The sequence below is a fragment of the Kitasatospora sp. HPM-01-4 genome, from assembly GCF_051374625.1.
Classification (GTDB): Bacteria; Actinomycetota; Actinomycetes; order Streptomycetales; family Streptomycetaceae; genus Kitasatospora.
On sequence record NZ_JBPQGP010000005.1, the window covers coordinates 8281795 to 8743167 of the forward strand.

At 72.3% G+C, this 461373-nt stretch carries 327 protein-coding genes, 7 pseudogenes and 1 riboswitch (1 of these 335 only partly in view); of the genes and pseudogenes, 168 read left to right on the forward strand and 166 right to left on the reverse strand.

The window, feature by feature from the left end; genetic code table 11:
• Nucleotides 1-217: 217 nt before the first annotated feature.
• Nucleotides 218-1759 carry a serine hydrolase domain-containing protein gene (locus tag ACSMTC_RS35990; RefSeq protein WP_436563939.1) on the reverse strand — a complete coding sequence of 514 codons (1542 nt, stop codon included), beginning with the start codon at nt 1757-1759 and terminating at the stop codon, nt 218-220.
• 136 nt (nt 1760-1895) lie between these two features.
• On the opposite strand from ACSMTC_RS35990, the gene ACSMTC_RS35995 reads away from it, so the two are divergent.
• The gene (locus tag ACSMTC_RS35995) at nt 1896-2243 is read left to right on the forward strand and encodes a response regulator transcription factor (RefSeq protein WP_436563940.1); all 348 of its coding nucleotides are present in this window, start codon (nt 1896-1898) and stop codon (nt 2241-2243) included.
• Between the two features lie 54 nt (nt 2244-2297).
• Here the strand turns inward: ACSMTC_RS35995 and ACSMTC_RS36000 are convergent, their stop codons facing one another.
• Nucleotides 2298-3014 (reverse strand): LuxR C-terminal-related transcriptional regulator, encoded by a 717-nt coding sequence (locus tag ACSMTC_RS36000; protein WP_436563941.1) that lies wholly within the window; start codon nt 3012-3014, stop codon nt 2298-2300.
• 202 nt (nt 3015-3216) lie between these two features.
• Here ACSMTC_RS36000 and ACSMTC_RS36005 point away from each other — a divergent pair, with 202 nt between their 5' ends.
• Both ACSMTC_RS36005 and ACSMTC_RS36010 read left to right on the forward strand, forming a co-directional pair.
• Nucleotides 3217-6423: a bifunctional cytochrome P450/NADPH--P450 reductase gene (locus ACSMTC_RS36005; protein ID WP_436563942.1), complete on the forward strand. Its 3207-nt coding sequence runs from the start codon at nt 3217-3219 to the stop codon at nt 6421-6423.
• 144 nt (nt 6424-6567) lie between these two features.
• A complete protein-coding gene (locus tag ACSMTC_RS36010; RefSeq protein WP_436563943.1) occupies nt 6568-7626 on the forward strand; it encodes an NAD(P)-dependent oxidoreductase in 1059 nt (352 codons plus the stop codon).
• A gap of 13 nt (nt 7627-7639) precedes the next feature.
• Here ACSMTC_RS36010 and ACSMTC_RS36015 read toward each other — a convergent pair whose 3' ends face one another.
• Nucleotides 7640-8608, reverse strand: coding sequence for a LysR family transcriptional regulator (locus ACSMTC_RS36015; protein WP_436564905.1), 969 nt, complete (start codon nt 8606-8608; stop codon nt 7640-7642).
• Between the two features lie 255 nt (nt 8609-8863).
• On the opposite strand from ACSMTC_RS36015, the gene ACSMTC_RS36020 reads away from it, so the two are divergent.
• Together ACSMTC_RS36020 and ACSMTC_RS36025 are read left to right on the forward strand one after the other, a co-directional pair.
• On the forward strand, nt 8864-9772 hold the full coding sequence (locus ACSMTC_RS36020; RefSeq protein WP_436563944.1) for a ketopantoate reductase family protein: 909 nt from the start codon (nt 8864-8866) through the stop codon (nt 9770-9772).
• A 90-nt stretch (nt 9773-9862) separates the two neighbouring features.
• Nucleotides 9863-10297: pseudogene (locus ACSMTC_RS36025) on the forward strand (transposase); the annotation flags it as partial.
• A 10-nt stretch (nt 10298-10307) separates the two neighbouring features.
• On the opposite strand, the gene ACSMTC_RS36030 reads toward ACSMTC_RS36025, so the two are convergent.
• The 10 genes and pseudogenes from ACSMTC_RS36030 to ACSMTC_RS36075 form a co-directional block, all read right to left on the reverse strand.
• The gene (locus ACSMTC_RS36030; RefSeq protein ID WP_436564933.1) at nt 10308-10895 is read right to left on the reverse strand and encodes a hypothetical protein; all 588 of its coding nucleotides are present in this window, start codon (nt 10893-10895) and stop codon (nt 10308-10310) included.
• On the reverse strand, nt 10892-11392 hold the full coding sequence (locus tag ACSMTC_RS36035) for an NUDIX hydrolase (RefSeq protein WP_436563945.1): 501 nt from the start codon (nt 11390-11392) through the stop codon (nt 10892-10894). The genes ACSMTC_RS36030 and ACSMTC_RS36035 overlap by 4 nt, the downstream gene beginning before the upstream one ends.
• Nucleotides 11389-11886, reverse strand: a complete 498-nt coding sequence (locus ACSMTC_RS36040) for an NUDIX domain-containing protein (RefSeq protein WP_436563946.1) — start codon at nt 11884-11886, stop codon at nt 11389-11391. Before ACSMTC_RS36040 ends, ACSMTC_RS36035 begins: the two co-directional genes overlap by 4 nt.
• The gene (locus ACSMTC_RS36045; protein WP_436563947.1) at nt 11883-13811 is read right to left on the reverse strand and encodes an ABC transporter ATP-binding protein; all 1929 of its coding nucleotides are present in this window, start codon (nt 13809-13811) and stop codon (nt 11883-11885) included. The genes ACSMTC_RS36040 and ACSMTC_RS36045 overlap by 4 nt, the downstream gene beginning before the upstream one ends.
• A gap of 549 nt (nt 13812-14360) precedes the next feature.
• Nucleotides 14361-14531, reverse strand: a pseudogene (locus ACSMTC_RS36050) (transposase); the annotation flags it as partial.
• Between the two features lie 229 nt (nt 14532-14760).
• Nucleotides 14761-15750, reverse strand: a complete 990-nt coding sequence (locus tag ACSMTC_RS36055; RefSeq protein WP_436563948.1) for a hypothetical protein — start codon at nt 15748-15750, stop codon at nt 14761-14763.
• Between the two features lie 128 nt (nt 15751-15878).
• Nucleotides 15879-16727, reverse strand: a complete 849-nt coding sequence (locus ACSMTC_RS36060; protein ID WP_436557617.1) for an IS5 family transposase — start codon at nt 16725-16727, stop codon at nt 15879-15881.
• 1021 nt (nt 16728-17748) lie between these two features.
• Nucleotides 17749-19080, reverse strand: a complete 1332-nt coding sequence (locus ACSMTC_RS36065; RefSeq protein WP_436563949.1) for a PP2C family protein-serine/threonine phosphatase — start codon at nt 19078-19080, stop codon at nt 17749-17751.
• Nucleotides 19080-19610: an ATP-binding protein gene (locus ACSMTC_RS36070; protein WP_436564906.1), complete on the reverse strand. Its 531-nt coding sequence runs from the start codon at nt 19608-19610 to the stop codon at nt 19080-19082. The genes ACSMTC_RS36065 and ACSMTC_RS36070 overlap by 1 nt, the downstream gene beginning before the upstream one ends.
• Before the next feature lie 656 nt (nt 19611-20266).
• Nucleotides 20267-20848: a TetR/AcrR family transcriptional regulator gene (locus tag ACSMTC_RS36075; protein ID WP_436563950.1), complete on the reverse strand. Its 582-nt coding sequence runs from the start codon at nt 20846-20848 to the stop codon at nt 20267-20269.
• Nucleotides 20849-21019: 171 nt separating this feature from the next.
• Here ACSMTC_RS36075 and ACSMTC_RS36080 point away from each other — a divergent pair, with 171 nt between their 5' ends.
• The 6 genes from ACSMTC_RS36080 (at nt 21020) to ACSMTC_RS36105 (ending at nt 36773) form a co-directional block, all read left to right on the forward strand.
• Nucleotides 21020-22174 (forward strand): serine hydrolase domain-containing protein, encoded by a 1155-nt coding sequence (locus ACSMTC_RS36080; RefSeq protein ID WP_436563951.1) that lies wholly within the window; start codon nt 21020-21022, stop codon nt 22172-22174.
• Between the two features lie 749 nt (nt 22175-22923).
• Nucleotides 22924-24051 (forward strand): ComEC/Rec2 family competence protein, encoded by a 1128-nt coding sequence (locus ACSMTC_RS36085; RefSeq protein WP_436563952.1) that lies wholly within the window; start codon nt 22924-22926, stop codon nt 24049-24051.
• A gap of 15 nt (nt 24052-24066) precedes the next feature.
• A complete protein-coding gene (locus ACSMTC_RS36090) occupies nt 24067-29430 on the forward strand; it encodes a DUF6603 domain-containing protein (RefSeq protein WP_436563953.1) in 5364 nt (1787 codons plus the stop codon).
• Nucleotides 29427-31814, forward strand: a complete 2388-nt coding sequence (locus ACSMTC_RS36095) for a hypothetical protein (protein ID WP_436563954.1) — start codon at nt 29427-29429, stop codon at nt 31812-31814. The genes ACSMTC_RS36090 and ACSMTC_RS36095 overlap by 4 nt, the downstream gene beginning before the upstream one ends.
• Nucleotides 31807-35478, forward strand: a complete 3672-nt coding sequence (locus ACSMTC_RS36100) for a hypothetical protein (RefSeq protein ID WP_436563955.1) — start codon at nt 31807-31809, stop codon at nt 35476-35478. The genes ACSMTC_RS36095 and ACSMTC_RS36100 overlap by 8 nt, the downstream gene beginning before the upstream one ends.
• Before the next feature lie 29 nt (nt 35479-35507).
• Nucleotides 35508-36773: a hypothetical protein gene (locus ACSMTC_RS36105; protein WP_436563956.1), complete on the forward strand. Its 1266-nt coding sequence runs from the start codon at nt 35508-35510 to the stop codon at nt 36771-36773.
• Nucleotides 36774-37164: 391 nt separating this feature from the next.
• On the opposite strand, the gene ACSMTC_RS36110 is transcribed toward ACSMTC_RS36105, so the two are convergent.
• A complete protein-coding gene (locus ACSMTC_RS36110) occupies nt 37165-37791 on the reverse strand; it encodes a YbhB/YbcL family Raf kinase inhibitor-like protein (protein WP_436563957.1) in 627 nt (208 codons plus the stop codon).
• On the opposite strand from ACSMTC_RS36110, the gene ACSMTC_RS36115 reads away from it, so the two are divergent.
• Nucleotides 37745-38803 carry a helix-turn-helix transcriptional regulator gene (locus ACSMTC_RS36115; RefSeq protein ID WP_436563958.1) on the forward strand — a complete coding sequence of 353 codons (1059 nt, stop codon included), beginning with the start codon at nt 37745-37747 and terminating at the stop codon, nt 38801-38803. The genes ACSMTC_RS36110 and ACSMTC_RS36115 overlap by 47 nt on opposite strands.
• Before the next feature lie 78 nt (nt 38804-38881).
• Here the strand turns inward: ACSMTC_RS36115 and ACSMTC_RS36120 are convergent.
• A pseudogene (locus ACSMTC_RS36120) lies at nt 38882-39010 on the reverse strand (transcriptional regulator); the annotation flags it as partial.
• A gap of 363 nt (nt 39011-39373) precedes the next feature.
• Between ACSMTC_RS36120 and ACSMTC_RS36125 the strand changes: the two are divergent.
• Nucleotides 39374-39583 carry a cold-shock protein gene (locus ACSMTC_RS36125; protein ID WP_344638812.1) on the forward strand — a complete coding sequence of 70 codons (210 nt, stop codon included), beginning with the start codon at nt 39374-39376 and terminating at the stop codon, nt 39581-39583.
• A gap of 396 nt (nt 39584-39979) precedes the next feature.
• Here ACSMTC_RS36125 and ACSMTC_RS36130 read toward each other — a convergent pair whose 3' ends face one another.
• Entirely contained in the window at nt 39980-40999 is a 1020-nt protein-coding gene (locus ACSMTC_RS36130) for a LacI family DNA-binding transcriptional regulator (RefSeq protein WP_436563959.1), read from the reverse strand.
• Between the two features lie 284 nt (nt 41000-41283).
• Between ACSMTC_RS36130 and ACSMTC_RS36135 the strand changes: the two genes are divergently transcribed.
• From ACSMTC_RS36135 to ACSMTC_RS36145, 3 genes are all read left to right on the forward strand, one after another.
• Nucleotides 41284-41529: a hypothetical protein gene (locus ACSMTC_RS36135; protein WP_436563960.1), complete on the forward strand. Its 246-nt coding sequence runs from the start codon at nt 41284-41286 to the stop codon at nt 41527-41529.
• Complete coding sequence (locus ACSMTC_RS36140; RefSeq protein WP_436563961.1) at nt 41526-43412, forward strand: DUF5107 domain-containing protein; 1887 nt, start codon at nt 41526-41528, stop codon at nt 43410-43412. The genes ACSMTC_RS36135 and ACSMTC_RS36140 overlap by 4 nt, the downstream gene beginning before the upstream one ends.
• A gap of 107 nt (nt 43413-43519) precedes the next feature.
• Nucleotides 43520-45988, forward strand: a complete 2469-nt coding sequence (locus tag ACSMTC_RS36145; protein WP_436563962.1) for an RICIN domain-containing protein — start codon at nt 43520-43522, stop codon at nt 45986-45988.
• Nucleotides 45989-46323: 335 nt separating this feature from the next.
• Here the strand turns inward: ACSMTC_RS36145 and ACSMTC_RS36150 are convergent, their stop codons facing one another.
• The 9 genes from ACSMTC_RS36150 to ACSMTC_RS36190 all read right to left on the reverse strand — a co-directional run bounded on the left by ACSMTC_RS36150 (nt 46324) and on the right by ACSMTC_RS36190 (nt 54366).
• Nucleotides 46324-47193, reverse strand: a complete 870-nt coding sequence (locus ACSMTC_RS36150; protein WP_436563963.1) for a hypothetical protein — start codon at nt 47191-47193, stop codon at nt 46324-46326.
• A 65-nt stretch (nt 47194-47258) separates the two neighbouring features.
• Nucleotides 47259-48590 carry a Dyp-type peroxidase gene (locus tag ACSMTC_RS36155; RefSeq protein WP_436563964.1) on the reverse strand — a complete coding sequence of 444 codons (1332 nt, stop codon included), beginning with the start codon at nt 48588-48590 and terminating at the stop codon, nt 47259-47261.
• A 49-nt stretch (nt 48591-48639) separates the two neighbouring features.
• Nucleotides 48640-49653 carry a hypothetical protein gene (locus ACSMTC_RS36160; RefSeq protein ID WP_436563965.1) on the reverse strand — a complete coding sequence of 338 codons (1014 nt, stop codon included), beginning with the start codon at nt 49651-49653 and terminating at the stop codon, nt 48640-48642.
• Nucleotides 49654-49717: 64 nt separating this feature from the next.
• Nucleotides 49718-50251: a hypothetical protein gene (locus ACSMTC_RS36165; RefSeq protein WP_436563966.1), complete on the reverse strand. Its 534-nt coding sequence runs from the start codon at nt 50249-50251 to the stop codon at nt 49718-49720.
• Between the two features lie 207 nt (nt 50252-50458).
• Nucleotides 50459-51049: a TetR/AcrR family transcriptional regulator gene (locus tag ACSMTC_RS36170; protein ID WP_436563967.1), complete on the reverse strand. Its 591-nt coding sequence runs from the start codon at nt 51047-51049 to the stop codon at nt 50459-50461.
• Between the two features lie 153 nt (nt 51050-51202).
• Nucleotides 51203-51511, reverse strand: a complete 309-nt coding sequence (locus ACSMTC_RS36175) for an antibiotic biosynthesis monooxygenase family protein (RefSeq protein ID WP_436563968.1) — start codon at nt 51509-51511, stop codon at nt 51203-51205.
• Nucleotides 51512-51653: 142 nt separating this feature from the next.
• Nucleotides 51654-53366, reverse strand: coding sequence for an urease subunit alpha (locus ACSMTC_RS36180; RefSeq protein ID WP_436563969.1), 1713 nt, complete (start codon nt 53364-53366; stop codon nt 51654-51656).
• Entirely contained in the window at nt 53363-54076 is a 714-nt protein-coding gene (gene ureA / locus ACSMTC_RS36185) for an urease subunit gamma (protein ID WP_436563970.1), read from the reverse strand. Before ureA ends, ACSMTC_RS36180 begins: the two co-directional genes overlap by 4 nt.
• On the reverse strand, nt 54067-54366 hold the full coding sequence (locus ACSMTC_RS36190; protein ID WP_436563971.1) for a hypothetical protein: 300 nt from the start codon (nt 54364-54366) through the stop codon (nt 54067-54069). The genes ureA and ACSMTC_RS36190 overlap by 10 nt, the downstream gene beginning before the upstream one ends.
• Nucleotides 54367-54611: 245 nt before the next feature.
• On the opposite strand from ACSMTC_RS36190, the gene tatA reads away from it, so the two are divergent.
• Nucleotides 54612-54872 (forward strand): Sec-independent protein translocase subunit TatA, encoded by a 261-nt coding sequence (gene tatA, locus ACSMTC_RS36195; RefSeq protein ID WP_436563972.1) that lies wholly within the window; start codon nt 54612-54614, stop codon nt 54870-54872.
• A 214-nt stretch (nt 54873-55086) separates the two neighbouring features.
• Here the strand turns inward: tatA and ACSMTC_RS36200 are convergent, their stop codons facing one another.
• Nucleotides 55087-56859, reverse strand: coding sequence for a serine/threonine-protein kinase (locus ACSMTC_RS36200; protein WP_436563973.1), 1773 nt, complete (start codon nt 56857-56859; stop codon nt 55087-55089).
• Nucleotides 56860-57019: 160 nt separating this feature from the next.
• Nucleotides 57020-57658: a TetR/AcrR family transcriptional regulator gene (locus ACSMTC_RS36205; RefSeq protein WP_436563974.1), complete on the reverse strand. Its 639-nt coding sequence runs from the start codon at nt 57656-57658 to the stop codon at nt 57020-57022.
• 256 nt (nt 57659-57914) lie between these two features.
• Between ACSMTC_RS36205 and ACSMTC_RS36210 the strand changes: the two genes are divergently transcribed.
• The 8 genes from ACSMTC_RS36210 (at nt 57915) to ACSMTC_RS36245 (ending at nt 66595) form a co-directional block, all read left to right on the forward strand.
• The gene (locus ACSMTC_RS36210; RefSeq protein ID WP_436563975.1) at nt 57915-59087 is read left to right on the forward strand and encodes an agmatine deiminase family protein; all 1173 of its coding nucleotides are present in this window, start codon (nt 57915-57917) and stop codon (nt 59085-59087) included.
• Between the two features lie 148 nt (nt 59088-59235).
• Nucleotides 59236-60240 carry an agmatine deiminase family protein gene (locus ACSMTC_RS36215; protein ID WP_436563976.1) on the forward strand — a complete coding sequence of 335 codons (1005 nt, stop codon included), beginning with the start codon at nt 59236-59238 and terminating at the stop codon, nt 60238-60240.
• A 30-nt stretch (nt 60241-60270) separates the two neighbouring features.
• A complete protein-coding gene (locus ACSMTC_RS36220; RefSeq protein ID WP_436563977.1) occupies nt 60271-61923 on the forward strand; it encodes an ABC transporter substrate-binding protein in 1653 nt (550 codons plus the stop codon).
• Nucleotides 61920-62879, forward strand: coding sequence for an ABC transporter permease (locus ACSMTC_RS36225; RefSeq protein WP_436563978.1), 960 nt, complete (start codon nt 61920-61922; stop codon nt 62877-62879). The genes ACSMTC_RS36220 and ACSMTC_RS36225 overlap by 4 nt, the downstream gene beginning before the upstream one ends.
• On the forward strand, nt 62876-63730 hold the full coding sequence (locus tag ACSMTC_RS36230; RefSeq protein ID WP_436563979.1) for an ABC transporter permease: 855 nt from the start codon (nt 62876-62878) through the stop codon (nt 63728-63730). Before ACSMTC_RS36225 ends, ACSMTC_RS36230 begins: the two co-directional genes overlap by 4 nt.
• Nucleotides 63727-64704 carry an ABC transporter ATP-binding protein gene (locus ACSMTC_RS36235; protein WP_436563980.1) on the forward strand — a complete coding sequence of 326 codons (978 nt, stop codon included), beginning with the start codon at nt 63727-63729 and terminating at the stop codon, nt 64702-64704. Before ACSMTC_RS36230 ends, ACSMTC_RS36235 begins: the two co-directional genes overlap by 4 nt.
• Nucleotides 64697-65533 carry an ABC transporter ATP-binding protein gene (locus ACSMTC_RS36240; protein ID WP_436563981.1) on the forward strand — a complete coding sequence of 279 codons (837 nt, stop codon included), beginning with the start codon at nt 64697-64699 and terminating at the stop codon, nt 65531-65533. Before ACSMTC_RS36235 ends, ACSMTC_RS36240 begins: the two co-directional genes overlap by 8 nt.
• 123 nt (nt 65534-65656) lie before the next feature.
• Nucleotides 65657-66595 (forward strand): DUF4436 family protein, encoded by a 939-nt coding sequence (locus ACSMTC_RS36245; RefSeq protein WP_436563982.1) that lies wholly within the window; start codon nt 65657-65659, stop codon nt 66593-66595.
• A 19-nt stretch (nt 66596-66614) separates the two neighbouring features.
• On the opposite strand, the gene ACSMTC_RS36250 is transcribed toward ACSMTC_RS36245, so the two are convergent.
• Entirely contained in the window at nt 66615-67253 is a 639-nt protein-coding gene (locus ACSMTC_RS36250; RefSeq protein ID WP_436563983.1) for a TetR/AcrR family transcriptional regulator, read from the reverse strand.
• Between the two features lie 182 nt (nt 67254-67435).
• Between ACSMTC_RS36250 and ACSMTC_RS36255 the strand changes: the two genes are divergently transcribed.
• Complete coding sequence (locus ACSMTC_RS36255; protein ID WP_436563984.1) at nt 67436-68377, forward strand: agmatine deiminase family protein; 942 nt, start codon at nt 67436-67438, stop codon at nt 68375-68377.
• Here ACSMTC_RS36255 and ACSMTC_RS36260 read toward each other — a convergent pair.
• The 3 genes from ACSMTC_RS36260 to ACSMTC_RS36270 all read right to left on the reverse strand — a co-directional run bounded on the left by ACSMTC_RS36260 (nt 68358) and on the right by ACSMTC_RS36270 (nt 71424).
• On the reverse strand, nt 68358-69944 hold the full coding sequence (locus tag ACSMTC_RS36260) for a Na+/H+ antiporter (RefSeq protein ID WP_436563985.1): 1587 nt from the start codon (nt 69942-69944) through the stop codon (nt 68358-68360). The two genes, ACSMTC_RS36255 and ACSMTC_RS36260, sit on opposite strands and share 20 nt — an antisense overlap.
• 214 nt (nt 69945-70158) lie before the next feature.
• Nucleotides 70159-71025 carry an NAD-dependent epimerase/dehydratase family protein gene (locus tag ACSMTC_RS36265; RefSeq protein ID WP_436563986.1) on the reverse strand — a complete coding sequence of 289 codons (867 nt, stop codon included), beginning with the start codon at nt 71023-71025 and terminating at the stop codon, nt 70159-70161.
• Between the two features lie 141 nt (nt 71026-71166).
• Complete coding sequence (locus ACSMTC_RS36270; protein ID WP_436563987.1) at nt 71167-71424, reverse strand: hypothetical protein; 258 nt, start codon at nt 71422-71424, stop codon at nt 71167-71169.
• A gap of 64 nt (nt 71425-71488) precedes the next feature.
• Between ACSMTC_RS36270 and ACSMTC_RS36275 the strand changes: the two genes are divergently transcribed.
• Both ACSMTC_RS36275 and ACSMTC_RS36280 read left to right on the forward strand, forming a co-directional pair.
• Nucleotides 71489-71851, forward strand: coding sequence for a MerR family transcriptional regulator (locus ACSMTC_RS36275; protein ID WP_436563988.1), 363 nt, complete (start codon nt 71489-71491; stop codon nt 71849-71851).
• Between the two features lie 55 nt (nt 71852-71906).
• Nucleotides 71907-72704: an alpha/beta fold hydrolase gene (locus ACSMTC_RS36280; RefSeq protein WP_436563989.1), complete on the forward strand. Its 798-nt coding sequence runs from the start codon at nt 71907-71909 to the stop codon at nt 72702-72704.
• A 168-nt stretch (nt 72705-72872) separates the two neighbouring features.
• Here ACSMTC_RS36280 and ACSMTC_RS36285 read toward each other — a convergent pair whose 3' ends face one another.
• Nucleotides 72873-73943, reverse strand: coding sequence for a glycosyl hydrolase family 18 protein (locus tag ACSMTC_RS36285; protein ID WP_436563990.1), 1071 nt, complete (start codon nt 73941-73943; stop codon nt 72873-72875).
• A gap of 316 nt (nt 73944-74259) precedes the next feature.
• Here ACSMTC_RS36285 and ACSMTC_RS36290 point away from each other — a divergent pair, with 316 nt between their 5' ends.
• The gene (locus ACSMTC_RS36290; protein ID WP_436563991.1) at nt 74260-74841 is read left to right on the forward strand and encodes a TetR/AcrR family transcriptional regulator; all 582 of its coding nucleotides are present in this window, start codon (nt 74260-74262) and stop codon (nt 74839-74841) included.
• A gap of 105 nt (nt 74842-74946) precedes the next feature.
• Nucleotides 74947-76224: an MFS transporter gene (locus ACSMTC_RS36295; protein ID WP_436563992.1), complete on the forward strand. Its 1278-nt coding sequence runs from the start codon at nt 74947-74949 to the stop codon at nt 76222-76224.
• Between the two features lie 76 nt (nt 76225-76300).
• Here the strand turns inward: ACSMTC_RS36295 and ACSMTC_RS36300 are convergent, their stop codons facing one another.
• The 5 genes from ACSMTC_RS36300 to ACSMTC_RS36320 all read right to left on the reverse strand — a co-directional run bounded on the left by ACSMTC_RS36300 (nt 76301) and on the right by ACSMTC_RS36320 (nt 81789).
• A complete protein-coding gene (locus ACSMTC_RS36300) occupies nt 76301-77380 on the reverse strand; it encodes a YVTN family beta-propeller repeat protein (protein ID WP_436563993.1) in 1080 nt (359 codons plus the stop codon).
• Nucleotides 77381-77456: 76 nt separating this feature from the next.
• On the reverse strand, nt 77457-78677 hold the full coding sequence (locus tag ACSMTC_RS36305; protein WP_436563994.1) for a Dyp-type peroxidase: 1221 nt from the start codon (nt 78675-78677) through the stop codon (nt 77457-77459).
• Nucleotides 78678-79484: 807 nt separating this feature from the next.
• Complete coding sequence (locus ACSMTC_RS36310; protein WP_436563995.1) at nt 79485-80174, reverse strand: alpha/beta fold hydrolase; 690 nt, start codon at nt 80172-80174, stop codon at nt 79485-79487.
• The gene (locus ACSMTC_RS36315; protein WP_436563996.1) at nt 80174-80695 is read right to left on the reverse strand and encodes a pyridoxamine 5'-phosphate oxidase family protein; all 522 of its coding nucleotides are present in this window, start codon (nt 80693-80695) and stop codon (nt 80174-80176) included. The genes ACSMTC_RS36310 and ACSMTC_RS36315 overlap by 1 nt, the downstream gene beginning before the upstream one ends.
• 83 nt (nt 80696-80778) lie before the next feature.
• Complete coding sequence (locus ACSMTC_RS36320; RefSeq protein WP_436563997.1) at nt 80779-81789, reverse strand: RNA polymerase subunit sigma-70; 1011 nt, start codon at nt 81787-81789, stop codon at nt 80779-80781.
• A 308-nt stretch (nt 81790-82097) separates the two neighbouring features.
• Here ACSMTC_RS36320 and ACSMTC_RS36325 point away from each other — a divergent pair, with 308 nt between their 5' ends.
• Together ACSMTC_RS36325 and ACSMTC_RS36330 are read left to right on the forward strand one after the other, a co-directional pair.
• Nucleotides 82098-82454 (forward strand): cyclic-phosphate processing receiver domain-containing protein, encoded by a 357-nt coding sequence (locus ACSMTC_RS36325; protein ID WP_436563998.1) that lies wholly within the window; start codon nt 82098-82100, stop codon nt 82452-82454.
• A 392-nt stretch (nt 82455-82846) separates the two neighbouring features.
• Nucleotides 82847-83311 (forward strand): DUF6228 family protein, encoded by a 465-nt coding sequence (locus ACSMTC_RS36330; protein WP_436563999.1) that lies wholly within the window; start codon nt 82847-82849, stop codon nt 83309-83311.
• Nucleotides 83312-83443: 132 nt separating this feature from the next.
• On the opposite strand, the gene ACSMTC_RS36335 is transcribed toward ACSMTC_RS36330, so the two are convergent.
• The gene (locus ACSMTC_RS36335) at nt 83444-84283 is read right to left on the reverse strand and encodes an SDR family oxidoreductase (protein WP_436564000.1); all 840 of its coding nucleotides are present in this window, start codon (nt 84281-84283) and stop codon (nt 83444-83446) included.
• A gap of 93 nt (nt 84284-84376) precedes the next feature.
• Between ACSMTC_RS36335 and ACSMTC_RS36340 the strand changes: the two genes are divergently transcribed.
• The 5 genes and pseudogenes from ACSMTC_RS36340 to ACSMTC_RS36360 all read left to right on the forward strand — a co-directional run bounded on the left by ACSMTC_RS36340 (nt 84377) and on the right by ACSMTC_RS36360 (nt 88461).
• Nucleotides 84377-84748 (forward strand): winged helix-turn-helix transcriptional regulator, encoded by a 372-nt coding sequence (locus ACSMTC_RS36340; RefSeq protein ID WP_436564001.1) that lies wholly within the window; start codon nt 84377-84379, stop codon nt 84746-84748.
• Nucleotides 84749-85124: 376 nt separating this feature from the next.
• Complete coding sequence (locus tag ACSMTC_RS36345; RefSeq protein WP_436564002.1) at nt 85125-86447, forward strand: UDP-glucose dehydrogenase family protein; 1323 nt, start codon at nt 85125-85127, stop codon at nt 86445-86447.
• Nucleotides 86448-86523: 76 nt separating this feature from the next.
• Nucleotides 86524-87003: a diadenosine tetraphosphate hydrolase gene (locus tag ACSMTC_RS36350; protein ID WP_436564003.1), complete on the forward strand. Its 480-nt coding sequence runs from the start codon at nt 86524-86526 to the stop codon at nt 87001-87003.
• A gap of 565 nt (nt 87004-87568) precedes the next feature.
• A pseudogene (locus ACSMTC_RS36355) lies at nt 87569-87706 on the forward strand (ATP-binding protein); the annotation flags it as partial.
• 101 nt (nt 87707-87807) lie between these two features.
• Complete coding sequence (locus ACSMTC_RS36360) at nt 87808-88461, forward strand: class I SAM-dependent DNA methyltransferase (RefSeq protein ID WP_436564004.1); 654 nt, start codon at nt 87808-87810, stop codon at nt 88459-88461.
• 411 nt (nt 88462-88872) lie between these two features.
• Here ACSMTC_RS36360 and ACSMTC_RS36365 read toward each other — a convergent pair whose 3' ends face one another.
• Nucleotides 88873-89715 carry an IS5 family transposase gene (locus ACSMTC_RS36365; protein ID WP_436557603.1) on the reverse strand — a complete coding sequence of 281 codons (843 nt, stop codon included), beginning with the start codon at nt 89713-89715 and terminating at the stop codon, nt 88873-88875.
• A 208-nt stretch (nt 89716-89923) separates the two neighbouring features.
• A complete protein-coding gene (locus ACSMTC_RS36370; RefSeq protein ID WP_436564005.1) occupies nt 89924-90688 on the reverse strand; it encodes an SDR family NAD(P)-dependent oxidoreductase in 765 nt (254 codons plus the stop codon).
• Between the two features lie 163 nt (nt 90689-90851).
• On the opposite strand from ACSMTC_RS36370, the gene ACSMTC_RS36375 reads away from it, so the two are divergent.
• Nucleotides 90852-91664 carry a class I SAM-dependent methyltransferase gene (locus ACSMTC_RS36375; protein WP_436564907.1) on the forward strand — a complete coding sequence of 271 codons (813 nt, stop codon included), beginning with the start codon at nt 90852-90854 and terminating at the stop codon, nt 91662-91664.
• Nucleotides 91665-91776: 112 nt separating this feature from the next.
• Here ACSMTC_RS36375 and ACSMTC_RS36380 read toward each other — a convergent pair whose 3' ends face one another.
• Nucleotides 91777-91989 (reverse strand): hypothetical protein, encoded by a 213-nt coding sequence (locus ACSMTC_RS36380; protein ID WP_436564006.1) that lies wholly within the window; start codon nt 91987-91989, stop codon nt 91777-91779.
• A gap of 415 nt (nt 91990-92404) precedes the next feature.
• Here ACSMTC_RS36380 and ACSMTC_RS36385 point away from each other — a divergent pair, with 415 nt between their 5' ends.
• Together ACSMTC_RS36385 and ACSMTC_RS36390 are read left to right on the forward strand one after the other, a co-directional pair.
• Entirely contained in the window at nt 92405-92962 is a 558-nt protein-coding gene (locus ACSMTC_RS36385; RefSeq protein ID WP_436564007.1) for an SMI1/KNR4 family protein, read from the forward strand.
• A gap of 275 nt (nt 92963-93237) precedes the next feature.
• Nucleotides 93238-93984 (forward strand): phosphotransferase family protein, encoded by a 747-nt coding sequence (locus tag ACSMTC_RS36390; RefSeq protein ID WP_436564008.1) that lies wholly within the window; start codon nt 93238-93240, stop codon nt 93982-93984.
• 237 nt (nt 93985-94221) lie between these two features.
• On the opposite strand, the gene ACSMTC_RS36395 is transcribed toward ACSMTC_RS36390, so the two are convergent.
• Together ACSMTC_RS36395 and ACSMTC_RS36400 are read right to left on the reverse strand one after the other, a co-directional pair.
• On the reverse strand, nt 94222-94581 hold the full coding sequence (locus tag ACSMTC_RS36395) for a DoxX family protein (RefSeq protein ID WP_436564009.1): 360 nt from the start codon (nt 94579-94581) through the stop codon (nt 94222-94224).
• Nucleotides 94582-94627: 46 nt separating this feature from the next.
• The gene (locus tag ACSMTC_RS36400) at nt 94628-95122 is read right to left on the reverse strand and encodes a cupin domain-containing protein (protein ID WP_436564010.1); all 495 of its coding nucleotides are present in this window, start codon (nt 95120-95122) and stop codon (nt 94628-94630) included.
• A gap of 81 nt (nt 95123-95203) precedes the next feature.
• Between ACSMTC_RS36400 and ACSMTC_RS36405 the strand changes: the two genes are divergently transcribed.
• Nucleotides 95204-96055, forward strand: coding sequence for a LysR family transcriptional regulator (locus ACSMTC_RS36405; protein ID WP_436564011.1), 852 nt, complete (start codon nt 95204-95206; stop codon nt 96053-96055).
• Between the two features lie 108 nt (nt 96056-96163).
• Here ACSMTC_RS36405 and ACSMTC_RS36410 read toward each other — a convergent pair.
• Nucleotides 96164-96813, reverse strand: a pseudogene (locus ACSMTC_RS36410) (IS5 family transposase); the annotation flags it as partial.
• 727 nt (nt 96814-97540) lie between these two features.
• On the opposite strand from ACSMTC_RS36410, the gene ACSMTC_RS36415 reads away from it, so the two are divergent.
• A complete protein-coding gene (locus ACSMTC_RS36415; RefSeq protein ID WP_436564012.1) occupies nt 97541-98875 on the forward strand; it encodes a UbiA family prenyltransferase in 1335 nt (444 codons plus the stop codon).
• 243 nt (nt 98876-99118) lie between these two features.
• Here ACSMTC_RS36415 and ACSMTC_RS36420 read toward each other — a convergent pair whose 3' ends face one another.
• Nucleotides 99119-100042, reverse strand: a complete 924-nt coding sequence (locus tag ACSMTC_RS36420; protein WP_436564013.1) for an NADP-dependent oxidoreductase — start codon at nt 100040-100042, stop codon at nt 99119-99121.
• A gap of 715 nt (nt 100043-100757) precedes the next feature.
• Here ACSMTC_RS36420 and ACSMTC_RS36425 point away from each other — a divergent pair.
• Nucleotides 100758-102011: a serine/threonine-protein kinase gene (locus ACSMTC_RS36425; RefSeq protein ID WP_436564014.1), complete on the forward strand. Its 1254-nt coding sequence runs from the start codon at nt 100758-100760 to the stop codon at nt 102009-102011.
• A gap of 337 nt (nt 102012-102348) precedes the next feature.
• On the opposite strand, the gene ACSMTC_RS36430 is transcribed toward ACSMTC_RS36425, so the two are convergent.
• The gene (locus tag ACSMTC_RS36430) at nt 102349-103767 is read right to left on the reverse strand and encodes a WXG100-like domain-containing protein (RefSeq protein WP_436564015.1); all 1419 of its coding nucleotides are present in this window, start codon (nt 103765-103767) and stop codon (nt 102349-102351) included.
• A gap of 839 nt (nt 103768-104606) precedes the next feature.
• Nucleotides 104607-105572 carry an alpha/beta hydrolase family protein gene (locus ACSMTC_RS36435; protein WP_436564016.1) on the reverse strand — a complete coding sequence of 322 codons (966 nt, stop codon included), beginning with the start codon at nt 105570-105572 and terminating at the stop codon, nt 104607-104609.
• Between the two features lie 166 nt (nt 105573-105738).
• On the opposite strand from ACSMTC_RS36435, the gene ACSMTC_RS36440 reads away from it, so the two are divergent.
• On the forward strand, nt 105739-106335 hold the full coding sequence (locus ACSMTC_RS36440) for a TetR/AcrR family transcriptional regulator (RefSeq protein WP_436564017.1): 597 nt from the start codon (nt 105739-105741) through the stop codon (nt 106333-106335).
• Nucleotides 106336-106512: 177 nt separating this feature from the next.
• Nucleotides 106513-107070 carry a hypothetical protein gene (locus tag ACSMTC_RS36445; RefSeq protein WP_436564018.1) on the forward strand — a complete coding sequence of 186 codons (558 nt, stop codon included), beginning with the start codon at nt 106513-106515 and terminating at the stop codon, nt 107068-107070.
• Nucleotides 107071-107503: 433 nt separating this feature from the next.
• Here ACSMTC_RS36445 and ACSMTC_RS36450 read toward each other — a convergent pair whose 3' ends face one another.
• Nucleotides 107504-108658, reverse strand: coding sequence for a hypothetical protein (locus ACSMTC_RS36450; RefSeq protein ID WP_436564019.1), 1155 nt, complete (start codon nt 108656-108658; stop codon nt 107504-107506).
• A 608-nt stretch (nt 108659-109266) separates the two neighbouring features.
• On the opposite strand from ACSMTC_RS36450, the gene ACSMTC_RS36455 reads away from it, so the two are divergent.
• A complete protein-coding gene (locus ACSMTC_RS36455; protein WP_436564020.1) occupies nt 109267-110502 on the forward strand; it encodes an acyltransferase family protein in 1236 nt (411 codons plus the stop codon).
• A gap of 75 nt (nt 110503-110577) precedes the next feature.
• Here ACSMTC_RS36455 and ACSMTC_RS36460 read toward each other — a convergent pair whose 3' ends face one another.
• From ACSMTC_RS36460 to ACSMTC_RS36565, 22 genes are all read right to left on the reverse strand, one after another.
• Complete coding sequence (locus ACSMTC_RS36460; protein WP_436564021.1) at nt 110578-113283, reverse strand: glycosyl hydrolase; 2706 nt, start codon at nt 113281-113283, stop codon at nt 110578-110580.
• 309 nt (nt 113284-113592) lie between these two features.
• Nucleotides 113593-114840 carry a threonine/serine exporter family protein gene (locus tag ACSMTC_RS36465; protein WP_436564022.1) on the reverse strand — a complete coding sequence of 416 codons (1248 nt, stop codon included), beginning with the start codon at nt 114838-114840 and terminating at the stop codon, nt 113593-113595.
• A 95-nt stretch (nt 114841-114935) separates the two neighbouring features.
• A complete protein-coding gene (locus ACSMTC_RS36470; protein WP_436564023.1) occupies nt 114936-116456 on the reverse strand; it encodes a hypothetical protein in 1521 nt (506 codons plus the stop codon).
• Nucleotides 116456-117967, reverse strand: coding sequence for a hypothetical protein (locus ACSMTC_RS36475; protein WP_436564024.1), 1512 nt, complete (start codon nt 117965-117967; stop codon nt 116456-116458). The genes ACSMTC_RS36470 and ACSMTC_RS36475 overlap by 1 nt, the downstream gene beginning before the upstream one ends.
• A gap of 5 nt (nt 117968-117972) precedes the next feature.
• Nucleotides 117973-118281, reverse strand: a complete 309-nt coding sequence (locus tag ACSMTC_RS36480) for a trypco2 family protein (protein WP_436564025.1) — start codon at nt 118279-118281, stop codon at nt 117973-117975.
• A gap of 165 nt (nt 118282-118446) precedes the next feature.
• Nucleotides 118447-119421, reverse strand: a complete 975-nt coding sequence (locus tag ACSMTC_RS36485; protein ID WP_436564026.1) for a DUF6529 family protein — start codon at nt 119419-119421, stop codon at nt 118447-118449.
• Nucleotides 119418-120371 (reverse strand): metallophosphoesterase family protein, encoded by a 954-nt coding sequence (locus ACSMTC_RS36490; RefSeq protein WP_436564027.1) that lies wholly within the window; start codon nt 120369-120371, stop codon nt 119418-119420. Before ACSMTC_RS36490 ends, ACSMTC_RS36485 begins: the two co-directional genes overlap by 4 nt.
• Nucleotides 120368-120898 (reverse strand): cupredoxin domain-containing protein, encoded by a 531-nt coding sequence (locus tag ACSMTC_RS36495; RefSeq protein WP_436564028.1) that lies wholly within the window; start codon nt 120896-120898, stop codon nt 120368-120370. Before ACSMTC_RS36495 ends, ACSMTC_RS36490 begins: the two co-directional genes overlap by 4 nt.
• Nucleotides 120899-121259: 361 nt before the next feature.
• Nucleotides 121260-123332: a prolyl oligopeptidase family serine peptidase gene (locus ACSMTC_RS36500; RefSeq protein ID WP_436564029.1), complete on the reverse strand. Its 2073-nt coding sequence runs from the start codon at nt 123330-123332 to the stop codon at nt 121260-121262.
• Nucleotides 123329-124108, reverse strand: a complete 780-nt coding sequence (locus ACSMTC_RS36505) for an ABC transporter permease (protein WP_436564030.1) — start codon at nt 124106-124108, stop codon at nt 123329-123331. Before ACSMTC_RS36505 ends, ACSMTC_RS36500 begins: the two co-directional genes overlap by 4 nt.
• The gene (locus ACSMTC_RS36510; protein ID WP_436564031.1) at nt 124105-124881 is read right to left on the reverse strand and encodes an ABC transporter permease; all 777 of its coding nucleotides are present in this window, start codon (nt 124879-124881) and stop codon (nt 124105-124107) included. The genes ACSMTC_RS36505 and ACSMTC_RS36510 overlap by 4 nt, the downstream gene beginning before the upstream one ends.
• Before the next feature lie 5 nt (nt 124882-124886).
• The gene (locus tag ACSMTC_RS36515) at nt 124887-125873 is read right to left on the reverse strand and encodes an ABC transporter ATP-binding protein (RefSeq protein WP_436564032.1); all 987 of its coding nucleotides are present in this window, start codon (nt 125871-125873) and stop codon (nt 124887-124889) included.
• Between the two features lie 3 nt (nt 125874-125876).
• The gene (locus tag ACSMTC_RS36520; protein ID WP_436564033.1) at nt 125877-126899 is read right to left on the reverse strand and encodes a hypothetical protein; all 1023 of its coding nucleotides are present in this window, start codon (nt 126897-126899) and stop codon (nt 125877-125879) included.
• 378 nt (nt 126900-127277) lie between these two features.
• Nucleotides 127278-127829, reverse strand: coding sequence for a pyridoxamine 5'-phosphate oxidase family protein (locus ACSMTC_RS36525; protein WP_436564034.1), 552 nt, complete (start codon nt 127827-127829; stop codon nt 127278-127280).
• Nucleotides 127826-128572: an SDR family NAD(P)-dependent oxidoreductase gene (locus ACSMTC_RS36530; protein ID WP_436564035.1), complete on the reverse strand. Its 747-nt coding sequence runs from the start codon at nt 128570-128572 to the stop codon at nt 127826-127828. Before ACSMTC_RS36530 ends, ACSMTC_RS36525 begins: the two co-directional genes overlap by 4 nt.
• Nucleotides 128569-129597: a Gfo/Idh/MocA family oxidoreductase gene (locus ACSMTC_RS36535; RefSeq protein WP_436564036.1), complete on the reverse strand. Its 1029-nt coding sequence runs from the start codon at nt 129595-129597 to the stop codon at nt 128569-128571. Before ACSMTC_RS36535 ends, ACSMTC_RS36530 begins: the two co-directional genes overlap by 4 nt.
• Entirely contained in the window at nt 129598-130368 is a 771-nt protein-coding gene (locus ACSMTC_RS36540) for a hypothetical protein (RefSeq protein ID WP_436564037.1), read from the reverse strand.
• Nucleotides 130369-130427: 59 nt separating this feature from the next.
• Entirely contained in the window at nt 130428-131132 is a 705-nt protein-coding gene (locus ACSMTC_RS36545; RefSeq protein ID WP_436564038.1) for a hypothetical protein, read from the reverse strand.
• Nucleotides 131129-131578, reverse strand: coding sequence for a hypothetical protein (locus tag ACSMTC_RS36550; protein WP_436564039.1), 450 nt, complete (start codon nt 131576-131578; stop codon nt 131129-131131). The genes ACSMTC_RS36545 and ACSMTC_RS36550 overlap by 4 nt, the downstream gene beginning before the upstream one ends.
• Nucleotides 131575-132198 carry a class I SAM-dependent methyltransferase gene (locus ACSMTC_RS36555; protein WP_436564040.1) on the reverse strand — a complete coding sequence of 208 codons (624 nt, stop codon included), beginning with the start codon at nt 132196-132198 and terminating at the stop codon, nt 131575-131577. Before ACSMTC_RS36555 ends, ACSMTC_RS36550 begins: the two co-directional genes overlap by 4 nt.
• On the reverse strand, nt 132171-132881 hold the full coding sequence (locus tag ACSMTC_RS36560; RefSeq protein WP_436564041.1) for a dTMP kinase: 711 nt from the start codon (nt 132879-132881) through the stop codon (nt 132171-132173). Before ACSMTC_RS36560 ends, ACSMTC_RS36555 begins: the two co-directional genes overlap by 28 nt.
• Nucleotides 132875-133762 carry an HAD-IIB family hydrolase gene (locus ACSMTC_RS36565; protein ID WP_436564042.1) on the reverse strand — a complete coding sequence of 296 codons (888 nt, stop codon included), beginning with the start codon at nt 133760-133762 and terminating at the stop codon, nt 132875-132877. The genes ACSMTC_RS36560 and ACSMTC_RS36565 overlap by 7 nt, the downstream gene beginning before the upstream one ends.
• Nucleotides 133763-134351: 589 nt before the next feature.
• Between ACSMTC_RS36565 and ACSMTC_RS36570 the strand changes: the two genes are divergently transcribed.
• From ACSMTC_RS36570 to ACSMTC_RS36590, 5 genes are read left to right on the forward strand one after another with little or no spacing between them, the layout of a single operon-like run.
• Nucleotides 134352-135539 carry a hypothetical protein gene (locus ACSMTC_RS36570; protein WP_436564043.1) on the forward strand — a complete coding sequence of 396 codons (1188 nt, stop codon included), beginning with the start codon at nt 134352-134354 and terminating at the stop codon, nt 135537-135539.
• Nucleotides 135536-136354 (forward strand): formyltransferase family protein, encoded by an 819-nt coding sequence (locus tag ACSMTC_RS36575; RefSeq protein ID WP_436564044.1) that lies wholly within the window; start codon nt 135536-135538, stop codon nt 136352-136354. The genes ACSMTC_RS36570 and ACSMTC_RS36575 overlap by 4 nt, the downstream gene beginning before the upstream one ends.
• On the forward strand, nt 136338-137309 hold the full coding sequence (locus ACSMTC_RS36580) for a hypothetical protein (RefSeq protein ID WP_436564045.1): 972 nt from the start codon (nt 136338-136340) through the stop codon (nt 137307-137309). Before ACSMTC_RS36575 ends, ACSMTC_RS36580 begins: the two co-directional genes overlap by 17 nt.
• On the forward strand, nt 137306-138637 hold the full coding sequence (locus ACSMTC_RS36585; protein WP_436564046.1) for an aminotransferase class III-fold pyridoxal phosphate-dependent enzyme: 1332 nt from the start codon (nt 137306-137308) through the stop codon (nt 138635-138637). The genes ACSMTC_RS36580 and ACSMTC_RS36585 overlap by 4 nt, the downstream gene beginning before the upstream one ends.
• Nucleotides 138637-138813, forward strand: coding sequence for a (2Fe-2S)-binding protein (locus ACSMTC_RS36590; protein ID WP_436564047.1), 177 nt, complete (start codon nt 138637-138639; stop codon nt 138811-138813). Before ACSMTC_RS36585 ends, ACSMTC_RS36590 begins: the two co-directional genes overlap by 1 nt.
• A gap of 193 nt (nt 138814-139006) precedes the next feature.
• Here ACSMTC_RS36590 and ACSMTC_RS36595 read toward each other — a convergent pair whose 3' ends face one another.
• Nucleotides 139007-140632, reverse strand: coding sequence for an FAD-dependent oxidoreductase (locus ACSMTC_RS36595; RefSeq protein ID WP_436564048.1), 1626 nt, complete (start codon nt 140630-140632; stop codon nt 139007-139009).
• A 65-nt stretch (nt 140633-140697) separates the two neighbouring features.
• Here ACSMTC_RS36595 and ACSMTC_RS36600 point away from each other — a divergent pair, with 65 nt between their 5' ends.
• Both ACSMTC_RS36600 and ACSMTC_RS36605 read left to right on the forward strand, forming a co-directional pair.
• The gene (locus tag ACSMTC_RS36600; RefSeq protein ID WP_436564049.1) at nt 140698-141150 is read left to right on the forward strand and encodes a MarR family winged helix-turn-helix transcriptional regulator; all 453 of its coding nucleotides are present in this window, start codon (nt 140698-140700) and stop codon (nt 141148-141150) included.
• Nucleotides 141151-141431: 281 nt separating this feature from the next.
• Nucleotides 141432-141731 (forward strand): DUF1330 domain-containing protein, encoded by a 300-nt coding sequence (locus ACSMTC_RS36605; RefSeq protein WP_436564050.1) that lies wholly within the window; start codon nt 141432-141434, stop codon nt 141729-141731.
• Nucleotides 141732-141790: 59 nt separating this feature from the next.
• Here ACSMTC_RS36605 and ACSMTC_RS36610 read toward each other — a convergent pair whose 3' ends face one another.
• From ACSMTC_RS36610 to ACSMTC_RS36625, 4 genes are read right to left on the reverse strand one after another with little or no spacing between them, the layout of a single operon-like run.
• Nucleotides 141791-143203, reverse strand: coding sequence for an MmgE/PrpD family protein (locus tag ACSMTC_RS36610; RefSeq protein ID WP_436564051.1), 1413 nt, complete (start codon nt 143201-143203; stop codon nt 141791-141793).
• Nucleotides 143204-143205: 2 nt separating this feature from the next.
• The gene (locus ACSMTC_RS36615; protein ID WP_436564052.1) at nt 143206-144006 is read right to left on the reverse strand and encodes a cyclase family protein; all 801 of its coding nucleotides are present in this window, start codon (nt 144004-144006) and stop codon (nt 143206-143208) included.
• Nucleotides 143993-144820: an HpcH/HpaI aldolase/citrate lyase family protein gene (locus tag ACSMTC_RS36620; protein ID WP_436564053.1), complete on the reverse strand. Its 828-nt coding sequence runs from the start codon at nt 144818-144820 to the stop codon at nt 143993-143995. Before ACSMTC_RS36620 ends, ACSMTC_RS36615 begins: the two co-directional genes overlap by 14 nt.
• Nucleotides 144821-146023, reverse strand: a complete 1203-nt coding sequence (locus tag ACSMTC_RS36625; RefSeq protein WP_436564054.1) for a CaiB/BaiF CoA transferase family protein — start codon at nt 146021-146023, stop codon at nt 144821-144823.
• A 171-nt stretch (nt 146024-146194) separates the two neighbouring features.
• Here ACSMTC_RS36625 and ACSMTC_RS36630 point away from each other — a divergent pair, with 171 nt between their 5' ends.
• From ACSMTC_RS36630 to ACSMTC_RS36640, 3 genes and pseudogenes are all read left to right on the forward strand, one after another.
• A complete protein-coding gene (locus ACSMTC_RS36630) occupies nt 146195-146803 on the forward strand; it encodes a TetR/AcrR family transcriptional regulator (RefSeq protein WP_436564055.1) in 609 nt (202 codons plus the stop codon).
• A gap of 415 nt (nt 146804-147218) precedes the next feature.
• A riboswitch (SAM riboswitch) is annotated at nt 147219-147361 on the forward strand.
• 199 nt (nt 147362-147560) lie between these two features.
• Entirely contained in the window at nt 147561-148274 is a 714-nt protein-coding gene (locus ACSMTC_RS36635) for an IclR family transcriptional regulator (RefSeq protein WP_436564056.1), read from the forward strand.
• Nucleotides 148275-148424: 150 nt separating this feature from the next.
• Nucleotides 148425-149372 (forward strand): annotated as a pseudogene (locus tag ACSMTC_RS36640) (transketolase C-terminal domain-containing protein).
• Here ACSMTC_RS36640 and ACSMTC_RS36645 read toward each other — a convergent pair.
• A complete protein-coding gene (locus ACSMTC_RS36645; protein WP_436564057.1) occupies nt 149360-149998 on the reverse strand; it encodes an endonuclease in 639 nt (212 codons plus the stop codon). The pseudogene ACSMTC_RS36640 and the gene ACSMTC_RS36645 sit on opposite strands and share 13 nt — an antisense overlap.
• A 204-nt stretch (nt 149999-150202) precedes the next feature.
• Here ACSMTC_RS36645 and ACSMTC_RS36650 point away from each other — a divergent pair, with 204 nt between their 5' ends.
• Both ACSMTC_RS36650 and ACSMTC_RS36655 read left to right on the forward strand, forming a co-directional pair.
• The gene (locus ACSMTC_RS36650) at nt 150203-150829 is read left to right on the forward strand and encodes a DNA polymerase ligase N-terminal domain-containing protein (RefSeq protein WP_436564058.1); all 627 of its coding nucleotides are present in this window, start codon (nt 150203-150205) and stop codon (nt 150827-150829) included.
• Nucleotides 150830-151012: 183 nt separating this feature from the next.
• Nucleotides 151013-151468: a hypothetical protein gene (locus ACSMTC_RS36655; protein WP_436564059.1), complete on the forward strand. Its 456-nt coding sequence runs from the start codon at nt 151013-151015 to the stop codon at nt 151466-151468.
• A gap of 158 nt (nt 151469-151626) precedes the next feature.
• Here ACSMTC_RS36655 and ACSMTC_RS36660 read toward each other — a convergent pair whose 3' ends face one another.
• Nucleotides 151627-151854 (reverse strand): DUF6480 family protein, encoded by a 228-nt coding sequence (locus ACSMTC_RS36660; RefSeq protein WP_436564060.1) that lies wholly within the window; start codon nt 151852-151854, stop codon nt 151627-151629.
• 317 nt (nt 151855-152171) lie between these two features.
• Here ACSMTC_RS36660 and ACSMTC_RS36665 point away from each other — a divergent pair, with 317 nt between their 5' ends.
• The 6 genes from ACSMTC_RS36665 to ACSMTC_RS36690 all read left to right on the forward strand — a co-directional run bounded on the left by ACSMTC_RS36665 (nt 152172) and on the right by ACSMTC_RS36690 (nt 159817).
• Nucleotides 152172-153929, forward strand: a complete 1758-nt coding sequence (locus tag ACSMTC_RS36665; RefSeq protein ID WP_436564061.1) for a glycoside hydrolase family 15 protein — start codon at nt 152172-152174, stop codon at nt 153927-153929.
• Nucleotides 153930-154093: 164 nt separating this feature from the next.
• Nucleotides 154094-154417 (forward strand): plasmid stabilization protein, encoded by a 324-nt coding sequence (locus ACSMTC_RS36670; RefSeq protein ID WP_436564062.1) that lies wholly within the window; start codon nt 154094-154096, stop codon nt 154415-154417.
• Between the two features lie 1006 nt (nt 154418-155423).
• Nucleotides 155424-156314: a SigB/SigF/SigG family RNA polymerase sigma factor gene (locus tag ACSMTC_RS36675; RefSeq protein WP_436564063.1), complete on the forward strand. Its 891-nt coding sequence runs from the start codon at nt 155424-155426 to the stop codon at nt 156312-156314.
• A 141-nt stretch (nt 156315-156455) separates the two neighbouring features.
• Complete coding sequence (locus ACSMTC_RS36680) at nt 156456-156893, forward strand: ATP-binding protein (RefSeq protein WP_436564064.1); 438 nt, start codon at nt 156456-156458, stop codon at nt 156891-156893.
• 49 nt (nt 156894-156942) lie between these two features.
• Complete coding sequence (locus tag ACSMTC_RS36685) at nt 156943-159369, forward strand: SpoIIE family protein phosphatase (RefSeq protein ID WP_436564065.1); 2427 nt, start codon at nt 156943-156945, stop codon at nt 159367-159369.
• A gap of 76 nt (nt 159370-159445) precedes the next feature.
• A complete protein-coding gene (locus tag ACSMTC_RS36690) occupies nt 159446-159817 on the forward strand; it encodes an STAS domain-containing protein (RefSeq protein WP_436564066.1) in 372 nt (123 codons plus the stop codon).
• A gap of 163 nt (nt 159818-159980) precedes the next feature.
• Here the strand turns inward: ACSMTC_RS36690 and ACSMTC_RS36695 are convergent, their stop codons facing one another.
• On the reverse strand, nt 159981-162236 hold the full coding sequence (locus tag ACSMTC_RS36695) for an APC family permease (protein ID WP_436564067.1): 2256 nt from the start codon (nt 162234-162236) through the stop codon (nt 159981-159983).
• A 253-nt stretch (nt 162237-162489) separates the two neighbouring features.
• Between ACSMTC_RS36695 and ACSMTC_RS36700 the strand changes: the two genes are divergently transcribed.
• On the forward strand, nt 162490-163590 hold the full coding sequence (locus ACSMTC_RS36700) for an amidase domain-containing protein (protein ID WP_436564068.1): 1101 nt from the start codon (nt 162490-162492) through the stop codon (nt 163588-163590).
• A 96-nt stretch (nt 163591-163686) separates the two neighbouring features.
• Here ACSMTC_RS36700 and ACSMTC_RS36705 read toward each other — a convergent pair whose 3' ends face one another.
• On the reverse strand, nt 163687-164448 hold the full coding sequence (locus ACSMTC_RS36705; RefSeq protein WP_436564069.1) for a G1 family glutamic endopeptidase: 762 nt from the start codon (nt 164446-164448) through the stop codon (nt 163687-163689).
• A 376-nt stretch (nt 164449-164824) separates the two neighbouring features.
• Between ACSMTC_RS36705 and ACSMTC_RS36710 the strand changes: the two genes are divergently transcribed.
• From ACSMTC_RS36710 to ACSMTC_RS36725, 4 genes are all read left to right on the forward strand, one after another.
• Nucleotides 164825-166315, forward strand: a complete 1491-nt coding sequence (locus ACSMTC_RS36710; RefSeq protein ID WP_436564070.1) for a multicopper oxidase family protein — start codon at nt 164825-164827, stop codon at nt 166313-166315.
• Between the two features lie 530 nt (nt 166316-166845).
• Nucleotides 166846-167805, forward strand: coding sequence for a LysR family transcriptional regulator (locus tag ACSMTC_RS36715; protein ID WP_436564071.1), 960 nt, complete (start codon nt 166846-166848; stop codon nt 167803-167805).
• A gap of 303 nt (nt 167806-168108) precedes the next feature.
• Nucleotides 168109-170664 carry a collagenase gene (locus ACSMTC_RS36720; protein WP_436564072.1) on the forward strand — a complete coding sequence of 852 codons (2556 nt, stop codon included), beginning with the start codon at nt 168109-168111 and terminating at the stop codon, nt 170662-170664.
• 199 nt (nt 170665-170863) lie between these two features.
• Entirely contained in the window at nt 170864-173035 is a 2172-nt protein-coding gene (locus ACSMTC_RS36725) for an MGH1-like glycoside hydrolase domain-containing protein (protein WP_436564073.1), read from the forward strand.
• Nucleotides 173036-173214: 179 nt separating this feature from the next.
• Here the strand turns inward: ACSMTC_RS36725 and ACSMTC_RS36730 are convergent, their stop codons facing one another.
• A complete protein-coding gene (locus ACSMTC_RS36730) occupies nt 173215-175308 on the reverse strand; it encodes an HAD-IIB family hydrolase (protein WP_436564074.1) in 2094 nt (697 codons plus the stop codon).
• Nucleotides 175309-175366: 58 nt separating this feature from the next.
• Nucleotides 175367-176317 (reverse strand): carbohydrate kinase family protein, encoded by a 951-nt coding sequence (locus tag ACSMTC_RS36735; protein ID WP_436564075.1) that lies wholly within the window; start codon nt 176315-176317, stop codon nt 175367-175369.
• Nucleotides 176318-176412: 95 nt separating this feature from the next.
• On the opposite strand from ACSMTC_RS36735, the gene ACSMTC_RS36740 reads away from it, so the two are divergent.
• The 13 genes from ACSMTC_RS36740 to ACSMTC_RS36800 all read left to right on the forward strand — a co-directional run bounded on the left by ACSMTC_RS36740 (nt 176413) and on the right by ACSMTC_RS36800 (nt 213398).
• The gene (locus tag ACSMTC_RS36740) at nt 176413-177138 is read left to right on the forward strand and encodes an NAD-dependent epimerase/dehydratase family protein (protein ID WP_436564076.1); all 726 of its coding nucleotides are present in this window, start codon (nt 176413-176415) and stop codon (nt 177136-177138) included.
• Between the two features lie 521 nt (nt 177139-177659).
• Complete coding sequence (locus tag ACSMTC_RS36745) at nt 177660-178115, forward strand: DUF5132 domain-containing protein (RefSeq protein WP_436564077.1); 456 nt, start codon at nt 177660-177662, stop codon at nt 178113-178115.
• A gap of 190 nt (nt 178116-178305) precedes the next feature.
• Nucleotides 178306-180600, forward strand: coding sequence for an ABC transporter ATP-binding protein/permease (locus ACSMTC_RS36750; protein WP_436564078.1), 2295 nt, complete (start codon nt 178306-178308; stop codon nt 180598-180600).
• Between the two features lie 108 nt (nt 180601-180708).
• Entirely contained in the window at nt 180709-204702 is a 23994-nt protein-coding gene (locus tag ACSMTC_RS36755; protein ID WP_436564079.1) for a non-ribosomal peptide synthase/polyketide synthase, read from the forward strand.
• Nucleotides 204703-204705: 3 nt separating this feature from the next.
• Complete coding sequence (locus ACSMTC_RS36760; RefSeq protein WP_436564080.1) at nt 204706-204921, forward strand: MbtH family protein; 216 nt, start codon at nt 204706-204708, stop codon at nt 204919-204921.
• Nucleotides 204922-204931: 10 nt separating this feature from the next.
• Entirely contained in the window at nt 204932-206194 is a 1263-nt protein-coding gene (locus tag ACSMTC_RS36765; protein ID WP_436564081.1) for a cytochrome P450, read from the forward strand.
• 40 nt (nt 206195-206234) lie between these two features.
• On the forward strand, nt 206235-207026 hold the full coding sequence (locus ACSMTC_RS36770) for an SRPBCC family protein (RefSeq protein ID WP_436564082.1): 792 nt from the start codon (nt 206235-206237) through the stop codon (nt 207024-207026).
• 58 nt (nt 207027-207084) lie between these two features.
• Nucleotides 207085-207273, forward strand: coding sequence for a hypothetical protein (locus ACSMTC_RS36775; RefSeq protein ID WP_436564083.1), 189 nt, complete (start codon nt 207085-207087; stop codon nt 207271-207273).
• 322 nt (nt 207274-207595) lie between these two features.
• Nucleotides 207596-209347: an ABC transporter substrate-binding protein gene (locus ACSMTC_RS36780; RefSeq protein ID WP_436564084.1), complete on the forward strand. Its 1752-nt coding sequence runs from the start codon at nt 207596-207598 to the stop codon at nt 209345-209347.
• Between the two features lie 76 nt (nt 209348-209423).
• Nucleotides 209424-210419: an ABC transporter permease gene (locus ACSMTC_RS36785; protein ID WP_436564908.1), complete on the forward strand. Its 996-nt coding sequence runs from the start codon at nt 209424-209426 to the stop codon at nt 210417-210419.
• The gene (locus ACSMTC_RS36790; RefSeq protein ID WP_436564085.1) at nt 210416-211402 is read left to right on the forward strand and encodes an ABC transporter permease; all 987 of its coding nucleotides are present in this window, start codon (nt 210416-210418) and stop codon (nt 211400-211402) included. Before ACSMTC_RS36785 ends, ACSMTC_RS36790 begins: the two co-directional genes overlap by 4 nt.
• Nucleotides 211402-212400 carry an ABC transporter ATP-binding protein gene (locus ACSMTC_RS36795; RefSeq protein WP_436564086.1) on the forward strand — a complete coding sequence of 333 codons (999 nt, stop codon included), beginning with the start codon at nt 211402-211404 and terminating at the stop codon, nt 212398-212400. The genes ACSMTC_RS36790 and ACSMTC_RS36795 overlap by 1 nt, the downstream gene beginning before the upstream one ends.
• On the forward strand, nt 212397-213398 hold the full coding sequence (locus tag ACSMTC_RS36800) for an ABC transporter ATP-binding protein (RefSeq protein WP_436564087.1): 1002 nt from the start codon (nt 212397-212399) through the stop codon (nt 213396-213398). Before ACSMTC_RS36795 ends, ACSMTC_RS36800 begins: the two co-directional genes overlap by 4 nt.
• A gap of 166 nt (nt 213399-213564) precedes the next feature.
• Here ACSMTC_RS36800 and ACSMTC_RS36805 read toward each other — a convergent pair whose 3' ends face one another.
• Both ACSMTC_RS36805 and ACSMTC_RS36810 read right to left on the reverse strand, forming a co-directional pair.
• Nucleotides 213565-215643, reverse strand: coding sequence for a S9 family peptidase (locus ACSMTC_RS36805; protein ID WP_436564088.1), 2079 nt, complete (start codon nt 215641-215643; stop codon nt 213565-213567).
• A gap of 231 nt (nt 215644-215874) precedes the next feature.
• Nucleotides 215875-216447 (reverse strand): ricin-type beta-trefoil lectin domain protein, encoded by a 573-nt coding sequence (locus ACSMTC_RS36810; protein ID WP_436564089.1) that lies wholly within the window; start codon nt 216445-216447, stop codon nt 215875-215877.
• Nucleotides 216448-216727: 280 nt separating this feature from the next.
• Between ACSMTC_RS36810 and ACSMTC_RS36815 the strand changes: the two genes are divergently transcribed.
• A complete protein-coding gene (locus ACSMTC_RS36815; protein WP_436564090.1) occupies nt 216728-217084 on the forward strand; it encodes a hypothetical protein in 357 nt (118 codons plus the stop codon).
• A 175-nt stretch (nt 217085-217259) separates the two neighbouring features.
• On the opposite strand, the gene ACSMTC_RS36820 is transcribed toward ACSMTC_RS36815, so the two are convergent.
• Both ACSMTC_RS36820 and ACSMTC_RS36825 read right to left on the reverse strand, forming a co-directional pair.
• Nucleotides 217260-217637 carry a hypothetical protein gene (locus tag ACSMTC_RS36820; protein ID WP_436564091.1) on the reverse strand — a complete coding sequence of 126 codons (378 nt, stop codon included), beginning with the start codon at nt 217635-217637 and terminating at the stop codon, nt 217260-217262.
• Entirely contained in the window at nt 217577-219175 is a 1599-nt protein-coding gene (locus ACSMTC_RS36825) for a hypothetical protein (protein ID WP_436564092.1), read from the reverse strand. Before ACSMTC_RS36825 ends, ACSMTC_RS36820 begins: the two co-directional genes overlap by 61 nt.
• 472 nt (nt 219176-219647) lie before the next feature.
• On the opposite strand from ACSMTC_RS36825, the gene ACSMTC_RS36830 reads away from it, so the two are divergent.
• Nucleotides 219648-220184, forward strand: coding sequence for a GNAT family N-acetyltransferase (locus ACSMTC_RS36830; RefSeq protein WP_436564093.1), 537 nt, complete (start codon nt 219648-219650; stop codon nt 220182-220184).
• A gap of 142 nt (nt 220185-220326) precedes the next feature.
• On the forward strand, nt 220327-221157 hold the full coding sequence (locus ACSMTC_RS36835; protein WP_436564909.1) for a nucleotidyltransferase domain-containing protein: 831 nt from the start codon (nt 220327-220329) through the stop codon (nt 221155-221157).
• Nucleotides 221158-221284: 127 nt separating this feature from the next.
• Here ACSMTC_RS36835 and ACSMTC_RS36840 read toward each other — a convergent pair whose 3' ends face one another.
• Nucleotides 221285-221974, reverse strand: a complete 690-nt coding sequence (locus tag ACSMTC_RS36840) for a hypothetical protein (protein ID WP_436564094.1) — start codon at nt 221972-221974, stop codon at nt 221285-221287.
• A 292-nt stretch (nt 221975-222266) separates the two neighbouring features.
• On the opposite strand from ACSMTC_RS36840, the gene ACSMTC_RS36845 reads away from it, so the two are divergent.
• From ACSMTC_RS36845 to ACSMTC_RS36870, 6 genes are all read left to right on the forward strand, one after another.
• A complete protein-coding gene (locus tag ACSMTC_RS36845; RefSeq protein ID WP_436564095.1) occupies nt 222267-222509 on the forward strand; it encodes a hypothetical protein in 243 nt (80 codons plus the stop codon).
• A 98-nt stretch (nt 222510-222607) separates the two neighbouring features.
• Complete coding sequence (locus tag ACSMTC_RS36850; RefSeq protein ID WP_436564096.1) at nt 222608-223990, forward strand: ATP-grasp domain-containing protein; 1383 nt, start codon at nt 222608-222610, stop codon at nt 223988-223990.
• Between the two features lie 308 nt (nt 223991-224298).
• Nucleotides 224299-225486 carry a macro domain-containing protein gene (locus ACSMTC_RS36855; protein WP_436564097.1) on the forward strand — a complete coding sequence of 396 codons (1188 nt, stop codon included), beginning with the start codon at nt 224299-224301 and terminating at the stop codon, nt 225484-225486.
• A complete protein-coding gene (locus tag ACSMTC_RS36860; RefSeq protein WP_436564098.1) occupies nt 225483-226145 on the forward strand; it encodes a hypothetical protein in 663 nt (220 codons plus the stop codon). The genes ACSMTC_RS36855 and ACSMTC_RS36860 overlap by 4 nt, the downstream gene beginning before the upstream one ends.
• Nucleotides 226146-226149: 4 nt before the next feature.
• Nucleotides 226150-226803 (forward strand): RES family NAD+ phosphorylase, encoded by a 654-nt coding sequence (locus tag ACSMTC_RS36865; RefSeq protein WP_436564099.1) that lies wholly within the window; start codon nt 226150-226152, stop codon nt 226801-226803.
• The gene (locus ACSMTC_RS36870) at nt 226800-230969 is read left to right on the forward strand and encodes a CHAT domain-containing protein (RefSeq protein ID WP_436564100.1); all 4170 of its coding nucleotides are present in this window, start codon (nt 226800-226802) and stop codon (nt 230967-230969) included. The genes ACSMTC_RS36865 and ACSMTC_RS36870 overlap by 4 nt, the downstream gene beginning before the upstream one ends.
• A 25-nt stretch (nt 230970-230994) precedes the next feature.
• Here ACSMTC_RS36870 and ACSMTC_RS36875 read toward each other — a convergent pair whose 3' ends face one another.
• Nucleotides 230995-232974 (reverse strand): caspase family protein, encoded by a 1980-nt coding sequence (locus ACSMTC_RS36875; protein ID WP_436564101.1) that lies wholly within the window; start codon nt 232972-232974, stop codon nt 230995-230997.
• Nucleotides 232975-233407: 433 nt separating this feature from the next.
• On the opposite strand from ACSMTC_RS36875, the gene ACSMTC_RS36880 reads away from it, so the two are divergent.
• The 6 genes from ACSMTC_RS36880 (at nt 233408) to ACSMTC_RS36905 (ending at nt 239210) form a co-directional block, all read left to right on the forward strand.
• On the forward strand, nt 233408-233902 hold the full coding sequence (locus ACSMTC_RS36880; RefSeq protein ID WP_436564102.1) for a hypothetical protein: 495 nt from the start codon (nt 233408-233410) through the stop codon (nt 233900-233902).
• 184 nt (nt 233903-234086) lie between these two features.
• Entirely contained in the window at nt 234087-235877 is a 1791-nt protein-coding gene (locus tag ACSMTC_RS36885; protein ID WP_436564103.1) for a hypothetical protein, read from the forward strand.
• Nucleotides 235874-236059, forward strand: a complete 186-nt coding sequence (locus ACSMTC_RS36890) for a hypothetical protein (RefSeq protein WP_436564104.1) — start codon at nt 235874-235876, stop codon at nt 236057-236059. Before ACSMTC_RS36885 ends, ACSMTC_RS36890 begins: the two co-directional genes overlap by 4 nt.
• The gene (locus ACSMTC_RS36895; protein WP_436564105.1) at nt 236056-236613 is read left to right on the forward strand and encodes a hypothetical protein; all 558 of its coding nucleotides are present in this window, start codon (nt 236056-236058) and stop codon (nt 236611-236613) included. The genes ACSMTC_RS36890 and ACSMTC_RS36895 overlap by 4 nt, the downstream gene beginning before the upstream one ends.
• A 131-nt stretch (nt 236614-236744) precedes the next feature.
• The gene (locus ACSMTC_RS36900; protein ID WP_436564106.1) at nt 236745-238310 is read left to right on the forward strand and encodes an AAA family ATPase; all 1566 of its coding nucleotides are present in this window, start codon (nt 236745-236747) and stop codon (nt 238308-238310) included.
• A 189-nt stretch (nt 238311-238499) separates the two neighbouring features.
• Nucleotides 238500-239210 (forward strand): DUF4232 domain-containing protein, encoded by a 711-nt coding sequence (locus ACSMTC_RS36905; protein WP_436564107.1) that lies wholly within the window; start codon nt 238500-238502, stop codon nt 239208-239210.
• 55 nt (nt 239211-239265) lie between these two features.
• Here the strand turns inward: ACSMTC_RS36905 and ACSMTC_RS36910 are convergent, their stop codons facing one another.
• Both ACSMTC_RS36910 and ACSMTC_RS36915 read right to left on the reverse strand, forming a co-directional pair.
• Nucleotides 239266-239712, reverse strand: coding sequence for a universal stress protein (locus tag ACSMTC_RS36910; protein WP_436564108.1), 447 nt, complete (start codon nt 239710-239712; stop codon nt 239266-239268).
• A 162-nt stretch (nt 239713-239874) separates the two neighbouring features.
• Entirely contained in the window at nt 239875-240639 is a 765-nt protein-coding gene (locus tag ACSMTC_RS36915) for a class I SAM-dependent methyltransferase (RefSeq protein WP_436564109.1), read from the reverse strand.
• Between the two features lie 164 nt (nt 240640-240803).
• Between ACSMTC_RS36915 and ACSMTC_RS36920 the strand changes: the two genes are divergently transcribed.
• Entirely contained in the window at nt 240804-241856 is a 1053-nt protein-coding gene (locus ACSMTC_RS36920) for a phosphotransferase (RefSeq protein WP_436564110.1), read from the forward strand.
• A 70-nt stretch (nt 241857-241926) separates the two neighbouring features.
• Here ACSMTC_RS36920 and ACSMTC_RS36925 read toward each other — a convergent pair whose 3' ends face one another.
• Nucleotides 241927-244137 carry an amino acid adenylation domain-containing protein gene (locus ACSMTC_RS36925; protein ID WP_436564111.1) on the reverse strand — a complete coding sequence of 737 codons (2211 nt, stop codon included), beginning with the start codon at nt 244135-244137 and terminating at the stop codon, nt 241927-241929.
• Nucleotides 244138-244551: 414 nt separating this feature from the next.
• On the opposite strand from ACSMTC_RS36925, the gene ACSMTC_RS36930 reads away from it, so the two are divergent.
• Nucleotides 244552-245376 (forward strand): ABC transporter ATP-binding protein, encoded by an 825-nt coding sequence (locus ACSMTC_RS36930; RefSeq protein ID WP_436564112.1) that lies wholly within the window; start codon nt 244552-244554, stop codon nt 245374-245376.
• 35 nt (nt 245377-245411) lie between these two features.
• Here ACSMTC_RS36930 and ACSMTC_RS36935 read toward each other — a convergent pair whose 3' ends face one another.
• The 4 genes from ACSMTC_RS36935 to ACSMTC_RS36950 all read right to left on the reverse strand — a co-directional run bounded on the left by ACSMTC_RS36935 (nt 245412) and on the right by ACSMTC_RS36950 (nt 248180).
• A complete protein-coding gene (locus ACSMTC_RS36935; RefSeq protein ID WP_436564113.1) occupies nt 245412-246209 on the reverse strand; it encodes a putative protein N(5)-glutamine methyltransferase in 798 nt (265 codons plus the stop codon).
• Nucleotides 246210-246426: 217 nt separating this feature from the next.
• Nucleotides 246427-246915, reverse strand: coding sequence for a glutathione peroxidase (locus ACSMTC_RS36940; RefSeq protein ID WP_436564114.1), 489 nt, complete (start codon nt 246913-246915; stop codon nt 246427-246429).
• 183 nt (nt 246916-247098) lie between these two features.
• Complete coding sequence (locus tag ACSMTC_RS36945; RefSeq protein WP_436564115.1) at nt 247099-247890, reverse strand: thioesterase II family protein; 792 nt, start codon at nt 247888-247890, stop codon at nt 247099-247101.
• A gap of 74 nt (nt 247891-247964) precedes the next feature.
• Nucleotides 247965-248180, reverse strand: coding sequence for an MbtH family protein (locus ACSMTC_RS36950; RefSeq protein WP_436564116.1), 216 nt, complete (start codon nt 248178-248180; stop codon nt 247965-247967).
• A gap of 606 nt (nt 248181-248786) precedes the next feature.
• Here ACSMTC_RS36950 and ACSMTC_RS36955 point away from each other — a divergent pair.
• Nucleotides 248787-251222, forward strand: coding sequence for an ATP-binding cassette domain-containing protein (locus tag ACSMTC_RS36955; protein WP_436564117.1), 2436 nt, complete (start codon nt 248787-248789; stop codon nt 251220-251222).
• Nucleotides 251223-251288: 66 nt separating this feature from the next.
• Here the strand turns inward: ACSMTC_RS36955 and ACSMTC_RS36960 are convergent, their stop codons facing one another.
• From ACSMTC_RS36960 to ACSMTC_RS36970, 3 genes are all read right to left on the reverse strand, one after another.
• The gene (locus tag ACSMTC_RS36960; protein WP_436564118.1) at nt 251289-251504 is read right to left on the reverse strand and encodes an MbtH family protein; all 216 of its coding nucleotides are present in this window, start codon (nt 251502-251504) and stop codon (nt 251289-251291) included.
• Between the two features lie 80 nt (nt 251505-251584).
• On the reverse strand, nt 251585-267796 hold the full coding sequence (locus tag ACSMTC_RS36965; protein ID WP_436564119.1) for an amino acid adenylation domain-containing protein: 16212 nt from the start codon (nt 267794-267796) through the stop codon (nt 251585-251587).
• Between the two features lie 5 nt (nt 267797-267801).
• The gene (locus ACSMTC_RS36970) at nt 267802-286452 is read right to left on the reverse strand and encodes a non-ribosomal peptide synthase/polyketide synthase (RefSeq protein ID WP_436564120.1); all 18651 of its coding nucleotides are present in this window, start codon (nt 286450-286452) and stop codon (nt 267802-267804) included.
• A 396-nt stretch (nt 286453-286848) separates the two neighbouring features.
• Here ACSMTC_RS36970 and hppD point away from each other — a divergent pair, with 396 nt between their 5' ends.
• The 4 genes from hppD to ACSMTC_RS36990 all read left to right on the forward strand — a co-directional run bounded on the left by hppD (nt 286849) and on the right by ACSMTC_RS36990 (nt 292141).
• Nucleotides 286849-287967 (forward strand): 4-hydroxyphenylpyruvate dioxygenase, encoded by a 1119-nt coding sequence (gene hppD / locus ACSMTC_RS36975; protein WP_436564121.1) that lies wholly within the window; start codon nt 286849-286851, stop codon nt 287965-287967.
• A gap of 32 nt (nt 287968-287999) precedes the next feature.
• Nucleotides 288000-289115: an alpha-hydroxy acid oxidase gene (locus tag ACSMTC_RS36980; RefSeq protein ID WP_436564122.1), complete on the forward strand. Its 1116-nt coding sequence runs from the start codon at nt 288000-288002 to the stop codon at nt 289113-289115.
• Nucleotides 289112-290458 carry an aminotransferase-like domain-containing protein gene (locus tag ACSMTC_RS36985; RefSeq protein ID WP_436564123.1) on the forward strand — a complete coding sequence of 449 codons (1347 nt, stop codon included), beginning with the start codon at nt 289112-289114 and terminating at the stop codon, nt 290456-290458. The genes ACSMTC_RS36980 and ACSMTC_RS36985 overlap by 4 nt, the downstream gene beginning before the upstream one ends.
• 66 nt (nt 290459-290524) lie before the next feature.
• The gene (locus ACSMTC_RS36990; protein ID WP_436564124.1) at nt 290525-292141 is read left to right on the forward strand and encodes a pectate lyase family protein; all 1617 of its coding nucleotides are present in this window, start codon (nt 290525-290527) and stop codon (nt 292139-292141) included.
• 172 nt (nt 292142-292313) lie between these two features.
• Here ACSMTC_RS36990 and snpA read toward each other — a convergent pair whose 3' ends face one another.
• Nucleotides 292314-292949 (reverse strand): snapalysin, encoded by a 636-nt coding sequence (gene snpA, locus ACSMTC_RS36995; protein WP_436564125.1) that lies wholly within the window; start codon nt 292947-292949, stop codon nt 292314-292316.
• A 222-nt stretch (nt 292950-293171) separates the two neighbouring features.
• Here snpA and ACSMTC_RS37000 point away from each other — a divergent pair, with 222 nt between their 5' ends.
• From ACSMTC_RS37000 to ACSMTC_RS37010, 3 genes are all read left to right on the forward strand, one after another.
• Nucleotides 293172-294149 (forward strand): LysR family transcriptional regulator, encoded by a 978-nt coding sequence (locus ACSMTC_RS37000; RefSeq protein ID WP_436564126.1) that lies wholly within the window; start codon nt 293172-293174, stop codon nt 294147-294149.
• Nucleotides 294150-294555: 406 nt separating this feature from the next.
• On the forward strand, nt 294556-295977 hold the full coding sequence (locus ACSMTC_RS37005) for a cytochrome P450 (RefSeq protein ID WP_436564127.1): 1422 nt from the start codon (nt 294556-294558) through the stop codon (nt 295975-295977).
• Entirely contained in the window at nt 295974-296915 is a 942-nt protein-coding gene (locus ACSMTC_RS37010) for a terpene synthase family protein (protein WP_436564128.1), read from the forward strand. Before ACSMTC_RS37005 ends, ACSMTC_RS37010 begins: the two co-directional genes overlap by 4 nt.
• 38 nt (nt 296916-296953) lie before the next feature.
• Here the strand turns inward: ACSMTC_RS37010 and ACSMTC_RS37015 are convergent, their stop codons facing one another.
• The 3 genes from ACSMTC_RS37015 to ACSMTC_RS37025 all read right to left on the reverse strand — a co-directional run bounded on the left by ACSMTC_RS37015 (nt 296954) and on the right by ACSMTC_RS37025 (nt 300333).
• Entirely contained in the window at nt 296954-297490 is a 537-nt protein-coding gene (locus ACSMTC_RS37015) for a GNAT family N-acetyltransferase (protein ID WP_436564129.1), read from the reverse strand.
• 76 nt (nt 297491-297566) lie between these two features.
• Nucleotides 297567-299363, reverse strand: coding sequence for a sigma-70 family RNA polymerase sigma factor (locus ACSMTC_RS37020; RefSeq protein ID WP_436564130.1), 1797 nt, complete (start codon nt 299361-299363; stop codon nt 297567-297569).
• Nucleotides 299364-299631: 268 nt separating this feature from the next.
• A complete protein-coding gene (locus ACSMTC_RS37025) occupies nt 299632-300333 on the reverse strand; it encodes a pyridoxine/pyridoxamine 5'-phosphate oxidase (RefSeq protein ID WP_436564131.1) in 702 nt (233 codons plus the stop codon).
• Nucleotides 300334-300726: 393 nt separating this feature from the next.
• Between ACSMTC_RS37025 and ACSMTC_RS37030 the strand changes: the two genes are divergently transcribed.
• The 4 genes from ACSMTC_RS37030 (at nt 300727) to ACSMTC_RS37045 (ending at nt 307449) form a co-directional block, all read left to right on the forward strand.
• Nucleotides 300727-302082 (forward strand): outer membrane protein assembly factor BamB family protein, encoded by a 1356-nt coding sequence (locus ACSMTC_RS37030; protein WP_436564132.1) that lies wholly within the window; start codon nt 300727-300729, stop codon nt 302080-302082.
• Between the two features lie 401 nt (nt 302083-302483).
• On the forward strand, nt 302484-304958 hold the full coding sequence (locus ACSMTC_RS37035) for a SpoIIE family protein phosphatase (RefSeq protein ID WP_436564133.1): 2475 nt from the start codon (nt 302484-302486) through the stop codon (nt 304956-304958).
• A gap of 166 nt (nt 304959-305124) precedes the next feature.
• The gene (locus tag ACSMTC_RS37040) at nt 305125-306759 is read left to right on the forward strand and encodes a sensor histidine kinase (RefSeq protein WP_436564134.1); all 1635 of its coding nucleotides are present in this window, start codon (nt 305125-305127) and stop codon (nt 306757-306759) included.
• Nucleotides 306760-306801: 42 nt separating this feature from the next.
• Complete coding sequence (locus ACSMTC_RS37045) at nt 306802-307449, forward strand: response regulator transcription factor (RefSeq protein ID WP_436564135.1); 648 nt, start codon at nt 306802-306804, stop codon at nt 307447-307449.
• A gap of 30 nt (nt 307450-307479) precedes the next feature.
• On the opposite strand, the gene ACSMTC_RS37050 is transcribed toward ACSMTC_RS37045, so the two are convergent.
• On the reverse strand, nt 307480-307830 hold the full coding sequence (locus tag ACSMTC_RS37050; RefSeq protein WP_436564136.1) for a hypothetical protein: 351 nt from the start codon (nt 307828-307830) through the stop codon (nt 307480-307482).
• A gap of 206 nt (nt 307831-308036) precedes the next feature.
• Here ACSMTC_RS37050 and ACSMTC_RS37055 point away from each other — a divergent pair, with 206 nt between their 5' ends.
• Nucleotides 308037-308867: an MIP/aquaporin family protein gene (locus ACSMTC_RS37055; protein WP_436564137.1), complete on the forward strand. Its 831-nt coding sequence runs from the start codon at nt 308037-308039 to the stop codon at nt 308865-308867.
• A 51-nt stretch (nt 308868-308918) separates the two neighbouring features.
• On the opposite strand, the gene ACSMTC_RS37060 is transcribed toward ACSMTC_RS37055, so the two are convergent.
• Nucleotides 308919-309698, reverse strand: coding sequence for a hypothetical protein (locus ACSMTC_RS37060; protein WP_436564138.1), 780 nt, complete (start codon nt 309696-309698; stop codon nt 308919-308921).
• Between the two features lie 216 nt (nt 309699-309914).
• On the opposite strand from ACSMTC_RS37060, the gene ACSMTC_RS37065 reads away from it, so the two are divergent.
• Nucleotides 309915-311750, forward strand: a complete 1836-nt coding sequence (locus ACSMTC_RS37065) for a flavin monoamine oxidase family protein (protein WP_436564139.1) — start codon at nt 309915-309917, stop codon at nt 311748-311750.
• A 231-nt stretch (nt 311751-311981) separates the two neighbouring features.
• Here ACSMTC_RS37065 and ACSMTC_RS37070 read toward each other — a convergent pair whose 3' ends face one another.
• On the reverse strand, nt 311982-312800 hold the full coding sequence (locus tag ACSMTC_RS37070; RefSeq protein WP_436564140.1) for an NlpC/P60 family protein: 819 nt from the start codon (nt 312798-312800) through the stop codon (nt 311982-311984).
• A gap of 564 nt (nt 312801-313364) precedes the next feature.
• Here ACSMTC_RS37070 and ACSMTC_RS37075 point away from each other — a divergent pair.
• Complete coding sequence (locus tag ACSMTC_RS37075; RefSeq protein WP_436564141.1) at nt 313365-314267, forward strand: hypothetical protein; 903 nt, start codon at nt 313365-313367, stop codon at nt 314265-314267.
• Between the two features lie 437 nt (nt 314268-314704).
• On the opposite strand, the gene ACSMTC_RS37080 is transcribed toward ACSMTC_RS37075, so the two are convergent.
• Both ACSMTC_RS37080 and ACSMTC_RS37085 read right to left on the reverse strand, forming a co-directional pair.
• Nucleotides 314705-314944 (reverse strand): ferredoxin, encoded by a 240-nt coding sequence (locus ACSMTC_RS37080; protein WP_436564142.1) that lies wholly within the window; start codon nt 314942-314944, stop codon nt 314705-314707.
• Nucleotides 314941-316149, reverse strand: a complete 1209-nt coding sequence (locus tag ACSMTC_RS37085) for a cytochrome P450 (RefSeq protein WP_436564143.1) — start codon at nt 316147-316149, stop codon at nt 314941-314943. Before ACSMTC_RS37085 ends, ACSMTC_RS37080 begins: the two co-directional genes overlap by 4 nt.
• A 287-nt stretch (nt 316150-316436) precedes the next feature.
• On the opposite strand from ACSMTC_RS37085, the gene ACSMTC_RS37090 reads away from it, so the two are divergent.
• The gene (locus ACSMTC_RS37090; protein ID WP_436564144.1) at nt 316437-316838 is read left to right on the forward strand and encodes a pyridoxamine 5'-phosphate oxidase family protein; all 402 of its coding nucleotides are present in this window, start codon (nt 316437-316439) and stop codon (nt 316836-316838) included.
• A 183-nt stretch (nt 316839-317021) separates the two neighbouring features.
• Here ACSMTC_RS37090 and ACSMTC_RS37095 read toward each other — a convergent pair whose 3' ends face one another.
• Entirely contained in the window at nt 317022-318056 is a 1035-nt protein-coding gene (locus ACSMTC_RS37095) for an MDR family NADP-dependent oxidoreductase (RefSeq protein WP_436564145.1), read from the reverse strand.
• 128 nt (nt 318057-318184) lie between these two features.
• On the opposite strand from ACSMTC_RS37095, the gene ACSMTC_RS37100 reads away from it, so the two are divergent.
• On the forward strand, nt 318185-319171 hold the full coding sequence (locus tag ACSMTC_RS37100) for an Lrp/AsnC family transcriptional regulator (RefSeq protein ID WP_436564146.1): 987 nt from the start codon (nt 318185-318187) through the stop codon (nt 319169-319171).
• 132 nt (nt 319172-319303) lie between these two features.
• Here the strand turns inward: ACSMTC_RS37100 and ACSMTC_RS37105 are convergent, their stop codons facing one another.
• Entirely contained in the window at nt 319304-319684 is a 381-nt protein-coding gene (locus ACSMTC_RS37105) for a YybH family protein (RefSeq protein ID WP_436564147.1), read from the reverse strand.
• Between the two features lie 138 nt (nt 319685-319822).
• Between ACSMTC_RS37105 and ACSMTC_RS37110 the strand changes: the two genes are divergently transcribed.
• Both ACSMTC_RS37110 and ACSMTC_RS37115 read left to right on the forward strand, forming a co-directional pair.
• Complete coding sequence (locus ACSMTC_RS37110) at nt 319823-320746, forward strand: helix-turn-helix domain-containing protein (protein WP_436564148.1); 924 nt, start codon at nt 319823-319825, stop codon at nt 320744-320746.
• A gap of 195 nt (nt 320747-320941) precedes the next feature.
• Nucleotides 320942-321130: a hypothetical protein gene (locus ACSMTC_RS37115; protein ID WP_436564149.1), complete on the forward strand. Its 189-nt coding sequence runs from the start codon at nt 320942-320944 to the stop codon at nt 321128-321130.
• Nucleotides 321131-321270: 140 nt separating this feature from the next.
• Here the strand turns inward: ACSMTC_RS37115 and ACSMTC_RS37120 are convergent, their stop codons facing one another.
• The gene (locus tag ACSMTC_RS37120) at nt 321271-321774 is read right to left on the reverse strand and encodes an FBP domain-containing protein (RefSeq protein WP_436564150.1); all 504 of its coding nucleotides are present in this window, start codon (nt 321772-321774) and stop codon (nt 321271-321273) included.
• Between the two features lie 190 nt (nt 321775-321964).
• Here ACSMTC_RS37120 and ACSMTC_RS37125 point away from each other — a divergent pair, with 190 nt between their 5' ends.
• From ACSMTC_RS37125 to ACSMTC_RS37135, 3 genes are all read left to right on the forward strand, one after another.
• Nucleotides 321965-322792 (forward strand): SDR family NAD(P)-dependent oxidoreductase, encoded by an 828-nt coding sequence (locus ACSMTC_RS37125; protein ID WP_436564151.1) that lies wholly within the window; start codon nt 321965-321967, stop codon nt 322790-322792.
• Nucleotides 322792-324033, forward strand: a complete 1242-nt coding sequence (locus ACSMTC_RS37130) for an aminotransferase class I/II-fold pyridoxal phosphate-dependent enzyme (RefSeq protein WP_436564152.1) — start codon at nt 322792-322794, stop codon at nt 324031-324033. Before ACSMTC_RS37125 ends, ACSMTC_RS37130 begins: the two co-directional genes overlap by 1 nt.
• Before the next feature lie 101 nt (nt 324034-324134).
• The gene (locus ACSMTC_RS37135) at nt 324135-324866 is read left to right on the forward strand and encodes a tyrosine-protein phosphatase (protein WP_436564153.1); all 732 of its coding nucleotides are present in this window, start codon (nt 324135-324137) and stop codon (nt 324864-324866) included.
• A 110-nt stretch (nt 324867-324976) separates the two neighbouring features.
• On the opposite strand, the gene ACSMTC_RS37140 is transcribed toward ACSMTC_RS37135, so the two are convergent.
• Nucleotides 324977-325777: a helical backbone metal receptor gene (locus tag ACSMTC_RS37140; protein WP_436564154.1), complete on the reverse strand. Its 801-nt coding sequence runs from the start codon at nt 325775-325777 to the stop codon at nt 324977-324979.
• Nucleotides 325778-326014: 237 nt separating this feature from the next.
• On the opposite strand from ACSMTC_RS37140, the gene ACSMTC_RS37145 reads away from it, so the two are divergent.
• The 4 genes from ACSMTC_RS37145 (at nt 326015) to ACSMTC_RS37160 (ending at nt 330607) form a co-directional block, all read left to right on the forward strand.
• Nucleotides 326015-326974, forward strand: coding sequence for an AEC family transporter (locus ACSMTC_RS37145; RefSeq protein WP_436564155.1), 960 nt, complete (start codon nt 326015-326017; stop codon nt 326972-326974).
• Nucleotides 326975-327126: 152 nt separating this feature from the next.
• A complete protein-coding gene (locus tag ACSMTC_RS37150; protein ID WP_436564156.1) occupies nt 327127-328803 on the forward strand; it encodes an NAD(P)/FAD-dependent oxidoreductase in 1677 nt (558 codons plus the stop codon).
• Nucleotides 328800-330260: an ATP-binding protein gene (locus tag ACSMTC_RS37155; RefSeq protein ID WP_436564157.1), complete on the forward strand. Its 1461-nt coding sequence runs from the start codon at nt 328800-328802 to the stop codon at nt 330258-330260. Before ACSMTC_RS37150 ends, ACSMTC_RS37155 begins: the two co-directional genes overlap by 4 nt.
• Complete coding sequence (locus tag ACSMTC_RS37160; protein ID WP_436564158.1) at nt 330257-330607, forward strand: UBP-type zinc finger domain-containing protein; 351 nt, start codon at nt 330257-330259, stop codon at nt 330605-330607. The genes ACSMTC_RS37155 and ACSMTC_RS37160 overlap by 4 nt, the downstream gene beginning before the upstream one ends.
• A 100-nt stretch (nt 330608-330707) precedes the next feature.
• Here the strand turns inward: ACSMTC_RS37160 and ACSMTC_RS37165 are convergent, their stop codons facing one another.
• The 4 genes from ACSMTC_RS37165 to ACSMTC_RS37180 all read right to left on the reverse strand — a co-directional run bounded on the left by ACSMTC_RS37165 (nt 330708) and on the right by ACSMTC_RS37180 (nt 334565).
• Complete coding sequence (locus ACSMTC_RS37165; RefSeq protein WP_436564159.1) at nt 330708-331292, reverse strand: hydrolase; 585 nt, start codon at nt 331290-331292, stop codon at nt 330708-330710.
• 116 nt (nt 331293-331408) lie between these two features.
• On the reverse strand, nt 331409-332881 hold the full coding sequence (locus tag ACSMTC_RS37170) for an MFS transporter (RefSeq protein ID WP_436564160.1): 1473 nt from the start codon (nt 332879-332881) through the stop codon (nt 331409-331411).
• Nucleotides 332878-333327 carry a MarR family winged helix-turn-helix transcriptional regulator gene (locus tag ACSMTC_RS37175; protein ID WP_436564161.1) on the reverse strand — a complete coding sequence of 150 codons (450 nt, stop codon included), beginning with the start codon at nt 333325-333327 and terminating at the stop codon, nt 332878-332880. Before ACSMTC_RS37175 ends, ACSMTC_RS37170 begins: the two co-directional genes overlap by 4 nt.
• Nucleotides 333328-333506: 179 nt before the next feature.
• Nucleotides 333507-334565 (reverse strand): NAD-dependent epimerase/dehydratase family protein, encoded by a 1059-nt coding sequence (locus ACSMTC_RS37180; protein ID WP_436564162.1) that lies wholly within the window; start codon nt 334563-334565, stop codon nt 333507-333509.
• Between the two features lie 121 nt (nt 334566-334686).
• Here ACSMTC_RS37180 and ACSMTC_RS37185 point away from each other — a divergent pair, with 121 nt between their 5' ends.
• Nucleotides 334687-335505 (forward strand): DNA-formamidopyrimidine glycosylase family protein, encoded by an 819-nt coding sequence (locus ACSMTC_RS37185; RefSeq protein WP_436564163.1) that lies wholly within the window; start codon nt 334687-334689, stop codon nt 335503-335505.
• Between the two features lie 36 nt (nt 335506-335541).
• On the opposite strand, the gene ACSMTC_RS37190 is transcribed toward ACSMTC_RS37185, so the two are convergent.
• Nucleotides 335542-336177, reverse strand: a complete 636-nt coding sequence (locus ACSMTC_RS37190) for a nucleoside/nucleotide kinase family protein (protein ID WP_436564164.1) — start codon at nt 336175-336177, stop codon at nt 335542-335544.
• A 50-nt stretch (nt 336178-336227) separates the two neighbouring features.
• Between ACSMTC_RS37190 and ACSMTC_RS37195 the strand changes: the two genes are divergently transcribed.
• From ACSMTC_RS37195 to ACSMTC_RS37205, 3 genes are all read left to right on the forward strand, one after another.
• Nucleotides 336228-336785 carry an HD domain-containing protein gene (locus tag ACSMTC_RS37195; protein WP_436564165.1) on the forward strand — a complete coding sequence of 186 codons (558 nt, stop codon included), beginning with the start codon at nt 336228-336230 and terminating at the stop codon, nt 336783-336785.
• 119 nt (nt 336786-336904) lie between these two features.
• A complete protein-coding gene (locus tag ACSMTC_RS37200) occupies nt 336905-337075 on the forward strand; it encodes a hypothetical protein (protein ID WP_436564166.1) in 171 nt (56 codons plus the stop codon).
• Nucleotides 337072-337362 carry a dsRBD fold-containing protein gene (locus ACSMTC_RS37205; RefSeq protein ID WP_436564167.1) on the forward strand — a complete coding sequence of 97 codons (291 nt, stop codon included), beginning with the start codon at nt 337072-337074 and terminating at the stop codon, nt 337360-337362. Before ACSMTC_RS37200 ends, ACSMTC_RS37205 begins: the two co-directional genes overlap by 4 nt.
• A gap of 50 nt (nt 337363-337412) precedes the next feature.
• Here ACSMTC_RS37205 and ACSMTC_RS37210 read toward each other — a convergent pair whose 3' ends face one another.
• Entirely contained in the window at nt 337413-337559 is a 147-nt protein-coding gene (locus tag ACSMTC_RS37210) for a hypothetical protein (RefSeq protein ID WP_436564168.1), read from the reverse strand.
• Between the two features lie 254 nt (nt 337560-337813).
• The gene (locus tag ACSMTC_RS37215) at nt 337814-340906 is read right to left on the reverse strand and encodes an AfsR/SARP family transcriptional regulator (protein ID WP_436564169.1); all 3093 of its coding nucleotides are present in this window, start codon (nt 340904-340906) and stop codon (nt 337814-337816) included.
• 390 nt (nt 340907-341296) lie between these two features.
• On the opposite strand from ACSMTC_RS37215, the gene ACSMTC_RS37220 reads away from it, so the two are divergent.
• Nucleotides 341297-343525, forward strand: coding sequence for an ATP-binding protein (locus tag ACSMTC_RS37220; RefSeq protein ID WP_436564170.1), 2229 nt, complete (start codon nt 341297-341299; stop codon nt 343523-343525).
• On the opposite strand, the gene ACSMTC_RS37225 is transcribed toward ACSMTC_RS37220, so the two are convergent.
• The 4 genes from ACSMTC_RS37225 to ACSMTC_RS37240 form a co-directional block, all read right to left on the reverse strand.
• Nucleotides 343432-344046 (reverse strand): hypothetical protein, encoded by a 615-nt coding sequence (locus ACSMTC_RS37225; protein ID WP_436564171.1) that lies wholly within the window; start codon nt 344044-344046, stop codon nt 343432-343434. The genes ACSMTC_RS37220 and ACSMTC_RS37225 overlap by 94 nt on opposite strands.
• On the reverse strand, nt 344043-345281 hold the full coding sequence (locus ACSMTC_RS37230; RefSeq protein WP_436564172.1) for a hypothetical protein: 1239 nt from the start codon (nt 345279-345281) through the stop codon (nt 344043-344045). Before ACSMTC_RS37230 ends, ACSMTC_RS37225 begins: the two co-directional genes overlap by 4 nt.
• Before the next feature lie 270 nt (nt 345282-345551).
• On the reverse strand, nt 345552-347153 hold the full coding sequence (gene dacB / locus ACSMTC_RS37235; RefSeq protein ID WP_436564173.1) for a D-alanyl-D-alanine carboxypeptidase/D-alanyl-D-alanine endopeptidase: 1602 nt from the start codon (nt 347151-347153) through the stop codon (nt 345552-345554).
• 394 nt (nt 347154-347547) lie between these two features.
• Nucleotides 347548-347862, reverse strand: a complete 315-nt coding sequence (locus ACSMTC_RS37240) for a hypothetical protein (protein WP_436564174.1) — start codon at nt 347860-347862, stop codon at nt 347548-347550.
• 154 nt (nt 347863-348016) lie between these two features.
• Between ACSMTC_RS37240 and ACSMTC_RS37245 the strand changes: the two genes are divergently transcribed.
• Nucleotides 348017-350338, forward strand: a complete 2322-nt coding sequence (locus tag ACSMTC_RS37245; RefSeq protein ID WP_436564175.1) for an FHA domain-containing protein — start codon at nt 348017-348019, stop codon at nt 350336-350338.
• 184 nt (nt 350339-350522) lie between these two features.
• On the opposite strand, the gene lysA is transcribed toward ACSMTC_RS37245, so the two are convergent.
• Entirely contained in the window at nt 350523-351887 is a 1365-nt protein-coding gene (gene lysA / locus ACSMTC_RS37250) for a diaminopimelate decarboxylase (RefSeq protein ID WP_436564176.1), read from the reverse strand.
• Nucleotides 351888-352166: 279 nt separating this feature from the next.
• Nucleotides 352167-353459 carry a streptophobe family protein gene (locus tag ACSMTC_RS37255; RefSeq protein WP_436564177.1) on the reverse strand — a complete coding sequence of 431 codons (1293 nt, stop codon included), beginning with the start codon at nt 353457-353459 and terminating at the stop codon, nt 352167-352169.
• Between the two features lie 194 nt (nt 353460-353653).
• Between ACSMTC_RS37255 and ACSMTC_RS37260 the strand changes: the two genes are divergently transcribed.
• Complete coding sequence (locus ACSMTC_RS37260; protein WP_436564178.1) at nt 353654-353872, forward strand: DUF2277 domain-containing protein; 219 nt, start codon at nt 353654-353656, stop codon at nt 353870-353872.
• Between the two features lie 137 nt (nt 353873-354009).
• Here the strand turns inward: ACSMTC_RS37260 and ACSMTC_RS37265 are convergent, their stop codons facing one another.
• The 3 genes from ACSMTC_RS37265 to ACSMTC_RS37275 all read right to left on the reverse strand — a co-directional run bounded on the left by ACSMTC_RS37265 (nt 354010) and on the right by ACSMTC_RS37275 (nt 356808).
• Nucleotides 354010-354786 carry a FadR/GntR family transcriptional regulator gene (locus ACSMTC_RS37265; protein WP_436564179.1) on the reverse strand — a complete coding sequence of 259 codons (777 nt, stop codon included), beginning with the start codon at nt 354784-354786 and terminating at the stop codon, nt 354010-354012.
• Between the two features lie 311 nt (nt 354787-355097).
• Nucleotides 355098-355997, reverse strand: coding sequence for an oxidoreductase (locus ACSMTC_RS37270; protein WP_436564180.1), 900 nt, complete (start codon nt 355995-355997; stop codon nt 355098-355100).
• A gap of 211 nt (nt 355998-356208) precedes the next feature.
• Complete coding sequence (locus ACSMTC_RS37275; protein WP_436564181.1) at nt 356209-356808, reverse strand: chloramphenicol phosphotransferase CPT family protein; 600 nt, start codon at nt 356806-356808, stop codon at nt 356209-356211.
• Between the two features lie 277 nt (nt 356809-357085).
• Here ACSMTC_RS37275 and ACSMTC_RS37280 point away from each other — a divergent pair, with 277 nt between their 5' ends.
• Genes ACSMTC_RS37280 through ACSMTC_RS37300 form a run of 5 tightly spaced genes read left to right on the forward strand, consistent with a single transcriptional unit; the run spans nt 357086 to nt 362871 of the window.
• Entirely contained in the window at nt 357086-358642 is a 1557-nt protein-coding gene (locus tag ACSMTC_RS37280) for an amino acid permease (protein WP_436564182.1), read from the forward strand.
• Nucleotides 358639-359997 (forward strand): glutamine synthetase family protein, encoded by a 1359-nt coding sequence (locus tag ACSMTC_RS37285; protein ID WP_436564183.1) that lies wholly within the window; start codon nt 358639-358641, stop codon nt 359995-359997. Before ACSMTC_RS37280 ends, ACSMTC_RS37285 begins: the two co-directional genes overlap by 4 nt.
• Nucleotides 359994-360728 (forward strand): gamma-glutamyl-gamma-aminobutyrate hydrolase family protein, encoded by a 735-nt coding sequence (locus ACSMTC_RS37290; protein WP_436564184.1) that lies wholly within the window; start codon nt 359994-359996, stop codon nt 360726-360728. Before ACSMTC_RS37285 ends, ACSMTC_RS37290 begins: the two co-directional genes overlap by 4 nt.
• Nucleotides 360725-362098: an aldehyde dehydrogenase family protein gene (locus ACSMTC_RS37295; protein WP_436564185.1), complete on the forward strand. Its 1374-nt coding sequence runs from the start codon at nt 360725-360727 to the stop codon at nt 362096-362098. Before ACSMTC_RS37290 ends, ACSMTC_RS37295 begins: the two co-directional genes overlap by 4 nt.
• Nucleotides 362095-362871, forward strand: a complete 777-nt coding sequence (locus ACSMTC_RS37300) for a 3-oxoacyl-ACP reductase (protein ID WP_436564186.1) — start codon at nt 362095-362097, stop codon at nt 362869-362871. The genes ACSMTC_RS37295 and ACSMTC_RS37300 overlap by 4 nt, the downstream gene beginning before the upstream one ends.
• 194 nt (nt 362872-363065) lie before the next feature.
• Here the strand turns inward: ACSMTC_RS37300 and ACSMTC_RS37305 are convergent, their stop codons facing one another.
• The gene (locus ACSMTC_RS37305) at nt 363066-363575 is read right to left on the reverse strand and encodes a YcxB family protein (RefSeq protein ID WP_436564187.1); all 510 of its coding nucleotides are present in this window, start codon (nt 363573-363575) and stop codon (nt 363066-363068) included.
• A gap of 256 nt (nt 363576-363831) precedes the next feature.
• Here ACSMTC_RS37305 and ACSMTC_RS37310 point away from each other — a divergent pair, with 256 nt between their 5' ends.
• The 3 genes from ACSMTC_RS37310 (at nt 363832) to ACSMTC_RS37320 (ending at nt 365249) form a co-directional block, all read left to right on the forward strand.
• Entirely contained in the window at nt 363832-363963 is a 132-nt protein-coding gene (locus ACSMTC_RS37310) for a hypothetical protein (RefSeq protein WP_436564188.1), read from the forward strand.
• Between the two features lie 184 nt (nt 363964-364147).
• Nucleotides 364148-364684: a tetratricopeptide repeat protein gene (locus ACSMTC_RS37315; RefSeq protein WP_436564189.1), complete on the forward strand. Its 537-nt coding sequence runs from the start codon at nt 364148-364150 to the stop codon at nt 364682-364684.
• 25 nt (nt 364685-364709) lie between these two features.
• Nucleotides 364710-365249: a hypothetical protein gene (locus tag ACSMTC_RS37320; protein WP_436564190.1), complete on the forward strand. Its 540-nt coding sequence runs from the start codon at nt 364710-364712 to the stop codon at nt 365247-365249.
• Nucleotides 365250-365752: 503 nt separating this feature from the next.
• Here ACSMTC_RS37320 and ACSMTC_RS37325 read toward each other — a convergent pair.
• Nucleotides 365753-367417, reverse strand: a complete 1665-nt coding sequence (locus tag ACSMTC_RS37325) for a putative glycoside hydrolase (RefSeq protein WP_436564191.1) — start codon at nt 367415-367417, stop codon at nt 365753-365755.
• Nucleotides 367418-367671: 254 nt separating this feature from the next.
• Between ACSMTC_RS37325 and ACSMTC_RS37330 the strand changes: the two genes are divergently transcribed.
• The 3 genes from ACSMTC_RS37330 to ACSMTC_RS37340 all read left to right on the forward strand — a co-directional run bounded on the left by ACSMTC_RS37330 (nt 367672) and on the right by ACSMTC_RS37340 (nt 371665).
• Entirely contained in the window at nt 367672-368694 is a 1023-nt protein-coding gene (locus tag ACSMTC_RS37330; protein ID WP_436564192.1) for a polysaccharide deacetylase family protein, read from the forward strand.
• A gap of 235 nt (nt 368695-368929) precedes the next feature.
• Nucleotides 368930-370309, forward strand: coding sequence for a M14 family zinc carboxypeptidase (locus tag ACSMTC_RS37335; RefSeq protein ID WP_436564193.1), 1380 nt, complete (start codon nt 368930-368932; stop codon nt 370307-370309).
• A 294-nt stretch (nt 370310-370603) separates the two neighbouring features.
• Nucleotides 370604-371665 carry a glycoside hydrolase family 3 N-terminal domain-containing protein gene (locus ACSMTC_RS37340; RefSeq protein WP_436564194.1) on the forward strand — a complete coding sequence of 354 codons (1062 nt, stop codon included), beginning with the start codon at nt 370604-370606 and terminating at the stop codon, nt 371663-371665.
• 119 nt (nt 371666-371784) lie between these two features.
• Here ACSMTC_RS37340 and ACSMTC_RS37345 read toward each other — a convergent pair whose 3' ends face one another.
• Together ACSMTC_RS37345 and ACSMTC_RS37350 are read right to left on the reverse strand one after the other, a co-directional pair.
• Nucleotides 371785-375528 (reverse strand): SpoIIE family protein phosphatase, encoded by a 3744-nt coding sequence (locus ACSMTC_RS37345; RefSeq protein WP_436564195.1) that lies wholly within the window; start codon nt 375526-375528, stop codon nt 371785-371787.
• 173 nt (nt 375529-375701) lie between these two features.
• Nucleotides 375702-376640, reverse strand: coding sequence for an ROK family protein (locus ACSMTC_RS37350; protein WP_436564196.1), 939 nt, complete (start codon nt 376638-376640; stop codon nt 375702-375704).
• Nucleotides 376641-377197: 557 nt separating this feature from the next.
• On the opposite strand from ACSMTC_RS37350, the gene ACSMTC_RS37355 reads away from it, so the two are divergent.
• Both ACSMTC_RS37355 and ACSMTC_RS37360 read left to right on the forward strand, forming a co-directional pair.
• Nucleotides 377198-378037 (forward strand): hypothetical protein, encoded by an 840-nt coding sequence (locus ACSMTC_RS37355; RefSeq protein ID WP_436564197.1) that lies wholly within the window; start codon nt 377198-377200, stop codon nt 378035-378037.
• A 282-nt stretch (nt 378038-378319) separates the two neighbouring features.
• Entirely contained in the window at nt 378320-379246 is a 927-nt protein-coding gene (locus ACSMTC_RS37360; RefSeq protein ID WP_436564198.1) for an AurF N-oxygenase family protein, read from the forward strand.
• Between the two features lie 349 nt (nt 379247-379595).
• Here ACSMTC_RS37360 and ACSMTC_RS37365 read toward each other — a convergent pair whose 3' ends face one another.
• From ACSMTC_RS37365 to ACSMTC_RS37395, 7 genes and pseudogenes are all read right to left on the reverse strand, one after another.
• Nucleotides 379596-382559: a non-ribosomal peptide synthetase gene (locus ACSMTC_RS37365; protein WP_436564199.1), complete on the reverse strand. Its 2964-nt coding sequence runs from the start codon at nt 382557-382559 to the stop codon at nt 379596-379598.
• 334 nt (nt 382560-382893) lie between these two features.
• The gene (locus tag ACSMTC_RS37370; protein WP_436564200.1) at nt 382894-384474 is read right to left on the reverse strand and encodes an MFS transporter; all 1581 of its coding nucleotides are present in this window, start codon (nt 384472-384474) and stop codon (nt 382894-382896) included.
• Nucleotides 384475-384782: 308 nt separating this feature from the next.
• Nucleotides 384783-385379 carry an nSTAND1 domain-containing NTPase gene (locus ACSMTC_RS37375; RefSeq protein ID WP_436564201.1) on the reverse strand — a complete coding sequence of 199 codons (597 nt, stop codon included), beginning with the start codon at nt 385377-385379 and terminating at the stop codon, nt 384783-384785.
• Between the two features lie 194 nt (nt 385380-385573).
• Entirely contained in the window at nt 385574-386353 is a 780-nt protein-coding gene (locus ACSMTC_RS37380) for an SGNH/GDSL hydrolase family protein (RefSeq protein ID WP_436564202.1), read from the reverse strand.
• Nucleotides 386354-386872: 519 nt separating this feature from the next.
• Nucleotides 386873-388363 (reverse strand): M1 family metallopeptidase, encoded by a 1491-nt coding sequence (locus ACSMTC_RS37385; protein ID WP_436564910.1) that lies wholly within the window; start codon nt 388361-388363, stop codon nt 386873-386875.
• A 263-nt stretch (nt 388364-388626) separates the two neighbouring features.
• A complete protein-coding gene (locus ACSMTC_RS37390; RefSeq protein ID WP_436564203.1) occupies nt 388627-389079 on the reverse strand; it encodes a YchJ family protein in 453 nt (150 codons plus the stop codon).
• A gap of 43 nt (nt 389080-389122) precedes the next feature.
• A pseudogene (locus tag ACSMTC_RS37395) lies at nt 389123-389770 on the reverse strand (VOC family protein); the annotation flags it as partial.
• A gap of 414 nt (nt 389771-390184) precedes the next feature.
• Here ACSMTC_RS37395 and ACSMTC_RS37400 point away from each other — a divergent pair.
• On the forward strand, nt 390185-391189 hold the full coding sequence (locus ACSMTC_RS37400; protein ID WP_436564204.1) for a pirin family protein: 1005 nt from the start codon (nt 390185-390187) through the stop codon (nt 391187-391189).
• Between the two features lie 12 nt (nt 391190-391201).
• Here ACSMTC_RS37400 and ACSMTC_RS37405 read toward each other — a convergent pair whose 3' ends face one another.
• Nucleotides 391202-393625 carry a GH92 family glycosyl hydrolase gene (locus ACSMTC_RS37405; RefSeq protein WP_436564205.1) on the reverse strand — a complete coding sequence of 808 codons (2424 nt, stop codon included), beginning with the start codon at nt 393623-393625 and terminating at the stop codon, nt 391202-391204.
• Nucleotides 393626-394060: 435 nt separating this feature from the next.
• On the opposite strand from ACSMTC_RS37405, the gene ACSMTC_RS37410 reads away from it, so the two are divergent.
• The 4 genes from ACSMTC_RS37410 (at nt 394061) to ACSMTC_RS37425 (ending at nt 397533) form a co-directional block, all read left to right on the forward strand.
• On the forward strand, nt 394061-395623 hold the full coding sequence (locus ACSMTC_RS37410; protein WP_436564206.1) for an AMP-binding protein: 1563 nt from the start codon (nt 394061-394063) through the stop codon (nt 395621-395623).
• A 131-nt stretch (nt 395624-395754) separates the two neighbouring features.
• On the forward strand, nt 395755-395901 hold the full coding sequence (locus ACSMTC_RS37415; protein WP_436564207.1) for a hypothetical protein: 147 nt from the start codon (nt 395755-395757) through the stop codon (nt 395899-395901).
• Between the two features lie 110 nt (nt 395902-396011).
• On the forward strand, nt 396012-396611 hold the full coding sequence (locus tag ACSMTC_RS37420) for an isochorismatase family protein (RefSeq protein ID WP_436564208.1): 600 nt from the start codon (nt 396012-396014) through the stop codon (nt 396609-396611).
• A 10-nt stretch (nt 396612-396621) separates the two neighbouring features.
• A complete protein-coding gene (locus ACSMTC_RS37425; protein ID WP_436564209.1) occupies nt 396622-397533 on the forward strand; it encodes a GlxA family transcriptional regulator in 912 nt (303 codons plus the stop codon).
• A gap of 7 nt (nt 397534-397540) precedes the next feature.
• Here the strand turns inward: ACSMTC_RS37425 and ACSMTC_RS37430 are convergent, their stop codons facing one another.
• From ACSMTC_RS37430 to ACSMTC_RS37455, 6 genes are all read right to left on the reverse strand, one after another.
• A complete protein-coding gene (locus tag ACSMTC_RS37430) occupies nt 397541-398353 on the reverse strand; it encodes a trans-aconitate 2-methyltransferase (protein ID WP_436564210.1) in 813 nt (270 codons plus the stop codon).
• Nucleotides 398354-398509: 156 nt separating this feature from the next.
• Nucleotides 398510-399781: an iron uptake transporter deferrochelatase/peroxidase subunit gene (gene efeB, locus ACSMTC_RS37435; RefSeq protein ID WP_436564211.1), complete on the reverse strand. Its 1272-nt coding sequence runs from the start codon at nt 399779-399781 to the stop codon at nt 398510-398512.
• Nucleotides 399778-400977 carry an EfeM/EfeO family lipoprotein gene (locus tag ACSMTC_RS37440; RefSeq protein ID WP_436564212.1) on the reverse strand — a complete coding sequence of 400 codons (1200 nt, stop codon included), beginning with the start codon at nt 400975-400977 and terminating at the stop codon, nt 399778-399780. Before ACSMTC_RS37440 ends, efeB begins: the two co-directional genes overlap by 4 nt.
• 65 nt (nt 400978-401042) lie before the next feature.
• Complete coding sequence (locus tag ACSMTC_RS37445) at nt 401043-401918, reverse strand: alkaline phosphatase family protein (RefSeq protein WP_436564213.1); 876 nt, start codon at nt 401916-401918, stop codon at nt 401043-401045.
• A gap of 460 nt (nt 401919-402378) precedes the next feature.
• A complete protein-coding gene (locus ACSMTC_RS37450) occupies nt 402379-403587 on the reverse strand; it encodes a GNAT family N-acetyltransferase (RefSeq protein ID WP_436564911.1) in 1209 nt (402 codons plus the stop codon).
• Nucleotides 403588-404038: 451 nt separating this feature from the next.
• Entirely contained in the window at nt 404039-404956 is a 918-nt protein-coding gene (locus ACSMTC_RS37455) for a spherulation-specific family 4 protein (RefSeq protein ID WP_436564214.1), read from the reverse strand.
• Nucleotides 404957-405204: 248 nt separating this feature from the next.
• Here ACSMTC_RS37455 and ACSMTC_RS37460 point away from each other — a divergent pair, with 248 nt between their 5' ends.
• Both ACSMTC_RS37460 and ACSMTC_RS37465 read left to right on the forward strand, forming a co-directional pair.
• Nucleotides 405205-406134, forward strand: a complete 930-nt coding sequence (locus ACSMTC_RS37460) for a LysR family transcriptional regulator (RefSeq protein WP_436564215.1) — start codon at nt 405205-405207, stop codon at nt 406132-406134.
• A gap of 129 nt (nt 406135-406263) precedes the next feature.
• Nucleotides 406264-407820, forward strand: a complete 1557-nt coding sequence (locus tag ACSMTC_RS37465) for an AMP-binding protein (protein WP_436564216.1) — start codon at nt 406264-406266, stop codon at nt 407818-407820.
• Nucleotides 407821-407856: 36 nt separating this feature from the next.
• On the opposite strand, the gene ACSMTC_RS37470 is transcribed toward ACSMTC_RS37465, so the two are convergent.
• Together ACSMTC_RS37470 and ACSMTC_RS37475 are read right to left on the reverse strand one after the other, a co-directional pair.
• Complete coding sequence (locus tag ACSMTC_RS37470; RefSeq protein WP_436564217.1) at nt 407857-409254, reverse strand: APC family permease; 1398 nt, start codon at nt 409252-409254, stop codon at nt 407857-407859.
• 116 nt (nt 409255-409370) lie between these two features.
• On the reverse strand, nt 409371-410825 hold the full coding sequence (locus ACSMTC_RS37475) for a pyridoxal phosphate-dependent aminotransferase (protein ID WP_436564218.1): 1455 nt from the start codon (nt 410823-410825) through the stop codon (nt 409371-409373).
• Between the two features lie 433 nt (nt 410826-411258).
• On the opposite strand from ACSMTC_RS37475, the gene ACSMTC_RS37480 reads away from it, so the two are divergent.
• Nucleotides 411259-412128 carry a class II glutamine amidotransferase gene (locus ACSMTC_RS37480; protein WP_436564219.1) on the forward strand — a complete coding sequence of 290 codons (870 nt, stop codon included), beginning with the start codon at nt 411259-411261 and terminating at the stop codon, nt 412126-412128.
• Nucleotides 412129-412136: 8 nt separating this feature from the next.
• On the opposite strand, the gene ACSMTC_RS37485 is transcribed toward ACSMTC_RS37480, so the two are convergent.
• The 4 genes from ACSMTC_RS37485 to ACSMTC_RS37500 all read right to left on the reverse strand — a co-directional run bounded on the left by ACSMTC_RS37485 (nt 412137) and on the right by ACSMTC_RS37500 (nt 417502).
• The gene (locus tag ACSMTC_RS37485) at nt 412137-413348 is read right to left on the reverse strand and encodes an FUSC family protein (RefSeq protein WP_436564220.1); all 1212 of its coding nucleotides are present in this window, start codon (nt 413346-413348) and stop codon (nt 412137-412139) included.
• 61 nt (nt 413349-413409) lie between these two features.
• On the reverse strand, nt 413410-414183 hold the full coding sequence (locus ACSMTC_RS37490) for an HdeD family acid-resistance protein (protein ID WP_436564221.1): 774 nt from the start codon (nt 414181-414183) through the stop codon (nt 413410-413412).
• Nucleotides 414184-414324: 141 nt separating this feature from the next.
• The gene (locus ACSMTC_RS37495; RefSeq protein WP_436564222.1) at nt 414325-415473 is read right to left on the reverse strand and encodes a deoxynucleoside kinase; all 1149 of its coding nucleotides are present in this window, start codon (nt 415471-415473) and stop codon (nt 414325-414327) included.
• Nucleotides 415474-416293: 820 nt separating this feature from the next.
• Nucleotides 416294-417502, reverse strand: coding sequence for an MFS transporter (locus ACSMTC_RS37500; RefSeq protein WP_436564223.1), 1209 nt, complete (start codon nt 417500-417502; stop codon nt 416294-416296).
• A 65-nt stretch (nt 417503-417567) separates the two neighbouring features.
• Here ACSMTC_RS37500 and ACSMTC_RS37505 point away from each other — a divergent pair, with 65 nt between their 5' ends.
• Entirely contained in the window at nt 417568-417963 is a 396-nt protein-coding gene (locus ACSMTC_RS37505; protein WP_436564224.1) for a MerR family transcriptional regulator, read from the forward strand.
• 68 nt (nt 417964-418031) lie between these two features.
• Here the strand turns inward: ACSMTC_RS37505 and ACSMTC_RS37510 are convergent, their stop codons facing one another.
• The 5 genes from ACSMTC_RS37510 to ACSMTC_RS37530 all read right to left on the reverse strand — a co-directional run bounded on the left by ACSMTC_RS37510 (nt 418032) and on the right by ACSMTC_RS37530 (nt 421821).
• Nucleotides 418032-418616: a hypothetical protein gene (locus ACSMTC_RS37510; protein ID WP_436564225.1), complete on the reverse strand. Its 585-nt coding sequence runs from the start codon at nt 418614-418616 to the stop codon at nt 418032-418034.
• Nucleotides 418617-418815: 199 nt separating this feature from the next.
• Nucleotides 418816-419310: a hypothetical protein gene (locus ACSMTC_RS37515; protein ID WP_436564226.1), complete on the reverse strand. Its 495-nt coding sequence runs from the start codon at nt 419308-419310 to the stop codon at nt 418816-418818.
• Nucleotides 419311-419428: 118 nt separating this feature from the next.
• Nucleotides 419429-420073 (reverse strand): pyroglutamyl-peptidase I, encoded by a 645-nt coding sequence (gene pcp, locus ACSMTC_RS37520; RefSeq protein ID WP_436564227.1) that lies wholly within the window; start codon nt 420071-420073, stop codon nt 419429-419431.
• Nucleotides 420074-420133: 60 nt separating this feature from the next.
• A complete protein-coding gene (locus tag ACSMTC_RS37525) occupies nt 420134-421102 on the reverse strand; it encodes a DUF979 domain-containing protein (protein WP_436564228.1) in 969 nt (322 codons plus the stop codon).
• On the reverse strand, nt 421099-421821 hold the full coding sequence (locus ACSMTC_RS37530; RefSeq protein WP_436564229.1) for a DUF969 domain-containing protein: 723 nt from the start codon (nt 421819-421821) through the stop codon (nt 421099-421101). Before ACSMTC_RS37530 ends, ACSMTC_RS37525 begins: the two co-directional genes overlap by 4 nt.
• Before the next feature lie 187 nt (nt 421822-422008).
• Between ACSMTC_RS37530 and ACSMTC_RS37535 the strand changes: the two genes are divergently transcribed.
• Complete coding sequence (locus ACSMTC_RS37535) at nt 422009-422719, forward strand: GntR family transcriptional regulator (protein WP_436564230.1); 711 nt, start codon at nt 422009-422011, stop codon at nt 422717-422719.
• A 35-nt stretch (nt 422720-422754) separates the two neighbouring features.
• Here the strand turns inward: ACSMTC_RS37535 and ACSMTC_RS37540 are convergent, their stop codons facing one another.
• The gene (locus tag ACSMTC_RS37540) at nt 422755-423642 is read right to left on the reverse strand and encodes an MBL fold metallo-hydrolase (RefSeq protein WP_436564231.1); all 888 of its coding nucleotides are present in this window, start codon (nt 423640-423642) and stop codon (nt 422755-422757) included.
• A gap of 311 nt (nt 423643-423953) precedes the next feature.
• On the opposite strand from ACSMTC_RS37540, the gene ACSMTC_RS37545 reads away from it, so the two are divergent.
• Together ACSMTC_RS37545 and ACSMTC_RS37550 are read left to right on the forward strand one after the other, a co-directional pair.
• Complete coding sequence (locus tag ACSMTC_RS37545; RefSeq protein WP_436564232.1) at nt 423954-424442, forward strand: hypothetical protein; 489 nt, start codon at nt 423954-423956, stop codon at nt 424440-424442.
• 149 nt (nt 424443-424591) lie between these two features.
• Complete coding sequence (locus ACSMTC_RS37550) at nt 424592-425662, forward strand: chitinase (protein WP_436564233.1); 1071 nt, start codon at nt 424592-424594, stop codon at nt 425660-425662.
• Nucleotides 425663-425672: 10 nt separating this feature from the next.
• Here the strand turns inward: ACSMTC_RS37550 and ACSMTC_RS37555 are convergent, their stop codons facing one another.
• A complete protein-coding gene (locus ACSMTC_RS37555) occupies nt 425673-426887 on the reverse strand; it encodes an MFS transporter (RefSeq protein WP_436564234.1) in 1215 nt (404 codons plus the stop codon).
• Between the two features lie 368 nt (nt 426888-427255).
• Between ACSMTC_RS37555 and ctaD the strand changes: the two genes are divergently transcribed.
• Both ctaD and ctaF read left to right on the forward strand, forming a co-directional pair.
• Complete coding sequence (gene ctaD, locus ACSMTC_RS37560) at nt 427256-428956, forward strand: aa3-type cytochrome oxidase subunit I (protein ID WP_436564235.1); 1701 nt, start codon at nt 427256-427258, stop codon at nt 428954-428956.
• Nucleotides 428953-429342 (forward strand): aa3-type cytochrome oxidase subunit IV, encoded by a 390-nt coding sequence (gene ctaF / locus ACSMTC_RS37565; protein ID WP_436564236.1) that lies wholly within the window; start codon nt 428953-428955, stop codon nt 429340-429342. Before ctaD ends, ctaF begins: the two co-directional genes overlap by 4 nt.
• On the opposite strand, the gene qcrB is transcribed toward ctaF, so the two are convergent.
• Complete coding sequence (qcrB, locus tag ACSMTC_RS37570) at nt 429343-430947, reverse strand: cytochrome bc1 complex cytochrome b subunit (RefSeq protein ID WP_436564237.1); 1605 nt, start codon at nt 430945-430947, stop codon at nt 429343-429345.
• A gap of 343 nt (nt 430948-431290) precedes the next feature.
• Between qcrB and ACSMTC_RS37575 the strand changes: the two genes are divergently transcribed.
• Genes ACSMTC_RS37575 through ACSMTC_RS37585 form a run of 3 tightly spaced genes read left to right on the forward strand, consistent with a single transcriptional unit; the run spans nt 431291 to nt 447842 of the window.
• The gene (locus tag ACSMTC_RS37575) at nt 431291-432649 is read left to right on the forward strand and encodes an MFS transporter (protein ID WP_436564238.1); all 1359 of its coding nucleotides are present in this window, start codon (nt 431291-431293) and stop codon (nt 432647-432649) included.
• Nucleotides 432646-446322 (forward strand): MupA/Atu3671 family FMN-dependent luciferase-like monooxygenase, encoded by a 13677-nt coding sequence (locus ACSMTC_RS37580; protein WP_436564239.1) that lies wholly within the window; start codon nt 432646-432648, stop codon nt 446320-446322. Before ACSMTC_RS37575 ends, ACSMTC_RS37580 begins: the two co-directional genes overlap by 4 nt.
• Nucleotides 446319-447842, forward strand: coding sequence for a condensation domain-containing protein (locus ACSMTC_RS37585; protein WP_436564240.1), 1524 nt, complete (start codon nt 446319-446321; stop codon nt 447840-447842). Before ACSMTC_RS37580 ends, ACSMTC_RS37585 begins: the two co-directional genes overlap by 4 nt.
• 25 nt (nt 447843-447867) lie before the next feature.
• Here ACSMTC_RS37585 and ACSMTC_RS37590 read toward each other — a convergent pair whose 3' ends face one another.
• Together ACSMTC_RS37590 and ACSMTC_RS37595 are read right to left on the reverse strand one after the other, a co-directional pair.
• Nucleotides 447868-448413 carry a GNAT family N-acetyltransferase gene (locus tag ACSMTC_RS37590; RefSeq protein ID WP_436564241.1) on the reverse strand — a complete coding sequence of 182 codons (546 nt, stop codon included), beginning with the start codon at nt 448411-448413 and terminating at the stop codon, nt 447868-447870.
• A 93-nt stretch (nt 448414-448506) separates the two neighbouring features.
• Nucleotides 448507-449400 carry a LysR substrate-binding domain-containing protein gene (locus ACSMTC_RS37595; RefSeq protein WP_436564242.1) on the reverse strand — a complete coding sequence of 298 codons (894 nt, stop codon included), beginning with the start codon at nt 449398-449400 and terminating at the stop codon, nt 448507-448509.
• A 94-nt stretch (nt 449401-449494) separates the two neighbouring features.
• On the opposite strand from ACSMTC_RS37595, the gene ACSMTC_RS37600 reads away from it, so the two are divergent.
• Nucleotides 449495-450514, forward strand: coding sequence for a bile acid:sodium symporter family protein (locus ACSMTC_RS37600; RefSeq protein ID WP_436564243.1), 1020 nt, complete (start codon nt 449495-449497; stop codon nt 450512-450514).
• A gap of 42 nt (nt 450515-450556) precedes the next feature.
• On the opposite strand, the gene ACSMTC_RS37605 is transcribed toward ACSMTC_RS37600, so the two are convergent.
• Nucleotides 450557-450769, reverse strand: coding sequence for a hypothetical protein (locus ACSMTC_RS37605; protein WP_436564244.1), 213 nt, complete (start codon nt 450767-450769; stop codon nt 450557-450559).
• Nucleotides 450770-450829: 60 nt separating this feature from the next.
• Nucleotides 450830-453139, reverse strand: a complete 2310-nt coding sequence (locus ACSMTC_RS37610; protein WP_436564245.1) for an FdhF/YdeP family oxidoreductase — start codon at nt 453137-453139, stop codon at nt 450830-450832.
• A 280-nt stretch (nt 453140-453419) separates the two neighbouring features.
• Here ACSMTC_RS37610 and ACSMTC_RS37615 point away from each other — a divergent pair, with 280 nt between their 5' ends.
• The 3 genes from ACSMTC_RS37615 to ACSMTC_RS37625 all read left to right on the forward strand — a co-directional run bounded on the left by ACSMTC_RS37615 (nt 453420) and on the right by ACSMTC_RS37625 (nt 455780).
• Entirely contained in the window at nt 453420-454706 is a 1287-nt protein-coding gene (locus ACSMTC_RS37615; protein WP_436564246.1) for a serine hydrolase domain-containing protein, read from the forward strand.
• A 121-nt stretch (nt 454707-454827) separates the two neighbouring features.
• A complete protein-coding gene (locus tag ACSMTC_RS37620) occupies nt 454828-455313 on the forward strand; it encodes a VOC family protein (protein WP_436564247.1) in 486 nt (161 codons plus the stop codon).
• Complete coding sequence (locus ACSMTC_RS37625) at nt 455310-455780, forward strand: GNAT family N-acetyltransferase (protein ID WP_436564248.1); 471 nt, start codon at nt 455310-455312, stop codon at nt 455778-455780. Before ACSMTC_RS37620 ends, ACSMTC_RS37625 begins: the two co-directional genes overlap by 4 nt.
• 31 nt (nt 455781-455811) lie before the next feature.
• Here ACSMTC_RS37625 and ACSMTC_RS37630 read toward each other — a convergent pair whose 3' ends face one another.
• Nucleotides 455812-456921 (reverse strand): PP2C family protein-serine/threonine phosphatase, encoded by a 1110-nt coding sequence (locus tag ACSMTC_RS37630; protein WP_436564249.1) that lies wholly within the window; start codon nt 456919-456921, stop codon nt 455812-455814.
• A gap of 88 nt (nt 456922-457009) precedes the next feature.
• Here ACSMTC_RS37630 and ACSMTC_RS37635 point away from each other — a divergent pair, with 88 nt between their 5' ends.
• Nucleotides 457010-457645: an alpha-ketoglutarate-dependent dioxygenase AlkB gene (locus ACSMTC_RS37635; protein ID WP_436564250.1), complete on the forward strand. Its 636-nt coding sequence runs from the start codon at nt 457010-457012 to the stop codon at nt 457643-457645.
• 68 nt (nt 457646-457713) lie between these two features.
• Here ACSMTC_RS37635 and ACSMTC_RS37640 read toward each other — a convergent pair whose 3' ends face one another.
• From ACSMTC_RS37640 to ACSMTC_RS37650, 3 genes are all read right to left on the reverse strand, one after another.
• Nucleotides 457714-458586, reverse strand: coding sequence for an NAD-dependent epimerase/dehydratase family protein (locus ACSMTC_RS37640; RefSeq protein ID WP_436564251.1), 873 nt, complete (start codon nt 458584-458586; stop codon nt 457714-457716).
• 86 nt (nt 458587-458672) lie between these two features.
• Entirely contained in the window at nt 458673-458852 is a 180-nt protein-coding gene (locus ACSMTC_RS37645) for a hypothetical protein (RefSeq protein ID WP_436564252.1), read from the reverse strand.
• A 402-nt stretch (nt 458853-459254) separates the two neighbouring features.
• A complete protein-coding gene (locus ACSMTC_RS37650) occupies nt 459255-460436 on the reverse strand; it encodes a baeRF2 domain-containing protein (RefSeq protein WP_436564253.1) in 1182 nt (393 codons plus the stop codon).
• Between the two features lie 727 nt (nt 460437-461163).
• Here ACSMTC_RS37650 and gndA point away from each other — a divergent pair.
• A protein-coding gene (gene gndA, locus ACSMTC_RS37655) for an NADP-dependent phosphogluconate dehydrogenase (protein WP_436564254.1) crosses the window boundary here: on the forward strand, nt 461164-461373 show its 5' end (the start). The gene runs 1227 nt beyond the window's last position; 210 of the gene's 1437 nt are visible here — the first part of the coding sequence; the start codon lies at nt 461164-461166; the stop codon falls past the right edge of the window.

Consider the following 461373-nt stretch of genomic DNA (forward strand, 5'->3'; position numbering starts at 1 on the left):
TTCAACTTGACCGGCAGAGCGGCATGTCGGCCGGAGCCAATGGGTTCCGCCGTGCTACGTCGCTCAATTCCGCTGCTGCGGCACGGCGGTGGGGTCGGTCGGAAGCTGATAGGCGTCCGGGTCGACGGGCCCCGGCAGGTCGGTGGCCGGGCGGGTGGGGGCCTTCGGGTCCGGCGGCGACGGTCGGGTGGTCGGACAGCCGTCCGGCGCGCACTGCTCAGGGCAGGTCGAAGGTGATCACCATCGTCGTGTAGAGCAGCGCGGCCAGCGGTAGTACGGGCAGGGCGAAGGTGACGGCGCGCAGCCAGGGCCACCGGCCCCGGGTGGTCGGCAGGTCGGGCCAGCGGCGGGCGGACTCGGCGACGCCCGCCGCGAGCAGGCCGGCACCGAGGGCGCAGAGGACTCCCGGGACGTGTCCCCACTCGCCGACCCGCACGGCCAGCAGCCAGCAGGTGGCGGCGGTCAGCGGCAGGGAGACGGCCTTCAGCCGGTCCAGCGGGCGGGAGAGGCGGGCCCGGCGCGGGCGCACCACTCCGAGGAGGGCGAGCGCGGGCGCGCCGGTCGAGAGCAGGACGGTGGCGCCGAGCAGGAGGGGGTGCGGGGTCTGCGGCTGGTCGAACTCGGGGGCGTCGATGCCGAGTAGTGCGAAGCCGATCTTCTCGACCGGTGTGCGGGCGGAGTTGGCGAGGACGACCACTGCGCGCTGGTCGGTGGTGTGGGCGAGGAACGCGCGCGAGCCGTTGGTCAGCCCGTTGTGCCAACTGATCGTCGTGCCACCGGCGTTCCAGAGCTGCCAGCCGAGGCCGATGTGCCCGTCGCGGTCGGCGTAGTCGGCGACGACGGCGTGCGGGGTGTGGGTGAGGGCGAGCGGGGCGGGCGGGTTCGGGGCGGCGTTGGCGGCCAGGAAGAGGGCGAGGTCGGCGCTGGTGGTCCAGGTGCCGGTGCCGACCGCCGCCCACCCGGGGTTGGTCCACGGTACGACCGGGGTTCCGGCGGTGTGGAACGGCTGGGCGGCGTGGTCCGGGGTGCCGGGGGTGGTGCGGACGGTGGTGTGGTCCATGCCGAGCGGTGCGAGGACCCGTTCGCGCAGGGCGGTCGGATAGGCGCGGCCGTCCACCTTGGCGAGGGTCTCGCCGAGGACGGCGTAGCCGAGGTTGGAGTAGGAGAACGCGGTGTCCGGCTTCGGGCCGACGCCGGTCAGGCCGGTGAGCGCGCGCACCGGGTCCTGGAGGATCGAATATCCGTTGCCGCCGAGCAGGTATCCGGCCATCGCGAGGGGGAACCGCGGTCCGTCGGACGGGAAGGACGGCAGGCCGGCGGTGTGGGTGGCGAGCTGCTCGACGGTGATGGCGGCCACCGCCGGGTCCGCGAAGGCGTACTCGGGCCACAGGGCGCCGACGGTGTCGGTGAGCCTGATCTTCCCGGCGTCCAGGAGGCTGCCGAGCAGACTCGCGGTGAGAACCTTCTGCGCCGAGCCGGTCTCGAAGACCGTGTCCGGGGTGGCCGGGGTGGAGCCGTCGGTGGTCCCCAACACGGCTCTGGTGACCTTGTCGTGGTCCACGATCGCGACCGAGACACCCACCGAGCCGCCCGCCCCCTGCCCGTCCGGCAGCAGGCCGGCGACCCGCTCGGCCAGTGCGGCGTCACCGCTGCGGTGGGCGGCGACCGGTGCGCTGCGCGGACCGGCGGCGAAGGCGGCCAGTGCGGCGAGGACGGCGGCGGCGACCGTCCAGCGGACGGCTTTTTGCCTCGACGTCACCCGCCGCCTGGCCGGCCCCGGCGTCCTTGACCCGCTGCGCGTCATCGTCGTCACCACCTTCGACCTCGACGAGTACGTACACGAGGCCCTCCACGGCGGCGCAGCCGGCTTCCTGCTCAAGGACGCCGGTCCGACCATGCTCATCGAGGCGGTCCGCGCCGCCGCCCGGGGCGAGGCCATGGTCTCCCCTCAGGTCACCGTCCGCCTGCTGCGCCACTTCACCTCCCGCCGGGCCTGGCCGTCGCTCCCGGACGCCGGCCGGAACCCACTGTCGGAGCGCGAGTTGGCGACCGTTCAGGCCGCCGCCGACGGACTCACCAACGCCGAGGTCGCCGAACGCCTGCACATCTCCCTCGGCACGGTCAAGAAACACCTCGCCGGCGCACAGCTGAAACTCGACGTCCGCAACCGGGTCGAACTCGCCGCCTGGGCCTACCGCCACGGCCACATGGACGGGCCTTCACAGGCGCCGGTGCACCGGTAGCCATGGGGTGCGCTCCGCCGTCGATCGCCGCACCGGCAGAGGACACACACCTCGTCAGGCCGGCGGTGTGGGCTCCGAGCCTGGTGCGGTGGGTTCGGGGGGCCACGCGTGTGGGGCCAGGACGCCCTTCACATAGGCACGGGCGACCAGGGAGGTGCGGTTCGGGGTTCCCCAGCGCCGGGACAGGCGGGTGAGGTGGTAGTTGACGCCGTCCGCGGTCAGACCCAGCTCGGTGGCGATGCGGGTGCTCGTGGCACCGCCCGCCGCCAGGGCCAGGACGCGGGCCTCGATGTCGCTGGCCTGGCCGGGGCCGGTCGGTTGCGCGGCGCGCGGCTCGGCCGGTCCGTCGACGACGTGCAGGATCAGCAGCAGGTTCGGCGGGATGTCCGGTGCGTCGCTGATCACGTCGATGGTCATCTCGCCATGTCGTTCGCTGCCGGCGGCGGGGGACCAGGTGATCTCGACCGGGTAGCGCAGCGTGCGGCGCAGCCGCACCGCCTCGGTGATCTGGTCGAGCCGCCGTTCGTCCGTCGGGCGGAACAGCTTCATGGCGTTGCGCCCGGTAAGGCGCCCGGGCAGCACACCCCACTCCGTGGCCATGGCGTGGTTGGCCACGATGATGGTGCCTTCGGCGTCGCAGAAGACGAGTGGCAGCGGTATCCGGTCGAACAGGATGGCGGCCCGGTTGCGCCAGAAGACCGCTTGCTCGCTGTCGGGCGGGGGAAACCACCGGACGGGTTCGCCGTCGGGCTGCTGTCCGAGGGTCTGCATCTGGGCTCCTACTGGCCTGGCTCCAGGGACGGTGCGCCATAAGAGAGAGCGCCCGGGGATCGCAACCCTGTCCGTCCGATATCGCTACAAGAATTTGTAGCACGGTGGCATGTGAGGTCCTTCCGGTCGCGCCACGGTGGAGACAGCGCCGCCGCACCGACGGCGGCCGTCCCAATCCCGACCTCGGAGGACAGCTCACTCCATGAACGAGACCCGGCCCGTGCTGCGGGCAGTGAACGGCAACGACGTTCCAGTGATCGACATCTCCGCGACCGGTCCGGGTGCCACGCCCGTCCTGCAGGAGATGGAGCTGGCCCGGCAGCACGGCGGGGCCTATGTCCAGCGGCTGCACGGTCGCGACCTGCTTCTCGTCAGCAGCCTGGACCTGGTCACGGATCTCGCGGACGAGCAGCGCTTTCGCAAGCTCGTCGGCCCGGCGCTCGTGAACGTACGCGAGTTCGCGGGCGACGGCCTGTTCACCGCCTTCAACGAGGAACCGAACTGGGCCAAGGCCCACGACATCCTGATGCCGGCCTTCGCGCTGGGATCCATGCGCACCTACCACCCGGTGATGCTGAAGGTCGCGCGTCGGCTCATCGATTCCTGGGACCGTCACGCCGCAGCGGGACTGCTGGTGAACGTGCCGGACGACATGACCCGGATGACCCTGGACACCATCGGCCTGGCCGGCTTCGGGTTCGACTTCGGTTCGTTCGACCGCCAGGAGCCGCACCCGTTCGTGAGTGCGATGGTGCGCGGCCTGGAGTGGGCGATGACCCGCCTGGCCCGGATCCCCGGCACCGACTACAGCGAGCGCGACGAGGCGATGCGGGTGGACGCCGCCCTTCTGTCGTCGGTCGTCGACGAGGTGATCACCGCACGCACCAGCGGCGGCGCCAAGCCCGAGCACCCCGACCTGCTCTCGCTGATGCTGGAGGTCGCCCACCCGTCTGACGGCACACCGCTGGACCACGGGAACATCCGCAACCAGGTGATCACCTTCCTGATCGCCGGGCACGAGACCACCTCCGGCACCTTGGCCTTCGCCCTTCACCACCTGGCCAAGCACCCGGCGGTGCTGCGTCTGGTGCAGCGTGAGGTGGACGAGCTGTGGGGTGACCAGGCCGACCCGGAACCGACTTTCGAGGACGTCGGCCGCCTGCGCCTGACCCGTCAGGTCCTGGCCGAGACGCTGCGGCTGTGGCCGGCCGCGCCCACCTTCGCCCGCCAGGCACGCGTGGACACCGTCATCGGCGGGCGGATCCCGCTGCGGGCCGGCCAGGCGGTCCGCGTCGTCACCCCGATGCTGCACCGCGACCCCGCCTGGGGGGACAACCCGGAGGCGTTCGACCCGTTCCGCTTCACTCCCGAGGCCGAGGCGGCGCGTTCCCCGCACGCCTACAAGCCGTTCGGCACCGGCGAACGCGCCTGCATCGGGCGGCAGTTCGCACTGCACGAGGCCACCATGCTGCTCGCCATGCTGGTTCACCGGTACCGGCTGATCGACCACGCGGACTACCAGCTGACGATCAAGCAGAGCCTGACCATCAAGCCGGACGGCTTCCAGCTCACCCTGGCCCCGCGCACCCCGGCAGACCGCGCCGCGAACCACGGCGCGCTACCCGCTGAGGCGGCGGCGCAGGAGCCCTGCGCCGAGGCGGTCGAGACCGCGCGGCCGACCCGCGTCCTGCCGGGCACCGGAGTGCTGCTGCTGCACGGCTCCAACTACGGCACCTGCCGCGAATTCGCCGGCCGGCTCGATGACGCCGCCGCCGAACTCGGCTGCGACACCGCCGTGGCCCCGCTGGACGCCTACGCGGACGGCCTGCCCACCGACCGGCTGGTGGTCATCACCGCCGCCTCCTACAACGGCCAACCCACCGACGACGCAGCCGCGTTCGTCCGCCGGCTGGAGAACGCAGCCCCCGGCGCCGCCGACGGCGTCCGCTACGCCGTGCTCGGTGTCGGCGACCGCAACTGGTCCGCCACCTACCAGCGGGTCCCCACACTGATCGACGACCGCCTCACCGCGCTCGGTGCCACCCGCGTCCTGCCGCGCGCCGAGGCCGACGCCTCCGCCGACCTGACCGGCAGCGTCAAGGCGTTCACCGCGGCCCTGGGCACAGCCCTGCTGGAACACCATGGCGACCCGGACAGCGCGGGTGCCGCGCCCGACCGGAACGGCTCCACGTACGCCGTCACCGAGGTCACCGGCGGCGAGCTCGACGCGTTGGCCGCGCGCCATGGCATGACAGCGATGACCGTGACCGCGGTGGAGAGCCTCACCGGCCCGGACTACCCGCGCGTCAAGCGCCTGGTCCGCCTGGCACTGCCCGAGGGCACGAGCTACCGCACCGCCGACCACCTGACCGTGCTGCCTGCCAATGACGCGGGCGTGGTGGAGCGCGCCGCCCGGCTGCTGCGCGCCGACCTCGACACCGTGCTCAACATCGTGCCGACCCGCCCGCACCGCGACGGTCTCGCGGTGGACCGTCCGCTGACCGTACGCCAACTACTCACCCACCACGTCGAGTTGCAGGACCGCCCGACCGCCGGGCAGTTGACCGAGCTGGCCGAACTCAACCCCTGTCCGCCCGAACAGGCCGCCCTGCGCGCCCTCGCAGCCGACCAGTCCGCCGACCCGCGGACACTGCTCGACGTCATCGAGGACAGCCCGGCCCTGCACGGGCTCCTGACCTGGCCGGTCCTGCTCGACCTGCTGCCCGCGCGGCGCCCCAGGCACTACTCGATCTCGTCCTCGCCGGCCGCCGACCCGCAGCACATGGACCTGATGGTCTCCCTGCTGCAGGCGCCCGCCCGCTCGGGGCGCGGCACGTACCGCGGCACCGGCTCCGGCTACCTGAGCACCGTTCGCCCCGGCGACACCGTGTACGCCCGAGTCCAGCCGTGCCGCGAGGTCTTCCGCATCGGCCACGACGACACCATGCCGGTCATCATGATCGCCGCCGGAACCGGGCTCGCTCCGTTCCGCGGTGCCATCGCCGACCGCCGCACCCTCGTCGCCGACGGCACCCGCCTGGCTCCGGCGCTGTGCTACTTCGGCTGCGACGCCCCAGACGCCGACTACCTGCACGCCGACGAACTGAACGGCGCCGAGCTCGCCGGGGCCGTTTCGATGCGCCCGGTGTTCAGCGAGGCTCCGGTGGAGGGCCTGCGCTTCGTCCAGGACCGTATCGCCGCCGAGGCCGAGGAGATCTGGAGCTTGCTCCAGGCCGGCGCCGAGGTCTACGTCTGCGGCGACGGTGCCCGCATGGCCCCCGGCGTCCGTGCGGCCTTCCGGGACATGTATCTGAAGCGCACCCCCGCAGCCGAGGAGGAGGACGCCCACGCCTGGCTCCAGGAGCTGGTCTTCCAGGGCCGCTACGTGGAGGACGTCTACAGCGGCTGACACTCCCGGCCTGCCTCCGGTTCCCGGCACGCCACCGTGGGCCGCAGGCCGCCCCGTCAGCCCGGCAGCGGGGCGTTAAGGGAGGGGCTCCCAGTGACCGGTCCCTGGAGAACAGTAGGGTCCGTGCAGGGGAAGGGAGGCCACATGGAGCGGGCCCGAGTCCTGGTGCTGGACGCGGCTCCTGGCGAGTTGCTCGGTCCGGAGCTGGAGCGTCTGCTCGGTCACCGCCTGGCCGTCACGCTGAATCTCCGCCGGGTGGCCGATCCTGCCGGGGCGCGGGCTGCCTGGGACGGCAGGGTGGACTTCACCGACTTCGATGCCTTCGACGAGTCCACGCTGATCGCCGAGACCGTCCGGGACGGTCTCGGCTACCACGCGGTCAAGTCCCGTGCCGGTGTGCCGCTACGCGCCGCGTTCTTCTCGGCTGCTACCGACGCCGCGCTGGCCAACCGGCTCCGTGTGGTCGGTCGGGCCGGAGCGGGCACCGATCACGTCGAGTTGGCGGCCGCCGCCCGTTACGGGGTCTCGGTCACCCATACCCCAGGGTCCAACGCGAACGCGGTCGCCGAGTTCACCCTGGCCCAGCTACTCGCCCTGACCAGGGACCTCCCGTCACACAACGAGGCCGCGCACCAAGGCAGTTGGCGCGCACCGGCCGCGCCCACGGTGGAGCTGTCGGAGCTGACCCTGGGTATCGTCGGGCTGGGGCGGATCGGCCTGGCGCTGGCCGAGCGGGCCACCGCCCTGGGCATGGAGGTCCATGGGCTCTCGCGGCGCCCGGCCCAGGCATCAGTACCCCTGGCCCCCTCCCTCCCCGCACTGCTGGCGACCAGTGACGCGGTCTCCCTGCATCTGCCACTCACCGCGCAGACCCGAGGGCTGATCGGGCGGACGGAGCTGGCACTGATGCGTCCGGGGTCGATCCTGCTGAACACCGCCCGGGGCGGAATCGTCGACGAGCAGGCACTGGCCGACGCGCTGCGCGACCCAGAACATCCGCTCGCGGCAGCCGCCGTCGACACCTTCGAACACGAGCACGCCGCCTTCGCCTCGCCGCTCTTCGGCCTGCCGAACGCGCTGCTGACCCCGCATGTCGCCGGGATGACCAGGAATGCGATGTCCACGGCGGCCCTGCGCTGCGCGGACCATGTCGCGGCCCTGCTCGCCAATCGTCCGGACGGTGTGCCCGTGGTGACGGCATGACAATTGATCCGCATCAGGGCTGCCCTGATGGCTCATCACGTCCCTGACGCCGGAGCGAAGGCCGAGAACGATCGGCTGATCCCGGGACGCTCGCCTGCTTGCCGCAGTGGTGCGCGACGGTCTCGGCGAAAGCGCGGGCCAGCGGGGACAGGGCGTCCCAGCGGCGCACTGCCCAGCCTGCGGTGAGGGCGGGGAGCGCGGGAATGGGGATCAGGCGCAGGCCCGGGTGCCCGGGGCCGCTCCAGGCCGGCAGAGTCGGGACGACGGCGTGGCCGAGACCAAGCTCAGCAAGGAGGATCGCCGTGTCCCAGTCGGCGACGCTCGTGTCGAACACCGGCCGGATCCCGGACTCCGCCAGCCAGGCACCGAGTTGCAGGCGGGAGGTCGAGTTCTCCGGGAGTCCGATGAGCCGGGCGTCCTGCAGGTCGGCCGGTTCGATGAACGCTTTGCCCGCCAGGGGGTCGGTCGTCGAGACGGCGAGCGCCCAGGGCAGTTTCACGACGGGGTGCTGCTCGATGGTGCGCGTCGCGGGCCCCAGGGTGATCCAGGCGAGGTCGACGCCGCCGGCAGTGAGGGCGTCGAAGCAGCCGGCACTGGAGGTCTCGGTCTGGAAGTCGAGGCTGGCCTGGGGGAAGCGCCGGCGGAAGTCGACGACGGCGGCGGACATGAAGTGCCGGACGGTAGTGGCCCCTGTCGTGACCCGCACCGATCCGCCTTCCGCGCGTGCGAGTTCTTCGAGCCGACGCAGCGCGTGGTCGATGCACCCCAGGCCCTCGGTGACCGCCGTGTGAAGCATGCGCCCCGCCGGGGTCGGCACGACCCCCCTCGTGTGCCGCTCGACCAGGCTCAGGCCCAGCTCCCGCTCAAGTCGCTTCACGTGCTGGCTGACGGCGGACTGCGTGCAGGACAGATCGCGAGCGGCGGCACTCAGCGAGCCGGTCCGGCAGACCGCGGCGAAGACACGAAGATCATCAAGAGTCACAATGACCCAAGCTATTGCTTGGGTATGGCCTAGTAAACCCGTGGATTGACTTGGGTTTCCGAGTTGACTGATCATCACTGCAGGGCCCAGGGCGGCAACCCGTCCGCTGCTTTCACCCCGATCCGGACGCGGCGAAAGCAGCGGACGGGTGCCGACCCGCGACAGTGCCGAGGGCAAGCACCCAGGCCCACCACAGCCCCCCATCCGGCAAATCCGCCCGACCACACTGGTCTTGCAAGCACGACAGGAGCACACGTGACCACAACCAAGCAGACGGTGGCCGTGTTGGGACCCGGTGGCGTCGGCGGCCTGCTCGCCGCCCTGCTGTCCCGCGCCGGGCACCGCGTGATCTGCGTCGCCGGAGAGTCGACCGCACAGGCACTGCACCACAACGGGCTCCGCGTGCACAGCGCGCAGTTCGGCGACTTCACCGCACGCGTGGAGGCCGACACCCGGCTGCGCGAACCGGTTGACCTGTGCCTGGTGACCGTCAAGCACACCATGCTGGACGCAGCCCTGGAGCGGATCCCGCCCGCCATGCTCCGGGACGCCCTCGTCGTTCCTCTCCTCAACGGCATCGAGCATCTCGACGTGCTGCGCCGACGCTACGGCGCCGAGCGGGTCGTGGCGGGCGTCATCCGCGTCGAGGCGACCCGGACCGCACCCGGCACCATCGAGCACGGCAGCCCGTTCACCGAGATCGACCTGGCGGGCACGGACAAGCGGCTGGACACGCTCGCCGACCTGCTCCAGGCGGCGGGAGCCACCGCCCGCGTCGCCGAGGACGAGACCGCGGCACTCTGGGCCAAACTGGCCTTCCTCGCCCCCTTCGCCCTGCTGACCACCCGCTATGGCCTCACCATCGGCGGGGTGCGGACCGAACGCCGTGCGGAGCTCGTGGCCCTGGTGGAGGAGGCCGCCGCCGTCAGCGCGGCCTGCGGCGTCCCTGCCGCCCCCGCGAAGACGCTGGCGCTGTACGACGCGTTCCCCGCCGGCACCAAGTCATCGATGCAGCGCGACGCCGAAGCGGGCCGCCCGCTGGAACTGGACGCCATCGGCGGTGCGCTCCTGCGGGCAGCCGACCGGCACAACGTCGCAACGCCCACCATCACCCGGCTCCTGACCGAGCTGACCGCGACCACCCAATGCGACAGGGACAGTTGACCGGCACCGGACCCACAGGCAGACACATGAGATACGCGGACGGCCCCAAGCACGCACTGCGAGACCGCCATCGCAGCAGCCGCGTCCCTGGTGCGGCGGATCGTTGTCGATAAGGAGCCACCCGGCGGCGTCGACACCGAGCCGGACGACGACGGTCTCGGGCGCTCACGCGGTGGGCTGACCACGAAGCTGCACCTGGCAGTCGAGCAGGGACAGAAACCGCTGTCCCTGCTCGTCACCGCAGGCCGGCGGCACGACAGTCCCCAGTTCCAGCCGGTCCTTGACGGCATCCGGGCACCTCGCATCGGACCGGGCCGACCCCGTACGAAGCCGGACCGGGTCCGCGCCACAAGGCCTATGGCTCCCGTGCGAACCGCTCCTACCTTGCGCCGGCGCGGCGTGAAGTGCACCATCCCGGAGAAGGCGGGCCAGATCCGCAACCGCCACAAACTCGCCTCCCGAGGCGGCCGCCCGCCCAAGTTCGACAAGGACGACTACAAGCAGCGACACGCGGTTGAATGCGGCATCAACCGGCTCAAGCGCCACCGCGCGGTTGCCACGAGGTACGACAAAGGACGGGGTGCCGTGGTTCCTCGCTCTGCTCTGGGCGACCGGCTTCCTCTTCGGCGCGGCCCTGCTGCGCTACCTGCGCCGCCATGACACCCGGCAGGTGATCCGACGCTACGCCGCCGTGGGAGCGCTCGGCGCAGGCCTGCTCTCCCTCGCGTCCATCATCACCGGCATCGGCTGAGGAGTCTCCCAAATGGCCGGCCTGCCGGTACACCTCGCGCTCCTCGGCCGGGCTGAGGGCAGCCTCGATGGCCGGGGTGCCGGGCAGCGGGGTGGTGACGACGAGCAGTGACCGGGCGTCCTCAGCCAGCAGGGTGGGGGCCCGGTCGGGACCGAGCGCGGGTGCGAGGTGTCGGTAGGCGGCGGTCTCGCGCCGGTGCATGAGCTCGTTCTTGTGCCGCTTGGCGAACAGGCGTTGTCCGCCGTCGGTACGGACCTCCCACACCGCCGGCCGGCCCGAACGGTCCCGCGAGCGCACGCCCACCAGCTCGTACGAGCCGGCCGCCCCACGCAGCAGCCGGTCGGCGTCCTCGGGAAGGGCGGGCCCGGTCATGCCGACCAGCCGACGGTGGAGAGCCGGTTGCCGCGGGCGATCTCGCCGAGGGCGTGCGCGGTGTAGGGAACGATGTCGTCCGGAAGTCGGTCGAGCGGCCACCAGCGCAGCTCCTCGCACTTGTGCGGCTCCGCGTTGCGAACCTGGCCCGCGTAGCGTGCGGAGCGGAAGAACAGCTGGAGACGGCTGCGCCCGTCGTCGGCGTCGAGGTGGTGCAGCGTGTGGACGAGTTCGAGATCGTCCTCGGCGATGGCGATGCCCAGTTCCTCCTCGGCCTCGCGCGTCATGGAACGGGTGACGGGCTCGCCCCGCTCCATGTGCCCGGCCGGAAGATGCCACAGGCCGGCGGCGTAGGTCGTGTTGCGGCGCCGTCCGAGAAGCACCGTGCCGCCGTCGATCACGACGAGGTGGACCCCGACGACCAGCGTCAGCGGGTCCGTCCCGGGCGCGCGGTGTGCCGTGTCCGCTGGTCGGTCGGTGCGGTCGAGCTGGTTCACGAGGTCCTTCCGGTGGTCTGGTCGGCCGCCGCGGCGAGCAGCGGCAGGTAGTGGTGCATGTAGGGCGGGACCTTGAGGTCGAGCACCTCGGCGAGGGGGACCATGCGTACGGCCAGGCCCTCGTCGCCGAGCCGCAGGTCGCTGTCGGGACCGTCCCAGGCGGCGTGCAGGACGCGGGTGAGCGGGGAGACGAGGTCGTGCTGTGGGCCTGGGATCAGCCGCATCCGGGTGATGGTGATCCCGGCCTCCTCGCGGACCTCCCGGGACGCGGTCTCCTGCGGGGTCTCGTCGGCTTCCCGCCACCCGCCGATCGGGGTCCAGACGCCGGGCCAGGCGATGCCGGGCTTGTCGTTGCGCTGGTGCGTCAGCAGGCGCCCGGCCGGGTCGCGGATCACCAGGACCCGGGCGGAGGTGTCGCGGACCACCACGCCGACGCCGATCCGCTCGACGCCTTCGCGGAAGGCCGGTTCGGTCAGCACGTCGAAGTCGATCACTGGAGGGGCTCCTCGGTCTCCCGCACCGGTACGGCCCGTTGGGCGGGCACGCCGGTGCGCTCGTTCTGCAGGTCCCACAACTCCCTGAACCGGCCGCCCGCGTCGGCCACCAGCTCGGCGAACGTCCCTTCCTGGAGGACCTTCCCCTCCTCGAGGACCACGATCCGGTCGGCGACGGCCACGTTGGTGAGTCGATGGGTGACCAGGACGACCGCCCGATCGCGGGCGATGGCCCGCAGGTTCTGGAAGATCCGGTGCTCGGCCCGCGGGTCGAGGGCGGCGGTGGGCTCGTCCAGGACCAGTAGTCCGGCCTCGCGGTGGAACGCCCGGGCGATGGCCAGGCGCTGCCACTGACCTCCGGACAGCTCCTCGCCGCCCATCCACTCCACGGCCAGGAGCGTGGAGAGGCCCCGGCGGAGCTTGGCGACGACCTCGCCCGCCCCGGAGGCTTCGGCGGCGCGCATCACGGCCTCGTCTCCGTCGGCGGCCGGCTGTCCCAGCGTGATGTTCTCCCGGCAGGTCAACGGCCAGCGTGCGTAGTCCTGGGGCACGACCGCGACTTGGCGCCACAGGGCGTGCGGATCGAGGTCGCGCGTGTCGTGCCCGTCCCAGAGCACCGATCCGGTGGCCGGCAGATACAGGCCCGCGAGGAGCTTCGAGAGGGTGGTCTTGCCCGAGCCGTTCTCGCCCACCAGCGCCAGGATCTCGCCGCGGTCGACGTGCAGACTCACCCCCTCCAGTGATGTGCGCTCGGAGGCGGGGTAGGCGTAGGTGAGGTCCTTCACCGAGATCCGTTGCGGTGCCTGCGGTACAGCGGTGCCGCGCTGCAGCCGGTGGCCGCCGGCGGTGTCGAGGAAGCTCGACCAGTCGTCCAGGTACATGCCGGTGCGGAACAGGTCGGCGCCGTAGCCGACGATGCCGCGGAGGCTGGTGCTGACCGCGGCGAGGGCGAACACCGCCGCGCCGCCGTGGGGCAGGCTCATCCGGTCGGTGCCGACCAGCCAGAGCATCGCGACCCACACCAGGGCGGTGCCGAGGCCGGACGCGGCGGCGCCGATCACCGAGACCTTGGCGCCCTTCATCGCAGCCTGCCGGGAGCCGGCGTCCAGCCGTCGGCCGACCTGCTCGTACTTGGCGAGCAGGAAGTCGCCCATGGTGTCGGAGCGGACCTGGTCGGCGTTGCGCTTGAGGTGGATGTACCAGCGAAGGTTCGCCATGATCCGGCGGTCGCCGATGGCGGCCCGGTTCGCGAGGAACTGGACCCTGGCGGCGTGAACCGACGCGATGCCCTGCGGCAGTGCGGCCAGCACGAGGAGCGGAAGAAGCAGTGGGTGGAGCACCGTCAGCACGCTCGCGGCGCCGATGAGGGAGGCGAGTGAGGCGATCAGGTTCTGTGCCTCGCCGACGATGTCCACGCACACCTCGGCCCCGCGGTCGGCGGCCTCCAGCTCGTCGTTGTAGCCGGCGTGGTCGTAGGCGGTCAGCTCGGCGGCCACGGTGGCGCGCAGCACCGCCGCTTCCGCTTCGCGGGAGATGCGAGGGGACAGGTGGACGGTGATGGTGCGGATGGTGATGCCGAGCAGCGAGCGGGCGCCTGCCGCCGCTGCGATCACCAGGATGGACGGCGCGGCGTGGGCGAGCTTGTCGCCGATCCGGCCCGGATCGAACAGGGCCGCGATCGTGCCGGTGGTTGCGAACAGTCCGGCCGCGCCGAGTACGGCGGAGATGACCTGGCAGGTCAGCAGCAGGGCGACGGAGGTGCGGTCGATGCGCCAGCCGAGTCGGAAGGCGCGGACCACGAGGGTGGGCAGGCGGCGGGCCATGGCGCTGACGCTGATCGCCTCGATCGCCTCGATGCGACGGCCGTCGGCCAGCCACTGCAGCTCCTCGTCGGCGGTCTCGGCCGATCGGGTCGCGGTACTCACGCGTTCGCCTCCTTGCACAGGTGGCTGACCATCAGGGCGTGGGTGTTCACCAGAGCTCCTCCAGACACGGACGGTGCGCGGGCATACGGAGCCGCCGCATCGGCAGAAGTGAATGGCCCAAGTGGGCCTCCAGAAAGCCGAGTTGGGGCTGATTCGGGCACCGGGAGCGTCTGATGATGGTGCTGTTCGAATGCGCCGTTCAAGCGGATTACCACCGGGCGAGCCCGGGTCGAACGGGGAGTTTTCGAGCACCTCCGAGGCGCCGCCCAGAGCCTCCTCCAGCCGCTCGCGAAGGGGGGGGGCGGGCAGGGCGCCGGAGCCCAGTGCGCAGGCGGCGAGAGCGCGTTCGAGCGCGGCTGTCCGGTCGGGTCCGAGGTGGTCACGGACGCTCGGGTGGGCGAGGAGGTCGCGCAGTGCGTGGCCGTCACCGGATTCACCCGTTCGGCTGGTCAGGCGCAGTGCGAGGTTTCGGGCGGCGGGACCGGTCGGGTGCGCGCGGGTCACTCCCGGATGACGGTGATCGGATGCTTGGGGCGGTCCAGTGCCGCATCAGGCAACGTTTGCCCTGTAGACCACATCGCGTAGCCGTTCGCCGGCAGCGTGCTTGTTCCGCCAGATGATGCAGCGGCGGATCATGCTGCCCTGCTCCTTGTGGCCGCCGTGATCGGTGCTGTTCAGGGCGGAGCAGCGAAGGGCGGTGAACCGGGCCTCAACGCGGTGCCCGCCGACGCCGTGTTCGAGGGCGAGCAACTCAGCCGCTGGGTGCAGGCGCAACGATCCTGCTGGCCCGGCCTGGAGCCGGACCAGCAGGATCTGTTGACCGCGATCGGCATCGCCCCGGCCCAGGGGCTGGTCGCCGCCGAGATCGCCGCTGAGGTTCGGGCCTGTGGCGGTTGTCTTCTCCCGATGGGGGCTGGGGCGGACGGCTGTGTGCCGTCCGCCGAGGGGGTCACCCGTGGCGGTGGTGGTCGCAGCAGTCGGAGAGCTGGAAGGAGGCGATACGGGTGTTCCAGTTTCCGGTGCCGTCGGCCGGTTGGTACTGGTTGGTGTACCAGAACGTGCAGTCGTCCATCGGGTCGATCGCCATGGAGGTGTAGTCACCCCAGCGGTTGCTCCCGGTCTGGGAGCCTGTGCCGGTCCACACGGTGGTCTCCCGGAATGTCATCACGTTCCGCGGGTCGTGCGCGAGGCGTCCGGTGACGCGGATCGAGGGATGGTCCTGGGAGGACGACGACGAGTATCCCAGGGCGATGTCGCCCTCCTTGTCCTGGGCCGCGGAGCCCATCCACCGGTACCCGGGCCCTGGAGCGTAGGTGCTCTGCTGATGGACGACCGGTCGGCCGCGGTCCAGCCACAGTTCGTACCAGCGCACCCCGATGCCGCCGGGGGCGTCGACCGCGTGGTTGAAGACCAGGGTCTGGTGGTCGCCGAAGTTGCGGTAGGCGAGCCGGTACATGACGGAGTAGGAGAGCGAGTCCAGTTTCTGGGTGGTGCCGGCCTGGGGGACGCACCGGGTGGGATCGGTACTCGCGCAGGCCGGGGTGTAGGGGGCCACCCGCAGCTCTCTCGGGCTCGTGACGGTGGTGCGGGTCTGGTCCGCCCAGTCGACGTGGAACCGCCAGTACTGGAGGCTGTTGTAGGCGGGGTTGAGGGCGATCAGCAGGTTGGGCTCGCCTTGCGGCGGTGGGGTCGTGCCGTCGAGGTCCGTGGGGAGCGGGATGGTCGGTGACGGGATGGTGTAGCACTGCTGGTCGGCGTCGGCTCCGCGCAGCATCCTGTTCCGGTCCCAGGCGCACGCCTCGAAGAACGTCCCGCCGGTGAAAGCCGCGTAGTAGGCGTCCGGCCACACCGAGACCTTCGGGTGGTCGATGAAGTGCTGATACCCGAAGTCGTACCGGTAGTACTCGCCGGTGGCGTCTTCGGTGGTGGAGACGGCCACGCACAGTCGATTCGTGGTGCCCGTCTCGTCGAGGGCGAACTGGTTGACGATCCAGCGGTGGGCCAGGGAGTCCCAGCGGACTACGGGATCCCCGATGTCGACGTTCTGAGAGGGTGTTCGATACCGATTTAGGCTGCCGCAGGCGGTTTCGGACGGAGGTATTGCCCGGTTCTGTCCGGGCTGGCGGTCAGGCGGTCGGTCATGGAGTTCACCATGGCCCACTGGATCATCGAGCGTGACCGGTCCGGCAGTTCCTCGTAGTCACGGTGGAGCCGCCGGTACCGGGACATGATCCCGAAGGTCTGCTCCACGCGCCAGCGGATCGGCTGGACGACGAAGCCTTTCTGCTCCTTGTCCCGGGCCACGACCTCGACGTCGATGTCGAGTGCGGCGCCGTGCTTGACGACGGCGTTGTTGTAGCCGGCGTCCACCCACGCTTTGGTCACGGTGGGCCACTGGGCGGCGAGGGTGTCCAGGACCTGCTTGCCGCCGGCGGAGTCCTGGACGCCGGCGGCGGTGACGATCAAAACCAGGAGCAGGCCGAGGGTGTCGGTGGCTATGTGGCGCTTGCGGCCCTTGACCCGCTTGCCGCCGTCGTAGCCCTGGCTGTCGGCCGGGGCGTTCGGTGAGGCTTTCACGGACTGGGCGTCGATGATCGCGGCGCTGGGCAGGATGCGGCGGCCCTTCTTCGCCCGGAGCTGGTCACGGAGTGTGTCGTGGATCCGCTCGGTGGTGCCGTCTCGTTCCCATTCCTTGAAGTAGCCGTAGACGGTGGTGTGGGGTGGGAAGTCGTGCGGAAGGTAGCGCCATGCGATGCCGGTCCGCGCGACGTAGAGGATCGCGTTGACCACCTCGCGCAGCCCGGTCGTGGGCTCACGTCCTTCGGCGCGGGTGCGTCGCCACTCCAGCAGCATGGGCTCGATGAGCTCCCACTGATCGTCCTTCAGGTCCGAGGGATACCGGCGTCGTTCCGTCACAGTTGATCAATATCGCGGACACGGACCCGGCCGCCACGAGATCCTGGAACCGAGTCCGCGCCGCAAGAACCAAAGCCGGACAGTTGGGGGGAATCCCCTATCGAACACCCTCTGAGAGGTCTCGCACGGTCCGCCGAACCCGCTGAACAGGGTTTGGGTGGTCAGTGGCCCGAGTACCGTGGCACCGGTCTTGGAGTACACCGCGAGGTCGTAGTTGGTGATCTCCACGATCTGGCTGGAGCCTACCGAGGCGTTGGGGTCGGGCGGGACACCCCCGGCTTCCCGGATGCCATCGAAACTGACGCCCAACCGGATCTGGTCCCTGCTGCCGTCGCGGCCCTGCACCACCTGATCCGGACGGGCGCCCTTGGTGAGGGACGGGTGCGGCACCTCTCCGGGAGGCATGACGCTGGGGGTGGACCGGTGCTCTCCGGATCTCTGCGCCAGTTCACGCAACGGTGGCGAGGTGTCATGGTGCACCGCTGGTCCGGAGTCAGCGGACCGAGTAGCCGTCCCGTGGACGGCCGGCTCGAGTACGGCTCTGGCGGTGGGCGCGGCGGACCACGCCGGGGAGGCCACCAGCGCCGCTCCCATCGAGGTGGCGGCGACGATCGAACGCAAGGCACGGGATACGTGCATCAATCCTCCGAGCGGGTCGGTGAGCCGACCCGATCGGCCGTCTGGTGACGGCATCGTCCGAGGCAACCCCCACCCGCTTGCGGCGGCTGTCGCGACCTCCCAGCGCCCCGGGTACGCCGGGCACGCTTCCAGGCCGCAGTATGAGGGCGGGCGACTCATCTGAGGGTGTGGCGAAATCCAGTTATCCACCTCGTCCGCCCGACGCCGTGGTGATCGGTGCCGTGTCGGGTGCGGCTCAGCCGTATGGCGCTGCCTACATGACGGGCATTCGAGAACTCACATCGATCTCGCGTGGACGCACCCGTTCTGCTGGTGCCGCATCAGGCAACGTTCGCCCTGGTGACGACTTCGCGTAGGCGTTCGTCCGTGGCGTGCTGCCTTGTCAGCCGCGTGGGGTGCGGAGGGCGAGGATGGCCATGTCGTCGTGGCCGTCGCTGGGGTGGTGGTCGGCCAGGGCTCGGACAAGGTCGTGCAGAGGTAGGGCGGCGTGTTCGGCGGCGAGGGCGGCCAGGCGGTCCAGCCCTGTTTCGACCGGGTGTGCGGGGTGTTCGAAGAGCCCGTCGGTGAAGAAGATCACCGTAGAGCCTGCTGGCATGGGGTGGGTGTGGTCCGTCCGCGGCTGGGCGGTGTCGACGCCGAGGGGGAGGTCGGGGTCGGCGTGCAGGTAGCGGGCTTGGTGGTCGGGGGTGATGAGCAGGGGTGGGGGGTGGCCTGCGGTGCTCCAGCGCAGTGTCCAGGTGCCTTGCTGGGCGGGTTCGATGCGGGCGAGGCAGGCGGTGGTGACGGGCTGGTCGGTGATCGCTTCGAGGGCGCGGTCGAGGTGGGTGAGGACGGCGCTTGGTGGGGTGCGCTGGTCGTAGAGCAGGGCGCGCAGCATGTTGCGGATCTGGGACATGGCAGCGGCGGCCTCAAGGTCGTGGCCGACGACATCGCCGATGACGGCTGCGCAGGCGTGGTCGGGGACCAGGAGCGCGTCATACCAGTCTCCTCCGATGTGGCTGGGGGTGCTGGCGGGGCGGTAGGCCGCGGCGGCGTCGAAGGGTCGCAGGTCGGGCAGTTGTGGCAGGAGGAGTCGTTGGAAGTGTTCGGCGTCGAGACGGGTCTGTTCGTAGAGGCGGGCGTCGTCGATGGCCAAGCCGGCGGCGCTGGCGAGTGCGATGATGAGTGCTTCGTCGTGGGCGTCGAAGGGTTGGCCGTCGTGCCGTTCGGCGACGTAGAGGTCTCCGTAGATCTTGCCGCGCGTGCTGATCGCGGCCCCGAGCAGGGTGCGCATGGGAGGGTGACCGGGAGGGAAGCCGGCTGAGTCCGGGTGGGCGGAGATGTCGTCGACGCGCAGCGGTACCGGGTGCGCGATCAAGTATCCCAGCAGGCCGCGACCGCGTGGAAAATCCACCCCGGCCAGGTCGGCCCGCTCCTGCGCTGACAGGCCCACCGGGATGAACCGCTCAAGATATTCGCCGTTCTCGTCGAGCACGCCGAGCGCCCCGAAGCGGGCGCCGACCAGTTCCATCGCGGTGTCGACGATCAGCTGCAGCACCACGGCCAGGTCCACGTCCCGGCCGAGGACCGCCTCGTACAGGTCATGCAACCGGTCCTGCGCCCGGGCCAGTGAGCTGAGCTGCTCGGCGATCTGCTCGAGCTCGACGCCCAGACGCAGACGGCCGGCCCGACCGGACTGATCCGACGGTCCAGACTGGTTCGGTCTCCTTGCCATCACCGGCGCCTGTTCGTCTGCCGTTCGGCCTCGGTGGCCTTGAGCCGGTAAGAATCGGTGCCGGTCTGAATCAGGGTGCCTTTGAAGGTGAGCCGGTCGGCAATCGCCGCGCACAGGCGGGGGTCGGTGAAGGGCTTGTCCCACTCGCTGAACAGGGCGTTCGAGGCCACCGCGGTCGCCTTGCGCTGCTCCCGCTTGGTGGAAATCTGGAACAACAGCTTGGCGCCCTTCTTGTCCAGGTTCAGGTAGCCGAACTCGGGGGTGACGTTGGGGCTCTTGTCGGACTCGAAGTCCTCCAGCCGCTTCGACTGCGGGAACCTCGCGGCCCTCACCAGCCGCTGCTTTCGGCGCACGTCGCGGTCGGCGCACTCGACCTGCAGCAGATCGGCAAGGAACTGCTTGTAAGAGAACCCCTCGCGTCGGGCGGTAGTGGCCAGTTCCACGAGCCGGGCGCGAATGGTCGGCAGTTTCAGCTCCCGGCATGCCTCGTCGATGATCGCGTCTTCCGGTTCGGCTTGCGGCAGCGGCATCCGCCGCGGCGGCACCGGATGCTCCGCGAGCGTCTCATCAACGGTCCTGGCGGAGCTCATGCGCTCGTGCCCTTCGTCGTCGTGGTGCTGACGACCGGCCCCGGCAGCCGGTCGTACTTGGACAGGTCCGGCAGCGGACGCGGATCCGGCGGCAGCCGCCGGCTTGTACTTCTGCGCCAACGCCCGTGCCGACACCGTGGGGTCCAGCCGACGATCCCGGCGGATCTGCTCGTAAAGCCGCTCACGCGATCTGTACACCCACGGACTCCTGACACGACCGTGATCAACAGTCCGCACAGCGTGACCGGCCAAACAGCTCAACACCAGGCATTACCCCGGAAGCGGCATGTCGCACATGATCAGAGCAACAGGCTCGTGATCAACTTGTCGAAGCGTGGCTCCCACTCTCGTTGCCGCAGCGGCTCTCTTTCACCTTGCCGAAAACAGGTCCGGTTGACGCTGGAGACGAGGCCGAAGAACGCCACGCGCTGGTCGACCCGCTCGATGGACGAGCGGGCCGGTCTGTCGCAGTCGACGGTGTTGCGGGTGTGGCAGGCGTTCGGCCTGAAGTACCGGCCGGACGTGCCCGACGGTCTCCTCACCGGAGCCGGACTCCTGCTCGGCCTCTCACCGCCATCGCCTTGCGGTGCCGAGGTCTATCGTCGTTCGGCGCCTGGTTCTTGTGCGGGTAGGCCGCGCAGAAGCGTGTCGAGGAACAGTTCGAAGCGGGGGGTGCTGTCGCCGAGGTCGAGGGGGTGCTCCTGGACGGCGAGCCAGCTGACGACGGACGTGATGAAGATGTACCAGCTCTGTTCGGCCAGGTGGGGCGAGACTCCGGCGTCGGTGAAGGCGGTGATGACGCTGCTGCGGAGTCGTTCGAAGCTCTGGACGGTGTGGCGGTGCGGTCGCGAGATGCGGGTCGCGTAGCCGGGCAGAGCCAGGAAGCGGTCGTGCATGCCCCAGGCGAGGTGCGCGAGCCAGAGCCGCCAGTCATGCTCTCGTGGGCCCTCGGCAGGAAGGACCCGTTCGACCATGACCTCGTTGATGAGGTCGAACAGCTGGTCGCGGTTTTTGACCCAGCGGTAGAGCGCGGCGTGGGTGACCCCGAGGCGGGCGGCGAGTTCCCGCATGGTGAGGGTGTCGAGGTTCCCGGTCGAGATGGCGGTGTCGACGATCAGCTCGCGGCTGATCTGTGCGGGGCGTCCCCGGCGTGATCGGGTTGTCGGGGCATCGGCCATGGCCAGGACTATACGAGACCACTGTCGGCGGGTGCCCGCGACGAGAGTTTCCATCCCGGGCTGGACCAGTGCGGAAGAATAAGTAACCATTGGTAACTAAGCTGGCTGGGCTCGCGGGACGCCCGCGGGAACCCATGTCGTCACGGAGCTGAACGGAGCTGAGAGGAAGTGATGATGGACGAGAACGTGGTGCGGGGCACGGTGGCCGACGGGTTCGAGCCGGTCCGTGAGGAGTTCGCCGCGGTCGCGACCGGGGAGGGCGGCGACTATGCCGCCCAGCTCGTGGCCTACCGGCACGGGGAACCGATCGTGGACCTGTGGACGGGCCCGGAGATCACCGCGGAATCACTGCTCGGCGCGTACTCCGCCTCCAAGGGGGCCGCGCACCTGGTCGTCGCGTCACTCGTGCAGGAAGGCGTGCTGGACCTGGAGCAGAAGGTCAGCCACTACTGGCCGCAGTTCGCGGTGGAGGGCAAGGGGGAGGTGACTCTGGGCGAGCTGCTGGCGCACCGGGCCGGCCTGGTCGGCGCGGACGCAGGGTTCACGATCGAGGAACTCGCCGATGACCGGAGCGTCGCCGAGCGTCTCGGTGCACAGCGCCCGTACTGGCGGCCGGGTACCGCGTTCGGCTACCACGCGCTGGTCATGGGGGCGCTCAGCGGCGAGGTGGTGCGCCGCGCCACGGGGTGCAGGGTTCAGGAGCTGTTCGCCGAGCGCGTGCGCGACGCGTACGGGGTTGATTTCCACCTCGGGCTGCCACCGGAGCAGGAATCCCGGTTCCTCAGTGCCCAGCCGATGGTGGCGACTCCCGAGCGGCTGGCCGCGCTGGCGGAGTCCGCGAGCGGCCCGAACAGCCTGTCCGGCATCGCCTTCAACCGCAATCACCCGCAGAACCCCGGGGTGTGGGAGCTGCCGAACTTCCAGGTGGTCCGCACCCTGGGCACCGCCTCGTTCGGTGGGGTGGCCTCGGCGCGCGGTCTGGCCCGGATGTACGCGGCCGCGATCGGGTCGGTCGACGGCTCGGCTCCACTGCTCAGGCCGGAGACTCTCGCGGCGGTCGGGCAGATCCAGTCCATCGGCCATGACGTGGTCCTCGGCGCGCAGAAGGCGTTCACCATCGGGTTCCACGCCACCTCCGAGTACTACCCGCAGCTCGGTCAGGGCTCTTTCGGCCACAGCGGCGCGGGTGGCCAGCAGGCCTTCGCCGACCCGCGCAACGGCATCGCCTACGGCTACACCCGCCGGCGCACCCCCTTCCCCGCCGCCGCCGGCCCGGAGAACGACCGCCTGATCCGCGCCCTGTACGGAGCCGCCGCCGCACGGTGACGGAGACCGTGGAGCGGGCGCGGATCACCCGGCCCGCTCTCACCGCGGGCATTGGTCCACTTGCAGCCGGGCTCGCCCCGCCGTTGCTGATCCGCGTGGGGTGCACACTGACGCCGACCCCGGCCGGGCGAACCGGCACGCCCCTGACCCGAGCAGGCGGCGGCCGTTCGGCGCGAACACCCGCAACTCGCCACCGGCGGCCGGGTGTTGTTCGCTCTCGGTGGATTCGCGATCACGCGGGCCTGAGGAGGCTTTCCTCCAGGTCCTGGCCGCGTCCTGCTTCTCGACGTGCGCGAGGACCGTCAGCCGAGAAGGCGGGGGAGGAGGTCCGTCGTCAGGTCCGTCGTCCGGGATGAGTGACGGAGCGTCGGATCCGTGACCAGAGCCGCCGGCCCGCGATGTGCGTCAGCCGTACCCTGCCGCCCTGGTCGGCTCGCTTCATTGGTGGTGGCGTGCCCAACGGGTGATCTTCGGCCATGTTTGCCCGACCTGAGAGCCGACCGTCACCTCGGCGCTACTCCGAGTGTTCGTCCCCTGGGGGCCTTGCTGGCACTGGCGTCGGCGGTCGTGCGGTGAGTCGGCCGCCCATGATGCGGTGTGCCGTGCACGTAGCAAGCGTGGCCGGAAAGAGGTGCGGCGGCGACGCGGGCCTCCCGAAAAGATGATTATGCTAACCCGGCCCGGCTCCGGGGGTGTTGTGGGAGAGATCGGGCGTTCCCGTTTTCTTTCCACGTAATGCGGAGAGGTTCATGCCGGTTGAAGCCGTCTTCTTCAATGTGGGTCAGGGCGACTGCACGCTGCTGTGGTTCTACGACTGGCAGAACAATCAGAAGCAGGGCAAACACGCGGTACTGATCGACTGCGGTTCGACGGGGCCGGTGCCGCATCACAACGCCGCGGCCTCGAAGGCGTCGCCCAAGGATCAATTGGTCCAGCGACTTCAGACTGAGATGGGCAAGTATCTCGGCAACCTGCCCAAGCCGGGCGTCCTGGACTGCCTGATCATCACCCATCCCGACGAGGACCACTTCAATCTGCTCCGGGATGTCCTGGAAACCGCGAACGGGTCGAACATCCTCAGGTTCGGCATCGACCGGATTCTGTACGGACTCGATGCCCGGGATTACAAGGACCGCACCAAGTTTCTGGCGAGGCTCATCGACAACTGGCAGAGCTTCAAGGACAGTTCCGGCAGTCAGGCGATAAAGCAGGAGCCTGAGCTCGTCAACATGCCGGCGACACCGGAGAAGCTGCTGCCCGGTACCGGTGCCAATCTGTACATGGTCGGTGCCGCGTACATGGGCGACGAGACGAAGTTCGCGTCCGGTCCCAAGGAGCCCATCGCCAACATGTCCAGCCTGGTGACCGTCCTGGTGGACGACGGTCCGGTGGGCAGCCGGCAGAAGGTGCTGCTGATGGCCGACGCGGTGGTGCTGAACGAGGAATGTCTGGAAGGCGCGGCAGCCGATCTGGTCAAGCGCGAGGGTGAGTTGTGGCTCAAACTCGGCCACCACGGCAGCGAGACCTCCACGAGCAACGGCTGGCTGGACGTCACGAAGCCGAGCGCCCTGTTCCTCAGCACCGGGGTGAAGAAGTTCCGGGGGTCGGCGACCTGCCGGGTCAGGAACATGAACCGTGTGGTGCCGTACTGGAACAACGTGCGGACCAGGAACAACATCAATTATCCGCGAGCCACGGTGCCGGCCTCCTGCGGATACGTCGCACAGGACGATCGAGGCGGTCCCAACGGGCCCTTCGTCCACACCCCCGCGCAAGGGATCTTCAGCTCGATGGCACTGCCCAACCAGAAGGGCGTCGACTGGCACCTGGTGCTGGACGCCAAAGAGCCCAGCGGCTACGCCATCACCTACGCGTAGACAGGAACGGTAACCATGCCTCTCACCCTTGCCGAGCTACGCGACACCCTGGAGCAGGCGCAGCGCGACGGCTCCCTGCGCATGACCGCGGACACGCTCCAACTCGCGCCCTTAGCCGACCTCTTCACCCGCTTCCTGCCCGACGCCACCCTCACCGTCGCAAGCCCGGCCGTCGACACCGACGCGCTGCGGGTCACCGGTCAGGTCGCGCTGAAGGACCAGGCCGCCTCCCCGGCCGTCGTCGTCTTCCTGCCCGACACCGACGGCCAGGCCGTTGCCGGCGTGCGCGTCGACGTCGTCCTCCAGGCCGGCGGCCCCGGGCTCCCCGCCGAGCTGGCGGGCATCCCCTCCGTACTGGAGACCATCGGACTCGGCCCGCAGCACCTGGTGTTCGGGGTCGAGCCCGCCGCCGGCGCCACCGCGGCGGCCGAGGTCGGCTGCGGGGTGGAGCTGCTCTTCCCCGACCAGCAGACGTCGCCCCGGCCCTACCTGTGGGGCTATCCGCCCCAGGGGGAGCTGCAGAGCTGGCGGCTGACGGGAGACTTCCCCGGCGTACCGCTGGCCGGCCTGGACGCGCTGCTGCCCTGGGAGCAGTCGCTGGCCGGGGCCTTCGATCTGCTGACGGGCATCGCGCCCGAGGGCGCCACCCTCGAACTGACCGGCCTGAGCCTCAACTTCGCACCCGGCAAACCTGAAGGCGGCTCCGACGCGCGCTGGCTCGCCCTCGGGATCCGGCTCGCGCTGAGCGGCTCCTGGGTGGCTCTGCCGGACCTGATCACGGTGGACGGCCTGCACGCGGAGTTCGTCGTCGGCAACCCGCACGGCACGAAGCCCGCCCTCGCCACCGTGCTCGGGGGCCGGGTCACCCTGACGGACGGCGTCGCCGTGGACGTCGCGGTGAGCCTGCCCGACCGCACCCTCACCGGTGCTCTGGAGGGCCCGCTGCCCCTGGGCAAGCTGCTCGAAGCCCGTTTCCCGGGCGTCCCCGTGCCCCCGGAACTGACCATCGACCGCCTGACGGTGGGCGCGGAGCTCGGGCGCGGTCCCGCCTGGGGCTACGGCATCGACGTGGACCTCACCGACGTCTGGCACGTCACCGACGACATCGCCCTCTCCGAGGTCACGCTGAGCCTCCTCCACGCCGGCAGCACGACGACGGCCGAGGCCACCGCGGTCTGGACGCTGGGCGAGGCGACCGTGGACGTGCACGGCTCCTGGCAGACCGGCGGGGGGTGGCGGTTCGAGCTGGACGCCACCGACATGGGGCTCGGTGACGCCTTCGCCGCCTTCGGGATCCAGCCGCCGCCCGTCCTCCAGGACGTCACCGTCGAGCAGTTGACGGTCACGTACGACAGTGCCGCCAAGAAGTTCGATCTCCATGCGCAGGCCCGGTTCCCGCTCGGCGCGGTGGAGGCGGACCTCGACGTCACGGTGGAGCTCACCGAGCGCACCGACGGACAGCCGGGCTACGACCAGCAGTACGAGGGGACCCTCGTCCTGGAGGTCTCCCCGGAGCATGAGCTGACCTTCACCGTCAAGGACGTCCAGCAGGCCGAGTTCACCGCGACCTGCGCGGACTCGGGGGGCGTCTCCTTCGCGGACCTCGCCCGCCTCCTCGGCATCACCGACGCGTCCGCGGACCAGGTGCTGACCGTACTCGGCACCCTGGACGGGATCACGGTCGGCTACACCACCGCCCGCAAGGCCGTCGTGTTCGCCGCCAAGGAGAAGAGCGGCGGCTCGCTGGTCGTCGTCTCGGACCAGCCGTCCGGAGGCAGCCGCGCGTGGGCCGTCCGGGTCGGACTAGGACTGGACGCCAGGCTCTCCCAAGTGCCGCTGCTACAGGGCCAGATACCCGAGGCCGAGGACATCGGCCTGTGCGGGCTGGGCGCCCTCGTCACCTCCGAGGCCCTGACCGCCGACCGCGTCACCGAGCTCAACAAGGCGCTGACCGCCGTCGACGCGACGCTTCCCCAGCTGCCCGCCGACGGCCCGGCCAAGGGCATGGCCTTCACGGTCGACCTGAAGCTGCCGGGCCGGACGGGGACGACGTCGATCGCCGTCCGGGGCGACGGCGGAAGCGACAAAGCCCCGGCCCCGCGCACGATCACGCAGGACGGCGCGCCCGTCGCCGAGGGCAGCGGCGGCGGCCTTCCGCTCGTCGCCTGGATCGGTGTTCAGCGCTCCGTCGGTCCGCTGACCCTGCGCCGCGTCGGCGCGGGCTTCGCCGACGGCACCGTGTGGGTGCTCTTCGACGCCTCCCTCGGCATGGCCGGGCTCACGGTCGGTGTCGACGGGCTGGGCCTGGGCATCGAGCTGTCCCACCCGACCGTCCCGAAGTTCCGCCTGGACGGGCTGAGCGTCGACTACTCCCGGCCGCCGCTGGCGATCGGCGGCGCGCTGGTGGACAGGACGGACAAGAACTACGACCCGCTGATCGAAGGCGTACTGACCGTCAAGGCCGAGGAGTTCGGCCTCACCGCCCTGGGTGCGTACGCACGCCCCACCGCGCACCCCGACCAGCCGTCGTTCTTCCTCTTCGGCAAGGTGGACGGCGAGTTCGGCGGCCCGCCGCCCGTCCAGGTCACGAGCATCATGGCCGGGTTCGGCCTCAACACCGATCTGCGGCTGCCCGAGGGTGACCAGGTCCTCGACTTCCCGTTCCTCAAGGGCCTGGACTCCACCGACCCGTTGGACGTCCTCGGCACGCTGATGGAAGGAGACAACGCCTGGGTGCGGCCCAGGAGCGGGCAGTTGTGGTTCGCGGCCGGGCTGGGCTTCCGCGTCTTCGAGTTCCTCGAGGGCCAGGCACTGCTGGTGCTGGAGGTCGGCGACGACTTCGCCGTCGCGGTGCTCGGCACGGCCGAGGCCAGCTTCCCCAAGGACCGCTCCCTGGGCACCTACGCGCGGGTGCGGCTGGGGCTGTCCGCCAAGTACCGCGCCAGCGAGCGCGTCCTGAAGCTGACCGCGCAGCTCGCCCCCGGCTCGTTCCTGCTGTCCGAGTCGTGCGTCCTGACCGGTGGGTTCGCGCTGTACACCTGGTTCGACGACGCGCACGCCGGGGACTTCGTGCTGACCCTGGGCGGCTACCACCCCAAGTACCTGGTACCCGACCACTATCCGCAGGTGCCGAGGCTCGGCTTCAACTGGACGGTCACCTCGGAACTGACGATCAGCGGAGGCTCGTACTTCGCGCTCACCCCCGGCGCGATCATGGCCGGCGGCGCGCTGGACGTGAACTTCCGCTCCGGCGACCTGCACGCCTGGCTGACCGCGTACGCCGACATCCTCATCGAGTGGGCGCCGTTCCACTTCGACGCGGACATCGGCGTGAGCATCGGCGTCAGCTTCGTGCTCGACCTGTGGCTGGTACGCGAGACGATCAGCGTCGAGGTCGGCGCCTCCCTGCACCTGTGGGGGCCGCCGACGGGCGGCGAGATCACCGTCCACCTGTGGTTCATCTCGTTCACCATCGGCTTCGGAGACGGCAGCGCCCAGGACGACACGGCGGCCCCCTGGTCGGACGTGGTCAAGCAGCTCCCCGCGAAGCAGGACGCGCTCCGGCTGGTGCCCGTGGACGGACTGCTGCCGGTCCGGTCCAAGGACGAACCGGCCCTGTGGATCGTCGGCCCCGGCGCCTTCTCCTTCGCGCTCCGCACGGCCGTCCCCGTCTCCAGGCTCAGCCTCGGCAAGGACGCGAGCACCACCGACGACCACCCCGGCAGCGAGGTCGACATCCGCCCCCGCCGCGACGAGGGCAGGAACCTCGACTCGGTCCTCACCGTCACGCTCACCAAGGGCTCGGACGTCCACGACCTGAGCGCCTGGTACGCCGGGGACGCCGCGCAGGACCGGGCGAGCCTGCCCGCCGCACTCTGGGGCCCGTACGACGGCAAGCTGAGCCCCAACGGCCCGGCACGGGTGGACGACCAGCTGATGGGCGTCGACCTGCGGCTGCCACCGCCCGCACAGGGCAGCACACCCGGGCCGATCAGGGCCGGGACGATCGCGCACGACGACCGCAGGCCGGACGGCGTGCTGCCGCTGGTGCGGCCGGCCACCGTACGGGACGTCATGCGAGCCGCCCCCGCGCAGGCCGGGCCCGCACCGGTCGAGGCCGGGCAACCGGTCGCCGCGGAGCCCGTCGCCGAAACGGTAGTTGTGCCCAAGCCCCGTGCGAACGCGGGCGCCGTCACCGGTGCGCCGGTCGACCAGTCCCGCGACCGGCTGTTCGCCGCGATGGACTACCTGGGAGTGAGCCCCGGCACCAACGAGCGGCTCACGGCCACCGACGCACTGGTGGCGGGCGACGTCACGGCGCAGCCGGCACCCCCGGTCCCCGGCGAGCCGACCGCCAGCGAGCGGCTGTACGTACTGGGCGCGGGGGCCACCGTGACGCCGGTCGACGCGCAGAGCCTGACGGCGTACCAGCCCATCGCGCTGCGGAACCAGGGTGCGGACCACCTCGCCGTCAGCCCCGACGGCAGCCGGCTGTGCGCCGCCGCCCCGGGCTCGCAGCACATCGACGCCTTCGGTATCGCCGCCAACCCGCCCGGCCCGGCCACCGACCTGAACGGCGGCTCGCCCTCCTGGCTGCCGCAGAACGCGCGGGGCGCCTCGTTCTCGCCGGCCGACGACTGGGCGTACATCACCTACGCGCAGCCGGGTCAGCTGGCGATCGTCGACTTCCGGAACGGCGCTCCGACGGTGCGCCACAGCTACGGCACGCTGGCACCGGACCAGTCGACCACCGAGCCGGCCGACGTGATTCCCGCCATGCCGTGGGACGAGACGGTCTACATCGCCCTGCCCCAGGTCGACGCCGTGTCGAAGGTGGACGTCGGAAACCTGGACAACCCCACCGCCCGGGCGTACCTGTCGGCGGGCCCCTTCCCCACCCGCCTCGCCGCGGACCCCGAGGGCCGCTGGCTCTACGCGCTCAACACCGGGAAGTCCACGGTGACCGTCATCGACATCGCCGCCGAGAAGATCGCCACCACCCTGCGGACGGGCTCCGGCCCGAGCGCCCTCGTCGCCTCCGCCGACGGCAGGCGGCTGTACGTGGCGAACGCCGTGACCGGCACGGTCTCGGTCTTCGACACCAGCGGCGACCTGCCGCAGGAGGCGGCCGAGCCCGTGTGGGTCGGCGCGCAGCCGATCGCGCTCGCGCTGTCCGCCCTCGGCGACCGGCTCTACGTCGCCCGGTCGAAGGTCCGGGAGGTCCGGGTCGTGGACGTGGCGTCCGCCCAGCCGGTGCTGCTTCCGGCCACCGTCCCCCTCAAGGACGATCCGGTGGCGCTCGCCGTCACCGTGCCGCCGGCCCTCGGGCCGCAGGCTGCTCCCCGCGAGACCCGAATCACCGAAGGCGGTGCGGCATGAGCCACCCCGAGTACGCCCCGGACCCCGACCCGAAGCTGAACGTGCAGTTCGTCGACTCGCTGGTGCCGCAGATCACCGCCGGGCGGTACACCCTCAAGGCACGGCAGACCCTCACCCGCAACGGGACGCGGGTCGACGAGGACGGCTACCTGGACACTCCGGTGACCCAGCAGGTGGAGGTCCGCGCGCCGCGCTTCACCGTGGAGCCGGACTGGATCCACGGCGCGTACCCGACGCCGGGCGCCACCGGCCTGTACGACGACGTCCTGCCGCACCTCACACTCGACCGGGCGACCCTGCCGTGGGAGCGGGACGAGGCGACGGCCGCGGACGGCACGCGACTGCCGTGGCTGGCCCTCCTCGTCTTCGGCGAGGGCGAGCTGCCCGACACGGACCCGCACTGCCTCGGCAGCACCGAAGCGAAGACGGTCGCCGAGCTGACCGGCGCCGAGAGCGGCGTCGTCCTGCCCGCTTTCGACACGAAGACCGACCCGATCCCCGCCGAGGACATGGACCGGGTCTGCCGCACCATCCTGGTGCCCGCGGCCGTCTTCCACGCCGTCGCGCCCACCGAGGCCGAGCTCCCGCTGCTCACGCACGTGCGCCGGGTCAACGAACAGCACCAGGGCGTGACGCTGACCGACGACCTGATCCAGGTCGGCGACTACGCGGTTGTGGTCGGCAACCGGCTGCCCCGCGCGGCGGGCGGGCGCTACGTCGCGCACCTGGTCTCGCTGGAGGGCTGGCAGTCGCGGCTGCCCGACGGCTCCAAGGAGACCTACGACGGGCCCGGCGGGAAGCTGCGGCTGATCTCGCTGTGGTCGTGGTCGTTCGAGACGATCCCCGACCACGCGCCCGGGTTCGCCGCCCTGACCGAGCACTTCGTGGAGACGGAGGGCGACAAGGGCTCCGCACTGCTGCTGCGCGTCCCACTCGCCGACCTTCCGCTGTCCGGCCCCGACCAGCGGGAGGTCGCGGACCGGCTCGACAAGGGCTATCTGCCGGTCTCGTGCCGTACGGAGTCGGGGCGCGCCACCTTCGGCTGGTACCGGGGCCCGTTCCTCCCCCAGCCCGCACAGCCGCAGAGCGACCGTGAACGCCGCCGCTGTGCGGCGGAGGCACTGATCCACCTGGAGCAGTACGGCGTCTTCGACGTCAGCCTCGCCACCGCCTTCACCGCGGGCCGAGGTGTCGCCCTGGCGGACCACCAGTTCGGCGCGGCGCTGCTCCGGCTGCGCGGCAAGGTGCAGCGGGCGGCGGAGAAGAAGACCCTTGAGCAGCGGCGAAACGGTTCGGCTCCGACCGGGGCACGGGCGCGGCTCGAACACCTGGTGACCAACGGGCTCGGCGACCACCTCGGCGAGCTGCTGGCCGCGCCGGCCCGCCGTACCCCGGCCGCAGCCGCGCCCGCGCCGGACACCGCCGTACGGCCGCCGCGCGTCACCCCCGCGCCCGCCGCGACCGAGCTGCCCGTCACCGCCGGTCTCACCCCGCAGAAGCTGCGCGCCGACACCGAGCTGCACGCCCGGCTCACCACGGCCGACGAGCCGCTCGTCCCCACGGCCGACGAGGACCTCGCCCTCGTCCGGAACCGGCTGCTCGGCCTGCGGAACCTGACGGGCGTACCGTTCGCGCACCTCGTCCCCGACGCCCGGATGCTGCCCGCGGAGAGCCTGCGCTTCTTCTACACCGACCCCGACTGGACCGCCACGCTGCTCGACGGCGCGCTCAGCGTCGGACTCTCCCACACCTTCGACCTCACCTCGGACGAGCTGATGTTCGGGCCCAAGGGCCAGGCCCCGCTGCCCCCGTTCGCCGCGCCGGTCACCGGCCTGCTGCTGCGTTCACAGCTCGTCAGCGGCTGGCCCGCGCTGGAGGTCCGGCCCTACACCAGCCCGACCGCCACCGGAGACGACGAGAAGGCACTGCCGGTCATCCGCCGCGAGGCGCTCGCCGACGACATCCTGCTCGTGCTCATCGAGGGGATCCCCGGCCGGGTGGAGATCGCCGAGCCGCAGCAGGGCGTCCACTTCGGCATCGACGAACCCGACACGGGCGGCAGCGACGACCCGGTCGAGGACGGCATCATCCGGCTGCGCGCCCTCTCCGGCGACGACATCGGCAAGGAGCTGGACCCGGCCCAGCACCCCTTCCCGGCCACCCCCGGCCTCGGCTCCTACCTGCGCGACCCCGGCACGGCCAACCCCGACCACGTGCTGCGCGTCGCGCGCCTCGCCGAGGACCTGAAGGGCCCCCTGGGCCTGGACGAGCCGCTCACCCCGAGCCAGTTCGCCATCCAAATGATCAACGCCGCGCAGCGCCGCACCTTCACCACCGCCGTGCGGCACACCCTCATCACGACAGGAGACCACCCCAATGGCTGACCGCGGCGAGACCCTCGTCGTCCCGGTGAACGTGGACGCCCTGGTGGTCAATCAGGAGGTGCGCCAGCGCGACGGCCGGGGATTCCGGCGCTGGCAGCCCAACTTCAACCTGCTGCGCCACAACCACAGCCCGGAACCGGACCCCTTCAGCAACGAAGTTCCCTGGAACGCCACCCACCAGGGCGAGACCGACGACGAGTTCAAGCAGTACGACGGCGTCCACGTGCGTTGGGAGCTGCCCGACGCGCTGCGCCAGGGCGGTGCGCGCACCGCGGGCGGGCGGACGGAGTTCCCGCTGGTGCCCAACCGCTGGCTCGTCGTCCGGCACGTCCAGGACAACGACGCCCAGACCACCGCCTGGGTGGTGGAGAGCGACCACCTGGACCCGGACAAGGGCACCTCGCGCTTCATGCACCCCGTCAGGCCCGGCGTCACGGACCCGGCGGTGACGCCGTACCGCTCGACGATCGTCACGACGAAGATCGGCAGCGCGCAGGGCATCGGTGCCGACGGCGCCGACTGGAACGAGCCCACCGAGGCCTGCCGCAAGGAGCTGTTCCTCACCGCGGCCGGCCCCGGCATCATGACCTTCCACGCCTACCAGCCGTACAACGAGAACGTCTTCTCGCTGCACGACCCGCTGACCGGTGTCGACACCGCGACGGTGAACTACCAGATCGTGGGCTGGTACTCGGACCCGGCACAGGAGGAGCTGCGCCGCAGGATCACGCCGGGCGCGACGACGGAATCCGTACTGGCCGGGCTGGGCTGGACGGTCGCCGATCTGCCGCAGAGCTGGACGCCCGGCAGCACGGCCTACTGCGGCCGCGCCCTCACGGTGCGCTGGGACCGCGCCGGAAGCGCCCCGGACTCGGACCGCCCCGACAAGACCGCCGTCCAGGACAACATCGCGGTCGGGAGCAGCGCGGACGAGGCCAACGCCGCCCTGATCGCCAAGGCCCGCGCCGCGCTGCCCGCCGACTCCGCGAACGCCTTCGGCCACACGGACGCCCACCTCCTGCACGCGCTGGGCAGCGGCCTCCTGGACACCCTCGACGGGCCCGACGGCGAGGTCGAGACCGCACAGGCCATGCACAGGAGCTGGTTCCAGCAGCTCCCGGGCGGCTACGTGTGGCGGCTCGCCGACACGACCGACCAGGGCAACGCCTCGGGCGACCCGGCGTCGGTCACCTGGTCGGGTATGGCCTCCGGGCAGGAGGAGTGGCTGGCGACGCTCAACAACGCCCAGGACGCGTACGACCAGGCCGCCCGTGAACTCGCGGCGCTGCAGAAGCGGTTGTACGCGCTGTGGTGGATGCACGGCCTGCCGCTCATACCGCCGCAGTACTCCCGTGAGCAGCTGCGCGCCGAGATCGACCCGGCGAACGAGAACGGCCTCGCCTTCGCGGTGACCATGCGGCTGGACGGGCTCAAGCAGCTCCAGGCGGCGATCCCGTACGGCGCGGACGGCCCCGCGCTCGACCGTGCCGTCGCCGACTACCGGACGAAGCACCCGCTGCCCGACAGGTACGAGGTCCGCCGGGAGGCGCTGCCGCCGTTCTACCAGGTGACGGACCCGACGGTGGTGCTGGCCGGCTCGAAGAGCCATGCCGCGCACAAGGCGCTGACGGGCGACGGGGCACTCCTGTGCCGCATGCCGTCGCAGATCCTCGGCGGCGTGCGGCCCGGTGCCGCGTTCCCCGGGCCCTTCGGCTCCCTGCACGTGGGCGGGCTGCCGCAGATCGTGTCGGCGCTGCTGGGCGAGTTCCTGTACGTGCTCGGCAAGCCGGGCCCGCTCACTCCCGACATCGCACCACAGCCGTGGCGGCAGCCGTGGAAGCCGCTGCTCTTCCAGTGGAGGGTCAAGCACTGGCAGGTGCCCTACGGTGAAGTGGACTCGCCCAACTGGAAGTTCGACGGCAGCCGTTACGCGTGGCAGAACGGCTCCGCGGCCGTCGAGCCCGTCGAGGTGACGGGACGCAGGTTCCTCGTGCCGCTGCCGCAGTACACGATGAGCAGCGGGCTCGAACGGCACGCCGCGGAGCACCACGACCCGGCGGTGGCCGAGGCGTTCCGCGGTGCCGCGGCGCAGGTGCAGGACCTGGACCTGCTCTCGCAGCGGCTGGACGGGCTCACCGACGCCTTCGCCCTGCGCGACCCGGCACCCAACCTGAGCCCGCCCGGCGCGATCGGCGCTCTCGTCGGCGACGCGTTCAGCCACCTGCCGGACCCGGGCGTGCTGCCCGAACCGTTCAAGGGCTGGCAGCCGTCCGGCTTCACCCAGCTCCGGGCCGGGCAGTTCGCCCTGAACGTACTGAGCGTGATCGACGAGTTCGGCCAGACCCTGGACGTCCTGCTCGACCAGGACGCGGACTATCTGAAGCCGAAGGTGGCCGACAGCCTGCACACCAACGGCAGGTACGCCGAGGACGACCTCAAGGACCGCTTCGTCCAGCTGCCGCCGCGACTGCTCCAGCCCGCACGGCTGCGGTTCGACTTCGTCAACGAGCACGACGACACCCAGCTGGTCGACCTGACCGCGAAGACCACGCCGGTGGGCGCCTGGATCGTCCCCAACTACGTCGACCGCGCGCTGCTGTGCTACGCGCCGACCGGCGAGCCCCTGGGCGAGCTGCGGCTCGAACTCCGGGCGGCCTATTCCGGCGGCGACCCGACGAAGGTGATCGGCTGGGGCCCGCTGCCGGATTCGCGGGTCCACACCATCGACGACCTGCGGGACACACGACCGCAGCTGTACGCGTTCGCCCGTGAGCTGGCCGCGAAGGGCCCGGACGCTTTCGCCGACCTGCTCGCCACCGTCGACAACGCGCTGGCCGGGATCGACCCGGGCAACCCGTACGGCGACGAGGTGCTCGGCGCGCTGCTGGGGCGCCCGTTGGCCCTGGTCCGTACCCGCCTCGGCTTCGAGCTGGACGGCCCGCCGGTCGCGGACCCCGGCTGGCAGTACGCGCGGGACTGGCGGGCCCTGACCGACTGGCGGCAGCGCGTGGCCGTGCGGCCGGCCCCTCCCGAGATGGCCCACCTCGACTACCGGTGGCCGATCCGCCTCGGCAACGCCGGGCAGAAGGGCGACGGCCTGATCGGCTACTTCTCTGAGGACGACTACGGGACCTTCTACTCGGTGGCCACGCCGGGGGATTCCCCGCACACGGAGTACGTCGCCGAGATCTCCGACGCCAACTGGCCCACGCTGCGGGCGGATTCCACGCAGCAGACGCACATCACCCTGCTGCTCGACCCGCAGGCCACCGTCCACGCGACCACGGACGTCCTCCCGGTGACCGAGCTCCGGCTTCCGTCCCGCTTCACCCGGACCGCGATGGCGGCGATGCAGGTGGCGCTGCGGCTGAGCCCCGTGCTGACGACGACGCGGAAGGTGCCGGCCAAGGACGTGAGCACGGCCCGCGACGACGCACCGACCGACTTCGTCAACGCGCTGGCCCTGCCGCACCCCACCGCCCCGCAGGGCACGTGGGACTGGGCGGAGCTCGTCGTTCCCGACGCACCCGCCGGCACCGACCCCGCCCCCACCTGGGCTCACGAGTCGATCGTCCAGATCGACCAGAAGGCCCGGCTGGACGAGGACGGCCCGACCGTGCGCACCGGCTTCCTGCGCCTGTCCGGCGGCTTCAACACCAAGTGACACCCTCGACTTCGAAAGGACCCATCCCCATGAGCCAGTCGGACCCCGGTCAGCCCCTGCTGGACTACGCGGTCATCAGCGATCCGTTCCCCCTGTACGCGCGGGCCGCGAGTAACACCCCGCCCACGGCCCTGCACATCGTCGTCTCCAACGGCGGCGGCGAGACCGTCTACTGCCGGGAGATCCTGTTCTCCCTGCCGGTCGGCACGCTGGCGCAGAGCCTCCTCAGCGTCGACGCGGGCGATGGGCAGGCCCAGGACTGGACGGTGACGCACCTTCAGGGCGACAGCACCCAGATGGCACTGCCCGCCGGCGACTACGCCAACTTCTCGGCCAAGCCGACCAAGGGCGATGCGGCCGTCGACGTCTCCGGTGTCACCATCACCCTGGAGAACCTGACGATCAGCGACCTCCCGGGCACCGCCCGGATCGAGATCCGCGAGACCGCCACCACGGACCAGGGCTCCTGGCCCGTCAGCCCGCGCTTCACCAAGCTGGCCCTCGCCAAGTTCCCGGCACCGGCGATCCCGGCCCAGGCGGTCATCGACTTCCACGCCGACCGGCTCGAAGTGGCGGCGGGCGACACCGTGAACCTCTCGTGGCGGGGCCCCACGACGCTCGACTACAAGATCGCTTACGGCGACGGCAAGCCGCAGGACGTCGGGAACGACCTCACGTGGAGCGGAAGGATCGACCGCGACACCACCTTCGAGCTCTCCTACACCATCGGCACCGCCACGCACTTCCTGACGACGACGGTCGCGGTGAAGAACCCGAAGCTCACGGGAGTGGAGGTTGACGGTGACCTCGCGGTGACCGGCTCCACCGACCTCCAGGACGTCACCGCGCACGAGGCGTTCACCACGAAGAAGACCCTCACGGTGGAAGGGCACCTCGACGCGACGGCTACGGCCACGGTGGGCGACTCCCTCGAAGCGAAGAAGGGCCTCCAGGTGGACGGGGACCTCACCGCTCAGCAGGCGCTCACGGTGGGCGGGAACCTCACCGTCACGGGCGATGCCACGATCAAGAAGGACCTCGAAGTCGGCTCTGCCTGGGTCTCTCCCTACAAAATCAGCACCAGCGGTGGCAGCGCTGTGAAGTTCGCGGAAGGCATCGAGGTCACAGGAGCCTCGGGGATCACCATAGGCGGCAAGGGAGTCGTCGTCCGTGGAGAGGCGCACCGTTTGATCTACACCGGGAAGCACGGAGACGGGAAGCTGCAGAACATCAACTACATAGGCGATTCAATCTATATGGCGGATAACGGAGCTGCGGCCTTCTACTTCGAGTAGAAGGCCGGCGGAACGCACAACCCTGCCCCCGGAGGTGCCGATGACGTCCGTCGGCACCTCCGGGCAGCGGGCTGCGGAGAGCCCGGGCCGGGCAGGGGACAGGGCCGCGTGACCCGGGATGCGGCCAGGACGTGACGCGAGGGGACGGCCGGTCCGCCACCGGGCCGGTCCACGCCCGAACTCCGTTGACGATCGGGCCAGTTCAATCACCTCCCCCCGAGGAGAACCCAGGTTCGAGACTCTCACGGGATGGCTGAAGACCTGTCGGGCGATTGGCCCCGGGGAGGCTGACCGGGGGCGAGCCCCGTTCCGTTGACGCGCGTTCAGGCCCGAACGCCGGTAGAGGCCGTCGGCTGTCGGCCTGTACCGGCACGGGGTCGGAAGCCGACCGTCAGCGCTGGGCGGTCGCGGTGAGACGGGCGTAGCCGATGACGTGACTGCTCATGGTGAACGCGGTGACCGTGGCGGGAGTGGTGGCCGGCAGCTCCAGGCTGGGGACGTCCAAGGCGTACACGGTGATCTGGTAGTGGTGGGCGATGTCGCCTGCGGGCGGGCAGGGGCCCACGTACCCGGTCAGGCCGGCGTCGTTGGTGCCGGCGACGGCGCCGACGGGCAGGGCGCCGCCCAGGGTGGTGTCGGTGGCGGGGATGTCCCAGGTCAGCCAGTGCCAGAAGCCGGCGCCGGTGGGCGCGTCCCGGTCGAACATGGTGACCGCATAGCTGCGGGTGCCCGTCGGTGCACCGTGCCAGGACAGCTCGAGTCGCCGGTTGCTGCCGGAGCAGCCGAAGGCGTCCGCCCAGGCACCGGCCGGGAATGTGCCGCCGTCGCGCAGCTGCGGGCTCGTCACGGTGAAGCGGGCGGCGGAGTCGGGTATGCCCTTGCGGACGCTGGTGTAGCCGTAGCCCGCGTGGTGGCGGGAGTCAGGGTGGGAGCCGTGCGCGGCCGCGGTCGTCGCGGCCAGGACCATCGTGGTGGCGGCGGCGCCCAGGGCGGCGGCGGTACGCGTCGATTGCTTCATCGGAACTCTCCTGTTCGGTGCCGGGTGGCGATCCACGATCACCGAGAGGACCGGCGGGCTGGAAGGCCCGCCGCATGCTGGTATTCGCGGTGCCAGGCTTGCCGCTGGACAGCGCCTGCCGGTCTTGCGGATCATGAACATCGTGGGGAGTCAACAAGTCCGGCACCGCGCCGACCTGGCGCAGTTCCTGCGTGTCATGAGGGCTCGGCTGCAACCGGAGCAGGTCGGCCTGCCGCGTGCGGGTCGGCGCCGCACCCCGGGACTGCGGCGCCAGGAGGTCGCGCAGCTCGCGGCGGTCAGCATCGACTGGTACATCCGGCTCGAGCAGGGGCGCGTGGGCACCCCCGGCACCGCGGTTCTCGACGCCGTGGCAGAGGCCCTGCGCCTGTCGCCGTCCGAGCGCCGGCATCTGCACCTCATCGCGCGGGGACAGGCCCCTCTCACACGTCATGTCCCGGCTCGGGTCAGCGACTCCCTGCGCGTGCTGCTGGAGGGGATGCCGCTGCTGCCCGCGTACGTCGTCGACTTCCGTCTCGACGTGCTGGCTCGCAACACCGCCGCCGCGGCGCTCTTCGGCGAGGACTTCGGTACCGGCGAGGCGGCCAATGCCGCACGGCTGCTGTTCCTGTCGCCGCAGGTACGCCGGACGCAGCTGGACTGGACGAGGGTGGCCCGTGAGACGGTGGGCAATCTGCGGGCCAACCTCGCACGGCGTCGCGATGATCCCCCGTTGCTCGCCCTGATCGCCGAACTGCGCGACCGCAGCACCGAGTTCGCGGTCTGGTGGGACGACCACACGGTGCAGGAACGCGCCCACGGCACCAAACGCATCCGGCACGCGGAGGTCGGCGAGTTGACCGTCTGCTACGACGTGCTCGCCGCCCCGGGTAATCCGGATCAGTGCCTGATCGTGATCACCCCGGCAGACGTCGCGGCCGAACAGGCCCTGCGCACGCTCGTGGCCGGCCGGTGTTCACGAAGGAGGTTCCACGGTGTCCGCGGATGTGGCTGAGGCAAGCGGGGGGCGTGCTGCGGCGCGCCCGCTTCGGTTGAGGTGGCCCGCGGCGGCCCGGGCCGGGCGGCCCGGTCGGCGGAGTATGCCCTCGAGGAAGTCGCTGCCCAGGCGGGCGACGACCGTGACGTCCAGCTGGTGCGGTGCGTACCGTCCGCGGCGCTGTGTGGCCACCAGACCCGCCTTCTTCAGGACGCTCAGGTGCCGTCACTCCCTTCGCCCGCTGGCGGCCGCGCCATCGCAGAGCCGCTCTGGCCGTCGACGGCCAGAGCTTCTTCGGCGCCGGTGGTCCCATGGGCAACCGGTTGGCCGTGCGGCCGGCCGGTCCGTACAGCCGGCACCACCAGTTCCTCGCCGAAACGCCGAAGAAAAGTGCTGCGAAAATTCCCGTTCCGCTCCGAAGCCTGCTACGGTCGTAGGAGTTGCAGTTTTGGTTCCCATGAACTCTGTGTGCGCCTGCTGGTTCTCACCGCAGGCGTATTTTTTTTCTGAGATCCCGGCGGGTCATCAGTGCGGCGACGGATAGCCCGCGCAGTGCGGGTCTACAGCGCCTTCGAAGGAGAATTTTTTATGGCTTTCGGCACCGTGAAGTGGTTCAACGCGGAAAAGGGTTTCGGCTTCATCCAGCAGGAAGACGGCGGCCCGGACGTGTTCGCCCACTTCTCGAACATCAATGCCGCAGGCTTCCGTGAGCTGATTGAGGGCCAGAAGGTCGAGTTCGACGTCACGCAGGGCCAGAAGGGCCTCCAGGCGGAGAACATTCGCCCTCTCGCTCTCTGACATCTCCCGCTGCGCGATTTCCGATTCGCGGCGGAATCCGGGGCCCGTACCGCACAGGCGGTACGGGCCCCGTCCCCTTGCCCAGGACTGACCGCTCTGGCAGTGCACCGCCGCGGGTATGCGGTGATCCGGCGGAACCGGGGCACGGACCCGCTCAAGCGGAGACCCGGTAAGTCTCTTCCCCGCTGAGATCGACGCTCAGGCGCACCCCGGCCCCGGTGGGGGAGGCCGGTACCGCGACGACCCGGCCGGTCGGATCGGTCACCGCGGGTTCCGGTGTGCCGGGGGGAAGCAGAAGGTCGAGGCTCTGGGGTCGGGTCGTGTGCACGACCGGCGACGGGGGTCGTCGACAAGTCGGCTGTCTTTTCGGGGAGTTGGAAGCTCGCACCCGGTGGATCACGGTCCGACGGCCGGCGTGCCGCCGACCGGGCCGGTGCTGTCCCGGACGACCAGCTCGGGGCGCAGCAGTTGAAGCGAGTTGGCCGGGGCGCCCGACCTGGCGAGGGCGCGCAGCAGCAGCTCGATCGCCTCCCGGGCCATCTCCCGCTTGGGGATGGCCACGCTGGTGAGCGCCGGGCGGGCGAGCCTGACGTCGGGGTTGTCGTCGTGGCCGACGATCGAGAGGTCCTGCGGGACGGAGCGCCCCGTGGCCCGGGCCGCCTCCAGGGCGCCGAGGGCGAGGATGTCGTGGGTGGCGAAGAGCGCGGTGGTACCCGGGTCGGCCGCGAGTGCCGCGTTCGCCGCAGTGAAGCCGCCCGCGAGTGTGGGCTCGGGCGCCATGTGGACGGCGCCGTCGGGGACGGTCAGGCCGTCCGCGGCGAAGGCGCGCCGGAATCCAGCCACGCGCGGGGTGTGGTCGGGGCTGGCGAGGACGGCGACGCGCTGGTGTCCGAGCTCGCGCAGGTGGCGTCCGGCGAGGTAGCCGGCGCGCTCGTAGTCGATGGTGACCACGGCGAACCGGTCCGGGGCCTCGGTCTCCCAGGCGCACAGGGCGACCGGGAAACGGGCCTCGGCCAGCAGCGGAAGGTGGTCGATCAGGTCCCGGTCGCCGGCGATCAGCAGTGCGTCCACAGAGCGGCTGGTCAGACCGGCCAGGTGCCGCTTGGCGCGTCCACCGTCGAGGCGGGTGGTGCACAGCAGCAGGTGGTAGCCGTTCTCGTCCAGGACGTCCTCGACCTCCTCGACGATGTCGGCGTAGAAGGCGCCCGCCACGGTGGGGACGAACAGGCCCACCGTCTTCGTGGCGCCGGTGGCCAGGGACCGGGCCACCAGGTTGGGGGTGTAGCCCAGTTCCTCGACCGCGGCGCGTACCCGCGCCGCGGTCGCCGGGCTGACGGCCCCCCGGCCCCTGATGACGTTGGAGACGGTCTGCTTCGTGACTCCGGCACGCTCGGCCACGTCCTGCATCGTCACCATGGATGGATCCTTCATCTTTACCGGTCAACTGGGGTCAACCGGAACGTAGTCACGGCACCGAGCGCCGTCAAGACCGTTACATCCCGGCACAACAGCCATGTTCAAGCCCACAGCGAGGGCAGGCGGCGCGATTCCGCAGTCACATCCTAGGAGTTCCGACGTGCCTCTTGATTTACCGGTCAACCGGCCCCTAGGGTTCCCAACCAGTTAGCCACGGCCCCGGGTTGGGACCGCCGCTGACGGCACGTCCGTGCGGCTTCTCGCGCCTTGGAGAGGAAACACCCATGGGTAGATCGACCATGTCCGCCGGCCGCGTCGTCGAAGCCGTCACGGCTGATCGTGGCGACGGCGATCCGGCACCCGCCCCGGACGGACCGTCTTCGGGGCCGGTCCACCCGCGTCGCCTCATGGGCCTCGGTGTGCCCGGCCAGGTCCTGGTGGTGCCGCTCTTCCTCGCCCCGATGATCGCGCTCTTCTCCTGGACGGGCACGCGGATCATCCAGGGCATGACGGTTGGGATCGGCACATGACCTCGACGCTCCGCACGGACGTACTCCGGATCGAGAGCACCCCCGATCCGCTCGGCGGCACCCTGCCGATCCTGCACGGCATTCCCCGGCAGACCGGCGCGGGCGTCGGGGTCGACGCCGAGATGCGCCGCAACCTGGCCTACGGGGCGCCGCACACACTGCTACCGTACACCAGGCAGGGCGGCTACGACCGCGTCCGCGCGGAGCGTGAACTGGCCTGCGTGGTGCTGGAGAACGAGATCCTCACCGCGACCTTCCTGCCCTCCCTCGGCGGGCGGCTGTGGTCCCTGGTCCACCGCCCCAGCGGGCGGGAACTCCTGCACCGCAACCGGATCTTCCAGCCGGCCAACCTCGCGCTGCGCGACGCCTGGCTGGCCGGCGGTGTGGAGTGGAACCTCGGCACCACCGGGCACTGGCCGCTGACCTGCGAACCGCTGCACGCCGCGCGCCTGGCCGCTCCGGACGGCACCCCGGTACTGCGCATGTACGCCTTCGAACGGCTGCGGCGCCTGGTCCTGCGGATGGACACCTGGCTGCCCGTCGGCTCCCCGGTGCTCTACGTCCACATCGCCGTGCACAATCCTTCCCCCACCGAGACCCCGGTGTACTGGTGGTCCAACATCGCCGTGCCCGAGCACCCGGGTGTCCGCGTCCTCGGCCCGGCGGACCACGCCTTCCACTGCGACTACGTCAGCGACCTGCGGCGCGTCCCGTTCCCGCGGGTCGAGGGGGCCGATCGCAGCTACCCCGGCCGGGTCCTGCGCGCCGCCGACTACTTCCTCGACATCCCCGACGGCGAACGCCGCTGGATCGCCGCACTGGACGAGACCGGCTCCGGACTGGTCCAGACCTCCACCGGGCGGCTGCGCGGTCGCAAGCTGTTCTGCTGGGGCACCGCCACCGGTGGGAGGCACTGGCAGGAGTGGCTCTCCGGCCCGGACTCCGCCTATCTGGAGATCCAGGCCGGCCTGGCCCGCACCCAGTTGGAGCACCTGCCGCTACCGGCCGGCGCAACCTGGTCGTGGACCGAGGCGTACGGCCTGCTGCGGGCCGATCCCGAGTCCGTACACGGGAGTTGGGGGACCGCCCGATCGGCTGCCGGCGAGGCGCTGGACGCGATGGTCCCGCCGGTGGAACTGGAGCTGGCCGACGCGCTGGCCGCCGAGTTCGGCGAGCCCGAGGAGCTGCTGGTGCAGGGCTGCGGCTGGGCCGCCCTGGAGATCGAGGCAGGCGCGCTGGCCGCCTCTCCCCTGCTGCCCTTCGGAAAGCCCGCCGCGGTCCAGGAACCCTGGCGGCAGCTCCTCGGGACCGGCGCACTCCCGGTGTGCGACCCACCGGCCGAACCGGTCACGGGGGCGCACTGGCGGGCCCTGCTGGAGGACAGCGCCGGGGACTGGCACGCGCTCTACCACCTCGGGCTGCTGCGGCTGGCCGACGGGGAGCGAGTAGCCGCCCGCGAGGCGTTCGAACGCTCGATCGCCGCGCAGATCTCGCCGTGGGCGCTCCGGGCGCTGGCGTTCCTCGCCCCGGACCGGCAGGAGGCCGCAGACCTCATGGTTTCGGCTCATCAACTCGGCGATGACCTGCTGGAGTTGACGATCGAGACGCTGGAGGCCCTACTGCGGGCCGAGCGCCCCGCCCAGGCCCTCGCGCTGATCGAGGAGCTGCCCCCGGTCCAGCGGGAGCACGGAAGGATCAGGCTGGCCGAGGCGAACGCGGCACACACCTCGGGCGACGACGACCGCGTCAGGCGCCTGCTGACCGAAGGCATCCAGGTCGACAACATGCGCGAGGGTGAGGTCTCGCTGGACACGCTCTGGCTCGCCGTCCACCCCGCCCGACCGGTACCACCGCAGTACGACTTCCGCATGGCGGACGGCTGAACCGGCAGCCCTTCCCCCCGCGAGGGCACCACAGACCACTCTCCAGCTCCGCATCCCCCCAGACCGAGGGGTGCAAGGGCGCACCCCTCCACGGAAAAGGAGTACCAGTGTCAGCTCCTCGAAGAAGGCTCGTCAGCGCGTTGACGGCCGCAGCGCTGGCCACCATCGGCACCGGCACGCTGGCAGCCGCCCCGGCGTCCGCCAGGCCGTCCGCCGCCACGTACACGATCTCCGTCGGGACGACCGGCACCTACGCGTACCCGGACGACACGCCGGCCAGTGTCTACACCGACAAGGACGGCACGTTCTACTTCCAGCAGTCGCACTCGCTGTACGGCGCGGCCGACTCCCGGCAGTGGGACTTCTACACCGGCACGGACTTCGACAGCGCCACCAGGTCGGCCGCGATCAGCGACGCGGTCAACCCCGCCAACCCGAACGACCGGAACGACGACACCACCTGGCGGTGCGACAACAGCCCCACCGGCCTGCGGTCCAGCAACGCGCCGCAGGGCTCGGGCTACTCCCAGCGCAACTACTGCGACCTGGTCGGTGTCTGGGCCGACCCCGACACCGGGAACTGGTACGGGCTGGTGCACAACGAGTTCACCCCCCAGCCCTTCGGCGACGGCCTGCACTACGACGCGATCGACTACGCCGTCTCCACCGACCAGGGGAAGACCTGGTCCATCAAGGGCCACGCGATCACCTCCCCCTACAGCACCACCCGAGGGGACGACTCCGCCTTCCCCAACCAGACCTACGACTACGGCGACGGTGACCCCCGGCTGTTCGTCGACACCGCCTCGGGCTACTTCTACGTCTACTACGGCTCGCGGATCATCCCGAAGGGCGGTGTGGGCGGCGGCAACGGCGGCCTGGCACACGTCGCACGCGCCCCCATCTCCGCGAAGATGGCGGCCGGTTCGTGGCAGAAGTGGTACGACGGCACCTGGTCGCAGCCCGGCGAGGGCGGCCTGGAGAGCAACATGGTGCCGGTCACCCCCAGCACGCCGACCGGGTACACCCCGCCCGCCGAGGACTACAGACCGTCCAACACCGGCACCGTCGACCAGCAGGTCGCCGCCGGTCAACTCCCGTCCAAGTCACAGCTGTTCATCATGAACATCTCCTATGACGCCTACCTCGGCCTCTACATCGGCGAACCCGAGGTGGTGTCCGGCACCAAACCGCAGCAGTTCTACGCCACCAAGGATCTCGCCACCCAGAAGTGGACCCTGATCGGCGACAGCGGCGGCTACACCTCCGGCTCCTGGTACCGCTGGATGATCGACAGCGCCAACCGGACCAACTCCACGATCATCGGGAAGACCTTCCGCTCGTACTGCGCCATCGCCTGCGCCACGTCGGACGGCGAGTACGCCGACATCACCATCGGCTCGTCCAAGCCGGCCACCCCGCCGGTCGACCTGACGAAGACGTACCGGATCCGGAACGCCGACGGTCGCGTCCTCGCCCAGGCCACCGGCAGCTCCGCCACCACCTCGTCGGCGAAGCCCACCCGCTCCGCACTGGAGTCCTGGAGCTTCCTGTCCGACGGCGACGGATCGTACCGGATCGTCAACGCCGGAACCGGACGGCTGCTCGGCGTCGACTCCGGCTCGGCGGCCGGCCGGGCCTGGGGCGCCGGCCTGACCGTCACCGTCGCCGCCGGCGGGAACGCCACTGTCGGCCAGCAGTGGTTCATCCTCCCCAGCACTGCCGAGAAGGGCGGGTACCAGCTGGTCAACCGCTACAGCGGCCTGCTCATCGGCATGTCCGGCGACTCGGGCCGGCGCACCGAGACCACACCCGCCCGCTCCTGGACCGACACCAGCGGCGACCCGGTCGGCGGCGGGCGCACCGCCGCCGAGCAGACCCTCGCGTTCACCCCGACCGGGAAGGCTCCCGAGACGATCGTGGTCACCAGCCCCGGCGACCAGTCCGGCACCGTCGGCAGGGCCGCCTCGGTGCAGCTGACCGCGACCGACAACACCGGCAAGCCGCTGACCTTCTCGGCGACCGGCCTGCCCGCCGGACTCTCCATCGGCTCGTCGGGCCTGATCTCCGGGACTCAGACCGGCGCCGGAGTCTCGAACGTCACCGTCACCGCCTCGTCCGGCACCGCCCGTGCCTCGGTCTCCTTCACCTGGACCGTCAACCCCGCTCTCAGCGGGACCCATGTGCTGACCACGGGCGGCAAGGCTCTTGACGACGCCAACCACAGCACCACCGCCGGCAACCGGCTCATCACCTGGAGCGCGAACGGCGGCAGCAACCAGCAGTGGCAGTTCGTCCAGCAGACCGACGGCTCGTACGAACTCGTCAACGGCACCTCGCAGATGTGCGCCGACGTCAGCGGCGGCTCCACCGACGCCGGAGCCGCGGTGATCCAGTGGCCCTGCAGCGGTGCCGCCAACCAGCGCTGGAAGGTCAAGCAGTCGGCCAACGGGTCGTACACCGTCAGCTCGGCCAGGAGCGGACTCCTGCTCACCACCGCCTCGGCCTCCGACGGCGCCCCGGTGACGCAGCAGCCGGACACCGGCTCGCCGCTGCAGCAGTGGTCCATCACCTAAGACCGACCGGCGATAGGGCCCGCGGCGTCGCGTGCCGATAGCTCTCTCCCTCCTTGCCCGCCATCGGGCAGGAGGGGCCCTCGGACGCACATCCCTCGTCGCGCGCAGCGCCGCTGCGCTCTCCTCACGCTGCACGCCCAGACTCGGCTCTCGCCCCTCCCCCAGCCTTCGGCCGGGGGGACCCCCTTCTTCACCCACGCTCCCTATCGCCGGGCGGTCTGAGCCGGGCCCGTGTGAGGGTGCGGGCCTGACGCCGGGTCCCCGGGTGCGGTGGCTCCCGTGGACCCGGCAGGCCACAGCCGTTCTCCCTCGACCGGGATCCCTGTGAACGGCGCTCAGTCCTGCCCCTGGTTCCTGCGGCTGTTGAGTACCGCGGCGATGGGGAGGGCCGCTGCCAGGCCGCTGAGCAGGACTGCGGCGAGTGCGCCGAGGATGGCGGGCTGGTCGGCGAAGGCGATGCCGATCGCGGCGAGCGCGGGCCCGGCGTTGCGTACGGCGGCGACGCCTCCCATGGTGGTGCGGCGCACCGGCGGTCCGGCGGAGAGCAGGGTACCGGTGGTGAAGGCGGCGGCCGCGAGGACGAGCCCGGCCAGCAGGGTGAGCGAGCCGAACAGGGAGAGGACGTCACGCCAGTTGCCGAGAAGCATGCCCGCCAGCACCACCAGGAAGGTCACGTTCGAGACCGCGGCCGCTGCGGGGTGCCATGCCCGTGCGGTGGGTGCCGCGTAGCGGCGCAGCAGCAGACCGACCGCGAAGGGGAGGAGCTGAAGCAGGGCCACGGTTCCCACCAGTGCCGTGATGTCGAGGGAGACTTCCTGGCCGACGTCGGCGGCGCTGAGGATGCCGTTGGCGGTGGGGGCGAAGGTGAGGCTGCCGATGGTGGCGAGTAGCACCTGCATGGCCGCGCCGGCGGCGACGTCGCCGCTCTGCACCATGGCCAGCTTCACCCCGAAGGGTCCGCCCGGTGAGGAAGCGGTCAGGACGAGGGCGATGAACCCCGCGGCGGGCAGGCCGAACAGCGCGCCGATGCCCCAGCCCAGCAGCGGGATGACCGCCAGGTTGGCGAGCAGGGCCAGCGCGAGCAGGCGGATGTCGGTGACGACGCTTCGCAGGGCCTCCACGGTGGTTGCGAGGCCGGCGGCGAACATGGTGGCCGCGATGAAGATCACCGTGATGGCGTTGAACAGCAGATGCAGTGTCTCCATGAGGCGATCCCCTCGGGGCGGTGGGGCGCCTCGGGGCGATGCCGGGGCGCGCCCTCGTCGCGCGGTCAGTCGCGCGGGTCGGCGAGCCAGCGCAGGGCGCGCAGGCCCGGTAGGAAGCAGTACTCGCCGCCGCGGGTGACGACGAACCGCGGCAGCGGAGGCAGGCGTCGGCGCACCGGCCGCCGGGGAACGGTGAAGCCGCCGCTGCCGTCGTGGGCCCCGGTGACGGGGTCTCTGGCGTCGCCGGCGCCGAAGAAGACGCCGTCGTTCATCCACTGGGACTGGACGAACTCGAACTGTCGGCCCGGATGGGCCCCGACGAAGGCGAACATCAGGCCCCGGTCCACCCCGTCGTCCTCCAGGACTCCGTCGGGCAGGGGCGGGCCGTAGGCGGCGCCGCGTCTGATCATGCGGTGCAGGCGCACCTCGCCCGCCACCGAGGCGTCCCGGGGGTTGGCCCGGCGGATGTGGCAGCCGCCAGGGGTGGTGAACCCCGCTGGATCCTCGCGCGCGTACAGGAAGGTGTTGCGCCGGCCGGGGTCGGCGCCGAGGGCGGGGTCGTCGTGCTGCGGGCTGAGTGCCAGCGGAGCTCCGCTGCGCCAGCGGCCCATGATCTTGGCGGCCAGCAGTTCCTCGTCCTGTGGACCGGTGGCGGCCTGGCGCAGGTAGCGGCGGAACGCGGCGACGTCCTGGTGGAGCTTGCGGAAGACCGCGTAGCTGCCGTTGCGTCCCAGCAGTTGCGGCTGCGGTGCCTGGGTGCCGCCGAGTTCGTCCGGGTAGCCGAGCACGAACTCGCCCGCCTTCAGTGGTGCCTCCAGCCGGTTCGACCCCGGGATGCCACTGCCTTCGACGGCCGGGTGGCTGACACCGTCGCGGTAGCCGAAGTGCTCGGTCTCGGTGGGCAGCGCGTGGCAGTCCTGCCGCCAGATCGCGGTCACTCCGGTGAGCTGGTCGTAGGCAGGGCGGGCCCGGTCGATGGCCGCCTCCAGCCGCGCCGCGTCGGGTGCGACCGCCGTGAGCACCACGTGGACGTCCGGCGTCCCCAGGGGCGCCTCCCAGTGCTCGGGGCTGCTTTCGCCGTCATCGCCCAGCGCTTTGGCGCGTGCGGCCATCCCCTGCCGGAACTCCCACGCGAACGTCTCCAACGAGGCGCTGGGCACGCCGAGGACTTCCAGTCCGCGGAAGGTGACCGCGATACTCACCCATGTCTCGCCCGAGGGGCTGACCGGGGCGGCGGCCGAGGTCACCACCGTGCTCGCGCGCCGCATCAGTTCCCGCCCGTGCGCCCGGTCGTCGATGCGGAACACCAGGTAGGCCGCCGCGTACGGGGTCGGCCGGGAGCTGAGCACTCCGCGCTGGATGTCGTCGAGCTCCAGCGCGGGTCGCGCACCGCCCACGGAAATCACCTCCTCGCCGTCGTGCGGTGCCCGACGGCTCGCCGTGGTGCTACCTGGTGACCAGGTTCCGCCAGAAATTGCGCAGGCTCTCATCGCCGCCGAACAAGGAGCTGAAGATCGTGGAGTCGGCGAGAAGGATGTCGCCGGCGCGCCCACCTCCGGGGGGCATCCACAGGAACATGTTGAAGGCGGTGTTGCCGGCTTCGGTGAACGGATGCGGCCTGGATGTGTCGATCGGCTGCCTGGCCAGGACGTGAACGGTGTCCGGCTCGTCCGTCGTCACGGCGTAGTGCGGCAGGTGCTGGTGGAAGTTGAAGTTGGTCACTCCTTCCAGCCAGCCCTTGGCGTCCAGGTCCCTGAACGCGGAGAACGGGGCGATCCTGTTCTGCTCCCGAACGGCGGGCCGCAGCCCGTAGCGGTTCTCCACCGGCACACCGAGTCCGTGCATCACGCCCCGGAGGTATCCGGCGAAGCGCTGCTGCCGGGGGACCAGTGGATCGCCGTGATGGTGGTACTCGACGTCCCGCACCGCCACGTCGTCCGATGCCCCCACGTCGTGGTGGGGTCCGAGGACCAGGCAGGCGTCCTCCCGGCTGAGGAACGCCCGCAGCGCCTCGACCTCACCGGGCTCCGCCTCCTGGCCGGTGACCGTGTGGTCCAGCCCGAACACGAACAGGGTGTCGGTGTCGGCCAGTACCCGCTCGTCGAGCGGGGTGCGGAAACCGGCCTGGTCGATGCGCTGGTACACGGGGACGGGGTGCCCGGTGGTCTCCCGCACGAACTGCTGGAACGGTACCCAGGCCCAGAAGAACAACTCCAGTGAACCCGCGATGCCCTGCTGGAACCTCAGCGGGTCGGACCACTTCGGGTCCTCGTAGGCGGGCCAGGCCACCCGCCGGACCTCGGTCATCGTGGAGAACCGGTTGTCCAGCTCGGCCGGGTTCCTGCCCGCCTCGGCCGGGTAGCTCCACGAGACATAGACGCTCACCCGCCGTCGGCCGGGCGTGGGGGCGCGCGTGATGTGGTTCTGGTTGTAGGTGCGGGCGGTGGTGACCTCGTTCATTCCGCCTCCCCTCGGCTGTGGGCCGACGGCGCGTCAGCCCGCGCTCGGCGCGGGCGGCAGGCTGTCACTGCAACTGGTCGAGCATCTCCGACAGGGCGTTCTTGATCCGAAGCGCCTTCTTGATCTCGTCGGCCGTGACGTAGGGGTACTCCCCGTACTCGATGAAGCTCGGGCAGTGGTGCTCACGCACGAACCTGACGAACGCCTCCGGGTTGGTCTTCCAGTCCTCGGGAAATCCCTCGAGGTTCTCGAAAGCCGTGCTCACCCCCGCCTTGCTGAACAGCGCGACGGCGTCCTCGGTGTACTTGTCGAAATCGGTGTCGAAGATTCCCTGGTACATGAAGCGCGTGTCGTCGTCGAAGAGCACCCAGCGCAGGTAGTGCAGCTTCAGCGGCGCGAGAAGATACGGATCACTCCGCAGTGCGTCGGCCAGGGCGTGGCCGTACTCCCGCATGGCCTCAGCCCGGCCCGGCTTGACCTTCGCGACGATCGTGAAGCCGTAACACGCGGGTGTCTTCGGGAAAATCGGGCCGTACTTCCCCTGTTCGAGCTGGTCGGTCTCCTTGGGGATGACGGCCGCCTGCGGCTTGATCTCCATGTCCGCTCCTCCCGCCATCTGCCGGCCGGGCAGAATCCCCCTCATCGTCGCACTCGGCGTCGCCGTCCGCCTGCGAGCACACGAGGAGCCGGTACGGCCCTCCGCATCCCGACGCGGCTTCTGCCACGCGTCCCCGTGCTGATCGCGGGTGCTGGTTGCCGGGTGCCGCCGGTGCCGGCCTGTCCCGTTCCCGGCGGTCGGCCGGGCTCATGGCCGTGTCGTTGTGGGGACCAGGCCCGCGCGGACGAGTGAGAGGGTGCGCTCGGTGGTGGCCGCCCGGTCGCCACCGGCGTCCACCACGTTCACGGCGGCCTGGAGCAGTCCGCCGACCAGGTGTGCGGTCAGGAGGGGATCCGGGGCGCCGCAGTCCGTGATCGCGGCGAGCAGCGGCGCCGCGTGCTGGTGGTGCAGTTCCCGCACGCGCTCCTGGCACTCCGGTGGCAGGTCCGCCCGCATGAGGGCACTGGCGGGCCGGTGGGCTCCCTGCTCGGCCAGGCGCAGCTCGGCCGTGATGTAGGCCGCGATGCGCTCGACGGGGTCGTTCAGGCCGTGGAGGGCCTGCCGGACGGCCCGGTCGGCGTCGGCGAACGACGACTCCACGATGCTGGCGAGAATGGCGGCACCCGACGGGAAGTACTGGTAGACACTGGAGCGGGCCAGCCCCGCCCGGGCACCGACGGTCGCCGGAGTGACCGCGGCGGCCCCCTGCTCCACGAGGACGTCGATGGCGGCCCCGATCAGAGCCGCTTGCTGCTGGGCGCGGTGCTCGGCCACTGTGGCGGCGCTGATCTTCGGCATTGTCGGCTCTGTCCTCCTGCGCGTGACGGTCGATCTGCCGGCCGTCCGCATAGTGACGACTGCGGACGGCCGACCCCTAGTATCGCCGCGCCGGTGAGGGCCGACAGAGTCGTCCGGCCGAGGACGACCGCAGCCGGACGGAGCGGAGGAGTCTTAGGCGGTGACCTCGGCCACGGTGTGGAAGGCCTCGACGTGCGCCGCGCCGGCGTCCTGCTGCTCGGCCGAGTGACCGTGGGCCGCCTTGAAGGATTCCGAGGACATCCAGGTCCGGAACGCGTCCTCGCCCGTGAACTCCATGACGGCCACGTAGGGTCGACCCTCCGCCTGCGGGCGCAGCAGGGCCGACTTCACCAGGCCGGGCACACCGGGCAGGGTGGCGGTCATGCTCGCGGCGAAGCGCTTCTCGAAGGCGTCGGCCCCCTCGGCGGCGACGTCGATCCGGTTCATGACGGTGTAGGACATGGAAACTCCACGGAATCCGGCGCCGCACCATTTTGGCGACGCACCTGTCGGGATCATAGCCACTTGCCGACACTCGTGTCGGCAAGTGGCCCGCGTGCGCCTGGCCGACGGGCGGATCGGGGCGGGCCGGGGCAGCGCCGGCTCAGAGGAAGTAGAGGCGGTTCAGTGGAACGTCCTGAGCGGGATCGGAGTGCAGGGGAGTGCCGTCCAGGGTGACGAGGCCTCTGCCGGCGTCGACGAGGATCTCGCCGAGGCGGGTGTTGCGAACCAGGTCGGTGGGGCCGATGCCGCGGGTGTGGCGGACGGGGACACGGCGGCGCCGGGTGGTCATCGTGTCGTACGGGCGGGTGCGGGTGCCGGCCTCGGCGGCGGCGCCGCTGACGAATGCGACGGACAGGTCCGCGGGGGTGGCGCCGTGGGCGCCGAACAGGGGGCCCAGGACGAGCGGCTGACAGGTCTCGGTGGCGGCGTTCGGGTCGCCGGTCACGCCGTAGGCGGGGAAGCCGGCCTTGAGGACCATCTGCGGTTTGGCGCCGAACGAGGCGGGCTGCCACAGGACGATGTCGGCGAGTTTGCCGACCTCGATCGAGCCGACCTCGTGGGAGAGCCCGTGTGCGATGGCCGGGTTGATGGTGAGCTTGGCGATGTAGCGCAGCACGCGTTCGTTGTCGTCGCCCGGGCCGTCGCCGTCCATGGGGCCGCGTTCGGCCTTCATCTTGCCGGCCATCGCGAAGGTGCGGCGCACGGTCTCGCCGGCCCGGCCCATGCCCTGGGCGTCGGAGGAGGTGATGCCGATGGCGCCGAGGTCGTGGAGGACGTCCTCGGCGCCCATGGTGCCGGCGCGGATGCGGTCGCGGGCCATGGCGGCGTCGCCGGGCAGGTCGACCTTGAGGGCGTGGACGGAGACGATCATGCCGTAGTGCTCGGCGACCGCGTCACGGCCGAAGGGGAGGGTGGGGTTGGTGGAGGAGCCGATGACGTTGGGGACACCGGCCATCTTCAGGACGTTGGGGACGTGTCCGCCGCCGCAGCCCTCGATGTGGAAGGCGTGGATGGTCCGTCCGTCGAGGACGCGGAGGGTGTCCTCGACGGACAGGCACTCGTTCAATCCGTCGGTGTGCAGGGCGACTTGGACGTCGTAGTCCTCGGCGACGGACAGCGCGGTGTCCAGTGCGCGGGTGTGCGCGCCCATGTCCTCGTGCACCTTGAACCCGCAGGCGCCGCCCTCGGCCAGGGCTTCCACGAGCGGGGCCGGGTGGGAGGACGAACCGCGGCCCAGGAAGCCGATGTTGACGGGCCAGGCGTCGAAGGCGTTGAAGGCGTGCCGCAGTGCCCAGGGGGAGTTGACCCCGACGCCCCAGGCCGGGCCGAACTCCTGGCCGATGATCGTGGTGACGCCGGAGGCGAGCGAGGCCTCCATGATGCGCGGGGACATCAGGTGGACGTGGGTGTCGATGGCGCCGGCGGTGGCGATCAGCCCCTCGCCGGAGACGATCGCCGTCCCGGTGCCGACGACCACGTCGACGCCGTCCAGGGTGTCGGGGTTGCCGGCCCGGCCGATGGCGGCGATCCGGCCGTCCCGGATGCCGATCGAGGTCTTGTGGATGCCCTGGATCGCGTCGATGACCAGCACGTTGCTGATGACGAGGTCGCAGGTGTCGCGGACGGCGGCGGCCTTGAGGTGCAGTCCGTCGCGGGCCGTCTTGCCGAAGCCGACCAGGAACTCGTCGCCAGGCTGCTGGGAGTCGGACTCGACCCGGACGACCAGGCCGCTGTCACCGAGGCGGACCCGGTCCCCGGCCCGCGGGCCGTGCACGGCCGCGTACTCGGAGGCTTCGAAGATGCTGTCGCTCACGCTCTGGTCTCCCGTCCGTCGTTGCCGCTGTCCGCCCCGAGGTAGCCCTGCGCCGCCGCCCGGCGCAGCGCTTCCCGCCGGACCCGGGGCAGGTCCAGCGGGCCGTCGACGAGCCCCGCGAAGCCGATCGCGACCCGCTCGCCGCCGATCGGCACCAGGCTGACCTCGACGGTGGCGCCGGGGTCGAAGCGGACCGAGGAGCCGGCCGGGACGGCGAGGTGGGTGCCGTAGGCGGCTTCACGGTCGAAGGCCAGACGCGGGTTGGCCTCGAAGAAGTGGAAGTGCGAGGTGACCGAGATCGGTACGTCCGAGGTGTTGCGCACGGTCAGGGTGCACGTCGGTTCCCGCTCGGGGCCGGTGTGGCCGTCGGGGATGACGGCGCCCGGCGCGGCCTCGGCCAGGCTGCCGCCGCCGAACGGGTCGGCGACCACGGCCAGTCGGGTGCCGTCGTCGAACACCGCCTCGACGTGGATCTCGGTGACGAGGTCCGGCACTCCCGGCAGGACGTCGTCGGGGCCGAGGGCGGAGCGACCCCGCTCGACGGCCTCGGCCAGCCGCAGTCCGTCCCGGGCCGCTTCGCAGACGGTGTCGGAGATCAGCGCGGTGGCCTCGGGGACGTTGAGCCGCAGGCCGCGGGCGCGGCGGGCTCGGGCGAGTTCGGCCGTGGTGAAGATCAGCAGGCGGTCGCGTTCGGTGGGGGTCAGCTGCACGGTTCCCTCCGGTCGGTGGTTGTGGGGCTGGGATACGGGCCCGTGGAGAAGTCCATGTAGGGGGAGACGAAGGCGTCACTGCAGCCGGCGATCTTGTCCGGGGCCGGCAGGCTGATCTCGACCTCCTTCACCTTCTTGGCGGTCGCGCCGTTCGCCTCGGCGAGTACGAGATGTCGGAGGGCGCGGCCGCCGGGTCGCCGCCGCTGGCGCAGGCGGTCGCCGAGCGCGGTCACACCGGCTCCGGCGGGGGAGTGCGGCTTCGCGCGGCGTGCGCGCGGGGTCAGGGGCACGTGTAACTCCGGTGGTGCTGAGGGTGGATCGGCTTCGGCGGAGGGGACGGGCTCCGGGGGAGCGGTCCGCGCAGGGCCGGTCGGCGGACGGGGCGCGGTCGACCGCGGCATCGCCGGACCTGAACTGTCGCATTGACTGAAAAATCAGTCAAGCTTTACGGTGAGGTCCGCGAACCACCCCGACACGATCTGACCTGCCGAGCGCGCAGCGTCAGCAACGACGACGAAAGGCCGGTGAGGCAGAGGTGTTGCGCAATGGTCTGGAGCCCTGGCACGTCCTGGTGATGGTGGCCGTTCTTGTGCTGCTCTTCGGTTCCAGGAAGCTGCCCGAGATGGCGCGCGGCCTGGGGAAGTCGATGCGCATCCTGAAGGCCGAGGCGGCGGTGATGCGTGAGAACGGCCCTCCGGCCGGCGAAACGGCGTTCCCGCCGCCCGATCTGCCCAAGGCCGAGCCGCCCAAAGCCGGGCAGCCCAAGGCCGAGCCGTCCATAGCCGGGCCGTCCTAGTGACAGCGGGGCCGACCGTCGCCGGCCCCGCTGCGCCCGCACCGGCGCGTGACTCCGCCCGGCGCCCCGGGGTGTGCTGACGGCGAGAGCCGTTCCATGCGGCGGGCCCGCGGGCTTCGATCACGGCGAGGGCCGTCGCTCTGCCTCCGTGCTGCGGAGTCAGGGCGACGGCCCTTGTGCTGCGAGTGGAGCGAGTCGAGTCGTTCGCCGCGGTTCAGCCGTTGCGGTGGTAGTGGTCCACGGAGACCCGGACCGGCCCGTCCGCGTCCGCGGTGGACAGCACCCGGACGACGGCGAGGTTGCGGCCGTCCGGGGAACGGAGGCAGAAGGCGCCGCGCGGTCCGACCGCGCTGAACCGGAGGTCGGCTGCCGGGCGGGTGGCCAGGCCCTCCAGGCACTCGGCGACACCGAGCCCGGCGTCCCGGCCGAGGTAGGTGTCGGCGCCCTCCGGGTGGAGGAACCCGTTCTCGGTACGGCCGACGAACCAGGTCGCGCTGTCGATCGGGACCACCTTGCCCGAGGCGAGGTCGAACTCGTAGCCGGAGTCCGCCGCGGTGAGTTCGACGGCGCGGTAGGCGGCGCTGTAGCCGCCGGTCGGCGCGGAGGCCGAGGGGGAGGTGCCGGACGGTGCGGTGGAAGTCGGCGCGGTGGAGGCCGGCGCGCCGCCGGGCGCGGGCGGAGCGGTCGGTGCGCCGGGCGAGGGGGAATCAGAGGCGTCGGCGGGCGCCGCGTCCACCGCTGCCGGATCGTCGAGCACCAGCGCCATCCCGGCGGCGCCGATGGCCAGGGCGACGGCGGCGGTCAGTGCGGTCCGTCCGAGGGTGCGCCTGCGGCCGGCTCCGTCCGCGGTGCCAGGGCGCGGTGCGGCGGAGGTGGCGGATCCGGACGGTGCCGCGAAGGAGGAAGCCGGCGGTGCCGGCAGGCCCGGGCCGGGGGACAGGGCGGTGAGCGTCGGGGCGTACGTCGAAGCGAGCGTGGCGTCCGGGTACGGCGCGAGCACCGTTTCGGCCGTGTCCCCGCCGGGTCGGGGCACGAGGGCGGTGGGCGCCTCGGCCGGCTCCTGCGGGAGATCGGCGTGCCGGGTGAGCTGGCTGGTGAGCGGGTGCGGAAGCCAGTCCTCACCGAACCTGAGGTGCCCGCCCACCGCCGGGTGGTTCCGGGCCGCGGCGATCACCTCGGCGGTGGTCGGACGGTGTTCGGGCTGCTTGGCGAGGCAGCGCAGGAGCAGCTCGTGCAGGCCTTCCGGGACCCGGCTGAGATCGGGCTCCTCGTGGACGGTCCGGTAGAGGGCCGCGGGGTCCGGTCCGTTTCCGAAGGGCGGGATGCCGCCGGCGACGTGGACGGCGAGGGCCCCGAGGGCATGGACGTCGGTGGCGGGCGTCGCGGCCCGGCCCATGGCCTGCTCGGGAGCCATGTAGGCGGGCGAGCCGATGCGCAGCCCGGCGCCGGTGAGCGCGCTGGCGTCGGCCGCTCGGGCGATCCCGAAGTCGATCACCCGGGGGCCGTCGGCGGCTATGAGGACGTTCCCGGGCTTGAGGTCGCGGTGGACCACCCCGGTGGCGTGGATCGCCTGCAGGGCCTCGGCGATGCCGGCGATCAGCAGCAGGACCGTCCGTTCCGGCAGTGGGCCGAACCGTTGCACCACCTGGTGCAGAGAGGGGCCCGGCACGTAGGTGGTGGCCAGCCAGGGCGTGGCGGTCTCCACGCCCGCGTCGACGACCTGCGCGGTGAACAGCCCGTGGATCCGCCGGGCACTGGCCACCTCCTGGGCGAAACGGGCCCGGAACTCGGGGTCCTCGGCCAGCTCGGGCCGCACCACCTTGAGCGCCACCGGCCGGCCGCCCGGGGTGTACGAGAGGTACACCCGGCCCATGCCGCCGGCGCCGAGCCGTGCGTACAGCCGGTAGCCGCCGACCTCGCGCGGGTCGTCCGCGGTCAGTTCCTGGAAGACCGGCAGCAGGGTGAAGGGGGATCGGTCAGCGGACATGCGGGCTGCCTCTCTCGGCGGACAGGACGGAGGCCGGGGCCGGGCGGGCCCGGCCCCGGCCGTACCGCGATTCGACGGCTTCGCCGCGAGCGGTACGACCGGTGGGAATGCGTGGCCGGTGTGGACGGCACGGCCGGCGCCGCAGAGTTTAGAGGTTTTGTCAGTTCTGGCCGAATCCGGCCCTGCCGGGCCGGTGGGCGCCGTAGGTCGTCCCTGTCGTCGACCGGCAGTGCTCCAGCTCCGCCTCGATCGCGCCGCGGAGCAGGTGGCGAGCGTGTTCACCCGGCAGGGAGCCGCTCAGCCAGCGCACGCTGAGGCCCTCGACGAGGGCGGTGAGCCGCTCGGCTGCCGCGGCGTGCGCCGGGGCGGTGCCGGTGGGGTCGGCGCGGGCGAGCAGTTCGGCGACGTCGTGCACCCAGGTGTGGGTGGCCCGCGCCAGCTCCTGGCGCAGCTCCGGCTCGAAGACGGCGGTAGCCCTCAACTCGCCCCAGGCGGTGCTGTTTTCCCGTACCTCGGCGGTGTCCTGGAACTCCAGGAGCAGGACCTGCTCCAGGTCGGCGCGGGGGTCCACGGCGCGGCTCGAGACGGGTTGCCCCTCGGCCGTGTAGCGGTCGGCGCGGTCACTGATGAACTCCAGCGTCTGCCGCAGGATGCCCGCACGATCGGTGAAGTGGTAGTAGATGAGCGAGGTGGACACTCCGGCCTCGGCGGCCAGCTCGCCCACCCGCAGCCCGCGCACACCGCGTCGGGCGATCACCCGGGTCGCGGCCTTGAGTATCCCTGTCCGACGGTCTGGCATGGTCGCCCACTCTATCCGTAATCCGCTCAGGTCAGAGCTAGATCTGATCACAATTTCAGTTCGCTTCGACCGGAGTGACGCAGGGGTCCAGCCTGGTCGGCGCCGGTGTACCGCGCGAAGGCTGGCTCGGAGGAGGTGAACCCGGCGCCGAGTCGGGGGTGCGGGGTCCTGGTGGCCCCGAATACTTGACTGAAAATTCAGTTCAGTGAAGGATGCGGGGCACCCAGCCACCTCCCACGTTGCAAGGGAGCGCTTCATGAACACCACCCCCACACCCTCACGGCGCGGTCTGCTCCGGCTCGGCGCGACCGCCCTACCGCTGATAGCCCTCGGATCGGTCCTGCCGGCCGCCGCGCGGGCGGCGACCGCCTCCGCGCCGGTCGCCGCATCGAGACCGCGGATGCCGGCCGAGAGCGACCGGCATGACCGCACCTTCATGGCCTGGCCGGCCCTGTCGTCGATCTGGGGAACACGGCTCTCGGCGGTCCGCGACGACATCGCGCGAGTCGCGAACGAGATCTCCCGCTACGAGCCGGTCGTCCTGGTCGCACGCCCCGGCCAGGCCGCGGACGCCCGGTACTGGTGCGGCCCCGGCGGCTCCCGCGGCATCACCGTCGTCGAGATCCCCAACGACGACCTGTGGATCCGCGACTTCGGCCCGACCTTCGTGGTCGCGTCGGGCGTCATCGCCGGTGTCGACACCAACTTCAACGGTTGGGGCAAGACCGGCACCCCCTACTACCAGCCCTACGCCGAGGACGCCGCGGTCGCGGCCGCCCTCCTCGCCGGGTACGGCGTCGACCGCGTCCAGGCCCCCTTCGTGGGCGAGGGCGGTGCCCTGGAGACGGACGGCCAGGGCACCCTGCTGGCCACCGTCAGCTCGCTGGTCAACCCCAACCGCAACCCGGGCATGACCCAGGACCAGGTCGAGCAGGCCCTGAAGAGCACGCTCGGGATGGACAAGGTCATCTGGCTCGCGGGCCTGGCCGGCCAGGACATCACGGACGACCACATCGACTGCCTGGCCCGCTTCACCTCGGCCGGGCGGGTCATCCTCGACAGACCCGGCCCCGGCACGGACCAGATCTGGATCGACGTCTACCAGCAGGCCAAGCAGGTCCTGCAGAACGCGACCGACGCCCAGGGCCGCCCGCTGACCGTCGTGGAACTCCCCGGCCCGGACCGCGCCCTGATCCGAGGGCGTGGCAAGGACTTCCTGTCCAGCTACACCAACTTCTACGTCGCGAACGGGGCCGTGTTCGTCCCCCAGTTCGGCGACGGCAACGCCGACGCCTCGGCCTACGCCGTCCTGCAGGCCGAGTTCCCGGGCCGCGACATCGTCCAGATCAACATCGACAACATCGCCTCCGGTGGTGGCGGCATCCACTGCGCCACCCAGTCCCAGCCCGCCGTCCCGCCGGTCCTCTGACCTCCTGGCGGCCCGCGGGGAACCACCGAGGCGGGCCGCCAGGACCTCCGCCCCCACCACCCTTCCGTCCCGACCGGACCCGGCAAGCGAGCACGGAACACGCCCAGCGCACCGGGTCCGGCGGGGGACAGACCAGACGAGGTTTCCCATGACGTTTCGAATGCCCGCGGAGTGGACCGAGCACGAAGGCTGCCTGATGGCCTGGCCCGTACGGCCGGACCTGTGGGGCGACACCCTCGACGAGGTGAAGCGCGAGTACGCGGCGGTCGCCCGCGCCATCGCGGAGTTCGAGCCGGTCACCATGGTGGCGCCGCCCGGCCACGGCGACGAGGCACGCTCGCTGTGCGGCGAGGGCACCACCGTCGTGGAACTGCCCACGGACGACTCCTGGTTCCGCGACTCCGCGCCGATCTTCGTCCTCGACCAGGACGGCCGCCGCGCCGGCGTGGACTTCCGCTTCAACGCCTGGGGCCGCAAGCACCACCCCTGGGACGCCGACGACCGGATCAGCGCCCTCCTGCTGGACCACCTCGGCATCCCGGCGATCCGCTCCGAGATGATCCTCGAAGGCGGGGCGATCACCGTGGACGGCGAGGGCACGCTCATCACCACCGAGCAGTGCCTGCTCCACCCCAACCGCAACCCGGACATGACCCGCGCCGAGATCGAGGAGGAGCTGAAGGCCCGCCTCGGAGTCACCAAGGTGATCTGGCTGCCCTACGGCGGCGCGCTCGACACCGAGACCGACGGACACGTCGACGGAGTCTGCGCCTTCGTCGCGCCCGGCAAGGTCGTCGTCCAGCTCCCCGCCGAGCCCGACCACCCGGACCACGTACGGATGCGGGCCAACCGCGCCGTGCTGGAACACTCCACCGACGCCCAGGGACGCGGCTTCGAGATCATCGACGTGCCGCAGGCCGCCTTCGTCGAGGTCGACGGCCAGCGCACCGAGGTCGGTTACCTGAACTTCTACCTGGCCAACGGCGGGGTCGTCGTGCCGGTCGCCGACCACCCCCAGGACGAGGGCGCGCTGGCCGTGCTCGCCGCCGCGTACCCCGACCGCAAGGTCGTCGGCGTGCGTGCCCGCGTGATCGCCTACGGCGGCGGTGGCGTCCACTGCATCACCCAGCAGATCCCGGCCGCCCGCGCCTGACCCCTCGCCAGCGAACGGAGGAAACCCCTCATGACTCCCACCGCACCCGCGAGACGCACCCCACCACGTCGGCGTCTCGCCCTCGCCACCGCCCTGTTCTCGGCCGCGGCCCTGGTCGCCGCCTGCTCCGGCCCGCCGCACGGCGGCGGTCTCGACCAGGCGGGCATCGAACTGTCCGCCTCCACCCCGCCGGCCAAGGGGGAGATCGACTCCTTCACCTGGGCCACCTACGCCGAACCGCCCACCCTGGACTACATCCAGGCCTTCGACTACCCGCAGAACACCATCCTCGCCAACGTCTGCGAGAGCCTGATGCGCTGGACCCCCCGGCTCACCCTGGCACCCGGCCTGGCGGAGAAGGCCACCAACCCCGACCCGACCACCTGGGTCTACGACCTGCGCTCGGGGGTGCACTTCCACGACGGCACGGTGATGACCGCCGACGACGTCGTGTACAGCCTCGGCCGGCAGACCAGCCCCGACAACGCGGCGGCCTGGGCCCAGGTGTTCCAGAACGTCGAGTCCGTCACCAAGACCGGCCCGCTGCAGGTCACCGTCAAGCTCAAGCGGCCCGACTCCCAGTTCCCCCAGTACATGGCCACCGCCGCCGGCGTCGTCGCGGCCAAGGCCGGCGTGGAGGCCGCGGGCAGGGACTACGGCACGAGCGGCAGCCTCGACTGCACCGGCCCGTATCTGCTCGGAACCTGGGCCAAGGGCCAGTCGATCGAACTGCGGCGCTTCGACGGCTACTGGGGCACCAAGGCCAAGGCCAAGAAGGTCGTGTTCAGCTTCCTCACCGACGCGTCCGCCCGCACCAACGCGATGCTCACCGGCGACGTCGACGGCGGCTACCTGATCCCCACCGAGAGCTACGACCGGCTGAAGAAGAGCGGGCCGGGCACGCTCTACTTCGGCGAGGGCCTGAGCACCGTCAACGTCAACGTCACCAACATGCAGGGCCCGCTCGGCGACCTGCGCGTCCGCCAGGCCCTGTCCCTGGCCCTGGACCGCTCCGGCTTCGTCAGGACCGGCCTCGGCGGCGCCGGCACCGTCACCGGCTCCCTCACCACCAGGGCCGCCTGGGCCACCGCCCCCGAGGACGTCCGCAAGACGGCCTTCGACGGCCTCACCCCGACGGCGCAGGACATCGACAAGGCCAAGGCCCTCGTCCAGGAGGCCGGCGCGAGCGGCAAGAAGCTCACCGTCGCCACCAGCACCATCGGCCAGGACGTCTCCCTGCTCGCCACCGCCGTCCAGGCCGCCGGGGCGAGGATCGGGCTCGACGTCCAGCTGAAGACGATCGCCCCGAACGCCTTCACCGCGCTGTTCACCGACCCCAAGGCGCGCGAAGGCATCGACATGTTCCCGGAGACGTACTACGACTCCGTCACCGACCCGCTCGACCTGCTCGGCAACTTCAAGACCGGCGCCTACCAGAACTTCGCGCACTACAGCGACAAGGCCTACGACGACCTGGTCGACCAGGCCACCGCGGAGTACGACCCGGCCAAGCGCGGCGCGATCGAGGCGAAGCTCCAGCAGACCGCCTCCCGGCAGCTGTTGTGGATCCCGGTCGCCGAGTGGCCCACCGCCGTCTTCCTCAACAAGCGGATCACCGGCGCCCCGACCACCATCTCCTACATGTACTACCCGTGGGCCGCCGATGTGGGGGCCGCACGGTGAACTTCCTGAGATTCGCCGCCCGACGGCTGGTGGAGATGGCCGTCACCCTGTTCGGCGCCTCCTTCGTGGTCTTCGGCGCGATGTACCTGGCGCCGGGCAGCCCGGCGAGTTTCCTCCTGTCGGGCCGGTCGGCCTCGCCGGCCGCCCTGCAGGCGATCAACGACCAGTACCACCTCGACGACCCGTTCCTCGTCCGGTACCTCCGCTGGCTCGGCCAGGTGCTGCAGGGCGACTTCGGACGCTCCATCACCTACCGCACCGACGTGTCGAAGCTGCTCGCCGACCGGCTGCCCGAGACCCTGCTGCTGGTCGCCATGGCCCTGGTCGTGGTGGCCGCGATCGGCCTGGCGCTCGGCTGGATCGGCGCGGTGCGCGGCGGCGCGACCGACTCCGCGATCCTGGTCTCCACCGCGCTCGCGGTGGGAACCCCCTCCTTCGTCGCGGCCGTCCTGCTGCAGGGCCTGTTCGCGGTGAAGCTGGGCTGGTTCCCGACCAGCGGCGCCGGCGACGGCCTCGCCGACATGCTCTGGCACCTCACCCTGCCCGCCGTCGCGCTCGCGCTCTACCTGATCGGCATGCTGGCCCGGGTCACCCGGTCGGCGATGCTCGACGCCCTGGAGGGCGAGCACGTCACCGTCGCCCGCAGCCGGGGCGTGCCCGAACGCGACGTGATCCGCCGCCACGTCTTCCGCAACTCGCTGGGCACCGTCCTGACCACCGGCGGCCTGATCGTCTCCACCCTGCTGGTCTGCACGATCCTGGTGGAGTCCGCCTTCAGCGTCGGAGGCATCGGCCAGCTCCTCGAACTGTCCACCACGACCAAGGACTTCCCCACCGTCCAGGCCATCTCGCTGATCATCGTCGCCCTGTTCATGACCGTGAACCTGGCCGTCGACCTGCTCCACCCGCTGGTCGATCCCCGGGTCACCCTCGGCTCGGGGAGGTCCGACGCATGAGTGTCGCCCTCACCCGCCGGCCCGGCCTCGGCCGCCTCAAGGGCACCAGCGCGCCGCTCTACCCGGTCTGCCTCGGCGCCGTCGCCCTGGTCGTCCTGGCGGCTCTGCTCGCCCCCTGGCTGGCACCGTACGACCCGAACGCCGTCGACCTCGGCAACGCCCTCGCCGGGCCCGGCGCCGACCACCTGCTCGGTGTGGACGCCGCCGGCCGCGACACCCTCTCCCGGCTGCTGCTCGGCGCCCGCACCTCGCTGCTCGGCCCACTCGGCGTCGTCGTCTTCTCCACCGTCGCGGGTGTCGTCATCGGTGTCGCCGCCGGCTGGCGGGGCGGCTGGCTCGACTCCGTCCTGTCCCGCAGCACCGAGCTGGTCTTCGCCTTCCCCGGCATGCTGCTCGCCATCCTCATCGTGTCCGTGTACGGCGAAGGCCTGTCGGCCCCCGTCATCGCCCTCGCGATCGCCTACCTGCCGTACGTCTCCCGGCTCACCCGCTCACTGGTGCTGGCCGAACGGGCCCGGCCCTACGTCGCCGCGTACCAGGTCCAGGGGCACTCCGCGGTGCAGATCTGCCTGCGGCACGTCCTGCCCAACATCGCCCCGATCGTCCTCGCCCAGTCCACCATCAACTTCGGATACGCCCTCATGGACCTCGCCGGCCTCTCCTTCCTCGGACTCGGCATCCCCGCGCTCACCCCCGACTGGGGGCGGATGGTCTTCGACGGCCAGACCGCGATCCAGCACGGCTACCCGCTCTCCGCGATCCTGCCCTGCGCCGCCATCGTGCTGACCGTCGTCGCCTTCAACGTCGTCGGCGAGCGCTGGGCCGACCGGGTCGCCCGGAGGACCGCGTGAACGCCCTCGACATCCAGGACCTCCGCCTCCACCTGCCCGGCACCGCCCGTCCCGTCATCGACGGTGTCGACCTCACCGTCGCACCGGGGGAGACCGTCGCCCTGGTCGGCGAGTCCGGTTCCGGCAAGACCCTCACCTCCCGCAGCGCCCTCGGCCTGCTGCCACCCGGCGCCACCACCGAAGGCCGCGTCCTGGTCGACGGCCGGTCCGTCCTCACCATGGACTCCGACTCCCTGCGCACCCTGCGCACCGGCCAGGCCGCCATGATCTTCCAGGACCCCCGCGTGGCCATCAACCCCCTGCGCCGCATCGGCGACTTCCTCACCGAGGGCGTCCGCCTCACCGGGGTCATGAGCGCGGCCGACGCCGAGCGGCGTGCGGCCGAACTCCTCGAAGCCGTCGGCCTCGACGCGCAGCTGACGCGCCGGTACCCCGGCCAGCTGTCCGGCGGAATGCTCCAACGCGTCATGATCGCCGCCGCGCTCATGGGCGACCCGGTCCTGCTGCTCGCCGACGAGCCCACCACGGCGCTCGACGTCACCAGCCAGGCCGAGGTCATCGCCCTGCTCGGCCGGCTGCGCCAACGCTTCGGCACCGGGCTGCTGTTCGTCACCCACGACCTCGGGCTCGCCGCCGCGATCAGCGACCGGGTCTACGTCATGTACGCCGGCCGGATCGCCGAAACCGGGCCCGCGGCCACGCTCTTCGACCGGCCCCGGCACCCCTACACGGCGGCACTGCTCGCCTCCACCCCCCGGCTGGACGCCCCGCCCGGACGTCTCGCCGCCATCGACGGCCAACCACCGGACCTGCGCCAGGAGTTGAGCGGCTGTGCGTTCGCCGCCCGGTGCCGCCTGGCCACCGACCTCTGCCGTGAACAGGCCCCCGCGGCACGGCCGGCACCCGGACAGCCGGAGCACCTGGCCGCCTGCCACCACGGCGACCGGCTCGAAGGGAGCGCCACCGATGCCTAGCGCCGAGCCCACCGCCCAAGCCCCGCAACGGACTTCGGGCACGGTCCTGGAAGTCACCGGGCTGCGCCGGACCTTCGGCGCAGTGCGGGCGGTGGACGACGTCTCCTTCACCCTCGCCGCCGGCGGATCGCTCGGTATCGTCGGCGAGTCGGGCTCCGGCAAGACCACCACCGCACGCATCATCGTCGGCCTCGAACAGGCCGACGAAGGGCAGGTCACCGTCCAGGACCGGGCTCGCACCGGCCGCGCGCGCGGGAGGGCCGAGCGGCTGGCCCGCGCCCGAGAGGTCCAGATGGTCTTCCAGGACCCGTACCTCTCCCTCGACCCGCGCACCAGCGTCGAAGCCGTCCTCCGGGAGACCCTGCGCCTGCACTTCCCCGGCACCGACCACGGGGCACGGATCAGGGAACTCCTCGACCAGGTCGGCCTCGGCACCAGGGCGGCGGACGCGCTGCCGCGCCAGCTCTCCGGCGGTCAGCGCCAACGGGTCGCCATCGCGCGGGCGCTGGCCGTCGAGCCGGCCGTCGTGGTCCTGGACGAGGCGGTCGCCGCACTGGACGTCTCCGTCCAGGCCCAGGTCCTCAACCTGCTCGCCGACATCCGCGAACAGACCGGCGTCGGCTACCTGTTCATCACCCACGACCTCGGCGTCGTCCGCTGCGTCACCGATGACGTGATCGTGATGCGCCACGGGCGGATCGTCGAGGCCGGCCCCACCGCCCAGGTCCTCGGCTCCCCCCAGCACGCCTACACCAGGCTGCTGCTGGAGTCCGTCCCTCGGCCCGGCTGGGATCCCGACCGGATCGCCGCCGCGCGCCGCGCACTGTAAGACGGCCCGGGCCCGGCAGGCGATGGGGCCTGCCGGGCCCGGGCGACCGAGAAAGACCGGCGTGCGGGGCCGGGTCGGCAGCGATCCTGCCGGCCCGGCGCCACCGCCGCAGGAAGGACGACCGTGCAGGTCACCACCGAAGACACCAGCACCGCGACCGGTCCGGCCGCTCACCGCGCCCCCCGCCGCCGTTGGCGGTTCGCCACCATCCTGGCGATGGTCATCGCCCTCTGCGGGACGGGTGTCGGGCTGTACCTCAACGAGCGCGACACCCGCGAGCAGACCAGGGAACTGGCGATCCCGTCGGCACCGGACTGGATCGAACTGGACGTCACCGCCCAGGACGTGGACCCCACGGCCCAGCAGCTGACGCTCTACGTCTCCCCGGTCCCGCACGGCAGGTTCGCCGCCGGACCGGGCTCCCAGACCTTCAGCCGCCCCGTCGAGATCACGGTGAGCGGCGCCCCCAAGGTGACCATCCGGGCAGCCGAGGGGGAGAGCGCGGCGTCACAGCTCGTCCAGGTGGGGATGTACAACGGCACCAAGACGGACTACCCCTTCGACCGCTACCGCATGGAGGCCGGCTTCACCGCCACCAGCGGTGCCGCGGCCTTGCCGATCGGCCTCGTCTTCACCGACACCGACCCGTTCTTCGTCGTGCGCCCACAGGCCGCGGCCGCGGGCGCCGGTGCCGTGACCCTGGACGCGAAGATCACCCGGTCCCGCAGCACGTTCATCCTCTCCTGGTTCATGATCGCGGCGATGTGGGCCCTCGCCCTGGCCGTCCTCGGCGCCGCCGAGGTGCTCTACCGCAAGCGCGAGGGTCTGGTCTGGCCGTCCCTGGGCTGGATGGCGGCGAGCCTGTTCGCCCTGATCGGCATGCGCAACGCCGCTCCCGGATCGCCGCCCATCGGATCGCTGATGGACTACGTGGCCTTCTTCTGGGCCGAGGGGATCATCGCCGCCAGCCTGACCTGCACCGCCTGGTTCGGCATCCGTACCGAACACCGGCTGCGCCGCGAACGGGAGGCCGAAGCCGCCGCAGCCGGTCCCGGCCAGTGACGGTGCGCCGCCCGGCCGTTCACACGGCGGACGACAGCGAGTCCATCAGTGTGCGCAGCACCCGCGTGGCGTCCACCGTCCCGTCGAGTGAGCCGATGGCGGCGAGCCCGTCCACGGCGGCGGCGAAGGCCTCGCCGAGGGGAACGGGGTCGGCTCCGTCGCCGCGCTCGTCCACCAGGGACCGGAACAGGCGCACGAAGCAGGACCGCCATCGCCCGTACTCCGCCTCCAGGCTGACCCGGACCCGCTCGTCGTTGAGGGCGAGCCAGTGCAGGGCCGCGTGCAGGCGGGCCAGATCAGGGCTCTCGGGCCGGGTGAGCAGCGCCAGCACCCGTTCCGCCTGCCCGGCGTAGCCGCCAGGGCCGGCGACCGCCTCCTCCAGCGGTGTGATCCACTCGGGTCGGATGTCCTCCACCACGGCCACGATCAGGTCTGTGCGGTCCTTGAAGTGGTAGTGGCACATCCCGTGCGAGACCCCGCACAGCGCGGCCACGTTGCGGGTGGTGAACCGCCCCGCGCCGTCGCCCGCGAGAAGGGTACGGGCCGCCGCGATCAGCCGGGCCCGGGTCTGCTCGCCCTTGGCGGAGGCGCGCGGTCGGCCGGCGCCGCCCGGGCTGGAGGCCGTTCCCTGATCCGTGCCCTTCGCCTGTATCGCCATGGCCGTCACTGTAGCGACCGCAGGGCCGGGCAGGGGCGGTGATGCCGCCCGCGTTCCCCGACGGGCGCCTGTCGTCGGGGAACGGCGACGCGGCTCGGGCGGATGTCTGCGCGAGGTATTGACCGAGCGCTTGGCCAGTTCTATCTATTCAGTCAACTGTCTATTGAGGAACGGACTTTGACATGGAGGAAGTGATGGACGACCACTCCAGACCCGAGACGCCGGTCGACGGGCACCTCGGCCGACGCCGGTTCCTGACAGCTGCCGGGCTCGCCTTCGCCGGCACCGCGCTGACCGCGGCGACCGGCGGGCAGGCACTGGCGGGGCAACGCCGCACCACCGCGGGCGGACCGGCGGCCGCCATGGGCCATCGCGTGCCGCCGGACACCGTCGCGCACACCCGCACCTGGATGGCCTGGCCGGACAGCAGCACCATCTGGCGGAGCAAGCTCAGCGGTGTCCAGTCGAACATCGCCCTCGTCGCCAGGACCATCGCGAAGTACGAGCCGGTGACCGTGTGCGCCAACCCCGCCAGCGTCGCGAAGGCGCAGTCGATGTGCGGCTCACACGTCACGGTCATCGGGGACATCCCGGTCGACGACTGCTGGATGCGCGACACCGGCCCCGTCTTCCGAACCGACGGCGCGGGCGGCCTCGACGCGATCGGCCTCAACTTCAACGGCTGGGGCAACCACCAGAACCCGCACGGCAACGATGCCCTGGTCGCCCAGCGCATCGCCGCCTACCTCGGGATACCGTTCACCGCTGCCGGGCTGGTCGCCGAGGGCGGCGCCATCGAGACCGACGCCGCCGGAACACTGATGGCGACCCGGAGCAGCATCATCAACGCCAACCGCAACCCCGGCATGTCCCAGGCCCGGATCGAGACCGCGATGTGCGCCGCCTACGGAGCCGCCACGGTGATCTGGTTCCCCGGCATCGCGGGCCAGGACATCACCGACGACCACGTCGACGCCACCTCGCGGTTCCTCGGCGCCGGCTCGGCCGTGGGGCGGTGCCAGTCGCTCCGCTTCGATTCGCGGGCCGGCGGCTGCTCCGGGTGGCCGGCCCCCGTGCGTGTCGACCGTCTTCGCCGGCCGGTGGCTATGGCGGTGGACCGGTGAAGGCACGCAGGGCCAGCTCGATCCTGATCTCCTCGGTGTCCAGGAGCGACTGCAGCCGGCGCAGGACGATGTCGTCGATGCTGCGCTGGTCCCGCAGGCGGATCAGGGCGCCGCGTTTGACGCCGATCAGGGCGCGGCGCAGTTCGAGTCCGGCCTGCACGCCGGGATCGTCGGTCTTCGGTGCTCCCGTGTCCTCGGCGGCGTACTGGCGCAGTTCGTTCAGGACGGCCTCGGCGGTCTTCGGCGGGGTTTTCAGGCGGTTGGCGTGCTCGGGGAGGGCCTCCAGCGCGGCGGCGGCGATATGGCGGTGGGCGCGGTGTTCCTCGACGGTCTCGTCGGGGTCGCTGTGAAGTCCGGACCAGCGGATCACCGCGGGCATGGTCGTCCCCTGGAGGACCAGTGTGACCAGGATGACGGTGACGGCGGTGAAGACCAGCAGGGCGTGCCCGGCGAGCGGCCGGCCCGCGGCGGTGGTGGCCGGGACGGCCAGGGCGGCCGCCAGCGACACGGCCCCGCGCACCCCGCTCCAGGCGAGTGGGAACCTCTGCCGGGCGCCGGAGCGCAGCGTGCGCTGGACCGGGCGGCGGTCGACGGCGCGGATGAGGTAGGGCACCGAGTACAGCCACAGCAGGCGGGTGGCGATCACCGCGCCGCTGACCAGCGAGGCGGTGATGACCGCGTGCCCCGGGGAGCGGGAGCCGATCTCGCTGACGATGGCGGGTGTTTGGATACCGACCAGGACGAAGAGGGCGCTGTTGAGGATGGATGTACTCACGTCCCAGAAGGAGGTGAGCTCCACTCTCGCGCCCGCGCTGATCATCTTGGGGCCCGCCTGGCTGAGGATGAGACCGCAGGCGACCACCGCCAGGACGCCGGAGACACCCAGGGCTTGCGCGGGCAGATAGGTGGCGAACGGGGTGAGCACGCCCAAGGCGCTCTCCGCGGTGTGGTCGTGAAGCCGCCTGCGCAGAGCCACCACGACGGCGCCGCATGCGCAGCCGATCGCGGCACCACCCGCGTAGGCGAGCAGGAATCGCAGGGCGGTACCCGACCAGGTGATGGCCAGCCCCGCAACGGCGACGCCGACCACCACCGTGTAGAGGGCGAGCGCGGTGCCGTCGTTGACCAGGCTCTCCGCCCGGAGAATGGTCCGGACCCGGCGGGGCAGGTTCCGGGCGACCGCGGCCACGGCGATGGCGTCGGTGGGCGCGACGACAGCACCCAGGATCCAGGCGAGCGGCCAGGAAAGGCCCAGCGCGTGCGCTACCGAGGCCACGGCGGCAGCGGTGGCCAGCACCAGGCCGGTCGCGAGCAGCACGATGGCGCGCACGTTCGTCCGGATCTCACGGAGCGAGGTGGTCAGCGACTCCCAGTAGAGCAGTGGGGGCAAGAACAGCAGCAGGACCACCTCGGGAGGCAGGACCAGCCTGTGGAAGTCGGGGGTCAGGCCGATCAGGCAGCCACCCGCCACCAGCAGGACCTGCTCGTTCCAGCGCAGGCGGCGAGCCAGCCACGTCATGATGAGCACGGCCGCGAGGATCACCACGGTGACTTCCAGGCCACGCATCCGGCACCGCCTTCCCGATGGGGCGGACAGCCCCCTCGTCCTCGTGACCGGCCGGTCCCCGGTGCCTGCCGGGGCCAACGGGTACCACTACTCCCATGCTGAACAGCTGCTCGGTTCGCGGAAACGGGAGGGGGCGACGACGACCGGGAATGCCCGCCAGGCAGCAGACACGGAGGAGGCTCCTGGTCGTGCCGCGCCGGCCAGGGCGGGCGGGTCAGCTCCGGGCGAGTTCGGTCAGGGCGTCGAGACGGGTAGGCGTCCAGCCGAGCTCACGGTGGGCGCGGGCGCCGGTGAGCTGCTGGTCGAGGGCGAACGCCTCGGCGATCGGGCCCATCCGCCGTACGGCCTCCCCGAGGGACAGCGAGTCGACCATGTCGGGACATCCGGCGGCGTGGCTGAGGGCCCGGGTGATGTCCGCCAGCGGGAGGTTCTGTCCGCTCACCCCGGCGTAGACGGAACCGGCCGGGGCGCCCAGGGCCAGGGCGAACAACTCGGCGATGTCGTCGACGTGAACCAGCGCCCAGTGGTTGGAGCCGTCCCCGATGCAGGGCACGGCACCGGCGGCACGCCCCGGCTCGACGAAGTACTGCTGCACCAGCCCGCCCGAACGCCCGTAGACCAGCCCCGGCATCACCACCACCGGATGCCCTCCGGTGGCCGCCCGGGCGAGCACACGCTTCTCGTTCTCCAGACGCCAGGCGGTGATCCGCGGCGGGTTCAGCGGAGCGTCCTCGTCGACGACGCCGTCGGTGTCGCCGTACACCCACACCCCGCCGGTGTGCACGTAGGGACGGCTTCCCGCCCCCTCCAGCAGCGCGCTCGCCGCAGCGCGGTCGATCTCCGCCGTGCCCTCGGCGTAGTCCACCCCGAGATGGATGACCCCGTCGGCCTGGTGGGCCGCCTCCCGAAGAACGTCGATGTCGGTGAGCGCCCCCGTGACGGGGACGGCACCCAGGTCCGACACGGTGCGCGCGGAGTGCTCGCTGCGCGCCAGCGCCGTCACCTTCCCACCGCGCCGGATCAGCGCCTCGATGGTGGAACGGCCGATGTAACCGGAGCCGCCTGTGATGAACACCCGCATCCCTGCCACGCTCCTTTCGGACGGCGGCGGAATATCCGCCACCCCTCCAGCCTGCCGCCGCGCAACCGATGCCGCTGAACCTTGCTGGTCCGCTGCCTTGTTCCTCCGGGCCTCCCCGCTTTCCGGGCCTTCTCCGCCTCGTCAGCGGCAGGCGAACGCACTCGTCAACCCGAACGTGGCCCGCCACCCCACCACCCCCGCGAGCAGCGTCACCGCCCGCCCCGCGCCGGACCGGCTGACGTCGAGGTCCGAGCTGATGGCGGGCAGGACGCCGGCGGGCAGGGCCTCGGTCATGATCGTGACGAATCCGGCGGCGCTCAGCGCCGGCGGACCGGGCCAGGGAAGCCGGGCGGCGGCCGGGCGGCCGGGGGAGAGAAGCTGGTCCGTGGAGGAGATCATCGATGTGTGACACTCATGTCAAGGTCCAGCCGTATCGGCCCGATCCGAACATGAGGGTGGTCACATGCGCATCGGCGAACTCGCCCGGCTGACGGAGACCCAGCCCCGCCTCCTGCGCTACTACGAGCAGCAGGGTCTGATCACCCCGCACCGCGCGGCGAACGGCTACCGCGAATACGACGACTGCCTCGTCGAGCGGGTCCTCCAGATCCGCGGCCTCCTGGACGCCGGTCTGCCCACCCGCATCATCAGGCAGATTCTGCCCTGCCTGGACAGCCCCCGGACGATCCATTTCGCCGACGCCACAGCGGAGATCATCGCCACGCTGGAGTCCCAGTCGGACCGGATGACGCGTCGGATCGACTGTCTGACCCGCAACCGCGACGCCATCCAGGAGTACCTGTCCGTCGTCAAGCGCCTGGCCTGAGCGAGGAATTCCCCGCTTGACCCTCACACTAGTGTCAGAGTCGGACGCTGCCGACATGACCGAATCCGCTATTCACCACACCGAGTTCGGCGCCGGTACCCCGATGGTCCTGATCCACGGTTACACCGTCGACCATCGCCTCCTGCTCCCGCTCGAACCCGTCTTCGCCGACCGCCCCGGCTGGCGCCGCCTCTACCCGGACCTCCCCGGCCACGGCGCCAGTCCGCGCCTCCCGCACAGGACCTCGGCGACCGCCCTGGCGGAGGCCGTCTTCGAGTGGATCGACGCCACCGTCGGCGAGCAACCCTTCGCCGTCGTCGGGCAGTCGTTCGGGGGGCAACTGGCCCGGGCGGTGACGGCCAGGTACGGGGAGCAGGTCCTGGGCTCGGCGCTGCTGGTGCCGGTCGTTCGCTGGGGCACCGACCGGGACCTGCCCCAGGTCACCGCGGTCGAGCGCGACGAAGAATTCCTCGCCTGCCTCCCGGCCGGCGCCGACCCGGACCTCTTCGCCGCCCTCATGGCCCGCCACACCAAACCGAGTTGGGACCTCTTCGAGCAGTACGTCCTCCCCGGGCGGCGAGCCCACGACCGAGCGGCCGCCGCCGAGCTGGAAGCCGACTTCCTGATCCCGTACTGGCCCGAACACCGGACGGAACAGCACCAGGGCCGACACCTCCTGATCACCACCCGTCAGGACGCCCTCGTCGGCTGGCGCGACCAGCTCGCCCTCCTTGACCACTACCCCCGCATGGCGGCGGCGGTGCTCGACGGTGTCGGCCACAACCCGCAGGTGGAGTCCGCCGAAACCGTCCGCGGCCTGGTCGGCACCTGGCTCGACCAACTGCGCCGATAGCGCGGAACGGAGGCCTCGCGATCGGCGGCAACCGACCGCCAGGCCTCCGCCGACAGCCGTGACCCGTCCCGGCTCAGCCGATCGCCCGCGGCGGGTGGGTGGTCAGGTAGGGAGGGTGCGAGGAGCGACTGGGACGGCGGGGCGGACGGGGCTTCACATCGACGCGGCTCAGCGGGCCCGCCACCGGTCGAGCGCCGCGGCGGAGAACCAGGGGTTTCCGCCGAGGACCCAGACCGACACATGGGTGACGCCGAGTTTCCGGAGGACGTCGAGCTTGGCGTCCATGGCTGCCTGGTCGGTGTAGTCGTAGAGGGTGCCGTGGTCGGTCCAGCGGACCTCGCCGGAGGCGGGGTCCCGGCGTGCGGCCACCGTGGCGGCGTCTTCGCTGTAGCCGGGCCGCTTGCGGATGTCGGCGAGGGGCACACTGTCCTTGATCTTGCCCGTGTCGCAGGGGTCGGGTGCGCTGAAGCCGTAGGAGGCCACGCCGATGACCAGTTGGTCGCGGTTCGGCACCTTGGACTGGGCGTACTTGATACCGGTACGGACCCAGTCGTGGGGCGAGATGGCCCAGCACCGGCCGTCGGTGGTGTTGAACATCCGACCGTAGTCCATGATGACCAGTTGGTCGGCCCCCGCCCGCATCAGCGCCGTGTAGTCGAACGGCGAGTCGCCGTCGCCGGCCTCGACCGGGCCGTCGATCTGCAGGCGCATCCCGGCCGCGTGCAGACTGTGGGCCAGCTCGGAGACGAACGCCTCGTAGCCGTGCTCGTCGTCCTGGGACCAGTTCCAGAAGTCCTCGAAGTCGATGTCCACTCCGGTGAAGCCGATCTTCCGGGTGAACCGGGTGAGCTCCGAGACGGCGGCGCTCCGGCGGCCGGGATCGTCGACGAGGGCCGCGACGGTGGGCCGGTCCATGGCCGAGACGGTGACGTACTGGGCCGCCGAGTGCGCCTTGAGGTCGGCCGCGTTGGCGTCGCTGAAGCCGTTGCAGGGCAGGTCCGCGGCGGTCTGCCGGACCAGGGCGCCGTCCTTGCCGACCTGCCAGTACTCCGCTTTCAGGACGCCGTCACGCAGTCGGCCGTCCCCGTACTCCGCCGGTGCCTGGCAGGTCGACTCGCCGGACGAGCCCGGGTACACCCAGGCTTCCAGGGCGGGCGTCGTGCCGCCCGGTGTCCCCGCACTCGGGCCGGACGACGCGGCGGGGCTGGGCACGCCGGTGGCGGTGGAGCCCGGACGCACCGGGGGAGGGGAGGCGGCAGGCCCGGCTCTATGGTCACAGGCGGCCAGGCCGAGTGCCAGGGCCGCGGAGACAGTCGCCCGGAGAGCGCCCGCCCGGATACGGGGACGTCGCGGTCGCGTACTGGACATGAGGGCCTTTCAGGTGCATCGCCGGTCCGTCTCGGGGCGGCCTCGCCCCACCGCATTCTGCCGGGCGCGGGTGACGCGGGTTCATCCGGGTGCGACGACAGACCCGCCCGCTCCGGTGGACCACCCAGCTAGTTCCGCTACCTCAGGTATCGATACCTGAGGTAGCGAAACTGGCTATGGTGAGGGAATGACGAGAACGCCTCCTCCCGCCCGACCGCCCGGACGCCCGCGCACCGGCGTCGACGCCGAGGTCTTCGCCGCCACCCTGAGCACGGTCCACGAAATCGGCTACGCGCGCGCCACGGTCGAGCGCATCGCCGCCGCGGCCGGCATCGCGAAGTCGACGGTCTACCGCCGCTGGCCGTCGAAGGGCGCGCTGATCGTGGACTGCCTCCTCGACGCGTTCGGCCCGGCGCCGCTGGAGGAAGGCGCCGATCGGGCCGAGCTCATGTCCTCGACCATCCGCTGGATCGCGGCGAAGATCGGCGAGCCGGGGGTGGGCGACGCGTTCGCGGGCGTCTTCAGCGACGCCGTCAGCGACCCGGCCCTGCGTGAGATCCTCTCCACCCGGCTGCAGGACCCCTACCGCCTCGCGCTCCAGGACGCGCTCGAGGAGCCGGAGACCAGAGTTCTGTTCTTCATCGACACCGTCGTCGGCACCCTGCTCCACCGGATGGGCATGACCGGCGAACCGATGGCCGATGCCGATGTCGACGCCCTGGTCGCGATGGTGCTGCCGCACTTCGCCGAAGGCTCCGGTCCGACCTGACGACGGACCACCGGCCCCGGCGGCGCAGCGAATTGCCGGGGTCTGGGCCGACGGCGCCGACGGCTGATCACTGACATTGACGATGCACGACCATCGGGAGGCACCATGCCCCGCTCCGAACCGCTGCCCCGCACCGTCCGCCTGCTGTTGCTCGCCCGGGTCGTCAACCGGCTCGGGGCCTTCTCACTGCCCTTTCTCACCGCGCTGATCAGCACCGACCACGGCGCGAGCCTGACCACCGCCGGGCTGGTCAGCGCCGCCTTCGGGCTCGCGACGATCCCCTCGCGGCTGGCCGGGGGACATCTGGCCGACCGGATCGGCCGGCGTACGACCATCGTCCTCGGGCTCTGCGGATGCGCGGTCGCCCAGCTGGCGATCGCGGCCTCCGCTTCGCTCACCTGGGCGGTGGCCGGGGCGGTGCTGCTCGGGCTGGCCTTCGAGCTCTACGAACCGCCGAGCCAGGCGATCATCGGCGAGTCCGTGCCGGAGCAGCAACGGGTGCGCGCGTTCAGCCTGTTCAGCGCCGCGCTCGCGGCGGGCGGCATGGGCGCCGGGCTGCTCGCCGCCCTGCTCGGACGCTGGGACCTGCGCTGGCTCTTCGTCACCGACGCCGCCACCTGCCTGGCCTGCGCACTGCTGATCCGCCTCGCCCTGCCCCGCGACCGCCCGGCAGCGCCCGGAGCGGACCAGGACGACGCCGCCGTACGGCCGCTGTGCGACCGAGCCCTGCTGAGCGTTCTGACCACCGGAACCGCCTACGCGCTGATCAACCAGCAGGCCGTGATCACCCTGCCGCTCGCACTCACGCGGCAGGGCCTGCCCACCGCCGACGCCGGGCTGCTGTTCACCGCCGCCGCGGCCACCACCGTGCTCGCCCAGCCGCTGATCCGGCTGCCCCGGGTAGCCCGGCTCAGCACGCCGGTCGCGCTCGCCCTCGCCCATCTCCTCCTGGCCGCGGGGCTGACCGGCTACGCCCTCACCCGCACCCTGCCGGCGCTGCTCGTCTCGACCGCCGTGAGGAGCCTCGGCGATCTGCTGGTGATGGGACGCATCTACGCGCTCGTCACCGACCTCGCGCCACCCGGCGGAAGCGGCCGCTACCTGGCCGTCTTCGGCACCAGCTGGGGGATTGCCGCGACGCTCGCACCCGTCTTCGGCACCCAGCTGATCGCCCGCGCGGGGACGACCGCGCTGTGGTCCGCCATGGCCGCGTTCTGCCTACTGCTCGCCGCACTGCATCTCCGTGTGACACCGCAGTCGGCCCGGTCACCGCAACCTCGCGCACCAAGGGAGCGCAGGTCGACCAGACCGGTGACCGCACCCGAAACCTCGCATGGACGGGGGGCTGTTCATCGCGCCCGGTCTCTGCCGGACCGGCGTTGAAGACCAGGTCGCGAAGCGTGGAGCCGGTCACTACGGTGTGACGCCACACGAGTCCGCACCCGCGGCACGATGGCTGTCACGGAGTTGCCGATGCCCTTCCGGACGAAGTTGACCGCGATAGCACCGCCACGCCGTAGGGGCTGGTGCCGACCGTTACGGTCGCGGCAACCCTGAGGCTCTCGGGATCGATGACCGCAAGGGTGCCCGCTCCCTGGTTCGTGACGTAGACCGCGCCCGAGGTGACCGCCAGGTTGAACGGGTCGGTACCCGGAGGGCCCACCGCAACGGTCGCCGAGACGCGGTGGCCGTGGGTGTCGATCACCGACACCGTGCCCGGGCCGAGATCAGCGGTGTAGGCCCTCGAACCATCAGGTGCCAGCGCCACGTCGAAGGGGCCTTCGCCGACCGGGACCGTCGCGGTCACCACCCCCGCGCGGGTTCCCACGACCGAGACGGTTGCCGCCGTCTCGTTGGCCACGTAGGCCGATTCGCCGTCCGGGGTGACGGCGACGCCCACCGGGGAGCGTCCGGCGGGCAGGCTCCGGACGACGCGCCGCGTACGGGTGTCGAGGACTGACACACTGTGCGACCCGGCGTTGGCCACGTAGGCCGCGGTGCCGTCGCGGCTGACGGCGACGCTGACCGGGGAGACGCCGACCGGGACCGTCGCGGTCACCCGGTTGGTCCGGGTGTCGAGCACCGAGACGCTGTTCGAACCGCCGTTGGCGACGTAGAGGTAGGTGCCGTCCGGGCTCAGGCGGACGCCGGTGGGTCCGTGCCCGACCGGCACGGTGGTGGCGATCGCGTTGTCGCGGGTGTCGAGTACCGAGACCGTGGCCGATCCGTTGTCGGCGATGTACGCGTACCTTCCGTCGGGGGAGATCGCGATGCCTTCAGGTGCGTCGCCGGCCGGGACGGTCGCGACGACCTTGTTGGTAGCGGCGTCGATCACCGAGACGGTGTTGTCGAGCTGATTGGTGACGTACACGCGGCCTTTGACGTCCGCGAGTGGGGCGGCGGACGGCGAAGGGGACGGTGCCGGGATGAGCCGCACGGCGAGGAGACCACAGGCCAGCAGGAGCCCGAGGCCGGCCGCCGGCACCGGCCGGACCGCCTTCCCGACCAGGCCGCGGTCGGTGTGGGTGCCAATACGCATCTCGCCTCCTGGGCACTTCGCGGAACTCGGTTCGCGGCCCGGACCGTCTTCCGCGGAACCGGTCCGGAAGCAGCAGTCAGGTCAACAGCCCACGGGCGAAGTAGTCCTGGTCGTCGCGCACTCCCGGAAGGGCGAAGAAGTAACCCCCGCCGCGCGGACTGATGTACGGCACGAGCGCCTCGGCTTCCAGCCGGGTCTGCATGGTGACATAGGTGTTGAGCTCGCGCTGGAAGCAGCAGAACAGGTGCCCGAGGTCCGGACGGCCCTCCACGTCGGGGCTGCGCTCGTAGTCGTAGCTGCGACGCAGGATGGAACTGGTCGACGCGGTCTCCGGAGTCTGCGGATTGGCGAGCCGGACATGGCTGTTCAGCGGGGTGATCAGTCCCTGCGGGTCGTTGGTGTAGATGGGATCGAAGGTGTCCGGCGCGTCGTCCGAGAGAGCGTACAGAGGAGCGCCGCTGATCTTTCGGCGGCCGAAGATCCGCTCCTGTTGGGCGACCGGCACCTTCTGCCACGCCTCGACGAAGAAGTGGACGACGCGCAGCACCTGGTACGTCCCGCCGGCCGCCCATGCCGGCTCGTCGGTGTGGGGCTGCACCCAGACCAGCTTGTCCAGCTGGGCCGTACTGGTGGTGTCGGGGTTGGTGATGCCGTCCTTGAACCCGAACCAGTCACGCGGAATCCCGGTCGGGCGAGGCGGATTGCGCTGGCAGTGGAAGCTCCAGCGCTGCTTCAGCATGCCCTTGGTGTGGGTCAGGATGTCGAGCATCGTGTGCACGGTGCTGTCGCGGTGACCGGAACACACCTGCAGCAACAGGTCGCCGTGGCACAGTTCGGGGTCCAGGTCGTCGTGGCGGAACGGCACCATCGTCTTGAGCTGGACGGGCTTGCGCGCGTGCAGTCCGTAGCGGGTGTCGAACAGGCTCGCACCGACGGCGACGGTGATGGTGAGATCGTCCCGCACGACTCCGGGGCCCAGGATCCCGTTGTCCGCGGGCGGAGCGTCCGGGGAGGCATTCGGTTCCGTGCGCCCCGAGGTCAGCAATCGGGCCCGGGAGGTCAACGCGCGGAACAGCTCGATGAGTTCCGCGCGGTTGGCGGCCGTCACGTCGAAGGAGATGAACGCTCCGACGGTCTGCGGCGGGGTGGCGATGCCCGCCTGGTGGTAGCCGTGAAACGGAATCAGGGCCCCGGTCGTCCGGTCGCTGTCGCCCGCTCCCTGGGCGATGGCCTCCCGGCCGCCCAGCAGGCTCCCGCCTGCCGCCCCGACGAGGCCGACGGCCGCACCCTGAAGCATCGACCGTCGCGCGAAGAGACCCGCCGGGCACCCTTCGCCGTGCCACCCGTCTGCCAGGGCTGAGCCTCTCTCCTCGCCCATGTTGCCCCTCTCGGATCGAGCACGGTGGTGTGCACCTGCGGTCTGGGCCGCTACCCCGCCTGACTGACCCGGCGGTGATGACCGGTCGGGGCCGCCTTCGTCGATGCTCGGACTGAGACCGGCCGCATCCTGGATGGTCGAAGAGCCGGGGACTCCTCCTGGACTCGCCTGGAGCACCTGTATGGGTACCGACAGCGGCATACGATCACGGTCAGTGCTCACCTGCATCCCGGGCATGCCATTCGGGTGTGGGCCCGGCGCCGGCGCCGCAGGTGGTTCCCGACGAGACGATCTCGCCCCACGGGCGGGAGAGCAGTGCCCACGACCTGGTGCCTGGTAATCGGTCCTCGGCCGGGCTGGCTGTCGATGGTGAGCGGGCCCTGGCAGGGCTCGGGATGCTGACGGACGGAAAGCCGCGACGGTCGCGCGCACGTTACACCGTCAACCCGCTCGGAGGCTGGCACTGGCACCACCGCGATCGTGCTCGCCGGGCGGCCACTGGCTCTGCTGCGCACTCGGCTGGCCCTCGAACTCGACGGACCGCCGATCATGGACCCCAGCTGGGAACAGTGGCAGTACGTCCTGGACCCGAGCAGCACCGCGCCCCGCCGCCGCGGGTACCGATACGGGCGTCCACCGCCGGCCAGTGCGGAGGAGGAGTGTCACCGGCCAGTAACAGGGACCGGCAGGGCCGAGCGTCCAGCGCTCGGTCACAGCCGGTGCTGGTCAGGGCGTTGTCGAGTCCGTGGTGGTGTACGCCTCCAAGCGGTCGGCGAGTTGTCGGGGTCGGGTGAGAGCAACCATGTGGCCGCCGTCGATCTCGTCGGGAACGATCCCGAGGCGTTCGGCGACGACGCGGCGCATGAACGCGGCGGGGAGGAAGCGGTCGTCCCGGCAGAGCAGGAACGTCGTCGGCGTCGAAGGCCACGCGGGCAACGGCCAGGGCGCGGCGAACGGGGTCTCGGACTGCCGGCGACCGTGCTCGCGCGCCTGGGCGGCCAGAGCGGGCGGGACGTCATGGAAGAACAGGGCGTCCTCGTCATCGGGGTCCCGGCCGTCGCGCTCGTCCTGGTCGCGTCGGGCCTGTTCGTAACCGGTGTTGGCCCACCAGGTGCCGGGGGCCTCGCCAGGCCGCGGGATCATCGCGGTGAGCAGCACCAGTCGCTCGACCGGGGCGCGCCGGCAGACCAGCGGCGCGGTGAATCCGCCGAAGGAGTGGGCGACCAGCACGGTGCCGGTGCGGTCGCCGATCGCGGCGGCCACCGTGTCGGCGTACTCGGGCAGCCCGGCCGCATCGTCGTTGCAGGGCAGCTCGGGCGTGGCCACACGGTGGCCGCGGGTGCGCAGTTCGTCGGCGAGCAGGTGCCAGTACCAGGAATCGGATCCGGCTCCGGGGATGAAAACGTACTCGGTCATCACGCCTGTCCCCGCCGGGTGAACTCGGCGGCCGTGGAGTCACCGGGGAACCGGGTCTGGAAGTCCAGGACCCCCACCCAGGCGGGGCGTACCGCGATCCGGGCCATGCGCACACCGGGATGGTCGACGGCCGCGACCCGGGCCGCGCCCTCCTCTTCGCCACCGTAGCGGCGCATGGCCAGCGCGTACTCCGGAACGATTCCGTCGACATCGGTGACCTGGGCACGGCCACGGATCAGCAGTGCTCGCGGCGGGGTCCCGGCGGCGTCGATCGTGATCGCCACATCGGGCCTGGCCCGCAGCGCCGCGATCTTCCGGGCGGGGAAGAAGGTGGACAGCACCACGTCCTGCCCGGTCCAGTGGAACAGCATCGGGAACACCCGCGGTGTGCCGTCGGCCGCCACGTACGCCACGCGCGCGAGTTCGGTCGAGGCCAGCAGGCCCTGCGCGATGTCGCTGTCCAGCAGGCGGACATCTCCCTGCCGCAGGGCCGCCAGTTCCTTGTGGGTCAGTGTGTGCACAACCAGCTCCTCGCCTCCTCGACCGCACCGGTTGCGGTCGTGCACTGTGAGACCACCCGAGCGCGGAAAAGGAATCGGAGTCGTCAGGACAGGGTGGCCGGCAGGCCGAACGCGCCGAAGACACGGGCTTCGAACGCGACGATCTCGGTGATCTCCCCGTCCTCGACTCGCAGCACGTTGAGCACCTGAGCCTGGTAGGCCGACTCTCCCGGCAGCCGGATGTAGCCGGCCATGGCCGGCTGCCGGTTCGCCGCCACCGGCACACCCCGCCACTGCCCCCGATGCAAGGGCGACCCCGATCCCAGTGCGTTCTCGACGAAGGCGACGACCTCCGCCCGGCCGGTGAAGCAGTACGGCAACGGCGGCATGGACAGCCGCACATCCTCGCTCAGGAGCTCCGCCAACGCCGCGATGTCGGCCCGCTCGTGGGCGGTCACGAAACGCCGCAGCAGCTCCCGCTCCCGGCCGGCGAGGGGCGTGGCCGGGGCCCGCCCTGCGCGGCGTTCCGGCAGGTGCTCCCCCAGCACCGGGCGTGCCCGCTGCAACGCGCTCTTCACCGCGGCCACGCTCATCTCCAACAGCGCGGCGGTTTCCGCCGCCGGCCAGCCGAGCATGTCCCGCAGAATCAGCACGGCCCGCTGGCGAGGCGGCAGATGCTGGATCGCCACCACGAACGCCAGCTCGATGGTCTCCCTGGCGACGACCACGGCCTCCGGCTCCGCCTCCCGGGCGGCCACCGGCTCCAGGAACCGGTCCGGGAACGGCTGCAGCCAACCCACCTCCGCCGCTCGGCCGGACTCACCCGGCGCCGGCTGCCGCGGGTGCCGGTCGAGGAAGTCCAGGCACACGTTGGTCGCGATCCGGTACAGCCACGCCCGAAATGCGGAGCGGCCCTGGAAACTCCCGCGATAGCGCCACGCCCGCAGCAACGCCTCCTGCACCAGGTCCTCGGCGTCGTCGAACGAGCCCACCATCCGGTAGCAGTGCACCCGCAACTCCCACCGATGCCGCTCGGCAAGCCCGGCGAATGCCGCCCCGTCCGCCGCTCGCACAGCGGCGAGCACCTCGCTGTCCACACCCGCTGACCCGTCCAACGCCCCGCCCCCTCGATCCGACCGCCACCGGCAACCCTAGACATCAAGTCAGGGGTGCCGCCGAGACAAACGCCAACCCCGCACCAGTAGTTGAACTCGAAGCCCGCCACCTCAAGACCATGGCGCGCGAACTCGACGTCCCCCGGGGACGCCCCGCGCCAGTGAGGCCGACCTGATCGTCGCCAGGCATCGCAACGGCCCCACCGCCCGTGCCGGAATCTCACGGCCGCTGTCGGAGTACCGTCCGGCTACGCGGTCCTCGCCGGCCCTGCGATTCTCGCGGCCGCTCTTACTGTGATGATGCTCAGGTGAATGAAGACCCGGCCGCACCAACGCCCGTCATCCTCGGCATAGACGACCTCCGACCGCTCCCCAGAGCCACGCGGATCGCCCGCACCAGCCGCGAAGGCATCCAGCTCCTGCAAGAGCACCGCGACAGCTTCATCGACGAACTCTGGCTCGACCACGATCTCGGCGGCGACGACACCATCATGCCCGTGGTGACCCTCATGGAAGAAGCCGCCTTCAGCGGACGGCCCTTCCGGATCGGAACGGTCTTCGTTCACAGCTCCAACCCCATCGGCGCCGAGACCGTCGTCAGGTCACTCACACGCTGGAACTACCATGTCCGGCGAGCAACGGCACAGGGAATGACGCCGGGTTGAGAGCTCGGTGTTCGACACGTCGTCAGACCGCGGTCGAAACCGCGGACCGAAGAAGCAGCATCCGACATGAGCCACCGAGAGCCCGCAACCGCCCGCTGACGTCGAACCTGCGGCCCGCCGCCACTGTGGCCGCCCCAACCCCGTCCGCGCCGTCGACATCCGCGTCGGCGCCACCCGCGACCCGCGAACTACCCAGCGGTACAACCGGCGGCGCGGCTGCCCCGACGGCCACCCGGCCTACACCGTGGTGGCCGCCCTGGCTCAGTGTCTCCGTACTGAGCCAGGGGGAGCAGCACAGTGACGTTCCATACCGATCATGTCGACACCTCCCGTCTGCCCGGTCGAACGGAGTCGCGATGACTTCCGGAGCGAAGCCGTCTACTGTCCAGCGGATGAACGTCAAGGACACCGATCCCACCGCCACGCCGGCTGTCATCGTCCGCTCCCAGGAGGACCCGACCACCCAGGTCAGGTTGTCCGGCCGCTACTTCCCCGACGAGTACGGGACCGGCTTCGCGGTGGAAGTGCACGCTGAAGGTCTCCAAGCCCGGCTGGACTCGGTCATCACCTGGGTCTGCGGCCCAGAGTATCTGGCCGACTTCCTCGACAAGCTCGCCGCCGACTTCCGCGGCTGGGAGGGCGAGCGCACCTGGAGCACCCACCACCTTGCCCTGCGGGCGGTCTTCCGGTCCGGTGGCCACGTCGGCCTGACCTGGACTCTCCGGCCATGGACCACCCGGGAGGACTCCTGGGAAGTCTCGGTCACCACCTGGCTGGAGGGCGGGTCACAGTTGACCGCCCTTGCCGCGGACGTCCGCCAGTTTCTCGACCGAGGCAATCCAGACGGAACCCGTTGAATCCCGGCGTCACTTCGCACAGGTCCGCCGGTACGCATGCGCTCTGGTGAAGGGCGAGTTGGTGGCGACGGCGGTGGCTTTGCGGTCCCAGCCGGCGGCTGGCGTCGGCCGTTCCAGCGGCGCTGACCGGTTTCAGCGGAACGCGGCGATATTGCGCGCGGCCCAGTCGGCGAACGGGCGTGGAGCGCGGCCGAGAACCCGCTGGACGTCCGGGCTGACGCGCAGCTCGGCCGGGTTCGGGGAACCGAGGATGGTCAGGGTGTCCTCGGCGAGGTCCGCCGGCATGCTCTGGGCCATGGCGGCCTTGGCCTCGTCGCGGGTCAGGTCGTGGAACCGCACCGGCGAGCCCAGCGCGGCGGCGATGGCCTCCGCCTGCTGGCGCGGCGTGATCACCTCCGGGCCGGTCAGCTCGTACACGCCGCCGGTGTGCTGGTCCTCCAGCAGGCAGGCCGCCGCGACCTCGGCGATGTCCGCCGGGTCGATGATCGGCACCCCGACGTCGCCGAAGGGCGCGGCGACGACCCGCCGATCGCGGACGGACTCGGCCCACCACAGGGCGTTGGAGGCGAAGCCGCCCGGCCGCAGGATGGCCCACTCCAGGCCGGACTCCCGCAGCACGTCCTCGACCGCGCGCATCGCGATCCGCGTTGCGCCGAAGGGCCTGGTCGCTACGCCCTGTGTGGAGAGCAGGACGACCCGGCGGACCCCGCTGGTCGCGGCTTGGCCGATGATGTCGGCCGGGCTGGCTCCGGCGGCGTGCAGGTCGCCGGACAGCAGCAGGAACAGCGCTTCCGCCCCGGCCAGCGCAGGCTCGAGGCCGGTCGGATCGGCCAGGTCGGCCGCCAGGTGGCGGACGCCGTCCGGCACGGCTGCCGCGTGCCGCGACACCGCCGTCACCTGCCGGCCCGCCTCGGCCAGTGCCCGCGTCAACGGCCGGCCCACATTCCCGGTAGCCCCGGTCACCACGATCATGATCAGCTCCTTCGTCAGATGTCCGCTGTGGCCCAGACGTTAGGCGCCCGGGCTTACTCTTGGTAAGGACATACCTGGAGGTAAGCTCATGACATGGTGGGAGGTTCGCAGCTCATGCAGGCTGAGGCAGGGGAAGGGTATGAGGTGTTTCACACCGACTGCCCCGCGCGCGATGTGGTCGACCATGTGACCAGCAGATGGGGTATCTGGGTGTTGATCTCCTTGCGGAGCAAGGACCTTCGGTTCTACGAGCTGCGCGAGAGCATTCAGGGCATCAGCGAGAAGATGCTCGCCCAGACCCTGCGCACGCTGGTCGAGGACGGCCTGGTCTGGCGGAGGGTCGAGCCGACGACGCCGCCCCAGGTCACCTACGGGCTGACCGAGTTCGGTCGGGACATCGGCGAGCCGCTGGCGGAGCTGTTCGACCGGATTACACGGCGGCTTTCGTCGCGCGGCGCGGGATAGCGTGCTGGTAGGCGGCCACGAAAGCGCATCCAGCGTGACCGAGCGCCCCACAACCCGAGGACCTGGTCCGGCCGGTCCGCCAGGGGGAGGGCCTGGCCTGAGTGACGCTCAACTCGCGGCGAGGCAGACGGTGCTGTGCGCCGACGGGCCGGTGACGTCCGGGCTGAGCGACCGGCAGCTGTGTACCTGATCGAAGGCGTCCGCGACAGCGACGTCGCCGTGCGCTCCGAGGCCACCCCGCCCTGGTGCGCCCGGCCGAACTCCTCAACGTGAACATTTGAGCGAACTCGGTTCAACCGTAGGCCAGTTACGGAACCGATAGCGTCGGGGAGCACGCCGAGTACGGTGTGCTCCCCGACCAGACAAGGACTCCGTAATGCGTGTATCCGTGATCGGCTGTGGTCACCTCGGCATCCCGCACGCGGCGGCGATGGCCGAGCTCGGCCACGATGTGATCGGCGTGGACGTCGACCAGGCCAAGGTCAACCTGCTCAATGCCGGTGAATGCCCGATCTACGAGGCCGGCCTGCCCGAGCTGCTGGCCCGACACACCGCGAGCGGGCGCCTGCGGTTCACCACCGACATCCGCGAGGCGGCAGAGTTCGCCGAGTTGCACTTCATCGGCGTCGGCACCCCGATCGACGCCGACGGCCGCTCCTACGACACCGCGCAGGTCTACGGCGCCATCCGCCAGCTCGCCCCGCATCTCACCCGGGCGTGCACGATCGTCGGGAAGTCCACGGTCACCGTCGGTACGACCCTCCAGGTCACCGCCCTCGCCCAGCGTCTGGCCCCGGCGGGCGCCGGCGTCGAGGTGGTGTGGAACCCGGAGTTCCTGCGCGAGGGGCACGCCGTCGAGGACACCCTGCGCCCGGACCGCCTCATCGCCGGGGTCACCACCACGGAGGGAGAGAAGGCGATCCGCGCGGTCTACGCCGGCATCGTGGACGCCGGCGTCCCGATCTTCGTCACCGACCCGCAGACAGCGGAGCTCGCGAAGGGCGCGGCGAACAGCTTCCTCGGCTTGAAGATCTCCTACATCAACGCGGTCGCGGACATGTGCGAGGCCGCGGGCGGTGACATCTCCAAGATCGTGGAGATCCTCGGCATCGACCCCCGCATCGGCGCCGGCGGCATGAGGCCTGGCATCGGCTACGGCGGCGGCTGTCTCCCCAAGGACGTCCGCGCCTTCACCGCCAGTGCGAGGCAACTCGGTGCCGACCAGGCCGCCGGCCTCCTGCTCGCCGCCGAGAGGATCAACGAGTCCCGGATCGACGTCGCCATGGATCTCATCACCAGCGCCCTGGGCGATCGCCCCGTCAGGGGCGCCCGGGTCACCGTGCTGGGCGCGGCGTTCAAGCCCGGTACCAACGACGTCCGCGAGTCCCCGGCCCTCGCCCTCGCGCAGGCCCTGCAGCAGGCCGGAGGCGGCGTCACCGTCCACGACCCGCAGGCCGTGGCCACGGCCATGGTCCGGAACCCCGAACTGGACTACACCTCGGACCTGCCGACCGCCCTCAAGGGCGCCGATCTCGTCGTCCTGGCCACCGAATGGCCCGCGTACCAGCAAGCCGACCCGATGGCCCTGGTGGGCCATCCCGTCAACCCGCTGTTGGTCGACTGCCGCACCACCCTCGACCCCGAGCCCTGGCGCGCGGCGGGCTGGACCGTCCACCAGCTCGGACGACCCGGGAAGTAGAACCGACCCCCGCGTGATGGGGTGCCTCTCCGAGTACCCCACCACGCGGGAACCCCGTCCCTGTACAGTCCAAGCCGTGAGCGGTGGTTGGAGAACGGACAGGGTCGGCAGCGCGCTGCGAGGCGAGAACCCAACCGTCCTGCGACGCCTCGACGCCGGGTTCGCCGTGATCGGAGACGTCCAGTTCCTGCCCGGCTACTCGGTCCTGCTGACCGACACGCCCGCTGCGCAGCGGCTGTCGGACCTGCCCAAGCGGAAGCGGCTGACGTTCCTGTACGACATGGACCGGCTTGGCGAAGCCGTCGAACAGGCTTGTGCACGGCTCGATCCGGCGTTCCGCCGCGTGAACCTGGAGATCCTCGGCAACACCGACCCCTTCCTCCATGCCCACGTCTGGCCGCGGTACGAGTGGGAGCCTTCGGACCTCGCGGGGGCGTCGGTGTGGCTGTACCCGCGACGGAACTGGCACAGCGAGGAGTTCGCACTCGGCCCGCGGCATGATGAGCTGCGCGAGGCGATCGGCACGGAGCTGGATCGTCGGACCCGGGACATCTGACCGTCGAATCGCGGACGATGCCTCAAACCCAATGGTCGCAAAAGAGGTTCACTGTTGTGTGGCGCCATGAACCGATCCGTTTCCGCCGCAGTCACCGCAGCTGCCGCCATAGTCGCGCTATCCGGGTGCAGCGACTCCTCGCGCCCGGCACAGTCATCGCCACCGGCAGCCTCCCCGGGGTCCAGTGCGGAGGCTCAGAAGCTACGCACGACGGACGCGGCGATGGGGAGCACCAGCCCCCAGGCCGCCTACGACCAGGCGTTCACCGCGTTGGAGGAACGCTGTCTGGAACACGGCCCCAGCCTCGCTGGCGTGATCGACACCGCAGCCGGGCGCCTACAGTCCGCGCACGTCTCCGGCGAGTCACGACTGACGATCATGCAGCATGTCCCGGCGGCCATGCCGGAGAACAAGCTGGCAGTGCCGTGTACGAATGCGATCACGCACTACGCCGCCTTGCGCCCGTTCGGATACTCCGCTTCCGAGGCTGAAAACCCTCCAAGATGTAGCCCATCGAAGGGGAATCCGACGAAGCGGCGCAGACTACTGAGGGTTCACCGAGTGGGACAAGACCTTCGGTGACGCCCGCCTCTGCGCGGCCATCGCCGACCGGATCACCTTCCGCTGCACCCTCATCCAGACCGGCACCGAGTCCTACCGTTTCCAGAGCACCCAGGAATCCCTCTTCCCAGCACCGAAGTGACGACCCAGCAGTCCGGGACACGCGCCCCTCGTCAAAGGCGGCCGAAAGTGGACCGCGGTCGCGGCGGGCACGCCTTGGTCAGTGAACTACGGTGGCTGGCTATGAACACTGAAGGCTGGGTGGCAGACACCCGAACGTCCTACGACACCGTCGCACTCAGCTATGCGGACCAAGTGCGCGACCTCCTGGACCAAACGCCCTACGAACGCGCGGCCCTGACGCTGTTCGCCGACTTCGTGGAGACCACAGGCGGGGGGCGAGTTGCGGACGTGGGATGCGGGACAGGGAGGATCACGGCCTACCTGCGTGAACTGGGCGTGGACACGTTCGGGATCGACCTGTCGCCCGCGATGATCGAGGTGGCTCGGCGTGAACACCCTGGCATACGTTTCGAGGTCGGTTCCATGACGGACCTCGATCTCACCGATGCCTCGATGGCGGGCCTGGTCGCCTGGTACTCGCTGATCCACGTCCCCGACGACGAGATCGGCTCGGTCTTCGCGCACTTCCGGCGAGTGTTGCGGCCTGGTGGTCCACTACTACTCAGCTTCCACGTCGGCGATGAGTCGCGGCTGAAGACCCAGGGCTACGGCGGTCACCCGATGAAGGTCTACGTCCATCGCCGCCAGCCTGACCGAGTAGCCGCCTGGCTCAACGATGCCGGCTTCGCGGTCGAGGCGCAGATGACTCTCAGCTCAGCCGAGAGCACGCTCGGAGCAATTCTCTTCGCGCGCCGCCAGCCCGATTCCCAGTAGGGGCCGCAGCGCGACTCGTTCTTGCAGATCGCTTGCATAACCAGGTGCGAGCCCCTGGCCGCATCTTGTCAGGGAGGCAGCCCCAGGGCCCGCACCCACAAGCTATCGACACTTCTGTCCGCGCTCTTTGAAACGTGACCCCCTAACGGTCGGCGGGTTCCTCAAAGGGGTCCAGGTTCAGCGACCGCCGACACACTCCCGCGATGGCCTCCCTCGGACACTCCGCCCCGACCAGCAGGTCACCCGATCAGTGGCTCCCGAACCCGCCGAAACGGCGCCCGTTCCCACCGAAAACCACGGAGCGCTGTCGAGTGCATCCCCGCCACGAACAGCCCAATCCCGGTGCCCATCGCCACCGAAGACGTGGTCCCCATATGACCCGACTAAGAGGCTGCGCAGATAGGCGGCTGGTCATGGGCGGCGTCGGGGGCGGGTGTCCCAGCGGTGGGTGGTCCAGGCTCGGCGGATCAGACTGCGGACGGTGATGACGGTGTCGGCGAGGTCGAAGAAGGCTTCGATGACGCTGGTGCGGCGCTCGTAGCAGCGGGCGAGGCGGTGGAAGGCGTTCTGCCAGGCGTGGGTGCGCTCGACATGCCATCGCCGGGTGGCCTGGACCGGCGCCTTGGTCCCCTTGCGCGCGATCTGACCGCACAGCTTCCGCTCGTCGAGCACGGCACGGGACTTGTCCGAGTCGTAGCCGGCGTCGAGGTGGACGGTGATCTCGTCGGGCAACGGCCCAAGTCCCTCCAGGAGATCGAGAGTTGGCGCCAGGAGCGGCGAGTCGTGGCGGTTGGCGCCGGCCAGGACGCGGCCGAGCGGGATGCCGTAGCCATCGGTCATCCCGGACCGTTTCATGCCCTGCTTGCCCCGGTCGACGGGTGAGCGTCCGGCCGCTTCGCCGCCGCCGGGGGCCTTGGTGATGGCGCCGTCCACGGCAATCTGGTCGAGGACGAGGCCGACGACGCGGTCATAGGCCTGGAGGGCGATCTGCTTCAGGCGGGCGAACAGGCCCAGGCCGATCCACTCGTCGCGGCGGCCTCGGATCGTGGCGGCCGAGCAGGTCGAGTCCGCTATCGCCTCGTAGGAGCAACCGAACCGCAGGACTTGGAGCAGCTTGTCGAAGACGATCCGGTCGCTGATCCGGCGTCGGTGGCAGCCCAGCGGGTGGGCTGGATCGAACTGTGGCCGCTGCGGCAGCAGGGCGGCGAATTGGTCCCAGAGCGGTTCGGTCAGCCAGAATGGCAGCACAGGCACAGGTCTCCCCAATGATCACAGAGCGTCGCAACTCCATGATCAAGGAACCTGTGCCTGTCTCGTCCGCCGACTGGTCCCACCAACCGCCTATCTGCGCAGCCTCTAAATCAGTCAGTCAGAGAGACCCACTTCTGGAACAGGTCCCGGGCTCGCTTCCCCGGCGCTGTGGGCCCGGGCAGGCCCAGGTACGGCCTTCGCGTTGAGGTTGCTACAGGTTGACGCCGCCGGTGACGTCGATCTTGGCGCCGGTGATCCAACGAGCGTCATCGGAGGCCAGGAAGGCGACCGCGTCGGCGATGTCCGGGATCCGGCCGATCCGGCCGAGCGCGGTCAGGGCGATGTTGCGCTCCAGGTTCGCCGGGTCGGCCAGCACTCCGGCGGTCATGTCGGTGCGGGTGAATCCGACGACGACGGAATTCACGGTGATTCCGCGGGGGCCGAGGTGCTTGGCCAGGGTGTGGCTGAACACCTCAAGTGCCCCCTTGGTGAGCGGATAGGCGATGCCGTGGGAGGAGGCGATACGGGTGGAGACGGATGAGATATTGATGATCCGGCCCCCGTCGCGCAGCCGTGGCAGCAACCGCTGGGTGAGGAAGAACGGTGCCTTGATGTTGACCGCGACCATCCGGTCGAACTCGTCAGGGGTGAGAACCTCGATCGGGCGCCCCATCAGGTTGAGGCCCGCGTTGTGAACCAGGATGTCGATCGCCGATTCTCCGTGCGTGCGCAGCCCGGCCTCCAGTCCAGCCGTAAGCGTGTCCACGTCGTCGGGAACGCCCAGTTCAGCGCCCACGATGAAGGCCCGGCCACCGGCCTCGGCGATGGCCGCAGCGGTCTCCTCGGCCGCCGCCTCGTTACTGCCGTAGTGCACGGCTACCAGGGCGCCGTCCCGGGCCAGGCGTTCGGCGATGCCCCGTCCGATACCCCGGCTGCTGCCGGTGACCAGTGCGACCTTTCCACTGAGGTCTCCCATGTTCACTCCTTTGCCCAATGGTGGTTTTAGCGGTCGTAGGCGGTCGATGCGTGCATGACTGGCTGGCCGCGCATGAACCTGGCACCCCTTATCAGGCCCCTTGGGATCGATCATCTAGGCTGGCGCGGTGACTGATGAGCAGGAGCGGGTGCAGCCGTCGGGAGTGTGGGCCACGGCGGTAGGGGTGGCCAGGGTGCGGGCGCTGGAGACCGAGCGGGAGAAGGCGCTGTTCCGCGACCCACTGGCACAGGCCTTCGCCGCCGCCGGCGGCCTGTGGCCCTCCTCGCCGCCACCCGGTGACGAGGCCACGCGCCGCCGCCGGCTGGCCGTGTCGTACTCCATCGTCATCAGGACGAAGTTCCTCGATGACCTGTTGCAGCAGGCCTCCGAGTCCGGGGTCCGGCAGGTCGTGCTGCTCGGCGCCGGCATGGACAGCCGGGCCTTCCGGATGGACTGGCCCGAGGGCACCCGGCTGTTCGAGGTCGACACCGCCGCGCCACTCGACTTCAAGGCTTCGGTGCTGCGCCAGGAGTGGGCCGTCGCACGCTGCGAGCGGATCACCGTCGCGGTGGACCTTCGTGAGGACTGGCCAGGAGCGTTGGCCGCCGCAGGGCACGACCCGGCGTTGCCGACCGTGTGGATCGCCGAAGGACTGCTGATCTATCTGCCCGAGGACGCGGTGGAACTGCTGCTGGCCCGGATCAGCGCGCGGTCGGCGGCAGGCAGTCGGATGGGGCTGACGTTGGGCTCGCGCGGCGTGATCGAGCGCTTCGGCGCGGACGCCGTACCGGGATCGGCGGCGTCCATGTGGGTCTCGGAGATGCCCGACGACCCGGTGGGCTGGCTGGCCGGGCACGGCTGGGAGGCCAGCAGCCACACCCTGCGCGAGTGCGGTGCCGCCTACGGCCGCCCGATCAGCACCCCGCCGCAGCGCGAGGAGCGGCCCGGCGGACTGATCTCGGCGGTCCGCCGGTAGAGCGCCTCGCGGTTTCCTGGATGATCGATTCCGGCACAGTCCCTGCGACTCTCCCGGCTACGCTCGCGCGGGAGCGCCCCGCGGCGCGTGGCTGCGGGGCGCTCTGTGGGGTTTAGTCGACCTCCTGGCCGTCGTACGTACCACCCTTGCAGGGGTTGCCCGGCAGGTCGATCCGGGGCGTTCCGCCGCCCTTCTCGCACTGAGAGGGGGTGACGTAGGATGGGGCGCCCTGTGCGGTGGCGGCGGTGGCGGCGGCGCCTGTGAGGCCGAGTCCGGCGAGGGCTGCTGTGGCGGTGACGGCGGCGAGGATTCGTCGAATGCGCATTTGGTTCCCCTTTCACGGATTGCCTCGATTGGGGCACTAATCAGCTTGATCTTCATCCATGTGGGTGGCACGTCATGCTGCGCCGTTCGGGTGACAGTGCTGTCGGGTGCGGGGTCGGTGACGCGACCCGTCGGACAGGCGATATGTAGGGCGTTATCTCAAGCGGTGCAGGGGTGACCTGCCCCCGGCGTGGTGGGCTGGGGGCTGGCGGAAGGGATTGGGCTCCGCAGAGGTTCCGGCAGGTCGTGGACCAGCTGTGTCTTTTCGCCGGCGAGTGCGCTGAACACTTCCTGGCGCCGGAAAACGAGCACTGACCTTCCTGGACTTAGCCGTGCCCGGAACTTCCCGGGGCCCACCAGTCCGCCCGACGGCCCTGGCCATCGACATGTCGGCGGGCTCTGACAGCATCACGGTCATGACCGACATCGATGACCTCGTGCAACGCGTTGCCACCCGGGCCGCATCGGACAGCGAGGACCTTCCCGCGCCTGTAGACGATGCCCGGATTGCGGAGGCCGAGGGGCAACTGGGCTTCGCGCTGCATCCCCTGCTCGCCCGCCTGTATCGCGAGGTCGCTGACGGCGGCTTCGGCCCTGACTACCGACTGCTGCCACTGCTCGGTCCGGGTTCCAGCGTCGCCGGCGAATACCTGACGCGACGTGAGGCGTCCGCTGGAGTGGAGCACCCGGAGTGGCCCGAGGGCGTCGTACCGATCCTGACCTGGGGCTGTGCCATGTATGCCGGCGTTGATTGTCTCAGTGAGGACGGTCAGGTCCTGCTCTTCGAGCCGAACCCGTACAGCGGCGGATCGTGGGATCAGTGTTGGTTCCTCGACTCCGCCAGCCTCGCAGCGTGGTTGGAGACATGGCTCGCGGGGACGGGCTGGTTCGAGGAGGACGCCTTCGACAGGGACGACCTGGTCGAGCCTCAGCCATGGGACCAGGCCGCAAGCCGACTGTCCTCCGGCGCATAGCGAAACACCGACGCTTCGTGCCGTTGGCGCAGGCGCTGTCAGCCCGGGCATGCTCACGGCTCCCTGCATGCTCCGGCGCGGACGAGCGGGACGAGGTGGGCGCCGTTGACGGCCCGCCAGCGGGCCTGGGCAGACTCGACGAGCTTGAACACCATCGCCAAGCCGGCGGCGCGGGTGAACACCGAGGCCGCCGGGTAGCGGGACGCGGTCAGCCGCGTAATCGCACGCGATAAACCCGGCGACGTCGGCGGTCATCCCCGGGATACTGGTCGCCCATGGATGAGGTCAGAGTCGTCGTCGCCCATTCCGAGCGCGCGACCCTGCGCGTCGGCGATGTGTTCCTGAAGGTGGACGCCGATCAGGCGCGCATCGACGTCGAGGTCGAGGCGATGTCCCTCGCGCCGGTCCCGACCCCGAAGGTCCTGTGGCGCAAGCCGCCCGTGCTCGCGATCGCCGCGCTCCCGGGGACGACGCTCGGGCGCCTCGGCGGGCCGTCGACCGGGTCACCGGCGGCGTGGGCCGCGGCGGGCGCCGCCATCCGGAAGCTGCACGACGCGCCGCTGCCGCCCTGGCCCGGTCGGGCCGGCCGGAGCATCGTCGCGCTGGCGGCGGAACTCGACGACGAGTGCGAGTTGCTCGTGACGAACGGCGTCCTGCCCACCGACCTGGTCACCCGCAACCGCCAGGTCGCCGAGGCCGCGCTCCGGCCGTGGACTCCGGCGTTCACGCACGGCGACCTGCAGGTCGCGCACGTGTTCGTCGACGACGGGGAGGTCACCGGCATCATCGACTGGTCCGAGGCGGGCCAGGGTGACGCCCTGTACGATCTCGCCACCTTCACGCTCGGACACGAGGAGCACCTCGACGACGTCATCGCCGGCTATGGCACCGACATCGACCTCGACGTGATCCACGCGTGGTGGTCGTTGCGAAGCCTGCTGGCAGTTCGCTGGCTGATCGAGCACGGCTTCGACCCCTTCGCGCCGGGCTGCGAGGTCGACGTGCTGAGATCCCGGATGTGAGGCTGCGCGGGCCCGACTGCTGTGAGTGCGTTCTGACGCATCGAGCAGGCCATCCCCTGGGGCGCATCGCCTGCCCTCACTCTTGCCTGACTTTGTTCACGAGTTGCTGCGACAGCAGATGTACGCCTCACCGAGCAGCGCGTGGGATGGCGGCATGTTCGATGTCCACGAGAAATGACAGCAGCCGTGCGGCGGCTGTCCCTGCAGTTGCATCCACCAGTCGAGGGCTGTGCTCTGTCACAGCCTGGTGGCCAGCCAGATGGTCACAGCCGCGGTAACGGTGAGCCCGGTATTGAGTGCGATCCGGCGGTCTTCGCCCATCAGGTGGACGGCGATCGCACCGGCCTGGAGGAGTACGAAGCCGATGGCCGCGGCCAGCGCCAGCGGGGGCGCGATGCCTGTCAGCGGTGGCAGGATCAGGCCGGTCGCGCCGAGTATTTCGACCGTCCCCAGCGCCCTGAGGGCGGGCAAGGGTATGCGGTCGACCCAGGCCATCATCGGACGGAGTTGATCGCGGCTGCGGATCACTTTCAGCGTGCCCGCGTAGAAGTAGAAGAGGGCGAGCAGTCCCGCGACGATCCAGTAGGCGATGTTCATGGTTCCCGTTCATGGGTCACCGGTTCACGGGGACCCGTCGCCTGATTCAGGCGAGGTCGGTGGCAGGCTCGGTCGCGTAGCGGCTCATCGCGTCGATGTTGGCCTGTGGCGTCAGGGGCCGGCCGCCGGCGAGCTCCTCCTGGAGGTCTCGGAAGTACTGCACGTACAGGTCGGGGGTGAACGTGCTGAGCATGACGGCGGGTCGGTCGGTCAGGTTGGCGAAGCTGTGCGGGGTACCGGGCGGAACCATCACGAGCGTGCCCGCGGCGGCGTCGTGGTCCTCGTCCCCGACGGTGAACCGCACGGTCCCGGACAGGATGTAGAAGCCCTCGTCGTGTCGGGCGTGGCGGTGCTGCGGCGGTCCCTGGGTGTGCGGGGCGAGGACGGACTCGGCGATCGCGAGGCGGTGCCCGGTGTGGCTGCCGTCCTCCAGGACGCGCATGCGCGTGGTGCCCAGAACGATCGTCTCGCCGTCGCCGGGACCCACCACCGATACGGCGGGGTCGGCCTGCGGCGCGTTGGCCTCTGCTTCTTCGGTCATGCTCACAAGTGCACCGCCGGGAGCCTGCCGGTGTCCAAGACCCATCCCGCAGCACCGATACCCCACGGGTATCGTTGCAGCGTGGAGCTACGGATCCTGCGCTATTTCGTGGCCGTCGCCGAGGAACTCCACTTCGGCCGGGCAGCCACCCGACTGCACATGAGTCAGCCGCCGCTCAGCCGGGCGATCAAGCACTTGGAGGCCGATGTCGGGGCCCTGCTGTTCACCCGCTCACCCACCGGCGTCACGCTCACTCCGGTGGGCGCGGTGCTGCTCGACGAGGCGCGGGCCCTGCTCGACCACGCCGACCGCGTCCGCGTACGCGTGAGCGCGGCAGCCGGCACCGCGACCATCACCGTCGGCATCCTGGGCGACGGCACCGACCCGGGAGTGTCCAGGCTGGCCGCCGCCTACCGCCGAACCCACCCCGGCATCGACATCCGCATCCGCGACACCGATCTGACCGACCCGACATGCGGGCTGCGCACCGGACTGGTCGACGTCGCCCTGACCCGGGCGCCGTTCGACGAGACCGCCCTGACGGTGCGTGCGCTGCGAACCGACCCGGTCGGCGTGGTCCTGCGCGCCGACGATCCGCTGGCCCGCCGCGACCGGCTGCGACTCGCCGAGCTGAGCGACCGCCGCTGGTTCCAGTTCCCCCAGGGCACCGACCCCGCCTGGCAGTCCTACTGGAACGGCGGCACGCCGCGCGAGGGCCCGGTGGTGCGCGCCGTCCAGGAATGCCTGCACGCCGTGCTGTGGAACGGCACGGTCGGCCTGGCCCCGCTCGGACACGACCTGCCCGCGGAGCTGGCCGTGGTACCGCTGACCGACATGCCGCCGAGCCCGGTGGTAGCGGTATGGAACGAAGGTGACACCAACCCGCTGATCCGATCCTTCATCGAGATCGCGACAACCGCCTACCGCCACTGAACGCCGGCAACCGGTGCTGCCGGTGCTCGTGAACAATTCGAACACAGCGGCCCTGGGAACTGCCTCCCGAAGTGGACATCTGCTGTCCCTGCTCCTCTACAGAGCCACTTAACAGAGTGCGGTGCGGAGTCGTCGCCAGCAGATGACGGCGTAGCCGAGGGTGACGAACGCGTGGTGGATGTCGTCGCGGATCTCCCAGCGGATGCGCAGGTGGCGGGACCGGTGCAGCAGCGCGACCGCTCCTTCCACGACCCAGCGGTACACGCCCAGGCCGGAGCCGTGCCCGGTGTCGCGCCGGGCGAGGTGCGGGGTGATCTGGAACCGGCGGACCTTGTCCCGGTAGACCTCGTGGTTATGGCCGCGATCGGCGTACAGGTGCTTGGGGCGGCGCAGTGGGCTGGCCGCGCTCGCTGCGGATCGACGGGACGGTCTGGATCAGCGGGATCAGTTGGGTGACGTCGTTGCGGTTGCCGCCGGTGGTTATTGCCGCGAGCGGGATGCCGTGCGCCTCGACGATCAGGTGGTGCTTGCTGCCGGCCACCGGTCCACCGGGGACGGACCGGTGGCCGGCCCGCCCTTCATCGCGCGGATGTGGCGTCGACCGCTGCGCGGGAGAAGTCCAGCAGATCTGCGGCCCGCAGCTCGGACAGCAGCAGCTCGTGCAGGCGCCGCCATGCCCCGGCCTCGTTCCAGTCCCGCAGCCGTCGCCAGCAGGTCATCCCCGAGCCGAAGGTCAGCTCCTGGGGCGGAAACTCCCAGCTCCCCGTCATTCCAGGAGGTCCATAAGCCTCCTTTTGTTAGGAGTCGCTATGCCCGTAGATCACTTGGGCGTTGTGCGGTGGCAGGCCGTTCCGGGTGGACGGTGAAGCCCGGTTGCTTTGTCGGCGAGTACGGAGAGCAGGTGTTGCTCGGTGGCGAGTACGCCCTGTGCTCTCGGCGATCGATGGTGCCGCGTTTGAGAGCACTCGGGTGCTTGTGTCGAGGCCGCAGGTTGTTCCTGGCATTGAGCGCGGTCGGGATGCCCGGCTCTGACCGCTCACGCCGTGTCTGCCGCGGGCGGGCCGTTGCACCGCTTTCGTGCCGTCCAGTGCGTGGGGTAGGGGATGGCGTGTCGCCGGGTCCTCCGCCGGTCGGCGGGGGCGCCTGAGTACGAATACTCAGGCGCCGGGGCGACGTCGGAGTGGACACTGGCTGGTGGTCCGTCAAGACTTCGCAGAAGGGGGAGAGTCCGTGGGGGATCCGTTGTCGCCGCCCGACTCATCGCGCAGGTCCGCATCACGCAGGTCCGCGACCAGGGAGCGGCCACTGGCGTGCCTGGCGACGATCGGCACCGTGTTCGGCTGCGTGCTCGCGGTTGTCCTGGTGCTCAGCGGCCTGGGGATTCTCGGGGTGATGGTGTTGCTCTCGACTGGCTCGATCCGGTTGTTCCCGAACAAGTGATGGCGGTAGCAGATGACTGATCGACCGATAGCTGACCGAATCCGCGTGCTGATCGTACTCAGCCGCCCCGCCGTCGCTGTGCTCTTCGCCCTATACGTCGCACTCGGCCTCGCCCAGGCCCGACATGCGGAGGACCGTCTGCTGCTGGCCGAGTGTCTCCTGCCGGTCATGGCCTTCCTGCTCTGCTCGGTCTGTGTCAACGATCTGTCCGACCAGGCCATCGACCAGGTCAACCTTCCCGGCGACCGGAGCCGACCGCTGGTCACCGCCGCCGCCGGCAGCCGGGATCTCGTCGTCACCGCCATGGTCTCCGCCGCCGTCGCACTCGCCTCGGCATTCGTACTCGGACCCCGCCCGGGACTGCTGATGCTCGCCGCCCTCGCGGTGAGCACCGGGTACTCGCTGCGCCCACTCCGCCTCGCCGACCGGGGAGCCGTCGCGGCTCTGGCACTGCCAGCCTGCTATGTCGCGCTGCCCTACCTGCTGGCCCTCACCGCGGCCCGGTCCGCCGTCCACCCGCGCGATCTGCTGATGCTCCTTGGGCTCTACACGGGCTTCATCGGCCGGATCCTGCTCAAGGACTTCCGCGATGTGCGTGGCGACGCCCTCTTCGGCAAGCGGACGTTCCTGGTCCGGCACGGACGACGCGCGACCTGCCTCTTCAGCGCCTGTTGCTGGACGGTCGGCAGCTGCATCATCCTGATCGCGACACCTCGGCCCACGCCGGCGCTCGTATGCTCCTATCTCCTCTGCCTCGCCGTCGCGTTGCTGATCCTTCGCACGCTGGCGGGCGAGGTGGGGCACCGGCGGGAGGAGGCACTCATCACCGGCGCGGCGGTCATCGGCCGTGGGCTGCTGATCCTGCAGCTGGCACACCTGGCTATGGACCAGGCCGGATGGGGTGCGCTCGCACAGTCGACGGTCGTGGGCGCGCTGCTGGCGCTCACGCTCGGTCAGGCCGTTGGGCCTGGCTACTCACATGCCGAAGTCGTCGACGACCTGGTCGAGGTCGGCGGTGACATCGAACGGCGCGAGACTGGCATCGAAGTCGGTCCACCAGACCGCCGCGCCAGCGGGGGCGAGATCACGAAGCAGCGTGTGGATGATCGCGATAGGCGGGCGCAGGGGGTCCTGGTCACGGAAGACGAAGACGTGCTGGTCGGTCTGGTAGGTGATCTCGCAGTGCTGGTCGTGGACGCGGACCTTGATGTCGAGGCCGTCCGCGGGGGTTTCGGCGATGGTGCTGTCGGGCCAGCGGCGCAGGACGGCCTCGGTGAGCTGCTCAGGTGTGAACGCCCATGTGACGCCGCTGCTCTGGTCGGCGCTGACGAAGTAGCTGGATCCCACCGTGGTCCTCTCACCGTCGTGTTCCGGGCATGACCGGTGGCCAGGGCGTCCTAGGGCAGCCGCAGCGCCCCGACCGCCTTCGCCGCGTGAATGCTGCGCGAAGGCCGGCAGCGCTCCGCTCCCGACGGAACCCTTCTCCCTCGGAGTGCTTCTGAGCTATCCACCCCCGGCTCTCCGTCTGGTGGGTGCTCTGGGAGGTCGGCTGCCGGTGTGGAAGTGGGAACCACGGTGGCGAGACGCCCTGACCGCCGCAGACCCCGGCGGGCCCGTGGCCGGCTACTGGCCGTCGGTCACCCGGATGATGGTCTTGCCCCGGGTGCGTCGGCCGGGACCGAAGGCGGCGGGGGCTTCCTCCAGCGACCTGACCTCGCCGACGATCGGCCTGAGCCGGCCGTCCCGGACACGCTGGGCCAATTCGGCCAGCCGGCCGCGGTCGGATTCCACGACGAAGAACACCGCCCGGCCACTCCGGGGCTGAATCGGGGGCGGCGAGGCGATGGTCACCAGCGTGCCCCCGGCCCGTACCAGCGCGACCGACCGCTCCTGGATCTCGCCGCCGATCGCGTCGAAGACCAGGTCGACCTCGCCGACGTCCTCCAGCCGGTCGGCCTGCAGGTCCACGAACGCGTTCACGCCCAGGCCCAGCGCGGTCTCCCGATCGGCGGCCCGGCCTGTGCCGACCACCCGGGCCCCGGCCTCCCGCGCGAGCTGCACCGCGATCGACCCCACCCCGCCCGCTGCCCCATGGATCAGGACGGTCTGCCCGGTGGCCAGCCGGCCGTGGTCGAACAGGCCCTGCCATGCGGTCAGCCCCGAGATGGGCAGCGCGGCCGCCACCGTGTGGTCGATGTCCGCCGGAAGCGGGGCCAGGTTGCGGGCCTCCACCGCGGTGTACTCGGCCAGCGAACCGTTGCGGGTCCAGTCGGTCAGCCCGAAAACCCGCTGCCCCAGCGTGAGGCCGGTAGTGCCGTAGCCCAGCTCGGCGACCACCCCCGACAACTCGTGCCCGGGCACGCTCGGCGTCCGGTCCCGCCCGGCGCGGTCGGTCCACGTGCCCGGCCACGTCAGCTCCCCGGGGGTGAACCCGGAGGCGTGCACCCGCACGATGACGTCGTTCTCGGCGAGATGGGGGTATGGCAGCTCGGCCAGGGACATTCCTTCGATGCTGGCGGCGCGGTCTCGGACGATGATGGCCCGCATAGCAGTTCCTCTCCAGCGGTGACTGCGGCCCCGCCCCTGTCCAGTCGGTCGAAGTCAGGCTGCCACACGCCCCCACGACCCGCCTTCCCGCTACGGCAAGCAGACGGAACCAGGCGGAGGTGCGACTGGAGGTGAACAAGGGCGCTGGGCGCTGCGGTTGGCGAGCCGTTGCCGGCCTCGCTGCCGGCCGTCGGCGACACCAGGTCCCTGGCCCCGTATCGCAGCTTGGCCTCCCGCCTCGGCCGTCAGGTCCCCGCCGAGCCCGACCGGGCTCGCGCACACTGGCAGACCGGGGCGCTCCGGCTCCAGTAGCTGTACCGACACCGCTGACCTGTGGCTTTGCGGTGGCCCGCACGACGGGTTGATCGGGCTCGGCGGGCGTTTGAACTCACCGGGCAGCCACTGGTTGACGGGGGTGGCGGGGCCGGGGCGTCAGCGCTCTGTGAAGCGGCGGGCGAGATCGAAGCCCGCGCCTGCCGCCAGGGCATCCTCACCCGGGCTGGGGCCACCTTGGGACCACCCCCGCGTGCGCGGGCCGACGAATTGAGGGGCGGTCTCAGCGTCGAGCCGGGCTGCCCTCCGGCGTGTTGACCTTCCAGGTGCCTGGGCTGCCGCGGGCCTCCGAGCCTGATTGGGTTCGGTTGGCGTCGGCGGGGTGTGTGTGCTTCCTGTGCCGTGCCATGCTGGAACGCGGCGTTCAAGCGGGGGAGGACGGATGGTCGACGGCGGTTTCCCGGGGATGGTGGTGGCCGGGCGCTACCGGCTCGTGCGGGAACTGGGAGCAGGGGGATTCGGACAGGTCTGGCGGGCCCGGGACGAACACCTTCGTCTTGAGGTCGCGCTGAAGGCGATTCTGCTGCCCCCCACGGTATCGGAGAAGGAGCGCGCGGGCCTCATCACGCGGACGATGAGGGAAGCCCGGAACGCGGCGCAGCTGCGCGCTCATCCGAACGTCGTGTCGGTTCACGATGTGGTGGCCGACCGCGAAGCGCCCTGGATCGTCATGGAACTCATCGAAGGGCGCTCGCTCGACGATGAGCTACGGGCCGCCGGACGGCTTACTGTCGCGCGAGCGTGCGAGGTGGCGCGCGCAGTGCTGTCCGCGCTGGAGGCGGCCCACGCTGCCGGTATCGTCCACCGGGACGTCAAGCCCTCCAATGTGCTACTCGCCGATGACGGCCGGGTGCTGCTGGCCGACTTTGGCATCGCGGTGCGCGACCGCGACACCAGGGTGACCAGCACGGGCGTGGTGATCGGATCGCTGCCCTACCTCGCCCCCGAACGCATCGAACGCAGTGACGACGGCCCGGCCGGAGACCTCTTCTCCCTCGGCGTGATTCTCTACCAAGCACTCGACGGGACAGACCCGTTCCAGCGCCCTACCCGCTCCGAGTCCCTGGCAGCCGTCCTCTCCCACCACCCTGCCCCTCCACGCCACGCCGGGGGACTGGCGGACCTCATCATGCAACTACTCGACAAGGACCCCACCGCCCGGCCCACTGCGGCGTCCGCCAACGCGCTCATCTCGCACGCCCTACAGCCGACTGCTCCAGTGGCCGTCCCTGTCGATGAGCGGTCGGGGCCTCGGTTCGATGTGGTGTGGCGGGGTTACGAGCGGGCGCAGGTGGATGAGTACATGGCGTTGCCGCCGCATCGGCGTCCCGCGCGCCCGCAGTTCGACCTCGTCCGTCGCGGCTACGAGCGGGCGCAGGTCGACGCGGCGATCCGCCTGGACTCCTTGCCTCCGGCTAGTGGGCTGCGGTCGGGGCCTCGGTTCGATGTGGTGTGGCGGGGTTACGAGCGGGCGCAGGTGGATGAGTACCTGGCGTTGCCGCCGCATCGGCGTCCCGCGCGCCCGCAGTTCGACCTCGTCCGCCGCGGCTACGAGCGGGCGCAGGTCGACGCGGCCATCCGCCAGGCCAACACCCCTGACCAACCCCCGCCCGGTGAGGTCGCCGCCGATTCCTGAACAAGATCAGCAAGTGGCGGCCGAGGTCGAAGCGATGCCGAATCGTGCGCGAGAAACGGTGCCAGAAAGTGGCGGTGCTGAAGAACTCGGGCACCGCCGTTTTCAGTACACCCTCCGGCCGTGCGGCTGCCTCCGACGCCCGTCGACGACGACCTGCTCGCCCCCTTTCCGGCTCTCCGGGCGGGTGCTCTCAGCACTGGACCCCGGCCGGCAAGGCGGCCTTCGCCAATCTCGTCGAGCGCCCGGCCGTCCACCCGCGGCTTGGTATCCCGGTGCCCGGAGGCAGCGCCCCGAGGTCGACGACTACACCGCCCGTAGCGACCTGGCAGCCGGACGATCAGTCAGAGGAGTCGAAAGCGGCTGGATCGTTCTCGCGGGTCTGCAGAGTGCTGCGCTGCTGAGCGGCTGCTGCCTCTCGTACCTGGCCGGCAACGCCCTGACCCCGGTTTTGGGCGCCGCCTGTCCGACCGTACGGGACCGCATTGACCATCCCGGGCGTCTGCGTGGCCGGTTGGCGGCCGAGGCCACTGGGTTCCGTGCTCTGGTGACCGTCGACCAGCCTGGAGTCGTTCCCGGACGGAACCTGGTCGATCCCGGGAGGAGCGAAGACCGGGCGTGGACCGGCGGCCTGTGCTTGCCGTGGCAGGGTGCCTGCGTGATCGGCTTCTGCCGTGGGCTGGTTGGACGCGAGCGGAAGCGATGCCCGGATCGTCTTCGCGTTGCTCTTGGCCAGGAACCCGACTGCGCCCGCGAGAGCCCCGCCAGCGCCGGTACCAGCGTGGTCGAGCCCGGGGCGCGGTCCGTCGCCTGTGGGGAGACCCACGTGCTGCGGGTCGCCTGTGGTCACGTCGCCCACCCCACCCGCGAGTTGGAGCGGGCTGAGTGAGGACGGCGAGTTCTGCCCCGTCAGGAAGGTGTGCATCTGCTGGGTGTGCGCGTCCTCGTTCTCAGTGAGGTTGCGTGCCACCTGGTCCATCCCGTCGGCGGTGCCCCGGAATGAGCCGAGCAGCCGCTTGAGCACCTCCTCACCGACGATGGTGGCGATCTGTTCGGCGGCGGCGATGACCAGTTTGCCGAACGCGTCTCCGGGCTGGCCCACGTCCAGGCCATCGACGATCCGCCGGAACGAACTGCCCTGGGAGTCGATGTCGTCGGCGTGACCCCGGAGGTCGAGAGCGCAGGAGGCCAACTGGTCCAGGTTCACCCCGAAACCGGGGCTGTTCGACGGCCCCGACCCTCCGCCGGTCACCTCCTTGACCACGGTCTCCACCAGATCGGCCACCGGCTGGGCCAGCGCGTGGCCGAGCGCGGACACCGCCCCCTCCAGGATGCTGGAGATGATCTGCTTGCCGGCCGCGATGATGGCCGCGCTGCTCCAGGGGCCAGTCGCCGACGCGGCTGCCATCTCGCCCTGAGTCGCCACCAGCTGGGTCACCGTGGCGGTCTTGCAGCCCTCGATGACCAGCGCCGCCGCGTTGAGCGCGGCCGCAGTGGCCCCGCAGGCCTCGACCACCATGCCGGAGTACTTGGACACGGTTCCCCAGAACTCGGCCAGCTTGTCCGCGGAGGCGCCGTGGTAGAGCTCCTTCAGCACGGTGAGTGCCTTGTTGGCGTCCATCTGGACGGAGTCGAGCGTCGAGGCCAGCTTTCTGAGCTCGTCTGCGAGCCTGTTCACCTCGTCCTCGTTCGCCTGGGGCCAGTCCAGCCCGAGGAGGTTGAGTACGGCGCCGAGTTCCGGCGGTAGTTCGAGTGCCATGATTTTCCCCGAAGTCACTGTGCGGTCGAGCGCGGATGGAACACTTCCGGCCTGACTGATGCTGGTGTTCGTGCTGCTCGGAGAACAGGACATGGCACCGGCCACCTATGACCGGTCGTCACGGCACGCTCGTCGCAGGCCAACTCGCGGGGCTGGTGCCGGCGTTTCACGCGGTTAGGACGGCTTGATCGCAGTGTGGGCGGAGAGGTAGTCATGCCAGTGCGACCGCTGCTGGCTCAGCCGCCGGTCACGGGTGCCACCCAGGTCGCGATGCTCCACGACACCCCCGAGCAGGCCGCCCGCACCGTCCAGCTCTCCTACCTCCACAACCCTGTAGCCGGTGCCCCGCGCCCGATCCGGTCGCTGACCCGGGCGCCGGGAACGTACGAAGAAGAAGGCGATGCCGGCGGGCCCGCCCCGACTGCCGGCCGGATCGGTGGCGGCGGTGACGGTTCTGGTGGGCGGGGCGCTGAAGAAGGCCGCCCGCGAGCGCTCCATCACCTGAAGCATCCCCGCGTATGTGGGGCCGATCGGCCCGGTCGCCTTCCCCGGCACCCTCGCCCTGGTCCACGACCGCGCTGTCCACATCGACTCGAACGTCACGAGTAGTACCAGCAGCTGTTCACCAGTCTGAGCAGTGTGCGCGGTCGGCTGCGATTCGAACACCGCAGGAGCCTGGGCAGCGCGGAAGCAGCCGGTTCCAGCTGCGGGCCCTGGGTGCCGAGGCACTTCACACCGTGGTGGTCCGTTGCCGGACATCGTCGTCGGATATGAGCCCGGTGACTGTTGCTGTGCGCCCCTTCCGCCTTGCCCGGCAGGGCGCCTATGGGGACGGGCGCCTACTTGGATTCGACTCGTCCCACCGGGTCGGGGCCGGTCGTCAGTGCCTCGCACGCGGTCCGCCACGCGGGGGCGCCGGGGTGAAGCTGGGTGCGGAGGTAGGCCGCGGTGAGCCGGGCGAGGGCGGCGACTCGTTCGGGGTTCTCGTCCGTGGTCTCGGCGGCGTCGTATCCGGCGATCCCGCCGAGTCCGTGCTCCGCGTCGAACAGGGTGAGCAGGGTCTTGGGGCCGGGGGCGAGGGTGTAGGGGTCGGCGTGCCAGTCCGGCCCCATGTCCGTGAAGTGCCGGGAGTCGTCCTTGTCGCCGGCGACGACCAGGGCGGGTGCGGTCATGGTGGAGAAGTCGACGGCCCCGATGATCGGCCACTGCTCGGCCATGGGCCCGTTGAGGACTTCACCGCCTCGGCCGGGCGCGGCGAGCAGTACGCCCGCCTTGATCCGGGGCTCGACGAGGTGCACCACGTTCCCGGTGTCGGGGTCGTTGAGTCCGGCGCCCAGGAGGAGGGCGGCGGTGAAGCCGCCGAGTGAGTGTCCGACGAGGGCGACCCTGGTGGGGTCGATCCGTCCCGCGAGCTGTGGCACGGTGCGCTCGATCACGTCGAGCCGGTCGAGGATGTGGGTCATGTCCTCGGCGCGGGAGCGCCAGAAGTCGGGTGCGCCGGGTGCGTCGGCGACCAGGTGGCTCAGCGTGCGGGAGGTGAGGTGGGTGGGCTGGACGACGACGAATCCGTGGGCGGCCCAGAAGTTGGCGAGCGGCGCGTAGCCGTTGAGCGAGGAGAGGTTGTTCGAGGGGCCGTGACCATGGGAGAGGAGGATGACGGGAAGGCCGGCTCCGGTCGCGGGTGCGGAGACGCGCACCTGGAGTTCGACGGGACGTCCGGGCACGGAAAGGACTACGGGACTGAAGGACAGGACCGGGGCAGGTGTGCCCAAAACGTCGGTGCTGGTGGCGGTGGATGTGCTCACGAGGTGGATTCCCTTCGGCGGCACCTGCCGTCCGCCGGCCTCCTGCGGCCGGCGACGGACAAGGCGGTCAGGAGCGTCCGCTTCGGCTAACCTGAAACGGAGCGATGCTCCATTTAGTATTCGGAGCGGTGCTCCGTTTTGTCAATCGGCATGGAAGGACTACGTGATGGCCACCGAGAGCCCTGCAGGCGAGCCGTCGTCCCGAGGCAAGCGGGCCGACGCGCAGCGCAACCGGCAGACGGTGCTCGCTGCCGCCGCCGACGTGTTCGTCACCTCCGGCGTCGACGCGCCGATCCGCCAGATCGCGGCCAGGGCGGGCGTCGGGATGGCCACGATCTACCGCCACTTCCCGACCCGGGCGGATCTCGTCACCGCCGTCTACCGCCACCAGATCGAGGAGTGCGCCGAGGCCGGCCCGAACCTGCTGGCCAGTGCCGACTCGCCGTTCGACGCGCTGCGCCAGTGGATCGACCTCTTCGTCGACTTCCTGGTCACCAAGCACGGACTCGCCGACGCCTTGCAGTCCGACAGCGACCGCTTCGCCGCGCTGCACGCCTACTTCCTCGACCGCCTGCTGCCGGTCTGCGCCCACTTGCTCGACGCTGCGGTCGAGGCCGGCGACATCAGGCCCGGCACGCAGCCGTACGAGCTGATGCGCGGCATCGGCAACCTCTGTGTCGGACGCGACAACGACCCCCGCTACGACCCCCGACGCCTGATCGTCCTCCTCCTCCAGGGACTCCGGCGGCCTCGCTCGTCCTGATGCCGACGAGCGATAGGTGAGTGCGCTCAATGCCGCGGCCGGGCTGAGCGTTGCCGACCGCGAACAGGGCAAGTGCGAGGGTTGTCAGCCGGATCGAGTCCGCGTTCGGACACTGTATTGACGCGCGCCTGACAAGCACGAAAGATTGACCTTCTCTGCACATCTGAGGAGGTATCGATGGCCTTACGACGAGTCCTCGCAGCTGCCGCGGTCACCGCGCTCGCCATGGTCGGACCGTTGGCGGTGGGCCCTGCCGCGCAGGCGGCCGACGCCGGGCCGGCGACCCCGCACCTCGCGCCGTCCACCGCGGGCGCGACGCGGGTCACGTTCACCGTCCCGGCCGGCGTCACCACCATCTCAATGGCCGCCGGCTCGGCACATGCCTCGGTCACCCGGTCGCCGAAGGTGTCGTCGCTGACGGCGATCAACTGCACGCTGACCGTGGACACTCCGATCCACGAGCTGGGCATCGTCCACGGCAACGCGGCGCTGCAGTGTTCGGCGCCGATGCAGAACGTCGTGATCAACATCGGCCTCTACAGCAACGGCTCCCTGGTCGCCTCCTCGGGCGCCGTGCAGTGCGCGTGCGCTGGGATCAACAGTGCCGACGCCTACGTCCCCTACACACCCGGCGTCTACCAGACGGGCGCGGTGGGCAACCTCTTCTACCCGGCCGGATACTCCCCGGCCACGGGGACTATCGGCGAGAACTACAGCCCGGCCGTGAGCCTCTGACGGCGACATCAGATATCGCCTGCGGGAAGTCGGTCCTGTCGACTTCCCGCTCAGCAGCCTGAAGCACACCGGCCTGGCCGCCGCGGCCGAGCATCCGCCCGCTACCACCACGCTCGCAACGTCGCAAGCCGACCGACGCGGCCGAACTCGCCGTACGACCTGCGCGTCGCGCCCAGTCGGTACGGCCGCCCGGCGACCGAGCAGGCCGCTGTTCAACGCCGCGGCGATGAACCTCATCCGGCTCGACGCCTGGAGCACTGACACGCCGCGAGGCGCCACCCGTATCTCCCGCTTCGAAACGCTGAGGTCCGCCGCCTGACGGCGACGGACCTCACGAAGGGGCCGGTCATCAACCAACGGAGTCTCTGTGCCCGCCCTGCCTTGTCACCTCTGCGCCGTCAGGGACCGGCCGTCAGCCCCTGCCGGTCGTGCGTCAGTGCAGGATCGCGTGCGAGATGGCGCAGCTGTTGGTGTCGTTGGACCAGCTGGCCTGCTCGGCGTAGGTGCCGAAGGAGCCGAACTTGACGTTGGCAGCGCCGCCCGAGGTGCCGGGGGAGAGCCAGGCGCACTCGTCGGAGTTCTCCTGGCCGTAGTAGGAGCTGCTGCTCTGCTGGTTGGTCCAGCCGCCCGCCGGGTTCATGTCGGACATCATCTCGTGCCACTCGTGGCCCAGGGTGATGGTCCAACCGTCGAGGGTTCCGGGGGAGTTGACGAAGCCGACGCCGCAGCCCGCGCCCGAGTCCATGTTGTAGGGCTGGTTGCTGAACGCGAGGTCACCGTAGGGCGAGTTCACCGCGCCGCCGGTGAGCGTGGAGTCACCGGTGTAGTCGTGCCAGGCGCAGTACTGGTTCTGGTAGTTGTCCGGGTTGGTGCCGTGCGGCGACAGGATCACGTAGTAGGCGTTGCGGTTGGACGCGGCGGTGGTGTTGCCGAAGTGGGTTGCCGCGTTGACGGCCTCCTGGCCCAGCTGGTGGCCCGTCGCGGCGCTCGGCGACTTGCTCGCGTTGTCGTACCACACGCCGGCCAGCACACCACCGGACTGGTACGGGATGAAGTTGGCGTTCGACGGGCAGCTGGTCGCACCGGCCGGGACGTTCGGGCCGTCACACCACTGGGTCAGGTCCGCCGACCAGGTCTCACCGTTGGTGCCGATGCCCTTGAACATCTGCTGGGCCGCGCCGGCCGCGCCGGACTTGTCGCCGGAGAACTTGGCGTTGCCGTTGGCGTCGGCGCTCTGGGTGCCCCACTGGTTGCCGTAGAAGACCAGGTAGACCTTGGAGTGGCCGCTGTTCACGCCGGTACCGTCGATCCCGCCGCCGTAGGACAGCGTCTCCGGGCCGGTCGCCGCCGTGGTGTGGGTCTGCGCCCACGCCTTCATGTTGCTGTTCTGGGCGATCGTGGGGATCGCGCCGTGCCGGTACGGGTGCTGGTACTGGGGGCTGTAGGGGTTCGCCTGCGACGACGCGTGCGATCCGCTCGCCGACGCCGGGGTCTGCGCCGCGACGAGCACGGCGCCGGTGATCAGGCTCAGCGAGGCGATTCCGGTCAGGAAGGTGCGGCTCGCGCGGCGCTGGTGGGGGTGGCCCATGGAAGGTTGTCCTCTCTGCGCTCCGCGCCGGCTCTGGGGGGAACCGGCGCAAATCTGCCAGAGCGATCCGGGCCGGCATCGAGTGCCGGACATCCGAACCGCCAACTGGCGTGTGGGGGAAAGTGCTTGAGGAAGTACCGGTGGATCAGACGAGCGGTGCACCACTGGCCATGAGGTAGGGAATCAGAGTCGTCCGCACCGGGTCAATGCCCCGTGCGAAGCCTGGGCGGCAGTGTGGGCACTACGTTCGGACTTGTGGTGAAACCTGCTGTTCGTCTCCCGGTGCAAGGCGGACAGCGAGCTCGTTTCAGCCTGAATACGCAGGTCACGGGGCTGCCGTGGGCCGCGGCCGGGATGCTCGTGCCGGTCGGGAGCTGATCGTTGGTGGTGATCGTCCGTCAACACCGAATCTCGGCACCGGTCAGCGCGAGCAGGACGCGAAGGAGCTCGGCGGCGTCCTTCGCGTTCGTGCGGGCCTCGGTGGGGATGCGCCAGTTGTTCGGGACGGCTGAGTGCCCGGAGTGTTCGGTTCGAGGGCGACCCGCTTCCTCGCCCGTGAAAGGGGCGTTGCTACGCTGCGTCGGTTCCAAGGGGAGGGATCGAACGAAATGAGTACTGCTGCCGTCCGTGCGGCCGGCGATTCTCCGGACCACGCATCGCGGCTACCGTCGCTGACCGGGATGCGCTGGGCGGCGGCCATGATGATCTTCTGCTTCCACATCATGAGCGAGTCAGGGTTCTTCGGCCAGAAGCACGCTCAGAGCACAATGGAGTGGCTCTTCTGCGGCGGCAGAATGGGTGTCTCGTTCTTCTACGTCCTTTCAGGATTCGTCCTGACGTGGTCTGCGCGCCCCAAGGACCGGGTCGTCTCCTTCTGGCGCCGCCGCTTCGCTCGGATCTACCCGAGCCACTTCCTCACCTTCCTGGGCGCTGTCGCCCTGTTCAGCTGGGAAGGGCTGCACCTCAGCGGCCGGATCGCGGCGGCGAACCTGACGCTCACGCAGTCCTGGGCCGCCTTCGCCCCTCGGTACTGGTACGGCTACAACGGCGTGTCCTGGTCACTGAGCGTGGAGTTCTTCTTCTATCTCATGTTTCCGTTCCTGGTGCCGCTGATCATGCGGATGGGGGCCCGCGCCTGGTGGGCCATCGTCGCGGTCGGCCCCGTACTCGTCATCGCGGTGCCCTTCCTGATGGACTGGGTCGGCGAGAAGACCGGTATCAGGCCGCTGTTCCTGGTGTACCAGTTCCCGCCGGTGCGGCTGTTGGAGTTCCTCATCGGCATCGCTCTCGCGCAGCTGGTCAGGAACGGCCGCTGGCGCGGGCCCGGCATGACGGTGTCGGCAGCGGTCCTCGTCACCGGGCTGCTCCTCACACAGAAGCTCGTGCTCTGGACGGGGAAGCCGCTGATATCCGCTTCGGCGACCGGCATCATCGGCTGTGTGCTGCTGATACCGGCGGCGGCGCGCGCCGACGTGGAGCGCACCGCGTCGATCTGGCGGAACCCCCGGATGGTGCGTCTGGGTGAGATCTCCTTCGCCTTCTATCTTGTCCACGAATTGGTAATCCTCACCGCGATGAAGCTGTTCGACGGCCCGCCGCGACTTCCCACCGTGCAGGCGCTGGCCCTCACCATCGCCTCCTTCTCGGTGGCGCTGATTCTCGCCACGATGCTGCACGACATGGTGGAGAAACCGTTCGTCAAGCTGCTCAACCCGAAGCCGAAGCCGAAGCCGAAGCCGAAGCCGAAGCGGCAAGGCGGCAAGGATGCCGGCACAGATCTGCCAGGGCCGCGAAGCGGTAAACGGGCCGCCGCGGCCGCGCCGGTACCGGCAGGAAGCTCGTAGCGCTTCGGAAAAGCCGGTGCCAGGCCCGACCCCCGTGGAGGTCGGGCCTGGCACCGGTGAAGAGCGAACGGTCGTTCAGTTGTTCTGGTTGCCCTGGTCGTCCTGCTCGTTGCGGCCAAGGTGGCGCGGATCGGTGGACCAGATGCCGCGGCCGTGAGTGGCGGCGTAGAGCCTGCCGTCGGGGCCGGTCTTGAGCTGCATGATCGTGGTGGTGGGCAGGTGCTCTCCGAGGACCTTCCAGTCGGTCCGGCCGGGCGCGCGGTAGAAGGCGGCCAGGTCGGTACCGAGGGCGATGCCGCCGTCGGGCAGCAGGTTGAGGGAGTCGGCGGGGACGTCGGGCAGGTTGGCCGAGATGTCGGTCCAGGTGGCGCCGCCGTCGTGACTCTCGAAGACGTGGCCGATGCCGGCGCCGGGGCCCTCGGTCCAGGTCCGGGAGAAGCCGTTGAACGCGACGAAAACGTGCTGGGCGTCGTTCTGGTCGACGGCGAAGGAGGAGATGTAGCGGTTGGGCAGACTGCCGTCGACGGGCAGGTTGAGCTGGTGCCAGCCGGTGCCGTCGGCGTTGCCGACCGCGATGCCACGGGTGAAGCCCTGGTTGTTGCAGGGGCCGCACCAACCGGCGTAGACGGTACCGCCGGAGGCGGCGACGGCCGTGGCGAAGTGGCCCGCGCCGAGGTCGTAGGCGCTCTTCCACTCGCTGCCGCTGCGAATGGCGAAGCCCTTGTTCTGGACCCAGATGTGCTGCCCGCCGGCGACCCAGGTGTCGGTGTTCTTCTGGTCGGCGGTGATGGGGGCGATGAACCGGGCGGCGCTGGTGGCCTTGTCCGGCGGGGCGACCTCGTAGGAGGTGGCCTTGGACGGGTCGGTGCTCCAGGCGCCGTTGTTGACGGCGCAGTTCTGGGTGACCCAGATGTCGGCGTAGACGTACTCCTCGGCGATGTTGCAGCCGTTCTTCGGGTCGACGAGGGTGTCGCCGCCGTCGCCGCCGAAGTCGGATCCCATCACCCTGTCGTGGGTGCGCAGGATGGACTCGCCGTTGTCCTGCATGCCGCCGCTGATGGCGACGCCCTTGCCGGACAGGTCGGCCGGGTCCGTGCCGACGCCGACCGAGTAGTACTGGAGGGTGTCGATGGTGCCGTCGTTGAGGGACTTCCAGTCCTTGGCATGGCCGCCGGAGTCGACCGCGCCGTTGACCGGGCGGTTGTAGATACCGCCGTCGTTGCCGACATAGACCGAGGTCTGGCCGTGGTAGCTGCCGATGGCGACGGCGTGCTGGTCCGAGTGGACGGTCGGCGAGCAGTCACCGGTCTGCTTGGTGGGGTCGATCGACCAGCAGGGGAAGCCGAAGTTCCAGTACGGGCCGGGGGTGGTCCAGTTCTGCCCGCCGTTCTTGGTCTCGAAGACCTCTTCCAGACCGGCGTACACGTGGTCCGGGTTGCTGGGGTCGACCTGGAGGAACTGGTTGTACCAGGACTGGATGCCCGGCTCGTAGCCGGCGCTCTGCAGTGCCGAGCCGGCGGCCATCAGCTTGTCCTTGTCCGCGATCAGCGTCCAGGGGCCGAACGGGGAACCGGACTTGGATACGTAGACCCCCTTCAGGCCGGTGTCGGGGTTGCCGGCCGTCATGGCCGGGGACTGGTCGATCGCGTAGTAGCGCGAGCCGTCCGCCGAGCGGGCGAAGGTCACGTTGCCGACGTTGCCGGCGTCGGTCGGCAGGTCACCGAGCGAGGCGACGCGCTGCCAACCGCCGTCGGCGGCCTTGGTGTAGAAGCCGTTGTAGGTGTCGCCGCCGCGCCAGCCGACCGCGAGGATGACCTTGGTGGGGTCCTTGGGGTCGATCGCGATGTCGTTGGCGATGTTCTTGTACGGCGCACTCGGGTCGGAGGCCAGCTTGCCGCCGGGCAGGTAGTCCGGGTTCGGGGCGAACTCCAGCGTCCACGGGCCGGACAGGTCGGTGGTGGAGTGACTCCACACGCCGCGGCTGGTGGCGGCCCACACCTTGTCGCCGCCGAACCGCAGCGCGTGGATGGTGGTGGACTCCAGCTCGGCGCCGCCGATCCGCATGCCCGGAGTGAACTGGCCGTGCCTGGGGTCGGCGAGGACGTACACGCCGGTACCGACATAGGAGGTGGCGCCGGTGTTGGACTCACCGGTGGCGTACCAGAGCCGTCCGGAACCGTCCAGGCTCAGCGCGCCGGTGGACAGCGAGGGCAGCCTGTCGGAGATCGGTTCCCAGTGGCCACCGCCGGTGCTGGAGCGGAACACACCGCCGTTGGCACCTCCCGCGTACACATAGCCGCCGTTGTCGGCCGCGATGCCGGTGATCCTGCCACTGGTCCTACCGGCGCCCCCGCTGGAGTTGGAGTTGACGTCGCGGTAGCGCGGATCGTCCTCGTTGTACGGTTTGTCGGTGACCTGGTTCCAGGAGCCGCCGGTGTGCGGCATCGACTGGAGCTGCGCCCAGGCCGCGCCATAGGCACCTGGCGCGATGACACCAGGCGCGGTACGGGCCTCCTGGAACTGTGCCGTCGACTCCATGGAGTTGAAGGCCTCGTCCGCGCCGCCGTCGTCGCCACCGTCGGACCCGCCGTCCAGCAACGGGGCCTGCCGGGCCGGCGAAGCGGTCTTGGCGCCCGGGTGGTGGGCGGTGTCCGCGAGATGGGTGGCCTGCCACGGGCGCGGCGCGGACGGGTTCGTGGCAAGGGCCTGGCTGGTCGTCAGACCGAGTGTGGTGAGCGCGATGGCGCTGATGAGGAGCGGACGGCGGTGCCTGCTGGCCATGATGTGGTGGTCCTCCCCGGAGTCGTTCGGACGCACGTCGTGCACGTCGCGGTGAAGCATTCCGGGTTGGACAAGGTGAAGTGAAGAGGCTGTGGGTAACGAATGATTAAAGCCAACTCACTTGATAGTTCAGTGAATTGCCGATGCAGCCCTGACCTCGTGGATCGGCTGGAGCTCAAGGACGCCGGGGCTGAAGCCCGGTGGGCGGCGGGGCGGCGGGCAGGGAACCCGGCGGTGTCGTTGACCGGACGGCGCCGGGTGCGGGCTGCGGACCGGCGTGAAGCCGGCGGCAGCCCGGCCCGTCCGGGGTCAGGATCGCGGTTGCAGTAGGTCGGGTTGGGGGAGCCGGCTGATCACCGCGCCGATCAGTGTGCCGACGGAGACGCCGAACACGGCCGAGACCGCGGCGAGTACGGCGCGTGCGCCGTCGCCGACCTCGATCTGCGCGGTGTTGAGCAGGCCGAAGGAGCCCGGTACCACGACCCAGAACGCGGGGAGGTAGAGCACCTGCCAGGACGAGCCGCGCCGCAGCCAGTGCACGATGGTGGCCGCGGCTGCGGCGGTGACCGCGCCGGCCAGGCCGCCCACCGCCGCGCCGCCGGCGGAGGTCACCGGCACCTGGACGGCGGCCGTCACCGCGATCACCGCGACGATCCACGGGATGGCCGGCGGAGGAGTGTTGACGTTGATCACGATCCCGGCCACGGCGAGCGCCAGTCCCAGGCAGATCTCCCACCAACTCGGCGTGGCCACCTGGGTGTTGGCCAGCGCTGAGGCGGGAACGCCGGTGGCGGTGGCGGCGGCCACCACGCCGGTGAGGAAGAGCGCCAGCTGCACGGCGCCGGACATCAGCCTGGCTGTCCCGGCGCTGGCCGCGCCCGCCGCTATCTCGGAGAGCCCGGTCACCAGGAGAGCACCCGGCAGCAGGATCGCCAGGGTGGCGACGATCGTGCGCAGCGGCCCGTTCAGCAGCGAGGCCTGGGCGGCCTCCAGTACGAGGACGGAGACGAGGAAGCCCGCGGCGACCGGCAGCAGCGGCCGCAGCAGTGGCAGCCGGCGGGCCGTCATGGTCAGGCCCACCACGATCAACGAGCCGATCCCGGCGGCGAGGACGTTCGCCGCCACCGGTTGCAGGAAGAGGCAGAGCCCCACCCCGACCGGCAGCATTCCGAGGTCCGCGACCCAGCTGGGCCAGCGGGCCGGCGCCCGGCGGATCGCGTCCAGGTCGTGCAGCGCCTGGTGTCCGTCGAGTCCGCCCGCGCGCAGCCGGTGGACCACGTCGAGGATGTCGGCCGTCTGCTCGAACCGCAGTGGAGGGCCGACGGGTTCGAACGCGGTCGCGTCGTCGGGGCCGAGCGCGATGAACAGCCCGGTGGTCAGGGCGGCGACCCGCACATCGGGTGCTCCCAGCGCTCGCCCGAGCCCGCGCAGTTCCTCCTCCACGTCGTGGACGGGCAGACCGCCGCTCAACAGGCCCGCACCGAGTTCGAGCAGGAGGCGACGGCGCGGATCGGCCGGGGTGTCGGGATCCCGGACCAGCGGAATTGTGCTGAACATGGCGCGTATGGTCGCATACGGCCTGTTTTCCCTCTCATTCGGGTACCGGATCCGCCGCGGTGGTGCGGACCCGACGGAACCGACGGGACGCCCGGTCAGTGCCTCCCCGGCGGGAGCTGGGCGGTCAGGAAGCCGGAGAGGGCCGCCAGTACGGCCGCAGACCGCCCGGAGTCCAGCATGGTGCCGACCCGGGATCCTTTCAGCAGGAACAGCGCGAAGGTGGCCTGGCAGGCCGCGACTTCCTGCGCCCACGGATCGCAGACGATCCACTGCTCGTCGACACTGCGATGCGTCGGGTCCACGACATAGGCGTGCAGGGTGTAGTTGACGTCGGTGAAGTACTGGTCTCCGGGTCTGATCGAGCTGCTGACGATGAGGATCAGGTCGGGATCGGCGGTGTCCAGGGTCAGCAGGCCGCCTACCGCCGTCGCGCCGGCGGGCTTGCAGGGCGGAAGTCCGAGCCGCTGGATGACGGATGCCCTGAGTGCCGGGTCCTCGATGCCGCATGCGGCGTCAACGGTCCGTTCGCTACTGGGGAGTCCTTGGATGTCGGCGAAGACCGCGCGCTGGATGTCCTTGCCGGCGAGATCCCCGATTCCCACCACGGTGTCCGTGTCGTGGACCACGAGGTCGCCCGTTCTGCCCGGCATGCCGACCACGGTCGCGCAGCGGGCCGGCGGGCCCGCCAGGTACACCACATCAGGGCCGGCGCCCGGGCTTTTGCCGCCGGGCACGCTGACGCCGTACACCTGCCAGTCGCGGGGGAGGGAGACGCCCTTGGGCAAGGCGAGTTCCGGCGGCACCGGGACGTTCGGCCGGCCGCTCGACGGTTGCCGTGCCGGGGAGCAGACCGCGACAGGGGCGATGCCCGGGGCTGCGGTGGGCTCCGTCCGTGTCTTCCCGTCGCTCCCTTCCCGTATGAGGACGTTGCTTCCGTACGCGGGGCCGCCGGCAGCGGGCGGCGCGGGGAAGGAGCCTCTGGTGATCCGGTCGAGTACCTTCACCGCCATGGTCCTCGCACCGCTCTCCGAGTCGATCGTGGTGACAGGGCCGTAGTCGGGAGGGAGGAGCTCCTTCTGCACGCGGAAGCCGAACATCATGCCGCCGTGCAGCAGGAAGAGCCCGTTCTCATCGCACCACAGCGCATCCTGAGCCCCCGCCGGATCGTCGACGGACTTACACCGACCGTTCCCGAGTAAGCCCTGCTTCCCGTGGTTCCAGGCTTCGGCCGTGACATGCCCGTATTGCCACTCCGCTTCCCACCGTGTGTCCTCGTACGGCGGCGGCGGCTTGGCCGCGGTGTCGGTCGTCGACTGGCCGAACTGGCAGGAGGTCGGATCGGTCTGGTAGCTGATGTCGATGTTGCCGAGCCCGAAAGACGTCAGTGAGTCGCCCAGGGCGGTGATGGGGAGCTTGCGGTAGTACGAGTCGGCGGGGACTTCCGCGACGAGGTTGAGCTCATCGACGGTCAGCACCTGGCAGGGGTCCTCCGGTAGCGCCCAGGAGTCGCGGCTCGGAACCGGCCCCGCGTGGTGGGTCGAGTGCCAGACGATGCCGGCGGCCACGCTCAGGGCGAGGACCAGGAGTCCAGCGATGATCTTCGTGTCGCTGCGCATCAGGGCCTCAGCCTCACCGCAAGGCCGTTGAAGTCCGCCCCGGTGGTTCCTGCCGTGGTCCAGGTGGTTCCCGGAGGGCCTACGGGCAGGGTGTAGGCGCTTGCCAGGTGCTCCGGGATGCCGGACACCACGAACGGCTTGCCGCCCTTGTCCGTGATCTCGGCATGTTCCAGCTTGCCGTTGACCGAGTACGAGATGACGAGGACGAAGCTGACCAGGTTCCGCTGGGCGAAGACGGTGACGGTCACCGGCGTCGTCTCCCGGTAGGCGAGGGTGAAGCCGTCGGCATCGAAGTAGAAGCCCCCCAGTGTGCGGCTGTCACCGTCGCTGTACGTCCGGGCGCGGGGCTGGTCCTCGTCCAGGTCGAGGCCGATCCTCAGAGCAGGGGCGTTACCCGCCGACTCCGCCATGTAGGCGGTTCCGGCCAGTGGCGGCTTGCGATCGATCACACGAGCGCCGATGTCGGTGACCATCACGCCGCTGTGCCGGTTGCCCTGCAGCGCGAACCTGATCGTCTGCTCGACCATCGGCGCTCCCTCGTGCGCCGCCGCCAGCACGTCGATCTTCGTGTCGGTGCCGGGGGCCGGTTGCGGGTCCTTCAGGACCCACCAGCGAGTCGGTTCGCCTGGTTGGGTGGTGCCGGTGAGGGTGGTGTTGATGCCGGGGCCGTCGGTGAGTCCGTCCGCCACCGAGGCCCGGTTGGAACTCCACCACAGGGTGCCCGCGACTATGAGGACGGCCGCGACGACGCCGGCGAGAATCCGGCGGACCGACAGCTGCCGCTGCGGGGTGGGCTCCGCATAGGCCGTGCCGCTGAGTAGCGGAATCCGGACGCCACGGCCCATCCCCAGAAGTGAGCGGAACGTCTCGCGGCGGCCCGGCTCCAGCCGCTCTATGGCTGACAGGGGCTCCAGGGTGAGTGCGCTGACACCGTCCCTGAGCCGGTGCGCCACGACCACGCCGATGGCGAACTCGCCGCCGGAGCTGTCTCCGGTGAAGATCACCGTGCCTGAGACACTGCTCCAGACCGAGTCGGTCCGGCCGTTCGTGACGTCACGTGGTGCGGCCTCCACATGCAGGGTCAGGCGGCCACCGACCGGCCCCTCCGCGGTGGGCACGAATCCGACGAGTTGGGCGCGACCGCGTGACCGCGGCCCTCCGGAGACGCTCTCGTCCTCCTTCCACCACGGAAAGCCCACGCCTTGGCAGGCAAGGCGCGTGGCCTGGCCGGTATCGACGTGGGCGACGCGCACGTGCGGCGCCTCAGGGGTGCCCGGTCCGTCCAGCGCCAGGATCGCCAGGTCCACCTGCTCTCCGCCGTGGACCACGACCCTGGCGGGGAACTCCTCGCTGCCCCAGAACCGTACGGAGACCGATCCCGGCCCGACCGCATGGCCGGCCGTCAGGACGTAACCGGCACCGATGCAGTACCCCGACGAGACAATCCAGTTGGGTGCGGACGGAGGTCCCGAGTCCCACAGGACCTCCACCGCGTACCGACTCTCCGGCATTCCCGTCAGGGCTTCTCGGTGCTGGGTCGCGACGAGACCAGTACCGTTTGGCCGTGGCGGTCCACGGGTGCCCCCAGCTGCACGGTGACGGTCTGGATGTGCTCCCTGCTGTACCCGGTGTCCGTGCCGAGCTCCAGCACCCAGAACTTGGCCTTTCCGCCGGCTTTCGCGTCCACGGTGACGGCTACCTGGAGCTCCACGGTGGTCCCCTCCACGGGGAAGCGCAGCTCGTGGCCCTCAGCGGCCTTCGCCGCGACCGCGAGTTCCTCATGGAGTGCCGCCAGGACCTCGGCCAGTCCGATCTTGTTGCTCATATGCTTGTCCCCCCACGGGTCAGTTGCCGCTGATCCTAGGCATCTCACGCGGGCGTGACAGGCGTTTCGATCGAATCGTCCGCGTCGAGCCGGCCGGGAGACCACGACGTCCTCGCCGCGCGGGAATCCGCTGTCGGCTGTCGGGAGGGGAGCCTCGCGTTCCGCTCAGAGACCGGGGGCGTGGAGGCCGTTCAGGTACCAGAAGGCGGCGGCGTACCAGACCAGGGCGATCGCGGTGACGAGGGTACCGCCGGCCAGCGGGAGTGCCCAGCCGGGCCAGCGGCGGTGCCGGACGACGATGACCTTGGCGACGAAGGCTCCGTAGAGGAAGCAGCCGGTGAGCGAGTGCAGCGCCACACGGGTGGGGGCGAACTGGACGCCGTAGGCGGTGATGCAGTGCCGGGCGATGGGCAGGGAGAGCAGGAAGGCGGTCAGGCCGATGAGGCGGTGCGTGGTGTGGACCCTGTGCGGCGCGGCTCGCAGCGCGGGCAGGCGGCCGTAGATCCACAGGGCGAGGAGCAGCTGAATCAGCGCCAGGCCCAGGAGTGCGGAGCCCAGTTGGGCCTTCAGCAGTCTCGCGTCGTCGCCGCGGTTCCCGAAGAGGCTGGCCTGGTAGTCAGGGGTGTGTACCCGGCCGAACCAGAAGAGGCCGATCGCCACCGCCACGGGCAGGAGAAGCCACAGGACGTCGTAGAGCCGTCGGTGGCGGGCGGGGCGGGCGAGGCCCTCCGCGTGATCGGCCGCCCCCGCTCTCGATTCCGCCGCAGCCTCGGACACCCGCCAGGCGACCAGGATCAGCAGGACGAGCGCCTCGACGATGAGGCTGAGCAGGGCCTGCGGGGCGGGTTGCAGGCCCTGCTCGGAGAACCCGAACAGTCCGACGGTGCGGGACGCGGCGAAGGCGGCGAGCGTACAGATGGCGATCGTGGCGGCGGCGATTCGCAGTAGCGGGGGCGCCGCCAGCAGAAGGAGCGCGGCCACCGCGAAGGAGGTGCTGGCCTGCAGCAGGAACAACGAGCCGACGACGTCGACGTAGCGGTATCCGTCGATGTAGAGCTGGGCGTGGATGTATCCGCTTGCCGCGAGCGCGGCGGCGAGCACCAGGCGCGGTGCGAGGGAGGGCAGGCTCCGGGTGTTCATACGAGTTTCTCGTCCTTGACGGCCAGTGCGTGGGTGCCCTGCCAGTAGTTGACGGTCCGGATGCCGAGTGCGTCCTTGAGGCGTCCGGCGGGCAGCACCTGTGGAAGCGGGGCGGGGCCCTGGCCGGGTTTGGGGAACGGGTAGCAGGTGGGGGCGGCCGAGTGGAAGGTGATGTTGCCCTCGGTCTTGGAGAACAGCTGGTGGACGTGCCCGTTGAGGCACGTGACCGAGGAGAAGCGGCGGAACATCGACAGCAGCTGCACCGCGTCGTCGGTGCCCCAGCCCCACGCCGGATACATCGCGAACAAGGGGATGTGACTGAAGATGACGATGGGGGTGTCCGAGGACAGGCCGGCGATGTCCTTGCGCACGAAGTCGATCTGGTCGTTGCCCAAATGGCCGAGCTGTTCCAGGTGCAGCGTGTTGACCAGCGCGATGAAGTGCACGCCGTGGGTGTCGAAGCTGTACCAGCCGTCACCGAGGGTGTTCTTGCCGAAGGCCTGTCGGTAGGCGCGTGGTCCGTTGTCCCCGATCGAGTCGTGCTCGCCCGGCACGGTGAAGACCCGGTCCGTGTCCAGCTGCGACAGCATCTGCTTGACCTGGTCGAACTGGGCGGGGGTGGAAAGGTGCGTCAGGTCGCCGCTGTGCATGACGAAGGCGGGTCGGAACCCGAGGGAGTTGACCTGGTTGATCGCTGTGCCGAACGTCCCGGCCACGTCCATGTTGGCCGGGCCCTGGAAGCCGATGTGGCTGTCGGAGACCTGCACGAAATGCAGGTCCGCGCTGCTTGCCGGGGCCGCGCTCGACGAACCGGGGATATGGCTGATCACCTCTCCCGCGACGACGGTCAGGACCACGGCGCCACCGAACCAGGCGGAGTGCCGCATGAGTTGGCGGCGGGTCATGCCGTGCCTGCCGCCGCCGTCGGAGTCGTGTGTGTCCTCGGTCATGGGGTCACCTCCACGGTGGCGGTCATGAACGGGTGGATGGTGCAGAAGTAGGGGTAGGTGCCGGGTTTGTCGAACGTGTAGCTGTAGGTGTCGTTGGTGGCCAGGGCCGGCGACTGCAGCGGACCGCCCGACCCCTGCTTGCTGGTGACGGTGTGAGCGTCGGGGTCGGTGTTGGTCCAGGTCACCTTGGTGCCCGCCTTGACCGTCAGCGTGGCCGGGGAGAACGCGAAGTTCTTGATCGTCACCGCGTTGGCGGCCGCCGGAGCGGACGGCTGGCCGCCGTACGGCGGGGCCGAGGAGGTGCTTGGTGGTGGGCTGACCGAGACCGTACCGCTCGTTCCGGAGGCGCCGGGAAACCCCGGCAGCGTCTGGCCGGGGCCGGGACTCAGCGCGCCGGCGGGTTTGGAGGATGATCCGCCGCACGCGCTGAGCAGTCCCAGTGCTCCGGCGACGGCGACGGCGACAGCGGCGAGGCACGCCGTACGCGACCGCCGGACCGGCGGAGAGGAGTTCGCATTCATGGTCATCGTTTCTTCTACGAGTCCCCAGCCGCACGGGCGGGTGTGATCCAGGACCAATCCGGGATCGGTCTTCTCAGGCGGACGGACGACCGCGTTACACCCGCCGAAGGACGCTGAAGGGGTGTAACCCGGTTGGTCACCCTATGTGAGCAGACGGTGGGTTCCAGGCAGCGAAACGAATTCCACGGCGGAGTCTTGGTGTTTCACTCCGGCGGCGGGCAGCGAAATGCCTCGATCGAGTGGGTGGCCGGCCGGGCACCCTTCCTCTGCCCGCACAGACGCCCCAACTCGCCGGGATCGCAGTGTCAGAAGGCGCTTTCGCGTCCGTGGTCATGATCCGGACACGGCCCCGAGCGAAACGCGCAGGCTAGCAGTCGTCACGGTCGGGCCCCGCGGGTCGCAGCCCGACCAGGTCGGTGGTGAAGGCCAGCCGGTCGGCCAGCCAGCCGAGGACCTGGTCACGTGGGATCACACCGTGCCCGGCGTGCCGCTGCTCGCGCAGCAGCACCGGGGCCGACGCCGGGTCGGCCCCGGTGGCGTGTTGCAGGGCCGCGCAGAGCTTGCGGGCGTGGACCGGAGGAACCCGCCGGTCGGCGGTGCCGGCCATCAGCAGAAAGGCCGGATAGCGGACGCCGGTGCGAACGTTGTGGTAGGGCGAGTAGGAGAGCAGGGCAGCGGCGTCCAGGGGGTCGGCGCGGTCGCCGTACTCGGCGAGCCAGGCACGGCCGTCGCCGAGCAGGGGATAGCGCAGCAGGTCGGTGACCGGGTGGACGCAGACACAGCCGCGGAACAGGTCGGGCCGCCGGACGGCGGCCGCGGCCGCCAGCAGGCCGCCGTTGGACGCGCCGAACACCACCAGCTGCTCCGGCCCGGTCACGCCGGTGGCGATCAGGTGCTCGGCGACGGCGATCAGATCGTCCACCGAGCGCGGCTTGTTGCGGCCGCGGCCGGCCTCGTGCCAGCCGGCACCGAGTTCGCCGCCGCCGCGGACATGGGCCACCGCATGGGTGCCGCCGGCCAGCAGCCAGGCGTAGGTCTCGGCGTTGAAGGTCCGTTCGGCGCTGATCCCGAAGCCGCCGTAGACGCTGAGCAGCACGGGGCGGGGGCCCTCGGGCACCGGCTCGGCGGTGAGCAGGCTGATCGGCACCTCGGTGCCGTCCGCCGAGCGGCAGCTGGTGCGGTCGGCACGGATCCCGCGGTCCCGCTCCGGCGGAGCGGGCCGGAACCAGTATCCGGGCGTGGCGCCGTCGGCCGGGGCGAACTGCAGCACGGTGGCCGGCCGGCCGGGTTCGGCGTGGCCGATCCAGAGCCGGTTGTCCGCGCCGGGGCTGCCGGTCATTGCCGAGACGGTGCCGTCACCGGGCAGTGCGAGCAGGGTTTCGGCGCCGCTGTCCGGCTGGATCACGGCGACCTCGGTGCGCCCGTCGGCCAGTCGGCAGACCGCCACCCGGTCGTGCATCGGGGCGAAGGCACGGATCGTCGCGCCGGGCCCGGCCGCGGTCAGCTCCCGCCAGTCGTCCGGGTCGGGCGCGGCCGGATCGAAGACGCAGATCCGGCCCCGGGCGGCGCCGAGTTGGGTGAAGGCGTAGATCCGGCCGTCACCGCCGAACCGGGCCGCCGTGAACGCCACGCCCGGCGCCACGAGCTGTCGATGCATCGGTTCGCCCAGCGGTGCCGACTCCAGGTCGGCGATCAGCAGTTCGGTGCGCGGGTCGGCGCCGTGGCGGACGGTGGTGAGCAGCCAGCGGCCGTCGGGCGAGACCGCCGGAACGGCGAAGACGGGCGTTCCGGCGGCGCCCGGTGTCCAGGCGGCCGTGCGGTCGCCGGTGGTGAAGTCGAGGAAGTACAGCCCTGCCGGCGGTCCGTCGCCGCCGGTCCGCGGGTAGAAGATGCCGGTCGGCCGTCGGTCGGCCGGGCCGCCCCAGGCCACTGAGGGGGCGCGCAGATCGTCGGCGACCTCGGTGAGCAGGGTGCCGGTGGCCACGTCGAGGACGCGCAGCGGTCCGTCGTCGATCCCGTCGTCGCAGATCTGGAAGGCGAGCAGGGAGCCGTCCCCAGCGGCGTTCCAGGCGGTGATCCGGGCGCCGGCGGCACTGCCCCAGTGCGCCGGGTCGACCAGCTGGCGCGGGCCGGCCGGCTCCTGGACCACCAGGGTCGGGTTGGCCACACCTGGAGCCTGTTCGGTGTGGAACAGGCGGTTGCCGCGGGCGGCCGGGAGGCCGCGCCCGGGTAGCTCGGAGAGCTCCCGGACGGTCCGCTCGAACCAGGTGCGGTGCGGTGTGGCGTCCAGTCGCCGGCGGGCCAGGGCCTGCTGGGCGGCGAGCCAGTCGGCGGCCGCCGGGTCCGGGCCCTCCAGCGCCCGGTACGGGTCGGGGACCAGCCGGCCGTGCAGGTCCTCGACGTCGGGGCCGCGGTCGAGTGGTGGATAGTGCGTGGTCACGAGAGCTCCAGGGCGGCGGCGGCGCGGGCGCCTCGTTCGATCACCCGCAGGGCGAGTGCGGCGGCGGCCACATAGCCGAGGATCAGTGCGACCTGGCCGACGAGCAGCAGCGCCGCCCCGGGCCGGCCGTCCAGTCCGCGCCGGGCCGCCTCGATGCTCAGCGTCATCGGCATCAGCTCGGCCAACAGGCGTACCGGCGCCGGGAATTCGGAGATCGGCACATTGGCCCCGCTGAGCAGCAGGCAGGTGGTCAGCACCAGTCCCGCACTGAAGTTGATGTCCCGGGTGCGCAGGCCGGTCACTCCGACCAGCAGGCCGAAGGCGCAGGCGGATCCGGTTGAGACGGCCAACGCCAGCAGCAGCGGGGCGAGGCGGCCGGCCGTCAGGCCCTGGCCGGCCAGCAGCCAGCCGGTGGTCAGGGTGACCAGGCCGGTGCAGAGGCCGACGCAGAACGCGGGCACCATCCGTCCGGCGAACAGCAGTAGCCGGTCCACCGGGGCCGCCAGCACCATCACCAGGGTGTTGTTGCGACGCTCCATGGCGACCGCGACGGCCATGCTGAACATGCCGCCGACGGCGCAGCTGTAGAGCGCGTTGCCCACCACGTAGAACGACGCGTCGCGGGTCCCGGCGTACTGGCCGATCCGCAGGAAGAAGATCAGCTCGGCGATCGGCTGGACGATCACGGTGGGGATGAACATGGCCGGCGTCAGGATCCGGAAGCCACCGCGGTAGGCCAGCCAGCTGTCCACGAAGAAGACCCGCAGTCGGTTCATGCCAGTGCCAGCCTCGCCTTGTTCCGAGCGCGGTCCACCAGGACCCGCAGCAGTACCGTCGCCAGCGCCAGGTAGCAGAGCGCCAGCGCCGCACACATCAGCAGTGGCAGGGTGGGGAACGCCCCGCCGGCGGCCGCGTCCTGGACCGCTCGTACCCCCCACATCGGCGCCACCAGCCAGGAGAGCGGGCGGCAGAACGCCGGCAGCGCCGACACCGGCACCAGGATGCCGCTGAGCAGGGCGATCGGGAATTCGACCGCGTTGGCCAGCGCCTGGGAGGCCGGGTAGAGGAAGAGGACCGCGGCGATCAGCAGGCCGAGCACCCCGAGGGTCAGCACGGTGACGGCGACGCAGCCGACGAACAGCACCGGCCGGTGCACGGCCAGCGGGAGTCCGAACAGTGAGTAGCCCCAGGCGACGGTGGCCAGCATCGAGTACAGGCCCAGGACGGCCGACGCGAGCGTGACCGGCAGGATGACCACCGGCAGCGGCATCGGCGCGGCGACCATGCCCTCCAGCAGGCCCATGAACCGGTGCCGGCTGATGGCCGCGCCGGAGCCGAACAGGGTGGAGGCCCACATGCCCAGCAGGCCGGCGCCGATCGCGATCTGGGTCGGCGACTCCCGCCCCGGCGCGTGTCGGAAGAGCAGGAAGGCGATGGTCGCGAACAGCACCGGCTGGACCAGGGCGGTCATCAATTGCAGCCGGGCGGTGCCGAGTTGCTTGAGCTGGAGCCAGGAGGCGGTGATCAGGAAGCGGGCGACGGCCCGCACCCCCGTCACGGTGCACCCGCCGGGGCCGCCTGCCCGCGCTCGGCCGCGTCGGCGACCAGTCGCAGGTAGGCGTCCTCCAGGGTGGGTTCGCTGACCGTGATCCGGCCGATCGACAGGCCCGCCAGCACCTCCAGAGCCGCGGCGGTGGCGTCGTGCCGGGCGTCGGTCTGCAGATAGACCACCTGGCCGCCGGCGCTTTCGGCCACGTTGACCAGTGCCACGCCGGGCAGTTCCCGGAGCCGGCCCAGATGGCCCTCGTCGACGCCGTAGGACTCGATGGCGGTGATCTGGCGGCCGTCGGTGGCGATCTTGAGGTCGGCGGCGGTGCCCTGGTAGATCCGGCGGCCGTGGTCGATCACGGCGAGCCGGTCGCAGAGCGCCTCGGCCTCCTGCATGTAGTGGGTGGTCAGCAGGACCGTCCGGCCGTCCGCGGTGAGCGACCTGACCAGCTCGCGCAGGTCCCGGCCGGCCACCGGGTCGAGTCCGTTGCTGGGCTCGTCCATGATGACCACCTGAGGGTCGTGCAGCAGGCCGCGGGCGATGTGCAGGCGCTGGCGCATACCGCGGGAGAACGCCTCCACCCGGTCCCCGGCGCGGTCCGACAGGCCGACCCTCTCCAGCAGTTCGGGGACCCGTCGGCGCCTGGTCCGGTAGTCGAGGCCGTAGAGGTCGGCGAAGTAGACCAGGTTGTCCCGGGCGCTCAACCGGTCGTAGAGACCGCGGTCGCCGCCGAGCACCACGCCGAGCCGGCGGCCGACCTCGCGCGGCTGGGCCACCACGTCCAGGCCGGCCACCCGCACCCGGCCGCTGGTGGGCAGCAGCACGGTCATCAGGATCTTGATGGTGGTGGTCTTGCCGGCGCCGTTGGGGCCGAGCAGGCCGAACAGCTCGCCCGGCTCCACGCTGAGCGAGAGGTTGTCGACCGCGCGGCGGACCTTGCCCCGGCCGGTCTGGAACTCGCGGACCAGGTCGGTGATTTCGATGGCCGGCATGGTTCAGGCCTCGTCGGTGCGCAGCACGCCGGCAGCCACCAGGTTGGTGTAGTAGGGGTCGACCACGCTCTCGGCTATCCCCAGCAGGCCGGCGACCAGGGACACCGCCTCGGCCCGTGGGCGGCCGTGCGCCGCGCCCCAGAGCAGTGCGCCCTGTGGGCTGATCCGGACCGCGCGGCTGTCCTGCCGGTTGAGCAGCACCGGGCCGGTGGTCAGCGCCGGGGTGACGCTCGGGTCGCGCCGTGGCAGGTGGGGCTCGGGGTCGACCACGATCGGGTACTCGAAGCCGGTGATCGCGTGCACCAGCAGGTCCTGGCCCAGCCAGAACGCGGTCTCCGCCGGGACGGCCGGGTCGTGCAGCACCTCGGTCACCCGCGTGCCCAGTCGGTCGCCGATGGTGCGGCGCCAGCGGGTCCAGACCCACTTGGGGCCGACGTAGGCGTCACCGCGTGAGATGAGCAGGGCCTCGGCCGCCCCGATCAGCGCCAGTCGGCCCAGGTACTGGACCGACGTCAGATCACCCACGGCCAGCGCGCCGAAGGCGTCCTCGGCCCGATTGCCGGTGTCCACCGCGAGGCGGGCGATCACCAGCTTGCCGATGTCGTCGGCGGCGGCCCGGGCCCGGGCCTGCAGGGCGGTCAGGGTGCCGGCCCGGTCGTCGGCCAGCACCTCGCCGAGAGTGAACCGGACCAGCCGGTCCAGCACCGGCAGCTTGCCGAAGCTCAGTTGGGACATGTCGTGCTCGGCGACCGCGAAGGTCTCGGCCCCGGCGACCAGTTCCGCCAGGTTCGCGGGGTGCACGAACTCCAGGTCCACTCGGGTCTCTTCGACGAAGATCTGCTCGCTCCCGGCCCCCCGGTCGGACACCGCGAACAGGTCGATGTCGGAGGCCGGCGTGCCGAGCCCGGCCAGCGGGGCGCCGCTCAGGTACGCCGGAACGCCCGGATGGCGCTCCAGGGCGATGGCCGCGGCGGTGCGCGCCCAGGCCAACTGCTCGGGATCGTGGGGTGGGAACTGGGTGAACATCAGGTGGGTCCGTTCTCGCTGCACACGGGTCGTACGGGTAAGGGGTGCGAGGCGGCCTCGGCCGCCTCGCACCCCTGGTGATGCAACCCCTCGCGGGGAGTCATCACATCTCGTGCGTGCCGGAGCCGGACTCCAGGACGATCAGCTCGTCACCCATCTGAAATCACCTCCCTCCTGAAACGGTGCGCAGAGGCAGCTGCGCCTGGACTGCATTCCGCCGCGTGGTGCGGGGATTTGAAATTAGCAGTCGGCGCGGCTCGAACAGAAGATGGTTGCCGAAAATCTTATGAACGTATACGAAGTATACGGCCGAGGAAATGCCGCAGCTCGGACGGTCGCTACGGGGCGGCCGATCCGGAGCCTCGAGTCAGACTGGCGTCAGGCTGGCGATTTCTCCGCTGGTGGCCGCTTGGGCAGCGGCGGATCGGCCAGGTGGCGGTTGATGGCCGCGGTGTCCCACAGATGGCTGAATTTCGCCGCGCGGCCGCAGTGGTAGTAGGCCTCGGTCACGCTGATCAGCAGTCCTCCGGCCAGCCGGCCGGAATTGTCGAAAGTCGTCGACAATTCGGTCCAGCGGAGATTCCCGCGGGGGAGGACTTCGGCGGTCCCGTTCACCCGGGCGGTCTCCGGGAATCCCGGTATGAGAAACAGCAGGCCGATTCCCGGGTTGGCCCGCAGATTGTGCCAGGTCTGGAAGAGCCGGTTGCCCGGCTCCTCCGGGATCAGCAGGGTGTGCGGATCGAGGACCCGCACGAAGCCCGGCGGACCGCCGCGCGGCGAGGCGTCGTGGTTGCCCGCGCCGTCCGAGCTGGACAGCACGGCGAATGGCGACAGGGCGATGAACTCCTGGACCCAGGGCTGCAGTTCGGACCTGATCTTGCGGACCACCCGCGGCAGCGGCGGCTCGAACGGATCCGCCGGCTCGGTCACGGCACCATCACCGCACCACCGTTGACGCTGATCGTCTGGCCGGTCAGGTAGCCGCCCGACGGGCCGACCAGGAACGCCACCGCCTGCGCCACGTCCACCGGCAGACCGACCCTGCCCAGCGGGATCCGGGCGCCCTCGGCGGCGAAGCCCGCCGCGTCGAGGCCGGGTTGCGCGGTCTCGGTCATACCCGGTGCCACCGTGTTGACGGTGATCCCGAAGCCGCCCAGGGCGCGGGCCATGGACTTGCCCAGCGCCACCAGGCCGGCCTTGCTGGCCGCGTAGTGGGCGCCGCGCGGCGAGCCGGTGAAGGCCGCGGTGGAGGCGATGTTGACGATGCGCCCGAAGCCGCGTGGCGCCATCAGCCGGGCCGCCCGCTGGGCGCACAGGAACGCGCCCTTGAGGTTGGTGTCGAGCACCAGGTCCCAGGTGTCCTCGTCCAGCTCCAGTACCGGAGCCCGGGGGAACACCCCGGCGTTGTTGACCAGGATGTCCAACGGGCCGAAATTCTCCGTCAGTTGGTCGAACATCCGGTCCACCTGACGGCGGTCGCGGACGTCCGCGCGCAGCGCCAGGCACGAGGTGGGCAGCTGATCGAGGCCGGTGGGCCGGGAATCCTCGTCCGGATGGTTCACCGCCACCCGGGCACCCAGTCGCGCCAGCTCCGCCACCACGGCCGCGCCGATGCCCTGGTTGCCGCCGGTGACCAGCGCGGTGCGGCCGGCCAGCGGGGTGTCGGCGGTCATCGGACGCTCCCGGTGAGCTGGTCGAGCACCTCGTCCAGCACCAGGTAGGTGTCCAGACAGTTCGCCAGCGGCGAGGTGCTCGGCCGGCGCCCGGTGACCGACTCGTGGAAGGAGGCGAGTTCGGGGCCGTAGCCGGTGCGGTCGTAGCCCCCGCGCCGGCTGGGCCAGTCGTACCGCAGGGTCTCCTTGGCGTCCAGCAGGCCGGTTCCGGCGGCGCCGGCCGGGCGGCCCAGCACCAGTGTGTTGTGCTGCTCCAGTACCCCGGTCACACCCTGGTCGGTCACCAGCTCGCAGCGGTACTCCAGGCGATTGGAGTGGTTGCCCAGGTGGACGGTGGCAAGCCGGCCGTCGGCGTACTCCAGTGTGATCCGCACCGCACGGCGCCGCTCGTCGATCAGCGCCTGGTGGGCCGACACCCGTTCCGGAGCGCCCAGTTCGCGCAGCACCAGGTCGACCGCGTGGGTGCCGAGACCCTGCAGCAGGCTCTCCAGGACGGTTTCGCACTGCCAGGCCGGGGCGAGCGGTTTCGCCGACACCATCCGCACGTCCATCGCGCGCAGCTCGCCGTGGGCCGTCAGGGCGCCGCGGAGCTTCCGGTAGGACTGCCCGTAGGGGAAGTTGAAGCCGACGAAGGCCACCGTGCCGGGCGCGGCGGCGAGTTCGGCGGCGATCAGACGGCGCAGCGCGGCGGTGTCGGGGGCCGGCGGCTTCTCGACGAAGACGCTCAGGCCGGCGGCGAGTGCCGCACCGACCACCTCGGCGTGCAGCTCCGGGGAGGCCGACACCACCAGGGCGTCGACCACCGACGGGTCGACCAGGTCGGTCCAGGTGTCGGTGGCGTACCGGGCCTGCCAGCGCTCGGCGGCCCTGGTCGCGGACTCCAGCCGGCTGGCCGCCACCGCCTCCAGCCGGGCCCCCGGCAACTGGGCCAGGACCGGCAGCAGCTGCTCCTCGGCATGGCTGCCGGGGCCGATCAGTCCGTAGCGCAGGGGAGCCGCGGCGGCGGAGAGTCGATGCAGGGCCATTCAGATGATCCCGAGCTCAGGGAGGGTCTCGCACCAGTAGCGGTACTTCTCGACGGTCATCTGCCGCTCCGCCCGGCGCTCGGCCGACTCCTGGTCCTCGCCGACCCGCCAGAACATCTCGCCGACCTGGGCCTGCTCCGGTTCCACCTCGGGCAGTTCCGACTGCTCCCGGAGCCGGCGCACCGCCTCGGCGCGGCCGCGCGCCTCCTTGAACATCACCGGTGCCCGGTCCTTGACCGGATTGCCGCGCAGCACCAGGGAGATGGTGCCGAGCTGGGTGAACGGCGTGGAGTGCAGGGCGTTGTGGTGGATGGTGAAGCAGTCCCCGGCGCGGTCCTCGTGCAGCATCACCGGCTGCACGTCCTCCGGCAGGGTGTTCTCGTCGAACCCGTTGCGCGCGTGGTAGTTGCGGTGCAGGTAGTCGCCGCGCAGCACCAGGTTGGTGAACGAGAAGCGGTGGTTGTGCGCCAGCTGCTGCTGGTAGGCGGTGGACATCCGCAGCCGGATCCGCAGGCCCTTCTCGACGTCGTCCCAGAGGACGATCTTGTCCTCGACCACGTCCTCCTCGCACTTGGCCCAGAGGTAGGGGTCATGCTCGACGGCGAGCAGCAGGCGGCGGAACAGTGCCTTGTCGGCGGCGAAGTCCCGGATCAGGCGCTGGGTCAGGACGGCCGCCTTCGGCAGGTCCTCCCAGTCGATCCGGTCGATCTCGTCGAAGAGTTCGACGCGGGTGTTGTTGACGTGCACTCGGTCCGGAGATTCGGTTGTCACGGACGGCCCTTTCCTCTACGGGGTCGGATCACTGCGCGGTCGCTCGGCAACGTTCGCGGTCAGATGACGCCGAGCTTCTCCAGCCGCTCGCGGATCTCCAGATAGGCCTCCAGGCCCATGCTCTTCTGCCGGTGCCGGCTCTCCGGCTCGTCCTGGCGGCCGAAGCGCCACCACAGCTTGCCGCTCTCCTTGTCCATGATCACCGAGCGGTCCTTCTCCACCGGCCCGCGCAGGAAGAGCGAGACGGTGTCCGGGGTGGTGAACGTGGTGTGGATGGCGCTGTGGTGCAGGGTGTAGCAACTGCCCGGCGACTCCCAGCGGGTGAGGTGCGGGGTCAGCCGCTCCAGGTGGGTGTGGCCGCGCGGGTCCGGGGTGTCCCGGTTGAGGTACCGCAGCGCCTCCTGGTCCGGGCCGTCGGCGTAGAGGTCGCCGTCCAGGTGGTACCAGGTGTGGGTGTAGCCGCCGGTGACGATCCGGCTGGAGAACGAGAAGCGGTGATCGTGCGGCCGGTCGTAGTGGTCCTCGGTGGAGATGTGCAGCCGCAGCCTGAAGCCACGGTCCAAGGCGTCGTAGAGGACCAGGTAGTCGAGCAGCTGGTGGCGCTCGCACATGGCCAGCAGCTCGGGGCGGTGCTCCACGCCGTACACCAGCTCGCGCAACGCCGCCTTGTCGCCGGCCAGCCGGTGCACAACCTCGCGGGTCTGCTCGCCGGCCGCCTCGAAGTCGCTCCAGTCGACGGTCAGCTGGTCAAGCTGGTGGCTCATATGTGCTCCTCGCGAGTGGTGATGGCGGCGATGGCCTGGGTGCACGCGTCCCGGAACTCGACGGCCTGCCGGTCGCCGGTGGTGTCCGGTACCCAGTCCGGGTGGGGCGCGGTGGTGCGCTCGAGTGCCCGCTCCAGCGCCGGCAGGGCGACGGGCGAGGCGATCGCGGTGAGCGCGGCCACCAGCTGCCGGTTGGAGATCTCCAGGCACTGGCGGTCCAGGATGTCGGCCAGTACCTGTGCGTACCCGGGTTCCGGGTGCTCGGTGCAGACCGGCAGCAACAGGTCGACCGCGTCCCAGTCCTGCCGGGCGAGTGCGGTGCCCAGGGTCTGCTCGACGAACTCGGCCGCCTCCGGGTGCCCGGCCAGCAGCTCGGCGAAGTCCTGCTCGGTGCGCCGCCCGGCGATGGCCTCGCCCAGTGCGGCCGCGAGGGTCTCGATGCTCATGCGTTCCTCCGCAGCACGCCGACGCCCGGCCAGGCCTCGGTGGTCCGGTAGACCACGCTGACCTGGTCGGCGAACTCGGCGGCGAATTCGTCGAAGACCTGGGCCAGCCGGTGGTCCTCGTAGAGGGACAGGTCGTCCACCACGATGTGCCCGCCCACGGTCACCCGCGGGAGCACGTTGCGCAGGTCGGCGGCGCAGATCGCGCGCCGGTGGCTGCCGTCCACCCCGACCAGGTCGAAGCTCTCGATGATGGTCGGGACGGTCACCGTGGAGGAGCCGTCGATCCAGGTCACCTGCCCGGCGAAGCCGCGCGAGGTGAGCTGGGCGGCGGCCACGTCGCGGTGACCGCGCTTCTTCTCGTTGACGGTGAAGAAGTCGCAGAGGGTGATCCGTTCCAGGGCGGCGGAGGCGTCCAGTACGACGGCCAGCGAGCCGCCCTCCTTCACCCCGATCTCCAGATAGCTGCGCGGCTGGGCGGCGGCGGCCACCCGGCGCAGCGCGATCCGGTACCACGGCGAGTCGAGCTTCTTGAACGGCAGATCCGCGCGGTGCAGGTGGATCGGCGCACGAGGGTCCTGGGCCCCGATCGCTGCTATCTCGTCGGCCATGTCGGCGAACAAAGGTCCTCCTCGGGATGGTCGGTTCGGCCGACGGGGGTGCGGCGGGCGAACTCGGCGATGACGTTGGCGGTCCGCTCGGGGGTGGCGTCGGGGCCGGGATCGAGAACCAGCCAGCCCCGGTCCTCGGCCATCCTCAGCAACTCCTGGCGGATCAGACCCTGGTAGGCGCAGAACGACTCGAACGGCGGTCCGTCGAAGCCGTCCCAGCGGCCCAACTCGGTGTCCTTGAAGTCGGTGCGGCGCTGCCAGGCGGTCTCCGGCGGCACGTCGAGCAGTACCACCAGGTCGGGTTGCGGCGCCGGCTCGAAGAGCGACTCGACCCAGGCGGGGTCGAGCGGTTCGCGGATCAGGGTCTTGGCGATGTTGCGGTAGTACCAACCGTCCATCACGGCGAGCTCGCCGTCGGTGGTGAGGTCCGGGCGCAGCCGGGACAGGCCCGCGTACCAGGAGGCGATCAGCAGGATCCAGTGCGCCGCGCCGAAGGTATCGCCGGCTGACTCGGCCGAGGCCCATATCAACTGCCGCAGTTGTTCGGCCCGTTGGGTGGTGTCCGGGTCCGCCGGGCCGATCGCGTGCTTCCCGGCGGCGACCGGTCCGACCGCCTGCGGAGCGAGCGCTCGGCGGACCAGTGGAGCCACCGTGGACTTGCCGCTGCCGTCGATGCCCTCGATCACGATCAGCACGGTGCGGCTCCGCCGGCTGAGTGCTCGGCGAGCAGGAAGCGCACCACGCCGTCGTCGTTGTTGCCGCCGACCACCAGGTCCGCCTGCTGGAGGGCCTGCGGATGGGCGTTGGCCGGCGCTACCGATCGGTCGGCGACGGCGAACATCGGCAGGTCGTTCAGGTGGTCGCCGAGCACGGTCAACCTGCCCGCCGGCCGGCCGAGCAGTTCGCGCAGCCGACGCACCGCGGTGCCCTTCTCCGCCTGCGGATGGACGATCTGGAGCTCGGACCAGCCCGGCACGTAGTGGTTGGGAGCGTGGGTGACCAGGGCGGTGTCACCGAGCGCGGCGGTCACTCGGGCGGCCAGCGCGGCGGCCTGACCGTCGGGGGCGAAGGTGGTCACGGTGGCGATCCGCTCGCCGGGTGCGACATCGGGCGCCCCGGGGTGCGGACGCAGTCGCGGGTCGCCCATGGCCTGCTTCTCGGCGATGTACCAGGCGGTGCCGGGATTGCTTCGAGGGCCGAAGCCGACGTGATCGGCGGTGCCGTCCCAACTGGTGAGCACCGCGTCGAGGTCGAGCGTCGCGAGGATCCGCAGTGCCGCGTCGGCGGTGTCCGGATCCAGCAGCCGGTGTTCCAGGTGCCGCCCGTCGACCGGGTCGGTGATGAAGGCGCCGTTGAGCTGGATCAGCGGCAGCCGCAGCCGGACGCCGGCCAGCAGACGGCGTACCGCCGGCAGACTGCGGGCGGTCGCGACGGTGAATTGGACACCGGCGTCCAGGAGTCGGTTGAGGCCCTGGAGCGAGGCCGGGCTCAGCGTGGCGTCCGGTCGCAGCAGCGTCCCGTCAAGGTCGCAGACGTACAGGTCGTCAATGGGAGGGCCGGACTGATCGGAACCCAATAAATCATGCATCATGATGTACTCCGCTGAACAGGCCCAAGTCGTACGCGATTCATCGGTGGCGGCAGGGGAGGCCAGTTTAGGACGGAATCCCCCAGCGCGGCCGACGCTTCCGGTGACGACCGAAATTCCCCACGATTATCATGTGAAACGGAGGTTAACACGCGTCCGTGTGGCCATGTCAATAGTCTGGTGGCCTGCGGATTCGGTTGAAGATGTGCCGGATGCGTGGTCTATGTAGATAAAATGGCGAAGCGTCGGAAGTCCGTTTTGCTAAGTTTGGCAACTTTTCTGGGCTTGTGACGCGGTATCAGATGTCCGGATCGGGTGAGGCGATGGTCTTTGGGTGTCGGTTTCGGGCCTTCCGTGCCCAACTCCGGTCTGTTATGGTCATGATCGGCTAGTGTTCGTTCCTATATCTTCGGGGGAATCTGGTCGCGCCGGTCTCGGATCAATGGCGCGCTTCCCCGAACCAATCGGCCATCCGCCGAGTACGTCTTTTAATCCTTCTCGCAAGCAGGTCTGACGGGCGATCGGCGGAATCATCGGGGTGCGGCGCCGCGACCCCTGGAACAGTGAAGGTGGAATGGTGCGGAACAATCCTGGAGCTGGCGCCGAGACCGTCTCGGTACCGCTGCTGCCGGTCGAGGTGCACTGCCACGGGTTCGCCGGCGTCGACTTCTCCGAGTTCGATCAGTTGGATCTTCTGGCCCTGGAGCAGGTCTGTGCCCAGGAAGGTGTGCTGAGCATCCCGACGCTCTACCTCCACCGTGAACGGCTGGCCGAGTTCGAACGGTTCATGGCGCGCTATGCCGCGATGCGCAGCGCCGGCCGGATCCCGCACGTGGTCGGCGTGGCGTTGGAGGGGCCGCTGCTGGCCAGTCATGGGGGCACGCCCGCCGCCACGGTCTGGGCGCCCACCCGCCAGGAGTGGGAACGGCTGGCCCGGCTGGGCGAATCCGGCCTCTGCTACATCGTGCTGTCGCCGGACGCGTTCACCCCCGCTTCCGACTTCCACGGCCAACTGACGGACCGGCACCCGGGCTTCGACTGGATCATCCCCACGCTGGTGGGCCACGGCGTCCGTCCGGCACTCGGCCACTTCACCCGGGCCGACCCCCGGCGCAGCGCCGAACTCGTCGGTGAGATCGTCGACTTGGCCTGGTCCGCCGAATGGAACGGCACCGGGGACCGGGTGGTGACCGACCATCTCTTCAACGACATGCCGCTGAACATCCGGCACGCCTTCCGTACCACCCGGGCCCGGGCCGGCCGCGATGCCGCCCTGGCCTCCTACGACCTGCCCGGCTGGTCACTGGCCGCGATGGACGAGATCGCCGGACCGGTGCCGGCGGCGATCATGCGCGAGGCAGCCGCCGGCCGGATCGCGGCCTGCATCAACTTCGACGGCGAGCACGTGGATCTGGCCATCGCCACTCGTGCGGTCCAGCTGGTCGGACCCGAGCACGCGATGATGATGACCGACCGCTGCGACTCGGCCCGGCTCGGCGGCCAGGTGCTCTCCCAGGGTGAGGAGAACGGTCTCTGGTACCAGGAGAACGGCGTCGTGGCCGCCGGATCCCAGCCGCTGGCCCAGCAGTTGCGCAACGCGCTCGGCCAGCGGATCGAAGGCGAGCAGCTCTGGAACCTGGCCGCCGGTACCGCCCACCGGGCCTTCGGCATCACCCCGCCGGCCGCCGAGGACTTCGCGGACGGCCTGCTGTCCGCCACCCGGCAGGCCTGGTCGGCCCTGGAAGCGGCCGGCGGCCAACGATGACCGACACCGCCGTGCGCCGGCTCTCCACCGGCGGCCCGCTGCGGATCGGCGTGCTGGTCTCGGCCACCGGCGCCAATCTGCGCACCCTGCTGGCCATGGAACAGGCCGAACCGGAGTCCTTCCAGGTCTGCCTGGTCGCCTCGCACGGCAGCCGGGCCAAGGCCCTTGACGTCGCCCGGGAGCACCGGGTGACGACGTGGACGGGCGACTTCGACGCCAGCTGCGGTCTGGCCTCCGAAGCCCGCGACGCCCGGGCCCGGGCCGGCTACCGGGAACGCGCCCGCGCCTGGCACGACGGCCTGGACCGTCGGATCGCCGCCTGGGAGACCGAGCACGGCGCGCTCGACCTGATCGTGCTCGCCTACCACCGCTGGATCGAGGGCGACCTGCTCGACCGGTTCCGCGGTCGCATGATCAACCAACACCCCGGAGACCTGGCCCGGTTGGCCCCGGACGGCACCCGGCTGCTGGTCGGCAACGACCCGGTCCGGCTCGCCCTGACACTCGGTCACCGGACCACCCGGACCTCCTGCTTCCTGGTCGACGAGGGCCAGGACAGCGGCGCGCTGCTCTGCCAGGGCCCACCGGTGCCGACCGGGGGCCGGACCGATTCGGTGGCGGATGCCGAGAACCTGGAGCTGCTCCAGAAGGAGCGCAGTGACCGGCCCTGCCTGGAATGGACGGTCCGGGCATTCGCGGCCGGCCGACTGGCGCTGGCCGCCGAACGCCACCCGGACGGCAGCCCGGTGGTGCTGGTGGACGGGGTGCCGACACCCCTCGGAGGAAGGAGGCTCGGCGATGCCGGCCACGACTGAACGGAGCGGCCGCACCGCGGTGGACGAGGCCGCGCTCGCCGAACTGGCCCGCGACCCCCGCAAGCGCGACTGGTACCGGTACGACACCTACCTCCGGGAGGGGCTGAGGGCCTTCGCGACCCGGTTCGGCTTCGCCACCGTACGCGACCTCACCTTCCTGGTGCTCAAGCCGGACGCGGTGGCGGGTCGCCGCTGCGAGCTGGTGCTGGACACCCTGGCGGCCGACGGCTGGCACCCGGTGGCGGCGACCACCTTCCGCTTCGACCCGCTGCTCACCCGCGAGCTCTGGCGCTACCAGTTCAACGCCGCCTCCGAGCAGCGCATCGCCGTGGTCGACCACCTGCTCGGCTCCGGTCGAAGCCTGCTGGTCCTCCTGGAGGACCGCGGCCGGCCTGCCTGGCTGCCGGCCAGTGCCCGGCTGACCTCGGCCAAGGGGGTGGCCGACCCGAGCGGCTCGCGCTCGGGTGATCTGCGCACCCGGATCGGCCGGGTCAACGGGCTGTTCAACTTCATCCACACCGCGGATGATCCGGCCGACGTGGTCCGGGAGCTGCAGCTGTTCTCCTACCGGACCGGCTGGGACTGGTGTGCACCGGTCCTGAGCAGCCATCAGGTCCCGGATCAGGAGAGGTCGGCGGCGGCGCAACGGGCGATCCGGGCCCTGCTGGACGAGCTGGAGCACGAGACGCCCGCCCACGACCTGGACCTGGCCGCCTCGCTGGACCGGCTCGAGCGACTGGACGGGCCGTGGGGCAGCTGCGCCCGGGACCTGGCCGCCCCGGAGCACATCGAGGACTGGCTCGCCGTGCTCCGCGACACCCCGCTGCCGGCCGGTTCGTCCCGCTGGGACGTGCTGGCCGTGCTGACCGGCTGGATCGAGTGCAACGAACCCGGCGTCGCGGCGCTGCTGCCCACCGGCAAAGCCGATGACTGGCGCCCGCAGGAGGACGCATGACCCCGCCCGCCCCCGTCGTACCGGCCCATGTCGGCGCCGGGAACCTGATCTACCGTGCCGCCGAGGTACCCCGGTTCGTCCGGGCCGAAGGCAGCATGCTGTACGCCGCGGACGGGCGCCGCTACCTGGACGCCGAGGCGGCCAACGGCAGCGTCGCGTTCGGCTACGACAAGGAGATCCTGCGCGCCGCGCTGCGCTACTGCGAGGATCTCCCGGCGCTGCCGTCGTTCTGCGAGTCGGAGCTTCGGGTCGGGCTGCTGGCGCGGCTTGAGGCGCTGTTCAGCGAGAGCGTGGGGCAGCCCGGCCGGGTGGAGCTCGACCTCGGGGGCGCCCAGGGGATGGAGACCGCGCTGCGGATCGCGTTCAGCAACGTCGGCCCCGGCACGGTGGTGGTCTTCGAGGGAGCCTTCCACGGCCGGTCCGGCATCACCAGCATGCTCAGCTCCAGCCCGCGCTACCGCGAACTGCTGGCCGGGTGGGGCCTGGAGGTGGTCCGGCTGCCGACACCCGACTGCAACCGGTGCGGCCACGCTCGACCCGAGAAGCCGGGGTGCAGTTCGGGGTGCAGGGCCGCGGTGACCCGCTGGGGTTCGGAGCTGACCGGGGTCGGCGGCCCGGGCTTCGGTCGCCGGGTCAGCGCGTTCGTCTTCGAGTCGGTGCAGAACGTGGGCGGGATGGTGGAACCGGACCCGGAGCTGCTGCGCGGCGCGGTGGCGCACGCCCGGGCCAACGGGGCGGTGGTGATCGCAGACGAGATCTTCACCGGCATGCACCGGACCGGTCCCCGCTGGGGGTTCCAGCGCGCCGGTGTCGTTCCGGACGTCGTGGTGGCGAGCAAGGCACTGACCAACGGGGCCGCAGCGCTGAGCGCCGTCTGGGCACGCGAGCCGCTGGCCGACCCGGAGCACTACCGCCCCGGGAGCCACTCCTCCACCTACGTCGGGATCCCCCACGCGCTGGGCGTGGTCAGTGCGGTGCTGGACCGCTGGGATGCCTGGCCCGACCCGGTGGCCGACCTGCGACTGCTCGAGCGCGGGATGGCCGAGCGGCTGGCCGGGCTGCGTGAGCGGCATCCGGACCTGGTCACCGAGACGGCCGCGTTCGGTGGCGCGGCCCGGTTGGTGCTGAGCGGGGACGACGCTCCGAGGCTGCGTCAGCTCTGCCTGGGCGTGGATGCCGAGCTGGGGCTGATCGTCGCCTCCACCGGCATGGCACCGAACGTGATCAACATTCATCCGCCCCTGGTGATCGGCGAGGCCGAGCTGGACGCGATGGCCTCGGTGCTGGACCAGGCGCTGACCGCCCTGGCGAAGGAGGCGGCGGCGTGATGCCCGGGACCGACGAGGACCCGCTGGTCTGCCTCTGCGCCGAGGTCCGGGAGAGCGAGATCCTGGCCGCGATATCCGAAGGGGTGGCGGATCTGTCCGCGCTGCGGGCCGCCACGGCCGCCAACACCGGGTGCGGGGACTGCCGTCCGGACCTGGAGGAGCTGCTCGCGGGTTGACCCGGGTCTTCGGGAGGCGCCGGGCCCGGGCGCTCGCGGAGCGGGCCGGCCGAGTGCCGCCCACCGTAGTCGGCCGCCTTCCTCCGGGAGCGCGGCGACCGAGGCCTCGGCGGCGGCCAGGGCCCGCCGCCGCGGTCGTCGTTCCACCTGGGCGGCGGGACACGGGGCGATGCCGTTTCCGGAGCTCGCACGATCATCGTGGCGAAGGGGCGGTACCGGTGTGCCGGCCCCCTTCCGCCTGCCGCAGGCCGGGGACGCGTGCCAGGACGCTGTCGATCGTCGTGGAGTCGAGGTGGTGGCCCCGGGCCGAGAGGTAGCCGTCCGGACGTATCAGGATCCAGTGCCCGGGGTCGGCGGCGAGAACCCGGTGGAGCGTCAGGTCGGGGTCGGGGATGGTGCCGGCGCCGGGGCTGCCGGCGGGGCCAGGCGTGATCAGGTGGGTGCGCAGCCAGGCGGGCGAGGCGGCGGCCGGGGCCGGCGCGGTGCCGGCGGCGCCGAAGAGCAGCAGGTGCCAGGCCGGTTCGCGCAGGGCGGCGCGCAGCATCGTCCAGCCCGGGCTGTCCGCGTCGGCGGCGCCGACCTGGGTCAGCCGCTGTCCGGGCCGCGGGCCGGCGGCAGCTGAGGCGTTCACGTGGTCAGGGACGGTGAGTGGGCTGTCGGCGTAGTGCAGGGCCAGGCCGGACATCTCGCGCACCAGCCGGCGCAGGAAGGGGCGGTCGGAACCGCGGGCGTCCTCGGCGGTGATGGAGACCATGGCGATCTCCGAGACCTCCCGCGTGCTGGTGAGCAGCGCCCGGCCGACCGGGAGGCGCTCGGCGTCGTAGGTCTCCAACAGCGCGGGACCGGCTTCACCACGCACCACCATGGCCAGCTTCCAGGCGAGATTGTGGACGTCCTGCAGGCTGACGTTCATGCCCTGCCCCGAGGCGGGGGAGTGGACGTGCGCGGCGTCGCCGGAGACGAAGCACCGGCCGACGTGCATGGCGGGAACGGCGCGCTGCTGCACGGTGAAGGACGATACCCAGGTCGGCTCCTCGATGGTGACCCGGGTGCCGAGCGCCTGGCCGATCCGCGCGCCGAACTCGGCGGCGACCAGGTCCGGCCGTCCCGGGTCGCCGTGTCCGGTGGTGTCGAGCAGCCGCCACTTGTGCGGGTCGGGGAACGGGAAGAGCAGCACCGCGCCGCCGGGCGGGAACAGCCAGTGGATCGCGTCGCGGGCCAGTGGAGCGTCGAGCCGCGCGTCCGCGACGAGCCAGGTGTGCGCGGTGTCGCCCTGGAGCGGCAGTCGCAGGGCCTTGCGGACGGTCGAGTGGCCGCCGTCGCAGCCCCAGAGGTAGCGCGCGCGGACGGTCTCGGTGTGCGTCCGGCCGTCGGCGGTGTGCTCCAGGAGCACCTCGACCCCGTCGGGGTCCTGGGTGAACGAGCGGAGCTCCGTGTGCCACTCCACCGTGACGCCGTGGGCGGCGGCATGGCCGCGGAGAACCCGTTCGGTGATGACCTGGTCGACCATGAACATGTACGGGAACCGGGTGGGCAGGCCGTCGTACTCGTACGCCATGCGTACCGGTCCGTCCGGCAGGTGGCGCACGAACGCGTTCACCCGGGTTCCGAAGGGCGCGAGGTCGCCCAGGATGCCCAACTGGTCGTACAGCTCCAGCGTTCGGGAGTGGGTGTTGAGCGCCCTGCTGCTCGTGGCCGGGCCGGACTTGGCGTCCACCAGGCGCACCCGGACGCCCCAGCGCGCGAGTTGTAACGCGGCGGTCAGCCCGGCCGGTCCGGCCCCGGCGATGAGAACGTCCACGTCGTGGTTCGACTGCATCTGGACCTCCCTGTGTCACCTATGCTGACACTGACGATACGCCGAGTCAGGAAAAGAGCAACCAGATGAAGCAACTCGATTCTCCGGAACCGGACTTGTCGCTGCTCGCACTGCTGATGCAGCGCACCCGCTGGTTCCAGGAGGAGCTGGTCCGCCGCCTGGCGGCAGCCGGCGTCGTGCCGATCACCCCGGCCCACCTGACCGTGCTCGCGCATCTGTGGGACCGCGACGCGGTCAGCATCGCCGAACTCGCCAGACGCGCCGGCGTGACCCGGCAGACGATGCACCGGGCCGTGCGGCAGCTGGTCGACGAGGGACTGCTCTCCACCGAGGCGGGCTCGGGCTTCCCCCGTGCCGCGCTCGTCCGGGTCACTGGCGACGGCGCCCGGCGCCGCGAGGTCGCCGCCCGCATCCTCGCCGAGCTGGAGGACGAACTCGCCGCCCACCTCGGCGCCGAGAGCCTCGCGGCGCTGCGCGAGATCCTCTCCCGCCCGTGGCCCGGCTCCGTACAGCCTTGACGGCACACCGCATGGCGGCCGGTGGGGATCTGACGGAGCATCACCCTTGACCTTCCGCGCGCATTCCGTAGAGTCGACGTCAGCGGGCGTTGACGCTGAGCGCCGTCCGATCGGGGCGAACCCCGGTGATGCTCCGCTGCAACGACCGCGAGGCCACCGCCTTCACCGCGAAGTGGCACCGGTGACCGCAACCCGCCGACCGCCCGTGGTCATCAGCCGCCGTCCGGAGGGCGACGTATGACCACGGGCCTCGCGGAGCCCGCCGAAAGGAGGGTCCACCAGTGACCGTCTACGCCCTGGCACAGCTCACGATCACCGACCGGAGCCGCTACAACCGCTATCAGAGCCGCTTCATGGAGGTGCTCGGCCGATTCCGGGGGCGTCTGCTGGCTGCCGACGAGAACCCCTCGGTCGAGGAGGGCGCCTGGGGCCACCAGAAGGTCGTTCTGCTGTCCTTCCCGGATGCCGCGGCGTTTCGGGAATGGGCGGACTCGCCGGACTATCAGGAGATCGCCGCAGACCGGAAGGCCGCTTCGCACGGGGTCGTCCTGCTCGTCGCCGGCCGGCAGGAGGATGACTGACGCCATGTGACGAAGCGTCAACTTTCCTTCGGCTACAACGTTTTCGGAAGCCTTTCAGGTCAGCTCATGGTGTCGGCGGTGAAGGCGGCGGCGAAAGCGGCGTCGAGGGCGGGCAGGAGGGCGACGGCGCCGTCGGGGTGGGGGGCGAGGGCGGTGGCGGCACGGACGGGGGCGAGGGCCGCTGCGGGCAGGGCGGCGGTGTTGGCGGTGAACTTGGCGTCGACCTGGGCAGGGGTGAGCGGGCGGGCCGGGGAGCCGAGGGTGTCGGCGACCCGGAGGGTGCGGACGGTGCCGTCGCGCAGCCGCGCGCGCAGGGTGCAGCCGAGGTGTTCGGGGAAGGCGGCGCTCTCCCGCCCGCCGGGGCGGCAGTGGACACGGGCGGCGAGGGCGAGCAGGGCGGGGTCGCGGACGGCGTCGTCGTGGAGGTCCTCAAGGGCGATGCCCAGCCCTCCTCCGCCGTGCAGGGCGACGGCGACCGTGAAGGGGGCGGAGAAGCGGGCCGCGTAGCCGCTCGGTGGTGCGGCCTTGGCCGCGGGCGGTTCGGCGACGGTGCGCAGGACGGGTTCGGGCAGGTCGAGGTGGACGGTGTCGATCTGGTCGGGGCGTACCCCTTGGGCGTGCAGGCGGGTGGCGAGTTCGACGGCGGGGTGGGTGAAGCCGTTGGTCGGGTAGGGCTTGACGACGGTGGCCAGATAGTGCCACCGCTCGCCGAGGTCCTCGGTGAGGGCTTCGGCGCTGGCGTGGGGGCCGATGAAGGCGTTGAGGTAGCCGAATCGGCCTTCGAGGGCGGTGGGGGCACCGGTGAGGCCGTGGGCGGCGAGGGCGGCGGCGGTGGTGCCGGCTGCGGCGGCCCAGCCGGCGTGGAAGGGTTTGACGGTGCCGCCGACGCGGTTGGCCTCCAGCAGGCCGGAGGCCAGGCTGGTGGCGATCGCCAGGGCGTGGGCGAGGCGCTCGGCGTCCAGGCCGCGCAGCAGTCCGGCGGTGGCGGCGGCGCCGAGCGTCCCGCACAGGGAGGTCATGTGCAGGCCTCGGTCGAAGAGCGCCGAGTCGTTGCCGTCCAGGGCGGCGGCGCCCGCGCGCAGGGCGATCTCGGCGCCGACGGCGGTGGCGCGTAACAGCTGGTCGGCCGGCGCCTCGCGGGCATGGGCGAGGGCGGTGGGGACGGCGACCGCGCTGGGGTGGACCATGGTGGGCAGTTGGGCGTCGTCGTAGTCGTGGGCGTGGGCGGCGGTGCCCAGCCACCGGGCGGCGGCCGCGCGCGGCAGTTCGCGCAGTGCGCGGCCGGGGTGATCCTCGGCGAGGTGGCGGGCGACGGCCCGGGCGGGGTCGGTGCTCGCGCCGGCGGCGATGCAGCCGTAGGTGTCGAGGAGGGCGAGGGCGGTGCGCCGCTCGACGGCCTCGGGCAGGCCGAGGCGCTGGCAGCGGAGCGCGAAGTCGGCCAACTGCCGTACCAGTGGGGCGGGTTCGGGCATGGTCAGGCCTCCACCAGGGCGAGCGGGCGGACCGGGGAGCCGGTGGCGCCGAGGATGTTGAGCGGGACGAGGACGAAGAGGAACTCGCGGATGCCGTCGGCGGCGAGCTGCTCCAGGTCGAGCACCTCGATGATGTGGACGCCGTGGTCGACCAGCAGGGCGCGGTGGGCGGGCATGCGGGTGTGTCCCAGGCCCGGCAGGATCCGGTCGAAGGCGATGGTGTCGGAGCCCGCGGCGCGCACGCCGTGGGCGGCGAGCCAGTCGGCGGCCTGGCCGGTGAGGCCGGGCACGCCGGTGGTGTGTCCGAGGTAGGCGGCGGCGTCCGTGTAGAGCTGGGGCCAGCCGGTGCGCACCAGGGCGACGTCGCCGGCTTCCAGCGGGAGGTCGCCGAGGGCGCGGGCGAGGTCGTCGGGGGTGATGCCGTAGCCGGGGGCGAGGCGGTCGAGGCCGAGCAGGGCGGGGATGTCGAGGAGGACGCCGCGGCAGAGCATGGGGGCGACGGTGTCGATGCCGAGCTCCCGGTGCCGGCCGCCGCGGCTGTTCTCGGCGGCGTCCAGGCCGCCGTGGAGGCGGCCGCCGAAGGCGGCGTGGGCGAGGGCGTCGATGTGGGTGCCGACATGGCCGCCGAGGGTGATGAGCTCGTTGGAGCCGGAGCCGCCGTCGGGGGTGGGGCGGTCGCCGTGGCGGCGGATCAGGGCGAGCTGGAAGCCGGGGTGGCTGGGCGAGCAGGGCATGCCGTTCTCCAGCGGCTGGGCCAGGTCGTAGACGCGGGTGCCGGCGCGCAGGGCGTCAAGCAGTCGCATGACCGGTCTCCTCTCCGGCGGCCAGGACCGCCTTCGCGTGCCGCACCACGGCGGCGTCGATGAACTGCCCGTCAGGGCCGGTCCGGGCGCCGGTGCCATGGGCGTCGGCGATGGCCAGCACCTCGCGGGCGCGGGCCAGTTCGGCGGGGGTGGGGGCGAAGACGGCGTGAACGACGGGAACATGGGCGGGGTGGATGACGGAGCGGCCGTAGAAGCCGCGCTCGCGCCCGCGCCGGGTGGATTCGGCCAGGCCGTCGAGGTCGCGCAGCACGGGGTGGACGCTCAGCGGCGGCCGGGGCAGGCCGGCGGCGACGGCGGCGACCAGCACCCGCAGGGCGAGGGCCTCCAGGACGTCGGGGTCGGTGGTGGCGAGGTCGCCGGTGCCGTACAGCAGGCCGCGCACCCGGGGATGGGCGGTGGCGATCCGATAGGCGTGTTCGATGCCGAGGGCGGTCTCGGCGGTGGGCCACAGGCCGATGCCGGGCGCGGCCTCGGCGACGGTGCGGACCTGTTCGGCGGATTCGGCCTTGGGCAGACGAAGTCCTGCGGGGGCGAGGCCGGCGAGGGCGGCGAGGTCCTCGCGCCCGCCCCGCTCCCAGGGGTTGATCCGCACGTGGACGTCGGGCGGCCGGTGCTCGCGCAGGAAGGCGGCGGCGGAGCGGCGGGCGTACTCCTTGCGCTCGGCGGGGACGGCGTCCTCGAGGTCGATGACGACGGCGTCGGCGCCCGCGGCCAGCGCCTTGGGGTAGCGGTCGGGGCGGTCACCGGGGACGTAGAGCCAGCTGCGGACGGGTAAGGCGGTCTCCCGAGCCACTCAGACCACCCCGAGGCGGCGCAGTTCGGCCAGCAGCTCGGCGTCGACACCGAGGGCACCGTAGACCTCGGCGTTGTCGGCGCCGCTGGGGCGTCCGGCCCAGCGCAGCCGGCCGGGGGTGTCGGACAGGCGGGCGATGGGGGCCTGGAGGACGAGGTCGCCGAGTTCGGGATCGTCGAGGTGGGCGATGGTGCCCAGGGCCTGGAACTGGGGATCCGCGAGGATGTCGCCGGCGTGGTAGATCGGGGCGACGGCGGCCCGGGCCTCTTCGAAGGCGGCGATCACCTCGGAGCTGTCGCGTTCGGCGATCCAGTCTCCGACGGCGGCGTCCAGTTCCTCGACGTGGGCGGCGCGGCCGTGGCCGTCGGCGAACCAGGGCTGTGCGGCGAGGTCGGGGCGGCCGACCAGGTGGAGGACGCGCTCGGCGATGCTCTGGGCGCTGGTGGACACGGCCACCCAGCGTCCGTCGCGGCAGCGGTAGGTGTTGCGCGGGGCGTTGTTGACGGAGCGGTTGCCGACCCGCTCCTGGACCAGGCCGAGCTGCTGGAAGACGGTCAGCTGCGGGCCGAGCACGGCCAGGATCGGCTCCAGCAGCGACAGGTCGATCACCTGGCCGCGCCCGGTGCGCTCGCGGGCCCGCAGGGCGGCGAGCACGGTGAAGGCCCCGGCGATGCCGGCGATGCCGTCGGCCAGGCCGAAGGGCGGCAGGGTCGGCGGCCCGTCGGGTTGGCCGGTGCTGTGGGCGAAACCGCTCATCGCCTCGGCGAGGGTGCCGAAGCCGGCCCGCTCGCGCATCGGCCCGACCTGGCCGAAACCGGTGACGCGCAGCAGGACCAGGCGCGGGTTGACGGCGGCGAGGGCCGGATGGTCCAGGCCCCACCGCTCGAAGGTGCCGGGGCGGAAGTTCTCCACCACCACGTCGGCGTCGCGGGCGAGTTGGAGGAAGAGCTCGCGCCCCTGGGCGGTGCCGAGGTTCAGGGTGACGGCGCGTTTGTTGCGGGCGACGGTCTTCCACCACAGCGACACCCCGCCGACCTGTGCCCCGTTACCGCGGGCCGGGTCCCCGCGCGGGTGCTCGATCTTGATGACATCCGCTCCGAAGTCGCCGAGCAGGCTCGCGGCCAGTGGTCCGGCGAAGAGCGTGGCCGCGTCCAGGACCCGCAGCCCGGCCAGCGGCGGCGTGCTGGTCTCGTGGTGTGGCATGTGGCTCCCCTCTCTTGGTAAGGCTTACCGTAAGCCTTACGGTCGTCCTTACGCTAGGCTGGCGCCGCAGTCGACGCAAGGGGTTGATGAGGGATGAGCGCCGAAGCCGGAGCCCCGGCGGGCCGGAGGGCGAGGCGGCGGGCCCGCGGCGCCCTGACGGCGGATCAGATCGTGGACGCCGCAATGGAGATCACCCAGCAGGAGGGCCTGGAGGCGCTCAGCATGCCCCGGCTCGCCCGCCGGCTCGGCTGCGGCGTGATGACCATCTACGGCCACGTGGACGGCCGTGATCAGCTGCTGAACCTGCTGTGCTCGCGCATCCTGGGCGGCCTGGAGCTTGAGCGGACCGCCGGGACCGGCGGCCGGGAGGCGCTGACCCGATTCGCCCTCGCCCTGCGCGAGCGCATGCTGCGCTTCCCCGCCCTCGCCCACCTGCTGGCCCAGCGCAAGCTGTGGAGCCCGGAGGTCGCCGGGCTCGTCGAGTGGCTGCTCGCCGAACTGACCGCGGACGGACGCACCCTGGAGGAGGCGGTGGCCGCCTACCGCCTCGTGCTGGCCCACACCCTCGGCAGCGTGCTCTACGAGATCCCGCGCACCGGCGCCGAGCAGGAGGCCGAGTACGCCGCCTGGTGGCGCCACACCCTCGCCGACCTGCCCGCCACCGCCTACCCGCTGCTGCACGCCGCCGGGGAGCGCCTCGGCGAGGCCCCGGCCACAGGTCAGTTCCGGGCCGGGATCGAGGCCCTGCTGGACGGACTCGGCTCCCCCCGTCACAGCTGAGCGGCGGACCGGCGGCCGGTCACCTGACCGACCCTGAAGCCCGTTCCGGAAGGTCGGCGCCGGGCATTTCTCCTGTGCGGGTGGGGTGTTGCGGGCTGAGCCGGTGTCGGTGGAGACGGGTCTGCGGGCGCGGCGGTCCGAGGGCCCGGAGCGAGTGGTGCGCGAGCGCGGCGGGCACCGTCACGGCGTGCAGCCGGTAGGCGCGCATTGGTCCCGGCCGGCCCGGAGACTCAGGGACGCCGGCGCGATCAGACCCCGGTGACGGCCGGAGGCCATGTGCCACGAACGTCCGGCAGTTCTCCACCTGGTCGATGCGACGATGTCCCGTTCGCCGGAGCGTATTCGGGCAGCCTCCCGCGCGTGAGGGTGGGGGAGGTTTGACGGGCGGCCCGGGGAATCTTGTATGGTTCCTCGCGAATCATCCAGAGGGGTGGAGGGACCGGCCCTACGAAGCCCCGGCAACTCCCCGGTCGACCCGGCGTCCGAAGTACGCGCCGTGCCGCCCGGGATCAGTGCCAACTCCGGCCTGTCGCCAACGTGGCGCGGGAAAGATGAGGAGACACGGTGCTCTCTGTGCTGTCCTTCGCCCGGGCGCTTCCCGCCCCGGCCCTTCCGCGTACCCGTCTCGTGTCCGGCGCAGGCAATCGGCCGACTCTTCCGGCCTGTCCCCGCTGACCGCCCCCGCTCCCCGCCCGGAGCACCTCCGCGAGCGCAACCCACCCGCCGCTCGCGGGACTTGAGACTGGAGTACCCATTCATGGAGAACACGAGCGGCGTCGGCGTGCTCGACAAGGCCACCTTGATCCTCGGCAGCCTGGAGGCAGGCCCCAGCACCCTGGCCGGACTGGTCGCCGCCACCGGTCTGGCGCGGCCCACCGCCCACCGACTCGCCGTCGCACTCGAACACCACCGCCTGGTCACCAGGGACACGCTGGGCCGGTTCATCCTCGGCCCCCGACTCGCCGAACTCTCCGCTGCCGCAGGCGAGGACCGCCTGCTGGCCGCGGCCGGCCCGGTCCTCACCCACCTGCGCGACGTCACCGGCGAGAGCGCCCAGCTCTACCGCCGGCAGGGCGAGATCCGCATCTGCGTCGCCGCCGCCGAGCGGCTCTCCGGCCTGCGGGACACCGTCCCGGTCGGCATCGCCCTTCCGATGAAGGCCGGTTCGGCCGCCCAGATCCTGCTCGCCTGGGAGGAGCCCGAGCGCCTCCACCGCGGACTCCAGGGTGCCGGCTTCACCGCCACCGCCCTCAGCGGCGTACGGCGCCGCGGCTGGGCCCAGTCCATCGGCGAACGCGAGCCCGGCGTCGCCTCCGTCGCCGCCCCCGTCCGCGGCCCGTCCAACCGGGTCGTGGCCGCCGTCTCCGTCTCCGGTCCGATCGAACGCCTCACCCGCCACCCCGGCGCACACCTCTCCCAGGCCGTCGTCAACGCCGCCGACCGCCTCACCGAAGCGCTGCGCCAGCCCTGACCGGCCCCACCGACTCCCGCGACCCCGCACCCACCGCCCCCAGCGCACGCCGACTCCGCGGACCACGAAGCCCTGGTCGAGACCGGTACGGCGTAAGGGGAGGGCGACGGGGTAGCCACCCACATGGACAGCCGTACGGAGGTGATGACGGTGGACTACGAGCAGCTGCGGGAACGCGGGCAACAGCTGAGGATCGACGCCATCCGCGCGGCGGATGCCGAGGGATCCGGCCATCCCACGTCCTCGATGTCCGCGGCGGATCTGATGGCCGTCCTGTCGGCCAACCATCTGCGGTACGACTGGGACGAGCCGTCCAATCCCGGAAACGATCACCTGATCTTCTCCAAGGGCCATGCGTAGCCCCTGCTCTACGCGATGTTCAAGGCCGCGGGGGCGATCTCGGACGAGGAACTGCTCGAATTCCGCACGGAAGGCAGCCCGTCGGAAGGCCATCCGACGCCGCGCCTGCCGTGGGTGGAGGTGGCCACCGGCTCACTCGGCCAGGGTCTGCCGATCGGCGTCGGCCTCGCCCTGGCGGGCCGACGGCTGGACGGTCTGCCGTACCGTGTGTGGGTGCTGTGCGGGGACAGCGAAATGGCCGAAGGCTCGATGTGGGACTGCGCACAACGCGTGGCAAGACTTCCGTGATCTACCCGGCGGACGAGGCCTTCCCTGTCGGCGGCAGCAAGCTGCCCCGGGCGACGACCGAGGACCAGATCACCATCGTGGCCGCCGGAACCAATGCACGAGGCGCTCCGGGCAGCCGACCGGCTCGCTGACGACGGCATCAAGGCACGCGTCGTCGACCTCTACTCGCTCAAACCCGTCGACACCGCCACGCTGCGTGCTGCCGCTTCCCTGACCGGCCGTTTCGTCACGGTGGAGGACCCCCGGCCCGAGGGCGGCCTGGGCGACGCCGTCCAGGAGGCCTTCGCCGACGGCACCCAGGCACCCCGTATCGTCCGGCTCGCCGTCCGCGGCAAGCTGGCCTCCGCCACTCCCACCGAGCAGCTTCACGCCGCCGGCATCGACGCGGACGCGATCACCGCCGCGGCACTGAGCCTGCTCGACGGGCAGCCAGGTGGTCACGCGGTCTGAAGTTCCTTCACCGCTTCTTTCGACAGGCTGACCCGGACCAGCGCGGCGGCCAGTCGGGCGTGGTCCCCCGGAGCCACCAAATCCCCGAGCCCGCGGGGCGTGTGCGGCAGGCCGAGCTCCTTGGCGGTCTTGCACGCCCGGTCGTCGAAGAACGGCCGCAGTCGCGGCCACACCGCCTGGACCTCTCGGCAGAAGATGTCCGCGCCGACGGGCCCGATCCTCGGGACCTCCTGCAGCAGGTCCCGCAGCGCGTCCAGGTCGTCGTCGGCCTCCTTCCGCATCCTCCGCAGATCGCCGTGCCAGCGTTCGAGCACGAGCCGCGCCCCGTGGCCGAGGGCTGTCGCGGTGCTCTCGTCGTACCGGACGTAGTGGGCCCGGCCCAGCGCGTCCACCCGGTCCTGCCAGGTCGAGTCGGCCATCGCCCGAGGGGTTCGGAGCCCGGCCACGAACAGTTGCCGGGCGGCACCGGTGGCCGTGTCGGCCTTGATCCGGATCGAGCACAGCACCACGAGCACCAGCAGCTGGTACAGCGGCGCCGGCTTGTCGCGCAGCGTGATGCCGGCCTCCGCGGCATACGTTCGGCCGTGTTCGGACAGCAGCCTGGATGTGATCGTGTCAGTTGTCATCGCCAGGGCACCTCGCCTTTCCTTCACACGGCTTCCGTGGTTGCGGTTGCCCGGAATCCCTGCCCTCACGCCCGGTCGGAGCCTGTGCACCCCTGAGCGCCTGTGCACCCCTGAGCGGCGCACCGGTCCAACGTGTCAGAACGGACCGGTTGGACAGATGCTCGATAGAGGCGGACCAGAGCCGCGCTCGAGGAGTGGAGGACGATGCCTGGATCGGACACGTTGGCGGAGTACCGCCGGAGGCGGGACTTCCGCAGGACCCGCGAGCCCAGGGGAAGGAACAGTGACGCGGCCGACTCGGAGTCCGTGTTCGTGGTGCAGATCCACGACGCCAGCACGCTGCACTTCGACTTCCGGCTGGAGGTCGACGGCGTGCTCAGGTCCTGGGCGGTTCCCAAGGGGCCGTCCGACGACCCGCACGACAAGCGGCTGGCGATGCCGACCGAGGACCACCCCATGGAGTACCGCGACTTCGAGGGCGCCATCGCCGAGGGCGAGTACGGCGCGGGCACGGTGATCATCTGGGACGAGGGCACCTATGTGAACCGCAGCATCGACAGGGGCGGTCACGAGATCCCGTTCGTCGAGGCGCTGGAGGGCGGCCACGCGTCGTTCCGACTCGACGGCCGCAAGCTCCACGGCGACTGGGCACTCACCCGGTTCCGGCAGGGCGGGGCCGGCGAGCGCGAGGCATGGCTGCTGGTAAAGCACGGACACACCGCAGGACGCGGCACCCCCGACCCGCAGCGGGCCCGCTCGGTGCGCAGTGGACGGACACTGAAGCAGGTCGCCACCGAGGCGTGGGCGGGACACAACCGTGACCACGACTGAGATCCGAGCCGGCGGCCGGGCCGTCGAGGTCAAGCGGGCCGAACGAGGAGCTGTTTCCCGACGACGGCATCACCGAGGCCGGCCCGGCCGACCGCTACCGCAGTGTCGGCCGGCGCACCTGCGCGATGCGCCAGCGTGACGATCGCGAGTTCCTTGTCCCTAGCGGAGTGATCGGGTGGAGAGATGAGTCTGCCGCTGTTCTCGGGCCATGTCCTCGTCTGTCTCCAAGGCGGTGCGGAGAGTGCCGTGGGTGCGGTGTTCGACGTCCTGGAGCAGGCTTTCCCGACTCACACCGGCCGTGGACGGAACCGGGTCAGCAATGTGTGGGAGGCGCCTCCCTGCCTGACACCGGAAGGCACATGGACAGTGACCGGAAGCGGCCTCCAGGACTCCCGCGGGATACCCGGCTCCGGCCCGGCGGTGGTTTCGTCGCAGGCCTTCGATACACGGGACAGCACGGAGCAGCGGAATCCGGTCTCCTCGGCTGACGGCATCACCGCTGACCTGCTTGGTGCTCCGGACGACGTGGAAACGATGGTGCGTGTGCTGGCCGAGCTGTTCCGAGCGGGGGAGCAGAGCCGCGAGGAGCAAGGGCCGTACGTGGAAGTCCGTTTGAGGCTCGGGTCGCCGTCCCGGTAGGGAGGGCGCGCACCGACTGGTGCGCGCCGCGCACCCTGGTGGCAACAGGCTCGCGGCGATGCCGGCGGCGCATCGTGGCGGTCGGCAGTGCCGCTGTACGGGACGGCAGGTTACGACGCCTGCGTGCGCTCGGGCGCGTCCGCCCGGCGGTCCGGGGCTCAGCTGCTGAGTGCGACGACCATGCCGATGAGCATCACTGAGACGGATACCGCGAGTAGCACGATGAGTACCATCGGCAGGACTTCCCAGGCCTTGCGGACCTCAGACGGTTCGGTGTGGGAAATCCCGGAGATGCTGCCCTCCACCGGCGGGGTCTCCCCGACGGGCAGCGTCCGGTGGCTGTCGAGTCCCGGGGTGAGATAGGGATCGGGGTCCTGCGTTGACATGACACACCCCTGGTCGTGAGCGTTCCTGTGATTGGCGGCTTCCCCGTCTTCCTCTCCGGAAACGCCCCTGGCGCGAGGCAGGTCTGTGTGCCCCCCACGACCCGGCCGATCCGTTCCGCACGCTGAGCCTTCCCCGAGGTGCGGAAGGCTCCCGGAGATGGCGTGATGGGTCATGAGAGGGGAATTCCCGCCTGCAGGCCGACACCTTGGGTCGGGCGCAGACCGGCACCCTGCCTCGGACCGACCGCTGGCCGGACGCGTCCGGTCGGCTCCGTACCGGGTTGGCGCCCGGACCGCGCCGGTCGGAGGGAAGAACGATGGCACGGCCTGACGCCCCCGCGCCGCACGTGCTCCGCGAGTACGCTCTGCTGGCCGACGGCGAGCGCGGCGCCCTCGTCGGCCCGCGGGGCGACATCGTGTGGATGTGCGTACCCGGCTGGGACAGTGGCGCCGTCTTCGCCGCCCTGATCGGCGGGCCCGGCTGGTACGCCGTCACCCCCACCGCGCCGTTCGTGTGGGGCGGCTACTACGAGAGCGGCACTCTGATCTGGCGCAGCCGCTGGGTCACCACCGGGGGCATCGTCGAATGCCGCGAGGCACTCGCCCATCCCGGCCGGACGGATCGTGCGGTGCTGCTGCGCCGCGTCATCGCGGTGGACGGCGCCGCCGAGCTCGAGGTCCGGCTGCAGCCGGCAGCGGGGTTCGGCGAGCACCGGCTACGGCGAGTGCGGCGCGACGACACCGGATGCTGGACCGCCCGGGCCGGCAGCCTGCGGCTGCGCTGGACGGGTGCACCCGACGCCGAGGTCGAGGACTCCGGTGGCTTTCCGACGCTGCACGCCACACTCCGGCTGGCCCCCGGCACCCACCACGACCTCGTTCTGGAGCTGTCCGACCGGCCGCTGGAGAGGGCCGAAGCCGTCGAGGGACTGTGGCGGGCGACCGAGACGGCCTGGGCCGAGCAGGTACCCGATCTGCCCGGGACGCTCGGCCGACGGGACGCCCGGCACGCCTACGCGGTGCTGCGAGGCATGACCGGGATCGGTGGCGGCACGGTGGCCGCAGCCACCACCAGCCTGCCCGAGCGGGCCGAGCGGGGCCGCGACTACGACTACCGGTACGTGTGGATCCGTGACCAGTGCTACATCGGCCAGGCCGTCGCCGCCGTCGGGCCGCACCCACTGCTGGACGACTCGGTGGGGTTCGTCACCGCCCGACTCCTCGAACACGGACCCGAGCTGGCGCCCGCCTACACCGTCACCGGCGCTCCCGTGCCCGCCCCGCACGTCCTGGACCTTCCCGGCTACCCCGGCGGCTTCGACGTCGTCGGCAACCGGGCCAACCAGCAGTTCCAGCTCGACGGGTTCGGCGAGAGCCTGCTGCTGGCATCCGCCGCCCGCCACGACCGCCTCGACGCCGAAGGCTGGCGCGCCGCCCTGACCGCAGCCGACGCGATCGCCCTCCGCCACGGTGATGCGGACGCGGGCATCTGGGAACTGCACGCCGACCGCTGGAGCCACAGCCGGCTGATCTGCGCGGCCGGGCTGCGCGCGATAGCGGCCGCTAGCCCCGCAGCGGGTCGCGGCCTCGCGGCCCGCTGGGAGGCCCTGGCGGACCGGGTGATCGCCGAGACCTCGGCCGACTGCCTGCACCCCACCGGTCGCTGGCAGCGTTCACCCACCGAGCCGGGCGTGGACGCCGCCCTCCTGCTGCCCGCCCTGCGCGGGGTGCCGACCGCAGACGACCCGCGCACGCGTGCCACCCTGGACGCGGTGCTCACCGACCTCGCCCAGGACCACTACTGCTACCGCTTCCGGCACGACCGGCGGCCGCTGCAGGACGCCGAAGGCGCGTTCCTGCTGTGCGGATTCATCGTGGCGCTCGCCGAGCACCAGCAGGGAGACACGGTGGAGGCGGTGCGCTGGTTCGAACGCAACCGGGCCGCCTGCGGACCGCCGGGCCTGTACGCGGAGGAGTTCGACGTCGCCCAACGCCAACTACGCGGCAATCTTCCCCAGGCGTTCGTCCATGCCCTGATGCTCGAAGCCGCCGTTCGGCTCGCACCCGGAATCTGAACCGCACCGGGCCCGGGGCCCGAGGCCGGGGAGCACGCCGACGCCCTCCGCAGTCACCCGTGGGCCGGACGGGTTGGCATCGGCGATGCAGGGTAGGCGCGCCGCGTACCCGCAGGAGCGCAGAGCCCGCGTACCCGCAGGAGTGCAGAGGAGGAGTGAGTGAGATGCCCCGAGGATCGAGCCCCAAGCGGGAACGCCAGTACGAGCACATCAAGGAGGGCCTGCTGGAGCGCGGCCGGGACGAGGACACCGCCGAGGAGATCGCCGCTCGCACCGTCAACAAGGAACGCGCCCGGCACGGTGAGTCCAAGACGGCGAGCCGCACGTCGATCGAGGACATCTCGTCCGGCCGGCGCGGGGGCCTGCGCTCCCACAGTGGTGCCCAGGGACCCACCTACGACCAGTTGTACAACGAGGCCAGGCAGCGCAACATCAAGGGCCGATCCAGCATGAACAAGAAGCAGCTCGAGGACGCCCTCGGCCGATAGGAGCACCACGATGGCCTCCGCCCCGGTACCTCCGGACCCCGACGCCGCACCCGTGCCGCACGACCCTCCGGAGCTTCCCGTACCACCCGGCGCCCCGGTGCCGCCCGAGCCGCCGGGCCCGGCAGAGGAGCCCGGGCCCCGCCCTGCGGCACCCGAGGAACCTCCAGACTGAAGGCCGCTGCCGCTGCCTGGGACCGTGTTCACGTGTGCATGCGCTCAGCGGGTCGTGCCTGCCGCTGGTCCGGGTTCGGTACCGTTCGCGGCCGGACCGTTCGGCCGCCGAGAAGAGGAGGGCCGCCCTGGGCTCAGGCGTACTGTGCAGCAAGCAAGTTGACGATACGCATGGGGCGGCTTCAGCCCCCACGACAGGGAGACCGGCAGAAGGTGAAGAAGTCGCAGCGGGCAACGTGCTTGGCCGCTGGGAAAGGAATTTCGATGACTGTCCCCGTTCCGTCGGATCCGGACATCCATCCCCCGAAGCCCGGTCCACTCCCGTGTCCCGGCCCCGGCCCCGGCGATCCGACGCCGCTGCCACCGCACCCCGATCCGGATCCCGGACCTCCCACGCCTGACCCGGACCCGGCCCCGCCTCCGACGCCCGCCCCGTAGCCGACACCCGGACGACCGGTGCACCAGTGGAGCCGGGATCGGACATCGGGAAGGAACTTGGCGATCAAGCAATGCAGGTGGCGCGTCGGAGCGCGACGGTCGACTACCGGGGCGGTTCGACCAGGGAGGGTTCGCCGAGCCGTGTGCGGGTATCAAGACCCCGAGGAGCGTTCTGGGGCTATGCCCCGACTCCGGTGCGACGATTCCACATCGCCGCCGGTCCAGCGGCACGCCTCGCCGTGCCGGGACCCCGTGGCCTTAAGCAGCCGGGCCGGGCGGGTCCCATCCCACACGTCGCGACCTCGGGCGAAGACGGCCCGTGCCATCGCGCAGCGCGATCTCGCTTTCCGCGTTCGATGCGCGCAGAGGTGTGGGCCCGCGACTCCCGGGAGATCCCGTGTCCGCCACCACCGCTCAGTCCGCCACAACAGCCGCGTCCGTCCCGGAGCCGGACGTGCCCGCCGTCGGCATTGACCGCCAGCTCACGCCGCAGCAGATGCGCCGCATGGGCAAGAGCGAAGCCCGCGCGCTCAGCGACGCACTCTTCTGTCGCCTTCGCGAACTTGAACCCGAGACGGACGCCTACGGTTACGTCCGTGGCACCATCATCGAGCTCAACATGCCGCTGGTCCGCTTCGTCGCCGCGGGCTTCCGCCACCGCGCCGCCGAGATGGACGACATCCTCCAGGTCGGTACCATCGGCCTGATCAAGGCCGTGGACGGCTACGATCCGGGCCGCGGTGTCGAGTTCGCCACCTATGCCCTGCCGACCATCACCGGCGAGATCAAGCGCTTCTTCCGCGACACCTCCTGGCCGCTGCGCGTCCCCCGCAGCACACAGGAGCTCTATCTGATGGTCGCCCGCGGCTCCGAGCGGATGGAGCAGCGGCTTGGCAGGCTGCCAAGTCCCGAGGAGCTCGCCGACGACCTCGGCCTCACCCCTCAGCAGGTCACCATCGGTCTCAACGCCGGACGCGCCTACCGCTGCGACTCGCTGGACGCCCTGCCCGACGACGGCACCAACGACTCCGGCGGCGCCCTGGCCGACCGGCTCGGCGGCTGCGACCGGAACCTCGACATGGTGGTCTTCAGGGAGGCGGTCCGTCCACTGTTCCGTCTGCTCACCGAGCGCGAGCGCACCGTCCTGCTGCTGCGCTTCTGGGGCGATCACACGCAGTCGGAGATCGCCGAGCGGATCGGGGTCTCCCAGATGCAGGTCTCCCGGATGCTGACCGCTATCCTCACCCGGCTGAGGGAACAGGTCGAGAACGGCGAGACCAGCCGTTGAGAAGGGTTGACCGGCCGTGCAACGGGTAGGCGCGAGTACCGCCGGGAGGGAACCTCCGCGGGCTGAAGACCCGCGGTAGAGATCATTAAGGGTGGGTTGACGAGAACCCCAGCAGAGCCGGGGTGAAGTGGTGTGCGTTGGATGCCTGTGCTCGCGCTCGACCTGAACGGCCATGTCGGTTCGGTCCGCGCGGCCCGCCATGCGACCGAGGAGTTCTTCGCGGAGCTCGCGGCCGGAGCGGGTCCGCGCTTCCGGGTCGAGACCCGGACCGATGTGCTCCTCGTGATCGCCGAGCTGGTCTCCAACGCCTGTCGGCACGCGCCCGGGCCGTGCCGGCTGACGGTCGCACCCGGTGATGACGGCACCATCGACGTGGCCGTCGAGGACACCGGCAGAGAACTGCTCGCTCCGGCCTCGCCCCCGGCGGGCTACGGACTGGTCGTGGTGACCGGACTCAGCCGGGGCGTACACGTCATCCGCTTGCCCCAGGGCAAGATCGTCCAGGCCACCGTCGTCGAGCGCCGGCCCGGTGGCCGGCCTGGACAGTGGTGCGGCGACACCGGTCCGGCCTACGATTGATCCGCTCCTTCAGGGCGTGGTATGGGCGTTTCGCACCCGGAGGCTCCCGATGAGTGGTGAATCGGCCGAGCGCGCGGTTCTGCAGGCCACGGTGGACCGGTTGCGAGCCGAGCTGGACGGCCTGCGCGCGGCGATGCGCACCAGGGGAGTGATCGAGCAGGCCAAGGGTCTGCTCACCGAGCGGCTCTGCTGCACTCCCGACGAGGCCTTCGAGGAACTCGTACGGCGCTCAAGGGACGGCAACCGCAAGGTGGTCGAGCTGGCCGCCGAACTGCTGGGCGTCGCCGCCCCGCCCGAAGCCGTCGACCCGGGACGCGGACCCGAGCCCGATTCGCCGGGCCTCGAACCCGTATCCCCGCCCGTGACCGACGCCGGACGGACCCGCCCGCCGTGCCCGGCGCCTTCGCAGGCCGGAGGCTTCGCGGCCCGCTACCACCTCGTGGCGTCCGCCCTCGCCTCCGCCGACGGCCCCGACGACCTCGCCCGGCTGCTCCACGAGTACGGGCTCGGTGCGCTCGGCACCGCCGCGGTCGTCCTCGCGCTGCTCGAACCGGACGGCGCGCTGCGCCTGGTGGGCAGCTGCGGAGTGCCCGCGCACCAGCTGAGCCAGTGGCAGCGGATCCCGCCGCGCACCGCCGTACCGCTCACCGAGGCCGCCCAGCTCGGCGCCACCGTCTGGGTGCAGAGCCGGGAGGAGTTCGCCGTCCGCTACCCCGACCTGACCGGCGAGGACCTGATCCCGGGCCGCACCGTGTGCGCGTTGCCGCTGCGCACCGGCCAGCGCCTGATCGGCGCGATGAAGCTCGGCTGGCCCGAGGAGTTCCGGCCCGATGCGGCCACCAGCCGCTACCTCTCGGCCCTCGCCCGGCTGACCGCCGCCCAGCTGGTACGGGTGGTCAGTGCCGAGCCCGAGGGCTTCGGCCCGCTGGAACCGGCCACCGAGCCCTGGTTCCGCGCCGTACTCGACGCGCTGCTCGACCCCGTACTGATCCTCGCCGCGGTCCGCGAGGCCACCGGCAAGGTGGTCGACCTGCGCGTCGAACACGCCAACGCGGCCACCGTCGACCTGGCCGGCCGCAACAGCGGGGACATCCTCGGGCGCAGGGTCACCGAGCTCTACCCGGGCATGGTGGCCTCCGGCACCTTCCAGCAGCTGCTGGACGTGGCCACCACCGGCACACCGTACGAGGGGCAGATCGAGCAGTTCATCGAGGTGGTCGGAGGGACCGTGCACGTCTCCTGCATGACCCTCAACGCCACCCCCTTCCTCGACGGCGTCCTGGTCAGCTGGCGCACCCACGATGAGCAGGAGCGGCGGGAGACCCAGCTCGCCCAGGCCCAGCGGCTGGCCCGGCTCGGTACCTGGAGCTGGCTGGCCGGCACCGGCCGGATCTCCTGCTCGCCCGAACTGCGGCGGCTGTTCCGGCTGCCCGAGGGCGCCGAAGAGCTCGAACCGGGTGTCGTCCTCGCCGCGATCGTCCCCGAGGACCGGGAGGCGGTCCGCGAGGCCACCGCCCGGCTGCTCTCCGGGCGGAGTCCCGCGACGGCCGAGTTCCGCCTCACCGGGCCGAGCGGCTCCGGTGGGACCGGGACCGGTGAGACCAGGCGCACCCTGCGGGCGATGGCCGAGACGGTGTCCGACCCGGCCTCCGGTCAGGTGGTGGCCGTCCGCGGCGTGGTCCAGGACGTCACCGCCTGGCGCCGCACCGAGCGGGCGCTGTCCAGCACCCGCAGCCAACTCGCCGAGCAGCGCCGACAGACCGCGATCGAGCAGCACGCCGTCCAGGCGCTCCAGCACGCTCTGATGGACGTGCCCCGAGGGCCGCACGAACCGGGCCTCGAGGTGGCGGTCCGGTACCTGCCCGCCGAACGCGAGGGCAGGGTCGGCGGTGACTGGTACGACATCCTCACCCTCCCGGACGGCACCGTCCTGGTCGTCGTCGGCGACGTCTCGGGCCATGGACTGCGGGCCGCCGCCGGGATGGCCCAGCTGCGGCACGCGCTGCGCGGCATGGCGTACACCGGGTTGCCGCCGCAGGAGATACTCCGGCGGCTCAACGGCATGCTCTGCCACGAACGCAGCGACTACATCGCCACCGCCGTGTGCGGACTGCTCGACCCCGCTGCCCGCAGGCTCACCTGGGCTCGCGCCGGGCACCTGCCGCCGGTCGTGGCCCTGGACGGTGATGTCCGCCTGCTCGGCCTGCCCGAGGGGCTGGTGCTCGGCGCGGTGCCCGCCGCGGTCTACGCGTCCTGTGAGCTGCCCCTCCTGCCCGGAGAGGCCGTACTGCTCTACACCGACGGCCTGGTCGAACGGCGTGGCGACGACCTCGACAGCGGCCTGGAGCGGCTGCTCAGCGCCGTCGGGGAGTACCGGGCCGCGGAGCTGGACGGCTGCCTCGACCACGTGCTGCGCCGCCTCGACGCCCCCAACCCGCAGGACGACATCTGCCTCCTCGGCCTCCGGCTGCGCTGAACCGCCGCTGCGGGACCTCGGGACGGTGACTATGGTGGAGGAGCCTGGCCCCGCCGGCACGGGAGGAGCGCGGCCGATGGATGCACACCCGACGGACGCCGGTGAGTTCACCGTCTCCGCCCGGCCGTGGGAACACGGGATCGTGCTCACCCTGGACGGCGAACTCGACCACGACAGCGGGGGAGTGCTGCGCGAGGCGCTGGACGAGGCACTCCGGGAGGCCCCGGCCCAGCTGGTCGTGGACTGCTCGGGTCTCGCCTTCTGCGACTCCACCGGCCTCAACCTGCTGCTCAGGGCCCGGCTGACCGCCGAGGCGGCCGGCGGGCGGATCGTGCTCGCCGGACCCACGCCGGTCGTCGCCCGGATGCTGGAGATCACCGGCGTGCGGGACATCTTCCGGGTCTTCGCCACGGTCGAGCAGGCCACCGCCGGGCCGGACGGAGACTGACGGCGGTCACCCGACGGCGAACGGTGCGGCGCGGCCGCCGAGTTCGCGAAGTCGCGGGCCGGCACCCGGGGCGCCGTCCACTGCCGCCGCGAGTGCACCCGGGAGGCGCCGTGCGGCCGGCCGGCCGCCATCTTCGGCCGCGGAGGCCGGGGATGGGGTGCGGTCAGCTCGGGACGTGGAAGGGGATGGTGGTGATGACGACCTTCGGCAGGTGGCGCAGGGCGCGCCGCAGGCGGGGTGCGACCTGGTTGTGGAGTGGAGCGTGCCACCAGTGCCGGACCACGATCTCGGGGAGGATCACGGTCAGTGTGAGGTCGGGGCGTTGCCGGTGCAGCGCCTCGAGGTAGTCGGTCAGCGGTGCGACGACGGCGCGGTACGGGGAGATCACGACCTCCAGCGGGAGGTGGGCGCCCCACAGGCGCCAGTAGTCGCGGAACTGCCCGGCCTCCTCCTCGGTGGGGCTGATGTGCAGTGCGAGGACGGGCTGTTCGAGCGAGGCCGCGTAGGCGAGCGCGCGCATGGCGGTCAGGTCCAGGACCGCTACGGGAACGACCGTCAGATGGCGGATCTCCTCCGGTGTCTCCTCGCTCTCCTCCTCGCTCTCCTCCTCGCTCTCCTCCTCGGCCTCCGGGGAGAGCGTCTCGCGGGTCGGCCGCTCGCCGCCTTCTCCCGCGAGCCGGACGAGCGAGGGCTTGGGCACCTCGATCGCGCACGGGTGCAGCCGGGTGGCCGCGCCGACCACGTCGTAGTGACGGCGGATCCGGAGCGCGAGCAGGACGAACAGGCCCACCGCGATCACGGCGACCCAGGCGCCCGAGGTGAACTTGGTGATGCCGGCCGTGATGAAGACGACGGCCGACAGGATCGCTCCGACCGCGTTGAAGGCCAGGCTGCGACGCCAGTTGGCGCCGCGCCCGCGCCACCAGTGCACGGCCATGCCGGTCTGCGACATCGTGAACGCGAGGAACACACCGACCGCGAACAGCGGGATCAGGGGATCGGTCCTGCCGCCGAAGACCGTGTAGAGCACCGCCGCCGTGACCGACAGCAGGATGACGCCGTTGCTGAACGCGAGGCGGTCGCCCATGCGCAGGAACATCCGTGGCGCGTAGCGGTCGCGCGCGAGCAGGAACAGCACGCGGGGGAAGTCGTTGTAGGCGGTGTTCGCGGCGAGCAGCAGGATCGCCGCCGTGGCCGCCTGGGTGAAGACGTACAGGAAGCCGGTACCGAAGCTGCGGTGCGCGAGTTGGGACAGGACGGTCTCGCCGGGCCTGGGCACCACTCCGTCCAGGTGGATCAGCGCCACGGTGCCGGCGAACATCGTGATCAGCAGCGCGACCATCCAGCTCAGCGTGGTACGGGCGTTGCGCCACTCGACCGGGCGGAAGCTGGGGACGGCGTTGGAGATCGCCTCGATACCGGTCATCGCGGTCGACCCGGAGGCGAAGGCGCGCAGGACGAGCAGCAGCCCGGCCCCCTCCGAGACGCTCAGCCGCGGGGTCGGGGCCGGCTGGAAGCCCCGGCCCGCGGCGTCCGCCAGGCCGTACCCGACCAGCAGCGCGACGGCCAGGACGAACACGTACGTCGGGGCCGCGAAGACCGCCCCGGCCTGCCGGACGCCGCGCAGGTTCCCGGCGAGCAGGACGACGATCACGCCCAGGCCGATCGGCACCGTCGCACCCGTCAGCGACGGGACCGCCGAGGTGATCGCCGCGACCCCGGAGGCCACCGACACGGCCACGGTCAGGACGTAGTCGACCATCAGACCCGCTGCGGCCACCAGGCCGGCCAGGGGGCCCAGATTGTCCCCGGCGACGATGTACGACCCGCCGCCGTGCGGGTAGCCGCGGATCGTCTGCCGGTACGACATCCCGACCGCCAGCATCAGGAAGGCGATCCCCGCCGCGATCGGCAGCGCGTACCGCAGACCGGACGAGCCGGCCAGCACGAGGACGGCGAGCATCGCCTCCGGGCCGTAGGCGATCGAGGACAGCGCGTCGGCGGAGAGCACCGGTAGCGCGACGAGCTTGCGCATCCGCTCGTGCGCGATGGCGGTGCTCCGCAGCGGCTGGCCTAGCAGTACCCGGCGTACCCGGTGGCCGAAGGTCGCGACCGGTGAGGGGCGGACCGCCGCCTCGGCGGTCTCCTCCACGGCCTCCACCCGCCCGCCCGCACCGGACAGCGGGGCGATCCTGACGAAGCGTCCGAAACGGGCGGGCTGGACCGACTCCGGGTACTCACCCAGATTGGGATCGACGGGCAGCGCACGGCGCCGGAGCTCCGGATCCCCGGCCACCCGCCCCCACTCCCGGCCGACCCGGCGCACCATCTCGAGCTGCTGCCCGTCGAGCCGGGGCAGCTGCTCCGACGGGCTCGGCGCACCCGGCTCCTGCGTGTCGGAGTGGTCACTCTTCGTCATGCTCCGGAGTATCACCCAGCAGGCCCGGTGGCGGCGGGATCGCGTCGCCCGCGGGCATGGTGGATCGCTGACGGTCCCACAGGTCATGGGCTTCGGCCTGACGGAACATCACGACCGATGGGGCCGTTCCGGCTTCGATGTGGACGGTTCTTGGCGAAAGATCCCCAAAAGGATGCGAAGATTCCTCTATCGGATCAACTGACCGGTCGTCAGAGGAGGAGATCACGTGAGACGAGCCATATTGAGGTCCGCCGTGGGACTGGCAGTGACAGCGGTCCTGTCGGCCGCTTCGCTGCCGTCGGCTTCGGCGGCGAGCGCGGCCGGTACGGTGGACAAGGCGACCGTCACGTCCTTCGAGCAGATAACCCAGGCCGTTCTGAGCCAGCGGACGGCGGCGCTCCTGGACACAACCCCGGTGCGGCACGAGGCTCTTCGATCCGACGCGCGCGTCGGCCTGGCGTCCGGCCTGGCGCGGGCCGAGGACACCGTGTTCTCCTCGCTGCGGGCCCGTAAGGCGCGACTGGCGGCCGTGGGGGAGGAGTACCGAGCCGGCTCCACCCGGGTCGCGGTGGACAAGGTCCGGATCAGCGGTGGGCGTGCCGACGTCGAGGTCACCGAGAGCACGACCCTGACCTACAAGAACGTCCGCGGTGACGAGCCCGCGACGACCGGCTTCCAGGCACACCACGACGTGACCTTCGCCGCCACGTCCAACGGGCGCTGGGAACTGACGGGCATCAGGAACGAGGATGCCGGATTCCCGGCGGTCAACGCGCCCGCGCCGACCGTGGCGAAGGCCGCGGACGACGACGACTACCCGGAGGGGACCCCTGCGGCCACCTCCTGGCCGGCGTCGCCGCTCCCGAAGACCACGGGGAGCAGCGGGTACGACTACGCGGCCATGGCGGCCTACGCGGAGAAGTACTGGAGCCACTACAACCCCGCGTACCCGCACTTCAACGGCGAGGGCGGGGACTGCACCAACTTCATCAGCCAGGCGCTGAAGGCGGGCGGCTGGAAGAACGTGCCCGGCGACGACTCGGACTACCACAACTGGTGGGCCGACTCCTCGGCGCAGAGCTGGTCCTGGGTGGGTGCCAATGAGTGGTCCTGGTTCACGCTCTCCAGCAAGCGGGCGTCGAACCTGGCGAACGTCTACCAGATGGGCGTCGGGGACATCCTGCAGATGGACTTCGACCGTGACGGTTCCAAGGACCACTCGATGATCGTCACGTACCGGGGTGCGAACGGCATGCCCTACGTGACCTACCACTCGACCGACACCTACCGCCGGTCGGTGGCGAGTCTGGTGATGTCCTACCCGGACGCGCTGTTCTACGCCTACCGCACCTGAGGGGCCCGCGGTGCACCCGCCGTCCGCGTCCGTGACGGTCGCGGACGGCGGGTGGGGCGCGCCTCCCGGGGCGCGGAGGTCACCCGGCCGTGACGATCAGCTGTGGTTCCAGGTCACCGAGAAGTTCTGACCGCCGGACAGGGCGGAGGTCGTGGCCTTGGTGGTGCTGCCCGACGCCATGGTGATCCGGTCGGGCGAGAAGTTGCCGATCGACTGGCCGTTGGCGGTGGCGCTGGTGAAGGCGGCCGTGCCGAAGTCGGTGAGCGGGAGCACTCCGGTGGAGCTGGAGGGCGCTTCGGCGATGACCTCGGCGGAAGCCAGGGCGGCGCTCTTCAGCGTCGAGTTGACGGTGTGGCTCCAGCCCTGGGTGGTGTCCGAGAGGGTCAGGGTGAAGGAGCCGCTGCCGTTGGTGGTGACGCCGGCGGTGAAGTGGTCACCGGCACGGACGGTGTTGCTGAAGTTGACCGGGTACGCCGGGTACATCTCGTACCAGGAGTAGTACTGCGGGGAGCCGCCCGAGCAGTCCACCTCGCTGCCGGTCTGCTCGACCGAGTTGCTGCCGTCGCCGTCGAGACCGATCCAGAAGCTCGAGTACGTGGTCGCGCTGGTGCACTTGCCCGCGGGCTGGACCCAACTGGCCGTGACGCTGGTGAACTTGGAGCCGGTGGCGGCGTAGCCAGACCAGTTGCCGCTGGTGCTGTTGCGCAGGCCGCCACCGTGCGGGCCGACGTGCGGCCGGGCGGTGGCGGCCATCGGGGCCTGCAACGGGAGGGAGCCGGAGACGGCCAGTGCGGGTGCCGCGTTGGCGAGAGTGGCCAGGACGGCGGCGGACACAGCGGTGCGGCGACGTATGGACATGGGTTCTCCGAGTGGGGGTGGAGGAGGCCCGAGGTACTGCCTCACAGACATGGGGGTGTCTTCGGCGCAAGGTTGACTGTGCTCGGGCAAATGTAGTGGGGGAGCCTCACCCTGATGGTGTAATGGGAAAGTAAATCCTCACTATTAATCTGAAAAGAAGTCAGGGACCCGAGCAGCTCCGGGACGCGGCGGCGCGGCGGCTCCCGGTGGCGCGTATGGACGTCTCTGCGTGCGGTCGGCCGGGGCTCGGGGTGGTATGGAGGGCGTCAACGATTCGCCCCGTGACGATCCATCCGGCACGGGGGAAACGCCCACCGGACCGGAGGCCGGGTACGTCCCGTCGTCACCGGTCCACGGCCCTCGACGGAGATGCCCCATGCGGCCTCGTTCTTCCCTGGCCTCGTTCGCCACCAGCCTGGTGTTCATCACGGCGTCCGCCACCGGCGGTGCCGGCTGCACGTGGGCCGCGCAGCCGGCCCGACCCGCGGCGGCGCCGTCCGCTGACTCACCGGACTCGTCCGCGGGGCTCCCCACCGGCAGCGGCCGGCCACTGCGCAATCCTCCGGAGCTGGTGAGCCGTGACGGTGTCCTCAAGGCGAGGATCACCGTCTCCAGACGCAAGGTGGCCGTGGGTGACCGCGAGCTGTTCGCCCTGACCTACAACGGCTCCTACATGCCGCCCACCCTCCGCATCCGTCCGGGCGACCGGGTGGAGCTGGACATGGTCAACGAGTGGACGGAGGAGACCAATCTCCATGTCCACGGGCTGCACGTCTCGCCCAAGAGCCCGTCCGACGACATCTTCGTCGAGATCAAACCCGGTGGGACCTTCCACTACTCGTACCGGATCCCGCGTGACATCACTCCGGGGACCTACTGGTACCACTCCCACGCGGACATGCTCTCCGCACCGCAGGTGGCGGGCGGCGAGTCGGGCATCATCATCGTCGACGGGCTGCAGGAGTACCTGCCCGACTCCCTGAAGCACATCACCGAGCGCGTCATCGCGCTCAAGGACGACCAGGTCGAGGGCGACTCCGTCAAGACCGAGAACCTGAGCATCGGCGCGCCCACGAACCGTACGGTCAACGGCCAGCAGAACCCGCTGATCCGCATCCGGCCGGGGGAGACCCAGCTGTGGCGACTGGCCAACATCGGCGCCAACATCTACTACAAGCTCCACCTGCCGGGGCGGAAGTTCCACGTGATCGCGCAGGACGGATACCCCGTCAAGCGCGTCTACTCCGCGGACTCCCTGGTCATCCCGGCGGGCTCCCGGTTCGACGTGCTGGTGCAGGGAGGGGAGCCCGGCAGGGCCCCGCTGCAGACGCTGGCCTACAACACGGGCCCGGACGGGAACCAGTTCCCCCAGGTGAACCTGGCGACCGTGGTCACGGAGGGCAGTCCGGTGCGGCCCGTGCGGCTGCCCGAGCGGTTCGCGCCGAACGAGGACCTCAGCCATGCCGTCCTCGCCGCCCGGCGCGACCTCGTCTACACGGAGAACTCGGCCGGCACCGAGTTCTACATCAACGGCAGGCAGTTCGATCCGAACCGGGTGGACATCACCTCCAGGCTGAACACCGTCGAGGAGTGGACCATCGTCAACAACACCGGTGAGCAGCACTCCTTCCACGCCCACACCAACCACTTCCAGCTGATGAGCCTCAACGGCCGCCCCACCGCGAGCGGACACCGCTGGTACGAGACCATCAACGTCCCGGCCGGGGGAAACGCCGTGCTGCGTATCCGCTTCGACGACTTCACCGGCAGGACCGTGGTGCACTGCCACATCCTCAACCACGAGGACAAGGGCATGATGGCGGTTCTGGACATCGTCCCCGGCACTGTGACCGAACAGCGCCGATAGGGGTTGACAGCCGTGATCCGCAGGCCGTCGACTGGACCGGTGATGACGGCAGTTGACGGACGTGTACGCCGAAGCCGCACGCCGAGGCGACACGCCGCACCCGGGGGCCGGCCGACCGAATCCGGAAGGCCGGCCGTCGGGCTGATCTCCGCCCTTCGGATTCCGGCCGGGACGGTCCGGCGAGGCAGCCGACCGACACTCATGAAGCTTTCGCCGAGCGCATGGACGCTGAGCCCGGCATTGAGGTCGTGCCTGTAGAGGCCCCCCGAAGGCGGAAGACCGACCCGACTCGTGAGGTCCGGGACGCATGCCCGGCCGGGCACCGGCGAGGTGCGCCGCCTGCCGCAGAGCGTGCGCCAGGTCCGGGCGGACACCGTGCGGTGGGACGGGGCTTGACGCGACATGGAGGCGGCGCGATCGTGAACAGGGAATGACATGTCACATATGCCATGACAGATATGGGAGCGGCGCGCCGGCGCACGCCGCCCGGAGGGCGCGACCGGCCCACCGGGCAAGGGAAGGGGCACGCTGTGGAGTTGGAGCTTCGGCACCTCAGGGTGCTGTGCACGATCGCCGACACCGGCAGCGTGGGGCGGGCGGCGGTGGCGCTCGGGGCGTCGCAGCCGGCCACCAGTACCCAGCTGCGCCGGATCGAGCGGCATCTCGGCGCCCCGCTCTTCGAGCGCACGGCCGCCGGGGTGGCGCCGACCGGCTTCGGCACCGAGGTGCTGGCGGCCGCGCGCGAGGTGCTGGCGCGGGCCGACTGCCTCGGGCGCCGATCGGCCGAGGAGAGTGCGAGGAATCGCCGGGAGCTGCGGCTGGCGGCCACCAACTCGCCGATCCTGCCCGGTCTGCTGTCCCGGGCCAGGGTGCAGATGCCCGATCTGCTGTTCACGGTGAGCAGCGTCTACCGCTCCTCGGAGATCGTCGAGCTGCTGGAGCAGGGCAGCCTGGACGTCGCCATCGCCGTCGACTACCCGGGCATGGAGCTGCACCACTCCGAACTGGTCGCGCACCGGGGCATCGTCACCGAACCGAGCTTCGTGGCCCTGCCCGCCGGTCACCGGCTGCGGCACCGCACCGAGATCGCGCTGGCCGACCTGGCCGAGGAGGCCTGGTTCCTGACGCCCGATGACGGCGCGGGCTGGCCCGGGGTCTTCTTCAGCGCGTGCGCCTCGGCCGGGTTCGCCCCGGCGACGGTGCACGAGTTCCTCGGCGACCGGCTCGAGCTCCAGGACATGGTCGCCGACGGGCTCGGCGTCGCCGTCGTCCAGGCGACCACCCGGCCGCTGGCGGACGTGGTCGTCAAACCCCTGGTGGGGACGCCGCTCTGGGCCCGCTACCTGCTCGCCTGGCGGCCCGCGGCGACGACCGGGGAGGTGGTCGAGGCCCTGTTCGGCGCCGCGACCGCCGCCTACCGGGAGCTGATCGCAGGCTCGCCGCACTTCCAGGCCTGGGCCTCGAGAACCTACCGCGCGCCGCGGCCGTGACCACCGCACCAGTGACCACCGCACCAGTGACCACCGCACCAGTGACCACCGCATCCGTGACCACCGCACCAGTGACCACGGCATCCGTGACCACCGCACCTGTGACCACCGCGATCGGGGTCGCCCGGGCGAGCACTCACCGACGCGCGGTGGCAGCCGGTGTTATGGCGGACCGGCGCGTTCTGCTATCCCCTCACACATTGTCCGCTCCGGCGGCCCGATGACAGGATTCCGTCAACCCTGACCCCCAAGCCCCCTGCTCGACCCCCAACGAGTTTCCCCCACACAGGAGATGGACCAGCGGTGCGTTTACGAATACCCGCGTTCACGTTCGCAGCCGGTGTCATCGCCGGCTGCGTGTCCGCCGCCGGCCTGCTGCCGGTACCCGCCCTCGCCGCGTCCACCGCGGAGCCCGGCAAGGCGGCTGCCACAGCCTCAGCCGCCCTCCCGAAGCCGCTGGGCGCCACCGTCCCCGGTGGCTCTGAGGACTCCGCCCCGGTCGCCGCCGCGCTCCCGCCGGCCCTGCTCGGCCAGGCGGTGATGGGGCATCCGGCCGGTACCACCGTGCAGACGGCGCAGGGCGCGCCCGCGGCCGGGCCGGCCGCCAGGCCGAACACCCTCACCGCCCCACGGGCGCAGAGCTGCACCCCGGCCGACTTCGGCAGCCGCTCCGGCAACGCGCTGGTCTCCTTCGTGGAGTCCTCGACCACCGACTGCGTCAACACCCTCTTCAACGTCACCGGCACCAGCGCGGGCAGCATCTTCAAGGAACCGCAGATGCTCAGCGTCGCCGACGCCTTCCGGAACCTGGCGACGAGCTACGGCGGTGACGACTCCTCCGGCATCTGGCAGCTGGTGCTGTTCCTCCGCGCCGGCTACTTCGTCCAGTCCAACAACGCCTCCTCCGTGGGCGGTTACGACGCGAAGCTGTCGGCGGCGAGCAAGGCCGGCCTGGACGCCTTCTTCGCCAACCCGCACGCGGCGGACGTCACCGCGGGCAACGGCGACGTGCTGTACGACGTGCTGGTGCTCACCGACAGCGCGAACCTGCAGGGCGACTACCTCGACGTCTACAAGCGGGAGCTGAAGGGCTACAACAGCTCCTACGACGCGGTCCCCAGCATGGTGAACGCGGTCAACGCGGTGCTCACAGCGCCGCTGTGGCGCGCCAACTGGAACCCGGACTTCGTCGCCGCCGTCGCCGCCGACCCGAGCGTCCTCGACACCCTCAGCAGCTTCGCGATCAAGAACAAGGGCCTGCTGAGCGGTGCGAACGCCTTCCTCGACGTCAACGCGGGCAACGACCTCGCCCGGATGGCCGGTGACGGCCCCGCGGTCGAGGCCGTCGCGAAGCCGCTGGTGAAGTCGGTGCTCGGCGCCTCCGCCATCACCGGCCCGACCGGCCCGCTGTGGGTGCACACCGCCTACCAGGCCAACGCCTTCGACGGCGCGCAGTGCTCGTACTACGGCGTCTGCGACCTGCCCGCGAAGCTGACCGCGGCGGTACTGCCGGACACCTACGCGTGCGCGCCGAACCGCACCATCGTCGCCGAGTCGCTCTCGCCGGCCGACCTGGCCGCGGTCTGCGCCAGCCTGCAGGGTGAGGATCCGTTCTTCCACAACCTGGTCAAGGACAACGGCCCGGTCCCGGGCCAGTACGACCAGACGATCACGCTCGCGGTCTTCGCGAACAAGGCCGACTACACGACCTACTCCTGGGCGATCTACGGCAACTCGACCGACAACGGCGGCGAGACGCTGATGGACGTGACCGACCCGAGCAACCAGGCCGTCTCCGTGATGTACCAGAAGTCGTACAACGACGGCTTCGTCGCCAACGTGTGGAACCTCAACCACGAGTACACGCACTACCTGGACGGCCGCTACGACATCAAGGGCAGCTTCGGCACCGAGATCTCCGTGCCGGACATCTGGTGGATCGAGGGCCTCGCGGAGTACGAGTCCTACGCCTACCGCGGCACCACAGACACCCAGGCGATGCAGGAAGCCGCCAAGCACACCTACAAGCTCAGCACCATCTTCCAGAACACCTACGACAACTCGGACTCCACCCGGACCTACCCGTGGGGCTACCTCGCCGTCCGGTACATGTTCGAGAAGCACCCGAACGACATCCAGACCATGCTCGGCCACTTCCGCACCGGTGACTTCCAGGGCGGCTACGCCGTCTACAACAGCCTCGGCACCGCCTACGACGCCGACTTCGACAGCTGGCTCACCGGCTGCGCGGCGGGCGCCTGCTACGCCGCCGGCCCGACGGCGCTGTTCAGCCAGTCGGTCAGCGGCAGCACGGTCAGCCTGACCGACCAGTCCGTCGAGACCGGCAACGGCAGCATCACCTCGTGGTCCTGGACCTTCGGCGACGGCACATCGTCGAAGGAGCGGAACCCCAGCCACAGCTACGCGGCGGCCGGCACCTACACCGTCGCCCTGACCGTCACCGACAGCTCGGGCAGGACCGCCAGCACACCGGTCTCGGTCACCGTCGCCACCGGTGGCACCGCGCTGCCGACCTGCACCGACCCCCGCACGGACGCGATGGGCCAGAACTGCTCGCGCGCCAACCGGGCGGCCGGCGCCGGGAACCTGGACTACCTGTACCTCTACCTCCCGGCCGGCACCACCACCCTGAAGGTCTCCACGACCGGCGGTACCGGCACCGCCTACCTGTACTACAACCCGGACACCTGGGCCTCGCCGAAGTCGTACACGGCCTCGTCCACCAACCCGGGTACCGCCCAGAGCCTCACCGTCACCAACACGACGGCCGGCTACCGGTACCTCAGCCTCTACGCCGCCACCGGCTTCAGCGGCGTCACCGTCAGCACACAGTACTGACCGACCGGGACACGGCCAGGGCAGTCACGCGCGGAGTATCCGTCCACCGCGCGTGACTGCCCTGCGCTCTGCCCACAGATCCACGGCGGTCGGCGGCGGGACGAGCGACGACGGCGCGGTACACCACCGCTCCTCCTCCGACGGAGAGCCCCCGGCCTCCCGCCCGCACGTCCACTCCCACACCAGCCGAGGAACGCCCATGAGCCCCTTGACCCGCCGTCACTTCCTGGCCGCCGCCTCCGCCACCGGCGCCGCCCTCGCCGTGGCCGGTCCCCTCGGCGCACCGGCCGCCGCCGCAGCCCCGGCCGACCAGCGCTACGCCGATGTCCTCGACCTGCACGGCACGCCCGCGCAGGCCTACCCCGGCGACGCCGACGACAACAACCCGATCAACGTCTTCGCCGACCTGGGCGCCTGGCACGCCTACGCCCTGCCACGCCCGCAGGACCCGCTCGGCGGCTTCACCGGCCCGCTCCACCTGGCCCAGGAGTACCCGTGGTGGCTCAGCGACGGCTTCAGCCGCCTCCAACTGACCGAGCAGGGCCGGGTGCTGGACCTCGCCGGCGGTGGAGCTCCCCGGCTCGAATCCCTGCCGGGCCTGCTGCGGCAGTCCTACGACCTCGGGGGCCGACTGGTGCTCACCCTGGAGCTGCGCTTCGCCGGCAACCGCACCGCCCTCGTCAGGGCGCGGCTGGCCAACGACGGCGCCAGCGCCCGGACCATCCGGATCGCCTGGACCGGGACGCTGCTGCGCCCGGCCGACGCCCCGCAGCACGACGCGCCGAAGCTGGTCGCCGCCGAGCGCGGCGCCGGCGTCCGGTTCGCGCGCGTGCGGCAGACCTGGGACTACCTCACCGACGGCACCGAGCGCTTCGAGGTCCGCCACGCGGAGCCGGTCCGCACCACTGTCGGCGGCGACAGCTACCGCACCGAACTGGCCGACGCCGTACGGCTGTTCCCGGGAACGGCCCGCATCCTGCACTGGGCCGAGAGCTACACCTTCACCGACGCCGAGTACTCCCGCGCCGCCGCGGAGGCCGACGCCGCGCTGCGCGCACCGGACCGGGTCGCGGCGGCGGGCGCCGACCGCTGGGCCGGGTACGTCGCCCGCGCGACCGAGGGCGTCCCGGCCGCGCGCCGCCGGGCTGCCGTCAAGTGCGTGCAGACCCTGGTCACCAACTGGCGCAGCCCGGCCGGGCGGATCCGGTATGACGCGGTCACGCCCTCGCTCTCGTACAAGTGGTTCAGCGGGGTCTGGGCCTGGGACACCTGGAAGCAGGCCGTCGGCACCGCCGTCTTCGCTCCCGGCCTCGCGGCCGACCAGATCCGGGCGATGTTCGACCACCAGATCCAGCCCGGCTCCGCCGACCGTCCGCTGGACGCGGGGATGATCCCGGACTGCGTCTTCTACAACGACCCGAGCACCGGCGGCGGCAACTGGAACGAGCGCAACTCCAAGCCCCCGCTGGCCTCCTGGGCGGTCTGGGAGGTCTACCGGCGCGGCGGCGACCGCGCGTTCCTGCGCGAGATGCTGCCCAAGCTGACCGCCTACCAGGAGTGGTGGCTGCGCAACCGCGACCACCACGGCGAGGGCCTGTGCGAGTACGGCGCCACGGTGGACCCGGGCAACGCGGCTCCGGGGGACTGCCTCCAGGCGGCGGCCTGGGAGTCGGGCATGGACAACGCGCCGCGCTTCGACGCCGCCCTCGGCGCGACGGTCGTCGCCAACCGCAGCACGGAGGGGACCCTGCTGGGCTGGTCCCTCGGCCAGCGGTCCGTCGACCTGAACGCCTATCTGGCCGCCGACCACCGCTACCTGGCCGCCATCGCCGCCGAGCTGGGCGACCGGCCCGCCGCCGAGCGGCTGCGCGGCCGGGCCGAGACGATCGACCGGGCCGTGCGCGACACCATGTTCGACCCGTCCACGGGCTGGTTCCACGACACCGACCTGGCCACCGGCGCCCGCCTCACCGCACGCGGACGCGGCATCGAGGGCGCGATCCCGCTCTGGTCAGGCACCGCCTCGCCCGCCCAGGCCCGCGCCGTGCGCGGACTCCTGCTCGACCCGGCGGAGTTCGGCAGCGCGATGCCCTTCCCGACGGTGGCCCGCAGCTCGTCCCACTTCGACCCGGCCGGCTACTGGCGCGGACCGGCCTGGATCGACCAGACCTACTTCGCCATCGAAGGCCTGCGCCGGTACGGCTGGAACCAGGACGCCCGCCGAGTGACGGACCGACTCCTGGCGACCGCCGCCGGGCTTGGCGGCGACGGGCCGCTGCGGGAGAACTACGACCCGCTGACGGGCGAGGGACGGAACTCGACCAATTTCAGCTGGTCCGCGGCCCTGCTCCTGCTGCTCCTGGCGAGCTGACCGGTCGGTGGTGAGGTGAAGTACACCGGCACGCCCGGCAGCCCGGCGGGTACGACACAGCCCTGGCGCCGCCTGATCCCCGCGGGCATGGCCCGCAGAAACATCAGTGCGAGTCGGCGCGGAACCAGGCTCGCTCCGCTCTGACGGACACCATCGGCGCGGACCAGAGCCAGGTCCTGTCACAGCGGATCGACCGCCCCCTCCTCCCCTCTGATCGCGTCGACGATCCGTGCCGCCCAGTCGGCGGGCCGCTCGTCACCGAGGAGGGCGGCGAGCCGGTCCATGCGGGTGCGGCGTTCGGCGGGGGTGAGGGCGAGGGCCTCGGCGAGGACGGCGCTGAGGTCGTCCGGGGAGTGCGGGTCGGTGAGGAGGGCCGCCTCGCCGAGCTCGGCGGCGGCGCCGGCGTGGCGGGAGAGCACCAGGACGCCCGGCCCGCCCGCGCGGTGGGGCGGCAGGGCGGCCTGGGCGGCGATGAACTCCTTGGCCGTCAGGTTCATCCCGTCCTGCAGGGAGGTCACCCAGAGCACGTCGGCGGCCAGGTACTCGTCCACCACCTCGGCGAAGGAGAGCCTGCGGGAGACGTAGTCCACCGGTCTCCAACTCCCGTTTCGCCAGGTGCTGTTCACCTCCGCCACGCGCTGTTCCAGGAGGGTGCGGGTGGTGTCGTGGGCGGTGATGCCCGGCTCCGGCGGTGGACAGACGAGCCGGAAGGTCAGCCGGCCGCGCAGGTCGCGTCGGCGCGTGAGGAGCCGGGCGATGGCCTCGACCTTCTGGACCGGGGCCTTGGCGTAGTCGAGGCGTTCGACCGACAGCACCAGGTGGCTGTCGCCGGGCCGGTGCGGCGGCGTCCGGGTGCGGGCGAGCGCCGTGATGGCCGGCCGGTCGATGCCGAGCGGGCAGACCTGGATGCGCGGCAGCCCGGGCAGGCCGGCCAGCGTGCGGCGGAAACGTTCGGCGAAGGCGGCGGTGTGGAAGCCGGCCCAGTCCAGGCAGGCCAGGGAGGTCCGCAGTTCGGCGGCGACCGGCAGGGTGGCGAAGATCTCCGGGGGAGGGAAGGGCGTGTGGTGGAACAGCCCGGTGCGCAGGTCGGGCCGGGCTGCGCGCAGCAGGGCCGGAACCAGCCAGAGGTTGTAGTCGTGCAGCCAGACGGTCGCACCGGGTGCGGCCTGCCGGCTGATGTGTTCGGCGAACCGCGCGTTCACGGCGCGGTACGAGGCCCACGCGCGGTCGTCGAAGACCGATCGGCCCGGCTCGGACATCAGGACCGGCCAGAGGGTCTCCTTGCAGGCCTGGTGGAAGTGGCCGGTCCACTCGGCGGTGCTGAGCGGCACGAGGGACAGCGGCAGCCCGGTGGGCGGTACGGGAGCGGAGGTGCCGTCGCCGCCGGGCAGGGCGGCGACCCAGACGCCCGCCAGGCCGTCGGCGAAGACGCTGGTGAGGGTGGGGATGATGCCGTTCGGGCTGGTAGGCGTCTGCCAGCTCTCGCCGGTCCAGTGCACCGGCGGGCGGTGGTACCCGACCACGAGCGGGTGCCGGCGCTCCGTCCGGACAGGGTCCGGTACCACCCAGCCCAGCGACCGGAGCGCCGTCAGGATGCCGCCCGCTCCCTGCCGGCTCGCGCGGTGGGTCCGGGGATGTTCGGCGACCGCCGCCAGCAGAGCCGGCTCGGCACCGGCCACGACCACCCCATGGGTGCCGAGGCGGAAGAGTGACAGGTCGTTGAGCGAGTCGCCGGCGACCAGGATCTCCTCGGTCCGCCAGTCGAGCTTCTCGGCCAGGGCCCGCAGCGCGTGGCCCTTGGAGGCCGCCGGCGGCAGCACGTCGAAGTAGCGGTCGGCCGAGTAGGTCCAGCCGCAGCCGAGGGCTTCGACCGCCTCGGTGAGTTCGCCGGTGAGCCGCTCCGGGGCCAGGTGGTACGAGCAGCGGCCGTCCTGGGCCACGCCGTGCTGGTAGGAGAGGTGCCGGAAGCGGCGTAACGCGGCCCGGACGCGCTCCGGTCCCGGCCAGCCGGTGCGTAACTGCGCCTGCACCGGTTCGACGGTGGAGAAGTCGCTGCCGTCGGCCACCGTGGCGCCGACGTCCGCGATGATCCACCGTGGTCTCGGGACGAGCGGGTCGCGCAGGAGCTGCCGGATCGAGGCCAGTCCCCGGCCGGTGGCGAAGACCACGGTCACCTCGGGATGGCGTGCCAGCGCGTCCCTCAGCCGCCGCCGGTCCGCCGGATCGCCGCCGAGCAGGGTGCCGTCCAGATCGGTGACCAGAATCCTCGACATCCGACGGACGCTAACACGACCACTCGGCGCGGTGAAGTGTTCATCCTGCCCGCATCGGCTACTCGTCCGCGGGAGCGGTGGGACCAGGAGATCCGGCGGGTAGCCGGCGGTGGAGGTCCTCGGCGCGCAGGGCCGCACTGGAACCCGGGCCCGTGGTCGCCGCGGCACCGCAGGCCGCCGCCGCGGCGAGGCAGACCGGTACGTCCCAGCCGGTGAGAAGACCGTGGACGAATCCGGCGTTGAAGCAGTCGCCCGCCGCGGTCGTGTCCACGGCCCGCACGGGAACGGCGGGCACATCGTGCCGTGTGCCGTCCTGGACGGCGGTGGCCCCCTCGGTGCCCCGCTTGACCACCAGCGTCGGTACCAGCGCGCCGAGTTCGGCGATGGCGTCGTCCAGCTCACCGGCGCCGGTCAGCCGCATGGCCTCGGCGGCGTTCGGCGTGAAGACGTCCACCTGGGCGAGGGCTCGGCGCACCGCCGCGACGTCGAGGGTGGCGGGAGTGTCGTGGCAGTCCATGACCACCAGCGCGCCGACCTCGCGGGCGGCGCGCGCCGCCGCCACCAGCTCGGAATCCCAGCGCAGTTGCGGAAGCATCAGCACCCGCGGCCGGTGCCGGTTCAGCAACGGGACGAGCGGCTCGGGGGCGACCGGATCCTGGTAGCTGACCATGGCCCGGTCGTCGGGCGAGGACAGGGCGACGGTCAGGCTCCGTACCGGGAACGGGTGGTGGCGGAAGGCCCTCTCGTCCAGCCCCTCCGCCCTGGCGGCGGACAGCACCTCGCCGCTGAACAGATCCGTGCCGAAATCCGCACTCCACAGCACACCGTGCCCGAGCCGGTGCATCGCCATGGCCAGTGTGTAGGCGCCGCCGGGCACCAACGCGAAGCCTTCGGCGAACACCTCGCCACCGGGCCGCACCGACCGTGGCAGCCCGTGGAACACCAGATCCGCGAAGTAGGCCCCCGCGACCATGACTTCACCGTGGTGCGCGTCGCCATCCGTCTCCATCCGGCGAGCATACGGGAGTTGGCCGTCGCCGCGATGTCCCGCATCTGGTGTCCGATGCCATGTCAATGAGGCCGCATCCCTGGTACTTTCGCGGAGTGCGCGTTCTGGTGATCGGCGGGTCCGGACATGTCGGCAGCCTGGTGCTGCCCGCTCTGGCGGAACGGCACGAGGTGCGGGTGCTCGATCCCCGGCCGCCCGCGGGTGATCACGACCATGTGGTGGGGACGGCCACCGACCCGGTCGCGCTGGAGCGGGCCATGCGCGGGGTCGACGTGGTGCTGCACGCCGCGCTGGCGCCCCGCGGTGACGGCGGTCCCGCCTGTGTGGCACGGGAGTTCGACGTCAACGTGACCTCGGTGCACCTCGCGCTGCTGGCGGCGCACCAGGCCGGTATCGGCCACGCCGTGCACATCAGCAGCCTCTCCGTCTACCAGGAGGTCACCGACCGCGGGCTGGACGAGTCGGTGCCGGCCGATGCGACCGACCTGTACGGGCTGACCAAGCGGCTGGCCGAGCAGGTGTGCGAGGCGGCGGTCGCACAGTGGGGCATGTCGGTGACCGTGCTGCGGCTGGCCTGGCCGACCCCTGACGAGCAGTGGCCGGCCTGGGCGCTGCCCGGCCGCGAACCGGTGGTGCACCGGGCGGCTGACGGTACGCCGATCCCCGGCGTCGCGGCCGGCGACCTCTCGCGAGCGGTGCTGGCCGCGCTGGAGCACCGCCACGGGTTCGATGTCCTCCACATCACCGGTGACACCTCGGGGCGGCACTGGAACCCCGCCAAGGCCCGCGATCATCTCGGGTGGCAGGCGCTGCGGCGCTGAGCGGTGACTCCGGGGCTCCAGGCCGCAAGTGCCGCGCCCCCGGGGCTCCAGGCCGCAAGTGCCGCGCCCCCGGGCGGCTGTGGCCTGTGCGCTCGCGTCGAGGTGCGCGGACGGGGGAGGAGACCGCCGGGTATCCCCGCGGTGGGGGACCGATGCGTCGGGAGGGCTCCTTGCTCGCACCGTCCGCTGCGGGAGCCGCGGTGAGCAGTGGCACCGAGGGGAACGATCGAAAATCCGATCATATGTGCGTGCGATGAGAATGCGTGCTGAAATCCGCACCTGATCGGGGTCGATGATCACCCGCATGGGTGAAACAAGCGAAGGCCGTTTGGCTTCGACGGACATGACTCGACTACGGTGACGGATAAGAGCGGGCGGTTGGTCCCATCCATGGGGAATTCGATCCGGTACGTGAATCGCGAATTCCAGAACGGGTGCTTCCGTCCGCATAGCTATGCGCTGCTTCGGTGTTCGCAGCGCCCGGGGCCTGTCATACGTATGTGTAGAGGGGATGGAGCATCATGCCGCCCGTAGTACCGCCCTTTCTGGTAGGTCTCATCGTCGCGCCGCTGGCCAAGCGACTCCTGAAGCCGCTGATGCGAGGCGTCGTCAAGACGTCCGTCGGGCTGGCCCTCGAGGTGAAGAAGGCGGCCCACGAGGCCGGGGAGAACATCCACGACCTCGCGGCCGAGGTGGCCGCCGAGGTGGTGGCGGCGCAGATCGTCGCCGGTGATATCAAAGCCCATGGGGGCGAAGGGTCCCGGCCCGCCAGCAACGGCGTTCCGAGCGCTCCGAGCGCTCCGAGCGCTCCGAGCGTCCCGAGCGCTCCGAGCGCTCCGAGCGTCCCGAGTGCTCCGACTGTCCCGAGCACTCAGAGCGTCCCGAGCGTGGAGAAGGGCGAAGTCGTCAGCCGGGCCGAGAGCGAGGCGAGGACTTCCAAGATCCGCCCGACCACCGGTTCCGCCAAGACGCACTGACGGTCCGGCCGTACGGGATTCCGCCGTGTGGGTGCGTACCCCGATTCGACCCGGAAGAAATGCACCCACACGGCGGTCGGGCGTCGGCTCGACAGCCTTATCTTTTCCTTTTCAGACTTTCCGATCTGTCGCAGTTCTCCGTCCTGCCCGTGACGCTTTCTGCGACCTCCGCAAACAGGTGATCGTACACATGCCATCTCTGCTGGGTGCCGCTTCCGGATACCGCTCCGTGGATTTGGAGGTGCGCCCGCGCTCGGTCATTCCGGGCCGGCAGCGCTGGGACGTCAAGCTGGTCCTCGGGCGGCCCAGGGTCGCCGAAGGCCTCGCTGCGACCTTGCGGCGCATTCCCGGTATCACCGAGGCGCAGGCCAGCCCGATCACCGGCGGGCTCCTCGTCCGCCACGACGCGCGCGTGAGCGCCGCGGACGTCGGCCGGCTCGTCCGCACGGCCACCACCCAGGCGGTGGAGAGTACGGTCCGCTCGGGCCGTCCCGTACCGGAGCGGACCGCCGCGCCGCCGCCACCGCGCGCGGGCCGCGGTGGCGCGCGTCCCGCGCTCGCCGTCGCGGGCGGGGTGGCGGCCGGTGTCGCCCTGGTCCGCGGGTCGACGCTGAGCAGGCAGCTGGTGGCGCTGGGCGGGGTGGCGGTCGCGACCGCGACCGTCGTCCGGCGGGCCTGGCGCCGAGCCGTCGACCACGCACCGGCCGTGGAAGCGCCCGGTGAGGCCGGGCACCCCCTGCTGGAGATCGTCGGACCACATCGAAAGCGGCTCTACCGCGCCTCCGCGCTGTCAATCGCCTGCCAGATCTCGGAGATGGCACTGGGCACGTTCCTCGGCTGGACCGCGCTGGTGCTCATCAAGGGTGAGGCCACCCCGCTGATCCGGCTCGGTCTGACCACCGCATCCGCCCAACTCTGGGGCCTGGTGGGGCTGGTGGCCGCGGCCTGCGCCGCAGTGGCCGGACTCTCGTACGCCTCGAACATCCAGTGGCGCAGGCTCGGCCAGGACATCCAGCACGAGTGGCGCAACCGGACCTACGCGCATGTGCAGCGCCTCGAACTGCGCCACCTGGAGGGCGAGCGGACGACCAGGGTCGCCGGCGCGCTCACGGAGGACGTCGGCCAGCTGGGCACCTTCTTCGCCACCTCCGCGAACGACGTGCTGCAACTGGGCACCAGCCTGCTCATCCTGGTGCCGCTGTTCCTGCTGTTGGCGCCGCAGATCGCCTGGATCGCGTTCCTGCCCATCCCGGTCATCGCCTGGCTGTCGCTCCACCACCAGGACAAGGCCGCGGCCGACTACGCCGTCTCCGGCGAGGACCGGGCCAGGCTGCACAGCCAACTGGTCAACACCCTGGAGGCCGGCGCCACCGTCAAGAGCTTCTGCACCGAGGACTACGAGGCGGAGCGCATCGACCGGTTGAGCGAGGCGGCCCAGGAGAGCAGCCGGCAGACCGACCGGGGCACGATCCGCCATGCGGAGACCGTCCGGATCTGCACGACCAGCTCCATGGCCGGCACCCTGCTGCTCGGCGGCCGCTCGGTGCTCAACGGCACGCTGCCGTTCGAGGTCTTCAGCCCGCTGATCGGGCTGCCCCAGATGGTGCTGGCGCGGATGAACCGGCTCGGCGGCGTCGCCGACCAGTACCAGCGCACGCTCGCCGCCTACGACCGGGTCCGGCGACTGCACGCCCTGCCCGTCGAGACCGAGGGCACCGGCGGACCGCTCGACGTCCAGCAGGTGCGCGGGGAGATCGTCCTCGACGAGGTGACCTTCGCCTACCCCGAGCGGCCGCCCGTCCTGGAGGACGTCTCGCTGACCATCCCCGCCGGGAAGACCACCGCCATCGTCGGCGCCACCGGCTCCGGCAAGACGACGATCGCCAAACTGCTGATGCGCTTCCAGGACACGGCCTTCGGCACCGTACTGCTCGACGGCCGGGATGTGCGCGACCTGCCGCGCCGGGATCTCCGCAGCGCGATCGGGTTCGTCGCCCAGGACCCCTTCCTCTTCGACGGCAGCATCGCCGAGAACATCCGGTACGGCAGCTTCGGAGCCCCGGACGAGGCAGTGGTCGAGGCGGCCACGATGGCCGAGGCGCACACCTTCATCGCGACGCTGCCGGACGGCTACGACACGATGATCGGCGAACGCGGCGCCGCCCTCTCCGGAGGCCAGCGGCAGCGGATCGCCCTGGCGAGGGCGATTCTCAAGAACTCGCCGGTCGTGGTCCTCGACGAGGCGACCTCCGCCGTGGACAACGAGACCGAGGCCGCCATCCAGCGCGCGCTGCGCGGCTTCGCGGCCGACCGGACCATGGTCATCATCGCCCACCGGCTGTCCACGGTCCGCCACGCCGACCGGATCTACGTCATGGACAAGGGCGGCGTGGTGGCCGAACAGGGCACCCACGACGAACTGCTCGCCCGGCACGGACTCTACGCATCCCTCTGGCAGCTCCAGGCCGGCGACCTCGCCGCCTGACCGCAGCCGCACGCAGCCCTCCCGTCGACCGCGTGACCGCACCGCGGTCGGCACACCGCCGCGTGGCCTGCGACCACGCCTGCCCCCCACACTCCTGGAGGAACCCCCATGTCCCGTCGCGACGGCGACGCTCTTCCCCTGACAGCGGCACAGCGCGAGATCTGGCTCGCCGAGCAGCGTTCCCGGACGCCGATCCCCACGTACCGCCTCGGCGAGTACCTGGAGATCCACGCGCCGGTGGACCCCGAGCTGTTCGAGACCGCGCTGCGCCGGGTGGTCGGCGAGGTCGACGCCCTGCACGTGAGCTTCGTCGACGGCGATCAGGGCCCGCGTCAGGTCGTTCGCGAGGCGTGGGACTGGACACCGGCCTTCCTCGACCTCAGCGAGGAGGACGCACCGCGCGCGGCGGCCCTGGAGTGGATGGCGCGGGACCGGATGCGCCCGCTCGACCTCGCCCGTGACCCCCTGTTCGGCTATGCGCTGATCAGGCTCTCACCGACGCACCACCTCTGGTACCAGAGCTACCACCACCTGGTGATGGACGGCTTCGGCTACTCCCTCGTCCGGCGGCGGTTCGTGCAGGTGTACCGGGCGCTGGCCGAGGGCCGTCCGGTACCGTCGTCCGCGTTCCGTTCGCTGGACGACCTGATCCGGAGCGACGCCGACTACCGCGCCTCGGCGCAGTTCACCGGTGACCGCTCGTACTGGATGGAGCGCTTCGCCGACCGGTTGACGCCGACCCGGCTCACCGGCCGCGCTCCTGACGACCGGGACGCCGCGCCCCGTACGGGCGCGGCGGAGCCGGCGGCGCTCCGTATGGAAGCACTGCGAGCCGCGGCAGCGCGGATGGAAGTCCCCTGGTCCCGCCTGCTGCTGGCCCTGACGGCGCTCTACCAGCACCGTCTCACCGGGGACCAGGAGGTGGTGATCGGCCTTCCCACCACCGGGCGGGAGGGCGAACGCGCGCTGATGTCGACACCCGGCGCGGTGTCGAACGTGGTGCCCCTGCGCCTGTCGGTGCGGCCGGACACGCGGTGGCAGGACCTGGTCGCCCAGGTGTCACGGGAGGCCGACGCCGCCCTCGCGCACCAGCGCTACCGCAGCGAGGACCTGTTCCGGGACCTCGGCCTGCCAGGTGCCGTCGGGGCGGCGTTCCCACTCGTCGTCAACATCGTGGTCTTCGACTCCCCGCCGAGCTTCGGCGGGCAGCCCGCCAGGGCACGTCACCTTCTCCCGGACGCTCCCGGCGGGCTCACGGTCTGGGTGCTGGGCCACCGGGGCGGCGGTGACCTGGAGATCGAACTCCACGGTTCGCCGGAGCACTTCGGCGACGACGAACTCGCCGCGCACCAGCGGCGCCTGCTCGCCCTGCTGGACACCGTCGCGGACTGCGACCCGCGGGAGCCGGTCGGCCGGTTCGGCCTGCTCGCCGCGGAGGAGTGCCGCGAGTTGCTGGCCGTGGGCACCGGTCCGGTGGTGGAGGTCCCGGCGGCGAGTCTGCCGGAGCTGTTCGCGGCGCAGGTGCGGGCGGTCCCGGACGCGGTGGCGGTGGTGTGCGGTGATGTCACACTGACGTACGCGGAGCTGGACGCCCGGGCGAACCGCCTGGCGCATGCCCTGATCGCGCGGGGTGCGGGTCCTGAGCGGCTGGTGGCGGTTGCCCTGCCGAGGTCGGCCGAGCTGGTGGTGGCGATCCTCGCGGTGCTGAAGGCGGGGGCGACGTACCTCCCGGTCGACCCGGAGTACCCGGCCGCACGGATCGCCTACCTGCTCGACGACGCGCGGCCGGCGTCGCTGGTGACCGACTCCCGCACCGCTGACCGGCTGCCCGAGACCGGCTCCGTGGACCGGCTGGTGCTGGACGACCCGGAGACGGCCGCGCTGGTGGCGGGCTGCCCGGCGGTCGATCCGCTGGTGGCCGTCGACCCGGACCACCCGGCGTACGTCATCTACACCTCCGGTTCCACCGGAAGGCCCAAGGGCGTGGTGCCGACCTACGGCAGCCTGCTGAACCTGTTCGCCGACCAGCTGCAGACGCTGTTCCCGGCATCGCGTGGGGAGCGTCTGAGGGTTGCCCTGACCACCTCGGTGTCCTTCGACGCCTCCTGGAACCAGCTGCTCAGCCTGTTCGCGGGCCACGAGCTGCACGTCCTGGACCGCGAGACCTGGGCCGACCCGGAGGCGTTCGTCGAGTACGCCGCGAGCTGCGGCCTGGACTATGTCGAGGCCACCCCGTCCTATCTCCAAGTCCTGGTCGCGCACGGGCTGCTGAGCCATCCCAAGTGGCGTCCGGCGGTGGTCGCGGCGGGCGGGGAAGCGGTACCGGAGCGGCTGTGGGAGCAGCTGCGGGCGGCCGAGGGGGTGTCCTGCCTCAACTTCTACGGGCCGTCGGAGTGCACGGTCAACTCGGTGGTCGCGCCGCTGGAGTCGAGTGCGCGTCCGGTGATCGGCCGGCCGGTCACCAACACCCGGGTGTACGTGCTGGACGGCGCGCTTCGCCCGCTGCCGGCCGGTGTGCCGGGTGAGCTGTACATCGCGGGCGCGGGGCTGGCACGCGGCTATCTGAACCGGCCGGGCCTGAGTGCCGGGCGGTTCACGGCGGACCCGTTCGGGCCCGCAGGGTCGCGGATGTACCGCACCGGCGACCTGGTGCGGTGGGACTCGGAGGGGAACCTGGAGTTCCTCGGACGGACGGACGACCAGGTCAAGGTCAGGGGCTTCAGGATCGAGCCCGGCGAGATCCAGGCCGTGCTACTCGAACACCCGGAGGTCGCCCAGGCCGCCGTCGTGGTGCGCACCGAGGACGACGCCCGGCTGGTCGCCTACGTCGTGCCGGTGCCCGGCGCCACGGCGGCGGGCAGCGCGCTGCGCGGCCATCTGCGGGAGCGGCTGCCCGAGCACATGGTGCCGGCCGCGTACGTGACGCTGGACGAACTGCCGCTGACCCCGAACCGCAAGCTCGACCGACGGGCCCTCCCGGCGCCCGAGCGGCAACCGGCGGCTTCGGGCCGCGCCCCGCGCACCGCGGCCGAGCAGCTGCTCGCCGGGCTGTTCGCCGAGGTGCTCGGGGTGTCCCAGGCCGGGCTGGACGACAGTTTCTTCGAGCTCGGCGGGCACTCGCTGCTGGCCACCCGACTGGTCGCCAGGGTGCGTTCGGTCCTGGGCGTGGAGCTGTCCCTGCGCGACCTGTTCGACGCGCCGACCGTGGCGGGCCTGGCGGCGGCGGTGGACGGCGCGGGGCGGGCGCGGCCCGCGCTGGTACGGCGCGAGCGGCCCGAGGCGGCGCTGTCCTTCGCACAGCGCCGCCTGTGGTTCCTGCACCGCATGGAGGGACCGAGCGCCACGTACAACGTGCCGATGGTGCTGCGGCTGTCGGGGGCCCTCGACCGGCCGGCGCTGGAGGCCGCCCTGGCGGACGTGGTCGAGCGGCACGAGAGCCTGCGCACCGTGTTCCCGGTGGTCGGCGGCGTTCCGTGCCAGCGGGTGCTGGACGCGCGGGCGGCGCGGCCCGAGCTGAGGGTGACCGAGGTCGCCCGGGACGAGCTGCCGGACCGGTTGGCCGAGGCGGCCCGGCACGGCTTCGAGCTCGCGGTGGAACCGCCGCTGCGCGCCGAGCTGTTCGCCCTGGGAGCGGAAGAGCACGCCCTGCTGCTGGTGGTGCACCACATCGCGGGAGACGGCTGGTCGACGGGCCCGCTCTCGCGCGACCTGACCACCGCCTACGCGGCCAGGTGCGCCGGGGCGGAGCCGCGGTGGGCGCCGCTGCCGGTCCAGTACGCCGACTACACCCTCTGGCAGCAGGAGCTGCTCGGGGAGGCATCGGACCCGGACAGCCTGCTGAGTAGCCAAATCGCCTACTGGTCACAGCAGTTGGCCGACCTGCCAGGGCAGGTCGAGCTGCCGTTCGACCGGCCCCGGCCGGCGGCGATGTCGTTCCGGGGCGCGCTGGTGCCGGTGCGCATCGACGCCGAACTGCACCAGGGCCTGCGGGCGCTGGCCCGCAGCGGCGGCGCCAGCCTGTTCATGGTGCTCCAGGCCGGACTGGCCGCCCTGCTGGGCAAGCTCGGCGCCGGCAGCGACGTCCCGATCGGCACCCCGATCGCCGGACGCACCGACGAAGCCGTGGACGACCTGGTCGGCTTCTTCGTCAACACCCTGGTGCTGCGCACCGATCTCTCGGGCGACCCGTCGTTCACCGAGCTGCTGGGCCGGGTGCGCGCCGACGCGCTGGCCGCGTACGCCCATCAGGACCTGCCGTTCGAGCGCCTGGTGGAGGCGCTGAACCCGGCCCGGTCGACGGCGCACCACCCGCTGTTCCAGACCATGCTCGCGCTGCAGAACGCGCCGGTGGGCGAGTTCGACCTCGCGGGGCTGCGGGTGGCCACCGATCTGGTCCACACCGGGACGGCCAAGTGCGACCTGACCTTCATCCTGGCCGAACAGCCCGGCGGGGACGGGCTGTCGGGCATCGTGGAGTACAGCACCGACCTGTTCGACGCGGCCACCGTGACGGGGATCGTCGAGCGGTGGCTGCGGCTGCTGCGGGCCGTGGCCGCCGACCCGGGCCGGCGGATCGGCGGGGTGGACGTGCTCTCGGCCGACGAGCTCAGGGCGCTGCTGCCGGCCGACCCAGGCCAGAGCGAAGCGATCCCCGGGAGCGGCCTCACCGCGCTCTTCGAGCGGCAGGTGCGGGTGGACCCGGCCGCGCCCGCCGTGGTGAGCGGTGATGTCACGCTGACCTACGGCGAGTTGAACGCCCGGGCCAACCGGCTGGCGCATGCCCTGATCGCCCGGGGGGTGGGGCCGGAGCAGCTGGTGGCGCTGGCACTGCCGCGCTCGGCCGAGCTGGTGGTGGCCGTCCTCGCGGTGCTCAAGGCGGGCGCCGCCTACGTGCCGGTGGACCCGCGGTACCCCGCGGCCCGGATCACGTACCTCCTCCAGGACTCCCGGCCCGCACTACTGCTGACGACGAGTCAGGTCGGTGAGCTGCCGGGCGCGGACTCGGTGGAGCGGCTGCTGCTGGACGACCCGTCGACCACCGCACTGGTGGCCGCCCGCCCGGACGGCGACCCGGGCGTCGCCGTCGATCCGAGGCACCCGGCGTACGTCATCTACACCTCCGGTTCCACCGGAAGGCCCAAGGGCGTCGTGGTGCCGCACCGGAACGTGGTGCGGCTGTTCACCACGGTCCGGGAGCTGTTCGCCTTCTCCGCGGACGACGTGTGGACGCTGTTCCACTCCTACGCCTTCGACTTCTCGGTGTGGGAGCTGTGGGGCCCGCTCCTGTACGGCGGACGCCTGGTCGTCGTGGACTACGAGACCAGCCGCTCGCCCGGCCGCTTCCTGGACCTCCTCGTCCGCGAGCGGGTGACGGTGCTCAACCAGACGCCGTCCGCCTTCTACCAGCTGATGCAGGCGGACGAGGAGGCGCCGCGGACCGGCCGTTCGCTCGCCCTGCGCACCGTGGTGTTCGGCGGCGAGGCGCTGGAGCCGGCCCGGCTGGCGAGCTGGTACGAGCGGCACCCGGACGACGCTCCGCTGCTGGTCAACATGTACGGCATCACCGAGACCACGGTGCACGTGACCTATGCCGCGCTCGACCGCTCCGTCGCCGCCGGAGCGGCCGGACCGGTCGGTACGGCCATCCCCGACCTGCGCGCGTACGTCCTGGACGCGCACCTGCGGCCGGTGGCCCCGGGCGTCGCCGGTGAGCTCTACGTGGCCGGCCCGGGCCTGGCGCGCGGCTACCTGAACCGGCCGGGGCTGACTGCCGGGCGGTTCGTGGCGGACCCGTTCGGGCCGGCCGGCTCGCGCATGTACCGAAGCGGCGACGTGGTGCGCCAGGGTGCCGATGGCAGCCTGCGGTACGTCGGCCGGGCCGACCAGCAGGTGAAGGTGCGCGGCTTCAGGATCGAGCTCGGCGAGATCGAGGCCTCGCTCGCCGCGCACCCGGGCGTCGCGCAGGTCGCCGTCCTGGCGCGGCGGGACCGGGCCGACGACACCCGGCTGGTCGCCTACCTGGTGCCGGCGGCGGGCGCCGCGCCGCACTCGGCCGAGCTGCGGGAGTACCTGGCCGAGCGGCTGCCCGAGTACATGGTGCCGTCGGCGTTCGTGGCGCTGGAGGCACTGCCGCTGACCGCCAACGGCAAGCTCGACCACCGGGCGCTGCCCGCACCCGAGTCGGCCTCGACGGTGAGGGGCCGCGCGCCGCGCACGCCCCAGGAGCAGATCCTGTGCGAGCTGTTCGCCGAGGTCCTGGAGGTGGCCGGGGTCGGCGTCGAGGACGGCTTCTTCGATCTGGGCGGGCACTCGCTGCTGGCGACCAGGCTGGCCGCGCGCGTCCGCGCGACCCTCGGGGTGGAGCTGGAGCTGCGCACCCTGTTCGAGACCCCGACCCCGGCCGGCCTGGCCGCCGCCCTGACGGGCGCACGCCAGGCGCAGCTGCCGCTGGTGCCGTACCGGCGCCCGGAGCGGGTCCCGCTGTCCTTCGCACAGCGGCGGCTGTGGTTCCTGCACCAGCTGGAGGGAGCCGGCGCGACCTACAACATCCCGCTGGCGTGGCGGCTGTCCGGACCGCTGGACCGGCATGCGCTGCACGCCGCCCTGACGGACGTGGTGGCCCGGCACGAGAGCCTGCGGACGGTGTTCCCGGTGGTGGACGGCGTGCCGTACCAGCAGGTGCTGGACGTCGCGGCGGCCCGCCCGGCGCTGCCGGTGAGCCGGACCACGGAGGCCGAGCTGTCCGGCGCGCTGACGGCGGCACTGACCCGCCGGTTCGACCTGGCGGTCGAACCACCGCTGCGCGTGGAGCTGTTCGAGCCGGCGGTGGACGAGCACGTGCTGCTGGTGGTGCTCCACCACATCGCCGGTGACGGCTGGTCCCTGGGCCCGCTGGCGCGGGACCTGACCGCCGCGTACACGGCCCGCTGCCGTGGCGAGGAGCCGCGGTGGGAGGAACTGCCGGTCCAGTACGCCGACTACACCCTGTGGCAGCACGAGCTGCTCGGCGAGGCCACCGACCGGGAGGGCCTGCTCGCCCGTCAGGCGGCCTACTGGACCGATCAGTTGGCGGATCTGCCCGAGCTGATCCGGCTGCCCGCCGACCGGCCCAGGCCGGCGGTCGCCTCGTACCGGGGTGGCGTCGCACGGGCCGAGCTGGACCCGGAGCTGCACCGCGGCCTGCGCGAGCTCGCCCGCACCAACGGGACCAGTCTGTTCATGGTGCTCCAGGCCGGGCTGGCGGCGCTGCTGAGCAAGCTCGGCGGGGGCGAGGACATCCCGGTCGGCAGCCCGATCGCCGGTCGGACCGACCAGGCCCTGGACGAGCTGGTCGGGTACTTCGTCAACACCCTGGTGTTCCGTACGGACACCTCGGGTGACCCGACCTTCGCCGAACTGCTCACCCGGGTCCGGGACACGGCACTGGCCGGTTACGCCAACCAGGACCTGCCGTTCGAGTACCTGGTCGAAGCCCTCAACCCGGTACGGTCGTTGTCGCACCACCCGCTGTTCCAGGTGATGCTGGTGCTGCAGAACGCGCCCCGGGCCGAGTTCACCCCGCCCGGCCTGCGCGTCCTGGACATGCCGCTGATGACGGCCACCTCCAAGCTCGACCTGGTCTTCACGATGTCCGAGCGGCACGGGGAGGACGGCGCCCCGGACGGGATCGACGGATTCGTCGAGTACGCCACCGACCTGTACGACCCGGCCACCGTGGAGACGATGGTCGCGCGGTGGGTGCGGCTGCTCCGTGCGGTGGTCACCGATCCGCGAGCGCGCCTCAGCCGGTTCGGCCTGCTCGCCGCGGAGGAGTGCCGCGAGTTGCTGGCCGTGGGCACCGGTCCGGTGGTCGAGGTCCCGGCGGCGAGTCTGCCGGAGCTGTTCGCGGCGCAGGTGCGGGCGGTCCCGGATTCGGTGGCGGTGGTGTGCGGTGATGTCACGCTGACGTACGCGGAGCTGGACGCCCGGGCGAACCGCCTGGCGCAGGCCCTGATCGCGCGGGGTGCGGGTCCTGAGCGGCTGGTGGCGGTTGCCCTCCCGAGGTCGGCCGAGCTGGTGGTGGCGATCCTCGCGGTGCTGAAGGCGGGTGCGGCGTACGTTCCGATGGATCCGGAGTACCCGGCCGCACGGATCGCGTACATGCTCGACGACGTCCGGCCGACTCTGTCGCTGACGGATGCGCGGACCCGGGAGCGGCTGGCCGAGGCCGGTCCGGTCGACTGGCTGGTGCTGGACGACCCGGAGACGGCCGCGTTGGTGGCGGGCCGTCCGGCGGCGGACCCTGCGGTGGTCGTCGACCCTGGCCACCCGGCCTATGTGATCTACACCTCGGGATCCACGGGGCGGCCCAAGGGCGTGGTGGCGACGCACGGCAGCCTGCTGAACCTGTTCGCCCACCAGAGCCCGGTGCTGTTCCCGGCATCGCGTGGGGAGCGTCCGAGGGTTGCCCTGACCACCTCGGTGTCCTTCGACGCCTCCTGGGACCAGCTGCTCAGCCTGTTCGCGGGCCATGAGCTGCACGTCCTGGACCGCGAGACCTGGGCGGATCCGAACGCCTTCGTCGAGTACGCCGCGAGCTGCGGCCTGGACTATGTCGAGGCCACCCCGTCCTATCTCCAAGTCCTGGTCACGCACGGGCTGTTGAGCGATCCCGAACGGCGTCCGGCGGTGGTCGCGGCGGGTGGAGAAGCGGTACCGGAGCGGTTGTGGGAGCAGCTGCGGGCGGTCGAGGGGGTGTCCTGCCTCAACTTCTACGGGCCGTCGGAGTGCACGGTCAACTCGGTGGTCGCGCCGCTGGAGTCGAGTGCGCGTCCGGTGATCGGCCGGCCGGTCGGCAACGTCCGGGTGTATGTGCTGGACGGGGCGCTCCGGTTGGTGCCGGCCGGTGTGCCGGGTGAGCTGTACATCGCGGGCGCGGGGCTGGCACGCGGCTATCTGAACCGGCCGGGCCTGAGTGCCGGGCGGTTCGTGCCGTGCCCGTTCGGGCCGGCCGGGTCGCGGATGTACCGCACCGGCGACCTGGTGCGGTGGGACTCGGAGGGGAACCTGGAGTTCCTCGGACGGACGGACGACCAGGTCAAGGTCAGGGGCTTCAGGATCGAGCCCGGCGAGATCCAGGCGGCGCTCCTCGAACACCCCGGGGTCGCCCAGGCCGCCGTCGTGGTGCGCACCGAGGACGACGCCCGGCTGGTCGCCTACGTCGTGCCCGTCACCGGGGAGCCCGTCCAGCCGGAAGCACTGCGGACCCACCTGCGCGAGCGGCTGCCGGCCCACATGGTGCCGGCCGCGTACGTGGCCATGGAGAAGCTGCCGCTGACCGTCAACGGGAAGCTGGACCGGCGCGCCCTGCCCGAACCCGAGTACACCGTGTCGCGAGCCGGTCGACTGCCGCGCACACCGCAGGAGCACGTCCTCACCGAGCTGTTCGCCCAGGTGCTGGGCGTGGCCCGGGTCGGGGCGGACGACGACTTCTTCGAGCTCGGCGGTCACTCGCTGCTGGCCACCCGGCTGGTCGCCCGGGTGCGCGCGACGCTGGGCGTGGAGCTGGAGCTGCGCACCCTGTTCGAGACGCCGACCCCGGCCGGGCTGGCCGCCGGGCTGGGCGAGGCCGGCCGGGCCCGGCTCGCGCTGGGCCGCACCGAGCGGCCCGGCCGGGTGCCGCTCTCCTCCGCCCAGCGGCGGCTGTGGTTCCTGCACCAGCTGGAGGGCGCCGGCTCGATCTACCACATGCCGCTGGCCTGGCGGCTGTCGGGCGGTCTCGACCGGGAAGCGCTGCACGCGGCGCTGGGCGACGTCGTCGCCCGGCACGAGAGCCTGCGTACCGTCTTCCCCCAGGCCGACGGCGTGCCGTACCAGCAGGTACTGGACGTCGAGGCGGCCCGGCCGCGGCTGCCACTCACCGAGACCGGCGAGAGTGGCCTGCCGGAGCTGCTGACGAAGGCCGTGGGGCGCGGATTCGACCTGGCCGCCGAACCGCCGGTGCGCGCCGAGCTGTTCGTGGTCTCGCCGGACGAGCACGTGCTGCTGGTGGTGCTCCACCACATCGCCGGTGACGGCTGGTCGCTGGGCCCGCTCTCGGCCGACCTGGCCACCGCGTACGCGGCCCGCCGCCGCGGCGAGGAGCCGCAGTGGGCGCCGCTGCCGGTGCAGTACGCCGACTACACCCTCTGGCAGCAGGAGCTGCTCGGCGACCGTACCGACCCGGAGAGCCGCTTCGCCCGCCAGGAGGACTACTGGACGCGGCAGTTGGCCGAGCTGCCCGAGCAGCTCCGGCTGCCCGCCGACCGGCCCCGTCCGGCGACCACCTCCTACCGCGGCGGCCATCTGGCCGTCGAGCTGGACGCCCACCTGCACGACGGGCTGGTGCGCCTGGGACGCGAGCGCGGCGCCAGTGTGTTCATGGTGCTGCAGGCCGGACTGGCCGCCCTGCTGGACAAGCTGGGCGCCGGAGCGGACATCCCGGTCGGCAGCCTGATCGCGGGCCGGACCGACCAGGCCCTGGACGAGCTCATCGGGTTCTTCGTCAACACGCTGGTGCTGCGCACCGACACCTCGGGTGACCCGACCTTCGCCGAGCTGCTGGCCAGGGTCCGGGAGCACGCGCTGGCCGCGTACGCGCATCAGGACCTGCCCTTCGAGTACCTGGTCGAGACCCTCAACCCGGCCCGGTCGCTCGCCCGCCAGCCGCTGTTCCAGGTGCTGCTCGCGTGGCAGAACGTGCCCCGCTCCGACTTCGAACTGCCCGGCCTGCACGCCGAGATCGTGCCGCTGCGGACGCCGACGGCGATGTTCGACCTCTCCTTCCACCTGCGGGAGAGCGGCGGCACCGGCGGGGTGCCCGAGGGCATCGACGGGTACGTCGAGTACGCCACCGACCTGTTCGACCGGGCCACCGTGGAGGCGCTGGTCGCCCGCTGGGTGCGGCTGCTGGCGGCGGCGGTCGCCGAACCGGACCGGCCGCTGAGCCGGATCGACGTCCTCACCGCCGAGGAGCGGCGCGAGCTGCTGGTCGAGCGCAACGACACCGCGTGCCCGGCTCCGGCCACCAGCCTGCCGGCCCTGTTCGAGGCCCAGGTCCGGGCGACCCCGAACGCCCCGGCGGTGGTCCTCGGGGACACCGTACTGACGTACCGCGAGCTGAACCTCCGGGCCAACCGCCTGGCCCACGCGCTGATCGCGCGCGGGGTGGGGGCGGAGCAGATCGTCGCTCTGCGGCTGCCGCGCTCCGCCGAGCTGGTGGTCGCCGTCCTCGCGGTGCTCAAGACCGGTGCGGCGTACCTGCCCATCGACCCGGACTACCCGGCCACCCGCATCGAGTACATGCTCGCCGACGCGTGTCCGGCCGTGGTGCTCGCCGACCTCGAAGCCGTCACGCCGGCCGAGGAGCGCAGGGAGACCGATCCCGGCGTCGCCGTGGACGCGCGGCACCCCGCGTACGTCATCTACACCTCGGGCTCCACCGGCCGCCCCAAGGCCGTGGTGATGCCCGCCGGTGGGCTGGTGAACCTGCTGCAGTGGCACCATCGATATGTCGGCGGCGAAGCAGGCGCGAGGACCGCCCAGTTCACCGCGGTCAGCTTCGACGTGTCGGTGCAGGAGATGCTGTCCGCGCTGCTGTTCGGCAAGACGCTGGTGGTACCGGCCGAGGAGGAGCGGCGCAGCGCCGAGCTGCTGGCCCGCTGGCTGGACCGCCACCGGGTGGAGGAGCTGTTCGCGCCCAACCTGGTGATCGAGGCGCTGGCGGAGGCCGCCGAGGAGGCCGGGCTGGAGCTGCCGAGCCTGCGGCTGGTCGCGCAGGCCGGCGAGGCGATGCGCCTGGGCGGTGCCGTGCGCCGCTTCCAGGCCCGTCGGCCGGGCCGGGTGCTGCACAACCACTACGGCCCCGCCGAGACCCATGTGATCACCGCCTACCCGCTGCCCGCGGACCCCGCCGACTGCCCGCTCCCGGTGCCGATCGGCCGTCCGATCGCCAACTGCCAGGTGTACGTGCTGGATTCGGCCCTGCGACCGGTGGCATCCGGAGTGACGGGTGAGCTGTACCTGGCCGGGGCGGGTCTGGCCCGAGGCTATCTGAACCGGCCCGGGCTCACGGCAGCGCGGTTCGTCGCCAACCCGTACGGCCCGGCGGGCTCGCGCCTGTACCGGACCGGCGACCTGGTCCGCTGGCGGGCCGACGGCGAGCTGGAGTTCGCGGGCCGGGTGGACCACCAGGTGAAGGTGCGCGGCTTCCGGATCGAGCCGGGCGAGATCGAGGCGGAGCTGGCCGCACACCCGGACGTCGCCCAGGTCGCGGTGCTCGCGCGTGAGGACCGGCCGGGCGCCACCCGGATCGTCGCGTACGTGGTGCCCTCGGCCCAGGGCCCGGTCACCGCGGCGGCGCTGGCGGCGTATCTGCGCGACCGCCTGCCCGACTACCTGGTGCCGTCCGCGTTCGTCCTGCTGGACGGGTTGCCGCTGACGCCGAACGGGAAGCTGGACCGTGCGGCGCTGCCCGCGCCGGATTCGGTCGGCACGGGGACGGGACGGGCGCCGCGCACTCCGCAGGAGCAGATCCTGTGCGAGCTGTTCGCCGAGGTGCTGGGCCTGCCGCAGGTCGGCGCGGACGACGACTTCTTCGACCTCGGCGGCCATTCGCTGCTGGCGACCCGGCTGGTGTCGCGGGTCCGGGCGACCCTGGGTGTGGAACTGGAGCTGCGCAGCCTGTTCCGGACGCCGACGCCGGTCGGCCTCGCGGCCGGGCTGCACGACGCCGGCACCGCGCGCACGGCCCTGGCCCCCAGGCCCCGCCGTGAGCCGATGCCGCTGTCGTTCGCGCAGCGCCGGCTGTGGTTCCTGCAGCAGTTCGGAGCACCGAGCGCCACCTACCACATGCCGCTGGCGCTGCGGCTGTCCGGCGACCTCGACGAGGCCGCGCTGAGCGCGGCACTGGCGGACGTGGTGGCCCGGCACGAGACGCTCCGCACGGTGTTCCCGCACACCGGCGGCGTTCCGCGCCAGCGGGTGCTGGACGCCGCGGAGGCAGCCGTCACCCTGACGGTCCGCGCGGCCGGTGAGGCCGAGGTGCCGGCGCTGCTGCGCGAGTCGGCGGTGCGCGGATTCGACCTGACGTCGGAAGTGCCGCTGCGGGCGGAGCTGTTCGTACTCGCGCCGGACGAGCACGTGCTGCTGCTGGTCATGCACCACATCGCCGGCGACGGCTGGTCCATGAGGCCGCTGGCCCGCGACCTCGCCACCGCGTACGCCACCCGGCGGGGCGGCGGGGTGCCCGACTGGCTGCCGCTGCCGGTGACGTACGGGGACTACACGCTGTGGCAGCACGAGATCCTCGGCGACGAGCAGGACGCGGACAGCGCGTTCGCCCGCCAGGTCGCCTACTGGAGCGAGGCGCTCGCCGGGCTGCCCGAGCAGCTGCAACTGCCGGTCGACCGGCCCCGTCCGGCGGCCGTGTCGTACGGCGGCGACCTGCTGGACGTCCGGATCGACGCGGAACTGCACGCGGCGCTGGTGGAGTTGGCCCGTCGGTCGGGTGCGAGTCTGTTCATGGTGCTGCAGGCGGCGTTGGCGGCGTTGTACACGCGGTTGGGTGCCGGGACGGATGTTCCGATCGGGAGTCCGATCGCGGGGCGTACGGATGAGGCGCTGGATGATCTGGTCGGGTTCTTCGTGAACACGCTGGTGCTGCGGACCGATACCAGTGGTGATCCGAGTTTCGTGGAGTTGCTGGGGCGGGTGCGGGAGACCGCGCTGTCGGCGTTCGCGCACCAGGACGTGCCGTTCGAGCACCTGGTGGAGGTGCTGAACCCGTCCCGGTCGCTGTCGTACCACCCGCTGTTCCAGACCATGCTGGCCGTGCAGAACGCGCCGGGCGGCGACTTCGACCTGCCCGGCCTCACGGTCGCCGGGATCGCCGTGCCCACCGGGACCTCGCGGCTCGATCTGACCTTCAGCCTCGCGGAGCAGCGCGGGCCCGACGGTGCGCCGACCGGTCTGAGCGGCGTGGTCGAGTACAGCACCGACCTGTTCGACCGCGGGACGGTCGAGGCCCTGTTCGCCCGGTGGCGCAGGCTGCTGGCCGCGGTCGCCGCCGACCCGGACCGGCCGATCGGCGCGATCGACGTGCTGGACGAGGAGGAGCGCCGCGCCCTGGTGGCCGGCCCTGACGCCACCGCGGTGTCCGTCGGTGTGCGGACGCTGCCGGTGGCCTTCGCGGCCCGGGTGGTGGCGGCTCCGGAGGCGGTCGCGCTGGTGGCCGGGGATGTTCAGCTGACGTACCGTCAACTCGATGCGTGGGCGAATCGTCTGGCGCATGCGTTGATCGCTCGGGGTGTCGGTCCTGAGCGGGTGGTGGCGGTGGCGTTGCCGCGGTCGGTGGAGTCGGTGGTGGCGGTTCTGGGGGTGTTGAAGGCGGGGGCGGCGTATCTTCCGGTGGATCCGGGGTATCCGGCGTCGCGGATCGCGTTCATGCTGGAGGATGCCCGTCCGGCGGTGGTGATCGATGATCCGGCCGTGGTGGCCGGGGTGGCCGAGTGGCCGGAGACCGATCCGGTGGTCGCGCTCGATGTGCGTCATCCGGCGTATGTGATCTACACCTCCGGTTCGACCGGCCGGCCCAAGGGCGTGGTGGTGACCCACGCCGGCGTGCCGAGCCTGGTGGCCTCGCAGATCGAGCGGCTCGGCCTGGAGCCCGGCAGCCGGGTGCTCCAGTTCGCCTCGCCGAGCTTCGACGCGTCGTTCTGGGACCTGTGCGGCGCCCTGCTGACCGGTGCCGCCCTGGTGCTGGCCCCGGCCGAGGCGCCACTGGAGGCGCTGACGGACCGTCGGCTCGGCGTCACCCATGTGACCCTGCCTCCCTCGGCCCTCGCCGCGGTGGGCGACGCCGAACTCACTGCCACCACACTGGTGGTGGCGGGTGAGGCGTGTGCGCCGGAGTTGGTGGCGCGGTGGGCGCCGGGGCGGCGGATGATCAATGCGTACGGTCCGACGGAGACGACGGTGTGCGCGACGATGAGTGCTCCGCTGTCGCCGGGTTCGGGTGTGCCGCCGATCGGGCGTCCGATCGCCAATGCGCGGGTGTATGTGCTGGATGATCGGCTTCGGCCGGTTCCGCCGGGTGTGGCGGGGGAGTTGTACGTCGCGGGTGCGGGTCTGGCGCGGGGGTACCTGGGTCGGCCGGGGTTGACGGCCGGGCGGTTCGTGGCGTGCCCGTTCGGTGCGGCAGGGGAGCAGATGTATCGCACGGGTGATGTGGTGCGGTGGCGGGCCGGTGGTGAGCTGGAGTTCGTCGGCCGGGCGGACGACCAGGTGAAGGTGCGTGGTTTCCGGGTCGAACTCGGTGAGGTCGAGGCCGCGTTGGCCGAGCATCCCGCCGTCGCCCAGGCCGCCGTCCTCGCGCAGGACGACCGGCTCATCGGCTACATCGTGCCCCGCCAGGAGGCGACCGTCCGGCCGGCCGAGCTGCGCGGCCACCTGGTCGACCGCCTGCCCGACTACCTGGTGCCGTCCGTGTTCGTGGTGCTGGACGCGTTGCCGCTGACGCCGAACGGGAAGCTGGACCGTGCGGCGCTGCCCGCGCCGGATTCGGTCGGCACGGGGACGGGACGGGCGCCGCGCACTCCGCAGGAGCAGATCCTGTGCGAGCTGTTCGCCGAGGTGCTGGGCCTGCCGCAGGCCGGTGTGGACGACGACTTCTTCGACCTGGGCGGGCACTCGCTGCTCGCCACCAGGCTGGTCGCGCGGGTGCGCTCGGTGCTCGGTGTCGAGGTGGAGTTGCGCGCGCTCTTCCAGGCGCCGACCGTGGCAGGACTGGCGGCGACGCTGTCCGAGGCCGGCCGGGCCCGGCCGGCGCTGACCACGCGCGAGCGGCCGGAGGCGGTACCACTGTCGTTCGCCCAGCGCCGGCTGTGGTTCCTGCACCGGATGGACGGCGCCGCCGCGACGTACCACATCCCGCTGGGGCTCCGGCTGACCGGGACCCTCGACGGTCGGGCGCTGGAGGGGGCGCTGGCCGATGTGGTGGCCCGGCACGAGAGCCTGCGGACGGTGTTCCCCGAGATCGACGGCGTTCCGTGCCAGCGCGTTCTCGACCCGGACCGGGCGCGGCTCCGGGTGCGGCTGACCGAGGTACGGGAGGCCGAACTGCCGGAGCGGCTCGCCGAGGCGGCACGGCAGCCCTTCGACCTGGCGACGGAGGCGCCGCTGCGGGCGGAGCTGTTCGTACTCGCGCCGGACGAGCACGTGCTGCTGCTGGTCATGCACCACATCGCCGGCGACGGCTGGTCCACCGGCCCGCTCTCCCGCGACCTGGCCGAGGCCTACGTGGCCCGCTGCCGGGGTGAGGATCCGCAGTCACCGGCCCTGCCGGTGCAGTACGCCGACTACACTCTGTGGCAGCGCGACCTGCTCGGTGAAGCCACCGACCCGAACAGTCGGTTCGCCGAACAACTCGACTACTGGACCGGGCAGTTGACCGGACTTCCGGATAGGTTGCAGCTGCCGGCCGACCGCCCCCGCCCGGCCGTCGCCGGTTACCGGGGAGACCACATCGGCCTTGAGCTGACTCCCGAACTGCACGCGGCGCTGGTGGAGTTGGCCCGTCGGTCGGGTGCGAGTCTGTTCATGGTGCTGCAGGCGGCGTTGGCGGCGTTGTACACGCGGTTGGGTGCCGGGACGGATGTTCCGATCGGGAGTCCGATCGCGGGGCGTACGGATGAGGCGCTGGATGATCTGGTCGGGTTCTTCGTGAACACGCTGGTGCTGCGGACCGATACCAGTGGTGATCCGAGTTTCGTGGAGTTGCTGGGGCGGGTGCGGGAGACCGCGCTGTCGGCGTTCGCGCACCAGGACGTGCCGTTCGAGCACTTGGTGGAGGTGCTGAACCCGACCCGGTCGCTGTCGCACCATCCGCTGTTCCAGACGATCCTGGCGCTGCAGAACGCGCCGATGGGCGAGTTCGGGCTGCCCGGCCTGCGGGCCGCCGTCTTCGCCGTGCCCACCGGGACGGCCAAGTTCGACCTGGGCTTCAGCCTGAGCGAGCGGTACGGTCCGGACGGCAGCCCGGCGGGGATCACCGGAGGGGTCGAGTACGCCACCGACCTGTTCGACCGGGAGACGGTGGCCACCCTCGCACGGCGCTGGACCCTCCTGCTGGAGGCCGTCGCCGCCGACCCGGACCGGCCGATCGGCGCGATCGACATCCTCGGTGCCGACGAGCGCTGCCGACTGCTGGAGGAGAACAACGCCACCGCGGTGCCCGTCGGTGTACGGACGCTGCCGGCGGCCTTCGCGGCCCGGGTGGCAGCGGCTCCGGAGGCGGTCGCGCTGGTGGCCGGGGATGTTCAGCTGACGTACCGTCAACTCGATGCGTGGGCGAATCGTCTGGCGCATGCGTTGATCGCTCGGGGTGTCGGTCCTGAGCGGGTGGTGGCGGTGGCGTTGCCGCGGTCGGTGGAGTCGGTGGTGGCGGTTCTGGGGGTGTTGAAGGCGGGGGCGGCGTATCTTCCGGTGGATCCGGGGTATCCGGCGTCGCGGATCGCGTTCATGCTGGAGGATGCCCGTCCGGCGGTGGTGATCGATGATCCGGCCGTGGTGGCCGGGGTGGCCGAGTGGCCGGAGACCGATCCGGTGGTCGCGCTCGATGTGCGTCATCCGGCGTATGTGATCTACACCTCCGGTTCGACCGGCCGGCCCAAGGGCGTGGTGGTCGCCCATTCGGGGATCGCCAGCCTGGTGGCCGCGCAGATCGAGCGGTTCGCGATCGAACCCGGAAGCCGGGTGCTCCAGTTCGCCTCGCCGAGCTTCGACGCCTCGGTGTCGGAGGTGTACACCGCACTGCTGCGCGGCGCGACCCTGGTGCTGCCGCCCGCGGCCGACCCGGTGTCCGCCCTGACCGACCCGGCCCTCGGGATCACCCATGTGACCGTGCCGCCGTCCGTCCTGGCGGCCCTGCCCGAGGACCGGGTGACCGCGTCGACGCTGGTGGTGGCGGGTGAGGCGTGTGCGCCGGAGTTGGTGGCGCGGTGGGCGCCGGGGCGGCGGATGATCAATGCGTACGGTCCGACGGAGACGACGGTGTGCGCGACGATGAGTGCTCCGCTGTCGCCGGGTTCGGGTGTGCCGCCGATCGGACGTCCGATCGCCAATGCGCGGGTGTATGTGCTGGATGATCGGCTTCGGCCGGTTCCGCCGGGTGTGGCGGGGGAGTTGTACGTCGCGGGTGCGGGTCTGGCGCGGGGGTACCTGGGTCGGCCGGGGTTGACGGCCGGGCGGTTCGTGGCGTGCCCGTTCGGTGCGGCAGGGGAGCAGATGTACCGCACCGGTGATGTGGTGCGGTGGCGGGCCGGTGGTGAGCTGGAGTTCGTCGGCCGGGCGGACGACCAGGTGAAGGTGCGTGGTTTCCGGGTCGAACTCGGTGAGGTCGAGGCCGCGTTGGCCGAGCATCCCGCCGTCGCCCAGGCCGCCGTCCTCGCGCAGGACGACCGGCTCATCGGCTACGTCGTGCCCCGCCAGGACACGACCCGGGACAGCGGCCTCGAACTGGGCCACGTGGACGAGTGGCGGAACATCTACGACGCCCTGCCCATCACCCCCGAGGAAACCGCCTTCGGCCAGAACTTCGTTGGCTGGAACAGCAGTTACGACACGAGCCCGATCCCGCTCGAGCAGATGCGGGAGTGGCGGGACGCCACCGTGGCGCGCATCCTGGCCCTGCGCCCCCGCCGGGTGCTGGAGGTCGGCTGCGGCACCGGTCTGCTGCTCTCGCAAATCGCACCGCACTGCGAGACCTACTGGGCGACCGACTTCTCCGCCACCGCGATCGACGCGCTGGCGGCCCAGGTGGCCCGGCAGGAGGACCTGGCCGAGCGGGTCGTGCTGCGGACCCGCCCGGCGCACGACACCGACGGGCTGCCCGCCGGGACGTTCGACACCATCGTGATCAACTCGGTGGTGCAGTACTTCCCCTCCGCCGACTACCTCGCCGAGGTGGTCGACCGGCTGATGCGGCTGCTCGCCCCCGGTGGCGCGCTCTTCGTCGGCGACGTCCGCAACCTGCGGCTGCTGCGCCCCCTGGCCACCGCCGTCCAGCTGCACCGGGCCGACGAGGGCACCGATCTGCCCGCGGTGCGGCGTGCGGTGGAGCAGGCCCTCCTGGTGGAGAAGGAACTCCTGGTCGACCCGGACTTCTTCACCGTCCTGCAGGGCCGCGGTACGGACATCGGCGCCGTGACCGTGGAGGTCAAGCGCGGCCACCACCACAACGAGCTGACCCGCTACCGCTACGACGTCACGCTGCACAGGCGGTCGGCCACCTGGGCGGATCCGGCCGATGCGGCGGAACTGACGTGGGGCCGGGAGGTCACCTGCCTGACCGGACTGCGTGAGCTGCTCGCCGGGAAGGACACCGGCCCGGTGCGGATCACCGGCGTGCCGAACCGGCGCGTCGCGCGCGAGGCCGAACTGGCCCGGGCGGTGCGCGACGGCGACGGCACGCTCGCGGAGCTGATGGACCGGCTGAAGGCCCCGGACAGCGGCGAACTGCCCGACCCGGAGGACTTCCACGCCCTCGGAAGCGAACTCGGCCGCCGCACGGGCGTCACCTGGTCGGCCGCAGCCGACGCACTGGACGTCGTCTTCGCCGACCGGTCGATGCCCTCCGGCTCCCCGATCGAGCCCTACCGGCCGCACCGGGACGCCGGCACCGAGCTGTCCTCGCTCACCAACCGCCCGACCGGCAGCCGCGGCACCAGCGCCCTCATCGGCGAACTCCGTGACCGGCTGCGCGAACGGCTGCCCGACTACCTGGTGCCGTCGTCCTTCGTCGTCCTCGACGCGCTGCCGCTGACCGCCAGCGGGAAGCTCGACCGGCGCGCCCTGCCCGCCCCCGACCTGGGGATGGCCATGGCCGGGCGGGCCCCGCGCACCCCGCAGGAGCAGCTGCTCGCCGAACTCTTCGCCGACGTGCTCGGACTGGCCCAAGTCGGCGTGGAGGACAGCTTCTTCGACCTCGGCGGCCACTCGCTGCTGGCGACCCGCCTGGCCTCCCGGGTCCGGGCGACCTTCGGCGCGGAACTGGAGGTCCGGACGCTGTTCGAGACCCCGACCGTGGCCGGGCTGGCGGCCCGGCTCGACGGCTCCGTCACGGCACGGCCCGCGCTGACCACCCGTCCGCGCCCCGAGCGGATCCCGCTGTCCTTCGCCCAGCAACGCCTGTGGTTCCTGCACCGCATGGACGGACCGAGCGCCACCTACAACATGCCGCTCGCGCTGCGCCTGGACGGCGAACTCGACCGGGCGGCGCTGCATGCCGCGCTCGCCGACGTGATCGCCCGGCACGAGAGCCTGCGGACGGTCCTGCGCGAAGCGGACGGCGTGCCGTACCAGCTCGTGCTGAGCGCCGACGAGGCCCGCCCCGAGCTGCCGGTGGTCGAGCTCGACGACGCACGGCTGCCCGGCCGGCTGGCCGAGGGAGCCCAGCGCGGCTTCGACCTGACCGCCGAGCCGCCGATCCGGGCGGAGCTGTACGCACTCGCCCCGGACCGGCACGTGCTGCTGGTCGTGGTGCACCACATCGCGGCCGACGGCTGGTCGATGGGCCCGCTCTCCGGCGACCTGGCGGCGTCCTACGCGGCCCGCTGCCGGGGTGAGGAACCGCGGTGGTCCCCGCTGCCGGTCCAGTACGCCGACTACACGCTGTGGCAGCGCGACCTGCTCGGTGGCGCCGACGATCAGGGCAGCCTGTTCTCCCGCCAACTCGACTACTGGAAAAAGGAGTTGTCAGGCCTGCCGGACCAGGTTCCGGTGCCCGCCGACCGGCCCCGGCCGGCTGCGGCGACCCAGCGGGGCGGCCGGATCGAGGTCCGGCTGGACGCCGACCTGCACCGGGAGCTGCGGGAGGTGGCCACCGCCCACGGTGCCAGCATGTTCATGGTGCTCCAGGCCGGCCTCGCCGCGCTGCTCACCAGGCTCGGCGCGGGAACCGACATCCCTATCGGCAGCCCGATCGCCGGGCGTACCGACCAGGCACTGGACGACCTCGTCGGTTTCTTCGTCAACACCCTGGTGCTGCGCACCGACACCAGCGGCGACCCCGGTTTCGCCGAACTGCTCGGCCGGGTGCGGCAGAAGGCGCTCGCCGCCTACGCCAACCAGGACGTGCCGTTCGAGTACCTGGTCGAGGTGGTCAACCCCACCCGGTCCCTGGCCCACCACCCGCTGTTCCAGGTCATGCTCGCTCTGCAGAACGCCCCGGTGGGCGAGTTCGCCCTGCCGGGACTGGCAACCGCCTATCTGGAGGCCCCGACCGGCACCGCGCGGGTCGATCTGACCGTCAGCCTGGCCGAGCAGTACGGCGCGGACGGCAGCCCGGCGGGTGTGCTCGGCGCGGTGGAGTACGCGACCGACCTGTTCGACCCGAGCACCGTTCAGCTGCTGTTCGCCCGGTGGGTGAGGCTGCTGCGCGCGGCGGCCGCCGAGCCGGACCGGCCGATCGGCCGCCTCGACATCCTGTCCGCCGAGGAACTCCACCGGCTGCTGGAGGAGTTCAACGACAGCGCCGCCGAGCTGCCCGAGGCCGCCCTGCCGGAGCTGTTCGCCCGGCAGGTGCGGGCCACCCCGGGCGCGGTGGCCGTCGTCGCGGGCGGTACCGAACTGACCTATTCCGAACTCGACCAGTGGGCCAACCGGCTGGCACGGGCACTGATCGGCCAGGGCGTGCGGGCACAGACACCGGTGGCGGTGCTGCTGGAGCGTTCGGCGGAACTGGTCGTGGCGATCCTGGCGATCGTCAAGGCCGGTGGAGCCTATGTCCCGCTCGACCCCAGGTTCCCGTCCTCCCGGACCGACCTGATCGTCCGGGAGACCGGTGCGGCACTGGTGCTCACCGAGGACGTGCTGACCGCGCTGAGCCAGGCCGAGCCTGACGACTCCGATCCTCACATCACCTGCGACGAACGCCAGTTGGCGTACGTGATGTACACCTCCGGCTCGACCGGCCGACCGAAGGGCGTCGGCGTCACCCACCGCGACGTGGCGGCGCTCGCGCTGGCCCCGTGCTGGCGCGAGGGCGGCCACGAGCGGGTGCTGCTGCACTCGCCGACGGCCTTCGACGCCTCGACGTACGAGCTGTGGGTGCCGCTGCTCGGCGGCGGCCGGGTCGTCGTCGCGCCGGGCGGCCGGCTCGACCTCGACCTGCTCCAGGACGCGGTCGCCGAGCAGCGGGTCACCGGACTGTGGCTGACCGCCGGTCTGTTCCGGCTGGTGGCCGAGGAGCGGCCGGGATTGCTCGCCGGGGTCCGCGAGGTGTGGACCGGCGGCGACGTGGTGCCGCCGGCGGCCGTCGCCCGGGTGCTGGCGGCCTGCCCGGGGCTGACGGTGGTCAACGGCTACGGCCCGACCGAGACCACGACCTTCGCCGCTCACCACAGGGTCCTCGCTCTGACCGGGACCACTGCGACCGTGCCGATCGGCCGGCCGATGGCGAACATGCGGGCCTACGTGCTCGACCCGGGTCTGCGGCCGGTCCCGCCGGGCGTCACGGGAGAGCTGTACCTGGCCGGGGCGGGCGTCGCCCGGGGCTACCTGGGCCGGCCGGCGCTGACGGCGGAGCGGTTCACCGCGGACCCGTACGGGCCCGCCGGAACGCGGATGTACCGCACCGGAGACCTCGCCCGATGGCTCCCCGACGGCACCCTGGAGTTCACCGGCCGGGCTGACGACCAGGTCAAGCTGCGCGGCTTCAGGATCGAGCCCGGGGAGGTCGAGGCCGTACTCGCCGCGTGCCCGGGCGTCGCCCAGGCGGCCGTGGTCGCCCGTGAGGACCGGCCCGGCGACCGGCGGCTGGTGGCCTACCTGGTGCCCGCCTTCGAGGACGGGCCCGAACCGGAGGAACTGTCCCGCCGGATCGGCCGCGAACTGCCCGAGTACATGGTGCCCTCCGCGTTCGTCACCCTGGACCGGCTGCCGCTGACCGCCAACGGGAAGCTGGACCGGGCCGCCCTGCCGGCACCCGAATACGAAGCGGAGGGCATCGGCCGCGGCCCCCGCACTCCGCAGGAGCAGCTGCTGTGCGCCCTGTTCGCCGAGGTCCTCGGCCGGGACGAGGTCCGCATCGACGACGGCTTCTTCGACCTCGGCGGGCACTCGCTGCTGGCCGCCCGCCTGGTCTCGCGCGTCCGCGAGACGCTGGGCGTCCGGGTGAGCCTGCGCACCCTGTTCGAGGCACCCACCGTGGCCGGTCTGGCCGGCCGGCTGGCCATGAACGACCCGGAGGACGCCTTCGACGTGGTGCTTCCCCTGCGGTCGACGGGCAGCCGCCCGCCGCTGTTCTGCATCCACCCCGGTGGCGGCATCAGCTGGTCCTACTCCGGGCTGATGAACCACGTCGGCCCGGAGTACCCGGTGTACGCGATCCAGGCACGCGGCCTCGCCCGGCCGGAGGAACTGCCGTCCTCCTACGAGGAGATGGCCGCCGACTACGCCGACCAGATCCGCAAGGTCCAGCAGGAGGGCCCCTACCGGTTGCTCGGCTGGTCCGCCGGCGGGCTGATCGCCCACGCGATCGCCTGCGAGCTCCAGGCCCGCGGGGAGCGGACCGACCTGCTGGCGATCCTCGATGCCTACCCGGTCAAGGACGTGCGGTTCGAGGAAGTGCCCGTGCCCAGTGAGCGGGACGTCCTCGTCGGGATCCTGGACTGCGACCCGGATGAGCTGGGCGAACAGGCTCTGACCTACGCCGAGGTCGCCGAGATCCTCCGCCGCCGCGGCAGCGCCCTGGCCGGCCTGGACGAGGGGCGCATCGAGGCCGTCGTCCAGATCATGATCAACAATGCCAAACTCGCGGTCGACCACGTCCCGAGCCGGTTCGACGGAGACCTGCTGCTGTTCAACTCCACGATCGACCGCGCCGACGACCAGGCCGGCGCCGGGATCTGGCAGCCCTACGTCGCCGGGCGGGTCGAATCCCACGAGGTCACAACTCGCCACGACCGCATGACCCAGCCGGGCTCACTGGCCCAGATCGGACCGGTCCTGGCCGCCCGCCTCGCCGAGATCTCCGGTGTCACCGCCGAGATCACCGGTGCCACCACCATCGCCCACCAGGAGGACTGACCCATGACCAACCCGTTCGACGACCAGGACGGCACCTTCCTCGTGCTCATCAACCAGGAGAACCAGCATTCGCTGTGGCCGCAGTTCGCCGACGTCCCCGAGGGCTGGACCGTCGCCCACGGCCCCGACACCCACGCCGCCTGCCTCGACCACATCGAGCGGAGCTGGACCGACATGCGGCCCAAGAGCCTCGCCGACGCCATGGACGCCCAGCGGTAGCGCGGCCGACGTGACCTCCACCGACACTCTCGGTACCGGTACCCCGGCCGAGGCCCGCCCCGTCGCGGGCCCGGCCGGGCCCGGCGGCCTCGCCCAGGCGCTGTACACGCCCGAGGCCTGCCGGGACCCCTACCCGGTCTACGCCCGCATGCGCCGCGAGAGCCCGGTCCACCGCAGTACCCAGGGCATCTGGTACCTCACCCGGTACGCCGACGTCGACGCCGCCCTGAGCGAGCTGCGGCTGTCCAACGACCGGGACCGGATGACCCGCGCCTACGGCACGCTCGGCGGCGACCTGAAGGCCTTCAGCCGGCTCACCGACCGGCTTGGCCGGGTGATGACCAACACCGACCCGCCGGACCACGCCCGGCTGCGCAAGCTCGCCAACCGGGCGTTCACCGCCCGGCGCGTCGAAGCCCTGCGCGAGGGCATCCAGAGCATCGTCGACGGGCTGCTCGACGAGGCCGTCGCGGCCGGACCGGCCATGGACCTGATCGACGCGGTCGCCTCCCCGCTGCCGCTCGCCGTCGTCTGCGAGCTGTTCGGCATCCCGCCCGAGGACCGCCCGCAGGTCAAGACCTGGTTCCGCCGCTTCAGCCGGCTGAGCGAGGACATCGACAAGTCCGAGGCGGCGATCGACCAGTACGAGGAGTACCTCGCCGCACTCGTCCGCCGACGCCGGGCCGATCCGGGCGACGACCTGATCAGCGCCCTGGTCGCGACGCAGGCGCGGGACGACCGGCTCACCACCGCGGAGATCCTCTCCACCTGCTTCGTCCTCATCGCCGCCGGCGACGAGACCACCACCCACCTGATCGGCAACGGGACCCTCGCGCTGCTGCGCCACCCCGGCCAACTGGCCCGGCTGCGCGAGGACCCGGCACTGATCCGCAGTGCGGTCGAGGAGCTGGCCCGCTACGACACGCCGACCCAGGCGATCGTCCGGGTCGTCGCCGAGGACGTGCCGATCGGTGGACAGACCCTGCGCGAGGGTGAGTTGGTGTACCTGTTCCTCGGCGCGACCAACCGCGACCCCGACCGCTTCGACGACCCGGACCGCCTCGACCTGTCGCGTGCCGGCAACCGGCACCTGAGCTTCGGCAACGGCCCGCACTTCTGTCTCGGCGGCCCGCTGGCCAAGCTCCAGACCGAGGTGGCCATCGGCACGCTGATCCGCCGGCTCCCGCACCTGCGGCTCGCTGACGAGTCCGCCCTCGACTGGAAGCCCAACCCGCTTCAGCGGCGGCTCAGCGCCCTGCCGCTCATCCACTGATCCGTCAACGCTGCACAATCGCTGCAAAGGAGAACCGACCATGGCCCGGGAGTTCCAGGTACGCCGGGAGCAGGACCTGCCCGCCGCACCCGAGCAGGTCTGGCACGCGGTCGCCACTGGCGCCGGCAACCTCGGCTGGCTGTACCGCATGGAGATCGAGCCGCACCTCGGCGGGGCGGTCTCCCGTGGCGGGGGCACCGTCGCGGAGTGGGAACCGCCGTACCGCTTCGCCGCCCGGGTGACCAGGGACGACGGGTTCTCCAACACGCTCAGCTACCACATCGAGCCGGGCGAGGGCGGAACGAGCCGACTGCGCATGGGCATCCACTGGGTGCACGAGGGTGTGGTCGACGACGGCTGGGACACCAGGGCGGACGCGGCCGAGAAGCACGTCGACTTCTACCAGCACAGCCTGGCCCAGTACCTGACGCACTTCGCCGGCCGCCCCGCTGTGTACGTCAAGGCCGACCGGCCCCAACCGGCCGACGGTCCCGACGACTTCGCCGCACTGCGCCGACGCCTCGGCCTGGCTGACGACACGGCCGTCGGTGACCGGCTGTCACTCGACCTCCCGGGTGAAGACGGCAGCCCGGGGGGAGACGGCGGCCCGGGGGGAGACGGCGGCCCGGGGGGAGACGGCGGCCCGGTGGACGTGGTCGTGGACTACCTCGACCGCGACTTCGTCGGCCTGCGCGGTCCGGACGCGCTGTACCGCTTCTTCAACGGCAGCTCCTGGAACTGGCCGATCTGGCTGGGCCACCACCTCTTCGCCGAGGAGGCGGACGAGCAGCAGGCCGTGCGGGCGTGGAACCGCTGGCTCAACGGCGCGTAGTGCCCGTCAATCCCAACCCCCTCGACTCGCCGGACGATCGACAACCAAAGGGCCCCTGATGGAAACACTGCTCTATTCCGCCGAACTCATCCAGGAAGGCGGCACCTACAAACTCGTGGTCCAGGATCTGGTACGGGACACCGTGCAGACCACTCCGGTCCCCAAGTCCGCGGTGGACAGGCTCCCGACGTTCCTTTCGGTGCTCAGCTCCAAGCTCAACTCAGCGTCGCCGCGCGGGCGGTGGTAACCGGCACCACATGAGCACCGTGATCGGCCGACCAGCCGATCACGGTGCCCGTGCGCCGCCGGAAGCCCGGCCACCGTCCCGGCCGCGCGATCCGGAGGAGGCGCGCCGGTCAACTCCTGTGCGGGGCTGGAGAGGTGCGGTACGGACACAGCTCGATAACGGGCGGCACTACCTCTTGTCAGTGCAATTTCACATTATTATGTTACGGGTCACACGGCGGAGCGGCCCGGACCTCGAAGGTCGCCCTCCCGGTCGGGCCTCGGACCACCTGCCGGGGCGGAGCACGGGCTTCACGGCGGGCCCCCCACAGCGGAGTTGCTACATGACCAGGCGCACCCACGCCGCCCTCGCGGCGGCCCTCGCGGCGACCCTCACCCTCGGCCTCGGGGCCTGCAGGAACGACAAGAGCGACGACGGCGACGCTTCGGCGGCCGGCAGTTCCAGGGCCCCCGGCGCCGCCTCCGGGTCGATCGTCGGCGGCACCCCGGTCAAGGGCGGCACCCTGACCGTCCTCTCCAACCAGGACTTCGCCCACCTCGACCCGGCCCGCAACTGGACCATGCCGAACATGGACTTCGGCATCCGGCTGCTCTACCGCACCCTGGTCACCTTCAAGGCCGAGCCGGGCGCCGCCGGCAGCGAGATCGTCCCCGACCTCGCCACCGACCTCGGCAGATCCTCGGACGGCGGGAGGACCTGGTCCTTCACCCTCAAGGAGGGCGTCAAGTACGAGGACGGCACGCCGATCAAGTCCGCCGACATCAAGTACAACGTCGAGCGCTCCTTCGCCCCGGACCTCACCGGCGGCCCCGACTACGCCCAGCAGTACCTGGCCGGCGGCGAGAACTACAAGGGGCCGCTGAACGGCGAGCACCTGGCCAGCATCGAGACCCCGGATGACAGGACCATCGTCTTCCACCTCAAGCGCCCGGTCGCCGAGTTCTCCTACACGGCGACCCTGCCGACCTTCGCGCCCGTGCCGCAGTCCCGGGACAAGGGCACCCAGTACGACCTGCGCCCGTTCTCCTCCGGCCCGTACAAGATCGAGACCTACGACCGCGGCAAGCAGTTGGTCCTGGTCCGGAACAGCAACTGGGACCAGTCCACCGACCCGGTCCGCAAGGCCTACCCGGACAGGATCGTCGTCGTCCAGGGCCTCAAGGCCGGCCAGGTCGACGACCGGATCATCGCGAGCGAGGGCGCGGACGCCTCCGCCGTCGAGTGGATGAACCTGCGCCCGGAGTCGATAGCCAAGGTGCTGCCCAAACCGGACGTGAGGTCCCGGCTCATCGCCGAGCAGCAGGGCTGTACCGACATGCTCTACCCCAACACCTCCAAGGCGCCGTTCGACGACCCGAAGGTGCGCGAGGCGCTGATGTACGCGGTGGACCGGGAAGGCCAGGTCACCGCGTACGGCGGACCGGCCATGGCCGACGTGGCCACCTCCTACCTGCCGCCCGCACTGACCGGCGGCACCAGGCAGGACACCCTGAAGATCGCCCCGACCGGCGACCCGGAGAAGGCCAGGCAGCTGCTCAAGGAGGCCGGCAAGACCGACCTCAAGGTCTCGCTGACCGTCTCCTCCGGTGACAAGACCCGGGCCGAGGCGCTCCAGCAGTCGCTGGGCAAGGTCGGCATCCAGGTCACCATCACCACCGCCGACCCGTCGGTCTACTACGACACCATCGGTGACACCAAGAGCGCGCCCGACCTCGCCATCCTCGGCTGGTGCCCGGACTACCCGTCGGGAGCCACCTTCCTGCCCTTGGTCTTCGACGGCCGCAACATCAAGGAGAAGGGCAACCAGGGGAACGTCGAGCAGTTCCGCGACCAGGCCACCTCGGACCGGATCGACCAGATCAACGCGATGAGCGACGTCACCGAGGCCAACAAGGCGTGGATGCGGCTCAGCGAGGACCTGCTGAAGAAGGCGCCCACCGTGCCGCTGCTCTGGCAGCGCCGTCCGCTGCTGGCCGGCACCAACGTGGCAGGCGCCTTCGGCCACCCGGCCTGGACCGGCCAGTGGGACTTCGCCACCATCGGTCTCAAGGACCCCTCCAAGAGCAAGGGCTGAGGGGCCGTCCGTGATGAGTGACACCACCCCCTCGGGGGCCGAGGACCGCGCCGGTGTCGAAAGTTCGAGGCTGGGGGTGAGCGTCGACACCGGACCACGAGCGGCCGGAGGCGAACGAGGAGTCGCAGCGCCCGTCGCCGCGGCCCTCGCTTCGGCGGGCCCCGCGAAGGCCGCCGGCCGTGGGCCGTGGCGGCTGGTCTGGGACCGGCTCTGGGCCAGGGGCTCGGCCCGGTTCGGCCTGGTCACGGTCGCCCTCCTGGTCCTGCTGACCGCACTGGCCGGACCGCTGAGCGCGCTCGGCGGCTGGTCCCCCGACGAGTTCGACAGACGCGCGATCGACCCGTACCTCGGCGGCCTGCCGATCGGCGACTTCGGCGGGGTCGGGACCCGGCACTGGCTGGGCGTCGAACCCGGGACCGGACGCGACCTGTTCGCCCGGGTCCTGCACGGCGGCCAGGTCTCGCTGGTGATCGCGTTCACCGCCACCGCCGTGGTCGTGGTCACCGGCACCCTGGTCGGGATCGCGGCCGGCTACTTCGGCGGCCGGACCGACGCCGTGCTCTCCCGGCTGGTGGACCTCACGATGTCCTTCCCGTCCCTGATCTTCATGATCTCGATGATGTCGGTGGCCGAGGACGTCAACCGGATCCTGCTGATGACCCTCGTGATCGGCATGTTCGGCTGGCCCGGCATCGCCCGCGTGGTGCGCGGCCAGACCCTCTCGCTCAAGCACCGGGAGTACGTCGAGGCCGCCAAGGTCGGCGGCGCGCGCTCCTGGCGGATCCTCACCCGGGAGATCCTGCCGAACGTCTCCGGCCCGATCATCGCCTACACCACGCTGCTCGTCCCCGGCATGATCGCCACCGAGGCCGCGCTCAGCTACCTCGGCGTGGGCGTGCGCCCGCCGACACCGTCCTGGGGCCAGATGATCGCCGAGAGCATCAGCTTCTACGACACCGACCCGACGTACTTCCTGATCCCGACGGTCTTCCTGTTCCTCGCCGTGCTCGCCTTCACCCTGCTCGGCGACGCGCTGCGCGACATCCTCGACCCCCGGGGAGGCCGGTCGTGATCCTCTACCTCGGCCGTCGGCTGCTCGCCGCGGCCGGCATCCTCCTGGCCGTCTGCGCGATCACCTTCACCATCTTCTACCTGTTGCCCTCCGACCCGGCCGTGGCCGCCTGCGGCAAGACCTGCAGCCCCGAGCGGGTCGCCGAGGTCAAGACGGCGATGGGCCTGGACAAGCCGGTCTGGGAGCAGTTCGCCACCTACGTCACCGGCATCTTCGCCGGGCGTGACTACGGCAGCGGGCCCAGCGCCACCCACTGCGGCTTCCCCTGCCTCGGCTACTCCTACGAGTACTCGCTGCCGGTCTGGAACCTGCTCACCGACCGCCTGCCGGTCTCCGTCTCGCTCGCCATCGGCGCGGCCGTGCTCTGGCTGCTCCTCGGCCTCGGCGCGGGCGTCACCTCTGCGCTGCGCAAGGGCGGGGTGATCGACAGGACGCTGATGGTGCTCTCGGTCGGCGCCGCGTCGCTGCCGGTCTACTTCACCTCGATCATGCTGATCTGGGGAATCGTCCGGACGGCCGGGCTGCTGCCGTACCCGGCGTACCACCCGCTCACCGAGGACCCGGTCAAGTGGGCCTCCAACCTGCTGCTGCCATGGACCGCCCTGGCCCTGCTGTACGCGGCCATGTACGCCCGGCAGAGCCGCAACTCGATGATCGAGGCGATGGCCGAGCCGTACATCCGCACCGCCAGGGCCAAGGGCCTGCCGGCCGGCACCGTCACCGTCAAACACGGGCTGCGCTCGGGGATGACGCCGATCCTCACCATCTTCGGCATGGACCTCGGCGGGCTGCTGGCCGGTGCCGTCATCACCGAGTCGATCTTCGGACTGCCCGGTGTCGGACGGCTGTTCTACGACGCGCTGGTCCGCTCGGACCAGCCCGTCATCCTCGGTGTCACCCTGCTCGCGGCCTCCTTCATCGTCGTCGCGAACCTGCTGGTCGACCTGCTCTACGCGTACGTCGACCCGAGAGTGAGGTACTGATGTCCCTCTTGGAGGTGGAGGACCTCAGGGTCTCCTTCGACACCCCGCACGGCACCGTCCGGGCGGTGGACGGCATCTCCTTCGCCGTCGAGGCCGGGCGCACACTCGGCCTGGTCGGCGAGTCCGGCAGCGGCAAGTCGGTCACCTCGCTCGCCGTCATGGGCCTGCACCGGGATGCCGTCGTCACCGGCTCGATCCGGCTGAGCGGGCAGGAGCTCAACGGGCTCGGGGAACGGGAGCTGGGCACCGTGCGGGGCCGCCGGATCGCGATGATCTTCCAGGACCCGCTGTCCAGCCTGCACCCCTTCTACACCGTCGGGGAGCAGATCGCCGAGCACTACCGGGTGCACTTCAGGGCCTCCCGCAAGGCCGGCCGGGCACGGGCGGCCGAGATGCTGGCCGAGGTCGGCATCCCGGAGCCGGCCCGCCGGCTCGACGAGTACCCGCACCAGTTCTCCGGAGGCATGCGCCAACGCGTGATGATCGCCATGGCGCTCGCCTGCGAACCCGACCTGCTGATCGCCGACGAGCCCACCACGGCCCTCGACGTCACCGTCCAGGCGCAGATCCTCGACCTGATCGCCCGGATCCAGCAGGAGCGCGGCCTCGGCGTCGTCATGATCACCCACGACCTGGGCGTGGTCGCCCGGGTCGCCCATGAGGTGCTGGTCATGTACGGCGGCAGGGCGGCCGAACAGGCCCTGGTGGACCGGCTGTTCGCCGCCCCGGCGCACCCGTACACCCGCGGCCTGCTGGACTCGCTGCCCCGTCTGGACGACACCGACGACGCCCCGCTGCGGGCCATTCCCGGCAGCCCGCCGTCGCTGATCTCCCCCGCCCCCGGCTGCTCCTTCGCCCCACGCTGCGCCCGCACCACCGCCGCGTCCGCCGAGGAGCACGCCCGCTGCCTGGCCGAACGCCCCGTGCTCGGCCCGCTCGCCCCCGGCCACCAGGCCGCCTGCCATCTACCGCTGGTGCCGGAAGGAGCGCGGCCATGACGGTCACGACCGACACCCTGCTGTCCGTACGGGACCTGGTGAAGACCTTCCCCGGCCGGCGCGGGCGCACCGGCCGGCCCGGTGCCCCGATCCGGGCCGTGGACGGGGTCAGCTTCGACGTCGGCAAGGGCGAGACGCTCGGCCTGGTCGGCGAGTCCGGCTGCGGCAAGTCCACCACCGGGCGGATGATCGTCCGGCTGCTCGACCCGACCTCGGGCACGGTCACCTTCGAGGGCACCGAGATCGGCGGGCTCTCCCAGGCCCAGCTGCGGCCGCACCGGCGGAACCTGCAGATGGTCTTCCAGGACCCGTACTCCTCGCTGAATCCCCGGCAGACGGTGGCCCGGATCGTCTCCGAACCGCTGTTGGTCCGGGGGTCGAGCGCGGCGGACGCGCGCAGGCGGGCCGGCGAGCTGATGGAGGTGGTCGGGCTGATCCCCGAGCACCTCGACCGCTACCCGCATGAGTTCTCCGGCGGCCAGGCGCAGCGCATCGGCATCGCGCGGGCGCTGGCCACCTCGCCGAAGCTGGTCATCGCCGACGAGCCGGTCTCCGCGCTCGACGTCTCCGTCCAGGCCCAGGTGGTCAACCTGATGGCCCGCCTCCAACAGGAGCTCGGTCTGGCGTACGTGTTCATCGCGCACGACCTCTCGGTGGTCAAGCGGGTCTGCGACCGGGTCGCGGTGATGTACCTGGGCCGGATCGTCGAGATCGGGGACAAGGCCGAGGTGTACGGCAACCCCGCGCACCCGTACACGAAGGCGCTGCTGTCCGCCGTGCCGCTGCCGGACCCGGCGGCGGAGCGGGCCAGGGAGCGGATCGTCCTGCTCGGTGACCCGCCGAGCCCGGCGAACCCGCCGACCGGGTGCACCTTCCATCCGCGTTGCCCGAAGGCGCAGGAGACCTGCCGGACGGAGCGTCCGCTGCTGCGGGTCGCCGGCCCGGGCGGCCGGCAGGTGGCGTGCCACTTCCCGGAGGCCCGGGGAGCCGGCCTGTAGAGCCGCCGGACCGCCCCGTTTCCCCCACGCGGGGCGGTCACGGTTCCAGCGAGGGGCGCACCCCTCGCTGGAACCGCCCGCTCGGACGTGGTGGGGAACCTTACGAGGGCCGCGTCCGGTCCTCATCCGTCTGCTCTCCCCGCCCCGCCCCGGAGAACTCGACGGATCACCCCAGAGCCGAGCGCAGGAAGGCGAGTTCGGCCTGGGTGATCTGCTCGCTCACCCCGCCCGGGGTCAGGTGCGTCACGCCCGGCAGCGGCAGCACGCCGTGCGGGCGGCCGGCCTTGGTGAGTGCCTCGGAGAGCAGCAGGGTGTGCGAGGGGTGGACGTTGTCGTCGGCCAGCCCGTGGATCAGTAGCAGCGGCCTGGTCAGCCCCGGTGCGTCGGTGAGCAGGCAGTCGCCGGCGTAGCCCTCGGGGTTGTCCTGGGGCAGGGCGAGGTAGCGCTCGGTGTACGCGGTGTCGTACTGCCGGAAGTCGGTGGGCGGGGCGCCCGCGCAGGCGGCGTGGAAGACGTCCGGGCGGCGCAGCACGGCGAGCGCCGCGAAGTAGCCGCCGTAGGACCAGCCGCGCACGCCGACCCGGCCGAGGTCGAGGTCAAGGTGGCGCTCGGCGAGCGCGTGCAGGGCGTCGACCTGGTCGTCCAGCGCCACCTGGGAGAAGCGGCGGAAGATCGCCCGGGTGAAGTCCGGGGAGACGAACGGGGTGCCGCGGTTGTCGGTGGTGACCACGGCGAAGCCCTGGTCGGCCCACCACTGGCGGAGCTGCCAGCGGCGGGGCTCGGCGGCCACGGCCTGGAAGCCGGGCCCGCCGTAGACGTCCAGCAGGACCGGCAGCCGGCGGCCGGGCGTGTGGTCGCGCGGGTACACCACGGCCGTGGGCAGGGCGCGGTCGGTGACCCGGGCGAGCTGCGGGCGTACCCGGTGGGGCAGCGCGGCGCTCAGGTCGGCGAGCGGCAGCACGCGGCCGTCGAGAAGGCCGTCGAGCAGCAGGCGGCGGCGGATGCCCTCGGTGTCGGCGGAGGTGAGCAGCAGGGTGCCGGCGGCGGCGAGCGCGGAGTGCGTGCCCGGGCCGGTGGTGAGGAGTTCGGGGGCGCCGCCGTCCGGGTCGATCAGGTGGACGTACTGGTCGGCCGGGTCGCCCTGGCCGGTCTCGCAGAGCAGCCGGCCGCGCCACCGCCCGACCACCCGGCGGATCTGCAGCCCGGTGGTGTCCAGCGGCTCGCCGTCCAGGGCGAGGCCGCGGGCCTGCGGGGTGTCGTGGGCGGTGAGCAGGCGGCCGTCGGACAGCCGGGCAGGTGTGCCCGGCAGGTCGTCGACCCAGAACTCGTCGGTGGTCCGGGAGAGTTCGCGGGCCTCGCCGGTGGCCGGGTCGGCGGTCAGCAGCAGCACGTTCTGCTGCAGCCGGTCGGCGACGGTCAGCAGCAGCTCCTCGTCTGAGGCCCAGGAGACGGCGCAGACGTACGGGAACGCGGCGGCGTCCCAGCGCAGTCGGACCCGGCTGCCGTTGAGGCCGAGCACCCAGAGCTGGACGTCCGCGTTGGGGCCGCCGGCCTGCGGGTAGGCGAAGTCCTCGGCCGGCTCGCCGGGGTGGGCAGGGTCGGCGAAGTACCGCCGGGGGAGGGCGGATTCGTCCACCCGGGTGGCCAGCAGCGCTCGGCCGTCCGGGCGCCACCAGTGGCCCCGGGAGCGGCCGAGCTCCTCGGCGGCGGCGAACTCGGCGACGCCCCAGCGGGCGCCGTCGGCGGGCGAGAGCGGTGCGGGCTCGGGGGTGACGTAGAGGGCGTCCTCGGCGACGTAGGCGACGCGCTCGCCGGTGGCGTCCGGCCGGGGGTCGAACGCGGGCCCGGCGACGGGGAGTTCGGTGCTGGTGCCGGTGGCGGTGTCGGTGCGGAACAGCCGGCCGTCGAGGACGAAGACGGCGGCCGAGAGGTCGGCGGTGGCCGCGTAGCCGCCGATCCCGGCGGCGACCAGCCGGGTGCGCTCGCGCAGCCGACGCTCCACGGCGGGCAGTTCGTCGCGGTGGCCGCTGCGGCCGGGGGCGAGCGCGGCCGGGTCGGCGACGAGCCGCTCCTGGCCGGTGGCGGTGTCGAGCAGGTGGAGGCGGTCGACCGGATCCTCGGGACCGGTCGAGCGGAGCAGCAGCAGCCGGGAGCCGTCCTCGGCGAGGGTGAACGCGCGCGGCGCGCCGAAGGTGAACCTGCCGGTACGGGCACTGAGGGCAAGGAAGGGGTCGGTGAGGGTCACGACCCGATCGTGGTCGCGCGGTGCGGTACCCGGCCAGTAGTCTGACATGTGAAATGTCACACATCAGTTGCCCGTCGCGACCAGGAGGATGCCGTCGCCGCCCCCCGAGGCTCAATGCCGTCGGCTCCCCGATGGCCCCGGCGCCGCACCCCTGCGCCCCGGCGGCGGCCCGTCTCGCCCGTCAGGCTGTCCGGAGCCGCAGCCGGGATGGGGGCAACTCGCCCTGAGTGACTAGATGTTGGGGTTGATCGGCTGGTTGCTGTCGGAGTGGTGCCAGTCGAACTGCTGGGTCTGGCCCAGGCTCGCGTTCCGGCCGAGGGTCTGCAGGTGGTAGGCGTTCTTCAGCCACGCGGCGCCGACGTAGCTCAGGCACCCGCCGTCGGCGTTGCACACGCTGCCGTCGGTGTTGAAGGTCCAGCGCTGGTGCGGGTCGTTGCTGTTGCACCCGACCGCGACGGCGTCCGGGCTGTCGCTGGGGCCGGTGGGGTAGTGGCCCCAGAGGCACCGGCCGTCGTTGGTGCTGTGGATGAGGCCGTCCTGGGAGACGAACCAGAACTGGTTCCAGGAGCCGTCGCACGGGCGGAGCACGATCGGTCGGCCGTCGCCGTTGATCTGCCGGTACTCGTCCATGCAGTAGTAGGTGCCGTTCGGGCCGCCGCTGGCCGGGCGGGCGAGGGCCGCGAGGAATCCGTAAGCGTAGGGCTGGGGGTTGGCTGCGTCCGCCTGTGCGGAGACGGCGGGCAGGCCGAAGCTCAGGCCGAGCGAGAGCGCCAGCGCCGAGACGAGCTTGCGTACGGGCTTCATGGTTTCCACTACCTCACTTCTGACGTCCGGTCACGGTGCGGATCATCCTGGCGAAGGGTGTACGGCGCCGGGCAGCATCCCGAACGATCCCGAACGGTGCCGACTCTGCGGACAGCGGAAATGTATGAATTTTGCCATTCCATTCACATCAGTTGACAGTGATCGTTGCGATGGCGAAGCTGGCTGTGAGCCGGGATCGGCGGGTTCGGTGGGGAGGCGGAAGGTTGTGACCAGGCCACAGGCGGCACCGTGTGTCTGTCAGGAGAACGCAGCGGACTCCTTGGCGGCGCCGACTCAGACGTATTCCCTGGACGCGCTGGCCGAGTGCCTGACGCGGCTGCGGCAGGAGGCCGGGAGCCCCTCGTACACGGCGATCGCGCGGCGGATCAGCTCGGTCAGGGCGGCGCGGGGCATCCCCGAGGCGGAGCGCACACCCGGGCGGATCACCGTGTACGACTGCTTCCGGGCGGGCCGCCGCCGGCTGGACGTCGAACTGCTGTCGGACATCGTCCAGGTGCTCGGCGGCGACCCGGGGCCGTGGCGTCGCGCGCACCGCGCCGCGACCGGCGCCTCGCACCCCCTGCCGGCGGCCGTGCGGCGGGGCGCGGTGCGGCTGGGGCCGCCGTACGAGGGGTGACTCCCTTGTCCGCTCGGCTGGAGGCCCGCCGGCACTCCAGGGCGGTGCTGTAGCTCCTGATGGGGCACGGCCGGGGCGATGAGGCGATCGAGGTGATGCGCTCGCTCGCGGAATCGCCCGGCGGCGCGGAGGACCGGACCGTCCGCGAGCTGATTCGTCCGCCCCGGCCTCGGGATCAGATGGCGGTCAGGATGGCGCGCAGTCGCTCGTCCTCGCGGATGATGCTGTTCGCGGAGCCTGAGCCGATGACGCGCCGGTCCTTCTCGGCGAGTTCGGCGACGCGCAGGCGGTGGTGGGTGCTCAGGGCAGTGGCGCCGAGGGCTTGGAGGGCCTCGCAGGCGCTGGAGATGTCCGCTCCGGTTTCGGCGGAGTGAAGGGCGGCCCCGGCGAGTCGGCCGAGGTCGACGGCGTCGGGGTCGGTGATGGCGAGCAGGGCGAGGGCAGCGGAGGGAGCCTTCTCCGGTTCGGTGAGCAGTTGTTCCAGTCGGGGAATCAGGAGCCGGGGGCCGCGCCGAGGAGGGCGGTGGCGCGGATGGCGCGGATGGCGGTCCACCGGTACCAGAGCTGGTTGCCGGCGGTGCGGTCGAGGATGGAGGCCAGGATCGTGACGGCCTCTTCGGCATCGCCGTCGATCTGCCACAGGGCGATGGCGATCGCGATGTCGCGGTCCAGTTGCGGGGTGGTCGGCTCGGCGCCATCGCTGACGGCTGCCCGCAGGGCGGGGAGCAGCTCGGCGGCAGTCGCGCCCAGAGCGGCGGCGGCCTGGGCGGCCTGGGCGGCCTCGGCGACCTCGCTCGGGCCGACGGCGAGTGCCTTGGCGACGGCATCGAGCAGGACGTCGGTCTCGCCGGTGAGGTCGTGGTGGGCCTGCGCCACCATCAGCGACCCGGCGGCAGCCCGCAGCACGCCGCCTGCCTGCTCGCGCTCGGCCTGCGGGCCGGCGGCGGCCACGGCGGTGATGGCGGTGGCCGCGTACTGGAAGCGGGGCAGCACGGCATACAGCTCGGGCAGCGCGGCGGCGGCCAGCGGGCCCCACTGGCGCAGCAGGTGGACCAGGTCGGCGGTCTCGTTGTTGCCGAGCCCGTCCGCGGCCAGCCGTGCGCGGACGGCGGCGAGCAGGGCAGGGTCGAAGGGGAAGGCGGGGGCGTGGAAGTCGCCTGCGGCGTCGAGCGCGCGGGGGCGCCGGTCGAGGTCCTTGGCCAGCAGCGGGGCGGCCTGTCGGGGCGCGACCCGGACGAGCACGGCCAGTGCCTGGTCGGCCGCCTCGTCGTCGGGTTGGGCAGCGAGTCGGGCGAGAAGCGGCGCGGCCTCGGCGGCGGCCGGGCCGAGTTTGCCGAGCAGAGTTGAGGCCGGGGACGCGGCGGCGAGTGGAGCGATGGCCGGGACGAGTCGCCGCGGGGCGCTGCGGGAGAGGTAGCAGGCGTGGTCGGCCGCGGAGAGCGCCTCGCTCCGCACCTCGGGACGGCCGTCGCGCAGGGCGGCCTCCAGCAGGGCGAACGCGCTCTCGCGGTCTGCCCCGGTCTCTCGGCGCAGCAGGCTGTCGACGACCGTGTGCAGCGGGTCGCGGTGGTGCATGCTGTACCGGTCGACGGTGAACTCGCGGGCGGGCAGCAGGCTGAGCGCGGCGTCGTGGTGGACGTGGGTCCACGGCTCCCCGGCGTCCAGGGCGACGAGGAGCGCGGCCAGTCGCAGCGGCGCGGGCGTGGCCGCGCCGAGCAGCGCGCGGGCCTCGGCGGCGGCGCCGGGGCGGTCCACCCGGTCGAGGGCGATGAGTAGTTCGGCCCGGACACCGGGATCGGCCTCGGCCGTCCACCGGCTCCGCAGGGCGACCAGAGCGGCCTCGGTATCCCGGGTGTGGCCGAGCGTCCAGGCGGTGAGCAGCCGGACGTCCACGTCCTCATCTGCCAGTAGCGGTGTCAGCAGCGGGATTTGGGCGGCAACGGCGGCCCGGACGGCGCCCGGAGCGATCTCCCATTCGTCATCGCTCTCGGCCAACCCGCCGAGCAGGCAGAGGACCTCGGCCGTCATGGGCCGGGCGGCAGCGGCGATCAGGGCGAGGTACGGGACGGCGTCCAGGCTGGCGGAGTACACCGTGCCCTGGTGGAGGATGCACGAGTACAGCTCGGAGATCGCCTCCTCGGCGTTCCCCCCCGCCCTCGGCGAGGGCGCGCAGCAGGTCGGGCAGGTCCTCCGCGGGGCCGTAGGCGTGCGAGACGCGGGCCCAGGGGTGGGCGTCGAGGCCGGCGAGGGCGTCAGCGAGATCCATGGGCGTGATCTTCGCAGCCGGGTCCGACAGGACGGTCAGGGGCCCGTGGCGACGTGCGCCCGGGTGCCTGGCTCGTCCAAACGTCGCCAACTGAAAGCGTGAAGAGCCCGGGCATCGGACGGGAAGCCGTAGCCGGCCCGGGCGATCCGCGCCACCTCGGTTCGGCGGCCGGCCGGGCCCGGCCCGGCCGGGAGCGCGCCGGTGCCGAGGTCGGGAGCACGGCGGCCGGTGTGGCACGATGCAGACGGGCCGTTCGAAACCGGCGGCCCGCAGGCAGCGGTGAAGTGGGAGGGACGAGTGTCGTCCAAGGGTGCCGAGTTGACGTTCCGCCCGGCCGAGGCGGCGGACGTGCCCGCGCTGGTGGCGCTGGTCGAGTCCGCGTACCGGGGTGAGGCCAGCCGGGCCGGCTGGACCACCGAGGCCGACCTGCTGGACGGCCGCCGCACCGACGCCGAGGGCGTCACCGGGGCCATCGAGCACCCGCACGGCCTGGTGCTGGTCGCCGAGCGGGCCGGCGAGCTGCTGGCCTGCTGCCAGCTCGAACGGCGCGGCCACGTCGCGTACTTCGGGATGTTCTCGGTCCGCCCCGAGCACCAGGGCGGCGGACTCGGCCGGGCCGTCCTCGAACACGCCGAGCACGTCGCACGGGAGCAGTGGGGCGCCGCCGAGCTGGAGATGACCGTCATCGAGCAGCGGGAAGAACTGATCGCCTGGTACGAGCGCCGGGGTTACCGCCGCACCGGCGTCTACCTGCCCTTCCCCTACGGCGACGAGCGCTTCGGGATACCGCGCCGGCCGGACCTGCGCTTCGAGAAGCTGGTCAAGGACCTCTGACCGGTGCACCGGACCGTCGGCGAGCGGGGAGCGCTGACGGTGCACCGGATAACGGCTCGACCGGCCGGGCCCGCCTGGTGCAGAGTGCTGCCCCGGGCAGCACCGCTGGAAGGGGAAGGCCGTGACGGACACGGGCACCGAGATGACCGACCGAGGACTGGACGCCGACGGGTACATCGCCCGGGAGGGCGCACTGAGCCGCGTACCGGAAGCCTTCGCGCCCGTGGTGGAGGCGGCCCGCACCAAGATCGCCGAGAGCTTCGGCCCGTCGCTGCTGCACAGCGCCTACCTCTTCGGCAGCATCCCGCGCGGCACCGCCGTCCCCGGTGTCTCCGACTTCGACCTGCTGCTGGCGCTGCGCCGGGAGCCGACCGATGCCGACCGGGCGGCGGCCGCGGACCTGCTGGCGGCGCTCGACGCACGGTTCCCGCAGATCGTGGGCGGTGGTGTGCTGCTGTTCAGCGAGGCCGTCCTGCTGAGCGAACTGGAACGGCACGACCTCGGCTGGTTCATCGCCTGTCTGTGCACTCCGCTGCTCGGCGAGGACCTGGCCACCCGGCTGCCCCGCTACCGGCCGACCACGCTGCTGGCCCGGGAGACCAACGGCGATCTGGCGCTGGTGGTCCCGCGCTGGCGCGAGCGGCTGGCACGGGCCACGGCTGCGGCCCGTCCGGAGCACGAGCGCGAGGCCGAGCTCAGGTCGCTCGGCAGGAGCGTCTCGCGCCGCCTCGTCCGTAGCGGGTTCACGCTGGTGATGCCCCGCTGGGGCGGGTGGACCAGCGATCTCGCCGCCTCCGGTGAGATCTTCGCGCGCTACTACCCCGAGCGGGCCGAGCAGATGCGCACCGCCGTGGCGGTCGCCCGGACGCGGAGCGGAGACGCGGCGCTGCTGGCCATGCTGGTCGAGGACCTGGCACCGTGGCTCGCCGCCGAGTACACCGCCGTCCACGGCGAGAAGACACCGCGCGGGTAGGGCGCGACCGCGGGCCGACGACCCGCCGGGGACGGGCGGGCACCCCGCCGGGACGAGCGGGGCGGTACCGGCGGCACGGCGGGGCGGCCGGCGGCCGGTTCATCGGTGGCCGGGCGACGCCGCTCGCTCAGTTGCCGTAGAGACTGCGGCAGCGCTCGGCCTGTTCCGAGCCCGGTTTCCACTCGCCGAGCCGCTCGGCCTCGTCGCACACCTTGAGCCCGGGGAACGGGCCGGCCGGGGCGGTCCGTGACGGCGCGCCGTGGGACTGGTGCCGGGGCGGGGAGGCCGGTCCGGTCCGGCCGTGCTGACGGGGCGTCCGCGACTGCTCGGGCTGCCGGCCGGAGTCGTCCGCCGGTGCGGCGGCGGCCACTGCCGGGCCCCCGGCCGGGGCCGCCGACGGCACGGACGACGCCGGGCCCGACGGCACGGACGACGCCGGGCCCGAGGGCGGGACGGACGGGCTCGCGGAGCCCGTACGAGGAGCGAGCGGGCGGAGGATCGAGGTCACTTCGACCCCCGGGCTGCCGGACACCGGCGCGGTGACCAGCGTGCCGGTGTGCCCGCCGGACGGCCCGCAGGTGGCCAGCAGGCCGCCCAGCAGCGCGAGCCCGGTGAGGCCGCCCGCGGCCATCGCCACCTGGCGGGCCCGGCGCCCCGGCGGTGGCGGGGGAGTGACCGGCGGCTCCCACGGGGTCGGCGGTGGCGCCGCGGCCGGCGCCGCGGCCGGTGGCGCCGGGGACTGGGGGTCCGGGGGCTGGGCGTCCGGGGGTTCCTGCTCCCACTCGTACCGCCATGGTGCCTGCCACTTCTCTTCCACACGTCCTCCCGTGTGCTCCGGGCCCGCAGGAGCGGCGGGCCGTCGTGTTCAACGAGCCAGGCCCGTGCGGCGGAACGCCCGTCCTCGCAGAGCCCGGGCGGGCGGTGGTGTCCCGGGGCCGTCCCCGGCGCTGTTCCCGGCCGTGCCTCCGGGAGCGTCTCGGGTGTGGCCCGCCGCGCCGGTGCGCGGGCGGTGCGCGGGCGGTGCACGGCAGTACGGGGGCGGCGCGGAGCGGCATCCGCACGGCGGTCGTGCGGGTGCGTGAAACTGCCGCCCCGCTGATGCTGGGTCCATGAGCAGCAACAAGGACGTCGCGGCCGAGCAGGAGCCGCTGGTGAGGATCGCCGAGTTCCGTACGGACAGCCGCTACCGCCTGGTGCACTTCCACGGCGTGGGCTGGGAGCCGCTCGCGCCCGAGGAGTTCGAACCCCGGATCAAACAGCTCTTCCCGGAGCTCGACCCGCATGACCCCGTGCGGGTGCGGTGGGACGACCGTCCCTGGGAGTGGCCGGCCTGGCATCCGGGCGAAGCGTAGCGGCCGTCGGCACGAGGAGGCCGAAGAAGTCCCGGGCGAGGAACCGACGGGTGACCGAAGTGGCCGCGGGCGTCCGGCCGGGGCCGTAGGCTCGGACGGTGCGAGCCGCATCGTGGCAGGACGCCTGGACGGGGGGCCGACGGGCCGTTCACCTCGGCAACGTCGCCGACTTCAACGCGCAGTTCCTCCCACAGAGCCGGGAGCTGCGCAGACTGGGCCACCACTACTCCTGTCTGGCCGCCTGCTACACCCCGCACCCCGCCGTGCTGGTCCTCCCGCACCATGTCGAGGAGGGCTGGCTCCGGATGCTGGCCGACGCCCTGGCCTGGGACCCGGTGGAGCTGCACAGCGGGATCGCGGACGAGGACACCACGCTCGCGGAGGGGCTCGCGGCCCGTCCCGCGCTGCGGCAGCGGATCGGCGGGCTCGGGCTGCCCGTCCGGCCGTGGGGAGCGACCGCGGGCCTGGCCGCGGAGCCGGGGCGCGGGGGCGCCGGTGCGTACGGGACGGACGGCACGCACACGGCGGGCGGGTCGCTCGAGGCCGTCCGGCGCTTCGAGTCCAAGGCCGAGTCGCACGCGCTGTTCACCCGGCTCGCCCCGGGGCACCCCGCCGTCCGGGTGCCGGAGCAGCGGCCGGCGGGCTCGCCGCGCGGACTGGTCCGGCTGGTGCGTGAACGGGCCGCTCTCGGGCGGACCGTCGTCCTCAAGGCGCCGCACGGCGTGGGCGGTTACGGCACGGTGGTCCTGACGGCCGACGAGGTCGGCACGGCGGGCGGTCCCCGCGCGGCGCTGCGCGAGCTCAGGGCCGCCGGTGTGCTGCCGCCGGGCGACGGGATCCTGGTCGAGGAGCACATACCGGCCCATCGCCGCTTCCCCGACCTCACCTTCGACGGAGTGATCGCCGAGGACGGCGGCGTCCACCCCGTGGGCGTGGCGGTGATGGACGTCGAAGGTGTCAACTACCGTGGCGCGACCGTCGGTCCCGGTGTGGTGCCGAAGGCGCTCGCCGCGCCCGCCCGCGCCTTCGGCGAGGAGGTGGGCCGGGCGCTGGCGGCGGAGGGCCACCGGGGCTGGTACGACATCGACTTCGTGGTCGACCCCGGCGGCCGGCTCGCCCCGACCGAGACCAACCTCCGGCTCACCGGCCCGGCCGTGGCCTTCATGCTGCGGGCCCGGCTCGACGCCGTACGCGGGCCGGCCGGCCACGTCGTGCGCACCATCGACCAGGTGCCGCTCGGGGCCCGCCTGGCGCAGCCCGCCCTGCTCGACCAGCTGGCTCTGGTCGCCGCCCGACTCACCCGGTTCGGAGTCACGCTGCTGCCGACCATCCCCACCGCCGGCTTCGAGGAACTCCCGACCGTGGGTGTCGCGTTGGCGGCCCGCTCGCTCGACGAGCTCACGGCGGCGGAGGCGGTGCTGCGCAGGGCCCTGCTCGAACCGGCCGACCTGTGGGGCGACTTGGAGAGCGAGGCCGGGTGACCCGGTGCCGGCGCGGTCCGGTGGTCCGAAGCGGGCTCCTCGGGGCACGGCGCGGCGAACCACCCGGCACCTCCGGCGGAGGCACTCGGACGGCCACGTACCCGCGACGCCGGGTACCGCGTGATCGGCCCGATGGAGCCGCCCCGTTCCTCGCACCGCCGCGGCGGCCGGACGCCCAGGGTGTGAAGCGCCGTGGACACGACCTGACTTCGCCCGGGAGCCGACCGGCGGCCGACCGGGCCGTGCGGTTGGATGGCAGTGCGGGAACCGACTTGTCGCAGCCGTCGCGGCGGTGCGATCCTTCGGGCATGCCGCAGACAGACCTGCCTGACCATGCGTCAGTCCTGAGGGAGGTGCGGGAGGTGCGGCGAGCGGGCCTGGTGCGGCTGCGCGAGCTGGAGCTGCCGTCGCTGACCGGCGCCGCGCGGGCGACCGATCCCGTCGACGAACCGGAGTACCGCGCCGCCTCCGTCGAGCGGCTGCTGCGGCGGGCACTGGCGGGGATCGACTCCGGGACGCTCCGCTCGGCCGCCGAGTACAGCCTGGGCCTGGCCCAGGGCACCCGTGACTGGCCCCCGGCCGACCGGCGCAAGCGGGCGGCCGGGGTGTACGGGGTGAGCGTCGAGCGGTTCCGCAAGCACCACGAGGTGATGGTGCTGGGCGAGCTCGCGGACCAGGTGGTGCGGCTCGTCGCACAGGCGGCGGCCGGGCAGGCGCCCGGTCTCGGGCAGGCACCCGGTCCCGGGCAGGCACCCGGTCCTGAGCAGGCACCGGCCGGCCCGTTCACCGGCGGGCACCGCGAACTGCGGGTGCGCTCGGGCGGCCGGACCGTGGCGGTCACCCTGCACGTCCATCCGGTCGACCTGCTGCGCGACGTGGACGTGGTGGTCTCGCCGACCAACACCTACCTCGCACTGCCGGAGCCGTACAAGTCCTCGGTCTCCGCCTCGCTGCGGCGGGCGGGTGCGCTCCGCGGGCCCACGGGGGAGCTCGTCGAGGACCTGGTCCACGACGAGCTGCGGAGATGGACCGCCCGGCACGGAGCGCCGGGCCGGGCGGTCCTGCCGGGCGCGGTGGCGGCGGTCGGCTCCGGGGCGCTGGCGCAGCAGGGAGTCCGCCGGATCTACCACGCCGCGGTGGCCGTGCCCCGGGCGGGGACCAATGACTACGACGTGCTGCCGGCCGATGTGACCCGAGCGGTCGCCAGGGTTTTCACGCTCCTCGCCGAGGAGAGCGCCCGGTTCGATCCGCCGCTGCGGTCGGTCTGCCTCCCGCTGCTCGGTGCCGGGCGGGGCGGGCTGCGCTACGAGGAGAGCTGCGCCGCGCTCTGGTCGGCCGTGGACGCGGAGCTGGCGCGCGGCGCGGACTGGGAGGTGCACCTGGTGGTGCGCCGGCCGGCCGCGGCGGACCTGGTGGAACGGCTGCTCACGGGCACCGCGGCGGCGGGCACGATGGGCCCGGTGGGTGAGGCGGCCGTGATCGGAGGAGCGACATGAACCCGTACCGGGTGCTGGCCGCGGCCGCGGCCGACTGGGAGCGGCTGTCGCGGCTGCTCACCGAGGAGGCCGCGCGGCAACTCGCCGCGGCGCTGGCGGCGTTGAGGTCGTCGGCGCAGGACGACCCGGGCCGCCCGGACCTGGCGGCACAGGCGGCCCGGCTGCTGCTGGACTCGCTGCCCGGACCGGAGGCCGCGGAGCTGGGCGGGGGCACGGGGGCCCGGTTCGACCCGGCCGGGCAGGAGCACTCGTACCTGGGCTTCGGGCCGGACGACCTGGCCGTGCTGGTGCTCGACGGCCACCGGATGGTCGGTCCGGTACTCGGCTCGGTACGCCGGCGGCTGCTGGCCCAACCGGCGCTGGACGAGCCGGAACTGCGGCTGCTGGGCGGCGACCCGGCGACCCCGGGGCTGCTGCGGCTGCGCGGCCCGGGCGGGGTGGAGCGGATACCCGGCTTCCAGTTCGGCGCGGCCGGGCGGCCGAGGACCGCCGTGCTGGAGGTGAACCTGATCCTCGGCGCCGAGCAGGACCCGTGGGCGGTCGCGGACTGGTGGCTGTCGGCCAACGCCTGGCTGGGCGGCAGCCCGGCCGAACTGCTCGGCACCGGCCGGGAGGGCCAAGTGGTGGATGCCGCACGGTATCTGGCGGAGGGGGAGTAACGGCATGGCGAACACGCGACCGCCCCGGGTGCTGCCGGGTACGCCGGCCAAGGTCACCCTGCCGCCGGGCACCCCGCTCTACCGGCTGCACTCGGCACGTCGTCCCGGCACCGCGTTCAACCCCGTTCCGGCGCACTGCCTCTACGGCGGCGGCCGGTTCGACGCCACCCGCTGCGATCCGTACGGCTACCTGTACGCCGGACTCACCGCCGAGGCGGCCGTCTGCGAGTCGCTGCTGCGGTCCGTGCCCTTCGAGGCGGACGGTGCGCCGCGCCTGGTGCCGAGGGCCGCGGTGCGCGGCCGCCGGCTGTCGTACCTGCGGCTCGCCACCGGGCTGGAGCTGGTGTCGCTGGTGACCGGCCGGGATCTGGCGGGTGTGGCACAGGACTCCTGGCTGGTCCAGGCGGAGGCCGCCGAGTACCCGTTCACCCGGGACTGGGGCCACTGGATCCGCGAGCACACCGACCCCTGGGCGCAGGGCTTCCTCTGGCCCTCCAAGCGCGAGCCCGGTGACCGGGCCCTGGTCCTCTTCGGTGACCGCTGCCCGCCCGAGGCGATCGGGCAACTGCCCGGCCGGCACGTCGACTTCGACACCGCGGAAGGCCGGGAGTGGCTCAACGCCCTGCTGGAGCCGTACCGAGCCGGGCTCGCCCCGTGACGCGGCAGGACGACGGGACCACGGACGACGGCCGGTACGCCGGCGAGGTGCCGGAGCGGGAACTGCGCAGGCAGCGGGACGAGTTGCTCGAAGAGCTCGCGGCGCTGGCGCCGGACGACCCGGCCGGCCCCGCGGGCTGGGCGCTGGCCGGGGACTTCAGCTACGAGCTGTTCCTGCGGCAGGAGGACCCGGAGGATCTGCGGCTGGCCGCCGACGCCCTGGAGCGGGCCTTCGCCCGCCCGGACGACGACGGGGAGATCTGGGACGCCTGGCGGATCGTCCACGGCCACGTCCTGGCGTTCCGGTACGACCGGCGGCCGGGCCGCGAACTGCTCGAGCGCGCGCAGGAGCTGATCGCCGCCGGGCTGGCCGGACCGGGCCGGGAGCCCGAGTACGAGCACCTCAGGGTGCTCGGCCGGTACCTGCTCGCCCGGTTCGCCCGGCTGCGCTGGGCGCAGGCCCTCGGCCAACCCGACTACCTGCGCCGGGAGTTGCTCGACCAGGCGCTGGAACGGCACCGTGCCGCGCTGCCCGACCACGCACCCGGCAGCGAGCAGGCCGCCGAGCTGCACGAGGGACTCGGCGGACTGCACCACGAGCGCTACCGGGCCGGCGGCGGCATCCCGGACGCCGAGAGCGCGGCCGAGCACTACCGCGCGGCGCTCGCCGCCCCGGGCCCGGAGAGCGACCTCGGGCTGCTGCGCTACGGCCTCGCCACCGCGCTGATGGTGCACGGACAGGCCGCGGTGGACCGGGAGTTGCTGCAGGAGGCGAGGTCGGAGTTCGGCCTGGCCCTGGTCGAGGCCGGGCAGCGGTCCGGGGAGCGGCCGTGGTGGGGACGCGAGGCGGCGGCCAGGCAGGTGGTGATCCGGGCGCTCCTGTGGTGGCAGTGGGGCGATCAGAGCCAGGTCGCCGCGGCGCTGGCGGAGTTGGAGCCGCTGCTGGCCGAGCCGGACGCGCTGGACGAGCTGCTGCCGACCCAGCTGGACGCCTTCGGCCGCCTGCTCTACGACCGGGCCGCCGAGCGGGACGACCAGCAGGGGCGCGAGCGGGCGCTCCGGCTGGTCCAACTGGCCTTCGACCGCTGGCAGGCCGAGCGCGACGGGCCGCGCTGGCGGGTGGCAGCGATGCTGGCCATGCTGCGGCACCGCAGCTACCGGACCGACCGGGATCCGGAGCACCTGCGGGCGGTGGCCGGTGCCGGAGCGGCGGTACTGGCGGACGAGCACTGCCACCCGGACGTCCGCAGGATGATCACGGTGCTCTACGCCGGGGCCAGGCTCGAACTGGTGAATGAGGGCCTCGCCGAACGGGACGACTCGCTCGACGGGTTGTACCAGGAGGCCTACGAGGGCTACCGGGAGCTCCAGGCCGGCTTCGCCCGTGGTGACCACTTCCTCAGCTACGGCGACGGCGACTTCAGCCATCTGGTCAACGACGTCGGCGGGATCGCGCAACTGCCACGGGAGTTCGACCGGCTGTACACGAGGTGGCGCGGTATGGACCCGGCAGCGCCGGAGTACGGGACCTTCGCGGGGATACTGCACAGCGAGATCGCGACCCTGGACCCGCATGCGAGCGGTGTCCCCGCAGAGCGGCGGGCGGAGCTCTTCGAGGCCGCCGCGAAGGCGTACCGGGACGATCCGGTCTCGCTCAGCCGGCTGCACAGCGGCGAGGGCCGCATCCGGCTGCACGCGGCGACCGCGGGCGACGGCTCCGACCTGGAGGAGGCGATCGAACACCTGGAAGCGGCCCGGCGGCTGGCCGACGGGAGGGAGGACCTGGGCCGGCACGTCGAGATGATGCGCTCGGTGGCGACCGGACACCGGGGCCAGCTGCACGGCGGGGCCGACGACATCGACGCAGCCACACGGGCGATGGACCGGCTCCGGGACGAGCCGTCCTTCCCGCCCTACATGAGACGGCTCATGGACGGCCAGCTCGCCGGCTCCGGTGCGGTGCGCGCCGCACGCGGGGGCGACCTGGCCGAAGCCGACCGCTGTATCACCACGCTGGCCGAGGTGTACCACGAGCTGGAACCCGAGGACCCGGCCCGCGGGGAGATCTGGACGATGCTGGAGAACTCCAGGACCGCCCGCGACCACCTCGCCCGTGCCGTCGGCGCACCGCTCTCGATCCGGCCGCCGGACGGCCCGACCGTGGCCGAGCTGCGGCGCCAGGCCGCCCGGCTGCCGCGCGACCGGCAGGCCTGGGTGCTGGGCGACGTGGGCCTGGCCCGCACCGGGGAGGGCGCGGCCAGGTCCGACCAGCGTGCCCTGGACGAGGGCATGGCCCTGGTCCAGGAGGCGCTGGCCCTGTCCCGGGAAGGGAGCGACGACTGGCTGCGGTACGCGTCGGGGCTGGGCAGCGCCTGCTGCGCCACCGCGGCCCAGCGGCCCGACCGCCGGGGCCTGGAGACCGGACTCGGACTGCTGGAGCGGGCCGCACGGCTGGCGGGCGGGCCCGAACACCGGCTGTGGGCCTCGATCAACGTGTCCCTGGGGCGCGGTCTGCGACTGCGCGCCGACCCGGCCCGCGCCGACCGGCGGCGCGGACGGCGCTGCGGCCTGGACGCGCTGCGCGGGTTCTCCTGGGCGGTGCTGCTGCAGTCCGGCACCGGGCACGCGGCGCAGGCCGCCGCCCAGGCCACCGCGGCGGCGCTGGAGGCCGCCGCCTGGTGCCTGGAGGACGGCGCGCCCGAGGAGGCCGTCCAGGCGCTGGACGCCTGCCGCGGCCTGGTGCTGCACGCCGCGACCACCTCGCAGTCGGTGCCCGAGATGCTGACCGCCGCCGGAGAGAGGGAACTGGCCGAGCAGTGGCGGGCCGCCGGCGCGGAGCAGGGAGCGGCCGACGGCGACGCCGGTACCGAGCCCGGCGCTGGGGTCCCGAGCGAGCTGAGGCGCCGGGTGCTCACCGCGCTGACCGGAAGCGAGAAGCAGGGCCCGGCATCGGCCCGGCTGCTCGATCCGCCCGCCCCGGACGAGATCGGCACCGCCCTGCGCACCCTGCGGGCCGACGCCCTGGTGTATCTGATGCCCGCTTCGGAGGACCACGGCGGAGCCGCCGTCCTGGTGACCGCCGACGGCGGGGTGCACTCGCTGCCGCTGCCGCTGCTCAAGGAGAGCGCCGGACCGCTGCGCGACTACCTACCCGGCGGGCCCGTCGCCAGGGACCTCGGCCCCGCACCGTTCGCCACCGGCGCTGTGGCCGCCCCGCCTCCGCTGCGCCGCCAGCTGGACCGGCTCTGCGCCTGGGCCTGGTATGCGGCGGTCCGGCCGCTGCTGGAACTGCTGGTGCCACCGCCCGGCCGGACCCGCCCCCCGTCGCTGATCCTGGTGCCGATGGGCGCACTCGGCGCGGTGCCGTGGCACGCGGCCTGGTGCGAGCGCGAGAGCGGGGAGGGCCGCCGCTACGCGGTCGAAGCGGCCGAGATCGCGTACGCGGCCTCGGCCCGGCTGCTGTGCGACGTGGCCGCCCGGCCGTCCGTACCGCACACCGGCAGCGCCCTGATCGTCGGCAACCCGACCGGAGACCTGCACTACGCGGGTGAGGAGGCCGACGCCGTGCAGCGGGCCTTCTACCCGCGGGGCAGCTTCCTCGGGCGGCGCGCCGCGGGCGAGGCGGACGGGCCCGGGACGCCCGCGGAGGTCCTCGGCTGGCTGCGCGGCGACGGTACGGGGCGTGACGGCGGTGTGCTGCACCTGGCCTGCCATGCGACGGTCGCCGCCAACCAGCGGTACAGCTCCTATCTCTCCGTCAGCGGCGGGGAGTTGGCGGCCGAGGAGCTGACCGAGGCGGCCGGGCGGCGGGACGGGCGGCTGGAGCTGGTGGTCCTCGCGGCCTGCCGCAGCCATGTCTCGGGACGCGGCCACAACGAGGCGTACAGCCTGGCGACGGCCTTCCTGGTGGCCGGGGCGCGCTCGGTGATCGGTTCGCTCTGGCCGGTGCCCGATGACGCCACCTCGGTACTGATGTTCATGACCCACCACTACCTGCGGCGGGAGCAGGAGCAGCCCGGGCGGGCGCTGCGCCGGGCCCAGCTGTGGATGCTGGATTCGGCGCGACGGCTGCCGCCGGGGATGCCGCCCGTGCTGGCGGCCCGGGCGGCGGCGGTCGATCCCGACGACCTCTCGGCCTGGGCGGGGTTCACGCACCTGGGACGGTGAACGGGCCCGCAGCGGTGTGCGGAGATCAGGACCCCGCGTTCCGGTGGTCGGGGACGACGGTGCGGATGGGGAGGGTGAGCGTCGCCCACCGGCCGGGGGAGGCCGGGCGGGGGCCCGGGCCCAGGTCCCGGCCGCGGTCGGGACCGGTGGGACGGAACACCCCGTCCGGGTGGCGTTGCGTCTTCCGGTCCACGGGGGCGGTCGGGTCCCAGGGGTCGAGCTGGAACGGAACGGTGTTCAACTCGCCTTCGGCCACGATGAGTTTGAGCCAGTCCCGGGTGTAGGAGCCGGGCCGCACCGGACGCCCGGCCGGCAGGTTGAGGTACACCGGCTCGCCGTCGAGGGCGTGGCCGACGCCGCCGGGCCCGATGAAGTGCCCGGGAAAGAGCGCGGAGTGGCTGGCGTGGCTGTCGGTGAGGTCGAGCAGGACGCACCACAGGGTCCGGCCGGCCGAGCGGTTGCGGATCCGGATCGAGACCCGTGGCACCCGCCAGTCACCGGGGCCGCCGCCGTAGGCGCACAGCAGTTCGCCGGAGCCGTCCGGGAGGATCGGGTCGTCGCCGTCCCAGGGCGTCACCTCCACCCGGACCAGCGAGCTGAGGACCGGGTCGGGGCTGGTGAGGTCCCGCAGCTGGTGCCAGGAGGCCAGGTGGACCAGGCAGTCGGCGACCCGCCGGGCGTCGGCCGGGCCGGCCAGCGGCAGCGGCGGTACGGCCGACGTGCCGTCGCGCAGCAGGATCCGGGCCCGGCCGCCGTGCACCACGACCCGAAGGCACAGGCCGGACGCGTCCTCAAGTCCGGCGGCCGTCCGCAGCAGCGGGGAGGGGCCGCCGCCCGGTCCGGCGCTGCCGAGGGCCTCGGCCAACTCCCGCGCCGCACCGGGGGCGCCGGGCGCCTCGACCAGGACGGAGACCGGGGGCAGCGCGAGCGCGGAGAGCGCCACCGGGTAGCTGCGGCGCGGATCGGGGGCCCAGCCGGACGGTTCCACCAGGGTGCGTTCGGCGCCAACGCTCCTGGCCCGCAGGACCGCTCCGCCCGTGCCGGGAACGTCCCCGCCCGTTCCGGGAGCGTCCTGGCCGGTCGGCGGGACCGTGGGCTCCGCGGTCACCGTGAACTCCGTGCCCCGGGCGCCGTCCTCACCGCCGTGCAGCCCGTGGACGGTGCCGCAGTCCACCTCCCAGCCGAGGGGGCCGTGCCGGAGCAGGTGCCGGCTGGGCTCCCGGACGGCTCCGCCGAGGAAGGGCCGGTCGGCGGGACCGCCGGCCTGCAGCGGCAGCAGTACGGGGCGTTGGCGGTCGCCCGAGCGCTGCACCCGGCAGTGCACCGCGGCCAGCAGCCGGCGGTAGGTCGACTCGCGTCCGCCGGCCTCGCCGAGCGCCCCCAGCAGCGCATGGGTGAAGACCCCGTGCTGTCGCCCGTCGAACCAGTCCTCGTACGAGAGCTGGTCCAGCCGGCTCGCGGCGAGCAGTACATGGCCGGGGTCCGTCGGTGTGCCCTCGGCGTCTCGGGCGGCCGCGGCCGCGGGCCAGGACGGGTCCGGCGGGAGGAAGCGGACGGTGCCCACCGCGTCCCGGGTGGCGCCGCCCGCGTAGCAGCAGTCGAGCACGGCGGCGACATGGGTGCCACGGGCGGCGATGCGGTCGAGCAGCACCCGCAGCCGCTTGTCCGGCAGCGGGCCGTCGGCGCAGACCAGCGCCTGGGATCTGCCGGTGGACTCGACCGCCAACTCCTCCGGCAGGGCCGGGAACTCGGTGCCGTGGCCGGAGAACCAGAACAGCGCGGTGTCCTCGGGCCCGGCCTGTCCGAGGTGGGTGCGGATGCCCTCGGCCACCGCTTCGACGGTGGCGTCCGCGTCGAGCAGGGTCCGGATCACGGGCGAGGGCTCCACCTGCTTCTCGAGCCAACTGCGGGCCGCCGCGACGTCGTTGAGGCAGCCACCGAGCGAGGCGCGGCCGATTCGGGTGTAGTCGTCAATGCCCACCAGGAGTGCAAACACGGTCCTCATGGGGGAGAAGTCTTCCAGGCGGTGGCGGTGTGATGCCCCGTCAAGTGGTCGTCTTCCGGCCGGAACCCGGTCGTCCTCCGGTCGGACCGTACCGATCGCCCGTGCGGCCGCGCACCATGGAAGTGCGGTCGCCGGGGCCTCGGGAGCGGGGCCAGGCCTCCTCTCCGACGGTGCGGGGAGAGCCGATCCGCCGACGGGGGATCGGCGCCCGCCCGCCTGGTAGGGTGCTGGTCGCGTTGCGGGAACCGAGCATGTGTCCTTCTCCGCAGGCCCTTTGGTCCGGGCTGGTCTCGACCCGGCTGGTGCCGATCGCGGAAGACCCGGCCGTCCGCAGGGCGGCCAGGCAGTGTGAGCCAGGAAATTCCCCGGCCCGGCCGGGGGAGGAGCCAATATCCTTCTCGACCGTGCGCCGGGAGAGCGGCGCGGTCGCACCATGACCAGCGGGGGACTCATGGGTTTCATCGAACAGCCACGCCGTGTCGTCCGCCCGGGCACGGACATCGCGGCCGGGCGGCAGGCCGCGAGCGGGCCGGTCACCGGAGCCCGCCAGGCCAGGACCGGGGTGGGCGCCGAGCGGCTCAGGACGCGGCCCGCGCAGTACCTGGGTGCGGTGCGCCGCCTGGACGCCGAGCTCGACCCGGCCGCCTGCCGTCAGCTGGCCGACTGGTTCAGGGACCGGTACACCACCGACTACGGGGACTTCCCGCTCGGCTTCCTGGCCACCTGCCACCTCGGACCGCCGTTCGTGGACCACCGGTTGGACCTCACCCACGCCATCGTGCAGCACTTCGCGCCCGCCGACCCGATGCCCGCTCCCTTCGCGGCGGCCCGGATGCTGGTGCGCACCGGTGCCTACGCGTACGTCGAGGTGTACCAGGGCGGGCTGGTCCTGCCGGTGCTCCCCGACGGCACGGTGGTGCGCCCGTGACCTCCGCCCGCCGGTCCCACCGCCGGGAGGTCACGCGGCAGCGCCGAACCCCACAGCAGCACGAGACCCCACAGCAGCACGAGACCCCACAGCAGCACGAGAGCCCGCAGCGGGGCGGAGCTTCGCGGCACCCCCGAGCCCCGCAGCACCGCACGGACTTGCAGCAGCCCGAACGGAGAGTCGTATGACCGAGGTGGACCACGTCCTGCGCAACCAGGTGGCGCAGGTCAACAGGATGGTTGCCCGGCTCGGTGAGCAGGTCGGCCAGGTGTCGGGCCAGGTCTCCGCCGTGGGCGCGGCCCAGCAGCAGACCCATGGCGAACTCCAGCAGCTGCGCGCCGACTTCCTGGCCTTCGCCCGGCAGGCCGAGCTGACCGCCAACGTCCAGCGGGCCGAGACCCGGATCGGAGTCATCCAGGACCAGGTGGACCACGAGTTCGGCCACCACAAGACCATCCGGCGGACGGCGGTCGGCCTGCTCCAGGCCTTCGACGTCGGCCTGGTGTCGGAGGACACCGTACGGACGGTGAGCGAGCAGCTCATGATCCAGACCCCGCGCTACTGGCTCGCCCCGACCCTGGTCGCCCTCGCCGCCTGGTCGGCCGACGAGCCCGCACTGTGCGAACGGGCCGTCGAGGAGGCGTTCCGGCGCTCCCCGGAACGCACCTCGCTGTTCTTCGCCCTGGTGCTGCGCCGGCAGGGCCGGCAGCAGAGCGCGGTCCGCTGGCTGCGGCACTACCTGATCACCCAGGACCCGGCCGCACTCGGCCGGGAGTTCGCGGTCATCCTGGAGTCCATCTCCCAGGGGGCGTTCGGCCCGGTCGGCCGGGAGCTGCTCAGCGAGACGCTCGACCGCTGGCGGGAGACCCTGCTGCAGGACGACCAGGCGCGGGCCGCCCAGGTGGCGCGCTGGCGCGCGGAGATCGAGAGCCTGCGCACACCCTCGGCGGCCGGACGGTTCCCCAGGCTGGCGGCGGTCTCGCCGCAGTGGCCGCTGCTGGACTCCGTGCTCTCCTCGGCCGGTGCCCAGCAGGCGGTGCTGACCAAGTACACCGCGCTGCTGGACCGGGAGTCGAGGCCGTCGGAGCGGCTGGAGGACGCGATCGACGACATCCTGGACCGGCTGGTCTCCGAGTACGACAACGAGGAACTGCCGCTCCGCCGCGACCTGGCGTTCAACCACGCCGTGGTGGAGCACCACGGCGACGTCCAGGCTGCCCGGCACACCGTCGACGTGGACTCGGCCTCGCTGGAGGAGACCCTGGACATCCTCACGGTGCAGTCCACCGCCGCCCTCAACCCCGACGCGATCGGGGCCTCCGCCGCCACGCAGCGGCTGGCGGTCGCGGCCTGCCACGAGTGGTTCGCCGAGGCCCACGGCGGGTTCAGCCGGGACTACCGGATGGCTCAGCCACCGGATGTCCAGGCGACGTTCACCGCCAGCCACACCGCCGGCGCCAAGGCGTTCAACCTGCCGCCGTGGTACGGGTCGTTCAACACCCCGCTGGAGACCCTGGAACAGTCCCTCTCCCAGCACTGGGACCAGCACATGCAGCCCTTCCTGGCCGCCCTCGCCTACCCGCTGAAGCGCCAGCTGAGCGTGCTCGGCCTGGTACTCGCGCTGATCCTGATCGTGGTCGGCACGGCCGCCATCGGCGTCGCACTGGTCGGCGTGGTACTGGTCGGCCTGGTCTGGGGCGGCCTGATCCACCTGCGCTCGGAGGCCGCCCGCAAGGCGGTGGAGTCCACCCGGCAGCTGCTGGAACGGGCCAGGAACGACTCCCTTCAGCAACTGCGCGGAGCAGCCGCCGAGTTGACCGACTGGCAGAGCGCCTACCGGGAAGCCGACCAGGTGGAGGCCGGCACCCGGGAGTTCATCGCCTCGCTGGCCACGGCCGTACACGCCCAGAGCCCGTTCGACGGGCGAGCCGTCCGCCCCGGGCAGAACGGCGCGCCGCAAGGAGACGCCAAGTGACCACACCGTCCCATCCCGGTACGCCGCCGCGCCGCCCGGCCGCCTCCCCGTGGGCGGCCCAGCCCAGGCCCGCCACCGAACGGGTCACCGACCGGCTGCGCCGGATCGTCGACAGCCTCCCGGACTGGGAGCCGCTGCCTCCGGGCGAGGTCACCGTACGGCGCCCGGGCGCCGGCCGATGAGCGGCCCGGCAACACTGGGCGGCCCCTACCAGGCCTGGGCGGACTTCCTCGAACGGTGGGCCGGGGGCGAACCGGTGGACGGCGCGGGCCTGCCCCCGCTGGCGCCCGGGGACTTCCCAGCCGACACCCTCGACCGTCTCCGGGCGCGACTGGAGAGCGCGTTCAACCAGCGGCTGCAGGGCTGGGCGGACGCGCTGACGGCGGCGATGAACGCGGCCGGCGACGAGTTCGCCGTGGGCAGGGCCGTCGCCCAGGCCCGCGGCGGACTCCACCGGGTCCGCGCCCTGGCCGCGCACCCCGCGCTGCCCGAGGAACTGCGGGCCCAGCTGGCCGGACTCCTCGACGACACGGTCCGGCGGATCCAGCGGGACCTGGAGAGCGACTTGGAGCGGCTGACCACCCTCGGCGCGGATCCACGGGTCGTCGAGGCCCGCCGCCGCACCCTGCGGGACAACCCGCTCACCGCCGTCATCGCCCAGCCGCCCCCCGCCGACCCGAGCGGCTGGTCCTACGACCCGACGGCCGCGCCCCGCCGCCGCATCATCACCGGCTGAGACCGACCGGCGATAGGGAGCGTGGACGCCGCGTGCCCTGTCGCCGGTCGGTCTGACCCGCCGGCCCAAACCGTCACCGGCCGGACCACCGCCAAGGCCTCCACCGGCCGAACCGAGACCCGAGGCTCCCCATGCCGAACTACGCCGACATCCGTGCCGACCTCGACAGCTACCTCACCGCGCGGGTACCGGTCATCGGACTGCGCACCATCGAGCAGCAGCGGGCGCTGCGCCTGGTCAAGGAGGTGGCCACCCAGTCGCGCCGCACCAGCCAGCCGTTCTGGATCTACACCCGGGCCACCGGGCTGCGTGAGCTGAGGTCCAACGCCACCGTGCAGGACGACCGTTCACTGACCGGGGCGATGGACTTCGCCGCCGCGCAGTTCACCAGCCGGCCGATGGCCACCCTGATCCTGGTCGACCCGGACGGCCTGGAGGGCGACACCCACTTCACCCGGCACGTCGCCGAACTGGCCCGGCTCGCCGACGCCAACGCCGGCAGCATCGTCCTGATCACCGACAACCCGATCTGGAGCGGACTCCAGCGCCTGGGCATGAGCCTGCGGCTCGATCTGCCGGACGCCGACGAGATGTTCGAGACCGTCCGCGGCTTCCTGGACGACCACCACGGCGTGGTCCCGATCGAGTGGAGCGAGGACGACGCGCGCCGCGCCTCGGAGTTCCTGCTCGGCGTCACCGAGGCCGAGGCCGTCAACCTGATGGCCACCATCGTGGCCCGGGGTGCGGTACGGCGCGAGGACGTGCTCGCGCTGGCCCAGGCCAAGGACCGGATCTTCAGCGATCTGGCCGGTCTGGAGCGGGTCCAGCTCAAGTCCTCGGACTACTCGGTCGGCGGACTGAGCAATCTGCGCGACTGGCTGAAGCGCAAGAACGAGCTGATGCACGCCGACCTGCGCGGCACCGACCTGCGGCCGCCGCGCGGAGTCCTGCTGGTCGGCGTACCCGGCTGCGGCAAGTCCCTCTCCGCCAAGGCGATCGCCTCACAGTGGCAACTCCCGCTCTACCGGCTGGACATGGCGAGCATCCACGGCAAGTACCTCGGCGAGTCGGAGGGGCGGATGCGCGAGGCCCTGGAGACCGCCGACCGGGTGGCGCCGTGCATCCTGTGGATCGACGAGATCGAGAAGGGGCTGGCCGGCAGCCACGACATGTCAGGTGCGGCCCAGCGCATCATCGGCCAGTTCCTGTTCTGGCTCCAGGAGTCGCAGTCCAGGGCCTTCGTGGTCGCCACCGCCAACGACGTCCGCAGCCTGCCGCCGGAGCTGCTGCGCAAGGGCCGCTTCGATGAACTCTTCTTCGTGGACCTGCCCGACCCGCAGGACCGTAAGGAGATCATCGAGCTCTACTACCGCCGCTACGTCAAGACCGAACCCGATCCGGACCAGGTGGAGCGCCTGGTGGACCTCTCCGAGGGCTTCGCCGGCTCCGACATCGAGGCGGCCCTGCACGAGGTCGGCGCGGAGGTCCATCTGAACGGCGGCGCCGCCCGGCTGCGCCCGTCCTTCGTGCTGGACACCTTCGTCAACACCACCCCGCTCAGCCGAACCAACCCCGAGCAGATCGAGGAGATCCGCACCTGGGGCCGGGAGCGCGCGGTACCGGCCGGGCGCACCTCGGTGACGGCGGCGCCCGGGGCCTCGGGCTCGCCCCGTCGAGTGGTGTTCATGGGGGACTGAGCGGAGGATTGAGCGGGATCGAGCGCCCGCCGGCCCTCCGTCGGCCGTCGGCCCGGTGTCGGCCTGGTGTCCCAGGGCTGTCCGAGATGTGCAACGGCTCTGCAACACATGGGTATTGGGCGTTTCGGTGCGGGCAGGTTGACAGTGTCAGAAGCCCGTGGATCAGGGCCGTTGCAAGGGGTGTGGCAGATGCGAATCAGGTCGGTTCGAGGGATGGGTGCGCCGGGTTCGAGGGCGCGCGCGGTCGCGGCGCCGGTCGCGGTGATCGCCGCGGTGGCGCTGGCGGGTACGGCGTGCTCGTCGTCTTCGGGCGGGTCGGCGACGGGTGCGCCGTCGGCCGCCTCAGCCAGCGGCTCCGTCGGCGTTGCGGGCTCCACGGGGGCGAGTGCGGGGGCGGGTTCGGGCGGGGGCTCGGACGCGGCCTCGGGCGGGCAGCCGGCCTCGTCCGGGGCGTCGGCGGTCAAGGCGGGCACCGGCTCGACGCGGGCCTGCACCAGCAACGAGCTCTCGGTGGTGCAGAAGAACCCCAGCGTCGGTGCGGGCCAGTACTACTCGACCCTGGTGTTCACCAACACCTCCAACACCAACTGCACGATGAGCGGCTATCCGGGCGTCTCGTACGTCGGCGCGAACGGGGTGCAGTCCGGAAACGCCGCCACGCGCACCGAGGGCGCGGTCACCACCGTGAAGCTGGGGCCGGGCCAGACGGCGAAGGCGGTCCTGCACGACAGCAACGGGGTGGGCGGCTACGACCCCAAGGAGTGCCAGCTCTCCTCCGCTCAGGGGCTGCGGATCTACCCGCCGAACGAGCAGGCCGCCCTCTTCCTGCCATGGACGACCGAGCACTGTGCGGGGCCGACCGTCCACGCGCTGACCATCGGACCGGTCGAACGCGGCTGACCGCCGAGGGCCGGGGCGCCGGCGGCCGAACCGGCCCGGAACACGGAGCGCCGGATCACGGCACCACGGTGACCGGCCAGCGGGCGGCCTTCACCAGACGGACGGCGAGCGAGCCCATCACCCGGTGCCCGGCCTGCTCGGAGGCGCCGACCACCACGGCGTCGGCGCGCAGCTCGTCCGCCGTCTTGGCGAGGCCGGTGAACGGGTCGCCGACCAGGGTGTGGAACTCCCAGGAGGAGCTGAAGCCCGGCCCGAGGCGGCCGACGGCCGTGCGGATCTCCCGCTCGATGTCCTCGGCGACGTCCTCGGTGGTCCCGCTGAGCTCGGCGCCGTAGCCGGTCATCGTCAGCATGACGGACACCGGCTGGACGTACACCAGCGCGAGCCTGGCGCCCTGCCGGCGGGCGAGCCCGCCGGCGTAGGCGGCGGCACGCCAGGAGGAGTCCGAGCCGTCGACTCCGACGACGATCACCTTGGGGCCGTCAGTGCCGAGTTCGAACATCGTCGCGCCTTCCCTGGGGAACGTGTGACCCAAGTCTACGTAAAGTCACGTACGCCTGATCGAGCGGGTGGGGCGCGAGGAACCGCGCGACCGGTGGTGCCGCTCGGCTGAGCGCTGGGCACGTGACTCCGCGCACCCCTGGAAGCTCGCGCCGCCGACGGATCAGACGAGGGTCAGCACCGCCACGTCGTAGCGTTCGTGGACGGGCCAGGGCGCCGTAGCGGGCTCGGACTCCGCGTCGCTTCGCAGACGGCGCAGACCGGTCTCGAACTCCTCCGGCGTCAGAAAGGCGAACTTCGACTGCGGCCGGGTGGCCATCCGTTCGTGGAAGGCGCCCAGGCTAGGGGTGACCGGCTGGGCGAACGAGCGGACCTCACGGACCGCGAAGCCGGCCGCGGAGAAGTCGGTGAGCACCTCGTCCCGGCCGGGGAACCGCTGTTCGTCGACGGCCCGGAGCCGCGGCCAGTAGTCGTAGACGAGCGCGTCCAGCCGCTCCCGGAAGGTGGTCCGGATCACCACCGCTCCGCCCGGACGCAGCACCCGGGCCAACTCCCGGGCGCAGGCGGGCCGATCGGGCAGGTGGTGCACCACCCGGGAGAGCAGCGCGAGGTCGAAGCCCGCCGCGCGGACGGGCACCGCCTCCGCGCAGCCGACCACGTAGTGCACACCCGGCGGCGCGTTGTACCGCCGGGCCTGCTCCAGCATCGGCACGGAGGGATCGACGCCCACCACCGGTGCCGCCCGCCGCCAGCGGGCCAGCGCCGCACAGAACATGCCCGTACCCGCGCCGATCTCCACCACGGCGGGCGCCGAGCAGGGCGCGAACGACCCGATCAGCTCCGCCCACGCGCGGAGCGAGGACTCCGGCATCCCGTTGCCCGACTGATAGGCGCCGGCCAGACGTACGTCGTCATGAAGTCGCGTCATCATGCGATCGTCTCCGCTAACCCCAAGACGCGGCAAGGGCGTTGGGCATGTGCCGGTGGCGGGTGCCATCGACGGCGGAAGCCGTCCGCCGGACGAAACCGCTGGACAGATCCGCCCGGCCGTCGTCCACTGGGGCACTCCAAGACACGGGGAGGGGACGGCGGATGTGGTCGAAGGTGCCGTTCGGCGAGGGCCTGCGGGCCGAGCTGGGAACACCAGGCAGGTCCCGGCGGCTGGGCAGCAGCCCGCGCTCACGGGTCTGGCGGGTGGAGCTCGACGGGGCACCCGTGGTGGTGAAACAGCTCGTCGAGGGACCGGAGGCCGAGGACCGGTACGCCCGTGAGGTGGCCGCGCTGCGGATCGCCGCCCGGGCCCGCACACCCGTGGTGCCCGCGCTGCTCGCCACCGACCCCGGCGAGCGCGTACTGGTCCTGGAGCAGCTGGAGCACCGGAGCCCGACCGGCGACTGGGTCGTCGGCTACGCCGAGTCGCTGGCCCGGCTGCACGCCACCGCGGGAGAGCGGGACGCCGGCCTGCTGCCGCGCTGGCAGGGGCCGGTCCAGGCCGACGTGGACGCCTTCCTGGGGCTGGCCGAGACGCTGGAGGTGCCGGTGGCAGCAGGAGTGCGCGGGGAGCTGGAGGACCTGGTGCACCGGCTCCGCCAGGCGCCCGGCCATGCCCTGCTGCACGGCGACCCGTGCCCGGGCAACGACCTGCACACCGGCGACGGGGTCAGGTTCATCGACTTCGAACAGGCCTCGCTGGGCAGCGGGTTGACGGAACTCGCCTATCTGCGGATCGGCTTCCCGACCTGCTGGTGCGTCACCGCCGTGCCCGAGCCGCTGCTGACGCGGGCGGAGAGCGCGTACCGCGCGGTGTGGCGCGCCGAGACCGGCACCGAACCCGGCGGCGGGGTCGGCACAGGGCCCGGCCAGGACCTTGCCGATGCCTGCGCCGGCTGGCTGATCAGGGGTGACGCACTGGTCGAGCGTGCCCGGCGAGGGAGCGGCGACCAGCTGGCCCGGCTCCCGGTCAGGGACTGGAAGTGGGGCAGCGCGACCGCCCGGGAGAGACTCGCCCACCGCCTCGCGGTGGTGGGCGCACTGGCCGCAGGCCACCCCGGACTGCGCGGTCTGGGCCGCCTCAGCACCGAGCTGCGCCGGCGCATGCTGACCAGTTGGCCCGGGATCCGGCCGGTACCGGAGCAGCGGCGGTGACCGCCCGCCGGCGCGAGCCCGTGCACCTTCTCGGCCGGCCCAGGGTCAGCCCCTGGGCCGGCCGAGAAGGTCAGCGGGTGCGAACCGCGGCGGGCTTCCAGGCGAGGAAGCGGACCACCACGAGTGCGGCGATGACCAGGGTGATGTTGAAGCCGTAGACCAGGGCGGCCTCCCGGGGCCAGTCGGTGGCCCTGGTGATGCGGTACCAGTTGTCCTGCGGCCACCAGGCGATCAGCAGCCAGGCGATCGCGATCCGCGCCGAGCCGACGAGCAGCTGTGGGCGGGTCGGTCGCACGCGCTCCAGGACCGGTCGGCCGAAGAGCAGGAAGGCCGCACCGGTACCGAAGGCCAGCCACTCGACGATGTACAGGAGTTGGAAGAGCGTCCCCCAGGGCGAGGGCACGCCGGCCAGGTCCGTCGAGCCGGGCCAGCAGAGATCGGTCACGGCGTAGGCGATGAAGGCGAACACCAGCGTCGACAGCAGGCCCATCGTCCCGCGCTCGGACGGGGTCGCACCGCCGGTGGCGCGCACCGGCCGGTAGCCCGCCTTGGCGCTGCCGCGCGGACGCACCCCGGCCCCGGCCTTGGCGGAGCCCGCCCGGACGGGAGTGCCGGTGCGGACGGCCGCCCCGGGGGCGTGGTCGCGCTGGGCGGGGAGCGGCAGGCTGCGGCGGTCCAGTTTGCCCGCCCGGGTGCGGGGCAGGGCTGACAGCGGCACCACCGCGTCCGGTATCAGCCGATCGGGCAGGCGCTCGGCGAGGTACGCGCGCAGCGCCCAGCCCTCGGCCACGCCCTCCGCGCCGCCCTCCGGGGCTCCGCTCTCCGGCGCCGGCCCGCCGGTCACCACGTAGGCGACCAGTCGCGGACGGCCCCCGGCCGTCCGGATCCGGGTGACCGCGCACTCTCGGACGGCCGGGTGGGCGCGCAGTACCGCCTCGGCCTCCGCGAGCTCGGCGGTGGCCGTGGACTCCGCACTGCCCGGTTCCGCTCCGGTACCGGTGTCCGGACCGTCGTCGACGCGGCCCAGGTACTCCAGCAGCCCGTCGGCGCGCAGCCGCCCGATGTCGCCCGTGCGGTAGATCCGGCCGTCCGGGTCGAGGTCGGTGGACCGGAAGCGGGCCGCGGTGAGTTCGGGCCGGTTCAGGTAGCCGCGGCCGACACCGGGGCCGGCCAGGCAGATCTCGCCGGGCCGCCCCTGTGGCACCGGCCGCCCGGCCGGGTCCAGCAGGTGTACCCGGGTGCCCGGGAACGGCCGTCCGATCAGCGAGATCAGCTCAGCCTGCTCCGGCGCCTCGGCCAGCGTCGAGCTGTCGAAGTAGGTGCTGTCGACCGCCGCCTCGGCGACGCCGTACACGTTGATGTGGCGAACCCCCGGGCCGAGGTAGCGCTGCAGGCGCAGTTGCTCGTCCAGGTACCACTTCTCCGCGCCCACCGAGAGCAGCCGGACCCGGCCCAACTCCAGCCCGCGCGGCAGGAGGTGGGCGAACAGGCGGCGCAGCGTGTGGACGTTGGTCTCCATCACCGTCACCGACTCGCGCAGTACCAGCTCGTGCAGCTCGGAGATCTCGGCGGTGCGGTCCAGGGTGAAGTTGCGGCGGGCCATCACCAGGGTGCCGCCGGTGCCCAGCGCGCGGATCCAGTCGGCGGTGAAGACGTCGAACTCCAGCGTCGCCGTCTGCAGGAAGCGGTCGGTGGGGGAGAGCCGGTAGACCGACTGCCAGCCCCGGTAGGCGTGCAGCAGGTTGCGGTGCTCGATCAGCGCGCCCTTGGGCATCCCGGTGGAGCCCGAGGTGTAGAACACGCAGGCCAGGTCGGCGGGCCTCACCCGGATGCCGAGCGGAGCCGCCGGGTGGGCGGCGATCGCCGCGGCGGAGGTGTCCAGGCACAGCACGGTGCGGCTGCTCGCGTCCGTGAGCCGTACCCGGAACGCCTCCTCGGTGAGCAGCACCAGCGGATTCGCCTCGGCGAGCACATGGCGGACCGTCGGATCCGGACCGGTGGGCTCCAACGTCACATATGCCGCGCCGGACTTGAGCACCGCGAGCAGTGCCGTCAGCAGCTCCGGGCCCCGGCCGAGCGCGACCGCCGCCAGGTGGCCGGGGCCGAGGCCCAGCTCGGCCAGATGCCGGGCGAGCCGGTCCGCCCTGGCGTTCAGTTCCGCGTAGCTGAGCCGCTCGGTGCCGCAGACGACGGCGAGTGCTTCGGGTGTCCGGCGGGCGTGTTCCTCGAACAGCTGGTGGACGGCCTGCGCCTCCCCGAACGCCGCTGCCTCACTGTCCATCGCTCGTTCCCTCCCTTTCGGTGGCAACCGGTCGGATCCTCCCCACCTCCACTGACAGTGTGCGGCCAGATCGGCCGGGTGATCCTCCTCGGGTGCGGAGTAGTTGCACAGCTGTCATCGCATCGGGACGCTCGGCGGACAAGTTCCGGGAGATCATGGCCGGTTGGCCTCGACCGCACGCGGCTTCGTTCGTGCGCGGCTTCGTTCGCATGCGGCTCCGTTCGCACGCGGTGGTGGCGGGAGCGGCGGTGGCGGGAGCAGTGGCACCGGGACCGGTGACCGAGGGCTGGACGGCCCGGCGGCGGGGAGCGCCGCGCTGTTAGCCTGCCGCAGGGCCGCTCGTACCGGGTCCGCCGCAGTTCCGCACAGGTCAGTACAGGTCAGTACAGGTCGGCACCAGGGAGGACCCGGCAGATGGCGAGCGTGGAAGTACCGTCCCAGGGACCGCTGTTGCGCGCTCGCGAGGTGGACGTGGTACGCGACGGCCGTTACCTGCTGCGGTCGGTCTCGCTGACCGTCGAGGCGGGCCAGCACTGGGCCCTGCTCGGTGCCAACGGCGCGGGCAAGAGCACCCTGCTCGGCCTGCTGGGCGCGGTCTCCCATCCCACCCGGGGCGAAGTGCACGTCCTCGGCAGGCAGTTGGGCAGGGTCGACATCCGTTCGCTGCGCGCCCACCTCGGGCACGTCAATCCCCGGCACCCGCTGCGCAGCCCGCGCAGCGTCCGCGAGGTGGTGCTCACCGGCCTCACCAACAGCATCGAACCGGAACTCCGGTGGCGGCCCACACCCGAGCAGAGCGCCCACGCCGAACAGCTGATGGACACCATGGGCCTGGCCAGGATGGCCGAGTCGCCGTGGACCACCCTCTCCCAGGGCGAGCGCGGACGGGTCCTGATCGCCCGCGCCCTGATGCCCAGGCCCCGGCTGCTGCTGCTCGACGAGCCCGCCACCGGACTCGACCTCACCGCCAGGGAACTCCTGCTCGGCAGCCTGGACCTGCTCCGCTCCCGGCACCCGGAGCTGGCCACCGTCCTGGTCACCCACCACCTGGAGGAGCTCCCCGAGACCACCACGCACGCCCTGCTGCTGCGCGAGGGCGAGTGCGTGGCGTCCGGGCCGGTGGACGAGGTGATGACCACCGAGCTGATCAGCGGCTGTTTCGGGCACCCGATCAGGATCAGCCGCCTGGAGGGGCGTTGGAGCGCCCGCGCACAGGTCCGCCGCCCGGTGGAGGTCTGACGGGTCCGCCGGGCCTCCACCGGAGCGGTCCGGGCCTAACCGGCCGACGGCCTGGTGCCGATGACGACGGTGGCGTCCAGGTCGTCGCAGGTGGCCACCCGGGCCGCCAGGCCCCCGGCGGTGAAGGCCGCGACGGTCTGCGGAGCCTGGTGCTCGCTCGTCTCGATCAGCAGGTGGCCGCCCGGGGCGAGCCAGCCGGCCGCCTGGGCGGCCACCCGGCGCTGGATGTCGAGCCCGTCCGCGCCGCCGTCGAGCGTCACCAGCGGCTCGTGGCAGCGGGCCTCCGGCGGCAGGAAGGGGATCTCCCCGGTCGGTACGTAGGGCGCGTTGGCGATCAGGACGTCGACCCGGCCCCGGAGGGTGCCGGGCAGCGGTTCGTACAGATCGCCCTGGTACACACGGCTGTTGGCGCCGGTGACATTGCGTCGGGCGCACCGCACCGCGGCGGGCTCGATGTCGGCGGCGTGCAGCTCGATCCCGTCCAGGGAGGCGAGCAGCGCGGCGCCGACCGCGCCCGAACCGCAGCAGAGGTCGACCACCACGGCGCCCGGACGGGCCAGCGCGATGGCCTGCCCGGCCAGGAACTCGGTACGGCGGCGAGGCACGAAGACCCCGGCATCGACGGAGATCCGCAGGCCGCGGAACCCGGCCCAGCCGAGGACGTGTTCGAGCGGGAATCCGACGACCCGGCGGTCCACCATCGCGGCGAGCTCGGCCGGAGTGCCGGCGGTGGACAGGAGCAGCCGCGCCTCGTCCTCGGCGAAGACACAGCCGGCGGAGCGCAGTCTGGTGACAACGGTGGAGCGGAGGAGAGCTGACGGGAAAACCGGCACGGTAACCTTTCGGGAAGCCTTCTGGATGCTCCCCGCGGTCACCTACTCGTGCTTCGGTGCGTCCGCGCGGTCGTGGGATGGGAGCACCCGACCTGACACAGCGGTAATCGGTCCCACCTCCTCGACTCGTCAATTGCGTCCAGTGCTGGACGGGAAGAACACTACATGACCCGGCGCCCCCGCCACCGACGGGCCCCGGCGGGGGCGCGGAGCGAGGTCAGGACGGCAGCTGGGCCTCGATGGCGGCGATCACCTCGGCCGACTCGGGCTCGGTGCGCGGGCGGAAGCGGCCCACCACGCCGCCGTCGGCGCCGACGAGGAACTTCTCGAAGTTCCAGATGATGTCACCGGCCGCGCCCTCGGCGTCGGCGGCCTTGGTGAGTTCGGCGTACAGCGGGTGCCGGCCGTCCCCGTTCACCTCGATCTTCTCGAAGAGCGGGAAGGAGACGCCGTAGGTGGTGGAGCAGAAGGTCTGGATCTCCTCGGCGCTGCCCGGCTCCTGGCCCATGAACTGGTTGCACGGGAACCCGAGCACGGTGAACCCGCGCTCGGCGTAGCGCTGCTGCAGCCGCTCCAGACCCGCGTACTGCGGGGTCAGGCCGCACTTGGACGCCACGTTGACCACGAGAAGCGCCTTCCCCTTGTGGTCGGCGAGCGAGGCCGGCTGACCGTCCAGGGTGCGCAGCGGGATGTCGTACAGGTTCACGGAATTCCCTTCGATGGGTGTCTGCCGGAGCGGTCAACCGCCGGCCCGCTCCGGGTGTTCCCGGTGCTGCCGCCGGGCCGGCGGGCGGACCCCGCCGTACCGTCCGGGGGTCCACGGGTTCATCCGACCGGCTTCCTCGGATCGCCGGCCGGGTCTGCGGACCTCGGGCCGCGAGCGGAGCGCTCAGGCGGTGGCGGTCAGGTCCGCCGTGACGGCGGCCAGGAGGCTGTCGGCCGACTGCTCGCTGAGGTAGAAGTGACCGCCGGGGAAGGTGCGGACCGAGGTGGCGGCGCGGGTGGTGGTGGACCAGAGCCGGAGCGCGTCGACCGAGTGGACGTCGTCCTCCCCGCCGAACACGCTGACCGGGCAGTCGAGCAGCGGGCCGTCGGGCCGGCCGAAGGAGTCGCAGATCGCGTAGTCGGCGCGCAGGGTCGGCAGGATCAGGGCCAGCAGCTCGGGGTCGGTGAGAACCCCCTCGGGCGTGCCGCCCATCTCCCTGAGATCCGCCACGAGTTCCTCGTCCGACCAGCCGGTGCGGCCGGGCTTGGCGGGCTTGGCACCCGGCCCGGAGCAGCCGCTCAGCAGCAGCCGCTCGGGCGTACGGACGCCGTCGCGCTGGGCGGCCATGGCCAGTCCGTACGCGAGCAGGCCGCCCATGCTGTGCCCGAACATCGCGTACGGGCGGTCGAGGTACGGCAGCAGTCCGGTGTACAGCTCCTCGACCGCCCGCGGGTAGTCGCTCAGCAGGGGCTCGCCGAACCGGCTTTCACGGCCGGGCAGTTGCACCGACAGCACCTCGATGTCCCCGGGCAGCCGGGCCGGCCAGTCGCGGAAGAAGGACGGGCCGCCGCCCGCGGGGTGGAGGCACAGCAGGCGGAGCCGGGCGGCCGGAGGCGTGGTGAGCACGCGCACCCAGGCGCGGTTTCGCGCGGCGGTGGCGGGGGCGGAGGAGCCGGTGGCGGGAGAAGTCGACATCGCTGATGTGCTCCGGTCTCGTGCGGTGACATGGCGGCCCGGGTTGTTGGCCCGGGCCCTCGGAGATTACGTGATCAGCGTGCGTCGGCCATGGCCTGGATGAGGCTGGTGGGGCGCATGTCGGTCCAGGTGGTCTCGATGTGGTCGAGGCAGGACTGGCGGGTGGTGGGGCCGTGGGTGGTGGTCCAGCCGGCGGGGATCTCGGCGAAGGCGGGCCAGAGTGAGTGCTGGTTCTCGTGGTTGACCAGGACGAGGTAGGTGGCGTCCGGGTCTTCGAAGGGGTTGGCCATGGTGGTGGTTCCTTGTCCGTCGGGTGATCTGTCGGCTGATCCGCCGGGTGGTCGGTCGCGCCGTGGGGCGGTGGCCACGGCCCGGCCGATCTCGCTGAGGGGGATCGGCCCGGCCGTGTCGTGGCGGGCGCAGGCGGCCGCGGTGTCGAGTACCCGTCCGGTGCGGTGACCCCGCCAGACCTCCGCCGTGGGAGCGGCGCCGGACCGACCATGATCGGCTGCGAAGAACGGGAGATCGCCGAGGGGTGTCATCGGGGTGAACTTGTCGAGCAGGAACCGGGGGCGGGAAGTCCGACCGTGAGCCGGCGCCCGGCCGCCGCTTGTTAGCCTGGCACCTCGGCCGGACGCGCCGCGTGGCCGGGGCCCCGAGGCTTCGCGGGCCACGGCGGGCCACGGCGGGCCGGAAGTCCCGCTTCCCGCACCGAGTGCGGGGCCGGCCGGACGGACCGCGCGCCACCTCGGCCGGCAGCGCTGAGCGGACAGCCGCCGCCACCGCGACCGCGCCGACGAAGGAGAACCGGACATACTGCTCGAAGCTGGTCAGATCGAGCCGGGCGACGTTGACGGAGACCGCCGGGGCGGCCCCGCCGAACAGATGGAGACACGATGAGCACAGCCACGAGGACGGACGCGCAGTCGCCCGCGCCGCACGACGCCGACAGCCACGGTCTCATCCGCGTACACGGCGCGCGCGAGAACAACCTCAAGGACGTCAGCATCGAGATCCCGAAGCGCCGGCTGACGGCGTTCACCGGAGTCTCCGGCTCGGGCAAGAGCTCCCTGGTGTTCGACACGATCGCCGCGGAGTCGCAGCGGCTGATCAACGAGACCTACAGCGCCTTCGTGCAGGGCTTCATGCCGACGCTGGCAAGGCCCGAGGTCGACGTCCTCGAAGGGCTGACGACCGCGATCATCGTCGACCAGCAGCGGATGGCCGCCGACGCCCGCTCCACGGTCGGTACCGCCACCGACGCCAACGCGATGCTGCGCATCCTCTTCAGCCGGCTCGGCCGGCCGCACATCGGCCCGCCCAGCGCATACGCCTTCAACGTCCCCTCGGTCCGGGCGAGCGGTGCGATCACCGTCGAGCGCGGCGCCAGGAAGGCGGTGAAGGCGACCTACTCGCGCACCGGCGGCATGTGCCCGCGCTGCGAGGGCCGGGGCGCGGTCTCCGACATCGACCTCACCCAGCTCTACGACGACTCCAAGTCGATCGCCGAGGGCGCGTTCACCATCCCCGGCTGGAAGTCGGACAGCTTCTGGACCGTACGGGTCTACGCCGAGTCGGGCCTCCTCGACCCGAACAAGCCGATCCGCAGCTTCACCAAGAAGGAGATGCACGACTTCCTCTACCGGGAGCCGACCAAGGTGAAGGTCGAGGGCGTGAACCTCACCTACGAGGGGTTGATTCCCAAGATCCAGAAGTCGTTCCTGTCCAAGGACAAGGAGGCGCTGCAGCCGCACATCCGGGCGTTCGTGGAGCGGGCGGTCACCTTCACCACCTGCCCCGAGTGCGACGGCACCCGGCTCAGCGAAGGGGCCCGGTCCTCGAAGATCGAGGGCCTCAGCATCGCCGACGCCTGCGCGATGCAGATCAGCGACCTGGCCCGGTGGGTCCGCGGCCTCGGCGAACCCTCCCCGGGCTCTTCGAGCGGGGGGTGCACCACGGTGGCGCCGCTGCTCGCGAAGCTGGGGCAGACCCTCGACTCGTTCGTGGAGATCGGTCTGGGCTACCTCACGCTCGACCGGCCGTCGGGCACGCTGTCGGGCGGCGAGGCGCAGCGCGTCAAGATGATCCGCCACCTCGGCTCCTCGCTCACCGACGTCACCTACGTCTTCGACGAGCCCAGCACGGGCCTGCACCCCCATGACATCCAGCGGATGAACGAGCTGCTGCTGAGGCTGCGGGACAAGGGCAACACGGTGCTCGTCGTGGAGCACAAGCCGGAGATGATCGCGATCGCCGACCATGTCGTCGACCTCGGCCCGGGCGCGGGTCAGGCGGGCGGCACCGTCTGCTTCGAGGGCACCGTCGAGGGGCTGCGGGCCGGCGGCACCGTCACCGGCCGCCACCTCGACGACCGGGCCGCCCTCAAGGAGACGGTGCGGACGCCCACCGGCACGCTTCCGGTCCGCGGCGCGGCGGCCAACAACCTGCGCGACGTCGACGTGGACATCCCGCTCGGGGTGCTCGTCGTCGTCACCGGCGTCGCCGGCTCCGGCAAGAGCTCGCTGGTGCACGGGGCGCTGCCGGGGCAGCCGGGGGCCGCCGACGCGGGGATCGTGTCGATCGACCAGGGTGCGATCCGCGGCTCGCGGCGGAGCAACCCGGCGACGTACACCGGACTGCTCGACCCGATCCGCAAGGCGTTCGCGAAGGCCAACGGAGTGAAGCCGGCGCTGTTCAGCGCCAACTCCGAGGGCGCCTGCCCCACCTGCAACGGCGCCGGGGTCGTCTACACCGACCTGGCGATGATGGCCGGCGTCGCCACCACCTGCGAGGAGTGCGAGGGAAGGCGGTTCGACGCGTCGGTGCTGGAGTACCGGCTGGCTGGCCGCGACATCAGCGAGGTGCTGGCGATGCCGGTGGCCGAGGCCGAGGAGTTCTTCGGCACGGGTGAGGCGCGTACGCCGGCCGCGCACCGCATACTCGGCCGCCTCGTCGACGTCGGGCTCGGATACCTCACTCTGGGCCAGCCGCTCACCACGCTGTCCGGCGGTGAGCGGCAGCGGCTCAAGCTGGCCACCTGCATGGCCGAGAAGGGCGGCGTCTACGTCCTCGACGAGCCGACCACCGGCCTCCACCTCGCCGACGTCGAGCAGCTGCTCGGTCTGCTCGACCGGCTGGTCGACTCCGGCAAGTCGGTCATCGTCATCGAGCACCACCAGGCGGTGATGGCGCACGCCGACTGGATCATCGACCTCGGTCCCGGCGCCGGCCACGACGGCGGCCGGGTCGTCTTCGAGGGCACCCCCGCCGACCTCGTCGCCGCCCGCTCCACCCTCACCGGCGAGCACCTCGCGGCCTACGTCGGCAGCTGACCGAGGCCCCGGCACGGGGACACCGCGGGCCCGGGCGGATCGCCCGGGCCCGCGGCGGTCATGTGATCAGCGTGCGTCGGCCATGGCCTGGATGAGGCTGGTGGGGCGCATGTCGGTCCAGGTGGTCTCGATGTGGTCGAGGCAGGACTGGCGGGTGGTGGGGCCGTGGGTGGTGGTCCAGCCGGCGGGGATCTCGGCGAAGGCGGGCCAGAGTGAGTGCTGGTTCTCGTGGTTGACCAGAACGAGGTAGGTGGTGTCCGGGTCTTCGAAGGGGTTGGCCATGGTGGTGGTTCCTTGTCCGTCGGGTGATCTGTCGGCTGATCTGTCGGGGGGGGGGGCGGTCGCGCCGCCCGGAAGGGTGGTCAGGCGCGCCGTAGGGCGGTGGCCACGGTCCGGCCGATCTCGGCGAGGGGGATCGGCCCGGTCATGTCGTGGTGGGTGCAGGCGAGAGCGGTGTCGAGTACCCGTCCGGTGCAGTGACCCCGCCAGATCTCCGCCGTGGGTGCGGTCTCGGACCGACCATGATCGGCTGTGAAGAACAGCAGATCGCCGTGGAATGTCATCGGGGTGAACTTGTCCAGCAGGGTCGTGCTCCGGACGAAGGTCTCGACGACCGCCGTGACCTCCCGTTCGCCCGGCAGCGCAGGGGTGTCCACCAGGGCGGCGACCTGAGCGGCGGTCAGCGGGCCCTCGGTGGCGGGGCCGCCAAGGGTGCGCAGCAGACCGGCCAGCAGCTCCTGCCGCAGCTCGGCGGTGTCGGGCCGGGAGACCTCGGTGCCCGGGTAGCAGTCGAGCACGGCGAGCAGTCCGACCTCCTCGCCCGCCGCCTGGAGCCGGGTGGCCATCGCGTGCGCGACCGCGCCGCCGAAGGACCAGCCGAGCAGGTGGTAGGGACCGGACGGCTGGACCTCGCGGATCCGCTCGACGTACTCGGCGGCCATCTCCTCGACGCTGTCCGGGAGCCGGCCGCTCTCGCGCAGGCTGCGGGCCTGCAGGGCGTAGACGGGGCGGTCGGGCAGGTGGTCGGCGAGGCCGCGGAAGGACCAGCCGATGCCGAAGCCCGGGTGCACGCAGAACAGCGGTGCGAGCTCTCCGTCGGTCCGCAGCGGCAGCAGGACCTCCAGGTCGTCGCCTCCCTCGCCCCGGCCGAGACGTCCGGCGAGGGACTCGGCGGTGGGCGCCTCGAACAGGTCGCGGACACTCACCTCCCGGCCGAGGACGCCGCGCAGGCGGCCGACCAGGCGGGTGGCGAGCAGGGAGTGGCCGCCGAGGGCGAAGAAGTCGTCCTCGACACCGATCTCCGCCAGGCCGAGCACCTCGGCGAACAGCTCGCACAGGCGCCGCTCCAGCTCGGTGGCGGGTGCGCGGCCCGCCGTACGCGGCCCGGCCTCCGGGGCCGGCAGGGCACGCCGGTCCACCTTGCCGTTGGGAGTCAGCGGCAGCGAGTCCAGCAGGACCAGGGCGCTGGGTACCAGGTACTCCGGCAGCCGCTCGCCGAGCCGCTTGCGCAGCAGCTCGGGGTCGGGGGCCTCACCCTCGGCGGGGACGAGGTAGCCGACCAGCCTGCGGTCGCCCGGCCGGTCCTCGCGGACCGTCACGGTGGCCCGGCCGACCGACGGATGGGCGGTGAGCGCGGCCTCGACCTCGCCCAGCTCGATGCGGAAACCGCGCAGCTTGACCTGCTGGTCGGCGCGGCCCGCGAACAGCACCTCACCGTCGGCGCTCCACCGGGCCAGGTCGCCGGTGCGGTACATCCGGGCACCGGCCGGACCGTAGGGGTCGGCGACGAACCGCTCGGCCGTCAGGGCGGGGCGGCCCAGGTAGCCGCGGGCCAGTCCGGCACCCGCGATGTACAGCTCACCGGTCACTCCGGGCGCGACCGGTCGCAGGGCCGCGTCCAGGATCCGCACCCGGGTGTTGTCCAGCGGCCGTCCGATCGGCAGGGCCCCGGCGCCGACCCGGTCGGGGTCGAGGTCGGCACAGGTGGCGAAGGTGGTGGTCTCGGTCGGGCCGTAGCCGATGACCACCCGGGTCCCGGGGCAAGCCGCCAGCACCCGTGCCACCGCCACGGGTGACACCACGTCGCCGCCCGCGAGCACCTCGCGCACGCCCCGGAACGCCGCCGGGCGCTCCTCGGCGATCAGCGCGAACAGTCCCGCGGTCACCCAGAGGGCGGTCACCCGGTGCCGCAGCAGCACCCGCTCCAGCTCCGCCGGAGTCCGCGCCTCAGCCGGGGCGACCACGACCTGGCCGCCGGAGAGCAGCGGTACCCACAGCTCGTAGGTGGAGGCGTCGAAGGCGTACGAGGAGTGCAGCAGCACCCGCTCGTGGGCCCCGCCCGCGAACCGCCCGTCGCGGGCCAGCTGCGCGACGTCCCGGTGCGTGACCGCGACGCCCTTGGGGCGGCCGGTCGAGCCGGAGGTGTACATCACGTACGCCAACTGGTCCGGTACGACGGCCGATTCGAGATCGGTCGGGTCCTCGGCGTTCGCCGGGTCCCCGTCCAGCAGTACGGTCGGCAGGCCGAGGACGTCGGCCTCCGCCGACAGCGCGTGGTCGGTGAGCAGGACCCGGGCGCCGGTGTCGGCCAGGATGAGGCGACGGTGGGCGAGCGGGTAGCGGGCGTCCAGCGGGACGTAGCAGCCCCCCGCCTTGAGGACGGCGAGGACCGCCACCACGAGCTCGGCCGAGCGCTCCAGCAGAATCGCGACACCGTCCTCCGGCCGGACCCCGAGGGCCGTCAGACGGCGGGCCAGCCGGTTCGCGCGGGCGTTCAACTCGCGGTAGGTGAGCGAGAGTTCACCCGATACGACGGCGATCGCATCCGGTGTGCGGGCGACCTGGGCCCGGAACAGCTCCGGCAGGCCGGCCGGCGGTTCGCCGGTCACGGCGCCGTTCCCTGCGGCCAGCACCCGGCGGTCGGCCGCCTCGTCGAGCGACTCCAGCCGTCCGAGGGGAAGCCCGGGGTCGCGGGCGATGGCCGCCAGGACCGTGCGCAGACCGGCGGTGATCCGCTCGGCCGTGTCCCGGCCGACCAGCTCGGGCCGGTAGTCCACCCGCAGGCCGAGGCGGGGGCCCGGAAGCGCGGCCACGGTCACCGGGTAGTGGGTGCCGTCCCGGCCGTCGGCGCCGGTGATCCGCAGTCCCTCCCCGGGGGTGGCGAGGGCGGCGGTGTCCACCGGGTAGTTCTCGAAGACATAGGTGGTGTCGAAGAGTTCACCGAGGCCGCAGAGGCGCTGGAGCTCGGCCAGGCCCAGGTGCTGGTGGGCCAGCAGAGCGGACTGCTCGTCCTGGAGGCGGGCCAGCAGGGCGCCCAGTGACTCGGCCGGATCCAGCCGGACGCGCACCGGCAGGGTGTTGATCAGCAGGCCGATCATCCGCTCGACGCCCGGCAGCTCCGGCGGGCGGCCCGAGACGACGGAACCGAAGACCACGTCCGTGCGGCCGGTCAGCCGGGCCAGGGTGATGCCCCAGGCCGCCTGGACCAGCGTGTTGACCGTCACGCCCAGCCGGCGGGCGGTCGCTCCCAGCGCCTCGGTCAGCTCGGCGGAGAGGTGTTCGGACAGCCGCTGCGGCAGCCCGGGCTCCGCTGCGGCGACCCTGTCCGGCGCGATCAGGGTGGACTCCTCGAGACCGGCCAGCGATGCCGCCCAGGCGGTGCGAGCGGCCTGTCGGTCCTGGACGGCCAGCCAGCCCAGGTAGTCGCGCATCGGCGTCGCCCGAGGCAGCCCGGCGCCGGTGCCCTGTCGGTAGAGCTCGACGAGCTCACCGAGCAGGACGCCGATCGACCAGCCGTCCCACAGGATGTGATGGTTGGTCAGCACCAGCGTGTGCCGGTCGTCGGCCAGCCTCAGCAGGGTCATCCGCAGCAGCGGCGGCGCGGCCAGGTCGAACCGGCCGGCCCGGTCCCGCTCGCGCAGCCGGTCGGTCTCGGCGCGCTGCTCCTGCCCGGACAGCCCGCTCAGATCCACCTCGGCCCACGGCAGCCGCACCTCGCGCGGAATCACCTGGAACAGCCGCCCGCTCGCGGACTGCCGGAAGCCCGCCCGCAGGTGCGGGTGGCGTTCCAGCAGCGCCAGGGCGGCCCGGTGCAGCGCACCGGAGTCCAGCGTGCCGTCCAGGTCGAGCGCGAGCTGCGCGGTGTAGACGTCCACCCCCTGGGAGTCGTAGCGGCTGTGGAAGTACAGGCCCTCCTGCAGCGGTGCGGGCGGCAGCACGTCGGCCGTCGGCTCGGTGGCGAGCCGGTCGAGCTCGTCCTGGGTGACGAGGGCGAGCGGTACGTCGGACGGGGTCAGGCCGCCCGCGTCCGGCCGCGCCGCGTGGGCGACCAGCTCACGCAGCGCCTCGAACCACAGCTCGCCGATCTCGCGGACCTCCCGCTCGGTCAGCACGCCGGACGCCCACGACCAGGCCGCGACGAAGGCCGGACCCTCCGCGCGGTCCTCGGTCCGCGCGTTGACGGTCAGCGCCTGGGTCAGCGGAGAGCGGGGGTCCAGGCCGCCGTGCTCGGTGCCGATCGGAACGGCCGACCAGTCGGTGGAGCTCTGGGCCTTGGCCGCGTCGAAGCGGCCGAGGTAGTTGAATCCGACCTGCGGAGTGGGGAGTTCGGCCAGGACGGCCGAGGCCGAGGGGTCGAGATGGCGCAGCAGGCCGTAGCCGAGACCGTGGTCCGGGACGGCGCGCAGCTGCTCCTTCACCGCCTTCAGGGCCCGGCCGGCGTCCTGGCCGCCGGGAGCGAGCCGGACGGGGTGGATGCTGGTGAACCAGCCGACGGTACGGGAGAGGTCGACCCGCTCGGTGAACTCCTGGCGGCCGTGGCCCTCCAGTTCGACGAGCACCCCGCCGCCGTGGCCGCGCCACCGCTCGACCGCGAGGGCGAGGCCGGTCAGCAGCACGTCGTTGACGTCGGCGTGGAGGAGCGCGGGGACGCTCGACAGCAGCGGTTCGGCGAACTCGGCCTCAAGCGTCAGGTCGAGCCGGCCCGCGGTGGCCTCCGTGTCCCGGGCCGGGTCGAGTGCGCGCGAGCCGAGCGGGGTGTCGTCGCCCTCCAGCATCCTTCGCCAGAAGGGGAGTTCAGCGGTCCGAGGGTGCGCCTCCGCAGTGAGCAGACGGGCCCAGGTGCGTAGCGAGGTGCCGACCGGCTGGAGGGCGGTGCCGTGGTACGCGGCGGTCAGGTCCGGCAGCAGGACGCGCCAGGAGACGCCGTCGACCACCAGGTGGTGGATCATCACCAGCAGTCGGCCCGGGCTCTGCCGGCCCGCGTCGAACCACACGGCCCGGAGCATCGTGCCGCCGGCCGGGTCGAGGCGGCCCTGTGCGGTGCGGGCTTCACGGCCGATCAGGTCACGCAGCTCCCCTTCACCGAGGCCGGTGGCCTCGATCCGGGTGAGGTGGTCGGTGGCGTTGAGGTGGCCGCGGGGTGGGATGTCGAGTGTCCAGTGGCCGTCATCGGTGGTGATCAGGCGGGCGCGTAGGGCGTCGTGGTGGTCGAGGAGGGTCTGGAGGGCGTGGGTGAGGCGGTCCTGGTCGAGGTCGGTGGGTGTCTGGAGGAGCATGGCCTGGTGGAAGCCGTCGATCGGGCCGCCGCGTTCGCGGAGCCAGTGCATGATCGGGGTGGCGGGCAGGTCGCCGGTTCCGGCGTCGGTGTCCTCGGTGACGGCGGCTTCGGTGCCCTGGGCCCTCTGGGCGAGTTCGGCGACGGTCTGGCGGGTGAAGACGTCGCGGGCGGTGAAGACCAGTCCGGCCTGGCGGGCGCGGGCGACCAGTTGGATGGAGGTGATCGAGTCGCCGCCCAGTTCGAAGAAGCCGTCGTCCACGCCGACCCGTTCCAGGCCCAGCAGTTCGCAGAACAGTCCGGCCAGGACCCGCTCCCGCTCGGTACGCGGGGCGCGCCCCGACACCGCCGCGGCGAAGTCCGGCGCCGGCAGGGCCTTGCGGTCGGTCTTGCCGTTGGGGGTCAGCGGCAGCGCGTCCAGGACCACGACCGCCGCCGGGACCAGGTAGTGCGGGAGCCGCTCCGCCAGGTGGGCGCGCAGGACACCGGAGAGCTCCCGGGAGTCGCCGGCCGGCACCACATAGCCCACCAGCCGCTCCTCGCGGACCACGGCCGCCGACCGGCGCACCGCCGGATGGGCGGCCAACGCCGCCTCCACCTCGCCGAGTTCGATGCGGAAGCCGCGCAGCTTGACCTGGTCGTCGGTGCGGCCGAGGTAGTCGAGCCGCCCGTCCTCACTCCAGCGCACCAGGTCACCGGTGCGGTACATCCGGGCGCCTGGGGCGCCGAACGGGTTGGCCACGAAGCGCTCGGCGGTGAGCCCGGGGCGGCCCAGGTAGCCGCGCGCCAGGCCGGCACCCGCGATGTACAGCTCGCCCGGGACACCGGCCGGAACCGGCCTGAGGGCGGCGTCCAGGACGTAGACCCGGGTGTTCTCGATCGGCCCTCCGATCGGCGGGGTCGTGCCGGCGCGGAGCGGCTCGCTCATGGTGGCGCAGACGGTGGCCTCGGTCGGACCGTACGCGTTGATCATGCGTCGGCCGGCCGACCAGCGCTCCACCAGTGCGGGCGGGCAGGCCTCGCCCGCGGTCACCAGGGTGGTCACCGTCGCCAGCGCCTCCGGTTCCAGCACCGAGAGCGCCGCCGGGGGCAGGGTGACATGGGTGATCCGCTGCCGCTGGAGCAGTTCGGCCAGCGGTGCGCCGGGAGCCAGTCGCTCGGCCGGGGCCAGGACGGCGGTGGCGCCGGAGAGCAGCGCCATGGCCAGCTCGGAGACGGCCGCGTCGAAGCTGGTCGAGGCGAACTGCAGCACCCGGCTGTCCGGCCGGACCGCGAACCGCTCGATCTGCGCACTCGCCAGGCTCGCGATGCCGTGGTGCGGGACCATGACGCCCTTGGGGCGGCCGGTGGAACCGGAGGTGTAGATCACATAGGCGGGGTGGGCGGGCAGCAGCGGTTCGCGGCGCTCGTCGTCCGACAGGTCGTGGCCGGGCAACTCCGCGAGCCGGGAGCCGAGTTCGGGGCTGTCCAGGAGAATCCTGGTGATCCCGTACTCGGGCAGTGCGGTCTGGCTGTCCGTCAGGACCATCGCGGGCCTGGCGTCCTGGAGCAGATACGAGATCCGCTCGGCCGGGTAGCCGGGATCCACCGGGAGATAGGCCGCACCCGCCTTGAGGACGGCGAGGAAGGCGACGGCGAACCGCTCGGAGCGGGGCAGCGCGAGGGCGACCGGCTGCTCCGGGCCGACGCCGAGGCCGACCAGGTACCGGGCGAGCCGGTTGGCGGCGGCGTTGAGACCGGCATAGGTGAGCTCGGCGCAGGTGAGCTCGGCGCCCTCGGAGGCGACGGCGGTCGACTGCGGGGTGCGGGCGGCCTGGGCCTCGAAGAGCGCGGGCAGCGTGGCCGGCGCGAGCGGGGTGTCGGTGGCGTTCCACGTCTCCAGGAGCCGCTCCCGCTCCGCCGGGCCGAGCAGGTCGAGCCGGCTCAGCGGGGCGTGCGGTGCGGCGGTGAGCTGGGTGAGCAGCCGGTGGAACCGCTCGGCCAGCCGTTCCACCGTCGCCCGGTCGAACAGGTCGGTGGCGAACTCGATGCTGCCCTCGATCCCGGCGGGCGAACCGTCCTCGGCGGTGGCCTCGCCCAGGCTGAGCGAGAGGTCGAACCGGGCCGCCACCGCACCCGTGGTGACGGCGGTCGCCCGCAGGCCGGGCAGGTCGAGGTGGGGCTGGGCGTTGTTCTGCCACGCGATCATGGTCTGTACGAGCGGGTGGCGGCCCATCGAACGGGTCGGGTTGACCGCCTCCACCACATGCTCGAACGGGACGTCCTGGTGGGCGTAGGCGCCCAGGTTCGCCTCCCGGACCCGGTCGACGAGCTCGGCGAAGCTCGGGTCGCCGGACAGGTCGGTGCGCAGCACGAGCGTGTTGACGAAGAAGCCGACCAGTTCGTCCAGCGCCTCGTCGGTGCGGCCCGCGACCGGGGTGCCGAGCGGGATGTCGGTGCCCGCGCCGAGCCCCGCGAGCAGGACGGCGAAGGCGGCCTGGGCGGCCATGAAGACGGTCGCGTTCCGCTTGGCGGCCAGCGCGGCCAGGGCGCCGTGCACGGCGGCGTCGGTACGGAAGGCCAGGGACTCGCCCCGGTAGCTCGCGGTGGCGGGCCTGGGGCGGTCGGTGGGAAGCGCCAGCTCCTGCGGCATGCCGCTCAGGGTCCGCCGCCAGTAGGCGAGTTGGCCGCTCAGCAGGCTCTCCGAGTCCTCGGGCGCGCCCAGCAGCTCGCGCTGCCACAGCGCGTAGTCGGCGTACTGCACGGGCAGCTCGGTCCACCGCGGGGCGGAGCCGGCCAGCCGGGCCGTGTACACGGTCGAGAGGTCGCCGGCCAGCGGGGTCATCGACCAGCCGTCACCCGCGATGTGGTGGACCGTCAGCAGCAGCGCGTGCTCGTCCTCGGAGAGTGCGAACAGCGCCGCGCGGAACGGGAGTTCACGGGCGAGGTCGAAGCCGCGTCCGGCAACCCCGGCCAGCAGGCGCGGAAGGCTCTCCTCGTCCGCCTCGACGGTCTCCAGCTCGAAGGCCGGCTCGACCACCCGCTGGTACGGCGTGCCGTCGGCGGTCTGCGGGAAGACCGTACGCAGCGCCTCGTGCCGCGCCAGCACGTCGCCCAGGGCGGCGCTCAGCGCCTCGCGGTCCAGACGGCCGGTCAGGCGCACCGCGAGCGGGATGCTGTAGGTCGCGCTCGGGCCCTCCAGGCTGCCGAGGAACCACAGGCGCTGCTGGGCGAAGGAGAGCGGCAGCACCTCGGGGCGCGCCATCGGGCGCACGGCGGGCCGGGCCGGGGCCGAGCCGCCCGGCTGCTCGCCCAGGCGCTCGGCCAGGGCGGCGACGGTCGGCGTCTCGAACAGGGTGCGGATGGCCAGCTCGGTGCCGAGCACGGCCCGGACGCGGCTGACCAGACGGGTGGCGAGCAGCGAGTGGCCGCCGAGGGCGAAGAAGTCGCCGTCGATGTCCACCTCGGCCAGCCCGAGGACCTCCGCGAACAGGCCGCACAGCAGCCGCTCGCGCTCGGTGCGCGGGGCACGGCCGCCTGGGGTCCCGCCCTGCTGGGGCGCGGGCAGGGCACGGCGGTCCAGCTTGCCGTTGCCGGTCAGCGGCAGCGCGTCCAGCGTGACCAGGGCGGCGGGGACCATGTAGGCGGGCAGTTCGACGGCCAGGTGCTCGCGCACCTCGGCGGTGTCGAGCGAGCCGCCGGAGGCCGGTACCGCGTAGCCGACCACCTGCTTGTCGCCGGGCCGGTCCTCGCGGACCACGACCGCGGCCTGGCGGACCGCCGGGTGGCGCAGCAGTGCGGCCTCGATCTCGCCGAGTTCGATCCGGAAGCCGCGGATCTTGACCTGGTCGTCCGCCCGGCCGAGGTACTCGAGCTCGCCGTCGGCCCGCCGCCGGACCACATCGCCGGTGCGGTACATCCGCGATCCCGCCGGGCCGTACGGGTCGGCGACGAAGCGCTCGGCGGTCAGCCCCGGGCGTCCCGAGTAGCCGCGGGCCAGGCCCGCGCCCGTGACGTACAGCTCGCCCGCCACCCCGGCCGGTACCGGGCGCAGACCGCCGTCCAGCACCCGCAGGTCCAGGTCGGGGATGGCGCAGCCGATCGCGCTGCCCGTCGCGGCGGCGACGGTGGCGGCGTCCAGCGGGCGGTAGGTGACGTGCACGGTGGTCTCGGTGATGCCGTACATGTTGACCAGCCGCGGCCCGTGGTCCGGGTGGGCGCGGTACCAGTCCGCCAGCCGTCCCAGGTCCAGGGCCTCGCCGCCGAAGACGACCGTGCGCAGCGCGGCGATGGCGCCGGTGCCCAGCTCCTCCTCGGCCTGCAGTAGCTGGTAGAAGGCGGAGGGGGTCTGGTTGAGGACGGTGACGCCCTCGCGGAGCAGCAGCCGAAGGACATCCGAGGGCGAGCGGCTCACCAGGTAGGGGACCACGACCAGGCGGCCGCCGTGCAGCAGCGGACCCCAGATCTCCCACACCGAGAAGTCGAAGGCGTAGGAGTGGAAGAGCGCCCAGACGTCCGGCTCGCCGGTGCCCCCGCCGAAGCCGAACCAGTGGTCGGTGGCGGAGAAGAGGCGGACCACGTTCCGGTGCGGGATCACCACGCCCTTGGGGCGGCCGGTGGAGCCCGAGGTGTAGATGATGTAGGCCGGGTGGTCGGGCAGCAACGGGGAGCGCCGGTCGGCGTCGGTCGGATCCCCGGCCGACTGCCGGGCCCGGGCCCGGACGGTGCCGGCCTCGTCGAGCAGCAGCCGCGGTACCGCGTCCTCGGGCAGGCGCTCGGCGACCTCCCGCTGGGTGACCAGCAGGACCGGAGAGGCGTCGGAGAGGATGAACGAGATCCGGTCGGCGGGGGAGTCCGGGTCCACCGGCAGGTAGGCCGCACCGGTCTTGAGGACGGCGAGCAGCGCCACCACCAGGTCGGCGGAGCGCGGCAGCGCGAGCGCGACGACCTGCTCGGGGCCCGCGCCGGCGGCGATCAGCAGCCGGGCGAGGCGGTTCGCCTCCTCGTTCAACTCCCGGTAGCGGAGCGAGAGTCGGTCAGTGGTGAGGGCGACGGCCTCGGGAGTGCGGGCGGCCTGGGCCTGGAACAGTTCGGGGAGCGTGGTGGACGGCGCCTGAGGGGTGCCGGTGGTGGAAGCCGGAAGCAGCGCCTCCCGCTCGGCCCCGGTCAGCAGGTCGAGCCGGCCGGTGGGCAGTGAGGTGTCGGCGACCAGGGCGCCGAGGACACGCCGGAACCGGGCGACGATCTGTTCGGCGGCGGTGCGGTCGAAGAGGTCGGGACGGTAGGCGAGCCGGAGGTCGAGCCGGTCGCCGGGGATCACGACCAGGGTGAGGGGGTAGTGGGTGCCGTCCTGGACGGCGGCCTCGGTGATGCGCAGCTCATGGGCGGGGTCGGCGAGGGTGCCGGCGTCGAGCGGGTAGTTCTCGAAGGCGACCGCGGTGTCGAAGAGCTCGCCGGTGCCGCCGGTCCAGCGCTGGATCTCGGGCAGCCCGATGTGCTGATGGGGCAGCAGGGCGGACTGCTCCTCCTGGAGCCGGGCGAGCAGCGCGGACAGCGGCTCGGCCGCCCTGGTGCTCACCCGGACCGGGAGGGTGTTGATGAACAGGCCCACCATGCGCTCGACGCCCGGGAGTTCGGCGGGACGGCCGGAGACCACGGCACCGAAGACGACGTCCTCGCGGCCGGTGAGGTGGCCGAGGACCAGGCCCCAGGCCGCCTGCACCAGGGTGTTGAGGGTGACGCCCAGCCGGCGGGCGGTGGCGGTGAGCGAGTCGCTGAGCTCCTGGGAGAGGAGCGTTCGGAGCTTCTCCGGGAGCCGGGGCCGGCGGGTGTGGTCCGGGCCGGCGAGCAGTGTGGCCTCCTCGACACCGGCGAGGGCGCTCCGCCAGGCCTCGCGGGCGGCGTCGGCGTCCTGGCCGGCCACCCAGGCGAGGTAGTCCCGGAAGGGCACGGCACGGGGCAGCCGGCGGTCGTCGCCCTCCCGGTAGAGGGAGAGGATTTCGCCGATCAGGACGCCGATGGACCAGCCGTCCCAGAGGATGTGATGGTTGGTCAGCACCATGACATGGCGGTCTTCCGCCAGCCTGACCAGGGTGAACCGCAGCAGCGGCGGGACGGCCGGATCGAAGCGGCGGGCGCGGTCGGCCGCGCACAGGCGGTCGAGCTCGGCGCGCTGGGCGTCGGCGTCGAGGTGGCCGAGGTCGACCTCCCGCCAGGGCAGTTCGACCTCCCGGTGGACCACCTGGACGGCCCGGCCGTCATCCAACTGCCGCAGGGCGACGCGCAGATGGGGGTGACGGTCGAGGGCGGAACCCGCGGCGGCCCGCAGCGCCCGCGGGTCGAGCGGCCCCTGGAGGCCGAGGGTGAGCTGGGTGGTGTAGACGTCCGGACCCTCGGTGTCGTACAGGGCGTGGAAGAACAGGCCCTGCTGGAGCGGGGCGAGCGGCAGCACATCGGCGAGCGGCGCGACGGCGAGCCGGTCGAGCTCGTCCTGCGTCACCCCGGCGAGCGGGACGTCGGAGGGGCTCAGCCCGCCCGCACCCGGCTGCCGGGCGTGCTCGACCAGGGCCACCAGCGCGTCGAACCAGGTCTGGCCCAGCCGGCGCACCTCCTCCTCGGTGAGCGGGCCGGCGGCCCAGCTCCAGGCCGCGGTCAGGCGGGGGCCCTGAGGGCCGTCCTCGGTCCAGGCGTTCACGGCGAGCGGGTGCGTGTGGGTGGACTCCTCGCCATCCGAGGCGTCGAGCCCGGGCGCGGGCGACCAGTCGGTGCCGCTGGCGCCGCGGCCGGTGTCGATGCGGCCGAGGTAGTTGAACCCGAGCTGCGGAGCGGGGAGTCCGGCCAGGACGGCCGAGGCCGAGGGGTCGAGGTGGCGCAGCAGGCCGTACCCGAGGCCGTGGTCCGGGATCGCGCGCAGCTGCTCCTTGACGGCCCGCAGCGCCCGGCCCGGCTCCTCGGCGCCGGGGTCGAGGCGGACGGGGTAGGCGCTGGTGAACCAGCCGACGGTACGGGAGAGATCGGTGCCCTCGGTGAACTCCTCGCGGCCGTGGCCCTCCAGTTCGACCAGGACCGGGCCGCCGCGCCCGCGCCAGCGGCCGACGGCCAGGGCGAGACCGGTGAGCAGGACGTCGTTGACCTCGGCGTGGAACAGCGACGGCAGGGTGGTGAGCAGCGGCGTGGTGAGCTCGGCCGGCAGGGTCAGCTCCAGCCGTCCGGCCGGGCGCGGACCGGTCGAGCCGGCGGTGAGCAGCGGCTCCTCCTCGGCCAGCACCGACTGCCAGTAGGGGAGCTCGGCCGACCTGCGGCCGGCCTCCGCGCTCAGCAGGGTGGCCCAGCTGCGCAGTGAGGTGCCGACCGGCTGGAGCTCGCCGCCCTGCCAGGCGGCGGCCAGGTCGGGGAGCAGGACCCGCCAGGAGACGCCGTCCACCACCAGGTGGTTGATCATCACCAGCAGGCGGCCCGAGCGGTCGGGCCCCGCGTCGAACCAGACCAGCTGGACCATCACCCCGGCGCGGGGGTCGAGCCGGCCGCGGGCGGCCCGGGTCTGCTCGGCGATGGCGGTGCGCAGCCCGTCCTCGTCGCCGCCGGTGACATCGACCCGGGTGACCAGGCTCCCGGCCCTGACCTCGCCGCGCGGCGGAACGTGCAGGGTCCACCGGCCGTCCTCGGCGACCACCAGGCGGGCGCGCAGGGCGTCGTGGTGGTCGAGGACGGTCTGCACGGCACCGGTGAGCCGGTCCGGACCGAGCTCGGCGGGCACCTGGAGCAGCATTGCCTGGTGGAAGCCGTCCACCGGGCCGCCGCGCTCGCGCAGGGCGTGCAGGATGGGCAGCGCGGGGACGGTGCCGAGTCCGGCGTCGGTGTCCTCGGTGACGGCGGCGTCCTCGCCGCGGGCGGCCTGGGCGAGCCGGGCGACGGTCTGATGGGTGAAGACGTCGCGGGCGGTGATCACCAGCCCGGCCTTGCGGGCACGGGCGACGAGCTGGATCGAGGTGATGGAGTCGCCGCCGAGCTCGAAGAACCCGTCGTCGATGCCGACACCCTCGCGCCCGAGGACCTCGGCGAACAGACCGGCGAGGGTCTCCTCGCGGGCGGTACGCGCGCCGCGGCCGGGCTCGGCGGGGCCGAACTCCGGTGCGGGCAGAGCACGCCGGTCGACCTTGTCGTTGGGCGTCAGCGGCAGGGTGTCCAGCAGCAGCACGGCGCTGGGCACCATGTACTCGGGCATGGTCTGCCCGATGTACGCGCGCAGTTCTGCGGCGTCCACCACCGCGCCCGGTACCGGCACCGCGTAGCCGACCAGGCGCTTGTCACCCGGGCGGTCCTCGCGGACGACCACCACCGCCCGGGCCACGGCCGGGTGGGCGGCCAAGGTGGCCTCGATACCGCCGAGTTCGATCCGGAAGCCACGGATCTTGACCTGCTCGTCGGCGCGTCCGACGAAGGCGAGCACCCCGCCGGGCAGCCAGCGGACGATGTCACCGGTGCGGTACATCCGGGATCCCGCCGGCCCGTACGGATCGGCGACGAAACGCTCGGCGCTCAGGCCCGGCCGGTCCAGGTAGCCGCGCGCGGTACCGATGCCCGCGACGTACAGCTCACCCGCGACGCCGGCCGGGACCGGACGCAGCGCCGAATCCAGCACGTACACCCGGGTGTTGTCGAGCGGGCGGCCGATCGGCACGGCGCCCGGCTCGGTGCCGTCCACCGCGTGGGTGGAGGCGAGCATGGTGACCTCGGTCGGGCCGTAGCCGATGACCACCCGGGTCTCGGGGCTGGCCTCACGCACCCGGGCGACGGCGGTCGGGGAGACCACGTCGCCGCCGGTGAGGATCTCGCGGACGCCGCGGAAGGCCTCGGGACGCTCCTCGCCGATCAGCCCGAACAGGCCGGCGGTGACGAACACACCGGTGACCGCGTACTCCTGGAGCAGACGCTCCATCTCGGCCGCGCCGAGCAGGCCGTCGGGGGCGATCACCAGCCGGCCGCCCGAGAGCAGCGGCACCCACAGCTCGGCGGTGGAGGCGTCGAAGGAGTACGGCGCGTGCAGCAGCACCCGCTCGTAGGCGCCACTGCGGAAACGGCGGTCGGTGGCCAGGGCGACCACACCCCGGTGGGTCGCGGCCACGCCCTTGGGCCGACCGGTCGACCCCGAGGTGTACATCACGTACGCGAGCCGGTCACCGGCACAGGCGACATCCAGGTCGCCCTGGTCCCGGTCGGCGTCCGGGGCCTCGGGACGGTCCGACACCACCAGGACCGGCAGGGCGCCCTCCGGGTCCAGCCCGCGCGCCTCCTCGGCGAGCGCGTGGTCGGTGAGCAGGACGGCCGCCGCGGTCTCGGCCAGGATCAGCCGGCGATGGGCGAGCGGGTAGCGGGCGTCCAGCGGCACGTAGAAGCCGCCGGCCTTGACCACCGCGAGGATGGCCACCACCAGGCCGACACCGCGCCGCATCAGCAGGGCGACACCGGTCTCCGGAGTGACCCCCTGCTCGACCAGCCGCCGCGCCAGGCGGTTGGCAAGGGCGTTGAGCTCGCCGTAGCTCAGCTCACCGCCCTCGAAGAGCAGCGCGGTGGCCTGCGGATCGCGGGCGACCCGGGCCTGGAACAGCTCGGCCAGCGTCGCGCCGGGGACCTCGGCGGCGGTGTCGTTCCACCCGGTCAGCTGGAGCTCCCGCTCGGCCTGCCCGAGCAGGTCCAGCCGGCCGACCGGCTGCGCCGCGTCGGCGGTGAACCCGGACAGGATCCGGGCGAGCCGGCCGAGGACGCCGGCCGCCGCCGAGTGGTCGAACAGGTCGGTGCGGTGGTCGAGGCGCAGGCTCAGGCGCCTGCCGGGGACCACGGCGAGGTTGAGGGTGTAGTGGGTGGCCTCGCGGCTCTCGGCGGCGGTGACGCGGATCGCGGAGCCGGTCATGGCCAGCGACTCGGCGTCCAGCGGGTAGTTCTCGAACACCACGTTGGTGTCGAAGAGTTCACCGATCCCGGACCAGCGCTGGACCTCGGCGAGACCCACGTGCTGGTGGGGCAGCAGGGCCGACTGCTCGGCCTGCAGCCGGGGGATCAGCTCCGCGACCGTCTCGGCCGGGGTGGTCCGCACCCGCACCGGAAGGGTGTTGATGAACAGGCCGACCATCTTCTCGACGCCCGCGAGCTCCGGCGGCCGTCCGGAGACCGTGGCGCCGAACACGACGTCGTCCCGCCCGGTCAGGTGGGCGACCAGCAGGCCCCACCCGGCCTGCACCACGGTGTTCACGGTCACGCCGAGGCGGCGCGCCAGCGCACCCAGTGCCTCGGTCGCCTGCTCGGACAGGTCGAGAGCGGTCCGCTCCGGAAGTGCACTCACCCGCCCGGTCGGCGCCGGGCTCTCGTGCCCGGGCCCTTCGGTGAGGGGCGGGGCGAGCAGACTCGGCTCCTCCAGCCCGTCCAGCGCGGTACGCCAGGCCGCCTCGGCACTGTCGCGGTCCTGGGCGGCGGCCCAGGCCAGGTAGTTCTTGAAGGGGGCGATCCGGGGCAGCCCGGCGGCGTCCCCGCCGCGCTGGTAGAGGGTGAACAGCTCGGCCATCAGCAGGGCGTTGGACCAGCCGTCCCAGAGGATGTGGTGGTGGTTGACGACCAGGACGTGCCGCTCGGCGCCGAGCCGGATCAGGGTGAAGCGCAGCAGCGGCGGCCTGGCGAGGTCGAAGCGCCGTTCGCGGTCCTCGGTGCACAGCCGGGAGACCTCCGACGCCTGCTCGGCCTCGGCGAGCGAGGAGAGGTCGAACTCGGCCCAGGGCAGCCGTATCTGACGCGGGATCACCTGGACCAACCGGCCCGAATCGGCCTGCCGGAAGGCGGCCTTGAGGTTCGGGTGGCGTTCCAGCAGCGCGTGCCCGGCGGCCTGCAGTGCGGCCGTGTCAAGCGGACCGTCCAGGTGCAGGGTCAGCTGCGAGGAGTAGACGTCGACGCCCTCCTCGTCGAACTGGGCGTGGAAGAACATGCCCTCCTGGAGCCGCGAGAGCGGAAGGATGTCCTGGATTCGTGCGTTGGCAGTACGTGCGTTGGCCATGGTGCTTACAGGTCCCAATCCGCGAACTCGTCTTCGAACATGTCGATCTCGTCCTGGCTAAGTTCCACCAGGGATACGTCTGAGGTGCTCAGACCGCCGGCGTCGGCCCGCTGTGCGTGTCGTACCAGCGCGGTCAGCGCCTCGAACCACAACTCGCCCAGGCGCCGGACCTCCTGCTCGGCCAGCACCCCGGTCGCCCACGACCAGGCGGCGACGAAGTACGCCCCGTCGGCGCGGTCCTCGGTCCGGGCGTTGACGGTGGCGGTGTGGGCGAGCGGCGCCAGCTCGTCGGCGCCGCCGAACATCGCGCCCATCTCGGGGGCCGGCCCCCACTCGGCCGGTGCGCCCTGCTGCTCGGTGGTGAAGCGGCCGAGGTAGTTGAACCCGAGCTGGGGAGTGGCCAGTCCGGCGAGGAGAGCCCCGGCCGAGGGGTTGAGGTGGCGCAGCAGGCCGTAGCCGATGCCGTGGTCGGGGATCAGCCGCAGCTGGTCCTTGACCGCCTTCAGCGAGCGGCCCAGGGCCGGTCCGGCCTCGACGACCTCGGCCCAGTCGGTCGCGCCGGGGTCGACGCGGACCGGGTAGGCGCTGGTGAACCAGCCGACGGTACGGGAGAGGTCGATGCCCTCCGCGAACTCCTCACGGCCGTGCGCCTCCAGCTCCAGCAGCAGACCGCCCAGGTCACCGCGCCACCGGTTGGCAGCGAGCGCGAGGCCGGTCAGCAGGACGTCGTTGACCTCCGCGTTGAACAGTGCGGGGACGCTGGTCAGCAGCGGCTCGGTGAGCTCGGCCGGCAGCGTGAGCTCCAGGTGGCCGACGGTCCGCCGGGTGTCCCGCGTGTGGTCGAGCGGCCGCGACCCCAGCAGCGGATCCGGGCCGTCCAGCATCGCCTGCCAGAGCGGGAGTTCGCCGCTCCTGCGCTCGGCCTCGGCTGCCAGCCCGGTGGCCCAGGTGCGCAGCGAGGTGCCGACCGGCTGGAGGGCGGTGCCGTGGTACGCGGCGGTCAGGTCCGGCAGGACCACACGCCAGGAGACACCGTCGACCACCAGGTGGTGGATCATCACCAGCAGTCGGCCCGGGGCCTGAGGGCCCGCGTCGAACCAGACCAGCTGGACCATCACCCCGCGCTCCGGCGCCAGCCGGTCCTGCGCCGCCCTGGCGTGCTGCTCGAAGAGCGCGCGCAACTCGGTCCCGTCGAGGCCGGTGGCCTCGATCCGGGTGAGGTGGTCGGTGGCGTTGAGGTGGCCGCGGGGTGGGATGTGGAGTGTCCAGTGGCCGTTGTCGGTGGTGAGCAGGCGGGCGCGTAGGGCGTCGTGGTGGTCGAGGAGGGTCTGGAGGGCGTGGGTGAGGCGGTCCTGGTCGAGGTCGGTGGGGGTCTGGAGGAGCATGGCCTGGTGGAAGCCGTCGAGCGGGCCGCCGCGTTCGCGCAGCCAGTGCATGATCGGGGTGGCGGGCAGGTCGCCGGTTCCGGCGTCGGTGTCCTCGGTGACGGCGGCTTCGGTGCCCTGGGCCCTCTGGGCGAGTTCGGCGACGGTCTGGCGGGTGAAGACGTCGCGGGCGGTGAAGACCAGTCCGGCCTGGCGGGCGCGGGCGACCAGTTGGATGGAGGTGATCGAGTCGCCGCCCAGTTCGAAGAAGCCGTCGTCCACGCCGACCCGTTCCAGGCCCAGCAGCTCGCAGAACAGTCCGGCCAGGACCCGCTCCCGCTCGGTACGCGGGGCCCTCTCGGAGACCGCCGCCGCGAAGTCCGGCGCCGGCAGGGACCGCCGGTCCAGCTTTCCGCTCGCGGTCAGCGGCAGCGCGTCCAGCGGGACCAGTGCGGCCGGGACCATGTAGTCGGGCAGTGTGGTGGCGAGGTGCTTGCGGACCAGGGTCAGATCGATGTCCCCGACCGCCGGTACCAGGTAGCCGACCAGTCGCTTGTCGCCCGGGCGGTCCTCGCGGACCAGCACGGCGGCCTGGGTCACGTCGGGGCAGGCGGTGAGCGCCGCCTCGATCTCACCGAGCTCGATCCGGAAGCCGCGGATCTTGACCTGGTCGTCGGTGCGGCCGAGGTAGACCAGGGCGCCGTCGGTGGTCCAGCGGACGACGTCGCCGGTGCGGTACATCCGGGTGCCAGCCGGCCCGTAGGGGTCGGCGACGAAGCGCTCGGCGGTGAGTCCCGGGCGGCCCAGGTAGCCGCGGGCCAGCTGGACACCGGCGAGGTAGAGCTCGCCGGGCACACCCGGCGGTACCGGCCGCAGCCCGGCGTCCAGCACGTACACCCGGGTGTTCGCCACCGGCCGCCCGATCGGCACCGCGACCCCGGCCCCGCCGGGCTCGGCGTGCCAGGCGGTGACCTCGACGGACGCCTCGGTGGGGCCGTAGAGGTTGTGCAGCGGGACCTCGGTGAGCACCTCGTGGAACCGGTCCCGCAGCTCGGACAGCAGGGCCTCGCCGGAGCAGAACACCCCGCGCAGGCCGGTGCAGCCGGCGGCGGCCGGCTCCTGGACGAAGGCCTGGAGCATGGAGGGGACGAAGTGGGCGATGGTGATCCGCTCGCGCTGGATCAGCTCGGCCAGGTAGGCGGGGTCCTTGTGGCCGCCGGGCTTGGCGACCACCAGGGTGCCGCCCTCCAGCAGCGGCCAGAAGAACTCCCAGACGGAGACGTCGAAGCCGAACGGGGTCTTCTGCAGGACCCGGTCCGTCGGCTGCATCACATGGTCGGTCTGCATCCAGGTCAGCCGGTTGACCACACCCCGGTGCGGGACGGCGACGCCCTTGGGGCGGCCGGTGGAGCCGGAGGTGTAGATCACGTACGCCGGGTTGTCCGGCCGCAGCGGGTGGGTCCGGTCCGCGTCGCACGGGTCCGTGTCGGCGCAGGCGGTCAACCGCCCGCCGACCTCCGCCTCGTCGAGCACCAGCACCGGGACCTCGACCGAGCCGGGGACGGCGCTCCGGGTCGCGCCGGTGGTGAGGACGAGTGCGGGTGCGCCGTCCTGGAGCATGTACGTGATGCGGTCGGCCGGGTGGTCCGGGTCGACCGGCAGGTAGGCCGCACCGGACTTGAGGACCGCGAGCAGGGAGACGACCATCTCCACCGAGCGTTCCAGGACCAGTGCGACGGTGCGCTCGGGGCCGGCGCCGTGTTCGGTCAGCAGGTGGGCGAGGCGGTTGGCGCGGGCGTTGAGTTCGGCGTAGCTGAGCTGGGTGTCCTCGAAGACCAGGGCGGTGGCCTGGGGAGTCTTCGCGGCCCGGGCCTGGAACAGTTCCGGCAGGGTCGCGGACGGGACCTGTGCGGTGGTGTCGTTCCACTCGGTCAGGATCCGCTGCCGCTCGGCGGTGTCCAGGATCTCCAGGGTGCCGACCGGCAGCTGCGGCTCTGCGGTCACCGCCGCGAGCAGCCGCACCCAGCGCTCGGCCAGCAGCTCGACCGTCGACCGGTCGAACAGGTCGGTGGCGTACTCGAGTTCACCGCGCAGACCCGCCGGATCGCCGTCCGCGCCGCGCTGCTCGGTGACGAACAGCGACAGGTCGAACTTGGCCGAACCGCCCTGTGCCGGAAGGACGGTGGCCTCGACGCCCGGGATCGCCAGCTCGGCCTCGGCGTTGTTGCGCAGTGCCAGCATGACCTGGAAGAGCGGGTGGCGGGCGAGTGAGCGGGTGGGGTTGAGGGCGTCCACCAGGTGCTCGAAGGGGATGTCCTGGTGGGCGAACGCCGCCAGATCCGACTCCCGCACCCGGCCGAGGAGTTCGGCGAAGGTCGGGTCACCGGAGACGTCGGTGCGCAGCACCAGGGTGTTGACGAAGAACCCGACCAGCTCGTCCAGCGCCTGGTCCGTCCGCCCGGCGACCGGCGTGCCCAGCGGGATGTCACTCCCGGCACCGAGCCGGGACAGCAGCGTGGCCAGAGCCGCCTGCAGCGTCATGAACAGCGTGACGCCGTGGGCGCGGGACAGCTCCAGCAGCCTGCGGTGGACCTCGGCCGGGACGGTGACGGAGAACGTGTCGCCCCGGTAGCTGGCGGTCAGCGGGCGCGGCCGGTCGGTCGGCAGCTCCAGCTCCTCCGGCAGACCGGCCAGCGCCTCACGCCAGTAGGCGAGCTGGCGCGCGGCCAGGCTGCCCTCGTCGCCCTCCTCGCCCAGCAGCTCGCGCTGCCACAGGGCGAAGTCGGCGTACTGGACCGGCAGCGGGGCCCATCCGGGGGCCTCGCCGTCCAGACGGGCCGCGTACGCGGCCGAAACGTCACGGGCCAGCGGCGCCAGCGACCAGCCGTCACCGGCGATGTGATGCAGCGTCAGCAGCAGCACGTGCTCGTCGGGGCCGGTGCTGAACAGCGCGGCGCGCAGCGGCGGTTCGGCGCTGAGGTCGAAGCCGCGTGCGGCCTCGTCGGCCAGAGCCCCGGACAGCGCCTGTTCCGTGGTCTCGATCAGGGTCAGCGGGACCTCGGCGTCCACCGGCACCCACTGGTACGGCAGCCCGTCGGGGCCCTCGCCGAACACGGTGCGCAGCGCCTCGTGCCGGGCCACCACGTCGCCGACGGCCGCCGCCAGGGCGGCCGGGTCCAGCGGACCGGAGAGCCGGACCGCCAGCGGCAGGTGGTAGGCGGAGCCCGCGCTGTCCAGCCGGTCCAGCAGCCAGAGCCGCCGCTGGGCGAAGGACACCGGAACCGCCTCAGGCCGCTCGGCCGGGAGCAGCGCGGGGCGGGCGGCTTCCGCGCCGGCCAGCCGGCCGTCCAGGGCGGCCACGGTCGGCGCCTCGAACAGGTCGCGGATCGCCAGTTCCACGCCCAGCACCGCCCGCACCCGGCTCACCAGCCGGGTCGCCAGCAGCGAGTGGCCGCCCAGCTCGAAGAAGTCGTCGTCCACCGAGACCCGGTCCACCCCGAGCACCTCGGCGAAGACCGAGCAGAGCAGTTCCTCGCGCGGGGTGCGCGGCGCGCGGCCGTCCGTGTCCGCGCTCCAGTCGGGGGCGGGCAGGGCGCGCCGGTCCAGCTTGCCGTTGGTGGTCACCGGCAGCGCGTCCAGCACCACGACCGCCGCCGGGACCAGGTGCTCCGGCAGGTCGGCCGCCAGCCGGCGGCGCAGCTCGGCCGGGTCGACGACCGCGCCGTCGGCCGGTACCACGTAGCCGACCAGCCGCTTGTCGCCCGGCCGGTCCTCGCGGACCACCACGGCCGCCCGGCGCACTCCCGGCCGGCCGCCCAACGCGGCCTCCACCTCACCGAGTTCGATCCGGAAGCCGCGGATCTTCACCTGGTCGTCGGCGCGGCCGAGGAAGACGAGCTCGCCGTCCCTGGTCCAGCGCATCACATCGCCGGTGCGGTACATCCGGGCGCCGGCCGGCCCGTACGGGTCGGCGACGAAGCGCTCGGCGGTCAGGCCCGCCCGCCGCAGGTAGCCACGGGCCAGGCCCGCACCGGCGATGTACAGCTCACCGGGGACGCCCGGTGCGACCGGCCGCAGTCCGCCGTCCAGCAGGTACAGCCGGGAACCGGCGATCGGGCGGCCCAACGGGACCGGGCCGGAGGGGAGTTCGGTGCCGGGTGCGATGCGCTTCTCGGTGCAGTGCACGGTGGCCTCGGTCGGGCCGTAGTGCTGCACCACCTCGGTCGCCGGGTGGAGCGCCCGCCAGGCGGCCAGCGCCTCCGCCGTCAGCGCCTCGCCGCCGAGGGCGATCTGCGCGGTCGGCGAGTACTCCGCCGGGAGGTCCTCCAGCATCGGCAGATGGCTGGGCGTGCACTTGAGGAAGGTGACCGGCCGGGCGGCCAGGGTCCGCCGGGTGACCGGGTCGTCCTCCATCGCCGCGAGGTGCACCGCGCCGCCCGAGGTGAGCGGCGTGTACAGGCCGACCACGGTGAGGTCGAAGGAGATCGGCGAGTGGACCAGGGCGGTGCCCTGCGCACCGGAGTACGAAGCTCCGCTCCAGTGAAGGTAGTTGACCAGCGACCGGTGCTCGACGACCACGCCCTTGGGGCGGCCGGTGGAGCCGGAGGTGTAGATCACGTACACCGGGTGGCCGGGCCGCAGCGGCTCGACGAGGTCCGCGTCCGTCAGATCGGTGGCGGGCAGCGGGGCCAGTGCGGCGAGCGTGTCCTCGGCGTCCAGCGGCACCTGCTCGGCACCCGTCCCGGCCGGGACGAGGCCCGCCGTCGCGCGGTCGGTGAGCAGCAGCGCGGGCTCGGCGTCGGACAGCAGGTAGGCGATCCGCTCGGCCGGGTACTGCGGGTCGATCGGCTGGTACGCCGCACCGGACTTGGCCACCGCCAGCAGGGCGACGACCATCTCCACCGAGCGCTCCAGCAGCAGTGAGACGGTGCGCTCCGGGCCCGCGCCGCGTTCGACCAGCAGCCGGGCGAGGCGGTTGGCGCGGGCGTTGAGCTCGGCGTAGGAGACTTCGTGCCCCTCGAAGATCACCGCAGTGGCGTCCGGGGTCCGGGCCGCCTGGGCCTCGAACAGGGCGGGCAGGGTGCCGGCCGGTGCCGCGGCGCCGCCGGAGCTCCACTCGGTGAGGATGCGTTCGCGCTCCTCGCCGTCAAGGACCGCGACCTGGCTGACGGGCCGGTCGGGCTCGGCGGTGACCGCCGCGAGCAGCCTCAGCCAGCGGTCGGCCAGCGACTGCGCGGTGTCCCGGTCGAACAGCTCGGTGGCGTACTCCAGCACGCCGGCCAGGCCGGTCGGTTCACCGTTCGAGTGCCGCTCGGAGAGCCGTACGGACAGGTCGAACTTGGCCTCCTGGCCCGCCATCGGCTCCACCGATCCACGCACGCCGGGCAGGTCGAGGACCGCCTCGGTGTTGTTCTGGAGGGTGAGCATGACCTGGAAGAGCGGGTGGCGGGCGAGTGAGCGGGTGGGGTTGAGGGCGTCCACCAGGTGTTCGAAGGGGATGTCCTGGTGGGCGAACGCCGCGAGGTCCGACTCCCTTACCCGGCCGAGGAGTTCGGTGAAGCTCGGGTCACCGGAGACGTCGGTGCGCAGTACCAGGGTGTTGACGAAGAACCCGACCAGTTCGCCGAGCGCCTCGTCCGTGCGGCCGGCGACCGGGGTGCCGATGGGGATGTCCTCGCCCGCGCCCATCCGGCTGAGCAGGGCCGCGAAGGCCGCCTGGAGCGCCATGAAGAGGGTCACGCCGCCTGCGCGGGCGAGTTCGGCCAGCTTGCGGTGGATCTCGGCGGGGATGGTGACGGGGACGGTGTCGCCCCGGTGGCTTGCGGTCAGCGGGCGGGGCCGGTCGGTCGGCAGCTCCAGTTCCTCCGGCAGACCGGCCAGGGCCTCACGCCAGTGGGCGAGCTGGCGCGCGGCGAGGCTGTCCTCGTCGCCCTCTTCGCCCAGCAGCTGGTGCTGCCAGAGGGTGTAGTCGGCGTACTGGACCGGCAGCGGGGCCCATCCGGGGGCCTCGCCGTCGAGGCGGGCCGTGTAAGCGGTGGAGACGTCGCGGGCGAGCGGTGCCATCGACCAGCCGTCCGCCGCGATGTGATGGACGGTCAGCAGCAGTATGTGCTCGTTCTCGCCGAGGGTGAACAGGGCGGCGCGGAGCGGGAGTTCGGTGCCGAGGTCGAAGGTGCGGGCGGCCTCGTCGGCCAGGGCCCGGGCCAGGTCGGCCTCGGATACCTCGTGCACGGGGAGGGCGATGCGGGCGGCGCTGAGGACCCGCTGGTGCGGCTGTCCCTCGGTGGTTTCGGCGAAGACGGTGCGCAGGGCTTCGTGGCGGGCGACGACGTCGCCGAGTGCTGCTTCCAGGGCGGTGATGTCGAGGGTGCCGGTGAGGCGGACGGCCAGTGGCAGGTGGTAGGCGGTGCCCGCCGTCTGCAGTCGGTCGAGGAACCACAGCCGTCGCTGGGCGTAGGACACCGGGACGGTCTCGGGGCGGGGCTCGGCGGCCGTCAGCGCGGGTCGGGCGGAGGCGGCGTGGGCGATGCGTTCGCCGAGTCCGGCGACGGTCGGGGTCTCGAACAGGTCGCGCAGTGCCAGCTCGACGCCGAGGACGGCGCGGATGCGGCTGATCAGGCGGGTGGCCAGCAGCGAGTGCCCGCCCAGGTCGAAGAAGCCGTCGTCGATACCGACCGAGGAGATGCCCAGCACCTCCGCGAACAGCGAGCAGAGCAGCTCCTCCCGCTCGCCGCGCGGTGCGCGCCCGGCCACCGGCCCGGAACCACCGGGCGCGGGCAGGGCCTTGCGGTCCAGCTTCCCGTTCGGGGTGAGCGGCATGGCCTCCAGGGTCACGAACGCGCTCGGCACCATGTACTCGGGCAGCTGCTCGGCCAGGTGGGTGCGCAGCTCCTTGGCCAGGGCGCCGAGCTCGCGCGAGCCCGCCGGGGTGTTGGTGAAGGAGGAGAGCGCGGCGGCGGAGCCGGGCTCCGGGTCCTCCTGTTCGGTGTCGGGTCCGCTCGCCGGGTCGGTGAAGACGACGTCGAGCGCACCGGCGTCCGTGCGCGCCCACTCGACCGCCACCCGATAGCCGAGCCGCTCGCCGAGCGCGTGGAACTCCTCCGGATCCAGGTCGTCTTCGAGCGGCTGCCCGCCGTGGTAGGCGGCCAGTGCCTGCGCGACCGTGCCGTTCTCCTCCAGGACCCGCAGCGCGCCGAGTTCGCGCGCCAGCCGGCCGTTGGGCACCTCCGTCACCCGCATCCGGGCCGGACGCTCCGACTCGAGGTACCGGGCCAGCTCGTCCACCGCCGCTGCCAGGGTGTTCCAGCGCAGGCGGACGGTGACCGCTTCGCCGCTCCCGGACGTGTCACCGGTCAGGGCCGCCGGGCCGCTCCCGGTCGCATCGCCGCCCGCGGCCGCAGGGCGGCGGTGCAGCACCGCGTCGTATCGGTAGCGGCTCAGCTCGTTGTGGTGGCGTCCGCGCCGCAGCAGCACCTCGGCCGCCGCCAGCTCGGGCAGCCGGCCGCGCAGCGCGGTGAAGAGGGCGGGATCGACGAGCAGTTCCTCCTCGGCCAGCACACCGTGCTCGATCTCCTGGCGCAGCGCCTCGGGGTCGTCGGCCCCTTCGGCCCGGCTGAGCCGGGTCGCGGCCTGGAAGCAGGACTGCAGGCGCAGGTTGCGCAGGTCACCGAGGAAGACGGTGCCGCCCGGAGCGACCAGGGCCAGTGCCTGCCGGACGACGTCGATCAGGTAGTCGGCGCTCGGGAAGTACTGCGCGACGGAGTTGATGACGACCGTGTCGAAGAAGCCGGTCGGCAGGCCGTCCACGACGTCCGCCGGCTGCGCCGACAGCTTCACCCTGTCCGCGAGCCCGGGCAGCTCCGCGATCTTGCCGCGCAGCGTCTCGATCGCGCCGGTGGACACGTCGGTGCCCCAGTACGCCTCGCACTCCGGGGCCAGCTTCGCCAGGATCAGCCCGCTGCCGACCCCGATCTCAAGGACTCGCCTCGGCCGCAGCGAGCGGATCCGCTCGACCGTGGTGTCACGCCACTCCGCCATCTGCTCCAGCGGGATCGGCAAGCCGTCGTAGCTGCTCTTCCAGAGCCGGAAGTCCTCACCGAAGACCCGTTCGGGGCTGTCCTGGTACTCGGCGTCGAAGACCGCCTGCCAGCCCTCGACCTGCTCGCTCTCCCGGGACTCGTCCCGCTCGGCGGCGGTGGTCCGCGCGGGCACCACGTACCCGACCAGGCGGACGTCACCGGGCCGGTCCTCGCGGGCCAGTACGGCGCTCTGCGCGACGGACGGGTGGCGCAGCAGCGCGGCCTCGATCTCGCCGAGTTCGATCCGGTGGCCGCGCAGCTTCACCTGGGCGTCGGCACGGCCGGCGAACCGCAGCTCGCCCTCGGCGGTCCAGCGCGCGAGGTCACCGGTGCGGTACATCCGCGATCCCGCCGGGCCGTAGGGATCGGCCACGAAGCGCTCGGCCGTCATGGCGGCCCGGTCGTGGTAGCCACGGGCCAGGCCGGCGCCGGCGATGTACAGATCGCCGCAGACCCCGGCCGGGACCGGACGCAGCCGCGAATCCAGCACGTACACCCGGGTGTTGGCGATCGGACGGCCGATCGGCGGCACCGGCGTCCCGGCCCCGGTGCGGGCGGCCGTGGACCAGATGGTGGTCTCGGTCGGCCCGTAGAGGTTGGTGACCTCACCGAGCTCGGACAGGGCGGCCGCGAGCGGCCCCGGCAGAGCCTCACCGCCCACCAGCACGCGCAGCCGGGGGAGTTCGGCTCCGTGCTCGGTCACTGCGCGCCAGAGCGAGGGCGTGGCCTGCATGACCGTGGCGCCCGAGCGGACCAGCAGACCGGTCAGCGCGGCCGGGTCGATCACCGTGTGCCGGGGGGCCAGCACCACGCGGGCGCCGCTGATCAGCGGAAGGTAGAGCTCAAGGGCGGCGATGTCGAAGGCGATGGTGGTCACGGCCACCCAGCGGTCCCGCCCGGTGAGCGGGAAGCGGGTGCCCATGTCGGCCAGGAAGTTGGCCAGGGCGGCGTGCGGCAGCACAACGCCCTTGGGACGGCCGGTGGAACCGGAGGTGTAGATGACGTATGCGGGGTGCTCGGGACGCAGCGGGGCGATCCGCTCGGCGTCGGTGACACCGCCCTGTGCCCGCCCGGCCAGTGCTTCGGCGGTCGCGGCGGAGTCGACGGCCAGCGCGTCCTCGGGGAGCCGGCCGGCCAGGGCCTCGGCGGTGAGCACCAGCGCGGGTGCGGCGTCGGCCAGCACATGGGCGATGCGGTCGGCCGGGTACTCCGGGTCGACCGGCACGTACGCCGCACCGGACTTGAGCACCGCCAGCAGCGCGATCACCAGCTCGGCCGAGCGCGGCAGCACCAGCGCGACCGTGCGCTCGGGACCCGCACCACGCTCGATCAGCAGCCGGGCCAGGCGGTTGGCGCGGGCGTCGAGCTCGGCATAGCTGAGTTCGGTGCCCTCGAAGACCAGGGCGGTGGCCTCGGGCGTCCGGGCCGCCTGGGCCTCGAACAGCTCGGGCAGCAGCGCCGGGGGTACCTCGGCGGCGGTCGCGTTCCAGTCCGTCAGGAGACGTCGGCGCTCGTCCTCGGCCAGGAGTTCCAGGTCGCCGACGGGCCGGTCCGGAGTGCCGGTGAGCGCGGAGAGCAGCCGCAGCCAGCGGGCGCCCAGCGTCTCGACCGAGGCGCGGTCGAACAGGTCGGTGGAGTACTCGACGATGCCGGTGATCCCGGCGGGACCGCCGGCCTTGTCCATCCGCTCGGAGAGGTTGAAGAAGAGGTCGAACTTGGCGGTGTCCACCTCGACCTGCTGCACCCGGCTCGCCAGACCGGGCAGGTCCAGCACGGCCTCGGCGTTGTTCTGCAGGGCGAGCATGGTCTGGAAGAGCGGGTGACGGGCGAGCGACCGGGTGGGGTTGAGCGCGTCCACCAGGCTCTCGAAGGGGACGTCCTGGTGCGCGAAGGCCGCGAGAGTGGACTCCCGCACCCGGCCGAGCAGTTCGGCGAAGCTCGGGTTGCCCGAGGTGTCGGTGCGCAGGACCAGGGTGTTGACGAAGAAGCCGACCAGATCGTCCAGCGCCTCGTCGGTACGGCCGGCGACCGGGCTGCCGAGCGGGATGTCCTCACCGGCGCCGAGCCTGGTCAACAGGGCGGCGAGCGCGGCCTGCAGGGCCATGAAGAGGGTGGTGCCGTGCTCGCGCGAGATCTCCGCGAGCCGGCGGTGCAGATCGGCCGGGATCTCCAGCGGAACCGTACCGCCACGGTGACCGGCCACCGGCGGGCGCGGGCGGTCGGTCGGCAGCGCGAGCTCCTCGGGCAGTCCGGCCAGCGCCTGCTTCCAGTAGCCGACCTGCTGCGACAGCAGGCCGGTGGGGTCGTCGGCCGAACCGAGCAGCTCGTGCTGCCAGAGCGCGAAGTCCGCGTACTGGACCGGCAGCGGCGCCCACTGCGGAGCGGAGCCGTCGAGCCGGGCCGCGTAGGCGGCGGAGAGGTCGCGCGCCAGCGGGACCAGCGACCAGCCGTCACCGGATATGTGATGCAGCGTCAGCAGCAGCACCTGCTCCTGGTCGCCAAGGGTGAAGAGCGCAGCGCGCAGCGGGGGCTCGACGGCCAGGTCGAAACCGCGCGCGGCTTCGACCGCCAGTGCCTGCGGCAACCGGTCCTCGGTGACCTCGGCACCGGTCAGTTCGATGTGCGCGTCGGCCAGGACGCGCTGGTACGGCAGCCCGTCGGGGCTCTCGGCGAACACGGTGCGCAGCGACTCGTGCCGGGCCACCACGTCGGCGAGTGCCGAGGCCAGCGCGGCCCGGTCGAGCTTTCCGGTGAGGCGTACGGCGAGCGGCATGTGGTAGGCGGTGCTCGTGGCCTCGATGCGGTTCAGCAGCCAGAGCCGGCGCTGGGCGGAGGAGACCGGGACCGCCTCGGGACGCCTCTCCATCCGGACCAGCGCCTGGCGGGCCCGGCCGGCCGGATCCAGGCGCTCGGCCAGAGCGGCGACGGTCGGCGCCTCGAAGAGGTCACGGATGGCGAGCTCAGTGCCCAGTGCGGCCCGGACGCGGCTGACCAGGCGGGTGGCGAGCAGCGAGTGGCCGCCCAGCTCGAAGAACCCGTCGTCGATTCCGACGCTCTCCAGGCCGAGCAACTCGGCGAATATCTCCGCCAGTTGCCGCTCCTGCTGGTTCCTGGGAGCGCGGCCCTGCCGGTCCAAGGAGTACTCGGGCACGGGCAGGGCTCGCCGGTCCAGCTTGCCGTTGGGCGTCACGGGCAGCGCGTCCAGCGGGATCAGCGCGGCCGGGACCATGTAGTCGGGCAGTGTGGTGGCGAGGTGCTCGCGGACCAGGGTCAGATCGATGTCTTCGACCGCCGGTACCAGGTAGCCGACCAGTCGCTTGTCGCCCGGGCGGTCCTCGCGAGCCAGCACGGCGGCCTGGGTCACGTCGGGGCAGGCGGTGAGCGCGGCCTCGATCTCGCCCAGCTCGATGCGCAGGCCACGGATCTTGACCTGGTCGTCGGTGCGGCCCAGGTAGACCAGGGCGCCGTCGGAGGTCCAGCGGACGATGTCACCGGTGCGGTACATCCGGGTGCCGGCCGTGCCGTAGGGGTCGGCGACGAAGCGCTCGGCGGTGAGTCCCGGGCGGTTCAGGTAGCCGCGGGCCAGCTGGATACCGGCGAGGTAGAGCTCGCCGGGCACACCCGGCGGTACCGGCCGCAGCCCGGCGTCCAGCACGTACACCCGGGTGTTCCAGACGGGACGGCCGATCGGCACGCTCGCACCGTCCTCGACGGCGGTGCAGGCCCAGGACGTGACGTCCACCGAGGCCTCGGTGGGGCCGTAGAGGTTGTGCAGGGGGACCTCGGCGAGCACCTCGTGGAACCGGTCGCGGAGATCGCCCGGCAGGGCCTCGCCGCTGCACAGCACGGCGCGCAGGCCGGTGCAGCCGGCGGCGGCCGGCTCCTGGACGAAGGCCTGGAGCATGGAGGGGACGAAGTGGGCGATGGTGATCCGCTCGCGCTGGATCAGTTCGGCCAGGTAGACGGGGTCCTTGTGGCCGCCGGGCTTGGCGACCACCAGGGTGCCGCCCTCCAGCAGCGGCCAGAAGAACTCCCAGACGGAGACGTCGAAGCCGAACGGGGTCTTCTGCAGCACCCGGTCGCCCTCGCCGATCGCGTACTCGTGCTGCATCCAGGCCAGGCGGTTGACGATGCCCCGGTGCGGGACGGCGACGCCCTTGGGGCGGCCGGTGGAGCCGGAGGTGTAGATCACGTACGCCGGGTTGCCGGGCCGCGGGGAGTGTGCCGGGTCGGTGTCCGGGAGGGCGGCCAGCTGCTCGGCCACGGAGGGGGAGTCCAGCACCAGGCTCGGTGCGGCCACCAGGCCGGCCGTGGCGGTGGTGGTGAGGACGAGTGCGGGTGCGCCGTCCTGGAGCATGTACGTGATGCGGTCGGCGGGGTGGTCCGGGTCGATCGGCAGGTAGGCGGCACCGGATTTGAGGACCGCGAGCAGGGAGACGACCATCTCCACCGAGCGTTCCAGGACCAGTGCGACGGTGCGCTCGGGGCCGGCGCCGTGTTCGGTCAGCAGGTGGGCGAGGCGGTTGGCGCGGGCGTTGAGTTCGGCGTAGCTGAGCTGGGTGTCCTCGAAGACCAGGGCGGTGGCCTGGGGAGTCTTCGCGGCCCGGGCCTGGAACAGTTCCGGCAGGGTCGCGGACGGGACCTGTGCGGTGGTGTCGTTCCACTCGGTCAGGATCCGCTGCCGCTCGGCGGTGTCCAGGATCTCCAGGGTGCCGACCGGCAGCTGCGGCTCTGCGGTCACCGCCGCGAGCAGCCGCACCCAGCGCTCGGCCAGCAGCTCGACCGTCGACCGGTCGAACAGGTCGGTGGCGTACTCGAGTTCACCGCGCAGACCAGCGAACTCGTCCTGCTCATCGGACAGTTCGCTGACACTCAGGGCCAGGTCGAACTTGGCCGCCCCGGCCTGGGCGGGCTCGATCCGGCTGACCACACCGGGCAGGTCGAGCGCCGCCTCGGTGTTGTTCTGGAGGGTGAGCATGACCTGGAAGAGCGGGTGGCGGGCGAGTGAGCGGGTGGGGTTGAGGGCGTCCACCAGGTGCTCGAAGGGGATGTCCTGGTGGGCGAACGCCCCGAGGTCCGACTCCCTTACCCGGCCGAGGAGTTCGGTGAAGCTCGGGTCGCCGGATACGTCGGTGCGCAGTACCAGGGTGTTGACGAAGAACCCGACCAGGTCCTCCAGCGCCTGATCCGAGCGCCCGGCGACCGGCGTGCCGAGCGGGATGTCGGTTCCGGCGCCGAGCCGGGACAGCAGGACGGCCAGTGACGCCTGGAGGGTCATGAACAGCGTGGCGCTGTTGGTACGGGCGAGTTCGGCCAGCTTGCGGTGGATCTCGGCGGGGATGGTGACGGGGACGGTGTCGCCCCGGTGGCTTGCGGTCAGCGGGCGGGGCCGGTCGGTCGGCAGCTCCAGTTCCTCCGGCAGACCGGCCAGGGCCTCACGCCAGTGGGCGAGCTGGCGCGCGGCGAGGCTGTCCTCGTCGCCCTCTTCGCCCAGCAGCTGGTGCTGCCAGAGGGTGTAGTCGGCGTACTGGACCGGCAGCGGGGCCCATCCGGGGGCCTCGCCGTTCAGGCGGGCCGTGTAAGCGGTGGAGACGTCGCGGGCGAGCGGTGCCATCGACCAGCCGTCCGCCGCGATGTGATGGACGGTCAGCAGCAGTATGTGCTCGTTCTCGCCGAGGGTGAACAGGGCGGCGCGGAGCGGGAGTTCGGTGCCGAGGTCGAAGGTGCGGGCGGCCTCGTCGGCCAGGGCCCGGGCCAGGTCGGCCTCGGATGCCTCGTGCACGGGGAGGGCGATGCGGGCGGCGCTGAGGACCCGCTGGTGCGGCTGTCCCTCGGTGGTTTCGGCGAAGACGGTGCGCAGGGCTTCGTGGCGGGCGACGACGTCGCCGAGTGCTGCTTCCAGGGCGGTGATGTCGAGGGTGCCGGTGAGGCGGACGGCCAGTGGCAGGTGGTAGGCGGTGCCCGCCGTCTGCAGTCGGTCGAGGAACCACAGCCGTCGCTGGGCGTAGGACACCGGGATGGTCTCGGGGCGGGGCTCGGCGGCCGTCAGTGCGGGTCGGGCGGAGGCGGCGTGGGTGATGCGTTCGCCGAGTCCGGCGACGGTCGGGGTCTCGAACAGGTCGCGCAGTGCCAGCTCGACGCCGAGGACGGCGCGGATGCGGCTGATCAGGCGGGTGGCGAGCAGCGAGTGCCCGCCGAGGTCGAAGAAGCCGTCGTCGATACCGACCGAGGAGATGCACAGCACCTCCGCGAACAGCGAGCAGAGCAGCTCCTCCCGCTCGGTCCGGGGGGAACGCCCGCCAGCCGAACCGCTGAACTCCGGTGCGGGAAGCGCGAGTCGGTCCACCTTCCCACTCGGGGTCAGCGGGATGGCCGGGAGCGGAACGATCGCGCTCGGCACCATGTAGTCGGGCAGCGACAGCGATGTGAACTCCCGGATCGCCTCCGCCGTCGCGCCCGCGGCGTCGTCGAGCACGGTGTACCCGATCAGCCGGTCCTCGCGGACCACCACGGTCGCCCGCCGGACGGCCGGGTGGCGGCTCAACGCGGCCTCCACCTCGCCGAGTTCGACCCGGTTGCCGCGCACCTTGACCTGGGCGTCGGCCCGGCCGAGGAGCTCGATCTCACCCTGGCGGTCCCAGCGGGCCAGGTCGCCGGTGCGGTACATCCGGGCGCCGGGCGGGCCGTACGGGTCGGCGACGAAGCGTTCGGAAGTGAGCCCGGGGCGGCGCAGGTAGCCCCGGGAGAGTGCGGCACCGCCGACGTAGAGCTCACCGGTCGCACCGGCCGGAACCGGGCGCAGGGCGGCGTCGAGAACGTGGGCGGTGGTGTTGTCGAAGGGGAGCCCGATCGGCTGGCGGTCCGGCCCGCAGTCGCCGGAGACGGAGTCACCGCAGATCTCGGAGGAGCCGTAGAAGTTGACCAGCCGGGCGCCGGGCAGCAGCTCGGCGAAGCGGGCCGCGAGGTACGGCGGGATGCTCTCGCCGGTGGTCACCCACAGCTCGCAGGAGGCGAGTTCGGCCGGCTCGGCGATGTCCAGCATGGCCGCGAGCAGGCTCGGCACCACGATGATCCGGCCGACCCCGTACTCGGCGATCAGCCCGGTCAGCGCGGCCGGGTCCTTGGCCTGCTCGCCGTCGGCGAGGACCATTCCCTCGCCGTGCAGGAGCGAGGCCAGCACCTCGCTCGACCCGTCCACGAAGCTCATCGAGCTCTTCGCCAGGGCGGGCCGGCCGGGCAGGTACGGGTGGCGGCGGGCGATGGCGCTCAGATGGTTGACCTCGGCGGCGTGGATGCCGATGACGCCCTTGGGGCGGCCGGTGGAGCCGGAGGTGTAGATGACGTACGCGGGGTGCTCGGGCAGCAGTGGGCCGCGCCGGTCGGCGTCGGTGAGGTCTGCGCCGTCCGTGCCGTCCGCGCCGTCCACGTCGGCCGATCCGGCCGTGAAGGCGGGCCGGTCGAGCACCAGTACCGGCGCCTCGACGGAGCCGTCGATCACCGCCGCGGTCTCCTCGACGGCGAGCGCCAGCACCGGACGGGCGTCGCGCAGCATGTAGTCGATGCGCTCCGCCGGCCAGTTCGGATCGACGGGAAGGTAGGCCGCACCGGACTTGAGGACGGCGAGCAGCGCGACGACCATCTCGGTCGAGCGCGGCAGGGCCAGGGCGACGATGTCCTCCGGACCGGCACCCCGCTCGACCAGCACCCGGGCCAGCCGGTTCGCTCGCTCGTTCAGCTCCAGGTAGGAGACCTCGACGCCCCGGCACACCAGGGCGGTCGCCTCCGGCGTACGGGCGGCGCGGGCCTCGAACCGCTCGGTGAGCGTGGTGGAGCGCGTCTCCACGGCGGCGCCGGTCGCGGCGGCGGTGAGCCGACGGCGCTCGGCCGGATCGGTCAACTCCACCCGCCCGACCACAAGCCCGGAGTCACCGGCGGCGAGTGTGTCGAGCAGCGCGAGGAAGCGGGCGGCGTGCCCGGTCAGCTCCTCGGGGTCGTAGAGCGCGGGGTTGGCGTCGACGACCAGCCGCATGCCCTGGCCCGCCTGGCGGTCGTACACGACGAAGGCGAGGTCCTCGACCGGGCCGTTGCTGAGGTTGTGGAAGGTCGCGGGGTGCCCGCCGAAGCCGAGGTCGTAGTCGAAGGACATGATGTTCACGGTCGCGCCGACCAGCTGGCCGGTGCCACCGGCCGCCCCGAGCTCACGGCGCAGCTCCTCGTACCGGAAGCGCTGGTGGCGCAGCGCTTCCCGGGCCGCGGCGCTGGTGGAGCGCACCAGCTCCCTGAGCGTCAGCTCGGGGCGCACGGTGAGCCGCAGCGGCAGCAGATTGGTGAGCATGCCGGGGACGGTCCGGGCGGTGCGGCCGACCCGGGCGGGCACCGGGAGACCGAGGACGAGTTCCTCGGCGCCGGTGAGGCGGCCGGTGTAGAGCGCGGTGGCGGAGAGCACCAGTGCCGACCAGCTGACGCCCAGGCGCCGGGCGGCGCTCCGCAGTGTGTCGGCGTGCTCGGGGGTGAGCAGGATCTCGTGGCGCAGATGGCCGTGCGAGGCGGGGGCGGTGCGGCCGGCCAGGGTGACCGGTTCGGGGCGGTCGGCGAGGCGGTCCAGCCAGTAGCGGCGGTCGGTCCGGTAGCTGTCGGAGGCGAGGTAGTCGGCCTCCTCGGCTATCAGGTGCCGCAGCGAGGGGAAGGTACCGGCGGCGTCGGGCTCGCGGCCCTCGACCAGTGCGGTGTAGACCTCGGACATCCGGGCCGCGATCAGCCGGCCCGAGTAGCCGTCGACCAGGGCGTGGTGGGCGCGCTGGAACCAGAACCAGCGGTCGTCGGCGGCCCGGAAGAGCACCTGGGTGATCGCCCAGCCGGAGGCCGGGTCCAGCGGGCGGGCCAGGTCCGCCCGCATCCACTCCAGCGCGGCGGCCCACGGGTCGCTCTCCTCGCAGACGTCCACGACGCGCAGGGCCGGCCAGTCCTCGACGGGGCGCGGTGCCTGGCGGGTCTCGCCGTCCACGGTGGTGAAGCCCAGCCGGAAGGCCTCGCACTCGTCGATCACCTGGCGCAGCGCCGCCTCGAACAGCGCCGGGTCGATGGCGCCGTGGATCTCCGTGCACTCGGAGGCCTGGTAGGCCGGGCTGGCGGGGTCGAGCTGCTGGGCAAACCACATGCCGGACTGTCCGGCCATGAGCGGCCAGCTGGAGTTGGCGGCCTGGGGGTCCGACATGTCAGTGCTCCGGTTGGTCGGCAGTTGGGGGTGAGGTGCGCGGCGGCCTGCCGTCGGGGATGTCGGCTCAGGCGGCGCGATGACCACGGGCGGCGGGCAGGGCGGGAAGCAGTCCGATCGATGCATCGTCACGCTTCGTGGTGGTGATCAATCTAACCGCCGCCTTTCGGTGGACAGCACTCCCTGGGCGGCCCAGAGGTGAAGATCGGCTAAACGTTCGTGAAACCCGAGGCGTGCACCACCCTGTTCCGCCGGCTCCAGGTCAGGCCAATCCGTGTTCCACAAACGGCAGTTGATGTGCTGTCTTGGAAATCTCTTTACCATTCCGGACGTTCAAACGCCCGGGCTACTGTCCGGATCACTGACGGCCCCTTAGAGCGAGCAGAGGAAACCGAGATGCGAGCAATGTCCACCGGCGCCTTCCCCGCCGACCTCGACCTTGACTACGTTGAGTTCCAGGTCGCCGACGTCGAGGCCGCCGCCGCCGAGTTCCGCGGCCGGTACGGCTTCGCGGTCGCGGGCATGGCCGGCTCACCGGAGGAGGGCTTTCGCAGCCTCGCCCTCGTCCAGGGACGGATCACCCTGGTGCTGACCGAGGCGACCGTCGACGACCACCCCGCCACCGCCTACGTGCTCGCGCACGGCGACGGTGTGGCGAACATCGCGCTGCGCACCGCCGACGCGGCCGAGGCCTTCGCCCAGGCCGTCAGCCGGGGCGGCCGCCCGATCGCCGGGCCGAGGACCCACCCGGGGGAGTACCCGGCCGTCACCGCCACCATCGGCGGGTTCGGCGACGTGGTGCACACCTTCGTCCAGCGGGACCCGGCCGACCCCGGCCGCCTGCCGGCCGGCTTCACGCCCGTCGCCGAGGCCCCGGGCGACACCTGCGCCCGGGGTGACGGCGAGGACCCCGGGCTGCTGGAACTCGACCACTTCGCGGTCTGCGTCCCGGGCGGCGAACTGGACGAGACCGTCGACTACTACCGCAGCGTCCTCGGCTTCGAGCAGACCTTCACCGAGCGGATCGGCGTCGGCACCCAGGCGATGAACTCCAAGGTGGTGCAGAGCATCTCGCGAAGCGTCACGTTCACCGTCATAGAGCCGGACACCGGCGCCGACCCCGGCCAGATCGACTTCTTCCTGAAGGGCCACGGCGGCGCCGGCGTCCAGCACCTCGCCTTCGGCACCGACGACGCGGTGCGGACGGTGGGCGCACTGTCCGCGCGCGGCGTGCGGTTCCTCTCCACGCCCGGCGCCTACTACGACGCGCTCGCCCGGCGCGTCACGCCGAAGGCCCACTCGGTGGCCGAGCTGCGCGAGCTGAGCCTGCTGATCGACGAGGACCACGGCGGACAGCTCTTCCAGATCTTCACCCGATCCGCGCACGAACGTAAGACCCTCTTCTTCGAGGTCATCGAGCGTATCGGTGCCGAGACCTTCGGCAGCTCGAACATCAAGGCGCTCTACGAAGCGGTCGAGGCCGAGCGCCTCAAGCAGAACGGCCCGACGCAGTGAACCCGACCGCCACGCACAACCCCGGAACCACCGTGCCCCAAGCCCTCACCCTCGCCGACATCGAGGAGCGCGCCGCCGAGATCCTGGCCCCCGAGGTCCGGGACTTCATCGCCGGCGGCAGCGGCGCCGAGCGGACCCTCGCCGCCAACCGCGCCGCGCTGGACGAGATCTACCTCGTCCCCCGGGTCCTGCGCGACGTCTCCGCGCGCACCACCGCCTGCGAGCTGCTCGGCGCCACCGCCGCCATGCCGGTCGCCGTCGCGCCCGTCGCCTACCACCGACTCGCCCACCCCGAAGGCGAGTTGGCATCTGCCAGGGCCACGAAGCGGGCCGGTGTCCCGTTCACCGCCGCCACCCTCAGCAGCTACCCGATCGAGCAGATCACCGCGACCGGCGCCACCACCTGGTTCCAGCTCTACTGGCTGCGCGACCGCGCCCAGCGCCACGACCTGATCCAGCGTGCCGAGGACGCCGGCTGCACCGCCCTGGTGCTCACCGTCGACGTACCGTGGATGGGGCGCCGGCTGCGGGACATCCGCAACGGCTTCACACTGCCCCCCGAGGTCACCGCGGCCAACCTCACCGAGGCCGCGAGCTCGGCCGCGCACCACCGCACCGCCCTCAACTCGGCCGTCGCCACCCACACCGCGCTGGCCCTCGCCCCCGACCTCACCTGGGACGACGTGGCGGAACTGCGCGCCACCACCCGGCTGCCCATCGTCCTCAAGGGCGTGCTCGCCCCCGAGGACGCGGCCCGCGCGGTCGAGGCGGGCGCGGCCGGCCTGGTGGTCTCCAACCACGGCGGACGGCAGCTGGACGGCGCCGCACCCGCCGTCCAGCTGGTCGGCGAGGTCCGCGCGGCGGTCGGCGACCGGTGCCAGGTACTGCTCGACGGCGGTATCCGCAGCGGCCTCGACGTCCTGCGCGCCCTCGCCGCCGGGGCGGACGGCGCCCTGGTCGGCCGGCCGCTGATCTGGGGACTGGCGGCTGACGGCGAAGCCGGCGCGTCCCGGGTCCTCGACCTGCTCGCCACCGAACTGGACGACGCCCTCGGGCTGGCCGGCTGCTCCTCGCCCGCCGAGGCCCGCACGCTGCGTACCATCACCCGCCCGCACCGGCACACCCCGCACAGCCAGGAACTCCCATGAACGACAACGGACAACTCACCACTCCCGCCGGGCAGTTGCACCTGAACGAGCTGCACTCCTCGCTCTCGGACCCGGCCCTGGAGTCGATGAACTTCCTCAACGAGGTGGCCGGGCGCCACCCCGGCGCCCTCTCACTGGCCGCCGGTCGCCCGTACGAGGAGTTCTTCGACATCGAGGCGATCCACCGCTACCTCCGCCGGTACGAGCACCACCTGACGGCCGAGCAGGGGCTCGACCCCGAGCAGGCGCGACGGGCGTTCTTCCAGTACGGCCGCACCAAGGGGATCATCCACGGCCTGGTGGCCCGCAACCTCCAGGCCGACGAGGGCATCACGGCCGATGCCGAGTCCATCGTCGTCACGGTCGGCTGCCAGGAGGCGATGTTCCTGGTGCTGCGCGCGCTGCGCACCGACGAGAAGGACGCCGTGCTCGCCGTGGCGCCCACCTACGTGGGACTGACGGGTGCCGCCAAGCTGGTCGACATGCCGGTCCGCACGGTCCGCGGCGGCCCCGGGGGCGTGGACCTGGACGACCTCGCCGAAGTGCTCCGCCAGGCCCGCGCGGACGGCCTGCGGCCCAGGGCCTGCTACCTGCTGGCCGACCACTCCAACCCCTCCGGGCTCAGCCTCGACCTCCGCACCCGGCACGCCCTGCTGGAGCTGGCGGAGCGCGAGGACCTGCTGCTCCTGGAGGACAACCCGTACGGCCTGTTCACCGCCGGCGAGGAGCGGCTGCCCACGCTGAAGGCCCTGGACACCCGCCGCCGGGTGGTCTATCTGGGCTCGTACGCCAAGACCGGCCTCCCGGGCGCCCGGGTGGGTTTCGTGGTGGCCGACCAGACCGTCACCGCACCGTCCGGCGCCACCGGACTGCTCGCCGACGAACTCGCCAAGCTCAAGAGCATGCTGACGGTGAACACCTCCGCGATCTCGCAGGCCGTGATCGCCGGAAAGCTGCTGGAGCACGAGGGCAGTCTGCTGCGCGCCAACGAGCGCGAGATCGCGCGCTACCGGGACAACCTGGCCCAGGTGCTGGCCGGCCTCGGCCAGGCCTTCCCGGCATCGACCGGTGTCCGCTGGAACACCCCGAGTGGCGGCTTCTTCCTCGTCGTCACCGTGCCGTTCCCGGTCGACGGCGCACTCCTCGAAGCCTCGGCGCGCGACTACGGCGTGCTCTGGACCCCGATGCGCCACTTCCATGACGCACCGGAGGCGGAATTCCAACTCCGGCTGTCGGTCAGCCTGTTGACCACGGAGCAGCTGGACGAGGGCATCCGCCGACTGGCCCGCCTGATCAACGACAGGCTGGGCGGCCAACGGCCGGACGACGACCGTCCGGCCTGACCGGATCAGGGGCGGCGGCCGGCCGACGGCCGGCACCGCCTCACCGCACCGCAGGGGGAGACTCTCTTGACACACACCCACAAACGCACGCGCAGCCGCCGGCGGATCGCCGCCGTGGCCGGCGCGGCCGTGGTCGTCGGCGCGGCGGTCGTGGCCTGCGCCCAGGGCGGCGCATCGGCCGCGCTCGGCACCGCCTCCGCGCACCCGACGGCCGGTGTCACCTCCGCCGGCAGGCCGGTCACCGCGGCGGGCCCGACCGGCGGCCAGTGGATCGGCATGTCCAACGGGCATCTGGTCTACGGGCGGGACGCGCAGGGCAACCGGGTGCCCGACTACTCCTACGCCGGGTACGCGGGCGGCGGCGTCGCGCTGCCGGCGGTGCCCACCCGGGTGACCGTCCCCGCACCGGGAGGCGGGGACGACACCGCGACCGTCCAGGCCGCCATCGACAAGGCCTCCGCCCTGCCGCTGGACGCGAACGGGTTCCGCGGCGCGGTCCAGCTCGCGGCGGGCCGCTACCGCATCGCGAGCAGTCTGCACATCAACGCCGCCGGAGTGGTGCTGCGCGGCGCGGGGGCCTCGGAGACCACCCTGGTCGCCGACCGGCCCACCGTACGGACGCTGCTGACCGTCGGAGACAAGTCCCGCTACACCACGGTCGGTACGCCGGCCCAGGTCACCGACGACTACGTGCCGGTCGGCGGAACCACTCTGACGCTCAACAGCACCGCCGGCCTCTCGGTGGGCGACGAGGTGGTGGTGGAGCGGCCGACCACACAGGCGTGGATCGACGCGATCGGGATGACCGGTGTCTTCTCACCGAACTGGAGCCTGAAGTTCGAGCGGAAGATCACCGCCGTCTCGGGCAACAAGGTCACCATCGACATCCCGCTGACCAACGCGCTGGAGAAGCAGTACACCCAGGCGACGGTCTACCGCTACACCTTCCCGCGCATCGACCACGTCGGCATCGAGAACCTCGGCGCCGACGGCCAGGCGATGTCCGGCGACCCGGACTACGCCAACAGCTTCTACAACGCGGCCTTCTGGGAGTTCAACGCGGTCGAGGACTCCTGGGTCTCCAACACCGTGGCCCGGCACTTCGGCGGTACCGGTCAGACCTCCCTCGGCCCGCAGAGCCGCCGGATCTCGGTGCTGCACACCCAGATGCTGGACATGCTCACCACCGACAGCTCGGCCCGTTCCGAGGCGTACCTGCTGCAGGGGCAGGAGAACCTGGTCCAGGACTGCGCGGTGACCGCGACCAAGGTGCACGCCTTCACCACCTACGGCCGCCAGGCCGGTCCCAACGTGTTCTCGGACTGCAAGGCCACGCTGGTCCAGGACACCTACGACTCCGGCGGCCACGAGCGTTGGGGCAGCGGCACCCTCTACGACGACCTGCGGATCGACGGTTCGCTGCAGCTGGTGAACAACGGCACCCGGGGCAGCGGCCACGGCTGGTCCGACGCCAACAGCACCGCCTGGAACTGCACCACCCAGTCGTACACGGTCCAGGATCCGCCCACCGCCCACAACTGGGCGATCGGCTGCACCGGGACGCCTGCCAAGGGCAGTGACGGCGAGGTCCAGTCCGGCGGCACCCACCTCCTGCCGACCAGCCTCTACGCCCAGCAGCTGCTCGACCGGGGGATCAACGCCTCCCCGGCCAAGCGGCACTGACCCGCACGACGCACGACGCACGACGCACGATGCACGAGGCACGGCCGACCGGGCGCGGCGGGGTACGGACAGCCGTACCCCGCCGCGCCCTTGCGTCCTACCGGCCAGGGTGAGGGGGATCACCGGCCCGGCGAGCCGGGGAGGCCGGAGGGTTCACAGGTGCGCCGCCAGGTCAGCGGGCGGCCAGGCCGTTGACCCACAGTGAGTCCACCCGGCGCTTCTCGGTGGCGTTCGGGTACGGGTTGGTGCAGGACGGGCCGGGGCCGCCGCCGGACATCAGCTCGCTGCACGGACCCGAGTAGTGGTCCGGCAGGCCGAGCACGTGCCCGGTCTCGTGCGCGACGATCCGGGTGGGGTTGAACTGCCGGGCCTGGCTGTAGTCGAGGAAGATGTACCCCCGGCCGTGGCCGTCGGTGCTGGCGTACGAGCCCTGCGGGTCGTTGCCCTCGTAGTAGTCGAAGTCCGCGTTGCTGCCCGCCCGGAGCTGGACGTTGCGCTCCGAGCTGTTCCAGATCTGCGCGCTGGCGGCTATCTGGCTCGCGAAGGACGGTGCGCTGCTCGGGTTGTAGGTCACGACCACCGTCTGGAGCCAGGGGTTCGCCGCCTGCTTCGCCAGGGCGGACTTCATCACGGCCTGGTAGAAGGCCTTGTTGCCGGCCGCCTCGGCGGCCGAACCGGCGTACGAGGAAGCCGTGTAGCCCTGGTGCGCGGTGGCGTCGGCGCCCGCCGCGGCGGCGGGGACGGCGGACAGGCCGCCCGCCAGTGCGAGTCCGAGCGCGGCGGACAGGGCAAGCCTGGGGAGTTTCATGTGGGGGACTCCAATCGGGAGTTCCACGAGCGCTGTGGGGCAACGCCGTGGACATCAGGTGAACCGGTGCTGGACAGAGCTTGGTTCAGCCCGCCGAGCGAGCGGATGATGTCAACCGGCGATAGCTCGACCCAATACCCTGGCTTGGTAACTCCATGGTGAAACGTTTCACTATCTGGCATGTCCCTGGCGAACAATCTGACGGGTAGTTATGATCTCGTCGTGGAACTGGATGTGAGGCATTTGAGAGTGGTGTGCGCGATCGCGGACACCGGCAGCGTGCGAAAGGCCGCGCAGCGGCTCGGCATGACCCAGCCCTCCCTCACCACCCAGCTGCACCGGATCGAACGGACCATCGGCGGTGCCCTGTTCACCCGCGAGCAGACCGGCAGCCAGCCCACCGCCCTCGGCCACTCGGTGCTCTCCCGGGCCCGGCCCATCCTCAGCGAGATGGCCGCCCTGGTCGCCGCCGCCCGGCTGGAGGCCTCCGGCGGTGCGCACAGGCGGCTGCGGATCGGCAGCGTGGGCAGTCGCGCCGTCCCGGGCTGGCTGCGCCGGCTCCGCGAGCGCTGCGCCGACACCGACCCCGCCATCCACGTCGACATATCGGCCATCGCCCTGCTGCGCATGGTCGCCGACGACGAGCTCGACCTCGCCATGGTGCACGAGAGCGAGGGCTTCCCGCTGCGGGTCCCGCCCGGCGCCGAACACCGGGTACTGGTCGCCCGGGAGCCGCGGTTCGTCGCGCTGTCCGACCGGCACCCCGCCGCCGCCCGGCCCGTGGTGCACCTCGCCGACCTGGCCCGCGACACCTGGATGGTGGATCCGGCGGCCGACCACGAGTACGCGGCGCTGCGCCGGGTCTTCAGCGAGGCCGGTCTCGACCCGCGCGTGGTGCAGGTCAGGGACAACGCCACCGCCGCCGAACTCGTCGCCTCGGGCGAGGCCGTACGCCCCTGCCAGCCCATCGCGGTCGCCGGTCCCGGTACCGCCGTCCGGCCGATCCACGGGGACCCGCTGGCCGTCCGGCTGCTGCTCATCTGGCGGCGGGGTGCGCTGAGTGCCGGTGCACTCGACGCCCTCCACACCGATCTCCACGCCGCCTACGTCGAGCTGGCCCGGGTGAACCCCGCCTATCTCTCCTGGCTGCTCCGGCACGACCGAACCCTGCTCCATCTGCTCGGGCCGCCGGCGCACTAAATCCCGCGTCAACTCCGGCGGAAGATCCATGGGATGGACGATCAGAACAAGGCAGAAGAAGATCGCACCCGGACAGGTCAGTTCACCGGCGGACTGATCCTCGCTATGCTCGGGGTGCTGCCGAACGCCTCGGCCACGCGCGGCCACGCTCGGCCGGCTCCCGTCGAGCGACAACCTTCCGGTGGGATTTACAGCCCGACTGATCGGGATCCCGCCGATCGGCCGGAGAGTGTACCCGGTCGCCGGGTCGCGCCGGTCCGCCCGGTGACGACCGCTGGGCCGATGGGGTGATCTGTCGCCGTCCGGCGAAACCGACCTTCCACGAAAGCGTTCTCCCAGGGCGTGTCCCGTTCGCACAGCGGTGCGGTCGGGGACGATCCCTGTTGCCTGCTGGAAGGAAGAGACCGTGGTCGCGACGACCGCCCGGCGTGTGTCGGCAGTTCCCCTGGCCCCCGGGCGAGTTCCGGTCCTGGGCCATGCCCCCGCGCTGCTGCGGGACCCGCTCGGGTTCCTCGGCTCGCTCTCCCGCTACGGCGGAGTGGTGCAGATCCGGCTCGGACCGCGCGCGGTCCTCGTGGTCACCGACGCGGCCCTGGTGCACACACTGCTGGTGGCGCTCGCCCGCGACTGCCCGCGCGGAGCGGTGCAGGACACCCTCAAGAACGCCTTCGGCGACGGTCTGCTGATGTCCGACGGGTCGGCCCACCGGGACCGCCGCCGTACCGTCCAGCCGGTGTTCGGCCCCGACCGGATGACCGCCTACGTACCCCTGATGCAGCGGGTGGCCGAGGAGCGGATCGGCCGCTGGCAGGCCGGCCAAGTCGTGGACGTACCCAAGGAGATGAACCACCTGGCGCTGGAGATCGTCACCCGCGCCCTGTTCGGCGCCCGGTTGCGGGAGGACTCGACGATCGCCTTCCACCGGGCGCTGCCCGACATGGTGAAGGGCCAGATCGTCCAGTCCCTCTATCCGCACCCGGCGTTCGCCCGGCTGCCGCTGCCGGTCAACCGCCGCTTCGACGCCGCCGTCCGGGTGCTCAACCGGGTGGTGGACCAGGCCGTCGGCGCCGCCGGGGAGGCGGCCCCCGCCGACGGCACCCTGACCGCCCTGCTGCGCGGCGCCGTCGACCCCGCCTCCGGCCGTCCGCTCACCGAGGCGGACGTCCGCTCCGAGGCCATCACCATGTTCGGCGCGGGCACCGAGACCATCTCCTCCACCCTGACCTGGTTCATCCAGGAACTGCTCGACCACCCCGAGGTGGCGGCCCGAGTACTGGACGAGCTGGACGAACAGCTGGAGCCGGGCGCCGAGCTCACCCCCGAGGCGATCGAACGCCTCGGCTACACCCGGAGCGTGGCGCACGAGGTCCTGCGGCTGCACACACCGAACGCCTTCCTGATGCGCACCGCGACCAAGCAGGTGGAGCTCGGCCCCTACACCGTCCCGGCCGGCACCGAACTCCTCTACAGCCTCACCGCGCTGCACCGCGATCCGGCCCTGTACCCCGACCCGATGCGCTTCGACCCCGGGCGGCAGCAGCCGGGCGGTGCGCCGGCCGCCGGGCGGCACGCCTTCATGGCGTTCGGCGCGGGCAAGCACAAGTGCATCGGCGAGGCCTTCGCCTGGGCCGAGATGGCGGTGGCTGCAGCAACGATCCTGCGCCGTTGGAAGCTGACCCCCGTCCCCGGCGTGCGGACCCGCGAGGTGGTGTGGACCGCCGTCCAGGCCCAGGGCCTGCGGGTCGCCGTCACCCCGCGCCGGGCCGCCGCCCGAAACGGCCTCCCGTCCCAGGGAACCCTCTCCTGTCCGACGGAGGCCACACGGTGAACTCCCTTCTCCACGCCGCCGAGTTAGCGCCGAAGAAACGGAACTGCAGCCCGCGCAGCCCCGAGGAGTTCGAGGCCGCCGTCACCCGCCACACCGCCTGGGCGGTCGGCCGCCACCTCCTCGCACCGAAGGACATTCCGCACTACCGGCTCGCGCTGCCCGACCTGATCGGCCACGCCTACCCCCGGGCCCGCGGGCCCGAACTCGACCTGCTGCTGGACATCCTCGGCTGGTTCACCATCCTCGACGACCGCTTCGACGGACCGGTCGGCCACCGCCCGAAGGACGCCCACGCCCTGATCGACCCACTGCTCGGCATCCTCCGGTACCCCGGGCCCCCGGCCATCGCGCCGGAGGACCCGCTGGTGGCCGCGTGGCGGGACCTCTGGCACCGCCAGGCCGGGCCGATGCCCGACACCTGGCGCCACCGGGCCGCCGCCGAGTGGCAGGCCTGCCTGACCACCTTCCTCGCCGAGACCCACCACCGGGCCGGGGGAACCACTCCGGACCTCTCCGAGACGGCGCTGCTACGCCGCCACGCCAGCTGCCTGTACCCGTTCATGAACATGCTGGAGCGGGTGCGCGGCACCGAGGCCCCGGCGCTGCTGCTCGCGGAGCCCGCCCTGTACCGGCTGCGCGCGTACACCGCCGACGCGGCGACCCTCATCAACGACCTCTGCTCGCTGAAACGCGAGGAAGGCCTGCCCGCGGTCCAGTTCAACATGGTGATGACCCTTCAGCGGACCCACGGGCTCAGCCGGAAGCAGGCGGTCCAGGTGGTCCGCACCCGGGTGCGGCGCCTGCGGGACGACAGCGAGGTGCTCCGCGGCCACCTGCTGCGCCGGCACCCGGCCGCCGGCTGGTACCTGAACGGGACCCGCGACATGGTCGACGGCCTCCACGTCTGGGCCGGAACGTCGCGCCGCTACCACCCATGACACGCACGGGCCTTGGTGGGCGGCTCTCTGGCGTACGGTCAGCGGGACAGCTCCCAGACCACGTCCACACCGTCCCGGGCGGGCGCGGACGGGCCGTCCGGCGAGGGCCTGCGCGCGATCTCGGTGAAGCCCAGTCGCAGGGCCACCGCGATGCTGGCGGTGTTGGCGCTGTCGGTGTGTATCTCCACCCGGGCCACGTCCGGCATCGCGAACGCCTCCCGGACCAGCGCGGCGGCGGCCATCGTGACCAGGCCGCGACCGGTCCACTCCGGGTGGATCCAGTAGCCGATCTCCAGGGCCCCGGGGCCGATCCGCCGCATCAGGGAGCAGCTGCCGACGAGGTCGCCGCCCGTGGTGATCGCGAAGTTGAACGCCTCGCCGTCCTCCCACCACTGCTCACTGCGGCTGGTGTAGTCGGCCACCGCGGCGTAGTCGTGCTCGGCTGCCCAGGGCATCCACGGCAGCAGGTGCGGCAGTGCGTCGGTGACCAGGCGGTCCATGGCCGCGGCGTCGTCGGCGCGCCAGCGGCGCAGCTCGACCTGGTCGTATCGGATGAATTCGGCGGGTCGTTCCATGGGCGTGATCCTCGGCGCTCACCCGGCCCCCGGACAAGTTCTTTTGCGGCAGGGCCGGGTGAGCGTCGTGCCGGGCTCAGCTCGGGGTGCCGAAGTCCTGGGTCCAGTAGGGGCCGCCGCTGCCGCCCTGGTGGACACCGACACCGAGCTCGGTGAAGGCGCAGTTGAGGATGTTCGCCCGGTGGCCCGGGCTGTGCATCCAGCTGTCCATCACGTCGGCGGGAGAGCTCTGCCCGTGCGCGATGTTCTCTCCCCAGGTGCTCCACTGGTAGCCGGCGGCGTCGATCCTGGACTGCGGCCCGGCGCCGTCGGGGTTGGTGTGGTCGAAGAAGTTCCGGGCCGACATGTCGTCGGACTGCCCCTGCGCGGCGCTCTGCAGCCTGGAGTTGCTCCTGACCGGCTTGCAGCCGGCCTTCGCGCGTTCGACGTTGACCAGGTCTATGACCTGCTGCTGTATCGAGGAGGCGACCGGCGCCTGCCGCACGGCGGGGGCGGCGGGGGGAGTCGACTGGGTCCGGGTCGCCGTCGGGGTCGGCGATGACGCGGCAGCGGAGGGGCTGGGCGAGGAAGTCGCGGAGGCGGAGGGCGAGGGCGCAGCCGAGGAGGCGGACGCCGAGGCTGACGGAGCGGCCGGGGACGACGGGGCGGCGCCGGACGTCGCGGCGGTGCCCAGCGAGAGCGCCGAGACGCTCTCCGGGGCGGTGACCGTGTCGGCCTGCGTCACCGAATTCGATGGCTGCTCCTGCTCGGCGGCGACCACACCCACGGCGGCGACCGTGACGGCCGCCGTGCCCAGCGCGGTCAGCAGCAGCTTGGGGGACTTCGACACCTTCGGCAGTGCCCGGCGCCCACGTCCGGCGGCATGCCGGTGGGCCCTCCGGCCGGCGGACGAGGCGTGCGCCGGGCCGGAGTGGTGGGCGGCGGGTGCCGAACCGTGGGCGGCCCCGGCCGCCTGCGCGTTCGCCGCCTGGGCGGTAGCCGACTGCGCGGCCGAATGAGCGGCCGAATGAGCGGTCGCCGCCTGGGCCGTAGCCGACTGCGCGGCCGAATGAGCGGTCGCCGAATGAGCGGAGAGAGCACCCGTGAGCGCACTCGACACCAGGTGCCCGTGCGGAACCGGGACCAGGGCGAGCCCGGCCAGCAGCCCCTCGGCGGGGAACAGGCCGTCCCGCTGCTGCGCGCAGAACCCGCACTCCCGCACGTGGCGGGCGATCCGCTTGCGCCACAGGGTGCCCGGCACCCCGTCCCAGCCGGCCGTGACCTCGGCCAGCACTCCGCAGACCGGTACGGCGGAGAGCGCCCTGACCACCACCCGGGCGTTCTCCAGCTGGTTCTTCATCCGCTGCACCCGGACCGCCGCGTGCTGCGGCGCCAGCTCCAGCGCGCCGGCCAGTTCCGCCCGGCTGAGCTGGCCGGCGGCCTCCTGCCACCACAGGGCCAGCAGCTCGCGGTCGTCCTCGTCCAGCCAGCGGGTGGCCTCCGCGACCTCGCGGCGCTGGCCCGAGAGCCCGAGCCGGACGATGGTCAGGTCCACGAAGTCCGCGTTGGGGTCGGCCGGTTCGCAGCCACCGGTCTCGTACCCGCCCGGAAGGGCGGGCTGCGCCTGGGAGTTCTGGTGGCGGCGCCGGATCTGGTTCATCGCTATGGCGACCAGCCAGGACCGGAAGCTGGCCGGCTCGCGCAGCGAGGGCAGGCCGTGCACGGCGTGCAGCATGGTCTCCTGCACCACGTCGTCGGTGTCCGGGTGCCCCGAGAGCGCCCGGCCGACGATGTTGTACACCAGCGGGAGGTGGCTGCCGATCAGCTCGTCCGTGGCGCGCCGGTCCCCGGCCTGCGCCTGCACCACCGTCGCCGTGCCGCAGTCCCTGTCCATCCTGTGGTCCACCTTCTCCGTCGGCCTGTCCGTTCTGCCCTGACGCACTGGGAGATCCGGTGGCCGGTGTCCGATAACGGAAATCCGGGACGGAATCGGAGTGATCACGATCACAGTCCCGTCCCGGGGGGTGAGGCCGGCCGCGCCCGGTGGCACCGTATCCACGGAAACCGGCGGGCGAACGCGGGGTGTCCCAAGTCCTCACCAGGGCCTCACAGTTGTGTGCGGCGGTGCTGTGTCCGGTGTCACAGCGCCGCCGGCGGGCCGGTCAGGGCCAGAGCAGGGTGCGGGACCACTCGCCCGCGATCGCCCCCGGCTCGTTGCGGGAGTAGTGGACCCGGACATGGCGGCGGGCGGCGTCACCCTGCCAGAACTCGGCCTCCACGGCCCGCAGCGTGTAGACGGTGTGACCGGGGGCGATCGCCTCCGGGTCGGCCTCCAGCAGCAGCCGGGCCTCCCGTGCGGCGCTGTCGTACGCCTCGAAGGAGGTGAGCGGCTCGCTCTGGTGCCCGACCAGGGAGGCGGCCCGCGACCAGGGCGAGCGGCTGAGGAAGTCGAGTGCGGACTCCTTGGGCGACGCGATCTCCACCACGCCCCGGACCCTGATCTGACGGCCCAGCAGCGGCCAGTACACGGTGATCGCCGCCCGCGGCCGGGCGGCCAGCTGGCGGCCCTTGGGGCTGTCCGCGTCGGCCGCGAACACCAGGCCCGCGCCCGGTACGTCGATGCCCCGCAGCACCAGCACCCGGGCGTCGGGGCAGCCGTCGGTGTCCACCGTGGACAGCGTGACCACCTGAGGGTCCGGCACCCCGGCCCGGAACGCCTCGGTCAGCCACTCGCCGAAGAGCTCGGCGGGGCTCGCGGGCAGTCCCTCGACCGCGAACTCGGGAAGCTCGCGGACCATGGGCGGGTGGTCCAGCAGCAGCTGCGCCAGTGTGTTGCGGTCCTCGGCCTTCGCTTGCTCCGTCACCGTGACTCCCGTTCAGAAAAGGTGCAGGCCTCGCGCCGACCGGCGCCAGGACCTCGGTCACACCCGGTCATGCCCCGTCAGGCCTGGTCATATGAGAGCGACCAGATGGTCAATCTCAGGTACGTACCAGGTCAAGCTCACCCTACCCGCCGCCGGGAGGGAGTCGGGTGACACCCCGGAGGTCCGGGAGGGCGGGCGGAGCGGCGGGGCCGCCGTCCGGGCCCGGGTACTGCGGCGCCCTTGGGGGCGCAGGGGCAGGATCCCCGGTTCAGACCGGGGCGCCGGCCGGGCGCGGCCTTCCCGGCGGGCCGCACGGCTGCCGTCGGCCGGTGGTTCGTGCCCGATAAGGGTCGGCTATCCTCCCTGCAAGCTGTCACGGGGGAGGGTACGGGCGTGGTACGGAAGGCACGGGCGGAGGAGTCCGGTGAGCGGGTCGGCGAGACCCTGCTGGACCTGGAGCCGGGCATGGAGGCGGGTCCGGAGGCGCCGACGGGTGCCGGCTCGGCGTCCTTCCGCGAGGAGAGTGAACCCGAGCCCTACCGCAGTGGTGTGACGCGGCGTCAGCTTATCCTCGGCGCGGGCGGGCTGGCCGTCGTGGGCGGGGCGTGGTGGCTGAACGGGGGCGCCCCGAACGCCCGCAGGCGGTCCGCGAAGCCCGCCGTCCCGAGCGGCCAGGCCATCGGCCCCGGCCCCCGTCCGCTCTGGGTGCACAGGGACGTCGCCGTACAGACGGCCGACGGGCTGACCGGCGCGTTCACGCTCCCGGTCTTCGTGGACAACGGCAACCTGCTGACGCTGGACCCGGTCACCGGGGCGGGGCGCCGCCGGATCGACCTGTCCGAGGGGGAGCCCCAGCCGGAGCCCGGAGAGGGGCCGGTGCCGCCGGGCGCCAACCCCGCGTTCGCGGGCGGCGACCGGGTGTTCGACTCCCGGATCGGCCGGATCAGAAGCTTCCACCTCACCGATCCGGCCGCCGACTGGCAACTGTCCTGCCCGCCGGAGCTCGGCGGCCCGGACAGCACGCCGCAGCTGATGTCCTGCGACGACGGCGTGCTCTACGGGATGACCTGGCAGGAGCAGCGTGCCGACGTGGCGGCCCTGTTCGCGCTCGCCGGGGAGACGGGCCGACCGCTCTGGGTCCACCAGCAGCCCGAGGGCGTCTGGTACTCGGGCTTCCTCCCGGTCCCCGGCGGCAGGCTGCTGGTCCGCAGCGGACCGGGTGAGCTGGTGTCACTGAAGGCCGACGACGGTGCGCGCCAGTGGTCGGTCCAGGCCGGTGAACAGGTTGTGCTCGGGGGAGTGGGCCCGGAGCACGTCTACACCATCAACCGGACGGGCGGAGTGCAGGCCATCCGGCTCGCGGACGGCGGCACGGCCTGGGCACTCGCTCCCGAGCAGAGCGACACCTGGCGCTACCTCCGGGCGGTCGCCGTCGACGGAGACGTCCTGCTGCTGCGCGACGACGGCCGGATCGCCCGCCATGACCCGGCGGACGGGAAGCAGAAGTGGGCGGTCACGCTGCCGTTCCGCATCGACTCGCGCTGCTGCCCGGTGCCGGTGCGCGACACCCTCTACGTTCCGGGCCCCGCCGACCAGGGCGTCCGCGCGATCGACATCCACACCGGCGAACCGCGCTGGCAGTTCCGCGACTCCGCCTCCGGCGTGCAGTACTGGAGCCTCGGTACCGACGGCAGCCGCCTCTTCGCCGGCCATGACACCCAGCTGTACGGGCTGCCGATACCTGACTGAACGTCAGTTGGCCGGTGTCGCAGTGCCGATGGGTGGGATGTCTTCCCAGCTCCCGCTGTGTCCTGGCGGTTCGTCGAAACCACCGGGTGTGCCGGGTCGCCCATTCGGCCCGGGGACACGCGGGAGGTGCCGGAGCCGCGGCCAGCCGGTCACCGTCGCGGACCGAGGGAACACCGACGGCAGGCAGTGCCGGGGGCGGGGCAGCGCGCGGAAAGCCCGGCACGAAGGCGCCCGGCCGCTCGCGGGGCTCCCCGCGGGCCCGGAGGCAGCCGGCCCGCCCGGCGAGGAGCGGCCGGTTCGTCCGGAGCCGAGCGGAGCGGGTCCCGGTTGACACCCCTGGGGCCCGGGCGTACAGAGAGAAGGTGCGCCAGGGTGTCCCCGCGGGCCGGTCCGGCCCTGAAATGAGCGGCGGTCCAGGAGCGAAGCGGACCGTACGAGACCGCCCGCCCACTCTCCGTGCGCCTCTCGGAAACGCCTCGGCGGAGGAACTGCTCGCCGACGGCCTGCGCCGGGCCGTGCACAACACCTCGGCGTACGGCGGCATGGTCTACCTCCGCTCACCCGACCGGCGCTCCCTCGTCCTCGGCGTCGTGGCCGGAGTGCCGCTGTCCCTGCTCAGCGGATTCCGCCGGGTACCGGTGGCCGGACAACTGCCCGCCGCCGTCGCCTACCGCACCGGCCGCACCATCAGCCTGGCCGGTGCCGAGGAGACCATGCGGCGCTTCCCCCGGCTCTCCGTCGGCATGCCGTACGCCTTCGCCCTGGCCTGCGCGCCCATCGGCCTGGGCGAGCAGGTCTTCGGGGTGCTGTGCGTGCTCTGGCCCAGCTTCGAGCGGGAGGTGCCGTCCGCCGCCCGCCGCCACCTGCGGACCGCCGCCGGACGCCTGGGCGCCGCGCTCGCTGCTCTGCCCGGCGCCGGTGCGGCCGTCGAGGCGACCGGCGAACCGGTCGTGGTCGAGCTGCCGGGGCCGGCCGGCCCGGTGGTCAGGGTCGGGACGTTCGACTGGGATCTGATGGCCGGTACCGTCACGGCGGACGAAGGGCTCCGGACCATCCTCGGCCGCTCCGCCGCGGAACTCGCCGGCACCAGCCTCGTGGACCTGATCGCCCCCGAGGACCGGCGCGGGCTGCGCATCGCGGGCCTCGCGGCCGCCCGCAGCGGCACCCTGTCCACCCGCTTCGTGCGCCTGCGCGACGGCAGCGGCCGCTACCGGCCGGTCCGGATCTGGGGCCGGGTGCCGGACGGTCCGGTCCGCACCCACCTGATCGGTGCGGTGCTGGACACCGGTACCGGCGCCGCCGCGGTCGCGGCCGTCGAACGACTGCGCGAGGGGATCTTCGCCCTCACCCCGGAGGGCCGCCTGGCCTACCTCAACCGCAGCATGGAACTCCTCGTGGACACCCCGCGCGAGCAGCTGATCGGCCACCACCCCTGGAACGTGCTGCCCTGGCTGGCCGACCCCGCGTACGAGGACCGCTACCGCTCCGCCATGCTCTCCCAGCGACCCACCGCCTTCCTCGCCCGCCGCCCGCCCGACCAGTGGCTCGCCTTCTCGCTCTACCCCGACACCCACGGCATCACCGGCCGGGTCGTCCCGACCGCGCCGCCCCGAGAGGCCCGCCGTCCGGCCTCCTCACCGACCACCGCCGAGGCCGTTCCCCCACCGGCCGTCACCGGCCCCGGCGCCACCTACCATCTGCTCCAGCTCGCCAGCGCCCTCACCGAGGCGGTCAGCGTCCGCGAGGTCTGCGGCGCCGTCGCCGAGCAGATCCTGCCCGGCTTCGGCGGCCAGGAACTGGCGATCTACCTGGTCCACGAGTCCCGCCTCTACCTGGCAGCCCAGACCGGATACCCCGACGGCTTCCTGGACGAGTTCGAGGGCATCCCCGTCCACGCCAGACTCCCGGGCACCGAGACCATCACCGGAGGTGTCCCGATCTTCTTCGAGTCCGAGTACGAACTCCTCGCCGCCTACCCCGGTATCCCGGTCGACGAGATGCGCGCGTGGGCCTTCCTCCCGCTGATCGCCTCCGGACACCCCGTCGGCAGCTGCATCCTCGGCTTCGACCAGCCCAGGATCTTCACCACCGAGGAACGCTCCGTGCTCACCGCGCTCGGCGGCCTGATCGCCCAGGCCCTGGAACGCGCCCGCCTCTACGACGCCGAGTTCACCCTCGCCCGCGGCCTCCAGCAGGCACTGCTCCCGCACCGGCTCCCCGAGGTGCCCGGCCTCGCCATCGCCGGCCGCTACCTGCCCGGCACCCAGGGCATGGAGATCGGCGGCGACTGGTACGACGCCATCGTCACCGAGCACGGACTCTGCCTGGTCATCGGCGACGTCGAGGGCCACAGCGTCAGCGCCGCCGCCACCATGGGCCAGCTGCGCAGCGCCGTCCGGGCCTTCACCACCGTCGGCAACCCGCCCGGGAAGGTCCTCGCCCGCACCAACCGCCTGCTCGTGGACCTCGACCCCGGGCTGCTGGCCAGCTGCTGCCTGATCCGACTCGACCCCGCCGAGGGCAGGGCCCACGCCGCCCGCGCCGGGCACCTGCCCCCGCTGCTCCGCCACCCGGACGGCCGTACCGAGGCGCTCGACCTGGCCGGCGGCCCCCTGCTCGGCGTCGAGCACACCAGTACCTACCCGGTCAGCACCTTCGAGCTGCCGCGCGGCTCGGTCCTCGCCCTCTACACCGACGGACTGGTCGAGGAACCCGGGGCCGCCATCGACCAGGGCATCGACCGTCTCAGGGTCTCCCTCGCCCACAGCACCGCCACCCACTCCCTGGACGCCCTCGCCGACCGCCTCCTCGGCGCCGCCCGCCGTTCCACCCATCGCGCCGACGACGTCGCCCTCCTCCTCACCGCCCGCCCGTAGCCCTCCCACCCGGCGGACCGTGGCCCCGGCCCCCTGTGCGGACCGTGGCCACCCGGGAGCGGGGCGGTCCTCCACGGAGCGGTCCGCGTGATCCGGGACTTTCGTCGTACTCGGCCGAGACCAAAGACAACCGCGCATTTCGGCCGGTTTGGGTACCCTCGCCCGGGTGGCGAAAACGGCAGAGCTCTGGACAGCAGCACGGAAGCGTGCCCTCCCCGGTCCCTGGGGCAGGCGCGAGTACCTCCGCGAAGGAGCCCCCGCACTCCTGCTGGCACTCCTCGGCGGCCTGTTCGCGCTGGCCGATCCGGTCAGCCCGCTCGGCGCGCTCGCCGTGGCCCTCGCCACCGTCGCGCTCTACCTGCTGCGCCGCGGACTCCCGCTGGCGGTCCTGCTGCTCACCGCGGTGGGCCTCGGAGCGTTCGGCGGCTTCGCCCCGATGATGGTCGCCGCCAGCTGGTCGGCCGGCTACCGGACAGCCAGGGCCTGGACCCTCACGGCCGCCAGCGCGGTGGTCCTCGCGGCCTCCACCGGGGTCTCGCTCTGGTACAACATCGGCCTGTTGCCGCGCAAGGGACTGATCGGGCTCAACCTGGCGGTGTTCCTGCTGTTCGTGGTGCTGCCGGCGGTCTTCGGCCGCTACCGCGCCCAGCGGCGCACCCTGCTCAGGACCCTGCAGGAGCGCAACGACCAGCTGCTGCGCGAGCGCGCCATGATCGCTCACCAGGCCCGGCTGCGCGAACGCCAGCGGATCGCCCAGGACATGCACGACAGCCTGGGCCACCAGCTCGCGCTGATCTCCGTGCACACCGGCGCCCTGGAGGTGGACCGTACGCTGACGGAGCGTCAGCGCGAGGGGGTGGCCGTGCTGCGCCAGGCCGCCGTGACCGCGATGCGCGAGCTGCGCGAGACGGTCGGCCTGCTGCGGGACGAGAACGCGGTCGGTGTGGCGGGGTCGAAAGGCGTGGTCGGGCCGGGCGGGGACACCGGTGCCGCCGGCGGCGTGGAGGCGATCGAGCGGCTCACCGACGACTTCCGGTCCGCCGGGACCACCGTGCGGCTGACCCGCTCCGGCGATATCCGCCCGCTCGCCGCCGCCACCGGCCACGCCGCCTACCGGATCGTCCAGGAGGCCCTGACCAACGCGCACAAGCACGCCCCGGCCGCGCCGATCGAGGTGGCCCTGCGCTACGAGCCGGACGCGCTGCTGGTCGAGGTGGTCAACAGCGCCTCTGCCGCGCCCGCCCAGGGACCGGTGGTCAGCGGCGGTCAAGGCCTGACCGGTCTGCGGGAACGCGCCCGGCTGCTCGGCGGCATGGTGCACAGCGGCCCCACCCCCGAGGGCGGCTTCCGGCTCGCCGGGGTCCTGCCGTACGAGGGGACCGGCCGCCCGCCCACGGACGACCCCGACCTGCCGGAGGCCCCGCCGCCGGCACCGCCGGTCCGGCGCAGCCCGGCGCTCGGCTGCGCCGTCGCGGTGGGCCTGGCGAGCCTCTCCTTCCTGGGGCTGCTCGGCTTCGGCGGCTACATGCTGGTCCAGTCGACCGACGACGCGACGCTCAGCCACGAGGTCTACGACTCGGTCGAGGTGGGCCAGCCGGAGGGCGCGGTCAGGGCCAAGCTGCCGCGCGGCAGCGACTTCGTCACCAGCGACTACCGGAAGAAGGGGCCCGATGCCCCGGCCGGGGCGTCCTGTCTCTGGTTCGCCGCGGAGCAGCCGGACAACGACCTGACCGGCGAATACGTGAGCCGGCTCTGCTTCCGCGATGGCGTACTGATCGAAAAGGTGCACTACCGTGCCTAGGTGCAGCCAGCAGACCAGCACCCGTGCCCAGGAGGCCAAGCAGTGATCCGAGTCCTCGTCGCCGACGACGAGCCGCTCATCCGCGCCGGGATCCGGCTCATCCTCACCTCCGCCGACGACATCGACGTGGTGGCGGAGGCGGCCGACGGCCGCGAGGCGCTGGACCTGGCGCGGGCGCACGCGGTGGATGTGGTGCTGCTGGACATCCAGATGCCGGTGATGGACGGCCTCACCGCGCTGGCCGAGCTGCCGAGGGCGGTGCCCGGCGCGCGGGCGCTGATCCTGACCACCTTCGGCGAACGGGAGAACGTGCTGCGGGCGATCACCGCGGGCGGAGCGGGCTTCCTGCTCAAGGACACCGCACCGGGCGAGCTGATCCAGGCGGTGCGGGCGGCGGCCGGCGGCCACGCCTTCCTGTCGCCCGCCGCCACCCGGCACATCGTGGACAGCCTCGCCGCCGGGCAGAGCGCCGTCCGGGGCGAGGCGGCCCGGCGGCGGCTGGCCGCGCTCTCGGCGCGCGAGCGAGAGGTCCTGGACCTGCTCGGTGAGGGCCTGTCGAACGCGGATGTGGGCGGCCGGCTGCATATGAGCGAGGGCACGGTGAAGACGTATGTGAGCCGGATCCTGGCCAAGCTGGAGTGCGACAACCGGGTGCAGGCCGCGCTGCTCGCCCGGGACGCCGCGCTCTGACGGCCCCGCCGGTGTCCGCCGGTGTGTCCGTCAGTGCCAGAAGCCGTGGGTGCCCGCCCGGCTCTGGTACCAGGCCCAGATGGCCAGGGCGGCCACCTGTACCAGCAGGAGCAGCACGTACAGGAAGCCGGCCAGCCCGGTTCGGCCGGCCGGCGCGCCGGGAGCGCTCGTGAGCCCGGGGGCCACCCGGCGGACGTCCTCGGCGTGGTAGCGCACCACCGTGTGCGGGCCCCAGGCGCTGTCGGCGGTGTCGGTACGGAACCGGACCCCGTTGGCCACCGCCGTCTCGTGCACCGGGCCGACCCCGGGCCACAGCGTGCGCACCTGCGGCACCGTCAGCCAGCCGATCTCCTCGCCGTCCACGCCCAGCCCCCTCCGCACCGGTCCTCACCCCGTCATGTCATGACAGGCCCGGCGCACTTCAGCGTCAAGGGGGCGCAGATTCAAATCCTGGCGCCCCTAACACTGTTGACGGGTGGACCCCGCCCCCATGTAGCCCTGCCTGACGGGCAGCCGTCCGCGCTCTGAGTACACGATGAGGAGGACGCCGACGGCCGGCCCGGCCGACAGGACCCTCGGGAGTGCAGATGGCTGAGCGATCGGAGCAGGGACCGGGATGGGGACTGGCGGGAGAACTGTGCGCGGAGTTCACCGGCACCATGGTCCTCATCCTGTTCGGCGTGGGTGTGGTGGCGCAGGTCCTCGCGGCCGGCCTCGGCGACCACGACAGCATCGCCTGGGCCTGGGGATTCGGCGTCACCCTCGGCGTCTACGTGGCGGCCCGGATGAGCGGCGGCCATCTCAATCCCGCGGTCACCGTGGCACTGGCGGCCTTCAAGGGCTTCCCCTGGCGGAAGGTCGGCCCCTACGCCCTGGCGCAGACGGCGGGGGCGTTCGTGGCGGCCCTGCTGGTGCGGTGGAACTACACCGAGGTCCTGGCCAAGTTCGACCCGCACCACTCGATCAAGAGCCAGGGCGTGTTCTCGACCCTCCCCGGCAACGGCGGCTTCCCGGTGAGCCAGCTGGGCGCGCTGCGCGACCAGGTGATCGGGACCGCGATCCTGGTGCTGCTGGTCTTCGCGGTCACCGACGTGCTCAACGATCCGCCCCGCGCCAACCTCGGCCCCTTCATCGTCGGACTGATCGTGGTCGCGATCGGCATGGCCTTCGGGACCAACGCCGGCTACGCCATCAACCCGGCCCGTGACTTCGGCCCCCGGCTGGCCAGCTACCTCACCGGCTACGGCCACGCCTGGCGGGACCAGTACGGCAAGCTCTACTTCTGGGTGCCGATCGTCGGCCCGCTGATCGGCGGTGTCGTCGGCGGGGCCTTCTACCAGTTCATGATCGGCAGGTTCCTGGTCAAGGGCGGTGTGCAGGAAGTCGGCCGTGCCCCGGCCCCCGACACCGCCGGCTGAGCCCCGGCGGCGACCACCGGGAGGCCGGCCCCTGGTGGTTAACCGTTGTCCTCAGGAGGCTTCGGCCGCCTCGGCGTCCGCGGCCGCGGCCGTCCGGGTGAGGACGGCCTGGACGGTGTCGAGTTCGACGGTGAGCTGGTCCCGGAGGGTGGGCAGCAGCGCGAGGGCGGCGCGGGCGGCGTCCGCGCCCGGGTCCGGGTCGGCCTGGGCGGCGGTGATCGCGGTGCGCAGCGGCATGGTGGTGAGAGCGGTCTCCCAGGCGGTCCGGTGGACTCCCCGCGCGTAGCGGGCGGTCAGGAACTCCAGCGGGTCGAGGGCGAGCCCGGCCGGCTCCCCGGGGGCGGCGAGGCGGTGGCTGGGGAGCAGCCAGGCGATACCGTCGCGGGCGATCAGATCGAAGGCCCGGCTCTCGTCCGGTACGGACCAGGGCCCGTCACCGGCGGTGGCCTCGGCGAGCAGCCGCTCCAGCATCGCCTCCTCACGGGGGTCGGCGGGACGTTCCGGATGCGGCTGGTCCCCGATCACGTGTTCAAGGTGGTAGCGCTGACCCCAGCTGCCGATCCGGCGCCGCATCGCACCCGCGCGGGTCTCCCGGATCGCCGCCAGCGCCAGCGCCCGGGTGGTGAGGTCCCGTCGGACCAGTACCTCCGTGCCCGGGTCCGTCACCCGGCCGAGCTCGGTCTTGATCGCGGCCACCGAAGGTCCGTCGTACCAGCGCAGGGTCCAGCCGCAGCGTTCGGAGTCGTACCAGGTCTCGATCGGGGTCCGGTGGCGGGTGCCGAGCCGTTCGGCGAGGCGGCGCAGGCGTACCTCAAGAGAAGGGGTGGGCATGGGCAGCACAGTAGCGATCGGCGCGGTGCGTGGCGCGTAACGGCGCCGGGGGTCGGCCGGCGCCCACCCGTGGTGATCGCTCGGACGGGTGAGGTCTGCCCGGCCATGGGTCGTCACTCACTCGAACGGGTGAATTGCCATACTGCGGCGTGACCTTGCAGTACTCCATCAGTTGCCTCGGATGTTGTCCAAGTGACTATGCGATGGAGTGATTCCGTGGATCTGCCCACCGATCTGTCCACCAGTCAGCCGTCGGCGAGCCGGCGGCGCGGCGGGGTCTCCCGTCGGACGCTGTTCGGTTCGGCCGCCGCCGCGGCCACTGTGGCCGGGGCAGCCGGACTCGTCGGCCGGCCGGCGACGGCCGCCGTGCCGACGGCCATGCAGCGCGGCGGTGCGGACGAGCACCAGTCGCGCGACCTGGCCCGGAAGATGCTGATGGTCAGCGACGACGAGCAGCGCGACCTGACGCTCGACTACCTGAGGATCCTGATCGACGGCAAGCTGCCGCCCCGGGCCGCGCGCAAGAAGGTCCTGGTGGTCGGCGCCGGGGTGGCGGGCATGACCGCCGCGTACCTGCTCAAGCAGGCCGGGCACGAGGTGGTGGTGATCGAGGCCAACGCCAGCCGGACCGGCGGCCGGGTGAAGACCTTCCGGAACATCTTCGACGACAGGCAGCTGCACGCCGAGGCGGGCGCCATGCGGCTGCCGGACTTCCACCCGATGGTGCTGTCGCTGGCCGACAAGCTGGGCATCGGGCGGCGGCTGTTCTACAACGCCGATGTCTCGCCCGGCGCCAGGCCGGTGGGCGAGGTTCCGCCGGTGGTCTACCGTTCGTTCACCGGCGAGGTCTGGACCAACCGTCCGGGCGACGACACCTTCCAGGCGCCGACGGCCAACTTCCGCACCTGGATCTCCGTCAACGGAGCGCGCAGCACCCGCGCCGCGTACGCCAAGTCCCCTCGTGCGATCAACCGCACCTTCGGCACCGACCTGGACGCCACCACCACGGCGGCGGTCAACGAGGCGTTCAAGAGCGTCACGGTGCCGGACGGACCGATCGCCGACCGGCTGGCCGCCTGGACGGGCATCTTCCAGAAGTACGCCGACTACTCCACCCGCCGCTTCCTGGTCGAGGAGGCGGGCTGGGACGACCGGCGGATCCAGGCCGCCGGAACCCTGGAGAACATGACCTCGCGGTTGCACTACTCCCTGGTGCCGACGCTGATCGACCACGCGGTGATCAGTCCGACCAACCGCTACTGGGAGCTGGAGGGCGGCACCGCCGTACTCACCGACAAGCTCGCCGAACAGCTCAAGGGCGAGCTGCGGATGGGCCGTCGGATGACCCGCCTGGTGCAGACGGACAGCGGGGTGCGGATCGAGACCACCGCCGAGAGCGGCGGCGAGGAGTCCTGCGACGGCGCGCCGACCGCCCCGACGGAGGTCTTCGAGGGCGACTACGCCATCGTCACCATCCCGTTCAGCGCGCTGCGCTTCTGCTCGATCGAGCCGCTGATGTCGTACCAGAAGCGTCGTGCGGTGACCGAACTGCACTACGACTCGGCGACCAAGGTGCTGCTGGAGTTCAAGAACCGGTTCTGGGAGGAGGGAGCGAACGGTTTCACCGGCGGCGGCTGCGTCTCCGACAGTGCCAGCAGGTTCACCTACTTCCCCTCGCACTCGCCGCAGGGATCGAAGGGCGGTGTGGTGCTGGCCTCGTACACCTGGTCGGACGACGCGATGCGCTGGGACTCGCTGACGCCGGGCGAGCGGTACGCCTTCGCGCTGGACGACATGGTGCGGATGTTCGGGCCCCGGGCCCGTACCGAGTTCACCGGGGTGGGCGCCACCCAGTCCTGGGCCCGGGCCCGTTACGCGCTCGGCGAGGCGGTGATGTTCACCCCCGGCCAGGTGCACGAGCTGCACCCGGCGGCCCGGACCGTCGAGGGCCGGGTGCACTTCGCCGGTGAGCACACCAGCCTGAAGCCGGCCTGGATCGAGGGTGCTCTGGAGTCAGCCGTGCGGACCTTCCTGGAGGTGCATCCGCGCTAGCGGTTGCTCCTGGTCGTGCCGGAGGCGGTGAGCGGGGGCGACCCCTGGCTCACGGGTCTTCTTCGGCCGCGGGCCGGCAGGTTGCGAGCGGGCGCTACGGACATGGTTCCTCCCTTCGACAGGCGGACGCGTGACCGGATGGGCCATGCGCATGACACGCTAGCCATGTTGACGGCCGCTGGGGAAGAGTGCCTACCCGATTGAGTAGCCCTTCGGTAGTCGAAGGGCTACTCAGGGTAGCTCGCGCGGGGTGCCGGTGTGCAGGGGTGGGCGGAGGGGGCGGAGGATGCCGTCATCCGGGGCGGAGGCGGCAGGGGCGATGATCTTGTCGTACCGGAACGGCAGGTAGTTGCGCGTCGTCAGAAAGGAGCGGGAGTAGGTCGACTGCCGGGCACGTGTGCCGCTGTGCGCCAGCTCCAGGACCACCGCGGCGGAGTGCGCCGCATCGGCCCACTCCTTGAACAGGACGACGTGCTGATCGATCTTGTCGATCATGTCACCGGCCCGCAGCTCGCCCAGGCCGCCGAGCCGGGTGGCGAAGTCCGGCAGAGTCCAGGTGGTCTCGCCCCAGTTGTTGGCGGCGCTCGCCGGCAGGTTCCAGGCCATCGAGATGAAGCCGGAGCAGTCGGTCCGGTAGGTGCCGGAGCTGTCCGTGTAGTGCACGCTCGCGCTGTACGGGACGCCCTCCGTCACCCAGCTCTCCGCCCTGGCCAGCACCTCGCTGCGGGAGATCGGCTGACCGGCCTGCCCCTGCGGGTCGGTGACCGGATCGGAGGGGATGCCCGCGACCGCCGCGCCCACGGCGAGCTCCTCGGCCGTGGCGGTGGTGGGGTCGGGGACCGTCGGCGTGAAGGGGGAGAGCCCCTTCGGCGGCGTAGGGGCGCCTGGTGCGGCGGGCCGGGCGGAGCCGGAGTGCGCGGTCGGCGGTAAGCCGGCGCGGGCCCCTGTGGTGGCGGTGTGCGAGAAGCCGTGCGCGCCCGTGCTCAGGCAGAGGGCGCCGGCGACGGCGATCGACACGACGGCGGGCTTGCGGGTCATCGGCTTGCGCATGGGAACGGTCTCCAGTGGCGGTGACGGCGGAGGCTCATTCGAGGCCGCGCATATCGGCGCCGGAGACGGCTGCGTGACCTCCACCGGACGCGGCTCGAACCGCCGGCCGCTGACCCCCGATCGGAATCCGATGATCGGAGGACTCGCACGGGTGCCCCGTCCGGCGCGCCGTCGGACGGACGATTGGCTGCGGTCGGTAACCCGGACGAACGACCTGATGCCGTGTCGGACCTCAGTGGCGGCCGGGACTCGATGGCCGGTGCTCGGTCGCGGCGCCGGCGGCTGCCGGGGGGACGGTGCCCACCGGGGCCGATGGGCACGGTGGCGGGCCGGGGGGCGGCCTGAAGCGACGGTGCTGTGCACTTCCTCTCCTCGTTCTCACGGATTTCTCCGCTGCCCTCTGGTAATCAAGGGTTCCCCAAGAGAAGGTAATGCCAAGGTCTGACAGTTCCGGGATTCGGAAGGCCGTCGAGGTGGGGGTGGGGCGGGTTTCCGCGACCGCTGTGACGTTTTGGCCCCTGTCGCGTTGATGGCTGAGGGAATGTGGGTGTACGGAGGTTCGGGATGGTCGCGAGCAACTGTGACTGCGCCGGTGGCGGCGGAGCCGACGACGGCGCCCATGCCGGACGGCGCGCCGTGCTGGGTCGGGCCGAGGACGTGCGGTGGGCGGCGGGTGCGGTGGTGGCGGGGCTGGCGGTGGCACACGGCTTCGGGAACTTCTACGCGCTGACCGCCCGTCCGGAGGCGGCCGTCGTCAGGCGGGTCAATCTGATGAGGGGTAGACCCGCCGGGCAGTCCGGCAGCGTGACCACCGCTCCGGCACGGATCCCGCTGCTCTTCGACTGGGCCCGGCTGCCCGACGGGATCGGCCACCAGGCGGTCGCCGCACTGATCGACGCACTGTTCGCCCTGGGGCCGTTCGGCTTCCAGGGGCCCGCCCCCGCCCATGTGCCCGGCCATCTGACCGCGATGGACGGCGGTCGGCGCACGGTCCGGGTGATCGCCCCCGGCTACTCCTGCCCGTCGAACGACTTCCTCTCCCGGGCCGTCTCGGGAACCCGCGGTGACCTGCTGTTCATCGCCTCGGCCAGCCGCTCCCGGTCCGCCGGTGCCATCGAGGAGCCCGCGCACTGGCGGGCGGCGGGGCTGCGCTCGGAGTTCGGCCGGGAGGCCGGGGTGCGGGTGCTGGAACACGCCGACGAGCAGGTCGCACTGCGCAACTACCCGCTGCACGAGCCGATGTCCGCCTCCGTGCTGGCCTTCCACCGGACCGACGGCGTCGACGAGCACGGCCGGCCGCGCCTGGTGCTCCAGCGGCACGGCTCGCTCCCGCCGGAGCGGATCCGGCAGACCGCCGAGCGCTTCGGCTTCGGTCTGGCGCTCGGCCCTGGTGCGCAGCAGCGGTTGGCGAAGCGTGAGTACGACGGTGCAGATGCCGGAGGACGTCCGAACGGACTGTCCGACTGAACCGGGCGGCGGAGCTCCTCCCGCCGTCTCACCGCCGTTCGGACCATCTCGTCCGGGGGAGTTCGCGGCATCCTGAGAGGCCGGCGCGGGCCGGTGGATGCGAGGGCGGGGGTGGCTGCGCCCGAGACACCGCTCCCTGGTGGAGAGGAAGTGCCGGACCGACCGCATACCGCTCGGTCTGCTGCGCCGACTGCGGTTCTACGGCCGCCCGGTGGCGGCGATGCGCCCGGCGGCTCGCCGCTCGACCTCGGTGGTCCGATCCGGGACGGTTCGCCTGACGTCCGGGCGATGAGGAGCCAGGGTGCGTCAACAGCCTTGGCCCGTCCGGCGGTTGCGGTGTCCGATGGGCAGCGCCGGCCGGGAGTGGTCCGCCCGTGACGGGTGCCGGACGGCCGACGCCGCCGCACCGGGGTGCGGCGGCGTCGCAGTCGGGCCGCTCAGTACCGCGGGGCCACCACTTCGCCGGTGGCGGCGGAGAGAACGGTGATGGCCTCGACCGGGCACAGCTCCGCGGCCTCGGCCAGGTTCGGCAGGCCGTCCGAGACCGGGCGCCGCGGCCTGGCCCGGCCGTCCGGCCCGAGTTCGAGGTCCAGGGGAGCGGTCCGGGCGCAGGTGCCGCTGCCCACGCAGCGGGTGCCGTCCACCCTGACGACCAGCTCCTGCCCGTCGGCGCTCACCAGGCCACCTGCAGTGCGGCCGGGCTGCGGGTCAGCAGGCCGCGCCGCCAGGAGATCTCCTCGACCGGGTCGGCGAGCCGCAGGCCGGGCAGCCGCTTCGCCAGCTGGTGCAGGCCCAGCTCCAGCTCCATCCGGGCCAGCCAGGCGCCGAGGCAGTGGTGCGGTCCGGCGCCGAAGGTGAGGCTGGGCGTGCCGAGCGGGGCGAAGTGGTCGAGCGTGTCGCTCGGCGGGTAGACCTCGGGATCGTGGTTGGCGGTCCGCACGTCGGCGGCCACCACGCTGCCGGCCGGGATGGCCACTCCGCCGATCTCCAGGTCGGCGACCGCGCGGCGCAGCAGGCCGGGGGCCTCGGTGGCGTCGCTGAGCGGAACGGCGCGCAGGAGCTGCTCCGCGGCGGCGGTCGCGCTCTCCGGATCCGCCCCGATCCGCGCCCAGGCGGCCGGGGACTCGGAGAGCAGCTGGACCAGCGCGTTGCCGAGCGAGGTCATCGTGGTCTCGTGCCCGGCCACCACCAAACCGCAGACCAGCGCGACCAGTTGGCCCTCGGTCACACCTTCGGTCGCGTCCGCCGCCAGCAGCAGGCTGCTGACCAGGTCCTCACCGGGGCTCTTCCGGCGCTGGGCGATGAGCTGCCCCGAGAAGGCGTAGAACTCCCGCATCGCCTCCCGGACCTGCTCGGCGGGGTAGGCGGAGGCCGAGAGCGCGTGGTCGCTCCAGTGGGCGAGGCGCTCGTGGTCGATGCCGTCCAGGTCCATCAGCCGACTGATCACCGCGACCGGCAGCGAGCGGGTGAACCCGGCGACCACGTCGACCGGCGAGCCCGAAGCCTGAAGGCTGTCGATCAGTTCCTCGACCACCGTCTCCACCCAGGGGCGCCAGCGCTCGATCGCCCTTGGGGTGAAAGCGCGTTGGACGGTGCGGCGCAGCCGCTGGTGCTCGGGGCCGTCGATGTTGAGCAGACCCTCCGGGTCGTCCAGGAGGTTCGGTCCGGTCGAGGTCGGCGGCGCGTCCGGTGCGAACAGCGTGGCGCGGTCCAGCCGTGGATCGGTGAGCACCTGGCGGACGTCCGCGTGCCTGGTGGCCAGCCAGACCGGGGTGCCGTTGGGCAGTGCGGCCAGTCTGGGCGGTCCGGGCTCCGCACGGCGCAGGCAGTGCAGTGGGATCAGCGGCTGAGTGGATTGGGTCTCACCGTGCTCGACGGTCATTCCGTCCTCCTCGCGGTCGGGGGAGGGCACGCCACGTCTGCGCGCCGTTACCGACGGTAACTCGTCAAGTCCCGGTCAGGAAGAGCGTGAACCGGCCAATGGATCATCTGATGTCGGCCATCCCGGGTGCGCCTGGGCCGCCGCCGGTCCGGGCCGGACGCGGCGGCAGCGCGGACGGCCGGGCCGGGGCCGGTGGCGGGGGCCGGTACCCGGCGGGAACGGGAGACGGGCAGGGGAGTTCGGCAGGGGCCCGGCGGGCGCCCAGGTGCGGGACGTAGCATGCCGGTATGCCTCATGACCCGCGTGCCTTGGACGAGAACCTGCTCAGCTTCTGGCGTGAGTACCATCTGTGCACCCTGACCACCCTTCGGCCGGACGGCACCCCGCACGTCGTCCCGGTCGGCGCGACCCTCGACCCGGAGACCGGCACGGCACGGGTGATCAGCGGCCGGAACAGCCGCAAGGTCCGCAATGTGCTGGCCGCCGGGCCGTCCGGGCTGCGGGTGGCGGTCTGCCAGGTGGACGGGCCGCGTTGGTGCACGCTGGAGGGCATCGCGGTGGTGAGCGACGAGCCGGACCGGGTCGCCGAGGGGGTGCGCCGCTACGCCGAGCGCTACCGGCCGCCGAGGGAGAACCCGGAGCGCGTGGTCATAGAGATCACGGTGGACCGGGTGCTCGGCCGGGGCTGAGGCCGCCCCGCCCTCCGGCGGCTCCGCGACGGGCACTCGGCCTGGTGTCGCGGTACGGTTCCGGTGCCACACGGGCCGTCCCGCACCGGCCGAGCGGGTCGGTCACGACCGTCCCGCACCGGCCGAGCGGGTCGGTCACGACCCTGCCGGGCCGGACCTCACGGTGTCGGCTCGTCGGTTCCCCTACAGTTCCACGACGACGGTCCCCAGCTGGCGTCCTTCGATGACCTGCAGCAGCGCGTCCGGTGCGTGGTCGATGCCGGTGATGCGGACGTGGGGGAAGGTGATGTCGCCGGACCGGAGCCAGTCACCGAACCGTTGGAGCCACTCCGGGCGCGCCTCGGGATCGTCGTCGGCGCTGTAGCCCCGCATGCTGATCCTCTTCAGCAGGAAAGGGAAGGAGTCCAGCTCGACCGGGGCGGTCCGCCCGGTACCGCGGGGCGCCAACTGCCCCGACAGGGCGCCGATCAGGACGAACCGCGCCCCTTCACGGGCCGCCGTGACCGCCGCGCGCAACTGGTCACCGCCGACGCTGTCCAGGAAGACGTCGATGCCCTGGGGAGCGGCTTCGGCCAGTTGACCGGCGATGGGCTCGTCGGTACCGCGGACCAGGGCCGCGTCGTACCCGAGTTCACGGACGAGCCGTTCGGCCTTCTCCGGCGAGCCGGTGCTGCCGATCACCCGGCCGGCGCCCAGCAGCCGGGCGATCTGACCGGCCATCGAACCGATCGCGCTGCCGCCGGCCGAGACGAACACGGTGTCGCCGGGCCGGATGCGCACCCCCCTGGTCAGCGCCGCATAGGCCGTCCCGCCATGTCCCAGGTAGGCGACCGGGTCCGGCAGGGTCCCGTCCAGCCGGGTGCACGCCGCCTCGTCCACGACGGCGTACTCCCGCCATCCCAGAAAGTGCGAGACCAGGTCACCGGGGCACAGACCGCTTCCGGCGGGCGCCGAGACGACCTCGCCGACCGCCTCCTCCACCAGGGTGTCGCCCGGTCGCAGCGCGGGGAACGGCACGCCCCGCACATCCTCGGCGCCCTGGCTGACCATCATGCGCAGGGAGGCGGAGACCCGGAAGAAGCGGTTGCGGACCAGCAGTTGGCCGGCCGCCGGGCGGGGCAGCGGGATCTCCACGACATCGAAGTGCTCCGGGCCGGGCAGGCCCTCGGGCCGGGCGGCGAGCCGGACTTCACGGCAGGTCGGCGGAAGGTCGGACATCAAGTACTCCTCACAGCGGCGAAATCGCGGGGCCCGGGCGGCCCTCCCTCACGATGACCCGCGCCGTGGGCGCGCCCCAGCCGGAGGCGGATCCGCGCCGAATTCCGACACCGATAGGCTGTGCGAGCGTGGATTCACTCGACCGCCAACTCGTCCATGCCCTCCACATCGACGGCCGGGCGCCGTTCAGCCGGATCGCCGAGGTCCTCGGCGTCTCCGACCAGACAGTCGCCCGCCGCTACCGCCGGCTGCGCCAGGCCGGCGCGCTCCGGGTGCTCGGCCGACTCGACGCACGCCGTCTCGGGCACGTGGAATGGGTGATCCGGCTGCAGTGCGCCCCCGGCGCCTCGACCGCCGTCGCCGAGGCCCTCGCCCGGCGAGAGGACACCTACTGGGTCCGTCTGGCGTCAGGCGGAACCGAAGTGGTCTGCACCCTCCGGGCCGCCGACGAGCACGAGCGCGACGCACTCCTGCTGGAGAGACTCCCCGCCACGCGCCCGGTGACGGCGATCAGCGCACACTGCGTCCTGCACACCTTCTGGGGTGGCCCCACCGGCTGGAAGGGAGTCACCTCAGTCCTCACCCAAGGACAGATCGCCCGGCTCACCGTGCCATCCACCACACCGGACAGTCTCCCGGAGCCGGTCGAACTCGACGGAGGAGACCGCCTCCTCCTGTCGGCGCTGGCCCGCGACGGCCGCACCAGCCACACGGACCTGGCGGCGGCCACCGGTTGGCACGAGGCCACGGTCCGCCGCAGGATCGCGTCACTGCGGGCCGGCGGCGCGCTGTACTTCGACCTCGACGTCGACCCCCGGCTCCTCGGCTACACCGGCACCGCACTCCTGTGGATCTCCGTCGAGCCGTCCCGACTGGCCGCCGCGGGACGGTCACTCGCCCAGCACCCGGAGATCTCCTTCGCCGCCGCCACGACCGGCCCCACCAACCTGCTCGGCTCCGTCCTGTGCCCGGACGTCTATGCCCTGTACGACTACATCGCCAATCGAGCCGGCCTTCTCCCGGGTGTCCGCGGGATCGAAACCGCTCCGATCCTTCGAACCGTCAAACGCGTCGGGGCGCTCGGCATCCCCCGTCCCGGCCCTGCGGTCGGGTAACTGTGCCCAGGTGACAGGTGCCCCTGGGGCGAACCCGCGGGTCGGCACCTCCGGTTCCGGGAGACCGACCCGTGGGTTCACTTCAGGACGAGGGCCCGTCACCCGCCGCCGCGCCGCGCGGCCGGCATGGTCTCAGGCGGTGCCGAGCGGGTTGAGGACGGTGAAGCGCCAGCCGCCGTCGGCGTCCCGGCGGGCGACGTTGGCGGTGGTGCCGGTCGGGGCGATCCGTTCGCCGCCGGGGCCGTCGATCTCCAGGGTCCAGTCGGTGACCAGGAGGGCGGTGTCCGCGCCGACGAGCGTGTGCCGCGAGACGTTCGTCAGCCTGCCGCCGGCGGCGACGGTTCCGCCGATCTCCGTGCGCAGCGCCTCGGCGCCGGCGATGTGCTCGCCGGCCACCGTGCGCATGCCCGCATCAGGGGCGAACAGGGCCAGCACGCCGTCGATGTCGCCGGCGTTCAGGGCGTCCTGGAACAGGACCGGCAGCTTCGCGGGGTCGGTGACGACAGGGAACATGGTGAGAGGTCCTCACTTCACGAAGGGATGGTGGTGACGGCTTTCCGGCGCGCTGCCCGGTCTGGCGCCCGCCGCTCGGCCGTGACTCCACGATGCCCCCGCGGCCGCCCTCCGGACGAGGTAGAGTCGCGACCTGAGATGGTCGAAAATGGACAGCGCGACGTCATCGACATCGCCTACGACAATCCCGACCGGTTGCACACCGGCGTCGAGGTGCTGACCTTCGACGCGTTGAGGTCGCGTTTGAAGAGCTCGGTCGCCCGCCGTCCGAGCCGCCTCGACTTCCACCAGATCATGCTCGTACGCGGCGGCGAGGGAACCGCGGTGGTCGATTTCGTCACATACCCGTGTGCCCGCGGTACGCTGCTGCACCTGCGGCCCGGTCAGGTGCAGCGCCTGCCCTCCGATGCGAACGGCCGCCCCGCGGACCTCGACGCCGTCCTGCTGCTGTTCACCGCCGACTTCCCGCCGCCGCTGCCCGCGACGCGCGAGGTGCTCGACGGCTTCGGCCCGGTCGCATGGTGTCTGCCGTCCGACGGGTTCGACGCTTTCGACCGCGCCGTGACGGAGATGGAGGCGGAATACAGGTCACTGCGAGACCAGCGGACCCCTGACACACCAGTACCCGCCGACATCGACGTCGAGCTGACCGGAGCGTTGCTGCGCCAACTTCTCGGTGCGCTGCTCATTCGCATGGCGCGTCTCGCGGACCCGGCCGGACGCCCCGTCCCGCCCGCGCCCGGCGCCGAGGTCCACCTCGCCTTCCGACGCGAGTTGGAACGCTCCTTCGCCACCACCCGCTCCGTCGAGGACTACGCCGCGCGGCTCGGCTACTCCTCTCGAACCCTGACGCGCGCGTGCCTGGCCGCCACCGGCCGCAGCGCCAAGCAGCTCGCCGACGCCCGCGTCGCGCTGCAGGCGCAGCGGCTGCTCGCCCACACCGACCTGCCCGTGGCCGCGATCGGCCGCGCGCTCGGTTTCACCGAGGCCACCAACTTCGGGAAGTTCTTCGCCCGCGAGACCGGCCGCACCCCGGGCGAGTTCCGCCGCGCCCAGCGGTGAGACGGCCGGCGTCCACGACCGGTTCGACGCATCGGGTGACCGATCCTGACGCACGATCAGGAACCGTAGGCCCGCGCCCGCGCTTCTCGCGCTTCTCGCGCTTCTCGCGCTTCTGATCGTTTATCGGCTGTTGAGGTCCGGCCGCGAGGATGACGGTGATCACCAGCCGCAGCCCGCGAGGAGAGTGCCCGCCGTATGCCGTCCGACGACCGTATCCACCCCGCCGACCACCGTGCCGACACCGCGAACTTCCGCAGGCTGCTGAGCGGGCTGGTCAGTTCGCTGGACGCCGACCGGCGTGAGCTCGCCGTCGGCGGGGAGGCCCCTCAGGCCCGGGGCGCCGTCCCGCCCCGGGCCCCCGGGCTCGCCGCGGTGGCCGGCTGACCGCACAGCCACCCCCACACGGAAGGCGGGCCGGCCCCGAAGCGGTCCAACTCCAAGGGCGTGTCCGACAGTTCGAACCGAGTGCCCGGCGGGAACCGTCGGACACGCCCTACGGCGCGGGCCGCCTGGTCCGTTACGGATCAGGCGGTCTGGAGCACCTGGTCCAGGAAGGCGTCGAGATTGACCCGGGTCCGCAGGATCTGCTCCTCCAGCGTCAGCGACTCGGTGACCCGCTCGGCCAGTTGGGAGCGCTTCTTCTTCCGGACGTACAGCGAGCACGCGAGGTCGGCGCAGATGTAGGTGCCCACGGTGCTGCCGTCCCGGCCGGCCTGGCCCGCCCGGCGCGCGGCCAGCAGCGCGACGCCCGAACCGGCATGGGCGGTGATGCAGAGGGAGCAGAGGTTGCTCTTCAGCACGGTCCGGCGGATCCCGGTGGTGGCGCGCAGTGTGACGCCGACCAGGCCGTCGGGCCGCTCGGCGACCAGGTAGGCGCGGTCGAGGGCACCCGGATCGCGCCAGCCGAGGAAGTCCAGGTCCTCCCAGGGCTGATCCGCCAGCCCACGGGGCAGACTGAGCCTGCGTGCCTCCCCTTTGGTGCAGTTCAGGAAGGAAGCGCGGATCTGTTCTTCGGTGACCGGTTTCATGTGATCGGAAGCTAGCACCCTGATCTGGCGGCGTCGCCTGAATTTTCCCGGGGGCTGTCGTTATGCTCATGCCGGTGCGATGATCAAGCCGGTTCACAACCGAGCCATGACCGAGCCGCCTCCACCGAGGGCGGTTGGATCTCGCCGCGTGCGCCACCCGCGTGGCCGGCAGCCGAGCCCGAGGGGGCACATGGAACTGCGCAACGTCCTGATCACCGGTGGCTCGGCAGGCATCGGACGCGCCTGCGTGGAACGGTTCGCCGCCGACGGCCACCGGGTCTGGTTCACCTACCACTCGGGCCGCGAGCGGGCCGCCGCGCTCACCGCGGAACTGAACCGCGAGCGGCCGGGAGCCGTCCAGGCCTTCCCCTTCCACCAGGGCGACTGGGCGGACCACCAGCGCCTGGAGCGTGAACTCCCGGGCCCGGTCGACATCCTGGTCAACAACGCCGGCGCGGGATCGGCCACCATCGAGCGCTACGCCGAGGGGCCCGAGCACGAGCAGGACGCCGCGCTGCTGCAGATCAACGCGGTCGGGCCGCTCTGGCTGATCCGGCAACTGCTGCCCGGGATGCGGGAACGCGGCTTCGGCAAGATCGTGAACATCTCCAGCGTCGGCGGGGGAATCTCCCAGTTCCCAGGCTTCCGGCTCGCCGACGGGATGAGCAAGGCCGCCATCGGCCACCTCACCCGGCAGCTCGCCGCCGAACTCGCCCAGGAGAACGTGGACGTCTTCGCCGTCTGCCCCGGGGCCACCGCGACCGGAATGCTCGAGGCCAGTACCCTCACCGGCCTCTCGGCGGACGAACGCGCCCGACTGCTCGCCCGCCTGCCGCGCGGACGGCTGATCGAACCGGACGAGGTCGCCGAGCTGGTCCACTGGCTGGCCGGACCGCACTCCGCCCTGCTGCACGGCGCCGTCATCGACGCCTCGATGGGACTGGGCGTCCACCCCGGGCTCATCACCTCAGCCGCCCCCGCCGCCGCCCCCACCGACCCGAACACCGGAGGCCACTGATGGTGTCACGGACCGCCGCCGCCCTCACCGCGGCCTCGCCGGCCATCGCCGAGGCCCACTTCCGAGCCGAGGCCCGGCCCTACCACCCCCGGCTGCGGCCGGACGGCTACCTCAACCTGGGCACCGCCGAGAACCGACTCGTCGGTGATCTGCTCGCGGACCGCCTCGCCCGGCCGGGCGGGCTGACCGAGGAGCACGCCCGGTACGCCGAGCTCCACGGAACTCCCGTGCTGCGCGAGCGGATCGCCGGGCTCCTCACCCGTACCGGGCAGTCCCCGGTCGACCCCGAGGACCTGGTGGTGGTCAGCGGCGCCACGGCCGCCCTGGACATCATCGCCACCGTCCTCTGCGACCCCGGCGAGGCGATCGTCGTCCCCGCGCCCTACTACGCGGCCTTCGACACCGACCTCGGCGGCCGCTCCGGCGCACGGGTGGTGCCGGCGCTGATGGACGAGTCCGACGGCTTCGCGCTCTCCGCCCGGGCGGTGGACCGTACGGTCACCGAGCTGGGCCGGCAGGGCGTCACCGTCCGGGCCGTGGTGCTGGCCTCGCCCTCCAACCCGCTCGGACAGGTGCACAGCGCGGAGCGGTTGCGCGAGCTCACCGAGGTCGCGGCGGCGCACGACCTGGACCTGGTCGGCGACGAGCTGTACTCGCACTCGGTGTTCGGCCCGACCCCGTTCACCAGCCTGCGCAACCCGGCCGTGGGCCGGGCCAGGGCGGGACGGACCCACACCATCTGGGGTTTCGCCAAGGACTTCGGCCTGCCCGGCTTCAAGACCGGTGTGCTGCATGTGACCGATCCCCGGGTCAGGGCGGCCGCCCGGGCGCTCAGCTACTTCGCCCCGGTCTCCACCGGAACCCAGGCGTTCCTCGCCGATCTACTGGCCGACCCCGAGTGGACGGCCGGCTTCCTCGCCGAGAACCGCCGCCGCCTCGCGGCCTCGTACGCGGCGACCGCCGAGGCGCTCGCGCGGCAGGGCATACCGCACATCCCGGCGGAGGCCGGCTGCTCGCTCTGGCTGGACCTGCGCGCCCACCTGCCCGAACCGACCTACGCCGGTGAGCACAGGCTCTGGCAGACCATCCTGGAACGGGCCAGGGTCAGCATCATCCCCGGCGAGATCTTCCATCCGAACGCCCCCGGCTGGTTCCGGCTCTGCCACACCCAGGACCAGGCGATGGTCGCCGAGGCGGTGGCCCGGCTGGGCGGGCTGCTCGGGTCGGGGCCCCGGCCGTAAGGGCTCCGCCGCGAAGTCCCGGCAGCGGGGCCTCGGTTGTGGGACATCGACGGTGAATCCTCGGCTGCGGAGCCCAAGCGTGCAGACTCTAGAGTGACCTGATGATCAGAGACATCGAGTTCGACCGGCTGCACAACTTCCGCGACCTCGGCGGCTACCGCACCGAGGACGGCCGCACCGTGCGCTGGGGCAGTCTCTACCGCTCGGACTCGCTGGCCAAGCTGGCGAGCGAGTCCGACCGGGAGCGCTTCCTGGGCCTCGGTATCCGTACCGTGATCGATCTGCGCTACCCGTGGGAGATCGAGTCCAGGGGCCGGGTGCCGGAGGGCCTCGGGGTCGAGTACCACAACCTCAGCATCGAGCACCGGCCGTACGACCAGGCGGCGCTCGGCCCCGAGGTCGACACCGCGACCTTCCTCGCGGAGCGGTACGCGGAGGTGGCCGAGGACGGGGTCGAGGAGCTCCGGCGGGCCCTGGAGGTGATCGCCGGCGCCGACGGCCCGCTGGTCTTCCACTGCGCATCGGGCAAGGACCGTACGGGAATCGTGGCGGCACTCGTGCTCGGCCTGCTCGGTGTGCCCGAGGAGACGATCGTGGCCGACTTCGCGCTCACCGGGCTGGCCACCGAGCGGCTGATCGCGGACTGGCGCGCGGGGAACCCGGGCCGCGAGCCGAACTGGCCCGGCTACGGGCGCGCGCCGGCCGAGCTGATGCGGCTCTTCCTCGCGGAGCTGGCGGCGCGGCACGGCTCCGTGCGCGGCTATGCCGGTGAAGTCCTGGGTCTGGGGCCGGAGTTCGCCAGCCTGCTCGGAGAGCGCCTGCTCGTCGGCTGAGCGCGGCAGCCGAGGGCGGGGCAGGTGCCCGGCCGGACCGTCGTCCGGGTACGGTGATCCGCCCTCGACCGCCGGTCGGCCGGGACCGGGCCCGGGCCGCATCCGGTCGGTCACCCCTGGGGGTCCTCGGGCCTTTGGGCGGCGCGCAGTTGGGCGGTGAGGACGGCCGGGGCCCGGACCAGGGAGGGGCCGTACCAGGTGAGGTGGCGCCCGCTGACCAGGGCGCAGGGGATACCCGGGAAGGCCTCGGGACCGTCCGTGGCGGTGAAGCGGTACGGTTCGTCGGGCAGCACGGCGAGCTGGGGCCCGGTGGCCAGCAACTCGCCGATGGGGATGGCGGGGTAGCGCTCCGGGTGGTCCGCGTGGATGACGGCCACACCGAGCCGGTGCAGCAGGTCCCCGGCGAAGGTGTCCCGGCCGAGCACCATCCAGGGCCGCCGCCAGACCGGTACCACCGCCCGCACGTACGCCGGTGCCTCGCCGACCGCCTCCCACGCCGCCCCGGCCTCGTCCAGCCAGGCGGGGCGCGGCAGCCGGCAGGCGACGGTGAGCAGCCGGTCCAGTGAGGCCAGCGCCTGCGGCAGGGTGCGGACCTCGGTGACCCAGACCGGGATCCCGGCCGCCCGCAGCGCCGCCAGATCGGGTGCGCGGTTCTCCTCCTCGTTGGCCACCACCAGGTCCGGACGGAGTTCGGTGATCCGGGGCACGTCCGGGTTCTTGGTGCCGCCGATCCGCTCCACCACGAGGTCGGCCGGGTGGGTGCACCACCTGGTCGCGCCGATCAGCAGCTGCGGCGCGGTGGCGGCGACGGCCTCGGTCAGCGAGGGCACCAGCGACACCACCCGCCGTACCGGCCCGAGCCGTACGGGACTGCCCTGATCGTCGGTCTCGGTACGGGACGCTTCGCTCATCCGGCCACCGTACCCGGCCGGCGCGCGCTCCGGCCGGCGGAGCGGGGCGTGCCGGTACCCGGGGTGTGACGGTCCGTCACATAGGAGGGGCGCCGATGCGGTCAGGGCCTGGCAGCTGGTGGAGAAGCCGTCGACGCGGCCTGATTGACTGCGGGGCGGCCGGAGACCCCGGACACCTGCCCCACCCGGAAGAGCGGTCGGCGGATCGCGCGGACCGCACGGACCAGTCGAGGACTCATGCACACCCTGCACCCACTGCTCGCCGCCTTCGCCCCCATCTGGTCACTGACCGCCGTCGGCTATCTGGTGGGCCGCACCGGCCTGTTGGGCGAGCAGGCGGAGACCGTCCTCAGCCGGTTCGTCTTCCATGTGGCCATGCCCGCGGCCCTGTTCGTGATGATCTCCCGGACGCCGCTGGACAGCTTCGCCAACCCGTCCATGGCGGCCTTCGCGGCCGGCACCGCCGCGGCCACCCTGCTCGGGGCCGCCGCGGCCAGGTGGTGGTTCGGCCGGGGCCCGGCCGACCGGACCATAGCCGGCATGGCGTCCGGGTACGTCAACGCCGCGAACCTGGGCATCCCGGTGGCTCTGCAGGTGCTGGGCGACGCCTCGTTCATCGCTCCGGTGCTGGTGTTCCAGGTGCTGATGGTCACCCCCGTCATCCTCGCCCTGCTGGACGCCGGTACCGGCAAGGGTGCTGACGGTGCCGAGGAGCGCGTCGGCCGGGTGCCCAGGCTGCTGATGATGCCGCTGCGCAACCCGATCGTCCTGGCCGCGGCGCTCGGTGCGCTCGCCTCCGCCTCCGGCTGGCACCTGCCGCCCACCCTGGGGCACTCCTGCGAGGTGCTGGGCGGCGCGGGAGTGCCGACCGCGCTGGTCACCCTCGGGATGTCGCTGCACGGCAGGCGGACCGCCGGCCGCCCGGCCCGGCGCACCGAGGTCGCCCTCACCGTGGTGATCAAGAACCTGCTGCAGCCGCTGATCGCACTCGCCGTGGGCAGTCTGCTCCTCCACCTGCCGTCGCACCAGCTGCTCGCACTGGTGGTCTGCTCCGCACTGCCCACCGCGCAGAACGTGTTCACCTACGCTCGCGAGTACGGCCTGAGCACGGTCCTGGCGCGTGACTCGGTGATGTACTCGACCCTGGTGTCGATGGGGACGCTCTCGGTCGCCGGCTGGCTGCTCGGGGGGCGTTAGGGCACCGGAACGCCGGCCTCGATGTCGGTGCCGCGGCCGGCCTCTCGGAGCGAAGCCGCAGAACCGCTCCTACAATGGACGCCACCGGCGTACGGGCGTACACGGGCTGGCGACGCCAGAACGAGGACCTGCCAGCCCGGGGCAGGAGACGCATGGCACAGGCTGCCGACGCGGCGCGGGCCGTCATCTTGACCGTGGACGACGACCCCGGAGTGTCCCGTGCCGTCGCCCGTGACCTGCGGCGACGCTACGGCGAGGGGTATCGCGTGGTGCGCGCGGAGTCCGGGGAGTCCGCGCTGGACGCCCTGCGCGAGCTGAAGCTGCGGGGTGGCCTCGTGGCGGTGATCCTGGCCGACTACCGCATGCCGCAGATGAACGGCATCGAGTTCCTGGAGCAGGCTCTCGACGTGTATCCGGGCGCGCGGCGGGTGCTCCTCACCGCGTACGCGGACACCAATGCGGCCATCGACGCGATCAACGTGGTCGACCTGGACCACTACCTCCTCAAGCCCTGGGACCCGCCGGAGGAGAAGCTCTATCCGGTCGTGGACGATCTGCTGGACGTCTGGCGGGCCACCGATCAACGGCCGGTGGCCATCACCAAGGTCGTCGGACACCGGTGGTCGGCTCGCTCGTGGGGCGTACGGGAGTTCCTGGCCCGCAACGAGGTGCCGTACCGCTGGTACTCCTCCGACGAACCGGAGGGCCGGCGGCTGCTCTGTGCCGCCGGTCAGGACGCCTTGCGGCTCCCGCTGGTGATCACTCCGGACGGCACGGCACTGATCGAGCCCGATGACCAGGACCTCGCCGTCCGGGTCGGCCTGGCCACGACCCCCTCGGCCCGTTTCTACGACCTCGCCATCATCGGGGGCGGGCCCGCGGGCCTGGGAGCGGCCGTGTACGGGGCGTCCGAGGGTCTGCGTACCGTCCTCGTGGAACGCTCCGCGACCGGAGGTCAGGCGGGCCAGAGCTCACGGATCGAGAACTACCTCGGCTTCCCGGACGGAGTGTCCGGGGCGCAGCTCACCGACCGGGCCCGGCGCCAGGCGGCGAAGTTCGGTGCCGAGGTACTGACCGCACGCGAGGTCACCGGGCTGGAGATCAACGGCGCGTCGCGCGTCGTCCGGTTCTCGGACGGCTCGGCGGTCGCCGCGCACTGCGTGATCCTCGCGACCGGCGTGTCGTACCGGCAGCTCGAGGCGCCCGGTGTGGCCGACCTGACCGGGTGCGGGGTGTTCTACGGCTCGGCGCTGACCGAGGCTGCCGCGTGCCAGGGCCACGACGTGTACATCGTCGGCGGGGCGAACTCCGCCGGGCAGGCCGCGATGTACCTGGCCCGGGGTGCCAAGTCGGTCGTCATCCTGGTGCGCGGACCATCCCTGTCCGCCTCGATGTCCTACTACCTCGTCCAGCAGATCAAGGGCACGCCCACGATCTCGGTGCGCACCGACACGGTCGTCGAGGCCGCCCACGGCACCCACCGACTGGAGCAGCTCACCCTGCGCAACACGGCGACCGGGGACACGGAACTCGTCGATGCCCAGTGGATGTTCGTGTTCATCGGCGCGGCCCCGCTCACCGACTGGCTGGAGGGCACGGTGCTGAGGGACGCGCGCGGCTTCATCCTGACCGGCCCCGATCTGACCGCGGACGGGCGTCCACCGCCCGGATGGGAGCTGGACCGGCCGCCGTACCACCTGGAGACCAACGTGCCCGGGGTGTTCGTGGCGGGAGACGCGCGCGCCGAGTCCGCCAAGCGCGTCGCTTCCGCCGTCGGAGAGGGAGCCATGGCGGTCATGCTCGCGCACCGGTACCTGGAGCAGTCGTGAACGGGCGGCCGCTGCCGTGCAGCCAAGAGGAGATCGGCACGCTGTTCCTGTTCGAGAAGCTGGCCCCCGAACAGATCGCGCGGCTGTGCCGCGACGGCCGTGTGGAGGCGTTCGACCCCGGGCCCGTCTACCAGGAGGGCGACCCGGCCACCTGCTTCTACGTGCTGCTCGAAGGAGCCCTCGTCCTCTCGCGCAAGGTCGGCGACGACGACGTGGAGGTCAACCGGAGCTCCAGCCGCGGTGTCTACGCGGGAGCCTTCCAGGCCTACCTGGGCGAGCGCGTGCAGCAGGTCTACAACAGTTCCCTGCGTGCCACCGAGCCTTCGCGGTTCTTCGTGCTTCCCGCGGAGACCTTCGCCGAGATCATGCATGAGTGGTTCCCGATGGCCGTACACCTGTTGGAGGGGCTCTTCTTCGGCACCAAGAACATCCAGCAGGCCGTCGGCCAGCGAGAACGGCTCCTGGCCCTCGGGTCGCTGTCCGCAGGGCTGACCCACGAACTCAACAACCCCGCCGCGGCGGCGGTGCGGGCGACGGCGGCGCTGCGGGAGCGGGTCGCCGGCATGCGCCACAAGCTCGGCGCCATCGCGACGGGCCCGTACCGGCGCGACAGCCTGGAGACACTCGTCGAGATCCAGGAACGCACGGCCGAGCGCGTCGCCAAGGCCGCCGGCACCCTGAGCCCGCTCGAAGCCTCGGACCGGGAGGACGCCGTCCTGGACTGGCTGGAGACCCAGGGCATCGCGGACGGATGGCAGTTGGCGCCGACGTTCGTCCAGGCGGGCCTCGACGCCGACTGGCTGGACCAGGTCGCGGCCGCCGTGGACGAGGACACCCTGGAAGGCGCCGTTCACTGGCTGAACTGCACCGTCGAGACCGAACTCCTCCTGAACGAGATCGAGGACTCGACCGCCCGCGTCTCAGCCCTCGTCACCGCGGCCAAGCAGTACTCCCAACTCGACCGGGCGCCCTACCAGGTCGCCGACGTGAACGAACTGCTCGACAGCACGCTGCTGATGCTCGCCGGGAAGATCGGCCCCGGCATCACCGTCGTCAAGGAGTACGACCGCACGCTGCCGAAGATCCCGGCCTACCCCGGCGAGCTCAACCAGGTCTGGACGAATCTGATCGACAACGCCGTTTCAGCGATGAGGAGCACGGGCGCCGAGGGCACGTTGACGGTGCGCACCGCGCGGGACGGCGACCGTCTCCTCGTCGAGTTCGGCGACACGGGGCCCGGGGTGCCCGCGGAGATCCGCGACCGCATCTTCGACCCGTTCTTCACCACGAAACCGGTGGGTGAGGGTACGGGCCTCGGCCTGGACATCTCGTGGCGCATCGTCGTCAACAAGCACCACGGTGACCTTCGGGTGCGGTCCGTCCCCGGCGACACCCGGTTCCAGGTGCGCCTCCCGCTGACCTCCACCGACTCCGACGTCCCACAGGAGCTGTCATGAGTTCCCGGAACGGAATCGACCCCTCGGTGCCGCCGAGCGGTACCGGATGCCTCGAGTGCGACGCGGTCGGCGGGTGGTGGTTCCACCTGCGGCGCTGCGCGCTCTGCGGCCACATCGGCTGTTGCGACGACTCGCCGGCGAAGCATGCGACCGCCCATGCCGAAGCCACCGGGCACCCGTTGATCCGCAGCTTCGAACCGGGCGAGAGCTGGTTCTGGGACTACGAGACGTCCGAGATGTACGAGTCGGGTCCGCGGCTGGCACCGCCGGAGAGCCACCCCGCCGACCAGCCGACTCCCGGCCCCGCGGGGCGGGTACCGCCGGACTGGGCCGATCGCCTGGGGTGAAGTCCGCCGCGGAAGCCGATCAGGGTCGGCGGCCCGGAAGCACCGCACCTGCCGGGCCCGAGTGGGCGCCCGGCGGGTGCGGCGGGAGTCAGAACACGGTTCAGGCGCGGGTCTTGGCCAGCAGTTCGACGATCTCGGCGGTGGTGCCGGTCTCGCCCAGCCGGGGGAAGATCCGCTCGATGCTGTTGCGGTGCGCCTCCTGGTCCATGTCCGCCATGGCGTCGGTCGCCAGGGTGACGTGGTAGCCGTGCTCGTGCGCGGCCCGGGCGGTGGACTCCACGCCGATGCTGGTGGCGATGCCGGCCAGCACGACCTGGGTGATGCCGCGGCGGCGCAGCTGCAGGTCGAGGTCGGTGCCGTGGAAGGCGCCCCAGTTGCGCTTGGTCACGGTGATGTCCCCGGGCCGGCCGGCCAGGTCGTCGACGATGACGTCCCAGCCCTCCGGCAGACCGCCGGCCCGGCGCGGGGCCTCGGTGCGGCCGGGTACGGCGTCCGAGCCGTCGGCGGCGGCGGTGACCCGCACCAGGACGACCAGGGCACCGTGGGAGCGGAAGGCGTCGGCCAGTTCGGTCGCCCGGGTCACCACCTCGGGGCCGGTGTACGGGACGGTCGGCATGCCGATGATGCCGTTCTGCAGGTCGACGAGGACCAGCGCGGTGCGCGGGTCGAGCGTGCTGAGAGCCATGGGTGTGCCCTTTCTCGGGGTCGGTCGCGTGGTAACGGGTAGTGCGGAAAAGGGAGTTCGGGAGGGCTTCGGCGGCTGCGAGTGCGGGTGCGGCCAGGAGCGGTCCGGGGCCGCGGCTACACCGCCGCCTGACCCGGTGTCCGCGCGGCCGGCCGGCCGAGGCGGTGCAGTGAGCGGTCCGCCAGGGTCGCCACCAGGAGCAGGGCGGCGCAGCCGGCCATGAACAGCGCCAGCCGGTGCAGGCCGCCGGTCCCCACGCCGTGGCCGAAGAAGGCGGCGTTGGCGGCGGAGGCGGTCATCGCGCCGAGGTACATGAAGGTGCGCAGCAGCCCGGCGGCGGAGCCGATCCGCGCCGGATCGGCCTGGTGGTAGAGCGCGTTCTGGTTGGCGAGTCCTATCAGGCCCTGGGGGATGCCCAGGAGCACGCCCACGACGATGAGCAGCCACACCGAGCAGCCCGGTCGGACCAGCAGCAGCACCACGCAGCCGGCGATCTGGAAGACGCCGCCGGCGACGAGCTTGCCCCGGATCTCGCTCCGGCGTCCGGTGACGCCGGAGACCAGCAGCGCGCTCAGGGAGAGCGGCAGCAGTACGAGCCCGGCCACCGAGGCGCGCAGCCCGCGGCCCTCCTCCAGCCAGGGGGCGAAGCCGTACATGAACGCGTAGACCGCGGTGTAGGCCAGTACCTGGCGGGCGAAGGTGGCCAGCATCGGCGGGTTGCCGCCGAGCACCCGCAGGTCGATGAACGGCTCCGCCACCCGCAGCTCCCGTGCCGCGAAGCCCGCGGCCGCCGCGGCGGCGAGCAGCGGCAGGTACCAGTGGGCGAGCCGGGGGCTCATCAGGAACAGCATCAGCGAGACCAGCATGGCCGCGAACAGCGCTATGCCCACGAGGTCCAGCCGGGCGGTGGACGAGCTCCGCTCACGCTCCGGCAGGGGGACCTTCGGCAGTCGCAGCGTGCCGAGGACCAGACAGGCCAGTGCCAGCGGGACGTTGATGGTGAAGATGGTGCGCCAGCCGCCGAGGCCGATCAGCAGTCCGCCGAGGGTGGGCCCGACGACGGCGACGGTCTGGCTGGCGACCGCGAGTGCGGTCAGCACGGCACCCGGGCTGTCCTGACCGGTGCGCCTGGCCTCGCTGCGGGTGAGGTACATCGAGGCGGGATAGGCGGCCGAGGTGCCGAAGCCGAGCAGTACCCGGGCGGCGATCAGGAAGTCCAGGGACGGTGCGAGGGCGCCGAGGAGTCCGGCGATCCCCACCAGCGACGTCCCGATCAGGTAGAGGCGGCGGGGCCCGTAGGTGTCCACCAGCCGGCCGATGACCGGCTGGCCGACCGCAGTGGCCAGGTAGAGCGCGGAGACCAGCCAGGCGGTCTGCGACGGCGGTGCCCCGAGGGCGGCCCCGATCGGTATCAGAGCCACCGCGATCATCGAGGAGTTGACCGGGTTCAGCACCGACCCCAGGACCATCGGGGCGATCAGCTTGCGGTTGAAGCCGTCCGGCGAGGCGGGCCGGGACTCCGCCGCGGGGCGGGACTCCGCCGCGGGGCGGCGCCGCGAGCGGGTCAGGCGCACGAGGAGCGAGGTCATGACCGGGTGAGCCGATCCAGCAGCGCCAGCGCCGCGACGACGGTGCGGCGCTCCTCCTCCGTGCACCGGTCCTGCAGGGCCCGCGCCAGCCACTCCTCCCGGGCCTGCCGGCTGCCCGCGATGTACTCGCGGCCGAGCACGGTCATGGTGACCAGCTGCCGGCGGCCGTCCTCGGGGTCGGGGTGGCGCTCGATGAGTCCGCGCTGGTCGAGCACGCCGAGTGTGGCGGCCATCGACTGCGGGCGGACCCGTTCGGCGGCCGCCAGAACGCTGGCCGACGCCGCTCCGTCCTTGGACAGCCGGCTGAGCACGGACAGTTGGGAGGGAGTGAGGTCCTGGCGGTCGGTCACCTCCATGAACCGACGGCGCAGCCGGCTGAACACCACTCGCAGCTCACTCGCCGCACGGGCGGCCGACTCGGAGATGTCTCCGGTGGTCTCTTCCATGCCTCCAGGCTAAAACCTTCAGTCCAAACTGTCCAGTCTGGCTGTGCAGTCTTGGCTGTCCAGTTTGGCTGTGCAGTCCGTCGGGACCGGCGTACGGGCCGGCCGGCCATTTCGGGTGCGCAGTCGCCGTCCTCTGGTCCACCGCCCGTCGGCGTGCGGTATCGCCGCAGCTCGGCCGCTCATCCCTCGCGCAGAGGCTCCACCGCGAACCGCGCCATGCCGTCGGCGAAGGCGACCGTCGGCCGCCAGCCGAACTCCTCGCGCAGCCGGGACGAGTCCGCCGTGACATGCCGGACGTCGCCGAGCCGGTACTCGCCGGTCACCACCGGGCGAGGGCCGCCGCACGCCGCCGCCAGCGCCCCGGCCATCTCGCCCACCGTGTGCACCGCACCGCTGCCGACGTTGAACACCCGCGCACTGCCCGCCGGACGGCCGCCGACCGCCGCCAGCGCCGCGAGATTCGCCGAGGCCACGTCCGCGACATGGACGAAGTCGCGCCGCTGACCGCCGTCCTCGAACACCCGGGGTGCCTCGCCCCTGGCCAGTGCCGAGCGGAACAGCGAGGCCACCCCCGCGTACGGCGTGTCACGAGGCATCCCCGGCCCGTAGACATTGTGGTAGCGCAGCGTCAGAACCCGGCCGCCGCAGGCCCGTGCCCACGCGGCGGCCAGGTGCTCCTGCGCCAGCTTGGTCGCCGCGTACACACTGCGCGGATCCGTCGGCGCGTCCTCGCCGACCAGCCCCGGGGCCAGCGGCTCGCCGCAGCGCGGGCACGGCGGCTCGAAGCGCCCCGCGTCCAGATCGGCGACCCGGCGCGGCCCCGGCGCCACGTCCCCGTGCACGGCGCAGCGGTAGCGCCCCTCGCCGTACACCACCATCGACCCGGCCAGCACCAGACTCCGCACCCCGCCGCGGGCCATCGCCGCCAGCAGCACCGAAGTCCCCAGGTCGTTGCAGCTCACGTAGTCGGGTGCGTCGTCCAAGTCGAGGCCCAGGCCCACCATCGCCGCCTGGTGGCAGACCGCGTCCACGCCGCGCAGCGCCCGCTCCACCGCCGCCCGGTCCCGTACGTCGCCCCGGAGGAACTCGACCCCCGTCGGCCACACCGGCGCCCGCCCGGCCGGATGCACGGCGGGCAGCAGCGCGTCCAGCACCCGCACCGGGTGGCCGGCTCCGGCCAGCCGCGCCACCACCGCCGACCCGATGAACCCGGCGCCGCCGGTGACCAGAATCCTCATAGCGGCGAAGCTAGCCGCTCGGTCCGCCCTTGCCGGCGTGCCCGGGCCGGGGGCCAGGACCCTATGGCACCCGGGCGGAGTGGTACGGAACCGGCGGCCGACCGCGCGGCATGATGGAACCGTGCCCGAAGGAGACACGGTCTACCGAACCGCCGCCCGCCTGCACCAGGCGCTGGCGGGCCGTCTGCTGACCGGTGCGGATCTGCGGGTGCCCGCCCATGCCACCGCCGACCTGCGCGGGCAGCGGGTCCTGAACGTCACCCCGCGCGGCAAGCACCTGCTGACCCGCTTCGACGGCGGACTCACCCTGCACACCCATCTGCGGATGGACGGCAGTTGGGAGCTCTACCGGACCGGCGAACGCTGGCGCGGCGGTCCCGCCCACCAGATCCGCGCCGTCCTCGCGACGGCCGAGCACACCGCCGTCGGCTACCGGCTCCCGGTCGTCGAGCTGCTGCGCACCGCCGAGGAGCAGCGCGTGGTCGGCCACCTCGGCCCGGATCTGCTCGGCCCCGACTGGGACCTCGCGGAGGCACTGCGCCGGCTCCACGCGCAGCCCGAACTCCCGATCGCCGAAGCCCTGTTGGACCAGCGGAAGCTGGCCGGCATCGGCAACGTCTACGCCAATGAGCTCTGCTTCCTCGCCGGAGTCACGCCCTGGACCCCGCTCGGCACCGTCCCCACCCTGGAGCGGATCCTCGCCCGGGCCCATCAGCTCCTCGACGCCAACAGACTCCGCACCGGCCACCCCACCACCGGCGAGCAGCGCCCCGACCGCCGGAACTTCGTCTACGGCCGCACCCGCCGCCCCTGCCTGCGCTGCGGCACCCCGATCCGTACCGCCCCGCACACGCGGGACCAGGGCCGGGAGCGTCCGGCCTTCTGGTGCCCGCGCTGCCAGCGAGGTCCCTCCCCGGCCGGCTGGCCGGACTCCGGCTGATCGGACGCTGGCTGACCGGACAGGGAGGCCACGGGTTCAGGGGAGCACCAGAGCCGGATGACGCGGGTCGTCGGAGCGCACCGTGAGGTCGGCCAGCGCGGACGGGCCGGTCTCGGCCTCGTAGCGGGCGAAGGCCGGGAGCGTCCAGCGCTCCTCCGGGGGAGTCCGCCGGGCCAGTGCGGACGCGGAGAGCGCGAGGTGCACCGTCAGCTCGAACGGCAGCCAGCGGCCGAGCAGCAGCGCGCCGTCCAGCAACAGCACACCGCCGGGCGGGAGTTCGGTGTACGGTGCGCGGGTGGACCGGTCGGTGGCGGCGTCCCGGAGGGAGGGGAGGACGCGCCCGCTTCCGCCCGGCTCCAGGGGGTCGAGCACCTCCCGGAGCAGTGCGCCGTCGTCCAGCCAGAGGTCGTGGTAGGCGTCCGGGTCGTGGCGGCCGTACTCCAGGCGCAGTGAGGCCGGGCGGAGGAAGTCGGCGGCCGACACCCGGAGTACCGGGCGGCCGCGCAGCCGCAGGGGTTCGACCAGGGAGTCGGCCAGTTCGCCGGGGCCGGCCGCCGGCGCCCCGTCGACGGCGATCCGCAGCCATCCGCCGGCCGCCCCGGCCGGATGGGCGTCGATCCGCTCGGCGAGCAGGGCGGTCAGACGCTCTGGGGAGATCGGTCTCACCTGCACGACCTGGTGGTTCCTCTCCGGTTCGACAACTCGACTATATTGCAGGCCGAATGATCATCCGTCACTTCACCTGGGAGACCGCCGTGCCCGACCTGACCCTTGCCGAGGTCGAGGCCCTCGCGGCCGACGCGCACTCCGGGCAGCTGGACAGGATCGGCGAACCGTACCTCGGGCACCTGCGCGCGGTCGCGGCCGGGCTCGCCCCGTTCGGTGTGGGACTGCAGATGGCGGGCCTGCTGCACGACGTGCTGGAGGACACCGGGCTCGGTGCCGACGACCTGCTGCGCGCCGGGGTGCCGTTCGGTGTGGTCGCGACCGTCCGCCGGGTGACCAGGGCCCCCGGCGTGGCGTACCAGGCCATGCTCCAGCAGATCACCACCGACCATTCGGCCACCCTACTCAAGATCGCCGACAACGCGCACAACTCGGTCCCGGCCCGTGCGGCCCGGCTCTCCGCCCCCGACCGCGAGCGGCTCTTGGCCCGCTACCGCGCCGCCCGAGAGGTCCTCTGGCCGGTGGTGGCCCCGGCGGACGTCCGGGCGATCGTCGGGATCGTCAACCCCTCGCTGCTGGTCGAACTGGAGGCGTTCACCAGGCTCGGCGGGTGAGTGGCCTTGACGGCGCGGTAGGGGCAGGCTGGTAGCAGAACAGCTACGTGCTGCCCGGCCGGCCGCGCGCCGCGGCGTCGCGCCGAGGGGGTGCCGGGTTCGAGCAGAGGGAGCCCGCGATGTCCGACATGCAGGAGAAGTTCGCAGACAAGTCCACCAAGGAGCGGGAGGACGTCCGGGCGGTGGACCCGGAGGAGGGCATCACCTCGTACCAGACCGCGCACGCGCAGGACGAGTCGCTGGCCGAGGGCGACCGCCTCGACGAACCGACGGAAGACACCCTGCGGTGAGCGCCGACCAGCGGCAGTCGCCTCCGCACAGCACGGAGTGGACCATGCGCCTCCGGCTGACCGAGGACGGCGACCTCACCCAGGCGCACCTCGAACTGGACACCGGCCAGAACATCCTCGAGGCCGACGCCGAGGCCCGTCGCAGCCCCCACGACCCGCCCGCCGCCGTCATCGGCGACGAACTCGCCGCCGGGCGCGCCCTGATCGAGCTGGGCCATCGCCTGGTCCACGCGGGGTCGGTCGCGGCGGAGGCCGCCGAGTCGGCGCGCCGACGCGATCTGGAGTGACTCGCGCTGCTCCTCGGCCCGGTTGCCGGGTGGAGGAGCAGCGCTTCGGGTCAGGGCTGCTGCGCGAACATGATGTAGACCGCCGGAATCGTCTTGGCGGCGCTTGCCGTCCGGGTGGCCTCCTGGGTCTGGGCCGCAGGGGAGAAGAGGACGAGGCCGGTGACGGCCACGACGGTCGCCGCCAGGATCTTGAGCACGAGGGGTTCCTTCAAAGGTTGGGCACTTGCCCCAAGGCAAAAGCTGATGCTTTAATTGCCGGTGAGGCTTTCGGCGATGTTTACGGCCGTTAACGCTAGCGGTGCGTCGATTGCCGTCGCCAATCCGTGCTGACCCCTTGGGCTGACTCCTGCGCCGATCCGACGATGTGCAGGCAGAAAGTCTGATAGTGGGCGGTCCGGCACGTGGTGGACTTTCCGGAGATGAGGGCGCGCGTCGTATCCGGGATTATCGATCACTCATTCGGTGAATCCGACTCGCTGTCGAATTGTTCGAGTATCGCGTCGAGAGTTTCCCGGGCCCCGTACTCCTCGATGGGGGAGCGGATCTGCCGGGCCAGGTCCACGGCTTCGGTCAGTCGGCTCACCGCGAGTGCGCGGTTTCCGAGTGCGGCCTCGGCCCGGCCGATTCCGTGCAGGGCGATGGTCTCCTCAAGGGCTGAGCCGATGACGCGGGCGAGGTCGCGGGCTTCGGTGTAGCGGGCCCTGGCCTCGGCGTGCTGGGCGGAGGCGGCATGGGCGCGGCCGAGACCGATCAGGGCGTTGGCCTCGTTGCGGCGGTCGCCGAGCCGGCGGCAGGTGCCCAGGGCGGCTCTGCACAGGTCGAGCGCCCGGGGGAGTTCCTCGGGGGCGGTCAGGGTGCCGGCCAGGTTGATCCGGATGGCGGCCAGGTGGTCGTCCGGGCTGACCACCGAGGCCAGCGACAGGGCCTCCTCGAAGGAGCGCCGGGCCGACTCCGGGTCGCCCATCTCCTGCTGGAGTTGTCCGATGTTGCTCAGACTGCCCGCCACCAGGCGGGAGTCGCCGATGTGGCGCAGCTCCGACAGGGCCTCGGTGAAGACGGCCAGGGCGGACGGCTGCTCCCCGAGCAGGGAGAGCGGTACCGCCATGTTGTTCAGGATCCGGGCCCGGTTCCAGCGGCCGCCCCGGCCGGCGTGCACCCGCAGGGCGGTGCGCAGGATCATCAGCGCGGTGTCGAACTCGCCGACGCTCCAGTGCGTGGTCGCGAGCAGCAGGTAGGCCTCGATGCGGCCGTCCAGGTCGTCCACGGTCCCGGCGAGCACCAGGGCACGCTCGCCGATGTCCCCGGCCGCGGGGTAGAGCGAGCGGCGTTCCAGGGTCGTGCCGAGACTCAGCAGGGCGCGGACCTGGACCCGGGTCTCGCCGACGCTCTCCCAGTGGGCGGCGGCGGCCCGGTGCATGGTCTCGGCCTCCGCGAAGTGGCCTTCCTTGTGCAGGAACTCACTGAGCACATGGGCCAGCCAGGCGGCCTCGGCGGGCCGGCCGTGGCGGCGGGCGAGGTGTTCGACGGAGATCAGTGTGCCGATGGACCGGCCGAGCCAGGTGCGGGCCTCGGTCTCGTCGGCCAACGGCGGCTGCGGGGATCCGGTTTCCCGGTGCGGCACGGTCAGGCGGGAGCGCAGCGGATACAGCAGCCGGTCCGCCCGGTCGGCGGCGAGCAGGCAGAAGGCGGTCAGCCGGTCCAGCGCCCGTTGCCGCCCGTCGGGGGGTTCGTCGCGGGCGGCCAGCATGGCGGCGTAGGAGGCGAGGAGGTCATGGGCCCGGAAGCGGTCCGGGGCCGGCTCCTCCAGGAGGTGGCAGTCCAGGAGGCTTTCGAGCATGCGCTCGGCGTTGTCGAGACTCAGCCCGAAGAGCGCGGCGGCCTCGTACGGGCCGAAGTCGGGGCCGGGGTGAAGTCCCAGTCTTCGGAAGGCCGTCTGCTGTCCGGGTGTGAGCGACCGGTAGGAGAGCTCGAACCAGCGGGTGAGCTCGTCCGACCGGTGCCGGATCTCGCCCAGGCGCCCGGGCTCGCGGACGAGCCGCCAGGTGAGGTCCCGCAGCGACCAGGCCGGATGGGCCTTGAAACGGCTGGCCACCAGGGTGACGGCGAGCGGGAGGTGTCCACAGCGCTCGACGATCGTGCGGACCAGCTCCGTGTCCTGCGCGCGGTCCGGTCCGACGTGGTGGCGGAAGAGCGCGACGGCGTCGTCCGCCGGCAGGGTCGGTACCAGGACCGGTGTGGCGCCCGGGAGTTCGGCCAGGCGGTGGCGGCTGGTGACCAGGACGAGCGACGGCGACCTCTTGGGCAGCAGCGGGCGGACCTGGTCGGTCCCGGCGGCGTCGTCGAGGACGATCACCGCGCGGCGGGAGGCGAGTTCCCGTTGCCAGAGGGCGCCGAGCTCCTCCGCCCTGGCGGGAAGGGACTCGGGCGGCAGTCGGAGCGCCGCGAGCAGGTCGCGCAGGGCGGCCTCGGGAGCGAGCGGCTGCCGGGAGGGGGAGTGCCCGCGGAGGTTGAGATAGAGCTGCGCGTCGGGGAAACGGTCGCACAGCAGCTCGGCGGCGTGGACGGCGAGTGCCGTCTTGCCGACGCCGCCCATCCCGGAGATGGTCTCGATCCTGATCACTCCGCCGGATCCGGCCGCGGTGGCCGCGGCGGTGAGGCGGGACAACTCGTCCTCCCGGCCGACCAGTTCGGTGGTGGGCGGCAGGGTGGAGGGGCCGCGGACGGCGCTGACCGCGGCAGGACGTCCCGCGCGGGACCGGTCGGTGACCAGGTCGGCCGGCGGGGCGCCCTGAAGTACCTGGCTGTGGATGCGTGCCAGCCGCTCGCCGGGCTCCGTGCCGAGTGTCTCCCGGAGCCGCGCCCTGGCGCGCCGGTAGACGTCGAGGGCGTCGGCCTGACGACCGCAGCCGTACAGGGCGGTGATCAGCTGGCCGGCCACGGTCTCGTTGTCCGGTTTGAGCTCGAAGAGCCGGGAGAGCTCGGGCACGAGATCCGGGTAGCGGCCGAGCCGCAGTTCGATCGCGAACCGGGTGAGGGTGGCGGTCAGCCGTTGGTTGTCCATCGCGGTCCGGGCGGTGCGCGCCCAGAAGCCGGGCAGCCCCGCGAGCGCCTCGCCCTGCCAGAGGCGGTCGGCCTCCTTGAACGCGGCCAGCGCCCGGATGTCGTCACCCGCGGCCGCGAGCGAACGGGCCCGGCCGACCGAGCGGATGAAGAACTGCCAGTCCACCGAATCCGGTTCGGCCTCCAGCCGGTAGGTGTGAGCGGTGCGGGTGATCTCGGGAGCCGGCCGCCCGGACCCCGGTGCCTCGATGGCCGACGCGGCGCGCAGCACCCGGCGGACCTTGGAGAGGTGGCCCTGCAGGGTGGCGAAGGCCGTGGTCGGCGGATCGTCCTCCCAGAGGCGTTCGGCGAGCGTCTCCCTGGAGACCGGACGGCCGAGATCGTGTGCGAGGGAGGCGAGTACTCCGCGTTCCCGGTCGGACCCGAGCGGGAGTACCTGGTCATCTGCCTGAATGTCCACCGTGCCGAGCAATTGGATCGTCACCAATTCTCCCCCAGCGGGCCGTGGCTGGTTCCCCATCCTTACTCCGTGTGGGAGCATGACAGAACGCAGGCGACTGTGCCATAGCATTCAGAGATTAAAGCGCGATCCACTTCCACGGAAAACCTCTTCCGGCCGCGATTCATGTGCTAAAGCGAGGCGGCAGGGGAAAACGAGCTCCAAACGGACAGCCGTGAACGGGGGAAACGGCCGGTGGAACAACTGACGATCAGCTCGTTGCTGTCCGCCCTGAGTGCGGCGACTCCGGAACAGTGGGAGCTCCTGCGCTCCCGGTTCAGGGCGGAGTCGGCGGCATCCGGGGAGTTGTCCCGGCTGTTCCTCCTGGCCGAATCGGAATCATCAGGTCCGGTAAGGCGTAGAGAACTGGCCACGGTGCTGGTGACGGAATGCGCCACCGGGGTCGAGTCGAGGCTCCGTCTGGCCGAGTGGATCGCCATGGTCGAGCGGGGAGGGGCGAACGCGAATCTGATCAGCGGTTCCGCCCGGTTCACCGGGACGACCGTCCAGGCCCGCGACATCCGGGGCGGCATCCATCTGCACACCCCTCAGGTACGGCTGCCGGTGCCGCAGCAACTACTGCCCGCCCCGGTGTACTTCGCGGGCCGCGACAGGGACGTCGCCGCGCTGGACCGGTTGCGGGACGAGGGCGGCGCCCTGATCGTGATCAGCGGGCCGGCCGGGGTGGGGAAGACCGCGCTCGCGTCGTCCTGGCTGAGGGCGCTGTCGCCGGGCTACCCGGACGGTCAGCTGTATGTGGACCTGCGGGGCCACGCGCTGGACACGCCGATGGATCCGTCGGACGCGCTGGGCGGGCTGCTGCGGGCCTTCGGGGTGAGTCCGGTGCCGCCGCCGGTCGGCGAACGGGCGGCCCTGTGGCGGTCGTTGACGACCGACCGGCAGCTGGTGCTGATGCTGGACAACGCGCTCACCGGGGCCCAGGTCAGGCCGCTGCTGCCCGGCTCACGGGGCAGCCTGGTGGTGGTGACCAGCCGCAGCCGGCTGACCGCGCTCGGCATGGACGGGGCACGGTTCCACCAACTGCCGCTGCTCGACCGGGAGGCGGCCACCGAGATCCTGCGCAACCGGGTGGGACCGGAGCGGATCGAGGGCGAGCCGGAGGCGGTCCGGGAGGTGGTGGAGCGGTGCGGCGGCCTTCCGCTCGCCGTGTGCGTGGCGGCGGCGCGGATGGCGGTCCGGCCCCGGCAGCCGGTGTCCTTCACCGCCGAGGCGCTGGCGCGGGAGTCCGAGCGGCTGGCGGCGCTGCGGCTGGAGGGGAGGAGCGCGGTCCAGAGCGCCCTGGAGGCCTCGTACCAGGCGCTTGGGGCGGACGCCGCCCGGATGTACCGGCTCCTGGGCGGGCTGCCGTTGACGTCGTTCTCCGCGGGCCTGGTGGCCGCCGCGGCCGAACTGGAGCTCATCGAGGCGGAGTTGCTGCTGGACTCGCTGGCCGAGGTGAACCTGCTGGAGGAGGAGGGGGCGGACCGCTACCGCTTCCACGATCTCGTCCGCCTGCACGCCCGGGCCGCGCGGACGGAGGCGGTCGCCGACGAAGAGGCGGCCGTCCGGCGGGTGGTCGTCCACTACCTCGCGCTGGCGACCCGAGCCGAGGCGATCATCTCGCCCAGCCATCGGAACCTCGACCGTGACCTGCCGGGCCCGCCCGCCGCGCCGTCCGCGCCGTCCGCGCCGTCCGCGCCGTCCGCACCGTCCGCACCGTTTCGCGACGAGCAGGGCGCGCTGCGCTGGCTGGACACCGAAGGCGAACAGCTGATGGTGGCCGTACGGACGGCCGCCGGACACGGCTGGGACTCGCTCACCTGGCAGTTGGTGGACGCCATGTGGCCGCTCTTCCTCCGGTTCCGGCCGTACGGCCAGTGGACGGAGGCCCATCGGCTCGGCCTTGCGGCCGCGCGGCGGTGCGGGCACCGGGCGGGTGAGCAACGGATGCTCACCTCCGGCGGTACGGGGCTGCGCAACTCGGGTCAGCACCAGGAGGCGATCGAGTGGTTCGGCCGCGCGCTGGCGCTGGCGCGGGAGAGCGGCAGCCGCCGGGACGAGGCCCAGGCGCTGCACGGCCTGGGCCAGTCCCACCACCTGGCCGGGCGGGACGAGGAAGCGGTGCCGTTCCTGGTCGAGGCGCTCGCCCTGCGTACCGAGATCGGCTATCGGCGGGGTGCGGCGCTGTCGCGGATCTCGCTCGGCGAGACCTGCCTGGCGCTCGGCCGGGCGGTCAGGGCCGAGGAACTGCTGCAGTCGGCACACCGGGAGCTGCTCGACCTGCCCGACCCGTACGAGGCGGCCCGGGCCCTCGCCCTGCTCGGCCGGGTGGCCGCCGTCCAGGAGCGGTACCAACTGGCCGAGAGCCGACTGGACGAGGCCGTCCGGCAGTTCCGCGACTGCGGCTCCCGCAACGGCGAGGCCAGGTCGGTCGAGTGGCTCGGCGAGTCGGCGCTGGCGCAGGGCCGCCCGGACACCGCCCTGGAGCGGTACGAGCGAGCCCTGCGGATCTACGAGTCGATCCCCGGCCCGGACATGCTCCGGGTCGCCGAGCGGATCGCGGCCCTGCCCGGAGGATCGTCCCAGCGGAGCGACACCAGCTGAGCGGCCCCGCCCCGGTCGCCTCCGGCCAGACCACCGCTGCCCCGAGCGGCTAGGCCCCGGCCCTCCGCGGTGCGGCCGTCCCCGGCCCCGTCGACGCCGTCCCGACCGCCTCCGGCCGGTTCGGCGGAGAGGGCCAGCTCCGGTGGGATCGCCAGTCCCGAGGCAAGCCAGGTGTGCAGCAGGGAGCCGACCACCCGGGCGAAGCCCGGGGTCGCGACGAGGTGCAGGGTGCGCGCGGCGGTCGCGGCGACCACCGCCCCGTCGGCGGTCCGGACCGCGGTGACCCGGCAGCCGGGGTGGCGGCGCAGCTCCCACCGCGCCCGGCTGACCGCCCCCTCGACGCTGTCCGGCCGCTCGCTGTGCAGCACGTCGGCGAGCGGCCGCCACCGGCCGGTCTCCGTGCTGTCGAGATCGACGCTCAGGTGCTCCTCCACCAGCCGGGTGGCGGCGGACAGGGTCGGCAGGTGCAGGGCGACCCGGACGAAGGAGACCCGGGAGCCGGCGGCCGGCGGATTCGTCAACTGGCCCATGGGCGTGCCCGATCCGTGTCGAAGGCGGCCAACTTGCCCGGCAGTGGAAGTGGTTCACAGGCCGGCTCGTACGCGGGCTCGCCGAGGCCCATCACCCGGTAGAGCAGCCGCCGGACCCTGCGGTCGAAGCGGCCCGGCTCGGAGGAGATCCGGGCCGCGATCCGGGCGTACGGCTCGGGCCGGTAGTTCGCCCTGGCGTAGGCGAGCTGCTCGGACAGCGGATGGCCGTGCGAGAGCGCGGGGGCGGTACGGGCGAGCCAGGCTCCGGGGGAGTTGGGGTTGACGTCCTGGACCGGGAAGCGGGCGAGCAGCACCGGGATCCCGGCCAGCGACGCGTAGAGGGTGACCGAGCCGTGGTCGCCGATCACGGCGTCGGCACAGACCAGCAGGGTGCGCCAGTCCGCCTCCGGCGGGATCAGGTGGATGCGCCGGCGCGCCGACTCGGAGAGCCAGGCCTCTACCTGCCAACGACCGTGCCCGGCCCAGACGTTGGGGTGCAGCAGCAGTGCGGTGCGGTGGCTCTCGGGCGGGAGCTCGGTGAGCAGTCGCGGCAGCAGTGCGTCCAGCCGGTTGAACGATGAGCCGAGGCCCCAGGTGGAGGCGACCAGGACGAAGGTCTCCTCCGTGCCGATCCCCAACGCCCTTCGGTAGCGTTCGCGCTGCGGCAGGGCGGCGGCGATCCGGTCGTAGCAGGCGTCGCCGACGACCTCGGCGAACGGCAGCGCCTCGGGGCACCAGCGGCGCAGCTCGTCCAGGTCTTCGCGGTGGGCCAGGGCGACGGCGGCCGGCACCACCTGCCCGGCCCAGGTGAGGTAGTCGCGGCCGAGCCCGCCGACGGTGCGCGGCCCGCCGTCGGCGGCGCGGGAGAGCTTGATGTGCCCGGCGCCGTGCGGCAGCCGGACCACCGGGCCCTGGATCCGCTCGATGCCCTGCGAGCCGGCGGCCAGCGCGAGGTCGAACTCCGACCGCACCGCCTCCTCCCAGGGCAGCACGGCGGCGCCGAGGGTTCGCAGGAAGGCGTCCACGCCCGCGTTGAAGGCGTGCGGCGCAACGGTGAAGACCACCTGGACCCGCAGGTCGGCCCGGAGCAACTCGAAGATGTCCTGCAGTCGTTGGCCGTACACCAGGGTGTGGACGGCGACCAGCACCCGCTTGCAGTCGTTCAGCGTCGCCCACTGGTCCGGGGCACGGCGGACCGGCGGGAGCCCCGCACTCTTCGATGCCATTGGTGCATCCCCCTTGATCGATGAGACCGACTGTCCGGCCGCGCCGCGGAAGCACGGCTGCGGCCACTTCGGGGATGCCCGGGACGCCTGGCGAAACGCCTGCCGGACGCTTGCGGAAACCTTGCGAGGGCCCCTCCCCGATCCGGAGCGCCGGCGGAGGACGGAACGTGACCGCGCCCCGCCGGCGGATGCCGGCAGGGCGCGGTCACGGTTCTTCCCGCGTCCGGCGGGTCGGGCCGCCACGGGGTGAGGCCCTCGGGCCGGGCGGCGTCAGCAGCGGCCGATGGCCTCGCAGCCGTCCCAGCGGGTGGCGGGGGCGTCGGCGGAGTCCCCCGAGGGGGCCAGGAGAGCGGGTGCGTTCCGCGGCGTGGCCTTGCCGGCCGCGGTCGTGGCGGGGCCGGCGGCGAGGCGGACGGCGATCGCGTCCACGACGGCGCGCGGACTGCTGCCCGCGTAGTTGTTGACCAGTACGGTGAACGCCAGCCTGCGGCCGTCGGGGGCGGTCGCATAGCCGGAGAGGTTGTCCACGCCGCTCATCGAACCGGTCTTGGCGTGCACGTTGTTGGCCGCGGGCGTTCCCACCATCCGGGTCGCCAGGGTGCCGCCGACCATCCGGGCGGGGTTGCCGGCGATCGGCAGCGCCGCGTACCAGCTCTTGAACCACGGCTTGCCCGCGGCCACCTTGAGCAGGCCGGTCATCCTGCCCGCGGTGACCAGGTCGTAGCGGGAGAGGCCGGAGCCGTCCACCTGGCGACCGGCCGGGCCGGACAGGCCGTTGGCCCTGAGGAAGCCGCTGATCTGCTTCACCCCGGCGGCCCAGGTGCCGGCGCCGCCCTTGACCTTGCCCATCTCCTTGGTCAGGTGCTCGGCGATGCCGTTGTTGCTGAGCTTCAGCAGCGGGGGCATCAGCTCGGCGAGCGGCTGCGAAGAGTGCCTGGTCAGCGCCTTGGAGGACTCCCGGCCGGTGGCGTCCGCCACGCCCTTGCCGACCTTGACCCCGTGCTTGGCCAGTGCGGCCGCGAAGACCTGGCCGGTGTAGCGGGCCGGGTCCTCGACGGTGGCCAGGAAGTCGGCGGGCGCGCCGCCGGCCGGGACGCTGCCGGTCAGCTGCAGCACGTTGACGCCGCGCTCGCGCTCGACGTCCGCACTCTGCGCGCTGCCGGCCGCGCCGGTGGTGATCCGGCCGCTGAACCTGAGCGGAGCCCCGGCCGGGTAGAGCTCGACCTTGGCCGCCTCGCCCTGCTTGCCGGGGACGACGGTCACCTTGGCGGTGTCCATCACGTACTCGCTGTCGGTGGCGAGCGTCAGGCCGGAGATCTGCGGGCTGTAGGAGTACGGTTCGTCGTCCCAGGCCCAGCCCTGTCCGAACGGGACATTGTCGTACCGGCTGCCGTCGGCCAACAGCCGGCCGTCGACCCGGGTGATACCCGAGGCGGCCACCTTGGCGGCCAGGGCGTCCAGGTCCCGGGGAAGCAGACTGGGGTCGCCGCCGCCGCGCAGCACCAGGTCGCCGTCGAGCACGGCGCCCTTGCGGGTGCCCGTGGTGCGGACCTCGGTGGTGAACCTGTAGTCGGGGCCGAGCAGGTCGAGTGCCGCGGCCGAGGTGATGGTCTTCATGGTGGACGCCGGGGTGAGGTAGGCGTCGGCCTGGTGCTGGTAGACGACCTTTCCGGAGCCCAGGTCGATCACCTGGACGGCAGCCTCGGCACCCGCCAGCGCCGGGCTGGCGAGGAGGGTGTCGAGGTCGGCGGCCAGTGTCGGATCGGCCGGGGAGACCGTGTCGGCCTGGGCGGAACCGGCCAGCACGGAGGCGGTGAGGGCCACGGCCGCGAGCGGCAGTGTGCGGCGGTGCAGGCGGGCGGGCAGAGGCAAAATCGCTCCCATGGTCGGGTACGGCGGGGCGCAGCCCGGACACACCGCACCGGAGCAGGGCTCGGGGGACTACAGGCCTCCGCAGACCGGTGCGGAACGGCCGAAAGCCCCCCGCTTGTCGTGAGGCGCAAACTACCACCCGACGGACAGTCAGATAAGGTCCGATCCGGTCTGGTCCGATCCCGTCTGATCAGCTGCCTGTCCGTGCGCCTGCCTGTCCGCCCGCGTGCTCGCTGAACCGGTGCTCGGGGAACATCCGGGCGCCAACGGGCTTGACGGCTCGACCCGCTGGAAGGCCCCCCGTCGCGGAGACGAATTCGAGGCCGGGGGAGGCCCACCGCCGAGGCCCGTACGAAGCCCGCTGCCAGGGCTGCCGCCGGGCCCCTCGGCGGGCCTACCGCGGAGCCTGCGCCCCACCCCCGGTCTTCACCGCGTTCACCATCGCCTGGTGGATGTCGCGCGCGGTCCGCTCGTCCGCGGCCGGCACCGGACTGCCCTGCACCGTGAACCAGTCCAGCGCACCCGAGTACTGGACCGTCAGCCGGGCTTCCCCGTCGATCCACATGGTGTGCACCGTGAGATCCCCGCTGATCGCGCCGATCTCCTTGGTCAGCACCCCGCCGCGCCCGGACAGGATCCCCTGGGTGGTCCAGGTGGCCCAGGAGACCGTGCTGCCGGCCCGCGATTGACCCTGCTGCTCGTCGCTCATGGCCCTATCTTCCCCCGGTAGGCCGCACGTCACCCCGTAGCGACACTGCCTACTGGCTCACCCGAACGAGCCGCCGTCGCATCCGAACGGCTGTTCAAGGAGCGCCCGGACGGCCCAGCGGCGGCCACCCGGACGGAGGTCTAGCATCAGGAACATGGGACAGCGACCCGTCGCGTCCGCCGCGCCGCAGCTGGTCCTGGAGACCGCCGACGACTGGCAGGTGATCAGCCCGAGCCGCGAGTACCACGTCGGGCGCGACCCCGCCGGAGAGATCGTCCTGAACGACCCCAGGGTCTCCTGGCACCATGCCGTGATCCACACCGACGACGGCCACTGGACGCTGGACGACACCGACAGCACCAACGGCACCTGGACCGGCGGCCGCCGGGTCCGGCACCTGGACCTCGGCCCCGGCACCACGCTGCGCTTCGGCAACCCCGAGGACGGACCGGCCGCCACCCTGCGGGCGCTGCCCGCACCGGCCGTCTCCGGACTCAGCTCGATCACCGGCTCCACCCGTCCCCCCGCCATCGTGCGGCAACTGCCCGTGCGGATCGTCCGGATCGGCCGGGGCGGCGACAACGACCTGGTCGTCCCCGACCTCTCCGTCTCCCGCCACCACGCCGAACTGCACGCCACCCCGGACGGCCGCTACGAGATCACCGACCTCGGCAGCCACACCGGCACCTACCTCAACGGCGTGCCCGTCAAGCGGGCCCAGGTCGGACCCGGCGACCTGATCGGCATCGGCCACGCCGTGCTCTGCCTGGTCGACGACGAACTCCAGGAGTACGTCGACACCGGCGACATCGACCTCGACGTGGAGGACCTGGTGGTCACCGTCGCCGACGGCCGGCTGCTGCTCGACCACATCACCTTCCCGGTCGGCCAGGACTGCCTGCTGGCCGTCGCCGGGCCCAGCGGCTCGGGCAAGTCCACGCTGCTGAACGCCCTCACCGGGCTGCGCCCCGCCGACCGCGGCACCGTCCGCTACGACGGCCGCGACCTCTACCACGACTACGCCGAACTGCGCAGCCGGATCGGCCTGGTCCCGCAGGACGACATCCTGCACACCCACCTCACGGTCCGCCGGGCCCTGGGCTACGCCGCGGAACTGCGCTTCCCCGGCGACACCGACCCCGCCGAGCGCGCCGCCCGGGTCGAGAAGGTGATCGCCGAACTGGGCCTCGGGGAGCGCGCCGACCAGGTCATCGCCAGTCTCTCCGGCGGTCAGCGCAAACGCGTCAGCGTCGCCCTGGAACTGCTCACCAAGCCTTCGCTGCTCTTCCTCGACGAGCCCACCTCGGGCCTCGACCCCGGTATGGACCGCTCCGTCATGCAGATGCTGCGCGAGCTCGCCGACGACGGCCGCACCGTCATCGTGGTCACCCACAGCGTGCTCAGCCTGGAGCTCTGCGACCGCCTGCTGCTGCTCGCCCCCGGCGGGCGGATCGCCTACTACGGGCCGCCCGCCGAAGCCCTGGAGTTCTTCGGCTACCGCGACTGGCCCGAAGCCTTCGAAGCCTTCGAGAACGACACCGACCGCGACTGGGCGGGCCAGTACCGCGACTCCGCCGCCTACCGCCGCTACATCGCCGCCGCGATGCACCGGCCCCGCAAGGAGGAACCGCACCCCGGATCCATGGCGGCGCCACCGCCCCCGCAGGGCTGGCGGTCCCAGCTCGGCACCCTGGTCCGCCGCTACGCCGCCACACTGGCCACCGACCGGACCTTCCTGGCCGTCATGATCGCGCTGCCTTTCGTGATGGGCGCCATGACCCGTGCCCTGGCGGGCAGCGGGCTCACCCCGAGCACCGCCACCAGCGCGCTGCTCATCCTCTGCGTCGGCGCGGTCCTCACCGGAGCCGCCAACGCGGTGCGCGAACTCGTCAAGGAACGCGCCATCTACCAGCGCGAACGCGCCGTCGGCCTGTCCAGATCGGCGTACCTCTGCTCGAAGGTCGCCGTACTGGGCGCCGTCTCCGTGGTCCAGGCCGTGGTGCTCACCCTGGTCGCCCTGGGCGGGGTACGACTACGCCCACAGGGCGGTGGCGGCGTACTGCTGCCACCGCTCGCCGAGATCACCATCGCTGGCGCACTGCTCGCCTTCACCGCGATGATGCTCGGCCTGGTGGTCTCGTCACTGGTCCGCCGGGAGGAGGTGACCATGCCGCTGCTGGTGCTGCTGGCCATCGTCCAGGTGGTCTTCTGCGGTGCCCTGCTCGAGCTCCACACCGTGCCCGTACTCGACCAGCTCTCCTGGCTGGTGCCCGCCCGCTGGGCGTTCGCCGCCATGGCCGCGACCGTGGACCTGCACCACTTCGTTCCGGGCGCGGTCACCGCGGACCCGCTCTTCGCCCACCGTCCGGGCACCTGGCTGCTCAACCTGGTCATGATGCCGGTGCTCTCGTTGTTCTTCGGACTCCTGGTCGGGCGGCTGCTGCGGCGGCAGGAACCCGCGATCATGCGGCGGTAGTTCCGCCGGGGCGTGCGCAACTACCCGGGCGGCCCGGTGACTTCGCAGCGCGACCGGAACGGGTGCCTGATGGCCGGCGGCCGCAGCCCTGGCCTCCAGGGTCATCCGCGGTGAAGTGGCAACCCGCCGCGGCCGGTCGGCCGCGCATGTCGGAACGGACCCGACCCCGCGCCTCGGCTCGGCCTCATCGGCCCACCTCGCGGGCCTGGAAGTCCTCGACGGTCTCCCGGCGGATCAGGAGCCGGGCCCGCCCGTCGCGGACGGCGACCACCGCCGGGCGGCCGACCAGGTTGTAGCCGGAGGCCATGGAGAGCTGGTAGGCACCGGCGGCCGGGACGGCGAGCAGGTCGCCCGGGCGCAGGTCGGCGGGGAGTTCGGCCGAGTGGACCAGGACGTCTCCGGCCTCGCAGTGCCTGCCGACTACGTCGATGGCGGCGGTCGGGGCGCCGGAGTTCCGCCCGACCAGGCGCACGGCGTAACGGGAGCCGTACAGGGCGGGGCGCGGGTTGTCGCTCATCCCGCCGTCCACGGCGGCGAAGGTCCGGCCGTCCGTGCCGTGCTTGACCGAGAGCACCCGGTAGAGCGCCACGGCGGCCGGTGCGGCGATCGCCCGGCCCGGTTCGACGATCAGACGCGGTGCCGAGAGGCCGTGGTCGGCACAGCGGGCGGCGAGGTGGGCGGTCACCCGGGCGGCGAAGTCGGCGAGGTCCAGCTCCTGGTCACCGTGGCGGTAGCGCACGCCGTGGCCGCCGCCGAGGTCGAGCTCGGGCAGCTCCACGCCGTGCCGGTCGCGGATCTCCGACAGCAGGGCGACCAGCCGGTCCAGCGCGGTCAGGTAGGGCTCGACCTCGGTGATCTGGGAACCCAGGTGGCAGTGCAGGCCGGTGAGGCGGAGGCTGGGCTGGGCGAGCACCCGGTCGACCGCCTCGGCCGCGTCGCCGCCGTCGATCGGAAAGCCGAACTTCTGCCCGGCCACCCCGGTGCGGACCGCCGCATGGTGCCCCGCCGGGACGTCCGGCAGCACCCGGACCAGTACCCGTTGCGGGGTGTCCGCGATGGCGAGGGCGGCCAGGCGCGGGATCTCGGCCAGGCCGTCGATGGCGATCCGGCCGACCCGCAGGCGGCGGGCGAGCCGCAGCTCCTCGGGGCTCTTGGCGTTGCCGTGCAGCAGGATCCGCTCCGGCGGGAATCCCGTCGCGGCGGCGAGGCGCAGTTCGCCGGCCGAGCAGACGTCCAGACCGAGCCCCTCCTCGGCCACCCAGTCGGCCATCGCGCTGCACAGGAAGGCCTTCGCCGCGTACAGCACCTGTGCCTGCGGCAGGGCGGTGCGGTAGGCCCGGGCACGCTGGCGTACCTCGTCCTCGTCCAGGACGTACAGCGGGGTGCCGAACCTGTCGGCGGCCTCTGCCAGGCCGACCCCGCCGACCAGCAGTTCGCCACCGGACGCCGGACGGGCGGAGGCGGGCCACGGGCTGCCGACCGGCGGCCCGTCGGAGCGAAGGACCGGGAGTCGAGCGGGCCGGACGGCGGCGACCGGGGTCTGGGACATGGCGGACGGCTTCCTTCCACGTGCGGTTGCGGGCTCGTGGCAGGTCCGGCCCGCAGTTCAAGTGGATGCCCGGCGGAGCCGGTTCGTACCCGGCCTTGACGCGCGGCCTACGCGCATCGCGCCCGCCTTGACGACACCCTGACGGCGCCCGACGGCCCGTGGGCGGGATCCGGCCTGATCGGTCCGGCCCGGACCGGCGGGTATGCGACGTCGGGGGTCCGTCCTGGGGCGTGTCCGACGATTCACGTCGCGCGTCCGGCGGGAACCGTCAGCCGCGCCTCAGCCGCGCCGGATCCGTTCGGGCGCGCTACGGGCCGGCAGGGCACCGAGCAGGCCCGCGACCGCTCCCCAGAGAGCGCCGAGTGCGACGGTGCGCAGCAGGTCGGGGCTGAGGTGGAGGCTGCCCGCGCCGCTGTGCAGGCCGAGCAGGGAGAGGCCGAACTCGGCGGAGACGGTGGTGAGCAGCCCGATCACCAGCATCGCGAGGGCCAGTGCGAGCGCCAGGCTCAGCGCGTGCCGCCAGAGCGGGAGGCGGCCGGGGGAGTGCAGAGCGGCGCCGAAGCCGGTGAGCAGGACCAGGACCACCGCCAGCGCGAGCAGCAGCCAGCTGCGGCCGTCCTGCTGGGCGAGCGAGGACAGGTCGAGGTTGACGTCCCGGCTCCGGGAGGCCTGGAGCACCGAGGCGAGCGGTTCAGGGATCGGCAGGCCGACGGTACCCGCCGAGTGGCCGTGCCAGGAGCCGCCGATGCCGACGCCCAGTGCGATCCAGGCGAGGTTGGGCAGCGCGAGAAGCAGTACGGCGAAGGTGTCCCGGGGGTGCCCGTCCGTGGCCGCGGAGACCAGACCGGTGACCAGGCCCACCAGGACGTACGACGTCAGCAGGCTCAGCACCGCGTGCCCGGCGGGCCGGACGGTGGCGTGCACTCGCAGCAGGCGCGCGGGCAGCGGCGCGCGCCTGGCGACCAGGAAGGCCAGCAGCAGGACCCCGCAGAGCCAGGCCAAGCCGACGCCCAGGGTCGGCAGCGGGGCGGCCCGGAAGCCCACGGTGGGCGCGCCGCCGAAGATGCTGCCGAGCTGGTCCAGCAGCGAGTCGCCGGTCGGGACGGTGAAGGTGTGCTGGGCGTAGTGGCGGACCAGGAGCAGCAGCGCCAGCCAGAGCACCGCCGTTCGCAGGGCGCGTCCGGTCAGCTCGCCGGGCCCGACCAGGGCGCGGTGCCGGAGCGGCTGGAGGAAGGCGGCGCCCGCCACCAGGGCCCCGGCCAGGGTGACCGACAGCGGCAGGCCGGTGATCCCGCCCTGCGCCTGGGCGACGAAGGCGGCGTTTCCGGTGAGGTCGAGTGGTACGCCGACGGCCAGCAGCACGGTGGCCGCCAGCACGGCGGGGAAGGCGCCCTCGGGCAGTGCGGCGGCCCCGGCGGCCCAGAGTCCGAGCGCCGCGACGGCGGTCATCACCGCCAGCGGGGCGACCGCGGCGGCCACGGCGTCGATCCAGAGCCGCAGTTGGCGGCGCGCGGCGTCCGCGGGCCCACCGGGTGAGGCCCCGGGGAACGGAGGTCGGTCACTCGGCTGCACGCTGCCTCCCGACGAGCGGGTACCGCCCCGCGGCGGGAGTCCCCCCGGGGCGGGCTTGCTTTCCTCCAGCTTCGGACACTCGGCGGGCATCGGCGAGCGCACCGGCGGTTCACGGGTGGCCGCGGATCCGGTGGCCGTAGGGCCCGGCCGGAGACGCGGGGCCGGGTACGGTACGGGTGCGGGACACTGGGGGCATGTGCCGGAGTATCAAGACCCTGCGGCCTCCGGTGATGCCCGAGGTCACCCAGGAGGACGTCCACGCGGCGGCGTTGCAGTACGTGCGGAAGGTGTCCGGGTTCCGGGCACCCGCCGCGCACAACCGGGAGGTGTTCGACCGGGCGGTGGCGGCGGTGGCCGAGGCCACCAGGGAGCTGCTGGAGGACCTGGAGGTCCGCGGCGCGCACCGGGGCTGATCTCACCGCGACGCTCCCGCGGAGTCCGGGTGGGCCGGCCGGTGGATGCTCGTGATCGTTTCCCTGGCAGGGCGGCAGACCGCTGCGAGGACTCTTCAAGGGCCGGACCCTGCCGGGGCTCGGGGACACCCTCTCCGTCAGCCCAGAAACCCCCGGAGCAGCGCGGCCGTGGCGGCCAGGTGCTCCTCGGTCGCCCGGCGGGCGCGCTCCGCGTCGCCGGCCAGGATCGCCTCGGCCATCGCCCGGTGCTGCTCGAAGGCGTTCTCGATGTTGCGGTCCAGGATCGGGATGGCGTTGAGCAGGTCGTTGAGGCGCATCCGGATCCCGGCGACGCCCGCGGCCAGGGAGGGGGAGCCGGTGAGTTCGGCGATCGCCAGGTGGAAACGGGAGTCGAGCTGCCGGTACGCCTCGGGGGTGGCCTGCTCCAGGTCGGCCAGGCTGCCGCGCAGCCGGTCGGCCTGATGGTCCGTCAGATGACGCCGGGCGGCCTGTTCGGCGGCGCCGGTCTCCAGGACCATCCGGTAGGTCAGCGCGTCCTCCAACTCGGCGCCCATGTGGCGTACGGCGCGGCGGAGTTCGCCGAGGTCGGGTGGGGGCTGGCGGTAGGTGACGAAGGTGCCGCCGTAGCGGCCGCGGCGGGACTCGACGCATTCGGCCTGCTGGAGTGAGCGGATCGCCTCGCGCAGGGTCTCGCGGCTGATGTTGAGCCGGGCGGCGAGTTCGCGCTCGGGAGGCAGGCGGTCGCCGTACTCGAACACGCCCAGTTTGATGGCCTCCAGGAGCCGCTGGACCGTCTCCTCGAACGCGTTGCCGGTCCGGACCGGCCGGAACACCGCACCGCGCTGCCAGTCGTCGTCCGGGCGGCTGCCGCGCCGCCGGTCCGCGGGTATCCCGCCTCTGTCCGCCTGCTCCACCCGGGCATGGTACCGAGGGATTCGCACCGGGGTGCGGTTCCGGTCACGGGTCCGGGATGTGCGTCAACACCGGTCTCGAAACGTCCTCTTGACGCGAAGGCGGCACCGGCCGAGACATCCGAGATGCGCCGAAGATCTGAGTCAGCGCCGTTGGGGGCGCTCGTGGGCCGGGCCGCACCGGCCGTTCGTGCTCTCGACCGAGCGGAGTGGCTCCGATGTGCTCGGGGGCCCGGCCGGTGTCGGCCGGGCCGTCGACATGGAGCAGTCGCAACCGGTGGAGGACCGGTCGTGACAGATGGACATCCGTCGGCTCAGGCGTCGTTCTGACCGAGGGTATCCAGCAGGTCCAGGTCCGCCTGGGAGAGCCGCAGCGCGCCGGCGGCCGTGTTCTCGGTCAGGTGGCCGGGATCGGATGTGCCCGGGATGGCCAGCACATGTGGCCCTCGGTGCAGGGTCCACGCCAGCCGGATCTGCGCCGGGGTCGCACCGTGTTCGCGCGCGACCGCCAGGATCCGGTCATCGTGGGTGTCACCGGCCGACGCCTCGCGCCGGTTCCCCGAGATCGCGAAGAACGGTACGAACGCGATTCCCTGCTCGCGGCACCTGTCCAGCAGGCCGTCGGCATCCGCGCGCCGCCTGTCCAGGCCGTACCAGTTCTGTACGCAGACCACGGGTGCGATGGCCTGGGCCTCGGCGAGATGCTCCGGGGTGACGCTGGAGATACCCAGATGGCGAATGAGGCCGGCGTCGCGCAGGTCGGCCAGCGCGCCGAAATGGTCGGCGATCGACGTGATCCCGTTCCTGCGCAGGTTGACGACGTCGAGGTGGTCGCGACCGAGTTGACGCAGGTTCTCCTCCACCTGCCCGCGAAGCTGCTCCGGCCTGGCCGTGGGGAGCCACCGGCCTGACGGATCCCGCCCCGGTCCGACCTTGGTGACGATGACCAGGTCGTCGGGGTAGGGGGCCAGAGCCCGATTGATCAGCTCGTTGGCGGAGCGCAGCGGTGAGAAGTAGAACGCGGCGGTGTCGATGTGGTTCACACCCTGCTCGACCGCGCTCCGCAGAATCCTGATCGCGAGGTCCCGGTCGATCGGGGCCCCGTCGGAGTTGCCGGCCATCCCGTTGCCCGTCAGGCGCATCGCGCCGAAGCCGAGCCGGTTGACCTCCCTGTCCCCGAGCTTCCAGGTACCCGAATCCGCTGCGGTAACCATCTTCGTTGCCACCCCTGAACCACTCTCCTTGGCTTTTTGAGCCGCCTCGCCGGGCGCTCTGACCGGGAGGCCTGACGGCCGGTCACTTTGGCCGCGGCCGATCCCGGTCTCGGAGTATGGGGCCCCGCCCGGCGGGGTGAGAAGGCATGGACGGTCGGCGAAAAGTCACATCGCAGACGGGAACGATTCGTCGGTGCGGCGCCGTTGGACATCACGTGAGCGTCGCGCGGGGAGCCTCGCCGACGTGACCCGGGCCGGCCGTCAGGAAACGCCGGTGGAGGCGGGTGAAGGCGGTGGGGCCGGGCCGGCGCGGGAGGAACTCCTTGATCCGCTCGGCGCATTCGCGGGGACTCGCCGTGCCGGTGTCGCACTCCAGGTCGTAGTCGCCGTGGGAGTGAACCCGGTCGTACTGGTGGGCGGCCAGGCCCGGCGGGCGGTCGCCCCGGGCCAGCTCACGACGGGCCAGTTCGTCCAGCGGGCAGTGGACTTTGACGAACAGCACGTCCTCGGGCCGCAGTACCGTGAGGCAGTCGAGCAGTCGCCACGGCTCGCTCAGCACGTGGTCGACCACGACGTCGTTTCCCACCTCGGCCATGGCCGCGATCGAGCGGTGGAAGCCCATCCTGGTCCGCCGCAGTGCGGCGTCCAACTCCTCGGCCCCGAGCTCCCGCTTGCTGCGCATCGCGTTGAAGCCGTCGACCGCCATGTGGAAGAACACGCCGTCGTCCAGGATGTCCAGGAGCTCCCGGGCGATGCTCGACTTCCCTGAGCTGGACGTGCCGTTGAGAAATATGATCCGACCAGGTGTCATGTCGGCATGATCACACAATGCCGCCCCGGCTCAGGCCGCCGGCGCCCGCGTCCGGGAGACCTCCGGCGGACCTCGGCCACCCGGCGCGATTCGCGGGAGACCGTACCCGGAGGGCCGGGCAGGGGCGTCAACGCCGGTCTCCGCACGTCCTCTTGACGCAAGGCGAGCGCTGGGTGAAGCATGCGCAGTACGCCAAAGGTCTGTTTCCGGGCCATTGGCGGCCACAGCACTGTGGGCGCACGTTTCGGATTCCCCCACCGAACCCCCAGGGGTGCGCATGTCCTCCGACCGACACTCACCACACCCGCCGCCGGACCCCGCCGACGCCACCCTGTCGGCGGACGAGCGACGGCTCCGGGAACTCGGCTACACCCAGGAGTTGGCCCGCTCCCTTACCGGGTTCTCCAATTTCGCCGTTTCGTTCTCCATCGTCTCGATCCTCTCCGGCTGCCTGACCCTCTACGGCTTCGGCATGACCACCGGCGGCCCGGTGCTGATCACCTGGGGCTGGCCGGTGGTCGGGCTGATGACGCTCTGCGTCGCGCTCGCCATGGCCGAGATCTGCTCCAGCTTCCCGACCGCCGGCGGCCTGTACTTCTGGGCCGCCAAGCTGGCACCCTCCCGGGCCCCCGCCTGGGCCTGGCTCACCGGCTGGTGCAACTTCATGGGCGGCATCGCCGTCACCGCGAGCGTCGACTTCGGCGCCGCCGCCTTCACCAACGCCTTCCTCGAACTCCAGTGGGGCTACGCCTCCACCCCCGCCCACACCGTCCTGATCTTCGCGGTCATCCTGCTGCTGCACGGGCTGCTGAACACCCGGGGCGTCAGGCTGGTGGCGGTGCTGAACAACGTCAGCGTCTGGTGGCACGTCCTCGGCGTCCTGATCATCGTCGGCGCGCTGGTCGCCATACCGGCCCACCACGCCTCCGCCTCCTTCGTGTTCACCCGCTTCGTGGACGACACCGGCTTCCACAACCCGCTCTACGTCTCCCTGCTCGGCCTGCTGCTCGCCCAGTACACCCTCACCGGCTACGACGCCTCCGCCCATATGACCGAGGAGACCCACGACGCGGCCCGGTCCGGCCCCAGAGGGATCGTCAACTCCGTCGTGGTGTCGCTGGTCGCGGGCTGGATCCTGCTGCTGGGCATCACCTTCGCGATCCGGGACTACGACGGCGCCGTCCACAGCTCCACCGGGGTGCCGCCCGCGCAGATCTTCCTCGACGCGCTCGGCACGCGCGGCGCCGAACTGCTGCTGCTGATCGTCATCGGCGCCCAGTTCTTCTGCGGGATGGCCTCGGTGACCGCCAACTCCCGTATGATCTACGCCTTCTCCCGGGACGGCGCACTCCCCGGATCGCGGATCTGGCACCGGATCGGCCCGCGCAGCCAGACCCCCGTCAACGCGGTCTGGCTCGCCACCGGCGGAGCCTTCCTGCTCGGCGCCCAGGACCTGTGGAACGCCACCGCCTTCGCCGCCGTCACCTCGATCTCCGTCATCGGGCTGTACATCGCGTACGTCATCCCGGTCTATCTGAGACTCCGTCAGGGTGACGCCTTCGAACGCGGACCCTGGCACCTAGGCCGCTGGAGCAGGCCCGTCGGTACCCTGGCGGTCGGCTGGACGGTGCTGATCACCGTGCTGTTCATGCTGCCCACCGTCCGCCCGATCACCGCCACCAGCTTCAACTACACCCCCGTCGCGGTCGCCGTGGTGCTCGGCTCGGCCGGGATCTGGTGGCTGGTCTCGGCCCGGCACTGGTTCACCGGCCCCAAGGTGCAGTCGTTACCCACCGAACCGTCCCAGCGGACAAGCGAACTGGAGAGCAGATGAGCAGCACCCGACTCACCGTCGACCGGCTGCGCGCGCTGGTCGCGGCCGGCGAGGTGGACACCGTCGTCCTCGCCATGACCGACATGCAGGGCCGCCTCCAGGGCAAGCGGATCGCCGCCGAGTACTTCCTCAGCGACGTCCTGCCCGGCTCCGCCGAGGGCTGCGGCTACCTGCTCGCCGTGGACGTCGAGATGAACACCGTGGACGGCTACGAGAACTCCTCCTGGGAGACCGGCTACGGCGACTTCGTCCTCAGGCCGGACCTCGCCACCCTGCGCATGGTCCCCTGGCATCCCGCCACCGCCATGGTCCAGTGCGACGTCACCGACCACGACGGCAATCCCGTCCCCGTCTCACCCCGGCAGGTGCTGCGCCGCCAGCTGGAACGGCTCGCCGGCTACGGCTGGAAGGCCTACGTGGGAACGGAGTTGGAGTTCATCGTGTTCCGAGACAGCTACGAGGAGGCCTGGCACAAGGACTACCGGCAGCTCACCCCCGCCAACCAGTACAACAGCGACTACTCCATCCTCGGCACCGCGAAGATCGAACCGCTGCTGCGCCGCCTGCGCAACGAGATGGCCGGCGCCGGACTCACCGTCGAGTCGGCCAAGGGCGAGTGCAACCTCGGCCAGCACGAGATCGCCTTCAAGTACGCGGACGCGCTGACCACCTGCGACAACCACGCCGTCTACAAGACCGGCGCCAAGGAGATCGCCGGGCAGGAGGGGTACAGCCTCACCTTCATGGCCAAGTACAACGAACGCGAGGGCAACTCCTGCCACATCCACTTCAGCCTGCGCGACGAGGACGGCTCAGGCGTGCTGGCCGGCGACGGTCCGCACGGCTTCTCCAAGGCGATGGAGCACTTCCTGGCCGGCCAACTCGCCTGCCTGGGCGAGTTCGCCCTGCTGCTCGCCCCGACCGTCAACTCCTACAAGCGCTACGTCGCGGGCAGCTTCGCGCCCACCGCCATCGCCTGGGGGCGTGACAACCGCAGCTGCGCCCTGCGGGTGGTCGGCCACGGGCCCTCGCTGCGCTTCGAGAACCGGGTGCCCGGCGGTGACGTCAACCCCTACCTCGCGGTCGCCGCGACCATCGCCGCCGGGCTGTACGGGATCGAGCAACAGCTGGAGCTGGAGGCGGAGTTCACCGGCAACGCGTACGCCTCCGACGCGCCGCGCGTCCCCGCCACGCTGCGCGACGCCGTCGCCGCCTTCGAGCGGAGCGAAGCGGCCGCGCTCGCCTTCGGCAAGGACGTCGTCCGGCACTACACCCACGCCGGCCGGGTCGAACTGGCCGCCTTCGACGCGGCGGTGACCGACTGGGAACGGCGCCGCGGATTCGAGCGGCTGTGACGGCCGCGACCGCCGGCGGGGGCCGGCCGCTGATCGGGATCACCGGCTACCTCAGCGAGGCCGCCTGGGGCGTCTGGCACCAGAGCGCCGCCCTGATCCCGCAGCTCTACGTGGACGCCGTCACCAGGGCCGGCGGCACGGCCGTCCTGCTGCCTCCCCAGACCGAGGGCGCGGAGGGGGTGCTGGAACGGATCGACGGACTGCTGCTGGCCGGCGGACCCGACATCGACCCCGCCCGCTACGGCGCCGCCCCGCACCCGAGGACCGACCGGCCCCACACACTGCGCGACACCTGGGAGTCGGCGCTGCTCGCCGGAGCACTGGAGCGCGACCTGCCCGTCCTCGGCGTCTGCCGGGGCCTGCAACTGCTCAACGTCGCCCACGGCGGCACCCTGATCCAGCACCTGCCCGACCACCTCGGCGACGAGGGGCACCGGATCGCCCCCGCCACCTACCAGCAGCAGGCCGTGACCATCCTGGCCGGCAGCCGGCTCGGACGGATCCTCGGCCAGACCGCCAAGGTCCCCTGCTACCACCACCAGGCCGTCGGACGCCTCGGCACCGGCCTCACGGCCACCGCCTGGAGCGTGGACCACAGCATCGAGGCCCTGGAACGGCCGGACCGCGGCTTCACCGTCGGCGTCCAGTGGCACCCCGAGGCCGACCCGGCCGACCTCCGGCTCTTCGCAGCCTTCGTGAGGACCAGCAGCCGCAAGGAGGACCCCGAATGACCGAACCCGACCTCTTCCAGGTGGTCAACCCGGCCACCGAGGAGGTGATCGAGACCGTCGCCATGGCCACCGTCATGGAGACCGACGCCGCGATCGCCCGGGCGAAGGCCGCCTTCGAGACCTGGCGACGGGTCACCCCCGCCGACCGCGCCCGGCTGCTGCGGGCCTTCGCCGCCGCGGTCGACGCCGACCTGGAGAACCTGGCCCGGCTGGAGGTCGCCAACGCCGGGCACACCGTGGGCAACGCCCGCTGGGAGGCCGGCAACGCCCGCGACGTCATCGAGTACTACGCCGCCACCCCGGAACGGCTCTTCGGCCGCCAGATCCCGGTCGCCGGCGGCCTGGACGTCACCTTCCAGGAGCCGCTCGGCATCGTGGGCGTCATCGTCCCCTGGAACTTCCCGATGCCGATCGCCGCCTGGGGTTTCGCACCCGCCCTGGCGGCCGGCAACACCGTCGTCCTCAAGCCCGCCGAACTGACCCCGCTGACCGCGCTGCGGCTCGCGGAACTGGCCAGGACCGCCGGTCTGCCCGAGGGAGTGCTCCAGGTCCTGCCCGGACGCGGCCCGGTGGTCGGCCGGCGTTTCGTCACCCACCCCGACGTCCGCAAGGTGGTCTTCACCGGCTCGACCCGGGTCGGTAAGGCCGTGGCCGCCGGATGCGCCGAGCAGGTCAAGCCGGTCACCCTGGAACTGGGCGGCAAGAGCGCCAACATCGTGTTCGCCGACGCCGACCTGGCCAGGGCCGCCGCGAGCGCGCCGTACGCGGTCTTCGACAACGCGGGGCAGGACTGCTGCGCCCGCTCGCGCCTCCTGGTCCAGGAGTCCGTCCTCGACGAGTTCATGGCGCTGCTCGAACCGGCCGTCCTGGGGGTGCGGGTCGGCGACCCGCGCGACGAGAAGACCGAGATGGGGCCGCTGATCTCCGCCGCCCAGCGCGACCGGGTCGCCTCCTACGTCCCCGACGGGGCGCCGGTCGCGGTGCAGGGGCTCACCCCCGAGGGCCCGGGCTTCTGGTTCCCGCCCACCGTGCTCTTCCCCGTGGAGGGCGACTCGCCGGCCTTCACCGAGGAGATCTTCGGCCCGGTGGTCGCGGTGGTCCCGTTCCGGGACGAACAGGACGCGCTGCGGATCGCCAACCGGAGTGACTACGGGCTCTCCGGCTCCATCTGGACCAGGGACGTGGGCCGGGCGCTGCGGGTCGCCCGAGGCGTGGAGGCGGGCAACCTCTCCGTCAACTCCCATTCCTCGGTGCGGTATTCGACACCCTTCGGCGGTTTCAAGCAGTCCGGCCTCGGCCGCGAGCTCGGGCCCGACGCGGTACTCGCCTTCACCGAAACCAAGAACGTCTTCATCTCGACCGAGGAGTGAGCACAGTGACCCAGCGACTGACCGGCCGGGTGGCCGTCATCACCGGCGCAGGCAGCGGCATCGGACTGGCCACCGCCAAGCGGTTCGCCGCCGAGGGCGCCAAGGTGGTCTGCGTCGACCTGAACGAGGACAGCGGGCGGAAGGCCGCCGCCGAGGTGGACGGCCTGTTCATCCAGGCGGACGTGACCGACGAGGACGCCGTCCGGGAGATGTACGAGCGGGCCGTGCGCGAGTACGGCAGCCTGGACATCGCCTTCAACAACGCTGGCATCTCCCCACCGGACGACGACTCGATCCTCACCACCGGCCTGGAGGCCTGGAAGCGGGTCCAGGACGTCAACCTGACCAGCGTCTACCTGTGCTGCAAGTACGCCATCCCCCACATGCAGCGCCAGGGCAAGGGCTCGATCATCAACACCGCCTCCTTCGTGGCGGTGATGGGCGCGGCGACCTCGCAGATCTCCTACAGCGCCTCCAAGGGCGGAGTGCTCTCCATGTCACGGGAGTTGGGCGTCCAGTTCGCCCGCGAGGGCATCCGGGTCAACGCCCTGTGCCCCGGCCCCGTCAACACCCCGCTGCTCCAGGAGCTGTTCGCCAAGGATCCCGAGCGCGCCGCGCGCCGCCTGGTCCACATCCCGCTCGGCCGGTTCGCCGAACCCGAGGAGATCGCCGCCGCCGTGGCCTTCCTGGCCAGCGACGACGCCTCGTTCATGACCGCCAACACCTTCCTGGTGGACGGCGGCATCTCCGGAGCGTACGTCACCCCGCAGTGACCGCCCCGGTGGCCGGGTGCTGCCGGACACGGATGCGGCGCAGGACGCGGCCGAGGTGCGGTCACCCGTGCACGGCGGGTATGCCGAAGAGGTCGGAACCAGCGTCGGAGTAGGCCCGCCGGGGCATGCTCCGGCCTCTCGCAACCGGGGGCGTTGCGGTCGCTGCGCAGCGCCCCCGGGCAGAGCTCGGCCTGTTACTGGCCGGCTGCGGCTACCGGCCTGTCCTCCTTGGGGCCGGCGATGGGGAGCGTGGCAAGGAAGGCGCTGAGTTCTTCCTGCTGCTCGGGGGTGAAGCCGCGCTTGAGTATGAAGCCGCGTGCCCTCTTGGCCTGGTAGATGAAGACGAACTCCTCGGTGTCCATGACCCGCTCGAGCGACGACCAGGCGAGCGTCGTGTGGGAGCCGGGCCGGCGGACGCTCACTTCTTCCTCGGTGATTGTCACCTCGGCGGGGTTGTTGAACACTGCCATCATGCGCTTCGCGGAGATGCGGGTCCCGACGGTCAGTTGCAGCAGGCTCATCAGGCCGAATGCCAGACTGATGGCGCCGAGGGTAATGGCCTTCTTCGTGCTGATCTCCAGGAGGCCGGTGATCAGCAGGCCGGTGCAGCAAGCCCACAGGGCTTCACGTCGGCTGGAGAAGGCCTGCTTGTTGGCTCGTAGGAGTTCCTGCCGGGTGACTTCGTAGGTGGCGGTGAGGTGCATGACCGTTCTCCTGTCGCGAGGGGACGGATCATCATCGCGTACCCGCCCGACAGTCTTGATCTTGGGCTGGCCGCAGCCTGGACCTTGATCTCGCCCTCGTCGGCTCCCGGCTTGTCGGGCGCCCACCGTGCCGCTTGGACGACCAGTGCCATCTCGACTCGCCGAGCCGCTAGTTGAGCGTGATCGACCACGTCAGAGAGCTACCCGCACGCCTGAATCCCCCGCACGCGAAACCCCGGCCCGGACGCCCGCGGACGTGTCCTGGACGACCGTCGAGGAGCTGCACTTGGTGCTGCACCGAAACAAGTCGCCCTGCGACTGGCTGCGCGGCTACACGGAGCAGGCCGCCGTCGGGTTCGGGAGCCACGCAGAGGCGGTGAAGCGGTGAGTAGGAGGCGAGTCTCCGTGGTGAGCAACCGGGCCCCACCCGCGTAGTTTCAGTTTCGCCGTCGAGGAGGCGGCGTGTCTTCCTCCTCGTTGGTGATCTTGTTTCCCACTCGAATCCCTAACCTGCCGCTACAGACCTGGTTGGCAACCGAAGGCCGGCCGACGGACGTAAGGCGGAACCCCCCATGGAAGACTTGATCACTCTGGATGAGTCCGGCCGCATGGTACCCACCGATCGGGAAGCCCTCGCTCAGATGGTTGCCACCCTGCTCGACGGCCCGCTCGATCAGCCCGCACTCCTGCGTCGGGCAGGTGTGGGGCTTCTGGTGTTGGGCCGCTCCGACGAGGCCATCACCACACTGACACAGGCGCTGGCGCTCGCGGACAGGAAACTCGCCATCGCCGTCCATATCAACCTGGGCGACGCACACCGCTACTCCGGCGATCTGGAAGCCGCGGAGCCCCAGTACCAAGTGGCCTTCCAGCTCGCTGAAGCCCACGCGCCGGACATGCTGTACTTCTGCTTCCAACATCTGGGCAAGCAACGCCTGGACCAAGGCCGGACCAAGGAGGCCCGAGCCCTGTTGGAGGAAGCGTTGCAGCAGCGACGCGCCGAGGGAGATCCCACCCTCATCGCTGCCACCAGGACTGCGCTGCGGCTGGTCGACCAAGCCGAAGGTGCGGCGAGGACAGCGGACGGGCTCTTTGAAATCAGTGACTGAACAGTGCTACAAGCCAGGAGAGCTGATGCCGACCGAGCTGGAGTTCCGCGCCACGGCCAAGCCCGACCACGGTCTGATCCAGGTGTACGACTCGGATGCCTACCTTCCTGACTCCGTGGCTGCTGAGCGGTGCAGGGCGACCGTGGTGGCCAGTAGTGGGCGCCAGCTGTACTTGCACAGCTTGCAGGGCACGGCACCCGCGGAGATCATCATTCGGGTATGGGAAGGACCTGCGCCGACGCCAGAGGCCGGTTGGGAGCCGGAAGGACAGGCTGCGGCCGTCCTTGACAGCCCGACTGGGCTGCTGGTCATCAGGGCCTTCGTCCCCGAGATCGCCGGCGAGATCGACCTTCCGCGCCCTGGCATCTACGCCGCTCACGTCTCCTGGCGGGGGCGGGAGGCGGCGGCAGAGCAAGAGGCCAGGCTCATGAGGCGTCTTCCGGAGCCAGACAGTCAGGAGCTGGACGCTGTCTTCGCGGCTCACAGTGACGTCCTCGAAACCTACCGGATCGACCTCTGGTGGCAGTTCGAGTCCGAGTCGGATGCTGAGGACGACTGGAACTAGCCGGCTTCCCATGACCTCAACACAACCCGCGCCCTCGACCTCCTCGGCTGGAAGACCGAACTCACCGTCGAGGACGGCATCAGCGATTCCCTGCGCCGGATCGACCAGCGCGAAACCATCCTCGGCACCATGGGGAAGGGGATATTCGAGGTGTCATCCCACGCTGCAAGGGCGTCGAGACACTCTGACCCTCGCATGGCTGATTCCGACCGGGAGCCGGGCACTGACCAGGTATTCCGGTCGACACTGTCCCGCCGAGTCGAATCGCCGTGCCGGCCTCAACCTGCGGGATGTGACCCTAGTGCCGACCGGCAGTGAACGGCCCCCGCAGTGGCCGCTCCGGCGGCCCGGCTCCGCCGAACTCGGCGTGGGGGAACTGCTGTTCGGGGCGTGTGATGTGGCCCCGCGCTCGGGGGGATGCGCGGGGCCACGGATCCAAGTGTGCACCAGATGGCGGGGTGGTGAGGGGTGATCGGCATTCCCCGTGCGGGGATTCGGCGGATTCAGTGGATCACGGAGAGCGCGTCGCCCTGGTAGCGGGCGCCCGCGTTCCAGAGCAGGAACGACGGCATTCCGTTCTCGGCCGCGGCCCGGATCTGGTCCGTGACCTCCTTGGGTCCGTAGTGCACGCCCAGGGAGAAGTCCTGCAGCCACGGGATCACCTGGGCCTGGGTGCCGTCGGTCTTCCTGGCGAAGTCGGCCAGGGAGCGGCGGACGATGTCGTACGGCTGGGCGTTGGGATCGGCCACGTTGTACTCGCCCGGGCCCCAGTGCGACGGATAGACCATGGGGGCGATGTAGTCGGCCTGTCTGGCCAGGGCGCCGATCTCCTGGGCGATTTCGAGCGGGCGGGTGGCCGCGATCCCGAAGACCGACACGCCCAGGAAGGTGCCCTGGTCGCCGAGCTTGTTCCGGGTCTCGGCCACGAAGTCCGCGATGCTCTGCTCGGGGGTGGTGCCGCCGAGCTCGGGGAAGGCCATGGTGGTCAGCGGACCGTCGGGGCGGCGCACGTAGTCGTAGAGGATGTCGTCGAAGCCCAGTGAGGCCGCCTCGACGGCGAGGGCCTGGTTGTAGTCGCGGACGGTGCGGTCGGCGAAGTTGGTGAAGGAGAGCTGGCCGTAGTTGCCCCCGTGGTACGCCTCGCCGCCGGGGGTCTGGACCACGCGCTCGCGGTGGCCGCCCTGCCAGGAGGCGGTGGCGAGGATCGGGTCGCGGAAGGCGACGATGCGTCCGACCACCTGGGCCCCCGCCTTGTGCAGCGCGTCGATGGTCGCCCGGGCGTCGTAGTAGCCCTTGGCGGAGCCGATCTCCTTGGCCAGCGGCACCTGGGAGGCGTAGCCGACCTCGCCGTTCTCGTCCTTGATGTCCAGTTCCACCGCGTTGAGCTTCTTCTGCCGGAGCAGGTCCAGGATGCCGTTGCGCAGCGGGTCCGAGGTCCAGCCGAGGGCGGTGAGGTGCGCCGCGCGCAGCAGCGGGTGGGTCCTGGTGGCGCGGACGGTGTCGGTGGTGCTGTTGCCCGCCCGGTCGGTGGCGACGACCTTGATCGTGGGCGGCGGGTCGGCCACGTTGACCGAGAAGGTGCCGTCGGCGGCCACCGGGGCCCTGACGCCCTCGACCACGACCCCGGCGGCGTTCTTCGCGGTGCCGTGTACGGTCACGGGGGAGTGGGGCCGGCCCGCCGCGACCTTCTCCAGGTGGAGGGCGGGCGCCGTGGTGGCGACGGTGAAGGTCCGGGTGATGGTCGCCCTGGTGAACGGCAGCCGGCCCGCACCCTGGACGGACACCTGGTGCTCCCCGTCGGGCAGGGCGGTCGGCCGCAGATGGAGCTCCCGGCCGTCGCGGTGCGTGGGGACGGGGCTGCCGTCGAGCGTGACCTTGAGCGACTTCAGCGTGGAGTCCTCGTCGGCGGTGACGACCAGGTCGAGGGAGCGGGCGGTGGCCGCGTTGAACCACTGCCGGTCCTGGACTCCGTGCAGGTGGATACCGGCGGACGGGGTGCCCAGAGCGAACGCGCCCAGGGCCGCGCAGGCCGCGGCTATGCCCGCGGTGAGCAGCAGCCGGCTCCTGCGGGACCGCAGGAGGACGCGCGTCTCCCGTGGCCGGCGCCTGGGGACCCGGCACAGGAGCCGTCTTCTCCGGGAGGCGCCGCTGGCGAAGGATGGGCACATGGAGGCACCGCCTGTCATCTGATGGATGGATTTCTCCTATATCTCCCTCAATGTGCTTGACCTCGCAACACGGCCGGGCGGCAGCTGACCGGGACTCACCCGCGCTGGACGCTCCCCGGGCGCCGGCCGGTCCAAGGCCGTCCGCCCCGCCGTAGCTCGTCAGGGTCAACCGTTGGGCTGTTCGGGACCGCTGAGGTGCGGGGGAAGGGCGACCGCGGTGAGGCTGAGGGCAGTTCCCGCGACCAGGAGGCCCCATGCGCCGCTCCGCCGTGTTCCTGTCCGCCGTGGTCCTCCTCCTGGCCACCGCCTCCTGCGCCGGGTACCCGCCGGACGGCTCCGCCCCCGCGCCGGCACCCGCCGCCTCCGCGAGCCAGACCCGGTCCGCACCGCCCGGGCCCGAGACCGTGCGGGCGAACGAGCTGGGCAGTGTTCCGGTCCTGATGTACCACCAGCTCAGCGACCACCCGGCGAGTGTCTACGACCGCACCGCGGCGGACTTCCGGGCCGAGCTGGAGCGGCTCGCCCGGGAGAACTACGTGCCCGTCACCGCGGCCGAGTTCACCAGCGGCCGGATCGACATCCCGGCCGGTACCCATCCGGTGGTGCTGACCTTCGACGACTCCACCAACAGCCAGGTCCGGCTGGACGCGAAGGGCGACCCGGTACCGGACAGCGCGCTGGGGATCCTGCTGGACGTCGCCAGGGTCCACCCCGCCTTCCGCGCCACCGCCACCTTCTTCGTCAACGGTTCCGCCTTCTCCACCACCGGCACCGCCGCCGCGCTCGGCTGGCTCACCCGGCACGGCTTCGAGGTGGGGAACCACACGCTGCACCACTCCAACCTGGCCACCCTCGACGCGGCGGGTGTGCAGGAGGCCATCGCGAGTGAGCTGGCGGAGATCACCAAGGCCGTTCCCGGCACGACCGTGCAGTCCCTGGCCCTGCCCTACGGGGCGATGCCCAAGCCCGGCTCGCTCGCCGTGGCGGGCAGCGCGGGCCCGGTGGCCTACCAGCACCGCGGTGTCTACCTGGTGGGGTCCAACCCGTCCCGCTCGCCGTTCGACGCCGCCTTCGACCCGGCCGCGATCCCGCGGATCCGCTCCGAGGCGGCCAGCGGCCCGGAGGCCGCTTTCGGCTCGACCACCTGGCTGGACCGGCTGGCGGCGAATCCCGCCGACCGCTACACCTCCGCGGGCGATCCGGACCATGTGACGTTCCCGAAGGCCAGGGCGGCGCAGCTCGCCAAGTCGCTGCAGTCCCGGGCCCGCCCGTACTGAGCCGGGCCGCGGCCCCGGTGCGGGGCCGTCCGCTCCCCGGGGCGTGTCCGGCGACTCCCGCCGCGCGCCGACCCGACGCGAACCGTCGGACAGGCCCAGGGTGAGCGCGGTCGGTCGGATCGCATAGTCGTCAAGTCGGGTTTCTGACAGGCGAATCAGCATGGGCATGACGTGATTTCGGCGGTACCTTGTTCGGCGCTCGGGCCGTTCACCCCCACTCGAAGGGCCAACTCCCATGCGCAGGAACCGACTTGTGATCGCCGCCGTGTCGGCGGTCACCACCCTGGCAGCGGTCGCGCTGCCCGCTCTGACCCAGGCCGACACCGCCTCCGCCGGACCGGCGGCCCAGGCGTTCGTCTTCCGGGTCCCGATCCACAAGGCCGGCGACCCGCAGAAGCTGCTCGCCGGCGGCTTCGACGTCCTGGAACGGCGCCAGGGCGACGACCTGTTCGTCCTCGGCGACACGGCGGCCGGAGCGCGGCTGCACCGGCTCGGGTTCACCTGGTCCGTGGACCGGGTCGTGCCCGGCGGGCACAGCAGCGCGCAGACCGTCCACGTGGCGGGCGTCGACGACACGTACTACGGCGGCTACCGCACGGTCGACGCCCAGTACGCGCACCTGGACCAGACCGCCGCCGCGCACCCCGACCTGGCCACCGTGGTGACCTACGGCCAGTCCTGGCGCAAGCAGAACGGGCAGCAGGGCGGCTACGACCTGAAGGCCGTCTGCATCACCAAGCTGGGACCGGGCGACTGCCAGCTCAATCCGGACTCGCGCAAGCCCCGGTTCTTCCTGATGAGCCAGATCCACGCCAGGGAGATCACCACCGGCGAGGTCTCCTGGCGCTGGATCGACTACCTGACCGGTGGCTACGGCACCGACCCCACCGTCACCTCGCTTCTGGACTCCACCGAGCTGTGGGTGGTGCCGATCGCCAACCCCGACGGCGTCGACATCGTCCAGCAGGGCGGCGACAATCCCAACCTGCAGCGCAAGAACGCCGACGACGTCAACGGCTCCTCCTGTGGCTTCGGCGGCCAGAGCGGCATCGACCTGAACCGCAACGCCGACTCGCACTGGGGCACCAGCGGCAGCTCGGACCAGCCCTGCGACGAGACCTACCTCGGACCCAACCCGGACTCCGAGACCGAGAACACCGCCCTGGAGAACCTCTTCCGCGAGCTGTACCCGGCCGTGCGCGGCAGCGGGGACTCGGCTGCGGCCCCGCTCGACGCCCGCGGTGTCATGATCTCCCTGCACAGTGACGCCAGCATGGTCCTCTTCCCCTGGGAGTACGACCACACCGTGCACACCGGCAACGACGCCGCGCTGCGCGCCATGGCCGCCCGGATGGGTGCGATCACCGGCTACCAGTACGGCCAGGCCGGCGAGATCCTCTACGACGCGTCCGGCGGTACCGACGACTGGACCTACGACAAGCTCGGCCTGGCGAGCTTCACGATCGAGATCGGCGACAGCGACGGCCGTGGCTGCGACGGCTTCCTGCCGCCCTACAGCTGCCAGGACGGCTACTTCTGGCCCAAGCTCCAGCCCGCCCTGCTGTACGCCGCCCAGCACGCCGCAGCGCCCTACCGGACCACCGCGGGCGGCTGACCCGAAGCTGCGGCGCCGGCCCGGCCGGACGCCGGGCGGGCCGGTCAGCCGCCGAGGCCGGTGTGCGGCGCCCGGTCCGCCGGCCCGACGGTGAACCGGGAGAACCGCACCCGCGGCCCCTCGCGGTGAGCAGCAGTACGGACCGGCCGAGGCCGCGAGGTCCTCGGCCGTCCGAACGGCCGCGGGTGACCACGGCGCCCAAGTACGGCGTTCCGTCGGTCAGTTCGATGCCGGTCCTGATCCGGTTCTGCTCGTCCACGGCGTACCGGCAGGCTCGGCCGACGGTGTACCCCGGTGGCCGGACCGTCAGGGGAACGAGGGCATCACTCGGGCGGGGCCCGGACGGTCCGGCTGACCGCGCGGCAGCTGGCCGGGCAGCGGGTCGTCTACTCCTACCCGGGTCTCACCCCGCCGGACAGCCTGCTGCGGGACATCGAGGAGGGCCGCGCGGCCGGGGTCGTCTTCTTCGAGGAGAACATCTCCGACCTCCGGCAGATCAGGGCCGTCACCGAACGGCTGCGGCAGGCCCACCGGCGCAGCCCCGTGCGGGCGCCGCTGCTGCTGATGACCGACCAGGAGGGCGGGGCGGTACGCCGGCTGCCCGGCCCGCCGGAGCTGTCCGCCCGGCAGGTGGGGGAGTCCGCGGACGCACCGGCCGTGGCCACCCGGGCCGGCACCGAGGCCGGCCACAACCTGCGTGCCGCCGGACTCAACGTCAACCTCGCCCCGGTACTGGACGTCTACGGCACCCCCGACGACTTCATCGACCACAGGGGGCGCTCCTACGCCCAGGACCCCACAACCGTCGCCGCCCTGGGGCGGGCCTTCCTCACCGCCCAGCAGCACACGGGCGTCGCCGCCACCGCCAAGCACTTCCCCGGCCTCGGCACCGCCAAGGCGGGGGAGGACACCGACCTGGTACCGGTCACCCTCCCCGTCCCGCTGGCCGGACTGCGCGCAGTGGACGAGTCCCCCTACCCGGCGGCCATCGCCGCCGGTGTGGACCTCGTCATGCTCTCCTGGGCGACGTACCCGGCGCTGGACGCCGGCCGTCCCGCCGGACTGTCACCCGTGATGGTCCAGCGCGAGCTGCGGGGCAGGCTCGGCTACCGGGGCGTGACCATCACGGACGCCCTGGAAGCCGGCGCCCTGGGCCCCGTCGGCCCCACCGCCCGGCGGGCCGTCGCGGCCGCCGACGCCGGCATGGACCTCGTGCTGTGCTCCGCCCGCGACAGTGACCAGGGACGCCAGGCGACCGACGCGCTGGCCCTGGCCTACAGCGACGGAACGCTCGACCCGGAGGCGTTCGTGGCTGCCGTCGACCGGATCACCGCGCTGCGCACCCGCCTCGCCTGATCCCGCGCGGGTGGCCGGGCCAACCGAGGTGGCCGGGGCGCGACTCGGATCCCTCGAACGCGCCGCGAGGGCGCGGGGATCGTCCGACGGTTCCCGCCGCGCGAACTGTCGGGCGAGCCCTACCGCGGGCGGCCCGGCGGGATCTCCAGTTCGAACCAGACGACCTTGCCCTCGGCGGTGCTGCGGCTTCCCCAGCGGTGGGCGAGCTCATTGACCAGGTGCATACCGCGCCCGCCCTCGTCGGAGTCCTGTGCCCGGCGGATCCTCGGCGCATGGCCGTCGACGTCGGACACCTCCACCGTCAGCACCGCGTTGCGGAACACCCGCAGCTCGGTCGGTGCTCCGGCGTGCACCAGCGCATTGGTGATCAGCTCACTGGTCAGCAGCTCCGCCAGGTCGCTCAGCCCGCCGAGGTCCCAGGAGTCCAGTGTGCGGCGGATGAACCGCCGGGCGTGGCCCACCATCGACGGGTCGCCCGCCAGCGGCAGCATCGCCAGCCGGTCCGCGTCGACCGCCCGGGCCTGGGCCATGATCACGGCGATGTCGTCACCCTGGACGGCGTCCGAGGTCAGCGCGGTGAGCACGGCGTCGCAGGTCTGCTCCAGGGTGTGCCCCCGGTCGGCCACCGTACGGCGCAGCAGCTCCATGCCCTCCTCCAGGTCCTGGTCCCGGCGCTCCACCAGGCCGTCGGTGTAGAGCACCAGGATGCCGTTCTCGGGCAGGGTGAAGTGCACGGACCTGAACGGCACCCCGCCGACCCCGAGCGGTGCGCCCGACGGCAGGTCCAGCAGCCGGGCCGAGCCCGGCGAGTCGGCCACCACGGGCGGCAGGTGCCCGGCACCGGCCGCGATGCAGCTGCGGTCGAGCGGGTCGAAGACCACGCAGACACAGGTCGCGAACTGCCCTTCGCCGACCGCCGCCGCGGCCTCGTCCAGCCGCCGCAGCACCCGGGCGGGATCGAGGTCGATGGTGATCAACGTCCGTGCCACCGTGCGGAGTTGGCCCATGGTGGCGGCGGCCCTGATGCCGTGTCCCATCACATCGCCGACGATCAGCGCCACCCGCCCGCCGGACAGCGGCACCACGTCGAACCAGTCGCCGCCCACCTCGCTGATCACACTGCTCGGCAGATAGCGGTAGGCGATGTCCAGCCCGAGCGAGTGGTGCACCTCCTGCGGCAGCAGACTGCGCTGCAGCGTCAGTGCGGTGTCCCGCTCACGCCGGTACAGCCGGGCGTTGTCGATGCAGACCGCCGCCCGGGCCGCCAACTCCTCCGCCAGCGCCACATCCGCGGCGGTGAACGGCTCCGGATTGACCGTCCGGACGAACTCCGCGCCGCCCAGCACCACCCCGCGGGCCAGCAACGGCACCATCAGGTACGAGTGCACGCCCGCCGCCAGACTCGGCACCACCCGCTCCGGTGTCGCGACGATCCGGCGCAGCGCCGCCTCGTCCACCTCGGCCACCAGGATCGAGCGCCCGGTCCGCAGGCTCTGGGCGTAGAGCTCGGCGGACTGCGAGAGGCCGCCGACCCGGTCCGAGGTGTCGGCCATGGCGCCCCGCTCGGTCAGCGCGCCCCTCTCGTCGACCCCGCCGACGGCGACCGCGCGCATCAGCACCGGACCGTCCAGCGGCAGCACCGCGTGCTCATCGCCCTCCAGCGCCGACTCCAGCAGGTCGACCGTGGTGAAGTCGGCGAACCGCGGCACCACCACCTCGACCAGCTCGTGGGCCGTGCGGTGGACGTCCAGCGTCGTCCCGATCCGGGTGCTGGCCTCGTTCAGCAGGGCCAGGCGCTGCTGCGCGGCGTGCGTCTCGTCCAGCGCCTGCTGGCGCAGCCTGGCCGCCTCCCGCTCCCGGTTGTAGAGGCGGGCGTTGTCGATGGACACCGCCGCCCGGGCGGTCAGCTCCCCGGCCAGCGCCAGGTCCTCCTCGGTGAACGGCGCCCGCCGGTGGTGGCGGTAGAAGGCGGTCACACCGACCGGCGACCCCCGGGCGATCAGCGGCACCACCATGCACGAGCGGACCTCCTCCGCGGCGGCGACCGCCAGCCGGCGCGGGTCGTCGGCGAACCAGGTGAGCGCGGCCCCCTCGAGCTCCGGTATCAGCACCGGGCGGCGGTGCGCCAGCGCCCATGCGTACGGTGTGGACGGCGGGAACCGGTGGACCTCGCCGACCCGCGCGACCGGCTGCAACCGGGAACCCGGAGTGGCGTGGTAGGCCATCCGGCGCAGCAGCGCCGAACGGTCGGCCGGACTCGGCGCCTTCGGCTCCTCGCCGCGCACCAGCTCTTCCAGTACCTCCACCACCACCGAGTCGGCCAGATCGGGGGTCGCCACCTCGGCCAACTCCCTTGCCGTCTGGGTCAGATCGAGTGTGGTGCCGATCTGCGCCGAGGCCCGGTTCACCAGCGCGAGCCGTGCCTGGGCCGCCTTGGCGGTGCGCAGCGCCTCCGCCCTGGCCAGCGCCGTCTCGTGCTGCCGCTGGTAGAGCCGGGCGTTGTCGATCGCCACCGCCGCCCGGGCGGCGAGCTCGTCGCCGAGTCTCGCGTCCTCGTCGTCCAGCGGGGCGTGCGAGCCGCGGCGCGAGTACACCACCATGCCCAGCACCGTGCCCCGGGCCACCAGCGGAGTGATCCGGACCGCCTGCGAGTACTTGCCCCGGTAGGCCTGCCGCTCGTCGGGCGGCATGCCCGTGGTGAGCAGCGGCAGCTCCCAGGAGGGCACCACCACGGTCCGGCCGCCGGCCATCGCGCGCGCGTACGGCGACTCCGGCGGGATCCGGTACACCGCCTCGGGGGGCAGATAGCGGATCGGGTACGACGGGTCGGTGCTGCCCACCGCCAGCCGGCGCACCCGCTGCACGCCCCCCTCGTCCCTCCCGGGCGCCCCGTCATCGCTCTTCTCCGGCCCCGACACCAGCCGTTCCAGCGCGAACACCCCGGCGACATCGGCCACCCTGGGCACCATCGCGTCGATCAACTCCCGTGCGGTGCGCCGCAGATCGAGCGTGGTGCCGATCGACTCGCCCGCCTCCACCAGCGCCGCTAGCCGCTCCTGCGCCCGGGCGGCCCGCGACTCGGCACGGTAGCGCGCGGTCACGTCGACCACGGTGGAGCTGACCCCGAGCACCTCGCCGTCCGGCCGCTCCAGCCGGAAGTAGGACGCCGACCAGGCGTGGTCGTGCTCCGGATCGGCCGGGGTGCGGCCGTGCGAGCGGGCGTCGACCACCGGGCCGCCGCCCGCGAGCACCTGCCGCATCACCGCCTCGATCTCCTCGCCGTTGATCCCCGGCAGCACCTCGCTCAGCCGGCGGCCCAGATGCTCCGCCACCGACAGGCCGTTCACCCGCGCCAGTGCCTCGTTGAGCCGGACGAAGCGCAGCTGCGGGTCGTAGACGGCCATGCCCACAGGCGACTGGTTGAAGAAGCCGTCCAGTACCGCGAGGTCGGCCTGCAACTGCTGCAGCACGGTCACGTCCGAGGCCACCGCCAGCACCAGCGGCTGGCCCCCGGGACCCGAGATCGGATGGGTGCGGAACTCCAGGTTGACCTGGTGGCCATCGCGGTGCCGCACCGGGAACACCCCGGACCAGGACCGGCCGTGCAGGATGCTGTCGAACAGTTCCAGCACCTCGGGCCGCCGCTCGTCGCCGACCAGCAGGTCGGCGGCGTACCGGCCGATGGCCTCCTCGGCGGTGTAGCCGAGCAGCGCCACCGCGTCCGGGCTCCAGTGCAGGATCCGGCCGTCGGCCGCGACCAGCGCGGTGGCGATCGGGACCGTCAGGAGGCCGTCGTGCTCCTGCTCCCCGCCCGTGGAGCCGTGGCGGGGCGCCGTACCAGGTCCCTGTTCGTCGGTGTGCATGGTCAGGCAACCGCCCGGGGGTCAGTCATCAGCCCTGTCATCGTCCCATGGGGCAGTCCTGTCGCTCCACGCGAGATCCCGTGCAAAGGGCCGACCGGGCAACGCCCCAAGGGGGCGCTGGGCCTGGCCCGGTGCACCGCGTACCGTCGCCCGGGGGCGGCTGCCGCGTCGGCTCAGATGCCCGCGGCGGCCACCGCCGCCGCGCCGACCAGGCCGGCGTCCGTGCCCAGCCGGGCGCGGTGGACGGCGACGCCGCTGGCGAACGGGAGGGCCGCGTACGTCCGGAGGTGGGCCCGGAGCGGGTCGAACAGCAGGCCGTCGACCTGCGCGACCCCGCCGCCGATCACCACCGCGTCGAGCTCGACCAGCGTCGCCGTGGCCGCGATCGCGGCGGCCAGCGCCCGCCCCGCCCGCTCGTACGCGGCCAGCGCGACCGGGTCCCCGGCGCGGGCGGCGGCGGCCACGGCGACCGCCGAGGCGTCCTGTGAGACCGGGCGCCAGCCGGAGCGCAGCGCGTACCGGGCGATGGCGGTACCACTGGCCAGCTGCTCCACACAGCCCCGGCTGCCGCAGGGGCAGGGATCACCGTCGAGATCGACGGTGATGTGACCGATGTGGCCCGCGTTGCCGGTGGGGCCGGTATGGATCCGACCGTTCAGGATCAGACCGCCGCCGACACCGGTGGACACCACCATGCACAGTGCGTTGTCGTACGATCGCGCGGCGCCGAAGCGGTGCTCGGCGGCCGCGATGGCGATGCCGTCCCCGGCCAGTACCACCGGCAGGCCCTTGACGGCGGGGTGGGCCGAGAGCCGGTCCACGATCGGGAAGCCACGCCACCCCGGGATGTTGACCGGGCTGACGGTTCCCCGGCCGATGTCCACCGGACCGGCGCTGCCCACGCCCAGGGCCCGTACCCCGGACCAGCCGGGGGCGGCGGCCAGCTCGTCCAGGGCGTCCAGTACCGCGCCGAGCACGGTCTGAGCGTCGGAGGCGGCCGGGGTGGGCCGTTGAGTACGTGTCAACAGGGTGCCGTCGCCGCTTACCAGCGCCGCAGCGATCTTGGTACCGCCGATGTCGATGGCCGCGATCGGGGCTGCGCCGGTGTCCACGTTTCTCTCCTCCCGGGGGGCGCGGGCCGAATTCCGCGCTGTCCAGATTCTGGCATCCCGCCGTCCGGGGGAACGGCGACGGGTGCGCCGCCCGGCCTGCGCCGCTTTCGGAGCGCTCACGCGGTCGGGCCGGTCCCGGTGTCCAGGTGTGCGGATGGTTCCGGTGAGGCGTGCCATGGTGGTGGGACGGGTAGGCGGAGGACATGGGACCGTCCTTCCGCAGGATTCGCCGGATCGGCCGTGGTGGCGCCGGGCCGTCGGACCCGCCCGCGGGCACCGGCCGTCCCGACACCGGCCGTCCCGACACCGGCCGTCCCGACACCGGCCGTCCCGACACCGGTTGTCCCGACACCGGTTGTCCCGACACCGGCCGTCCCGGCGGCGGAGTGCCCGGCGCGGGACCGGAGGCGACGGAGGGCTGGGCGCCGAAGAGGGACACCGGAGCGGCTCCCGGCGAGGCTCCCGGCGAGGCCGGAACGGGCCGGGGCGCCGGGCCGGCCGAAGGGCCCGGGGCGCCCGCACGAGCGCGCGGGGCGGAGGTTCCCGACGAGGCCGCCGTGGCAGCGGAGGAGCTGTCCGCGCTGGCCGAGGCGATGGAGCGGCGGCTGCCGGGGGAGACCCTCGAGGCGCGGGCGCGGTGGTACCGCCGCCGGGGCGGTGAGCGGGCCACCGCACTGGTCCGCGCGGTGGGCCGGCTGCTCGGGCGCGGGGGCCTGGCGGCGGCCAGGGGCGCCGGTGACGGCAGCCGGGTGCTGGCCGACCGGTTGATGCAGGCCGCGCCGCGCATCCCGGTGCGGGACCTCGCGACGCTGCGGGCCCACCATCCGGACGCCGTCGGTCCCGAGGACCTGGCCGACCGGCTGGTCGCCGGGGCGTGCCGGGCGTCGGCCGCCGTGGGTGCGAGCGTCGGTGCGGTGGCCATGCTGCCGGTGCCGCCCGCGATGGCGGTGGAGATCGCCTCCGAGACGCTGGCGGTCGCGGCGGTGGAGGTCAAGCTGATCGCCGAGCTGCACCAGGTGTACGGCCAGCCCGTGGTCGGCAGCGCCGCGCAGCGCGGCACCGCCTATGTCGCCGCCTGGGCGAACCGCCGGGGTATCGACCCCGGCGCCCTGGTCGGCCCGGCCGGGCTCGCGGCGGTGGCGATCGGTGCGGAGGTGCGGCAGAAGCTGCGCAGGCGGCTGGCCCGCACCACGCTGCGCAGGCTGCCGACGCTGACACCGCTGCTGATCGGCGCGGGGTTCGGCGCCGCGGTGAACCGGCGCGACACCCGCAGGCTGGCCGACCAGATCAGGTCCGACCTGCGCCGCCGGGGGCCGGTCGACCCCGACTACTGGTCGGCCGCTCCCGCCGTCGTTCCGCCCCGCCCGTCGGACGGCCCGGACGCGCCGACCCGCTGAGCGCCTCCGGAGCATGCCTCCCCGCTGAGCGGCCCCGGAGCGCACCGCCTTCTCTCCTCTGGTACGCCCCGGCCGAGTTTTCGGCCCCTCCACGGTCAGGAGCCGTCCCGTGGCCGCGGGACTGGAATCCCGGTGGGCGGAGGTGACGGGGCGAGCCGGCCGGTCCAGGGCATGGGCGGCCTGCCGCAAGCACTATTGACGCAGCGTCTAATAGTCTCTAGCTTCGGAACGGAGGGGACCGCCAGGCCGGCCGCCCCTCGGTGAGCCGAGGAGGAGCTGCCCATGAGCGTGATCCAGCGAAGCCGTACCGGCGCCGACAGGCAGGTGCGGGACCGTCAGCGCACGGCCGAGCGCTTGCTCGCCTCCTCCGCCAAGCTCTCCTTCGACCCGCTCAAGGACGTCGACTGGTCCGCCGCCCCGCTGCCCGGCCGCTACTACTGCCCGCCCAGGCACCTCTCCCTCTACGGCACCGAGCTCTGGGAGCGGCTGACGGAGGAGCAGCGGATCGAGCTCAGCAAGCACGAGGTGGCCAGCATCGCCGGCGTGGGCATCTGGTTCGAGGAGATCCTCATGCAGATGCTGCTGCGGCACGCCTTCGACCGCGACCCGACCACCGCGCACGTGCAGTACGCGCTGACCGAGATCGCCGACGAGTGCCGGCACTCGGTGATGTTCGCCAGAATGATCTCCTGGATGGGCGTGCCCGCCTACGGGCCCGGCCGGCTCTCCCACGAGCTCGGACGCATCTTCAAGGCCACCTCGACACACAGCCAGACCTTCGGCGGCACCATGTACGTCGAGGAGATCCTGGACGCCTTCCAGCGCGAGCTGATGAACGACGAGTCGCTGCAGCCGCTGACCCGTCAGGTCTCCCGGATCCATGTGATCGAGGAGTCGCGGCACATCAGCTACGCCCGCGAGGAGCTCCAGCGGGTGCACCTGGGCCCGGTCCGGCGCCGCTGGGAGCAGCTGTTCATCGGGCTGATCGTCCTGCGGACGACCAAGAGCCTGATCAATCCCCGGGTCTACGCCGCGGTCGGCATCGATCCGCGGGTGGGACGCGAGGCCGCCCGTACCAACCCGCACTGGCGCGCCGTCAAGACCGAGCTGGCGTCCAAGGTGATCGGCGTCCTGGACCAGGCCGGTCTGGTCGGACGGACCAACCGCTGGCTGCTGCGCCGCGCGGGAGTGCTCGCGGCCGCAGCCTGAACGTCCCTGCCACCAGGGATTGTTGGAGATGCGGGCGGAAGGTTCAGCCGCAGTTGGAGGTAGATGACGGTGACCCGCGCCCGGTAGTCCGGCAGGAACGCGGCAGCCGTCTCCCAACTCGCCAGGAGAAGGGAAACGTTCGGGAAACCGCCGCTGAGCTTCGCGGAGGCGGTGCCGGGTGGCCGTGTGTCCGCCGATGGTCGGCTGAGGTGGAATCAGGACCGGGAGCGGCTCCACTCGGTAGTGTGCCTGCCGCGATGCGATCGGCGGGAAGAGGGAACGAGACGACCCTGACCCGCCCGGTCGCGTCAACGGCCGGGCGGGGCAGGGATGGTGTGGAAGGCGGAGGTCAGCCGCGGGCCTCGCGGGCGAGGGCGGCGACGCGTTCCAGGGTCGGCTCGCCCAGGATCCGGGCCAGCTCTCCCATGAAGGCGTCCTCCTGCGCCGGGGTCAGCACCTCGCGGCAGACCGCCGCGAGCATGGCGAGCAGGGACACCGAATCCCCGCCGAGGTGGTGGAAGTCGGCCTGGGCGTCCAGCCGGGAGCGCTCCACCCCGAGGGTGCGCGCCCAGATGCCGGCCACCGCCTCCTCGACCGGATCCAGCGGAGCCGACGGCTCCGTCCCGCGCTCCGCGGGGGTGTGCGGGCCTTCGCCGAACGGGTCGGGCAGCGCCTTGGCGTCCACCTTCCCGCTCACCGTGTACGGCAGTTCCGGCACCACCACGGTGGCGGCCGGGACCATGTAGGAGGGCAGCAACGCGGTCAGGTGATCGGTCAACTCCCCTTCAGTCACTGCGGAGTTGGCCAGGACGTAGCCGTACAGGGCCTTGCCCGACCGCCCGGGACCGCTCCGGGCGACCACCACGGCCCGGTCCACGGCGGGGTGCTCCTCCAGCGCCCGGGCCACCTCCGCCGGTTCCACCCGGTGGCCGCGCACCTTGACCTGGTCGTCGATGCGCCCCACGCACTCGATCTCGCCCGAGGGCAGCACCCGGGCCAGGTCGCCGGTGCGGTAGACGCGGGTGCCGTCGGCGAGGTGGACGAAGCGCTCCCGGTTGAGCTCGGGACGGCCGAGGTAGCCGCGGGCGAGCTGCGCACCGCCCAGGTACATCTCGCCGGTCTCGCCGGGGGCGACGAACCGGCGCTCCGCGTCGAGCAGATACACCGTGGTGTTGTCCGCCGGGCGCCCGATCGGCACCACGGCGCTCCCGCGGGCCAGTTCGGGGTCGAAGGTGTACGCGGTGCACCCGATGGTGGCCTCGGTCGGGCCGTACTCGTTGACGATCCGGCAGGTGGGGCCGAACATCTCCTGGGCCCGGGCGGCGACCTCCACCCGCAGCTGCTCGCCTATCACGATCACCGTGCGGTAGCCGGTGGGCGACAGGTCGAGGTTTCCGATCAGGTCGAGGTGGGACGGGGTCAGATTGAGCGTGTTGGCACCCGACTCCTCCAGCAGCCGGCGCAGCGAGAGGTGGTTGGGGTCGTCCCGCATCAGGATCACCCGGCCGCCGGCCAGCAGCGGCAGGAAGACCGAGGTGCCCGAGACGTCGAAGGAGGGCGAGGTCAGCAGCGGCAGCCGGGTGTCCTCGTCGACGCCGAACGCACGGGTCGCCCAGTGCACGTAGTTGACCAGGTTCCGGTGCTCGATCTGCACGCCCTTGGGCCGCCCGGTCGAGCCGGAGGTGTAGATGACGTAGGCCAGGTCCTCGGGGCGGACGGTGACGTCCTGCGGGTCCGCCGAGGCGGGGCCGTCCGCCGTGATGTCGTCCAGGACCAGCGCCTTGGTACCCGAGCGGACGCACTCGCGCTCGTCGTAGGGCCGCTCGACCAGGCAGTAGGTGCACCCCGCGTCGGACAGCAGGTCGGTGATGCGGGCGTCCGGGTGCCGGGTGTCCAGCGGCAGATAGCAGGCCCCGGCGCGGAGCACGCCCCACAGCCCGGCCATCGCGGCCACCGTACGGCCGGCGAGCAGCCCGACCACGTCACCGGGGCCGATCCCGTGCTCGCGCAGCTCGGCGGCGACCGCGTCCGCGCGGCGGCTCAGTTCCGCGTAGCTGACCTCGCCTTCGGGGCCGCTGAGCGCGATCCGGTGCGGAGTGCGCTCGACCTGCTCACGGAAGAGCTCCACCACCGAGCGCTCACAGGGCAGTTGGCGCTCGGTGCGGTTGCCCTCCCACTGCCGGTGCGCCCGGGGGGAGAGCGCCTCCTCGAGGGTGTCCAGGACGTCCTCGGCCCGCGCCGCCATGCCCGGGCCGTCGTGCCAGGCCACGGTGATCTCGGTGCGGCCCGGGCTCTCCACCAGGTCGACCTCCAGCGGGCTGGCGGGGCTGGTGGCGCCCAGGGAGTAGACCGTGTCCGCCCGGAAGTCCCCGGCGGAGTAGTCGGCGAGATCGACGCTCCCCATGTGGGAGAGGTAGGCCAGGCTGTTGTACCGGTCCCGCCTGGTCGCGAGCCGGTCGAGCCCGGCGTTGGTGGCACGCAGCAGAGGCAGCGGCATACGCAGGATCGAGCCGGAGAACGGCGGGGCCAGCTCGGCGTTCTCGGTCAGCAGGTTGAGCATCCGCTGCTGCACGTCCTGCCAGCCGTCGCCGGCGGCGACGTCCAGCCGCAGCGCCCGGGCCAGCGAGGCCGTGGAACGCAGCTCTGACCGGTACCGGCGCAGGTCCACCGGGACGAAGAACCGCCCGCGCCCCGAGCCGTACGTCTGGGCCAGGACCGCGGCCACCTTGGCGGTTGCCGCCGGGTGACGTCCGTCGACGGTCCGACGGCGCCAGAGCAGGCCGGACGAGCCGGGCGAGCGGCGCCCCAGCACGGACGGCCACTCCAGCTTCGGCGCCGGCAGGGCCGGGGGCAGGCCGCCGGGCCGGTCGATCGCCCGGATCAGTTCCTCGTCGTTGAGCCGGGAGGTCGCGCCCAGCGGATCCTCGCCGCGCAGCACGCGGAACACGTCAGCCATCCACTGCAGCAGTCCGCGCCCGTCGGTGACGCCGTGGAAGGCCCGGAACGCCACGGTGGACGGCGTTCCGGGGACGAGCAGCACCTCGCAGGCCGCGCCGGTTCCGTCCAGCGACTGCTGGAGGAAGGGCGAGTCGAAACGGCGGCGGTCGAACGAGTCGGGAGGGAGCACGGTCAGGGCCGGAGCCGTTCCGCCGTCGACCCAGCGCCGGCCCCGGCGGACCAGTCGCATACCCGGCGAGGCCTCGGCGGCTGCGGCCACCGCCGCCGCGAGCTCCTCGGCCGGCAGATGCCCGTCGCCCTCCACCAGGTGGACCACGCAGTGCCCCGGCCGGATTCCCAGGAACACCCACTCCATGGGCGACACGGCCCGGCCGTATGACATGGATCCGCCGGAGAGGACAGACCTATCCCCGTGTTGGATTCTCAAAATTGATCACAGTCTTTTCTAAGATCAGGTCAAATTTCACTGAACTGGCCCGTATGGTCGGCGAAAGGCCCTACCTGGCGACTTCGGCACCTGCGGTGCGCTGGGGCTTCGACGGGCTTCTCCGCGCGCGGCTGTACGGACGCTATGACCTGGATCTGCGTTTGGGAACCCCCTATTCATCTCGACGGAACCCCAGTTCCTCGAATGACACCCCATCAAGAAGACGTCAATATCGCTGAAATGGGAGAAAGCTGATGAATAGTCAGGCAATTGGAGTCGGCTCGGACGGGGCGTCCGCCGACGGGATGTCCGCCTCGGTGGCGGGGGCTGCGACCGGGAGGTGACGCATCAGCCGGCCGGCCAGCAGTGCCGCCCCGATCATGACGACCAGGCCCACCGCCGCCGCCAGGTGCATGCCGTCCGCGAACGCCGTCCTGGCGGCGGTGAGCAGTTCGCTCCCCGTCCGCCCGGGCAGGTGCGCCGCCACGGTGACCGCACCGCCGAGTGTGTCGTGCGCCGCCCTCGCCGCCTCGCCCGAAAGTCCGTTAGGCAGCGAGCCGTTCAGTCGGGAGCGGTAGACCGCCGCACCGGCCGCGCCGAGGACGGCGATGCCCAGCGAGCTGCCCAGCTCGGTGGCGGTCTCCGAGGTGGCGGCGGCGGCGCCGGCCCGCTCGGCGGGTGCGGCCGAGAGCGCCAGGTCGGCGGTGAGCGTGGTGGTCCCGACGGTGCCCGCGCAGAGCACACCGGCCGCCGTGAGCACCAGGGCAAGGGGGGAGCCCGGCTGGACCCGGGTCATCAGGGCGAAGCCGGCCGCGCCGATCAGGAACCCGCCGACCATCAGGTGAGCCGGGCGGACCCGGCCGGAGAGTGCGGAGGAGATGCCGACCGCGGCGCCCACCCCGATGCTCGGCACCAGCGCCCAGAGCGAGGCGGCCAGCGGGCTCAGGCCCTTGACCAGCTGCAGGTACTGCGAGGTGAAGAGGGTGAAGCCCAGCATGGCGAACATGGCCACGGTGTTGACCGTGATGGCGCCGCTGAAGGCCCTGATCCGGAAGAGGCCCGGGTCGATGAGCGGGTGTGCCGTGGTGCGCTGCCGGCGGACGAAGAGGGCGCCCGCCACCAGGCCGGCGGCGAGTGCGAGAGCGGCGACCGGGCTCCAGCCCTCGACCGCCAGCGTCTTGATGCCGTAGACGGCCGGCAGCAGCGCGGCCATCGAGAGTCCGGCGCCGAGCAGGTCGAAGCCGCCGCGCTGCGGGGTGCGGTACTCGGGGAGCAGGAACGGGCCGACGATCAGCAGCAGTGCCATCACCGGGAGGGAGAGCAGGAAGGCCGACCCCCACCAGAAGTGCTCCAGCATCAGCCCGCCGGCCACCGGCCCGAGGGTGGCGCCGCCGGTGGTCGCCGCGGTCCAGGCGGCGATGGCGGTCTGCCGCTGCCTGGGGTCCTGGAACATGTTGCGGATCAGCGCGAGGGTGGAGGGCATCAGGGTGGCGCCGGTGATGCCGAGCAGGGCGCGGGCCGCGATCAGCTGGGCGGCCCCGCCGGAGTACGCGGCGAGCAGGGAGGCCGCGGCGAAGCCGGCCGCGCCGCAGAGCAGCAGTCGGCGGCGGCCGATCCGGTCGCCGAGCGCCCCCATGGGTATCAGCAGTCCGGCCAGCATGAACGAGTAGCTGTCCATGATCCATAACTGCTGGGTGCCGCTGGGCCGCAGATCGGCGCTGATGAAGGGCACGGCGAAGAAGAGCACTCCCAGATCCATCGAGAGGACCAGGGACGGGAGCAGGAGAACGACGAGTCCCGTCCAAGTGCGGCGACTGGCACGGACGTTGGTGACGGTGGTCATGGCAGGGGATCGTACGATCGTTTGAGACAGATGTACAGGACCGATGTTTAAGACGCTTGTCCAGGGCGGTGTGGTCCGGCTGAGGGGTGCCGACCCGAACCGGCGCTCTGGCAGGACGGGCGATCGAGGCGTGCAGCTCGGCGGCGGTCGTCGTCGGCGTTCATCTGCGGCGTTCATCGGCGGCAGGGCGAGCGAGCCGTGGGTGAAGACCGGGGCAGGCTCGGGGTGTTCCAGGCGGCGCCCGCAGGAGTCGGCCCGGGCGCCGAGTGGGACGGCGATCGGCAGGCCGACGGGATTGTCGTCAACTGTCATGTACGAGACGTGAGTTGTCGAGTGTGGAGAAGGCGGACGAAGGCGTGCCGCTCGCTCTCGTCCGGGCGGAGGGGGTGAAGATCTCCTCGAACTGGTCTACCGTCAGCACCAGTTCGCCGGGTGCCGACCATCCCGTGGTCGCTGGCTGACGGGAGCGGCCGAGTGGGGTGCGGATCGCTGCGGCCGCCTCCTCGAGGGGGCTGATCAGCCGTCAACTCCAATGCCAACTCACCGAGTGCTGACTCCAGTACCCACAGCAGCGCGGCCGGTGGCCGGGCGGTCGGCGTGCCGACCACGGCGGGCGAGTAGCCGCAGTCAGAGTGGGCGGTGGGCGGCGCCCGGTCGGGCGGGGCGCCGTCGCGCCTCTGCTCCATCGGCGAAGAGGTCTCCGGTGGTGGCCCGTCGCACAGGGCGCCGTCTCGCACTGCCGGCAGCAGACCCGCCATCAGCAGCGAGGACCTGCCGGCACCGGAGGGCGCCACGAGCGCGACCGGGCCGCGTCCGAGCCGTCTGGCCAGCCGGTCCAGCAGGGCGGCGGTGACCGCCTCCCGCCCGAAGGACCGGCGGGCCTCGCGCGCGCCGAACACCGCCACCCCGGGGTACGGGCACTCGGGCCGGAAGGCTCAGACCACGTCCCGCAGCCCCCTCGCCGGGCTCCCGTACGGGTGCCGGTCACCCGAGAGGGGGTGGGCTCGTTGGGAGACCGGCCCGTTCGAGCGGCGACCCGAGGGGAATCCATCAAGCACAAGGACGCAGCCCGACCGCTTCCGCAGGTCCTGATGGGTCGTCAGAGCGGCAGCAGATCGGGGCGCTTGGCCTCGATGTGGTCGCCCGAGGACTCGCCGCGCAGCCGTCGGCCGACCCAGGGGAGCAGGAACTCGCGGGCCCACTGGATGTTCTCCCGGCGGACGTCGGCCGGGGACGGCGTCGGCTGGTAGGGCCACGGGGCCTCGGGGTCGCCCGCCTCGAAGCCGAGGGCGCGGGCGGCGAGCAGGGCGACCCGCTGGTGCCCCTCGGGGGAGAGGTGCAGGCGGTCCTCGCTCCAGGCGCGGCGGTCGTGCACCGAGCGCAGCGACCAGAGGTCGGCGACCTTGCACCCGTTGCGGTCGGCGATCGCCCTCAGGTGTGCGTTGTAGGTGGCGATCTTGCCGCGGAGCATCCCGAGAACCGGGATGCCACGGGTGTCGAAGCCGGTGCAGATCAGCAGCGTGCCCACGTGCTCGCGCAGTTCCAGCACCGCGGCCTCGAAGCGTTCCGCGACGTCGTCCGGGTCGCTGCCCGGGCGGAGGATGTCGTTCCCGCCCGCGCACAGGGTCGCCAGGTCCGGCTCGATCCGCCGGACCTGCGGAACCTGCTCGGCGACGATCTGGTCGAGCAGCCGTCCACGGACGGCGAGGTTGGCGTAGCGGAAGTCCTCGTCGGGGCGGCGTGCGGCCAGCATCCCGGCGAGGCGGTCCGCCCAGCCGGCGAACTGGCCGTCGGGGCCTGGGTCGTTGAGGCCCTCGGTGAAACTGTCCCCGAGAGCTGCGTAGGAGCTGAGGTCAAGGGTCTCCTGGTAGTCAGCCATGACCGCAATAGTTCACTGTGTGAAGTGACCTACGCCACCGTAGGTGGCCCCCTACCCGGCGTGATCTCGACCACGCCCCTGCTGACCTGCGCAAACGCGTCCGGCGCGGTCGGGCTCTCCTGACATAGTCGGTGCCGCCGCCGGGTGCCGCCGCACCCCGGGCCACGGTGTCCTCGACGGGGATCCGGCGGCGGTGGCCGGCCGGCCGTGCTGATGCGGTGATCCGCTCGACGACGGGTTGGGAGGGCACGGCGCCCCTCGTACGGCTCGCCGCTGCTCGTCGGTGAAGGCGACCGGTGCGGTGGGGCGGGTGGGGCGGTCCGAGTGGAGCCGGTTCGACCGGTCCGGCGGCGAACGCCGGCGACGGCCCCCGCGGCCGGCCCCGTGGTCGACCTTCCGTGCTGCGAGAGCGCCGGAAAAGTGCCGAAATTCCACTGATGAACGGATTTTGATGGTACGTCAGACGGCCTGGCCGGACGGCGGTCCGGCCAGGCCGTCAGCGTCACCTCGCGGAGGTGATCAGTGCCTGTCCTGTTCGTGGATGTCGTTGGTCGCCTCGATCTGCTTCCAGGAACGCGGCTCCTTGACGGAGCCCTTGGCCGCCGCCGCGAACTTGGCGGTACCGGTCGTCGAGGCGGACGGCTTGGCGGCGGTGTACAGCCAGGTCTGGAACAGGTCGCCCAGCTTCTTGCCGGAGATGCGTTCCGCCAGCGCCTGGAAGTCCGCCACGGTCGCGTTGCCGTAGCGGTGCTCGGTCGGCCAGGCCCGCAGGATCTGGAAGAACTTGTCGTCGCCCACCGTGTTCCGCAGTGCCTGGATGGCGGCCGCGCCCCGCTCGTACACGGGGGTGTCGAACTGGTGGGCGGGGCCCGGGTCACCGGGCTTGACGGTCCAGAACGGGTCGTCCGCCGGGTGGGAGGCGTAGAGGTAGTCGGCGAGCTCCTGGGTGGTGCCCTCGCCCTCGTGCTCGGACCAGAGCCACTGGGCGTAGCGGGCGAAGCCCTCGTTCAGCCAGATGTCGCTCCAGCGCTCCAGCGAGACACTGTCGCCGTACCACTGGTGGGCCAGCTCGTGGACGACCACGGAGGGGTTGGCGCCGTTCGCGAACTGGGCCGGGCTGTAGAAGACCCGGGTCTGGGTCTCCAGGGCGAAGTGGGTCTTGGTGTTGGGGACATAGCCGCCGAGCGCACTGAACGGGTACGGGCCGAAGATGCCGCTCAGCCAGTCCGCGAGCTCGCCGGTGCGCTCCACGCTGGCCCGGGCGGAGCCGTCGTTGTCGCCGAGGTCCTTGCTGTAGGCGTTGATGATGGGCAGCCCGCCGGAGCTGGTGCTGGTGGTGACGTCGAACCTGCCGATCGCGAGCGTGGCCAGGTAGGTCGCCTGCGGCTTGTTCTCGCGCCAGTTGTAGCGGGTCCAGCCCAACTCGGAGGAGGACGAGGTGAGTACACCGTTGCTGATCGCCTGGGTGCCGTCGGGAACCAGGACGGAGACGTCGAAGGTGGCCTTGTCGGAGGGGTGGTCGTTGCTCGGGAACCACCACCAGGCCGACTCCGGCTCCCCGGCCGCCACCCCGCCGTCCGGGGTGCGCAGCCAGGCGGTGAAGCCGTACCGGGCGACCTTGGACGGCACGCCCGAGTAGCGCACCACCACGGTCACGCCCGAACCCTTGGCGAGCGGCGCGGCCGGCGTGATCTCCAGCTCCTGCTCGCCGGTGGCGGCGAACTTCGCCGGACGGCCGTTGACCACCACCTCGCTGACGTTCAGGGCGAAGTCCAGGTTGAACCGGGAGAGGTCCTGGGTGGCGGTGGCGAGCAGGGTCGCGGTGCCCTGCAGTTCGTCCGTCGAGGGCTGGTACTTCAGTCGCAGGTCGTAGTGGGACACGCGGTAGCCGCCGTTGCCGTACGTCGGGTAGTACGGGTCGCCGATGCCCGGAGAGCCAGGGGTCGGGGTCGCGGCCGATGCCGGGTTCGCCAGGAGCAGCAGCGCGGCGCTCACGGCAGGGATGATCATCCTCTTGCGCACGGGGTCCTCCGGTGCGTTGGGTGGACGGGATCCTGACGGTAAGTCGGATCCATCTCCCGGTGCGGCAGGGTTCACTCGTGCCGTTATGAAATGTTCATGCGGAGTAACGGGCGGTCACACCGGTTCGCCCGGAGACCATCCGGCGTACCGCCCCGGCCCGGAGGGGCCCGGGGGCGTGTGGGCCGCCCCCGGGCGTACGGCCCGTGGTCGGCCGGGCGTCGGATCCACCGGCCGACCGGGCTGATGGACTGTCAGTCGACCACGCCGTCGAGGTAGACCCAGGCGCCGTCCACCCGGACGAAGCGGCTGAGCTCCTCCATCACGCCCTCCTGCCGCCCCTCCGCGTAGTGCGCGCGGAACCGGACCGCCCCCTCGCTGTGGAACGGACCGCCGTCGGAGGCCGACAGGATCTCCAGCCGCACCCAGCGCAGCCGTGCGTCCAGATCCAGCCGTTCGGGCCGGGTGTCCGGGTGCCAGCTGCGCAGCAGGTACGCCTCATCCCGGACGGCGAACGCGCTGAACCGCGAGCGCATCAGCGCCTCCGCCGTGACGGCCGCCGCCTCACCCCGGTGCAGCCGGCCGCAGCACTCCCCGTACGAGGAGGGCAGCCCGCAGGGGCAGGGCGAGGTGGAGACCACGGCGGCGGGGGCCGCCGTGGACTTGGCGATGGACCTGGCCGCGGGCTTCTGGCTACGTCGGGACATGACCCCCATTCTGCCTGGTCATGGCAGCCCGCCGGGACGGCGGTCAGGCCGTGCGCTCGCCCTCCGGTGCGGAGGCCCAGGTCCAGGAAGTCAGCCGGGGGTGGTCCGGGAGCGCGGCCCGGCCGGTCGACCAGAGCAGGGTGCGCCAGCGGTCCGGGTCTGCCGGGGCACCCGGGAACAGGCGCCCCAGCGCCCGGTCGCACAGGTCGGCGGGCGGCTCCCAGGCGAGACCGAGACCGTCGGCTATGTCGTGCACATGGACCAGCGTCTCGACCACCCCCATCGCCGCGAAGCCCTCCGGGTCGGCGATCCCCCTGCTGTGGTAGGCCCGCAGCTCGGGCGAACTGGTCGCCACCATCGCCGCCAGCAGTGCCCCGCTGGCCTCCAGCACCTGGAGCAGCCCCGCGCGGCCGGCCGTACGGTCGGCGAAGATCGCGTTCCGTGGGCCGCCCGGGTGCTCCGCCGCGGACCGGAACGGCACGTAGTCGTCCAGCGGGGGAGTGGCAGGGCCGAGCTGCGCCGCGTAGGAGAACAGGTCGTCGGCGAGGTGCTCGGCGGTCTCCCAGCAGTCCCAGTCCAGTGGGCCGGCCTTGACGGACCAGGCCTCCGCCGCCTCCGGACCGCCGCTCAGGGCGGCCAGCGCGAGGCTGACGGCGAGCCGGACGTCGGAGGCGGTGACGGGCTGCCGGGTGTGGTGATCGAGTTGCGTCATGCGGCCGACCGTACCAAGGGCCTGTGACACTCCGTCATCTGATGTCCGCGAGGCGATCCCGGTTTCACCAAGGGGGCCCGGAGCCCCTGTGGGGCGGGTGAGGTGCCCAGGTCGCGGCCGGTGGCTCGGGTGGCGAGATCATGAGCTGGAGAGCAGCCGTCCCCGCCGGCTTCCCGCCGGGTGTGCTCCGCTCGCGCCGTCCGGCGTCCGGGTGGAGAGTGCGGGTGACCGGAGGGCACTCTCAGGGAATGTTCAGAGTTCAACATTTGTTGGATCCGGTAGCACGGATCCGGTGGCGTGGAACCGGCGGCACCGGTCCGAGAGCGCCAGGCCGGGCAGCACAGACCCGGCAGTACAGAACAGACCCGGGACCGGCTTCCGAAGGAGAGTCCGATGCCCGCAATCACCGTTTCCGACATCCTCGCCCTGCCCCGCATCCCCCGTCCCGACCGCACCGTCCTCGCCGAGCGGCCGGTGGTGTCGGTGACCACCGCACCCAGCGGGCTGGAGGGAGAGGGCTTCCCGGTCAGGCGCGCCTTCGCCGGTGTGGGCCTGCGGGAGCTGGACCCGTTCGTCCACATGGACCAGATGGGAGAGGTCGAGTACGCGCCGGGTGAGGCCAAGGGCACTCCCTGGCACCCCCACCGCGGCTTCGAGACCGTCACGTACATGATCGACGGCATCTTCGAGCACGCCGACTCCAACGGCGGCGGCGGTGTCATCACCAACGGCGACACCCAGTGGATGACCGCCGGGAGCGGCATCCTGCACATCGAGGCGCCGCCGGAGCACCTGGTGGTCTCCGGCGGGCTGTTCCACGGCATCCAGCTGTGGGTGAACCTGCCGAGCGCCAACAAGTGGAACCCGCCCCGCTACCAGGGCATCGAAGGCCGCGAGGCCGTGCTGCTGGCCTCGGAGGACGGCGGCGCGCTGGTCCGGGTCATCGCCGGGGAGGTGGCCGGACACACCGGTCCCGGGACCACCTTCACGCCGATAACGATGATCCACGCCACCGTCGGTGCGGGCGCGGAGCTGACCCTGCCCTGGCGGCCGGACTTCAACGCCCTCGTCTACGTGCTGGCGGGCCGGGGCACCGCCGGCGCCGAGGCGCGCCCCGTCCACACCGGCCGGCTGGCCGTCTTCGGGCCGGGCGATCTGCTCACCGTGGCCGCCGCCCGCCAGCAGGACAGTCACACGCCCGAGCTGGAGGTGCTGATCCTGGGAGGCCGGCCGATCGGGGAGCCGGTCGCCCACTACGGCCCGTTCGTGATGAACACCGAGGCGGAACTGCGCCAGGCGGTCGAGGACTACCGGGCCGGACGGCTCGGCGTGATCCCGGCCGTCGACCTGCCGCACGGCACCGCCGGCGGCACGGCGGACGGTCCGGCCGGCGACTGAGCCGGTGCGGGGTCACCGGTGGATGAGCGCCGCGGTGCCGGCCGGTGGGGCGTCGGCGGGGTCGGTGCCCCACCGGCCGGGGGAGGCGGAGAGCCGGTGGTCAAGCAGCGCACCGTGGGCGAGGGCCGAGTGGGTCAGCCAAGTGCGGTGCCAGGGGCGGCCGTTGAGCTCCAGGTCGGCCGGGTAGCGGGTGTCCTGGTCGGCTCCCGGCGCCCGGATCACCACCAGGCCGCCCTGGCGCTCACCGTACGGCCCGACGGTCAGGACGGCGAGCGGGAACCTCGGGGTGGTGAGCAGGTAGGTCCCGGTACCGGCGGCGCCGGGGTAGAGGCCGAGGGCGGTCAGCACGTACCAGGCGGACATGGTGCCCAGGTCGTCGTTGCCGGTGATGCCGTCAGGGGCGTCGGTGAACAGGGTCTCGGCGGCGCGGGCGACGGTCGCGGTGTGGTCGGGCCGGCCGGTCCACAGGTAGAGGTACGGGGAGAGCAGGTCGGGTTCGTTGTCGGGGTTGTAGGTGGTCCGGCCGAAGTAGTCGGTGGCGCCGTGGACCCAGGCGGTGCGGGCCGCGCCGGCGGGGTCGGCGAGCAGCCGGTCGTAGGCGAAGAAGGAGTCGAGCCGGGCGGTGGCGGCCTGCTTCCCGCCCAGCAGGCCGATCAGTCCGGCCGGATCCTGCGGAACCGACCACAGGTACTGCCAGCCGCCGCCTTCGTGGAAGGCGGTCCGGCCGCCGTCGCCGTGCTCGAAACCGGACACCGGGTCGAAGGGGGCCACCCAGCTGCCGTCGGGGTTCCGCGGTCCGAAGAAGCCGGTACCGGGGTTCCACAGGGTGCGGTAGTTGCGGCCCCGGGCGGTGAGCAGCGCCGCGTCCTCGTGATGACCGAGGGCCTCGGCCATCAGGGCGAGGGCGGCGTCGGCCGCCGCGTACTCCAGGGTCGCGGAGACCGGGTGCTGGCAGTCGTCGTCCTGGCCGTGTTTGCCGGGGCAGTCGCCGAGATAGGGCAGGTAGCCGAGCGCGGCGTAACGGAGGTTGCCGCTGCGTCCGCTGAACTGGGAGTCTGCGGGCGGCACTTGGGTGACGTACTGCCACAGCGCCCGGTACGCCTCCTGCTCGTGCCCGGCGAGCAGGCCCTTGGACCAGCCGTCGACCAGGAAGGGGGTGACCGGGTCGCCGGTCATCACCCCGGTCTCGCTGTTCTCCAGCCACCACCGAGGCAGCCAGCCGCCCTCGCGGTGGACCGCCAGCAGCGACAGGTCGATGTCGCGGGCTACCTCGGGGACGAGGAGTTCGAGCAACTGGTTCTGGGTGCGCGAGGTGTCCCAGAGCGAGAAGTTGGCGTACGGCGTCCAGTCGGTCGCGGTGTGGATCTTCCCGTCGGCGCCCGGGTAGCGCCGGTCGACGTCGCCGATCAGGTCGGGGTGCAGCAGCGCGTGGTAGAGCGCGGTCTGGAACGCCGTCCGGTGCGCCCGGTCCGAACCGGCGATCCGCACCGAGCCCAGCCGCCGGTCCCACTCGGCGGTCAGTGCCCGGCGGGTGCGGTCGAAGTCGTGGCCGGTGGTCTCCGCCGCCAGGTTCCGGCGCGCGCCCTCGACCCCGGTGTAGGAGAGCCCGACCTTGACCACGACCCGGCGGTCCGCCTCGGTTCCATCGGCTCCGAAGGTGAGCCAGCCGCCGCTGCCGTGGCCGCCGCGCCCGGCGGAGTCCCGGGATCCGGGGGTGAGGGTGCCGCCGCGCCAGGTGCCGAAGGAGGTGAAGGGACGGCTGAAGGAGGCGGTGAAGTAGAGCGTGTGGCGGTCGCTCCTGCTGCCGCAGAACCGGCCGTCCGTCACCCGGCCCTCGATGGTCCGGTCACCGGTCACATGGAACTCCGAGCTGTCCACTGGCATGCCGGCGCGGCCGGTGTTGACCAGCACGTTGGCCTGGCGGCCCGCCGGGAAGGTGTACCGCTGCCAGCCGGTGCGCGCGGTGGCGGTCAGCTCGGCCACCACCCCGCTGTCCAGGCCGACCCGGTAGTAGCCGGCCGAGGCGCGCTCGTCGCGGTGGCTGAAGTGCGCGGCGTACGCGGCCGGGTCGGAGGTGGTGACCGGGCCGGTGGTGGCCAGGATCGGCACCTCGCCGTTGACGCCGCAGCCGGCGCCGGAGAGATGCGTCTGGCTGAAGCCCAGGATGGCGCCGTGCTCGTAGGAGTAGCCGGAGCCGGAGCCGTCGGGGCCGAGGGTGTCGGGGCTCGGCTGGGCCATCCCGAAGGGGGCCGCCGGGCCGGGGAAGGTCCCCCCTCCGCCCAGGCTGCCGATCAGCGGGTCGACCAGCGCCGAGGGCCGCTCGGCCGGTACCGGCGCCGCCGAGGCGGGGACCGCCTGGGCCGGGGCGGCCAGCAGCAGCGCGACGGAGAGCAGGGTCCGTCGGATCCGGTGCATCGGGTGGCTTCGCAGCGGCATCTCTCTCCCCGGGGCGGTCGGCCTGGTGTGACCGTTCGATCCTGCCCTCGGTGGCGGGGAGACACGAGCCTTACACGCGCGTTGCGGTGACGGTCGGTCAGTTCGGGTCACGGTCGGCCTCGCCGGCCCGGCCCCGCTCGCCTCGCACCGGGCCGGTGCGGAGCGCATCCTGGAAGGCGGAACCACCTGCCGGCCCACCGGGGCGGGCACCCGGCTCGGATGGGTACGCACGGTGGGTCACTGGGGAGTCACCAACCGTCTTGATCTTGCGTGAGGAGGCGACTACCATACGTATGGTTGCTCCGGGCAACTAATTTGACGGAATAGGCCCAGGAGGGGTTCCGTTCTATCTGACGGAACGTCAGATCCGGATGTCAGCAAGGTCAGCAAGGCCGGCGCGGGGGACCCGTGGGCCGGCGCCTGGAGGGGAATGACATGTCCAGCACTTCGCAGATATTCCAGAGCTACGTCGAGCGGAACCTCGACGCGCTGGGGGAACGGCCCGGGCTGGAGGTGGCCGTCCACGAGGGGCGGCGCATCACCGCGGGCGAGTTCCGCGATCTCGTCTACCGGATGGCCCGGGTGCTCCGGGAGCGCGGGGTGGGTCGCGGTCAGACGGTGACCCTGCTGAGCGGGAACCTGCCGGAGGCGATTGCCGCGCGGTACGCGGCCAACCTGCTCGGCAGCCGGATCAACCATCTGTACAACAAGCTTTCGGTGGACGTACAGGCCGCCATCGTCCGGGACGTCGAGACCCGTGCGCTGATCGTCGACCCGCGGCTCGCCGAGCGGGCCGCCGAGCTGGTGGGCCAGGCCGAGGTCGAGCACGTCCTGTTCCTCGGGTCCGTGAAGGACTCCGTGAAGGACTCCTTGGAGGACGGAGAGGACCTGCTGGAGCTGGCGGTCGGGCAGTCCGCCGAGCCGTTCGGCGGTCTCGCCCAGCCCGAGGACGTCTGCTCGATCCGCCACACCGGCGGCACCACCGGTCACCCCAAGGGGATCTGCGCCACCTTCGAGCAGGTCAGCGGCATGCGTGAGCAGCTCAGCGAGGTGCAGGAGGAGGTGCACCGCCAGCTGGTCTGCACCACGATCGCCCACGGGGCCGGCTACCTGGTCGACCTCACCCTGTCCGCCGGCGGTTCCGTGGTGCTGCAGGAGGACTTCGAGCCCGCCGAGGTGCTGGCCACGATCGAGCGCGAGCGGATCACCCGGCTCTGGCTGCTGCCGCCGCTGCTGTACCAGATGCTCGACCACCCCGACATCGAGCACCGTGACACCTCCAGCCTGACCAGCCTGATCTACGGCGGCTGCCAGGCCTCCCCGGTCCGGCTGGCCGACGCGGTCCGGCGGCTCGGCCCGGTGCTGTTCCAGTTCTACGGCCAGAACGAGGCCGGTGGGGTCAGTGTGCTGACCGCCGAGCAGCACGACCCCGAGCGGCTGGACCGGCTGCGCACCGCGGGCAAGGTGCTGCCCGGCGTCGAGGTGGCGATCCGCGACGAGGCGGGCAACGACCTGCCGGTCGGTGAACTCGGCGAGATCTGCGTCCGCTCCCGCAGCGTGATGCAGGGCTACTGGAAGCAGCCGGAGCTGACCGCCGAGGTGCTGCGCGGCGGCTGGCTGCACACCGGCGACCTCGGTCGGCTGGACGAGGACGGGTTCCTCACGGTCGTCGACCGGCTGAAGGACATGATCATCGTGGTGGGCGGCCACGTCTACACCACCGAGCTGGAAGACCTGCTCAACTCCCACCCCAATGTTCAGCAGAGTGCCGTCTTCGGCGTTCCCGACGCCGACCGGATGGAGCAGGTGCACGCCGTCGTCGTACCCGCCCCCGGCGGTGAGGTGGACGAGCGGCAGCTGCGCGACCTGGTGCTGCGCGAGCGTGGCGCGATGTACGAGCCCGCCCGGATCACCTTCGTCTCCGAGCTGCCGCTGACCGATGTCGGCAAGCCGGACAAGAAGGCGCTGCGGAAGGCAGCCGAGGCCGCGGCGGCGTGATGTGCCCCCGGCACTCCCCGCGGCACTTCCGGCTGCGGGGAGCGCCGGGATTCCATGCAATGCCATGTACATGGCGGATGGCGGGGGGTAGCCTCATCCTCGGTCAACCGGCTTGCAACGGAGGATGGTCAATGGACCGGGAGAACCCCCCGCGCACGATCCACGGCAGGGACACGTTCGTCATCGATCCGGAGGACGACGAGCAGGAGTGCTCCAGGCCGTGCTGCCGGCCCGCCGATCCGCCACCGCACCGGGGGAACTGGCTGCGCCGTCCGTAGCGCGTCCGGTCCGGTCGGTGCCGGTGGCCTGTCGCCGTGACCGGATCGGTCCGCCCTCGGACCTGATGCGGCCTGTCGGCCGACCGCCGGGACCGGCCAGACTCGGGGACATGAACCGAGCACTGATCGTTGTCGATGTCCAGGAGTCCTTCCGCGCCCGTGAGCTCTGGGAGACCGTCTCCGACCCGAAGATCGCCGACCAGGTGAACCGCCTGGTCCGGCTCGCCCGCCAGGCAGGCGACCTGGTGGTGTGGGTCCTGCACATCGAACCCGGTACCGGCACCACCTTCGACCCCGAGCTCGGCCATGTGCGACTGATGGCCGAACTGGAGCGCAGGGACGGGGAGCCGCTGATCCACAAGACCTCGCACAACGCCTTCACCACCACCAACCTGCAGCAACTCCTCACCGAGCACGGCGTCCGCGAGCTCACCCTGTGCGGACTGCGCACCGAGCAGTGCGTGGAGACCACCACCCGCGTCGGCAGCGACCTCGGCTACCGGGTCACCTTCGTCACCGACGCCACCGCCACCCACCCCATCCCGCACCGCGACGCCCCGGCCGACCTGAGCGCCGCGGAACTGCTCGCGGACCCCCGGACCCTGGGCACCGAGGAGATCATCAGGCGGACCGAGTACGCCCTGGCCGGCCGCTTCGCCACCATCGCCACCGTCGACGAGCTGGAAGCCGCCGCGGTGAATCAGGCATGATGACCGGATCGTGAACCGGATCGTCTTTCTGCTGGTGCCCGGAGTACACCTGCTGGACCTGGCCGGCCCCGCGCAGGTCTTCTCCACCGCCGGTGACTTCGGGCACCCGTACGCCTTCAGCTACGTCGCCGAGCGGCCCCAGGTCCTCAGCGCCCAGGGGCTGCCGCTGGCCGCGCGGTCACAGTGGCCCGAGCTCGGGCCCGAGGACCTGATCGTGGTGCCCGGCTGGCGGGTGCACCCGAGTGCCGAGAGGCCGGCCATCGGCGAGCGCGCGCTCCAGGCGCTGCGGGACCACCATGCCGGGGGCGGCACCGTCGCCAGCATCTGCGCCGGAGCCGACGCCCTCGGCCGGGCGGGGCTGCTCGACGGCCGCCGCTGCACCACCCACCACGACGTCCAGGACGAGCTGGCCCGGCGCCACCCCCGTGCGGTGGTGGTCCGCGACGTGCTCTTCACCGTCGACGACCGGGTGGTCACCTCGGCCGGGATCGCCAGTGGCATCGATCTGGCGCTGCACCTGGTCGCGGCCCGGCACGGCCCCGCCGTCGCCGCCCAGGTGGCCAGGGACATGGTCGTCTACGCCCGGCGCAACGGTCACGAACCGCAGGCCAGCGCCATGCTCAGGCACCGCTCCCACCTCGACGACACGGTGCACCGCGCCCAGGACCTCATCGACGCCCGCTTCGCCGAGCCGCTGCCGCTGCCCGCCCTGGCCGCGGCCGTCGGGGTGAGCGAACGCACCCTCACCCGGCTCTTCGGCCGCGCCACCGGCGGGCTCACCCCGCTGCGCTACCAGCAGGCGCTCCGCCTGGAGCGCGCCGAACACCTCATCGGCCACGGTGCGACGGTCGACTCGGCCGCCCGCTCGGTCGGGTTCGAGGACGCCCGGATGCTGCGCCGGCTGCGTGCCCGGGCGGCCTGATCGCTGCTCAGCTCCGCCTGGTGGCGACGGCGAAGACCCGGCGGAAGGGGAACACGGTGCCGTGCAGACCGGCCGGGTACGCGGTGCGGAGCAGCTCGCGGTAGTCGGCGAGGAACGCGGCGGCGGCCTCGGGGTCATCGGCCAGCGCGGTGAGGACCGGCCGCAGGGCGGTGCCCTTGACCCAGTCGAGCACCGGGTCCTGGCCGGTGAGCAGTTGGGCGTACGTGGTCTCCCAGGCGTCCACCGTGCAGTCGAGACCGGTCAGGAGGTCGAGGTAGCCGCCCGGGCTGAGCACGAACTGGCGCTGCTCGTCGGCGCGGTCGGCGAGGCGTCCGCGCCAGCGGGCGCTCCGGCACAGGCCGTCGAGCAGTGTGTGGCTGGCGGCGGTGGACTGGTCGGGGACCTGGAGTGCGAAAGTCCCGCCGGGGGCGAGGGAGTCGATCCAGCTGGAAAGCAGCTCGGGGTGGTTGGGGACCCACTGGAGGGTGGCGTTGGACACGATCAGGTCGTACGCCTGGTCGGGGGCCCAGCCGGTGGCGTCGGCCGGGCGGAAGTCGAGGCTGCCGCCAGCGGGGGTAGGACCGGCGAACTCCTCGGCGGCGGCGAGCATTTCGGCCGAGTTGTCGAAACCGGTGATGCGCGCGTCGGGCCAGCGGTCGGCGAGCAGGGCGGTGACGTTCCCGGCACCGCAGCCCAGGTCGGCGATCAGGGCGGGGGAGCGGGCCGGCTCCGGAACGCGGGAGAGCAGGTCGAGGAAGGGGCGGGTGCGGTGTCCCGCGTGGCGCAGGTACTGCTGAGGGTCCCAGGTGGCCTGGCGCATGGGTGTGACTCCTTCGGCGGTGAGCCTCGCTGTCAGGTTCATCCTCCACCCAAGTTCTCTCGATATCAAGTATCTTTACGTCGAGATATTTCTCCGGGGTCGTGGGCGTCCCCGTCCCGGCAACGGGCCGGAAGCCGTTGCCGGGACGGGGACGGGTCAGGAGAGCAGCGCCGAACCGAGCCAGTCGGAGGGGCCCTTGACCCCGGGAAGGGTGAAGAAGTACCCGCCGCCCGTCGGTGAGACGTAGTCCACCAGCGGCTCCCCGGCCAGCCGCTGCTGCACGGCCTGGAACTGCCGCTCCACGTCCTGCTGGTAGCAGCAGAAGATCAGCCCGACGTCCAGGTTGCCGTCGAGGTCCAGGCCGCGGTCGTAGTTGTAGCCGCGGCGCAGGATCCGCTGGTTCTCCGTCTGCGCGGTGCGCGGGTTGGACAGCCGGATGTGCGCGTTCATCGGGGTCAGCAGGCCCTGGGAGTCGGCCCGGTAGTCGGGCGTGTCGGACTCCCCGGTGCCGTCGAGCGGCGCCCCCGAGTCGCGGCGGCGGCCGATCATCCGCTCCTGCTCGCGCAGTGAGACCCGGTCCCAGAACTCGACCAGCATCCGGATGATCCGCACCACCTGGTAGGAACCGCCCTCCGCCCAGGCCGGCTCGCCGTTGGTGCCGCCGTGCGTCCACAGCACCGCGTCCGCCACCGCCGCATCGCCGACCTCGGGGTTGGCGATGCCGTCCTTGAACCCCAGCTGGTTGCGCGGGGTTCCGGACGGGCGCGGCGCGGCGTGGAAGCCGTCGGCCTTCCAGTTCGGCTGCATACCGCCGCGGGTGTGCCGGGTGATGTCGCGCAGCGCGTGCATCACGGTGTCACGGGAGTCCGCGCAGATCTGCAGCGAGAGGTCGCCGTGCAGCTCCTTGGAACCGACCAGGTCGTCGTCGGGGAAGGCGGGCATCGGCACCAGCTTGGCGGGCTTGCGCGCCGCGAGCCCGTAGCGGTCGTCGAAGAGCGAGGCGCCGAGGCTCACCGTGACGGTCAGCCCGTCGGCCGGCAGCACCGGCCCGAGCGTCGCGCTGTCGGTGGGCGGCGAGGCCAGGTCGGTGGCCGGCACCGGACCGCCCGAGGTCAGCACCCGGATCCGCTCGGTCAGCGTCCGCAGCAGCTGCTCGAGGCCGGCCCGGTCGGGCGCGATGACGTTGAACGAGACGAAGGACGCGGCATCCTGCTGCGGCGTGGTGACACCGGCCTGGTGCGGACCCTGGAACGGGATCCGCCGCCCGGACGGACCGGCTGCCCGGGGATCGGCCGCCTGGGGATCGGCGGCCGCCGCGAAGGCCCCGGCCAGCGCGCCCGCGCCGACCGCGGCACCCACCGACGCGCCACGCAGGAAGGCGCGCCGGTGCAGCGGCGCACGGCTCTGGGAAGGATCGGGCGCGGTCATGCGTGGTTCCTCGGGGTGAGCAGGTTGGGCAGGACGGCCAACTCCTCCAGGAGATCGCCGAGTTCTCCGTCCAGGCGCTGGCGCTGCGCCGTGGTGAGGTGCGAGGAGGGCGTCCAGGAGTCGTCCTCGCCGCGGTACGCCGCCACCTTGCCCTCGTAGCCGGGGAGTTGGCGCTGAAGCCGGTCGAGGAGTGCGGGATCCCGTGGCCGGATCACCGGCGCGAGGATGTCCAGTACCTTCTCGGTGCCCTGGACGTTGGCGTCGAGGGTGGCCAGTGTGGTGCCGCTGCCGTAGTCGGCGATGCCGTTCAGCTGGAACTGCAGCGAGTTCTCCAGGATCTCGTGGGCCCGCAGCGGGAGGTCGCCGGGGTCGGTGTCCTCGCTGGGGAAGTCCTGGACCAGGCCGTCGAGGTCCGTCACCAGTTGCTGGGTGACCGGTCGCAGCCGGCCGGCGTCCCAGCCGTGCCACAGGCCGTACTCGATGGCGAAGAAGCCGGTCCAGCCGGGGGTGTCGACGCCCTGGGGCAGCCCGTCGGCCATGCCGTCCAGGGACTTGTCGAAGTCGCCGAAGGAGTTGTAGGCGGCGCCCAGGCGTTCGTAGTCCAGGTGTGCGGCGAGCCAGTCGGACCTGGCCGCGCCCAGGTCGCCGCGGGCCACGTCGGCGTCGAGCGTGCGGCCCGCGCCGAGCAGGTCCGGCAGCGCGGTCTTGACGTAGTCGCGGTAGGCCTTGACCGGTGCGCCCAGCTCCTTGTCGGGCATGGGCGGGTAGCCGGCCACGGCACCGGACGCCCTGCCGATGACCGTCACCGGGCTGGTGGTGAGCACCGGGCCGCTGGAGAAGACGCAGCGCACGGCGTACCGGCCACCCGTCAGGGTGGTGGCGAGCGGCAGCGTCCTGCCGGGGCCGAGCCAGGGGATCTCCGCGTACGCCAGGCTCGCGTCCGGCGAGACCACATAGAGCGTGGCGAAGACCTTGGAGTTGTTGGTGACGCTGAACGAGATCCGTCCGGCGGGCAGGCGCCCCGGCGGTGTGCCGCAGGTGGTGGTGTCCACCTGGAGCTTCCCACCGGGTGGTGCGAGCTCGCTGCTGTCGGCGGGGGCGGAGCCGATCAGGGCGGTGGTGCCCAGCAGTACCAGCCCGACCAGCGCCGGGCGGAGCCGGCGGGCCGCGGGTACGGGGGGTGTGCGCTCCGGCATGGGGGTCCTTCGAGCAGGCAGGGTCCCGGCCCGGGCGGGGCGCCGGGGCCGGGACCCTGGACGGATCAGTTCCAGATGTCGGTGATCGGCGCGGCGCTCGCGCTCTGGCCGACCGGAGCCAGTCCGTACATCTGCTCCAGGGTGGCGAGCAGGTTGTAGTGGTTGATGGTCTCGCTGTACTGGCCCTGCTGGACGTGCGCGCCGAAGAACAGGGTGGGGATCTGGTTGCTCTCGGTGTAGTCGTCCTCGTCCCAGGTGACCACCAGCAGGCTGTTGTTCTGCTGGGCCCAGGTCGCGTAGTTGGACAGGTTGTTCTGCAGCCAGGAGTCGCCGTCGGCGATGGTGCCGTCGTGCATGTCGTCGTTGAGGTTCGGGATCACGAACGACACGGTGGGCAGCTGGTTGTAGTCGGTGGGGAAGGCCGAGAACGGCTGCTGGTCGGCGGCCGGGATGTTGCTGAAGTTGGCCCACGGGGAGTGCTTGCGCGCGTAGCCGCCCGAGGCGGTGCAGCTGGTCGAGCCGGCCTTGGGCAGGTTCTCCGAGTAGCCGGTGAAGCTGTGGCCGCCGGCCAGCAGTTCGGAGCCGAGGTTGGCGGTGTTGCCCTCGTTGACCGGGCAGGAGTCGGAGCTCAGGCCGAAGGTGGAACCGCCGAACAGCGCCATGTAGTTGGGCTCGCTGGGGTGGCTGACGCCGAAGGAGGAGGTCATCAGCGCGCCCTGGGACGCCAGGGAGTTGATGTAGGGGGCGTCGTCGGTGTCGCCGATGATGTCGTCGTAGGAGTGGTTCTCCTCCACCACGACCACGATGTGCGCGGGAGCGGGGACGGTGCCGGCCGCCGGCGCGGCGGCGGCCGAGCTGTGCGGAGCCAGGGCCAGGGACGCCGCAACCGCCGTCGCCGTGGCGACGGCGGAGAGCCCGGCAAAACGCGACCTCGTACGCATGGAGACTCCAGGGGGAGACGAGCCGGGCGGTGTGCCGCGGCTCTCACGGAAGCGGGGGATTCCGCCGCATGGGCCTCGTGGTCGAGCCGCGGACCGATGCGGGGGGTGGCCGGGCCGATCGCCCGGCCTCGGTGCCGCGTAAAGCATTGGGGCCGTAGGTGCCTTTCAGTTGTCGGTGGACTGGCGAGTCTGTGAACTTAGCGAGGAGACGCGGAGGTTGGCTCGAGGCCCTGACTGACCATTCGTCAACTCCTCACGGCAACCGGTTTTGCCGGTTGTTTCCATTGCGGGTTCAGCTTTTACCCGGCCCTGCCGTCCGGTCGGGAGGCCCGGATCGGTCCGGCGATCGCGGTGCGGTGCACCTGGTCACCACTCTGGAAGTAGCAGCCGGTGCCGGTCAATGGAGCGGTACCTGACAGAGCCTGTGGCGGTGGAGCGGAGGCGGCCGGTCCGCGAGGGCTCAGAACTCGTCACTGGTGAACGGGAGGCGGTCCGTGTGCAGCGCGGCGTCCAGCGCCCGGGCCGCGCCCGCCGTGTGCTCGACCACCAGCCCGGCCCGCAGCAGATCGCCCACCCGGGTGCCGCCGAGGTAGCAGGCCGCCAGATCCCGTACGTCGAGGGAGAGGTCGGCGGCATCGGGGCACGGATGGCAGGACGCCCCCTCCGGGCCGGCCGTCAGCCTGAACCGCCCGCTGTTGGCGGGGATCGAGCCGTCCTGGACGTCGAGGACCAGGTCGACCGGCGCGGCCCAGGACCGCCCGGTGAGGGCCGCCCGGACATCAGTGAGCCGCAGCCAGAGCGCGGGGAAGTCCTGGGTGACGCGCACCTGGTCGCGGTCGGCGGCGATCAGCAGCAGCGCGTCGTCGGCCGGGCGTCCCCAGGCCCGCACCTTCGAGGTGAGGTCGATGCCGGCGAGGTAGCCCCACAGCGCCGCCGCGGCCGGGCCGCTCCCGGCCTCCAGCTCGTAGACCTCGACGGCTCCGGGGGAGTCGTCGCCGCCGCGGGTGCGGTAGACCGCGTAGTCCGGCGACGGCCCGTCGCCCAGCACCACCACCCGCGGCGGGCTGAGCTCGTCGTCGTCCTCGTCCTCCTCGGGCAGGATCTGCTCGCGCCACCAGTAGTCGTCCCTGGCCAGGCGGCCGGCCCGCTCGGCCCGGCCCGCCTCGTAACGGGGCCCGATCGCCGCCGGCGCCTTGGCGGGGTCGAGCAGGCGCAGCGGCCGGGGATCGGGCGCGAGGCGCAGGTCGAGCGGGCGCCGGGAGTCGATCTCGACCGTGCACAGCCGCGTGCCCGCGCCGAAGCCGTACCGGCCGTAGATCGCGGCCTCGGAGGCCCAGAGCGCGGCGAGCGGCCGGCCCGCCGAGGCGCACCGGCGCCACAGCTCCGAGACCAGCTCCGAGAGCACCCCGCGACGGCGGTGGGTCGGTGCCACGCAGACGAACGTCAGCCCCGCGCAGGGGAGCTGGCCGCCGGGCACGGAGAGCCGCAGTGGGACGGTGGCGAGCAGGCCCACCAGCCGGCCGTGCTCATAGGCGCCGATCCGGTCGCAGCGGAGCAGGAACTTCCGGTGCTTGGCGCGCAGGTCGTCCTCGTACTCTTCCAGGAAGACGAGCGAGGCGAGGTCGATGGCCCGGTCGAGGTCGGACTTCGGCACCTCCCGGATCCGCAGCGGGGGGCTGTCCTCGGAGGTGGTGGCAAACGTATTCGGATTCGATTCGCTCACAGCGGAGATGCTAGTTCTCCGCCGGGCCGCCGGGAAACGAAATGCCGTAAGCGGAATACCGGTCGCCCGCCCGATGCCGCACGGGTGCGCCCATCGGGTGCAGGCGGGGTACGGTCTGGCGGTGCGCGCTCCGCGAGGGCGGGGCCGATCACTGGGCGGTCGGACGGATTGCCCGCGTGTCCGCCGGGTCCGGTTACGTATACGTACGGTTCCGTTGTGAATGAGGAAATGGCGGAAGCGGTGAAATCCGTCCGTCCGCCTCGAAATCCTGCGGCGATCCGGTGCCGTCGGATCCGTCGGGAATCTCGGAATCGCTGCCCGGGCAACCGGGACGAGCCCCCACCGCGATCCGCGGTGGGGGCTCGTCCGGTCAGCCGTGCACCGTCGCGGGACGGCCTCAGCCGAGGGTCGCGGCGTGCGAGGTCTCGGCGGCGAAGCCCCAACTCGGGGCGGTGTTCCAGGGGTTGGGCAGGGTGGCGCCGGTCGCGTAGGCGTAGCCGGCGCCCCGGGCGAAGGCGGTGTCCAGGGCGGTCTGCATCCGGGGCGCGTCGGGCACGCCGTAGACCAGATGCCAGAAGGAGGTGCCGCTCGGGTCGAAGGAGGCCCCCGAGTAGTAGCCGGCCGTGAGGTTGAAGACGTTGCCGCCGAGCCAGCCGCCGCCGGTGTAGTCGGCGTAGCTGCCCTCGTAGGTGACGAAGGTGTCGGCGGTGCGGTGGGCGGGGTCCAGGTAGCAGTCGGCGATCGCGGTGCCGGGGTTGTCCACCACCAGCTCCGGTGCGGCCGGGTCGATGGCGTTCATCGCGGTCTGCACGTACTGGCGCAGCGTGTAGTAGTAGTCGCGGGTGCTGTTGGCGGTGCCGCAGTCCCGGCTGACGACGTCGAAGAAGATGCCGTCCACGTGCAGCCTGCCGTCGGCGGTCTTCAGGTAGTTGTCGATGGACGCCTCGACGTCGGCGAGCGGCCGGGCGCCGCTGTCGGTGTGGACGTAGCCGATCACCCGGGTGTGCCCGCCCGCGGCGGTGGTGCCGGCCCGCAGGGTGTCGGCCTGGGCCTGCCAGGCCGGGGTGAACGCGGAGTCGCCGTTGCCCGGGTTGAGGATCACGATCGAGGCGGCCGGAGTGGCCGTCTGCAGACCGGAGAGCATCGGGTCGCCGGGCCACACGTACGCCGGGACACCGATCTCCAGCCCCCGCGCGCCGGAGGCAGCGGCGGTGGTGGAGGCAGCGGTGGCGGCGCCGGCACTCGATGAGCCCGCCGTCACGGCGAGCGCGGAACTGAAGAGCAGGGCCAGCAGGCCCTTGGTGTGCTTGCGCACGGTATCCCCCTTGCGAGTTGACCGACAGTTTTGACCGGCAGTGTTGACCGACAGTCTTGATCGGCAGTGTTGATCGGCAGCCTTGATCGACAGCGCCCTCATTGTGCCCCAGCCGCGCCGCGGCGGGGTGCCGGTTTTCGGGCGGGGCGCGGTCGTGGCTGCCGAACGGGGGCGGCCATGCGGGCGACGGCGCTCTCCGGATCGAGGTCGGCGATGATGTTGCCTTCCTGAACACGAGATGAGTAGCCATGGATCTGCTGTCGCTCCGCTACTTCCAGGCGGTCGCCCGCCACGAGCACATCAGCCGCGCCGCCGAGGAACTGAGGGTGGCCCAGCCCTCGGTGAGCCGGACGATCGCCCGCCTCGAAGCCGAACTCGGTGTACCGCTCTTCGACCGCCAGGGCCGTCGCATCCGGCTGAACCGCTACGGCACCGCCTTCCTCCGCCGGGTCGACCGGGCGCTGGCCGAACTGGACGACGCGCGCCGCGAACTCGCCGACGCGGCGGGTTCGGACCACGGCAGTCTGGCCGTCGCGGCCGAGACCCTGCTCACGCTGAGCGGGATGCTCGCCGCGTTCCGGGCCCGGTACCCGGGCGTGACGGTCCGGCTCTTCCAGTCCTCCAACGACCGGATGAACCGCCAACTCCAGGCGAGGGAAGTCGACTTCTGCATCGCCTCGCAGCCGCTGAACGGATCGGCGCTGTGCTCGGTCGAGCTGGTCAGAGAAGAGGTGCTGCTCGCCGTCCCGCTCGGCCACCGCCTCGCCGGACGGGACCGCGTGGACATCGCCGCACTCGCCGAGGAGGCGTTCGTCAGTACCAGGCCCGGGCACTGGCAACGCGCCCTGCTGGACCGGCTCTTCGCCGAGGCCGGGCTCACCCCCGTCATCGGCTGCGAGGGCGACGAACCCGGCGCCACCCAGAACCTGATCAGCGCCGGTCTCGGGATCGGCCTCGTCCCCGAGATATCCCGCCTCGCCTCGTCGCACGCTCCCGTCTCCTGGGTGCGCCTGGACGTCCCGGACTGCCACCGTGTGCTGTCGCTGGTGTGGCGCAGGGACGGCTATCTCTCCACCGCCGCCCGGAACTTCCGCGAGCTCGCCGTCGAGCGGCTCGGCTGCGTCCCCGCCGTGAGGTCCGACCCGCCCGGCACCGGCCTGAGTACTCCGGAGGCATGAGCACATGGCGGAACTGATCGTGGAAGGCATGAGCGATTGCGCATAGCGTCGTTCTCGGACCGGTTCACGGACTTACGACCGGACGGGCCCGGCGGTCGGCCGGGCTCAGCGACCGAGGGGAACCCTACGATGAACGACGAACGACACCGCCCCGCCGAGTCCGACGGCGGCTTCACCAGCTATGCCGAAGCCATCCTCGACGTGCTGGCGCGGACGCCCGAGCGGTCGGTGCTGACCAGCGCCGAGGGCCGGCGGATCACGGCGGGGGAGTTCCGGGACGGCACGTACCGGCTGGCGCACGAGCTGGCCGGGCGGGGGATCGGCCGGGGCATGACCGTGTCCCTGCTGACCGGCAACACCCCCGAAGCGCTCGGGGCCCGCTACGCGGTGAACCTGCTCGGCGCACGGGTGGTCTTCCTCTACGACGGCATGGCTCCCGAGACGCTCGCCCGCGTCGTGGACAGCGTCGACACCGAACTGCTGCTGATCGACGCCACCCGGTACCGGGACGCCGAGCAGCTGCTGCCCCTGCTGAAGCTCCCCGCCGTGCTCACCCTCGGCCCCGGACCCTTCGGTGAGGACGTGGTGGCGAGCTCCGCCGACCGCGCGCCGGAGCCGTTCGCCGTCCCGGTCGGCCCGCAGGACGACTGGTGCATCCGGCACACCGGCGGCACCACCGGAGTGCCCAAGGGCATCAGGATGAGCCACGGCCCGTACCGGCGCAGTATCGCCGCCCCGCTCACCGGCGCCGGCGCGGAGCCGCGCTATCTGGCCTGCACTGCGCTCGCCCATCTCGCGGGCATCTTCGCCGACATGGCGCTGTTCCGCGGCGGCTCGGTGGTGCTGCAGCGGGCCTTCGAACCGGGCGAGGTGCTGGCCGCGGTCGAGCGGGAACGGATCACCCATCTGTGGCTGCTGCCGCCGCTGCTCTACCAGTTGCTCGACCACCCCGACCGCTCCCGCACCGACCTGTCCAGCCTCGGCCGGATCACCTACGGCGGCTGCCCCGCCTCACCGGCCCGCCTGCGGCAGGCGGCCGAGGCCTTCGGTCCCGTCCTCTACGGCACCTACGGCCAGAGTGAGGCCATGGCGATCACCGAGGTCGGCCCGCAGGAGCACACCGTGAGCGGGCCCGGCGGGCAGATCACCGTCGGGCGGCCGCTGCCCGGCGTCGAGATCGCGATCCGGGACCAGGACGGCCGGACGCTGCCAGCGGGGCAGGAGGGCGAGATCCACGTACGGTCCGAGGGCGTCATGCGCGGCTACTGGAAGCAGCCCGAGCTCACCGCCGAGGTCGTGCGCGATGGCTGGGTCCGCACCGGGGACGTCGGCTACCTCGACGAGGAGGGCTATCTCTTCATCGTCGACCGCCGGAAGGACATGATCATCGTCGTGGGCGGCCACGTCTACCCCGCCGAGGTCGAGGAACTGCTGCTCGCCCATCCCGCCGTCGCCCAGTGCGCGGTCTTCGGAGTCAGTGCCGAGGACTCGACCGAGCACGTCCACGCCGCCGTCGTCCCCGCCCCGGGCCACCACCTCGACCTGGGCCTGCTGCGTGAGTTCGTCACCACCCGCAAGGGCCGGCTGTACGCTCCGGAGGCCGTCCACCTGGTTCCGGCCATCCCGCTGACCGCCGCCGGCAAGCCCGACAAGAAGCTGCTGCGGCAGACGCTGGGCGACCGGTGAGACCGCTCCGGCGGCCGTGGGCGGACCGACGGCCGGTCAGGGGCCGAGTCCCGGGCCGGTCGGTCGGCCGGTCAGCCGGCGGACCGCGAGGATCGCCGCGCCGACCGCCAGCCAGCACGTGCCGGCGATCCGGGAGTGGACGTCCGCGTGGTAGAGCACATAGCCGATGATCGCGAAACCGATCACCGGCACGGCCAGGTGCATCCCGTAGGTGTGCTGACGGCGGCGGATCAGGAAGTGGGACACCACCGACAGGTGCAGCATCAGGAAGGCGAACAGGGCGCCGAAGTTCACCAGCGACGCCAGCAGGCCGACCCGGCCGGCCAGGGCGAGTCCCAGCCCCAGGCTGACCGCCGCCACCAGCAGCAGGGCCCGCTCGGGCACCTGGCGCCGGGGGTCGACATGGGCCAGGAAGCGCGGCAGCTGTCCGTCACGGGCCATCGAGAACAGCAGCCTGGACGTGGCGGCCTGCGCCACGAGCGAGTTGGCGACCGCGGAGGCCAGTGCGGCGGCGATCGCCACGACCGCCTTGAACGCGCCGCCTCCGACGACCCCCGCGAGGTCGTAGAACGCGGTGTTCTGCGCTGCCTCACCCGGCAGGCTGGTGCGGCCCGGCAGCAGCAGCGCCGCGAGGTAGGTCTGCACCACGAACAGCGCCGCGACCAGGCACAGCGACAGTACGGTGGCCCGCCCGACCACCCTGCTGCCGCCTTCGGCCTCCTCCGCGAGGGTGGAGATCGCGTCGAAACCGAGGAACGAGAGCACGGCCACGGACAGCGCGGAGAACACCACGCCGACGGAGAAGACACCCGGGTTGTAGAACGGGTCGAGGCTCCAGTGCGCGCCGCCGACCCCGCGGGCGACGGCGAGGGTGCTCAGGACCACGAACGCGGCCAGGACGGCCAGTTCGCCGAGCAGGAACAGCCGGTTCAGCCGGGCCGTGGTCTCGATCCCCAGCAGGTTCACCACGGTGTTGAACACCACGAAGACCACGATCCACCCGCGCTGCGGCACACTGGGCAGCACCGACTGGAGCGCCACGGCTCCGGTGACGTAGAGCAGGGTCGGCACGAGCAGGTAGTCGAGCAGGATGCCCCAGCCGGCGAGGAAGCCGGCCCACGGGTGCAGCCCGCGCCCCGCGTAGGAGTAGACGGAGCCGGCGATGGGGAAGGCCCGGGACATCTCGCGGTAGCTGGCGGCGGTGAAGAGCATGGCCACCAGCCCGACGAGGTAGGTGAGCGCCACCATGCCCCGGGAGATGTCGAAGACGATGCCGAAGATCGCGAACGGCGCGATCGGCACCATGAAGACCAGGCCGTAGACCACCAGGTCGCGCAGGTGCAGGGTGCGGCGCAGCTGCTGCCGGTAGCCGAACCGCGACAGCGGCCCGTCGTCGTCCGGCCGGACCACGTCGGTGTCCGTCCTGTCGGTCATCCGGTTTCTCCCGTCCGCGGTCAGCGTGTCGGTTTCCCGTCCGGGCGGAGCCGGCCGGCGATCGATGGCGGCCGCGGCCGCCCCGGTCGGGCCCGGGGCGGCCGCAGCGCGGGGCGCTACCAGGAGTTCAGGGCCTTGGCCACCCGGTCCACGGCCTCGCCGACCTTCTCGGCCGGCAGAGCGGTGTAGCAGAGGCGGAAGAAGCCGGGGGTGGGGCAGGACATGACCCCGCCGGGGAGCAGCGTGACCTGGGCCTTCTCCACGAGGTAGTGGAAGAGGGCATCCTCCCGCGGGTCCAGGGCCCGGGTGTTCAGCGCCTGGAGGGGGAGGTCGGCGGAGGCGGAGCCGGCGCCGTTGGTGTCGTGGTGCTTCGGCTTCAGGTAGTCGGTGAGGTCGAGCCAGAAGAACTGCGCCGCGTTGCCGCCGTCGTCGTGGACGTACTTGATCTTGTTGGCGTCCAGGCGGTCCTTGACGTGCTGGAAGCTCTTGGTGAGGAGACCGCCGTAGCGCTTCATCGCATAGGTCGTGTAGGGCTCGGACTTGTCGCCGTCGGCCTTGGCGGTGAGGATCGCCTCGATCACGTACTGCTTGAGGGAGTCGAACGGGCTGAACCAGGAGAGCGAGGCGCGCTTCTCGGCGTCGTCCTTGCTGCCCTCCATGACCCGCCTGACCGGGTCGTAGCCGGAGACCAGGAATCCGGTGCGGAAGCCCGAGAGTCCGAAGTCCTTGGCGAAGCCCCAGACGACGTGGACCCGGTTCGGGTGCTTGCGGTAGGCATCGAGCTTGAGGGCGCTGACGAAGGCCGGCTTCGAGCCGGAGATCTGGGAGAAGCAGTAGATCTCGTCCGAGATGATGTGCATCTCGGTCTTCTCCATGACCCAGGTGTAGATCTCCTCGAGCAGCTCCTTCGGGTAGTTCACACCCAGCGGGTTCTGCGGGTTGGTGAGGACCAGCAGCCTCGGCGCCTTGCCCTTCTTCTTCTGGTACTCGCCGTAGGTGTCCTGGATGAGCTTGAGGGTGAGCTTGAAGCGCTCGTTCCCCGAGGTGGGGAGGTTGACCGGCACGCAGGTGAGCTTCGGCCGCTGTTCGAACGACCAGTTGAACCCCTGCCAGTACGGCGCGGGCAGCAGGACCGCGTCACCGTCCCGCAGCGGCGGGGGGTCATCGGCAGTGCCCTCCCCCTTCAGGCCGAACGCCAGACACTCCAGGGCGGAGGCGACGCCCGCGGTGCCGTACACGTGCTCCTTCTTCACCGTGGTCCCGAACGCGTGGCCGAGCAGGTCGGCCGACCACTGGCGCAGGTCGTCCTCGCCGTATGCCGGAAGGTAGTTGATGTACTTCTCGTCGATCAGCTTGATGTTCTTGAACACCTGCATCTGCAGGGAGTCCTCGTAGACCAGACAGTTCTCCGCGACGGAGAGGTTGTCCACATCGGGTGCCGCGAAGCGGTGGTAGAAGGCGAGGGCCTGCTCCAGGTCATGGGTGCCGGCCAGCACCGAAGCGATGTCCTTCGGGGCCGGCGGTGCGGTGTGCCGCTGCTTCTGCTTGGTGGATGCGGAGTTCGGCGTCATGGCGCTCGATTCCTTTCTCCGGGGTGCGTGGGGCGCCTCTTCGGGGCGCGAAGGGCACCGTGGACGAACAGTCTGTTCGCGCGCGCGGGGAAAACCCGGGAGTACACGCGCCCGGGCGTGCCCCAGTCGGATACCGGGCGGCGCGCACCCGGGGAAGGGGAGCGTCCCGACGGCGCCCGAGGTGCTGCTGCGCGCCGGTCGGCACCGCCGATGGAGAGGTTCCCACGTGGTCGGGTCGGCCGTGGCGGTGACCCGCATGGGTGGATCGAACCGGCTTGATTTTCACAGGAGTTGACGATCGGGGACAGAATCGGGCGGAGGTGTGACATCGGTGCCGGGGTGCGACTGTCCGGGTGTGATGGTGCTCCGGTCGGAGTGGCGCGGCGGCCGAGGGGGAACCGCTGTGGACCCGATCCGAGCGGAGGAATGCCCGATGTGCCGTCTGTTCGGCCTGAGCAGCAGCCCGAAGCGCACCCGCGCCACCTTCTGGCTGCTGGAGGCCCCCGACAGCCTGAGTGACCAGAGCCACCGCGACCCCGACGGGACCGGCCTCGGCTTCTTCGCGGCCGACGGCACCCCGCAGGTGGACAAGGAGCCCATCGCCGCCTACCAGGACCGCGCCTTCGCGGAGGAGGCCAGAGAGGTGGAGTCCGCAACCTTCCTCGCCCACATCCGCTTCGCCTCCACCGGCGGCCTGACGGCTCGCAACACCCACCCGTTCGAACAAGACGGCCGCCTGTTCGCACACAACGGTGTCGTCGGCGGGCTGGACCAGCTGGAGGCACACCTCGCGACGGACCGCTCACTGGTCTTCGGCGACACCGACTCCGAGCGGGTCTTCGCCCTGATCACCCGTGAGATCAGGGCGAACGGCGGCGACATCACCGCCGGTATCACCGAGGCGGTCCGCTGGATCGCCGGGAACCTGCCCCTCTACGCGCTCAATCTGATCCTCACCACCCCCACCGAACTCTGGGCGCTGCGCTACCCCGACACCCATGAGCTGTACGAGCTGGTCAGGACCGCCGGCGGCTGTCACGGCAACCGGCACCTGGACCACAGCGGCACCGCCGGCCGGATGCGCGTGCACTCCAGCGACCTCCGGTCCGCGGACACGGTCGTGGTGGCCAGCGAACGCATGGACGAAAACCCGGCCTGGCGGCTGATGGCGCCCGGTGAACTGCTGCACGTCGGGCCGGACCTCCGGCAGACCCGCCGGATCATCCTGCCGGACGCCCCCGCGCACCCGCTCGGCCTCGGCGATCTGCGCCCCGAGGCCGCCGCCTCCCAGCAGGCCGCCTGACCCGGCCGTCAGCCCTTCTCGCCCCGGGCCAGGCTGCGCAGCCGCTCCAGCCACTCGAACCGCCCGCTGTTGGCCACCGAGGCCCGGTCCAGTTCCTCCATCAGGCGCCGTGAGCGGTGCTCCAGGTCCAGCTCGTCCAGGATCCGGTCGACCTCGGCCAGCAGCGCGCCGTGCAACTGCCAGGCGTGCGGGTGCTCCTGGACCTGCCGCAGCAGCATATGGGCGGCCGTGTCCCGGCTGTCCCTGGCGGCCGAGAGTTCGGCGGTGAGCCGGCTCTCGGCCTCCTCCGCGTTCTGGCTCACCTGGGTCGTCACCAGCACGGCGAAGCTCACCAGCGCCCCGCCGACATGCACCAGCAGCTCCTCCAGGGCGAGCGCCACCGGGGCCGGGAAGAGTGCCTCGTCCTGCCCGCGCCGCTTGGCCAGGTCGGTCAGTGAACGCGCCATCACCCGCACCACGACCACGCAGATCTCCAGCGTGTCCAGCCCGGTGCGCAGCACCAGCCGGGAGAGCACGCCCTCCCGGATCCTCGGGTTCAGCCGCAGGCTGTCCTCCGCCTGGCGCAGCGCGGCGTCCACGTCGGCGATGGCCTGGTCGAGCCGGCGCGCCTCGTGCAGGCGGGCGGCGGCACGCTCGACCGTGGTGGGGCTGCTCAGCTCCTCGGAGATCCGCACCAGCAGGTGACGGGTCCGGCGGGCCAGGTCCTCGATCGACTCGCCCGCGGTGTCCACCCAGACCGGGGGCGCGAAGACGAAGTTGAAGAGCAGGCCGACCCCGGCGCCGATCAGGGTCTCCAGCACCCGGTCCCATGCCTGCGAGGCCAGTCGGGTGACCCCGAGGATCAGCATGGCGCTGATCGCGACCTCCTGGACGAACTCGTCGACCCGCACGAAGTGCCCGATCGTCAGGGAGGCCAGGATGATCAGCCCCAGGCTCCACCAGGACAGGCCGGTCACGGAGCTGAACCCGATGGCGATCAGCACCCCGATCACGACCGAGTTCACCCGCCGGATGCCGGTGGTCAGGGTGGAGTAGAGGGTGACCTGGACGACGAGCAGGGCGGTCAGCGGCGCGGTCAGCGGAGCCGGTTCGCTGCTCAGCTGGACCGCGACCGCGTAGGAGAGTGTGGCCGCCACCGTCGCGCGCACCGTCAGGACGACGACGGGCTCCTTGAGACGGCGTCGGACGGCTTCGGCCACCGTTTCGCGCGAAGCTGGCATTCCCTCGTCGTTCCCGGTCCGGGGCCGCCTCACCGCGATCGTGCGGGCGCGGCACCCGGAACTACGTCTGCGGGTGCGGGCGCGTACCGAACCCGGGGGCGGTGGCGCTCGGCGCGCCGGAGGTCAGCTTCCTCATCCGGGAACGCAGCTGGATGGCATGGATGATCTCCATCAGCCCCAGGACGATCAGCCAGATGCCGGCCACCAGGGTGAGCGCCGCGATCGAGCGGAACGGCGAGACGATCAGCACGATCCCGGCGATCGTGGTCAGCACACCGAGGAAGATCTGCCAGCCGCGGGCCGGAATCGCAGGAGTGGAGATCGCCGCCGCGGTCAGCATGACGCCGCGCAGCAGCCAGCCGAAGCCGATCCAGAGCGCGAGCAGCAGGATCGTCTCCGCCGCGCTGCGGAAGCAGATCAGGCCCAGCAGCAGGAACAGCGCGCCGCTGACGAAGTGCAGCGCGCGCAGATGACCCGGCACATGGTGGCCGAACGCCGCGGTCAGCTGGAACACGCCGCTGATCAGCAGGTAGACACCGAACAGCACCCCGACCACGAAGAGCGTGGCACCGGGCCACACCAGGACGCACACACCGAGCGCCACGGCGGCCACACCCGCGGTCAGCATCACCTGCCAGGTGGCGTTGGCCAGCAGGTTGAGCGCGCCACCGTACGGAGCGAGGTCGTGCGCCTCGGTCTCCGCGCCCACGCCGGTGCCCGCGCCCGCGCCCTCGCCCGCCTCCGGAGCCGGGCCGGCGCCGTGCGGCCGGCCTGTGCCCTGGGGCTGGATGTCACGCGGGTCGGTGCCGGACGGGAAGTCTGATGAGGTGCTCATGGCCCGCACCTGCCTCTCTGGGTTCCGGGACACTGCGTGTCCATCGTCACCCGCTGGGCTCCATCCCGCCTGCGGACGTCCGCCGGGCGCGGCCGCCTTCCGGCCGGAGCCGGGCCGGACGGCACCGGAGAGCCGCGGCGCTCACGCGGGCGGCTCCTCGGGAGGCGGCGGGTGCGCTCCGGGCACCAGGCGGCGGAAGCGGTCGAGCACCTCCTCCGGGCCGAGATCCGAGGTGTCGATGCGGTGGACAGGTACGCGCGCGGCCAACTCCTCGGCCACGTCCTCGAAGCACTGCGCGACGAGTGCGACGTACCGGCTGGTGAAGGAGCGCTCGAGTCTGCGGTCGCGGCGGCGCAGCCTGCGCATGAGCACCTCGGTACGGGCCGTGAGGTGCACCACGGTGGCCGGCGGCGGCAGCATGGCGGTGACCAGGTGGTGGTAGCGGTAGTAGGCCTCGTACTCCTGGACCGTGAGATCGCCGTTGAGGTAGAGCGCCTTCGCGTAGGCGAGCGAGCCGTGCACGTCCTGGTCGAGGACCCCGGACCGGCCGGTCCTGAGGTCCCGCAGGACGCGCAGCAGCAGTGTCTCCAGCTGGCAGAAGAACGCCGCCGAGCTGTCCCCGAGCAGATAGCGGGTGCGGTAGTCGTCCCGGCCGGGCCCTCGGTTGACCGGCACGACGTCCGGTATGCGCGCGACCCGGGTGTCCTCTGCCGCACAGTGGTTGAGCAGGGTGCTCTTGCCGACCGCGGGCGGCCCGAGGACGGCCACGGCGGGTGGCGCCGCGGGGCGGCCCAGTACGGGCAGGGGGTCGATGAGCCGGTGCGCCGAGTGCTCGATCAGGGCCGGTGGCGGGCGGTCCTCCGCCATGGCGGCCAGCCGGACGCCCAGTGCGCGCAGCCAGCCCGAGGCTGCGGGGGCGAGGTCGAGTTCGCCGAGCCGGTCCAGCGGCACCCAGCGGTGTCCGGCCGGGGCGGCCCGGGCGGCCGCCGCCCGGTCGGGGAGCCGCCAGCCGAACACCCGCAGGTTGCGGGCCGGTACCCCGGCACGGCGGTCGGCCTGGGCGTACAGCTCGGCCAGGTAGACCAGGTGCCCGGCCGGGGCGCGTAGCCGGGTGCTGTCCGCCAGGGCGGTGGAGGCGGCCCGGCGGAAGGAGGTCCCGGACTCGACCACCACGGACGGCAGTTCGGCGCGGAAGCCGGAATCCGGCAGCAGGAGCCGCCCGTTGTCGAGCACCAGGCAGGCGGCGGCCGTGTGAGCGGGGCGGTGACGGGGCGGCGGGGCGGTGAGCATCACTCTCCTGGGTGGGCGCGACGAGCCTTGCGGCCGACGGGAGTTCACGGGTACGGGCGGCGGGCGGACGGAAGCGTTCGGCAGCGGCCGGACTCAGCAGCCGTGGTGCGAAGGTCTTCGGTCCTCCCGGGCGGCGGCCGCCGCGAGCAGCGGACCCCTCCGGCGGACTACGGCGGTTCCCCGGCCGGGCGGACCGGCGACAGCACGCCTACCGGCTCCGCATCCGGGTCGGGCCCCGGTCCCGCGCACGGCCGGGCACACCGGTGCACCCGGCTCCGCCGTCGTGCGCGAGCGCGACCGGAGCCGCGATGGGAACCCCCGCGGTGGAATCCTCCGCGGCGGCCAGGCGGGTGGCGAACCCGGGCCGGACCGCCTCGGTGACCGACGGCTGACCGGGGCAGCCACGGTCACACCAGTGGGGCGGGGAAGCCGGAGCCAGGGACCGGCCAGGCGTTCCCGCCTCCGGGCGTCGGCCCCAGGCCGGGCTCTGGTCTCGACGGCAGGCGCTTCGAGGGGAGGGCGGAGCCGTGCGCGGGGCGACAGCGCGAACCGGCCGGTGCGGGGCAGGGCGATGCCGCCCGTGACGCTGGTGCGGCCCTCGATGCTGGAGCCACGGAAGTCCTCCTGTCCTGGTGCACGCGGTGCCAGTCGACGGGACTTGCCGAGCCATCCCCGGAATCGTCACCGAGCCCGGCGCCGGGCGCATAGACGTTTTCCGGACATCCCGGCGTACTGCCGGGAGAGTCCGACTGTCTGACGATGCGTCAGGTCGAGGCACTCCACCGGCTGTCGACGGCGGAGCGCCCCGGCTCGACGGTGCTCACCCCCGTCGTGCGGGGAACCCGTGGGCGCGGGCGCCGACCACGACCACCAGTACCGGTGCCAGCAGCGCGAGCACGCTCCAGGGCAGTGAGGTGGTGTCGAACAGGCCGAGCAGGATCCCGCCGACGACCCCGCCGACGGCCATGGCCACGTTCCACAGGGTGACCAGCATGGTCTGCGCGGCATCCGCCCGGTCGCCGCCGGCGTTGCCCGCCGCGGTCTGCAGCAGGGTGGGAATCCCGCCCCAGCCCAGTCCCCACAGCGCCGCCGCCAGGTAGACCGGAGCGGCGCTGTGGGCCCACAGCGCCAGGACGGCCGCCGCCGCGGCGATCAGGACGGTACCGGCGATGGTGAGACTCCGCAGCCGGCGGCGGATGTGGGCGCCCACCAGATAGATGCTCACCAGTGAGGCGCCGCCGAAGACCAGCAGTACCAGGCCGGTCGAGCCGCCCAGCCCCGCCCGGCCGAGGAACGGGGCGATGTAGGCGTAGAGGACGGTGTGGGCCAGGACGAAGACCAGGGTGACGAACAGGACCGGCAGCACACCGGGGACGGCGAGCGCCCCGAGGATCGGGGTCCGCCCCTCCGTCCGCTGTCCGGGGTGGTCGGGGACCAGGGCGCCGATCCACGCGATCACGCCCATCGCGAGCGCGGTCATCGCCAGGAACGCCACCCACCAGCCGAGTGCCTTGCCGAGAAAGGTCCCGGCGGGCACTCCCAGCGACAGCGCGATCGGAATGCCCGTCATGACGATCGCGATCGCCTTGCCCTGGAGCGGGACGGGCGCCAGCCGGCGGGCGTACCCGGCCAGCAGTGTCCAGGCCAGGCCCGCCGCCACCCCGGCGAGGAACCGGGCCGCCATGGTCAGCGGGTAGTCGGTCGAGAGCGCGGTGACCGTGTTGGCGACGGCGAATCCCGCCATGGCGGTCAGCAGCAGCCGCTTGCGCGGCCATCCCGCGGTGGCGGCGGACAGCGGGATCGCGGTGACGGCGGACCCGATCGCGTAGATCGTCACCGACTGGCCCATCGCGGACTCGCTGACCCTCAGGTCGGCGCTCATCGCCGGCAGCACGCCGGCGGGCAGGGTCTCGGTCAGGCTGGTGATGAAGACGGCGGTGGCCAGTGCCAGCAGCGCCAGCCGGGGAAGATGGCGATTCTCCTGTTCGGCAGGGGAGTTGACCAGTAGTCGAGTGCTGTTGTGGCTCATGTCGCGTATGCTCGAACCCTCACATTGATGTGAGGGTCAACGCGAACGGATGTGAGGTGCATCACATGCGCATCGGAGAACTGTCGGAGCGTACCGGAACACCCCGCCGACTGCTGCGCTACTACGAGGAGCAGGGCCTGATCGTCGCCGACCGCTCCTCGAACGGCTACCGCGAGTACGACGAGCGGTTCGTGGACCGCATCCTGCAGATCCGGGGGCTGCTCGACGCCGGGCTGCCCACCAGGATCATCAAGCAGATCCTCCCCTGCCTGGACAAGCCCCGGGTCATCCACTTCCCCGACGCGACACCGGAGATGCTCGCCACACTGGAGCGCGAACGCGACCGGATGACCGAGCGGGTCGAGTGCCTGGTCCGCAACCGCGACGCCATCGCCGAGTACCTCGACGCGGTGCGTGCCAGGATCCGCCCGGAGGCCGCCGAGGCGGCCATGGCGCCGTAGCCCGTAGCCCGTAGCCCGTAGCCCGTAGCCCGTAGCCCGTAGCCCGTAGCCGGGTTGGGCCGGGGCGGTCAGCGGACGGTGATGTCCCCGTCGGGCAGGTCCTGGACCGTGACCTTCGCCCGGGGCTGGCCGAGCGCGTGGGCCACGGCCTCGGCGATGCCGCCGTGGTCGGGCTTGACGGGGTAGGGCACGTTCTCGTCAGGGCCGTAGCTCTCGATGGCCTTGGTCAGGTAGCTCGGGTCCCAGGCGCCGACGGCACCCCTGACCTCCACCGCGGTCACCCGCAGTTCGCCGACCTGCCGGCGCAGCGCCGGGAGGATCTGGTCCGACCGGTACTCGCCGGGCACCTGGAACAGGCTGGCGTGAGCGCCCACCAGTCCGCCGTCGCGCAGTCGTACGGTGACGGTCAGACAGCTGGTCACGCTGGGGTAGAGGATGTCGCCGCCCCGGCCGACCTCGCGGACCTGGCCCTCGGTGATCCGCACCTGCCGCTGGGCCGGGGCCCCGGCGGCCGCCGGGACGGGCGTCGGCTGGACCGGTGCCGCGGCGGCGGTGCCGCACTGCAGTGCCAGCAGGGCGGTCAGGGAGGCGGCGGCCAGTGCCGTCGGCCTGATGATGCTTCGCCGGACGGAACCGATGGGGCGGATGGGCACGGGAACTCCTTCTGGTCTGCTGCGGCGGAGATACTACGGGGCCCGGCCGTCGAGGTGTGAACCGCCTTGGTGGCCGGTGAAGCTGATCCGCCGTCGACCGCGAGAGCGTTCCGGTGGTGGCCGCGCCAAGTCGCGGACGTGGCAGAGCCGGTGGCCCGAGCCCCGTGGGGCGTGGATCCACCGGCTCGTCAGACCGGAGCTACCTCACCATGAGGGTGGCCTTGACCACCGTCTTGGGGTCGGAAGCACAGTAGAAGGAGATCTCGTAGTTGCCGCCGCTCTTGACGTTGGTGAGCTTGGCAGTCGCGACGAGAGTCCCGCGCTGGCCGGAGACCAGCTCGGTGACCCCGATCGGGGCCCTCTCCTTGCCCTTGCCGATCAGCGCACCCTCGGCGGTTCCGCCTCGCCCGGGGTTACGGCAGCCGCGCAGGAACAGCGCGACGCTCTGGTCGGGGTGTGCGGTCGCGGGGATCACCGCGGTCCTGAGACCCGGGGTGGGCCTGGAAGTCGGTGAGGCGGTGGGGGACGGGGTGGCGGTGGCCGTTGGAGTGGCCTTGGCCGACGGGGACGCAGACGGAGATGCGGTGGAGGTCGCCGCGGCGCTCGGCCTGTTGGCCGAGAGGGCCGAGGAGGCGGTCAGACCCAGCAGGCTACCCGCTGCCACCGCGATGGCTGTGATCTTCACCGGACGCATGGGGTTGCTCCCTTCCGGCACGGCCTGGCACTCGGTGCCGATGCCGCGCCTGGCTTCCTCCGACGGTAGGAGGGAGCCGTACCCGCAGCGACCCGCGCTGGGCCGACCGGGTGATGCGTCAGTGTGTGGCTCCCTCAGAAACGCGCAGGTCAGAGTGGTTATCGGCGGCGGCGGTGAGCAGCGCGCCGAGGCCGGTCGCGACGGCGGAGGACGGCAGCGAAGGCACCGCCCGGCCGAGGACCTGCGACGGCAGGGCGGGTACGTGGACGAAACCGCCGCGGACGGCCGGGTACCGGGCGGCCAGGAGGTGCATCAGGGCGTAGAAGACGTGGTTGCAGACGAAGGTGCCGGCGGAGTGCGAGAGGGAGGCGGGCAGGCCGGCCGCGCGGATGGCGGCCACGCAGGCCTTGACCGGCAGGGTGGCGAAGTACCCGGCGGGACCGCCGGGTACCACCGGCTGGTCGACGGGCTGCCGGCCGGCGTTGTCGGGGATGCGCGCGTCGTCGATGTTGACGGCGATGCGTTCGACGCTGAGGTCCGGGCGGCCGTCGGCCTGGCCGACGCAGACCACCAGGTCGGGCTCGGAATCCCGGACCGCCGCGCGCAGTTCGTCGGCCGCCTGTCCGAACACGCAGGACAGCCGCCGGGGGATCACCTCAAGCCCGTCGGGCGGGTTGCCGGCGGCCAGCCGGACGGCTTCCCAGGAGGAGTTGAGAACAGCGCCGTCGAAGGGTTCGAAGCCGGTGAGCAGGACCCGGGTCATCAGGGATGGTGCCTCTCGTGGTCGGTGTCGCCGGGGCCGTCGGGGCCCGGCCCTGGGGATTCAGAACGCGAAGACCGAGATGATGGCGATGTTGCAGACCAACATCGCGCCCGCGGTGGGGAGCTGAGCCTTGATCGGCCCGTACTGGTCCTTCAGTTCGAGCAGGGTCGCCGGTACCAGGTTGAAGTTGGCGGCCATCGGCGTGACCAGGGAACCGCAGAATCCGGCCAGCATTCCGACGGCCAGCACCACCGCCGGATCGCCGTGCAACCGGACGATGAGCACCGGCCAGCCGATCGCGGCGGTCAGCACGGGGAAGGCGGCGAAGGCGTTGCCCATGACGACGGTCAGCAGCGCCATGCCGACGCAGTAGACCACCACCGCGAGGTAGCGGTGGCCGTCGGGCAGGAGGTGGGTGACGAGCCTGCCGACCTGGGTGCCGACCCCGGCCGTCTGGAAGATCGAGCCCAGTACCGCGAGCAGTTGGGGCAGCAGCAGGGCCCAGCCCATCGATTCGAGCAGGCCGCGGCCGGCGTGCACGGCGATGGCCGGGTTGCGCTCGCGGGTCACCAGCAGCCCGACCGCCACGGCGGCCAGTGCTCCCAGCCCCAGCCCGATGATGCTCTCGCTGCCGGGCTGCAGCAGCGCCCTGCCCCCGAGGTGCCACCGCTTGGCGAGCGTGCCGCAGACCAGGGCGACCAGCGGGATGGTGAGCGCGGGCAGGAACAGCCGGCTGCCGAGCCTGGCCGCGGATGCCTCGCGCCGCTCGGGAGCCGGTGTCCTGGGCGTGCCGCGCCCGGTCAGGCCGAACCCCGCCAGACAGGTCATGGCCAGAACGGCGGCGCCGAGCGGAGCGGCGGGCGCGGTCTTGCGCACCACCCAGGTGCCGTAGACGAAGCTCAGGCCGAGCAGCCCCCAGAACGCGGCGGAACCGAACCTCCTGGGATTGCTGCGGTCGGTCGCCATCTGCGCCGCCATCGTCAGGAGCAGACCGCCGACCAGCCAGTACAGCCACTCCGCCTGGATCACTTCGCCCCCTGCGGCGATCGGCGTCCGACAGCCGCGAGTTCGCGGTTCGCCGCGAGCAACTCCCGTTCCAGCCGGCGGTCCAGGCGCAGCAGCCGGGTGCCGTGGATGAGGGCGGCGCACAGTGCGGAGGGGATGGCCCACAGCGCGAGGCGGGTGGGCTCCAGGTGCGTGTGGTACGTCGCGTTGACGAAGCCGGTGATCAGCAGGACCGAGCCCACCGCCAGGAAGCAGTCCTCGCCGAAGAACAGCCCGACCGTGTCGGCGCCGGCGGCGTGGGAGCGGACCCGCTCCCGGGCCCGGTCGGAGAGCGTCCCGTGCCGGCGTTCGGCGGCGGCCTCGGCCATCGGTGCCACCATGGGGCGCACCGCCTGGGCCGCGCCGCCGATGCTGGTGAGCCCGAGGGCGGAGCACAGCTGCCGTACCACCAGATAGACCGCCAGCAGCCGTCCGGCGGTGAGATTGCGCAGTCTGCCGATGAGGGTGCGGGCCTGCTCCTGCAGACCGCTGCGCTCCAGCAGGCCGATGGCCGGCAGGACGACGACGAAGAGGGTCACCGAGCGGCTGGAGGCGAAGCCGGTACCGAAGGCCTCCAGCACCGCGGCCGGTGAGAGCCCGCCCAGCAGACCGGTGACGACACCGGCGATACCGACGATCAGCAGGGGGTTGCGCCTGGTGGCGAATCCCGCCACCACGATGAGGATGCCGAAGAGAACGATCACGCCCTGGCCGCCTTCCGGACGGGAGGTCACCGTTGTGTGGGGAAGGGCCCCGGGGGGTTTGTGGGGAGGGCCCCCGGGGAGAGTCGTAGCGAGGCTAGGGGTTGTTGAACAATCCGACAAGAGTGTGGGTGTACGGTTCCTTCCTCGATGACCGGAGCCGGGGCTGCGAACGGAGCGGGAGGACCGCGTGGTTGGAGGCGAGCAGGGCGCGGCAGGGGCGTTCGGCGCACTGGCGGCCGACCGCGGCCGACTCGAGCGCACCGGCGTGGCGCAGCGGGTGGCCGAGGTGCTGCGCGAGCACATCACCGAGGGGCGGCTCGCCCCCGGGACCAGACTCCTCGAAGAGGCGCTCGGTGAGGCGCTCGCGGTCTCCCGCAACACGCTGCGGGAGGCGTTCCGGCTGCTGGTCGACCAGCGCCTGGTGGTGCACGAGCTGAACCGCGGCGTCTTCGTCCGGGTGCTGACCCCACTGGACGTCGACGACATCTTCACGCTGCGTCTCGCCCTGGAGATGGCGGGCGTCCGCGCCGCCCGGCACGCGGCCCCCGAGCTGATGGCCAGGGTCCGCATCGCGCTGGCCCAGGCCGAGGCCGCCGAGCAGCGGGCGGACTGGGTCGCGGTCGGTACCGCCGATCTGCGCTTCCACCACGCGGTCGCCGCACTCGCCGGCAGTCGGCGGATCGACGACTGCATGTCCCGGCTGCTCGCCGAACTGCGCCTGGCGTTCGGGGCGGTGCCCACGGCGGACGGATTCCACGAGCCGTTCCTGCGCCGTAACCAGATCCTCGCGGGGCTGCTGGAGTCCGGCGAGAGTGATGACGCCGAGGTGGAGCTGACCAGGTATCTGGACGACGCGCGGAGGGTGATCGTGCACGCCATGCGGGCCGCCGGACCGTGAGCCGCCCGGGTGCGGCTATCGGGCGCGGGGCGCGATCACCAGCGGACGGCGGTGAAGTCGATCGGGCGGGGACGGAGCCGGCGGGTCCGCTCGGTGAGCTCGCGCAGCCGCTCGGCCATCTCCTGGGCCGGAAGGTGCCTGCGGTCGCCGTGGCCGGGCAGCAGCCACTCGAAGCGCAGCCGATCGGCGGTCCGGGCCAGCGAGGCGGACAGTTCCCGGATGGAGTACCAGGTGACGCTCTCGGCGACCTCGATGTCCGCGGTGCTCCGTGACCAGTAGAAGCTGTCGCCGCTGAAGCAGTAGCGCTCGTCGGCGAGATAGAGCACGCTGCCCCGGGTGTGCCCGGGCAGGGGGTGGGCGACCACTCCCTCGGCGATCTCCACCGGGTCGGTGCCGCGGAGCACGCGGTCGGCGTCCGGGGCGGCGTCGAGGTCGCCCTCGTGGATCCAGAGGCGGGCGCCGAGGCGGTCGGCGTACCGGCGGCCGTGCGCGGCGTGGTCGCGGTGGGTGAGCAGGATGTCGGTGACGGGGCCCAGGGCCTCGTAGCGCGCGGCCAGTGTGGTGCTCCAGCGCGGGGTGTCCACCATCATCAGGGTGCCGCCGGGGCGGTGGAGCAGATAGGAGTTGGCGCCCGCAGTCCGCCTGGAGTTGTGCCCGCACAGCAGCACGGTGTCGTCCAGGGCCAGCGGGAAGGGGTCGGTCTCCGCCGCCAGCCGCCCGTCCGGCGGGTGGATCGACCTGGTCGGGCAGGCGTGCGCGGCGGCCTGGAGCAGCCGGACCTCGGCCTCGCCGTCCGGCTGGCGGAGCACCACCGAGCGCCCGCCGGCCTCGCCGATCAGTCCCGGTGCCAACTGCCGCGCGACGTCGCAGTTGGTACAGCGCTCGTCCACCTGCCAGCCGTCCTGTGCCCGCACATCACCCATGGTGCCGCTCCTTCCCGGAGTACGCCTACCGGCCGGATACCCGCTCTCAGAAGTACCCCGTGCCGTACCGGGAACGGAAGAGGGCCCGGATCTTGTACTTACGGTGCGCCCCTGCTCTGACGGCCGCCCGTGTGCGCGTGCCCGTCGCGGGTCCGCAGCGGTTCCCGGCGGTCGCCGTGAGCCGTTCGAGCTGCCGCCGGCACCGGTGGGGGCGACCGGCCGGGGGTGCCGCGGTTGACGTGAAACCGTCGCTGGCGTATACCGCTTTACGTGATCTTTAAGGAACGGTGCTCTGTCCTCGGCGCGCGGCGGTGAGTCACGCTCTGCGAAGCCTCCTCGTGCTGGCCGAGGAGACCGGTCAGGACCCCGCGCTGACCATGCTCTCCGCCGTGTTCCTGGGCGCCGCGGCCGTCGCTTCGATCGGCTGCCTGGGCGTTTCGGTGGTGCGGCGTGGCGGTCTGCGGGCCGAGACCCCCGCGCGGACCTGGCGGGATGCCGCCCTCGCCTGCCTCGCGGGTGCCGCGGCGCTGTACGCCTTCGGGCTGCTGAAGGGCTACCGGAGGGTCGAGGACGAGGCGCGGGTGTGCGGGATGGCCCGGTACGGCGACCCGGTGGTCTCCGAGGTGCTCCCGAAGGACGATCTGCTGCCGCTGAGCTCCAGATGCACCTGGAGCGACGGGTACACCATCGAGTTCGTGCCCTGGCTCGTCAACCCCGGCCTGGTCCTCTCCCTGGCGGGGACGGCGATCGCCCTGGTGCTCGCCGCCATCCGGTACGAGCAGGAGCGCCGGGACAACTGACTTTCCAATCGGAGCTTCTGACGGTGCGTCTGTTCCGACCGGACCGCCGGAACCTATTGACGACAGGTCTGGACCACCCTACGGTGCGGACACCGCCGTGCGCCCCACTCGGAGTGCACCGCCCGTCAGGACCCGGATGGGAGTCCGAGATGACCGGTCGTGGACCACGCCTGCTGAGGGCCGGCCTGAGACTGGCCGTGGCGGCCGCCGTCACCTTCGCGGTGCAGACGCCGGCGGCCGCGGCGCCGAGCGCCCCGCGCGACGACAGCTGCACGGTCAAGTCCAGGCCCGCCGGCCCGGTGCTCCAGGGGTACTGGGAGAACTGGGACGGTGCGGCGAACGGCGTCCATCCGCCGCTCGGCTGGATCCCGATCACCGATGCCCGGATCGGCGCCCACGGCTACAACGTGGTCAACGCCGCCTTCCCGGTGATCCTCTCGGACGGCACCGCCCTGTGGCAGGACGGGATGGACTCGACGGTGAAGGTCCCCACGCCGGCCGAGATGTGCCAGGCCAAGGCGGCCGGCCTCACCGTCCTGATGTCCATCGGCGGCGCGGCGGCCGGGATCGACCTCAGCTCGACCGCGGTGGCCGACCGGTTCGTCCAGACCGTGGTGCCGATCCTGAAGGCGTACAACTTCGACGGCATCGACATCGACCTGGAGACCGGACTCACCGGCAGCGGTGACATCAACACCCTCTCCGCCTCGCAGGCCAACCTCATCCGCATCATCGACGGCATCCTGGCCCAGATGCCCCCGCAGTTCGGCCTGACCATGGCGCCCGAGACCGCCTACGTCACCGGTGGCAGTGTGACGTACGGCTCGATCTGGGGCGCCTATCTGCCCATCGTGAAGAAGTACGCGGACAACGGCCGGCTCTGGTGGCTGAACATGCAGTACTACAACGGCGACATGTACGGCTGCTCGGGTGACTCCTACTCCGCCGGTACGGTCGAGGGCTTCACCGCGCAGACCGACTGCCTGAACGCCGGACTGGTCGTCCAGGGCACCACGATCAGGGTCCCCTATGACAGGCAGGTGCCGGGACTCCCGGCCCAACCGGGGGCCGGCGGCGGTTACATGTCGCCGGATTCGGTGTCCCAGGCCTGGAGCGGCTACGGCGGCGGACTCAAGGGGCTGATGACCTGGTCGGTCAACTGGGACGGCTCCCAGGGCTGGACCTTCGGCGACAACGTCAAGTCCCTGCAAGGCCGTTGAGTCCGGCCGGTCAGGCGGGAAGCCGCCCGCGCGGCAGGCTCGCCAGCACGCCGAGGGCGAGCGCCGCCACCACGACGGCGAAGACGGTCCCGGCGCTTCGCAGCCCGATGTGGACGATCAGCACGCCCACGCCGATCGCGGGCAGCGCCAGCAGCGCGTAGACCATCGCGAACAGGGCCGAGAACGCCTGCCCCCGGACGGCGGGCGCGGTCCGCCTGGTGATCAGGGCGATGCCGTCGCCGAGCGCCAGGCCGGCGGAGAGCCCGTCGGCCACCGCCGCGCCCAGGAGCGGTGCGGCGGAGGCGGTGAGCATCGCGGCGGCCAGCATCGCGGCAGCGGCGACCAGGCCCAGGCAGGCGGCCGCCAGGACCTCAAGGGGAGGAAGCACCCGGGCGAGGAGCTGGCCGATGGCGACGCAGACGAAGGTCAGCGAGACGGTCGCCCCGGAGAGTACCGGGGAGTCCAGCCGCAGCAGCATGGTGAAGAACAGCCCGGTGGTGGCGGTGAGCACGCCCATGACCGCGAAGCCGGCTCCGGCCGCCAGCGCACAGCGCATGAAGGGGGCCCGGATCTCCGCCGGCACCCTCGGCAGCCGGGCGGCGAACAGCCGCTCTCCCGTGCGGCGTTGGACGGTCTCCGGTACCGGGACCAGGAGCAGCAGGGTGACCAGCACCAGTGCGGCGTCGACGATCCAGGCCAGCCGCAGTGGATCCGGTGCCCACTCGGCCAGAGTGCCGGCCAGCAGCGGGCCGCCGGCCAGACCGCCCATATTGGCGGCCAGGGCGATCCGGCCGGCCCTGATCTGCTCGCCGGGCGCGGCGAGTTCGGTGAGGTGCGCGGTCGCCGCACCGGTGACCAGCGCGGCGGCGAGCCCGGAGAGCACTCGCCCGGCCAGCAGCAGCGTGAGACCGTCGGCGACCAGGAAGACCCAGGCGGCGGCCCCGGTCAGCACCAGCGCGGTGGCGGTCACCGGTTTGCGGCCCAGTCGGTCCGAGAGGGAGCCGAGGCCGAGCAGACCGGCGACCACGCCGAGCGCGTACACCGCGAAGGCGACCGTGACCATCAACGCGGAGAAGCCGAACGCCTCTTCGTAGTGCGGGTAGAGCGGGGTGGGGATGGTGGTGCCGACCATGACCACCCAGAAGGCGGCAGCCACGGCGGCGGTCGCCGCGCCCCGGCGGCGAGGGGTCCGGCGGGAGCGGGAGGCGGTGCGGTCGGAGGTCATCGGGACTCCTGCGGTCGGGCCGTCGTCCGCTGACGGTCAATCATCGCGCAGTGAACCACCGTCCGGCGGCCGGGGCGGCGCGCCATGCCAGAGGCTGCCGTCCGGGCTTCCCCGCCCGCCCTGGCGGTGAGCGCTTCCGCCGGACCGCGCCGTCCGGTCCGCGCCGTCCGGCCCCGGGTGGCCGGGTGGCCGGGTGCCTGGGTGCCCGGGTGCCCGGTGGCCGTCGGTGACCTCCCCGGCCGGTGGCCGCGCTCGAACGCAACGCGCAGGACGCCGGCTGCGCGGTCCGGCGCTTCTTTGGTGCTTCGATAGGTGCGCCCGACCCGTCGGTGGACGCCGCTGACCGTCCGTCAGCAGAGAGGCACGGAATGACCGAACAGCTGGATGCCCGGGCGGACGGCGGCGCGGAAGCGGGGGAGCGGCCGGCGGTGCGGACCGGAGCCGTGGTGCTGGGCTGGCTGCGCACCACCGACCACAAGACCATCGGGAACATGTACCTGCTGACCGCGTTCGGGTTCTTCCTCTTCGCGGGCGTGCTGGCGATGCTGATGCGGGCCGAACTCCTCCAGCCCGGAAACCAGTTGTTCAGCCGGGAGCGGTACAACCAGCTGTTCACCATCCACGGCACCGTGATGCTGCTGCTGTTCGCGACACCGACCTTCGCCGGTTTCGCCAACGCCGTGATGCCGCTGCAGATCGGGGCACCGGACGTCGCCTTCCCCCGGCTGAACGCCTTCACCTACTGGGTGTTCCTGTTCGGCGGGCTGATCGTGGTGAGCGGGTTCCTCACCAGCAACGGTGCGGCCTCGTTCGGCTGGTTCGCCTACGCCCCGCTGAACGGGTCGGTCCGCAGCCCGGGCGCGGGCGGTGACCTGTGGGCCATGGGCCTGGTGGTGGCCGGTATGAGCACCATCCTCGGCTCGGTCAACTTCATCTCGACGATCGTCTGCCTGCGGGCACCGGGGATGACCCTGTTCCGGATGCCGATCTTCACCTGGAACGTGCTGTTCACCTCGATCCTGGCCCTGCTGGCCTTCCCCGTGCTGACCGCCGCGCTGCTCGCTCTCGAGGCGGACCGCAAGTTCGGCGCCCATGTCTTCGATCCGGCCAACGGTGGCGCGATCCTGTGGCAGCACCTGTTCTGGTTCTTCGGGCACCCCGAGGTGTACATCGTGGCGCTGCCGTTCTTCGGGATCGTCTCGGAGATCATCCCGGTGTTCTCCCGCAAGCCGATCTTCGGCTACTACGGGCTGATCGCCGCCACCATCACCATCACCGGGCTCTCGGCGGTGGTCTGGGCGCACCACATGTTCGTCACCGGGCAGGTGCTGCTGCCGTTCTTCTCGGCGACCTCGCTGCTGATCGCGGTGCCGACCGGGGTGAAGTTCTTCAACTGGGTCGGCACGATGCGCTACGGCTCGCTGTCCTTCGAGACCCCGATGCTGTTCTCGGTCGGCTTCCTGGTCACCTTCCTGCTGGGCGGCCTCACCGGGGTGCTGATCGCCTCGCCGCCGATCGACTTCCACGTGTCCGACAGCTACTTCATCGTGGCCCACCTGCACTACGTGCTGTTCGGCACCGTGGCCTTCGCGACCTTCGCCGGCTTCTACTTCTGGTGGCCGAAGATGACCGGCCGGATGCTCGACGAGCGCTGGGGGAAGCTGCACTTCTGGCTGCTGTTCCCCGCCTTCCAGGCCACCTTCCTGGTGCAGCACTGGCTCGGCGCGCAGGGCATGCCCCGGCGGTACGCGGACTACCTGCCCGCCGACGGCTTCACCACCCTCAACGCGATCTCCTCCATCGGCTCGTTCGCGCTGGGGCTGTCCACCCTGCCGTTCCTGTACAACGTCTGGCACACCATGAGGTACGCGGCCCGGGTGGAGGCCGACGACCCGTGGGGCTTCGGCCGCTCGCTGGAGTGGGCGACCTCCTGCCCGCCGCCGCGGCACAACTTCCACGCGCTGCCCAGGATCCGCTCCGAGGCCCCGACCTTCGACCTCAACCACCCCGAGTACTCGCGCGAGGCGATGGAAGCGCTGGAGTCCCGAGAGGAGAGCGGCAGCCGATGAGGACCGAGGGCTATCTGTTCGCCGGGGTCGCCGTGTTCTTCGGCGTCACGGGCGCGTTCTACGGCTGGCTGGCGGCCGAACCGGCCGGGACGGTGGCGTTGACGGTGTCCTTCCTGATGTCCGGCCTGGTGGCGCTGTTCTGCTGGACCCAGCACGTCAAGCGGGGCGAGCGGCTGCAGGACCGCAACGACACCCCGATCGCCGAGGGGGCCGGACCGCTCGACTTCTTCGCGCCGCACAGCCTCTACCCGGTGCTCTGCGCCCTGGGGACGGCGCTCTTCGCCCTCGGCGTGGTGTTCGGCCTGTGGCTGGCGGTGATCGGGCTGGGGGTGGTGCTTCCCGCGGTGGCGGGCTTCGTCTTCCAGTACGGCCGGCGGCGGCCGTGATCAGCCCTGCTCGGACGGCGTCCGCTCCTCGTCCCGGGGCTTGGGGAACTCGACCCGGTCCCGGTAGTACCAGGAGCTCAGCGCCGCCCGGAGGCGGGCGAGCCGCGAGGCGCCCGCCGCGGGGCGGGGCAGCGGGCGCGGTACGGTCCGGGCCGCCAGGGCGTACCGCCGCCGGTGGTCGAGGGCGCGCGAGCTCTCGCTGAATCCGCCCTCGACCGACTCGCGGATGAACCCGCTCTCCTCGCCCTCGGCGAGCCGTTCGCGGTCGACCTGCTGCAGGCCCAGGCACAGCCGCTTGGTGACCCAGAACGCCACCACGGGGACCACGAACAGCAGGGCCCGCAGCACGCGGTCGAGGCCCTCCACCGAGACGGCGAAGGTGCGGGCGATGACGTCCTGTCCGCCCGCCAGCAGCAGGATCACGTAGAAGGAGAACCCGGCCACGCCGAGTCCGGTGCGGGTGGGCTGGTTGCGCGGGCGGTCGCACAGGTGCTGCGGGCCCTGGTCACCGGTGACCCAGCGTTCCAGGAAGGGGTAGGCGTACAGCGCGAGGAAGAAGCCCAGCGGGAAGAGCACGGCCGGGATCAGCGGGTTCCAGGGGATGCTGTGGCCCCACAGCCGGGTCTCGGCGCCGGGCATCAGCCGCAGCGCGCCCTCGATGAACCCCATGTACCAGTCGGGTTGGGCGTCGGTCGAGGCCTGGTCGGGGCGGTAGGGGCCGTACCGCCAGATCGGGTTGATCTGGCCGATCGCGGAGACCGCCGCCAGCACGCCGAAGACCATCGCCAGCAGGCCGTTGGTCTTCACCAGGAACTGCGGGTACAGCGGCTTGCCGACCACGTTGCGGTTGTGGCGTCCCGGCCCGGCCCACTGGGTGTGCCCGAGGGAGAACACCAGCAGCAGATGAAGCGTGATCAGACCGGCCAGCGCACCCGGCAGCAGCAGGATGTGCGTGGTGTACAGGCGAGGGATGATGCTCTGCCCGGGGAAGTCGCCGCCGAACAGGAAGTAGCTCAGCCAGGTGCCGACCAGCGGGACGGACAGCACGAAGCCCTGGGCGGTGCGCAGTCCGGTGCCGGACAGCAGGTCGTCGGGCAGCGAGTACCCGGCGAAGCCCTCCAGCAGGGCGAGTTGGAAGAGCGTCAGCCCGACCAGCCAGTTGACCTCCCTGGGGCGGCGGAACGCGCCCGTGAAGAAGATCCGCAGCAGATGGACACCGATCGACGAGGTGAACACCAGCGCGGCCCAGTGGTGGATCTGGCGGATCAGCAGCCCGCCGCGCACCTCGAAGCTGATCGCCAGGGTCGAGGAGTACGCCTCGCTGACCAGCACCCCGTGCAGCGGCGCGTACGGTCCGGTGTACACGGTCTGCGCCATCGACGGCTGGAAGTACAGCGTCAGGAACACCCCGCTGAGCAGCAGGACCACGAAGCTGTAGAGCGCCAGCTCGCCCAGCAGGAACGACCAGTGGTCCGGGAAGATCTTCCGCAGCAGCCCCTTGAGCCCGTCGAACAGCGGGGCCCGGCCGTCGAGTGCGACGGCCGAGTCCCGGACCGCCTGCCGCGTGCGTCCGCCGATCCGGGCTCTGCTCCACCACCGCGCCATCACGACTCCCGTCCACGACCGACCGTTCCGCACAGCCATACCGTGAAGCCCCTGCCGTTCCCGCGCGGACGCGCTCCGCGCCGTGGCCTTCACCCGATTGCCAAGGCTCGCCGGGCCGGTGGCCGACCGGGCGGACGGTCCGGCGCCGGGAGGTGAAGGGCGATCAGCGGGGCTCTTTGCCGTGACTATGCGTCAGATTTGCGGTGACTTGGTGTGGATCGCATGCGGAAACGGCGTTGTCATTTGCTTGCCAAGAACTCTTGAGTCCGGTGGGGCTGGAGAAATAGGGTGCGTGTATATGAAATGGCACACCGGTACGAGGTGATCCGTGGGGGGAACAGCCATGTCCGAAGCGGCCGTCGGCACACGTCTGCCCAGACCGTTCTTGTGGCTGATCGCAGGGGATGCGGCCTCCTCCTACGGCAGCCAGCTCAACATGGTGGCGCTCAGCCTCTTCGCCTACCAGGCGGCCGGAAACGCGCTGGGCACCGCCGGCTACCTGGTGCTGCGGCTGGCCGGAGGGTTCGTGGCCGGACTGCTGGCGGGCCGGCTCACCACCCGGTTCGACCGGCGGAAGGTCATGATCGGCTGCGCGCTGAGCCAGGCGGCCGGGCTCGTCGCACTCACCCTGACGCCCGGTCAGCTACGGATCACCGTGCTGTGGGGGCTGGCAGCGCTGTTCGGTGCCGCCGGGTCCTTCTCGGCCGTCGCGCTGCGCAGCAGCATCCCGGAGATGGTCGGTGAGGAGCACCGGGTGCGGGCCAACGGCCTGATGGTGACCGGGCGTTCGACCGCGATGGTGCTGGGCTTCGCCTCGGCGGGCGTGGTGGTCGCCTGGGCCGGGTTCCGGGCGGCGCTGCTGGTCGACGCGGCCAGCTTCCTGGTGTTCGGCGCGGTGATGGCCTGGCTGCCGCTGCGCACCCGGGCCGAGCGGCGCCCCGCCGAGGAGGCCGGGGCCGCCGACGACCCCCGCGGGCCCGAGGAGTCCTCCTGGCGGGCCGGCTATCTGCTGCTGCGGGCCCTGCCGGTGATCGGCGCGATGGTCGCGATCCGGCTGGTGGACGCCTTCGGATCGGCGGCGCACAACGTCGGCATGCCGGTGTACGCGTCGATCCGCGACCCCGGGAACCCCGCCGCGATGGTGGGCCTGTTCTGGGCGTTCTGGGCGGTCGGCAGCCTGGGCGCGCACCAGTTGGTGACCCGGCTGCTGCTGCGGCGCGGCCGGGAGCCGGGGGAGCGGGCGTTCGCGATCGGCACCATCCTGATGTCCACCTGCTTCATCCTGGCCTTCACCCCGCTGCCGCTTCCGGTGCTGCTGGCCGTCGCGGTGGGCGCGGGCCTGGCCGACGGCTTCACCGAGATCTCCTACACCTCCCGGATCCAGGCCGTCGAGGACGAACGGCGCGGCCAGGCCTTCGGACTGGTGGCCACCGCGGAGAGCCTCGGCATGGGTGTCGGCATGCTGCTCAGCGCGCCGCTGCTGGAGCTCTTCGCACCCTTCACCGTGGTCGCGGTCTCGCACTCGGTCCCGATCCTGCTGGCGCTCGGGTTCCTGCTGCTGACCGCCCGCCTCGCCCACCGTCACCGCCGTACCACCGAAGTGCCCGGCCCCACCGGGCCGTTGAGCGCTACCGAGAGCACGACCGGATCCGGGAACGCGACCGGATCCGTGACCGCGACGACTCCGGAGAACCGACGATGAGCACGACCGAAACCCCTGGGCACCGGCTCCGCCTGCTGGAGGCCGTACTGCTGCGCCGCGCGGATGTCGCCGACTGCGCGCTGCTGACCGAACCCACCCCCGAGGGCGGGTCCGTCCTGGTCGCCTACCTGGTCCCGGCCGTCGCCGGGGACCTGGATCGGCTCCAACGCCTCGCCGCGGCCCAGCTGCTGGACCACGACCCGGCCACCCGGACGGTCCTGGTGGACGGCATACCGCGTGCGGCCGACGGCACACCGGACGCCGCCGCGCTGGCCGCCGCCACCCCTGCCGCCGAACCGGCCGGCCGGGTGCACATCCGCCGGCTGGACCCCGCCTGGCGGCCCGTGGGCACCGGAGCCTCGGCCGCCGGGACGCCCGGCCGGGCCGCCGACGGGACGGCGGCCGCCGAGGACGCCGGGGGCCACCCGGGCACCGAGGACGCCGGCCCGAGGCGGTCGCCCGCGATCGCGGCAGGCATACCCTTGCCGGCGGCCGCCGGTCCCGCCACCCTCACCGAGGCACTGTTACGGGCCGCCGAAACCCAGCCCGACCGGGGGCTCCACCTGGTCAGGCCGGACGGCGACACCCTGCTGCTGCGCTACCCGGAGCTGCTTGCCCGCTCCCGCCGGGTGCTCGACCTGCTCACCGCCGAAGGGCTGCGCCCCGGCGACCGGGCACTGCTCCAAGTCCCGGATCTGGAGCACTACTTCCCGGCACTGTGGGCCTGCCTGATCGGCGGGATCCTGCCGGTGACGGTGGCCCGCCCGCCCGGCTACCAGGGCCCCAACCCGGTGCTGGACAAGCTCTGCCACGCCTGGGAGAGCCTGGACCACCCGCCGGTGCTGTCCTGCGGCCCGGCCGTCGAGGGCCTGCGGGCCCTGCCACAGCACTATCCGGTGGCGGGACTGAGGGTGATCCCGGTGGACGCGGCGCCCGGCAGCGCCCCCGGCCTCCCGGAGGCCGACCTGCCGGCGGTGCGGCCGGACGACGTCGCGATGCTCCAGCTCTCCTCCGGCAGCACCGGCCGCTCCAAGGTCATCCAGATCACCCACCGCGGCATCATGGAGTACGTCGCCGGGGCACGTTTTGAGGAACGGATCGCACCGGGTGACACGACGGTCAACTGGCTGCCGCTGGACCATGTGGCCGGCCTGCTGATGTTCCACCTCTGTGATGTGGCCGTGGCCGCCGACCAGGTGCACCTCCCGACCGAGCTGGTGATCGCCGACCCGCTGCGCTGGCTCGACACCCTGGAGAAGTACCGTGCCGCGCACTCCTGGTCGCCCAACTTCGGCTACCGGCTGGTCGCCGAGGCGGTCCGCGCGGCGCCCGGCCGCAGCTGGGACCTCTCCTCGGTCAAGACCCTGATCAACGCGGGGGAGCAGTGCACCCGGGCCGTGGTGCAGGACTTCCTGGATGCCACGGCGCCGTTCGGGATCACGCCCGACACGGTGCTGCTCGGCTGGGGCATGGCCGAGACCTGCACGGTGATCACGTACAAGCGGTACGGCGAGCCCGGCACGGTGCAACGGGTGCGGACCTCCTCGCTGAACGGGGAGCTGGAGCCGCTCGGGCCCGACGAGGAGGACCAGGCGACCCCGTTCCTGAGCATGGGCCGTCCGGCCGCGGGCACCCGGGTCCGGATCGCGGACGACCAGGGCGGCGCGCTGCCCGAGCGGCGGATCGGCCGGCTCCAGATCAACTCCGGCCGGGTGACCCCGGGTTACCTCGACAACCCGGCCGCGAACGCCGAGGCCTTCGTCGGCGACGGCTGGTTCGACACCGGAGACCTCGCCTATCTGACCGACGGCGAGGTCGTGCTGACCGGACGCCGTAAAGAGATCATCATCATCAACAGCGTCCACTACTTCTGCCATGAGATCGAGGACGCCGTCTCGGCGCTGCCCGAGGTCCGCTCCGGCCATGTCGCCGCATGCGGGGTGCCGGACGCCGAGACCGGCAGTGAGCAGCTGGTGGTCTTCTTCGTCCCGGACGACCAGGAGGCGGCTCCGGACCGACTGCTCGCCACCGTGAGCAGGGTGCGGACGGTACTGGCCGAGCGCTTCCAGCCGGCGGTGCACGTGCTGCCCGTGCCGGCGGCCGACTTCCCCCGGACCACCAGCGGGAAGATCCAGCGCACCGCGATCCGGGACCGCCTGCTGGCCGGGGACTTCGACGACACGGTGGTCCGGCTCGATCTCGCCGAGGGCAACGCCCGTACGCTGCCCGACACCGTGCGCCGGCTGCACTGGGATCCCAGGCCCGTGCCCGCCCCCGCCGGGCCGCTGCCGGGTACCACCCTGCTGCTCGGCCCCACCGGCCCGGGCACCCTCTCCGACGCGCTGGCCACCTCACCGGCACTGCACCACGCCGCGCGACAGGTCGGCCGAGCGGCGGAGTTCGAGCGCCGCGCCGACGGTGGCTACGCCCTCGACCCGGTACGGGAGCAGGACTGGAAGGCGCTCTTCGAGGCCCTGGCGGCGGACGGGACACGGCCGGACCGCATCGTCTACCTGTGGAGCCACGGCCCCGAGGCGGACACCGCCCTGTGCGGAGAGGCGCTGCTGGCCTGCCTGCGCGCGCTCACCGCCCACCACGGCTCTGCCGCGGGCACGGTGGAGCTGGTCACGGTCAGCTCCGGTCTGCACGCGGTCGCGGACGGCGAAGTGCCGCGTCCCGCAGGGGCCTTGACGGCAGCACTGGCCGCCGGGGCGCGCAGCGAGTGGCCGGACATGACGGTACGCCATATCGACCTGCCCGACGATGACTCCGCGGGCGGTGCGGACGCGCTCACCCGGCTGCTGGCCGAGCCGCACCCGGAGCCCGAGGTGGCCTGGCGGGCCGGACGGCCATGGGTGCCCCGGCTCGGGCCGATCGCACCGGAGCCCTCCGGGCCGCCCGCCTCGCTGTTCACCCCGGGCGCCCGCTACCTGGTCACCGGCCTCGGCGGGGTCGCCGAGGAGATCCTGCCCGAACTGCTGCGCCGCTACGGCATCCGCCTGCTGGTGGTCGGCCGTACCGACCCGGACGCCCCGGGACCCGAGGCCGAACGGCGGCGCGGTGCACTGGCCCGCCTGGCCCGGCACGGCGGCGAGGTCCGCTACGCGGTGGCCGACGTGGCGGACGGCGCGGCACTCGCCCGCGCGGTCGCCGAGGCGGAACAGGCATGGGGCGGCTCGCTGGACGGCGTACTGCACCTGGCCGGCAGCTACCGGGTCGAACTGCTGGAGCACCTGACACCGGAAGCCTGGCGCGAGGCACTGCGCGCCAAGACGGACGGCACCCGGGCGGTGGCCGAACTGGTCAGGCGACGGCCCGGTGCCCACCTGATCGGCTTCTCCTCGATGATCGGCATCCAGGCGGCCGTCGGGTCCGCTTCGTACGCTGCGGCCAACCGCTATCTGGAGGACGAGCTCACCCGGCTGTGGCGAGCGGAGTCCATCCCCGGCTACGTCATCGCCTGGGGGCTGTGGAACAGGGTGGGGATGAACCGCGAGGCCTCGCTCGCCGAGCAGGCCGCCGACCGGGGCATCGCGGTGCTGACCGCCGCCGAGGGGCGCCGGCTCACCCCGCTGCTGCTCGCCCGGGGGCCGGGGCTGTACTTCGCCGGCCCCGACCCGCGCCGTCCCGCCGCCCGCCGACTGCTGCTCGCCGGCCGACCGGGCCTGCTCGCGGCGGACGAAGCGCGTGCGGCGGACGATCCGCGTGCGGCGGACGATCCGCGTGCGGCGGAGCCGCGGCCGGCCGCTGCGGGAGCCGGTGCGGAAGCCGGCGTGGCGGCCGGGCCCGGCACCGGCGCGGATGCCGCCCCGGCTGTCGGGCCCGGTCCCGGCGCGGATGCCGCCGCGCTGCGCGCGAGCGTTCTGGAGGCCTTCGAGAGGGTGCTCGGCGAGCCGGTCGACCCGTCCCGTCCGTACCATGAACTCGGGCTCGGCTCGATCCAGTTGATGCGAGTGCACGCCGCGCTCGGCGACCGGCTGGCGACCGCGCTGCCGCCGACCGCGCTCTTCCAGCACCCCACGGTGGACGCCCTGGTGGCCCACCTCGGCGCAGCAGCGACCGGAACCGCCACCGGGCAGGGCCCGCGCCGGCAGGAGCCGGGCGGCGACGCCGCGCCGGACCGGCGGGTGGCGATCATCGGCATGGCACTGCGCTTCCCGGGCGCCGCCACACCCGAGGAGTACTGGCGCAACATCGTCGACGGCGTCACCAGCACCACCAGGTTCACCGCCGACCAGCTCGCCGCCGCCGGGATCCCCGAGGCCGAGTACACCCACCCGGACTTCGTCCCGGTCACCGGGGCGCTCCCCGACATCGCGGCCTTCGACAACGAGCTCTTCGGCATCAGCGCGGCCGAGGCGGCCCTGATGGACCCGCAGCAGCGGCTGCTGCTCGAACTGTGCCACCAGGCCCTGGAGGACGGCGGCTACGGCAGCACTCCCGAGGGGACCAGGGTCGGCGTCTTCGCCGGTACCGGCATGACGCTGTACGCGCTGCGCGACTACTACCGCAGTGCGCTGGGCGAGGTCGCCGATCCGGCCGAGCCGGTGGCGGCGCTGCAGATCGCGATCGGCAACCAGGCGGACTTCTCGGCCACCCGGGTCTCCTACCGGCTGGGCCTGACCGGTCCGGCGATCGGGGTGCAGACCGCCTGCTCCACCTCGCTGGTCGCGGTCCACCTGGCCGTCCAGTCACTGCTCGCCGGGGACTCGGACCTGGCGCTGGCGGGGGCCGCCGCGCTCCACGTTCCGCAGGCCGCCGGGTACCGCTACCAGGAGGGGTCCATCCTCTCCAGGGACGGCGTCTGCCGGGCCTTCGACGAACGCGCCGACGGCACGGTCGGCGGCAACGGCGTCGCCGCCGTGCTGCTCAAGCGGCTCGACCGGGCGCTCGCCGACGGCGACACCGTGCACGCCGTCATCCTCGGCTCGGCGGTGAACAACGACGGTGCCGGAAAGGTCGGTTACACCGCGCCGAGCGTCCTCGGCCAGGCCGCGGTGGTCGGCCGGGCCCTGGACGTCGCCGGGGTCCCGGCCGAGAGCATCGGCTACATCGAGGCGCACGGCACCGGCACCCCGCTCGGCGACCCGATCGAGGTCCAGGCGCTCACCCAGGCGTTCCGGGCCCATACCGACGCGGAGGGCTTCTGCGCGCTCGGCTCGGTCAAGCCCAACATCGGTCACCTCGACACCGCCGCCGGTATGGCCGGTCTGATCAAGGCCGCACTGGTACTGCGCAACCGGAGGATCCCGCCACTGGCCAACCACACAAGGCCGAGCCCCGCGCTCGGCCTCGACGGCAGCCCGTTCCGCCTGCCGCGCGAGGCCGCCGACTGGCCCGAGGGCTCCACCCCGCGCCGGGCCGGGGTCAGCGCGCTCGGCGTCGGCGGCACCAACGCCCACCTGGTCCTGGAGGAACCGCCGGCGCCCGCCCCCGCCTCCGGCGGAGAAGCGGGCGAACCGGTGACCGTACTGCCGCTCTCCGCCCGGACGGAGGAGGGGCTGGCGCAGCTGGCCACGGCCGTGCGGGACCGGCTGCGCGCCGAGCCGGACCTGCGCCCCGCGGACCTGCTGCTCACCCTCGGCGCGGGCCGCCGGCCGCTGCGCCGACGGCTTGCCGTGACCGGCACCGGAACCGGTCAACTGGCCGACGTACTGGACGAGTTCCTGGCCGGCAAGGAGGCCGGACCGGCCCACCTGAGCCATCAAGCGGGGCGGACGGCGGCCCGGCCGGTGCTGCTGTTCACCGGTCAGGGAGCCCAGTACCGGGGAATGGCCGGCGCGCTGTACCGGCGTTTCCCGGCCTTCCGCGAGGTGCTCGACACCAGCGACCGGCTGTACCGGGACACCTGGGGCGAGCCGCTGCTGCCGCTGCTCCTGGAGGGGCCGGACGAGGAGTGGACCACGGAGGCGGCACAGCCCGCGCTGTTCGCCGTGCAGGCCGCCTACACCCGGCTCTGGGCCGAACTCGGTGTCACCCCCGCGGCGGTGGCCGGCCACAGCGCGGGGGAGTACGCGGCCTGCCACGCGGCCGGTGCGATCGACCTCGCGGACGGGCTCTTCCTGGCCTCGGTGCGCGGACGGCTGATGCAGCGCGGCACGGCCGTGGGAGCGCTCACCGCCGTCCAGACGGGCATCGGGCAACTGTCGGACCTGACAGAGGAGTTGGGCGCTGTCGAGGTCGCCGTGGTGAACGGCGCGGGACAGTGCGTACTGGCCGGGACACCGGAGGAGGTGGCCCAGGCCGAGCGGGTGCTGGGCGGGTACGGGCTGCGCACCGACCGGCTGGCGGCGACCCGCGCCTTCCACTCCAGGCTGCTCGACCCGGTCCTGGACGGCTTCCGCGCCCAGCTGGCCCGGGTCCGCTTCGGGCCGCTGCGGGTGCCGCTGGTCACCAACCTCGGCGGGGCCGTGCTGCCCGCCGGTACGGTCTTGGACGCCGAGCACTTCGTCCGGCAGACCCGGCGGACCGCCCGTTTCGACCTGGTCCTGCAACGGCTCGCCGACCTCGGCCACCGGCTGTTCCTGGAGGTCGGTCCGCACCACACCCTGACCGGTCTCGGCCGGCGCGAGCTGCCCGACGCCGTGTTCGTCCCCAGCGGCCGGCGCGGAGCCGGGCCCGAGCAGCTGCTCGCCTCGGCCGCCGCCCGGCTGTGGGCGCACGGCGCACCGGTCGACTGGGCCTCACTCGCCCGGGCCCAGGCATGGCCGGGCGGACCGGCCCGCCGGGTACCGCTGCCCACCCAGCCCTTCCAACGCACGCACCACTGGTTCACCGCGAGCGGCCGGCCGACCGAGAAGGAACCCGTCATGAGCGACCTGCCCGAGACCCGCCTGCCCGCGGATTCCGCCACGAACGCGCCCGAGGCGGCGCCGGTTCCGGAGGCCGCTCCGGTGCCCATGGAACCGAGCGCTCCGGCCGTCGGGTCCGCCGCGCCGGAGCCGGACGCCACGGCTGCCGAGTCCGCCGCCCGGATCGTGCTGGCCCGGGTGGTGGAGCAGACCGCCCGCCAACTGGGCATGCCCGAGGGCTCGGTGGGCGAGGACGACGCCTTCTTCGACCTCGGCGCGGACTCCCTGTCGATGATCAACATGATCCGGGACCTGGAACGGGCCTTCCGGGTCCGGGTGTCGATGCGTGAGATGTTCGAGGACGCCGACACCCCCGGTCGGCTGGCCGAGCTGATCTCGGGCCGGATGAGCCCGGAGGCCGCGGCCGCGCTGGTTCCGGCTCCTGCCCCGGTGCCGGTCCCCGCCGTCGCCCCCGCCGCGGGTCCGGCCCTGGCAGCCGGTGTCCCGGTCCCGGCCGCCCCGGCGGCGGAGGCGCTCGAGGCGGCGCCGGTACGGGCGGCGACCGAGGTGCCGACGGCGGACCGGCCCGCGCCCGTCGCGCCTGCCGCCCCTGCCGCCCCTGCCGCCCCTGCCGCGCCTGCCGCCCCTGCCGCGCCCGTCGCACTCGCCGCCCCCGTCGTGCTCGCCGCCCCAGCCGCCCCCGTCGCCGCCGTCGCGCCCGAGCAGCCCGCCCCCGTCGCGGCCGCTCCCGCCGTACCGCTCGCGCCGCTGCCGGCGGTGGCGCCGGCCGGTGCGGCACCCGGTGGGGACGCGGCCGCCGTGGTCGGACGACAGCTCGACCTGATCGGGCAGTTCTCCGTGCTGATGAACAACCAGCTCTCGCTGCTGGCCGGAGCACCCGCGGGGACACCGGTCGCCCAGCCCGCGCACCCGGTCGCGCAGAGCCTGACCCAGGCCGCACCGCCGTCGAAGACCGTCGCGGCACCGGCTCCCGCCCAACCCGCGGCGACACCGGCCCAGGCCCGACCCGCGGCGACAGCGGCTGCGGCCCGACCCGCGGCGATACCGGCTCCCGTCGCGCCCGCGGCGGTACCGGCCGCGGCCCAGCCCGCCGTGCCGCAAGCGCCGATGCACGGCCCGAGGGTCACCGTCGCGCGGGACTCCGGTATGGCGGGTGGCGGATTGACGGCCGAGCAGCGAAGGCACCTGGACGACCTGGTCGGCCGGTTCACCGCGCGTACCGCCGCGTCCAAGGCCAGTACCCAGCGCCACCGCCGGGTGCTGGCCGACAGCCGGGCGGTGGTCGGCTTCCGCTCGGCGACCAAGGAGATGCTGTACCCGATCGCCGCCCGCCGTGCCCGGGGCTCGCGGCTGGAGGACATCGACGGCAACGCCTACGTCGACATCACCATGGGCTTCGGTGTGCTGCTGTTCGGCCATGAACCGGAGTTCGTCAACGAGGCGGTCCGGGAGCACCTGGGCAGCGGTCTGCGGCTCGGACCGCGCGGCGAGGAGACCGGCGAGGCGGCCGAGCTGCTGGCCGAGCTGACCGGGATGGAGCGGGTCGCCTTCGCCAACTCCGGAACCGAGGCCAACTCCGGCGCGATCCGGCTGGCCCGTGCGTACACCGGCCGGGACAAGGTGGTGATGTTCGAGGGCTCCTACCACGGGCACTTCGACCACACCCTGGGCCGTACCGTCGGCAGCGGGGCGAACCGCGAGACCGTGCCGGTCTCCATCGGCATCCCGGGCAGCGCCGTCGCCGAGCTGATCGTGCTGAAGTACGGCGACCCGGAGAGCCTGCGGGTGATCGAGGAGCTCTCCGGGGAGATCGCGGCGGTACTGGTCGAGCCGGTGCAGAGCCGCCATCCCTCCCGTCAACCGGTCGAGTTCGTCCGCCAGTTGCGTGAGCTCACCGCCCGGCGGGGGATCGTGCTGGTCTTCGACGAGATGCTCACCGGCTTCCGCCCGCACCTCGAGGGCGCGCAGGCCTTCTACGGCGTCAAGCCGGACCTGGCCACCTACGGCAAGGTGCTCGGCGGCGGCTACCCGGTGGGGGCCATCGCCGGGAGCGCGGACGTCATGGACGGCATCGACGGCGGCTACTGGAGCTACGGTGACGCCGGCTACCCGCCCAAGGACACCACCTTCTTCGGCGGCACCTACATCCAGCACCCGGTCTCGATGGTGGCGGCACGGGCCGTGCTGCGCCACCTCAAGGAGCAGGGCCCCGGTCTCCAGCAGCGGCTGAACGCCAGGACCGACGAGCTGGCCGACACGCTGAATCGTTTCTTCGAAGCGGAGGAATTACAGCTCCGGCTGGCGCACTTCGGCTCGTTGTTCCGCTTCGAGCCGCGCGCCGACATGGAACTGCTCTTCCACCACCTGCTGGTGCGCGGCGTCTACGTCTGGGAGTGGCGCAACTTCTTCCTCTCCACCGCGCACTCGGACGGTGACATCGAGTTCGTCGCGGACGCCGTCCGGGAGTCGCTGCGCGACCTGCGGCGCGGCGGGTTTTTCCCGGGCAGCCGGGCGATCGCCGTCCCGGCCCCGCGCCCGGCCACCCCGCTGCCACCGCTCTCGCCGTCCACTGAGCAGCGGCCCACTGAGCAGCGGCCCACCGAGCAGTGGCCCATGGAGCAGCGGCCCGCCGCCGGGACCACTCCGGCGGCCGTGGAGACCTTCACCCCCGAGCCGGGTTCCCCCGACCGCCCGGTCGACTTCAGCCTGTACTTCTTCGGCGACTACCCGCTGGACACCGATCCCGCCGACAAGTACGCCATCGTGCTGGAGGGAGCCCGGTTCGCCGACCGGAACGGCTTCCACTCCGTCTGGCTGCCCGAGCGGCACTTCCACTCCTTCGGCGGCATCTTCCCCAACCCCTCGGTGCTGGCCGCCGCGCTCGCCCGGGAGACCGGGCGGATCCGGCTCAACGCCGGCTGCGCCGTGCTCCCGCTGCACCACCCCGTACGGGTGGCCGAGGAGTGGTCGGTGGTGGACAACCTCTCCGGTGGCCGGGTGGGCCTCGGCTGCGCCAGCGGCTGGCACCCCAACGACTTCCTGTTCTTCCCGGAACGGTACGGCGAGCACAAGGAGTTGATGTACCGGCAGATCGACACCATCCGCTCGCTCTGGCGCGGTGAGCCGTACCGGGGGCGCAGCGGCAACGGCGAGGAGATCGAGGTCCGGCTGCACCCGAGGCCGCTGCAGGAGCAGCCGCCGATGTTCACCGCCATCGTCGGCAACTCGGACAGCTACCGGGAGGCCGCCAGGCACGACCTCGGGGTGATCACCAACCTGATGACCCAGAGCGTCGAGCAGCTCGCCGAGAACATCGCGCTCTACCGTCGGACCCGGGCCGAGCACGGCCTGGACCCGGAGGCCGGGCGAGTGGTCGTGCTGGTGCACGCCTACCTCGGTGCCGACCCGGCCACCGCCCGCGAGCAGGCGTACCGGCCGTTCTGCGACTACCTGCGCTCCTCGCTCTCGCTCTTCGGCCAGGTCGCCAACAGCCTCGGCCTCACCCTGGACTACGAGAACATGCCCGAGGAGGACCTGGAGTTCGTGCTGGAGCGCGCCTACGAGCGCTACTGCGCCTCCCGGGCACTGATCGGCACACCCGAGAGCAGCCGCGAGGTACTGGACGCGCTGCGCGCGGCCGGAGCGGACGAGATCGCCGCCTTCGTCGACTTCGGCCTCTCCCCGGCGCTGGTCCGCGAGGGACTGCCGCACCTGGACGAGCTGCGCCGCAGCGCCGTCGGCGAGCGCCGTGCCCCGCTGTCGTACGCGCAGCAGCGGCTCTGGTTCCTGCACCGGATACTGCCCGACCGTTCGACGTACAACGAGGTCAAGGCGGTCGAACTGGCCGGACGGCTGGACGCCGCCGCACTGGACCGGGCGCTGCGCGCTCTCGTGGAGCGGCACCAGGCGCTGCGCACGGTCTTCCGGGAGGCGGACGGTGAACCGTACCAGCTGGTCCTGCCGCTCGCGGACGGGCCACTGCTGGACCACGTGGCGGGCGGCGCGGATCCCGAGGCGGCGATCGGCGAACTGGTCGCCGAGGAAGGGACGTTCCAGTTCGACCTCGCCGAGGGACCGCTGTTCCGGGCCCGGCTGCTGCGACTCGCACCCGAACGGCACGTCATGGTGCTGTCGATGCACCACATCGTGATCGACACCCACTCCGCGATGCTGATCACCGAGGAGCTCGGCGAGCTGTACCGGGCGGAGCTCGAAGGCCGTCCGGCCGCGCTCGCCCCGCTCTCCACCAGCTACGCCCAGTACACGGTCGAGCAGCGGGCCCAGGTCGCGGCCGGCGCCCACAAGCCGAGCCTGGCGCACTGGCTGGAGGTGCTCGGCGGCGAGCTGCCGGTGCTGGAACTGCCCGCCGACCGGCCGCGCCCGGCCGCCCCGAGCGGGCGCGGGGAGGCCTACGTCCGGTTGCTACCCCGGGAACTGTCAGCTGCGGTAAGGGACTTGGCCCGCTCCCGGCGGGTGACGCTGTTCATGGTGCTGCTGACCGCGTTCGCCGGTGTGCTGCACCGGTTCAGCGGCCAGGACGAGCTGGTGATCGGCACCCCGGTGGCCAACCGGCCCGAGGGCACCGAGGAGCTGGTCGGCTTCTTCGTCAACACCCTGGCACTGCGCCTCGACCTGGCCGGTGAACCCGGCTTCGAGGAGCTGCTGCGCCGGGTCCGCACGGTGGCGCTGGACGCCTACGAGCACCAGGAGCTGCCCTTCGAGGTGCTGGTGCAGGAACTCAACCCGGAGCGGGACACCAGCCGCAACCCGCTGTTCCAGGTGCTGGTGGAGTTCGAGAACCAGGCGCTGTTCGAGCTGGACATGCCGGGTCTGACCGCGCGCCCGCTGGACCACGTGGTCGACCGCTCGGTGGTGGACCTGACGCTCTACCTGACCAACCTGCCCGAGGGCATCCGCTGCCACGTCGAGTACGCCACCGACCTGTTCGACCGGGCCACCGTGGACCGGCTGCTGGACGCCTTCGAGCTGCTGCTCGGCGCGGCCGCGGCCGAACCGGCCCGTCCGGTGGCCGAGTTGCTGGCGACGGCCGGCGACCCGGGCGCCCTGGAGCACGGTCCGGCCGCACTGCCGACCCGCAGCGCCCTCGACCGGGTGGCGGAGGCCGCCGCCGCCGTCCCGACCGCCACAGCCGTGGAGGACGCCGCGGGGCATGCCACCAGCTACGCCGAACTCACCGCCAGGGCGGCGGCGTTGGCCGGCCGCCTGCACGCCGCCGGAGTCACCCCCGGCGACCACGTCGCCACCCTGCTGCCGCGCGGCGTCGACCAGGTGGCCGCGCTGCTCGCCGTACTGCGGATCGGTGCGGTCTACACCCCGCTGGACCTCGCGCAGGGCGCCGAACGCTGCCGCCTGATCGTCCGGGACAGCTCCCCCCGGGTGCTGATCACCACGCGGACCACCGACCAGCTGGGCATCGAGGCACCCAGGATCCTGGTCGAGGACCTCGCGGCAGCCGGGGACGCCGAGGACCGCGGCGAGAGCGGCCTCCCGGTGCTCCGGCCGGACCCGGAGGCACCCGCGTACTGCCTGTACACCTCCGGCTCGACCGGCATCCCCAAGGGCTGCCTGATGCCGGTGCGGGCGCTGGACACCCTGATCGACTGGAACACGGCCGCCCACCCGCCGATGCGCACCCTGCAGTACGCGTCCTGCGGCTTCGACGTGAGCATCCAGGAGATGCTCACCACCCTGGGCACCGGCGGCACCCTGGTGCTGCTGGAGGAGGAGACCCGGTACGACGCCGGCGCGCTGGCCGCCCTGCTGCGGGACCGGCGCGTTGAGCGGCTGCACCTGCCCTACAGCCCGCTCAGCCGGCTGGCCGCCGAGCTCACCAAGGACCCGGCACCCGGGTTGAAGGAGATCATCGCGGGCGGCGAGCAGCTGCTGCTCACCACCGAGGTGCGCGCCTTCCTGGCCGCCCACCCGCAGTGCCGGCTGATCAACCACTACGGCCCCACCGAGACCCACGGCATGACCTCTGCGGTGGTCCCCGCCGACGGTGGCGACCGGGCACCGATCGGACGGCCGACCCCCGGCACCCGGGTCGCGCTGCTGGACGGGGCCGGGCGGCGGGTGCCCGTGGGCGCCGTCGGCGAGGTCTGCGTGTTCGGACCGCAGGTGGGCCTCGGCTACCTCAAGCGACCCGAGGAGACCGCGGCCGCCTTCCTGGACGGCCCCGAGGGCCGCTACTACCGGACCGGCGACCTGGCCAGGTGGCGGCCGGACGGGCAGCTGGAGTACCTGGGCCGCAACGACGAGCAGGTCAAGGTCCGCGGCTACCGGATCGAACCCGGCGAGGTCGAGACCGTGCTGCTCACCGTGGTCGGAGTGGTGGCGGCGGCGGTGACCGCGCGCAGCACCTCCCGTGGCACGGCGCTGGCCGCCCATCTGGTGCTGGCCGAGGATGCCGTGCTGTCCGAAGTGCGGGACCGGCTGGCCGAGTTGCTGCCGGAACACATGGTGCCCCGGCTCTGGGCCGCGGTGCCCGAGCTGCCGGTGACCGTGCACGGCAAGCTGGACCGCCGAGCGCTGCCCGATCCCGTCCCGCTCGGCGCCGACTCCCCGGTCGCCCTGCCCGCCACCGACCTGGAACGGCGGATGCACGACCTCTGGGCGGCCGAACTCGGCCTGGACGGACTGGGCGTGGAGGACTCGTTCTTCGACGTCGGCGGGCACTCGCTGGCCGCCACCCGGCTGCTCAACCGGGTCAGGGAGGCGACCGGACTGCACATCGGTGTGCTGGACTTCTTCCGCCGCCCGACCATCAGGGCGATGGCCGAGCGGGGTGTCCCCGAGGCCGCCGCCGAGTCCGCGAAGACCTTCGAGGTGGGGGAACTGTGAGCTGGCGGGAACTGGTCGAGGAGCTCGACCGGCGTGACATCGCGCTGAGCTGGCGGGACGGCCGGCTGTCCTACCAGGCCCCGGCCGGGGCGGTGGACGGGCGGCTGCGCGAACTGCTCGCGCCCTGCCGGGAACGGCTGGTGGAGACCCTGACCGGGGCCGGGGCGGCCGAGTCCGCCGCCCCGGCCGGGATCGCCCAGCAGCGGATGCACCTGGCCCACGGGCGGGTGGTGGACCCGAGTCTGTGGAACATCAACCTGAGGATCGCGCTGCGGGGTCCGCTGCGGCCCGACGCCCTGGCCGGGGCGCTGTCCGACCTGGTGGCCCGGCACCACAGCCTGCGCACCAGGTTCGCCGTGACCGAGCTCGGGCTGCTCCAGCAGGTGCTGCCCGCCCGGCCGGTGCCGCTGCCGGTCACCGATCTGGCCGAGGCCGCGGTCACCGAACCGGAGGGACACCTGGCGGCGGCCGTCGCCGCGATGACCGCCGCTTCGTTCGACCTGACCGAGCCGCCGCTGCTGCGGGCCGAACTGCTGCGCTCGGGGCCCGAGGACTGGGTGCTGCTGCTGAGCGTGCACCACATCGCGCTCGACGGCTGGGCGCTGGCGACGGTGCTGGCGGACCTCGGCCACTGCTACCGGAAGCGGATCGGTGACGACGTGGCCGAACTCCCGGTCGTGGACTGCCAGATGACCGACCACGCGCTCTGGGAGCGCACGGTCGTCACCCGGGAGTCGGTACGGGCGGCGGCACGGCGGCTGACCGAGCGACTGGCCGGTCTGCCGCTCGCCCTGCCCCTGCCCACCGACCGGCCCCGCCCGCCGCAGCGCTCCGGGGCGGGCGGCATGGCGGAGTTCCGCCTGGAAGCCCCGCTGGCGCGGGCCGTTCACCGGTACGCCACCCGGCACTCGGCCACTCCGGCGGCGGTGCTGCTGGCCGCGCTCGGGGAGCTGCTCGGCCGGCTCACCGGCTCGCCGGAGGCCCTGGTCATGCTCGCGCACGCCAACCGGGGGCGGCGCGAGCACGAGCAGCTGGTCGGGCTGCTGGCGGCCAATCTGCCGATCCGGCTCGCCACCCGGCCGGACGCCCTCCCGGACCGAGACCGCCGCACCTTGGGCGGACCGGGCGCCGACGGCGGGTTCGGGGCGCTGGTGGCGGCGGCCCGGGACGGCCTGGCGGACGCGATGGACCACGCGGCCGTCCCGTTCGGTCTGCTGCTGGAGCCCCTGCGGGAGGCGGGGGTGGTGATCCCGGCCCAGTTCCCCCAGATCATCCTGGGCGTCCAGAGCATCCCGCCGGCCGGCCTGGAGCTGCCCGGTGTCACCGCCGAGATCGAGGACATCCCCGGCGACGGCGCCCGGGCCGATCTGTCGATCCTGCTCACCCCGGACCAGGACGGCTACGCCGGCGAGGTCGAGTACGACGCCGGTCTCTTCGACCCCGCGACCGTGCACGCCTGGCTGGCCGAGCTGCGCGCGATCCTGACCGGGCATCTGCTCGGCGCGGCGGAGTCGGACTGACGATCCGTCACCCTGGTCCGCGGTCTCACAGGACGGGCTCGCGGTCGGCGTAGGCGTGGGCCAGGGTGCCGTCCTTGGGGAAGGGGCGCAGGCCGTAGTCGTGCAGGCCGATCCGGGTGGCGAGGGCCCTGGAGGCGGTGTTGTGCGCGTGGATCCAGGCGATGAAGGGAAGTCCGGGGGCGGTGTGGTCGGCGAACCGCCGGGCGGCACCGGCGAGTTCGGTGGCGTACCCGTGTCCCCAGTGGGCCGGGAAGAGGCGGTAGTACAGGTTCCAGTAGCCGCCCGGGTGCTGCTGGGCGCCGCCGCTTCCGACCACCTCCCCGGTGGCGCGCAGCCGTACGGTCCAGTACCCGAGGCCGTCGGTCTCCCAGGCCGTGATGGCCCGCTCGATCCAGGCCCGGGTGGTCGCGGGATCGGTGTGCCTGCCCTCGGGCTGGTGGCCCCAGGTGCGCGGGTCGGTGTTCAGGGCGAACAGGACGTCGAGGTCGTCGAGGGTGGTGGCGCGCAGGTCGAGGCGTTCGGTGCGGACGGAGTACGGCTCATCGAGGTAAGGCTCAATGGATTCGCGCATCGCATGATCGTACTGATCGCGCAGGAGGGTCCGCCAGGTGCCCGGATGACGGAACCGGCCCGCCGTCGCCGTTGCCGCCTCGCCGTCGCCGCCTCACCGTCGCGAGCCCCGCAGCGGCGGCCGGTCGGGCGGAACGTGCTGCAGCCGGTCGCCGCCCGCGAGGAGTGCCTCGGCGAGCGAGCGCACCGGCCCCCGGGCGGTCCTGCGCCCCGAGGTCAGGACGAACTCGGTCTCACCGAGGTCCGGGAGCTCCGGCTGCGGCGGCAGCGCGTACAGGCCGGGCGGGATCAGGCCTCTGGCATGGGCCATCACACCGAGACCGGCCAGCGCGGCGGCGCGCACCCCGGAGAGACTGGTGCTGGTGCAGGCGATCCGCCACGGCTGCCCGGCCCGGTCGAGGGTCTCCAGGGCGCGGGCCCTGGTGATGCTCGGCGGCGGATAGACGATCAGTGGCACGGGCTGGCCCGGCTCGGTCCTGAAGTCCTCGGCCCCGGTCCAGACCAGCTGGTCCCGCCAGAGCAGGCGGCCTTCCGAGCCCTCGGAGGGCCGCTTGGCGAGCACCAGGTCCAGCCTGCCGTCGGCGAGTTGCTCGTACAGGGAACTGCTGAGGCCGACCGTGAGCTCCAGGTCCACCAGCGGATTGCCGCGCCGGAAGGTCCGCAGGATCTGCGGCAGCTCGGTGTACACGAAGTCCTCGGACGCCCCGAACCGCACCCGGCCTCGGGCGGGAGTGCGGGAGAAGTAGGCGAAGGCCTGCTCGTTGGCGTCCAGGATCGACCGGGCGAAGCCCAGCATGGCCTCGCCCTCGGCGGTGAGCTCGACGGAGTGGGTGTCCCGCCGGAACAGGCGCCGGCCCGCGCTCTCCTCCAGCCGCCGGATGTGCTGGCTGACCGTCGACTGGCGCAGTCCCAGCCGCTGTGCGGCCCGGGTGAACCCGCCGGTCTGCGCGACCGCGAGGAAGGACCTGAGCTGGATCGGATCGAACACCCGACCAGATTAGCTCGGTCATCGTATTGTGTGATGACAGTGAGTGCGATGAGCGGGATTCACAATCACCGAGGCCGGGACCAGGCTTGGGACCATGCCCCTTCCCCAAGTCGTACGCCGCCTGCCCTTCGACCCCTACCTGGCCGCCCTGCTCGGCACCGTGGCCCTCGCCGCCCTGCTCCCCGCCTCAGGCGCGGCGGCGACGGTGGTGTCGGACGCCGCCGACGGCGCGGTCGCCCTGCTCTTCCTGCTCTACGGCGCGCGGCTGTCCACCCGGGAGGCCCTAGACGGCCTGAAGCAGTGGCGCCTGCACGGCACCGTGCTCGCCGTCACCTTCGTCCTCTTCCCGCTGCTCGGGCTGGCGAGCCGGGCGCTCGTCCCCGGTCTGCTCTCCCCGCAGCTCTACCAGGGACTGCTCTTCCTCACCCTGCTGCCCTCCACCGTCCAGTCCTCGATCGCGTTCACCTCCATCGCGCGCGGCAACGCGGCGGCCGCCGTCTGCAGCGCCACCTTCTCCAGCCTGGTCGGCATCGTGCTCACGCCCCTGCTCGCCGCCGCACTGCTCAGCACCCAGGGCGGCATCTCGGCCGGCTCGGTGCTCGGCATCGTCGAGCAGCTGCTGCTGCCCTTCCTGGTGGGGCAGTTGCTGCGCCGCTGGATCTCCGGCTGGATGGGCCGCAACCGCCGGGTGCTCGGCCTGGTGGACCGCGGCTCGATCCTGCTGGTGGTCTACAGCGCCTTCAGCGCGGGCGTGGTCGGCGGTATCTGGAGCAAGCTGCCGCTGCCCCGGCTGGGCGCGCTGCTCCTGGTCGAGGCGGTCCTGCTGGCGGTGGCGCTGGGCTGCACCGTGCTGGTCGGCCGCCGCCTGGGCTTCGACCGCGGGGACCGGATCGCCCTGGTCTTCTGCGGCTCCAAGAAGAGCCTGGCGGCCGGGCTGCCGATGGCCTCGGTGCTCTTCCCCGGCTCGGCGGCCCTGATGGCACTGCCGCTGATGCTCTTCCACCAGCTGCAGCTGATGGTGTGCGCGGTCCTCGCCCGCCGCTGGTCCGCCGAGGCACTGCCGGAGCCGTCCCCGGTGCCGGTCGCGGCCGGGGCCCGCGGCACGGCGGCCTGACCGTGGCCGCGACCGGGGCCCGGGCCGCCGCCCGGGCCCCGGCTACCGGCCGAGGAGACCGGCGAAGTCCTGTCCGAGCAGGGCGAGTTTGGTGAGGTCGCCGACATCGGTGACGGCGAGGACCGGAACGCTGACGTGCTGGTCCTTGCTGATCAGGGCCGGCCCGGACGGGACGGCGGCCGCGCTCGCGGCGGCGACGGCCGCCAGCGCGGCGGCACCGAGCAGGGCGGCGGTGAATCGGACGAGGGCGGGCATCGGAGCCTCCGGAGACGACGGGTGGGTACTGCCCGGTCAACCGTTCCGGCCCGCCCGAGGTCACGTGGCGTGCTCCAGACGGATCACGACCGACTTGGTGGCCGGGGTGTTGCTGACCTCGGCCGTGGAGTCGAGCGGCACCAGGACGTTGGCCTCCGGGTAGTACGCGGCCGCGCAGCCGCGCGGGGTGGGGTAGGCCACCGCGCGGAAGTTCCGCGCGCGCCGCTCGCCGTCCCGGTACACGCTGACCAGGTCGACCAGGTCGCCGTCGCGCAGGCCGTAGCCGCGCAGATCGTCGGCGTGCACGAAGACCACGCGTCGCCCGCCCCTGACACCGCGGTACCGGTCGTCCATGCCGTACACGGTGGTGTTGAACTGGCCGTGCGAGCGCACGGTCTGCAACAGCAGGTACCCCTCGGGCACTTCGGCCGCGGTGGGCGGATTGACGGTGAACCGGGCCCGCCCGGTCGCGGTGGCGAAGGTGCGGGAGTCGTGCGGACCGCGCGGCAGCATGAAGCCGCCGGGCTGCGCGGCCCGCTCCTCGAAGGCGTGGAAGCCGGGCACCACATGCTCGATGTGCCTGCGGATGACCGCGTAGTCCTCGCCCATCGCACGCCAGCCGAGGTCCTCGCCGAACAGCGCGTGCCCGAGCGCGGTGACGATCGCGATCTCGCTGCGCAGGTGCGGCGAGCCGGGCAGCAGGCGTCCCCGGGAGGCGTGCACCGTCGCCATGGTGTCCTCGACGGTGACGAACTGCTCGCCGGCGGCCCGGACATCGCGCTCGGTGCGGCCCAGGCAGGGCAGGATCAGCGCCTCCCGCCCGTGGCACAGGTGCGAGCGGTTCAGCTTGGTCGCGACATGAACGGTCAACGCGCAGTCGGCCAGTGCGGCCTCGGTGACCTCGGTGTCGGGGGTCGCCACCGCGAAGTTGCCGCCGAGGGCGAAGAAGACGTCGACCCTGCCGTCGCGCATCGCGCGGATCGAGTCCACGGTGTCCAGACCGTGCTCGCGCGGCGGGTCGAAGCCGAACTCCTCGCGCAGCCGGTCGAGGAACGCGTCGGGCATCTTCTCCCAGACGCCCATGGTGCGGTCGCCCTGGACGTTGCTGTGCCCGCGGATGGGCGCCGGTCCGGCGCCGGGCCGGCCGATGTTGCCGCGCAGCAGCAGGAAGTCGACGATCTCGCGGATGGTGGCGACGGCGTTGCGGTGCTGGGTCAGGCCCATCGCCCAGCAGACGATCACGCTCCCGGCCTTCTGCACCTCCGAGGCGCAGTCCCCGATCTGCCGCCGGGACAGGCCGCTGAGCCGCTCCAGCTCGGCCCAGTCGAGGGAGCGCCACGCCGCCGCGGCCTCCTCGAATCCGTCGCAGTAGCGCGCGATGAACTCGTGGTCCAGCACGCTTCTGGGCCGGGCGTCCTCGCGCTCCAGCAGGGTGCGGTTCAACCCGGCGAAGAAGGCGAGGTCGCCGTTGACCCGGACCGGCAGGTAGCGGTCGGCGATCGGGGTACCGGGCCCGGCCAGGCCGCGCGCCGTCTGCGGGTTGTGGAACCGCCCGAAGCCCGCCTCCGGCAGCGGGTTGACCGCCACGACGCGCGCGCCGCGCCGCTTGGCCTGTTCCAGGGCGGTGAGCATCCGGGGGTGGCAGGTACCGGGGTTCTGGCCCACGATGAAGATCAGTTCGGCGTGGTCGGTGATGTCCTCCAGCGTGACCGTGCCCTTGCCGACCCCGATGGTCTCGGAGAGCGCCGCGCCGCTGGACTCATGGCACATGTTGGAGCAGTCCGGCAGGTTGTTGGTGCCGAACCGGCGCGCCAGCAACTGGTAGACGAAGGCCGCCTCGTTGCTGGCCCGTCCGCTGGTGTAGAAGACCGCGCGGTCGGGATCGTCCAGGGACCTGAGCCGCTCCGCGACCAGCGCGATCGCCTCGTCCCAGGAGATCGGCGCGTAGTGCGTCGCCCCGGGGGCGAGGTGGACCGGCTCGGCGAGCCGACCCTGTGCCTCCAGCCAGTGGTGGTCCTGCTCGCGCAGCTCGGCGACGCCGTGCGCCGCGAAGAACGCGGCGTCGACGCGCCTGCGGGTGGCCTCCCAGGCGACGGCCTTGGCCCCGGTCTCACAGAACTCCGCGGTCTTGCGGTGCTCCGGTCCGGGATTGGCCCAGGCGCAGCTCGGGCAGGCGAACCCGTCGGTCTGGTTCACCTTCAGCAGCGTCCGCAGACTGCGTCCCGGCCCCATCTCGCCGAGCGCGTACCGCACCGACTCGGTGATCCCGGGCAGGCCGACGCTCGACTTCTTCGGCGGGCTCACCGTCAGATCGGGCCGCGGCTTTCCGCCGGGGTCCCGCCGCCCGGCTCCGGGGGGTTTCTCGGACATCCTCGCCTCCGACGGGCGTCGTCGCCTCCGCCGGCGGCCGAGGGAACCGCTCGGGCGACCGGCGGACAGCTCGCCGAGTTCTTGATCGATGCTACTCCGGCGAGCACCGCCCCGCTGGCCCCGCCCGCCTGCCGCGAGGACCGGGAAGGTCCGGCCCGGCGGGACCGTGCGACCCGACCTGAGAGGGAGGCACCCCCGACCAGAGAGGGAGGTCCGGGTGGCGCGGCGGCTGACACGGTGGGATCGGCCGGGAGAGCCCGGCCGGACCAGGGAGGGAAGCATGGGCAAGACGCAGAGGCGGATCCGGTCCAGGGCGGGCGCGGATGTCAGGCGGATCGGCCTTCGGGCCGCTGCCGCCGCACTGGTGAGCGCGACCGCCGTCGGCCTGGTCGCACCCGCCGCCTGCGCGGCGGCACCGCCGACCGCGGCGGGGCGGGCGGCAGAGAGGCACACCGATCCGGTCGCGCTGCGGGACGCGCTGCAGGACCTCGTGGACCAGGGCGGCGTGTCGGCGGCGATCGCAGCGGTCCGGCAGGACGGCGACACCGTGTGGCAGGGCGCGGCCGGCACCGCCGACCAGGCGACCGGGAGGCCGGCGCCCGTCGACGGACGCTTCCGGATCGGCAGCGTCACCAAGACCTTCGTCGCGACGGTGGTGCTCCAACTGGTCGCCGAGCGGCGGGTGGAGCTGGACGGACCGATCGAGCGCTACCTGCCCGGGGTGGTCCCGGACGGCGGCGCGATCACCCTCCGCCAGCTGCTCAACCACACCAGCGGCATCTTCGACTACACCGAGGACCCGAGCTTCGAGCGCCCGGACGAGGCCGCCGAGCGGCGCTGGCTCGCCGTCGACCGCTGGCGCACCTACCAGCCGAGGGAGCTGGTGGACATCGCGACCAGGCACGCCCCCTACTTCCGGCCGGGCCAGGGCTGGCACTACTCCAACACCGACTACATCCTGGCCGGAATGCTCATCGAGCGGACCACCGGCCGCAGTTGGGCCGAGGAGGTCGAGCGTCGGATCATCCGGCCGCTCGGCCTGCACGACACCTCGATGCCCGTCACCTCACCGTACGTCCCCGGACCGCACGCCCACGGCTACCTCAAGCTCTCCACCGGACCGGCCGACATCACCCTGCTCAACCCGTCGGGGGCCTCCTCGGCCGGCGCCGGGATCTCCTCCACCGCGGACCTCACCCGCTTCGACGCCGCACTGCTCGGCGGCAGACTGCTGCCCCCGGCCGAACTGGCCGAGATGAAGCGCGCGGTCGACACCGGGGCGGGATTCGGCTACGGCCTCGGCCTGATGGAGTTCACCACCGGTTGCGGAGAATTCTGGGGCCACACCGGCGGCATCAGGGGTTACGCCACCTATCTGCTCGGCGATGCCGGAGCCCACCGGCAGGTGGCCGTATCGGCGAACCCCTACGACGTCACGGACCCGGCACGGACCAGCAGGCTGGCCCACCGGCTGGTCGAGCTGGCCGCCTGCGGCACCGACGGATTGCCGCCGGCGCCCGCGGCACCCGCGGCCGTCGGTCCGGCGACCGTGCCACGCCTGCCCTGACGCCCGACGATCGCGGCCGCCGGAACCCTCCAGGCGGCCGCGGTCCGGCCGGATCGGTGGCCTCGACCCCGGGCCGGGCGTCCGTCAGACTCGTTGACAGACCAGGCCGGAAAGGAGCCGCATGAACGACCAACTGCCGCAAGCCCGCTGGACGCACGTCGCCCTGCCGGTCGGCGATCTCGACCGGGCGATCGACTTCTACACCGCACTGACGCCGCTGGTGGTGGTGGGCCGGTTCGCGGACGACGCGGGCCAGAGCGCCTGGCTCTCCAACCCCGGCCAGTACGAGACACCGTTCGTGCTGGTGCTCGTGGCGTTCAGCCGGGACAGCGGCAGGCAGCTCGGCCTGCTGACCCCCTTCGCCCATCTGGGCATCGAGGTACCCAGCCGGAGCGAGGTCGACCGGATCGCCGAGCTGGCCAGGGAACTCGGCTGTCTGCACTGGGAGCCGCAGGACGTGTCCGAGTGGGTCGGCTACGTCTGCGCCCTGCGGGACCCGGACGGGAACGTGGTCGAGATCTCGCACAACCAGAAGGTGTTCGAGACGGTGCGCAGGCTCTGGGCACCGGCCGAGGGGCCGGGCGCCTCTGGCAGACTGGCGGAATGATCATCAGAGCTGCCCGGGAGCAGGACTTCGCGGGCTTCCTCGGCCTGGCCGCCGAGGTGGAGCACTGGTTCGGCCCGATGGTCGAAGAGCCCGGTTTCCACCGTGCCCTGCACAAGCACATCGGCCGGGCCACGGCCCTGGTCGCCGCCTCCCACGGGCAGGGGCTCCTCGGCGGGCTGCTGTTCGGCGGGCAGGCCCCGGTACACCGCATCCACTGGCTGGTCGTCGCGGAGCGGGCGCGCGGGCAGGGTGTCGGGCACGCGCTGGTGGCGGAGGCGATGCGCCGCTTCGGGCCGGGTCCCGGGACCGTCGAGGTGGTCACCTTCGGGGCGGACCACCCGGGGGCGGTCGCCGGCGGTGCGCGCGTCTTCTACGAACGGCTCGGCTTCGTCCCCGCCGAGTCCGCCGAACCGGGGCCGGAGGGCGGCTCACGGCAGGTCTACCGTCTGGCCGTCGGCTGGGACTGATCGGCTGGTGGAGCCGCCCGCCCGACGGTGGTCAGGACCGTTTCAGTGCGATCAGGGCCGCGTCGTCCCGCAGCCGTCCGCCGACGTGGTCGAGCAGGTCGCGCTGGAGGTGCTGGAGCAGGCCGGCCGGCTCGGCCGAGGTCCAGGCGGTGAGCCGGTCGGCGAGGGGGTAGAAGGCGCGGGAGCGGTTGCGGGCCTCGGTGACGCCGTCGGTGTACAGCAGGATGGTGTCGCCGGGTTCGAAGGCGAAGGTTTCCACCGGGTAGCGGATGTCCGGGAGTTCGCACATGCCCAGCGGCGGTGCCGGCTCCCGGGTGTGGAGGGAGTGGACCCGGCCGTCGTGCAGCAGCAGCGGCGCCGGATGGCCGCAGGTCGTCGTCCTGACCACGGGGGAGGCGTCGGGGATGTCGATCAGCAGGGCGGTCGCGAAGCGCTCGCCGTGCTCCCCGTGCCCCGCGTCGGCCAGTACCTCCTCCGCCAGGTGGCGGCAGAAGCTCTGCTCCAGCGCGGAGGCGAGTGCGGGCAAATCCCGGTAGTGGTGGGCCAGTTCGCGGAAGGCGCCGAGCAGGTGGGCGGAGTCGCCGATGGCGGCCAGTCCCTTGCCCCGGACGTCTCCGATGATCAGCCGCGTGCCGTGGGCGACCCGGGTGGCGGCGTAGAGGTCACCGCCGACCTGGGCCTCGTCCTCGGCCGCCAGGTACCGCGCGGCGACCAGGAGCGGGCCCAGCTGCTCCGGGATCGGCCGCAGCAGGACCTCCTGGACCGCGTCGGACACCGACCGCACATGCGTCAGTTCCCGTCCGTGGCGCTCCCGCACCCGGCAGTAGAAGACGATCACGGCTGAGACCACCATCAGCGCCGCGACCTGGGCCTCGTGGTTGGTGGTGCCCAGACCCCCGTGGAACACCCCGATGAGCACCTGGGCCGCCACCGCCGCGGACCCGATCAGGGCGGTGAGACGGGAGCCGGCGAACGAGGCCGTGATCGCGGGTGCGACCACGAGCAGCGGCCCGAGGTGGACGTAGGGCGGGGAGGCGATGTCGATGGCGGAGATCAGCACGATGAAGGCGAGCGGGATCAGCACCAGCAGTCCGGTCGCGCCCGGCCGGCGGGTCCCCGTGCGAGGCTCCCGTACTTTCACGCCTCCACCCTGCACCTTGCCCGGCCGTACCACCTTTCGACCACGGCCCATCCGATCAGGTGTTCGATATGTGGCGTACGCTGGTCACGTGAGTGTGCACCTTCAGGCATCGCTGTTCGACTCCGCCGAGGCCGCGCCGCTCCGGCTGCGGGAGCTGGCCGCGCTGCGCCGTACCGAGCTGTCCCACGGCGCCTGGATCGATCTGCTGCCGGGCTGGCTGACCGGTTCGGACGCGTTGTTCGAACACCTGGCGGCCGGTGTCCCATGGCGGGCCGAGCGGCGGAAGATGTACGACAACGTGGTCGGCGTGCCCCGGCTGCTGGCGTACTACCGCGAGGGGGAGCCGCTGCCGCACCCCGTCCTCGCCGAGGCCCGCGACGCGCTCAGTGCCCATTACGCCGAGGAGCTCGGTGAGCCCTTCACGACCGCCGGGCTCTGCTTCTACCGGGACGGGCGGGACAGCGTCGCCTGGCACGGCGACCGCCTCGGGCGCGGCCGCACCGAGGACACCATGGTCGCCATCCTCTCGGTCGGCGATCCCCGGCCGCTGGTGCTCCGCCCCCGCCACGGCGACGCGCCCCACCGGCGCCTCCCGCTGGGCCACGGCGACCTGGTGGTCATGGGCGGCAGCTGCCAGCGCACCTGGGAGCACGCCATCCCCAAGACCGCCCGCGCCGCGGGCCCGCGCATCAGCATCCAGTTCCGCCCGAACGGCGTCGGCTGACCCGCGCGATCGGCTCCCGTCCCTGAAACCCACCGGGGACCGGCGGCCGCCGGCCCGACGCGGTGGCGTCAGGCGCCCTGGTCCGCGAAGCCGGTCCGCCAGCTGCTCCGCTCGGGGCGCCAACCACGCGAGCGGGCCAGGCCGTTGAGCGCGCCACGGGCCCAGTCCAGCCGTCCCTGGGTGGCGTCGGGAGCGGGCACACCGAGGGCCTGCGCCAGCACCGGGAGCCAGTCCCCGGCCTGCGCGGGTTCGTCGTCGACGATGTTGACCGGCCCGGCCGGCCAGTCCAGGGCGGCCACCGCCGCCCTGGCCGCGTCCGCGACATGGACGAAGGAACTCACCGAACCGTCCGCCTCGGTGCTGCCCAGGAACCGCGCGGACCGGTCACCGGCCAGGGCCGCACCGACGGCACCGCCGGGCGCGTACCAGGTGCCCGGACCGTAGAGGATGCCGTAGCGCAGCACCACCGCGGTGTCCGCCTCGGCGGCCGTCTCCTCCAGCGCGCGGACGGCGGCCACCATCCCGGCCCGCGGCTGCTCCGCGCTGTCGTCGAGCGGCACCGACTCGTCGGCGGGTCCGTCACCGGGGGCGTACGCCCAGCAGATGGACTGGGCGACGACCCTCGACACTCCGGCGGCCCTGGCCGCGTCCACCAGGTTGCGGGTGCCCTCGCGGCGCAGGCGCCCGTTGGCGGCACCGTCAGCGCCCGTCAGATCGGTCAGCTGGTGGATCACCGCCTCCGGAGCCGCCTCCGCCACCGCGCGCCGCAGCCCCTCGGTGTCGAACACGTCGACCCGGACCGCCGCCGCACCCTGGTGCCTGATCCGGTCGGTCCCGGCAGCGGAGCGGGAGCCGCCGGTGACCTCGTGTCCGGCCGCCAGCAGCATGGGGACGAGGAGGCGGCCGACGGCACCGGTGGCGCCCGCTACGAAGACACGCATGGAGAGTTCCGTTCCACTGCTCGGTTCGAGGGCCCGGATACGTTCTCCGGGCCCCGACGTCCGCCGTCCGGCGGAGTGGACTCAGGCTAGACCCGGGCCTCGCCCTCCAGCTGGGCCAATCGCACCGCGGTCGGCTGGGCCATTCTTCCGCGGTCCGGACGGTTCGACTGGGGGCGGCGATGACGGGCGGGGGGTAGGCCGATCCGGGTGAAGGTGAGGCCGACGGCGACCAGCAGGGGCACGGTCAACAGGATCATCACGGTCATGGCATCCTCCCGGGAGACGTGAAGGGCATGTCGTCGGATGCCGTCTGCCCGGCCGGTGGCGGGCCGATTCCTTGGATCACCCGATCGGGTGGCTCCGCACACGTGGGCGTTCCCGGAGACCGGTCAACTACCGCAGCGCCTCGGCACGTTCGGGATCCACCCCGGACGAGCCGGCCGACGGCGGCAGCGACCGGCTGCTCGATTCCCTGTTCACCCGAGGAGGACGCCCGCGCAGGACCCGGCGACATCACCGCCCGGCTCATCGAGCACCGCCGGGCCGGCGCCGACCACATCGCCTCGCGGGTGGTCACCGCCGGACCCGGCACCTTCGCCCGCCGGACCCGGCACCTTCGCCCGCCAGGTCGGGCGCGAGCCGGTCGCCGTCCCGCGCCGAGCGCGCGGTCAGTCGCTCCAGCGCAGCACCGCGCCGACCCCGCCCGCCGGCCCGCCGACCTCGGCGGGGACGAGGAGCGCCTCGGCACCGGCGGCCGCCGCGGCCCGCAGCAGGGCGTCGTCGACCCGGGCCGGCTGCGGTCGCGAGACGCCGAGGGCGTGGGCGTCGGTGCGTCGGCGGGCGAGCTGGTCGGGCTCGGGCCCGACCCACACCTCGCGGCCGGGGTCGCCCGCGGACTCGTCTAGCAGCAGGGTGGCCACCTGGTGACGGCGGGCGGCGTCCAGGACGGCCGGGATGCCTTCGGCCGCCGGGCCGGGGCCGGTGTCCGGTCCGGCTGCGCCGTGTTCGCCCGGGCGGCCGCGCCCGGCGTGGAACTGGTCCAGGGCGCCGTCCAGCCGTTCCCGTTGGTGCTCGGCCTGGACCTCGGCGATCCGACGGTCGAGCGCCTCGGAGGAGGTCCCGGCGGTCCGGGCACCAGCGTCGATCTCGACGCTGTGCGGCCGCAGCCAGTCGGGCAGCCGGCTGTGCACGGCCCGGCGCTCGCGGGCGTCCCCGGCCAGCACCAGCAGCCGGGCACCGCTGTCCGGCCAGCGCTGGGCGAGTTCATCGGCGATCACCTGGGCGGTCTGGTCCCAGGTGTCCTGGACCCGCTGCTCGTAGTGCCATCCGTAGCGGTCGGCCGGAACCGACCGGTGGCCGCGGTCCTGCCACTGCTCGCCCTCCACACTGCCGAGCCCGACGCGCGATCGCGCCTGGCCGTCCACCCGTCCGTCGCGCAGCTCCAGATCCGCACCGGTGCGGTCGATCAGGGCGACCAGGCAGGCGGTGGCCTCACCGCGCAGGGCGAGCAGCGGGGCCAGATGCGGCACGGCGGACCAGGTGGCCTCCGGCATGGCCGGGGCGGCGTCCAGCGGAACGTCCAGCACCACCGAGCCGGCGGTGGCGAACAGGGCTCGCCCGGCCGGGGTTCCGGAGACGGGCCCGGCGGCCAGCGCGTCGTGCACCGCGGTCCGGGTGGGCTCGTCGGCGCCCTGGTCGGCGAGCTGCCTGGCGACCGCGCGGCGGCGCAGTTCCTGCTGCTTCACCGCGTCCTCGGTCGCCCGGGAGGTGTCCAGGTAGACGGAGGCCCAGGGGCGGGAACGCTCCGGCAGGGGACCGGCGAGCAGCGGGCTGAGAAAGGCGAGTTCCATGATCTCCTCCAATGCCCAGGGGTGCGGCGGCGGGGCGGTCACCCGGTTCCGGGCCGCCCTCGCCGGTTCCGGCCGTCGCCGTGCGGTCGGGCGGTCGGTCCCGGGGGAGCTGTCTGGGGGCTGGTCGGGCCGGTGGACTGGAGGCCGGTGACGGGAGAGCGGGAAGCGGCCCGACGGGTACCGGCCGGGCATCGGCGGATCATCGCCGCCGGGGCCGGAGCCGGACCGCGGGACACTCCGCTCCGCGGTACCGGCCGCCGTCGGAGCCGCGCGGTACTGATCCGCGCGGAGCCGGCGGCCGCCGCGGCCGGGGGAGCGGTACGCGGACGGCCCGCGCACAGCACGACCGTCGGGCGGCCTCGGACCGACGACGTCCGGTGGACGTCCTGGGCAGGGCGTACTACCGACGGTACGACGGGAGCACGGCGACGGCACTGTGCGGGGCGCGGGACCGGTACCCGACGGGTCCGGCGGCGCCCCGCAGGGGTTGGGTAGAGGCGGCTGGCACGACCGGCGGTGGACCGGCAGCTCCGCACACGGGAACGCACACGCACGGATGGCACGGCGCGCGCCGGTGGGGCACTTCCGCGCGCAGGGCGCACGCGGGTGGTGCGGCGCCGGAGCTCCTCCGCCGCTGCGGGGACCACCGTGACGGGTGATGATGTGAGCTGCGCCCACCGGTCTGCCGCCACGGCTGCGAGGCGGTCAGGAGCAGGAGTTGATGATCATGGCGAAGCAAGCCGACATCGGCGTGTCGGGACTGGCGGTGATGGGCCGCAACCTGGCCCGCAACTTCGCGCGCCACGGGCACACCGTGGCCCTGCACAACCGCACCGCGGCCCGGACGAAGGCCTTGATGGACGGGTTCGGAAGCGAGGGGGACTTCGTGCCCGCCGAGTCGCCGGAGGAGTTCGTGGCGTCGTTGAAACGGCCGCGG

What these genes read in the sequence shown, in the direction of transcription:
- ACSMTC_RS36930 (WP_436564112.1), top strand. Translation starts at nt 244,552, where the DNA reads ATGGCGAGCGTGGAAGTACCGTCCCAGGGACCGCTGTTGCGCGCTCGC.
- ACSMTC_RS36445 (WP_436564018.1), top strand. Translation starts at nt 106,513, where the DNA reads ATGGCCTTACGACGAGTCCTCGCAGCTGCCGCGGTCACCGCGCTCGCC.
- ACSMTC_RS37385 (WP_436564910.1), bottom strand. Translation starts at nt 388,363, where the DNA reads ATGATCATCCCTGCCGTGAGCGCCGCGCTGCTGCTCCTGGCGAACCCG.
- ACSMTC_RS36690 (WP_436564066.1), top strand. Translation starts at nt 159,446, where the DNA reads ATGGATGCACACCCGACGGACGCCGGTGAGTTCACCGTCTCCGCCCGG.
- ACSMTC_RS36895 (WP_436564105.1), top strand. Translation starts at nt 236,056, where the DNA reads ATGAGCGGCCCGGCAACACTGGGCGGCCCCTACCAGGCCTGGGCGGAC.
- ACSMTC_RS36075 (WP_436563950.1), bottom strand. Translation starts at nt 20,848, where the DNA reads ATGGCCGATGCCCCGACAACCCGATCACGCCGGGGACGCCCCGCACAG.
- ACSMTC_RS36585 (WP_436564046.1), top strand. Translation starts at nt 137,306, where the DNA reads ATGACCCCGCCCGCCCCCGTCGTACCGGCCCATGTCGGCGCCGGGAAC.
- ACSMTC_RS37600 (WP_436564243.1), top strand. Translation starts at nt 449,495, where the DNA reads ATGCCCCTTCCCCAAGTCGTACGCCGCCTGCCCTTCGACCCCTACCTG.
- ACSMTC_RS36970 (WP_436564120.1), bottom strand. Translation starts at nt 286,452, where the DNA reads ATGTCGGACCCCCAGGCCGCCAACTCCAGCTGGCCGCTCATGGCCGGA.
- ACSMTC_RS36460 (WP_436564021.1), bottom strand. Translation starts at nt 113,283, where the DNA reads ATGGCCAGCAGGCACCGCCGTCCGCTCCTCATCAGCGCCATCGCGCTC.
- efeB (WP_436564211.1), bottom strand. Translation starts at nt 399,781, where the DNA reads ATGACCGCGCCCGATCCTTCCCAGAGCCGTGCGCCGCTGCACCGGCGC.
- ACSMTC_RS36205 (WP_436563974.1), bottom strand. Translation starts at nt 57,658, where the DNA reads ATGCCAGACCGTCGGACAGGGATACTCAAGGCCGCGACCCGGGTGATC.
- ACSMTC_RS36420 (WP_436564013.1), bottom strand. Translation starts at nt 100,042, where the DNA reads ATGCGGGCCATCATCGTCCGAGACCGCGCCGCCAGCATCGAAGGAATG.
- ACSMTC_RS36005 (WP_436563942.1), top strand. Translation starts at nt 3,217, where the DNA reads ATGAACGAGACCCGGCCCGTGCTGCGGGCAGTGAACGGCAACGACGTT.
- ACSMTC_RS36755 (WP_436564079.1), top strand. Translation starts at nt 180,709, where the DNA reads ATGTCCCGTCGCGACGGCGACGCTCTTCCCCTGACAGCGGCACAGCGC.
- ACSMTC_RS36080 (WP_436563951.1), top strand. Translation starts at nt 21,020, where the DNA reads ATGATGGACGAGAACGTGGTGCGGGGCACGGTGGCCGACGGGTTCGAG.
- ACSMTC_RS36270 (WP_436563987.1), bottom strand. Translation starts at nt 71,424, where the DNA reads ATGATCTCCTCCACGGACCAGCTTCTCTCCCCCGGCCGCCCGGCCGCC.
- pcp (WP_436564227.1), bottom strand. Translation starts at nt 420,073, where the DNA reads ATGACCCGGGTCCTGCTCACCGGCTTCGAACCCTTCGACGGCGCTGTT.
- ACSMTC_RS36900 (WP_436564106.1), top strand. Translation starts at nt 236,745, where the DNA reads ATGCCGAACTACGCCGACATCCGTGCCGACCTCGACAGCTACCTCACC.
- ACSMTC_RS37035 (WP_436564133.1), top strand. Translation starts at nt 302,484, where the DNA reads ATGAGCGGCGGTCCAGGAGCGAAGCGGACCGTACGAGACCGCCCGCCC.
- ACSMTC_RS37445 (WP_436564213.1), bottom strand. Translation starts at nt 401,918, where the DNA reads ATGCGTACGAGGTCGCGTTTTGCCGGGCTCTCCGCCGTCGCCACGGCG.
- ACSMTC_RS36265 (WP_436563986.1), bottom strand. Translation starts at nt 71,025, where the DNA reads ATGCGGGTGTTCATCACAGGCGGCTCCGGTTACATCGGCCGTTCCACC.
- ACSMTC_RS37380 (WP_436564202.1), bottom strand. Translation starts at nt 386,353, where the DNA reads ATGGCTGACTACCAGGAGACCCTTGACCTCAGCTCCTACGCAGCTCTC.
- ACSMTC_RS37090 (WP_436564144.1), top strand. Translation starts at nt 316,437, where the DNA reads ATGCCTCATGACCCGCGTGCCTTGGACGAGAACCTGCTCAGCTTCTGG.
- ACSMTC_RS36925 (WP_436564111.1), bottom strand. Translation starts at nt 244,137, where the DNA reads ATGGACAGTGAGGCAGCGGCGTTCGGGGAGGCGCAGGCCGTCCACCAG.
- ACSMTC_RS36100 (WP_436563955.1), top strand. Translation starts at nt 31,807, where the DNA reads ATGGCTGACCGCGGCGAGACCCTCGTCGTCCCGGTGAACGTGGACGCC.
- ACSMTC_RS37055 (WP_436564137.1), top strand. Translation starts at nt 308,037, where the DNA reads ATGGCTGAGCGATCGGAGCAGGGACCGGGATGGGGACTGGCGGGAGAA.
- ACSMTC_RS36175 (WP_436563968.1), bottom strand. Translation starts at nt 51,511, where the DNA reads ATGTCCTACACCGTCATGAACCGGATCGACGTCGCCGCCGAGGGGGCC.
- ACSMTC_RS36655 (WP_436564059.1), top strand. Translation starts at nt 151,013, where the DNA reads ATGAGTCTGCCGCTGTTCTCGGGCCATGTCCTCGTCTGTCTCCAAGGC.
- ACSMTC_RS37315 (WP_436564189.1), top strand. Translation starts at nt 364,148, where the DNA reads ATGGAAGACTTGATCACTCTGGATGAGTCCGGCCGCATGGTACCCACC.
- ACSMTC_RS36295 (WP_436563992.1), top strand. Translation starts at nt 74,947, where the DNA reads ATGCCCCGCTCCGAACCGCTGCCCCGCACCGTCCGCCTGCTGTTGCTC.
- ACSMTC_RS37405 (WP_436564205.1), bottom strand. Translation starts at nt 393,625, where the DNA reads ATGCCGCTGCGAAGCCACCCGATGCACCGGATCCGACGGACCCTGCTC.
- ACSMTC_RS36945 (WP_436564115.1), bottom strand. Translation starts at nt 247,890, where the DNA reads ATGTCGACTTCTCCCGCCACCGGCTCCTCCGCCCCCGCCACCGCCGCG.
- ACSMTC_RS37410 (WP_436564206.1), top strand. Translation starts at nt 394,061, where the DNA reads ATGTCCAGCACTTCGCAGATATTCCAGAGCTACGTCGAGCGGAACCTC.
- ACSMTC_RS37335 (WP_436564193.1), top strand. Translation starts at nt 368,930, where the DNA reads ATGCGCAGGAACCGACTTGTGATCGCCGCCGTGTCGGCGGTCACCACC.
- ACSMTC_RS37275 (WP_436564181.1), bottom strand. Translation starts at nt 356,808, where the DNA reads ATGACACCTGGTCGGATCATATTTCTCAACGGCACGTCCAGCTCAGGG.
- ACSMTC_RS37500 (WP_436564223.1), bottom strand. Translation starts at nt 417,502, where the DNA reads ATGAGCCACAACAGCACTCGACTACTGGTCAACTCCCCTGCCGAACAG.
- ACSMTC_RS37475 (WP_436564218.1), bottom strand. Translation starts at nt 410,825, where the DNA reads ATGACGCCGAACTCCGCATCCACCAAGCAGAAGCAGCGGCACACCGCA.
- ACSMTC_RS36230 (WP_436563979.1), top strand. Translation starts at nt 62,876, where the DNA reads ATGAGTGTCGCCCTCACCCGCCGGCCCGGCCTCGGCCGCCTCAAGGGC.
- ACSMTC_RS36915 (WP_436564109.1), bottom strand. Translation starts at nt 240,639, where the DNA reads ATGACGCGACTTCATGACGACGTACGTCTGGCCGGCGCCTATCAGTCG.
- ACSMTC_RS35995 (WP_436563940.1), top strand. Translation starts at nt 1,896, where the DNA reads ATGCTCATCGAGGCGGTCCGCGCCGCCGCCCGGGGCGAGGCCATGGTC.
- ACSMTC_RS37430 (WP_436564210.1), bottom strand. Translation starts at nt 398,353, where the DNA reads ATGCGCCAGGCCACCTGGGACCCTCAGCAGTACCTGCGCCACGCGGGA.
- ACSMTC_RS36085 (WP_436563952.1), top strand. Translation starts at nt 22,924, where the DNA reads ATGCCGGTTGAAGCCGTCTTCTTCAATGTGGGTCAGGGCGACTGCACG.
- ACSMTC_RS37345 (WP_436564195.1), bottom strand. Translation starts at nt 375,528, where the DNA reads ATGCACACCGACGAACAGGGACCTGGTACGGCGCCCCGCCACGGCTCC.
- ACSMTC_RS37645 (WP_436564252.1), bottom strand. Translation starts at nt 458,852, where the DNA reads ATGACCGTGATGATCCTGTTGACCGTGCCCCTGCTGGTCGCCGTCGGC.
- ACSMTC_RS36780 (WP_436564084.1), top strand. Translation starts at nt 207,596, where the DNA reads ATGACCAGGCGCACCCACGCCGCCCTCGCGGCGGCCCTCGCGGCGACC.
- ACSMTC_RS36855 (WP_436564097.1), top strand. Translation starts at nt 224,299, where the DNA reads ATGCCGCAGACAGACCTGCCTGACCATGCGTCAGTCCTGAGGGAGGTG.
- ACSMTC_RS37370 (WP_436564200.1), bottom strand. Translation starts at nt 384,474, where the DNA reads ATGACCACCGTCACCAACGTCCGTGCCAGTCGCCGCACTTGGACGGGA.
- ACSMTC_RS37020 (WP_436564130.1), bottom strand. Translation starts at nt 299,363, where the DNA reads ATGGACAGGGACTGCGGCACGGCGACGGTGGTGCAGGCGCAGGCCGGG.
- ACSMTC_RS37415 (WP_436564207.1), top strand. Translation starts at nt 395,755, where the DNA reads ATGGACCGGGAGAACCCCCCGCGCACGATCCACGGCAGGGACACGTTC.
- ACSMTC_RS36795 (WP_436564086.1), top strand. Translation starts at nt 211,402, where the DNA reads ATGTCCCTCTTGGAGGTGGAGGACCTCAGGGTCTCCTTCGACACCCCG.
- ACSMTC_RS36685 (WP_436564065.1), top strand. Translation starts at nt 156,943, where the DNA reads ATGAGTGGTGAATCGGCCGAGCGCGCGGTTCTGCAGGCCACGGTGGAC.
- ACSMTC_RS37245 (WP_436564175.1), top strand. Translation starts at nt 348,017, where the DNA reads ATGGGACAGCGACCCGTCGCGTCCGCCGCGCCGCAGCTGGTCCTGGAG.
- ACSMTC_RS37575 (WP_436564238.1), top strand. Translation starts at nt 431,291, where the DNA reads ATGTCCGAAGCGGCCGTCGGCACACGTCTGCCCAGACCGTTCTTGTGG.
- ACSMTC_RS36920 (WP_436564110.1), top strand. Translation starts at nt 240,804, where the DNA reads ATGTGGTCGAAGGTGCCGTTCGGCGAGGGCCTGCGGGCCGAGCTGGGA.
- ACSMTC_RS37095 (WP_436564145.1), bottom strand. Translation starts at nt 318,056, where the DNA reads ATGTCCGACCTTCCGCCGACCTGCCGTGAAGTCCGGCTCGCCGCCCGG.
- ACSMTC_RS37420 (WP_436564208.1), top strand. Translation starts at nt 396,012, where the DNA reads ATGAACCGAGCACTGATCGTTGTCGATGTCCAGGAGTCCTTCCGCGCC.
- ACSMTC_RS36065 (WP_436563949.1), bottom strand. Translation starts at nt 19,080, where the DNA reads ATGGCAAGGAGACCGAACCAGTCTGGACCGTCGGATCAGTCCGGTCGG.
- ACSMTC_RS36880 (WP_436564102.1), top strand. Translation starts at nt 233,408, where the DNA reads ATGACCAGCGGGGGACTCATGGGTTTCATCGAACAGCCACGCCGTGTC.
- ACSMTC_RS37365 (WP_436564199.1), bottom strand. Translation starts at nt 382,559, where the DNA reads ATGGAGTGGGTGTTCCTGGGAATCCGGCCGGGGCACTGCGTGGTCCAC.
- ACSMTC_RS36430 (WP_436564015.1), bottom strand. Translation starts at nt 103,767, where the DNA reads ATGGCACTCGAACTACCGCCGGAACTCGGCGCCGTACTCAACCTCCTC.
- ACSMTC_RS36625 (WP_436564054.1), bottom strand. Translation starts at nt 146,023, where the DNA reads ATGCCACACCACGAGACCAGCACGCCGCCGCTGGCCGGGCTGCGGGTC.
- ACSMTC_RS36665 (WP_436564061.1), top strand. Translation starts at nt 152,172, where the DNA reads ATGGCACGGCCTGACGCCCCCGCGCCGCACGTGCTCCGCGAGTACGCT.
- lysA (WP_436564176.1), bottom strand. Translation starts at nt 351,887, where the DNA reads ATGTCCCAGACCCCGGTCGCCGCCGTCCGGCCCGCTCGACTCCCGGTC.
- ACSMTC_RS36310 (WP_436563995.1), bottom strand. Translation starts at nt 80,174, where the DNA reads ATGACCGAGTACGTTTTCATCCCCGGAGCCGGATCCGATTCCTGGTAC.
- ACSMTC_RS36710 (WP_436564070.1), top strand. Translation starts at nt 164,825, where the DNA reads ATGCGGCCTCGTTCTTCCCTGGCCTCGTTCGCCACCAGCCTGGTGTTC.
- ACSMTC_RS37125 (WP_436564151.1), top strand. Translation starts at nt 321,965, where the DNA reads ATGGAACTGCGCAACGTCCTGATCACCGGTGGCTCGGCAGGCATCGGA.
- ACSMTC_RS36200 (WP_436563973.1), bottom strand. Translation starts at nt 56,859, where the DNA reads ATGTCCGCTGACCGATCCCCCTTCACCCTGCTGCCGGTCTTCCAGGAA.
- ACSMTC_RS37060 (WP_436564138.1), bottom strand. Translation starts at nt 309,698, where the DNA reads ATGCCCACCCCTTCTCTTGAGGTACGCCTGCGCCGCCTCGCCGAACGG.
- ACSMTC_RS36360 (WP_436564004.1), top strand. Translation starts at nt 87,808, where the DNA reads ATGAACACTGAAGGCTGGGTGGCAGACACCCGAACGTCCTACGACACC.
- ACSMTC_RS37075 (WP_436564141.1), top strand. Translation starts at nt 313,365, where the DNA reads ATGGTCGCGAGCAACTGTGACTGCGCCGGTGGCGGCGGAGCCGACGAC.
- ACSMTC_RS37260 (WP_436564178.1), top strand. Translation starts at nt 353,654, where the DNA reads ATGTGCCGGAGTATCAAGACCCTGCGGCCTCCGGTGATGCCCGAGGTC.
- ACSMTC_RS36380 (WP_436564006.1), bottom strand. Translation starts at nt 91,989, where the DNA reads ATGCGCATTCGACGAATCCTCGCCGCCGTCACCGCCACAGCAGCCCTC.
- ACSMTC_RS36165 (WP_436563966.1), bottom strand. Translation starts at nt 50,251, where the DNA reads ATGGAGATCAAGCCGCAGGCGGCCGTCATCCCCAAGGAGACCGACCAG.
- ACSMTC_RS36505 (WP_436564030.1), bottom strand. Translation starts at nt 124,108, where the DNA reads ATGAACCGACTGCGGGTCTTCTTCGTGGACAGCTGGCTGGCCTACCGC.
- ACSMTC_RS36670 (WP_436564062.1), top strand. Translation starts at nt 154,094, where the DNA reads ATGCCCCGAGGATCGAGCCCCAAGCGGGAACGCCAGTACGAGCACATC.
- ACSMTC_RS36210 (WP_436563975.1), top strand. Translation starts at nt 57,915, where the DNA reads ATGAACACCACCCCCACACCCTCACGGCGCGGTCTGCTCCGGCTCGGC.
- ACSMTC_RS36170 (WP_436563967.1), bottom strand. Translation starts at nt 51,049, where the DNA reads ATGCCGAAGATCAGCGCCGCCACAGTGGCCGAGCACCGCGCCCAGCAG.
- ACSMTC_RS37590 (WP_436564241.1), bottom strand. Translation starts at nt 448,413, where the DNA reads ATGCGCGAATCCATTGAGCCTTACCTCGATGAGCCGTACTCCGTCCGC.
- ACSMTC_RS36885 (WP_436564103.1), top strand. Translation starts at nt 234,087, where the DNA reads ATGACCGAGGTGGACCACGTCCTGCGCAACCAGGTGGCGCAGGTCAAC.
- ACSMTC_RS36105 (WP_436563956.1), top strand. Translation starts at nt 35,508, where the DNA reads ATGAGCCAGTCGGACCCCGGTCAGCCCCTGCTGGACTACGCGGTCATC.
- ACSMTC_RS37480 (WP_436564219.1), top strand. Translation starts at nt 411,259, where the DNA reads ATGTGCCGTCTGTTCGGCCTGAGCAGCAGCCCGAAGCGCACCCGCGCC.
- ACSMTC_RS36760 (WP_436564080.1), top strand. Translation starts at nt 204,706, where the DNA reads ATGACCAACCCGTTCGACGACCAGGACGGCACCTTCCTCGTGCTCATC.
- ACSMTC_RS36125 (WP_344638812.1), top strand. Translation starts at nt 39,374, where the DNA reads ATGGCTTTCGGCACCGTGAAGTGGTTCAACGCGGAAAAGGGTTTCGGC.
- ACSMTC_RS37110 (WP_436564148.1), top strand. Translation starts at nt 319,823, where the DNA reads ATGGTCGAAAATGGACAGCGCGACGTCATCGACATCGCCTACGACAAT.
- ACSMTC_RS37580 (WP_436564239.1), top strand. Translation starts at nt 432,646, where the DNA reads ATGAGCACGACCGAAACCCCTGGGCACCGGCTCCGCCTGCTGGAGGCC.
- ACSMTC_RS37295 (WP_436564185.1), top strand. Translation starts at nt 360,725, where the DNA reads ATGACCGAACCCGACCTCTTCCAGGTGGTCAACCCGGCCACCGAGGAG.
- ACSMTC_RS36130 (WP_436563959.1), bottom strand. Translation starts at nt 40,999, where the DNA reads ATGGTGACGATGCAGGACGTGGCCGAGCGTGCCGGAGTCACGAAGCAG.
- ACSMTC_RS36280 (WP_436563989.1), top strand. Translation starts at nt 71,907, where the DNA reads ATGACCGAATCCGCTATTCACCACACCGAGTTCGGCGCCGGTACCCCG.
- ACSMTC_RS36490 (WP_436564027.1), bottom strand. Translation starts at nt 120,371, where the DNA reads ATGACCGAGGACACACACGACTCCGACGGCGGCGGCAGGCACGGCATG.
- ACSMTC_RS37240 (WP_436564174.1), bottom strand. Translation starts at nt 347,862, where the DNA reads ATGAGCGACGAGCAGCAGGGTCAATCGCGGGCCGGCAGCACGGTCTCC.
- ACSMTC_RS36545 (WP_436564038.1), bottom strand. Translation starts at nt 131,132, where the DNA reads ATGAGCCACCAGCTTGACCAGCTGACCGTCGACTGGAGCGACTTCGAG.
- ACSMTC_RS37610 (WP_436564245.1), bottom strand. Translation starts at nt 453,139, where the DNA reads ATGTCCGAGAAACCCCCCGGAGCCGGGCGGCGGGACCCCGGCGGAAAG.
- ACSMTC_RS36070 (WP_436564906.1), bottom strand. Translation starts at nt 19,610, where the DNA reads ATGCCGCTGCCGCAAGCCGAACCGGAAGACGCGATCATCGACGAGGCA.
- ACSMTC_RS37200 (WP_436564166.1), top strand. Translation starts at nt 336,905, where the DNA reads ATGTCCGACATGCAGGAGAAGTTCGCAGACAAGTCCACCAAGGAGCGG.
- ACSMTC_RS36650 (WP_436564058.1), top strand. Translation starts at nt 150,203, where the DNA reads ATGCCTGGATCGGACACGTTGGCGGAGTACCGCCGGAGGCGGGACTTC.
- ACSMTC_RS36550 (WP_436564039.1), bottom strand. Translation starts at nt 131,578, where the DNA reads ATGAGCATCGAGACCCTCGCGGCCGCACTGGGCGAGGCCATCGCCGGG.
- ACSMTC_RS37400 (WP_436564204.1), top strand. Translation starts at nt 390,185, where the DNA reads ATGCCCGCAATCACCGTTTCCGACATCCTCGCCCTGCCCCGCATCCCC.
- ACSMTC_RS36385 (WP_436564007.1), top strand. Translation starts at nt 92,405, where the DNA reads ATGACCGACATCGATGACCTCGTGCAACGCGTTGCCACCCGGGCCGCA.
- ACSMTC_RS36110 (WP_436563957.1), bottom strand. Translation starts at nt 37,791, where the DNA reads ATGAAGCAATCGACGCGTACCGCCGCCGCCCTGGGCGCCGCCGCCACC.
- ACSMTC_RS36455 (WP_436564020.1), top strand. Translation starts at nt 109,267, where the DNA reads ATGAGTACTGCTGCCGTCCGTGCGGCCGGCGATTCTCCGGACCACGCA.
- ACSMTC_RS37105 (WP_436564147.1), bottom strand. Translation starts at nt 319,684, where the DNA reads ATGTTCCCTGTCGTCACCGACCCCGCGAAGCTGCCGGTCCTGTTCCAG.
- hppD (WP_436564121.1), top strand. Translation starts at nt 286,849, where the DNA reads ATGCGAGCAATGTCCACCGGCGCCTTCCCCGCCGACCTCGACCTTGAC.
- ACSMTC_RS37140 (WP_436564154.1), bottom strand. Translation starts at nt 325,777, where the DNA reads ATGAGCGAAGCGTCCCGTACCGAGACCGACGATCAGGGCAGTCCCGTA.
- ACSMTC_RS37325 (WP_436564191.1), bottom strand. Translation starts at nt 367,417, where the DNA reads ATGTGCCCATCCTTCGCCAGCGGCGCCTCCCGGAGAAGACGGCTCCTG.
- ACSMTC_RS36260 (WP_436563985.1), bottom strand. Translation starts at nt 69,944, where the DNA reads ATGCGTGGCCTGGAAGTCACCGTGGTGATCCTCGCGGCCGTGCTCATC.
- ACSMTC_RS37625 (WP_436564248.1), top strand. Translation starts at nt 455,310, where the DNA reads ATGATCATCAGAGCTGCCCGGGAGCAGGACTTCGCGGGCTTCCTCGGC.
- ACSMTC_RS37550 (WP_436564233.1), top strand. Translation starts at nt 424,592, where the DNA reads ATGACCGGTCGTGGACCACGCCTGCTGAGGGCCGGCCTGAGACTGGCC.
- ACSMTC_RS37515 (WP_436564226.1), bottom strand. Translation starts at nt 419,310, where the DNA reads ATGCGTCCGGTGAAGATCACAGCCATCGCGGTGGCAGCGGGTAGCCTG.
- ACSMTC_RS36215 (WP_436563976.1), top strand. Translation starts at nt 59,236, where the DNA reads ATGACGTTTCGAATGCCCGCGGAGTGGACCGAGCACGAAGGCTGCCTG.
- ACSMTC_RS36395 (WP_436564009.1), bottom strand. Translation starts at nt 94,581, where the DNA reads ATGAACATCGCCTACTGGATCGTCGCGGGACTGCTCGCCCTCTTCTAC.
- ACSMTC_RS36475 (WP_436564024.1), bottom strand. Translation starts at nt 117,967, where the DNA reads ATGCCGGAGAGTCGGTACGCGGTGGAGGTCCTGTGGGACTCGGGACCT.
- ACSMTC_RS36470 (WP_436564023.1), bottom strand. Translation starts at nt 116,456, where the DNA reads ATGCGCAGCGACACGAAGATCATCGCTGGACTCCTGGTCCTCGCCCTG.
- ACSMTC_RS36335 (WP_436564000.1), bottom strand. Translation starts at nt 84,283, where the DNA reads ATGATCGTGGTGACCGGGGCTACCGGGAATGTGGGCCGGCCGTTGACG.
- ACSMTC_RS37390 (WP_436564203.1), bottom strand. Translation starts at nt 389,079, where the DNA reads ATGTCCCGACGTAGCCAGAAGCCCGCGGCCAGGTCCATCGCCAAGTCC.
- ACSMTC_RS36860 (WP_436564098.1), top strand. Translation starts at nt 225,483, where the DNA reads ATGAACCCGTACCGGGTGCTGGCCGCGGCCGCGGCCGACTGGGAGCGG.
- ACSMTC_RS36275 (WP_436563988.1), top strand. Translation starts at nt 71,489, where the DNA reads ATGCGCATCGGCGAACTCGCCCGGCTGACGGAGACCCAGCCCCGCCTC.
- ACSMTC_RS36750 (WP_436564078.1), top strand. Translation starts at nt 178,306, where the DNA reads ATGCCATCTCTGCTGGGTGCCGCTTCCGGATACCGCTCCGTGGATTTG.
- ACSMTC_RS36595 (WP_436564048.1), bottom strand. Translation starts at nt 140,632, where the DNA reads ATGCAGTCGAACCACGACGTGGACGTTCTCATCGCCGGGGCCGGACCG.
- ACSMTC_RS37490 (WP_436564221.1), bottom strand. Translation starts at nt 414,183, where the DNA reads ATGAGCACCTCATCAGACTTCCCGTCCGGCACCGACCCGCGTGACATC.
- ACSMTC_RS36985 (WP_436564123.1), top strand. Translation starts at nt 289,112, where the DNA reads ATGAACGACAACGGACAACTCACCACTCCCGCCGGGCAGTTGCACCTG.
- ACSMTC_RS36725 (WP_436564073.1), top strand. Translation starts at nt 170,864, where the DNA reads ATGAGCCCCTTGACCCGCCGTCACTTCCTGGCCGCCGCCTCCGCCACC.
- ACSMTC_RS36810 (WP_436564089.1), bottom strand. Translation starts at nt 216,447, where the DNA reads ATGAAGCCCGTACGCAAGCTCGTCTCGGCGCTGGCGCTCTCGCTCGGC.
- ACSMTC_RS37555 (WP_436564234.1), bottom strand. Translation starts at nt 426,887, where the DNA reads ATGACCTCCGACCGCACCGCCTCCCGCTCCCGCCGGACCCCTCGCCGC.
- ACSMTC_RS37130 (WP_436564152.1), top strand. Translation starts at nt 322,792, where the DNA reads ATGGTGTCACGGACCGCCGCCGCCCTCACCGCGGCCTCGCCGGCCATC.
- ACSMTC_RS36290 (WP_436563991.1), top strand. Translation starts at nt 74,260, where the DNA reads ATGACGAGAACGCCTCCTCCCGCCCGACCGCCCGGACGCCCGCGCACC.
- ACSMTC_RS36910 (WP_436564108.1), bottom strand. Translation starts at nt 239,712, where the DNA reads ATGTTCGAACTCGGCACTGACGGCCCCAAGGTGATCGTCGTCGGAGTC.
- ACSMTC_RS36240 (WP_436563981.1), top strand. Translation starts at nt 64,697, where the DNA reads ATGCCTAGCGCCGAGCCCACCGCCCAAGCCCCGCAACGGACTTCGGGC.
- ACSMTC_RS36730 (WP_436564074.1), bottom strand. Translation starts at nt 175,308, where the DNA reads ATGTCGAGGATTCTGGTCACCGATCTGGACGGCACCCTGCTCGGCGGC.
- ACSMTC_RS36875 (WP_436564101.1), bottom strand. Translation starts at nt 232,974, where the DNA reads ATGAGGACCGTGTTTGCACTCCTGGTGGGCATTGACGACTACACCCGA.
- ACSMTC_RS36905 (WP_436564107.1), top strand. Translation starts at nt 238,500, where the DNA reads ATGCGAATCAGGTCGGTTCGAGGGATGGGTGCGCCGGGTTCGAGGGCG.
- ACSMTC_RS36615 (WP_436564052.1), bottom strand. Translation starts at nt 144,006, where the DNA reads ATGCGACTGCTTGACGCCCTGCGCGCCGGCACCCGCGTCTACGACCTG.
- ACSMTC_RS36250 (WP_436563983.1), bottom strand. Translation starts at nt 67,253, where the DNA reads ATGGCGATACAGGCGAAGGGCACGGATCAGGGAACGGCCTCCAGCCCG.
- ACSMTC_RS36645 (WP_436564057.1), bottom strand. Translation starts at nt 149,998, where the DNA reads ATGACAACTGACACGATCACATCCAGGCTGCTGTCCGAACACGGCCGA.
- ACSMTC_RS36345 (WP_436564002.1), top strand. Translation starts at nt 85,125, where the DNA reads ATGCGTGTATCCGTGATCGGCTGTGGTCACCTCGGCATCCCGCACGCG.
- ACSMTC_RS36305 (WP_436563994.1), bottom strand. Translation starts at nt 78,677, where the DNA reads ATGCTTCAGGGTGCGGCCGTCGGCCTCGTCGGGGCGGCAGGCGGGAGC.
- ACSMTC_RS37650 (WP_436564253.1), bottom strand. Translation starts at nt 460,436, where the DNA reads ATGGAACTCGCCTTTCTCAGCCCGCTGCTCGCCGGTCCCCTGCCGGAG.
- ACSMTC_RS37230 (WP_436564172.1), bottom strand. Translation starts at nt 345,281, where the DNA reads ATGGCATCGAAGAGTGCGGGGCTCCCGCCGGTCCGCCGTGCCCCGGAC.
- ACSMTC_RS36960 (WP_436564118.1), bottom strand. Translation starts at nt 251,504, where the DNA reads ATGGCCAACCCCTTCGAAGACCCGGACACCACCTACCTCGTTCTGGTC.
- ACSMTC_RS36150 (WP_436563963.1), bottom strand. Translation starts at nt 47,193, where the DNA reads ATGGAGACACTGCATCTGCTGTTCAACGCCATCACGGTGATCTTCATC.
- ACSMTC_RS36140 (WP_436563961.1), top strand. Translation starts at nt 41,526, where the DNA reads ATGACCTCGACGCTCCGCACGGACGTACTCCGGATCGAGAGCACCCCC.
- ACSMTC_RS36580 (WP_436564045.1), top strand. Translation starts at nt 136,338, where the DNA reads ATGCCGGCCACGACTGAACGGAGCGGCCGCACCGCGGTGGACGAGGCC.
- ACSMTC_RS37160 (WP_436564158.1), top strand. Translation starts at nt 330,257, where the DNA reads ATGAGTTCCCGGAACGGAATCGACCCCTCGGTGCCGCCGAGCGGTACC.
- ACSMTC_RS36835 (WP_436564909.1), top strand. Translation starts at nt 220,327, where the DNA reads ATGACCGACCGAGGACTGGACGCCGACGGGTACATCGCCCGGGAGGGC.
- ACSMTC_RS37175 (WP_436564161.1), bottom strand. Translation starts at nt 333,327, where the DNA reads ATGGAAGAGACCACCGGAGACATCTCCGAGTCGGCCGCCCGTGCGGCG.
- ACSMTC_RS37605 (WP_436564244.1), bottom strand. Translation starts at nt 450,769, where the DNA reads ATGCCCGCCCTCGTCCGATTCACCGCCGCCCTGCTCGGTGCCGCCGCG.
- ACSMTC_RS36965 (WP_436564119.1), bottom strand. Translation starts at nt 267,796, where the DNA reads ATGGCCAACGCACGTACTGCCAACGCACGAATCCAGGACATCCTTCCG.
- ACSMTC_RS36575 (WP_436564044.1), top strand. Translation starts at nt 135,536, where the DNA reads ATGACCGACACCGCCGTGCGCCGGCTCTCCACCGGCGGCCCGCTGCGG.
- ACSMTC_RS36300 (WP_436563993.1), bottom strand. Translation starts at nt 77,380, where the DNA reads ATGCGTATTGGCACCCACACCGACCGCGGCCTGGTCGGGAAGGCGGTC.
- ACSMTC_RS37165 (WP_436564159.1), bottom strand. Translation starts at nt 331,292, where the DNA reads ATGGCTCTCAGCACGCTCGACCCGCGCACCGCGCTGGTCCTCGTCGAC.
- ACSMTC_RS36095 (WP_436563954.1), top strand. Translation starts at nt 29,427, where the DNA reads ATGAGCCACCCCGAGTACGCCCCGGACCCCGACCCGAAGCTGAACGTG.
- ACSMTC_RS37505 (WP_436564224.1), top strand. Translation starts at nt 417,568, where the DNA reads ATGCGCATCGGAGAACTGTCGGAGCGTACCGGAACACCCCGCCGACTG.
- ACSMTC_RS37495 (WP_436564222.1), bottom strand. Translation starts at nt 415,473, where the DNA reads ATGCTCACCGCCCCGCCGCCCCGTCACCGCCCCGCTCACACGGCCGCC.
- ACSMTC_RS36135 (WP_436563960.1), top strand. Translation starts at nt 41,284, where the DNA reads ATGGGTAGATCGACCATGTCCGCCGGCCGCGTCGTCGAAGCCGTCACG.
- ACSMTC_RS36800 (WP_436564087.1), top strand. Translation starts at nt 212,397, where the DNA reads ATGACGGTCACGACCGACACCCTGCTGTCCGTACGGGACCTGGTGAAG.
- ACSMTC_RS37305 (WP_436564187.1), bottom strand. Translation starts at nt 363,575, where the DNA reads ATGCACCTCACCGCCACCTACGAAGTCACCCGGCAGGAACTCCTACGA.
- ACSMTC_RS36535 (WP_436564036.1), bottom strand. Translation starts at nt 129,597, where the DNA reads ATGGCCCTGCATCGACTCTCCGCCGCCGCGGCTCCCCTGCGCTACGGA.
- ACSMTC_RS37145 (WP_436564155.1), top strand. Translation starts at nt 326,015, where the DNA reads ATGCACACCCTGCACCCACTGCTCGCCGCCTTCGCCCCCATCTGGTCA.
- ACSMTC_RS37280 (WP_436564182.1), top strand. Translation starts at nt 357,086, where the DNA reads ATGTCCTCCGACCGACACTCACCACACCCGCCGCCGGACCCCGCCGAC.
- ACSMTC_RS37540 (WP_436564231.1), bottom strand. Translation starts at nt 423,642, where the DNA reads ATGGGTGATGTGCGGGCACAGGACGGCTGGCAGGTGGACGAGCGCTGT.
- ACSMTC_RS36425 (WP_436564014.1), top strand. Translation starts at nt 100,758, where the DNA reads ATGGTCGACGGCGGTTTCCCGGGGATGGTGGTGGCCGGGCGCTACCGG.
- ACSMTC_RS36610 (WP_436564051.1), bottom strand. Translation starts at nt 143,203, where the DNA reads ATGCCCGAACCCGCCCCACTGGTACGGCAGTTGGCCGACTTCGCGCTC.
- ACSMTC_RS36660 (WP_436564060.1), bottom strand. Translation starts at nt 151,854, where the DNA reads ATGTCAACGCAGGACCCCGATCCCTATCTCACCCCGGGACTCGACAGC.
- ACSMTC_RS36515 (WP_436564032.1), bottom strand. Translation starts at nt 125,873, where the DNA reads ATGCCGGCCATCGAAATCACCGACCTGGTCCGCGAGTTCCAGACCGGC.
- ACSMTC_RS37270 (WP_436564180.1), bottom strand. Translation starts at nt 355,997, where the DNA reads ATGGTTACCGCAGCGGATTCGGGTACCTGGAAGCTCGGGGACAGGGAG.
- ACSMTC_RS37135 (WP_436564153.1), top strand. Translation starts at nt 324,135, where the DNA reads ATGATCAGAGACATCGAGTTCGACCGGCTGCACAACTTCCGCGACCTC.
- ACSMTC_RS36520 (WP_436564033.1), bottom strand. Translation starts at nt 126,899, where the DNA reads ATGTTCACCCAGTTCCCACCCCACGATCCCGAGCAGTTGGCCTGGGCG.
- ACSMTC_RS36220 (WP_436563977.1), top strand. Translation starts at nt 60,271, where the DNA reads ATGACTCCCACCGCACCCGCGAGACGCACCCCACCACGTCGGCGTCTC.
- ACSMTC_RS36530 (WP_436564035.1), bottom strand. Translation starts at nt 128,572, where the DNA reads ATGACCGCCGACACCCCGCTGGCCGGCCGCACCGCGCTGGTCACCGGC.
- ACSMTC_RS37115 (WP_436564149.1), top strand. Translation starts at nt 320,942, where the DNA reads ATGCCGTCCGACGACCGTATCCACCCCGCCGACCACCGTGCCGACACC.
- ACSMTC_RS36705 (WP_436564069.1), bottom strand. Translation starts at nt 164,448, where the DNA reads ATGTCCATACGTCGCCGCACCGCTGTGTCCGCCGCCGTCCTGGCCACT.
- ACSMTC_RS36590 (WP_436564047.1), top strand. Translation starts at nt 138,637, where the DNA reads ATGCCCGGGACCGACGAGGACCCGCTGGTCTGCCTCTGCGCCGAGGTC.
- ACSMTC_RS37640 (WP_436564251.1), bottom strand. Translation starts at nt 458,586, where the DNA reads ATGCGTGTCTTCGTAGCGGGCGCCACCGGTGCCGTCGGCCGCCTCCTC.
- ACSMTC_RS36950 (WP_436564116.1), bottom strand. Translation starts at nt 248,180, where the DNA reads ATGGCCAACCCCTTCGAAGACCCGGACGCCACCTACCTCGTCCTGGTC.
- ACSMTC_RS36775 (WP_436564083.1), top strand. Translation starts at nt 207,085, where the DNA reads ATGGAAACACTGCTCTATTCCGCCGAACTCATCCAGGAAGGCGGCACC.
- ACSMTC_RS37015 (WP_436564129.1), bottom strand. Translation starts at nt 297,490, where the DNA reads ATGGAACGACCCGCCGAATTCATCCGATACGACCAGGTCGAGCTGCGC.
- ACSMTC_RS36480 (WP_436564025.1), bottom strand. Translation starts at nt 118,281, where the DNA reads ATGAGCAACAAGATCGGACTGGCCGAGGTCCTGGCGGCACTCCATGAG.
- ACSMTC_RS37330 (WP_436564192.1), top strand. Translation starts at nt 367,672, where the DNA reads ATGCGCCGCTCCGCCGTGTTCCTGTCCGCCGTGGTCCTCCTCCTGGCC.
- ACSMTC_RS36845 (WP_436564095.1), top strand. Translation starts at nt 222,267, where the DNA reads ATGAGCAGCAACAAGGACGTCGCGGCCGAGCAGGAGCCGCTGGTGAGG.
- ctaD (WP_436564235.1), top strand. Translation starts at nt 427,256, where the DNA reads ATGACCGAACAGCTGGATGCCCGGGCGGACGGCGGCGCGGAAGCGGGG.
- ACSMTC_RS36745 (WP_436564077.1), top strand. Translation starts at nt 177,660, where the DNA reads ATGCCGCCCGTAGTACCGCCCTTTCTGGTAGGTCTCATCGTCGCGCCG.
- ACSMTC_RS36400 (WP_436564010.1), bottom strand. Translation starts at nt 95,122, where the DNA reads ATGACCGAAGAAGCAGAGGCCAACGCGCCGCAGGCCGACCCCGCCGTA.
- ACSMTC_RS37485 (WP_436564220.1), bottom strand. Translation starts at nt 413,348, where the DNA reads ATGCCAGCTTCGCGCGAAACGGTGGCCGAAGCCGTCCGACGCCGTCTC.
- ACSMTC_RS37070 (WP_436564140.1), bottom strand. Translation starts at nt 312,800, where the DNA reads ATGCGCAAGCCGATGACCCGCAAGCCCGCCGTCGTGTCGATCGCCGTC.
- ACSMTC_RS36330 (WP_436563999.1), top strand. Translation starts at nt 82,847, where the DNA reads ATGAACGTCAAGGACACCGATCCCACCGCCACGCCGGCTGTCATCGTC.
- ACSMTC_RS36495 (WP_436564028.1), bottom strand. Translation starts at nt 120,898, where the DNA reads ATGACCATGAATGCGAACTCCTCTCCGCCGGTCCGGCGGTCGCGTACG.
- ctaF (WP_436564236.1), top strand. Translation starts at nt 428,953, where the DNA reads ATGAGGACCGAGGGCTATCTGTTCGCCGGGGTCGCCGTGTTCTTCGGC.
- ACSMTC_RS36680 (WP_436564064.1), top strand. Translation starts at nt 156,456, where the DNA reads ATGCCTGTGCTCGCGCTCGACCTGAACGGCCATGTCGGTTCGGTCCGC.
- ACSMTC_RS37440 (WP_436564212.1), bottom strand. Translation starts at nt 400,977, where the DNA reads ATGCCGGAGCGCACACCCCCCGTACCCGCGGCCCGCCGGCTCCGCCCG.
- ACSMTC_RS37180 (WP_436564162.1), bottom strand. Translation starts at nt 334,565, where the DNA reads ATGAGGATTCTGGTCACCGGCGGCGCCGGGTTCATCGGGTCGGCGGTG.
- ACSMTC_RS36735 (WP_436564075.1), bottom strand. Translation starts at nt 176,317, where the DNA reads ATGGAGACGGATGGCGACGCGCACCACGGTGAAGTCATGGTCGCGGGG.
- ACSMTC_RS36770 (WP_436564082.1), top strand. Translation starts at nt 206,235, where the DNA reads ATGGCCCGGGAGTTCCAGGTACGCCGGGAGCAGGACCTGCCCGCCGCA.
- ACSMTC_RS36090 (WP_436563953.1), top strand. Translation starts at nt 24,067, where the DNA reads ATGCCTCTCACCCTTGCCGAGCTACGCGACACCCTGGAGCAGGCGCAG.
- ACSMTC_RS36010 (WP_436563943.1), top strand. Translation starts at nt 6,568, where the DNA reads ATGGAGCGGGCCCGAGTCCTGGTGCTGGACGCGGCTCCTGGCGAGTTG.
- ACSMTC_RS37360 (WP_436564198.1), top strand. Translation starts at nt 378,320, where the DNA reads ATGAGCGTGATCCAGCGAAGCCGTACCGGCGCCGACAGGCAGGTGCGG.
- qcrB (WP_436564237.1), bottom strand. Translation starts at nt 430,947, where the DNA reads ATGGCGCGGTGGTGGAGCAGAGCCCGGATCGGCGGACGCACGCGGCAG.
- ACSMTC_RS37465 (WP_436564216.1), top strand. Translation starts at nt 406,264, where the DNA reads ATGAACGACGAACGACACCGCCCCGCCGAGTCCGACGGCGGCTTCACC.
- ACSMTC_RS36450 (WP_436564019.1), bottom strand. Translation starts at nt 108,658, where the DNA reads ATGGGCCACCCCCACCAGCGCCGCGCGAGCCGCACCTTCCTGACCGGA.
- ACSMTC_RS36340 (WP_436564001.1), top strand. Translation starts at nt 84,377, where the DNA reads ATGGTGGGAGGTTCGCAGCTCATGCAGGCTGAGGCAGGGGAAGGGTAT.
- ACSMTC_RS37195 (WP_436564165.1), top strand. Translation starts at nt 336,228, where the DNA reads ATGATCATCCGTCACTTCACCTGGGAGACCGCCGTGCCCGACCTGACC.
- ACSMTC_RS37085 (WP_436564143.1), bottom strand. Translation starts at nt 316,149, where the DNA reads ATGACCGTCGAGCACGGTGAGACCCAATCCACTCAGCCGCTGATCCCA.
- ACSMTC_RS37320 (WP_436564190.1), top strand. Translation starts at nt 364,710, where the DNA reads ATGCCGACCGAGCTGGAGTTCCGCGCCACGGCCAAGCCCGACCACGGT.
- ACSMTC_RS36390 (WP_436564008.1), top strand. Translation starts at nt 93,238, where the DNA reads ATGGATGAGGTCAGAGTCGTCGTCGCCCATTCCGAGCGCGCGACCCTG.
- ACSMTC_RS37170 (WP_436564160.1), bottom strand. Translation starts at nt 332,881, where the DNA reads ATGACCTCGCTCCTCGTGCGCCTGACCCGCTCGCGGCGCCGCCCCGCG.
- snpA (WP_436564125.1), bottom strand. Translation starts at nt 292,949, where the DNA reads ATGAAACTCCCCAGGCTTGCCCTGTCCGCCGCGCTCGGACTCGCACTG.
- ACSMTC_RS36955 (WP_436564117.1), top strand. Translation starts at nt 248,787, where the DNA reads ATGAGCACAGCCACGAGGACGGACGCGCAGTCGCCCGCGCCGCACGAC.
- ACSMTC_RS36485 (WP_436564026.1), bottom strand. Translation starts at nt 119,421, where the DNA reads ATGAACACCCGGAGCCTGCCCTCCCTCGCACCGCGCCTGGTGCTCGCC.
- ACSMTC_RS36695 (WP_436564067.1), bottom strand. Translation starts at nt 162,236, where the DNA reads ATGACGAAGAGTGACCACTCCGACACGCAGGAGCCGGGTGCGCCGAGC.
- ACSMTC_RS37470 (WP_436564217.1), bottom strand. Translation starts at nt 409,254, where the DNA reads ATGACCGACAGGACGGACACCGACGTGGTCCGGCCGGACGACGACGGG.
- ACSMTC_RS36635 (WP_436564056.1), top strand. Translation starts at nt 147,561, where the DNA reads ATGGAGAACACGAGCGGCGTCGGCGTGCTCGACAAGGCCACCTTGATC.
- ACSMTC_RS36255 (WP_436563984.1), top strand. Translation starts at nt 67,436, where the DNA reads ATGGAGGAAGTGATGGACGACCACTCCAGACCCGAGACGCCGGTCGAC.
- ACSMTC_RS36000 (WP_436563941.1), bottom strand. Translation starts at nt 3,014, where the DNA reads ATGCAGACCCTCGGACAGCAGCCCGACGGCGAACCCGTCCGGTGGTTT.
- ACSMTC_RS36440 (WP_436564017.1), top strand. Translation starts at nt 105,739, where the DNA reads ATGGCCACCGAGAGCCCTGCAGGCGAGCCGTCGTCCCGAGGCAAGCGG.
- ACSMTC_RS36030 (WP_436564933.1), bottom strand. Translation starts at nt 10,895, where the DNA reads ATGACCGGGCCCGCCCTTCCCGAGGACGCCGACCGGCTGCTGCGTGGG.
- ACSMTC_RS37285 (WP_436564183.1), top strand. Translation starts at nt 358,639, where the DNA reads ATGAGCAGCACCCGACTCACCGTCGACCGGCTGCGCGCGCTGGTCGCG.
- ACSMTC_RS36465 (WP_436564022.1), bottom strand. Translation starts at nt 114,840, where the DNA reads ATGTTCAGCACAATTCCGCTGGTCCGGGATCCCGACACCCCGGCCGAT.
- ACSMTC_RS37615 (WP_436564246.1), top strand. Translation starts at nt 453,420, where the DNA reads ATGGGCAAGACGCAGAGGCGGATCCGGTCCAGGGCGGGCGCGGATGTC.
- ACSMTC_RS37120 (WP_436564150.1), bottom strand. Translation starts at nt 321,774, where the DNA reads ATGAAACCGGTCACCGAAGAACAGATCCGCGCTTCCTTCCTGAACTGC.
- ACSMTC_RS37460 (WP_436564215.1), top strand. Translation starts at nt 405,205, where the DNA reads ATGGATCTGCTGTCGCTCCGCTACTTCCAGGCGGTCGCCCGCCACGAG.
- ACSMTC_RS36370 (WP_436564005.1), bottom strand. Translation starts at nt 90,688, where the DNA reads ATGGGAGACCTCAGTGGAAAGGTCGCACTGGTCACCGGCAGCAGCCGG.
- ACSMTC_RS36600 (WP_436564049.1), top strand. Translation starts at nt 140,698, where the DNA reads ATGAAGCAACTCGATTCTCCGGAACCGGACTTGTCGCTGCTCGCACTG.
- ACSMTC_RS36865 (WP_436564099.1), top strand. Translation starts at nt 226,150, where the DNA reads ATGGCGAACACGCGACCGCCCCGGGTGCTGCCGGGTACGCCGGCCAAG.
- ACSMTC_RS36160 (WP_436563965.1), bottom strand. Translation starts at nt 49,653, where the DNA reads ATGAACGAGGTCACCACCGCCCGCACCTACAACCAGAACCACATCACG.
- ACSMTC_RS37150 (WP_436564156.1), top strand. Translation starts at nt 327,127, where the DNA reads ATGGCACAGGCTGCCGACGCGGCGCGGGCCGTCATCTTGACCGTGGAC.
- ACSMTC_RS37620 (WP_436564247.1), top strand. Translation starts at nt 454,828, where the DNA reads ATGAACGACCAACTGCCGCAAGCCCGCTGGACGCACGTCGCCCTGCCG.